At 41.5% G+C, this 461,373-nt stretch carries 373 protein-coding genes, 22 tRNA genes, 3 rRNA genes, 75 pseudogenes, 5 riboswitches and 6 other annotated features (2 of these 484 running past the window's edge); of the genes and pseudogenes, 366 read left to right on the plus strand and 107 right to left on the minus strand.

Annotation, left to right across the window (positions count from 1 at the left end; genetic code table 11):
* From M5V91_RS25680 to M5V91_RS25785, 23 genes and pseudogenes are all read left to right on the plus strand, one after another.
* On the plus strand, positions 1-318 hold the 3' portion of the coding sequence (locus M5V91_RS25680) for an arsenate reductase family protein (RefSeq protein ID WP_026041835.1). 42 nt of this gene lie to the left of the window's left edge; 318 of the gene's 360 nt are visible here — the last part of the coding sequence; its start codon lies beyond the left edge, outside the window; it ends in the stop codon at positions 316-318.
* 88 nt (positions 319-406) lie between these two features.
* Positions 407-790 carry a glycine cleavage system protein GcvH gene (gene gcvH / locus M5V91_RS25685; RefSeq protein ID WP_251175022.1) on the plus strand — a complete coding sequence of 128 codons (384 nt, stop codon included), beginning with the start codon at positions 407-409 and terminating at the stop codon, positions 788-790.
* A 556-nt stretch (positions 791-1,346) separates the two neighbouring features.
* Positions 1,347-1,586: a YusG family protein gene (locus M5V91_RS25690; RefSeq protein WP_009331743.1), complete on the plus strand. Its 240-nt coding sequence runs from the start codon at positions 1,347-1,349 to the stop codon at positions 1,584-1,586.
* 517 nt (positions 1,587-2,103) lie between these two features.
* Positions 2,104-2,457 carry a toprim domain-containing protein gene (locus M5V91_RS25695; RefSeq protein ID WP_034296067.1) on the plus strand — a complete coding sequence of 118 codons (354 nt, stop codon included), beginning with the start codon at positions 2,104-2,106 and terminating at the stop codon, positions 2,455-2,457.
* Between the two features lie 15 nt (positions 2,458-2,472).
* Positions 2,473-2,781, plus strand: coding sequence for a thioredoxin family protein (locus M5V91_RS25700; protein ID WP_217033893.1), 309 nt, complete (start codon positions 2,473-2,475; stop codon positions 2,779-2,781).
* Positions 2,782-2,933: 152 nt separating this feature from the next.
* Positions 2,934-4,205: an MFS transporter gene (locus M5V91_RS25705; protein ID WP_251175023.1), complete on the plus strand. Its 1,272-nt coding sequence runs from the start codon at positions 2,934-2,936 to the stop codon at positions 4,203-4,205.
* 327 nt (positions 4,206-4,532) lie between these two features.
* Complete coding sequence (locus M5V91_RS25710) at positions 4,533-4,745, plus strand: SCP2 sterol-binding domain-containing protein (protein WP_251156305.1); 213 nt, start codon at positions 4,533-4,535, stop codon at positions 4,743-4,745.
* A gap of 51 nt (positions 4,746-4,796) precedes the next feature.
* Positions 4,797-4,898: riboswitch (SAM riboswitch) on the plus strand.
* A 152-nt stretch (positions 4,899-5,050) separates the two neighbouring features.
* Positions 5,051-6,367 carry an O-acetylhomoserine aminocarboxypropyltransferase/cysteine synthase family protein gene (locus M5V91_RS25715; RefSeq protein WP_251175024.1) on the plus strand — a complete coding sequence of 439 codons (1,317 nt, stop codon included), beginning with the start codon at positions 5,051-5,053 and terminating at the stop codon, positions 6,365-6,367.
* A 139-nt stretch (positions 6,368-6,506) separates the two neighbouring features.
* Positions 6,507-6,610, plus strand: a riboswitch (SAM riboswitch).
* Between the two features lie 153 nt (positions 6,611-6,763).
* Positions 6,764-7,789: a methionine ABC transporter ATP-binding protein gene (locus M5V91_RS25720; protein WP_284521584.1), complete on the plus strand. Its 1,026-nt coding sequence runs from the start codon at positions 6,764-6,766 to the stop codon at positions 7,787-7,789.
* On the plus strand, positions 7,782-8,450 hold the full coding sequence (locus tag M5V91_RS25725; RefSeq protein ID WP_009331736.1) for a methionine ABC transporter permease: 669 nt from the start codon (positions 7,782-7,784) through the stop codon (positions 8,448-8,450). Before M5V91_RS25720 ends, M5V91_RS25725 begins: the two co-directional genes overlap by 8 nt.
* A gap of 12 nt (positions 8,451-8,462) precedes the next feature.
* Positions 8,463-9,308: a MetQ/NlpA family ABC transporter substrate-binding protein gene (locus tag M5V91_RS25730; RefSeq protein WP_009331735.1), complete on the plus strand. Its 846-nt coding sequence runs from the start codon at positions 8,463-8,465 to the stop codon at positions 9,306-9,308.
* 221 nt (positions 9,309-9,529) lie between these two features.
* Positions 9,530-9,901 carry a carboxymuconolactone decarboxylase family protein gene (locus M5V91_RS25735; RefSeq protein WP_009331734.1) on the plus strand — a complete coding sequence of 124 codons (372 nt, stop codon included), beginning with the start codon at positions 9,530-9,532 and terminating at the stop codon, positions 9,899-9,901.
* 300 nt (positions 9,902-10,201) lie between these two features.
* The gene (locus M5V91_RS31155; protein ID WP_500797331.1) at positions 10,202-10,309 is read left to right on the plus strand and encodes a YuzK family famiily protein; all 108 of its coding nucleotides are present in this window, start codon (positions 10,202-10,204) and stop codon (positions 10,307-10,309) included.
* A 366-nt stretch (positions 10,310-10,675) separates the two neighbouring features.
* On the plus strand, positions 10,676-11,461 hold the full coding sequence (gene sufC, locus M5V91_RS25740) for a Fe-S cluster assembly ATPase SufC (RefSeq protein ID WP_009331732.1): 786 nt from the start codon (positions 10,676-10,678) through the stop codon (positions 11,459-11,461).
* A gap of 17 nt (positions 11,462-11,478) precedes the next feature.
* Entirely contained in the window at positions 11,479-12,789 is a 1,311-nt protein-coding gene (gene sufD / locus M5V91_RS25745; protein WP_009331731.1) for a Fe-S cluster assembly protein SufD, read from the plus strand.
* Positions 12,789-14,018 (plus strand): cysteine desulfurase, encoded by a 1,230-nt coding sequence (locus M5V91_RS25750; RefSeq protein WP_251175025.1) that lies wholly within the window; start codon positions 12,789-12,791, stop codon positions 14,016-14,018. Before sufD ends, M5V91_RS25750 begins: the two co-directional genes overlap by 1 nt.
* A pseudogene (gene sufU / locus M5V91_RS25755) lies at positions 14,008-14,456 on the plus strand (Fe-S cluster assembly sulfur transfer protein SufU). Before M5V91_RS25750 ends, sufU begins: the two are co-directional and overlap by 11 nt.
* Before the next feature lie 108 nt (positions 14,457-14,564).
* On the plus strand, positions 14,565-15,962 hold the full coding sequence (sufB, locus tag M5V91_RS25760; protein WP_009331728.1) for a Fe-S cluster assembly protein SufB: 1,398 nt from the start codon (positions 14,565-14,567) through the stop codon (positions 15,960-15,962).
* Positions 15,963-16,159: 197 nt separating this feature from the next.
* The gene (locus tag M5V91_RS25765) at positions 16,160-17,005 is read left to right on the plus strand and encodes a DUF72 domain-containing protein (protein WP_009331727.1); all 846 of its coding nucleotides are present in this window, start codon (positions 16,160-16,162) and stop codon (positions 17,003-17,005) included.
* A gap of 77 nt (positions 17,006-17,082) precedes the next feature.
* Positions 17,083-17,384: pseudogene (locus M5V91_RS25770) on the plus strand (YunC family protein).
* Positions 17,385-17,747: 363 nt separating this feature from the next.
* Positions 17,748-18,842, plus strand: coding sequence for an HD-GYP domain-containing protein (locus tag M5V91_RS25775; RefSeq protein ID WP_009331725.1), 1,095 nt, complete (start codon positions 17,748-17,750; stop codon positions 18,840-18,842).
* Between the two features lie 70 nt (positions 18,843-18,912).
* Positions 18,913-19,659, plus strand: a complete 747-nt coding sequence (gene yunB, locus M5V91_RS25780) for a sporulation protein YunB (protein WP_009331724.1) — start codon at positions 18,913-18,915, stop codon at positions 19,657-19,659.
* 65 nt (positions 19,660-19,724) lie between these two features.
* A riboswitch (Lysine riboswitch) is annotated at positions 19,725-19,931 on the plus strand.
* 172 nt (positions 19,932-20,103) lie between these two features.
* A complete protein-coding gene (locus tag M5V91_RS25785) occupies positions 20,104-21,681 on the plus strand; it encodes a Na+/H+ antiporter NhaC family protein (protein ID WP_251175026.1) in 1,578 nt (525 codons plus the stop codon).
* 88 nt (positions 21,682-21,769) lie between these two features.
* Here the strand turns inward: M5V91_RS25785 and M5V91_RS25790 are convergent, their stop codons facing one another.
* A complete protein-coding gene (locus tag M5V91_RS25790) occupies positions 21,770-22,651 on the minus strand; it encodes a YsnF/AvaK domain-containing protein (RefSeq protein ID WP_251175027.1) in 882 nt (293 codons plus the stop codon).
* A 462-nt stretch (positions 22,652-23,113) separates the two neighbouring features.
* Here M5V91_RS25790 and M5V91_RS25795 point away from each other — a divergent pair.
* Positions 23,114-24,629, plus strand: a pseudogene (locus M5V91_RS25795) (sodium-dependent transporter).
* Positions 24,629-24,736 (plus strand): methionine/alanine import family NSS transporter small subunit, encoded by a 108-nt coding sequence (locus M5V91_RS25800; protein ID WP_019382719.1) that lies wholly within the window; start codon positions 24,629-24,631, stop codon positions 24,734-24,736. Before M5V91_RS25795 ends, M5V91_RS25800 begins: the two are co-directional and overlap by 1 nt.
* Before the next feature lie 55 nt (positions 24,737-24,791).
* On the opposite strand, the gene M5V91_RS25805 is transcribed toward M5V91_RS25800, so the two are convergent.
* Positions 24,792-25,784, minus strand: a complete 993-nt coding sequence (locus tag M5V91_RS25805) for a M23 family metallopeptidase (protein WP_009331719.1) — start codon at positions 25,782-25,784, stop codon at positions 24,792-24,794.
* 313 nt (positions 25,785-26,097) lie between these two features.
* Between M5V91_RS25805 and lipA the strand changes: the two genes are divergently transcribed.
* Entirely contained in the window at positions 26,098-27,015 is a 918-nt protein-coding gene (gene lipA / locus M5V91_RS25810) for a lipoyl synthase (protein ID WP_192907833.1), read from the plus strand.
* Between the two features lie 55 nt (positions 27,016-27,070).
* Here lipA and M5V91_RS25815 read toward each other — a convergent pair whose 3' ends face one another.
* Positions 27,071-27,757, minus strand: coding sequence for a YhcN/YlaJ family sporulation lipoprotein (locus M5V91_RS25815; protein ID WP_009331717.1), 687 nt, complete (start codon positions 27,755-27,757; stop codon positions 27,071-27,073).
* A gap of 167 nt (positions 27,758-27,924) precedes the next feature.
* Between M5V91_RS25815 and M5V91_RS25820 the strand changes: the two genes are divergently transcribed.
* Entirely contained in the window at positions 27,925-28,200 is a 276-nt protein-coding gene (locus M5V91_RS25820) for a YutD family protein (RefSeq protein ID WP_009331716.1), read from the plus strand.
* Between the two features lie 65 nt (positions 28,201-28,265).
* Here M5V91_RS25820 and M5V91_RS25825 read toward each other — a convergent pair whose 3' ends face one another.
* Together M5V91_RS25825 and M5V91_RS25830 are read right to left on the minus strand one after the other, a co-directional pair.
* The gene (locus M5V91_RS25825) at positions 28,266-28,553 is read right to left on the minus strand and encodes a hypothetical protein (RefSeq protein ID WP_009331715.1); all 288 of its coding nucleotides are present in this window, start codon (positions 28,551-28,553) and stop codon (positions 28,266-28,268) included.
* 99 nt (positions 28,554-28,652) lie between these two features.
* Positions 28,653-28,919, minus strand: coding sequence for a DUF3055 domain-containing protein (locus M5V91_RS25830; protein WP_009331714.1), 267 nt, complete (start codon positions 28,917-28,919; stop codon positions 28,653-28,655).
* 233 nt (positions 28,920-29,152) lie between these two features.
* Here M5V91_RS25830 and M5V91_RS25835 point away from each other — a divergent pair, with 233 nt between their 5' ends.
* The 5 genes and pseudogenes from M5V91_RS25835 (at position 29,153) to nucF (ending at position 32,857) form a co-directional block, all read left to right on the plus strand.
* Positions 29,153-30,469, plus strand: coding sequence for an EAL domain-containing protein (locus tag M5V91_RS25835; protein ID WP_009331713.1), 1,317 nt, complete (start codon positions 29,153-29,155; stop codon positions 30,467-30,469).
* A gap of 15 nt (positions 30,470-30,484) precedes the next feature.
* A pseudogene (locus M5V91_RS25840) lies at positions 30,485-30,924 on the plus strand (DUF86 domain-containing protein).
* Between the two features lie 202 nt (positions 30,925-31,126).
* Positions 31,127-31,339, plus strand: a complete 213-nt coding sequence (locus M5V91_RS25845) for a hypothetical protein (protein WP_071156680.1) — start codon at positions 31,127-31,129, stop codon at positions 31,337-31,339.
* Entirely contained in the window at positions 31,290-31,916 is a 627-nt protein-coding gene (locus M5V91_RS25850; protein WP_009331711.1) for a helix-turn-helix transcriptional regulator, read from the plus strand. The genes M5V91_RS25845 and M5V91_RS25850 overlap by 50 nt, the downstream gene beginning before the upstream one ends.
* Positions 31,917-32,089: 173 nt before the next feature.
* Positions 32,090-32,857, plus strand: coding sequence for a 5' nucleotidase NucF (gene nucF / locus M5V91_RS25855; protein ID WP_071156718.1), 768 nt, complete (start codon positions 32,090-32,092; stop codon positions 32,855-32,857).
* A 31-nt stretch (positions 32,858-32,888) separates the two neighbouring features.
* Here nucF and M5V91_RS25860 read toward each other — a convergent pair whose 3' ends face one another.
* On the minus strand, positions 32,889-33,386 hold the full coding sequence (locus tag M5V91_RS25860) for a phosphatidylglycerophosphatase A family protein (protein ID WP_284521585.1): 498 nt from the start codon (positions 33,384-33,386) through the stop codon (positions 32,889-32,891).
* Positions 33,387-33,646: 260 nt separating this feature from the next.
* Between M5V91_RS25860 and yutH the strand changes: the two genes are divergently transcribed.
* The 5 genes from yutH (at position 33,647) to thrB (ending at position 39,152) form a co-directional block, all read left to right on the plus strand.
* A complete protein-coding gene (gene yutH, locus M5V91_RS25865; protein ID WP_369425918.1) occupies positions 33,647-34,636 on the plus strand; it encodes a spore coat putative kinase YutH in 990 nt (329 codons plus the stop codon).
* Between the two features lie 88 nt (positions 34,637-34,724).
* Positions 34,725-35,687, plus strand: a complete 963-nt coding sequence (locus M5V91_RS25870) for a 2-hydroxyacid dehydrogenase (protein ID WP_009331706.1) — start codon at positions 34,725-34,727, stop codon at positions 35,685-35,687.
* Positions 35,688-35,893: 206 nt separating this feature from the next.
* Complete coding sequence (locus tag M5V91_RS25875) at positions 35,894-37,192, plus strand: homoserine dehydrogenase (protein WP_284521586.1); 1,299 nt, start codon at positions 35,894-35,896, stop codon at positions 37,190-37,192.
* The gene (gene thrC, locus M5V91_RS25880) at positions 37,189-38,250 is read left to right on the plus strand and encodes a threonine synthase (RefSeq protein ID WP_217026122.1); all 1,062 of its coding nucleotides are present in this window, start codon (positions 37,189-37,191) and stop codon (positions 38,248-38,250) included. The genes M5V91_RS25875 and thrC overlap by 4 nt, the downstream gene beginning before the upstream one ends.
* Positions 38,247-39,152, plus strand: a complete 906-nt coding sequence (gene thrB / locus M5V91_RS25885) for a homoserine kinase (protein ID WP_284521587.1) — start codon at positions 38,247-38,249, stop codon at positions 39,150-39,152. The genes thrC and thrB overlap by 4 nt, the downstream gene beginning before the upstream one ends.
* A 75-nt stretch (positions 39,153-39,227) precedes the next feature.
* Here thrB and M5V91_RS25890 read toward each other — a convergent pair.
* Positions 39,228-39,449, minus strand: a pseudogene (locus M5V91_RS25890) (NifU family protein); the annotation flags it as partial.
* 181 nt (positions 39,450-39,630) lie between these two features.
* On the opposite strand from M5V91_RS25890, the gene M5V91_RS25895 reads away from it, so the two are divergent.
* The gene (locus M5V91_RS25895; RefSeq protein ID WP_009331693.1) at positions 39,631-39,954 is read left to right on the plus strand and encodes a YuzD family protein; all 324 of its coding nucleotides are present in this window, start codon (positions 39,631-39,633) and stop codon (positions 39,952-39,954) included.
* A gap of 252 nt (positions 39,955-40,206) precedes the next feature.
* Here M5V91_RS25895 and M5V91_RS25900 read toward each other — a convergent pair whose 3' ends face one another.
* On the minus strand, positions 40,207-41,274 hold the full coding sequence (locus tag M5V91_RS25900; RefSeq protein WP_009331691.1) for an NAD(P)/FAD-dependent oxidoreductase: 1,068 nt from the start codon (positions 41,272-41,274) through the stop codon (positions 40,207-40,209).
* 276 nt (positions 41,275-41,550) lie between these two features.
* On the opposite strand from M5V91_RS25900, the gene M5V91_RS25905 reads away from it, so the two are divergent.
* Entirely contained in the window at positions 41,551-41,790 is a 240-nt protein-coding gene (locus M5V91_RS25905) for a YuzB family protein (protein WP_009331689.1), read from the plus strand.
* A gap of 131 nt (positions 41,791-41,921) precedes the next feature.
* On the opposite strand, the gene M5V91_RS25910 is transcribed toward M5V91_RS25905, so the two are convergent.
* Positions 41,922-42,578, minus strand: a complete 657-nt coding sequence (locus M5V91_RS25910; protein ID WP_284521588.1) for a DUF2225 domain-containing protein — start codon at positions 42,576-42,578, stop codon at positions 41,922-41,924.
* A gap of 232 nt (positions 42,579-42,810) precedes the next feature.
* Between M5V91_RS25910 and M5V91_RS25915 the strand changes: the two genes are divergently transcribed.
* Positions 42,811-43,173, plus strand: a complete 363-nt coding sequence (locus tag M5V91_RS25915; protein ID WP_009331687.1) for a HesB/IscA family protein — start codon at positions 42,811-42,813, stop codon at positions 43,171-43,173.
* Between the two features lie 164 nt (positions 43,174-43,337).
* On the opposite strand, the pseudogene M5V91_RS25920 reads toward M5V91_RS25915, so the two are convergent.
* Positions 43,338-44,335, minus strand: a pseudogene (locus M5V91_RS25920) (NAD(P)/FAD-dependent oxidoreductase).
* A 373-nt stretch (positions 44,336-44,708) separates the two neighbouring features.
* Here M5V91_RS25920 and M5V91_RS25925 point away from each other — a divergent pair.
* From M5V91_RS25925 to spsC, 5 genes and pseudogenes are all read left to right on the plus strand, one after another.
* Positions 44,709-45,934 (plus strand): annotated as a pseudogene (locus M5V91_RS25925) (NAD(P)/FAD-dependent oxidoreductase).
* 102 nt (positions 45,935-46,036) lie between these two features.
* Complete coding sequence (locus M5V91_RS25930) at positions 46,037-46,528, plus strand: NUDIX domain-containing protein (RefSeq protein WP_071156686.1); 492 nt, start codon at positions 46,037-46,039, stop codon at positions 46,526-46,528.
* 156 nt (positions 46,529-46,684) lie between these two features.
* Positions 46,685-46,810 carry a YuiA family protein gene (locus M5V91_RS25935; protein WP_019380032.1) on the plus strand — a complete coding sequence of 42 codons (126 nt, stop codon included), beginning with the start codon at positions 46,685-46,687 and terminating at the stop codon, positions 46,808-46,810.
* Positions 46,811-47,045: 235 nt separating this feature from the next.
* Positions 47,046-47,369 carry a YuiB family protein gene (locus M5V91_RS25940; protein ID WP_009331683.1) on the plus strand — a complete coding sequence of 108 codons (324 nt, stop codon included), beginning with the start codon at positions 47,046-47,048 and terminating at the stop codon, positions 47,367-47,369.
* 192 nt (positions 47,370-47,561) lie between these two features.
* Positions 47,562-48,278 carry a stationary phase survival protein SpsC gene (spsC, locus tag M5V91_RS25945; protein WP_009331682.1) on the plus strand — a complete coding sequence of 239 codons (717 nt, stop codon included), beginning with the start codon at positions 47,562-47,564 and terminating at the stop codon, positions 48,276-48,278.
* Between the two features lie 51 nt (positions 48,279-48,329).
* On the opposite strand, the pseudogene M5V91_RS25950 reads toward spsC, so the two are convergent.
* The 3 genes and pseudogenes from M5V91_RS25950 to M5V91_RS25960 form a co-directional block, all read right to left on the minus strand.
* A pseudogene (locus tag M5V91_RS25950) lies at positions 48,330-49,114 on the minus strand (cobalamin-binding protein).
* A gap of 14 nt (positions 49,115-49,128) precedes the next feature.
* Complete coding sequence (locus M5V91_RS25955) at positions 49,129-49,605, minus strand: divergent PAP2 family protein (RefSeq protein ID WP_251175029.1); 477 nt, start codon at positions 49,603-49,605, stop codon at positions 49,129-49,131.
* A 128-nt stretch (positions 49,606-49,733) separates the two neighbouring features.
* Positions 49,734-50,399, minus strand: coding sequence for a hypothetical protein (locus M5V91_RS25960; RefSeq protein WP_071156688.1), 666 nt, complete (start codon positions 50,397-50,399; stop codon positions 49,734-49,736).
* Positions 50,400-50,534: 135 nt separating this feature from the next.
* Here M5V91_RS25960 and M5V91_RS25965 point away from each other — a divergent pair, with 135 nt between their 5' ends.
* From M5V91_RS25965 to M5V91_RS25980, 4 genes and pseudogenes are all read left to right on the plus strand, one after another.
* A complete protein-coding gene (locus M5V91_RS25965; RefSeq protein WP_009331678.1) occupies positions 50,535-50,912 on the plus strand; it encodes a DUF309 domain-containing protein in 378 nt (125 codons plus the stop codon).
* A 91-nt stretch (positions 50,913-51,003) separates the two neighbouring features.
* A complete protein-coding gene (locus M5V91_RS25970; RefSeq protein ID WP_009331677.1) occupies positions 51,004-52,506 on the plus strand; it encodes a leucyl aminopeptidase in 1,503 nt (500 codons plus the stop codon).
* Positions 52,507-52,798: 292 nt separating this feature from the next.
* Positions 52,799-54,108, plus strand: a pseudogene (locus M5V91_RS25975) (Na+/H+ antiporter family protein).
* Between the two features lie 95 nt (positions 54,109-54,203).
* Entirely contained in the window at positions 54,204-54,800 is a 597-nt protein-coding gene (locus M5V91_RS25980) for a sulfite oxidase-like oxidoreductase (protein ID WP_026041571.1), read from the plus strand.
* A 41-nt stretch (positions 54,801-54,841) separates the two neighbouring features.
* Here M5V91_RS25980 and M5V91_RS25985 read toward each other — a convergent pair whose 3' ends face one another.
* From M5V91_RS25985 to M5V91_RS26015, 7 genes are all read right to left on the minus strand, one after another.
* Positions 54,842-55,363, minus strand: coding sequence for a MerR family transcriptional regulator (locus M5V91_RS25985; RefSeq protein ID WP_019380038.1), 522 nt, complete (start codon positions 55,361-55,363; stop codon positions 54,842-54,844).
* Between the two features lie 101 nt (positions 55,364-55,464).
* Complete coding sequence (locus M5V91_RS25990) at positions 55,465-55,878, minus strand: phosphatase PAP2 family protein (protein WP_284521590.1); 414 nt, start codon at positions 55,876-55,878, stop codon at positions 55,465-55,467.
* A complete protein-coding gene (locus M5V91_RS25995) occupies positions 55,815-55,994 on the minus strand; it encodes a hypothetical protein (RefSeq protein ID WP_284522320.1) in 180 nt (59 codons plus the stop codon). Before M5V91_RS25995 ends, M5V91_RS25990 begins: the two co-directional genes overlap by 64 nt.
* Before the next feature lie 396 nt (positions 55,995-56,390).
* Positions 56,391-56,966: an alpha/beta fold hydrolase gene (locus M5V91_RS26000; protein WP_284521591.1), complete on the minus strand. Its 576-nt coding sequence runs from the start codon at positions 56,964-56,966 to the stop codon at positions 56,391-56,393.
* A 5-nt stretch (positions 56,967-56,971) separates the two neighbouring features.
* A complete protein-coding gene (locus M5V91_RS26005; protein WP_284521592.1) occupies positions 56,972-57,349 on the minus strand; it encodes a hypothetical protein in 378 nt (125 codons plus the stop codon).
* Positions 57,350-57,751, minus strand: coding sequence for a hypothetical protein (locus tag M5V91_RS26010; protein WP_019380042.1), 402 nt, complete (start codon positions 57,749-57,751; stop codon positions 57,350-57,352).
* Positions 57,752-57,790: 39 nt separating this feature from the next.
* Positions 57,791-58,564 carry an SDR family oxidoreductase gene (locus M5V91_RS26015; protein ID WP_009331670.1) on the minus strand — a complete coding sequence of 258 codons (774 nt, stop codon included), beginning with the start codon at positions 58,562-58,564 and terminating at the stop codon, positions 57,791-57,793.
* A gap of 179 nt (positions 58,565-58,743) precedes the next feature.
* Between M5V91_RS26015 and M5V91_RS26020 the strand changes: the two genes are divergently transcribed.
* Positions 58,744-58,995: a hypothetical protein gene (locus M5V91_RS26020; RefSeq protein ID WP_009331669.1), complete on the plus strand. Its 252-nt coding sequence runs from the start codon at positions 58,744-58,746 to the stop codon at positions 58,993-58,995.
* 58 nt (positions 58,996-59,053) lie between these two features.
* On the opposite strand, the gene M5V91_RS26025 is transcribed toward M5V91_RS26020, so the two are convergent.
* The gene (locus M5V91_RS26025) at positions 59,054-60,463 is read right to left on the minus strand and encodes an alanine/glycine:cation symporter family protein (RefSeq protein ID WP_009331668.1); all 1,410 of its coding nucleotides are present in this window, start codon (positions 60,461-60,463) and stop codon (positions 59,054-59,056) included.
* A 279-nt stretch (positions 60,464-60,742) separates the two neighbouring features.
* Here M5V91_RS26025 and M5V91_RS26030 point away from each other — a divergent pair, with 279 nt between their 5' ends.
* The 4 genes from M5V91_RS26030 (at position 60,743) to M5V91_RS26045 (ending at position 64,130) form a co-directional block, all read left to right on the plus strand.
* On the plus strand, positions 60,743-61,264 hold the full coding sequence (locus tag M5V91_RS26030) for a hypothetical protein (protein WP_284521593.1): 522 nt from the start codon (positions 60,743-60,745) through the stop codon (positions 61,262-61,264).
* Positions 61,265-61,295: 31 nt separating this feature from the next.
* Positions 61,296-62,069, plus strand: a complete 774-nt coding sequence (locus M5V91_RS26035; protein WP_284522310.1) for a PucR family transcriptional regulator — start codon at positions 61,296-61,298, stop codon at positions 62,067-62,069.
* 43 nt (positions 62,070-62,112) lie between these two features.
* Positions 62,113-63,243, plus strand: a complete 1,131-nt coding sequence (ald, locus tag M5V91_RS26040; RefSeq protein ID WP_019380047.1) for an alanine dehydrogenase — start codon at positions 62,113-62,115, stop codon at positions 63,241-63,243.
* A 578-nt stretch (positions 63,244-63,821) separates the two neighbouring features.
* Positions 63,822-64,130: a hypothetical protein gene (locus tag M5V91_RS26045; protein ID WP_284521594.1), complete on the plus strand. Its 309-nt coding sequence runs from the start codon at positions 63,822-63,824 to the stop codon at positions 64,128-64,130.
* Here the strand turns inward: M5V91_RS26045 and M5V91_RS31160 are convergent.
* Complete coding sequence (locus tag M5V91_RS31160; protein WP_500797314.1) at positions 64,110-64,361, minus strand: YuzC family spore coat inner layer protein; 252 nt, start codon at positions 64,359-64,361, stop codon at positions 64,110-64,112. The two genes, M5V91_RS26045 and M5V91_RS31160, sit on opposite strands and share 21 nt — an antisense overlap.
* Positions 64,362-64,798: 437 nt before the next feature.
* Here M5V91_RS31160 and M5V91_RS26050 point away from each other — a divergent pair, with 437 nt between their 5' ends.
* The gene (locus tag M5V91_RS26050) at positions 64,799-65,422 is read left to right on the plus strand and encodes a DedA family protein (RefSeq protein WP_009331662.1); all 624 of its coding nucleotides are present in this window, start codon (positions 64,799-64,801) and stop codon (positions 65,420-65,422) included.
* A gap of 36 nt (positions 65,423-65,458) precedes the next feature.
* Here the strand turns inward: M5V91_RS26050 and M5V91_RS26055 are convergent, their stop codons facing one another.
* Entirely contained in the window at positions 65,459-65,641 is a 183-nt protein-coding gene (locus tag M5V91_RS26055) for a hypothetical protein (protein ID WP_009331661.1), read from the minus strand.
* Positions 65,642-65,748: 107 nt separating this feature from the next.
* Here M5V91_RS26055 and M5V91_RS26060 point away from each other — a divergent pair, with 107 nt between their 5' ends.
* The gene (locus M5V91_RS26060; RefSeq protein WP_019380050.1) at positions 65,749-66,132 is read left to right on the plus strand and encodes a hotdog fold thioesterase; all 384 of its coding nucleotides are present in this window, start codon (positions 65,749-65,751) and stop codon (positions 66,130-66,132) included.
* Positions 66,133-66,173: 41 nt separating this feature from the next.
* Here the strand turns inward: M5V91_RS26060 and mnhG are convergent, their stop codons facing one another.
* The 7 genes and pseudogenes from mnhG to M5V91_RS26095 form a co-directional block, all read right to left on the minus strand.
* On the minus strand, positions 66,174-66,542 hold the full coding sequence (gene mnhG / locus M5V91_RS26065) for a monovalent cation/H(+) antiporter subunit G (RefSeq protein WP_009331659.1): 369 nt from the start codon (positions 66,540-66,542) through the stop codon (positions 66,174-66,176).
* A 66-nt stretch (positions 66,543-66,608) separates the two neighbouring features.
* Positions 66,609-66,809: pseudogene (locus M5V91_RS26070) on the minus strand (monovalent cation/H+ antiporter complex subunit F); the annotation flags it as partial.
* The gene (locus M5V91_RS26075) at positions 66,809-67,285 is read right to left on the minus strand and encodes a Na+/H+ antiporter subunit E (protein WP_009331657.1); all 477 of its coding nucleotides are present in this window, start codon (positions 67,283-67,285) and stop codon (positions 66,809-66,811) included. The pseudogene M5V91_RS26070 and the gene M5V91_RS26075, both read right to left, overlap by 1 nt.
* Before the next feature lie 2 nt (positions 67,286-67,287).
* On the minus strand, positions 67,288-68,781 hold the full coding sequence (locus tag M5V91_RS26080; RefSeq protein ID WP_019380051.1) for a Na+/H+ antiporter subunit D: 1,494 nt from the start codon (positions 68,779-68,781) through the stop codon (positions 67,288-67,290).
* Positions 68,774-69,112 (minus strand): Na(+)/H(+) antiporter subunit C, encoded by a 339-nt coding sequence (locus M5V91_RS26085; protein ID WP_009331655.1) that lies wholly within the window; start codon positions 69,110-69,112, stop codon positions 68,774-68,776. The genes M5V91_RS26080 and M5V91_RS26085 overlap by 8 nt, the downstream gene beginning before the upstream one ends.
* Complete coding sequence (locus M5V91_RS26090; protein ID WP_009331654.1) at positions 69,112-69,534, minus strand: Na(+)/H(+) antiporter subunit B; 423 nt, start codon at positions 69,532-69,534, stop codon at positions 69,112-69,114. The genes M5V91_RS26085 and M5V91_RS26090 overlap by 1 nt, the downstream gene beginning before the upstream one ends.
* A complete protein-coding gene (locus tag M5V91_RS26095) occupies positions 69,521-71,923 on the minus strand; it encodes a Na+/H+ antiporter subunit A (protein WP_019380052.1) in 2,403 nt (800 codons plus the stop codon). The genes M5V91_RS26090 and M5V91_RS26095 overlap by 14 nt, the downstream gene beginning before the upstream one ends.
* Before the next feature lie 449 nt (positions 71,924-72,372).
* On the opposite strand from M5V91_RS26095, the gene M5V91_RS26100 reads away from it, so the two are divergent.
* Positions 72,373-72,594, plus strand: a complete 222-nt coding sequence (locus M5V91_RS26100) for a hypothetical protein (protein ID WP_019380053.1) — start codon at positions 72,373-72,375, stop codon at positions 72,592-72,594.
* A gap of 325 nt (positions 72,595-72,919) precedes the next feature.
* On the opposite strand, the gene M5V91_RS26105 is transcribed toward M5V91_RS26100, so the two are convergent.
* Positions 72,920-73,282: a hypothetical protein gene (locus M5V91_RS26105; protein WP_284521595.1), complete on the minus strand. Its 363-nt coding sequence runs from the start codon at positions 73,280-73,282 to the stop codon at positions 72,920-72,922.
* A 292-nt stretch (positions 73,283-73,574) separates the two neighbouring features.
* On the opposite strand from M5V91_RS26105, the pseudogene M5V91_RS26110 reads away from it, so the two are divergent.
* Both M5V91_RS26110 and M5V91_RS30755 read left to right on the plus strand, forming a co-directional pair.
* Positions 73,575-73,942: pseudogene (locus tag M5V91_RS26110) on the plus strand (DUF5366 family protein).
* On the plus strand, positions 73,921-74,004 hold the full coding sequence (locus M5V91_RS30755) for a DUF5366 family protein (RefSeq protein ID WP_369426005.1): 84 nt from the start codon (positions 73,921-73,923) through the stop codon (positions 74,002-74,004). Before M5V91_RS26110 ends, M5V91_RS30755 begins: the two are co-directional and overlap by 22 nt.
* 48 nt (positions 74,005-74,052) lie before the next feature.
* Here the strand turns inward: M5V91_RS30755 and M5V91_RS26115 are convergent, their stop codons facing one another.
* Positions 74,053-75,909: a transglycosylase domain-containing protein gene (locus M5V91_RS26115; RefSeq protein ID WP_251175031.1), complete on the minus strand. Its 1,857-nt coding sequence runs from the start codon at positions 75,907-75,909 to the stop codon at positions 74,053-74,055.
* A 194-nt stretch (positions 75,910-76,103) separates the two neighbouring features.
* Here M5V91_RS26115 and kapD point away from each other — a divergent pair, with 194 nt between their 5' ends.
* Positions 76,104-76,724, plus strand: coding sequence for a 3'-5' exonuclease KapD (kapD, locus tag M5V91_RS26120; RefSeq protein WP_009331648.1), 621 nt, complete (start codon positions 76,104-76,106; stop codon positions 76,722-76,724).
* A 39-nt stretch (positions 76,725-76,763) separates the two neighbouring features.
* On the opposite strand, the gene kapB is transcribed toward kapD, so the two are convergent.
* On the minus strand, positions 76,764-77,144 hold the full coding sequence (gene kapB, locus M5V91_RS26125) for a kinase-associated lipoprotein KapB (RefSeq protein ID WP_009331647.1): 381 nt from the start codon (positions 77,142-77,144) through the stop codon (positions 76,764-76,766).
* 121 nt (positions 77,145-77,265) lie between these two features.
* Between kapB and M5V91_RS26130 the strand changes: the two genes are divergently transcribed.
* The 5 genes from M5V91_RS26130 to M5V91_RS26150 all read left to right on the plus strand — a co-directional run bounded on the left by M5V91_RS26130 (position 77,266) and on the right by M5V91_RS26150 (position 80,737).
* Complete coding sequence (locus tag M5V91_RS26130; RefSeq protein WP_251156292.1) at positions 77,266-78,000, plus strand: peptidylprolyl isomerase; 735 nt, start codon at positions 77,266-77,268, stop codon at positions 77,998-78,000.
* 82 nt (positions 78,001-78,082) lie between these two features.
* Complete coding sequence (locus M5V91_RS26135) at positions 78,083-78,316, plus strand: hypothetical protein (protein WP_284521596.1); 234 nt, start codon at positions 78,083-78,085, stop codon at positions 78,314-78,316.
* A 364-nt stretch (positions 78,317-78,680) separates the two neighbouring features.
* A complete protein-coding gene (locus M5V91_RS26140) occupies positions 78,681-79,244 on the plus strand; it encodes a superoxide dismutase family protein (RefSeq protein WP_009331644.1) in 564 nt (187 codons plus the stop codon).
* Between the two features lie 98 nt (positions 79,245-79,342).
* Positions 79,343-79,717, plus strand: a complete 375-nt coding sequence (locus tag M5V91_RS26145) for a PH domain-containing protein (RefSeq protein WP_009331643.1) — start codon at positions 79,343-79,345, stop codon at positions 79,715-79,717.
* Between the two features lie 90 nt (positions 79,718-79,807).
* Positions 79,808-80,737 carry a nuclease-related domain-containing protein gene (locus M5V91_RS26150; RefSeq protein WP_284521597.1) on the plus strand — a complete coding sequence of 310 codons (930 nt, stop codon included), beginning with the start codon at positions 79,808-79,810 and terminating at the stop codon, positions 80,735-80,737.
* A 669-nt stretch (positions 80,738-81,406) separates the two neighbouring features.
* On the opposite strand, the gene M5V91_RS26155 is transcribed toward M5V91_RS26150, so the two are convergent.
* On the minus strand, positions 81,407-82,576 hold the full coding sequence (locus tag M5V91_RS26155) for a MalY/PatB family protein (RefSeq protein WP_251156293.1): 1,170 nt from the start codon (positions 82,574-82,576) through the stop codon (positions 81,407-81,409).
* Between the two features lie 113 nt (positions 82,577-82,689).
* On the opposite strand from M5V91_RS26155, the gene M5V91_RS26160 reads away from it, so the two are divergent.
* Complete coding sequence (locus M5V91_RS26160; RefSeq protein ID WP_009331640.1) at positions 82,690-82,950, plus strand: DUF1871 family protein; 261 nt, start codon at positions 82,690-82,692, stop codon at positions 82,948-82,950.
* 51 nt (positions 82,951-83,001) lie between these two features.
* Here the strand turns inward: M5V91_RS26160 and M5V91_RS26165 are convergent, their stop codons facing one another.
* Positions 83,002-83,850: an alpha/beta fold hydrolase gene (locus tag M5V91_RS26165; protein WP_009331639.1), complete on the minus strand. Its 849-nt coding sequence runs from the start codon at positions 83,848-83,850 to the stop codon at positions 83,002-83,004.
* A gap of 174 nt (positions 83,851-84,024) precedes the next feature.
* Between M5V91_RS26165 and M5V91_RS26170 the strand changes: the two genes are divergently transcribed.
* Both M5V91_RS26170 and M5V91_RS26175 read left to right on the plus strand, forming a co-directional pair.
* A complete protein-coding gene (locus M5V91_RS26170; RefSeq protein WP_071156710.1) occupies positions 84,025-84,528 on the plus strand; it encodes an Lrp/AsnC family transcriptional regulator in 504 nt (167 codons plus the stop codon).
* A complete protein-coding gene (locus M5V91_RS26175; protein ID WP_071156712.1) occupies positions 84,528-85,703 on the plus strand; it encodes an aminotransferase in 1,176 nt (391 codons plus the stop codon). The genes M5V91_RS26170 and M5V91_RS26175 overlap by 1 nt, the downstream gene beginning before the upstream one ends.
* A gap of 101 nt (positions 85,704-85,804) precedes the next feature.
* Here the strand turns inward: M5V91_RS26175 and M5V91_RS26180 are convergent, their stop codons facing one another.
* A complete protein-coding gene (locus tag M5V91_RS26180) occupies positions 85,805-86,173 on the minus strand; it encodes a helix-turn-helix domain-containing protein (protein ID WP_009331636.1) in 369 nt (122 codons plus the stop codon).
* 277 nt (positions 86,174-86,450) lie between these two features.
* On the opposite strand from M5V91_RS26180, the gene yugI reads away from it, so the two are divergent.
* The 3 genes and pseudogenes from yugI to M5V91_RS26195 all read left to right on the plus strand — a co-directional run bounded on the left by yugI (position 86,451) and on the right by M5V91_RS26195 (position 89,017).
* Complete coding sequence (yugI, locus tag M5V91_RS26185; protein WP_009331635.1) at positions 86,451-86,849, plus strand: S1 domain-containing post-transcriptional regulator GSP13; 399 nt, start codon at positions 86,451-86,453, stop codon at positions 86,847-86,849.
* Positions 86,850-87,088: 239 nt separating this feature from the next.
* Positions 87,089-88,512: pseudogene (gene nhaC, locus M5V91_RS26190) on the plus strand (Na+/H+ antiporter NhaC).
* Positions 88,513-88,651: 139 nt separating this feature from the next.
* On the plus strand, positions 88,652-89,017 hold the full coding sequence (locus M5V91_RS26195) for a group I truncated hemoglobin (protein WP_251175032.1): 366 nt from the start codon (positions 88,652-88,654) through the stop codon (positions 89,015-89,017).
* A 160-nt stretch (positions 89,018-89,177) separates the two neighbouring features.
* Here M5V91_RS26195 and M5V91_RS26200 read toward each other — a convergent pair whose 3' ends face one another.
* Positions 89,178-90,602 carry a sigma-54 interaction domain-containing protein gene (locus tag M5V91_RS26200; RefSeq protein ID WP_009331632.1) on the minus strand — a complete coding sequence of 475 codons (1,425 nt, stop codon included), beginning with the start codon at positions 90,600-90,602 and terminating at the stop codon, positions 89,178-89,180.
* Between the two features lie 218 nt (positions 90,603-90,820).
* Here M5V91_RS26200 and pruA point away from each other — a divergent pair, with 218 nt between their 5' ends.
* The 3 genes and pseudogenes from pruA to M5V91_RS26215 all read left to right on the plus strand — a co-directional run bounded on the left by pruA (position 90,821) and on the right by M5V91_RS26215 (position 95,083).
* Positions 90,821-92,368, plus strand: coding sequence for an L-glutamate gamma-semialdehyde dehydrogenase (pruA, locus tag M5V91_RS26205; protein ID WP_064328225.1), 1,548 nt, complete (start codon positions 90,821-90,823; stop codon positions 92,366-92,368).
* Between the two features lie 121 nt (positions 92,369-92,489).
* Positions 92,490-93,689 carry an ornithine--oxo-acid transaminase gene (locus tag M5V91_RS26210; protein WP_009331629.1) on the plus strand — a complete coding sequence of 400 codons (1,200 nt, stop codon included), beginning with the start codon at positions 92,490-92,492 and terminating at the stop codon, positions 93,687-93,689.
* 150 nt (positions 93,690-93,839) lie between these two features.
* Positions 93,840-95,083, plus strand: a pseudogene (locus tag M5V91_RS26215) (Glu/Leu/Phe/Val family dehydrogenase).
* 65 nt (positions 95,084-95,148) lie between these two features.
* On the opposite strand, the gene M5V91_RS26220 reads toward M5V91_RS26215, so the two are convergent.
* Positions 95,149-95,382: a DUF378 domain-containing protein gene (locus M5V91_RS26220; RefSeq protein ID WP_009331627.1), complete on the minus strand. Its 234-nt coding sequence runs from the start codon at positions 95,380-95,382 to the stop codon at positions 95,149-95,151.
* Positions 95,383-95,579: 197 nt separating this feature from the next.
* Between M5V91_RS26220 and M5V91_RS26225 the strand changes: the two genes are divergently transcribed.
* Entirely contained in the window at positions 95,580-96,743 is a 1,164-nt protein-coding gene (locus M5V91_RS26225; protein WP_019383169.1) for an iron-containing alcohol dehydrogenase, read from the plus strand.
* A gap of 214 nt (positions 96,744-96,957) precedes the next feature.
* Positions 96,958-98,300, plus strand: a pseudogene (locus M5V91_RS26230) (glucose-6-phosphate isomerase).
* 168 nt (positions 98,301-98,468) lie between these two features.
* On the opposite strand, the gene M5V91_RS26235 reads toward M5V91_RS26230, so the two are convergent.
* Positions 98,469-99,287 carry a nuclease-related domain-containing protein gene (locus M5V91_RS26235; RefSeq protein ID WP_251175034.1) on the minus strand — a complete coding sequence of 273 codons (819 nt, stop codon included), beginning with the start codon at positions 99,285-99,287 and terminating at the stop codon, positions 98,469-98,471.
* A gap of 284 nt (positions 99,288-99,571) precedes the next feature.
* Between M5V91_RS26235 and M5V91_RS26240 the strand changes: the two genes are divergently transcribed.
* Positions 99,572-99,979 carry a YugN-like family protein gene (locus tag M5V91_RS26240; RefSeq protein ID WP_009331624.1) on the plus strand — a complete coding sequence of 136 codons (408 nt, stop codon included), beginning with the start codon at positions 99,572-99,574 and terminating at the stop codon, positions 99,977-99,979.
* On the opposite strand, the gene M5V91_RS26245 is transcribed toward M5V91_RS26240, so the two are convergent.
* The 3 genes from M5V91_RS26245 to M5V91_RS26255 form a co-directional block, all read right to left on the minus strand.
* Positions 99,976-100,968, minus strand: coding sequence for a potassium channel family protein (locus tag M5V91_RS26245; protein ID WP_019383172.1), 993 nt, complete (start codon positions 100,966-100,968; stop codon positions 99,976-99,978). The genes M5V91_RS26240 and M5V91_RS26245 overlap by 4 nt on opposite strands.
* 93 nt (positions 100,969-101,061) lie before the next feature.
* Complete coding sequence (locus tag M5V91_RS26250) at positions 101,062-101,211, minus strand: hypothetical protein (protein ID WP_009331622.1); 150 nt, start codon at positions 101,209-101,211, stop codon at positions 101,062-101,064.
* Between the two features lie 253 nt (positions 101,212-101,464).
* Positions 101,465-102,823 carry a DUF4910 domain-containing protein gene (locus M5V91_RS26255; RefSeq protein ID WP_019383173.1) on the minus strand — a complete coding sequence of 453 codons (1,359 nt, stop codon included), beginning with the start codon at positions 102,821-102,823 and terminating at the stop codon, positions 101,465-101,467.
* A 329-nt stretch (positions 102,824-103,152) separates the two neighbouring features.
* On the opposite strand from M5V91_RS26255, the pseudogene M5V91_RS26260 reads away from it, so the two are divergent.
* The 15 genes and pseudogenes from M5V91_RS26260 (at position 103,153) to srtD (ending at position 128,355) form a co-directional block, all read left to right on the plus strand.
* Positions 103,153-104,969, plus strand: a pseudogene (locus tag M5V91_RS26260) (Xaa-Pro dipeptidyl-peptidase).
* A gap of 134 nt (positions 104,970-105,103) precedes the next feature.
* Entirely contained in the window at positions 105,104-107,479 is a 2,376-nt protein-coding gene (locus M5V91_RS26265) for a M14 family zinc carboxypeptidase (protein ID WP_019383175.1), read from the plus strand.
* A 298-nt stretch (positions 107,480-107,777) separates the two neighbouring features.
* A complete protein-coding gene (locus tag M5V91_RS26270; RefSeq protein WP_009331618.1) occupies positions 107,778-108,392 on the plus strand; it encodes a serine/threonine protein kinase in 615 nt (204 codons plus the stop codon).
* A 72-nt stretch (positions 108,393-108,464) separates the two neighbouring features.
* Entirely contained in the window at positions 108,465-109,109 is a 645-nt protein-coding gene (locus M5V91_RS26275) for an SDR family oxidoreductase (RefSeq protein ID WP_284521598.1), read from the plus strand.
* Between the two features lie 462 nt (positions 109,110-109,571).
* Complete coding sequence (locus tag M5V91_RS26280) at positions 109,572-110,918, plus strand: cytochrome ubiquinol oxidase subunit I (protein ID WP_009331616.1); 1,347 nt, start codon at positions 109,572-109,574, stop codon at positions 110,916-110,918.
* Positions 110,915-111,939, plus strand: a pseudogene (locus M5V91_RS26285) (cytochrome d ubiquinol oxidase subunit II). Before M5V91_RS26280 ends, M5V91_RS26285 begins: the two are co-directional and overlap by 4 nt.
* A 12-nt stretch (positions 111,940-111,951) precedes the next feature.
* Positions 111,952-112,053 (plus strand): cytochrome bd oxidase small subunit CydS family protein, encoded by a 102-nt coding sequence (cydS, locus tag M5V91_RS31030; protein WP_019383178.1) that lies wholly within the window; start codon positions 111,952-111,954, stop codon positions 112,051-112,053.
* A 407-nt stretch (positions 112,054-112,460) separates the two neighbouring features.
* Positions 112,461-113,183, plus strand: coding sequence for a GGDEF domain-containing protein (locus M5V91_RS26290; protein WP_284521599.1), 723 nt, complete (start codon positions 112,461-112,463; stop codon positions 113,181-113,183).
* A gap of 177 nt (positions 113,184-113,360) precedes the next feature.
* Positions 113,361-114,266, plus strand: coding sequence for a response regulator (locus tag M5V91_RS26295; RefSeq protein WP_251175036.1), 906 nt, complete (start codon positions 113,361-113,363; stop codon positions 114,264-114,266).
* A 26-nt stretch (positions 114,267-114,292) separates the two neighbouring features.
* Positions 114,293-115,303: a HEAT repeat domain-containing protein gene (locus tag M5V91_RS26300; RefSeq protein WP_251266888.1), complete on the plus strand. Its 1,011-nt coding sequence runs from the start codon at positions 114,293-114,295 to the stop codon at positions 115,301-115,303.
* An 8-nt stretch (positions 115,304-115,311) separates the two neighbouring features.
* A complete protein-coding gene (locus M5V91_RS26305) occupies positions 115,312-116,736 on the plus strand; it encodes a glycosyltransferase family 2 protein (RefSeq protein ID WP_019383182.1) in 1,425 nt (474 codons plus the stop codon).
* The gene (locus M5V91_RS26310) at positions 116,685-118,949 is read left to right on the plus strand and encodes a hypothetical protein (RefSeq protein WP_284521600.1); all 2,265 of its coding nucleotides are present in this window, start codon (positions 116,685-116,687) and stop codon (positions 118,947-118,949) included. Before M5V91_RS26305 ends, M5V91_RS26310 begins: the two co-directional genes overlap by 52 nt.
* Entirely contained in the window at positions 118,922-119,911 is a 990-nt protein-coding gene (locus tag M5V91_RS26315; protein WP_284521601.1) for a hypothetical protein, read from the plus strand. Before M5V91_RS26310 ends, M5V91_RS26315 begins: the two co-directional genes overlap by 28 nt.
* 781 nt (positions 119,912-120,692) lie before the next feature.
* Positions 120,693-127,469, plus strand: coding sequence for a Cna B-type domain-containing protein (locus tag M5V91_RS26320; RefSeq protein ID WP_251266890.1), 6,777 nt, complete (start codon positions 120,693-120,695; stop codon positions 127,467-127,469).
* Between the two features lie 310 nt (positions 127,470-127,779).
* Positions 127,780-128,355 carry a class D sortase, LPxTATN-specific gene (gene srtD / locus M5V91_RS26325; RefSeq protein WP_251175042.1) on the plus strand — a complete coding sequence of 192 codons (576 nt, stop codon included), beginning with the start codon at positions 127,780-127,782 and terminating at the stop codon, positions 128,353-128,355.
* Positions 128,356-128,455: 100 nt separating this feature from the next.
* Here the strand turns inward: srtD and M5V91_RS26330 are convergent, their stop codons facing one another.
* Positions 128,456-129,511 carry a response regulator gene (locus tag M5V91_RS26330; protein ID WP_369426006.1) on the minus strand — a complete coding sequence of 352 codons (1,056 nt, stop codon included), beginning with the start codon at positions 129,509-129,511 and terminating at the stop codon, positions 128,456-128,458.
* A gap of 171 nt (positions 129,512-129,682) precedes the next feature.
* On the opposite strand from M5V91_RS26330, the gene M5V91_RS26335 reads away from it, so the two are divergent.
* The 12 genes and pseudogenes from M5V91_RS26335 (at position 129,683) to galU (ending at position 143,521) form a co-directional block, all read left to right on the plus strand.
* Entirely contained in the window at positions 129,683-130,225 is a 543-nt protein-coding gene (locus M5V91_RS26335; protein ID WP_284521602.1) for a hypothetical protein, read from the plus strand.
* Positions 130,171-132,702 (plus strand): ATP-binding protein, encoded by a 2,532-nt coding sequence (locus M5V91_RS26340; RefSeq protein WP_284521603.1) that lies wholly within the window; start codon positions 130,171-130,173, stop codon positions 132,700-132,702. The genes M5V91_RS26335 and M5V91_RS26340 overlap by 55 nt, the downstream gene beginning before the upstream one ends.
* Positions 132,703-132,973: 271 nt before the next feature.
* Positions 132,974-133,896 (plus strand): annotated as a pseudogene (locus M5V91_RS26345) (NAD-dependent epimerase/dehydratase family protein).
* 17 nt (positions 133,897-133,913) lie between these two features.
* The gene (locus M5V91_RS26350) at positions 133,914-134,621 is read left to right on the plus strand and encodes a YveK family protein (RefSeq protein ID WP_284521604.1); all 708 of its coding nucleotides are present in this window, start codon (positions 133,914-133,916) and stop codon (positions 134,619-134,621) included.
* Positions 134,622-134,728: 107 nt separating this feature from the next.
* A complete protein-coding gene (locus M5V91_RS26355; RefSeq protein ID WP_284521605.1) occupies positions 134,729-135,289 on the plus strand; it encodes a CpsD/CapB family tyrosine-protein kinase in 561 nt (186 codons plus the stop codon).
* A 30-nt stretch (positions 135,290-135,319) separates the two neighbouring features.
* Complete coding sequence (locus M5V91_RS26360) at positions 135,320-136,771, plus strand: oligosaccharide flippase family protein (protein WP_251175046.1); 1,452 nt, start codon at positions 135,320-135,322, stop codon at positions 136,769-136,771.
* A gap of 1 nt (position 136,772) precedes the next feature.
* Positions 136,773-138,032 carry an O-antigen ligase family protein gene (locus M5V91_RS26365; protein WP_284521606.1) on the plus strand — a complete coding sequence of 420 codons (1,260 nt, stop codon included), beginning with the start codon at positions 136,773-136,775 and terminating at the stop codon, positions 138,030-138,032.
* Positions 138,033-138,041: 9 nt separating this feature from the next.
* Positions 138,042-139,094, plus strand: a complete 1,053-nt coding sequence (locus tag M5V91_RS26370) for a glycosyltransferase family 4 protein (protein ID WP_374940703.1) — start codon at positions 138,042-138,044, stop codon at positions 139,092-139,094.
* A 97-nt stretch (positions 139,095-139,191) separates the two neighbouring features.
* Complete coding sequence (locus M5V91_RS26375; RefSeq protein WP_251175048.1) at positions 139,192-140,547, plus strand: sugar transferase; 1,356 nt, start codon at positions 139,192-139,194, stop codon at positions 140,545-140,547.
* 73 nt (positions 140,548-140,620) lie between these two features.
* Positions 140,621-141,394, plus strand: coding sequence for a glycosyltransferase family 2 protein (locus tag M5V91_RS26380; protein ID WP_251175049.1), 774 nt, complete (start codon positions 140,621-140,623; stop codon positions 141,392-141,394).
* Between the two features lie 198 nt (positions 141,395-141,592).
* On the plus strand, positions 141,593-142,453 hold the full coding sequence (locus M5V91_RS26385) for a hypothetical protein (protein WP_251266898.1): 861 nt from the start codon (positions 141,593-141,595) through the stop codon (positions 142,451-142,453).
* A gap of 183 nt (positions 142,454-142,636) precedes the next feature.
* The gene (gene galU, locus M5V91_RS26390) at positions 142,637-143,521 is read left to right on the plus strand and encodes a UTP--glucose-1-phosphate uridylyltransferase GalU (RefSeq protein WP_251175051.1); all 885 of its coding nucleotides are present in this window, start codon (positions 142,637-142,639) and stop codon (positions 143,519-143,521) included.
* 228 nt (positions 143,522-143,749) lie between these two features.
* Here galU and M5V91_RS26395 read toward each other — a convergent pair whose 3' ends face one another.
* On the minus strand, positions 143,750-143,974 hold the full coding sequence (locus M5V91_RS26395) for a hypothetical protein (RefSeq protein WP_251175052.1): 225 nt from the start codon (positions 143,972-143,974) through the stop codon (positions 143,750-143,752).
* Positions 143,975-144,356: 382 nt separating this feature from the next.
* Between M5V91_RS26395 and M5V91_RS26400 the strand changes: the two genes are divergently transcribed.
* The 5 genes from M5V91_RS26400 to M5V91_RS26420 all read left to right on the plus strand — a co-directional run bounded on the left by M5V91_RS26400 (position 144,357) and on the right by M5V91_RS26420 (position 146,955).
* Entirely contained in the window at positions 144,357-144,686 is a 330-nt protein-coding gene (locus M5V91_RS26400) for a signal peptidase I (protein ID WP_284521607.1), read from the plus strand.
* Complete coding sequence (locus M5V91_RS26405) at positions 144,658-144,915, plus strand: S24/S26 family peptidase (RefSeq protein WP_284521608.1); 258 nt, start codon at positions 144,658-144,660, stop codon at positions 144,913-144,915. Before M5V91_RS26400 ends, M5V91_RS26405 begins: the two co-directional genes overlap by 29 nt.
* Before the next feature lie 20 nt (positions 144,916-144,935).
* Positions 144,936-145,649, plus strand: a complete 714-nt coding sequence (locus tag M5V91_RS26410; protein ID WP_251175054.1) for a hypothetical protein — start codon at positions 144,936-144,938, stop codon at positions 145,647-145,649.
* Positions 145,650-145,838: 189 nt separating this feature from the next.
* Positions 145,839-146,099, plus strand: coding sequence for a hypothetical protein (locus tag M5V91_RS26415; protein WP_019383228.1), 261 nt, complete (start codon positions 145,839-145,841; stop codon positions 146,097-146,099).
* A 223-nt stretch (positions 146,100-146,322) separates the two neighbouring features.
* Positions 146,323-146,955: a protease inhibitor I9 family protein gene (locus M5V91_RS26420; RefSeq protein ID WP_251175055.1), complete on the plus strand. Its 633-nt coding sequence runs from the start codon at positions 146,323-146,325 to the stop codon at positions 146,953-146,955.
* A 95-nt stretch (positions 146,956-147,050) separates the two neighbouring features.
* Here M5V91_RS26420 and M5V91_RS26425 read toward each other — a convergent pair whose 3' ends face one another.
* Positions 147,051-147,338 carry a helix-turn-helix domain-containing protein gene (locus M5V91_RS26425; protein ID WP_308937093.1) on the minus strand — a complete coding sequence of 96 codons (288 nt, stop codon included), beginning with the start codon at positions 147,336-147,338 and terminating at the stop codon, positions 147,051-147,053.
* Between the two features lie 252 nt (positions 147,339-147,590).
* Between M5V91_RS26425 and M5V91_RS26430 the strand changes: the two genes are divergently transcribed.
* The 9 genes and pseudogenes from M5V91_RS26430 (at position 147,591) to M5V91_RS26470 (ending at position 153,796) form a co-directional block, all read left to right on the plus strand.
* Positions 147,591-147,971, plus strand: a complete 381-nt coding sequence (locus M5V91_RS26430; protein WP_217028216.1) for a protease inhibitor I9 family protein — start codon at positions 147,591-147,593, stop codon at positions 147,969-147,971.
* A 443-nt stretch (positions 147,972-148,414) separates the two neighbouring features.
* Positions 148,415-148,803 (plus strand): annotated as a pseudogene (locus M5V91_RS26435) (S8 family serine peptidase); the annotation flags it as partial.
* 218 nt (positions 148,804-149,021) lie between these two features.
* Entirely contained in the window at positions 149,022-149,378 is a 357-nt protein-coding gene (locus M5V91_RS26440) for a hypothetical protein (protein ID WP_019383232.1), read from the plus strand.
* A 30-nt stretch (positions 149,379-149,408) separates the two neighbouring features.
* A complete protein-coding gene (locus tag M5V91_RS26445) occupies positions 149,409-149,807 on the plus strand; it encodes a DUF350 domain-containing protein (protein ID WP_009331584.1) in 399 nt (132 codons plus the stop codon).
* Between the two features lie 16 nt (positions 149,808-149,823).
* Positions 149,824-150,282: a hypothetical protein gene (locus M5V91_RS26450; protein ID WP_019383234.1), complete on the plus strand. Its 459-nt coding sequence runs from the start codon at positions 149,824-149,826 to the stop codon at positions 150,280-150,282.
* Positions 150,282-151,547, plus strand: a complete 1,266-nt coding sequence (locus M5V91_RS26455; protein ID WP_284521609.1) for a glutathionylspermidine synthase family protein — start codon at positions 150,282-150,284, stop codon at positions 151,545-151,547. The genes M5V91_RS26450 and M5V91_RS26455 overlap by 1 nt, the downstream gene beginning before the upstream one ends.
* Positions 151,531-152,559: an ion channel gene (locus M5V91_RS26460; RefSeq protein ID WP_019383236.1), complete on the plus strand. Its 1,029-nt coding sequence runs from the start codon at positions 151,531-151,533 to the stop codon at positions 152,557-152,559. Before M5V91_RS26455 ends, M5V91_RS26460 begins: the two co-directional genes overlap by 17 nt.
* 138 nt (positions 152,560-152,697) lie before the next feature.
* Positions 152,698-153,120, plus strand: coding sequence for a FosM family fosfomycin resistance protein (gene fosM, locus M5V91_RS26465; RefSeq protein WP_217028222.1), 423 nt, complete (start codon positions 152,698-152,700; stop codon positions 153,118-153,120).
* Positions 153,121-153,278: 158 nt separating this feature from the next.
* Positions 153,279-153,796: pseudogene (locus tag M5V91_RS26470) on the plus strand (DinB family protein).
* A gap of 437 nt (positions 153,797-154,233) precedes the next feature.
* On the opposite strand, the pseudogene M5V91_RS26475 reads toward M5V91_RS26470, so the two are convergent.
* Positions 154,234-154,380 (minus strand): annotated as a pseudogene (locus M5V91_RS26475) (type I restriction-modification system subunit M N-terminal domain-containing protein); the annotation flags it as partial.
* A 201-nt stretch (positions 154,381-154,581) separates the two neighbouring features.
* Here M5V91_RS26475 and M5V91_RS26480 point away from each other — a divergent pair.
* The 8 genes from M5V91_RS26480 to M5V91_RS26515 all read left to right on the plus strand — a co-directional run bounded on the left by M5V91_RS26480 (position 154,582) and on the right by M5V91_RS26515 (position 160,066).
* A complete protein-coding gene (locus M5V91_RS26480) occupies positions 154,582-155,265 on the plus strand; it encodes an EcsC family protein (RefSeq protein WP_251175058.1) in 684 nt (227 codons plus the stop codon).
* Between the two features lie 22 nt (positions 155,266-155,287).
* Positions 155,288-155,605: a hypothetical protein gene (locus tag M5V91_RS26485; protein ID WP_251175059.1), complete on the plus strand. Its 318-nt coding sequence runs from the start codon at positions 155,288-155,290 to the stop codon at positions 155,603-155,605.
* 252 nt (positions 155,606-155,857) lie between these two features.
* Positions 155,858-156,007 (plus strand): hypothetical protein, encoded by a 150-nt coding sequence (locus M5V91_RS26490; RefSeq protein ID WP_251175060.1) that lies wholly within the window; start codon positions 155,858-155,860, stop codon positions 156,005-156,007.
* A 79-nt stretch (positions 156,008-156,086) separates the two neighbouring features.
* The gene (locus M5V91_RS26495) at positions 156,087-156,260 is read left to right on the plus strand and encodes a hypothetical protein (RefSeq protein WP_251175061.1); all 174 of its coding nucleotides are present in this window, start codon (positions 156,087-156,089) and stop codon (positions 156,258-156,260) included.
* Between the two features lie 155 nt (positions 156,261-156,415).
* The gene (locus M5V91_RS26500; protein ID WP_284521610.1) at positions 156,416-157,690 is read left to right on the plus strand and encodes a recombinase family protein; all 1,275 of its coding nucleotides are present in this window, start codon (positions 156,416-156,418) and stop codon (positions 157,688-157,690) included.
* A gap of 275 nt (positions 157,691-157,965) precedes the next feature.
* Complete coding sequence (locus M5V91_RS26505) at positions 157,966-158,232, plus strand: hypothetical protein (RefSeq protein WP_284521611.1); 267 nt, start codon at positions 157,966-157,968, stop codon at positions 158,230-158,232.
* A 62-nt stretch (positions 158,233-158,294) separates the two neighbouring features.
* Positions 158,295-159,314 (plus strand): recombinase family protein, encoded by a 1,020-nt coding sequence (locus M5V91_RS26510; RefSeq protein WP_284521612.1) that lies wholly within the window; start codon positions 158,295-158,297, stop codon positions 159,312-159,314.
* Positions 159,314-160,066: a hypothetical protein gene (locus M5V91_RS26515; protein WP_251175065.1), complete on the plus strand. Its 753-nt coding sequence runs from the start codon at positions 159,314-159,316 to the stop codon at positions 160,064-160,066. Before M5V91_RS26510 ends, M5V91_RS26515 begins: the two co-directional genes overlap by 1 nt.
* A 950-nt stretch (positions 160,067-161,016) precedes the next feature.
* Here the strand turns inward: M5V91_RS26515 and M5V91_RS26520 are convergent.
* The 3 genes from M5V91_RS26520 to M5V91_RS31165 form a co-directional block, all read right to left on the minus strand.
* On the minus strand, positions 161,017-161,973 hold the full coding sequence (locus M5V91_RS26520; protein ID WP_251175066.1) for a hypothetical protein: 957 nt from the start codon (positions 161,971-161,973) through the stop codon (positions 161,017-161,019).
* Between the two features lie 386 nt (positions 161,974-162,359).
* On the minus strand, positions 162,360-162,623 hold the full coding sequence (locus M5V91_RS26525; RefSeq protein ID WP_251175074.1) for a hypothetical protein: 264 nt from the start codon (positions 162,621-162,623) through the stop codon (positions 162,360-162,362).
* 87 nt (positions 162,624-162,710) lie between these two features.
* Complete coding sequence (locus M5V91_RS31165) at positions 162,711-162,857, minus strand: hypothetical protein (RefSeq protein ID WP_500797332.1); 147 nt, start codon at positions 162,855-162,857, stop codon at positions 162,711-162,713.
* Between the two features lie 473 nt (positions 162,858-163,330).
* On the opposite strand from M5V91_RS31165, the gene M5V91_RS26530 reads away from it, so the two are divergent.
* A complete protein-coding gene (locus M5V91_RS26530; RefSeq protein WP_308937092.1) occupies positions 163,331-163,564 on the plus strand; it encodes a helix-turn-helix domain-containing protein in 234 nt (77 codons plus the stop codon).
* Positions 163,565-163,721: 157 nt separating this feature from the next.
* Positions 163,722-164,852, plus strand: coding sequence for a site-specific integrase (locus M5V91_RS26535; RefSeq protein ID WP_251175075.1), 1,131 nt, complete (start codon positions 163,722-163,724; stop codon positions 164,850-164,852).
* A 114-nt stretch (positions 164,853-164,966) separates the two neighbouring features.
* Here the strand turns inward: M5V91_RS26535 and M5V91_RS26540 are convergent.
* Positions 164,967-165,038 (minus strand) — tRNA-Ala (locus M5V91_RS26540).
* Positions 165,039-165,105: 67 nt separating this feature from the next.
* Entirely contained in the window at positions 165,106-165,804 is a 699-nt protein-coding gene (locus tag M5V91_RS26545; RefSeq protein ID WP_009331578.1) for an MgtC/SapB family protein, read from the minus strand.
* A gap of 146 nt (positions 165,805-165,950) precedes the next feature.
* Here M5V91_RS26545 and M5V91_RS26550 point away from each other — a divergent pair, with 146 nt between their 5' ends.
* Positions 165,951-166,865 carry a DMT family transporter gene (locus tag M5V91_RS26550; protein WP_251175076.1) on the plus strand — a complete coding sequence of 305 codons (915 nt, stop codon included), beginning with the start codon at positions 165,951-165,953 and terminating at the stop codon, positions 166,863-166,865.
* 60 nt (positions 166,866-166,925) lie between these two features.
* Here M5V91_RS26550 and M5V91_RS26555 read toward each other — a convergent pair whose 3' ends face one another.
* Entirely contained in the window at positions 166,926-167,105 is a 180-nt protein-coding gene (locus tag M5V91_RS26555) for a hypothetical protein (RefSeq protein ID WP_009331576.1), read from the minus strand.
* 758 nt (positions 167,106-167,863) lie between these two features.
* Between M5V91_RS26555 and M5V91_RS26560 the strand changes: the two genes are divergently transcribed.
* The 23 genes from M5V91_RS26560 (at position 167,864) to M5V91_RS26670 (ending at position 174,687) form a co-directional block, all read left to right on the plus strand.
* A 16S ribosomal RNA gene (locus tag M5V91_RS26560) occupies positions 167,864-169,413 on the plus strand.
* 300 nt (positions 169,414-169,713) lie between these two features.
* Positions 169,714-172,647: ribosomal RNA gene (locus M5V91_RS26565) — 23S ribosomal RNA — on the plus strand.
* 128 nt (positions 172,648-172,775) lie between these two features.
* Positions 172,776-172,892: ribosomal RNA gene (gene rrf / locus M5V91_RS26570) — 5S ribosomal RNA — on the plus strand.
* Together the 16S, 23S and 5S rRNA genes with 20 tRNA genes alongside form the textbook arrangement of a ribosomal RNA operon.
* A 9-nt stretch (positions 172,893-172,901) precedes the next feature.
* Positions 172,902-172,977, plus strand: a tRNA-Val gene (locus tag M5V91_RS26575).
* 20 nt (positions 172,978-172,997) lie between these two features.
* A tRNA-Thr gene (locus M5V91_RS26580) sits at positions 172,998-173,073 on the plus strand.
* A gap of 7 nt (positions 173,074-173,080) precedes the next feature.
* Positions 173,081-173,156: transfer RNA gene (locus M5V91_RS26585), tRNA-Lys, on the plus strand.
* A 15-nt stretch (positions 173,157-173,171) separates the two neighbouring features.
* A tRNA-Leu gene (locus M5V91_RS26590) sits at positions 173,172-173,256 on the plus strand.
* Between the two features lie 8 nt (positions 173,257-173,264).
* Positions 173,265-173,339 (plus strand) — tRNA-Gly (locus tag M5V91_RS26595).
* A 6-nt stretch (positions 173,340-173,345) separates the two neighbouring features.
* A tRNA-Leu gene (locus tag M5V91_RS26600) sits at positions 173,346-173,434 on the plus strand.
* 15 nt (positions 173,435-173,449) lie between these two features.
* A tRNA-Arg gene (locus M5V91_RS26605) sits at positions 173,450-173,526 on the plus strand.
* A 7-nt stretch (positions 173,527-173,533) separates the two neighbouring features.
* Positions 173,534-173,610, plus strand: a tRNA-Pro gene (locus M5V91_RS26610).
* A 9-nt stretch (positions 173,611-173,619) separates the two neighbouring features.
* Positions 173,620-173,695, plus strand: a tRNA-Ala gene (locus tag M5V91_RS26615).
* Positions 173,696-173,709: 14 nt separating this feature from the next.
* A tRNA-Met gene (locus M5V91_RS26620) sits at positions 173,710-173,786 on the plus strand.
* Positions 173,787-173,803: 17 nt separating this feature from the next.
* Positions 173,804-173,880, plus strand: a tRNA-Ile gene (locus tag M5V91_RS26625).
* A 13-nt stretch (positions 173,881-173,893) separates the two neighbouring features.
* Positions 173,894-173,986 (plus strand) — tRNA-Ser (locus M5V91_RS26630).
* 18 nt (positions 173,987-174,004) lie between these two features.
* Positions 174,005-174,078: transfer RNA gene (locus tag M5V91_RS26635), tRNA-Met, on the plus strand.
* A 3-nt stretch (positions 174,079-174,081) separates the two neighbouring features.
* Positions 174,082-174,158 (plus strand) — tRNA-Asp (locus M5V91_RS26640).
* A gap of 25 nt (positions 174,159-174,183) precedes the next feature.
* A tRNA-Phe gene (locus tag M5V91_RS26645) sits at positions 174,184-174,259 on the plus strand.
* 14 nt (positions 174,260-174,273) lie between these two features.
* Positions 174,274-174,347: transfer RNA gene (locus M5V91_RS26650), tRNA-Gly, on the plus strand.
* Positions 174,348-174,351: 4 nt separating this feature from the next.
* A tRNA-Ile gene (locus tag M5V91_RS26655) sits at positions 174,352-174,428 on the plus strand.
* Positions 174,429-174,442: 14 nt separating this feature from the next.
* Positions 174,443-174,517 (plus strand) — tRNA-Asn (locus M5V91_RS26660).
* Between the two features lie 5 nt (positions 174,518-174,522).
* Positions 174,523-174,613: transfer RNA gene (locus tag M5V91_RS26665), tRNA-Ser, on the plus strand.
* Positions 174,614-174,617: 4 nt separating this feature from the next.
* A tRNA-Glu gene (locus M5V91_RS26670) sits at positions 174,618-174,687 on the plus strand.
* A gap of 87 nt (positions 174,688-174,774) precedes the next feature.
* On the opposite strand, the gene M5V91_RS26675 is transcribed toward M5V91_RS26670, so the two are convergent.
* On the minus strand, positions 174,775-174,972 hold the full coding sequence (locus M5V91_RS26675; RefSeq protein ID WP_019382983.1) for a hypothetical protein: 198 nt from the start codon (positions 174,970-174,972) through the stop codon (positions 174,775-174,777).
* A 223-nt stretch (positions 174,973-175,195) separates the two neighbouring features.
* Here M5V91_RS26675 and glgB point away from each other — a divergent pair.
* The 6 genes and pseudogenes from glgB (at position 175,196) to M5V91_RS26705 (ending at position 183,424) form a co-directional block, all read left to right on the plus strand.
* Positions 175,196-177,140: pseudogene (glgB, locus tag M5V91_RS26680) on the plus strand (1,4-alpha-glucan branching enzyme).
* On the plus strand, positions 177,082-178,227 hold the full coding sequence (locus M5V91_RS26685; protein WP_019382985.1) for a glucose-1-phosphate adenylyltransferase: 1,146 nt from the start codon (positions 177,082-177,084) through the stop codon (positions 178,225-178,227). The pseudogene glgB and the gene M5V91_RS26685 overlap by 59 nt, the downstream one beginning before the upstream one ends.
* Before the next feature lie 54 nt (positions 178,228-178,281).
* Complete coding sequence (locus tag M5V91_RS26690; RefSeq protein WP_019382986.1) at positions 178,282-179,310, plus strand: GlgC family sugar phosphate nucleotidyltransferase; 1,029 nt, start codon at positions 178,282-178,284, stop codon at positions 179,308-179,310.
* A complete protein-coding gene (gene glgA / locus M5V91_RS26695) occupies positions 179,307-180,758 on the plus strand; it encodes a glycogen synthase GlgA (RefSeq protein ID WP_251174692.1) in 1,452 nt (483 codons plus the stop codon). Before M5V91_RS26690 ends, glgA begins: the two co-directional genes overlap by 4 nt.
* Entirely contained in the window at positions 180,748-183,162 is a 2,415-nt protein-coding gene (locus M5V91_RS26700) for a glycogen/starch/alpha-glucan phosphorylase (RefSeq protein WP_251174693.1), read from the plus strand. Before glgA ends, M5V91_RS26700 begins: the two co-directional genes overlap by 11 nt.
* Positions 183,163-183,277: 115 nt before the next feature.
* Complete coding sequence (locus M5V91_RS26705) at positions 183,278-183,424, plus strand: hypothetical protein (RefSeq protein ID WP_157380199.1); 147 nt, start codon at positions 183,278-183,280, stop codon at positions 183,422-183,424.
* A 514-nt stretch (positions 183,425-183,938) separates the two neighbouring features.
* Here the strand turns inward: M5V91_RS26705 and M5V91_RS26710 are convergent.
* Positions 183,939-184,787: a dimethylarginine dimethylaminohydrolase family protein gene (locus M5V91_RS26710; protein WP_019382990.1), complete on the minus strand. Its 849-nt coding sequence runs from the start codon at positions 184,785-184,787 to the stop codon at positions 183,939-183,941.
* A 153-nt stretch (positions 184,788-184,940) separates the two neighbouring features.
* On the opposite strand from M5V91_RS26710, the gene M5V91_RS26715 reads away from it, so the two are divergent.
* Positions 184,941-185,153, plus strand: coding sequence for a hypothetical protein (locus tag M5V91_RS26715; RefSeq protein ID WP_009333415.1), 213 nt, complete (start codon positions 184,941-184,943; stop codon positions 185,151-185,153).
* Positions 185,154-185,220: 67 nt separating this feature from the next.
* Here M5V91_RS26715 and M5V91_RS26720 read toward each other — a convergent pair whose 3' ends face one another.
* Entirely contained in the window at positions 185,221-185,916 is a 696-nt protein-coding gene (locus M5V91_RS26720) for a TraR/DksA C4-type zinc finger protein (RefSeq protein WP_369426007.1), read from the minus strand.
* A 354-nt stretch (positions 185,917-186,270) separates the two neighbouring features.
* On the minus strand, positions 186,271-187,203 hold the full coding sequence (locus M5V91_RS26725; RefSeq protein WP_009333413.1) for a 1,4-dihydroxy-2-naphthoate polyprenyltransferase: 933 nt from the start codon (positions 187,201-187,203) through the stop codon (positions 186,271-186,273).
* A gap of 409 nt (positions 187,204-187,612) precedes the next feature.
* Between M5V91_RS26725 and M5V91_RS26730 the strand changes: the two genes are divergently transcribed.
* The 6 genes and pseudogenes from M5V91_RS26730 to menC all read left to right on the plus strand — a co-directional run bounded on the left by M5V91_RS26730 (position 187,613) and on the right by menC (position 195,169).
* On the plus strand, positions 187,613-189,019 hold the full coding sequence (locus M5V91_RS26730) for an isochorismate synthase (RefSeq protein WP_019382992.1): 1,407 nt from the start codon (positions 187,613-187,615) through the stop codon (positions 189,017-189,019).
* Positions 189,016-190,759: pseudogene (menD, locus tag M5V91_RS26735) on the plus strand (2-succinyl-5-enolpyruvyl-6-hydroxy-3-cyclohexene-1-carboxylic-acid synthase). Before M5V91_RS26730 ends, menD begins: the two are co-directional and overlap by 4 nt.
* A 6-nt stretch (positions 190,760-190,765) precedes the next feature.
* Positions 190,766-191,605 (plus strand): 2-succinyl-6-hydroxy-2,4-cyclohexadiene-1-carboxylate synthase, encoded by an 840-nt coding sequence (gene menH / locus M5V91_RS26740; protein ID WP_251156430.1) that lies wholly within the window; start codon positions 190,766-190,768, stop codon positions 191,603-191,605.
* Between the two features lie 65 nt (positions 191,606-191,670).
* A complete protein-coding gene (gene menB, locus M5V91_RS26745) occupies positions 191,671-192,492 on the plus strand; it encodes a 1,4-dihydroxy-2-naphthoyl-CoA synthase (RefSeq protein WP_009333409.1) in 822 nt (273 codons plus the stop codon).
* 81 nt (positions 192,493-192,573) lie between these two features.
* Positions 192,574-194,061, plus strand: coding sequence for an o-succinylbenzoate--CoA ligase (locus M5V91_RS26750; protein WP_251174695.1), 1,488 nt, complete (start codon positions 192,574-192,576; stop codon positions 194,059-194,061).
* Position 194,062: 1 nt separating this feature from the next.
* Complete coding sequence (gene menC, locus M5V91_RS26755; RefSeq protein WP_019382995.1) at positions 194,063-195,169, plus strand: o-succinylbenzoate synthase; 1,107 nt, start codon at positions 194,063-194,065, stop codon at positions 195,167-195,169.
* A 380-nt stretch (positions 195,170-195,549) separates the two neighbouring features.
* Here menC and M5V91_RS26760 read toward each other — a convergent pair whose 3' ends face one another.
* From M5V91_RS26760 to M5V91_RS26775, 4 genes and pseudogenes are all read right to left on the minus strand, one after another.
* On the minus strand, positions 195,550-195,708 hold the full coding sequence (locus M5V91_RS26760; protein ID WP_009333406.1) for a DUF1540 domain-containing protein: 159 nt from the start codon (positions 195,706-195,708) through the stop codon (positions 195,550-195,552).
* 118 nt (positions 195,709-195,826) lie between these two features.
* Positions 195,827-196,876 (minus strand): cytochrome d ubiquinol oxidase subunit II, encoded by a 1,050-nt coding sequence (locus M5V91_RS26765; protein WP_251174696.1) that lies wholly within the window; start codon positions 196,874-196,876, stop codon positions 195,827-195,829.
* Positions 196,877-196,889: 13 nt separating this feature from the next.
* Positions 196,890-198,249, minus strand: a pseudogene (locus M5V91_RS26770) (cytochrome ubiquinol oxidase subunit I).
* A 131-nt stretch (positions 198,250-198,380) separates the two neighbouring features.
* Positions 198,381-199,448 carry a metal ABC transporter solute-binding protein, Zn/Mn family gene (locus M5V91_RS26775; protein ID WP_019382999.1) on the minus strand — a complete coding sequence of 356 codons (1,068 nt, stop codon included), beginning with the start codon at positions 199,446-199,448 and terminating at the stop codon, positions 198,381-198,383.
* Positions 199,449-199,777: 329 nt separating this feature from the next.
* Here M5V91_RS26775 and M5V91_RS26780 point away from each other — a divergent pair.
* A pseudogene (locus tag M5V91_RS26780) lies at positions 199,778-200,340 on the plus strand (beta-class carbonic anhydrase).
* Here the strand turns inward: M5V91_RS26780 and yidD are convergent.
* Positions 200,337-200,576 carry a membrane protein insertion efficiency factor YidD gene (gene yidD, locus M5V91_RS26785; protein WP_019383001.1) on the minus strand — a complete coding sequence of 80 codons (240 nt, stop codon included), beginning with the start codon at positions 200,574-200,576 and terminating at the stop codon, positions 200,337-200,339. The pseudogene M5V91_RS26780 and the gene yidD sit on opposite strands and share 4 nt — an antisense overlap.
* Positions 200,577-200,717: 141 nt before the next feature.
* Here yidD and M5V91_RS26790 point away from each other — a divergent pair, with 141 nt between their 5' ends.
* A complete protein-coding gene (locus M5V91_RS26790) occupies positions 200,718-201,191 on the plus strand; it encodes an S-ribosylhomocysteine lyase (protein WP_251174697.1) in 474 nt (157 codons plus the stop codon).
* Positions 201,192-201,267: 76 nt separating this feature from the next.
* Here M5V91_RS26790 and cls read toward each other — a convergent pair whose 3' ends face one another.
* Together cls and ytzI are read right to left on the minus strand one after the other, a co-directional pair.
* On the minus strand, positions 201,268-202,716 hold the full coding sequence (cls, locus tag M5V91_RS26795; RefSeq protein WP_251174698.1) for a cardiolipin synthase: 1,449 nt from the start codon (positions 202,714-202,716) through the stop codon (positions 201,268-201,270).
* A gap of 92 nt (positions 202,717-202,808) precedes the next feature.
* A complete protein-coding gene (gene ytzI, locus M5V91_RS26800; RefSeq protein ID WP_019383003.1) occupies positions 202,809-202,991 on the minus strand; it encodes a YtzI protein in 183 nt (60 codons plus the stop codon).
* Between the two features lie 127 nt (positions 202,992-203,118).
* Here ytzI and M5V91_RS26805 point away from each other — a divergent pair, with 127 nt between their 5' ends.
* A complete protein-coding gene (locus M5V91_RS26805) occupies positions 203,119-203,556 on the plus strand; it encodes a Dps family protein (RefSeq protein WP_071156769.1) in 438 nt (145 codons plus the stop codon).
* 191 nt (positions 203,557-203,747) lie between these two features.
* Here the strand turns inward: M5V91_RS26805 and M5V91_RS26810 are convergent, their stop codons facing one another.
* Positions 203,748-204,005, minus strand: a complete 258-nt coding sequence (locus M5V91_RS26810; RefSeq protein WP_009333396.1) for a DUF6154 family protein — start codon at positions 204,003-204,005, stop codon at positions 203,748-203,750.
* Positions 204,006-204,280: 275 nt separating this feature from the next.
* Between M5V91_RS26810 and M5V91_RS26815 the strand changes: the two genes are divergently transcribed.
* A complete protein-coding gene (locus tag M5V91_RS26815) occupies positions 204,281-204,610 on the plus strand; it encodes a hypothetical protein (protein WP_009333395.1) in 330 nt (109 codons plus the stop codon).
* Positions 204,611-204,724: 114 nt separating this feature from the next.
* Here M5V91_RS26815 and M5V91_RS26820 read toward each other — a convergent pair whose 3' ends face one another.
* Positions 204,725-205,594, minus strand: a complete 870-nt coding sequence (locus tag M5V91_RS26820; RefSeq protein WP_285856403.1) for a DUF6612 family protein — start codon at positions 205,592-205,594, stop codon at positions 204,725-204,727.
* 163 nt (positions 205,595-205,757) lie between these two features.
* Here M5V91_RS26820 and ytkD point away from each other — a divergent pair.
* Positions 205,758-206,224: pseudogene (ytkD, locus tag M5V91_RS26825) on the plus strand (RNA deprotection pyrophosphohydrolase).
* A 27-nt stretch (positions 206,225-206,251) separates the two neighbouring features.
* Here the strand turns inward: ytkD and M5V91_RS26830 are convergent.
* From M5V91_RS26830 to M5V91_RS26840, 3 genes and pseudogenes are all read right to left on the minus strand, one after another.
* A pseudogene (locus M5V91_RS26830) lies at positions 206,252-207,111 on the minus strand (ABC transporter permease).
* The gene (locus tag M5V91_RS26835; protein WP_009333391.1) at positions 207,038-207,817 is read right to left on the minus strand and encodes an ABC transporter ATP-binding protein; all 780 of its coding nucleotides are present in this window, start codon (positions 207,815-207,817) and stop codon (positions 207,038-207,040) included. Before M5V91_RS26835 ends, M5V91_RS26830 begins: the two are co-directional and overlap by 74 nt.
* Positions 207,818-207,838: 21 nt before the next feature.
* On the minus strand, positions 207,839-208,834 hold the full coding sequence (locus tag M5V91_RS26840; RefSeq protein ID WP_009333390.1) for an ABC transporter substrate-binding protein: 996 nt from the start codon (positions 208,832-208,834) through the stop codon (positions 207,839-207,841).
* 166 nt (positions 208,835-209,000) lie between these two features.
* On the opposite strand from M5V91_RS26840, the pseudogene M5V91_RS26845 reads away from it, so the two are divergent.
* Both M5V91_RS26845 and M5V91_RS26850 read left to right on the plus strand, forming a co-directional pair.
* Positions 209,001-209,785: pseudogene (locus tag M5V91_RS26845) on the plus strand (alpha/beta hydrolase family protein).
* A 79-nt stretch (positions 209,786-209,864) separates the two neighbouring features.
* Positions 209,865-210,107 carry a DUF2584 domain-containing protein gene (locus tag M5V91_RS26850; RefSeq protein ID WP_251174701.1) on the plus strand — a complete coding sequence of 81 codons (243 nt, stop codon included), beginning with the start codon at positions 209,865-209,867 and terminating at the stop codon, positions 210,105-210,107.
* Positions 210,108-210,438: 331 nt separating this feature from the next.
* Here M5V91_RS26850 and pckA read toward each other — a convergent pair whose 3' ends face one another.
* Positions 210,439-212,025, minus strand: coding sequence for a phosphoenolpyruvate carboxykinase (ATP) (gene pckA, locus M5V91_RS26855; RefSeq protein ID WP_009333387.1), 1,587 nt, complete (start codon positions 212,023-212,025; stop codon positions 210,439-210,441).
* Between the two features lie 219 nt (positions 212,026-212,244).
* Here pckA and M5V91_RS26860 point away from each other — a divergent pair, with 219 nt between their 5' ends.
* The 3 genes from M5V91_RS26860 (at position 212,245) to asnB (ending at position 216,619) form a co-directional block, all read left to right on the plus strand.
* Positions 212,245-212,619, plus strand: a complete 375-nt coding sequence (locus M5V91_RS26860) for a thiol-disulfide oxidoreductase DCC family protein (protein WP_009333386.1) — start codon at positions 212,245-212,247, stop codon at positions 212,617-212,619.
* 105 nt (positions 212,620-212,724) lie between these two features.
* Positions 212,725-212,850, plus strand: a riboswitch (SAM riboswitch).
* A gap of 325 nt (positions 212,851-213,175) precedes the next feature.
* Positions 213,176-214,369 (plus strand): methionine adenosyltransferase, encoded by a 1,194-nt coding sequence (metK, locus tag M5V91_RS26865; protein ID WP_009333385.1) that lies wholly within the window; start codon positions 213,176-213,178, stop codon positions 214,367-214,369.
* A 345-nt stretch (positions 214,370-214,714) separates the two neighbouring features.
* Entirely contained in the window at positions 214,715-216,619 is a 1,905-nt protein-coding gene (gene asnB / locus M5V91_RS26870) for an asparagine synthase (glutamine-hydrolyzing) (RefSeq protein ID WP_019383008.1), read from the plus strand.
* 332 nt (positions 216,620-216,951) lie between these two features.
* Here the strand turns inward: asnB and M5V91_RS26875 are convergent.
* Positions 216,952-217,799: pseudogene (locus M5V91_RS26875) on the minus strand (C39 family peptidase).
* Between the two features lie 77 nt (positions 217,800-217,876).
* The gene (locus M5V91_RS26880) at positions 217,877-218,398 is read right to left on the minus strand and encodes a gamma carbonic anhydrase (protein WP_009333380.1); all 522 of its coding nucleotides are present in this window, start codon (positions 218,396-218,398) and stop codon (positions 217,877-217,879) included.
* Positions 218,399-218,575: 177 nt separating this feature from the next.
* On the opposite strand from M5V91_RS26880, the gene M5V91_RS26885 reads away from it, so the two are divergent.
* A complete protein-coding gene (locus M5V91_RS26885; protein WP_009333379.1) occupies positions 218,576-219,379 on the plus strand; it encodes an alpha/beta hydrolase in 804 nt (267 codons plus the stop codon).
* Between the two features lie 84 nt (positions 219,380-219,463).
* A complete protein-coding gene (gene tbcS, locus M5V91_RS26890) occupies positions 219,464-220,558 on the plus strand; it encodes a tetraprenyl-beta-curcumene synthase (RefSeq protein ID WP_251174703.1) in 1,095 nt (364 codons plus the stop codon).
* A gap of 27 nt (positions 220,559-220,585) precedes the next feature.
* Here the strand turns inward: tbcS and mnmM are convergent.
* Positions 220,586-221,157, minus strand: a pseudogene (gene mnmM / locus M5V91_RS26895) (tRNA 5-(aminomethyl)-2-thiouridylate-methyltransferase MnmM).
* A pseudogene (mnmL, locus tag M5V91_RS26900) lies at positions 221,154-222,121 on the minus strand (tRNA modification radical SAM protein MnmL/YtqA). The pseudogenes mnmM and mnmL overlap by 4 nt, the downstream one beginning before the upstream one ends.
* Positions 222,122-222,324: 203 nt before the next feature.
* On the opposite strand from mnmL, the gene M5V91_RS26905 reads away from it, so the two are divergent.
* The 3 genes and pseudogenes from M5V91_RS26905 (at position 222,325) to M5V91_RS26915 (ending at position 224,228) form a co-directional block, all read left to right on the plus strand.
* Positions 222,325-222,588: a YtzC family protein gene (locus tag M5V91_RS26905; protein WP_009333375.1), complete on the plus strand. Its 264-nt coding sequence runs from the start codon at positions 222,325-222,327 to the stop codon at positions 222,586-222,588.
* 14 nt (positions 222,589-222,602) lie between these two features.
* Positions 222,603-222,785 carry a glycogen biosynthesis protein GlgD gene (locus M5V91_RS26910; RefSeq protein ID WP_251174705.1) on the plus strand — a complete coding sequence of 61 codons (183 nt, stop codon included), beginning with the start codon at positions 222,603-222,605 and terminating at the stop codon, positions 222,783-222,785.
* A gap of 262 nt (positions 222,786-223,047) precedes the next feature.
* A pseudogene (locus M5V91_RS26915) lies at positions 223,048-224,228 on the plus strand (MDR family MFS transporter).
* A gap of 49 nt (positions 224,229-224,277) precedes the next feature.
* Here the strand turns inward: M5V91_RS26915 and M5V91_RS26920 are convergent.
* Positions 224,278-224,628, minus strand: coding sequence for a hypothetical protein (locus M5V91_RS26920; RefSeq protein ID WP_009333372.1), 351 nt, complete (start codon positions 224,626-224,628; stop codon positions 224,278-224,280).
* A 143-nt stretch (positions 224,629-224,771) separates the two neighbouring features.
* Between M5V91_RS26920 and M5V91_RS26925 the strand changes: the two are divergent.
* The 6 genes and pseudogenes from M5V91_RS26925 to M5V91_RS26950 all read left to right on the plus strand — a co-directional run bounded on the left by M5V91_RS26925 (position 224,772) and on the right by M5V91_RS26950 (position 232,426).
* A pseudogene (locus tag M5V91_RS26925) lies at positions 224,772-226,132 on the plus strand (sigma-54 interaction domain-containing protein).
* Positions 226,133-226,460: 328 nt separating this feature from the next.
* Positions 226,461-227,780: a GntP family permease gene (locus M5V91_RS26930; protein ID WP_009333370.1), complete on the plus strand. Its 1,320-nt coding sequence runs from the start codon at positions 226,461-226,463 to the stop codon at positions 227,778-227,780.
* Between the two features lie 57 nt (positions 227,781-227,837).
* On the plus strand, positions 227,838-228,614 hold the full coding sequence (locus tag M5V91_RS26935) for a 3-hydroxybutyrate dehydrogenase (RefSeq protein WP_009333369.1): 777 nt from the start codon (positions 227,838-227,840) through the stop codon (positions 228,612-228,614).
* 109 nt (positions 228,615-228,723) lie between these two features.
* Positions 228,724-228,947, plus strand: a binding site (T-box leader).
* Positions 228,948-229,255: 308 nt separating this feature from the next.
* Positions 229,256-231,672 (plus strand): annotated as a pseudogene (gene leuS / locus M5V91_RS26940) (leucine--tRNA ligase).
* Between the two features lie 164 nt (positions 231,673-231,836).
* Positions 231,837-232,142, plus strand: coding sequence for a rhodanese-like domain-containing protein (locus M5V91_RS26945; protein WP_026041816.1), 306 nt, complete (start codon positions 231,837-231,839; stop codon positions 232,140-232,142).
* A gap of 102 nt (positions 232,143-232,244) precedes the next feature.
* A pseudogene (locus tag M5V91_RS26950) lies at positions 232,245-232,426 on the plus strand (sporulation protein Cse60).
* Positions 232,427-232,455: 29 nt separating this feature from the next.
* Here M5V91_RS26950 and M5V91_RS26955 read toward each other — a convergent pair.
* Positions 232,456-233,724, minus strand: coding sequence for a BaiN/RdsA family NAD(P)/FAD-dependent oxidoreductase (locus M5V91_RS26955; protein WP_251156441.1), 1,269 nt, complete (start codon positions 233,722-233,724; stop codon positions 232,456-232,458).
* 382 nt (positions 233,725-234,106) lie between these two features.
* On the opposite strand from M5V91_RS26955, the gene M5V91_RS26960 reads away from it, so the two are divergent.
* Positions 234,107-235,723 (plus strand): putative polysaccharide biosynthesis protein, encoded by a 1,617-nt coding sequence (locus M5V91_RS26960; RefSeq protein ID WP_019383020.1) that lies wholly within the window; start codon positions 234,107-234,109, stop codon positions 235,721-235,723.
* 381 nt (positions 235,724-236,104) lie between these two features.
* Positions 236,105-236,823, plus strand: a pseudogene (locus tag M5V91_RS26965) (pseudouridine synthase).
* Between the two features lie 64 nt (positions 236,824-236,887).
* On the opposite strand, the gene M5V91_RS26970 reads toward M5V91_RS26965, so the two are convergent.
* The gene (locus tag M5V91_RS26970; RefSeq protein ID WP_026041817.1) at positions 236,888-237,109 is read right to left on the minus strand and encodes a DeoR family transcriptional regulator; all 222 of its coding nucleotides are present in this window, start codon (positions 237,107-237,109) and stop codon (positions 236,888-236,890) included.
* Positions 237,110-237,565: 456 nt separating this feature from the next.
* On the opposite strand from M5V91_RS26970, the gene M5V91_RS26975 reads away from it, so the two are divergent.
* The 5 genes and pseudogenes from M5V91_RS26975 (at position 237,566) to dat (ending at position 243,313) form a co-directional block, all read left to right on the plus strand.
* Entirely contained in the window at positions 237,566-238,840 is a 1,275-nt protein-coding gene (locus M5V91_RS26975) for a M48 family metallopeptidase (RefSeq protein ID WP_019383023.1), read from the plus strand.
* A gap of 108 nt (positions 238,841-238,948) precedes the next feature.
* Positions 238,949-239,665: an ABC transporter ATP-binding protein gene (locus tag M5V91_RS26980; RefSeq protein ID WP_251174707.1), complete on the plus strand. Its 717-nt coding sequence runs from the start codon at positions 238,949-238,951 to the stop codon at positions 239,663-239,665.
* Positions 239,655-240,833: an ABC transporter permease gene (locus tag M5V91_RS26985; protein WP_251174708.1), complete on the plus strand. Its 1,179-nt coding sequence runs from the start codon at positions 239,655-239,657 to the stop codon at positions 240,831-240,833. Before M5V91_RS26980 ends, M5V91_RS26985 begins: the two co-directional genes overlap by 11 nt.
* A gap of 104 nt (positions 240,834-240,937) precedes the next feature.
* A pseudogene (gene pepV, locus M5V91_RS26990) lies at positions 240,938-242,355 on the plus strand (dipeptidase PepV).
* Positions 242,356-242,443: 88 nt separating this feature from the next.
* The gene (gene dat / locus M5V91_RS26995; protein ID WP_019383027.1) at positions 242,444-243,313 is read left to right on the plus strand and encodes a D-amino-acid transaminase; all 870 of its coding nucleotides are present in this window, start codon (positions 242,444-242,446) and stop codon (positions 243,311-243,313) included.
* Between the two features lie 54 nt (positions 243,314-243,367).
* Here the strand turns inward: dat and cysK are convergent, their stop codons facing one another.
* A complete protein-coding gene (gene cysK / locus M5V91_RS27000; RefSeq protein WP_009333356.1) occupies positions 243,368-244,300 on the minus strand; it encodes a cysteine synthase A in 933 nt (310 codons plus the stop codon).
* 319 nt (positions 244,301-244,619) lie between these two features.
* On the opposite strand from cysK, the gene thpR reads away from it, so the two are divergent.
* From thpR to M5V91_RS27030, 6 genes and pseudogenes are all read left to right on the plus strand, one after another.
* Positions 244,620-245,132, plus strand: a complete 513-nt coding sequence (gene thpR / locus M5V91_RS27005) for an RNA 2',3'-cyclic phosphodiesterase (protein WP_284521613.1) — start codon at positions 244,620-244,622, stop codon at positions 245,130-245,132.
* A gap of 272 nt (positions 245,133-245,404) precedes the next feature.
* The gene (locus M5V91_RS27010) at positions 245,405-246,382 is read left to right on the plus strand and encodes an NERD domain-containing protein (RefSeq protein ID WP_019383031.1); all 978 of its coding nucleotides are present in this window, start codon (positions 245,405-245,407) and stop codon (positions 246,380-246,382) included.
* On the plus strand, positions 246,372-246,494 hold the full coding sequence (locus tag M5V91_RS27015; RefSeq protein ID WP_284521614.1) for a hypothetical protein: 123 nt from the start codon (positions 246,372-246,374) through the stop codon (positions 246,492-246,494). The genes M5V91_RS27010 and M5V91_RS27015 overlap by 11 nt, the downstream gene beginning before the upstream one ends.
* Positions 246,488-247,360, plus strand: a complete 873-nt coding sequence (locus M5V91_RS27020; protein WP_284521615.1) for a diacylglycerol/lipid kinase family protein — start codon at positions 246,488-246,490, stop codon at positions 247,358-247,360. Before M5V91_RS27015 ends, M5V91_RS27020 begins: the two co-directional genes overlap by 7 nt.
* A gap of 59 nt (positions 247,361-247,419) precedes the next feature.
* A pseudogene (gene pulA / locus M5V91_RS27025) lies at positions 247,420-249,569 on the plus strand (type I pullulanase).
* Positions 249,570-250,224: 655 nt separating this feature from the next.
* A complete protein-coding gene (locus M5V91_RS27030; protein WP_009333351.1) occupies positions 250,225-250,998 on the plus strand; it encodes a phosphotransferase family protein in 774 nt (257 codons plus the stop codon).
* A gap of 3 nt (positions 250,999-251,001) precedes the next feature.
* Here the strand turns inward: M5V91_RS27030 and M5V91_RS27035 are convergent, their stop codons facing one another.
* Positions 251,002-251,280: a YtzH-like family protein gene (locus M5V91_RS27035; protein ID WP_009333350.1), complete on the minus strand. Its 279-nt coding sequence runs from the start codon at positions 251,278-251,280 to the stop codon at positions 251,002-251,004.
* Positions 251,281-251,513: 233 nt separating this feature from the next.
* Here M5V91_RS27035 and trmB point away from each other — a divergent pair, with 233 nt between their 5' ends.
* Positions 251,514-252,152, plus strand: a complete 639-nt coding sequence (trmB, locus tag M5V91_RS27040) for a tRNA (guanosine(46)-N7)-methyltransferase TrmB (protein WP_019383036.1) — start codon at positions 251,514-251,516, stop codon at positions 252,150-252,152.
* A 162-nt stretch (positions 252,153-252,314) separates the two neighbouring features.
* Positions 252,315-253,157, plus strand: a complete 843-nt coding sequence (locus M5V91_RS27045) for a YtnP family quorum-quenching lactonase (RefSeq protein WP_192908970.1) — start codon at positions 252,315-252,317, stop codon at positions 253,155-253,157.
* A gap of 290 nt (positions 253,158-253,447) precedes the next feature.
* Here the strand turns inward: M5V91_RS27045 and M5V91_RS27050 are convergent, their stop codons facing one another.
* Complete coding sequence (locus M5V91_RS27050; protein WP_009333347.1) at positions 253,448-253,762, minus strand: PepSY domain-containing protein; 315 nt, start codon at positions 253,760-253,762, stop codon at positions 253,448-253,450.
* A gap of 230 nt (positions 253,763-253,992) precedes the next feature.
* Here M5V91_RS27050 and M5V91_RS27055 point away from each other — a divergent pair, with 230 nt between their 5' ends.
* Both M5V91_RS27055 and M5V91_RS27060 read left to right on the plus strand, forming a co-directional pair.
* Entirely contained in the window at positions 253,993-255,066 is a 1,074-nt protein-coding gene (locus M5V91_RS27055; protein WP_009333346.1) for a M42 family metallopeptidase, read from the plus strand.
* Between the two features lie 54 nt (positions 255,067-255,120).
* Positions 255,121-255,633, plus strand: a complete 513-nt coding sequence (locus M5V91_RS27060; protein WP_009333345.1) for a DUF84 family protein — start codon at positions 255,121-255,123, stop codon at positions 255,631-255,633.
* 20 nt (positions 255,634-255,653) lie between these two features.
* Here M5V91_RS27060 and M5V91_RS27065 read toward each other — a convergent pair whose 3' ends face one another.
* Complete coding sequence (locus M5V91_RS27065; RefSeq protein WP_009333344.1) at positions 255,654-256,100, minus strand: YtoQ family protein; 447 nt, start codon at positions 256,098-256,100, stop codon at positions 255,654-255,656.
* A gap of 162 nt (positions 256,101-256,262) precedes the next feature.
* Here M5V91_RS27065 and M5V91_RS27070 point away from each other — a divergent pair, with 162 nt between their 5' ends.
* The 5 genes and pseudogenes from M5V91_RS27070 to M5V91_RS27090 all read left to right on the plus strand — a co-directional run bounded on the left by M5V91_RS27070 (position 256,263) and on the right by M5V91_RS27090 (position 259,759).
* Positions 256,263-256,775, plus strand: coding sequence for a hypothetical protein (locus tag M5V91_RS27070; RefSeq protein WP_009333343.1), 513 nt, complete (start codon positions 256,263-256,265; stop codon positions 256,773-256,775).
* A 176-nt stretch (positions 256,776-256,951) separates the two neighbouring features.
* Positions 256,952-258,001 carry a PTS sugar transporter subunit IIC gene (locus tag M5V91_RS27075; protein WP_217027865.1) on the plus strand — a complete coding sequence of 350 codons (1,050 nt, stop codon included), beginning with the start codon at positions 256,952-256,954 and terminating at the stop codon, positions 257,999-258,001.
* A complete protein-coding gene (locus M5V91_RS27080) occupies positions 257,970-258,287 on the plus strand; it encodes a thioredoxin family protein (protein ID WP_009333341.1) in 318 nt (105 codons plus the stop codon). The genes M5V91_RS27075 and M5V91_RS27080 overlap by 32 nt, the downstream gene beginning before the upstream one ends.
* Positions 258,288-258,481: 194 nt before the next feature.
* Positions 258,482-259,329, plus strand: a pseudogene (locus tag M5V91_RS27085) (DUF1444 domain-containing protein).
* Positions 259,330-259,621: 292 nt separating this feature from the next.
* Positions 259,622-259,759, plus strand: a complete 138-nt coding sequence (locus M5V91_RS27090) for a hypothetical protein (protein ID WP_284521616.1) — start codon at positions 259,622-259,624, stop codon at positions 259,757-259,759.
* A 48-nt stretch (positions 259,760-259,807) separates the two neighbouring features.
* Here the strand turns inward: M5V91_RS27090 and M5V91_RS27095 are convergent, their stop codons facing one another.
* A complete protein-coding gene (locus tag M5V91_RS27095) occupies positions 259,808-260,101 on the minus strand; it encodes a hypothetical protein (RefSeq protein ID WP_284521617.1) in 294 nt (97 codons plus the stop codon).
* Positions 260,102-260,206: 105 nt separating this feature from the next.
* Here M5V91_RS27095 and M5V91_RS27100 point away from each other — a divergent pair, with 105 nt between their 5' ends.
* From M5V91_RS27100 to murC, 5 genes and pseudogenes are all read left to right on the plus strand, one after another.
* A complete protein-coding gene (locus M5V91_RS27100; RefSeq protein ID WP_284521618.1) occupies positions 260,207-260,581 on the plus strand; it encodes a hypothetical protein in 375 nt (124 codons plus the stop codon).
* Positions 260,582-261,086: 505 nt separating this feature from the next.
* Positions 261,087-262,718, plus strand: a complete 1,632-nt coding sequence (locus tag M5V91_RS27105) for a DNA translocase FtsK (RefSeq protein ID WP_439649976.1) — start codon at positions 261,087-261,089, stop codon at positions 262,716-262,718.
* 166 nt (positions 262,719-262,884) lie between these two features.
* Positions 262,885-263,981: pseudogene (locus M5V91_RS27110) on the plus strand (nicotinate phosphoribosyltransferase).
* A gap of 37 nt (positions 263,982-264,018) precedes the next feature.
* Positions 264,019-264,672: a hypothetical protein gene (locus M5V91_RS27115; RefSeq protein ID WP_019383044.1), complete on the plus strand. Its 654-nt coding sequence runs from the start codon at positions 264,019-264,021 to the stop codon at positions 264,670-264,672.
* A gap of 201 nt (positions 264,673-264,873) precedes the next feature.
* On the plus strand, positions 264,874-266,169 hold the full coding sequence (gene murC, locus M5V91_RS27120; protein WP_009333335.1) for a UDP-N-acetylmuramate--L-alanine ligase: 1,296 nt from the start codon (positions 264,874-264,876) through the stop codon (positions 266,167-266,169).
* 94 nt (positions 266,170-266,263) lie between these two features.
* Here murC and M5V91_RS27125 read toward each other — a convergent pair whose 3' ends face one another.
* Positions 266,264-267,379 carry an aminopeptidase gene (locus M5V91_RS27125; protein WP_019383045.1) on the minus strand — a complete coding sequence of 372 codons (1,116 nt, stop codon included), beginning with the start codon at positions 267,377-267,379 and terminating at the stop codon, positions 266,264-266,266.
* A gap of 227 nt (positions 267,380-267,606) precedes the next feature.
* On the opposite strand from M5V91_RS27125, the gene M5V91_RS27130 reads away from it, so the two are divergent.
* From M5V91_RS27130 to ytxJ, 3 genes are read left to right on the plus strand one after another with little or no spacing between them, the layout of a single operon-like run.
* On the plus strand, positions 267,607-268,092 hold the full coding sequence (locus M5V91_RS27130) for a DUF948 domain-containing protein (RefSeq protein ID WP_009333331.1): 486 nt from the start codon (positions 267,607-267,609) through the stop codon (positions 268,090-268,092).
* A 22-nt stretch (positions 268,093-268,114) separates the two neighbouring features.
* A complete protein-coding gene (locus M5V91_RS27135; protein ID WP_284521619.1) occupies positions 268,115-268,675 on the plus strand; it encodes a YtxH domain-containing protein in 561 nt (186 codons plus the stop codon).
* Positions 268,676-268,715: 40 nt separating this feature from the next.
* The gene (gene ytxJ / locus M5V91_RS27140; protein WP_251174713.1) at positions 268,716-269,045 is read left to right on the plus strand and encodes a bacillithiol system redox-active protein YtxJ; all 330 of its coding nucleotides are present in this window, start codon (positions 268,716-268,718) and stop codon (positions 269,043-269,045) included.
* A 99-nt stretch (positions 269,046-269,144) separates the two neighbouring features.
* On the opposite strand, the gene pilM is transcribed toward ytxJ, so the two are convergent.
* Positions 269,145-271,358 (minus strand): cell division protein FtsA, encoded by a 2,214-nt coding sequence (gene pilM / locus M5V91_RS27145; RefSeq protein ID WP_284521620.1) that lies wholly within the window; start codon positions 271,356-271,358, stop codon positions 269,145-269,147.
* 240 nt (positions 271,359-271,598) lie between these two features.
* Here pilM and M5V91_RS27150 point away from each other — a divergent pair.
* From M5V91_RS27150 to motS, 4 pseudogenes are all read left to right on the plus strand, one after another.
* Positions 271,599-272,674 (plus strand): annotated as a pseudogene (locus tag M5V91_RS27150) (bifunctional 3-deoxy-7-phosphoheptulonate synthase/chorismate mutase).
* A gap of 250 nt (positions 272,675-272,924) precedes the next feature.
* A pseudogene (ccpA, locus tag M5V91_RS27155) lies at positions 272,925-273,921 on the plus strand (catabolite control protein A).
* Between the two features lie 272 nt (positions 273,922-274,193).
* Positions 274,194-274,960, plus strand: a pseudogene (gene motP / locus M5V91_RS27160) (flagellar motor protein MotP); the annotation flags it as partial.
* Positions 274,961-274,999: 39 nt separating this feature from the next.
* Positions 275,000-275,736: pseudogene (gene motS / locus M5V91_RS27165) on the plus strand (flagellar motor protein MotS).
* 84 nt (positions 275,737-275,820) lie between these two features.
* Here motS and M5V91_RS27170 read toward each other — a convergent pair.
* From M5V91_RS27170 to M5V91_RS27180, 3 genes and pseudogenes are all read right to left on the minus strand, one after another.
* Positions 275,821-276,993 carry an acetoin utilization protein AcuC gene (locus M5V91_RS27170; protein ID WP_251174714.1) on the minus strand — a complete coding sequence of 391 codons (1,173 nt, stop codon included), beginning with the start codon at positions 276,991-276,993 and terminating at the stop codon, positions 275,821-275,823.
* Positions 276,990-277,636, minus strand: a pseudogene (locus M5V91_RS27175) (acetoin utilization AcuB family protein). The gene M5V91_RS27170 and the pseudogene M5V91_RS27175 overlap by 4 nt, the downstream one beginning before the upstream one ends.
* Before the next feature lie 96 nt (positions 277,637-277,732).
* Complete coding sequence (locus M5V91_RS27180) at positions 277,733-278,365, minus strand: GNAT family N-acetyltransferase (protein WP_217032631.1); 633 nt, start codon at positions 278,363-278,365, stop codon at positions 277,733-277,735.
* A gap of 221 nt (positions 278,366-278,586) precedes the next feature.
* Between M5V91_RS27180 and acsA the strand changes: the two are divergent.
* Positions 278,587-280,304 (plus strand): annotated as a pseudogene (gene acsA / locus M5V91_RS27185) (acetate--CoA ligase).
* A gap of 138 nt (positions 280,305-280,442) precedes the next feature.
* Here acsA and M5V91_RS27190 read toward each other — a convergent pair.
* Positions 280,443-283,342 (minus strand): annotated as a pseudogene (locus tag M5V91_RS27190) (transglycosylase domain-containing protein).
* Positions 283,343-283,497: 155 nt separating this feature from the next.
* Positions 283,498-283,723 (plus strand) — a binding site (T-box leader).
* Between the two features lie 78 nt (positions 283,724-283,801).
* Between M5V91_RS27190 and tyrS the strand changes: the two are divergent.
* Positions 283,802-285,061 carry a tyrosine--tRNA ligase gene (gene tyrS / locus M5V91_RS27195; protein WP_019383053.1) on the plus strand — a complete coding sequence of 420 codons (1,260 nt, stop codon included), beginning with the start codon at positions 283,802-283,804 and terminating at the stop codon, positions 285,059-285,061.
* A 96-nt stretch (positions 285,062-285,157) separates the two neighbouring features.
* Here tyrS and rpsD read toward each other — a convergent pair whose 3' ends face one another.
* On the minus strand, positions 285,158-285,760 hold the full coding sequence (gene rpsD, locus M5V91_RS27200; RefSeq protein ID WP_009333317.1) for a 30S ribosomal protein S4: 603 nt from the start codon (positions 285,758-285,760) through the stop codon (positions 285,158-285,160).
* A gap of 585 nt (positions 285,761-286,345) precedes the next feature.
* Here rpsD and M5V91_RS27205 point away from each other — a divergent pair.
* Positions 286,346-288,213, plus strand: a pseudogene (locus M5V91_RS27205) (sensor domain-containing diguanylate cyclase).
* A 140-nt stretch (positions 288,214-288,353) separates the two neighbouring features.
* Positions 288,354-289,541, plus strand: a complete 1,188-nt coding sequence (megL, locus tag M5V91_RS27210) for a methionine gamma-lyase (protein ID WP_009333315.1) — start codon at positions 288,354-288,356, stop codon at positions 289,539-289,541.
* A gap of 50 nt (positions 289,542-289,591) precedes the next feature.
* Here the strand turns inward: megL and M5V91_RS27215 are convergent.
* A pseudogene (locus tag M5V91_RS27215) lies at positions 289,592-290,070 on the minus strand (GAF domain-containing protein).
* A gap of 252 nt (positions 290,071-290,322) precedes the next feature.
* On the opposite strand from M5V91_RS27215, the gene refZ reads away from it, so the two are divergent.
* Positions 290,323-290,913: a forespore capture DNA-binding protein RefZ gene (gene refZ / locus M5V91_RS27220; RefSeq protein WP_439649977.1), complete on the plus strand. Its 591-nt coding sequence runs from the start codon at positions 290,323-290,325 to the stop codon at positions 290,911-290,913.
* Between the two features lie 6 nt (positions 290,914-290,919).
* Here refZ and hisJ read toward each other — a convergent pair.
* Positions 290,920-291,713: pseudogene (hisJ, locus tag M5V91_RS27225) on the minus strand (histidinol-phosphatase HisJ).
* A 690-nt stretch (positions 291,714-292,403) separates the two neighbouring features.
* On the opposite strand from hisJ, the pseudogene ezrA reads away from it, so the two are divergent.
* Positions 292,404-294,090: pseudogene (gene ezrA / locus M5V91_RS27230) on the plus strand (septation ring formation regulator EzrA).
* Between the two features lie 325 nt (positions 294,091-294,415).
* Here ezrA and brnQ read toward each other — a convergent pair.
* Positions 294,416-295,759 (minus strand): branched-chain amino acid transport system II carrier protein, encoded by a 1,344-nt coding sequence (brnQ, locus tag M5V91_RS27235; RefSeq protein WP_284521621.1) that lies wholly within the window; start codon positions 295,757-295,759, stop codon positions 294,416-294,418.
* 333 nt (positions 295,760-296,092) lie between these two features.
* Between brnQ and M5V91_RS27240 the strand changes: the two are divergent.
* The 6 genes and pseudogenes from M5V91_RS27240 (at position 296,093) to rarD (ending at position 303,748) form a co-directional block, all read left to right on the plus strand.
* A pseudogene (locus M5V91_RS27240) lies at positions 296,093-297,237 on the plus strand (cysteine desulfurase family protein).
* Entirely contained in the window at positions 297,234-298,442 is a 1,209-nt protein-coding gene (gene thiI / locus M5V91_RS27245; RefSeq protein ID WP_009333302.1) for a tRNA uracil 4-sulfurtransferase ThiI, read from the plus strand. The pseudogene M5V91_RS27240 and the gene thiI overlap by 4 nt, the downstream one beginning before the upstream one ends.
* 322 nt (positions 298,443-298,764) lie before the next feature.
* Positions 298,765-298,968 carry an alpha/beta-type small acid-soluble spore protein gene (locus M5V91_RS27250; RefSeq protein ID WP_009333300.1) on the plus strand — a complete coding sequence of 68 codons (204 nt, stop codon included), beginning with the start codon at positions 298,765-298,767 and terminating at the stop codon, positions 298,966-298,968.
* Between the two features lie 173 nt (positions 298,969-299,141).
* Positions 299,142-300,731 carry an acyl-CoA synthetase MbcS gene (gene mbcS / locus M5V91_RS27255; RefSeq protein WP_071156146.1) on the plus strand — a complete coding sequence of 530 codons (1,590 nt, stop codon included), beginning with the start codon at positions 299,142-299,144 and terminating at the stop codon, positions 300,729-300,731.
* 359 nt (positions 300,732-301,090) lie between these two features.
* Positions 301,091-302,686 carry an amidohydrolase gene (locus tag M5V91_RS27260; RefSeq protein WP_251174719.1) on the plus strand — a complete coding sequence of 532 codons (1,596 nt, stop codon included), beginning with the start codon at positions 301,091-301,093 and terminating at the stop codon, positions 302,684-302,686.
* A 129-nt stretch (positions 302,687-302,815) separates the two neighbouring features.
* Positions 302,816-303,748 carry an EamA family transporter RarD gene (gene rarD, locus M5V91_RS27265; protein ID WP_071156203.1) on the plus strand — a complete coding sequence of 311 codons (933 nt, stop codon included), beginning with the start codon at positions 302,816-302,818 and terminating at the stop codon, positions 303,746-303,748.
* A 139-nt stretch (positions 303,749-303,887) separates the two neighbouring features.
* Here rarD and M5V91_RS27270 read toward each other — a convergent pair whose 3' ends face one another.
* Positions 303,888-304,688, minus strand: coding sequence for an NAD kinase (locus M5V91_RS27270; protein ID WP_009333292.1), 801 nt, complete (start codon positions 304,686-304,688; stop codon positions 303,888-303,890).
* Positions 304,689-304,945: 257 nt separating this feature from the next.
* Between M5V91_RS27270 and sppA the strand changes: the two genes are divergently transcribed.
* The 9 genes and pseudogenes from sppA (at position 304,946) to M5V91_RS27315 (ending at position 312,803) form a co-directional block, all read left to right on the plus strand.
* A complete protein-coding gene (sppA, locus tag M5V91_RS27275; RefSeq protein ID WP_019383062.1) occupies positions 304,946-305,956 on the plus strand; it encodes a signal peptide peptidase SppA in 1,011 nt (336 codons plus the stop codon).
* Positions 305,957-305,970: 14 nt separating this feature from the next.
* Positions 305,971-306,558: an RDD family protein gene (locus tag M5V91_RS27280; protein ID WP_009333288.1), complete on the plus strand. Its 588-nt coding sequence runs from the start codon at positions 305,971-305,973 to the stop codon at positions 306,556-306,558.
* Between the two features lie 81 nt (positions 306,559-306,639).
* A complete protein-coding gene (locus M5V91_RS27285) occupies positions 306,640-307,335 on the plus strand; it encodes a DUF2953 domain-containing protein (RefSeq protein WP_009333286.1) in 696 nt (231 codons plus the stop codon).
* A gap of 17 nt (positions 307,336-307,352) precedes the next feature.
* Positions 307,353-307,817 carry a GerW family sporulation protein gene (gene ytfJ / locus M5V91_RS27290; RefSeq protein ID WP_251174720.1) on the plus strand — a complete coding sequence of 155 codons (465 nt, stop codon included), beginning with the start codon at positions 307,353-307,355 and terminating at the stop codon, positions 307,815-307,817.
* A gap of 127 nt (positions 307,818-307,944) precedes the next feature.
* Positions 307,945-308,445 carry a thiol peroxidase gene (tpx, locus tag M5V91_RS27295; protein WP_251174721.1) on the plus strand — a complete coding sequence of 167 codons (501 nt, stop codon included), beginning with the start codon at positions 307,945-307,947 and terminating at the stop codon, positions 308,443-308,445.
* Between the two features lie 128 nt (positions 308,446-308,573).
* Positions 308,574-309,556: pseudogene (locus tag M5V91_RS27300) on the plus strand (class I SAM-dependent methyltransferase).
* A 529-nt stretch (positions 309,557-310,085) separates the two neighbouring features.
* A complete protein-coding gene (locus M5V91_RS27305) occupies positions 310,086-311,273 on the plus strand; it encodes an acetate kinase (RefSeq protein ID WP_009333278.1) in 1,188 nt (395 codons plus the stop codon).
* 137 nt (positions 311,274-311,410) lie between these two features.
* Positions 311,411-312,249, plus strand: a pseudogene (locus M5V91_RS27310) (EcsC family protein).
* A 41-nt stretch (positions 312,250-312,290) separates the two neighbouring features.
* Positions 312,291-312,803 (plus strand): MogA/MoaB family molybdenum cofactor biosynthesis protein, encoded by a 513-nt coding sequence (locus M5V91_RS27315; RefSeq protein WP_019383064.1) that lies wholly within the window; start codon positions 312,291-312,293, stop codon positions 312,801-312,803.
* Positions 312,804-313,040: 237 nt separating this feature from the next.
* Here M5V91_RS27315 and M5V91_RS27320 read toward each other — a convergent pair whose 3' ends face one another.
* Positions 313,041-313,355, minus strand: coding sequence for a hypothetical protein (locus tag M5V91_RS27320; RefSeq protein WP_009333272.1), 315 nt, complete (start codon positions 313,353-313,355; stop codon positions 313,041-313,043).
* A gap of 240 nt (positions 313,356-313,595) precedes the next feature.
* On the opposite strand from M5V91_RS27320, the pseudogene pbp4b reads away from it, so the two are divergent.
* The 3 genes and pseudogenes from pbp4b (at position 313,596) to argH (ending at position 317,775) form a co-directional block, all read left to right on the plus strand.
* Positions 313,596-314,986, plus strand: a pseudogene (gene pbp4b, locus M5V91_RS27325) (penicillin binding protein PBP4B).
* A 189-nt stretch (positions 314,987-315,175) separates the two neighbouring features.
* Positions 315,176-316,384, plus strand: a complete 1,209-nt coding sequence (locus tag M5V91_RS27330; RefSeq protein WP_009333268.1) for an argininosuccinate synthase — start codon at positions 315,176-315,178, stop codon at positions 316,382-316,384.
* Entirely contained in the window at positions 316,381-317,775 is a 1,395-nt protein-coding gene (gene argH / locus M5V91_RS27335) for an argininosuccinate lyase (protein ID WP_009333266.1), read from the plus strand. Before M5V91_RS27330 ends, argH begins: the two co-directional genes overlap by 4 nt.
* Before the next feature lie 39 nt (positions 317,776-317,814).
* Here argH and M5V91_RS27340 read toward each other — a convergent pair whose 3' ends face one another.
* Positions 317,815-318,270 carry a universal stress protein gene (locus M5V91_RS27340; RefSeq protein ID WP_009333264.1) on the minus strand — a complete coding sequence of 152 codons (456 nt, stop codon included), beginning with the start codon at positions 318,268-318,270 and terminating at the stop codon, positions 317,815-317,817.
* A 109-nt stretch (positions 318,271-318,379) separates the two neighbouring features.
* Here M5V91_RS27340 and M5V91_RS27345 point away from each other — a divergent pair, with 109 nt between their 5' ends.
* Positions 318,380-318,547: a hypothetical protein gene (locus M5V91_RS27345; protein ID WP_009333262.1), complete on the plus strand. Its 168-nt coding sequence runs from the start codon at positions 318,380-318,382 to the stop codon at positions 318,545-318,547.
* 157 nt (positions 318,548-318,704) lie between these two features.
* Positions 318,705-319,826 (plus strand): alanine dehydrogenase, encoded by a 1,122-nt coding sequence (ald, locus tag M5V91_RS27350; RefSeq protein ID WP_009333260.1) that lies wholly within the window; start codon positions 318,705-318,707, stop codon positions 319,824-319,826.
* A 95-nt stretch (positions 319,827-319,921) separates the two neighbouring features.
* Here the strand turns inward: ald (M5V91_RS27350) and M5V91_RS27355 are convergent.
* A pseudogene (locus tag M5V91_RS27355) lies at positions 319,922-321,018 on the minus strand (M24 family metallopeptidase).
* A gap of 161 nt (positions 321,019-321,179) precedes the next feature.
* On the opposite strand from M5V91_RS27355, the gene M5V91_RS27360 reads away from it, so the two are divergent.
* The 3 genes from M5V91_RS27360 to M5V91_RS27370 all read left to right on the plus strand — a co-directional run bounded on the left by M5V91_RS27360 (position 321,180) and on the right by M5V91_RS27370 (position 324,128).
* Positions 321,180-321,860 carry a metal-dependent hydrolase gene (locus M5V91_RS27360; protein WP_009333256.1) on the plus strand — a complete coding sequence of 227 codons (681 nt, stop codon included), beginning with the start codon at positions 321,180-321,182 and terminating at the stop codon, positions 321,858-321,860.
* A 387-nt stretch (positions 321,861-322,247) separates the two neighbouring features.
* The gene (locus M5V91_RS27365; protein ID WP_369425920.1) at positions 322,248-322,535 is read left to right on the plus strand and encodes a hypothetical protein; all 288 of its coding nucleotides are present in this window, start codon (positions 322,248-322,250) and stop codon (positions 322,533-322,535) included.
* Positions 322,536-322,808: 273 nt separating this feature from the next.
* Positions 322,809-324,128 (plus strand): CBS domain-containing protein, encoded by a 1,320-nt coding sequence (locus M5V91_RS27370; RefSeq protein WP_009333252.1) that lies wholly within the window; start codon positions 322,809-322,811, stop codon positions 324,126-324,128.
* A gap of 260 nt (positions 324,129-324,388) precedes the next feature.
* Here the strand turns inward: M5V91_RS27370 and M5V91_RS27375 are convergent, their stop codons facing one another.
* Positions 324,389-324,694: a YtpI family protein gene (locus tag M5V91_RS27375; protein ID WP_251174724.1), complete on the minus strand. Its 306-nt coding sequence runs from the start codon at positions 324,692-324,694 to the stop codon at positions 324,389-324,391.
* Between the two features lie 140 nt (positions 324,695-324,834).
* Here M5V91_RS27375 and M5V91_RS27380 point away from each other — a divergent pair, with 140 nt between their 5' ends.
* Entirely contained in the window at positions 324,835-325,773 is a 939-nt protein-coding gene (locus tag M5V91_RS27380) for a DHH family phosphoesterase (RefSeq protein WP_019383071.1), read from the plus strand.
* Positions 325,774-325,800: 27 nt separating this feature from the next.
* Here M5V91_RS27380 and ytrI read toward each other — a convergent pair whose 3' ends face one another.
* Both ytrI and ytrH read right to left on the minus strand, forming a co-directional pair.
* Positions 325,801-326,301, minus strand: a complete 501-nt coding sequence (ytrI, locus tag M5V91_RS27385) for a sporulation membrane protein YtrI (RefSeq protein ID WP_009333249.1) — start codon at positions 326,299-326,301, stop codon at positions 325,801-325,803.
* Positions 326,298-326,693, minus strand: coding sequence for a sporulation membrane protein YtrH (gene ytrH, locus M5V91_RS27390; protein WP_019383072.1), 396 nt, complete (start codon positions 326,691-326,693; stop codon positions 326,298-326,300). Before ytrH ends, ytrI begins: the two co-directional genes overlap by 4 nt.
* A gap of 115 nt (positions 326,694-326,808) precedes the next feature.
* Here ytrH and dnaE point away from each other — a divergent pair.
* From dnaE to M5V91_RS27430, 8 genes and pseudogenes are all read left to right on the plus strand, one after another.
* Positions 326,809-330,166, plus strand: a pseudogene (gene dnaE / locus M5V91_RS27395) (DNA polymerase III subunit alpha).
* 180 nt (positions 330,167-330,346) lie between these two features.
* On the plus strand, positions 330,347-331,585 hold the full coding sequence (gene ystJ / locus M5V91_RS27400) for an NADP-dependent malic enzyme (RefSeq protein WP_217025962.1): 1,239 nt from the start codon (positions 330,347-330,349) through the stop codon (positions 331,583-331,585).
* Positions 331,586-331,653: 68 nt separating this feature from the next.
* Positions 331,654-332,215, plus strand: a pseudogene (locus M5V91_RS27405) (FadR/GntR family transcriptional regulator).
* A gap of 162 nt (positions 332,216-332,377) precedes the next feature.
* The gene (gene accD, locus M5V91_RS27410) at positions 332,378-333,256 is read left to right on the plus strand and encodes an acetyl-CoA carboxylase, carboxyltransferase subunit beta (protein WP_019383075.1); all 879 of its coding nucleotides are present in this window, start codon (positions 332,378-332,380) and stop codon (positions 333,254-333,256) included.
* Positions 333,241-334,217: pseudogene (gene accA, locus M5V91_RS27415) on the plus strand (acetyl-CoA carboxylase carboxyl transferase subunit alpha). The gene accD and the pseudogene accA overlap by 16 nt, the downstream one beginning before the upstream one ends.
* Before the next feature lie 392 nt (positions 334,218-334,609).
* Complete coding sequence (pfkA, locus tag M5V91_RS27420) at positions 334,610-335,569, plus strand: 6-phosphofructokinase (RefSeq protein WP_009333241.1); 960 nt, start codon at positions 334,610-334,612, stop codon at positions 335,567-335,569.
* A gap of 84 nt (positions 335,570-335,653) precedes the next feature.
* Positions 335,654-337,413: pseudogene (gene pyk, locus M5V91_RS27425) on the plus strand (pyruvate kinase).
* 127 nt (positions 337,414-337,540) lie between these two features.
* Positions 337,541-337,927 carry an FxsA family protein gene (locus M5V91_RS27430; RefSeq protein WP_009333239.1) on the plus strand — a complete coding sequence of 129 codons (387 nt, stop codon included), beginning with the start codon at positions 337,541-337,543 and terminating at the stop codon, positions 337,925-337,927.
* A 166-nt stretch (positions 337,928-338,093) separates the two neighbouring features.
* On the opposite strand, the gene ytvI is transcribed toward M5V91_RS27430, so the two are convergent.
* Entirely contained in the window at positions 338,094-339,215 is a 1,122-nt protein-coding gene (gene ytvI, locus M5V91_RS27435) for a sporulation integral membrane protein YtvI (protein ID WP_009333238.1), read from the minus strand.
* 226 nt (positions 339,216-339,441) lie between these two features.
* Here ytvI and M5V91_RS27440 point away from each other — a divergent pair, with 226 nt between their 5' ends.
* The 27 genes and pseudogenes from M5V91_RS27440 to M5V91_RS27565 all read left to right on the plus strand — a co-directional run bounded on the left by M5V91_RS27440 (position 339,442) and on the right by M5V91_RS27565 (position 367,546).
* Positions 339,442-339,903, plus strand: a complete 462-nt coding sequence (locus M5V91_RS27440) for a DUF441 domain-containing protein (RefSeq protein ID WP_009333237.1) — start codon at positions 339,442-339,444, stop codon at positions 339,901-339,903.
* A 554-nt stretch (positions 339,904-340,457) separates the two neighbouring features.
* Positions 340,458-341,579, plus strand: coding sequence for a citrate synthase (citZ, locus tag M5V91_RS27445; protein WP_034296644.1), 1,122 nt, complete (start codon positions 340,458-340,460; stop codon positions 341,577-341,579).
* Positions 341,580-341,775: 196 nt separating this feature from the next.
* Positions 341,776-343,044, plus strand: coding sequence for an NADP-dependent isocitrate dehydrogenase (icd, locus tag M5V91_RS27450; RefSeq protein WP_009333235.1), 1,269 nt, complete (start codon positions 341,776-341,778; stop codon positions 343,042-343,044).
* 222 nt (positions 343,045-343,266) lie between these two features.
* Positions 343,267-344,208 carry a malate dehydrogenase gene (gene mdh, locus M5V91_RS27455; protein WP_009333234.1) on the plus strand — a complete coding sequence of 314 codons (942 nt, stop codon included), beginning with the start codon at positions 343,267-343,269 and terminating at the stop codon, positions 344,206-344,208.
* A 431-nt stretch (positions 344,209-344,639) separates the two neighbouring features.
* Entirely contained in the window at positions 344,640-345,116 is a 477-nt protein-coding gene (locus M5V91_RS27460; RefSeq protein WP_009333233.1) for a MaoC/PaaZ C-terminal domain-containing protein, read from the plus strand.
* Positions 345,117-345,341: 225 nt separating this feature from the next.
* A complete protein-coding gene (locus M5V91_RS27465) occupies positions 345,342-346,058 on the plus strand; it encodes a response regulator transcription factor (RefSeq protein WP_009333232.1) in 717 nt (238 codons plus the stop codon).
* Positions 346,055-347,830 (plus strand): two-component system histidine kinase PnpS, encoded by a 1,776-nt coding sequence (gene pnpS, locus M5V91_RS27470; protein ID WP_009333231.1) that lies wholly within the window; start codon positions 346,055-346,057, stop codon positions 347,828-347,830. Before M5V91_RS27465 ends, pnpS begins: the two co-directional genes overlap by 4 nt.
* Before the next feature lie 251 nt (positions 347,831-348,081).
* Positions 348,082-349,046 (plus strand): annotated as a pseudogene (gene hflK, locus M5V91_RS27475) (FtsH protease activity modulator HflK).
* Positions 349,039-349,971 (plus strand): protease modulator HflC, encoded by a 933-nt coding sequence (gene hflC / locus M5V91_RS27480; protein WP_009333229.1) that lies wholly within the window; start codon positions 349,039-349,041, stop codon positions 349,969-349,971. The pseudogene hflK and the gene hflC overlap by 8 nt, the downstream one beginning before the upstream one ends.
* Positions 349,972-350,369: 398 nt before the next feature.
* Positions 350,370-352,981, plus strand: a pseudogene (gene polA, locus M5V91_RS27485) (DNA polymerase I).
* 294 nt (positions 352,982-353,275) lie between these two features.
* Positions 353,276-354,102: pseudogene (gene mutM, locus M5V91_RS27490) on the plus strand (DNA-formamidopyrimidine glycosylase).
* 94 nt (positions 354,103-354,196) lie between these two features.
* Entirely contained in the window at positions 354,197-354,832 is a 636-nt protein-coding gene (ytaF, locus tag M5V91_RS27495; RefSeq protein WP_009333226.1) for a sporulation membrane protein YtaF, read from the plus strand.
* Positions 354,833-354,856: 24 nt separating this feature from the next.
* Positions 354,857-355,456: a dephospho-CoA kinase gene (gene coaE, locus M5V91_RS27500; protein WP_009333225.1), complete on the plus strand. Its 600-nt coding sequence runs from the start codon at positions 354,857-354,859 to the stop codon at positions 355,454-355,456.
* Positions 355,457-355,701: 245 nt separating this feature from the next.
* Positions 355,702-356,733, plus strand: coding sequence for a glyceraldehyde-3-phosphate dehydrogenase (locus tag M5V91_RS27505; protein WP_009333224.1), 1,032 nt, complete (start codon positions 355,702-355,704; stop codon positions 356,731-356,733).
* 323 nt (positions 356,734-357,056) lie between these two features.
* A complete protein-coding gene (speD, locus tag M5V91_RS27510; RefSeq protein WP_009333223.1) occupies positions 357,057-357,431 on the plus strand; it encodes an adenosylmethionine decarboxylase in 375 nt (124 codons plus the stop codon).
* Between the two features lie 138 nt (positions 357,432-357,569).
* Positions 357,570-357,974 (plus strand): hypothetical protein, encoded by a 405-nt coding sequence (locus tag M5V91_RS27515; RefSeq protein WP_009333222.1) that lies wholly within the window; start codon positions 357,570-357,572, stop codon positions 357,972-357,974.
* A 114-nt stretch (positions 357,975-358,088) separates the two neighbouring features.
* Positions 358,089-358,550 (plus strand): transcriptional regulator NrdR, encoded by a 462-nt coding sequence (nrdR, locus tag M5V91_RS27520; protein WP_009333221.1) that lies wholly within the window; start codon positions 358,089-358,091, stop codon positions 358,548-358,550.
* Between the two features lie 141 nt (positions 358,551-358,691).
* Positions 358,692-360,128, plus strand: coding sequence for a replication initiation and membrane attachment family protein (locus M5V91_RS27525; protein WP_009333220.1), 1,437 nt, complete (start codon positions 358,692-358,694; stop codon positions 360,126-360,128).
* Positions 360,128-361,057 carry a primosomal protein DnaI gene (gene dnaI / locus M5V91_RS27530; protein WP_019383087.1) on the plus strand — a complete coding sequence of 310 codons (930 nt, stop codon included), beginning with the start codon at positions 360,128-360,130 and terminating at the stop codon, positions 361,055-361,057. The genes M5V91_RS27525 and dnaI overlap by 1 nt, the downstream gene beginning before the upstream one ends.
* Positions 361,058-361,332: 275 nt before the next feature.
* Positions 361,333-362,217 (plus strand): putative sporulation protein YtxC, encoded by an 885-nt coding sequence (gene ytxC, locus M5V91_RS27535; protein ID WP_019383088.1) that lies wholly within the window; start codon positions 361,333-361,335, stop codon positions 362,215-362,217.
* 711 nt (positions 362,218-362,928) lie between these two features.
* Positions 362,929-364,860 (plus strand): threonine--tRNA ligase, encoded by a 1,932-nt coding sequence (thrS, locus tag M5V91_RS27540; protein ID WP_009333217.1) that lies wholly within the window; start codon positions 362,929-362,931, stop codon positions 364,858-364,860.
* Positions 364,861-365,110: 250 nt separating this feature from the next.
* Positions 365,111-365,234, plus strand: a sequence feature (ribosomal protein L20 leader region).
* Positions 365,235-365,411: 177 nt separating this feature from the next.
* Positions 365,412-365,915: a translation initiation factor IF-3 gene (gene infC, locus M5V91_RS27545; protein WP_009333216.1), complete on the plus strand. Its 504-nt coding sequence runs from the start codon at positions 365,412-365,414 to the stop codon at positions 365,913-365,915.
* Positions 365,916-365,930: 15 nt separating this feature from the next.
* The gene (gene rpmI / locus M5V91_RS27550) at positions 365,931-366,131 is read left to right on the plus strand and encodes a 50S ribosomal protein L35 (protein ID WP_009333215.1); all 201 of its coding nucleotides are present in this window, start codon (positions 365,931-365,933) and stop codon (positions 366,129-366,131) included.
* 26 nt (positions 366,132-366,157) lie between these two features.
* Positions 366,158-366,517, plus strand: a complete 360-nt coding sequence (gene rplT, locus M5V91_RS27555; protein WP_009333214.1) for a 50S ribosomal protein L20 — start codon at positions 366,158-366,160, stop codon at positions 366,515-366,517.
* Between the two features lie 181 nt (positions 366,518-366,698).
* Positions 366,699-366,781, plus strand: a pseudogene (locus tag M5V91_RS30760) (DUF1294 domain-containing protein); the annotation flags it as partial.
* Positions 366,782-366,790: 9 nt separating this feature from the next.
* On the plus strand, positions 366,791-366,913 hold the full coding sequence (locus tag M5V91_RS30765) for a DUF1294 domain-containing protein (protein WP_369426012.1): 123 nt from the start codon (positions 366,791-366,793) through the stop codon (positions 366,911-366,913).
* Positions 366,914-366,976: 63 nt separating this feature from the next.
* Entirely contained in the window at positions 366,977-367,546 is a 570-nt protein-coding gene (locus M5V91_RS27565) for a TVP38/TMEM64 family protein (RefSeq protein WP_019383090.1), read from the plus strand.
* Between the two features lie 32 nt (positions 367,547-367,578).
* On the opposite strand, the gene M5V91_RS27570 is transcribed toward M5V91_RS27565, so the two are convergent.
* Positions 367,579-367,992 carry a hypothetical protein gene (locus tag M5V91_RS27570; RefSeq protein ID WP_009333211.1) on the minus strand — a complete coding sequence of 138 codons (414 nt, stop codon included), beginning with the start codon at positions 367,990-367,992 and terminating at the stop codon, positions 367,579-367,581.
* 141 nt (positions 367,993-368,133) lie between these two features.
* Between M5V91_RS27570 and M5V91_RS27575 the strand changes: the two genes are divergently transcribed.
* Both M5V91_RS27575 and M5V91_RS27580 read left to right on the plus strand, forming a co-directional pair.
* Positions 368,134-368,625 carry a dUTP diphosphatase gene (locus tag M5V91_RS27575; RefSeq protein ID WP_009333210.1) on the plus strand — a complete coding sequence of 164 codons (492 nt, stop codon included), beginning with the start codon at positions 368,134-368,136 and terminating at the stop codon, positions 368,623-368,625.
* A gap of 108 nt (positions 368,626-368,733) precedes the next feature.
* On the plus strand, positions 368,734-369,819 hold the full coding sequence (locus tag M5V91_RS27580; protein WP_019383092.1) for a M42 family metallopeptidase: 1,086 nt from the start codon (positions 368,734-368,736) through the stop codon (positions 369,817-369,819).
* Positions 369,820-369,942: 123 nt separating this feature from the next.
* Here M5V91_RS27580 and sspI read toward each other — a convergent pair whose 3' ends face one another.
* On the minus strand, positions 369,943-370,149 hold the full coding sequence (gene sspI / locus M5V91_RS27585) for a small acid-soluble spore protein SspI (protein WP_009333207.1): 207 nt from the start codon (positions 370,147-370,149) through the stop codon (positions 369,943-369,945).
* Positions 370,150-370,290: 141 nt separating this feature from the next.
* Here sspI and M5V91_RS27590 point away from each other — a divergent pair, with 141 nt between their 5' ends.
* The 3 genes from M5V91_RS27590 to pheT all read left to right on the plus strand — a co-directional run bounded on the left by M5V91_RS27590 (position 370,291) and on the right by pheT (position 375,145).
* Positions 370,291-371,040, plus strand: a complete 750-nt coding sequence (locus M5V91_RS27590; protein WP_019383093.1) for a TrmH family RNA methyltransferase — start codon at positions 370,291-370,293, stop codon at positions 371,038-371,040.
* Positions 371,041-371,548: 508 nt separating this feature from the next.
* Positions 371,549-372,586 (plus strand): phenylalanine--tRNA ligase subunit alpha, encoded by a 1,038-nt coding sequence (gene pheS, locus M5V91_RS27595; protein WP_009333205.1) that lies wholly within the window; start codon positions 371,549-371,551, stop codon positions 372,584-372,586.
* Positions 372,587-372,730: 144 nt separating this feature from the next.
* Positions 372,731-375,145, plus strand: a complete 2,415-nt coding sequence (pheT, locus tag M5V91_RS27600; protein WP_251174727.1) for a phenylalanine--tRNA ligase subunit beta — start codon at positions 372,731-372,733, stop codon at positions 375,143-375,145.
* A 169-nt stretch (positions 375,146-375,314) separates the two neighbouring features.
* On the opposite strand, the gene rnhC is transcribed toward pheT, so the two are convergent.
* A complete protein-coding gene (gene rnhC, locus M5V91_RS27605; RefSeq protein WP_284521622.1) occupies positions 375,315-376,253 on the minus strand; it encodes a ribonuclease HIII in 939 nt (312 codons plus the stop codon).
* Positions 376,254-376,412: 159 nt separating this feature from the next.
* On the opposite strand from rnhC, the gene zapA reads away from it, so the two are divergent.
* The 13 genes and pseudogenes from zapA (at position 376,413) to M5V91_RS27670 (ending at position 392,546) form a co-directional block, all read left to right on the plus strand.
* The gene (gene zapA / locus M5V91_RS27610) at positions 376,413-376,679 is read left to right on the plus strand and encodes a cell division protein ZapA (protein ID WP_009333202.1); all 267 of its coding nucleotides are present in this window, start codon (positions 376,413-376,415) and stop codon (positions 376,677-376,679) included.
* Positions 376,680-376,681: 2 nt separating this feature from the next.
* Positions 376,682-377,222 (plus strand): annotated as a pseudogene (locus M5V91_RS27615) (CvpA family protein).
* A 396-nt stretch (positions 377,223-377,618) separates the two neighbouring features.
* Positions 377,619-379,337 (plus strand): DNA polymerase/3'-5' exonuclease PolX, encoded by a 1,719-nt coding sequence (gene polX / locus M5V91_RS27620; protein ID WP_071156176.1) that lies wholly within the window; start codon positions 377,619-377,621, stop codon positions 379,335-379,337.
* 29 nt (positions 379,338-379,366) lie between these two features.
* Positions 379,367-381,723 (plus strand): annotated as a pseudogene (locus tag M5V91_RS27625) (endonuclease MutS2).
* 71 nt (positions 381,724-381,794) lie between these two features.
* Positions 381,795-382,202 (plus strand): DUF350 domain-containing protein, encoded by a 408-nt coding sequence (locus M5V91_RS27630; protein ID WP_009333198.1) that lies wholly within the window; start codon positions 381,795-381,797, stop codon positions 382,200-382,202.
* Positions 382,203-382,831: 629 nt separating this feature from the next.
* Complete coding sequence (locus M5V91_RS27635) at positions 382,832-384,580, plus strand: long-chain-fatty-acid--CoA ligase (RefSeq protein WP_284521623.1); 1,749 nt, start codon at positions 382,832-382,834, stop codon at positions 384,578-384,580.
* Positions 384,581-384,822: 242 nt separating this feature from the next.
* Positions 384,823-385,407, plus strand: a complete 585-nt coding sequence (gene fadR, locus M5V91_RS27640) for a fatty acid metabolism transcriptional regulator FadR (RefSeq protein ID WP_009333196.1) — start codon at positions 384,823-384,825, stop codon at positions 385,405-385,407.
* Between the two features lie 40 nt (positions 385,408-385,447).
* Positions 385,448-386,221 carry an enoyl-CoA hydratase gene (locus M5V91_RS27645; RefSeq protein ID WP_009333195.1) on the plus strand — a complete coding sequence of 258 codons (774 nt, stop codon included), beginning with the start codon at positions 385,448-385,450 and terminating at the stop codon, positions 386,219-386,221.
* A gap of 263 nt (positions 386,222-386,484) precedes the next feature.
* Positions 386,485-387,258 carry an electron transfer flavoprotein subunit beta/FixA family protein gene (locus M5V91_RS27650; RefSeq protein ID WP_009333194.1) on the plus strand — a complete coding sequence of 258 codons (774 nt, stop codon included), beginning with the start codon at positions 386,485-386,487 and terminating at the stop codon, positions 387,256-387,258.
* 40 nt (positions 387,259-387,298) lie between these two features.
* The gene (locus M5V91_RS27655; RefSeq protein WP_009333193.1) at positions 387,299-388,276 is read left to right on the plus strand and encodes an electron transfer flavoprotein subunit alpha/FixB family protein; all 978 of its coding nucleotides are present in this window, start codon (positions 387,299-387,301) and stop codon (positions 388,274-388,276) included.
* Positions 388,277-388,454: 178 nt separating this feature from the next.
* Positions 388,455-388,769, plus strand: a complete 315-nt coding sequence (gene trxA / locus M5V91_RS27660) for a thioredoxin (protein ID WP_009333192.1) — start codon at positions 388,455-388,457, stop codon at positions 388,767-388,769.
* 258 nt (positions 388,770-389,027) lie between these two features.
* On the plus strand, positions 389,028-390,821 hold the full coding sequence (uvrC, locus tag M5V91_RS27665) for an excinuclease ABC subunit UvrC (RefSeq protein ID WP_009333191.1): 1,794 nt from the start codon (positions 389,028-389,030) through the stop codon (positions 390,819-390,821).
* Positions 390,822-390,949: 128 nt separating this feature from the next.
* Positions 390,950-391,129: riboswitch (Lysine riboswitch) on the plus strand.
* A gap of 190 nt (positions 391,130-391,319) precedes the next feature.
* Positions 391,320-392,546 (plus strand): annotated as a pseudogene (locus M5V91_RS27670) (aspartate kinase).
* 61 nt (positions 392,547-392,607) lie between these two features.
* On the opposite strand, the pseudogene M5V91_RS27675 reads toward M5V91_RS27670, so the two are convergent.
* Positions 392,608-392,975: pseudogene (locus M5V91_RS27675) on the minus strand (YslB family protein).
* A gap of 431 nt (positions 392,976-393,406) precedes the next feature.
* Between M5V91_RS27675 and M5V91_RS27680 the strand changes: the two are divergent.
* The 30 genes and pseudogenes from M5V91_RS27680 to M5V91_RS27825 all read left to right on the plus strand — a co-directional run bounded on the left by M5V91_RS27680 (position 393,407) and on the right by M5V91_RS27825 (position 426,586).
* A pseudogene (locus M5V91_RS27680) lies at positions 393,407-394,014 on the plus strand (succinate dehydrogenase cytochrome b558 subunit).
* Positions 394,015-394,155: 141 nt separating this feature from the next.
* The gene (sdhA, locus tag M5V91_RS27685; protein ID WP_009333187.1) at positions 394,156-395,916 is read left to right on the plus strand and encodes a succinate dehydrogenase flavoprotein subunit; all 1,761 of its coding nucleotides are present in this window, start codon (positions 394,156-394,158) and stop codon (positions 395,914-395,916) included.
* 3 nt (positions 395,917-395,919) lie between these two features.
* A complete protein-coding gene (gene sdhB / locus M5V91_RS27690; protein WP_009333186.1) occupies positions 395,920-396,687 on the plus strand; it encodes a succinate dehydrogenase iron-sulfur subunit in 768 nt (255 codons plus the stop codon).
* A gap of 396 nt (positions 396,688-397,083) precedes the next feature.
* On the plus strand, positions 397,084-397,548 hold the full coding sequence (locus tag M5V91_RS27695; protein ID WP_009333185.1) for an acyl-CoA thioesterase: 465 nt from the start codon (positions 397,084-397,086) through the stop codon (positions 397,546-397,548).
* A 147-nt stretch (positions 397,549-397,695) separates the two neighbouring features.
* Positions 397,696-397,920, plus strand: a complete 225-nt coding sequence (locus tag M5V91_RS27700) for a helix-turn-helix domain-containing protein (RefSeq protein WP_009333184.1) — start codon at positions 397,696-397,698, stop codon at positions 397,918-397,920.
* 158 nt (positions 397,921-398,078) lie between these two features.
* On the plus strand, positions 398,079-398,537 hold the full coding sequence (locus M5V91_RS27705) for a MarR family winged helix-turn-helix transcriptional regulator (RefSeq protein WP_009333183.1): 459 nt from the start codon (positions 398,079-398,081) through the stop codon (positions 398,535-398,537).
* Between the two features lie 10 nt (positions 398,538-398,547).
* Positions 398,548-399,342, plus strand: coding sequence for a glutamate racemase (gene racE, locus M5V91_RS27710; protein WP_019383254.1), 795 nt, complete (start codon positions 398,548-398,550; stop codon positions 399,340-399,342).
* 281 nt (positions 399,343-399,623) lie between these two features.
* Positions 399,624-401,765, plus strand: coding sequence for a DNA helicase RecQ (gene recQ / locus M5V91_RS27715; protein WP_251174731.1), 2,142 nt, complete (start codon positions 399,624-399,626; stop codon positions 401,763-401,765).
* Positions 401,766-401,934: 169 nt separating this feature from the next.
* Positions 401,935-403,002, plus strand: a complete 1,068-nt coding sequence (locus M5V91_RS27720) for a GerMN domain-containing protein (protein WP_009333180.1) — start codon at positions 401,935-401,937, stop codon at positions 403,000-403,002.
* 175 nt (positions 403,003-403,177) lie between these two features.
* Positions 403,178-403,948 carry a ribonuclease PH gene (rph, locus tag M5V91_RS27725; protein WP_009333179.1) on the plus strand — a complete coding sequence of 257 codons (771 nt, stop codon included), beginning with the start codon at positions 403,178-403,180 and terminating at the stop codon, positions 403,946-403,948.
* Between the two features lies 1 nt (position 403,949).
* A pseudogene (locus M5V91_RS27730) lies at positions 403,950-404,559 on the plus strand (XTP/dITP diphosphatase).
* Positions 404,556-405,074: a metallophosphoesterase gene (locus tag M5V91_RS27735; RefSeq protein WP_019383250.1), complete on the plus strand. Its 519-nt coding sequence runs from the start codon at positions 404,556-404,558 to the stop codon at positions 405,072-405,074. Before M5V91_RS27730 ends, M5V91_RS27735 begins: the two are co-directional and overlap by 4 nt.
* Positions 405,075-405,218: 144 nt before the next feature.
* Positions 405,219-405,295 (plus strand) — tRNA-Arg (locus M5V91_RS27740).
* A gap of 466 nt (positions 405,296-405,761) precedes the next feature.
* Positions 405,762-406,017: a binding site (T-box leader), on the plus strand.
* 80 nt (positions 406,018-406,097) lie between these two features.
* Entirely contained in the window at positions 406,098-407,819 is a 1,722-nt protein-coding gene (gene ilvB / locus M5V91_RS27745; RefSeq protein ID WP_217032755.1) for an acetolactate synthase large subunit, read from the plus strand.
* Complete coding sequence (gene ilvN / locus M5V91_RS27750; protein ID WP_009333175.1) at positions 407,816-408,334, plus strand: acetolactate synthase small subunit; 519 nt, start codon at positions 407,816-407,818, stop codon at positions 408,332-408,334. The genes ilvB and ilvN overlap by 4 nt, the downstream gene beginning before the upstream one ends.
* A 204-nt stretch (positions 408,335-408,538) precedes the next feature.
* Positions 408,539-409,561 (plus strand): ketol-acid reductoisomerase, encoded by a 1,023-nt coding sequence (ilvC, locus tag M5V91_RS27755; RefSeq protein ID WP_009333174.1) that lies wholly within the window; start codon positions 408,539-408,541, stop codon positions 409,559-409,561.
* Positions 409,548-411,092 (plus strand): 2-isopropylmalate synthase, encoded by a 1,545-nt coding sequence (locus tag M5V91_RS27760; protein WP_009333173.1) that lies wholly within the window; start codon positions 409,548-409,550, stop codon positions 411,090-411,092. Before ilvC ends, M5V91_RS27760 begins: the two co-directional genes overlap by 14 nt.
* A 110-nt stretch (positions 411,093-411,202) precedes the next feature.
* Positions 411,203-412,314 (plus strand): annotated as a pseudogene (gene leuB, locus M5V91_RS27765) (3-isopropylmalate dehydrogenase).
* 94 nt (positions 412,315-412,408) lie between these two features.
* Entirely contained in the window at positions 412,409-413,824 is a 1,416-nt protein-coding gene (gene leuC / locus M5V91_RS27770; RefSeq protein ID WP_009333171.1) for a 3-isopropylmalate dehydratase large subunit, read from the plus strand.
* Between the two features lie 16 nt (positions 413,825-413,840).
* Positions 413,841-414,422: a 3-isopropylmalate dehydratase small subunit gene (gene leuD / locus M5V91_RS27775; RefSeq protein ID WP_284521624.1), complete on the plus strand. Its 582-nt coding sequence runs from the start codon at positions 413,841-413,843 to the stop codon at positions 414,420-414,422.
* Positions 414,423-414,534: 112 nt separating this feature from the next.
* Complete coding sequence (locus M5V91_RS27780; protein WP_284521625.1) at positions 414,535-415,275, plus strand: tetratricopeptide repeat protein; 741 nt, start codon at positions 414,535-414,537, stop codon at positions 415,273-415,275.
* Positions 415,266-415,562 carry a hypothetical protein gene (locus M5V91_RS27785; protein WP_284521626.1) on the plus strand — a complete coding sequence of 99 codons (297 nt, stop codon included), beginning with the start codon at positions 415,266-415,268 and terminating at the stop codon, positions 415,560-415,562. The genes M5V91_RS27780 and M5V91_RS27785 overlap by 10 nt, the downstream gene beginning before the upstream one ends.
* A 161-nt stretch (positions 415,563-415,723) precedes the next feature.
* Positions 415,724-417,010 carry a trigger factor gene (gene tig, locus M5V91_RS27790; protein ID WP_009333168.1) on the plus strand — a complete coding sequence of 429 codons (1,287 nt, stop codon included), beginning with the start codon at positions 415,724-415,726 and terminating at the stop codon, positions 417,008-417,010.
* A gap of 574 nt (positions 417,011-417,584) precedes the next feature.
* Positions 417,585-418,850, plus strand: a complete 1,266-nt coding sequence (clpX, locus tag M5V91_RS27795; RefSeq protein ID WP_009333167.1) for an ATP-dependent protease ATP-binding subunit ClpX — start codon at positions 417,585-417,587, stop codon at positions 418,848-418,850.
* A gap of 281 nt (positions 418,851-419,131) precedes the next feature.
* Positions 419,132-420,799 (plus strand): ATP-dependent protease LonB, encoded by a 1,668-nt coding sequence (gene lonB / locus M5V91_RS27800; protein ID WP_251174733.1) that lies wholly within the window; start codon positions 419,132-419,134, stop codon positions 420,797-420,799.
* 285 nt (positions 420,800-421,084) lie between these two features.
* A complete protein-coding gene (gene lon / locus M5V91_RS27805; protein ID WP_009333165.1) occupies positions 421,085-423,412 on the plus strand; it encodes an endopeptidase La in 2,328 nt (775 codons plus the stop codon).
* Positions 423,409-423,990 (plus strand): ribosome biogenesis GTP-binding protein YihA/YsxC, encoded by a 582-nt coding sequence (gene yihA, locus M5V91_RS27810; protein WP_009333164.1) that lies wholly within the window; start codon positions 423,409-423,411, stop codon positions 423,988-423,990. Before lon ends, yihA begins: the two co-directional genes overlap by 4 nt.
* A gap of 329 nt (positions 423,991-424,319) precedes the next feature.
* Complete coding sequence (locus M5V91_RS27815) at positions 424,320-425,105, plus strand: transporter substrate-binding domain-containing protein (RefSeq protein ID WP_009333163.1); 786 nt, start codon at positions 424,320-424,322, stop codon at positions 425,103-425,105.
* Positions 425,106-425,207: 102 nt separating this feature from the next.
* On the plus strand, positions 425,208-425,834 hold the full coding sequence (locus M5V91_RS27820; RefSeq protein ID WP_175502145.1) for an amino acid ABC transporter permease: 627 nt from the start codon (positions 425,208-425,210) through the stop codon (positions 425,832-425,834).
* A 14-nt stretch (positions 425,835-425,848) separates the two neighbouring features.
* A complete protein-coding gene (locus tag M5V91_RS27825) occupies positions 425,849-426,586 on the plus strand; it encodes an amino acid ABC transporter ATP-binding protein (protein ID WP_284521627.1) in 738 nt (245 codons plus the stop codon).
* Positions 426,587-427,058: 472 nt separating this feature from the next.
* Here M5V91_RS27825 and M5V91_RS27830 read toward each other — a convergent pair whose 3' ends face one another.
* On the minus strand, positions 427,059-427,544 hold the full coding sequence (locus tag M5V91_RS27830) for a LiaI-LiaF-like domain-containing protein (protein WP_009333160.1): 486 nt from the start codon (positions 427,542-427,544) through the stop codon (positions 427,059-427,061).
* A gap of 228 nt (positions 427,545-427,772) precedes the next feature.
* On the opposite strand from M5V91_RS27830, the gene hemA reads away from it, so the two are divergent.
* The 8 genes and pseudogenes from hemA to ysxE all read left to right on the plus strand — a co-directional run bounded on the left by hemA (position 427,773) and on the right by ysxE (position 437,513).
* The gene (gene hemA / locus M5V91_RS27835) at positions 427,773-429,122 is read left to right on the plus strand and encodes a glutamyl-tRNA reductase (protein ID WP_009333158.1); all 1,350 of its coding nucleotides are present in this window, start codon (positions 427,773-427,775) and stop codon (positions 429,120-429,122) included.
* A gap of 14 nt (positions 429,123-429,136) precedes the next feature.
* A complete protein-coding gene (locus M5V91_RS27840; RefSeq protein ID WP_009333156.1) occupies positions 429,137-429,970 on the plus strand; it encodes a cytochrome c biogenesis protein in 834 nt (277 codons plus the stop codon).
* Between the two features lie 555 nt (positions 429,971-430,525).
* Positions 430,526-431,460, plus strand: a pseudogene (gene hemC, locus M5V91_RS27845) (hydroxymethylbilane synthase).
* On the plus strand, positions 431,457-432,239 hold the full coding sequence (locus M5V91_RS27850; protein WP_251175112.1) for a uroporphyrinogen-III synthase: 783 nt from the start codon (positions 431,457-431,459) through the stop codon (positions 432,237-432,239). The pseudogene hemC and the gene M5V91_RS27850 overlap by 4 nt, the downstream one beginning before the upstream one ends.
* A complete protein-coding gene (gene hemB / locus M5V91_RS27855; protein WP_009333151.1) occupies positions 432,239-433,219 on the plus strand; it encodes a porphobilinogen synthase in 981 nt (326 codons plus the stop codon). The genes M5V91_RS27850 and hemB overlap by 1 nt, the downstream gene beginning before the upstream one ends.
* 64 nt (positions 433,220-433,283) lie before the next feature.
* Positions 433,284-434,569, plus strand: a pseudogene (gene hemL / locus M5V91_RS27860) (glutamate-1-semialdehyde 2,1-aminomutase).
* A 504-nt stretch (positions 434,570-435,073) separates the two neighbouring features.
* Positions 435,074-436,345, plus strand: coding sequence for a stage VI sporulation protein D (gene spoVID / locus M5V91_RS27865; protein WP_251266941.1), 1,272 nt, complete (start codon positions 435,074-435,076; stop codon positions 436,343-436,345).
* 109 nt (positions 436,346-436,454) lie between these two features.
* Positions 436,455-437,513, plus strand: a complete 1,059-nt coding sequence (ysxE, locus tag M5V91_RS27870) for a spore coat protein YsxE (RefSeq protein ID WP_009333146.1) — start codon at positions 436,455-436,457, stop codon at positions 437,511-437,513.
* A 13-nt stretch (positions 437,514-437,526) separates the two neighbouring features.
* Here ysxE and M5V91_RS27875 read toward each other — a convergent pair whose 3' ends face one another.
* The gene (locus M5V91_RS27875; RefSeq protein WP_019380294.1) at positions 437,527-437,718 is read right to left on the minus strand and encodes a YszA family small membrane protein; all 192 of its coding nucleotides are present in this window, start codon (positions 437,716-437,718) and stop codon (positions 437,527-437,529) included.
* 239 nt (positions 437,719-437,957) lie between these two features.
* Positions 437,958-438,214, plus strand: a binding site (T-box leader).
* Between the two features lie 54 nt (positions 438,215-438,268).
* Here M5V91_RS27875 and M5V91_RS27880 point away from each other — a divergent pair.
* From M5V91_RS27880 to pheA, 25 genes and pseudogenes are all read left to right on the plus strand, one after another.
* Entirely contained in the window at positions 438,269-440,914 is a 2,646-nt protein-coding gene (locus M5V91_RS27880; RefSeq protein WP_019380296.1) for a valine--tRNA ligase, read from the plus strand.
* A 72-nt stretch (positions 440,915-440,986) separates the two neighbouring features.
* On the plus strand, positions 440,987-442,306 hold the full coding sequence (locus tag M5V91_RS27885) for a bifunctional folylpolyglutamate synthase/dihydrofolate synthase (RefSeq protein ID WP_251175114.1): 1,320 nt from the start codon (positions 440,987-440,989) through the stop codon (positions 442,304-442,306).
* 141 nt (positions 442,307-442,447) lie between these two features.
* Positions 442,448-444,097: a sensor domain-containing diguanylate cyclase gene (locus M5V91_RS27890; RefSeq protein WP_251175115.1), complete on the plus strand. Its 1,650-nt coding sequence runs from the start codon at positions 442,448-442,450 to the stop codon at positions 444,095-444,097.
* A 281-nt stretch (positions 444,098-444,378) separates the two neighbouring features.
* Positions 444,379-445,137, plus strand: coding sequence for a prepilin peptidase (locus tag M5V91_RS27895; RefSeq protein ID WP_284521628.1), 759 nt, complete (start codon positions 444,379-444,381; stop codon positions 445,135-445,137).
* Between the two features lie 185 nt (positions 445,138-445,322).
* On the plus strand, positions 445,323-445,961 hold the full coding sequence (locus tag M5V91_RS27900) for an SPOR domain-containing protein (protein ID WP_284521629.1): 639 nt from the start codon (positions 445,323-445,325) through the stop codon (positions 445,959-445,961).
* Positions 445,962-446,209: 248 nt separating this feature from the next.
* Complete coding sequence (locus tag M5V91_RS27905) at positions 446,210-446,401, plus strand: hypothetical protein (RefSeq protein WP_284521630.1); 192 nt, start codon at positions 446,210-446,212, stop codon at positions 446,399-446,401.
* Positions 446,402-446,633: 232 nt separating this feature from the next.
* The gene (locus tag M5V91_RS27910) at positions 446,634-447,203 is read left to right on the plus strand and encodes a Maf family protein (protein WP_019380302.1); all 570 of its coding nucleotides are present in this window, start codon (positions 446,634-446,636) and stop codon (positions 447,201-447,203) included.
* 50 nt (positions 447,204-447,253) lie between these two features.
* Positions 447,254-447,943, plus strand: coding sequence for a RadC family protein (gene radC, locus M5V91_RS27915; RefSeq protein WP_251175117.1), 690 nt, complete (start codon positions 447,254-447,256; stop codon positions 447,941-447,943).
* A 160-nt stretch (positions 447,944-448,103) separates the two neighbouring features.
* Positions 448,104-449,124 (plus strand): annotated as a pseudogene (locus M5V91_RS27920) (rod shape-determining protein).
* A 177-nt stretch (positions 449,125-449,301) separates the two neighbouring features.
* Complete coding sequence (gene mreC / locus M5V91_RS27925; RefSeq protein WP_019380303.1) at positions 449,302-450,186, plus strand: rod shape-determining protein MreC; 885 nt, start codon at positions 449,302-449,304, stop codon at positions 450,184-450,186.
* Complete coding sequence (locus M5V91_RS27930) at positions 450,183-450,323, plus strand: hypothetical protein (protein ID WP_284521631.1); 141 nt, start codon at positions 450,183-450,185, stop codon at positions 450,321-450,323. Before mreC ends, M5V91_RS27930 begins: the two co-directional genes overlap by 4 nt.
* The gene (gene mreD / locus M5V91_RS27935; RefSeq protein ID WP_284521632.1) at positions 450,320-450,697 is read left to right on the plus strand and encodes a rod shape-determining protein MreD; all 378 of its coding nucleotides are present in this window, start codon (positions 450,320-450,322) and stop codon (positions 450,695-450,697) included. The genes M5V91_RS27930 and mreD overlap by 4 nt, the downstream gene beginning before the upstream one ends.
* 323 nt (positions 450,698-451,020) lie before the next feature.
* A pseudogene (gene minC / locus M5V91_RS27940) lies at positions 451,021-451,530 on the plus strand (septum site-determining protein MinC); the annotation flags it as partial.
* Between the two features lie 117 nt (positions 451,531-451,647).
* Positions 451,648-452,451, plus strand: coding sequence for a septum site-determining protein MinD (gene minD / locus M5V91_RS27945; protein WP_019380305.1), 804 nt, complete (start codon positions 451,648-451,650; stop codon positions 452,449-452,451).
* Positions 452,452-452,588: 137 nt separating this feature from the next.
* Positions 452,589-453,364: pseudogene (locus M5V91_RS30205) on the plus strand (peptidoglycan DD-metalloendopeptidase family protein).
* Complete coding sequence (locus M5V91_RS27955; RefSeq protein WP_009333121.1) at positions 453,357-454,223, plus strand: M50 family metallopeptidase; 867 nt, start codon at positions 453,357-453,359, stop codon at positions 454,221-454,223. Before M5V91_RS30205 ends, M5V91_RS27955 begins: the two are co-directional and overlap by 8 nt.
* A gap of 60 nt (positions 454,224-454,283) precedes the next feature.
* The gene (locus M5V91_RS27960) at positions 454,284-455,492 is read left to right on the plus strand and encodes an Rne/Rng family ribonuclease (RefSeq protein WP_369426008.1); all 1,209 of its coding nucleotides are present in this window, start codon (positions 454,284-454,286) and stop codon (positions 455,490-455,492) included.
* Positions 455,486-455,731, plus strand: coding sequence for a hypothetical protein (locus M5V91_RS30770; protein WP_009333118.1), 246 nt, complete (start codon positions 455,486-455,488; stop codon positions 455,729-455,731). Before M5V91_RS27960 ends, M5V91_RS30770 begins: the two co-directional genes overlap by 7 nt.
* A gap of 198 nt (positions 455,732-455,929) precedes the next feature.
* Positions 455,930-456,008 (plus strand) — a sequence feature (ribosomal protein L21 leader region).
* A 13-nt stretch (positions 456,009-456,021) separates the two neighbouring features.
* A complete protein-coding gene (gene rplU, locus M5V91_RS27965; protein WP_009333117.1) occupies positions 456,022-456,330 on the plus strand; it encodes a 50S ribosomal protein L21 in 309 nt (102 codons plus the stop codon).
* Positions 456,331-456,343: 13 nt separating this feature from the next.
* Positions 456,344-456,682 (plus strand): ribosomal-processing cysteine protease Prp, encoded by a 339-nt coding sequence (locus M5V91_RS27970; RefSeq protein ID WP_009333116.1) that lies wholly within the window; start codon positions 456,344-456,346, stop codon positions 456,680-456,682.
* Positions 456,683-456,976, plus strand: coding sequence for a 50S ribosomal protein L27 (rpmA, locus tag M5V91_RS27975; RefSeq protein WP_009333115.1), 294 nt, complete (start codon positions 456,683-456,685; stop codon positions 456,974-456,976).
* 238 nt (positions 456,977-457,214) lie between these two features.
* Positions 457,215-457,766: a sporulation initiation phosphotransferase B gene (locus tag M5V91_RS27980; RefSeq protein ID WP_217025915.1), complete on the plus strand. Its 552-nt coding sequence runs from the start codon at positions 457,215-457,217 to the stop codon at positions 457,764-457,766.
* Positions 457,767-457,907: 141 nt separating this feature from the next.
* Positions 457,908-459,200 carry a GTPase ObgE gene (gene obgE / locus M5V91_RS27985; protein ID WP_009333113.1) on the plus strand — a complete coding sequence of 431 codons (1,293 nt, stop codon included), beginning with the start codon at positions 457,908-457,910 and terminating at the stop codon, positions 459,198-459,200.
* A gap of 25 nt (positions 459,201-459,225) precedes the next feature.
* On the plus strand, positions 459,226-459,681 hold the full coding sequence (gene thrR / locus M5V91_RS27990; protein ID WP_009333112.1) for a transcriptional regulator ThrR: 456 nt from the start codon (positions 459,226-459,228) through the stop codon (positions 459,679-459,681).
* Positions 459,682-459,812: 131 nt separating this feature from the next.
* Positions 459,813-460,691, plus strand: coding sequence for a prephenate dehydratase (pheA, locus tag M5V91_RS27995; RefSeq protein WP_071156202.1), 879 nt, complete (start codon positions 459,813-459,815; stop codon positions 460,689-460,691).
* A 67-nt stretch (positions 460,692-460,758) separates the two neighbouring features.
* On the opposite strand, the gene M5V91_RS28000 is transcribed toward pheA, so the two are convergent.
* On the minus strand, positions 460,759-461,301 hold the full coding sequence (locus tag M5V91_RS28000; RefSeq protein ID WP_009333110.1) for a transcription repressor NadR: 543 nt from the start codon (positions 461,299-461,301) through the stop codon (positions 460,759-460,761).
* Positions 461,240-461,373, minus strand: partial view of an IscS subfamily cysteine desulfurase gene (locus M5V91_RS28005; RefSeq protein ID WP_284521634.1) — the final stretch only. 1,135 nt of this gene lie beyond the right edge of the window; 134 of the gene's 1,269 nt are visible here — the last part of the coding sequence; the start codon falls outside the window, past its right edge; it ends in the stop codon at positions 461,240-461,242. The genes M5V91_RS28000 and M5V91_RS28005 overlap by 62 nt, the downstream gene beginning before the upstream one ends.

Here is a 461,373-nt window from a genome sequence, read left to right on the forward strand (position 1 = left end):
CGAAAGGCCAAGAAATGGCTTGATGAACATAATCTGTCCTATGAAGAAATACATATAACAGACAATCCGCCTTCTCGAAGCGAACTTGAAACGCTTTATAAAAAGAGCGGTTTAGAACTGAAAAAGTTCTTTAATACGAGTGGTCAAAAATACCGGGAACTCGGACTGAAGGACAAGGTGAAGACCTCTATGGAAGAAGAACTGCTCGATATTTTGGCAACAGACGGCATGCTGATTAAGCGTCCGCTGCTGACAGATGGAGAAAAGGTAACAGTGGGCTTCAAAGAAGAGGAATATGAAAAGACATGGCTTTCCTAAGCGCTGGACTTTAGCCTTTTAAGCCATATTTAACCATGAGATCGATTTACTGATCATAAATTGAAATATTAATTTGGAGGGATACATAATGAGCACACCAAAAGAATTACGTTATTCAGAAGAGCATGAGTGGGTAAAAACAGAAGATGGGAAAGTACGTATCGGGATTACGCATTTCGCGCAATCAGAACTTGGTGACATCGTATTTGTTGAGCTTCCTGAAGTTGGCGATGAGCTAAATGCAAACGAGCCATTCGGAAGCGTAGAATCTGTAAAAACAGTTTCTGAACTTTATGCGCCATTAAGCGGTAAAGTGGTTGAAGTAAATGAAGACCTTAACGACAACCCTGAATTCGTAAACGAATCCCCATATGAAAAAGCATGGATGGTTGTGGTGGAGCCTTCAGATTTAAGCGAAGTAGAGAGCTTGATGACTGCTGAGCAATATGAAGAAATGACAAACGAAGACTAATGTATGAAAGCCGGTTCTATAAGAACCGGCTTTCATGCTGTTTATGTAACTGAGGGGCTGATCAAGGGTTCTGCTATTAGAATTTGTATCTATGTACTTCGAAACCTGTCTAGCTCCAGCGCCTACCCCCTCGAGGTCACAAGCTTGTCTAGTTGCGGCTCCTAGGGACTCGAGACATAAGCCAATCCCTTCCAGAAGGAAAGAACACCTTCTTGCAGGGCTCGTCTTATGCTTGTCGTCCCTGAGCAATCGCCTCCACATTTCGGTTTGTCTAGTTGCGGCTCCTGGGGACTCGGAAGCATAAGCCGATTCCTTTCAGAAGGAAAAACGCCTTCTTACAGGAACCGTCTTATGCCTGTCGTGCCTGGGCAGTCGCCTCCACATTTCAGGCAATCCTCCCAAAAAGGCAAAGGACGCCTTTCTGTAAGGCTCGTCTTGTGATTGTCGGGGTGGACAAGGCGCTTGCGCTTTTCTAACTGGCTTTAATTGCTATTTTTTCTTTTGCAGAGAAAGGGCAAACTATAGATACCCAAAAGCATGAAAGGATTGGTTACCCATGACATTGAATCAGCAGAAAATCGATATTACAGATCGGGTTGTCGGCAAGCTTAAAAGTAATGGGATTGATCTTTATCTTGAGAACGAAAAAATTGGCCAAATCAGCCTTCCTGAAGGCTCTTCCTTTAACCTGGCCCATCATTTTGAGACCGACCACCAAAAAATATATCAGAATGTCTCCGTTCCAGATAAAGCGCAAGAGCGCTACACAGACTGTGACGAAGGCGGCTGGTGCTGACTACTGTAAACAGCGGAATGGATTCCGCTGTTTATTTAATAGGATAAAGCAATATTACCGGGCATACAATGAAATAGGCTGTTTAAGAGTACTACAATGATTATTTTTCTTCAAAAATATTTCCTTTATCAAGCTGTAGAATAATATGTAAAATCAGCGCAGTCCTAACCTCCAATATGGGCAGGAGATTCACACCATAACCGAGAATATTGAATATATTAAGATAAGTACCAATGTAAGACTGGTTTTTTAAATTTGGCTGTTTTGTAAACTTTGCTTACGATAAACTAAGTTTGTCAACTGAGTTGATTGGGGCGGAGGGCACTTGATCCTCGAAAAAGCTTCCGCATTTTCTTTGTACAGATGCTAATTCAGGAAGCTTATTCAATATCCTGCAGGAGGCTCTCATTTCTCCCAGCGGAAATCAACGGGATATTTACAATCTAAGATCAATCTCATGAGTAAACAGCTAACATTAAAGCAACAGTTTCAAAATAACTCCTTTCAGGTGATGACGATGAACGAGGGAATTCCGGAAAAAGTTATTATTGTCGAGGGAAAGTCAGATAAAACGAAGGTTAAAAACATAATAAGAGAACCTGTAGAGATTATCTGCACAAATGGAACAATAAGCATTACCAAGCTGGATGAATTAATTGACACACTGTTTGATAAGGATGTATATATATTGGTGGATGCCGATTCAGCCGGTGAAAAGCTGAGAAAACAGTTTAAAAGGGAATTTCCAGAGGCAGAGCATCTATACATCGATAGAATGTACAGAGAAGTAGCGACAGCACCGGAACATCATTTGGCTACAGTGCTGCTGGGAGCTAATATTGACGTTTATACACAATATTTAGACAGATAAAGTAAGGATGATAAAATGCAGGAATGGTCGCAGCTGGAGATTGAGGAAGCGGTTAACGGGCAAGAAACTGCCCTTATCTATTTGTACACGCCTATGTGCGGAACCTGTCAGATGGCAGGAAAGATGCTGACAGTTACAGAACAATTGCTGCCTGATCAAAAGATTGGGAAAGCGGACTTAAATTATATGCCGCAATTGGCTGAACAATGGGGAGTGGAAAGCGTACCTTGTCTTCTCATCTTTAAAGAAGGAAATTTACAGGAAAAATTATATGCATTCCGATCAGTTCCCTATTTGTTGGATAGAATCAGAAGCATCTATTGAGAAAGCCAGGAGCAAAGCTTCCTGGTTTTTTGCATTTTAAAAAAATATAGAAATTCGCCTTTTCAATATTCTAAATATATTTACAAAATCCTTTTGAAAGAGTATGATACTTAGGGAATCGAAATAAACATACAGTGCAGGAAGGGATCCGGATGGCATTTTACAAGGAGTGGGCAGGCCAATTTAAAGGCTATAACCGCAATATAAAATTGGCTTTTATGGCGAATATCCTTACACAAATAGGCTTTGGGATATTCATGGTAATCTATAATTTTTACATAAGGGAGCTTGGCTACTCCGAAAGTGTGAATGGGCAAATCATATCTATGACTGCACTCGCCACAGCACTGATTCTTGTGCCGGCAGGAATCGCAAGCGACCGAATTGGAAGAAAAAGAGCGATGCTGTTCGGGGCTGTTGCAACGGGTGTCGCTATGCTTTTCAGAAGTATGGTTGAAATGCAGGAACTCCTGATTTTATTTGCCTTTTTTACAGGGCTGACTACAGCATTTCTGCAAGTATCCGGCATACCATGGCTGGCTGAGAATTCTAAGGCTGACCAAAGGGTTCATTTATTCAGCATCCATTTTGCCATTATGACGGGTGCAAATGTAATCGGAAACTTAAGCGGAGGCATCTTTACGGATGTATTTTCTTTATTTGTGGACCAGCTCACCAGCATCCGGATTACACTTCTGATTGCAAGTGTTTTCTTCATAGCAGGCCTTGTTCCCATCCTTCGTTTCGCAGAAGCTCCGAAAGATAAAAACGATGTAAGAGGCATAAAAGGTTTTTCGTTCAAAAACCTATCCGCTAATAATGAAGGCGTCAAAATTATCGCCATGTTTGCTTTTGCGCAGCTGCTGATAGGAATTGGAGCAGGACTGGTTATCCCTTATCTAAATCTATACTTCGCAGACCGTTTTGAAGCTTCCAATTCAGCCATTGGCATTATTATTTCATTAGGGCAGGCTGCCACAGCTTTTGCTATGATTATCGGCCCGGTTGTGGTAAGGAAGGTGGGAGAAGTCAGAGCAGTTGTAATCCTGCAGCTCATGTCACTTCCTTTTCTGCTTTTAACTGCTTATACAGAGAATCTTTGGCTGGCTGCCATCGGCTTTTTGTTCCGGCAGGCATTAATGAATGCTGGAAACCCAATACAAATGTCGCTGATGATGTCTAGGGTAAATGATTCGATGAAAGGGCTGGCAAACTCCGTTAATCAGATGGTTTTCAATCTGGGCTGGGCTGTAATGGGGCCTATTTCAACAGGAATTGTCATGAGATATGGAGATTATTGGGGATATGCACTCGTATTCTCCATTACAGCTTCTTTATATTTGATTGGCTCTCTCTATTTTTTCTTTGTTTTCAAAAACTATAAAAAGACAAAAACTGCATCACCTTCCGTAAAAACAGTATAATCTGACATATTTCTCGGGAAATGAAAGACAATGCCTAATAAACAGGTATTGTCTTTCTGGTTCTTCCAGAATTAATAAATTTGAAATGCGAGAACTGTCTGGCTCCAGCGATCTTCTGATTTTGTCGAAAGAAAATTAAAGGATTGAAGCCATTTATTACTGAATATTAAAGATGATAAACCCATTAAAAGAGGTGAGGCTGTGAAGGATTTACCTGATGTATTTATCCGGGAATTAAAGTCTAAAGGTCATCTTGGATACTTTTTAAGAAAATCAAATTTCTCTTTGCTTATTAAGGCGGGAAATATAAGCATTCCTCTGGAAATTATGAATGGGGAAATCCGGAAGGCCAGTCACACCAGTAATTTTGATGTGGAGGTCTCGGGCTCTGAAGAAGCTGTGCTGTCACTGATTTCAGGCGAGTTAAAGTTAAGGGATGCTATTTTCCAAAATAAAATAAAGATGGAAACCACCTTCAGAAAAAAATTGCTCCTCGAATCCTTTTTCTGTTTAGGGAAAATTTCATATCACAATACTTGACCATTTTTTAAATAGTATGATAATATCGTTTTAATATCAATTAACTGAATATTCTTATCAAGAGAGGCGGAGGGACTGGCCCAGCGAAGCCCGGCAACCGGTAAAGTACACGGTGCTAAATCCAGCAGAGCGGGATGCTCTGGAAGATAAGAAGAGACGATAAAACCCTCTTCTTATGAAGAGGGTTTTTTCATAATATCAGACTTTTTTCTTTGAAATTTGATAACTGTCTAGCTCCAGGCACCTTGCATTTTTCTTAGTTTTTCGATAAGAAATACTAAAATTTTTATAGAGGAGAGAAAGCAATGACTGATAAACAAAAAAAATACCGTTTTGAAACAATTGGAGTGCATGGGGGACTGAAGCCAGACCCTGTAACTGGCGCAAGGGCGGTACCGATTTACCAGAACAATGCTTACCAGTTCAAGAATACAGATCACGCTGCAGATCTCTTTGCTCTTAAAGAGCCAGGATATATTTATAGCAGGATACATAATCCGACTGTAAGTGTATTTGAGGAAAGAGTGGCCTTGCTTGAAGGAGGAGTTGGTGCCCTGGCTCTTGCAAGCGGACAATCTGCCATTACGCTTGCCATTTTAAACATAGCTGAAGCAGGGGATGAAATTATTGCTGCGTCCAATTTATATGGCGGTACTTATAATTTGTTTGCAGTCACACTTCCCAAGTATGGAATTAAAGTGAAACTGGTTGATCCAAAAGAGCCGGAAAATTTCCGTAACGCGATTACAGATAAAACAAAGGCCATCTTTGCCGAAACGATAGGGAACCCAAGCTTAAAAATCCTGGATATTGAAAAGGTAGCAGCAATTGCACACGAGAATGGTGTGCCGCTGATTGTCGATAACACTTTTGCTACACCTTATCTATGCAGGCCGATCGAACATGGGGCTGACATTGTTATACACTCTGCGACTAAATGGCTGCTCGGCAATGGAACAACAATGGGAGGAATTATTGTAGACGGAGGAAAATTTGACTGGAATTCCCATAAGTTCCCGGGCTTTACAGAGCCAGATCCCAGCTACCATGATATTGTCTATAGCGAAGCAATTGGCGAGGCGGCTTATATTATCAAAGCACGCGTACAGCTTTTGAGAGACTTAGGGCCTGCTATGAGTGCGCAAAGTGCATTTCAATTCACATTGGGGCTTGAAACTTTGCATGTACGGATGAAAGAGCATGTTGCCAACACGAAAAAAGTAGTGGAGTATCTAGAGGCGCATCCAGCTGTTAATTGGGTCCTGTATCCTGGAAATGAAAGCCATCCGGATAAAAAATTGGCGGATAAATACATGCCGAAAGGAGCAGGAGCTGTGGTTGTGTTTGGAATTGCTGGCGGAAGAGAAGCAGGTGCCAAGCTAATAAACAGCCTGAAGCTTTGGGCACATGTGGCAAATGTCGGGGATGCAAAGAGCCTGATTATCCACCCTGCAAGTACAACTCACCAGCAGCTTGATGAAGAAGGTTTAAAAGCTGCGGGAGTGCCGGAGGATCTAATTCGAATTTCTATCGGAATCGAGAATGCGGAAGATTTGATTGAAGATCTGGAACAGGCGATCGAAGCAGCTGCAGGCATTACATCACTTTCTGCAAAAGCATAAAGGAAAATTTACCATTCATTTTTTTCCGAAAGTTTAAAATTTCTTCGTTGACACCTTTTTGATGGCTATGATACGATAGCAAACGTAATTAATAAACTGCTTAATTTATTAAAATATTAATTGAATATAAATCGTTACGCTCTTATCAAGAGAGGTGGAGGGAAGTGCCCTATGAAGCCCGGCAACCGTCAATTATTTGAAATGGTGCCAATTCACTCAAAGCATAGCTTTGACAGATGAGAGAAAGGACTTAATTTTTAATGCCTTTCTGCTCATGTGCAGAAAGGCATTTTTGCTTTTAGCGCATGAAAGCCTATAAGGAGTAAAAAATAGGGGAATATAAGCAGTCTAATAATTATAATCTGTATCTTTCGATTAAAGAGGTGACAATTCACGTTGATTTCTATAAAAGATGTACAGAAGATTTTCTCTTCAAAAAAAGGCCAGGTAAAAGCTGTTGACAATGTAAACCTGGAAGTAAAGGAAGGAGAAATCTTCGGAGTTATCGGATATAGCGGTGCAGGTAAAAGTACCTTGATCCGCATGCTGAATGGGCTGGAGCTTCCTACCCATGGCAGTGTGACAGTTGCAGGAAATGAGGTTTCAAAGATAAAGGGAAGCAAGCTAAGAAAAGCGCGTCAGGTAATAAGCATGATCTTCCAGCATTTCAACCTATTATGGTCGAGAACGGTAAGAGAGAATATCGCTTTTCCGCTTGAAATTGCTGGTGTTTCCCGGCAGGAAAGGCTGAAAAGGGTAGACGAGCTCATTAAACTCGTTGGCCTCGAAGGAAGAGAAGATGCCTATCCTTCCCAGCTCAGCGGCGGTCAAAAACAAAGGGTTGGAATTGCTAGAGCCCTTGCCAACAATCCAAAAGTACTGCTTTGTGATGAGGCGACATCTGCACTTGATCCGCAGACTACAGATTCCATTTTGGAGCTGCTTGTTGACATCAATGAGCGTCTGGGCTTAACGATTGTCCTAATTACTCATGAAATGCACGTTATCCGTAAAATCTGCCATCGGGTTGCAGTCATGGAAGGCGGCCGAATTGTTGAAATCGGGCCTGTATTGGATGTATTTAGGAATCCCAAAGCTGTGATTACAAAGCGGTTTGTACAGCAGGTGACAGAGCCTGAAGAAACTAAGGAAACGATTGATCATCTGGTCGATTTGTATCCAAAAGGAAAAGTAGTGCAATTAGGGTTTGTCGGCGAATCAGCTGAACAGCCGTTGATTACAAACCTGATCCGTAATTTCCAGGTAACCGTAAATATCCTTCAAGGAAAGATTTCCCAGACACAGAATGGTTCTTACGGTACTTTATTCATCCATGTTGATGGAGAAGCAGAGGAAGTTGCAAAAGCCATTGAATTTATTCATTCTCAGCAGGTTGGCGTGGAGGTGATTTCCAATGCTTAACGAATGGTTTCCAAATGTGAAATGGGATTCCATGTGGGAAGCTACAATGGAAACCCTATATATGACAGCTATTTCTGTTCTCGCAACTTTTATTTTAGGTGCAATTCTGGGATTGCTGCTCTTCCTGACTTCCAAGGGTAACATCTGGGAAAACGCAGCAATTAATAAAGTTATTTCTGCTTTCGTCAATATATTCCGCTCAATTCCGTTTATTATTCTGATCGTGTTATTGATTCCATTTACCAAGTTTCTTCTAGGAACAATGATCGGGGAAGATGCAGCACTGCCTGCATTAATTATTGGTGCCGCCCCTTTTTATGCCCGTATGGTGGAAATAGGCTTGAGGGAAATAGATAAAGGTGTAATTGAAGCGGCCAAGTCTATGGGGGCAAAAACAAGCACGATTATCTGGAAGGTTCTGCTTCCGGAATCAATGCCCGCCCTTGTTTCAGGAATTACCGTTACAGCCATCGCGCTTGTTGGCTACACGGCCATGGCCGGTGTCATCGGTGCTGGCGGACTTGGAAACCTTGCTTACCTGGAAGGATTCCAGAGGAGCCGCAGTGATGTGACGCTTATGGCGACTGTCATTATTCTAATCATCGTATTTATCATCCAGTTTATTGGAGATATCATAACAACTAAATTAGACAAACGTTAAGGAGAGATTCATATGAAAAAATGGTTATCACTTGCTCTTGCACTTGCAGTAGCACTTGTTCTTGCAGCTTGCGGAACGTCAGAAGAAGACGGCAATGCCGGTGAAGGCGGAGAAAGTAAAGAAAGCACTAAAATTACAGTAGGGGCTTCCAACGTCCCACACGCTGAAATCCTTGAAGAGGCAAAGCCATTACTTGAAGAAAAAGGCTTTGAACTTGATGTTGTACCATTCCAGGATTATGTATTGCCAAACCAGGCTCTTGAGTCTAAGGAGCTGGATGCAAACTATTTCCAGCACATTCCTTACCTTGAGTCACAGAAAGCTGAACATGGATATGATTTTACAAATGCAGGCGGAATTCATATCGAGCCAATCGGAGTATATTCTCAAAAATATAAGAGCCTTGACGAACTTCCTGAGGGTGCATCTATCATCATGAGCAACTCAGTAGCAGACCATGGCCGTATACTTTCCATGCTTGAAGCAGAGGGACTTATTACTTTAAATGAAGATGTAGAAAAAACCGAAGCAACTCTGGAAGATATTAAAGACAATCCTAAAAAGTTAAAGTTTGATACTGAATATGAAGCTTCACTTCTTCCTCAAATCTACAATAATGAAGAAGGGGATGCAGTCCTGATCAACTCCAATTATGCAATTGATGCCGGATTGAATCCTCTTAAGGATTCAATTGCAATTGAAGACAAAGATTCCCCATACGTAAATGTAATTGCTGTCCGCTCAGGCGATGAAGAAAAAGAAGGAATTAAAGCTCTTGTAGAAGTGCTTCGTTCTAAAGAAATTCAGGATTTCATTCTTGAAAAATATGAAGGTGCCGTTGTACCGGTATCTGAGTAAGAGTTAAAAAAGCAGGCGTCTATGCGCCTGTTTTTTTTATAGTATAGGTATAATTTTTGAACGTCGATAACAGTCCAGTTCTAGCGCCTGCCTCCTCGAAGGTCGGGAGTGGGCAGGGCGCTTCCGCTTTAATTGCCATATCTCAGGCCCGCTTCCCGTATAGATTGAATAGTAATCAAACATACTAACCTTGAAACTATTTCGAAATGGAGTGAAGCCGAATGGAACATTATCATGAACCTTCAAACTCGATAGAAGCAGCCCTTCATGACTATAAAGTTGGATTGGGTGTTTTCACTGAAAAAATGCCTGATTTAGCACAGCATTATAATGCTTTTACAGAAGCCTGTTTTAAGGAAGGGGTTTTATCCCAAAAGGAGAAGCAGCTGATTGCCCTTGGAATCAGCTTATATTCTCAGGATGAATATTGCATTATTTATCATACGAAAGGATGCATCGATCAAGGTGCGTCAGAAGAAGAAATTCTAGAGGCAGTAGGAGTTACTGCAGCTTTTGGCGGCGGTGCCGCAATGAGCCAGGCGGTTACGCTTGTCCAGGAGGCTATGACAGAATTAAATCAGCAAAATCATTAATAAGCAGCTCCTGCTCAATAGCAGGAGTTTTATTTTTTATGGTAATTTCAGAAAATTATTGAAACAACCATTAATCCAGAGGATATGGCCAGTATTTTAAGAATGCGCATTATGAAAGCGCCTCATGGGTTCTCGTTCCTTATTTTGCTAAAAAAATCAGGTTTTTTCCGCTTTGTGCGGGGTATATGGTGAGTGTTAAGATTTTAGATGTAAAACTAAATGCGAAAGCATAAAAACCGAAAGGATTGATTCATTATCAGTCAGTTACAGCTGAACTACACGAGTGAAATGGAAAAAGCTATGCAAGCTGCCCATGGAGTTGGATATGAAGTGTACAGCCGGAAACATGATATTCGAATGGAAGTTGAAAAAAACGCGAAGAAGATTATCTTCAAAGCCAGCGCTTAGTTGCAGATCTTGAAAGAAAAATTCATTCCTAGGTTAATGGTATATATAATAATGAAGAAAATAGAAACCAGTGCCAATTATGCACTGGTTTTCTTTTTGCAATACATGAAATTACAGTCCCGGGAAAAAATAGATAGGACATGCCAGGTTCCCGGTTATTTTCACTTTGATGCCATTAAGTTAATATGATAAAATCTATATTTACAGGCTTTCTAAACATTTTTGTTTGAAAAGTTTGTTAATGGTCTTAAAGAGTTGCTATGACATTTGATTTGTTATAAGATTGTAATGAGAATAAAATGAGAATAGAGATTTGCGGCTGCAGGCCGATTTACAAATCTTCTTTTATTGACGGAGGTATATATTATGGCAGGATCAGTACTTACAATTAAAGACCTTCATGTTGCTATTGAGGGAAAAGAAATATTAAAAGGTGTAAACCTTGAAATCAAAGGCGGAGAAATTCACGCCATTATGGGGCCGAACGGTACAGGTAAATCAACTCTATCTTCTGCAATCATGGGCCATCCTAAATATGAAGTTACACAGGGAAGCATCACATTAGATGGTGAAGATGTTCTTGAAATGGAAGTTGACGAACGCGCACGAGCGGGCCTATTCCTTGCAATGCAATATCCAAGTGAAATCAGCGGTGTAACAAATGCCGATTTTTTACGTTCTGCAATTAACAGCCGCCTTGAGGAAGGCAATGAAATTTCTCTTATGAAATTCATCCGCAAAATGGACAGCAAGATGGAATTTCTTGAAATGGATCTTGATATGGCTCAGCGTTATTTAAATGAAGGCTTCTCAGGCGGTGAAAAGAAGCGCAATGAAATTCTTCAATTAATGATGATTGAGCCTAAAATTGCGATCCTTGACGAAATTGATTCCGGTTTGGATATCGATGCATTGAAGGTTGTTTCTAAAGGAATCAATGAAATGCGCGGCGAAGAGTTTGGCTGCTTAATCATCACACACTACCAGCGCCTTCTAAACTACATCACTCCTGACCATGTTCACGTGATGATGCAGGGACGCGTTGTAAAATCTGGCGGTCCAGAGCTTGCACAGCGCTTAGAAGCTGAAGGGTATGACTGGATTAAAAAAGAACTGGGCATTGAAGACGAAACAGTTGGGCAAGAAGCGTAAGCGTTAGGGGGATCACTATGACAACGGAAATAAAATTACCATTTGATAAGGAATATGTTAGTTCCTTTTCAAAAGATATGGGCGAGCCGGCATGGCTGACAGAACTCCGTCTAAATGCGCTTGCAAACGCGGAAAACCTGCCAATGCCAAAGCCTGATAAAACCAAGATAGATAAATGGAACTTTACACAGTTTGAAAAGCACATCGTTGGAAGCGAAGATTTTTCTTCATTAAACGACCTTCCTGAGGATGTCAGAAATCTGATTGACACTGAAGCCGGCGATCAGAACCTATACATTCAGCGTAATAATAGACCAACCTATTTGGCTGTTTCTAAAGAGTTGCAGGAAAAAGGTGTTATTTTCACAGATATCTTTACGGCGGCAAGAGAACATGGCGACCTGCTTCAGAAGTATTTTATGAAGGACGGCGTCAAAACGGATGAACACCGTTTAACTGCATTGCACGCGGCACTTTTTAACGGCGGAGCGTTCTTGTATATTCCGAAAAACGTGGAAGTTTCGGCGCCTATTCAGGCTGTATATATTCATGATGATAAAGAAGCCAACTTATTCAACCACGTATTGGTTGCAGCTGATGATAACAGCTCTGTGACGTATGTAGAAAACTATGTTTCTACAGTTGAGGAAGCAAACGGCATATTCAATATAGTTACAGAAGTAATTGCCAATGCAAATGCAAGCGTTCAGTATGGTGCTGTTGACACACTTGCTAAAGGAACAACAGCTTATGTGAACCGCCGTGGTGTTGCAGGACGTGATGCCCGCATTGAATGGGCTCTTGGCCTCATGAATGATGGCAATACAGTATCTGAAAACACAACCAACCTTATTGGAGACGGGTCTTTCGGAGACACAAAAACAGTTGTTGTAGGTCGCGGGGAACAGACTCAAAACTTTACAACGAAGGTTGTTCATTTCGGAAAGAATTCTGAAGGATACATCTTAAAGCATGGTGTTATGAAAGACTCTGCATCATCCATCTTTAATGGAATCGGCAAAATTGAGCATGGAGCTTCTAAGTCAAATGCTGAGCAGGAATCACGCGTACTGATGCTAAGCGAAAAAGCCCGCGGCGATGCAAACCCTATCCTATTAATTGATGAAGATGATGTAACAGCAGGACACGCAGCTTCAGTTGGCCGTGTGGATCCATTGCAGCTTTACTATCTAATGAGCCGCGGTATCTCGCAAAAAGAGGCAGAGCGTCTTGTTATTCACGGCTTCTTAGCGCCAGTTGTGAATGCTCTTCCTATCGAAGGGGTTAAAAAGCAGCTGACAGCCGTTATTGAAAGGAAAGTAAAATAATGAATGCCCGTGAGATTCGGCAAATGTTTCCCATTCTGGACCAGGAAGTCAATGGAAAGCCTCTTGTTTATTTGGACAGTTCCGCTACTTCCCAAAAACCTGTTCCGGTGATTGAAGCGCTTGACAAATACTACCGGGAATACAACTCGAATGTTCATAGAGGAGTCCATACCCTGGGTACTAGAGCGACTGATGGCTATGAAGGCGCCCGGGAAAAGGTGCGTAAATTCATTAACGCTAAATCGACTGAGGAAGTTATTTTTACAAGAGGAACAACAACTGCACTCAATACTGTAGCAGCAAGCTATGGGCGTGACAACCTGAACAAAGGCGATGAGATTGTTATCTCTTATATGGAGCATCACAGCAATATCATTCCCTGGCAGCAGGTAGCAAAACAAACGGGTGCCACCTTAAAATACCTTCCTCTTCAGGAAGATGGAACAATATCTCTTGATGATGTTAGGGAAACTGTGACAAGCAATACGAAAATTGTGTCTATCATGCAAGTATCGAATGTACTTGGTGTGATAAATCCAATCAAGGATATTGCGAAAATTGCCCATGAAAATGGAGCAATCATGGTTGTAGATGGTGCACAAAGTGCTCCACATTTGAAAGTTGATGTTCAAGACCTGGATTGTGATTTCCTTGCTTTTTCCGGCCATAAGATGTGCGGCCCTACAGGCATTGGTGTTCTGTATGGAAAGAAAAAGCATCTTGAAAAAATGGAGCCGATTGAGTTTGGCGGTGAAATGATTGACTTTGTAGGCCTTTATGAATCAACTTGGAAGGAGCTTCCCTGGAAATTCGAAGGCGGTACGCCAATTATTGCAGGTGCGATTGGATTAGGAGCAGCCATTGATTTCCTGGAGCAGATCGGCCTGAATGAAATTGAAGCCTATGAGCATAAACTGGCTGCATATGCCTTGGAAAAAATGTCTGCTATAGACGGAATGACCATATATGGTCCAAAAGAAGCGTCAAAGCGCGCCGGAGTAATTACTTTTAATATAAATGTTGTCCATCCTCATGATGTGGCTACTGTATTGGATGCAGAAGGAATTGCAGTCCGGGCCGGCCACCATTGTGCACAGCCGCTGATGAAGTGGCTCAAGGTGTCGGCAACTGCACGTGCAAGCTTCTATCTGTACAATACGGAAGAAGATATTGATAAGCTTGTTTCAGGGCTTGTCAAAACAAAGGAGTATTTCAGCGATGTCTTCTAAAAATTTAGATACCCTTTACCGCCAGGTTATAATGGATCATTATAAAAACCCTCGTAATAAAGGGGTACTTGAAGATGACAGCCTGACGATCAATATGAATAACCCTACTTGCGGAGACCGGATTCAATTGACGCTGAAGCTTGAAGATGGCAAAGTGGCAGATGCGAAGTTTGAAGGCGAAGGATGTTCCATTTCCATGTCCTCGGCTTCCATGATGACTCAAGCCATCAAGGGCAAAAATATTGAAGAAGCATTAAAGCTTTCCAAAGTTTTCTCAGACATGATGCTGGGAAAAGAATATGATGAAGACGACCTGGATCTTGGCGATATCGAAGCTCTCCAGGAGTTTCCCAATTCCCTGCCAGAATCAAATGCGCTACATTGGCATGGAAAGCAATGGAAAAAGGCGTTAGCACGGAGAAAGAAGAACAGGAATAAATCAATCAAACGTTTGATTAAAAATTTTTTCATCTGCCTTGTGTGCTAAAATATAATGAAATGATGGGGTGTGAAGACCCTTTCTCATACGAATGGAGGAATACGACGATGGCAAAAAAAATGCCTGAGATCGGCGATTACAAGTATGGTTTTGCCGATAAAGACGTTTCCATTTTCCGATCAAAACGCGGTTTGACAAAAGAAATTGTTGAAGAGATTTCAAAATTGAAGGAAGAGCCACAATGGATGCTTGACTTCCGTTTAAAATCATTGGAGCATTTCTATAACATGCCTATGCCGCAATGGGGCGGAGATTTAGCGTCATTAAACTTTGATGAAATTACGTATTATGTAAAGCCTTCTGAAAAAACTGAACGCTCTTGGGATGAGGTTCCAGACGAAATTAAACAGACATTTGATAAATTGGGTATTCCTGAAGCAGAGCAGAAGTATCTTGCAGGTGTTTCTGCCCAGTATGAATCAGAGGTTGTTTACCATAACATGCAGGAAGACCTTGAAGCGAAAGGAATTGTGTTCAAAGATACCGATTCCGCTCTTCGCGAAAATGAAGATATTTTCCGTGAGCATTGGGCAAAGGTTATCCCTCCAACAGATAACAAATTCGCTGCATTAAACTCAGCGGTTTGGTCTGGCGGATCGTTCATTTATGTTCCTAAAGGGATTAAGGTTGATACGCCGCTGCAGGCATATTTCCGCATTAACTCTGAGAACATGGGGCAGTTTGAGCGTACATTAATCATTGTTGATGAAGGCGCACATGTACACTATGTAGAGGGCTGTACAGCACCTGTTTACACAACAAACTCACTTCACAGTGCGGTTGTTGAAATCATCATTAAAAAAGACGCATACTGCCGTTATACAACCATCCAGAACTGGGCGAACAACGTGTTTAACCTGGTTACGAAGCGTGCTGTTTGTGAATCAAACGCAACAATGGAATGGATTGACGGAAACATCGGTTCAAAACTGACAATGAAATATCCGGCAGTTATTCTTAAAGGGGAAGGTGCACGCGGCATGACCCTTTCCATTGCATTAGCAGGTAAGGGACAGCACCAGGATGCAGGTGCGAAAATGATCCACCTTGCACCAAACACTTCTTCGACGATTGTATCGAAATCGATTTCCAAGCAGGGCGGTAAAGTAACTTACCGCGGAATCGTTCACTTCGGCCGCAAAGCGGAAGGTGCACGTGCCAACATCGAGTGTGATACTTTAATCATGGATAACCAGTCAACTTCAGATACGATTCCTTACAATGAAATCCTGAACGACAACATCTCTCTTGAGCATGAAGCGAAGGTTTCAAAAGTATCAGAAGAACAGTTATTCTATCTAATGAGCCGTGGAATCTCAGAGGAAGAAGCAACAGAAATGATCGTAATGGGCTTCATCGAGCCATTTACGAAAGAACTTCCAATGGAATACGCAGTAGAGATGAACCGCCTGATTAAATTCGAAATGGAAGGTTCTATCGGTTAATAAATATTTTATGAAAACCCGTTTACCGGCCATGGTAAGCGGGTTTTTTAATGGTAAGAGGCTGAGAAGGGCAGAAACTGTTTAAATTTTGGAAAATTAATGATTTAATTGCTAAAGTGAAGATATAACCCTTTGTGAAAAACGGTTTTAAATTATTATTCTTAAAATACTTATGGCAAAAAAACGGAGGTGTTTTAATGATTATTATAGGCGTAACAGGGTGGGGCGACCATGATAGCCTTTATACAGGCAATATATCGCCGAGAGATAAATTAAAGGAGTACGCCGGCCATTTTCCAACTGTCGAGGTGGACTCTGCTTTTTATGCGGTGCAGCCAAAGCGCAACTCTTCCAAATGGGTAAAAGACACACCTGAATCTTTTCAATTCATAGTAAAAGCCTACCAGGGCATGACCGGCCATCAGAGAGGCGAAATCCCCTTTGAAAGCAAAGAAGAAATGTTTGCAGCTTTCAAGGACTCATTAGAGCCTTATATCCAATCCGGCAAGCTGGCTATGGTGCTGTTTCAATTTCCGCCATGGTTTGACTGCAAAAAAGCCAATGTCGACTATCTTCGCTGGTGCAAAGGGCAGATGGGGGATATCCCTTGTGCCCTGGAATTCAGACATCAATCCTGGTTTCGACCGGAGTTAAAGGAAAGTACATTAAGATTTATGAGAGAAGAAGGCTGGATTCACAGCATCTGTGACGAGCCGCAAGCCGGTGAGGGTTCTGTTCCAACTGTCCTGGAATCAACCAGTCCTGATAAGGTGCTTGTTCGGTTTCATGGCCGGAATTTTCATGGCTGGCAGAAAAAGAATGGAGATAACTGGCGAGAGGTCCGATATCTTTACCGCTATAACGAAAAAGAACTGGCTGAATGGGCAGAACATCTAAAACAACTTGAGAAAAATTGTAAAAATGTATTCGTCGTCTTCAATAACAACTCTGGCGGTGACGCTGCAGACAATGCTAAACAAATGATCGGACTTCTTGATATCGAATACCAGCAGCTCGCTCCCAGACAGCTTGATTTATTTTAAGCGATGCCAGGCACTTTCACCCTTTTCCTTGTCCTCACATATTGTGTTAATGGAAAAGGAAAGGAGTGGCGGCAAGTATGATTGATTTAAAACCGATTGATATAGATGGCCATACTTTTTTGAGTGTATCGGTGCAATTGCCGAAGACCAATCTGCTGGTGGTAACGAATGATAAAGGGTATATCATGTGCGGCGCCCTTGATGTAGCTTTGCTGAATGAGAAGCTTAAGGACCGCAAAGTAATTGCCGGCAGGGCGGTCGGCGTAAAAACCATAGAGCAGCTGTTAAATGCCCCCTTGAATCTGTCACATTTGAGGCAGAGGAACTGGGCATTGTTAAAGGGACGATAGGAAAAGAAGCACTTCTTAAAATGATCTAAAGGCATGCCTTGACAGGGCTGTCTTTTTTATTGGATCTATATTAAGAGCTTACTTCGGACATAAATTTTTTTAATACGGGTTATCCGCACATAAAGTATTTTATCCGAACATAAAAAACGGTTATCGGCACATAAATTTTTTTATCCGCATGTAAAAATTGGCTATCCGCACACAAAAAACATAAATTGAAGAAAAAATCTCCCTGGAATGAAGGCGAGCACCCTATGTTATCCTTAAAAATCAACTTTCATAAAAAATTAGAGAGCATCGGCCAATGCCGGAATTTTGTCGTATAATGTAAATAAAACCAAATTATACCCGAAATATAAAGTAGCACTGAAAAAAGGATATGGGAGATACATATGAGATTAGCAGCAACCAATACAATTGAGACTGGCAGCGTTTTGGCCAAGGCAATATATAATGACAAGGGTCAGGTCCTCTTGCATGAAGGTGTGGAGCTGGCTGATAAATTGATACATAAATTGCAGGAAATGGGTATTACGTATGTGTATATCAGGGATTGGCGCACTGAAGATATCCAATATAAGGACCCTCTGTCTGCCAAAATGCGAACGATGGCTATCCAAACCATAGAATCGGTTCTGAAGGAAGTAGGAGCAAATAAAGATTTATCAGGCTCTTTAGTGATTGAGAAAGCCTCTAAACGGCTATCAGGGCTAATTCGTCAGCTAATCGATGAAATAAGGGGAAATAGAGAGCTGCTTACGATCTTATCAGATGTTTATACATATGACCACTATATTTTCACACACTCCCTGAATGTAACCCTTTATTCTCTGGCAATCGGGATGAAGCTTCAGCTCCTGCCAAAGGAACTTGAAATCCTGGGGCTAGGTGCTATTCTCCATGATGTAGGAAAAATGAAGGTGCCGGCAGATATTCTTTTGAAACCGGGTAAATTGACAGTGAAAGAATTTGAATCAATAAAGAAGCACCCTGAAGATGGATTTAATATATTAAGAAAAGTAGAGACGATTCCGCTCCTTGTTGCACATTGTGCCTTTCAGCATCATGAGCGTTTGAATGGTACCGGCTACCCGCGCGGCCTTGAGGGAGACGAGATACATGATTTCGGCAAGATTATTGCGATTGCCGATGTGTTTGATGCAGTAACATCTAATCGCATTTACAGACAGGCTATGCTTCCGCATGAAGGTCTGGAGATTTTGTATGCAGGGGCAGAAAAGTTATTTGATAAGAGGATAATCGAAGTTTTTCGTCAAGCGGTCGCTGTATATCCTGTGGGTGTTACAGTTGAGCTGAATGATGGCAGGAAAGGCGTTGTCTGCCGGCAGAACGCGGGTCTGAGTGATAGGCCTGTCATCCGCATACTTGAAGAAAAGGGCAGGAATGTCGAGCCATATGAAGCAGATTTGAGGATTGAATTGAATTCTGTCATTATAGGATGCGATACGACTTTTGTACAACAATAAACTATTTTGGATTTTTGAGCCTAGTTCCCTCCTTTACAGCATACATATAGCTTGTAAAGGGGGATTTGTTTTGGCAAAATTTCGCGGCCGGCTGCCCCGGAAAGGTCCTCTGCCATTTCGCTATGTATTTCTATTGACCTTTATATTTTTCGTCATCTCAACTGCTGCCGGCCTATGGATTATCAACGAAGGGCTTAAGCCCACACTTATGAGCTATGCCGATTCACAGACAAGGAAAATCGCATCATTGGTGATAAACAATGCGATTAATAAAAAAATTACCAATGTGATGGATTTGGAAGATATGTTTGAAGCAAGTGAAAGCGGTGTTGTCAGCATCAATGTTGAAAAGCTGAACAGGGTCAAAGCGGAAGTAACCGAACTGGTTCAGGATAATATTAAGAAAGCGGAAAAGGGCGATTTGGATGCTTTGGAGTCCTTTACAGACGTGGAAATCAACACGGAACAAATGGAGAATACAAATGGAATTGTTTATTATGTGCCGCTTGGCCAGGCAACCAATAATGCGCTTCTCGGAAACTTGGGTCCCCGGATACCGGTAAAATTTAATGCAGTGGGCTCTGTTACCTCCAATTTTATAACTGAAACAAAGGATCATGGCATTAATAATGTTGAAGTAAAGGTTCTGGTACGCCTGGATGTGCAGGTTCAAATCATTATTCCTTTTGCCACCAAAATTATCACTGTACAGGAGGATGTGCTTGCCGCTTATGGTATTTACCCAGGAAAGGTCCCGCAATTTTATAATGGCGGAGGGGGCACCTCACCATCAATAGAAATACCGGCCGGCCAATAACACTTGCAAATAGATTAGTATTTTGATAAAATTTCAATATAATTTCATAAAAACCTTATCATATCCGATGGGGTAGAGGCGCAAGATTCAAGAGTACGCTGTGCGAGGATGACAACTAAGACCGCAGCCGAAAGGGAATGTTGCCGAAGCATGATTAGTGAGTCAGAACTAATCTTGCTGGGGTTACTTCGAATAGGAGTAACACTGTCATTATGAGGGGAAAGTATGAATATACTTTGTCAAAGCCTTCATAATGGGGAGCTACAGATCGTGATGGAGAAACTAATTACTTCAAAAGAGTAATGATAGATTTTTCTCTATCGTTACTCTTTTTTTATTTTGACTCTGTCATCATCCTTGTTGTTTCCCCTACGAAAAGCGGAAGGCGCCCGCTTATCGGCGCCTGTAGCTGGACACCAATCAAATTTCAGAGGAGGACAAGTAATGGCAAACACGATTTTCTCCCTGCTTCCGCCTTTGGTAGCAATCGCCATGGTTATCCTGACCAGGCGTGTATTGCTGTCATTGGGAGTGGGAATCGTAACAGCCGCACTATTGCTGGCTGAATTTAGCATCACAGAAACATTCAGCATCATTTGGGATGCTGTAAAAGGAATTTTTGTTTCAGACGGAGAGCTGAACACCTGGAATGTATATATTATTTTATTCTTGCTTGTATTAGGAGTTATTACTGCATTTATATCTATTTCAGGCGGAAGCCGCGCATTTGGAGAATGGGCGATGAAGCGGGTCAAGACCCGTGCAGGCGCACAGATTGTCGGAGCTGTTTTAGGTATTATCATATTCATTGACGACTATTTCAATGCTCTGGCAGTCGGACAGATTTCACGTCCGATTACTGACAGGCAGCGCGTTTCCCGTGCGAAACTTGCCTATTTGATTGATTCGACTTCAGCACCTGTTTGTGTGGTTTCACCAGTATCAAGCTGGGGAGCTTACATCATTGCGCTGATTGGAACTATCCTTGCTGCCCATAATGTTAGCGAGTATTCAGCTTTCTCGGCATTTATTCAAATGATTCCAATGAATCTTTATGTATGGGCTACACTTGCTATTGTGTTTATTGTTGCAATAAGGGGCATCGAAATTGGGCCAATGAGGGTACATGAGAAGCGGGCAGTTGAAGAGGGACTTGTAATGGATCCTGAGAAGCCTGCACCTGGTGAGCTTAAAGACGACCTTCCAACAAGTTCAAAAGGATCAGTCGGAGATCTTGTGTGGCCGATTATTGCCCTTGTCATTGGTACAGTTGGTGCGATGCTTTGGACGGGGTCACAAGCGGTTGAAGGAAATGCGACGATCCTGCAAATTTTTGAAAACACAGATGTATCGAAGTCACTTATCCTTGGCGGCCTCGTAGGTCTAGTGGTTTCAATGGGATTATTCTTCCGTCAGGCCTTTGTTTTGAAAGGTGTTAACGCAAATGTTTTTGGCAAAGGGGTATGGGAAGGCGTAAAATCCATGCTTCCAGCTGTTTATATCTTGCTGTTTGCCTGGGCGATTGTTGATCTGATCGGCCGTCTGGAAACTGGAAAGTATTTGGCAGGTATTGTGGAAAGTTCCAATATGAGCACTTCATGGCTTCCGCTTTTACTTTTCCTCATCGCGGGAATTATGGCATTCAGTACTGGAACCTCATGGGGATCTTTCGGCATCCTGCTTCCGATTGCTGGAGACATTGCTGCTGCAACAGATATCGCGCTGTTATTGCCGGCTATGTCAGCGGTCCTTGCCGGAGCGGTTTTCGGAGATCATTGTTCACCTATTTCCGATACAACTATTCTTTCCTCAACTGGAGCAGGGTGTAACCATATAGACCATGTGATGACGCAGCTTCCATACGCCTTGATTTCAGCGGGTATCGCAGCTGTTGGTTATTTAATCGTCGGGTTTACTGGAAGCACTGCTATCGCATTACTCACAGTGGCTGTTCTTGTTGCGGCATTTGCTTTCGTTGGCCGTGGCAAAAAAGAAGCCTGGCAGGAAAATAAGGCTAGTTAAAACCTATAGAAAAAGGCTTTCTCTTTGAGAAAGCCTTTTGGTGTTCATCCATCATATTAAAGAGGTCCCCCGGAAGGGACCTTTTTAATTATAGGTTGTCATTATTTTTTCTATTAAGAGAACGATTTAAGTCTTCATCGTCAGTAACATATTCTTGGCCGCCTTCTAGATGCACTTCTTCTTTCTTGAGGTTTTCTTTAACCTGCTGGGTTTCCTGAACTTCCCGTTTGCCTACGACAATTTCTTCGGTGACAACAGGCCTTTTGGAGACTTCTACACGCTCTTCTGTAATTGGGATCCTGATTGTTTCCTCATCTGATATAGGTGATGTGCTTGCACCAGTTGGATCATCCACTCTTCTTCTTTCTACATACACTTCTTCATGCTCTACCGGTACATTAATTGCTTTTTGTTCTTCCACAACATCTTTATGGATTTCAACTTCTCCGGCTTGAACACGTTCTTTTGACACATCCAGCTGTTCTTCCCGAAGTTTTAATGATTGTTCATCTTCTTCAGCGGGATTCCTCTGCTGGCTATATCCCCCATTGTAAGTGCTGTCCACATTGGCTTCAGCAGTTCCGGCATTGGTAAAGCCTGTTGCAGTATCCATTCTATCACTGTATAAAATGATTTTTCCCTCGTTTACATAAGCTTCATACTTGCGTGCTTCATCATCTGACATGCCCAGTTCCCTGAACTTTTCACCTGCAGAGTCGCTGCTCATGCGATCATCATCAAACCATGATGCCAGACTATTTAAGAATCCCGCGCTCTCGCTGCTGTCTCTATCTTTAGTCTCGAAGGTCTCTGTATGAACACCGGTTTTATCTTCAAGAGACGTATCCAGGTGTTCTGTCTGTCCAATGATGGATAGATCCTGAACAGGGTATCCGTCATTCTGCAGTTCTTGAATGGCATTTACTACTTCCCTTTGTGAATTATAAACTCCGATAATATTGGCATCCATTTGTAAAAACCTCCTTTGTAGTGCTTTATGCTATATTTGGTAATGGTTAAGCACATTGATTATATTCCCGGGTCTTAGAAGAGCAAACAAGGTTAATTTTGGCATCTTACCAATTTTATTTTGAATTTTCTGAATAAAAAATGAAAGTTTTTAGCTTTTAAGAATAAATTTTACTAAGGGGGTGAGGACAAAGAATATATTGATCAGCTTTGGTGGAATAACTCCTGGCCGAGTTGAATTCTAATGATAATTAAAATACGAGTATACTAATTTTTTATGTGCTTTACTCTGGCAATGTACTAAAATAAATTATTTCGAAAAATAATACTATTAGGAAAATAATGTTTTGACAGATTATCAAAAACTAGCTATACTAGGCTTAGTTAGATTTAATTATCTGAAAATATAAAAAGTTCCCATTGTTCTTTTTAATTGGGAATATTTACAGGGGTAGTAATTACTATGGAGAATCGTCCGCAGTGGGGATCCAGAGCTGGCTTTATAATGGCAGCAGTGGGTTCTGCAATTGGTCTAGGAAACATTTGGCGTTTCCCTGCAGTTGCATATGAAAATGGAGGGGAGCATTCTTTTTCCGTATTTATTTGCTCTGCTGACAGCAGGTATACCGCTTCTGATTATGGAATTTACAATTGGCCATAAGTATCGGGGTTCAGCACCACTGTCTTATGCTAGATTAAGTAAAAAATACGAATGGTTAGGCTGGTGGCAGGTAGCCATCTCATTTGTCATTTCAACATATTATGCGGTTATTATCGCATGGGCGATGTCTTTCGCAGGCTTTTCGTTTAATCTCAAATGGGGTGACGATCCAAACGGATTCCTCTTTGGAGAATATTTGAAGCTTTCTGAAACGCCAGGAGATATTGGCGGGATTGTCCCAGGAGTTTTTATTCCGTTAGTTATTGTTTGGGCAGTAACACTTGGCATCCTGTTCAAGGGAATTAAAAAAGGCATCGAAATCGCGAACAAAATCTTTATTCCTGTCCTTGTAGTTTTATTTTTAATTATTGTTGTTCGCGCATTGACGCTTGATGGAGCTATTGCCGGCTTGGATGCATTCTTTAAGCCGAACTGGGAGATGATTGCAGAACCTAAAGTTTGGGTTGCGGCATATGGCCAGATCTTCTTTAGTTTATCAATTGGATTTGCCATCATGGTAACATATTCAAGCTACCTTCCTAAGAAAACGGATCTGACAAACAGTGCTTTCATTACAGGTTTTGCAAACTCTGGATTTGAACTTCTTGCAGGGATCGGAGTTTTTGCCGCATTAGGATTCATGGCTGCACAGCAGGGTGTGGGTATTAATGAAGTTGTATCATCCGGTGTAGGATTAGCATTCGTGGTATTCCCGCAAATCATTAACGAATTCCCTGCTTTAAATGGGTTATTCGGGTCTTTCTTCTTTATCTGTTTAACACTGGCGGGCTTAACTTCGCTAATTTCAATTGTTGAAACATTTGTTGCCGGAGTACAGGATAAGTTTAATGTATCACGTAATAAAGCTGTTCTTGTTGGCGGCGGTTTATCTGCTGTTATTTCCATCCTTTTTGCTACACAGGGCGGTTTATACTTCCTTGATGCAGCTGATTACTTCATTAACCAGTTTGGAGTTGCTTTGGCAGGACTTGTCCAGGTTGTAATTGTTGGATGGGTTTTAAAAGAATTGAAAAATCTTCAAAACCATGCAGATGCTGTTTCCGATATAAAACTTGGGGCATGGTGGAAAGTGTGTTTAATTGGAATTACACCAATCGTGCTTGGTTATATGATGATTCAAAACATTATTACGAATGTTAAAGATAATTATGAAGGATATCCTACAAGCTTCCTGCTCTATTCAGGATGGGGAGTAGCAATTGGAGCCATTATCTTAGGCTTTGTGTTTATGGCAATTAAAAAGAACGAAACACAGACTAAGCTTACGATCCCAAATGATAAGGAGGTATCTCAATAATGTCTGGTGGCGCAATTACAATGATGGTGGTTGGGATGCTCATTATCTGGGGCGGTCTGGCAGCAAGTATAATGAATGCAGTATCTAAAGCTAAAAAAGCTAAATAATAAATAATAAATAATGAAGGACTGCCTGGTTAAATAGGCAGCCCTTTATTTATGTTTATTTTCTTCTTGCTTTTATCCGATCCTGTCTTTCCCATAATCTTAAATGAGGATATGGATCATAGGACCACTCAGTATAGCCATTGTCTTTGTATATGCCATAATGGAGATGGGGAGGGAATTTACCTGATGTACCCGGAGGCCCGTAGCCGGAGCTTCCTACCCCTCCTATCATCATCCCGGGCTCAACGATTTGCCCAACTTTCAGATCTTTTGCAAATCCGCTTAAATGGGCAAAGTAATGATAGTTATTATTAATATCACGTATGCCGATTCTCCATCCTCCATATTTGTTCCAGCCTTTCATTTCCACTATTCCATAAGATGTAGCCCGGACGGGCACCCCGTAATCAGCGAAAATATCTGTTCCTTCATGAATCCGCCTTCCTCCCCATCCTCTGGCGTCACCCCAGGTATTTCTGTAGCTGTAATTGCTCCTCAAAGGGACAGGGAAGGTGTGATCATCAAGATCAAGGCGGCCGAACTGCTTATAAATTTGGGCTTTGCCGATAATGATGCCGACAGCTTTATCGCGTTTATAATAATTCCACAATCCAATTTTTAAATTATCATGGTCTGTACCATATGAGAGAAGGAATTTGGCAAAGGAATGAAGAACATCTTCATCACTTTTCAAGCTGGCTTTTCCGTCCCCGTCCCCGTCCATTCCTATTCCATTGAAAAATTGTATGGATGTAGGATTCTCATCGGATGGATCTGGGTTCAATATTCCCGCCCACTCTTCAGGTTTGAAATAGATGCCTGTAATGCCTTCTGCTTTGGGAATATCCCTTCTGGACTGCCGGACATTCCGTTCATACTGATCAATCCCCGCAAGGTAATACCAGGGGATGTTCGTAACAGCTTCAACTTTTTTATATAAGGTCATTCTTTGTTTATATACATCAGCTTGATTTTCTTGGGCGCTGACTGTGCATAAGGAAATCAGAAATAACGATAAGGCCGCAGCTGCGGTAAATAATATCCGCACGGAAATCCTCCCTTCTTTTATGGTCTGCTTATTTAGTTTGTGAGGAATGGATAATTTAATAAATATCAATTAATGGTAATACCAGAATCTTCGGCTTGTCCTCTTCAATTCATTATGATAAAGTGGCATCAGGTGAAGCCTAATCAGCTTAGTCGGAATTTGCTTATGACAGGCTTTTTTAATAGGCAGGAATGTATTAATTCTGAAGTCAGATAACTGTCTGGCTCCAGCGCCTACCCCCTCGAGGCCTCAAGCCAAGGGTAAGGCGCTTGCGCCTTTCTTTCCGTCTAGCTTCAGTTTAAGGAGTGGGAAAATGAGCAAAAAAGAAGAGTACTTGCGCAAGCCTGAATGGCTGAAAATAAAGTTAAACACAAATGAAAATTATACTGGCCTAAAAAAAATGATGAGGGAAAAAAATCTGCATACTGTTTGTGAAGAGGCTAAGTGCCCCAACATTCATGAATGCTGGGCAGTAAGAAGAACGGCCACGTTCATGATTCTTGGGGATGTTTGTACGCGTGCCTGCCGTTTTTGTGCTGTCAAAACGGGCCTGCCAACTGAATTGGATCTTCAGGAGCCGGAACGCGTAGCAGATTCCGTAGCGCTAATGAACTTAAAGCATGCAGTGGTAACAGCTGTAGCAAGAGATGATTTAAAGGACGGCGGTGCTGCTGTTTTCGCAGAAACGGTCCGTGCCATCAGAAGAAAAAGCCCGTTCACTACGATTGAAGTATTGCCCTCAGACATGGGCGGTGTGTATGATAATCTGAAAATGCTTATGGATGCCCGGCCTGATATTCTTAACCACAATATCGAAACAGTTGAGCGCCTGACTCCAAGAGTAAGAGCGCGTGCAAAATATAAGCGCTCTCTTGAATTTTTAAAGCGTGCAAAAGAGATGCAGCCAGATATTCCTACAAAATCCAGCTTGATGATCGGGCTTGGCGAAACAAAAGAGGAAATAATTGCGGTAATGGATGATCTGCGTGCCCATGATGTTGATATTATGACAATAGGGCAGTATCTTCAGCCATCCAAGAAACATCTTAAGGTTTTGAAATACTATTCACCTGAAGAATTCCAGGAGCTGAAGGACATTGCAATGAGCAAAGGATTCAGCCATTGTGAAGCAGGCCCGCTTGTCCGCTCTTCCTATCATGCTGATGAACAGGTAAATGCGGCATCTAAACAAAAGCAGCTTCTGGGAGAAAAGGAAATCCAGGAAGCATAAGATAAAAAAAGAGTTCAGCGCCATCGCTGGACTCTTTTTTCATACTGCTGAATGATTAACGGTTACCTGCTTTCTTGACGTTTTCCCCAAGATCATCTTTATCCATATCATCGTTTCTTTCGCCTTGCATTTCACCGTTTTCATTTTCACTTTCACTCATTCTTTCTCCTTGAGGAGAATTAAGCATTTGTTTAATTAACTGGTTAATGCCATTTTCAGCATTACGTCCATCAGAATCAACTGTTGCATAGTTTTCAACATTTTTCCTTAATGAAGTATCATCACTTACATAGACATGATACCATCTTGGGACTACAGACATAGCCATCTTCTTCACCTGATCAGCTGTCTGATTGCGATTTTTTGTGTCAGTGTTATACACGATCAGGACTTCTTCATCTGTTACAAGAGTTGAAATATCGTCCACGTTCGGAACTTCAGTACAATATTTTCCGATAATATCTGCAACCTGCTCACGGTCAATGGCAGCATAGTGATCCGCTGAAACGTTGTCTCCCATAATTGGGCTTTTTTGATGGCGCACATATCCGAAGTCTTCACCGGTATTGTTTCGGCCGTTTCGCCCATTGCCCATATCCCTGTTGTATAAATCAGCACGCTGGTCATTTACATTTATGGTGTGACCGGTTTCTTCATAGATATCTTCTTTTGCGGCATTGTTTTGACAGGCAGTCAGTGCAGCCATGCCGCTAATGCCAAGAATGATTAGTGATTTTTTCACTATAAACACCTCCTCATCTATAGAATTGCCACTGCTGAATTTTTTTCTCTTAGTAATTGATGGGGAATCAGTTATAATTTAATTAGGACAAATATTGGTTTGTTTTCATATCCTGTGATTTCCAATATAATACTGGTACATATGCTTTTTAAGTTGAGGTGAATAAATTGGTCTGCATTAATAATATCTGCTATGAAGTGATTCAGGAAGAACGGGATGGTTTTAATGAGGAAGCATTTCGCGGGAGATACAGCGAAATTTTATCCAGGTATGACTATATTGTTGGCGACTGGGGATATGGTCAGCTTCGTCTCCGCGGCTTTTTCGATGATCAGAACCAAAAGGCTTCATTTGATACAAAAATAAGTACTCTGACCGAGTATCTTTACGAATTCTGTAATTTCGGATGTGCCTATTTTGTTGTGAAAAAAGTGAAAAGCTAAAAAGGGCAGGGGGGTAACCCTGCCCTTTTTTTGATGCTGCCTGCCCTTTGTTGGTGTACGCTTTTTTAAGTCTCTGTATATGGCGGTTCTTCATTTTTATCAGGGTCATCATGCGGCGGATGCGCCCCTGGCATTTGCCTCGGCAAGTTCTGATGGAGGGACTTGAACTCATAATTGAAGGCACTGTAATAGCGCTGGCCCTCCTGCCATGGGGTGCTTTTGTTCTCTACCGGCTCATCCGCATTTCTGGGAGAGCCATAGGCACCTTCAGGCAAGTCCTCGGGAATAAGGAAATTCCTTTGCGTTTCCACATTTGAGAAATCGGTGTATGTGCGTCTTTCTTTATCGTCCATGCTATCACTCCTTAGGAAGTTTATATGCAGCAGGGTCTTTAAAGAAAAAGGAGAACCCACAAAATAGGTTCTCCCTTAGTATCTGTTTATTATCGTATATTAAACGATTTCCATGAGAAATGACTTAAGCTCCTCTGCATCTTCCTCAGAAAGCTGAAAAACATGCTCAAGATAGCCTTCTTCCTTTAAATCATCTTCTCCAATAATGGCAAATCGGCTTCCCTGGATATCAAGGACCAATTGTTTGCCGTAATAGCGATCGGAACGAACAATAGCCAAATCGAATCGCTGGTTTTCTCCCATAAAGCTGACAAATCTGGTTTTTGTTTCTTCGAGATCATCATATAAGAAAAAGCGTTCTGCCAAATATAACACTCCTCAGTTGTTTTATATACCGATTATAGCATGTCCTTGTTGGGTTTATGTTCGAAGGGGATGAATCTTTTTATTCTCTTTTCACCCTTTAATGGCTAAATATATATTTTTTCTATTAAAGGAAAAAATACTCAATTCAAAATATTGTGATACAATAGCTGGTAGGGTAGCATAGTAATAAAGGCTTATAGTCAATACAAAAATAAAGCTGGCAGCTGAGAGGAATGAAAGGTATGGTCCACCATTACATAAAAAGATTTAAGCCGGTTGGAAATTGGGGCAAACTTATGCTTCCTTTAAATAAGATAAAGTATTTCCCTCCCCAATTCATTATCCGTGACCCGATTGCAGAAGGAGTAAATCTGGCGCTGAAACAAGGGTTTGAAGTGGCCGTTGCTGTTTTTAATTTTAAAAATTGGCAAGACCTGTCCGAACAGCTGGGTGAGCTTTCTTTCAGACAGTTTATAAAAAACATTAAGATCATATTTTTGGCAGTCATTCAGCGGGAACTTGAAGATAATCAAATCATTATCGTGCATGATCATTATAGCGATGGCCTTGCCTTGATAATGAAAGTGGACCATAGCAGGGATTGTGTGACAGAAATTGATCAAACACTGAAAAAAATTGTCAAAGAAGCTGAAAAATACATACATAGTGATACACCTCATATAAAGCCGGTTATTGATACGGGATATATGTTTGTTGAAAAGAAGTATTATTCGTCTGTTCAGGAAGCAGTCTACAAAGCCCATCAGCATGCACTCGCAATGGCCGAAAAAAGGGTCAGATCCGAGTTTAATGAAATGATGTACAAAATAAATAAAATTGTAGCGAAAAAGGATATTAAAATGCTGGCACAGCCGATTATTAATGTGGCTACAGGCGAGATAAAGGCTTGGGAAATGCTCACAAGAGGTCCGAGCGGCACTTCCCTGGAAAGCCCTCTACAGCTTTTTAGCATTGCTCGGCAGACGGGAAGCCTTTATGATCTGGAGCTAATCGTACTTGAGAAAACACTTCAACAGATAACAAAGACAGACTGCAATCAGGATATATTTATTAACTTCACCCCGATTACAATAGGGAATGAAAGGTTTGTGAGGGATGTAAAGAAAATGCTCACCGGCTATAAAAATATTCCCCCTGAACAGATCACACTTGAAATTACTGAACGTGATCCCATTGAAGGTATTGAAAACTTTATATACAATATAAAGGTATTAAGAACATTAGGATTTCGGGTGGCTGTGGATGACACCGGTGCAGGTTATGCCAGTTTAAATTCAATAAGTGAGATTATGCCGGATATTATAAAAATCGACCGTTCCGTCATTAAAGGCATTGATACGAACAGGGTAAAAGAATCCATGCTGAAGGGTCTCCTTTTAGTGGCGAAAGAAGCGGGTTCACTGGTGGTTGCCGAGGGAATTGAAAGTGAAGGGGAGGCATCGGTTCTCTCCAGAAACAATGTCGATTTAGCTCAGGGATATTTCTACGCTCGGCCGGATACTTTAACCAAGAGCCTGAAATCTTCATAGGAGGAAGGAAGCATTATGTATTTCGTAGACAGGGAAAAGATCGAAGACACACTTAGTTATCTGGAACAGCAAATCTCCCTTTTGAAGAAGTGAAAGAGTGGACATCCCCTATTGAAAAGGCAGCCTTGGAACGGATTGCCCAAATTATGATCGAAGCTATCCTTGATACTGGTAATACGATGATTGACGGCTTTATCATGAGGGATCCAGGCAGCTACGATGATATCGTGGATATTCTTGACGACGAAAAGGTCATCAGCAAAGAAATGAGCAATAGCTTTAAACAGTTCATTACATATCGTAAAATGCTCGTCCAAAATTACACAGACGTCAATCATGAGGGGCTAATAACAGCTATAAGCAGTCATATGTCCATGATTAAAGAGTTTCCGGGCAGGGTCAGGGAGTATCTAACCAATGAACTGGGGCCGGTTTCTGCTTTTAAACCTCAATAAAGATCGGAGAAATCCGATCTTTTTCTCTGTATGGGAAACTATGAAATGGAACTGTATGAATAACTCTGTGGAAAGGCTGTCTGCATCTAGCTCCAGCGCCTAGCCCCTCGGGTCATAAGCCAAATCACTCAAGAAATCGGGCAAGGAACGCTTCGTCAGCGATTCATCGCCCGACCGAAGCTTGCTTTGGGAGGTTTCCTGCTTGATTCGTCTTATGCCTGCCGGACTTGCACTGGATGTGCTGGCTTCAACGTTCACCACAGGACGGTGGCGGTTTTTAGTTGGAGTTCATCTGATCAAGATGCTTCCGCTTTTGTTCCTAGGGAGCATATTAGGCTTGAATAAAGAGAAGGGCGGTGAATGTCATGCATGTTGGAGAAAATTCAACAAAAGAAGAGATCTTGAGGTTAATTAAAACAACCGGGAAGCTTTCCATACTGGAAATGGCCAGAGAGCTGGGAATAACAGAAATGGCCGTCAGAAAGCATATTCAGGCTCTTGAAAAAGATGGCTTTATTAGATCTGCAATCCAGAGGCAAACAAAAGGGCGCCCTTCAAAGCTTTATCAGCTAACAGCAAAGGGCGAAGATCTGTTTCCGAAAAAATACAAGCAGTTAAGTGTTGAATTATTAACAGAACTTAAAAGCATGGGGCAGGGCCATTTAATTACAGAGTTGTTTTCAAGAAGGAAAAACCGCCTCGTACAGCAGTATGAGATTCAGACGGCCGGGAAATCTTTTTCAGAAAAGCTTCAAGTTCTTGAGGACCTTCTCCTGCTTGAAGGCTTTATGCCGGAATTGCTAATAGAGGAAGGCCAAGTCCACCTCAAAGAGTTTAATTGCCCATATATTGAAACAGCAGAAGAATTTAAACAAATCTGCAGGTCCGAAAAAGAGTTTATCAAAGATTTTCTTTCTGCTGATCATGTTGATATCAAATCCTGTATGGCTGCAGGTGATGGGTGCTGTCATTATATAATAAAGCAAGATTAGGCGGGGGCCCCTGTTCAAGGAGTTTTTTTGCGGGAATTACTTTATTATTCATCCTTGCAATCGTGAAAAATTGCACAATTCACCACGTTCCTTTAAGATAGCTTTTATGGGCGATAGCTCAGTTGAAAAATAGGGATATTAATAAAAGCATAGATCATTTGGGAGTGATGGCTGTGAAAAAATATAAAGGATACTTAATCGATTTAGATGGCACCATGTATCGCGGGACAGAGCTGATCAGTGAGGCAGCTGATTTTGTCAATAAGCTTAGGGAACTGGATCTTCCCTATTTGTTTGTGACGAATAATTCTTCCAGAACACCAGCCCAGGTAGCAGAGAAGCTTGTGAAGTTCGGCATTCCTGCCGAAGAAGAGCAGGTCTTTACAACGAGCATGGCTACTGCCAACTACATATATGAACAGCAAACCGATGCTTCAGTTTATGTGATTGGAGAAGAAGGAATACGGGAAGCGCTGGCTGAAAAGGGGCTAAGCTTTGCTGAGGAGCATGCGGACTACGTCGTAGTGGGGATTGACCGCTCCATTAACTATGAAAAGCTATCCATCGCCTGTCTGGCTGTCCGGAATGGAGCAGCATTCATTTCCACGAACGGAGACATTGCTATTCCGACAGAAAGAGGGCTGCTTCCGGGTAATGGGTCACTAACCTCTGTCATTACTGTATCGACACAAAAAGAGCCGGTGTTTATCGGAAAACCGGAATCGATCATCATGGAGCAGGCTTTAAAGGTGCTGGGAACAGCTAAGGAAGAAACCCTGATGGTTGGGGATAACTATGATACGGATATTTTAGCAGGAATGAATGCCAGTATGGATACCTTGCTTGTCCATACAGGTGTAACAACGAAAGAGCTATTGAAGGGTTATGACAAAAAGCCTGACTTTGTGCTCGATTCATTAGCGGATTGGGACTTTAAATAGAAAAGGATGGAGAAAAGCTCTCCATCCTTTTTTATTCCGCATTTTCGGCACTGTGTGCCAGCCTGCTCGAAGCGGCTGCAGCGATAGCTCCGACAATATCATCGAGGAAGGTATGGCATCTTCCTGAACTCTTATCGTTCAGATCCTTCAGGATGCCAGGCTTCAATTTATCGATATATCCAAAATTGGTAAATCCAATGGAACCATATACGTTTACAATGGATAATGCCAGTACTTCATCCGCTCCATATAAACCCTCATCTGTAGCGATAATCGACTGCAGCGGCTCTAAGAGTTTCTTTTCCTCGGCCAGCATATCAAGCTGAATGCCCGTTAAAATGGCGTTTTGAACTTCTCTTTTTGATAAAACACGCTCAACATTATGAATGCAATCTTTCATTTGTAAATTGGGGTGATATTTCTCTTGGAGGAAGAACACTAAATCAGCTATATCCTGAATTTCTACCCCTCTTTCATGGAGCCATTTACGTGCTGTCTGCTCTGTAACGTTAACTGCTTTTTTCTTCATTCATTGGCTTCACCTTTTCTGGTTATTAAATAATTGCGGGAATGTCCAGGCCTAGCTAAGGTCCTGTGTTATGCACTTTTAGATTCTTTTCACTATGTATATACCCTTTTTTTATCAAATATGCCCGATGCCGCTGAAACGGAAAAATTTCATTTCCTGTATTATTTCCATGGTACACAGTCTTATCCAAGAAAACAACAAGTTTTAAAGTCTTCTATCATATATATTCCATAAGGATCTCTCTAAAATGAGGTGGTATAATGTTTAGAAAACTTTTGAAAGAACAATTTGGGATAGAAGCAGAGGATACGATGAGAATCGGAAAATATGATGCATGCCGAAAGCAGGGACAGCTTTATTTGCTTGTGCCTGCGGGGCATACAGATGAAGAAGAACTCGAAGAACTGGACCAAATGGCAGAACACCTTACCAATTGCGGGGATAGGAACATAAGCACTTTTATGAAAACAAAGGAAGGTAAACAATCAATTGATTGGAACGATAGCCGCTTTTGCATTCTGGTTAACCGGCATACACTGAGCAGAAAACAAAGTCAGTTTGGACGAAAGCTGGCAAAGTTCCATTACAGAGGCAGGAGCATTTCGTTTCCCGTGAAAAAAACAAGCAGAATCGGGCAGTGGAAACAGCTCTGGGAACAGCGGCTGGATCAAATGGAAAAGGTATGGAATGAGATGCTTTTCCAAAAGCCTGAAAATGATTTTGAGAGAATGTTTTTAGAGTCGTTTCCATACTATATGGGGCTTGCTGAAAATTCAATCCAATATCTTGTGGATACTGAGCTTGATGACGAACCAGAAATGGCAGACAGCGGAACCGTTTGTCATATAAGACTAACATCTGCCACCTGGGGAGACAGTTATTATATGAAAAATCCATTTGACTGGGTATTTGATCATTCATCCAGAGATTTGGCGGAATGGACGAGAGAGAAATATTTCCATAATATCAAAACGTATCAGCCGGATCTGCGCCAATTTTTATCGGAATATCAAAGTGTAGGGCCATTATCCTCCTTCTCATGGCGGCTATACTATGCTCGTCTATTATTTCCTCTCCATTATTTCGAAACAATAGAAAATTATTATGGTGCAGATTCTGAACAGCAGAAGCTTGTGCTTCAGGAGCGCCTGCAGAAGTATCTTTGGCAGTCTGACGATCATGAGCGTTTTCTGGGGGATTTTTCGAATTTGCCGAGGTCCCCATCAAAAAACTCAGGATTCCTCTGGTGAATTGGATCAAGAGCTGAAAATAGGCAGGGAAATTCCCTTACTTGGCGAATGGAACATAAGCTTGAGAATGTAAAGAGGGGATATTTTAATGAAACCATACGTATTTATCAGCAGGAAGCTGCCTGAAAATGTTATTGCCATTTTAAAAGAAAAGTACACAGTTGAAATGTGGGATCGGGAAGATGTGCCGGTACCTTACGATGTATTCTTACAGGAGGCGAGAAAAGCAGATGCCCTTTTAACTATGCTATCAGAGCCGGTGAATGAGGAAGTTCTGGAAGCAGGAGGGAAGCTGAAGATCATAGCCAATATGGCTGTCGGCTATGATAATGTGGATGTTGAGACAGCAAAAAGGCTCGGAATCACGGTGACCAATACACCAGAGGTATTGAATGATTCAACTGCCGACCTGACGTTTGCGCTTGTGCTCGCTGCTGCGCGCAGAATGGTGGAGGCTGCTGAGTTTGTGAAGAAAGGCAATTGGAAGAGCTGGAGTCCGCTGCTTTTAGCAGGGCAGGATGTACATCATAAAACAATCGGGATTGTAGGGATGGGGAATATCGGAAAAACAGTTGCAAAGCGTGCAGCTGGATTTGATATGGAGATTTTATATCACAATCGTTCGAGGAAGCCGGATGCGGAACAGGAACTGGGAGCCCAATATGTCAGCTTTGATGAATTGCTCGAACGCTCAGATTTCGTTGTCTGCCTGACGCCCTTGACAGAAGAAACAAGGAATTTATTTAACCGAAATGCATTCCAGAAGATGAAAGGCAAGGCTGTTTTTGTAAATGCCTCAAGAGGGCCGGTTGTAAATGAACATGATTTATATGAAGCACTGAAGGCAGGAGAGATTGCAGCGGCAGGATTGGATGTTTTTGCGGAGGAGCCAATTGGCGAAGACCATCCTCTGCTGGAGCTGAAAAATGTAGTGGCTATGCCCCATATCGGAAGTGCCAGCATAGAAACGCGCTATGCCATGATGCAGCTGTGTGTGGAAAACATTGATCTAGTCCTTTCAGGAAAGAAACCAAAAACACCAGTCGAATAGAAGTGATGAAGGCACCCCAAAGCAGGGTGCCTTTATTTATAGATAAAAAAATTTAAAAAATAAAATCGCAATAAATCAGTATGTGAAGCGCTTCCAGTCATTATTTTCGGAAAATTGCCTATTGTAAAAACGCCGCTTGACCCCTATAATGTCTACTATACAAATACAAATGTACTTGCATAGTGAACACTAAAGGGGGAGCTAGCGTGGAATCAATCTCAATCGGTTTATTAGGATTAGGAACAGTTGGATCGGGTGTGGTGCAAATCATTGAGAAACATCAGGATAAACTCATGCACCAAGTCGGCTGTCCGGTTGTTGTAAAGAGAGTTCTTGTTAAAGATGCAGATAAAGAAAGAGCAGTTAAAGTGGACAGGAATTTGCTGACGCTAAATCCTGAAGACATTTTAAATGATGCTGATATAGATGTTGTAATTGAAGTAATGGGCGGCATAGAAGAAACAAGAAATCATTTAAAGAAAGCTTTGGATAATGGCAAGCATGTGGTGACGGCAAATAAGGACCTAATGTCTGTTTATGGACCCGAATTGCTGGCTGCTGCTACGCAAAACGGGTGTGACCTCTTTTATGAGGCAAGTGTGGCCGGCGGCATTCCCATTTTAAGAGGGCTGGTAGATGGTTTGGCTTCAGACAGAATTACAAAAATGATGGGAATTGTGAATGGGACAACAAACTTTATTTTGACAAAGATGAGCAAGAATGGGAGCGCTTATGAGGAAGTTCTGAAAGAAGCCCAGGAGCTGGGATATGCGGAAAGCGATCCGACTGCAGATGTGGAGGGCCTTGATGCAGCAAGGAAAATGGCGATCCTGTCAACACTTGGTTTTTCCATGAATATTGACCTTGATGATGTAAAGGTTAAAGGCATTACAGATATTACAGAAGAGGACCTGCAGTACGGCAAGCAGCTTGGATACACCATGAAGCTGATCGGGATTGCTCATCGGGAGGGGGAGAAGGTGGAAGTAAGCGTTCAGCCGACTTTGCTGTCCGAGTCTCACCCGCTTGCATCGGTTCAGGATGAATACAATGCTGTATATGTATACGGTGAAGCGGTAGGGGAAACGATGTTCTACGGACCTGGGGCGGGCAGTCTGCCTACAGCTACTGCAGTGGTATCGGACCTCGTGGGTGTCATGAAAAATATGCGTCTTGGGGTAAATGGTAAGAGCGCGGTAGCCCCTCAATATGATAAGAAATTAAAAGGTGCAGATGAAATTTATTCGAAGTATTTCTTAAGATTGCATGTTAAAGATGAGGTAGGGACTTTTGCCAACATCACATCCATATTCTCAGAGCACCATGTCAGCTTCGAAAAAATCCTGCAGCTTCCTTTAAAAGAAAAAGGGCTTGCTGAGATTGTACTGGTTACCCACCAGGCATCTCTTAAGGATTATGAGGATATATTAGTAAGTTTAAGAGATTTGCCGGCAGTCCAAACAATTAAAAGTTCGTATCGTGTGGAAGGGAGCGCCAGAGTATGAGATGGGAAGGCCTTTTAAAAACATATAAAGATTTACTGCCTGTTAATGAAAATACACCAATGCTTACCTTAAATGAGGGCAACACTCCCCTGATCAGGCTGGATAAACTTTCAAGAGACTGGGGCATTGACCTCTATGTGAAAACGGAAGGAGCTAATCCAACCGGGTCATTTAAAGATAGAGGCATGGTTATGGCTGTTGCAAAGGCGAAAGAAGAAGGAAGTGATGCCATTATCTGTGCTTCCACCGGCAATACCTCTGCAGCAGCTGCTGCATATGCAGCCAGAGCCGGCATGAGATGTGTGGTTGTCATCCCTGAAGGAAAGATCGCCATGGGAAAGCTGGCGCAGGCTGTTATGTATGGAGCGGAAGTTGTATCTATTGAAGGCAACTTTGACCAGGCACTGGCAATGGTTCGGAAAATAAGCGAAACAGAACCTATTACTCTCGTAAACTCGGTTAATCCATATCGTCTTGAGGGCCAGAAGACAGCGGCCTTTGAGATCTGCGACCAGCTTGGAGGCGCCCCGGATATCCTTGCCCTGCCTGTGGGCAATGCAGGCAATATTTCTGCCTATTGGAAAGGGTTTAAAGAATATAGTGAAGTACGCGGCACTGATCTTCCAAAAATGCATGGAGTACAGGCCGAAGGTGCAGCGGCCATCGTTCATAACCGTGTGTTTGAAAATCCCGAGACGATTGCTACAGCCATCCGAATCGGAAATCCTGCGAGCTGGCACTTAGCCAATGCAGCATTGTCAGAATCAAATGGGAAGATTGATGAAGTCAGCGATGAAGAGATTCTTTGCATGTATCGTAAACTTGCTTCTTCTGAAGGGATTTTTGCTGAGCCAGCTTCGTGTGCTTCGCTTGCGGGAGTATATAAACAGCTTCGCAATGGGGAGATTCCGCATAAAACAAAGGTTGTGGCCATCCTGACTGGGAACGGACTTAAGGATCCTAATACAGCCATTGATTGCAGCCCTGTGAAGCCAGTTTTGCTGCCTAATGATGAAAAAGCAGTAGCGGATCATATCAAGGGAGCCGTTCACACATGAGCGAAGGTGAAATGGTTGTCATCAAAGTACCGGCCAGCACTGCAAATCTCGGGCCAGGCTTCGACTCGATCGGCCTCGCATTAAATTTATATTTGACGCTTGAAGCCGAGAGGGCAGATAAGTTTGAAATGATTCCTTTATCAGAGCCGCTAAGCATCTACCCTTTAGATGAATCGAATTTTATTTTTCAAGTTGCAAAGGGTACGGCAAAGAAGTATGGAAGAGAGCTTCCAGGATGCAAAGCCCGGATTTCAAGTGATATCCCCCTTACACGCGGACTTGGATCAAGCGCTGCTGCCATTGTAGCGGGAATTGAATTAGCTGACGCGCTTTGTGATCTTCAGCTGAGCCAGTATGAAAAGCTGGAGCTGTCATCACGAATGGAGGGGCATCCGGATAACGCAGGAGCTTCCCTTCTCGGAGGCCTTGTCATTGGCTGCATGTCAGAGGAAGAGGTTTCTGTCCAAAGCATTAAAAATATAAGTTTTGATGTTATAGCAGTGGTGCCAAAAGAAGAGCTCCTTACAAAGGAATCCAGAGGCGTCCTGCCTGAAGCATGGTCTTTTAAAGAAGCCGTACAGGCTGGGGCAGTCGGCAATGTCATGGTTGCAGCACTGCTTAGCGGGAATTATTCCCTGGCAGGCAAGATGATGAGTGCTGACTTATTTCATCATCCTTACCGCAAGAAAATGGTTCCCCATTTGGAAGTTATTGAAAAGGAAGCACCTCGTCTAGGAGCATTTGGAGTTGCCTTAAGCGGTGCCGGACCGGCGGTTCTCTGCCTTGCAGAGCCAGAAGGTGCTCCTGCAGTGGCTGAAGGGCTTCAGCGGATTTTTCCGGAAATGGAAATCCTTTCCCTCAAAATTGATCAGGTAGGCGTCACTGTTTTAAAAAAAGCCTAGCTGAACTGGAAATAGGCCATACAGTATAAATAAAAAAAGCGATGTCATGCCGACATCGCTTTTTGTAAGGTAAAATTAAAATACTTGTTCTACTTCGACTACACCAGGTACTTCTTCTAAAAGAGCGCGCTCAATACCGGCTTTTAACGTAATCGTTGAACTTGGGCAACTGCCGCATGCACCAAGAAGGCGCAATTTAACGATGCCATCTTCAACATCCACCAATTCACAGTCCCCGCCATCGCGAAGAAGGAATGGGCGCAATTTATCTAATACTTCCTGAACTTGTTCAGTCATAGTCGTTTGTTCTGCCATGTGAAATCGACTCCTTTCCATATATTTATTATAATCAAATCAGTCTTAAAAATCTATTCCAAGAGCGTAATTTCCACTCATTAGGAGAATATTTTATTAGGTTTGCTCTTTGTTAATGTTGTAAAATGAAGGTAAGAACAAGTTTTGCATAGGGGAGAGAAGATTGAAAAAAGAAATTGAAATCACTGTGTATGGTGCAGAACAGCTTTGTCCAAGCTGTGTGAATCTCCCATCATCCAAGGAGACATATGAATGGCTGGAAGCGGCAGTATCCCGCAAATTTGCCAACCAGCCTTTTAAAATTGTGTATGTTGACATTCATAATCCGCCCGAAGAAGAGAACAAAAAAGAGTTCGCCTTGAGAGTGATTGAGGAGGATATGTTTTACCCGGTTGTCCTGATTGAGGATGAAATTGTTGGTGAAGGCAATCCGAAATTAAAAACAATCTATGCGGAAATGGAAAAGTACGGATACCAGGCAGTTTAATAAAAAATGAGCATCGAAAGGGATGCTCATTTTTTTATTTGGTAAGAGTTTCAGCTGATTCAGCTGGATATTGAAGTTGAATTTTCATCTCTACAGTATTTATACCAGAATATCGGTCAGATTTTTACTTTATCGGTCACTTCCTTTCAAATTAATTTTTCAGCAAAGTAATGGCGCAAATATAAATCAATCTCTATCGTTATCCGCGCTACTTTGGTTCAAACGTAAAAAAAGAGCCCGCAATGGGCCCTCTTATCCGTTATGGTATTTATACATCCATAAAATCCCCGATTTTAGCAGGCGGGCAACACGTCCTGTGATAGGGCGTTCTGCGACTAGACCGAATCCGTGCTTTTTGCCCAATGATCCAAGAACTCCTTTAAGTTTGATTACTGGCAATGTTTCAGGGAGTTCCTCACCTTTCCAGCGTTTCAATAGGATTTGAACGATTTGCTCTGCCTGCCCTTCAGCAAGCTGGGCACTTGGTGCATGCGGAAGGCTTGCACAATCTCCTACGACATAGACATGTTCATTTCCAGGGATATTGTGATGCTTCGTTAAAACTACCCGTCCTTGCTGATCCTTTTCCACATTCATATCGCGAACCACTTTGTTCGGCTGGATGCCGGCTGTCCATACGATGGCATCACAGTGGATGGCTTCGTCATGATTATAAAGGGTTTTTTCTTCTACTTTAGTAATATTTGATTGGTTAATAATTTCTACATTATGTTCTAGAAACCAATTTTCTACATATGTGCTTAATCTTTCAGAGAATGCAGAGAGTATATGCTTCCCTCTATCGAACAATTTGACTTTCAAATCCGGACGGCTTTCATTTAATTCTGAAGCCAGTTCTACTCCGCTTAATCCTGCACCCACAATTCCAACAACAGAGCCTGGTGATAGATTATTTAAAGCTTCATACGTTCTTCTGGATTTTTCAATTGTTTGAATGCTATATGTGTGAATGTCGGCTCCCGGAACATTATGATACTTATCTTCACAACCAAGGCCTATTATTATATCATCATATAAAACAGGCTCCTCGCCTTGAAGATAAACCTTGTTTTCCTCTATGCTGATTTTCGTCACTTCACCGTATTTAATGGTCAATCTTTGATGTTCAGGGAATGATACACGCACATGCTGATCGGAAATGGTGCCTGCAGCAAGAGCGTAATATTCAGTTTTTAAACAATGATAAGGAACACGATCTATTAGTGTAATGGAGACATCATCAGGAAGCTGATTAGGCAAAAGGCGGGCAAGCGCCCTCATACCGCCATAACCTCCGCCAAGTATCACAAGATTTTTCATAGTATATTTCCCCTTTATGTCCGTACTGTTTACTTTCGCCGAACTCAAATAACGTTAATTAGTTATCTTAAAAAAATAAATAAATGATATTAATAACCTCAAACCCATAAAAAGTATAACGAAATTGTGTCAAAATCACAACACATATCAGCAGGAAACTTGACAATAAACGACATGAAGTGGTAAATATGTGCACTTTAAAGGAGAGAATGGAATCCATTTCTTGCAGAATTCAAGTAAAAAAGGTAGCATTAACAGGGTAGAGAGGTGAAAGATGTGATTAAGCCAATCATCGAATTTTGCATCAGCAATTTGGCCAGCGGCTCTCAAAAAGCGCTTGAAAAGCTGGAAAAGGATTATGACCTGGATGTCATAGAATATGGCTGTCTTGGGTATTGCGGCAAATGTGCAAGCACTCTTTTTGCGCTTGTGAACGGAGAAGTGGTTACTGGAGAAACGCCAGATGAACTGGTTGAAAATATATATCAATATCTGGATGAAAATCCAATGTTTTAATAAAAGGAGCGATTAAATTTCGCTCCTTTTTCTTGTGTCAAAAGTAACAAAGTAACCACTTGAATAACTGTCTGGCGCAAGCAGCCTGCCCCTTCGAGTTGCCGGGGGCGGGCAAGGTTCTTCTGCTTTCCTTAGTTGCCGGCAGTTTTTTGTTCCTGTCTCATCTCATGCCAGCGTTCTCTTGCCATTTCAATTAATTTAGGCTCAGTGGAGCGGCTTTGCAGTTCAATTACTTTTGAAAAGTATTTAACAGCCTGTTCAGACTGATGTGTCCTTCTGGATAACTCTCCGATCAGATAGAAAATCCTCGTTTCAGAAATAGATGATCCTTTAAAATCATCTGACATATAAGACTCCGAATATTCTTTTAGAGCAAGTTTCAAAAATCTCTGTTCTTGATTATCATTTTTTATACTCCGGAAAAGCCAGGCCAGCCTGATATATAAACCAGCCATAATAATATGCTTCTCCCTTTTTAAAGTACCGCAATAAATAGCCAGCTTATAGGCGTTGATTGCAACAGGGATGGTACGGTCCTGGCAATAATCCTGGGGTATCCAGGCATCTACAACTTTAGAATTAATCATGTCCAGGGCTCCAGGCGGAAAATAAGGGGAAAAGTCCTCTGATTCTGAGTAGCCGCAATGTGGGCAAGTGTTAATATAATATAGAAGAGGATTCATGCTTTCATCAGAATAAATTGGGCAAAAATCACTGTCATAATTAAATACTTTTACAAATCGGGTGCGGATTTTTTTGTGGTGAAACTCTCTCTGCAGACTCTGCATCCGCAATTTTTATCATAAGTAGGCTTTAATTGCTGCATAGAATGCCACCTCCGAATATAATGAATATGACTATTGTATCATGCATTGTTTGGTTTAGGGGCATAAAGAACTATTCGTTAAACAGTGTTCTGAAAAGGCAATAAAAAGAAAAAGCCTCTTAAGTTGAGCACATACCTTTTACTGTATATACTATATATATAGAAATATCCTTACGTGTACAGGAGGGAATAACATGGAACAAGTTGTGGATATAACAGAAGCAGCAGCTTTGCATATAAAAGAAATGATGAAACAAAATGAGGAAGAAGATGCATTCTTGCGTGTAGCCGTTAAAGGAGGCGGGTGCAGCGGACTTTCCTATGGAATGGGGTTTGCCCATGAAGTCGAGGAGGGTGATATCCAGTCAGAGCATTATGGTATCCAGGTTCTTGTCAGCAAGGAAGACGCCCCTATCTTAAAAGGCACAAAAATTGATTACAAACAATCGATGATGGGCGGCGGATTCACAATCGATAATCCTAATGCAATCGCAAATTGTGGTTGTGGGTCATCTTTCCGTACCGCTTCAAATACAGGTACTCCGGAAGAGTGCTAAATACTGCCTTTAACGCTTCTAGACAGTTACTGGAATAATTTCGAACTATATCTTTGTAATCTCAAAAAAGGACGGTCCCCGAAGGGCCGTCCTTTTTTATCGAAAGAAAGCTGATAGCCTGCCTCCTCGATGTATCTGGGTAAGCAAGGAGCTTCCGCATTTCTTTATTTGCCAAACATGGAAGAGCTGTGCATTGGCTGGACTTTCGCTTTTGGATCGATGTAGGATTTTGCGTGGTTCACTGCAGTTGGCGCTTCACCGAAACCGCAGGCAATAAGCTTCACTTTTCCATCGTATGTGCAGATATCACCGGCAGCATATATGCCTTCGATATTTGTTTCCATTCTTGAGTTAACAACAATGGAGTTCTTTTCAATTTCAAGACCCCATTCTTTAATTGGGCCAAGGGAGGAAACGAATCCGTAGTTTACGATCACAGCATCAACATCGAATACCTCTTTTTCCTTTGAAGTAACACCTTCGAGGACAACCTGTTTGATTCCTTCGCTGTCACCGATAAGCTCAGCAGGCACATAAGGTGTTTTGATTTCGACCTTAGAGTTCTGCAGATTTTCTACACTATGCTCATGCGCGCGGAATTTATCGCGGCGGTGTACAATCGTTACTTTTTCAGCGATAGGCTCAAGCATTAATGCCCAGTCTACTGCAGAATCCCCGCCTCCGAATACAACTGCTTTCTTGCCGGCGAATTGACTTAAATCATCAATAAAGTAATGAAGGTTCGTGCCTTCGTATTGAGCTGCGCTTTCAAGTTCTAGACGGCGAGGCTGGAACGCGCCATTGCCGGCAGTGATAATGATGGTTTTTGAGTAATGCACTTCTTTATTGGTCGTAAGCTTAAATGTTCCATCAGCTTGTTTCTCTAATTTTTCAACAGATTGTTCAAGTGATACAGTAGGCTCGAATTTAGCCATTTGTTCCTTAAGGTTATCAATTAATTCCTGGGCGCGGACTTTCGGGAAGCCGGCAACATCATATATGTATTTTTCAGGATAAAGAGCAGATAACTGTCCCCCAAGCTGCGGCAAGCTCTCAATAATCTTTACTGATGCTTGTCTCATGCCTCCGTAGAAAGCAGTGAATAAACCAGTTGGCCCCCGCCAATGATGGTTATGTCATACACCTTTTGATCTTCTTTCATGCAATATCCCCCGCGTATGTATTGAAATTCCACTCTTTATTCTAACATAAATCGTTTAAAACCTCATCAATCGAGGTAAATATTATGAATAATTGGAAGATTTCAAATGGAGATCCTGAATTAAAAACACGTATATTTCTTTAGGTTTTCTTAAAATTTTTAAGTTTTTCGTCTATTTTTTTAGGCTTGAAAAACTATATGAAGTAGAATAAGATGTAATGGAGGAATAATGTTAATATTTTATGACAATTTTGTTGAGTTTTTTAAACTAGTTCGTGAATAACATCACAAAGTTTTTTTATGTTTTTTGCTATAAAAAATATAAAGCAGTGGAAGATAAGAAAACATTAGAAAATACTTAAAAAAGGTGGAAGTGATACACTTGAGAAAGCCAAAGATTGTTATCCTCGGTGCAGGCTACGGCGGTTTGATGGTTGCAACCCGTTTGCAGAAATCTGTAGGAACAAACGAAGCAGAAATCGTTTTAGTGAACAAGAATGACTACCATTATGAAACAACATGGCTGCATGAAGCATCAGCCGGAACACTTCATCACGATCGTGTACGCTATGATATAAAAGATGTTATTGACCGCAACAAAGTTGAATTCGTTCAGGGAACTGCTCTGGAAATTAAAACAGAAGAAAAGAAAGTCATTTTGGAAAGTGGCGAAATTGACTATGATTATCTAGTTGTTTCCCTAGGAGCTGAGCCGGAAACATTCGGTATTAAAGGACTTAAGGAACATGCATTTTCTATTGTCAATGTAAATGCTGCGCGTCAGATCCGCGAGCATATTGAATATCAATTTGCTACTTACAATACAGACGCTGAGAAAAAAGACGAGCGCCTGACAATTGTTGTCGGCGGAGCAGGCTTTACCGGCATTGAATTCCTTGGAGAATTGGCAAACCGTGTTCCTGAGCTTTGCAAAGAGTACGATGTGGACTACCACAAAGTGAAAATCATTTGCGTAGAAGCAGCGCCAATGGTTCTTCCTGGCTTCGATCCTGAGCTTGTTAATTACGCTGTTTCTCACTTGGAGAAAAAGGCGTACAATTCATGATTGGAACAGCTATTAAGGAAGCTACTCCTGAAGGCATCATTGTTGGCAAGGGCGAAGATGAAGTAGAAGAAATCAAAGCTGCAACTGTTGTCTGGGCTGCAGGTGTACGCGGAAATTCTATTATTGAGAATTCCGGTATTGAAGCAATGCGCGGACGTGTAAAAGTACAGCCTGATTTGCGTGCTCCTGGCCATGATAATTTATTTATCATCGGAGACTGCTCATTAATCATCAATGAAGAAATTAACCGTCCATACCCTCCTACTGCGCAAATCGCTATGCAGCAGGGTGAAGTGTGTGCAAGAAACATTACTGCTTTAATCCGCAATAAAACTGAACTTGAAACATTTACTCCAGATATTAAAGGTACTGTATGTTCTCTTGGTGAACACGATGCCATCGGTGTTGCATTCGGCAAGAAAATGGTTGGTACAAAAGCTTCATTCATGAAGAAGATGATCGATAACCGTGCTCTTTACATGGTTGGCGGGCCTTCACTTGTATTGAAAAAAGGTAAATTCAACGTTCTTTAATAAATCGGCTATCATATATAGTAATGGGATGGACTATTTAGTCTGTCCCTTTTTTAATGGACAAATTTTCGTGATAGAATTAGTTAAAAAGGAGGTTATCGGATGGGAGTGGAACATAAACGGGGAAAGGTCTGGCTGGCGGTTTCAGGGCTCGTTATTTCACCTGAAGGTTATTGGCTTGTCGTTAAAAAGAAATACGGAGGCCTTAAAGGCAAATGGTCTCTGCCTGCCGGATTTGTCGAGCCGGGCGAAACAGCTGATGAAGCTGCAGTTCGTGAAGTTGAAGAAGAGACAGGAATTAAATGTTCAGTGAAAGGCTTGCTTGGATTGCGTACAGGTGTTCTCAAAGGGGAGGTCAGTGATAATATGGTTATGTTTTTGCTGGAAGCTGAGCCTGGACAATCATTAAAAGTTCAGGAAAGTGAACTTTTTGATGTGCAGTATCGCGATCCGAAAGAGCTTGCTGAAGACCCGGATGCATCAGTTCTTTTAAAATACATATTAGATCCTTCTGATTCCTCCATAAAACCTTTAATTAACGGCATTAATCCCGGAGATACTTTTGGATACACTGCATATAAACTATTTTTATAATTTTCTGAAATTTTAAGATAGAACGAGAAATATGAAGCAAACTATGCTTGTATGCGTTTCCAACGGTAGTTTTTCATGAAATATGGTGCTTTTCATTTCTTCATATCCTTGGTATATTATCAGAAAATTCAGTTACGAAATAAGGAGATGAATGAAATGACAGCTAAGAATTATGAAAATAAAGAGTGTATGTATTGTTCAGGGAAAGGGTATTTCCAATTATTGTTAGGTGGATCTGAAACCTGCAGCTGCTGCGGTGGTACAGGAAAGAAAAAGGAATAAACCAAAAACTTCGCGGAATGCGAAGTTTTTCTTTTCAAAGGATAAGAATGTATAATTTCTGAAGTTAGATAACTGTCTAACAAAAGTAGACTACCCCCTCGAGGTTTCGGGGATGGGCAAGGCGCTTCCAGTTTTCTAAATAGCGGGTGTGCTGGCCCGCCCACTTTTCTTGTTGACTCCCTAATCTACATTAAAGTACACTAAATATTGATGTGCTAAGGGAGGAAATAAGTTCATGCAAATGACGATTTTCGTTTTGCCTATTTCAATGCTTCTATTTTTTGTGCTGTTTTTTGGGATAGGTTTTATATTAAATATGCTGTTAAGAATGTCCTGGATCATGGCCATTATTTATCCAATTATCGCTATCTTTATCATCGATAAAGTTCGTTTTATTGAGTATTTTCAGGACCCGGGAGAATCGTTTTCCAGTCTTGGCGTTGAGTTGTCCAGCCTCGCTCTGGCTGACATCCTCATATTAAGCAGCGGAATGGCAGGCGCCATCGTTGCCGGAATTACCATTAGGCTGCTCCGTAAAAAAGGATATCGGATGTTTTAAATTTGATGTGAAATCTCTGCTGACGGCAGGGATTTTTTATTTTTTTGATTAGTGTGATCAAATCGCCCAACCCTATGCTATTACTGGCTTTAGCCCTGTCTAAAAACGGATGCCCGGAGGCTTCCGCTCCCATAAGTTATGAATATTTCTCTCGAAGATGGGAAATGAATAACTTTGGGAGGAGTGTAATAGATGAGCAAATTAAAAATATGGATGAAACGTTCGGTAATGTCAGCCTTATTTATAGGCGCGTTATTGACAACATTCCATTCGATTTCCGGAGTGGAAGCCCGATCAATTGTTCAGCTGCATCAAAGTGATGCTGAACAAGCTGGCGAAGATGGAAATTCAAAGTTTGACCATACATTAAAATCGGTTGGCGTAGCATTTAAGTTTTTGAAGCAGGCAGTGAGTCTGGAACCTAAGATTTCTGCGAGTGAAGCTGTAGCAATTGAGCAGCCGCCGACACTGGAAGAATCGATTGACTGGTCGCAGTATCAGAAAAAACAAGTAATAGCTACTGGATATACGGCATTTTACGAGTCGACAGGCAAAAATCCGGATCACCCGTCCTTTGGAATTACATACTCAGGAGTTAAAGTTAAAAGAGATTTATACTCTACAGTTGCAGCAGATTTAAATGTTTTTCCGATTGGAACGATCCTGTTTGTCCCGGGTTATGGGTATGGTGTTGTAGCCGATAAAGGCGGTGCTATTAAGGGGAATAAATTGGATCTCTATTATGAAACGGTAGATGATGTTTATAATAACTGGGGAAAGAAAACACTCGATGTTTACATCGTTGAAATGGGCGATGGTACCCTGACTGAAGAAGAATTAATGTTACTGAATGAAAATGAATCCATGCAGGTTTTTAGACAGCAATATATTAAATCTGAGAAAAAATAAATACGGAATGCAGGCAAATCCGCGGGAATAATCGGATTTGCCTTTTTATTTTTATATCTTAGAAAATGCCTGCGGGTGGATTTTTTAGCTAATTTTATGGCTCCTTCAATCAGCCGAGGTGAAGGCCTGCAAAAAAGTTCTTCTTCCAGAACCAGAATTCTGTTCTGCTTAACTGCTTCCATTTCACTCCAGCCTGGACGTTTCAGGACAATATCCGGATTAACCTTTTCTCTTCTGACACCGACCCAGGCGAGACAGATATAATCCGGCTGCCGATTCAGGACATCTTCCCAATCGGTCTGGACACTCGCAAGCTCAATATCCCTAAATAAATTCATTCCACCGGAAATTTCACTGATTTCCGTCAGCCAATTGACTTTGCCGGGTGTAAATACAGGCTTGGGCCACCATTCCCAATAGAGGCTCGGTTTATTTTCAATTCTGCTTGAGATGAGCTTAAGTGCCTCAATTTTTGCCGCAAACTCTTCAGCAGCCAAAATACCTCTTTCTGGCTTTCCGATTTTCTCTGCAGTCAGAATCAGGTCCTGTTCAATATCTGCCAGGCTTTGAGGATTTAAAACAATGTGGGGAATCTGCCTTTTTTCAAGCTCTGCTACATTCTTTTCCATGCCGGGTACACTAAGGGATGCCAGCACAAGATCAGGCTCTAATTTCTCCACTTTGTCCATATTAATAGACAAGTCAGGGCCCAGCCGGGGCAGCCTGGATATTCGGTCCGGCCAATCCGAATAATCGTCCACCCCCGCGAGCATATCAGTAAATCCCAAGTATTCCACTAATTCCGTGTTGCTTGGGCATAAAGAAAGGATTTTCAAAATAAATCACACCCTCACGAAAATAAATAATGAAGAGCTAAAGTCAATAGGATTCCAGTCAGGCCGCCAAATAGAACTTCTATCGGCTTATGGCCAAGCAGCTCCTTCAATTCTTTCTGTTTTTCTTGGCCTTCTTTCTTCTGCCATGTCTTTGCTTCTTCAACGAATTTATTGAAGTCGGCTACAAGCTGGTTTAGTACAATCGCCTGTTCACCAGCCTGACGCCGTACTCCGGTAGCATCAAACATTGTGATAATGGCAAAAACGGCTGAGACAGCGAAAACAGCGGATTCCATTCCGGTCTCTAGTGCAACCCCGGTTGAAAGGGCAGTTACTGCTGCTGAGTGTGAGCTGGGCATCCCTCCAGTACTTGTCAAAAGGGACCAATTCACTTTTCGGGTGGCAATAAATTGAATGGGCACTTTTACAAATTGGGCAAAGAAGATGGCTGCCAATGCAGACCATAAGGGAAAATTTGTCAATAACTCCATGTGAGACCACCTCTTGAGTGTATGATACTCCCGCTGCAGCTTCGAATAGGCATTTTTTAAGGAACTGCCGAAAGCTATACTAACTAATATTCTCCAACAGATTGTTCCTTCCTGCAAGCTGATCTATTTTAAGTTTTTGTTAAACGATGCTTTTTTTGAAAATACGAAGTTGCTGTCAGGGAAAACAAAAGAAGCCACTCAAAGGCATTCACTGCAGCTGCACTTTCAATTGGAATATCAATGGCGCTTCCGATAATCATCAATACAGCTCCGGCAAAAAACCAGAACCAGCCCTGTTTGCGCCAAATAACAACAGATGCCGCCAGCAGCACAGCAGATACGATCAGTACCATAACGGGAGGGCCGCCTGGTGCCTCTGTACCTGAATAGCTGAGAACACCATATTCCCGCCTTGCTTCCAGTTTAAGTCCGAATACCTCAGCAGCAAGTTCCAGAATAATTAATCCTGCAGTAAGCAAATAGGCAATCCATTTAAATGTGCCTGTTTTGGCCCATTCTAGATCTGCTTGTTTTAAAGTATTCCAGGAGTAGAGTACAAGCAGTGGCGTGAAAAAAGCGTGAATCCAAAAACGGGCATAATTCAGATATTTTAAAGTGCTGCCCTCCCCGATAAAACGGCCAGCAGCCAGAATTCCGTTATCGTAAATTAACCCCAGAAGTACAGGAAGCAGGAAGACAGCACTAATGAGGCCGCTATCCTTAACAGTGCTTAGCGCCCAGAAGAACAGCAGGATATATCCTGCTGAGAAGGCGGCAAATAATAGAGGATCCATAACATTCTCCTTTCTGTCTCTATTTTCTTTACCCAATAATTAAAGAATATACTTAAGGATTTGTATATATAGGATAGTCTCTATTCTTTTTGTTAAAATGATAGTGATAGGAAGTCCTGAATATGGGGTGGTTTCATGGAAGATTATCCTCTTGAATACTACGAATTCTTTGTCAGTTTCAATGAAGGTGACTATTACACATGCCATGATCTTCTTGAGGAAATGTGGATGACGGACAAAGGCAATTTATTTCTGAAAGGCCTGCTGCAAATGAGTGTCAGCATTTATCATTATGAATACGGCAATGTAAAAGGAGCAAGGCTGATGATGCAGGCGGCACAGGAATACTTGCAGTCTTACCGCCCTAAACACTGGGGGATTAATCTTGAGCATGTGTATGGGTTTATTGAAGAATGCCTTACTATTTTTCCGGAAAATATCGATCGGCTGCCATTTGAAATGATAGAAACTCTTCCTAAGCTGCCGCAGCTGGTCCTGTATTTGGAAGATTAGCAAAAATAGAAATGCCATAAAATTAGATAGTCGAAATAATTCAGTATTTTCGATATAATAAGATGAAAAAGATACTATGGGGGTGCCAGAAATGTTTTCAGTAAAGAAAGAATTTGACTTCTCAGCCGAACAGGAATGCCTGATCGTTGGTGTCTTCGATAAACCAGCCAGGCTTGAAGGTGTATTGGCCCGTGCAGATGACCAATTTGACGGCCAGCTGACAGATTTGGTGAAAAGCGGAGATATTTCTGCCAAGAAAAAAGCCATTGCAAAAATACATACTTTTGGAAAAATTGGGGCCAAACGATTAATTACAGTAGGCCTTGGAAAAGAAAAAGAATTCAGCTTTGAAGGGTTACGTGAAGCATTGGGCAGGGCATTTAAGGAAGTGAAATCGTCCAAGCTTCAAAATGCGGGTGTTTACCTTGATACATTTATCGGAGGAAATGTAGATGCGCTTGATGCAGCCCATGCAGCCAGCGAGGCGTTTGCGCTTTCCACCTATAAGTTTGAAGATTACAAACAGAAATCGAACGAACCCGAAAAAGATATTGAAAGTATTGCTGTTTATTGCGAAGCCGCAGATGAGGAAGATGTAAAGGCCTCCCTTACAGTAGGGTATGCACACGGAAAAGGAACGAACTCAGCCCGTACATTAGTCAACCTGCCAGGCAATATGCTGACCGCCACTGATCTGGCAAATTACTCTTCTGAACTGGCATGGAGATACGGATTTGAAGTGGAAATACTTGAAAAAGAGGATATGCTTAAGCTTGGCATGGGTGCTCTATTGGCAGTAAATCAGGGATCAGCAGAGCCTCCTAAGATGATTGTCATTAAATATCAGGGCAAGGAAGAATGGAAGGATGTCATCGGCCTGGTGGGCAAAGGAATTACCTTTGATACAGGAGGCTATTCCATTAAACCAAAGGACGGCATTGTCGGTATGAAAACCGATATGGGCGGAGCGGCGGCTGTGCTTGGCGCAATGGAAGTCATCGGCGAACTGAAGCCTGAACAAAATGTTGTCGCTGTTATTCCTTCTACAGATAATATGGTGAGCGGAACAGCGTTTAAGCCGGATGATGTCATCACATCCATGAGCGGGAAAACCATTGAAGTTCTTAACACGGATGCAGAAGGGCGTCTGGCTCTTGCTGATGCGGTAACATATGCAAAGCATCATGGAGCGGACTACCTGGTGGATGTTGCCACTCTGACTGGCGGTGTCATTGTTGCACTGGGGGAAGAAACAACAGGTGCATTAACCAATAATGAAGAGTGGTTTGAGCAGGTGCTGGAAGCATCCTATGAAGCTGGCGAACCAATCTGGCGCCTGCCTCTCTTTGAAAAAGATAAAGAAAGAATCAGAAGCAGCAAAGTTGCGGATCTTAACAATTCGCCAGGACGTGCCGGCCATGCCATTATGGGCGGAGGATTTGTCGGCGAATTTGCCGAGGACACACCATGGGTGCATCTTGATATTGCCGGTACAGCCACAACATCAAAAAGCCATGATCTTGGACCAGACGGCGCTACAGGCGTTATGGTGCGTACTTTAGCACTGCTTGTTGAAAGATTTGAAGTAAAATAACGATGAAACAGACTCTGGAGAGATCCGGAGTTTTTTTATGCAGTTTTTTAGCCTAAATTGACTTGGCACTGTAAAAATGAACTTTACCGGCCGGTTTACCAAAAATACGGGGCTAAAACCGTCGATTTATCGGCCAAAACAGCGTCTTGGCGTAAACTCCCATTTCTGAATCTGCCTTAAATCATTGACACAAAATGTGGAAATATGATAGTTTAATAATTGTGTTTTAGTTCTCTACCAATTTAGCATAGTAAAGTATAATGGGACATAAGTACAGAAAGAGGGTATCATCATGAATGCAGTTATACTTGCAGTTTTAATCATGCTTGTTCTCAGCCTTCTGCGTGTCAATGTGGTTCTTGCCCTTGTGGCTGGTGCATTGGCAGGCGGGCTGGCAGGCGGTTTAAGCATAGATAAAACCATTGAAGTTTTTTCAAATGGGCTCGGCGGCAGTGCAGAGGTTGCATTAAGTTATGCGTTATTGGGCGGATTTGCCTTAGCCATTTCCGCAACCGGACTTCCGAATCTATTAGTGGACTGGGTCCTGGCAAAGGTCGGAAAAGACGGGGAATCCAGAGGGAAAACCTTATCAAAAGCACTCATCATATTTTCCATTTTATTAATGTCTATTTTTTCTCAGAATCTGATTCCAATTCATATTGCGTTTATTCCGATATTAATTCCGCCTTTATTGAAGGTTATGAATGAGCTCCAAATGGACCGTCGGCTGATAGCATCTGTATTGACATTTGGTTTGACAGCTCCGTATATTTTGCTTCCTGCGGGATTTGGCCAAATTTTCCACGGGATACTCGCAGAAAATATGGAGAATAGCGGATTGGCAGTAGAGATGGCAGACATTCCGAAAGCCATGCTTATTCCTGTAGCCGGCATGGCAGCTGGTCTTTTAATTGCATTATTTGTTTACCGTAAAAAAAGGGATTATCGTCCATCAGTATTAATGGAGACGGAGAAAGGCAATTACTCAAAAAAGGGCATTATTTTTCTCTCGTTGCGATTGCAGCAGCTCTCATTGTACAGCTGCAGCTGGATTCAATGATCTTTGGGGCGCTGACAGGTATTTTAGTTATTTATATCAGCGGTGCTATTAAATGGAACGAGGCAGATCAGCTTTTAACAGAGGGCATGAAGATGATGGCATTTATTGGATTTGTCATGCTGGCTGCATTTGGATTTGCAGATGTATTAAAAGAAACAGGCGATGTTGAAAGCCTGGTTGAACAGGCGGCAGGAATCATCGGCGATAATAAATCACTTGCTGCATTGCTTATGCTCCTTGTCGGCTTACTTGTTACAATGGGAATTGGATCTTCATTTTCAACCATCCCGATTATTGCAACCATATTTGTGCCTCTTGCACTAGAGGTTGGCTTCAGTCCGATGGCAACTATTGCTCTAGTAGGGACAGCCGCTGCTCTTGGAGATGCCGGTTCGCCTGCGTCAGACAGTACATTGGGGCCAACAGCGGGCTTGAATGCAGATGGACAGCACAATCACATCTGGGATACTTGTGTACCAACATTTCTTCACTACAACATTCCGCTCATCCTGTTTGGATGGCTGGCGGCGATTATCTTATAAAATCAGCAGCTTCCATAAAGGGGGCTGTTTTCTCATTGCTTTTATCAGTCCGAAAAGTAGGGTACGATAAAGGAAAAAGAACTGAGGTGGCTTCAGTGTATTTCGGGAAAATCAGAAAACAGACCTCAAGCCGGGTACCGCCAAATCAAAATGTGACGACTGCCTTTCCTGTACTGCACTATGGAAATGTTCCGCACTATAAGGATATGCAGGAATGGAGTCTGCAGATATTTGGGGAAGTGGAAAAGGAATTATCCTTTTCGCATGAGGAGGTAATGAACCTTCCTCAGACACAGTACAAAAATGATATCCACTGTGTTACGGGCTGGTCAAAGCTTGATAATGTTTGGGAGGGAGTCTCCGCCACGGAAATTGCCAGGCGGGCAGGCGTAAAAGAAATCGCCCAATTTGTAATTCTCCATGCGGAAGAAGGGTGGACAACGAACCTCCCTATTAAAGATTTTTTAAAAAGCACCAGTCTGCTTGCCCATACTCATAACGGTGAGCTCCTGACTCCTGAGCATGGATTTCCACTAAGAGCCGTGATTCCGCATCTTTATTTTTGGAAAAGTGCAAAGTGGATTAGAGGCATCGAGTTTTCTGAAACTGACAAACCTGGTTTTTGGGAGAAAAACGGCTATCACAACTATGGTGATCCCTTCCGTGAGCAGCGATTCAGCTGGGATGATTAATCAACATAAAAGCGTTACATGCCGTAACGCTTTTATGCCCATTAAAATCCAAATAGCATAGTAAAAATATTTTTCTTTTTTAATTTTTTTCTGGGCTTCTCCTGATCAAAAACCAAAAGGGTATCAGCGGGGAGGCTTCGGCTTTTTACAGCTGTCCTGGCTTCAAGAACCTCAATCCGTTTAAGCAAGCGTGCATTCTCTTTTTGCAGCTCTTCTATTTCGCTGCGGTGCTGCAGCAGCTGATAGGAGACAACATCATCCGCTTTTCCGTTCAGCCGCTGCTCAAGCTCGCTGATCTTCAAATAAATTTTCTCCATGGCTGGTTCAGCTGTTTCGCCCTGGACCGTACCTTTTCTGGTCTTTTTGCCATTTACCGTAACGTCCTGCAATATAATCCCCTGGTTAAGCTGGTCCTGCACCTGCTTTAGCAGGTTAATGTCTTCTTCGCTAAATAAGTAATGGCCTAGTTCATTCCGTTCCGTCCGGAGTCCCAGTTGTTTAACCCATCGCTGAATAGTGCTTGGCGAAACTCCTAACAACTTGGCTGCAGCACTTGTATTCATTCTGAATCCCCTCCCGTTTTCACAATGGATTCTATCCGGATAACGGGAAGTCCTTCCCAGCTGACAAAACAAGTTTTCATTCGGCAAAGAAAGTGAGGATTTTACATTTTTTTATCATCCTGATTTCCTTCTTTCAAATTCAAATGTAAACATTTTTCTGTCATCCAGCCTATTGTTCCGCCAATAAGGGCACCGCCTATTACATCGGAAGGGTAATGGTGGCCAGCCCAGATACGCGCGAAACCTGTAAGAGCTGAAACCCACAGCAAAATACGACCTATAAATCGATTGCCGTAAAAAATGACGATAGAAGCAGCAAACGACACCACTGTATGTTTGCTTGGAAAACTGGAATCTCTTTTGGCTGGGATCAATATGCCAACCTTGTTTTTTATGAAGGGGCGGGGCTTAAAATAACAAATTTTAATGATCTTGTTAACCAGGATAGCGATCAGGGAAGCTGCAGCAGCTTTTTTGCGGCTGTTTTGGAGGAACCTTTTGCCAGCCACATGCATACCAGTACGAATAAAAATAAATACCTTGCCCTATTTGATATAAGAATCATTAAAAAGTCCATGAAAGCAATACGTCCGGACATTCGGTTGATTGCCTTAAAAATCTTCATGTCCATTATTAGTCTCCTTCTGTTCTTGTCATTGGGCAGATTTCTCTCTCATGCGCTCTTTATGGAGAGGACTTCTGCCTTTTGTTCATTTTTTATTATTTGCAACCCAGAACTTAAAAACACAATTTAGTAAAGATATTAAAATTAATAAAACCATGCAGCAATTGCATGGTTTTTAAAAGCTATACATAGAATAAATCTTTAAACACATATGAAGCAAAACCCATATAGGCACTGATAGTGTGGTCGCTTATAATATAACTTGGATAATTCCATAAAATCATTAAGATACCTCCTTTAAAAGTGAATCCCCTGCAGAGACAGGGGAAATTGAATATTATATTTGTCCCGAGCGCGATGCCAGCCATTTGTCCAGATAGTCAGGAACTTTTCCCTCTGAAGTCAGATTGGCATGCCCCCTTGAAGCAGATGGAAAGTTTTGTCAGTACTTGAGGTCAGGTTCATGACCGGAAAAATCTGTTCTTTTGGTACAAGGCGGTCAAGATCCGAAGCAACAGCGAGTAAATTGGCTTTGATATTGCTTAGCACCGCCTTCCTTTCACCGACGGTTAAGGTCCCATTCACAAGCTTATTTTCTTTCAAAAGGTCATAATTGATTTGCTTTAGTGCTGCCCCTGCAAATGGAATATGGCCATCGGTCCAGTGGCTGAAACGTTTCCACCGGGAGGCGTATGCTTCATCGTCAGCCCTGGCCAGAAGCGACAAATAAGGGGAGTAATAAATGGGTGAAGTAAAAAGCCGCATACCTGATTTGATGGCAAAGGGTGGTATAAGTCCCCATGCTTCAAAAATGGAGTCCAGGCTGCCTTCTCCATTCCGCAATTCTTCTGCCCATTTATCAAAGACAGGGACGATGCTGAAGTCAACCGGTGCGACAGATAATACTAAGTTTTTGACCGGCTCATCCGCAATGGCCGCATAAATGGCTGCAAAAGTGCCGCCCAGGCAAAAGCCCATAACGGTTATTTCTTCTGCTTTGGCGTGATATAAAGCTCTTTTACCCCCTTCTGGATGTATTCAGTAATATAATCGTCCATCGTAATCTCTTTGTCCTCATAACCGGGAATCCCGAAATCCAGCAAGTAAACATCGTATCCGCTGTTGGTCAAAGCCTCAATTAAACTGTTCTGCGGACAAAGATCTAGAATAAAGGGCTGATTGACGAGCGAATATACAAGGAAAACTGGAATTTTGTATTTTTTACTGGAAGGGGCATAGTGCCAGAGAGTAGCCTTATTTCTTTTCCAAACTGCAGTCCTTGGAGTTGAATGGGTCTCCGGGGGCTGGAGAATGGTCTTAAAGAATCCATGCAGTTTTTTGGAAGCTGTATTTTGATCCATTTATTTTCCCGCGCTTTCACTGCTGCTGGAAGATTGCAATTCCTGATCCAGCGACTGCTTTAAATCAGGACTGCCAAGTGCCTTTTTTATTTCCTCTAGTGATTGAGCCAAAGCTATGACTTTTTCGTCAATCAGGTCCATTTTTTCTTCCGCCTGCACAGTTAATTTTGCTGCATTTGCCACGTCAGTCTTGGTAGGGAAATTAAGAGGGATGGATAGTGTCTCAATGGCTTCCTGGAGTTTTTTCATGCTTGCTGCGGTCACCTCGGAACGGGTGATTAGATTTTTAAATATTTCTTCTTTGTTGATAGAGTTCTGAATGGATTCATTCAGTTCTCTTTCCACTTTTGTCCCTAACTTTTTTATTGCCTGTAATAGGGCTTCAGTATGGTTAATAGACATAAACATTCTCCTTTCTATGAAGTCAACCAATCAACGGACTTAGAGGGATGCTGTCATTCCTCCATCTACGACTAAAACCTGTCCAGTCATGTAATCAGATGCTTTGGAGGATAAAAAGACAGCTGCTCCTTTTAAATCATGTTCACTTCCAAACCTTCCGGCAGGAATTTTTCCAAGAATAACTGGACTCGATTTTTCCAGGACCTTTGTTATTCTTGTAGGAAAGAATCCTGGAGCAATAGCGTTTACTTGAATGCCGGCAGGTGCCAATTTTACAGCTAAATCCTTTGTAAGTGCAATAACAGCTCCTTTACTTGTATTGTAGGCAATTGCATCAAGAAATGCGGAATGTGTACCCCTCATTCCATTTACAGAAGAAATATTAATGATTTTGCCGCTGCCCTGCTTCGTCATCACTTTTGCCGCAGCCTGTGAAAATAAAAACAGCCCCTTTAGATTCACATTCATGACTTTGTCCCATTTATCAGCAGGCAGTTCAAGAAATGGCGCAACCCAGGATGTCCCGCTATTATTAATGAGAATATCGATGCTTCCAAATGTCTCTAAGGTCTTGCTGATGACGATTTGGATGTCTTCGTCATTGGTTATGTCACATTCAATCGCCAGAGATTTAATTCCCTTTGCTTCAAGGCTTTTTCTGACATGCTCACATGCTTCAATGCTGCGTGAGCAGATGACTACATTTGCTCCTGCTTCCCCAAGTGCATTTGCCATTTGCTCGCCGAGTCCTCGGCCTCCTCCTGTTACAATTGCTGTTTTATTGCCTAAATGAAATAACTCGTTCAATTCCATCGTTATCCCTCCCTTAGTCTTTTTAAAAATCAATCCTTCTGAATAAAATAGACTTCGATATAGTATAGACAAGTTAACCCCATGTGGTGCTAAAATTGTATATTTGCCTTGTCCCAAAATGCATAAAGAAGTTAAAAACAGAAAAGGATGGATAACATACGAGAAGGGAGGCTTAAAAGGTGGAAAGGGAGCAAATAGAGGAACTTTTTGAAGAAAGCGGATATCACGCTTTAAACAGCAAACTTGCCTATAAAGTCTGGTTGACCGGGGTATGGGATGAAGAGGATGAAGACAAAATAGAAGCTTTTATAGATGCTTATTCTTTTGAAGGAGAAGGAATAGTAACTGACGATTTTCTCTATCACTATCGAATATTTGCCTATATTCACGAAAAAAATGAATGTTTGGGATTCCAGCGGGAGATATTTTAGGAACACAGCTTAAAACAAAAACAAACACAGATCCAGGACCTGTGTTTGTTTTAATATATCAGCCAGCATTCTTAAGCTGCTTATTAGCCGCTTTATAGTGGTTTTCAAAGAATTCATTAGTATCTTTAACAACCACTTTGCTTAGAAGGATTAATGCAATCAAGTTAGGAATCATCATTAATGCATTTGCCATGTCAGCGAAAGCCCAAACGGTAGTTAAGTTGGCAACCGCACCGATTCCAGTCGCAAAGATGTAGATGGCACGGTATCCCATAATTCCTTTTGTGCCAACCAGGTACTCAAAGCATTTTTCGCCGTATACATACCAGCCGACGATTGTTGAGAAACCGAAGAATATAACAGAGAATGCAACGATATATTCACCCGCTGTTCCAAGTACATGGGCAAAGGCTGCACTTGTTAATGCCCCGCCGTCAAGGCTGCCGTCATGAGCCACACCAGAGATCAATCCGCCAGTTGTGTCCCAGAAACCAGTCATGATAAGCACTAATCCAGTCATCGTACAAACAACAATTGTAACAATGAATGTACCAGTCATTGCAACAAGAGCCTGTTTTACAGGGTGGTCTGTCTTTGCGTTGCCTGCGATAAGCGCTGCTGTACCAAGACCGGCTTCATTAGAGAAAATCCCCCTTGAAACACCATTCTTGATCGCTTCAGATACAACAACACCGACAAAACCGCCAGTCGCTGCAACCGGATTGAAGGCATAGTAGAAGATAGTCTGGAAACCAGGAATGATTTGATCATAATTAACTGCCAGGATAATTAAAGCACCGCCAATATAAAGCACCGCCATGACGGGTACAAAGAATCCAGCAACTGTACTTATACGCTGAATGCCGCCAAAAATGATTAAAGCAGCCAGTACAGCAAGAATAACGCCTGTAATCCAATTATTTATTCCAAATGAAGTGTCCATAACAGCTGCAATGGTATTCGATTGAACACTGTTGCCGATTCCAAGTGCTGCAAATGCTCCGAAGATTGCAAATGCAACTGCAAGCCATTTGAACTTTTTGCCAAGACCGCGTTCTACATAATACATCGGTCCGCTGGAGTACTCTCCATTTGCGTTTTTCACTCGGTATTTCATTGCCAGTAATGCCTCAGCATATTTGGTTGCCATTCCCAGCAGACCAACAATCCACATCCAGAAGATGGCCCCTGGTCCGCCAAGTGTAATCGCAGTGGCAACACCGGCGATATTACCATTGCCAATTGTTGCTGCGAGAGCTGTCATAAGCGCCTTAAAGTTACTGACATCGCCCTCATCATTAGATCCAGCCTGACCTTCTTTGGTAAACCCTAATTTAAACGCATATATCAGCCTTCTGAATTGAAGGCCTTTCAGCATGAATGTTAAAAGAACACCAGTACCAAAAAGCAAAATCAAACTTGGTGTGCCCCAGAGCACCCCGTTAATTTTATTAAGCGCCTCAAGCATAAATTTCATCGCCTCCCAGATGTTAACGCTTTCAATTGCTGTGAACAAACCTATTAAAATATGATTTTTTTGTGAACATGTCCTATTGTAAAATTATCTGAATATAACTTCAAGTCAAATAGGAGAAGTAAAACTATTGGGAATCTTTCAAAAAAAGTTTAAAGGTACCGCCCGAATTTTGTCGAATGGCTTGTAGGCTTTGGTAGAGTACCGGGTGGGACCTGAGGTATAATATAATAGGATAGAAAAAGTGAATTGCCGTTCAAAGGAGTTTTACGATTGGGTGATGATAAAATGGAAAAAGATCCGTTTAAGAGGGCATTCAGTGATCTGGAGGAATTGGTAGATAAGATCCGCGATGTCCTGGAATGCCCTGTTACAATAGAAGATGTTAACCATCGCCTGCTGGCCTACAGTACACATGATGACCAGACAGATACTGCAAGAATTGCAACGATTATCAGCAGAAAGGTTCCTGAAAAAGTGATTAATCGTTTATGGAAGGAACGTGTGATTCCGCAGCTGATGCAAAGCGGAGAACCGCTTAGAATCCCTGAAATAAAGGAAATAGGACTTGGAAATCGGGTAGCCATTTCCATACGCAATCATAATGAAGTATTAGGCTACATATGGGCAGTTGAAGAAGAAACCCTCTTGACAGAAAGCAAGCTGAACCTGCTTAAGCTTGCTGCACAGTCTGCAAGGACGGAAATGCTTAGATTAAACGCCCAAAAGAAAAAAGAGCTGAGGGATACCGGGATTTTTCTGGGAGCTGTTAACCGGCCATTTCCAAAGCCATGATGAAATTGCAGAAAGGTTTGAGGAGTTAAGCATTAAACCGCCATCGCCGTTTGCTGTACTTGTCTTTAGGTTTAAAGAAGAAGTTACCTCTAAAATAGAACAAAATATCATTTATCTGATCACGACGAGCCAAAAGGTTCATATAACCTTTCATGCAGCGATGGGAAATGAATTTATTATTCTGGCAGCGCCTCCAGATCCTGCTTTTTCTGAAAGTGCTTTTATAGAATTTATCCGTTTTTTCATCGATCAAATGAATACGCGGTTTAGCATTGGTTATATTAGCGGGGCAACTGGAACAACTTATCAACACTATGAAAAAGTTGAAAAAAGCTATCAGGAGGCACTGCAGGTCCTGCGCCTTAAAGAACAATTTCCCGAAGAGATTCATCATGTTTATAGCTATCAGCAGCTTGGCATTTTTCGCTATCTTGATGCCATACTCGAAAAGAAACGGCTGGAACCATATGAGCATCCGGCTATCGAAAAGCTTAAAAAATATGATCTTGAGCATCGGACCAATCTGCTGGCTACTCTGGAAGCCTTTATTGATCATGACAGCAATGTGAATGAAACAGCTAAAAAGCTGCATATCCATATGAATACATTGAATTATCGCTTAAAGAGGATAACCGATATCGGGGAAGTGGATCTGAAGAATACAAATACAAAACTTTCTTTATATCTTGAACTTAAAATCCGGAGAATCGAAAGAAGAGCCCCCATTTGTAGATTTCCACAAATGGAGGCTCTTTTATTTTATCAATTCAACAATGACAGCGCTTTACAAAAATTATTATACTGACAATAGTAAATATCAATTTGATAGATTGAAAGGGGATTTTTCCATGATTATTGGAGTACCTAAAGAGATTAAAAATAACGAAAATCGTGTTGCTGCGACACCAGCAAGCGTTGATGCATTAGTAAAAGCCGGACATAAAGTACTTGTAGAAATTGACGCAGGTATTGGAAGCGGTTTCACAAATGAAGATTATACAGAAGTAGGAGCTGTTATTGTAGATACAGCTGCAGAGGCATGGAATGCTGAAATGGTTATGAAGGTTAAAGAGCCTCTAGCTTCTGAGTATGGTTATTTCCGTGAAGGTTTGGTTCTTTTCACATACCTTCACCTTGCAGCAGAGCCTGAGCTTGCAAAAGCATTAACTGAAAAAGGTGTTACAGCTATTGCGTATGAAACAGTAGAAGTGAACCGTACATTGCCTCTTCTTACTCCAATGAGTGAAGTAGCAGGACGCATGTCTGCTCAGATTGGAGCTCAATTCCTTCAGAAGACAAATGGCGGAATGGGTATTCTTCTGGCAGGTGTTCCAGGCGTTTCACGCGGAAAAGTTACCATCATTGGCGGCGGTGTAGTTGGAATCAACGCAGCGAAAATGGCAATCGGGCTTGGCGCGCAAGTTACGATCATCGACTTAAGCCCAGAGCGTCTGCGTCAGCTTGACGATATCTTCGGAAACAGCATCCAAACTTTAATGTCTAATCCTTTCAACATTGCACAAGCTGTTAAAGATGCTGACCTGGTAATTGGTGCGGTTCTAATCCCAGGAGCTAAAGCGCCTAAGCTTGTAACGGAAGAAATGATTAAAACAATGAAGCCTGGTTCAGTAGTTGTTGACGTGGCGATTGATCAAGGCGGTATTTTCGAAACAGTTGATCATATTACAACTCATGATAACCCAACTTACGATAAGCATGGCGTTGTTCACTATGCAGTTGCAAACATGCCTGGTGCCGTTCCAAGAACATCTACAATTGCTCTTACAAACGTTACAATCAATTACGCACTGCAGATTGCAAACAAAGGTGTTGTTAAAGCTATTGAAGACAATGCAGCACTTAAGCTTGGCGTTAACGTCGTAAACGGCAGCATCACATATCCAGCGGTTGCGAAAGATCTTGGCTATGAGTATGTTTCTGTCGAAGATGCATTTGCTAAAGTAAAAGCAGCTAACTAATAGATCAAATCCCCTTGGCCAAAAGGCTAAGGGGATTTTGTTTTACCAAGGCTCCTTCCGCTTTTCTAATGCTGTCCAGCTCCAGCGCCTACCCCCTCGAGGTCACAAGCTTGTCTAGTTTCGGCTCCTAGGGACTCGGGGTCATAAGCCGTTTCCTTTCAGAAGGAAAAACCCCTTCTTACAGGGGCCGTCTTATGCTAGACGTCCCTGGGCAGTCGCCTCAACATTTCTTCAATCCGTCCAAAAGGTTAAAGAACAGCCTTTTAACCGGCTCGTCTTATGCTTGAGGCCCGCAGGATGCGGGTCATGCAGACGTTGCCACAGGACGTGGAGGTTTTAGTCTGCGTTCCTTTAAAAGCGGGCGCCTTCCGCTTTTCTAATGCTCTCCAGCTCCAGCGCCTACCCCCTCGAGGTCACAAGCCAATCCTCCCAAAAAGGCAAAGGACGCCTTTCCGTGAGGCCGGTCTTGTGCTTGTCGGGGTGGGCAAGGCGCTTCCGCATTTCTAGTAGCCCACTCAAAATGCGGACATCTGCATATTAAATAGAGAAGGCATTGAAAATTAAGGAGGTTACCCTGCATGTATTATTATAGAGGCCCATATAGAAACGGGGGCGAAAGGTTCTTCTTTTTAGGAGCTCCTTTTGTCGGCGGCCTGCTCGGCGGTTTCCTGGGAGGGGGCTGGGAGCAGCATTATTTGCTCCCCGTCCATTTTACGGCCCTCCGCCGCCATTCTATGGCCCGCCAGCTGCACCATATGCTCCTTATGGCGGAGGCGGATACCCTGGCTATGGACCATATGGAAACCCTTATTATCGCTGAACAGGTAAAAGCTCTCTTGATTGAGAGCTTTTTTATTTATGTTTTCTTACATCCATCTCAGCTTTAATGTAAGATCACAGCATTTCTGGGAATCCTCCTTATCAGACTCGAAATGGAGGCTGAGCCCGTCAGGTGTATAGGACACCGCAGGAATTTGGGAAATTCCTGTTGATTTTATCATTTTTTCGACTGCATCCTTTTTTGACTGCTGAGCGGCTGACATCAGTTCATAAGAAAACTTTTTTGACTCTGCCATATTTACAAGCAATGTACTGGCGTCCCTCATGAGGACTTCCATTTTTTAGCGGAGCTCATGAACATTTGAGGATCGACAGCTGGAAAGGTTCTATAGAAATGGACAGGATGATAATAAGACTGATATGCATGCGGATAATTCCAGCAGTTTTGAAGCTGAGGGTTGTATCCAGGCTTTGGGTAGCGAAAATAATAATAGGGGTACATCCGGATCTGCCCCTTTCGATTAATAATTAATGCACGCATTCCCAATATATGAAACGAAGGCTTTTCCTATGAGAAAACAAAATGAAATGCTTTCTCGCAAAAATGTGGCTTGCACCCTGCATAGATAAAATGGGTTTGCATAAGGTGCATTAGAAAGGCAATTTTTATAAGGATTGATCTAATTAGAAAAGGGGTAAAAGAACCGCATGAAGAATATATTAGTGTAATGAATATAAATAAGTGAGCACTGCTTACATAGATGGGAGGCCCCGGATGGAACTGGAACTGATATTGGAAATTATTGAGAATAACGGATATTTGGGGCTGTTTCTTTGGCTTTGGGTAGGGGTCTTTATTTTTCCTGTGCCAAATGAATTGATCGTGATGACTGTTGGACTTTCTTCCTCTTTAAAAACACTTCACCCTGTGCTTGCTTTCATTGTCATTTATCTTGGCATCCTGGCTGCACTGTCAACCTGTTATACAATCGGACGTTTGATCGGCAGGCCATTGCTGAAATACTTTCAAAAAAGTAAAAGAATGTCTAAAACGATTGATGCTTCTTTAAAACTAATGGAGAAGTATCATGCCTTTTCCCTCTCCTTCAGTTATTTTGTTCCGGGTATCAGAAATTTCCTCCCTTTCTTATACGGCTTCAGTAAATTGCCATTTAAAAAATTCGCTTTGTTTGCATATAGCGGCGCCCTGTTATGGCTGTCTGTGACTTTTACGATCGGCTATGTATTTGGAGATCATATTGATGCCATCATCAAACATGAAAAAGAATTACTGCTTAGCCTGGCAGGCTTGACTTTGCTCTTCCTCATTTTTCGCTTCACCAGAAGAAAGCGCGGGAAGGAGCAAGAAAAACTGCATGATCAGGGGTTGGGACTTTAAATATAAAAAGGCAGCCTGGAAAGCTGCCTTTTTTATTTAATACTGATTGCGGTGCTCTACCAGGTCGATGGCTCCCAGTACAATATGGGCGAGCCCGAAACCAACGATGGTATCTGATAACATGTTATTGGTTCTGCGGTTTTGTTTCATTGCATATCCAGCCGCAGTAACAGCGGTGCCGAGAACAGTTGGAATTAATCCTTCGCGAACGCGATTCATGACGGTCACCTCTTATTTTTTGATTGTCCTACAGGACATACATAGTTTGTTCTTATATAATGAAGTATAGTATGACAACATTTTACATATGGAAAGGGGATAGGGGAATGGAGTTGAAAGATACATTAATCGAAACACTCGGAATGGAAATTGTGTCACTTGAAAAGGGCCGTGTAGTTGCTACCATGCCTGTTGATGAACGCACCCGCCAGCCGTTTGGCCTGCTGCATGGAGGGGCGTCTGTCGCCCTTGCGGAAACTGTTGCAAGCATAGGAGCTTTTGAACTTTGCGATAAAGAAGCGGAATCTGTTGCAGGGCTTGAAATCAATGCCAACCATATACGTGCTAAAAAGGATGGAATTGTAACGGCTGTCGCAACAGTGCTGCATCAGGGAAGAACCACAATGGTATGGGATATCAAAATAACGGATGAAAATGACAAGCTGATATGCACATCCAGATGCACAATGGCCGTAATAAAAAGAAAATAAAAAATAACAAAACCGCAAGAGGATTTCTTGCGGTTTTCCATTTATTGTTCCTTGCTGCCTGCCTTTTTCATATGTGGTGCATCTTTTAAGTCATCCTGTACACTTTTATCCCATAGCTCTACACCGGAGTTATAAGCTGCCCGGGCAATTAAATGCCCGGCTACAGGTGAAGTCATGAAGATGAATATAATTCCGAGCAGCACTCTGGAATTGAAAAAGCCATCTTTAACATAAAAGAACAGCAGGGCTCCGAGCAGAATGGACATAACCCCCAGTGTAGCGGACTTTGATGCGGCATGGTTCCTGGTATAGATATCAGGAAGCCTGATAACACCATATGCTGCGACAAGGCTTAAAAAGGCTCCCAAAATAATCAGCACAATAATGACAATATTAGCGATCTCGTTCATTTTCGATAATAACCCCTTCTCCAGATATTTAGAGAAGGCTACGGTCCCTATAAAGGCAAGGATCCCGATCAGAAGGATAACCTCCACAAACGCACTTGTATTAAGGGCGATAGAAATCAATGCAACAATTGCAACAAGATTTATGCCAATAGCATCAAGTGCAACCACACGGTCTGGTGTGGTCGGCCCTTTTATCACTCTGTAAATCAAACCGATGGTGGCAGCCGAAATGATAAGGATGGCACTTAGAACAATAGTATTCAGCATTACCGGCTCACCTCCAAGATTGCTTTTTCAAACGAGTTCCTGATTGAATCAATGGTTTCCTCTGCATCTTCAATATCAATTGCATGAATGTAAAGAATCTTATTATCCGGGGAAACGTCTACAACCAATGTCCCCGGAGTCAGTGTGATCAAATTCGATAGTACTGTAATTTCCCAGTCCTTTTTTAGGACAGTGGGGTAGGCAAAAATGCCTGGCCGCATATCAAGCTTGGGTCTTAACAATACTTTGAGCACCCCGATGTTCGCTAAGATAAGCTCTTTGATGAAAAGAAACAAAAGATTGATTACCGCCACAACTCTTAATAGATAAAAGCGTGAATCGAAAAATCTTCTGAAAGTAAAGATGATGAGCAGGCCAAAAAGGTATCCTTTAAGGAACGCAACCGGTTCGTATGATCCTGTTAAAAACATCCACATAAACCCAAGGAACACATTTAATAATATTTGAAATGCCATACTCAATACTCCTTTAAAACTGCTTCAATATATATTTCTGGATTTGCAAGAGTTTCAGCAGCCTGTAAGATATACGGATAAACATACTCCGAGCCGGCTCCGTAGAAAACGGCAATGACAACAAGGATAACCGGGGCAATCATCATTTTGCCGACAGGTACTTTGTCTTCCCCTTTATAGGCGCGAGGTGTACCCCAAAAGCCATTAATGAAGACTTTCATGATTGAGAACAGCACAAGAAGACTGGACATTAAAACAATCCCTGCTCCCCAGTAATGTTCTGCTTCGAAACCGCCTTTAACAATTAGAAGCTTTCCAACAAATCCGCTTAACGGCGGGATTCCCGCAAGAGCAAGCGCTGCGATGAAAAAGGTCCAGCCCAGACCAGGATAGCGCTTGATCAACCCGCTTATCTTATGCAGGTTGCTTGTACCGGCTATCGCTATAACGATGCCGGCAAGTAAAAATAGAGCCGCCTTAATAATCATATCATGAATCAAATAGAAGATGGACCCGGTAAGGGAATCAGTCGTCATCGCTGATACTCCAAACAAAATCGCCCCTACAGCAATAATGATATTGTAGATGATAATTTTCTTAATATCCCAGTAGGCAATTGCTCCAATGACTCCGGCGATGATCGACATAACCGCCAAAAAGCTCAAGAGCTGATGGGTAAAGCCAGTATCATGATAAAAGAACAACGTATAGGTTCTTGTAATGGAGTAAACTCCGACTTTTGTCAGCAGCGCTCCGAATAAAGCCAAAACAGGAGCAGGCGGCGCATAGTAAGAGCCCGGCATCCAGAAATATAAAGGAAAAATGGCTCCTTTCAATCCAAATACGATTAAAAACAGCACAGCAATCACTGTAATGATTCCAGGGGGATTCCCTTGGCTGGCTTCGCTGATGCGGACGGATATATGCGCCATATTGAGTGTTCCAACAACGGAATAAAGGTAGGCTACAGCTATAACAAACAGAGCGGAAGATATAACGTTTACAAGGATATATTTAATGGACTCCCTAAGCTGTGCCTTCTTTCCTCCCAGTACAAGCAATACATAGGAAGCCATCAGCATAACCTCAAAAAATACGAAAAGGTTGAAGATATCTCCTGTTGTAAACGCACCGTTCACGCCAACAATTAAAAAGTTGAAGGCAGCATAATAGTAAAACTTCTCTCTGGCTTCCCCAATGCTCCAAAATGAATAAATCAAGCATAGAAATGCTATTATACTGGTTGTCAGCACCAGCAGAGCTGACATCATGTCAGAAACAAGCGTGATCCCAAACGGAGCCTCCCAGCTTGAAACATCCAGCGTTTGTATCCCGTCAACTCGAACCTTCTGAACCAGCAAGGCAGAAAAAATGATTGCAATCACTGATGAAATGCCTGCAATCCACCTTTGCAGCATAATTCTCTTAGCGGCGAAGATGAGAAGGACACCCGTAACTAAAGGGATCAGGATGGGCAATATTAAAAAGTTAATCATTTCCTTCAGTTCCTCTCATTCGATCCATATTATCAGTGCCAAGCTCCTGGTAGGCACGGTATGCCAGTACAAGGAAAAACGCAGTGACCCCGAAGCTGATTACAATTGCCGTCAGGATAAGAGCCTGGGGAATCGGATCGGTATAGGGTGCTTTTTCGCCCAGCAGCGGGGCAGATCCTGTTTTTAAACCGCCCATCGTTAATATCAGCATATGTGCCCCATGACTTAAAAGACCGGTTCCGACAATAATGCGAAGCAAGCTTTTTGACAGCATGAGATAAGTAGCTGACATAAATAAAATACCAATTACGAAAGCCATTAATATTTCCATTATTCATCCTCCCCTATCGTTTGAATAATGGTCATCGTAACGCCAACAACAACCAGAAAAACACCCAGGTCAAACAGTGTAGCTGTATGGAGGGAAGTGTCCCCCAGGACTGGCAAGTCAACATGTCCAAAAGCATGGGTAAGGAAAGGGACATTAAATAGCAATGCTCCCGCCCCTGTACCAATTGCAAATAGCAGTCCAACTGCAATCATGTGAATATAATTGACAGGAAGGATTTTTGAGACAGTTTTCATGTCAAAAGCCAGCAGCAGCAGAACGATTGCCCCCGATGTCAGCAAACCGCCGACGAATCCGCCCCCCGGTGTATAATGACCGGCAAAAAAGATATGGATAGAGAAAAGAACAATGAGAAACAAAACTACTTTCGTAGCGGTCTGCAGAATAATATCATTTGTTTTCATTTTTCTTTCCTCCTTCCAGGCGAAGTTTAATCATAGCGAAAATTCCAAGGGCTGCAATTCCGAGAACCGTAATTTCAAACATGGTATCAAAGCCCCGGAAATCAACAAGTATTACGTTTACCATGTTTTTCCCGGCTGCTTCCTTATACGTATTCTCGACGTAATATTGCGCAATGGAAGGAAACATCTTATTGCTGTGGGCAGATAGGGCAATCAGCGTGACAATCGCACCCACCCCGACAGAAATAAGGGCATTCGTCATTTTAAATCTCATCCGCTCCTCATGCCGAAGCTTAGGCAGATGGTAGAAAGCAAGCAGGAATAAAGAGACAGAAATAGTCTCGATTACAAGCTGTGTTAATGCAAGGTCAGGAGCACGGAAAATAACAAAGAACAATGAAACGGTATATCCGACTGCCCCCAGCAGAATGATGGATGTCATTCTGGATTTTACAAAAAGAATGGAAACAGATGCAGCAGCGATGACTAATGCCAGCAGAACCTCCGCATAATGGATGTCGGCCACATGCTCCGTGTCAAATTTAAACGCATCTTTCAGAACCAGTGTGGTAGCCAAAGCTACAATGAAAAATGAAAAAATATACACAAGATAGGTTCTGATGAATCCGTTCATATATAATCTTGTTAAGTTGAAGGAAGCCCTCTGTGATACTTCCAGCATAGAATCGTAAAAACGATTTAGCGCCAATTTCTCAGGGAAAAGATTATACACACTTCTCCACTTCGGCAGAGTGACAAAAAGCAGAATTCCCAATGTAATAACACCCAATGTCATAAACAATTCAGGCGTAAATCCATGCCAGAAGTATATATGAGTATCATACACATACCCTTCAACAGGCATGATGGCGGCCTGTGCAGGAGAGATGAGCGTGTTTGAAATAATATTAGGGAAGAAACCGATAATGATCACTAGTGAAGCCAGGATAATGGGTGATATTAGCATACCGATTGGAGCTTCGTGCGGTTTCTTTTCTAATTGTTCAGGCTGGAACTTGCCTGTGAACGTTTTGAATACAAGAATCATGCTGTAAATGAACGTGAATACACTTGCCACCCAGGCAAGAACAGGGAACAAGAATCCCCATGTATCCAAATTTAATATATCCATTTCCAGAACACGGACCATTCCTGTGAAGAACATTTCTTTACTTAAGAACCCATTAAAAGGCGGAAGCCCGGCCATAGAAAATGTCCCGATGACCGCCAAAGTAAAAGTAATCGGCATAAAGTTCATCAGACCGCCAAGCTTGCGGATATCACGGGTGCCGGTTTCATGGTCTACGATTCCAGCTACCATAAATAGACTTCCTTTAAAAGTGGCATGGTTAATCAAATGAAAGACAGCAGCTGTAGTGGCAACCGTATAAATACTGTCTTCTACTGTTTCGAAGTGAAGTGCTGCAGCACCAATGCCGAGAAGGGACATGATCATCCCCAGCTGGCTGACCGTTGAGAAAGCCAGGATGGCTTTAAGGTCAGTCTGTTTGACAGCTGAGAAGGAACCCCAGAATAATGTTGTAATGCCAAATCCTGCAATGAGCCAGAGCCAGAGCGAGTGCTCCGCAAATACCGGACTCATACGTGCAACTAAATAAATGCCTGCTTTAACCATTGTTGCCGAATGAAGATATGCGCTGACAGGTGTTGGAGCTTCCATGGCATCCGGCAGCCAGATGTGAAATGGAAATTGTGCAGACTTGGTAAAGGCCCCAAGCAAAATGCAAAGCAAAGCAGGAACAAATAATGCATGTGAAAATATCTCATCTGATTGAGCAATAATTTCGGAAATGCTGAAAGTACCAGTCATCATATAAAGAAGTATGATGCCTCCAAGCATAGAAAGACCGCCGAAAACCGTGATGATCATCGACTTCTGTGCACCATATCTTGATTTCTCTCTGTGGTACCAGTACCCGATTAGCAGGAATGAAGAAAAGCTCGTAAATTCCCAGAAAGTATAAAGCACAATCAAGTTATCCGAAAGGACAACTCCCAGCATAGCCCCCATAAATAGAAGCAAGTAAACATAGAAGGTGTTCAGTTTTTCTTTGTTTTTATCCAAGTAATAGATGGAATACAGAACAACTAAGGCTCCTATTCCGGTGATCAGCAAAGCAAAAAGCAAACCAAGTCCGTCTACTTTTGCCGTGAAATCGATCCCAAGAGCGGGAATCCATGCAAAAGATTTTGTGACGGATTGCTGATTGGAGGTGATGGATAAATAAGAGATAAAATAACTGAATAAAAGGATTGGCAGAGGAAGTACGAACCAACCCGTATGTATCTGCCTAAACAGCTTGTACGCAATAGGCACAAGGATGGCAAGCAAAAATGGTGAAATTATTGCCAGGTGAAGCAGAGACAAAACATTACCCCCTTTTAAATTAATTGTTGTTACTCGAAAAAGTATCCTAGTATGCAGCTTGATGTAGCGGCTATATGGCTTCTAACAGTTCAGTATATTTAGAAAACTGTATTTTTCCTCCGCAGCATGTATAAAACTTTTTTCGCAATACGTAAAGCGCTTAATAAAAGTTTTTCCACCTTCCCCCATATTATCCAGCCAAGGGAGGCAAGACAGGCGTGCCATAATCATCATTACTATCCGCTCATGCACCTCAGAACAAATTATAACCTAAAAATAAAGTCTGTGCATTCTTCAAACCCTTATCAGTAAAGGATTTATCCATTCTTATTAAATAGGTAGAAACACGAATTAATCAGGAAAAATTTTTTGAAAAAATGTCTCCCAAAACAGCATTTTTGTATAAAAAAACATTAATTTACGCACACTACTCATAGGTGGTGTTGTGTATGATTAAGCATAAAATTTCAGCAGCCATTACAATCTTTGCCCTTCTGTTTGCAGGCGCCTGGATATTGGACCACCAAACCAAAAGGGAATTCTATATTCCGGCAGACGAAGAAGAAGTGGTCGAATTATTACCGGCAAATTACGAAATGGAAGCTGAAAATAAGCAAAAGCTGAAGGTGTTTGAACCGAGAGAATATGTGAGGATACAGACAGCATCATAAGAAAAGCGGACTCCCCTCGAGGGGCAGGCGCTCCTCCCAAAAGCTGCCGCTTTTAGTAGTGCGATGATAAAGCTGGCTAAGCGTTCCTTTTGAAGCCAGACAACAAGAAGAGGATGAGAAATGGCTCATCCTCTCTTACTGCTGTTTTAAAGTTTACTTTGGCCGCGGTTATGAAAAATCATGATGAATAGAGGGACCGTAATGATGAAGGAAAGAAAGAATAAGAAGAGAAATTTGGAGAAGGGCGTAATATTTTTTTCAATATCGTCCGCATACATTTCAAAAAAATCCCTGATTGATTCATTGCCGAGCACATTGGATGCTGTCAGGAATTCATTTTTGTCATAATCATAGTAAAAGAAATCTTTTTCTTAAAAATAAATAAGCCATCTCTTTTTTGTTCTAATTCCAAAAAAACAATGCCAATGTGAGATGAATATTCTTCAGTTTCCTCTTCATTTTCTGATGTTTGCGGGTCATCAGGTGTAACAATCTTTGTTACTTGCCCCTGCATCCCGTATGCATCAATGACTGAAAAGGAGTCTTCGCTGTAATAATGGATAGTGCTGCGAAGCTGTTCTTCAAGTATGTCCTCGAACTCTTTTTCAGCATCAGCAGCTTTTGCAGGCATAAGGTACTGAACTGACAGCAATACGGCAAACAAAAAACAGCATATTCCTTTTTTCATTTCCTTCCCCCTTTTTCTCTATTTAATGCAAGATTTACTAGAATATGGTTTATGTCTATGCTAGGAAACACTAAAATATACAGAAGGGATAAGCTGTTGTAAAAATTATGAAAATCACTGATAATAGATAGCTAGAGTAAAGAAAGACAAATATGGATGGGGAAAAATGAAAAATACATATCTGACGAGTTATTTTCCGCTTTTGGCGATTATTTTGTTTAGTACTTCTCTGGCATTAAAAACCCAGATGGAATTAGTTTATTTTCTGAAAAAGACAGGAATTTTCCAGGGGATGCTAGAGTTCTTTTCAGAAGGCGGCGTAAAGCTGTCACTGACGGTCCTCCTCCTGGTCCTTTTTTTATGGTGTTTGCAGCCTTGAAATTGGTGGCAGATACGATCAATGGACTGTCACTTCTGTTCTTTTCTAAAGATCTGGAAGGGGAAAGTCTGACAAAGTCGAGGCAAGGTTCGGCCATCTATTTTATTGGAGGCGCTTTGTCGCTTCTGAGTTTATTCAGTTATATCGGGATTGCCATCCTTTTTGCGGCCGCTACCTTTATTTATTTCAGTTACTTTGTTTATAAAGCCAGTTCTTCATTGACTGCATCCGGCATTGCTGGTGTGATTTTTTTCAGGTTATGGTCTGGTCTTCTCTTTTAACAGGAATACTCTATCTTTCTTTGAAAATACACAACAGCATCATGGCAAGTCTGCCGATATAGTAAAAGGAGGCCGCAGTAAAGGGCCTCCTTTAAAGTAAACATATCATTTTAATCAGACATTATATCCTTCCAAATCAGCAGCTGGGGAGAAGCCGATTCGATAGAAGCCAGATTTCCGGGCCGATCCTTTCCAACCCAGACACCTGCTGTATACTGGCCAGTCAAGCCCACAAACCAGAAATCATGATAGCCATTAGTGGTTCCTGTTTTGCCGCCGGCATATCCAATTGGCAGACGTGCTTTCCGTGCAGTGCCGGATTGAACGGTCCTGGCCATTAAATTCCTCACTTTTTCTATCGTTTTTTCGCTCCAAACCTGCGTTTTAGAATCATCCCAGCTATAAAGCAATTTTCCTTTCAGGTCAGTGATTTTACGGATGGCTCTTGCCGGCTGGTAATAACCATCATTTGCAAACACAGTATATGCTGATGTGAGTTCAAGCGGTGTCATCCCGTATGTAAAACCTCCTATAGCTGCAGAAAGGGCATGATCCTTATCTGTAACCTTTTTAAAACCAAACTTATCTAAATCACGAAAACCATTTTCAATTCCAATGTCGTCCAGCAGTCTTACTGCAGGTGTATTATACGAATAAATAAAGGCTTTTTCGAGTGTTGTCGATCCATAGCGGGCACCGCCATAATTCTGGGGGCAATACCCATTTTTGCAGAAAGGTCCTGCATTCACTTGATCATGAATGGCTGCGCTGGTGTGCTCAAAGTATGGTGCATAAACAAGCAGCGGCTTAATAGCGGAACCGGGCTGTCTGTATGCCTGGAAAGCTCGATTAAAGTTGTATTTCTTATAATTCTTTCCGCCTGCAAGCGCTGTTATTTCATGTGATCCATTATCTATCACGGCTGCTGCACCTTCCACATCCTTGTAGGACAGGCGCTTATTAAGGGAATTTGCAGCCTTTTCCTGAAGGGCAGGGTTCAGGGCAGTTTCAATGATTATGCCTTGCTCCATTATTTGGGATATTCTCTTATCAAGCTTGGCGCTCAATGATGCTTTTTCCTGCTCTCCTGCTTTTAGGAGCTTATCCTGATAGCCTTCTTTAACAGAAATTAATTCACGCAGCTCCGCTTCTACATATGAAACATAATCCGGATATAAATCTATTCTTTGTTTGACCTGAAGCTGAATCCGTTCACTTTTCATCTTCTCTGCTTCCTTAGGCGAAATCAGCTGCTCTTCCTTTAATTGATCAATCAGCCGCTCCTGCCTTTCTTTTGTATGGTTAAAGTGTTTCATAGGATCATATAAAGATGGGTTGTTTGGGATGGCAGCCAAAAAAGCTTCTTGAGCTTTGGTCAGGTCTTTGGCGCTTTTTTTAAAATAGAGCTGGGAAGCAGCCTCAATTCCGTAAGCTCCATTATGGAAATAAATTGCGTTAATATACAATTCCAGAATTTTTTCTTTGGATAATTTCCTCTCCAGTTCATATGCATATAGGAGTTCACTGAGCTTACGGTTATAGGATTGTTCATGATTCAGAAAGATATTACGAGCCAGCTGCTGGGTAATGGTGCTGGCCCCCTGTTCAATATCATCCGATTGGATGTTGATGGCCAGGGCACGTCCAATGGCAGCAACATCGAATCCGGCATGGTCATAAAAGTGCTGGTCCTCCGCTGTGATAAAAACATCCTTAAGAAAAGGGGAAATGTCACCTGACGATAGGCTGATTCTGTTTACCGGATGATCCATTTCAGAGATTACCTGGCCGTTGCCTGCTTTAATATAACTTGTCTGGGGCAGGCTGACTTCTTTTATTTCAAGCTTTTCATCCAGCAGCTCATGAAATCCCTGAACCTTTTGCGATTCAGCAGAGACAGCAAATACCAGTAAAGAAAAAATAGGAAGCAAGAGAATGATGATCATAAATCCAGACCAGGAACGCAAAGGAATCCGCCTCCGTTATTTTAAACTTCTATCCTATTTTTCGGCTTTTTTTCTGAGGAGTTAAGCTTTTTTAAGAAGGCAGACGCTGCTGAAAAATTCCGGCTTAAATGCAATTTACTCAGAAAATTGAAATATTTCATGCTATAATATAAGAAATTATGTGCGTGAATTTCTAATGGAAAGCAGGTGAAAACATGGGGGAGGAACACCAATACCTATTTATTGATTTTGAGTTTACCATGCCTGAGAAAGGCAGTGCTTTCAGAGGGTTTTTTCCGGAAATTATCGAAGCGGGAATTGTATCAGTCATCGGCAATCAAGTTTGTGAAGAGTTCTCTTCATATGTAACTCCCGTCCGGTTTCCGAAATTGTCCGAGCGCTGCAAATCCTTTCTGCATATAACACAGGAACAGGTAGACCAGGGCATCGATTTTCTTGAACTCGTGAAAAAAATGATAGATATGAACAGAAACCGTCCATGCACGATTGTTACGTGGGGAAATATGGATATGAAGGTGCTTAGAAATAATTGTACCCACGCTGGAGTTGACTTTCCGTTCAGAGGCAGGGAAGTGGATCTTTCGATGGAATATAAGCGTTTCTTCGGGGATCAAAACCAGACAGGATTATGGAAAGCCGTTCAGGAATATGGCAAGGAAGGAACAGGAAAACATCACCGGGCTTTGGATGATGCCTTAACGACTTACAATATTTTCAGATTGGTAGAAAAAGATAAGAAATATCTGCAGAAGCCGGAACCTACTACAATTGGCGATCGGGTGGACTTCTCGAAACTGTTTAATAAATTTGCCTGACAAGCCAAATCCATCAAAATGATTTGGCTTGTTTTCATTTTACTTAAAATAATCCTTTTCCAATGAGTCAAGATTCCTTATGCTTTGTTCTGCCCAGGGAGAAGAATCTCCTTCCAGCTCCGTTCTCATTTTATCCAAAGCTATTTGCAGCGAATCCTTATAATCTGGTATTTCTTCACTAAAGGGCTTTACCATCTGCTTAGGCACATTGGTCTGCTCTCTGTATGCAAGCGCGCGGCGCTCATGGAAAAGCATCACGTCCGCCTCTTTAGGATTATGCAAGTCGCCCTGCATTGGATGCTTTAAGACCGCAAGCACTCTGACCAGGTAATGCTGTGGCCGGATGTCTGTAACTTCCCCGATATACTTGCCTGTTTTATAGATGGCTGTTACTCTATCGCCGATCTTTACTTCTGCCAATCTAACCTCTCCTTTTCATTTTTCTTTAGCCCTATTATGAAGCTTGAAAAAACAAAGTGCAAATTTTCAATAAATCAGGTAAGCTAAAAAATGATTAGTTTTTTCATAGGAGGATGAGAAAATGAAATGTCGTTTTCTAGCACCGCTTCTTTTTCTGATGCTGATCCTGGCAGCATGCGGGACAAGCACTGAAAAAGAAGAGGACAAGGCAAATGGTTCTGCTGCTGAAGAAAGCCAAACAGATAACCAGGCAAGTGAAGAAGCACCGGACAGCTTTCCGCAATTAACAGAAGAAGTTGAGGGAAATGAAAGACTGGTGGAAATGCAGACGTCAAAAGGGAATATTAAAATTAAACTTTTCCCGGATCAGGCTCCCAAAGCGGTTGAAAACTTCATTAAGCATAGTGAAGATGGCTATTACGATGGGGTGACTTTCCACCGTGTCATTCAGGAATTTATGATCCAGGGAGGCGACCCTGAGGGAACCGGCAGGGGCGGAGAAAGCATTTACGGTGAAGCGTTTGAAGATGAATTCTCCAACGAGCTCTTTCACATTCGCGGTGCGCTATCAATGGCAAATGCAGGTCCGAATACAAACGGTAGCCAATTCTTTATTGTTCAGAACACGAGACTTGATCCAAGCTTGAAAGGGCAAATGGAAAAGGCCGGTTATCCGGAAGATATTATTAAAGCTTATGAAAATGGTGGTACACCAACGCTTGACCATAAGCACACCGTTTTTGGACAGGTTGTTGAGGGAATGGATGTAGTCGACAGTATCGCAGAAGTTGAAACTGCCGAAGAGGACAAGCCAGCGGAAGATGTGGTCATTGAAAAGATAGAGGTTTTAAAATAAGTGTATAAACATTGGACTGTGTAATCATTGCTGATATAATAATTCGGGTGGACACTGCTTTTAGCAGAAAGGATTGATTAGGATGTTGCAATGGTATGTACTGTCGCTGTTTCTATATTTTCCGGAAGATAAATCAGAATATGGCCCTGCAGCTGTAACGTTTGCCATCTTTTTAGTTGCGGCCATTCTTACAATGAGATTAATTATCCGTGTGTCAAAGCGCGAAGCAGCCAAGGCGAAAGAGCTTGAAGAGCGCATCGATAGGCAAAATAGACAAGGGGGAACAGCTGAGCAGCTGTTCTTCTTTTTTTGTTAAGAAATTATAACTTTGATAACTGTCTAGCGCAAGCAGCCTACCCCCTCGAGGTCACAACCTTGTCTAGTTTCGGCTCCTAGGGACTCGGGGTCATAAGCCGTTTCCTTTCAGAAGGAAGAACGCCTTCTTACAGGAACCGTCTTATGCCTGAGGCCCGCAGGACAGGGAAGGCTTCGTCAGCATAAACATCGCATGACCGAAAGCGACAGCTTTTGGGAGGATGCGGGTCATGCAGACGTTGCCACAGGACGAGGCGATCTTAGTCTGCGTTCCTTAGGTGAGCAAGGAGCTTGCGCTTTTCTTGTTTATTGATAAAGTGATTGGGCAACACTAAAGACAAAATGTCTTGATGGAGGATTCAATCATGAAAAAAGCGCTGATGCTTGGTTTTGTTCTTCTTCTGTCCGGTTGCGGGGAAGAGAACATTACGAATACGGAAGTTGAAATGTTTAACGCTGCAGGTGATTCATTAGGGACAATTAAGGTGCAGGAACAGGCGAGCGGAGTAAAGTTGAGCGGGGGTCTGAGCGGACTTCCTCCGGGGGAACTTGCCATCCATATCCATGAAGAAGCAAAATGCGAGCCTCCTGACTTTAAATCGGCAGGGAATCATTTCAATCCTGACAATAAGGAACATGGGCTGCTTCATCCCAAAGGATCACATGCGGGTGATCTTCCCAACCTGATTGTTGAGGATGACGGCAAGGCTAAGATTGACTTTATGGCGCCCCAAGTCACGTTAAAAGAAGACAAAAATTCTTTGTTGACAAAGGAAGGGACTTCCATTGTTATCCATGATGGACCAGATGATGGCATGACTCAGCCGGCAGGAGATTCAGGAGAACGCATTGCCTGCGGCCGTATTTCAAAAGATAAAGAAGAAGAAGGACAGAAAAAAGCACAGGACGATCAATCAACAGAAGAATAAATAATTGAAGGCTTTCCTGGCAGGGGAGACTTTATCACTGGGAATTTTTCCGAACGATCCGTATAATGGAGTTAAACCTTATAATGGAGGTTGGTTAAATGGGAATTTTCGATGGTTTTATCGGCAATGCATCTGAAGCGGACATTAATGAGGTTCAGGAGGAATTTTCAGCAGTCCTTGCCCCGAGTGAACAGGTTGAAAAAGCCTATAGGCTCGTCCGCGATTTATTCATTTTTACAAACAAGCGTCTGATTCTGGTGGATAAGCAAGGAATCACAGGGAAAAAAATCGAGTATCATTCCATCCCTTACAAAAACATCACCCATTTTAGCATTGAAACCGCAGGCAGCTTCGATCTGGAGGCCGAATTAAAAATTTGGATCTCAGGATCAGACGAACCAATTGAAAAGCATTTTAATAAAAACTTGAACATATACGAAGTGCAGAGTGTGCTTGCTGAATATGTACTATAAATCCCCTTGCTAGTATAACCAAGGGGATTTTGCTTGTAGTTCAGGTGGAATTTTCATAAAATTAAATTATCTTGATAAAGGATGTGAGTGATGATAAACAGACTCCGTTTCGAACCAAAGGAGCTGGAAATGCTCCGCTTTCTGTCCCGCCGCCTGGAACTGCCTTTGAAAAATGAAAATCAGTATCTGCATTTAGAGAAGGGCTATGCAGGCGAGCAGCATTTTGATAGGGAGCTTCAGGACTTGCCAGACTCTTGCATTATTCTAAATGATCTATTGCTGGAAAACAGCAATACCCATTTCCAAATCGATACTCTCCTTATCGCCGGCGGCACTATATTCATCTTTGAAGTAAAAAACTATGAAGGGGACTATTACATAGAAAATGAAAGATGGTATTCCCTGCTATCCAAAACAGAAATAAAAAATCCCCTCCTCCAGCTGCAAAGAAGCGAAACCCTTTTACGGGGCCTCCTTAAAGAATTCGGCTACCATCTTCCCATCAAATCACATCTGATATTCATTAATCCCGGCTTTCAGCTTTATCAAGCTCCTATCAATATTCCTGCAGTATTTCCTTCGCAGCTTAATCGATTCCTGGAGAAATTAAAAACTATTCCTAATGCGGCGAAATCGAGAAACCTGAAGCTGGCTGAACAGTTAAATGCCCGCTGCTTGAAGGAGAATCCCTATGTTCGGATTCCAGAATACACTTATGACCTTTTGAGGAAAGGGATTATATGCAGTTCGTGTACTTCGTTTTTAGCCCGCTTTACTCAAGGTTACTTAACCTGCGGGGAATGTGGATCGAAAGAAAAGGTGGATACTGCAGTACTGAGAAGTGTAAAGGAATTTGCGGTTTTGTTTCCGGATAGGAAAATTACTACAAATACAATAGTAGATTGGTGCGGTGGTATTGGTTCCGGGAAAGTGGTGCAGAGGATACTAGTGAGAAATTATGAAAAAAGGGGAGGGGGAAGGCTTCTTATTACCAAGCATGCCAAAGGGAGGAAAAAGTGAATGGAGGTCAGATGGATTAACACCGAAAATAAGAGAGGCAAGAGGAAAATGGTAGTTAATCGGAAGAGTTAACACCGAAAACAAGAAGGGGAGGGAAAATGGTAGTTAATCGGAGGATTAACGCCGAAAATAGGGGAGGGGAGAAAAATGGTAGTTAATCAGAGGGATTAACGCCGAAAATAAGGGTGTAAAAGAAAAATGGTAGTTAATCAGATGGATTAACACCGAAAATAGGGGAGGAGAGAAAAATGGTAGTTAATCAGAGGGATTAACGCCGAGAATAAGAGGTGCAAAGAAAAACGGTAGTTAATCGGATGGATTAACGCCAAAAATACGGGATGCAAAGAAAAATGGTAGTTAATCGGAGGGATTAACGCCAAAAATAAGGGGTCCACAGAAAAACGGTAGTTAATCAGAGGGATTAACGCCGAAAATAAGAGGTACAAAGAAAAACGGTAGTTAATCGGATGGATTAACGCCGAAAATAAGGGGTGCAAAGAAAATGGTAGTTAATCAGAGAGATTAACACCGAAAAAAGGAGAGGAGAGAGGAAAATGGTAATTAATCAGAAGTATTAAGGACGAAAAAAGAGAAACAAGAGAGTATGGACAACCGGGATATCCCAGCACACAAAAAAGCACGGCCTCAGCCGTGCCTCCACAAACGCTATCACCCAAAAGCTCTTTTCAGCCTCTCCAGCCCTTCCGCCAATACTTCATGAGGGCAGGCAATATTCATTCGAACAAATCCTTCGCCGCCCGGGCCGTATTTCGGACCTGGTTCCAGGGCTAGCTTCCCTTTTTCCAAAAGGTTTTGGCGCAGTTCGGCATCAGTTAATCCCATTCCGCGGCAATCAAGCCATAGAAGATATGTGCCGTCTGGCTCCATCAAGCGAATACCCGGAAGGTGTTGTGTAATAAATTCCGCAGCAGTCCTTTTATTTTCTTCCAGATAATCCATCAAACCATCAAGCCATTCTTCACCATGGCGGTAAGCTGCTTCCATGCCAATAATTCCAAAAGCGGACAGTGTGAAGAATCCTTGCTTGTGCTGTTCTGCCTGAAAAGCCTTCCGCAGCTTCTCATTGCTTATAATGGCAGCTGAAGCTTGAATTCCTGCAAGGTTCCAGGTTTTTGTGGGAGCTATGCAGGTGACCGTGAGTTCTGCAAATCGCGGATCCAGTGAAGCAAGGGGATAATGCTTATGGCCTTTATAAATTAAATCAGAATGAATCTCGTCAGAAAGAATAAGGCAATCATATTTAACACATAGCTCCCCTATTTTCCTCAGTTCCTCTTCTGTCCACATTCGGCCGCCCGGGTTGTGCGGATTGCAGAGAAGGAATAGTTTCACGCCCTCTTTCAATTTGTTTTCAAAATCGGCAAAATCAATTACGTACCGGCCATTCTCGAGTTTCAATTGAGAATTAACGACAGTGCGCCCATTCTGTTTAATCATCTCAAAGAATGGAGTATATACTGGAGACTGCAGCAATACTTTATCCTCTTTTTCAGTAAAAGCCTGGATGGCAGTTGCGATGGAGGGAACCACTCCCGTGCTGTATAGAATCCACTCATTTTCGATTTTCCAGCCATGCCGTTTGTTCAGCCACTGTCCGATAGCTTCTGCAGTAGAATCCGGTGCATACGTATATCCATAGACCCCATGAGCAATTCTGTCTTCAATGGCTTGCTTTACTTCTTCGGGAGGCTGAAAGTCCATGTCTGCTACCCACATGGGCAATACATCGGATCTGCCAAAAACCTCCTTGGTCCGATCCCATTTAACAGAAGCTGTATTTTCCCTGCTGATTTTTTGATGGAAATTAAAACGATTCAATCCTGTCACCGCCTTAAGAATTCTTTTATGTACCTTGACTCTATGATATGATATTGATGCTAAAAATTAAAATATTGCGGCTCGGTCGGCCGAATAATAAAAAGGTGATATACATGGAAATTCAGCAAACGAATCTCTTGCTTGTCTACACCCTGGATCAGTGGGATCCATTTGGAGTGGGGCCGGGCAATTATGATACTGAAATTGCGGATTCAGTCCAGGCAGTCCATGACTTAAATGATTTAATGAAATTGGCCAGGAAGATTCAATCCATTTATGAATTCTCGTTTGAGGAAATTATTCCTTTGGAAAAATGCAAAGAAATCTCAGGGCGTCTTCTGGAAATAAAGAATAATGGCTCCTGTGCTATTTAAGATAAAAACGGCAGCTCTCAGACCTTGGGGCTGCCATTTTTATTCACAATACTATACACTTTCCTGTACCCGAACGGTATTCATAAAACTCTTGATATGCTGAAGAACATCTTCCGGCCGTTCTTCCGGCACAAGATGCCCGGTTTCTTTTAATACCACCAGCTTGGAATGTTTTAAATCCTTATTCAGCCGTTTGCCGATATGAAGCGGGACGACTCTGTCATGTTCTCCCCAAATTAATAGACAAGGCGTTTCTATTTTCTTCAATGCAGAGGCAGGCATATCGCCTTCCCTATCGCGAATCATCCTGGTTAAAGCCCGGAAAATATCGTCTTCTAAAAATGGCGACAAATATCCGTAAAGCATTTCATCATCAATCATGGAATGATCGTAGACAACATTTTTTAAATTCTGCTTTACCCCTGAGCGCTGTAGATATAATTTAACATACAGATGAAAGAAAGGTATGTAACTTGAAAAGATGATATGCGGCTTCATTCGTTTCATATATCCGGAACTGCAAAGCAATACTGCCTGGTCTACGAGTTCAGGCTTGGAGTGTGCGACATTTAAAACAATCTGTCCCCCCATGGAATGGCCAATTAAAGTAACTTTTTCAAAGCCCATCTTTTCTGATAAGCGGATAACCGTATCCGCCAAGTTTTTGTATGAGTAGACGAACTGCTGGGATTTTCCGCTTTTGCCGAAGGGCGGCAAATCAATTGATACCACATTGAATTCCGTTTGCAGCAGAGGAATCAGCCTGCGATAGCTAAAGGTGGATGACAGAAAACCATGCAGCAGCACCAGGGTATCCCTGGAGGACTCATGTTTGTAGTATTCATAATAGACCTCTGTTCCATTAATAGGCTCTGTTCCAGAAAAAGTCGCTTGTTCCATTGGCCTTCCCCTCCTAGTCCCGGTTTTACTTTATTTTCCCCTTAAACTTAATCTTGACACATATGATTTTAAAGAAATTAATAAATAATGAAAGTGACACATTTATTTTCCGCAGTTTTTGCTATAATGTAACTATTTTATAGAGTAAATCACTAAAGGATGGGAGCGACAAAGGTGAAATTAACTGAAAAGCAAATAGAGGTTTTAGAAATTTTAGAAAACAACAGTGCGCGAATCCCTGTGGAAGACATTGCGAAAATGGCTGAATTAAGTATGGCTGAAACAGAAACTATTTTAGATAAACTCGAGGAAATGAAAGTGCTTGTGCGTTTTAATTCCGTTATTGACTGGTCAAAAGTCGACGGTCATGAAGGGGTTACCGCAATGATTGATGTGAAGGTCGCTCCAAAGCGCGGGGTGGGATTTGATGAAGTTGCACAAAGAATTTACCGTTTCAAAGAAGTAAGGTCTGTCTATTTAATGTCCGGTGCCTATGATCTTTCTGTCATCATCGAAGGCCGTTCCATGAATGAGGTCGCCCGATTTGTATCAGAAAAGCTATCGACTCTCGATTCTGTCTTATCGACAACCACACATTTTATTCTAAAAAAATATAAGCATGACGGCACTATTTTTGAACATAATGAAGACGACAAACGAATTGTGGTGTCACCGTAATGAATGGAACTAAGTCTTATTTATCAAAAACGGTGGAAGAGCTGAAGCCTTCCGGGATCCGCCGCTTTTTTGACCTTGCTGCAGGAATGGAAGGAGTCATCTCCCTTGGGGTGGGGGAACCTGATTTCATCACACCATGGTCTGTGCGTGAGGCAGCCATCCTATCGCTTGAGCAGGGATATACATCTTATACGGCTAATGCCGGGTTAATGGAGCTTCGGGAGGAAATTGCAGGATATATGCAGAAAAGCTTCGGAGTATGTTATTCTCCCCGGAGTGAAATAATCGTGACAGTGGGAGCGAGCCAGGCGCTTGATATAGCTCTTAGGGCCATCCTCGATCCGGGCGATGAAGTAATTGTAGTCGAGCCAAGCTTTGTATCCTATGTGCCATTAGTGTCTCTTGCGGGCGGTGTGCCTGTTCAGGTTCAAACTTTAAAAGAGAATGGGTTTAAGATTCTGCCTAAGCAGCTGGAAAAAGTAATAACTGACAGAACTAAAGCCATTATACTTTGTTCACCCAATAATCCGACTGGAACAATGTTAAGTGGGAGTGAACTGGAGGCCATTGCCCAAATAGCTGAAAAATACGATTTGCTGGTTCTTTCAGATGAGATTTATGCTGAGCTTGCTTATGATGGCGAGTATACAAGTTTTGCCGCAATAAGCGGGATGAAAAAAAGAACCATCCTGATCTCGGGATTTTCAAAGGGGTTTGCCATGACAGGCTGGAGATTGGGGTTTGTCTGCGCTCCTGAAGCGATATCCCAGGCGATGCTGAAAATTCACCAGTATGCGATGATGTGTGCGCCAACGATGGCCCAGTTTGCCGCTCTTGAAGCCTTGAAAACAGGCAGATCAGATGTTGAGGATATGAAAAAGAGCTATAAGCGCAGGCGGAATTATTTCGTTCAATCCCTAAATGAACTGGGATTAACATGCCATGTGCCGGGCGGAGCCTTTTATGCTTTCCCATCTATTGAAAGTACGGGACTTTCTTCTGAAGAATTTGCAGAAAAGCTGCTGCTGGAGGAAAAGGTAGCGGTGGTGCCAGGCAATATTTTTGGCGAAAGCGGGGAAGGCCATGTGCGCTGCTCTTATGCCACTTCCATGGAGTTGCTGCAGGAAGCAATTAAGAGAATTGGCCATTTCTTAAAGCGAAACCAAAAGGCATAAAAAAAGGACAATCCGCAACAGATTGTCAACTTCAAAAGGGGGAATACTAGAAAGCCTTACACTACAAGGCTAACCAGTATTCTCTTTTTATATACTCTCTTTTATAAAACTTTTTGATCATATTTGATCTCAAATAGCATTTGCATGACACGGAGGAAATCTTCCTCGCTGAATTCCTTTGCTTTGCGCAAGATGAGCTTAGCTTTTTTGGTGCCAATTTCACGCACAAGCTGTTCAATTTCATAATCGATTCCTGACTGGCCCTTCTGAAGTTCCTGTTCAAGCAGCTCAGAAGCTGGAATATCGAGGGCGGTTGAGATTTTTAAAACAGTCTGGGTATCAGGAATCTGGTCTCCATTTTCATATTTTGCAATCGTCCCCGTTCCAACTCTCACTTTCAAAGCTAGCTGCTGCTGGGTTATATTTGCGCGTTCTCGGCAGGCTTTAATGTTATGGCCGATTTTTGACATACCCATCACTCCCACTGTCAATTTCTTCTATCTATATTTTATCATGAGAAACGTGAGATCCTTTCTTTACTTCATGAACATTTCGTTAACAAACCAAAAAGATGTCTACATATTGTTTGCGGATTGTTTTATTATAATGAATGGCTGTCAGAATTGTTTATGGGATAAAATGTAAGTGAGTGTCATCAAAATCATTTTTGATATTTTTAAGAAGTTATGATATAATTTCTTATTGCGTATAAAGAGATAAAATTTGAATTTAAATAGGAGTGTTTTCATGTCTGAGAAAATCGAAGTAGGCAGTGTTATTACAGGAAAGGTAACAGGTATTCAGCCATATGGTGCGTTCGTGGCATTAGATGAGAATACACAGGGGTTAGTGCACATTTCCGAAGTGACTCATGGTTTCGTTAAAGATATCAATGAGCATCTTAAAGTGGGCGATGAAGTAAAGGTGAAAGTGCTGTCTGTTGACGAAGAAGCAGGTAAAATTGGTTTATCAATCCGTGCAACAGAAGAAGCTCCCCAAGCAGAAGCGAAAGCTAGAAAGCCTCGCAAGCGCCAGGCAGCTCCAATCAAAATGGAAGACGAATCTGCACAGGGATTCAACACACTTAAGGATAAGCTTCAAGAGTGGATTGACCAGTCCCAGCGCGAAGATCTTATTAAGAAGTAATAAAATGGATAAACCGGGTTTCCTGCCCGGTTTTTTATTTTCATTGGGATGCAAAAAATATTTGCTTTCTCGTGCAAAATGAGCGAGCGCTCGACAAATTCTTTTGCATGCTTAGATACATAAAAAAGATGAAATTTATATTTTTTAAGATAAATAGTCTGAAAAATGTTGGAATTTAATATCTTGGCATTAATCTTGCAATAGTTAAACCAACTGCAACTTTAAAAGGAGGAACATACATGCAAGAAACAGGAAAGAAAATTCCCTTCTGGTTTTCAGTGCTGCCGCTGCTGGTGATGATTGCTGCCATGATTATTACAATTGTTAAGTTTGAGGGAAGCCCTCATGTGCCTTTAATTACCGGAACAATTGTATCCGCTTTCATCGCCTGGCGTTTTGGCTATAAGTGGAACGATATTGAGGAAGGCTTCTATAAAGGCATTAAGTTAGCGCTCCCGGCTATTCTGATTATTATAATGGTCGGTTTGACAATTGGCTCCTGGATTGGCGGGGGAATTGTAGCGACCATGGTCTTTTACGGATTAAAACTGATGACCCCATCCATGTTTTTAGTCTCAATTTGTATTATCTGTGCCATTGTCACTCTGGCAATCGGAAGCTCATGGTCTACAATGGGAACAATTGGCGTCGCCGGTATGGGCATTGGAATCAGTATGGGCATCCCGGCTCCAATGGTGGCGGGAGCTATCATCTCAGGCGCCTATTTCGGAGATAAAATGTCACCGCTGTCCGACACGACTAATTTGGCTGCGGGAATCACAGGCACGGATCTTTTTGCGCATATAAAGCATATGTTTTACACAACCCTTCCGGCGCTGGCCATTGCCATTATTGCTTATTGGTTTTTGGGAAGGCAATTTGGCGGGGATGATTTGAATAATGATAAAATAACTGGTGTCATGAATGTTTTATCAGAGAACTTTGTCATCTCTCCTTGGCTTTTACTGGTACCTGTAATTGTTATAGGGTTAGTGGCAAAAAAGGTGCCTGCACTGCCTTCGCTTGCGGTGGGGTTTTCCTTGGCTGGCTTTGCCATATTTTAGTCCAGGGCGGTGCTGTGGGGGATGCGGTCAATACTCTTCAGGGCGGATTTTCGATTGAATCAGGCAACACAATGGTGGACGAGCTTTTCAATAGAGGCGGCATTGACGATATGATGTACACCGTGTCCCTAACGATTGTGGCGATGGCTTTCGGGGGAGTTATGGAGCAGACCGGCATGTTAAAAGCCATAGTTGAACAGATACTGAAATTGGCCCGTTCAGCAAGAAGTTTAGTAGCAACTACCGTACTATCTGCGTTCTTTACAAATGTGGCGGCTGCAGAGCAGTATATTTCCATTCTGCTGCCGGGAAGAATGTACACACAGGCATTTAAGGATAAAAATCTGCAATCCAAAAATCTTTCACGGGCACTTGAAGATGGGGGTACGGTCACTTCTGTTTTTGTTCCATGGAATACTTGTGCAGTGTTTATCATGTCAACATTGGCTGTTCATCCCTTTGAATATGCACCTTACGCGATTTTAAATTTCACTGTGCCGATCCTGGCTATTATCTTTGCCATGCTTGGCTACAAAATAACTTTCATGAGTGATCAGGAACGAAAAGAAATGGAAGAAAAAGATCAAATAGCATCATAGGGCTCCGATCATTCGGAGTCTTTTGTTTTTTGAAAAAGCGATGATAGGGTAAAGTAAACGGGAGCAATTCCTGTCGTGATTTATGAATAGGGACTTTGAGTTAGTCAAAGAATACATTTTGTTAAAAGGAGAGATAGTTATGGCAGAACAGACACTTTATGAAAAAGCAGGCGGCGGAGAAGCCATTGAAAAGGTAGTTGATTATTTTTACGAGGAACTGGTATTAAAGGATCCGACCGTCAATCAGTTTTTTGAGCATACGGATATGATTAAGCAAAAACGTCATCAATCCAAGTTCATAAGCTATGCATTAGGCGGCCCTAATCAATATTCAGGCAATTCCATGGCAAAAGCGCATGAGGGTATGAACCTGCAGCCCGAACACTTTAACGCGATTGCCAGGCATCTGCATGGTGCGCTTGCCCATTTTGGGGTGAATGAGAGGGATATCGATGAAGCTTTGACTCGCGTTGCAGCTCTTAGGGACGATATTCTATACAAATAAGCTCCCCAAGGGGAGCTTTTCGTTTTTGTTACGCGGAAATTAGGATACACCAGCGGAAAATATCTTTTATCCGCCAAAGAATATAATCACGATAATCAAGTTTTATCGCGTAAAATTCATTATATCTGCGAACAAATTATTCTTCTAACCTCAAGCGGCTTCAATCAGCTGTTTCTTTCCTTACTCCGTATTTTCTTAGCCGGTATTGCAGGTTTTGCCGGCTCATGCCAAGAGATTTTGCGGATTGGGTTATATTATTGCCATGGTGTTTAAGGACCTTCTTTAGATAGTAGGTCTCAGCTTCCTGTATATATTGTTCAAGTGGTTTAATAGGCTTGTTTTTCTGTATAAGCAAATCCTCCAAATGACCGGTTTCGTTCGGCTCCTCCTTGAATTGAGGCTTATTCCGGAAGTGAAGAGGCAAATGCACATAGCTGATCGCTTCTTCCTGGTCAATCAGATTCATGGCCCCTTCGATAATATGCTCCAGTTCCCGTACATTGCCCGGCCAATCGTATTGCTCGAATTTGCTCATTACTTCTTCATCGATTTCCGCTACATTCATCCCAAAGAGCTGATTGTATTTTTCTATGAAAAATTGTGCAAGATCCCTGATATCCTTTCTTCTCTCGCGCAGAGGCGGAACAAAGAGGGAAACAACACTTAGCCTGTAATATAAATCTTTTCTCATACGGTCTTCTGAGATAGCATCAATCGGGTCTTCGTTAATGGTTGCTATAATTCTTACATCTACTGTCCGGTCTTTCGTATCACCGACCCTTCTGACCGTTTTTTCCTGCAAAACTCTCAAAAGCTTTGCCTGCAGGGATGGATTAAGTGAATTGATTTCATCCAGCAGCAAAGTCCCGCCATTTGCCTGTTCAAACAATCCTGGCCTTTCAATGGAGCCTGTAAATGCCCCTTTCTTTGTACCAAATAAAAGCCCCTCTATCAGACTGTCCGGAAGAGCAGCGCAATTTTGGGAGATAAATGGTTTTGAAGAGCGGCTGCTGCCATTATGGATGCTTTGGGCAAAGAGCTCTTTCCCTGTGCCGGTCTCCCCGATAATCAGGACAGAAGAACTTGTCCGGGTTGCTCTTTTGCTCGCTTCAATCACTTCTTGGATCTCGTCGCTGCTGCCAATAATACTATCGAAAGTATAGCGGGTGTCTCCGCGTTTATTCATATTTTCTCTGATCAGCTTTTCAAGCTTGGTCACATCACGTGCGATTTCCATAGCGCCAATCTGTTCACCATCTTCCATAATTGGGAAAGTATTATTGATCGTGGTGATTTCCTGCCCCTTATTGTTAAAATAGGTTTGTTTGGCATTTTTAATTTTGCTGCCATTTTTGAGCGCCTGAAGCAAGGTGCTGTCTTCGTCCTGATTGAAAGAAAATACATCCAGCAGATTTTTATCCAGTACATCTTCATAATCCATACCCTCTATTTGGGCCATTTTTTTATTGTAGAATGTTGTTCTTCCTTCCTCATTCACTACATGGACACCAACATCAATTTCATCTAATATCCGTTGAAATAACTTGCTTTTCAATTGGAGCTGTTCAAATTCCCTGTGATTCATTGTGATCTCCTTCACTCGGCAGTTTATTCAATAGTATATACTAATTCGAATATATGCAATGAAAATTTGCACCAATAACTATTAGTGATTTAAAAAGGGCAAAAATATTTTGCTTTCAGTTTATGAAAATACTCATTTATCAGCTTTTTATATTTGGCACAGTTCTTGCATAATAAAATGGTGGATAAAAAACGAATTTATTAAAGGGGGATGGCATCATGGTACAGCCTTACAAACATGAACCTTTCACAAATTTTAAAACAGAAGAAAACCGTGAAGCATACTTACTGGGATTAAAAACAGTCGAAAGCTATTTAGGACAGGACTATGACTTATTAATAGGCGGAGAAAGAATCTCTACTGATGAAAAAATCGTATCCATCAATCCTTCTAATAAAGAAGAAGTAGTTGGCCGTGTTTCAAAGGCAAACCGCGAGCTTGCGGAAAAAGCAATGCAGGCTGCTGTTGAAGCATTCAAAACATGGAGAAAAGTGAAGCCGGAAACACGCGCAGATGTTTTATTCAAAGCTGCTGCGATTATCCGCCGCCGCAAGCATGAGTTTTCTGCCCTTTTAACAAAGGAAGCAGGGAAGCCTTGGAACGAGGCAGATGCTGATACTGCGGAAGCCATTGACTTCCTTGAGTACTATGCACGCCAAATCTTAAAAATCAAAGACGGTGTTCCAGTCAACAGCCGTCCGAACGAATATAACCGTTATGACTACATTCCATTGGGAGTGGGGATCATCATCTCTCCTTGGAACTTCCCGCTTGCAATCATGGCCGGCACTACTGTTGCCGCGATCGTGGCAGGAAATACAGTCCTATTAAAACCAGCTTCTACAACACCGGTTGTGGCTGCGAAATTTGTTGAAGTGATGGAAGAGGCAGGCCTTCCGAAGGGCGTGCTGAACTTTGTACCGGGCAGCGGTGCAGAAGTGGGCGACTATTTGGTTGACCATAAAGACACTCGCTTCATCTCCTTCACGGGTTCACGCGACGTTGGTCTTCGCATCAACGAACGTGCTTCCAAGCTAAACGAAGGCCAAATCTGGCTAAAGCGTGTTATCGCTGAAATGGGCGGTAAGGACACAATCGTTGTGGACAAAGAAGCAGACCTTGAATTGGCAGCTACTTCAATCGTTGCCTCTGCTTTCGGATTCTCCGGCCAGAAGTGCTCTGCATGTTCACGTGCGGTTGTAGTAGAAGATGTATACGATCAGGTTCTTAACCGTGTGGTGGAACTGACTAACGAATTAACGCAGGGCAATCCTGAAGACCAGAGCAATTACATGGGTCCAGTGATTGACCAGGGCGCATTTGACAAGATCATGAGCTACATCGAAATCGGCAAAGAAGAAGGCAAGCTGATGACTGGCGGAGAAGGAGACAGCTCGAAAGGCTTCTTCATCAAGCCGACAGTATTCGCAGACCTTGCCCCGGATGCACGCTTAATGCAGGAAGAGATCTTTGGACCTGTCGTTGGCTTCACAAAGGCAAAAGATTTCGATCATGCGCTTGAAATCGCCAACAACACCGAGTACGGCTTAACAGGTGCTGTGATCACACAGAACCGTGAGCACATCCAAAAAGCGCGCGAAGACTTCCATGTTGGAAACTTATACTTCAACCGCGGCTGTACAGGCGCGATTGTTGGATACCAGCCATTCGGCGGATTCAACATGTCAGGAACTGACTCCAAGGCGGGCGGCCCTGACTACATTCTTCTGCACATGCAGGCGAAGACTACTTCTGAAATGTACTAAGACTTGTAAAGCATGCACAGGATTTTTCATATCCTGTGCATGCTAAAACCCTAAATAGTTTAAAGAAGAATAGCTTAACGTTACAATATAAAGGACTATTCTGAAAAAGGAGGAATTTTAATTGACTGAAGCGACAAAATCACATTCACTAATCGAACAAACTGAAAAATACGGTGCAAACAACTATCACCCGCTTCCAATCGTTATTTCGAAAGCGGAAGGTGTCTGGGTGGAAGATCCTGAAGGCAATAAATACATGGATATGCTAAGTGCTTATTCAGCAGTAAACCAGGGGCACCGCCATCCAAAAATCATCCAGGCGCTGAAGGATCAGGCTGACCGCGTAACGCTAACTTCCCGTGCTTTCCATAACGATCAGCTGGGGCCTTGGTATGAAATGATCTGTGAACTGACAAATAAAGAAATGGCCCTTCCGATGAACACTGGTGCGGAAGCGGTTGAAACGGCAATCAAAGCTGCACGCCGCTGGGCTTATGATGTAAAAGGCGTGGCAGATAACCAGGCAGAGATCATTGCTTGTATAGGTAACTTCCATGGCCGTACAATGACAGCGGTTTCGCTTTCTTCTGAAGAAGAATATAAGCGGGGCTTCGGACCTATGCTTCCAGGCATTAAGCTGATTCCTTACGGAGATCTTGACGCTCTTAAAGAAGCAATCACTGAGAATACGGCGGCTTTCTTAATTGAGCCAATCCAAGGTGAAGCTGGAATTGTGATTCCTCCGGAAGGCTTCCTGAAAAAAGCATATGAAACTTGTAAGGAAAACAATGTATTATTCATTGCAGATGAAATTCAGGCTGGCCTTGCGCGTTCCGGAAAAATGTTTGCATGCGAATGGGAAGATGTAGATCCTGACATGTTCATTTTAGGGAAAGCGCTTGGTGGAGGAGTATTCCCGATTTCATGCGTAGTTGCGAATAAAGATGTTCTTGGGGTATTTAATCCTGGATCACATGGTTCAACATTTGGAGGAAACCCAATGGCTTGTGCCGTATCTGTTGCTTCCATGAACGTATTGGTTGAAGAAAAGCTGGCAGACCGTTCCCTTAAACTGGGCGACTATTTCATGAGCAAATTAAAAGAAATTAATAATCCGGTTATTAAAGAAGTGCGCGGCCGCGGCTTATTTATCGGTGTTGAGCTGAATGAGCCAGCTCGCAAATATTGTGAAGAGCTTAAAGAACAAGGATTGCTTTGCAAAGAAACGCATGACACGGTTATTCGTTTTGCCCCTCCTTTAGTCATTTCTGAAGAAGAGCTTGATTGGGCAATTGAAAGAATCAATAAAGTATTAAGCTAATACAATTATACGGACAGTTGGCCCTTGTGTCTGAATTTGTGATGCAGGGCCGCCGGTTATGGAGTATTGCTGTAATTTTCCTAAATATTAAAATCAAGAGGTGCCATGATGGGAGCTGCAGGAGTAGCTGGTAAAGAAACTGAACAAAAAATGGAAGAGTCTTTAAATTTATTTACTTCAACTCAAGTTGTGATCAAAGAAGCTTTGAACAAGCTCGGCTATGCAGATGAGATGTATGAGCTGCTGAAAGAGCCGCTGAGGATGCTCACGGTAAGAATCCCGATAAGGATGGATGACGGGTCGACAAAAATTTTCACCGGCTACAGATCACAGCATAATGATGCGGTAGGACCGACAAAGGGCGGTGTCCGTTTTCATCCTGAAGTAAATGATGATGAAGTAAAAGCTTTATCCATGTGGATGAGTTTAAAGTGCGGAATTGTGGATCTTCCTTATGGAGGGGGAAAGGCGGCATCATTTGTGATCCCCGTTCCATGTCAATGGGAGAGCTGGAACGCTTAAGCCGAGGATATGTAAGGGCAATCAGCCAGATCGTTGGCCCTACAAAAGATATACCTGCTCCGGATGTTTATACGAATTCACAGATCATGGCCTGGATGATGGATGAATACAGCCGACTCCGTGAGTATGATTCTCCCGGATTTATCACAGGCAAGCCGCTTGTTCTCGGCGGGTCGCAAGGAAGGGAAAAGGCAACTGCACAGGGTGTAGTGATCTGCATTGAGGAAGCTGCGAAAAAGCGCGGCATTTCCATTGAAGGAGCACGTGTGGCTGTTCAGGGGTTTGGAAATGCAGGAAGCTTCCTGGCAAAATTCATGCATGATGCAGGCGCTAAAGTGGTCGCCATTTCAGATGCTTATGGTGCTCTATATGATCCAAATGGCCTGGATATTGATTACCTTCTTGATAGGCGCGATAGCTTTGGAACGGTAACGACCCTTTTCGATAACACTTTGACAAACGAAGAATTGCTTGAACTGGATTGCGATATCCTGGTTCCTGCGGCTGTGTCCAATCAGATTACCGCTGCAAACGCCCATAATATTAAAGCTTCCATCATAGTAGAGGCAGCAAATGGCCCAACCACTCTTGAAGCGACAAAAATTCTTTCAGACCGGGGAATCCTGCTTGTTCCTGATGTGTTAGCCAGTTCAGGCGGTGTGACGGTATCCTATTTCGAATGGGTACAGAACAATCAGGGGTACTATTGGACTGAAGAGGAAGTTACAGAAAAGCTGAAAAAAGTGCTTGTTCAAGCTTTCGATAATGTTTATCAGACTTCACAGCAAAGAAAAGTAAATATGCGTCTTGCTGCCTACATGGTCGGCGCGAGAAAAATGTCTGAAGCATCCCGCTTCAGAGGCTGGGTGTAATTCGGTAATCGATATATAAAACAAAAAAATCCTTGCACACAATGTGCAAGGATTTTTTGCATGCATTAACGGGTTGGCCTTGCTTCAGGTTCTCTTTCCAGCTCTTCATTTGGTTTGAAGAGAAGCCCCAGATTGATTAAGCCCGCAATGCCCACAAGACCGTATATTATTCTTGAAAGGGCTGAATCCTGACCGCCAAAGATAGCTGCCACAAGATCAAATTGGAAGAATCCGATTAAACCCCAGTTAATAGCGCCAATAATTGTTAGAACCAGTGCAATACGCTGTATGCCACTCATGATGTTTCCTCCTTGTAGTATAGGTTCACTATTATGTTGCTGCACGGAAATAAAAAATATTCATCGTAATAATCGTTAAGAGCCATAATGAAAAAGATGATCTGAGAACCGGCATATATAATGTCCGCCTTTCGAATCGTACTTTTTGCATTAGCTGAAAATTTGAAAGATAATGATGTGGAAAAGGAGATGGTGATATGCAAAATTTTACCTTTTATAATCCGACTAAATTAATTTTTGGGAAAGATCAGCTCTCCCAATTGCAGACTGAAATTCCGCAGTATGGCAAGAAGGTTCTTATTGTGTATGGCGGGGGAAGCATTAAGCGCAATGGTTTATATGATAAAGTGAAGGAACAGCTTCATGAAATTGGGGCTGAAGTATTTGAACTATCAGGCGTTGAGCCTAATCCAAGAATTTCCACTGTCCGCAAAGGCGTTGAAATCTGCAAAACTGAAGGCATTGATTTCCTGCTGGCAGTTGGAGGCGGGAGTGTAATTGACTGCACAAAAGCTATCGCAGCTGGTGCCAAATATGATGGCGATGCCTGGGATTTAGTCATCAAGAAAGCATTTGCTGCAAAAGCTCTGCCGTTTGGAACCGTTCTTACACTAGCGGCAACCGGTTCTGAAATGAATGCAGGATCTGTAATTACAAACTGGGAAACAAACGAAAAATATGGCTGGGGCAGTCCTGTGACTTTCCCTAAATTTTCAATCCTTGACCCTGTTAATACGTTCACGGTGCCAAGGAATCAGACGGTATATGGAATTGTGGACATGATGTCCCATGTACTGGAGCATTACTTCCATCTTGAAGAAAATACCGATTTTCAGGATCGCATGTGTGAATCCCTGCTGATTACCATTATGGAAGCAGCTCCTAAGCTCCTTGAAGACCTTGAAAGCTACGAGCATCGTGCTTCCATCTTATATTCCGGCACAATGGCATTGAACGGTATTCTGAATATGGGCTACCGGGGAGACTGGGCTACACATAACATCGAGCATGCTGTATCTGCCGTTTATGATATTCCTCATGGCGGGGGTCTGGCCATTCTGTTCCCGAACTGGATGAAGCATAATCTGAACGTGAAGCCTGAGCGATTCAAGCAGCTGGCTATCCGTGTATTTAACGTGGATCCGGCAGGAAAAACAGATGAGGAGACTGCGCTTGAAGGCATTGAAAAGCTTCGTGAATTCTGGAACAGCATTGGTGCACCTTCACGCCTGGCTGATTATGATATTGATGACAGCAAGATCGAATTGATGGCAGACAAAGCGACTGTCAACGGAGAATTCGGCAATTTCTCGAAATTAAATCATGATGACGTGGTTTCAATCTACCGCGCTTCTTTATAAATATCAGGCTGGACTCTGCCAAAGCAGAGTCCTTTTACAATTTTCGCCGAAAAATGACAATCACCTTTTGCGCGTAAAAAATATGTCAAAATTGGACACGCTTACATTAGAGGATGATTCTTGATTAACTTTAAGGCTTTCGTTAAAGTGGTATAAGGATGACAGCCAGAATTACTGAAGGCTGTTTAAATTTGAGAAAAATTGGAGGACATTCATGACACACGTTCGTTTTGATTACGCAAAAGCACTTCCTTTTTTGGCGAACATGAAATTACATATCTGCAGGATGCCGTGAAGGTAGCCCATCACTCCCTTCATGAACAAACTGGAGCTGGCAGTGACTTTTTAGGCTGGATCGATTTGCCTGCAAACTACGACAAAGAAGAGTTTTCCCGCATTCAAAAAGCTGCTGAGAAAATTAAAAGCGATTCCGATGTTCTTATCGTCATTGGAATTGGAGGTTCCTATCTTGGAGCGCGTGCGGCTATTGAAATGCTTCAGCACAGTTTCTATAATGCACTTCCAAAAGAAAAGCGCGGCACTCCGCAGGTATTATTTGCCGGCAACAATATTAGTTCCGCTTATATGAAGGATTTAATGGACCTTCTTGACGGCAAAGATTGGTCCATCAATGTTATCTCAAAATCAGGCACAACAACTGAGCCTGCATTGGCTTTCCGTATTTTCCGCAAAATGCTGGAAGAGAAATATGGTGTGGAAGAAGCGCGTAAACGAATCTATGCTACAACCGATAAAGCAAGAGGCGCTCTAAAGACTCTTGCGACAGAAGAAGGCTATGAGTCATTTATTATTCCGGATGACGTAGGAGGCCGCTATTCAGTCCTTACAGCAGTTGGTCTTTTGCCGATTGCTGTCAGCGGTGCAAACATTGAAGATATGATGAGCGGTGCTGCACAGGCACGCGAAGACTTCAGCAAATCTGAGCTTCAGGAGAATGCAGCATACCAGTACGCAGCGGTCCGCAATGTTCTTTATAACAAAGGCAAAACGATTGAAATGCTGATCAACTACGAACCAGGACTTCAATATTTTGCAGAGTGGTGGAAGCAGCTGTTTGGTGAAAGTGAAGGAAAAGATCAGAAAGGAATTTTCCCTTCTTCAGCAAATTTCTCCACTGACCTTCATTCATTAGGCCAGTATGTGCAGGAAGGCCGCCGGGACCTTTTCGAAACGGTTATCAAGGTGGAAGAATCACGCCATGAGCTTACCATTAAAGAAGCAGAGAATGATCTTGATGGCCTGAACTATCTTGCGGGTGAGACTGTCGACTTTGTAAATAACAAAGCCTTTGAGGGGACAATGCTTGCACACACAGACGGCGGAGTGCCAAACCTGATCGTATCCATACCAAAAATGGATGCCTACACATTTGGCTACCTGGTTTACTTCTTTGAAAAAGCCTGTGCAATGAGCGGCTACCTGCTGGGAGTGAATCCGTTCGACCAGCCTGGAGTAGAAGCATATAAAGTGAACATGTTCGCTCTGTTAGGAAAACCAGGATTTGAAGAGAAAAAGCTGAACTTGAAAAGAGATTAAAGTAATAGTGAAAAGCGTCTGCCTGCGGGTGGGCGTTTTTTTATTGAAGAAAGTAAATTCTGCCTTTTTTTAGTGCCTGAACTGGGCATTACAGACAGAAGTCGAGATGCGGTATCTTCAGAAGCTAAATGAAGGAAGGCTCTGGCTTGCTTGTTTGATATAGCAGGACTAATCAGAAGAAGATAAAGCGGGCAGATGAGCTTTCTTATTCTTACACCCGCACTGGGGGCACAGCCAATCTCCATGGATCCGCCGCATGGGGAAAATAAGACAGCTTGGGCATAGAACACCACTAATAATTTCTTGAGAAGAGATATTGTAATGGTCCAAGACATTTAAAAATCCAGGTACATGGTTTATAACCAGTGCTCTCGGAATCTTTTTAATCTGTCGAGATGTAATAACTTCTATAGGATAACTTTGTTTGAAGAACTTAATTTTTTCAATAAGGTGTTCGATGTGAATAACGCGAAATGGAACATGTGAGCTATCTGCAGAAGTTTTCAGGATAGTAGAGGGGCTGCTTATGCCAATTAGATATTCTATTGGTATATCGGCTGCTAAGTTTTGGATTAACCATGTTTTTAATTGTGTTTTCTGGCGCTTGGCTTGTATAAGAGGATTAGGGAAGCCTTCTTCTTTTTCATTCCGAGTTCTTATGAACTGATTAAAGGTCTCATCGAAAAGGAGGGTTCCAAGGATATTTTTCACTTCAATAATTAAAGCGAAGTATGGGGAAAGAATGAGGGTGTCGATTTGAAAATAAGTGCTTCCATTAAAAAGCCTTAAATCATGCAGGATAGTAAATTCCTTATCAGGCAGGTGACTTAAATAATAATCCAGCGACTGTTCCCCTCGATAACTGACTCTTCTTTTAGCTAAATCACCTTCTATAGTTGATCTCTGTGGATGAGCAGCTGGGATTCGCCTGATTAGGGCCTCGTTCTGTCGGATTCTGATAGGTATTAAACGATTTTTTATTATCAAATAGGTTTCACTCCTTTCTAAGTAATGATAATTCCGCTTTTAAGAATGGAATTCCTTCTTTCCAAAAACGAAAATAGCACTTAACCGCAAAAACCTTAATAATTTCCGCGAGATTTTACATATATCCGCGACACAGATTTATCCGCGATTTTCTGCAGATAATCGCGAAAACTAAATTATATTCGCGAAACCTCAAATTCCTAAACATAATCTTCGGAAATCGCATTCATGATATCCCTTACATTGGAGAAACTAAGCAAAAAGCGTAAAAGGGGATGGATTCAGTGATTGAGATACCTTCAAAAGCGGAAGGAAAGCATTTTGATTTATATAAGCTGGAGCAGGCTTTGAAGCCGATTGGCTATTCGATTGGCGGGAACTGGGATTATGATCACGGATCTTTTGATTACAAAATTGATGATGAGGTGGGGTACCAGTTTTTAAGGGTCCCATTTAAGGCAATTGATGGGCAGCTTGATGATCCAAGCTGTACGGTGGAAATAGGCAGGCCGTTTCTGCTTTCCCATAAGTATCAGCGCGGCCTGGATGACCACGCCTATACAGGGAATTTCAGCGCCTCCTTTGATCAATTCTCGGAGCCTGTGGATAAGGATGCCAGTTTTCCGGAAGAATTCATTGATCTCGGCAAAGCGCTTGTCGAAGAGCTGGAGTCTAAATTATTAAGAGATTAACCGAGTATAACAATCAGCTGATCCTGCTGAAGAATTCTAAAAGGCTGGGGAGGATTAACCAGAGTTTCTTCCCCTCTTTTAACACCCAAAAGCAGAATGCCTTCTTTCATAAGCTCAGCACTAAGTTCAACAAAAGTCTTATTTTCCACTTCTTCTGATGCAGGCTGAAAAGTTAATTTGCGTTTATCAAGCTGTCCCAGCAAATCAAGGAATGAAGTAACAAGCTCCTGGGAAGAGACGCTGTTGATCATGACGAAGCTAGTAAGAACATTCGTTTGAACAATTTCATCGGCTCCCGCTCTTTTGGCGTTGGCTGCCTGTTCTGAAGTTAATATTTCAACAATACATTGTACATCCCGGTTTAATCCTTTGATTGCCAATAAGGTTAATATTGAATTCATGTCAGCATGCAGTTCATCTTTGTTCTGATCAGCTGTTATAATTACTTTTTGGGCATCAAAGATATTTGCCTTCACAAGTACATCATCTCTGTTAGCGCGACCCTGAATAAAATGTACATTATTGTGGGGAACAGGGTTAGACTTTAGTGTTTCATCTATTAAGGCAATGGAATGGTTCATCCCATCGCCTCCAAGAGTATTGACGATCTCCCTTGAGCGCTCGTTCCAGCCGATCACAACAATATGGTTTTGACCCCGATATTCGATCTTTCCTTCCAGGAAGTCATTCTGTCTGGTAACTGCTGCTGTTGCAAGTGAAATAAAATAGGTAGACAGAAAGCCCGCTCCTGTAAAAATAAGCGCAATACCCACTATTCGCCCTGCAGTACTTTTGGGATAAAAATCTCCAAAACCGACAGTTGAAGCGGTTACAACCGCCCACCAGATTCCATCAAAAAATGTCGGAAAGGAGGAGGGTTCAATAATATGTATTAATCCGCCAAACAGAAAGATCACCATCAGGGCAATCAGCAGAATTCTGATTACTAAGGGCAAACGTATGAAACTGTAATAGATGTGCTGAGGCATATTACCCCTCCTAAATTTCAAAAGGTTTCAGCAGCTGACTGCTAAAAAATGCCAGCTGCATAGAATATAAAAAAAGCCATGCCAGCATATACTTTAATTAAGTATATCGTCTATTGCACGGCTCAGCAGTTGAATGTCCTTTGATATTTCATTTTTCACGTCGTCAATCTCGCACCTTTCATATTCATCCATGAGAAGGGAGAGTTCTCTTTGTAGTATGACAGCCTCGTGTTCAAAATCCATGATGACTCCCTCCTTTAGGGATATATAGGACTATCGGGCAGATAGTAAATGCCTTAGTATTGTTACATTTATGTTACCCGATTTCTTTTCCATTTAAACGGTAAATCCCTTAATAATTTGAACATGAAATTTAGAACGAATATAATTTACCCTCATATTTTGCTCGTAAACGCATCGTTTATACTAAATAGCCGGAAAGTAAAAAAACGAAAAAAATACCCCGGGGAAAATCCGGGGATTCTTTAAGTCAATTCTATTTTCGAATTAAGCTGTAAACCGAAGCGCCTATTAGATCACCGGCTTCTTTCATCCGCTCGGCACTAATGTGCTCGATGGAATCAAGTGGTGTGTGGTAATACGGTTCAAGATTGGCAGTGGCAGGTTCTCGTCTGATAAAGTTGACTGCCGGGATTCCTGCATCATGAAAAGAAACATGGTCTGAAGCTCCGCGCTGATAAAGAACCAGCTCAGATGGGGTGCCAATCCGCCCGGCTGTGGCAATGGCGGCTTCTGTTGCGATATTTGCCTGGCCATCAAGGGTATTCATGTAAATCGCAGTGGCATTTTCCCATGCTGTGCCTACCATATCCATATTGAAATTTGCGATGCTTCGCTCTATTTCATTGCCGCTCAGCTGGCTCACATAATATTGAGAACCAAGAAGACCAATCTCTTCTGCACCTACAAAAGCAAAACGCAATTCTTTGTCAGCGGGATAGCTTTTCAGGACTCTGGCCAGCTCTAAGGCAACAGCGGTTCCGGATGCGTTATCGCTAGCCCCAGGAGCAAATGGTACACTATCAAAATGTGCAGAAATGTGGACAATGTCAGTTTCCCCGCCTTTATTAGGCTTAGGGTGCTTGGTGGCAATAATATTTTGCGATCTTATGTTTTTAAAGCTCTTGACAGTCAGTGTTACCGTTTTGTTATGTGCAGCAACATCTTGAAGTAGTGCTTCTCCGCTTGCCTTTGTTATGCTTCCCACCGGAATGTCATATGGGCCTCCAATTGAAGGATTCATGGGTGCTGGCTGATCCACATTGTTATAAATTAGAACTCCCGCAGCACCGGCATTCACTGCGTTTGTAACTTTTTCCGCAAAACTAATCTCTCCGCGTGAAATAAGTGCTATTTTTCCTTTGGCTTCCTCTGTAAAATCAGCTGCCCTGCCTAATCCAGCATCATATAATTCAGAAGTAATTCCTTCTTCAGGCGTTGATCCTGATCCGGAAGGAATGGTTATAAGAACCTCCTTCAGATCACTGGTGTGTAAATCTCCAGCCATTTTATCCGGTATGCTGAACTCTTGTGTTTCTACTGTGTAGCCATAGGACTCCAGGCGTTTGCGTATAAAATCAGCTGCCTGCTTTTCTGCTTCTGTTCCTGCAACCCGCGGCCCTATGGTTTCAGATAAATAGCTGACATCCTCCATCATGCGGGATGCATCGACCCTTGCAATTACCTTCTGATCAAATGCTTTGGAGCCAGGATCCAAAGCTTTACTTTGTGCTGCTTCAGCACTCTGCACAAATTGAACAGGCACTGCATACAAACTTGAAGCTGTCAGAACGGCTGCAAGCATAATTGAAGAAGCTTTCCTTCCAACTTTCATCTTTTATTCCTCCTCGACTAGTAATCCAGCTATATGTATTCGCTTACATATCTCCGCTTCCTTTAATAAAGAGTTAAAACGATTCTATTAGACTAGCAGATATTTCAGATGTGTGAGAAAAGTAAGATTCTGCCTTTTCGAATTGTAAAAAATGGTAGATTTAAAGTACTAAATCTGGACAGCAGACATGTAAAATCATGACCTTTGAAGGAGACTGATAGTTTATGATCATATGCAACTAGAAAAATACAGGTCTTTCGACTATCGAAACTTACGTACTTTTGATTTATTCTGAAAATTATAACATTATTTTAAATAGGGGGATTTTTATGAAAAAAGCTGCATTAAAAGTGGTCATGGCCTCAGTTATCGTTTTCCCGCTAATTGCAGGAGGGATTTTGCCTGCAGCAGGTAAAGACAATCAAAGCAGCATGGCCTTGGCTGAATCTCGGATTAAAGTCGAAAATGGCATGACACAGCCCATTTTTTCTCTGGATGATGCCATTGTCGAAAGAGTATTTGTTGAAACAGCAACTGACAGTGATGGAGATGGAAAGCTGGATCGAATACGTGCTGATATTATCAGGCCAAAGGAAACAGAGGAAGGTTTAAAGGTTCCTGTTATTTATGAAATGAGTCCTTACCGTTCTGGAATTAAAGGTGTCCCGGTTTATGACGTGGATACAGAACTGAACTCTGTACCCAAGAAAGGGAAAAGCAAAGGTGAAAAAGGTAACCCTCAGGCAAATCTCCCAGGTTATTATGATGACTATTTTGTACCAAGAGGCTACGCGGTTGTTCTTGCAGAAAGTGTAGGGACAGGCTTGTCGGATGGATGTCCTACAACCGGCGATGAGCATGAGATCCTTGGAACTCGTGCTGTAATCGATTGGCTGAATGGCAGAACGAAAGCTTTTAATGCAGAGGGACAGGAAATACAAGCTGATTGGTCAACAGGGAATGTGGGGATGACAGGAGTATCTTATAATGGAACACTCCCTAATGCTGTGGCAGCAACAGGAGTTGAAGGCCTGAAAACGATTGTGCCAATAGCGGCCATAAGCAGCTGGTATGACTATTATCGTTCGAATGGTGCTGTGATAGCACCAGGCGGATACCAGGGGAAGATGCGGATAACATGGCAGAAGCCATTTTAACCAGGCAAAACCCTGAAGCTTGCAGCAATGTCATAAAAGGATTAACGGAAGGCCAGGACAGGGAAACCGGGGATTACAACGAATTCTGGAGTAAAAGGGATTATACAAAGGATGCTGATCAGGTTAAAGCAAGTGTCTTTATTGTCCATGGGTTAAATGACTGGAATGTTAAAACAAAGCATTTTTCAGATTGGTGGCAAGCGCTTGGCGATAATAATGTTCCCAGAAAAATGTGGCTTCATCAAGGCGGCCATTCCAGCCCATACAGCTTCAGACGCGATGTATGGCTACCAACTTTAAATAAATGGTTTGATTACTGGCTCTATGATATTAAAAATAATGTCATGGATGAACCAATGGTTGACATCCAGAGGGAGGATAAAACATGGCATACTGAGGCAAACTGGCCGGCTAAGGGAACCTCTGACGCAAAATTGCATTTTAAACCGGCTTCCGATGGAGGGGGCAGCTTAGAACTGCATCCTGTACCGAACAAGAATAAGGAGAATCAGCATTTTGTGGATGATGCCACAATCAAGGCTGAAGAATTGGCCCTGAATCCTGATTCTTCATTACCTCATAGGCTCGTCTATTTGACGCCTCCATTAGAAAACGACATTCGGATGAGCGGAACCCCGGAAATTCAAATTCGTGCAAGCATTGACCGGAAAACGGCCAACTTAACTGCCCTCCTTGTTAAATATGGGGAAGGAAAGCCGGAAATTGTTACTAGAGGGTGGATGGATCCGCAAAACCTTCACAGTGAAAATAGATCTTCAGGACTGACGCCGGACCGTGAATACACTTTTACATGGGATATGCAGCCGGATGATTATGTATTTAAAAAAGGTGATCGTATGGGAGTAGTAGTTCTATCAAGTGATTATAACTATACAATCAGACCTGGGGCAGGCACGAAAATAACCATCGACCCGGAGAGAAGCCATATAATGCTTCCTGTGCAAGGTGGAGTTAAAGCATTTAAGTAGAAAAATAGAAGGGATCATTTCTGGGTCCCTCTTTTCTTTTTAGGAAAATAGTTGCATTGCCACAATTGAATACATTGAATTAAAATAAAACCTATCTCATAAATATACAAAACTATTGCATCTGGAGGTACATAATGAATAAAAAGAAAGCTTTATCAGGAGTTTTGGCAGCGGGTATTTTGGCATCTGTTCCTTTAAGTGCTGCTCATGCGATCAGCCCAAAGTGGGTCAATGTTAATGTGTCAGAGGAAAAGGAAGGAAGTTTATTCAATAGCGAAAACTATGACTTTATGAAATTCTCAGTAATAGGGACAAAACTTGCAGAAATTGAAAAACAGTCTAATAGAGTGAAGGTGGAGGTAAAAGGTACTTCCGCGGATGGATACCCTCTATATGTCGTGACCATTGCAGATCCGGGTGCTCAGGGCAAGTTCGGTAAAATTCAGGCCTTAAGAAAGCAAATGTTCAAAAATCCGGAGAAAGCCCAGGATTGGATTGCTGATAACCCGGACTTTAAAGTGCCAATCATGATCAATGGGTCGATCCATGGGACAGAGTTTGTGGGAAGCGATGCTGTGATGCAGCTTATTGAACGTTTTGCCACACAGAATGACGAGGAAACAAAGGAGATTCTGGACAATAATATCCTTATTTTTAACGTGGTGCAGAACCCGGATGGCCGTGTGGATGCGACCCGTTTTAATGGCGAAGGAATTGATTTGAACCGTGATTTTATCACGCAATCACAGCCTGAAACGCAAGAAACCGTGTCTCTTATTAAAGAGTGGAATCCGATGGTCTTCCTGGATACTCACGGATATGTGAAAAATTATGCACCAAACAAACAGGGTTTGATTGAACCTTGTACACCTCCGCATAATCCTAACTATGAATATGATTTATATCAAAAATGGGCTAATCATCAGGCAGAAGCAATGGAAGCAGAAATTATGGGAGACAAGGCTCTTTACACAGGCACCCTGTATAAAGAAATGGATGGTGCATATATTCCGCAGCGGGATGATTCCGCCGGCTGGGACGATTATCCGCCAATTTTCACCCCGATGTATGCCATGTATCATGGTGCTTATGGCCATACCCTTGAAGCTCCGACAAATGACGAAGACGGCGTCCGCTGGATGTACAATGCCATTATGGGAGCACTGAAATATTCAACCGATAACAAGGAAGCAATGATTACAGACCAAATTGAAATGTTTAAGCGCGGCATTAATTTTGATCATCCTTTTCATGAAGAAGGGCATTTCCCGAAAGCATATATTCTTCCAGTGAATGAGGAAGATCCAACCGCAGTAAATAAGGCTGTTAATCATTTAATTAAGAATGATATCGAGGTTGTTCAGGCGTCAAAAGCATTTGCAGCAGACGGCAATTCCTATCCAAAGGGCACTTACATCGTTCCAATGGATCAGGCAAAGGCAGGTCTGGCAAACACCATGCTGTGGGATGGTGAGGATATAACAGATGATACACCGGCCATGTATGATATTTCTGCCTGGAGTCTTCCAGAACTATGGGGCTTTGAAGCAATCGCTGTTCAAAATGATGTAAAGGCAGCGGCAACAAAGGTGAATAATGTGAAAGAACAGGGTTCACTAAGCGGAAAAGGGCCATTTATTATTCCGAACAGCTCAGTGAAAGCAGTTCAGCTTGTGAACGAATTGCTTAAGCAGGGGGTTATGGTTAAACGAGACAGCGAAGGAAACTTCTATGCTGAAGGATCAGCAAGTGCTATTTCAGCGGCTGTTAAAGAGTCCGGCCTAGATATCATGTCAGGAAGTGTTCCTGCAGATGCAGAGACAATTAAAGAAATGAGTGTAGGCATTTTAAAAGATGGAGGGATGAACAAAGCGCAATCTCATTCAGGCACGAAACTGGCTCTTGAGAGATTAGGCTTTAGTGTAACGGAATTGACTCCAGCGGAGGTTGCAAATACTGGCCTTGCTTCCCATGATGTCTTTGTTTACAGTGGAACGGAAAATTTAATTTCTTTGAATTTGAGTAATGCCAATAAAGAATTTGGCCTTAAAAATCAGGAAGAACTGGCTGCATTTAAAGCAAATGTAGAAAAGTTCGTTTCTGAAGGAGGAAAATATATTGCTGTAGGTGCCGGTGCTTCCCGTGCAACAAAGACCCTGGGCCTGACAGATGATATTATCAATACTGGAGGATCCAATAGCAACGGAATTATTAAGGTAGATTATAAAGGCACTGGCGCAACAGCAGGCTACAGTAGAGATGATCTTGGATTCGTTTACCGTCCAGTCTGGTATACGGGCACAGAGAATGATGACGTGCTTGCAGCCATTGCTGATGAAGAAAACTTCTTCGTAGCGGGACACTGGAAAAACCGCAGTGCTGCACAGGGCCAGGCCATCATGGTGAAAGAGCAGGATAAGGATGTTACACTAATTGGCCTTGAAGCCGGCTTCCGTGATCATACTGATTACCTCTTCCGATTGCTTTCAAATTCTATTTTTGAAAAGTAAAGTCCCCTTAGGGAGTACCCATTCAGTTTCGGGAGGAACGTATCATTTGACTAATGGATGATTGAATCATATAATTAAGTTAACAAAATAGTTCGGATTCTTCCTGAAGGGGAGTAGCTGTTAAGTAGAGTCGTCAATACGAGATGATAAATCTCCGGCTTTACTGGCAACACAACGTTGCTTGCGAGACCTTTACCATTAATTTGGTAAGGTCTCTTTTGTTTAAAAGGCACTGAGACCAATAAATGGTTCAGTGCCTTTTATTTTTAGGGGAGAGTCTGGAACAGGGAGGTTTAAAATGAAACCATATCAAAAGCTTGCAGAAAGTGTGAAATTTTCCAGGAGCCTTAATTGGACCAGACTTCTTGAGAAAGATGACAGCTTGGAATTTATAGGAGCAGGAAGAAGTGCATTTGCCTTTAGGATAAAAGGAACTAATCTTGTATTAAAAGTATTTTTCCCTGAGTTTAAGAAAATTGCCAGGGAAGAGGCGGAAATTTACAAGGCGCTCCCTGACCACCCATATTACCCATCTCTGTATGGGTCTGGAGATAACTATATTGTGATTGATTATGTACAGGGTTTGACTCTCTTTGAATGTCTCGCAAAGGGAGTCCCGATAGAAGAGGAGAAAATCAGGCAGATAGATGAGGCTTTAAAGCTTGCGAGGGAAAAAGGGCTGAACCCTTCGGATATCCACTTGCGCAATATTATTCTTACAGATGATGGCCATATTAAGATCATTGATGTTGCCCGATTTAAACAGACGAAGAATTGTACACAGTGGGACGACTTGAAGCATGCATTCTATAAATTTTACAGAAAAAAATATTTTCCAAAGAAGATTCCTGTATTAATCATGAATACGATTGCGGCTCTTTATAAAAAACGGATTGTCCGGATGGGTTCCTAAACAGTTCATTTGATATAGCATTTTTCTTTTGAAATAATAAATATCACAAAAACACAGAAAGGGGCGGTATCCATGAAAGTTCTAATCGTCGGAGCAAACGGACAAATCGGAAAGCAGCTGGTAAAGCTTATTAAAGAAGAAGATAAACATACAGTACGAGCGATGATCAGAAAAGAAGAGCAGGCCCGGCAGTTTGAAGATATGGGTGTTGAGACGGCAGTTGCAAGTCTTGAAGGAACGGTTGATGAATTGGCTGAAGCTGCCAAAGGCTGTGATGCAATTGTGTTTACTGCAGGTTCAGGCGGACATACAGGCTATGACAAAACTCTGCTGATTGACCTTGATGGAGCTGTAATAACAATAGAAGCGGCGGAGAAGGCTGGTGTGGATCGGTTTGTTATGGTCAGCGCTATTCAGGCGAATAATCGTGATAATTGGAGTGAAACGATCAAGCCTTATTACGCGGCAAAGCACTATGCCGACAGAATTCTGGAAAACAGCAGCTTGAACTACACTATCGTTCGTCCAGGCGGCCTGACAGATGAAGCCGGAACCGGCAAAATCAAAGCAGCAGAAAATTTGGAGCGTGGCTTCATTCCCCGTGAGGATGTAGCCAAAACCCTGTACGCTGTCCTGGATAAAGAGAACACCTATAAACGTGCATTTGACCTGGTATCAGGTGAAGAAGATGCAGAAACTGCAGTGAATAATTTATAACTCTTGCCCGGTGTGTATGCACCGGGTTTTTTATTGGCAAAATCAAGTATATATTGTGCCGTTTAGAGAAGATTAAATTATAAAACACAGGTGTCTGCCCATAAGAAAAGGGTAAAAATTATATTGCTTATGGCTATTTATACGCCAAAACACATATAAGTTACAGGCATTGGAAATTCCAATGTCCTTTTCGTTTTAATTGCTTCTCAAAAGGGAATAGGAAGCTGTAAAAGGAATTACATAACTTTCACATTTTCCTCATATAAATGTTGTTTAAGTGTCACAGCTTTTAGTCCGGAACTGGGGAATAATGTGATGTAGTGAGCATTCTGGAGGAGTGAACGAATGAATGTATAAAAAACAGGAACGCATATTAATGTGGCTTGCTTTTACAGTGGCTATCATTATGGGGCTTTCTTTTATTGGCCGCATTTTTGCAGGATAGGAAAAGGAGAATGTTAAATGGGAAATGAAGAATCTGTCTTTTTCAGCCGTGTCTTAACTGAGCTGACATTATCCTTCCACATCATTTACGCAACCATTGGTGTTGGCATTCCGCTCATGATTATGATTGCACAATGGGTGGGGATAAAAAAACAGGATGAGCATTATATTCTGCTCGCGCGAAGATGGACGCGCGGTTTTGTCATTACGGTGGCAGTCGGTGTTGTTACGGGCACTGCCATCGGCCTGCAGCTTTCATTGCTGTGGCCAAACTTTATGGAACTCGCAGGCAATGTCATTGCACTGCCTCTTTTTATGGAGACATTTGCCTTTTTCTTTGAAGCGATTTTCCTTGGGATTTATCTGTATACGTGGGATCGGTTTGAGAATCAGAAGAAGCACATGCTTTTATTGATCCCGGTTGCAATTGGGGCTTCATTTTCAGCTATTTTCATTACAATTGTAAATGCTTTTATGAACGCACCTCAGGGTTTTGACATTGTGAATGGGCAGCTTGTAAATATTAACCCGATACTGGCGATGTTCACTCCCGCCATGCCAACGAAGGTAGCGCATGTGCTTTCAACAGCCTATATGACATCAGCGTTTGTTCTGGCATCAATAGGAGCCTTTCGCCTTCTAAAAGGATCGAATCATATCTACCATAAGAAGGCATTACTGCTTACAATGAAAATCGGATTGATTTTTTCGATCGCTACAGCGGTAATTGGTGATTTCTCCGGAAAATATCTCGCAGAATACCAGCCGGAAAAACTGGCTGCCGCCGAGTGGCATTTTGAAACAAAAGAAGGGGCACCGTTAATGCTCTACGGGGTCCTTGAAGACGGTGAAGTGAAATATGCGATTAAGATTCCTTATGCACTCAGCATCCTTGCGCACAGCAATCCAAATGCAGAAGTTATCGGACTCGATCAATTTCCAGAAGATGAAATTCCGCCGCTTTATATCCATTACCTGTTTGACCTGATGGTGACTATCGGCATGTGGATGACGGCACTTTCACTCATCTATGTCTTAGGCACCTGGTTTAAAATGCGGTTTGTTAAGTCGAAATGGTTCCGCTGGCTGATCGTTCTGGGCGGCCCTTTATCCATCATTGCGATTGAAGCAGGCTGGTGGTTTGCGGAAGTGGGCCGGCAGCCGTGGATTCTGAGGGGTATCATGCGTACTGAAGATGCGGCAACCTCAAGCGGCCAAGTAGACTTAATGCTTCTTCTGTTTGCAGGCTTATATCTCGTGCTGGCAATCGGAAGCATCATTGTCCTCACTAGAATGTTCCGCAAAAATCCTGTCGAACAGGAATTGGCCGACCGGGAACTGGAGAAAGAAGGTGAGCTGCGATGACTCTTGAGATCATCGGAATTTCCGTCTTATGGCTATTTCTATTTGGTTACGTCATCGTTGCCTCGATTGACTTTGGAGCAGGGTTTTTCAACGCATACAGTCTATTCCGCGGTAAGCAGCATATTTTAACGAGAATCATACAGCGTTATTTATCACCGGTTTGGGAAGTTACAAATGTGTTCCTGGTGTTTTTCTTCGTAGGCATTGTCGGATTTTTCCGAAAACAGCCTACTATTATGGAACGATCCTGCTGGTGCCGGCAAGCATTGCAGTAGTCCTTCTTGCCATCCGCGGTTCTTATTACGCCTTTACCACATACGGAGGGCTAAGACAAAAAAGGTGGACCTACCTGTATGGGCTCTCAGGTCTTTTCATCCCAGCTTCCCTGTCCATTGTCCTGACCATTTCTGAAGGCGGATTCGTTAGTGAAGGATCAGCGGGACTGGAGCTTGACTATTGGGCATTGTTTACAAGTCCTCTTACGTGGAGCATTGTTGTGCTGAGTTTGGCAGCAGTATTATATATATCAGCAGTGTTCCTGACGTGGTATGCCAATAAAGCAAACGATGAACCAGCTACTGAGCTGCTTAGAAAATATGCCCTTATATGGGCGGTGCCTGCTATCGTAACAGCGACAGGCATTATTGTCGAATTGCGGGATCACAATCCTGAGCATTTCAGCAGATTAATGGACCTATGGTGGCTGTTCGGCATTTCATTCATTCTGTTTGCAGGAACTGTTTATCTAATATGGAAGCGAGAAATGTACGGACTTGCATTCGGGCTCTTGGCAGGGCAATTCCTTGTGGCGTTCTTTGCCTACGGAATCTCGCATTATCCGTACCTGCTTTATCCATACCTGACCATTTATGACGGCTTTACAAACGAAGCTATGGCCATCGCCCTGATCATTGCCTTCATAGCAGGACTGGGATTGCTCCTGCCGTCCCTTTATCTGCTTCTCAGGCTGTTCCTTTTCAATAAAGACTATGTTCAGGGAAAGCGGGACGATCATGCATAGGAGGGAAAACTCATGGCGGAATTTGTGATGTTTTATGCGCCGTTTATTGTGATCATTGCTTCCATTGCCGCGGCTTTTTGGCTGGCGGGGAAGGATGAGCGGATAGAGGAGTAATTAGTACGATTCAGCCCTAAGCGGGCTGTTTTTTTGCCAATGTATACTTGGAAACCTTCTCCTTTTATAACATAAACCTGTCATCATTCAGTGATTTACTAGGATTCACCTAATTGACTCTATCTAGAGCTAGTCTAAATCCTGATGACTTATATTATAGACACTGCTAATAAAAGAGATAGATGAACGGAGGAATGCTTGCAGAAGCGTTTTAACTATTGGATTCTAATCTATGTTCCGCCATTTGGAAATAAGGAAAATTAATCAAAGGCTTCGATGCATTGATAACCGTCGAAGTCTTTTTTATGCCTTTTGAAACACAAAAATATATTGTTTAAGAAATTTGTAAGAGCGGACCTTTACTATAAGTAATGCTTACATTTTTATATGATAGCGGGAGGTTTTTCATGTGTTTTGAAAGTTTACATAAAGGTAAGCTAGCATGGCTTAGTGAATTTTCACAAAGTGAAATGATGAATTGTTTACTCTCTATTTTAGACATTTATAATGTGGTTTTTATTGATACAAAGGGAAAATTTGTGAGATATAACCAGCAATTTAAAAACTTTATTCAGAGCGGCGATTATCATTTTTGCGATCAAGGTTGCATAGCGGAGATTTTTAAAGAGTTAAATGAGCAGAAGCTATTTGACTCCATACTATCCAATGTAGAAGATAACGGGATATGGTCGGGGAAACTTCTCATTAATTTCAGCGGTTTTCCCCAGGTACAGGTCCATATTTCGCGTGTAAATGGAGATCAGCTTCATGATCCAATATACATGTTTTTATTTTTCAAGGACGAAGTAAAAAGTGCAGAAGAGAAATGGAAGGAGCTTGCCTATACAGATGAACTGACAGGACTTTCGAACTGGAGGGAATTCCGGGAAAAGTTTTCCACTATCAAAAAAGAAAGAGAGTCGTTCGGGCTCTTATTTATTGATATTGACAATTTTAAAGAAATAAATGATCGGCATGGGCATATTGTAGGAGACAAAATGCTGCGGTTATGTTCCAATAGGATTAAAGAAGTTATAGGTCTAAATATGCATGCTTTCCGAAAAAGCGGAGATGAATTTCTTGTCCTCGTCGAGGAAGTAGAGAAGACAGAATATGTAGAGAAAAAATAAAAAGAAGCTTATCTGGCGATTTTCTAATAGGGGAATCTGTGGTGAGTGTGAGTGTGAGTGTGAGTATTGGGCTAAGTACTTACCCAGCATTGGGAAAAGATGAGGAAACACTCATTCACCATGCAGATATGTCGATGTTTAAAGATAAAATGAGAAAAGTAGAAAGAGGTATAAGTTGTGGGGATTAGGCAAGAAAATAAGACGGGATTAATAATTGAAGAGATGCAGGCTGCTCCAATCTTCAATATGTTAACTGCTAATATTATAAGATCAAAAGCACCTATTACAGCAATTTTCTTAGGCGTTTACAAGGAATCAATATTGCTTGAGGGAGATTTGGAAGCAATTGAAGATGATATAACATCATACCTTAATGCTCAAATACGTCAAACAGACATGCTGATAAAGTTATCCAAGGCATTTCAATGGTGTGTTATCTTACCCCAAAGCAAGGAGGAAGAGGCAAACGCCTTTTTAAGCCGTCTTTTCCAGGGAGTTCAAAAGGAGAATGATTGGTTATTTCAGGTGCATCAGCTAGCGTTTTCAGCAGGTGTGATAGAAATAAGAAACAATGAAATTAATTATGATGAGTTAATGCTTATTGGGTACAGATCACTTGAAAGATCCATAAGGCTAGGGGATTGGAATATAGAATATATAGAAGATTTCAAAGAAACAGCCCCTGAGGAAATAAGGGTTAGCATTCTCGAAGAAGATGAAGTTTTCAGCCGCATTCTAAATATGAGTCTGGAAAATCTTCCATTGAAACGGGTGGATCTTAATATTAATACGTTTCAAGATGGCTTGGAATTCCTTGAATCAGACTGGCATTCATCGAGCCATACTCATTTAGTTATAATGAATGATATTTTGCCCAGAAAGAACGGGTTTGAGGTCCTATATAATATTCGAAGATGGCCTAACAATAAACGATTTATCATTTTTATGCTTACGAAAAGAACTACAGAAGAAGATATGATTTTTGCCTTTGAGAATGGAGCCGATGCGTATTTAGCCAAGCCGTTCAATATCCGTTTGTTTGAAGCACAGGTGAAAGGGACACTGGAAAGATTATGGAAATGATAAGGGTATCGATAGGAGTGCTGGCGGTGTTCATAATTATTATGCTGCTGGTTTTAATTTGCCTGGCATTTTATATTGCAGTTCAATATGAGAAAAAACAAGCTCTAATAACAAGGAAAAACGAATACTTAAATGAACTATCAAGTGTCTGGCATGATTATTTGGTTAAAAGTAAGGAAGCTGATCTTGCAAAATTAAAGCCCTCCAACAAAGAAGAATACGAGATTACAGAAAAAATACTTCTATGCTATGTGAAAAACTTATCTAATAGTGAGATTCTGTTGAAAATTAATGGTTTTGCGAATGAATTTCTTACAGACTATTATGCGCTTTTATTGAGAAGCCGTAAATGGAGTCTAAGGATGAATGCTTTATACAGAACAGCTGACTTTAAATTGGAAACACTGATTGAAGAATGCCATCTGCTTGAGCAAAGGAAGTGTACACCAGAGGAAATACATCAAATCTATAAAATATACTCAATCATGGATTTTGATTCTTTAGTGGAAAAGTTACAAGCAAATAAAGACACATTCACTGAAATAGAATACAGTAGACTGCTAACCTTTATTTCTGATAAGGATTTAAATCATATGGTTACTTTATTTGAAGAGTTCCCATACAAATGTCAGTTAGCGATTGTAAATGCACTTGGTCATAGAAGACTGCAGGAATATGTTTCCTTTTTTGAAAAATTGATTTTGCATACAGATCCAGAAATGCGATTACGCTCTTTAAAAGCTATATTCGAAACAGGGTGGGTTATCGACATTGAAAAATATCTGCATTTTGTGCATTCGGATATTTGGGAGGAAAGGCTGCATGTCACAAAATTATTGGGCCGTCTTCCACTGGAAGATTCGTACTCATATCTCCAAAAATTGCTTAAGGATCAATCTTGGAAGGTACGCTCTGAAGCGGCCAATACTATCGGGAAAATTAAAGATGGGAAAAAAATGCTAATAGAGTTCGTGGACACTTCCAGTGACCGTTATGCTATTGAGATAGCGAATGAAATAATCAGGAAAGGAACGTAAGGAAGAAAATGGAGAAATTTACCGAAACAATAGGACTGTTCTTCGGGAGCGCAATCCTTATTTACATGCTAATCGTTATTTTTGCTTACACTTTTATGCTCGTAATTGCCTTTATCCATATCCGTAAGCATTATTTGCTTGATAAAGAGGAAGCGGATGAAGAAAACTTAAGCAGTATTAATATGAAGCCTATCTCCATTATTGTACCTGCTTATAATGAGGAAGCAGGAATATTGGATACAGTTCATTCCCTGCTTTCCCTTCGATTTCCTCAGACTGAGGTTATTATTGTTAATGATGGTTCCACAGATAGTACTCAGAACAAACTAATCCAGGAATTCAAATTTCTTGAAGTAGAAAAAGTCTACAGGCAGGAGCTTTCTACAAAGCCCGTTAAGCGGATTTTTCAATCAGCCGTCTATCAGGGGGTATGGCTGATTGAAAAAGAAAATGGCGGGAAGGCTGATGCTTTAAATACAGGCATAAATTTTGCAAGGTTCCCTTACTTTTGTTCGATAGACGGAGATTCCATTCTTAATGAGAAATCGCTCCTCAAGGTCATGAATCCAATTATATCATCAGATGGTGAAGTTATAGCTGCTGGCGGGAATGTCAGAATTGCAAATGGCAGTATTGTTCATTCCGGCACTGTAAGAAAAACACAATTAGCGAAAAATTCCCTTGTATTAATGCAGGTAATTGAGTATTTGAGAGCCTTTATGATGGGAAGGATTTCATTCAGCAAGTATAACCTGGTTCTAATAATCTCCGGGGCATTTAGTGTGTTCTCCAAGGAATGGACCGTCAAAGCTGGAGGTTATGCTGCAAATTCCATCGGGGAAGATATGGAATTGGTTGTAAAGCTCCATCGATATTTAAAAGAAAATAAATTAAAGAAGAGGATAGAATTTGTTCCTGATCCTGTCTGCTGGACTGAGGCTCCAGAAAAACTTTCAATACTAAGGAAACAAAGAAGAAGATGGCATCAAGGCCTAATTGAAAGTCTCTGGAAGCATAAACGTATCACTTTGAATCCAAAGTACGGCGCAATTGGAATGGTTTCCTTTCCATATTTCTGGCTTGTAGAATGCCTGGGACCGATTTTTGAGTTAGGCGGATATCTTTATATCATAGCAGCCTTTTTTCTGGGGGAGATCTATTTTGAATTTGCTGTCTTATTGGCCCTCTTATTTATACTTTATGGGAGTGTTCTTTCTATTGCTTCCCTCCTGCTGGACGCATGGAACAAAGATGTTTACCCCACAAAGAGCGACCTCTTTCGCCTTATTTTTATGTCTTTAACAGAGGTTTTCTGGTATAAGCCGCTGACACTTTTATGGCGGATGGAAGGACTTATGTTTTTCATAATTAGAAGAAAAGAATGGGGAAATATGCAGCGGATCGGACATTCTTCGAAAGGACAATCAATATGAAGCGTTTTTATATAGCTGGGGTTTTTCTGCTGATACTTTGTCTGCTGCCAATTATATGGTGGCAGCTTGAATCACATAAAAACGTTAAAATTGCAATTCTTGACAAGACGGTGCCAAGTGAATCATACCGAGAACATCAGGGATTGACCTGGGTCTTAAATTACTTGAAGTACGGAAATGATAAAGGAAAAGCTATACATGCATCTGAGGATTACTTCGGTTTCAGGCCTAAAGAAGACAAGAGGAGCTACAAGGTCAAGAATTTTCCAAGCCATTATTTGGATTATGATATTATCTATGCAGCTGATACTTATGGTGTGTATGAAGATGATCTTCCATGGCTTGATAAAAAGAGAAAGGGTGCTCGGACCGGACAAATTTATGGAGGTCTGGAAGAAAGTGAATGGAAGTCAATTTTAGAGAGACTTAATCAAAAGGAAAAAAGCTTATTTATTGCTGAGTTTAACACCTTCGCCTCACCAACTAAAAAAGCAGTAAGGGAATCTGTTACGGAATACCTTGGGCTCGATTGGGGCGGCTGGACTGGAAGGTATTTTGAAGAACTTGATCCTGACAAAAATGAAGAAATCCCCAAGTGGATATTGGATGAATATAGAGATGCATGGAAGTATAGCGGTGCAGGCTTCATTCTTGTCAATGATATCGACTATAAAGTAATCGTACTGGAAAAAGATAAACATATAAATGAAGGCGGCATAAAGTTATCTTTTACTGATAATGGAACTAAACTGTTTGGACTTAAAGATAGTCCAGAGTACAAGTATTGGTTTGACATTGTTACGCCGAAGGGCACGGCCGAAGTTCTGGCAAATTACCAGTGGAATCTTACTAACGAAGGTAAGGCCTTACTTGAAGAAAACCGGATTCCATCCCAATTCGCAGCTGTTCTGGCAAATAAATCTGGAAGTGCATTGAGTTACTATTTTGCTGGTGATTTTAATGACATCGAACGAGTGCCTTCATTTTACGGGATGAAATGGCTGGATGCTGCATATCAGTTTGGGCACAAATATTCAGATGAAGCATTCTACTGGTCAGCTTATGTTCCCATGATGAAAAATATTCTGAGCCATTTCCCCGATAGTAATGAAATTGAAAAGTCTAAACCTGATAGTCTTCAATATAATGCAAGAGTTAATAAGGATGCCTTTGAGGTGAACAAAAATGGGAAATGGATTGAAATTCCCATAAAAGGTGTCAATTTAGGAATGGGGAAGCCTGGGCATTTTCCTGGAGAAGCGGCCATTACAGAAGAGGAATACTATCGATGGTTCGAAATGATAGGAGAAATGAATGCAAATAGCATTCGAGTATATACACTTCATCCTCCTGGGTTTTATCGCGCCTTAAAACGATATAATGAAGAGCATAAAGAGAAATTATACATTTTCCATGGTGTGTGGATGAATGAAGAGAAATTAGAGGAATCAATGGATGCATATGAGGAAGATAATCTCCGCGATTTCGAGAAAGAAATGAAAAAAATTGTGGATGTCGTTCATGGCAATAAAATAGTAGATCAAGAGCCTGGTCATGCTTCAGGGGCCTATCAGGCAGATGTGTCTGAGTTTGTAATTGGATGGCTGATAGGAATTGAGTGGAATCCGTATATGGTTGAAAACACAAATAAAATTCATAAAGGAATGAGGGATTTTAAAGGAGAGTATTTCCAAACAAAAGATGCAGAGCCGTTTGAAGCATGGATTGCCCAGCAGATGGAAACGATTGTCCAATACGAGAAGGATAAATATAATTGGATTAGACCGCTTAGCTTCACAAACTGGGTTACTACCGATATTCTTGATCACCCGGCAGAACCTAATGATCAAGAAGACCTTGTCAGTGTCAATCCAAATGTCATTTATACCAAAGGTGATATGAAAAAAACAGAACAGTTTGCCTCATACCACATTTATCCATATTATCCTGATTTCTTTAATTATGAAGAATCCTATCAGTCTTATAGAGATCATAGAGGGGAAAATAATAGCTATGCTGCCTATTTAAATGAACTGCATCAAGTGCATAGGCTCCCCATTCTGGTGGCGGAATTTGGTGTGCCAGCTTCGAGAGGCTTGACACATGAAAACCCTTTCGGATGGAATCAGGGATTCCTCTCTGAAAAACAGCAGGGGAAATTGTCAGCCGTTTATATGAAGATATTATGGCCGAAGAGTTACTCGGGGGTATGATTTTTACCTGGCAGGATGAGTGGTTCAAACGGACGTGGAATACTATGGACTATGATAACCCTGACCGACGGCCGTTTTGGTCCAATGCTCAGACAAATGAACAGCAATTTGGTCTCTTGAGTTTTGACCGGAACAAGATCCGAGTAGATGGAAATACAGAAGAATGGGAGGATGAGCCTCTTTACAAAGGAAATAAAATTAAAGAGTTATACGCTGATCATGATGAAAGGTATTTCTATTTGAGAATGGAGCTCGATGCTGAAAGTAAAGGCTATCCTATGATTCTGCTCGATATCATACCTAATCAGGGAAATCACTTTATCAATGGCCGTGATCTTCCTGGCTTCTCTAATGGTGTTGATTTTATCGTGAATTTGAATGAGAACGAATCCAGAATAATGGTGGATGATTATTATAATCTCTTCAACTTCCAGTACGGTCATCAATTGGAGATGATCCAACCGAAACCTCCATTACCTGCGAAAAATAGCGGGAATTTCTCCCGGATTGAATACGTATTAAGCAGAGAGCTTTTTATCCCATCTCAAAACCGTAAAATAGACTTTAAAAGCTATGAGACTGGCAAGCTGCAAGCAGGAAATGGAAACCCCGAAGCAAAGGAATACGATTCGCTCGCAGATTATACTATTGCAGAGGATGGCATAATAGAAATGAGGATTCCTTGGCTCTTATTGCAGGCAAAAGATCCGAGCCAAAAAGAGTTCATGGCTGATGTCTATTCAGAAGGACTAGAAGGAAGCGTAAAGATCGATCAAATATATGTAGGCGGACTCTATTTTGATGAACAGCACAACTTAATAGATTCCGTGCCTGAAATAACCAATGGAAACCTGGAAAAAATGAAGGAATATAAGTGGGAGGCATGGGATATGCCTCTTTCGGAAGAAAGGCTAAAGCAGTCCTATTATTTAATAAAAACGTTATATGGGAATTACAAATAAAAGTTCAGAGGGCTTTGGCCTTCTGAACTTTCTTAATCCAGGAGCATATTGTATAAGTCTCTTGCTTGTGGGCTGGTTTCCTCTTCAAGCAGCTTTTCATAGCTATGATAGGTTCGTATGGCTTCTGAAAGCCATCCTATTTCAGCAAAGATTCGTTGTAAGCAAAGATCCTATCATAATTGAACGGATACCTATGACAAAATAATGAGTTAATACCAATTTCTTTTATGTAATAAAAGATAATAATTTAAACGGCCTAACCATGAAGATATTCATCCAAAATGAAGTTTTTATGATATTCCCTGCTGCAGAAGGACAAGTCTCCTCCCAGTTAAAGAAAACTAGCCTGATAATTCTAAAATCAGGTTTGTACTTTATAAAAATGTCACTGATGTTATATTTGATTAACCTACCTACCCCTCCTCGTATTTTATACGGTAACACAATTCCCTATTCTCATTTAAATTACAAATTAAAACGTTAAGAGAATTATTTTTTCCCTGCTAAATGGGGCGATTAATTAATAGCTTAGCAAGTTAGCTATCATAGTTCCATCTTTTTAGGTTTGTGTCCATCATTATTTATTTTTAGAGGGCACGTGAAAAAATGTTTATTGTTAAGAAAATGTAAAGAGGAAAATAGTAACTTTATTTAAGTTGCTATGGGGGATATTTCCTCGATTGACCAAACAGAATCCTTTAGTTTTTTCTTATTTCCCTGTAGTTAATAAGAATAAAGCATCATAGGTTGCTTTAAAAAATTTAGGGAAGGAGATTTTAAAGTGTCAAAAAAAGTAAGCATTATTATGTTCATTCTTATTCTAGTTTCTCAGACTGTACTAAGCGGGAGCGGACTTTCTTACTCAGCAGTAGCAAGTGAAGCTGCACAAGGATTTTTGACTGATGTTAATATGACGGATGATAAAGGCAATCTTATAGATTCTGAGAGGAACCCAGATTATCAGTCAAATGCGGAAACTGCTGTAAACGTAAATTATCACTGGAGTTTAGAGGGCTTGAAGGTAACAAGCGGAGATACATACTCGTTTAAAATACCTAAAGAGATAAAAATCCAAAATGAACAGCAAGGGAAACTAATTGCAGCTGATGTTGAATTAGGATCCTTCTACGCAGGAACAGACGGAGCGGTTGTCGTCACATTCTATGAAGAAGTCGAGAATTATGCAGGAACTGAAGGAATGTTTACTATTAAAACATTCTTTAGTAGTGACATGATTAAAGACAATGAAACGGTTTCCATTCCTTTCGCTTTATCTGCAAAGGAAAAAATTATTAACGTTGCTTTTCAAGTGGATCCCATTTCAGAAAATAATCAACAACAAGATGAAACTCCCGCAAGTGTGGAATCTGATGAAAAGACTGAAGCACACACTGGAGATTTAAAAGATGAAGTAAAAGTTGAAACAGATGCAGAGGCTGCAGAGGAAGAGCAAACAGAGGACAAGGTGCCAGTGCTTGAAAAGTCTACTAAAGAGGAGAAAATAGAAACAAATCAAAGTAATCTATATGAACCTGTAGAAATTCAAGAAAATATTATCACTGATTTTGAATTGACATTAAGAGACGGCACTCCTTTGCCAGATCCCCTTCCAAATCCAAACGAACATGATATCGAACTTAAAGCAAAGTACTCATTTGCTTTAGCGAATGACCATACTTATAGGGCTGGATCAACCTATACGTTTAAACTCCCTGAGCAATTAACAGTGTATAACCAGGCTAGCGGTAAACTCGGAGAATACGGCACATTTACAGTATCGACAGATGGTACAGTAGTTTTTACCTTCAACGAAAATATTGAAGCCCATTCAGATATTGATGGCTGGATTGAAGTATATTCGCTAATTGATAGACATTTAGAAGGCGGCACGACACAGAAAATCGTTGTTCCGATTAAGGGTGAAACTGTAAAAGAGTTAATCCTGAATTTTGAACCTAAAAATGGAAACTCAATCGACAAAAGAGGAACACCTAATCAAAAGTATAACGCCTCGTCCATTGCATGGGAAATTGACTTTAATAAAAACCAGGATGTTCTTGCAGGAGCACAACTGCTGGATCCTATCGATGATCCAAATCAGGAATTCATTGCTGGTTCGATAAAAATTTATAAATTAGACGTTCAATTAAATGGATCGGTGAACCTTGGAGAAGAAGTTACAGAGAAATATAAAGGGACATTCCCTATTGACTTTGGAAACATTAATAGAGACGCATACCGAGTAGTATTTGATACCAGGATAACAGACAGTGAGGCAACAAACTATCAAAACCATGCCACCATTAAGTGGAAAGATGGGGAATTGTCTGCGGGTGCAACTGTAAATGTTGGCCGCGGGAAGGCATTAGAAAAACGGTCAAGCCATTACGATTCAAAGTCACAAACTATTACTTGGGAAGTGAAATATAACTATAATCAAAAAGAAATCTCTAAAGACGAAGCTGTGTTGACAGATATCTTTGGGGAAAATCAAGTTTTAGTAGAAGACAGCTTTGAAGTACGTGAAATCACGATTAATCCTGAAACAGGTGCCGAAGCAGGGGAAGGCGAAATATTTAATAATTATTCTATTACAAAGAATGGGAATAAAGGATTCCAGCTTCAGTTTGGGCAAGACATTCAGACGGCATACAAAATCACTTACAAAACAAAAGCTGATGAACGGGTCTACGAAAACAGCACGGTGTCTAACAAAATAACGGCGAATGGAAAAGAAGCGACAGGCAGCCGTACAATGATTCAAGAAGTTTTCCATAAATACCATTACAATCAACATACGGATTACAATAACAAAACCACCCGCTGGGGAATCTCGTTCAATAAAGACAGCCACACAATGGAGAATGTCACATTGACGGACACACTTCCAAAAGGGTTGAAGCTTGAGAATTATACCATTAAACATGGCGGGGAAGCCTTGGTTAAGGATGAGCATTATGAATATAGCTACAATGAAGAGACAGGTGAAGTAGTATTTAACTTCACAGGACTAAACCCTGTTACAAAAGAAGTATATATCGAATACACAACAAGCTTCGATTTTAATATGATAGATAAAGATAATGAAAGCTTTACTAATTTGGCTAAGCTGACTTGGACTCCTGAAGGGGAAGAAGAGCAGCGGAGTGAAGAACGGAAAGCTACATTCACACCGAACAAGAACACTCAGCTGAACGGTTCGAAGAGTGGTTCTTATAACGCTAAAACTAAAGAAATTACTTGGACAATCGGGGTAAATTACAATAACCGTAACATTAAAGAAGCGATCGTCGAAGACTTGATTCAAGGTAATCAAAACCTTGATTTAGGGTCGATAGAAGTCTATCAGATGTTGGTCCAATCAAATGGTAATTGGTCGAAGGGTGAGAAGTTATCTTCAGATCAATACGGTAAAGAAGAATTTGAGTCAGAGGGCAAGCCAGGTTTTCGTGTGAATTTAGGAGAGATCAATAGTCCCTATGTAATTGAGTTCAAAACCAATCTTGCAGGAGAATTGATAGTAAATCGGTACAATAATGAAGCGCTATTGAAAGATGGAGCAGCAGATTTTCCTTTGAACGCTCATGTATCGGTCGCGAATGGCGGAACTTACACTACAAAAGATGCTGCACAAAACGGACAGAATGAGGAAGTTCTGAATTGGTCAGTCCGCATTAACGCTGCGCAATCAATGATTGAAAACCCAAAATTGATTGATCGTCCAAGTGCTAATCAGCTCATTTTAAAAGATTCTTTTGTTCTCTATGGAACAACTGTACATGAAAGCGGCAGTTTCACTAAAAATACAGAAGACATTTTAAAAGAAGGAACGGATTACTCCATTGAATTTAAGAAGGATGAAGAAGGAAAAGAATACTTTGAATTACTATTCTCAAAAACAATAGACCGTCCATATATTTTGGAATATGATACGTTCCTGATGGCGGGGCATGGAGAAGAAGTTAGTAATCACGCACTCATAGAGGGAAAGAATATCACAACAGAAAAGACAGACACTAAAAAGCAACACATTGTTCGTTATTCTGCCGGTGATGGAGGAGCTAGCGGTAAGGTTGGTAAGCTTACTATTAAGAAAGTAGATGCAGCGACTGAAGAGCCTCTCCAAGGAGTAGAGTTCACCCTCTTCGATAAATCAGGAACGATTGCTCTTTTCACTGAAAAAACCGATTCAAAGGGAGAAATCACATTCGATCAATTGCGATTTGGTGATTACGTCTTAAAGGAAACGAAAGTACCTGAAGGGTATGTAAGTTTTTATGTAGATGGAAAAGTCATTACCATTGATCAAGAAGTGAACAGCCCTGAGGATACAGGCAATATCCATAAAGTTGAAAATCATCCAATTATCTATGCAGTTCAACTTACAAAAGTGGATGAAGCTAACCCGGATACCAAGTTAGAGGGAGCTGCATTCGAACTTCAAAAACAAGTAGATGGAGAGTTTGTCACCATTACCGATAAAGTCTTGACTAATAACAAAGGCATCATCTACGTGGATGATCTGACTCCTGGTAAATATCAGTTCATCGAAAAAACAGCGCCATATGGTTATCTCCTAGATAAAAAGCCTGTGCTTTTTACTATTCAGGAAGAGGCAATTGAAGTTGTGGAAGTCACAGCTGCTAATAAGGCAATTGAAATAACGTCCATTAAAGGCCAGAAGGTATGGAAAGACGAAGGCCCATCTGAACGTCCTGAAAGCATCTATGTGGATTTACTTCAAAATAATAAGGTTATAGAGACACTGAAAGTTTCTGAAGATTCTCAGTGGTCTTATAGTTTTAATGATCTGTTGAAAACAGATTCACTAGGCAATGCTTACAAATATGCTATTAATGAGCATCCAGTCCCCGGTTACGAGTCCATAGTCGATGGCTATGACATTACGAATCTGCGCATTGGCAAGACGTCCGTCGAAGGCGCGAAGATATGGAAGGATGACAATTCGCCTGAACGACCAGAATCAATCATGGTGAACTTGCTCCAGAACGGTGAGGTCATCGACAGCCGAGAAGTCACATCTGAAACAAACTGGACATATAGCTTCACCGGCCTGGAGAAGTATGATCTGGAAGGAAAAGCTTACGAATACACAGTTGAGGAAGAGCCAGTTAAAGGTTACGAGTCTGCAATCGATGGCTACGATATTACGAACCTGCGCGTCGGTAAGACATCGGTTGAAGGTTCTAAGATATGGAAGGATGACAATTCACCTGAACGACCAAAGTCAATAACGGTAAACCTCCTTCAGAATGGGGAAGTCATCGACAGCCAAGAAGTCACTGCAGAAACGGACTGGACATATAGCTTCATCGACCTGAATAAGTACGACGAGGAAGGGAAAGCTTACCAGTATACTGTAAAGGAACTGCCCGTCCAAGGCTATGAATCTACAATTGAAGACCATAATATCACGAATGTCCGCACAGGAAAGACAGCTGTTGAAGGAATAAAAACATGGAAAGATGGAAACTCCAAAGATCGTCCATCTAAAATTAAAGTGAATCTCCTTCAAAATGGGGTGGTCATCGATACGCAGGAAGTAACAGCTAAGACAGATTGGACATATCATTTTACAGACCTGGAGAAGTATGATCAGGATGGAAAAGCATATAACTATACTGTAAAAGAGCAAGGGGTCCCGGGCTATGAATCAAAAGTTGACGGGTATAATATCACGAACACACGCTCAGAGCAAACCTCCGCTGTTATTACAAAGGGCTGGAAAGACGATAACTCTGAAGACCGTCCGGAAAGCGTGACAGTGAAACTTCTTCAAAACGGCAAAGTTATGAAGACAGTTGAATTGAAGGCAATTGAAGGCTGGACATATAAGTTCAAGGATTTAGAAGCATATGATGAAGATGGTATTGCTTATGAGTATACTGTCGAAGAAGAAGCGGTTGAAGGTTACGAATCCAAAGTAGATGGTTATGACATCACCAATGTCCGAGTCGGCAAAACTACCGTAGAAGGCTTAAAGACATGGAAAGACGATAATTCCAAAGACCGTCCGGTAATGATCAAAGTGGATCTTCTTCAAAATGATAAAGTTATTGCTACTCAAGAAACAACTGCTGAAACGGACTGGAAGTTTAGCTTTACGGACCTTGAGAATTACGACGAGGAAGGGAAAGCTTACCACTATACTGTAAAAGAACAGCCGGTTCAAGGCTATGAATCTACAGTTGAAGACCATAATATCACGAATGTCCGCACAGGAAAAACAACAGTTGAAGGAACAAAAACATGGAAAGATGGAAACTCTAAAGATCGTCCATCCAATATTAAAGTGAACCTCCTTCAAAATGGGGTGGTAATAGATACACAGGAAGTTACAGCCAAGACCGATTGGACATATCAATTTACTGACCTGGAAAAGTATGATGAGGATGGAAAGTCATATAATTATTCTGTAAAGGAGCAAGGAGTTCCGGGCTATAAATCAAAAGTAGACGGGTTTGACATCACGAACACACGTTCAGAGCAAACCTCCGCTGTAATAACAAAAAGCTGGAAAGACGATAACTCTGAAGAACGTCCGGAAAGCGTAACAGTGAACCTCCTCCAAAACGGTAAAGTTATTGAGACAGTTGAATTGAAGGCAAGTGAAGGCTGGACATATGATTTCAAAGGTTTAGAGGCATATGATGAAGATGGTATTGCTTACGAATACACTGTCAAGGAAGAAGCAGTTGAAGGTTACGAATCCAAAATAACTGGTTACGATATCACCAATGTCCGTATAGGCCAAACATCTGTAGAAGGAACAAAGATTTGGAAAGACGATAATTTCAAAAATCGTCCGAAGATAATAGTAATTGATCTTCTGCGGAATGGTAAAATAATTCACACGCAAGAAGTGACTGCTGATACTGGCTGGAAGTACAGTTTTCCTGATCTAGAGAAGTATGATCAAGAAGGTAAAGCATATGCTTATACAGTCAAGGAGCATCCTGTTAAAGGTTATGAATCTATTATTTCCGATTATAATATCACCAACAAGTTAATTCTTGGCACGGTTGAATTGACCAAGGTCGATAGTGACAATCATCAGATTAAGCTTGAAGGGGCTGTATTCAAGCTGCAGGATGCAGAAGGCACGACTCTGAAAGAGGGTCTTACCACAGATTCAAACGGGAAGCTTGTTATCGATGATTTGAAGCCGGGTAATTACCAGTTTATTGAAACGAAGGCTCCGGAAGGTTATGAACTCGACCCGTCACCTGCTTCCTTTACAATCGAAACAGGACAACACGATAAAGTGACGGTTATAGCAGAAAACCATAAAAAACCTGAAAACGGAGCCCCAGGGGTTGATAAGCCGCAAGGTCCGGCTGATCTACCTGGGAAACCTGATACAACAAAACCAGCAACACCCGGCACACCAGTCAACGGAAATGGTCAGTTAAACTCCAATACTGGCAATATATTGCCGGATACGGCTACTTCGATTTTTAATTCTGGGCTGATAGGAATCCTTCTCTTGTTGGCAGGATTGCTTCTCACAGTTCGAAGGAAAAAGAAATTAAGATAAACAGGAAGGCTATCCTCTACGTATCACAAAGAGGATAGCCTGTTTGCAGATTATCCTCATATTCATATTGTCAAGTTCTTCCTAAAAGATAACCAATGGCATTGAACTCAAAATACACGGTAGACGTATTTTAAAAGTATCTTTCAAGAAAATCAGCATTATTCAGAGGATTGCTTTTTATGTTTCTGAACGATAAACTGTTAGACTGCAATTTGAAAAACTTACAAAATGGTTAGCGGCAGACAACTTGGGACTTAACATTTCCAAGTTGTTTTAAATACCGGTAACAAAAATGGAAGGAAAAGATAGGATGAAAAAAGCAGTCAGTACCCTGCTAATAATTACAGGCGCATTGATATTAACGATCTCCATCTGCCAATTTTACCAACAAAAAGTAAGTACAAACAAAACTCTGGAAAAAGCACAGCAGCTTGTCTTCAAAAGTGATGGACGGGCAAAGATGGTGGATCAATTTTCCCCAAAGGAAAACGATGTCATTGGAGTTTTGAATATCCCTAAATTAGAAAGGTCTTTGCCAATTATAGAAGGAACAGATGAGGAAATCCTGGAAAAAGGTGTAGGACACTATTCATCCACCGTGTTCCCAGGTCAGGATGAACAAATTCTCTTATCTGGTCATCGAGATACGGTATTTAGAAAGTTTGGAGAGCTGGAAATAGGAGACCGTTTAATTGTGGAAATGACATATGGGGAATTCGAATACGAAATAAGGAAGACGGAGGTTGTAGCATCTGATAATACGACGGTGATAGGCCCAAAAGGAGAGGAAGTTCTGACAGTTTCGACCTGCTATCCGTTCTCCTACATCGGTTCTGCACCGGATCGCTATATCATTTACGCCTATCCTGTGAAACAATTGGAATAGAAGACATGCTAGGTTAAAGCAGTCTAATTATATACCTAAAAGAGGCTATATCTTGGGAATATAGAGAAAAGTTCAGAGGGCTTTGGCCTGCTGAACTTTCTTAATTAAGCAGCTTTGAATACAAATCTTTTATTTGAGGGGCAGGGCTTAATGCCATTTCCTCTTCCAGCAGTTTTTCGTAGCACTGATAGGTTTTAAGGGCTTCTGACCACAAGCCTATTTCAGCAAAGATTTGAATAAGATTAAGTACTGCAAATTCTGAATATGGTTCGACTTTCTGGTAAATTTTTAAGTATGATATTGCTTTATTTAAATCTGTGCGTTTTGTCTCCTTAATTGCCGCTGTCAGTATATGGAGCAGGGTTTCCTTGTATGTTTCTGAATATTCATAAACCCACTCATATGCATTTATTTCTAAAAATGGTCCTTTATATTTTTCGATTGCTGATTCAATTGTTTTAAAGTCCAGAGCTTTACTATTCAATATATCCTTGGCCAATTTATTAAATTCATCAGCATCAAAAAGTACATTATCAAGCATCAAACAGTAGCTTTGGTTTATAAAGCTAATTGGATTTGAAATGCCCAGCCCAGAAAAGGTTTTTCTTAAATGTGACAAACACGTGTGCAAATATGTTTTTGCATTTTTATAATCATGCTCTGGCCAGAGTTTTTCTATGATGATGTCGCGGTGAACATACTTTCCCATATTTGCAGTCAGGAATGCAAAAAGCTCCTTGGTTTTTGCTGTCCTAAATCGGAGTGGCTTCTCATTGAAGTATACTTGCAGCGCACCAAAACAATAAATTTTAAGGATCGGTTTGGTTTTGTTAACAATTGCCTTTGACTGTGACTGAGTTCGGGTTTTCAGACGCTTAACCGTTTTCTCCAACCTTTTGGCTGTAACCGGCTTTAGGAGGTAATCGATACTTTCAAGTTCAAATGCATTGACTGCGTAGTTTGTATGTCCCGATACAAAAACAACTTGGGTTGAAGGGTAAGAAGATAAAATTTCCTGCGCAAGTTCAATACCGTTTATGTCTTTCATTTCAATATCCAAAAATATTGCATCAATAGATTCATTTTTTAAATCATCAAAAACATTCTCGTGTGTAGTATAACTTCTGACAATTTTGATATCTGGGAAAATTTGCAGTTTTTTTCAAGGGCCAGCAATGAAAGCTCTTCATCATCTATAATGATTGTCCTTATCATATTTGCCTCCTTACTTATAAATTTCTAAGTATTTCCTTTTCTGGTATTATACCTTACTATTATTAAAAAGCATAAAAATATGGAAAAATGTGAGTCAAGGGGAAGGACTGCCATGCAGCGTAAAATATCAATCATTGTTTCTATCTTAGTCTGCGGTTTTACACTAATAAGTATAATTAGAGAATCTGGATTAAACTGGGGAAATCATTCTGCAGTAAATAAAGGTCAAATGCACCTAACATCTTCCGAGGATCTAATGGAATTAAATGGGGAATGGGGATTTTATCCGAATAAATTAATTAACCCAGCAGATCTTGAGAAAAGTAATAGAAAGCCTATTTTTTTAAAAGTGCCGATGAAGTGGGATTCTCTATATAGCTATAAAGACCATCTAAAAATTGAGGCGGGAACCTATCGGCTAACTATAACTGTCCCAGAGGATGGAATGTATGGATTCAGGGCGGAGTCTATCAGACAATCCAGCAGAGTTTATATTAATGGAGAAAAAGCGGGTGGAATTGGTAATCCAAGTATAAATAAAAAAGAATATGAATTCCGTGAGGGCCCTTTTTATTTTTCGGAAAAAGCAAGAATAAACGAATGGATGTTATTATTCACGCTGCCAATCGAGCAAGTCCTAACGGTGGAATTGTAAAACCCATACTATTCGGCGAGGCAGACCAAATAGTGCTTCAAGCCGCTCAAGAGAAACAGACCGAGGGATTTATTACAGCAGGATACCTGATTCTGTCTTTGCTTATTTTATTTCAGTATTTCCGGCAAAGACACGCAAAAAATGAACTGTATTTTGCGGCATTCTGTTTTTCACAGAGTATTTACATATCTACCCAAAAAGAAAAACTTATCTATTTATTTTACCCAGACATCTCCTCTAAGGTGCTCTTAAGCCTACAGCTGAGTTTTATTCATTTATCGGTTTTGTTTTTCCTATGGTTTGCCCATAGTACATTCAAGAAGCAGTCTTCAATAAAAATTACGAAGTGGATGTCTATTCTGCTTATTATAAAAATTGCCTATGTAAGTATAACGCCATTATTATTCTGGTTTTATTCATTGATACCTATGATATTTATGCAGGTTAGCTTAATTGGTTTACTTGGGAGTGTTTACATCTATATCCTGTTTATCCTTTTTCGAGCTTACAGGGAAAAGGTGAGCGGATGTGAATATATCCTAACTGCTGCCATTTCATTCACCTGCTATGGTGCTGCGTTAGGCATTGAATTATTCCTGCAGATTGATATAGGCAAGATACCCTTGTTTTTATTTTTAATCATGACGATATGCCTGTCTCTCTATATAGGCTATTTAAGACAGCTTTCTTTTATTATGATTGATAATCTCTCAAAAGACTTGCTGGTCCAGGATCAGCTAAAAAATGAGTTTTTGATCAAAACATCCGATAAGTTAATGGAACCATTGCGTACTTTTATGTGGCATTCCAAAAAGTTAATGGAAGGTAAGGAAGGGCCGTTAAATAAAAGGCAGCTTAAATATATCCTGGAGATGCAAAGTTCAGGGAAAAAAATAGATCGTCTAGTAAACAACCTAAGGCATGCAAGTTCCAGTATAAACCATTCATTAAGATTAAGACCAGTTCCTCTAGACGTTATCTCAGAAATGGTGCTTGAGCTGCGGGATGTCCTAAAGCTTCCTAAAGAAGTCAAACTGGTAGATGACATACCCAAGAAGATGCCAAGTGTAATAGCTGATAGCAATATATTGAAAGAAGTAATTTTCAATGTGCTCGATAATGCTATTCGGCATACAGCTTCAGGTGAAATTCGCATCAGTGCTTTTAGAGTGAGAGAGAGTGTGCATATCGAAATATCAGATACTGGGCAAGGGATGGATTCCTTATACCTGGAAAAAATATTTGAAACATTTTACCAGATACCTGACCATTCCAAACATGATGGGATTGGAATTGGCCTGAGCATTTCAAAGAAATTTGTCCATCTTATGAAAGGTGAGATTTGGGCAGATTCTTCAAAAGGCAGAGGATCAACCATTACTATAAAGCTCCCAGCCTATAAAAATCTTTTTTACGAAGATAAAGATTTACTTGGGGAAGTTTCTGCTGACTTGGAATTGTTACGTGATTATCCTGAAGAAATTGGCAATCATAGCAGAAAGGAAATTGTATTTGCATGTGCCAATACCGAAAATAATCAATATCTTAAATACTATTTAAAGAGTTCTGGTTACTCGATTACAATTTCTCATGATGAAAAAACTGCTTTTGAAAAGGTTGAAGGTGTGATGGCGGATATGCTGATTATTGATTTAAATCTGGGGAATCAGTCTGGTATTGCACTTTGCCAAATGATCAGAAAAAGGTACCTCTTAACAGAACTGCCTATTCTCATGATTGGGTCAACAAATCAAATAGTGCCGATACTCGATAGTATGGAAATTGGAGCCAACGAATATATTCAAAAACCAGTTGATAAACTGGAGTTACTGGCCAAAATCAAATCCTTATTCGCTATGAAGGATTCTGTTAGCCAGTCCATTCACAATGAATTAAGTTACTATCAAGCGCAAATCACTCCGCATTTTTTATATAACACTATGAACACTATCATTGGGCTGAGTTATCAAAACGCGGATAGGGCAAGGGATGCGCTTGAACATCTGGCAGTTTATTTTCGATCTAAACTAGATTATACGAAGCATCATAGCATGGTCTCGATAGAGGAAGAAATGGAACTAGTCGAATCCTACTTAGCAATTGAAAAAATCAGGTTTGGTGACCTATTATTCTTTGATTGGGATATAGATGAAAGCATAGATATAATGCTTCCATCCATGACAATTCAGCCGCTAGTAGAAAATGCCGTTCAGCATGGCGTTTCCAAAAAGAAAGACGGTGGACGAATTAAGCTATCCATTCGTCAAAAAGGAAATAAGGCTGAAATAGTAGTAGAGGATAACGGAATTGGAATGTCAAAGGAAAAGCAAAATCAGCTTTATAGGGGATATAACCACCGGATAGGCTTCATTAATCCATATACAAAGGTGAAATTAATAAAGAATGCAACTTTTGAATTAATAAGTGAGGAGGGGAAAGGGACAAAAGTAATCATTACAATGCCAAATGAGAGATAAATTCTAGACGAAGAAAAGCTGTCCCCATTATTAGGGACAGCTTTTCTTGTTTAAGTCCTACAAAAAATAATAGGATTAAGGTTCAATTTAAATCGAATATACAGTTTTTCTTAATACTGGATATTATTTGAAAATAATAGTAAAAAAGTATGGTTATATAATGGCTGGGACTACATATATTTGTTTAAAGAGTCAGGTTTTCTCGAATCAATGGTGAAAAATGAACTATCAATTCGAGGAGAAAAATTCTTTAAACGGAAAGGTGAATACTATGAAGGTTTTGTTAACCGGCGGAGCAGGATTTATTGGTTCCCACATTGCCGAAGAGCTTATTAAAGAAGATTATGAAGTCGTTATTTTGGACAGTTTAGTAACTGGACAAGAACACAATATTCCTGCCGGAGCTAGATTTTACCATATTGATATATGCGGAAATTTAGATCCAATTTTCCTGGCAGAAAAACCGGATTATGTAATTCATCAAGCTGCACAAGTGTCAGTTTCAATTCATTGATTCATCCAAAATTAGATGGAGAATCAAATATTATTGGAACAATCAATCTTTTGAATGCATGTGTAAGGCATCAAACGAAGAAATTTATATTCGCATCCACAGCTGCATTATATGGAAATCCAAAATATTTATCGATTGACGAAGAACATCCTGTATTACCTATATCCTTTTATGGCTTATCGAAACTAAATGCTGAATCCTATATTAAGCTTTTTTCAGATCTGTACGGACTGTCTTACACAATTTTACGGTACTCGAATGTTTATGGCATGAGGCAAGATACAGAGGGTGAAGCAGGAGTAGTTGCTATTTTCATTGAGAGGGCAATAACTGGACAATCCTTGAATATTTATGGAGATGGTTTCCAGACAAGAGATTTTGTATTTGTAAAGGATGTTGCCAAAGCAAATGCAGCAGCTATTCTTTATGGTGATAATGAAATAATTAACATAAGTAATAATACTCAAACTTCCATTAAAGATATTGTAAACGAGCTGAACTATCTATTAGAGTCTGAGGTTATGCCAATTTACCATGAGGAAAGGGAAGGAGATATAAGGCATAGCTGTTTATCAAATAAAAAAGCTCTTAAATTGCTGAAATGGGAGCCCCGGTATACTTTTATAGATGGTTTAAGAGAAACGGTTGCCTTTATGGACCAAATTCAATTAAAGGCATAAAAGTTTTGGAGGTTTCCATGAACGAACATATAGATCTAAAAACATTTTTCAAGATAATGAAAAAAAGATGGCTGACCATTATTTTTACTGTGATTTGCATTTTCCTTCTGACTTTGTGTCTGTCCATTTATGTTATAAAGCCGACTTATGAAGCAACTGAGAATATACTTATCGGCAAGCTGACAAAAAAGGATGGGCAATATGGAGATTCACAGGAACTTAACATGCTGCTTGCTTCAACAATTGATCTAATTAAGAGTCCGATTGTCCTGAATTCTGTTAAAGAACAGTTTAATTTGGAAGATGATGAACTAGAGAAAAAGTTAGCTGTCCAAAACAATCGAGACTCACAAATAGTCAACGTAGTGGTAAGAGGGCATGATTTGGGTACGACCAAGGAAATTGCCAATACGATTGCTAAAACAACAGTTAATAAAATGAATGCTCAGTTTGATGTGCAGGATATAAAGCTATTAAGCGACAATGATACAGACCCATCGATTAAAGTTGTCGGAAGTTTGTCATTGAATATCGCAATTGGTCTGGTAATAGGCCTTTTTCTTGGAGTGGGACTTGCCATGTGCAGAGAGTATTGGGATGAATCAATAAAAAATGTAAACGAAGTAGAAATGACTTTGGGACTTCCTGTCCTGGGACAGGTTAATTTAAAAAAAGCAAAAGAATGTATAAGAATAAAACTGGAGTTAAACATCAGGCATCCTTAGTAAATAATGAAAAAGGGAGACAAATCGGTGTTTAAAAAAAGAAAATAAAAAAATATACCAAGATGGTCCAACAAAGTGGCCAATCCATTTGTTCAGAGCAAATTCGTATGATTAGTACTTATATAGAACATTTATATGATAGTGAATCCCCATTATTAATGGTAACTTCACCCAGTGAGGAGGGACAGAAATCTATTATCTCTTCTAAATTGGCGATTGCTTTTGTCGAACAGGGAAAAAAGGTGCTTTTGGTAGATGCAAATATTCGCAGCCCTTCACTCCATCATTGGTTTCAGATGAAGAATGAAAATGGATTTACAAATGCAGTTAGGTATGCGGAAAGCATCCATTTGAATAGTAAAGAGACGCTTATTCCAAACTTATTCGTAATGCCTGCAGGTCCAGTTCCTTCAAATCCATCAGAAATATGGGTAGCCAGCAAAATAAAGGATATGGCAAGCTGCTGCAGGACAGAATACGATGTTGTTATTTTTGAGGCACCGCCTATTTTATCTGCATCAGATTCTCAAGTGTTAGCGAGTTATTGTGATGGAACCATATTAGTACTTAAGGAAAACAAGACAAAAAAAGATGATGCTTTCAAAGCAAAAATGAAGTTAGAACGGAAAAACAGCAAAATATTAGGGGTTATTTATCAAACAGGTTAATGCCTAACTAACACGCGGGTGGCTATGCCATTGAAAAAATTACAGAAACATACTATAGGAAAAAATATATTTCACTTATTTTATAGTACCGCCTTATCGAGTGGTTTAAATGCTGCTGCCTTAATTATTTTAGCTAATTATCTTCAATCCTATTATTATGGCATGTTTAGTGTAGCGTTAGCTTTTGCAATGATTATGGGATATTTAACAGATGCCGGGCTGAACAACATTGTGTTAAGAGAAGGATCTAAGAAAGACGTGGACCTATCAATTCTAATTTCCTCTTATTTGAAGGTTAGAATCATTTTACTTGCTGTTTCTCTCTTATGTGGATTTGCCATAATTCATTTTACAAATTCATGGAATAAAGAGTTCATTTTAACATCATATTTTTTAATTATTCCTATGGTGTTAGGGCTTACTCTGCAAAGTATTGGAACCATATTCTTTCAAATGATTGAGAGAATGCACTATTGCGGCTTAATCCGGATTATAGCCTCTGTTTGTTTAGTTGTCACATTGTCTGCTGGATTAATATTTAATTTAAACCATTTAATCATCTGCACTTTATACGGCTTTTCTTACCTGGCAGCAGGAGCGTTTGGAATATATAAAGTACGCCAATACGTGCAAATACGAATGAAAAGTTCGTTTCATAAGGGACTATTGCGAAATATTGGATCATTTTCGCTTGGTGGCCTGCTTTTTGTCATTTTACCTCATTTAGGCCCTCTTATTATAGAAAAAACTTTGACCCTAAGTGAAGTAGGCATATTTGCAGTTGCATACCGGATCCCCCAGGCACTGCAGCAAATCCCGTTTATTATAGCAGGAGCTTACTACCCTGTGTTATTCAGGGCATATAATAATAATCAACTACAGGAGCACTTACATAAAAACATTACTCTTATTAAACTGATGGCATTGGCTGGTATAACGATAACAGTTCCCCTGTATGCTAAATCGGATGCAGTTATCCGTTTATTATTTGGTGAAATGTGGATTGATGCTTCATTTCCGCTAAAGATTTTATCTTTAATGGTTACTCTGCAGGCTATAAATATTGCATTAGCTGACGGGCTAACTACTAAAGGGCTGCAATCTTACCGAACTGCCATACAGGCCATAGCCATTATTACAGGCATCCTTTTATATATTCAGTTCAGTAAATCATATGGCATAGCCGGTGCTGCATGTGCAGGAGCGGCAATTGAAGGAATTGCACTTTTGGGGTTTTGGATCTGTAATCCTAATCGCTGGATAATAGCAAAAAAAGCTTTATTTCCATATTTATTATTTTTTGCTATCTGCATCTGCAGTATAAAACTGTTTACTGATTCTCACTATATCATCGTTTTCTTATTTCATTTTCTTCTATTGGTTCTAGTCATTTTCATAGATAAAGAGATGAAGAATATGATTCTTGATGTTATGACAAGAGTACTTAATAAATGGAGGGTCAAGGAAACGCAGGGAGGATAAGATGGACCAAGGTATTATGATCAGAAAACAAAAAGCCAGCTTCACACTATTCTTCCTTTTTTTGCTCGTAACTATGGCAAATTATTATATTTACATCGGTTTTGCCATAAAGCCATACTTGATCTTTTCTTTTTTATATTTACTAGTCCATATAAGTTCATTTTACTTTCAGCGCCTGCATGGATTTGAAGTGGCAATGCTGATTTTTTACTTAATGTATAGTTTTACAGGAGCGTTTGCGTTATATCCCTCTGCAAGTATAAGAATTTTACTGGGGATTATACTTTATATTGCATGTTATTTCATTATTAAATCAATCATCGGCCGTACTAATAATTGGACTATCGAAAGAGCTATTGCCGATGCAGGTGTTTTGTTTAATACCCTAAGCCTCATTTTATATTTGATAGGGCTGCAGAGACTCGGCTTTGACTTTGAGGGTGACAGAATCTATGAATGGGGTGTGATGCTTGACCGTAATTACCCAAGGTTAATCGGAGTACTGCAGGATCCAAATTACTTTGTCTTTTATAATACTCTCTTTTTCTGTTATTTTTTATGCCATTCAAAATCCATGAAAAATAAAATGGGATTGCTCCTTTGTATTCTTACAAATTTATTAACCTTTTCAAGGGGAGGACTATTAGTATTATTGATTATTCTATGCCTTTATATTTTGAAAGATAAGCCTTTAAAAAGGATAAAGCTTCTAGCTGGGATGGTTGTTTCTCTATCAGCTGCTGTTTACCTTGCGGTCTTCTATATGAAATTAGATCTTTTCAGTATCTTAGGATCTAGAATAGAAGATCTTGCAGAGGATGGCGGAAGCGGAAGATTGGAATTATGGGGAAGAGCCTGGGATTTCTTTGTTTCCAATAAGTATTTAGGAATTGGAGCTTATAATTTTCCCGAATATAATTCATTTCAATATGGTGATTCGCTTCAGGTCCATAACACCTTTTTGGAGATTTTATCAGAATCAGGATTAATCGGCATATCCTGTTTCGGTGTGTTTATTCTTACAGTGTTTATGCAATTGATCCAAAGTAAGTTATATAGAAACAAACCCTATCTCTTACTTGTTTTTTTTGGAATAATACTTCAAATGGGATTCCTCTCGATCATTATTAACGATATGTTTTTTTTGTACTTAGCGATCCTATCAACCTATTTGCATAATGAACGGAACAAAAATCAAATAAATCAGCGAGGCGCAGTGATTTATCCTGTCCATTCCGCAGAAAAAATGAATAGGAGGTGAAGGCAAAGCGTGAATATCCTGGTTATTACAGACAAATTAGATTTCGGAGGAGCTGAAATGTATTTTTGTAAATTAGAGAACCTCATGCATGATTCAAATATTACTTTTCACTTTGCAGCAGGACACGGCCAACTGTACGAAAGAATCAAAAATAAACACCGTTTTCACGAACTAAGCAGAACGAGCCATACTCAGAATATGAAGAAACTGGTAAAGATAGTTTCTGATGAAAAAATTGACCTGGTTCACGCGAATAGTTTAAGGATGGTTCTTTACTGTATATGTGTCAGAAAAATATCTGGCATTAAATTTAAAATAATGTATACAAAGCATAATGTAACAATCCTTGAGAATAGAAGCCGCAGGGTCTTTGCCTATTTAATAAATAGGTATGTTGAAAGAGTGATCACAGTAAGTGACTTTGAAAAAAACAACCTTATTAAGGCTGGGATAAAGGCAAACAAAATTAAGACTGTGTACAACGGAGTAGATTTGAACCAATTTGGCTTTAATCAAGAGGAAAAAGGTGATTTTTTTAAAGTTGGTATATTAGCAAGATTATCTGAGGAAAAAAACCATGAATTATTTATTAGAATTGCAGATCAGCTAAGAGATAAACCGCAAATTATATTTTATATTGCGGGTGATGGTCCGAGGAAGCAAAAAATCAAAACCATGATTGAAACCTGCAATCTGTCTCATAAGGTTAAATTGATTGGTTCTGTGAACAGACCGGAGGAATTTATAAAAAATATAGACATTCTGCTCTTAACTTCTTATCGTGAGGTATTCCCAATGGTTATTTTAGAGGCTATGGCTGTGGGAACCAACGTTATTTCTATAGATCGGGGCGGTATAAGGGAAGCCATTATTGATAAAGAGACTGGTTTTTTAATAAGCAGTCATTCAGCAGAAGAGTTTTGCCGAATAATACTAGAAATGGAATCCGATGAGTCACTTAAATATAAGCTAATTGAAAATGCCAGAAGAAAAGTGGAGGATGAATTCTCATTAGATAGCATGGTGGAAAATACTCTCGGGGAGTATCGGAAGTGTTATTAATATGTGCTATTACAAATCCGTCCTCTGAGCTGGAAATTCCTATTATGGATTTGAGCCAAACTTCCCCCAAGGACACTGTGAAAAGGAGTAGTGTAAATTGATTTTGGCCATTTTGGATATCGGGTTGGTTTTTTTAGGGTATATAGTGACTATTTGGTTTTACCATGTATTTTCAATACCTGCAGAATTAGAATCCTTAAATTTACTCTGGTTATTGGTACCCTCAGCAGCAGCTTTCATCTTTTTCTATTTCTTTGATTTATATAAGAATTTACGCGGAAATTCTTTAAAAACACAGCTTTATTCCCGTGTTTTACCAATGATATTATTTTCAATCTTCGTTTCCGCTTCATCCGGCTTAGGATCCTTATTGTTTTATCGGAAAAGCTTCTTTATTGAAGCATTCTTTATCCAAATTATTTTGCTGGCGGCCGTTCATGCCGGAATATGGCTTATTGCTAATAAATTACATGGCCGTAAAAGAGTAATCATTATTTGTGAGGATGAGAATACTGGCCAGTCTTTGGCACAAAAATTCCATAGGCATAAGTGGTTTGAAATTTCAGGATATTTACCTTTAAATCAAATAGCGCATTTAGAAAACTACGTAAATAAATTCGATGTATTTCTCCTTGCACCTACTATAATCGGACAGTTAAAAAGCGACATCCTCAACTTATGCATCAAGAACGGGAAGGAGGTCCTGATCGTTCCTCATGTTTCGGACTTGTTTGTACAATCTGCTAAATCACAACAAGTTGGTGATATGCTGGTAATTCCAATTAATGCTCCTGGATTAAACATTTGGCAGCGGATAATTAAACGGGGTTTTGATGTAGTCACATCAGTAATCCTGCTTGTACTTGCAAGTCCGATTTTTTTACTGTTGCTTATAATAATCCCACTGACCTCTAGTGGTCCAGCTATATATAAACAAGAACGGATAGGGATAAATGGAAAACCATATTGGATCTATAAATTCAGAAGTATGATAGAGGATGCTGAAAAAATAACCGGTCCTGTATTGGCTGCAAGTAAGGATACAAGGATAACAATAATTGGAAGATTCTTAAGGGCTATTCGTTTAGATGAGCTCCCCCAGCTCCTTAATGTATTGAAAGGGGAGATGAGCTTAATTGGTCCAAGACCGGAAAGAGAATTCTTCATTAGCCAATTTAAAGAAAAACTTCCCGATTATCCTTATAGATTATCAGTTAAACCGGGCATTACAGGACTTGCTCAAGTATTAGCTTACTATTCTACGACCGCTGAGGATAAGCTGCGCTTTGATTTATTATATGTGCGAAATTATTCCTTTTCATTGGATCTAAAAATTTTGTTTCAAACATTGCAAGTAGTCCTTCAGCGAGATAGAGCTCAAGGATTATTGAAGAATAACAATTATGGACATCAGAATCTAATAAAAAGTCTGAAACAAGATAAGGCAATTTAGAGATTACTTTCTAATCATTTGTTTATGAAGATATACTCCAACATGAAAAATGAATATTGAGGAGATGCCAAAAATGGGAACTTCAGTTCAGGATCTTGTTTCGATTATTACTCCGTCATATAATTCTTCAAACTATATTTGCTCTGCAATCCAATCCGTTAAAGCACAAACTTTTCAGAACTGGGAATTGATTATTATTGATGATTGTTCTTCTGATGACACATTAGAGAAAGTAAAAAAAGAGATGCATGATGAATCCAGAATTAAAGTAATACAGCTGAAAGAAAACAAGGGTCCTGCCTATGCCAGGAATTTAGGTATTGCAGCAGCAAAAGGGAACTACCTATCCTTTCTTGACAGTGACGATATTTGGCTTCCGGAGAAACTGGAAAGACAGTTAATGTTCATGAAAAGAAATCACATAGCTTTTTCATATACAAGCTACAGAATAATGAATGAAAGCGGGGAAAAAGCAAAAGAAGTTATTTATGTCCCGCCAAGAACGACTTATCATAGCTTACTAAAAAATACGGCGATAGGGACACTTACTGTAATGCTTGATATAAGACAATTAGGGTTCGTGCAAATGCCTTTATATAGAGATTGTTCAGAGGATTTCGGACTTTGGCTTTCCATTTTATCTAAAGGGATCCATGCATATGGCCTAAATGAGGAGTTGGCTATTTATAGAAAGAGAGAGCATTCCCTATCAGGCAATAAACTCAGATCCGCTCAAAAAACATGGAATACCTATAGGAAAGTAGAGAAAATTAATTTCGCTTCCGCACTATGGTATTTTGCAAATTACTCAGTAAATGCCTTAAAGAAGCATTCAATAATCAGTTAATAGAAAACAGTTAACCGGCTCTCAAGAAAAAATTAGGGGCTGGTTCTTTTCTTTTACTTATTGTTTACTAAAGAATAATTGAAATCAATCATTCGAATTCTTCCAATTTAAATATTAATTTTGGATGCATAGGTTATTCGTTTATTCGTTGAATTTAAAGATACATACAATATAGTAATAAATTGGATGGAGTGAGTTATGATGGCAGAAAATCCAAATATTGTTTACGTTGAAGATTTCGCCGGCAGTACAGCACAATCGAAAATTCAGGCGGCAATAAATTTCGCCTTTCAAAATAATAAAAAAACCGTTATTGCAGCAAATAAGGATTATTACATGACAGGTAACGTTATTATCAAACAGGGGGTGAAGCTGCAAGGCAGTTATGGGACAAGATTTATCATTGGAGCAAACGTTAGAGGATTTGAATTAGAGAGGGATGCTTCGCTGTGGAACGCCAGAATTATGGTTGATTATAAAGGCTACACCAAAGAGGTTATTTATTTGGACGGAAAGCATAAGTACTATAACACATGGCATAATGCTTCACTAAATAACATTGTGATAATAAATTGGTCAGGAACAGTATCAGGAACTGGAATTCACTTGTATTCAGGCGGGAGTGGACATGAAATCTCTTTTGTGAATTTTATGGATATCAAAATTGTAGGATTTGCGAGAGGGCTTTATTTAAAAGCAGTTAAACCTGCAAGCGGATTTGCTTACGTGAATGCAAATCGTTTTGATAAGATTTCTTTGGATGATTGCATTGATAATATTATCTTGGAAGGGAGCGAAACCATTCCAAATGAATGCAGCGGAAATTCCTTCACAAATTTACAGATACAGCCAACACCCAACACTAAACGAATTATGACCATTCAAGGGCAAATTAATAAAGTTGACGGAATTTGCTGGGATCTGGAGCAAATACAGCATTCGGACCCTATTTTTATATTTAAAGCAGAAAGCAATTATAATTATTTAGACATGAGAACAATACCTGCAAATCGCATCTTAAATAGTGGGAAATCAGGCAACCGCTTCGAACCACTTTAATAAACATTTAATACAGTTTAAGGTTCGACATGCAGTGTTAAAGATTCCTTTAAAAAATCTAGAGCCTTTCTAGCAACTCATTTGAAGTTTTTCTTCTGATTGTAGGCAGTAGTGCATACTAATAGTAGTACGAGACAAGGGAAATGCAGATACTGCTTAAGGAGTTTTTTTGGGGGATCTTACATGAAAATTCGAAAAGCAATCATTCCGGCTGCGGGTTTGGGAACTAGATTTTTACCGGCAACTAAATCACAGCCAAAGGAAATGTTGCCTATTGTTGATAAGCCAACACTTCAATATATTGTAGAGGAGGCAGTGGAATCCGGGATAGAGGAAATTCTAATAATAACAGGAAGAAATAAAAGTTCGATTGAAGATCACTTTGATAAATCTTTAGAACTCGAACTTGAGCTCGAAGCAAAGAAAAAATATGAATTACTAAATGAAGTGCGCTCTATCTCAGAGATGATCAATATTCATTATATTCGGCAAAAGGAGCCAAAGGGACTTGGTCATGCGGTATATTGTGCAAAAAGCTTTATTGGCAATGAGCCTTTTGCAGTTCTATTAGGCGACGATATTGTATATGGAAAAAAACCATGTTTAAAGCAATTGATAGAAGCCTATGAAGTATATAAAACAACAATTCTCGGAGTCCAAACAGTAAATACAAATGAAATCAGTAAATACGGCATAATCCAAGGTGAATATATTAAAGAAAGCATATTCAAGGTAAACAGTCTGATTGAAAAACCCTCTATTAAAAATGCTCCATCTAATATAGCAATTCTGGGCAGATATATCATTACTCCTACGATTTTTGATATCCTCGAAAATGCCCCTCCAGGATTAGGCGGTGAAATTCAGTTAACAGATGCACTAAAGGAATTGTCAAAGGCAGAATCACTATTTGCGATTGCTTTTGAAGGAACTAGGTATGATGTTGGGGATAAACTGGGTTTTTTACAGGCAACAATTGATTTTGCGCTAAGAAGAGAAGATCTAAGAGAAGAATTCCTTAGCTATCTATTTAAAATTCTAAAGAAAGAGAAAATACTCGTAAAATAAATCGTGGATTCCCTGTTATATAAAATCATCGTTTAGAAAGAATCCTATAATATAATAACTTTGTGTAATTGAAGATATTTGACATTATTTTATAAAGAGCAGCGGCTTTTCAATTCTGGTCCCACCAATGAGCAAAGCAAATGGAACCAGAATAGGAAAGCTATTTTATTTATTCTGACTAATAAAAGAGATAAGGAAAGAGTAATATCCCAAAAGATATCAATTTCTTTAATAAAGCGGCTGCTGGTTATGACAAGGAGGAAATCCATTAATATCCTGAATCATAAAGGCATCATATTGCTTTAAGGCAAATTGAGCTTGATACAAGTATTCAATAACAAGAACCTTTGTACCTGATACTCCGCATAAAACCCACGTTGCACCTTGCCCATTGGTGAATGAAATCCCAACAGGCTGGCCTGTTAAATATCTGATTTTTTGCTGCAAAGGCATTGCCATCACTCCTTTTGTATATCCTATTAGATTGGAAAAAATGGATGCCTGTATGATTTACCGTGTTGAAAACAAGCTGCAGCTGAAATTTTTATAATAGTACAAGCCTTAAGCAGACAAAGCTTGGGGGAATTACTTAGGTGATATAGACTGGTTATTTAGGCATGCTTCGGCTATCTGCGCATATTTTTAAGAAATCCAGTTCCTCAATCCTGGATTTTTAGGAATGAATACCTGTATCTTCATGAGTAATTTCCTCTCTTAAAACCCCAATACAACAACTTTTAGAACTGTGCAATAATATAATTATTAATCAGAATAGTAATTAAATTCTGATTAAATCTGTCAATATTATTACTAATCATATATACGGGAATAGAGGGTGAGTATTGGAAAAAGTAATGTTTTTAGTAAAAAAACAGTCCCAGCAGCAATTATATTATTCATCATGATGATCATACTTTCCATCTTTGCAAGCATTAGCAGCAACAAACCATTAACCGTTTTTGGATTTAAACCGCTGACCGTATTGTCGAATAGTATGGTTCCTGTCTTTGAAGCGGGGGATGTCATTATTACTAGAGAGATTGATGCAGAGGACCTTAAAGAAGGTGACATTATCTCTTTTTACAACGAAGAAAAGAACCTCATTACCCATAGAATAACATCTATCGTTGAAAAAAATGGGGAAAGACTTTTTTACAAAAGGTGATAACAACAATACGGCGGATGAAGAGGCTATAACAGCAGGTGACATAGCAGGAAAAGAGCTGTTTCATATTCCGAAGCTCGGTTTTCTTTCCAACTATACGAAAGGGCCGATGGGCTTTCTGCTGTTCATTGTTCTTCCATTAACAGGTTATATTTGTTTAACCGTATATGAAAAATTGAAGCAAGCGAAGAAGCAAGAGAAGAAGCAAGAGGAGTTTACCAAATCATAATAAATAATAGGGGGATACACATGTTTAAGTTGAAAAATGCCTTTTTAGGAAGTGCGTTAGTCGGAGCGATTGTTGTGTCAGGCAGTTTTGGTACATATTCCTGGTTTACCTCCCAGACGAATGCTTCAGGTGAGATTACAAATGGCACACTGGAAATTAACAACAGCCAGGACATGCAGACAAAAATTATCGAAGCTACCGGGTTTGCTCCTTCTCAATTAAAATATGGGGAGTGGCTGAAAATAGAAAACACTGGAGATATGGATGCTTATCTGAAAGCTACATACAATCAGTCTCTAAGCACAGATGTTCCTTTAGATGCCTATAAGGTTGGATACATTGCCTATAAGTTTTCAGAAGGGCAAGAAATGACCGAGGATATTCTGGAAGAATCAAGAATTTATCTTGACCAGCTTTTCAAAGGAACGACTAATGAAGTTACGCAGGCAGCTAAGACCATTGCTCCTGGAGTTGAAATGATCGTAGGGTTTGTAGAGGGAGCAGAGGCTGAACCAGCTGCAAAAGGCATGGCAGGAAAACCAAAGATGTTGTTAGGCGATGGATCAAAAGAGGGTGAGAAGCATGAGTTCTGGCAATTAAACGATGACCAGTACATCGATCTTTCTTTCGCTATTAAACTTAATGAAAATGCAGGAAACGAATATCAGGGAGTTACATATAGTTCAAACTTAAATGTAACAGCTAAACAAATGGATGATGGAGCAAAATATTAATTAGTTTTATAATATTAATAACAAGCCACTGAATGTACAAAACGGTGGCTTGTTATTTTTTAGTCGCTATTAATTTTGCGTAATGGATGTCTTCCTATCAATTTACGATTACAATAAAATGGTGAAAGTGACATTGTGCCAGTTGTATTCAATAATATTGTCCAAAAATATACAAGGAGAGATAGATAAATGGCAGACACAGATCAATTAATAAATTCTTTTGAAGAGATCAATTTCAATCAATATCAAATGCCGATTATTTGCATATTCTCAAATCCAAAAGATTATCGCGGAATGTTTGTTGCACGAATTTTCGATACGGATAAGCCGACAGAATATATAATCATGAGAGTCAGTTTAGATGCAATAAGAAAGGAAATACCGGATGGTTTCACTTTAATGCCTAAATCTGCTGATGATGATTCTGCGTTAGTAGAAACCTGGATTTGATAGAGAAAGGTTTTTTGTCCAAATACAACAGGAAAATAGTTGTGTATCCTTTTGTCTATATATATCTTAATGTTTATAAATTAGTGATTTTTCTGCTTTTCATTCGTTGAAATGGTCCTATTTAACCATCAATTATCCATGTTTACTTTGTTGAATTAACCCCAATGACAATCTAATTGTCAGAAAATATAATTAGAGTCAGTAAAGTAGAGGGGTTGAATCAATGAGTAAAAGTAAATATTCAAAAGTGGCATTAAGCCTTGGACTGCTCATAGGCGGTGTCGCACCAATAGGCTATGAATCTATTGGACATGCAGAAACTCAATCAGATGCCATGAACATCTTAGCCAGTCTAACGAAAGAGCAGCGCGAAGCTTTGCAAAAGCTAGAAGCCAACCGGTCTTTGCAGGGACTCCAATTATCTAGGGATATTGATTTGGAGAGCACAGAAGAAGTGAATGTTATCGTGGAATTTAAACAGCTTCCAGCAAAGGTAGAAAAAGTTCAAAAATCGTTGAAGGGGGAAGAGGTTTCTCTTGAAGCGGCCAAGAAAAAGATAGAGGCGTCACACAAAAAGTTTGCGAAAGACCTGCAGGACAAAATAGGCAAAAAGGCTAAATCGGGAAATGCAAAGTATGAGATCAAACATACATATAAAAATGCTTTAAATGGAGCCGCTGTAACACTTCCGGCAAACGAAATCCAGAATCTTCTGGAATCGGAAGTCGTGAAAGCAGTTTACAGTGAGTTAGAAGTAAAGCTTGCCCCGCCTAAATCCAATGAGGAAGAGGGCTCAGCTACAAAAGTAGACAGTATTCCTTTTCTAATCTATTTTTCTATGGATGCACTGGATTAGACTGTTAAAGCATTGATGTCAGCGGAATAATTCCCCCATTGCCGCTTTAATGAGCATTATATAAAATTTTAACTAGGGTACCCATCCATTTTGAATTATTCTAGTTGCCGGAAGTTGAATTTATTAATCAAATGGTCAGGGGGAAAGTATCTTGATATCTTTAGATCGCATGATCTCCTCTTCAATATTAATTCCGAGCCGTTTAGAAAACAGCAAGTGATTTCTGGAGAATAATCTGTAATCCCCCTTTCAATTTTACTGACATGTGTATCAGAGCAAATCCCCTCACCAAGCTGCTGTTGTGTTAATTTAGCCTTCTCACGATAAAATTTAATAGTTTTTCCCTCATATATGCAAAATTCACCCCATAGCTGAAAGCAGATTTTTTAAAGGTAAAAATCCTAATAGCTAGAAATCCTATTTTGGTCATCAACACTTGCTGAGTTCTATATTTATTATTGATATCAAATTATGTTTCATTATAATGAAATTTGATGGAATAATATTTTTGAAAAATTCTATCAAGTAGGAAGGGGTTAACATCTTAGGAAGAAGTGTTACATTATATTTGGTGGATGTCAGGTTAATAAAGGAAAGAATGATTCTCAAAAAGATGACAAGGTGGTGGAAAAAAGATGCATTCGTCAGCCAAGGTAGATCCATCCATTGACCTTTCAAACAATCAGCTCGTTTCCATTATAATTGAATTCAAAACGAAACCTGCAAAAATAGCTGTTTTAGAAGCGAAAGCGAAAGGACTCACCCTGACATTAGAGGAAGCTAAAAGGCAAGTTGAACAAAGTCATCAATCGTTCCGGAAACTTCTCTCATTATTAGATGATAATAAAGTGCCGTATCGGATTAAACACACTTATAAGGCTGCTTTAAACGGAGTTTCAATGGAAATGCCAGCAAATGAAATAAATCGATTATTGGGTTCTTCCGTTATTTCTAAAATCTATCCAGATAAACAAATTCAGCTTGACCCGCCCATATATCCTTCAGACCAGTTGTAAAAGAGAACGGTCAGTTAGTCTAACTTAATATTTTTCCCTTTAGACAGTCAGATAAATAGTTGGATCAAAAAATTAAGAACCCCAGCTCTTCAGATGAAGACAGCTGGGGTTTGTATATGTGAAACAACACTTAATATATAAGAAAATGTTCGGTCAAAGTGACATGGGTTGCCAGACAGTGTTTTATCATAAAAATCAACTTGATGAAATTTGCGGGAAATAAAATTATATCAAATATCAATATAATAAAATCCTAACTTAACCATTATGAGGACGAACTTATACCGGCTTCAGCAAATGGTCGCTATAAAGGTTAGTGAGAAAAATACTATAGTACTCCATTACACACAGAAAAATAGCAGGTGAGAGAATGAATACAATTTTATTCCAGAAGATAATCAGGATATGCGGAATTCAATCCATTGACCGGCGCTACTTATTAAACTCAACATGGAACCCATGTTTCCCCCAGTATTGCGGGCCAAGGTGAAAATAAAACCGATTATGCGATGACAGGAGTTGGGCCGGATGTGGATATTTTTGCGTATCGTGTATTAGGACAATATGGTTCCGGTACAACAGAAGAATTTTAGCTGCAATCGATCGGGCTGTAGCAGATGGAATGGATGTCATCAACCCTTCTCTGGGAATGTCCTATAATATTCCTTTCTATATCACAAGTATGGCATAAAATAATGCGGTGCTGGCGGGTGTAACGTCGGTTGTTGCTGCTGGAAACTGCGGTGACAGGATGTATACACTAGGGTCTCCAGGTACAGCTGCCTTAGCGATTACAGTAGGGGCGAGCGATACATCAGAAACCATTGCAACGTCCAAAGGTATCTTAGAAGGTGTTTCCTCAGATTTAAAGCTGATGGCCGAGGGGACATGTGCATTGTCCCGATTGATCATTTTTCTTGGGTCATAAATCTTCCGCCTTGTCCTTCACATAATGTTCGAAAAAGAGAAATCCGCTGTTTCAAAAAATAAATGTTTTCGAATCTTTTGTGGTTTATATTCGTAAATTAAAAAGTGTGAGGAAGCGGGGTGATGATATTGACAAAAACGAGAAAAATGATGACGGGCATTACATCAACGGCACTTATGCTTGGTCTTTCCGGCTGTGGTTCAGAATCTCAGGAAATTCCTCCTCCGCCTGAGGATTCGAGCTGCAGTGATTGGGAGTGGGATGAAGATGACGGGGTATGGGAATGTGATGACAGCCGTTCCAGTTATTATAGACATTATTATTATGGGGGCCAATATTTTAAAAACAAAACAGCTTTGTACAAAAGCAAGGATTTTCTAAACTATAAAAATAGCACGTCTTTTAAAGGGGGAAGTAATTCTGAATTGGGACAGAAAAGCTCTGGATTTGGAAGTGGCAAAAAGAGCTACGGAGGATAAGGTAAAGAATTGATGAAAGGGAGTATGTTTATGAACTTATATGTAAATTTTGCTTCGTATTTAGGAGTAGCGCTGCTTCTTTTGGCTGCCGGAATTGTTCTGTTTATGATTAGTACACCAAAATTGAAGGAAATTAGCTTAATTGCCGAAAAGAATGTTTCGGCAGCATTGGTGCTTGGAGGAAAGATTATTGGTCTTGCCATTGTTTTGGGGGCTGCAGCTGAATACTCCATCTCACTTTTTGACATGGTCATATGGGGTATAATCGGCATCGTTTCGCAGGTGATTGTATTTATTTTGGCAGAAGTTATCACCATTCGTTTCAGTATCCATAAGGCAATCGAAGATGATAACCGTGCTGTAGGTGTCATGCTGTTTTCCTTATCATTGGCAATCGGCTGGATCGTGGCAAAGTGCCTATCTTACTAAGAAAGCTGGTTAATAGATGAAAAAGCTGACGTATTATATCGACAAAGGGAAAGGCGAATACGAACCTTTTTATGAGTATTCTGCTCAATCTGTGGGAATTGATGAATTATATGCCAGGCAGCTATGCACTTATTTTATCATGAGAGGCCAGCAGTACGAGCTTATTTGCAACGAGATGGATGGAGAAGAGGAGATTCTCGTCATTAAAGACATAGGAAGAAATCCACACGTGCTGGACGAAAAAGTTTTCCGCGGAAAAGGGCTGAATATCGAGGTTCGCAGGTACCGTGAAATGGAGAATTATAAACTGCTTTCCATTATCCCTTGTCAAACGCATTTTGATATCATTCGCTATCTTTTAAAAGATATTGTTGATATCCCCGGAATTGGGCAAAAGCAAGTGACTTCTACTGAAATCGACGAGGACAGGGGCGTATATGTTCTATATATCAAGGACATAGGAGAGAAGGAATAGTGGATAAAAAAGCCTACCATGATAAAAGAAAAAGGTTTTACCGCAAAATAAATCATTTCTGGGCCGATCTATATGGGGAAGAATATGCACTATATGATATTGCCTATATCGATAGAACTGAACGTGAACGTATCCGAACTGTCAGTGAAAGAATTGGCAAAATATTTTTTAAGGTGTGCAGCCTGCTTCGAGAAGTGCCAGATCGGACACTTATTGAAATGGGATTTCCGAAAGAAACGCTTTCGTTCATCAGACTGAAAAGCATTGCCTCAGAAAGCGTTATTGCCCGGCTTGATCTAATCCCATACGGAGCTGGCTATAAATGCATTGAAATCAATGCTGATACCCCAACATTTATTAAAGAGCTTTTCCATGTCAATAGTGAGGTGTGCAAAGAATTTGCAGCAGAAGACCCAAATGAAGGAATGGAACGTCTACTGAGTAAAGAAGTTTGTGGAAGCATTGAACAATATGCACGGAAATTGAAATTGAAAACACCTAATGTTGTCTTTACTGCCCATGAAGACAACCTCGAAGACCGGGAAACAGTCCGATATATTCAAAAGCTTTCCGGTGTGGCTTCTAATTTTATCCCTCTTCATAAACTGGAGATTCAAAGAGGAATTGGGCTTTTTGATGAAAAGGGATCCAGAATTGATATATTGTACCGTCAAACTTTCCCGATTGAGAACTTAATTTCCGATGAGGATGCAGATGGAAACAGGATTGGTTTATGGCTCCTGGAACTGGTCGAGGCAGAAAAGCTTGCGATTATTAATCCCCCATCCGCATTTATGCTGCAAAACAAAGCGGTACAGGCGGTTATTTGGGGATTGCACATGGAGGAACATCCATTTTTTACAAAGGAAGAGCATGTATGGATTGAAGAATCCTTCCTTCCAACCTATCTTGAGCCTGATATTTTTATTATGTCGGGGCTGTCATTTGTTAAAAAGCCTGTTTTTGGAAGAGAAGGAGATACGGTCGAAATATATAATCATGAAGGCTTCCTCACCCATGCTGACGCCCAGCAATCATATACTGAATATCTGCCAGTTTATCAGCAATATGTAGAGCACCCTGCTGTTGATTTCAATAGTGAAAAGGGAAAACAGAAGGGCAGACTTTTATTGGGAAGCTTCCTTCTTAACGGCAAACCGTCGGCTGCAGGATATAGAATAGGAGGAGCGATTACAAATAATCTCTCCTATTATTTGCCGTTCGGGATTAAAAAAGGGGGTGAAAAAAATGTGGATTCTACATAAAGTTTTTTTAAAAATGACGAAAATAAGTATATTGCAAGCATCGGCTCTTGCACTATTTCTCATTGTCTTCAGCAGCATTACGATGAGGGCAGCCGAGCCGGAAACATTTCCGCGCTTTATTGATGCTCTGTGGTGGACGATGACAACACTTGTCACAGTAGGCTATGGCGACTATTTTCCTGAAAGTGATTTTGGTCGAATCTTCACCATGCTGCTGCTTTACACATTTGGCATTGGCGCAATGGGTATCATCATAGGGAAAGTCTTTGAAAGCTTCAGCATGTACCGGAAATGGAAGGAGGAAGGACGATTGACTTATTCGGGAAAAGGGCATTACATACTAATTGGTGCATCAAAAGAAAAATTGGAAAATGTGGTAGAGGAGATCCTTCACAGCAAGCAAAAATGTGATGTTGTCATTGTTGACCATTCTGAAAGAACACCCATGGAGCATGAGAGGGTCCATTTTGTCAGCGGAAATCCTGCTGAAGAGGAAGTGTTAATGAAAGCCAATATCCTTGAAGCAAAATCAGTTGCCATTTTTTCGGATGACCGAAATGACCATGCTGAATACTCCGATGGAAAAACTCTTCTCATCGCTTCCAGGGTGGAACATATCTCAAAGAAATATGAGAAAAGCATCTACACCATTGTTGAAATAAAAAAAGATAAGCACGTTTCCTTGTTTGAACACGCAAACGTTGATGAATTGATCCTTTCAAATGATTCTATCTCCCGCCTCATGGCTCATGCGGCCATCAACCACGGTTCAAGCAAGCTTTTTAATCAGATGCTGAGCAGCTCTGAAGGGGAAAACCTCTATGAAATTAAGGCTAAACCGCATTGGAGCACATACAGGGATGCAGCGATGGAACTTTTTGAAATAGGAGCGACCTTAATTTCAGATGGAAGTTCTCTTGATTTAGCCCGCCGTCATCATGAATTAATTCCCGATTCAGCGAAACTATTTGTCATTTGCGATGAGACTACATATCAAAAAATTATTTCATAAAGTTTTTATTGTACTAGTCCTATTTAAAGCTGAAGATAATACGAATCTTCAAGCTTTTTACTTGTAAAAGGATGGGGATCATAAATCTTTATACAGGTGCAATAATGAATATAAAAAAACTTAGTTTGGGGTGATTTGGTGTCAATAAAAGGCATAAATCATTTTTTATTTTCAGTTTCCAATTTAGAAGCTTCTATTGAGTTTTATAAAAATGTGTTTGGTGCAAAGTTGTTAGTTAAGGGAAGAAGTACTGCCTATTTTGACTTAAACGGTATATGGCTTGCCCTCAATGAAGAAAAGGATATTTCTCGTACTGAAATTTGCCAATCATATACACATATAGCTTTTTCAATAGAAGAAGCGGAATTTGATAATATGTACCGTAAGCTAAAAGAATTGAAGGTAAACATTCTGTCAGGGCGTCCAAGAGACGAAAAAGATAAAAAGTCTATTTACTTTACTGATCCAGATGGGCACAAGTTTGAATTTCATACAGGTACTTTACAAGACAGACTAAATTATTACAAAAAGGAAAAAACACATATGGAGTTTTACAATTAAATTGATTTTGTACAAATTTAGTTGGTTTGAAGAGTTTGTGAAGGTTTGTACTTAAAGTAAATGGTGCTTTTGCTCTCTTCAACAAACGGGCAGGGTTTTTTACAGCGAGGACCGAATTATTTAGTTAGGGAAAATTAACTAAAAGGGAGGAATCCTTGATGAGAAAACATCATGCATTAGAATTGTATGATTATCATGTTTGGGCAAACAAAAAGTTTTTCGAGCGATTGAAAGAATTACCCAAGGACATTTATGATCAGGAAATACAAAGTGTTTTTCCTCGATTTCGAAGGCACTTGTTCATATTTATATGACAGATACAGTATGGCTTGGTGTAATGCAGGAGAATAGTATGGAAGAGATTCAAGCTTCTATCGCCATTGCTCAAGACAAGACAAAGGATAAGAGTCTTGAAGAAATGGAAAAGCTATTTCAAAGTTTATCAGAGGAATATCAAAAGCTTCTTAATAATATTAGCGATTTGGATAAAGAGATTTCCCCGGTACATCCTAAATTTGGGCGTCTGGATACTTACTTCTCAGAATTGGTTCAGCATGTTGTTAACCATGGCACATATCACCGCGGAAATCTTACGGCAATGATACGACAACAGGGTTATTCAAGTGTATCTAATGATTATGTTTTCTATCTTTACGATATCAGCAAGTCAAATTAGTTTTTTTGCTTCTGATTATTGCAATTGGATTCTTCTCGAGTAACACGTTTTTTGTGGATAGGAACCAGTTAATATCTGCAAATTTTTCAACCTATTAAGACTAAGACCGGCTGATAAGACACAATGTCAGACTTAGAATGGGCAATGAATTCACAGGATAGTAAAATTAGTGTTGGAGTTTCACGCGGACAAGCCTTCGAAAATCGCGAGTAAATAAACGGAGCTAATACTACTGTTGGTAGTGAAGTAGAATAGTTAGTACTCTCTAATTGAGTTGGGGCGATAATGCATTTCTTTTTATATACAAAGATTGTGACGAATGTTACATAAAGAAAAGGGTGCGTTAGTATTAACAAATACCTCAAAATGTATAAAGACTCCAAAAATAAATTTCGTGACAGTCCAGCGACAATAACGAACATTCTGAATCGCATCCATTTCTTTTTCTTTTCGTTGTCATCCAGGCCTTTGATATACAACAAATATGTAAACTGCTCGATAACAGTTAAAGGATTTGTTATACCACCTGTCCAGAATGTCTCCCATACTTTATCTACTTTGTTCTTCAATTCTCCGGTAATCATCTAAACACCTCATACCCATTCTTTAATAATTCATAATATGTTTATTATACAATAGTATAATTGTTAACTTTACCAAAAAAACAAATAGGTATTTATATATAATAATTATAATAAATTGGAAATAACATAGTTCTCCCTATTGGTTATTTATGTATAATTATGATAACAAAATTTCTATTATAAAAAGCGAGGATAAAGAAAATGGCTATAAAAAGTAAGTCTTTGACACAAGACGCAATAATGAAAGCTTTAGATTGGTCATATGATAAAGCAGTCAATGGTGGAATTCCCGGAATGGACACTGCCATTGAATTAGCGGAAAACTATTCTAGTAAAAAAGGTACTTTAATTGAAAATGCAAATAGTTTGATTAGATGGCAGAACACTAAAAGCGCTACGAGCGGGTTTTTGTCAGGGTTAGGTGGTTTAATAGTTATGCCGGTCGCAGTCCCTGCAAATATTACAAGCGTTATTTTAGTTCAGATGAGAATGGTCGCTGCCATTGCTCATATGGGTGGACACGATCTAAAGTCGGACGAAGTTAAAACATTTGTTTATGCTTGTTTAGCAGGTAATGGGGCAAAAGATATTTTGAAGAACGCAGGTATTCAAATAGGTAAAAAATTAGCAGTAAGCGGCATTAAAAAGATCCCATTTGAAGTCATAAAAAAGATTAATCAAGCTGTTGGTTTTAGAATGTTAACTAAGTTTGGTGAAAAAGGAATAATAAATTTAGGAAAAATGGTTCCTCTTGCAGGTGGGGTTATTGGTGGAACTGTCGATGCAGTTTCTACGAATACTATTGGAAATGTTGCTCGTAGGATTTTTATTGAAGAAGCAAAATCTAATACTCAAGATGATCCAATTATTATAGATATGAAATAAGAATCGAAGAGGGGAGATAAAATTGATTACTGATGTAAGAGATGCAGAAAAAATAATAATGCTTGCAAGAGAAGGAAAACAAATATCTAAGATTTGGAAGGAAGACTTTCCTCAATATGATTACTGGGATATTTATATGGAGGTGCACGAGGCCGGTGAGAAAAGTGCATTAGGTACTCGGAAAAAAATAACGCACAGATTGAATAAATTAGAAACTTTACCGAAACGAAGCCAACCAGAAGTAATTGATGAAGTTAGAGAGTTAGTAGACCATCTATATATAAGGTATAAAGAGAGTCAAAGAAAGTTGCAGGAAATAAGAAGTGTTATTGAGAAATAAAAATTTTTAGGGAAACACTAAAAGGGACCAAATCAGGTCCTTTTTATTTTTTCTTAAAACCCTTGAAAACAGAAAAATTAATAGAATATAATCCCTTCGAAAATTAGATTCCTGGAGGGTAAATAAGTTGAAACAGAATAATAGTAATCTCAAATGGTTAGACGTGCTGCTAGAGAATTGTGAATCAGTTGGTGTTTCTCGATTTATTATTACTCGTTATATAAAAATGATTAAAGACAAAGGAGAAGTTAAATGAATAATAACCTTATTGACTTGTTAAATAGTTTAAAAGTGCCGGTAAATGACAAAACAAAGGTATTTGTGATTCCCCGTAATAAAAATGCTCCAGTTGAGTTGGTAAAAAAAGATTATCAAATTCAGCTAGAGTTTAAATTTGAATAATTATTTCTTTTAGGTATAAGTATGCTCCCACTCGTCAATGATTATAGTAGTAATACTGACGAGTGGGGTGAGCTTAACGATGAAAAGAAAACCAGTAATTAAAGTATCTTTTAATGAAGAATTGTCGGCAGAGTCTAATTACTTCATCAAGAAACTAATAGAAAAAATAATGATTGATCAACTGGAACTCTCTCCTCAAGAAAAGGGAGTTTTATTAAACAGCAGTAAAAGTATTATAGATAAAGGGAGTTAATTAATTTTGTATTATGGTACTTTAAAAGTCTATGAAGATTTTATAGGAGTATATTGTAGAGTAAGTTCAAGTACTCAAAAAATTGAAAAGCAAATAGCACTTGCAGATGCTTATCTCAATACTCAAAACATCAGTAAGGTGAAAGTGTCTTATTTTTGGATGATGATGTATCGGCTAATAAACTAGCGCTAAAGGATCGCCCGAAACTTTTGGAGCTTTTGGAAAAGGTGAAGTTGGGTCAAATAAAAACAATACTTGTTAGTCATCGAGATCGGTTAGCTAGGAATTTTTATGAATATATATCAATAATAAAAGTTTTTTATGAGTATGGAGTAAATGTCGTCTTTACATCAACTGGACAACCTGAGTTCTCAAGGGTACTAGCAATGGAATCGTTATACGGAATTTTTGCACAAACAGAAGGGCAGAATATTTCGGGAAGGTTGTCAGATGTACGGAAGATGTATCCCACAAATATTTTTGGGTTTATTCGTTTAGGAAAAAGAAAAGAAACAACGTATAAGCCTGATCCTAAATACCTTAGAGATTTAAAGTCATTTTTTTACTCTGTTATTAAGACTGAAGATGTAAATGATTTATATAAGGTCTTTATGGATTATAAGACTATCTTTAAAAACAAAAAGTTTGAAGACTTATATAAGTATTTGCATAATCCTTTTTATGCCAGCAGGCTTAAAACCCAATACGGTTATGATGTTCTTCCCCACGTTGAACCGATTTTATCCTTTAATGAATTTGAAGAGATGCAACTGGTACTTGATAAACATCGAGGAAGTTTATTAAATGCTATCTCTAAGTCAACTAATAATGGTTTAATTCATCCACTATGTAGTATTTGCCAAACCAAAATGCAATTCAAATCTTCACAACTAGGAGAAAGTGGATACTATGTTTGTAGAAATAGAAAACATTCTGAAATAAAAATTAGTGTAGAAGAGTACAATCAACTAATTTCTTCTCAACTTACTATGATAATTGAAAGCATTTCTACTAAAAAAATAAAAACTGATGTATATGAAAGTCTTTACAGTCTAAAAGTGGGTTATGAGCAGAAATTAAAGACTCTTGAAAGGGAATTAAAATACATTCAAAAGATGATTACGGATATGATCGGCCCCGATGGAAGAAATATTCCTAAAGAATTAATTACAAAGTCAAGAAATATCAAGAACCTAATTTCTATGACTAATGTCGAGTTAATTCAAATTGAGGAAGCCAAAAAAGGAGTAAATAATGTCGTACATATGATCAAGAATCGGTTGCCGGGTTATATGACCAATTATGAGGTGAATTTTTTAGCTCCTTTATTTTTTTCAACCATCGAAATTGATGAAGATAATTTAATTTACCACGTGACCTTCGGTGAATATATTGAAGAAAGAGGTAGGAAAAGTGATATTGGAGCATAGATATAGTTATAAAATTGATGGTGTTTATATCATTTCTGAAGTGGAAAGAACAATGTATGATTCAATTAAATTACCTTTTAATATTTTTAAGGATCCTATAAAGGTTGCAGCCGGATATATACGTTGGTCTGATGATGCACAGTCTGATGGTCATTCATTTCATATCCAGGAACGTGAATTAGTTTACCGTGCAAAAAAGAAGGTTTTGAAGCGGTGGTTATGTTCGTTGACCAAGCAGCTTCGGCTTATCATACTCCCGCTCAAAAAAGAAAAAAATGAAAGAAATGAAAAAATTCATCTTAAGCACTTCAATAATAAAAGGTATTATTTTTTATGATGAGTCAAGGGTGTCAAGATTAATAGAAGATTTCGTTCTTCATATAGTTGGACCTATTAGAGAGGAAAAACCAGATATATTATTTTTTAGTACAAAAACAGATGGAATATGGGATGAAAAAAACCCATTAGTTCAAATTAGGTTGTCCTATGATTATGAGGAATCCCAAAAAAATCTAATAAGGCGCGTGATTATCAAGAATTAAAAACATATAAGTCAGAATCTCCGGATAGACCAGGTGCAAGATGTCCTTTTGGTTACTCAAAGTTGAGTCAAGATAAAAAGGATCATACATTAATTGAAAATGATGATGCACCTATTGTGCAATTTATTTTTTACTTATATAGCTTTGGTTATAGTGATAAAAAAATTGCATTGCTGCTAAATGAGTCAAATGTTAAGAGTCCTTCTTTAGAGAGTAATTGGTCAGATTCAACTGTAAGGTATATCTTAAATAACTTATGGTATGCCGGCGACCTTGTTTGGTTTTCTAGAAGCAGCTATGAAAATAGTAAAGCTAAGCCAATTGAAGAAAGATTTTTATTTCCTAACCATCATAAACGATTAATAAGCCCCCAACTATGGGCAACGACTCAATTCTTAAGAAGCAAGAAAAAGAATAAAGATCGGATGGACAGCCCATTTGTTTTAAGAGACATTGTGTTGTGTGTAAAATGTGAAAGAAAACTAGCTGTAAAAAATATGACTCCTGCCAAGGCAAAGAAGAATTATCAATATTATTATTGTAAAACTTGCAAAAGAAAGATTAATCTTGAGGAGCTACATAGCTATGTTTTCGATGATTTTACAGGTAGATGGGGAAGGGAATTAAATAATCAAACAAGAACAATTAAGGGGATCTACAGTGAATGGAAAAAGACGATTGAAGCGAAAAGTGCCGAAAATAAGAGCAATGTAGATAAACTCAGGTACAAGCTTAGTTTTGTAAAACCTGAAAACGAGTTTTACGAAGATATCAAGGAGAGTTTTACTCTTCAAATTAAGTCAGTGGAAGAAGAAAGGACAAAGCTTTTGAATGTTCTTGAGCAAATTAGAGTACTAAGTGAATATGGAGAACCTTTAGAACTAATAAGTCGTTTTAAGGAAGACATCTATAAATACAATAATGAAGAAAAGCGATCAATCTTTCTCATTGCAATCAAAGAAATCTCAATTGATTTTATCAGGAAGAATTTTATAGAAATAAACTATCGCTTAACTCCGTTTGTTGAAGTTGAGACAACTATAGATAAATTAAATAATAAAAAAGATGAAGTTTCAATTTAATGTTATTACTTTTGGTAGCAGGAGAACTTGCCTTGAAGTTCTCCTGTTTTTTTTATGGAATTTGCAAAATCATTAAGTTATTCAAAGAGAATCAGGGAAAATATGTTAAAATATCTTTTAATAAAAATATTAACTTTGCCGGAGGTACTATGAGACTTATATTCAATGGGTTATTTATACTTATTATTTTTTTATTAGGATTTTTCTTTGGGAAAATCGACATAGAGTGGTTGTGGAGCAAAGTTTCCGGATTAAGTTACATTGAAATAATTGGATTTGGCTCATCCATAGTAACGTTAATGCTATTTCTAAGTTATATCATAGGTAGGTATTATTTAATAAAAAGAATGGAAATTACCTTAAAAGAATCTGTAGAAATTTCATATAATAATGATAACCACAACTTTAATGTAATAGAAGAATACACCTTAGGAGATTTAGATTCGGAGATTGTCTATTTATCCTCATCAGAGCCATTAAGATGGATTAAGTTTTATGAATACAATCATAATAGTAAAAACTATAAGGGAAAATTAATTGGTGAACATAGAGTTTTAAGAAATGGACACGCCTTAAAAATTAATACATACCTGACTTGTGGTATTCCAAATTATCTAATTGAATATCAAAGGTTTGATTTTATCATTGGAGAGTTAATTTTAGCGGAGGACGGGAAGAATGGGAACGTAAGCCAAAATCTTAGTATTAAGCATACGTTTAAAAGTATATTATATTACTTGATAGTAAAATGAATCTAAAATTTATTTAAGGGAAGGGTTAAATATATACATTGTCCTTCTTCCCGGAATGTAAACAATATAATTAACTCAAGAATGCTTACTTTACCGAAAAAATCTAAAGTATACTGCTCACTATACCGAGAGAATTCTTACCTCTACATAAAGAAGATGAATTGAAGTTAATAAAAACATTGATATCAAGGGTTTTCGTATATATTAATTCGGCAAAGAAAGCATCGAGGGATCCCTCGATGCTTTCTTTGCCGAATCAATATGCGTACATTACCGAGAACACCCTACCGGGGGTTCCGTAATCCCAGTCCTTTCAAAAATGGCAGGGGAAACAATATATTTATTCCTACTATTTCGGTATCTTATAATAATTCGAAATGATCTCCTGTACCCTTTCGTTATTACCAAACCACTGAGAAGCTCTTTTAATTTTGTCTGGATTCCAAGGTTTAACCGTAAGATGGACCTCAGAATTAGAATTTAATATGGATCTTGCTTTATAGGCGTACCTCTTTAATTTCTTCCGATTTTCTAGATCCAATTTATATATCCTCCAGTCTGTGACAATTTTATTAGTTTGACTTAAGTAGTATTTAATATTTCTTCAATAAACGAACTCTTCTTATCTTGATTTTAATTTAATATATTATTTTTTTCACTACCTACAACAAGGTTCAAGGTTCATCCCTTGTTAAATCTAAGATATTTGAATCCAGCTCGGGCCGGCATTATAAGGAATTCCATTCCCACCAACTTAGACTGTTACTGTCAATTTATTGATGAAGGGTTTGATAGTATGCTTTTTTATACTTTATGAATTATTACTTAATGACAAATATTTATTCATATTCGTGAACTAATGCATACTGTACTAACGAGGCAGTTAGTTGAATAAGGAAAAAATGAAACCCCCATATTAGTTTTGTCTAATATGGGGGTTAAAAAAATGGTTAATGGAAATTTAATGGGTTAATAGAATTTTCATATGTATCTTCTTCTAAAATGAAATCCTTTAACGAATAAAACTCCTTAAAATCTTCAGGCTCATTAGCTTTATAATGACTTAATTCAGAGTAATTTTCCGTACTCATCTCATTTTCAACAAATTTTTGTACCTCATTCCATTCTGACCATAATTTTTTAACTTCTTTATCGTACTCTTCTTTTTCTTCTTTAGTACCCTCAGAAAAATCTCCTTCAATATATCTTTTTTCTAATTTAATTCGTTCTATAATATACTGATTTTGAATTAAAAAAAGATGATATTTTCTAACTTGTGCTAAATGTTCTTTTTCGTCAGGTGATTTCTTTTCATTTTTCATTTGTTCTATATAACTCTGGTATCCGTCAGCATTAATTCCATCCTTCAACGATTTATTTTGGCTAGTTAATACATTAGCTACAAAATTCGTTGACAAGTGGATTATAAATTCTCCATTTTCCTGAATTGTAGAATATGCTGTATCTACGGGTATTTCGATTGTCTGAAACCCCGTATAATGTTTTCCTTCTTGGTAATAAAGTTCTAAATGGGAACTTAACTCTTGTATAGCACTGTCTCTTCTTTGTACTGCCAAGTTTTCTGTCAGCGTGAGCAGGCCTTCCAACCGCTTTACATCGTTTCGTTCCTGTTGACTTTCTGCTTGATAAGTTGATAAGGTAAAACCTATAAAAGTACTAATTAGTCCTATCCAAAGTACTAAATGAGGATCTGATACATCCACTCTTTCTTTTATTAAATGTATCAAAATATGGGCTAATCCTATTACGATTAAAGCTTTAAAGAAAATCCAAATATCTCCCACCAAGTATAAAATCGCAACTAATATAATAGAGCCTAACGCCCCTAAATAATAGTTCTTATACTGATTAAAGTTATTTCGTATAGCATTCATAATGGCATTCATACTTTTCTCCTTTTAAATAATAGAAATATTTTACCAATTTATTTTGGGTTGTTAAAGCGAATGCAATTTAATCTAGTTGAAAAGTTGTTTTACCCGTAATTTCAGGCTAGAAAAAACTTGATTTATAAGATTGAACGTTAGTTCTTTTAGAGTGAATAAATGTAATCCTACCCAGCAAGAAGTTCTTATTAGTAACCACCAAATTATAAACTAAAATACTACTTAGTAGAACCGCTTATTAACCCAGACTCAAGTAAGTATTTTTATAATTTGTGAAATAATATTCTTAAACTATAGGGTGCTTTAGTTGAATAAGTATCTTAAATAACAAAAACTCGAAATTCCCTAATGCGAGTTTTGAACAGCCTTTAGAAAACAGTCTTTAGCTAAAAAGGAAGGTCATCCTTCACCACAGGCCTAATCTGCTTCACGTCATCAGTAATCTCGTTTACTTTGTTCCAGGTAACCATCTCAATAATCATATCCCTGCAACCTGATTCCCTCCATTGTTGCTGGATCCATTCGTAGGCTACTATTGCAACCGCAAAATTTGGATCATCCTTAAAATCTCGGTTTCGAACGAAAAATTCTCCGCGACTCGATCCTCTACTGCCTTCAATAATGAGCACTGTTTCAATTACTACCCTCATTTAGCGACTTCCTTTTTAATTTTAGTATATAAGAACAGGAGTTCTGTATTCGATAATATTAATGCCTTATTCAACAAACGGCGCAGGTTAGAGATTCTCTTCCTCTGCCACACAAATTTCATTAACGAAGATTCTTGAACGGTTATTTAGGTTTTGGATGAGTTCGCCATTCTTTGTTTTTTCAATAGTCTTCTCTCCGGAGTATAGGAGAAAAAGGTCTTTAGCTTTTTCGATAACATCATTTTTAAGGCCGGAAAACGTAAAGTCTGTTCAAATCATATCAAAGTATGTAGGATCATTGAACTATGGCGTTCAATGTTATTACAGCTTCAAAGTTACCCTTAGATAACTTCTTTATAGTGATGTCACTATATTTTGATTGAATAAGTATACCCGATATTTCTGCGATCAAATGTTGCCAACTCATCTTTTAATCCCACACCAAATTTGCCTATTACTTTATCGGGGTTCTCCGGATTTTCTAAATTTTCGTTTTGAGTTAAGTGCTAATATTTAAGACCTGTACATTAAAACAAAGGCCTATTACTCAAGAATTAAAAGCGATTTTAATAAGAGGAGTTGTTCTGAAAAACAAAAAAATTATATATTTTCTAGAAACCTTGAAAATCAAAAATCCTTCAGAATATAATCAGTCAGAATTAATTAAATACGTTTAAATAGCTTATTTAAATGAAGGAGAGATAGATGTGTTTAAAAACAAAGAAGATTACCCGATGATCCTGACGGCAAGCCATATTGCAGAGATATTAAGCGTTTCAAAGCCAACAGCCTATGAGTTAATGAATAAGGATGATTTCCCTTTAATCAGGTTGGGGAGAAGCAAACGAGTGCTTAAGGTAGAATTTTTCACTTGGCTTACCTCCAACAATCTAAAGTATCTTGAAAATATTGGAAATCACCCGACGAAAAACCTAAAATAATTTGCAGATAGTTTTCAAATCAGGACTAATAAAAATATAAAAAGCTGGTATCTGATGAACGATACATACAAGTATAAGTGTTGGGATATTAGGCAGGTGGTAATACTAAATAATGACCACCTCCATACTCGGCACAGAAAGATGGAGGAAAGTGTAAATGCCCAAATATAAAAAGATTGCAAGTGGATGGTATTACCGGACAAGATTCACCGACTCAAAAGGGGAGAAACATCAACGGTACTTCAGCGGTTTTAAAACGAAAAAGGAAGCAGAAAATCACTACATTCAAAAGAAATTGGAATATCAACAGCAAGCAGTTAAGGAACACCTGCCTTCAAAGGAGATGCATATATTTGGCGACCTTCTAACAAAATGGTTCAACACCATATATACATCAAAAATTGAAGAAACAACAGCAAATACAAGATGGTATATGGTCCAGAAACATATCCTTCCTTATTTTGCTTCCTTCCCTGTCAATCAAATTACAACTTTAATGATTGATGAATTTTATAAGACGAAGTCTGATGAAGGATTGTCCTCTAAAACGGTAAAAGAACTTCACAACTTGCTAAATTCTATCTTTAGTCAAGCTGTAAAATGGTCAATAATTAATGAGGAAGACAACCCCGTTAAGATGGCGACTCGACCAAAAATAATTCAAAGAGAAGTCAATCCGTGGAGTAAAGAAGAAACTGTGCAATTCTTAAAGTATATTGAAGGTAAAGATAATGAAATTTTCTACATTGTTGCCATCTTCACCGGAATGAGAAGGGGAGAGATACTGGGTTTAAGATGGAGTGACGTGGACTTTGAACGAGGAAAAATCCACGTTAGAAGAAGTTTGGCTCGAGTAAAGGGTAAGGGATTAATTTTGAAAGATGTTAAAACCAAAAGGTCGATAAGGCAAATTTCAATATCTCCTTATGTGGTAAAAAGGCTGCAAGGTCACCAGGAATCCCAAATAGCTCTAAAAAAGCTAAGCGACGGGTTGATTGAGGACAATGGGATGGTATTTACTTCATCAAGTGGAAATTATAAGGATCCTAACAATGTCCTTAGACAATTCAATCGTTACATTAAAGAGGCTGGTGTCCGTAAAATATCTATTCACGACTTAAGGCACTACCACGCTACACAGTTGTTAATAGAAGGAACGAATCCTAAAGTGGTTGCAGAACGGCTTGGACATTTTGATGTTGGCTTTACTCTAGAGACGTATTCACACGTTAATCCAGATCTCCAAGACAACGCTGCTCTCACTTTAGAAAGATCTCTTTTAACCTAATTTTCACTTCAGGAATTGTGCAATAAGTGTGCAATTGTAAAAAAAGCTCAATTGTTCCTGTGGGGATTTTCGATAAGAATAGAAAAAAACCTTGATTTCTCAAGGTTTTTGATATGGAGAATAGGGGCTCGAACCCCTGACCTCAACGCTGCCAGCGTTGCGCTCTCCCAGCTGAGCTAATCCCCCGAGTAGTGGTACAAGAAAAATTATAACCACATCGGAGTTATCTTGCAAGAGGAATTATTAAAAAATTTTACTGCATACTATCAATTTCCATGCACTGCACTCCAGGGATGCTTGAAACGCTGTAATAAACATCCGTTGTTCTTCTTTTGTAGTCGACGGCAACTATCAGCTGTACAAGATGCAGATGTTCATCTTCTAGGTCTTTAATACGAATATGTTTTATAGATATATCAAGGTCTTTTACCGCTGGGATGATGTCGGCAATATTTTCTTTATCCCTTACTTTCAGCTGCAGGTTGATTTCTTTTTCTCTTAAGCGTTTGGGACCAATTAAGCCCATGATAAAAGGAATTACCTCCACTGAAATAATCAGCAGCGCCACTCCGGCCATTGCTTCAATATAAAAGCCTGCTCCTACAGCAATTCCGATTCCTGCTGCCCCCCAAATTAATGCGGCTGTTGTAAGGCCCGAAATACTGTCATTTCCCCGCCTTAAAATAACGCCTGCACCCAAAAAGCCGATGCCTGAGACAATTTGGGCAGCTAAACGGAGAGGATCCATCGTTATGTTGATGTCATCATTACCAGGAAACATATAAGCAGATTCTATAGACACAATAGTCAGCAGGCAGCTTACTATGGAAATAACTAAACTTGTCTTTAAGCCGACCGGCTTTCTTTTTAATTCTCTCTCCAGGCCGATAACAAGACCAAGCACTGCTGAAATCCCAAGCTTCATTAATATTTCTATCTCTAAACTGCTCATAATATCTCCCGCTTTTTTAAGTATTATATATCCAAAATATGATCTTTAAAATCCTGCTATAATAAAACCGTAGTAAAAGTTTGAATATACGTTGTAAAATGAAATATACCCTAATTATTAGGAAACAGAAACAAGGAGTATTAAAAATGTCAGATAAAAAAATAAATCCCTATGTTGCCCTGGCAATTGGTGTCATTTCTGTCTCAACCTCAGCCATATTGGTGAAGGTATCCAGCGCTCCATCGGGAGTCATTGCGTTTTACAGGTTATTATTTTCTGTCCTATTCATGCTGCCTGTATTTCTTATAAAGTATGTTCCGGAACTTCGTCTTATTACACGGCGGGATTGGATCTATTCCATCATTGCCGGTGTGTTTCTCGCCTTTCATTTTATTCTTTGGTTTGAGTCACTGAACTACACCTCTGTAGCCAGTTCTACAGTCCTTGTAACACTGCAGCCCTTATTTGCATTTGCAGGCACGTATTTCTTTTTTAAAGAAAAGTTTACCTGGAAAGCAATATTAAGCGGGCTTCTCGCAATTGTGGGCAGTATTATTATCAGCTGGGGAGATTTTCAAATCAGCGGGACTGCTTTGTTCGGGGATATACTTGCAATCATTGCCTGCGCCCTGGTAACTGCTTACTTAATGTTTGGGCAAACAGTCAGAAAAAGGATGTCACTCGTTACCTATACTTTTGTTGTCTACAGTATAAGTACTGTTACATTGTTATTCTACGTGTTAATGGCTGATGAACCTTTAATCCCATATGGAACCAGTGACTGGGTATATTTTATATTGCTGGCTCTAATTCCAACCCTGCTTGGACACACATTATTTAATTGGTCACTTAAATGGCTAAGCACCTCAACTATTTCTATGGCCATCTTATTTGAGCCGGTAGGTGCTGCAATTCTAGCTTATTATTTGCTTCATGAGTCGATTATATGGACACAAGTTCTTGGTGGAACAGTGGTAATTGGAGGAATAACTATCTTCTTATTAGATGAGAGAAGGATTCGGATGAAAGAATTGAAGAAAAAAACAACAATTTCCGGATAAGTAGATAATCTATCTATAGTTATATAAGAGAAAAATCTCCCTGGGAATGGGGAGATTTTTTTATTTGAATACATAGGTCAGAGCAGAAAAAATAAATGCGGCTGTAACTGAAAAGATGAAGGTGCCACCATAAACCTCTTCATCTGAATTTGCAATTTTAATGCCCTCTGCATAGGCATAAGCAAATAAAAATATGGCCATGATTACTGATAGATATAGTGCTGCGGTTTCCAGTGTCATTCACACCTTCCGTATAGAGTAGAGTTAATAGATTTTATGAAAAATAACCAAAACTATTACTATTTCTTTGTATTGATATTTTGTTAAAACTTGATTTCTCATCCTTTTGACGGCTAATCAGTAAAATATGTATAAATTTAATTATTGTTATAAGAAGCTTATAAAAGTGTGGAAAAGTGAACAAAATTATCCACATGCTGTGAGTAACTTTGTTGACAACTGTATTAATAAGTGTTTTGCAGTGGATAAGTTTGTGGGTATTTGAGATGGAGGTCTCGAGAATTATGTTACTGATATAATGAATTTTCAAAAGATCAGGTGAAATGCGTATAAATCTGATGTTAAGAAAATGCACACTTTATAAGATCTGGCTGCAGAACAATTAAAATAAATGCAGTTTCGTAAAGGTACCGTCTTTTAATTTGATCCCAAAAAGGCAATCAAATAGAGAAGAGATATATAATTAATATGCACTGAAAATATAAAGATAAACATTTTTAAAAATTATATTGCAAACATTTAATAAGTCGTGGTATATTAATTCTTGTCCTCAACAAGGCAAGTTAAACTGCGAAAAAACATTTTAAAAAGCTGTTGACTTGTTGATGGATAACATGTTATATTGATAAAGTCGCTTCCGGGCGATGAGGTAAAATATAGCAAAGAGAAATTGATCTTTGAAAACTGAACGAACAAAAACGTCAACGTTAATTCTTTAGTCTTTTTTGAAAAGACAACTTATGAGCTTAATCAACTCTTATATGGAGAGTTTGATCCTGGCTCAGGACGAACGCTGGCGGCGTGCCTAATACATGCAAGTCGAGCGGACAGATGGGAGCTTGCTTCCTGAAGTCAGCGGCGGACGGGTGAGTAACACGTGGGCAACCTGCCTGTAAGACTGGGATAACTCCGGGAAACCGGGGCTAATACCGGATAATTCTTTCCCTCACATGAGGGAAAGCTGAAAGATGGTTTCGGCTATCACTTACAGATGGGCCCGCGGCGCATTAGCTAGTTGGTGAGGTAACGGCTCACCAAGGCAACGATGCGTAGCCGACCTGAGAGGGTGATCGGCCACACTGGGACTGAGACACGGCCCAGACTCCTACGGGAGGCAGCAGTAGGGAATCTTCCGCAATGGACGAAAGTCTGACGGAGCAACGCCGCGTGAGTGATGAAGGTTTTCGGATCGTAAAACTCTGTTGTTAGGGAAGAACAAGTACCGGAGTAACTGCCGGTACCTTGACGGTACCTAACCAGAAAGCCACGGCTAACTACGTGCCAGCAGCCGCGGTAATACGTAGGTGGCAAGCGTTGTCCGGAATTATTGGGCGTAAAGCGCGCGCAGGCGGTTCCTTAAGTCTGATGTGAAAGCCCCCGGCTCAACCGGGGAGGGTCATTGGAAACTGGGGAACTTGAGTGCAGAAGAGAAGAGTGGAATTCCACGTGTAGCGGTGAAATGCGTAGAGATGTGGAGGAACACCAGTGGCGAAGGCGACTCTTTGGTCTGTAACTGACGCTGAGGCGCGAAAGCGTGGGGAGCAAACAGGATTAGATACCCTGGTAGTCCACGCCGTAAACGATGAGTGCTAAGTGTTAGAGGGTTTCCGCCCTTTAGTGCTGCAGCAAACGCATTAAGCACTCCGCCTGGGGAGTACGGCCGCAAGGCTGAAACTCAAAGGAATTGACGGGGGCCCGCACAAGCGGTGGAGCATGTGGTTTAATTCGAAGCAACGCGAAGAACCTTACCAGGTCTTGACATCTCCTGACAACCCTAGAGATAGGGCGTTCCCCTTCGGGGGACAGGATGACAGGTGGTGCATGGTTGTCGTCAGCTCGTGTCGTGAGATGTTGGGTTAAGTCCCGCAACGAGCGCAACCCTTGATCTTAGTTGCCAGCATTCAGTTGGGCACTCTAAGGTGACTGCCGGTGACAAACCGGAGGAAGGTGGGGATGACGTCAAATCATCATGCCCCTTATGACCTGGGCTACACACGTGCTACAATGGATGGTACAAAGGGCTGCGAGACCGCGAGGTTAAGCGAATCCCATAAAACCATTCTCAGTTCGGATTGCAGGCTGCAACTCGCCTGCATGAAGCCGGAATCGCTAGTAATCGCGGATCAGCATGCCGCGGTGAATACGTTCCCGGGCCTTGTACACACCGCCCGTCACACCACGAGAGTTTGTAACACCCGAAGTCGGTGGGGTAACCTTTTGGAGCCAGCCGCCTAAGGTGGGACAGATGATTGGGGTGAAGTCGTAACAAGGTAGCCGTATCGGAAGGTGCGGCTGGATCACCTCCTTTCTAAGGATATTTACATGAAACGTGACGTGTTTTGTTCGTTCAGTTTTGAGAGTTCAATCTCTCAATGAAAGATTCGTTCTTTGAAAACTAGATAATGATAATGAAGAAGCAATAACCGAGTAATCGCCATCTTAGTTTTTTCTCTTATTTTGAAAATAAGTAAGAGCACAAACCATGAGGACGATGAGCGGCAAGGAGATCAAGGAAGCGACCGAGTGAGCACCGGAGCGTACTTCAGTACGTGAGGAGCGGAGCGAGAGAGCTGACGCAGAGATCCGCAGTCGATCAGCGGCCGAAGTAGGTTAAGTTAGAAAGGGCGCACGGTGAATGCCTTGGCACTAGGAGCCGATGAAGGACGGTACTAACACCGATATGCTTCGGGGAGCTGTAAGTAAGCTTTGATCCGGAGATTTCCGAATGGGGAAACCCCTATCCGTAATGGGATAGGATCTTTACCTGAATACATAGGGTATAGAAGGCAGACCCGGGGAACTGAAACATCTAAGTACCCGGAGGAAGAGAAAGCAAACGCGATTCCCTGAGTAGCGGCGAGCGAAACGGGATTAGCCCAAACCAAGAGGCTTGCCTCTTGGGGTTGTAGGACACTCTACACGGAGTTACAAAGGAACGAGGTAAATGAACAGGTCTGGAAAGGCCGGCCAGAGAAGGTAAAAGCCCTGTAGTTGAAACTTCGTTCCCTCCAGAGTGGATCCTGAGTACGGCGGGACACGAGAAATCCCGTCGGAAGCAGGGAGGACCATCTCCCAAGGCTAAATACTCCCTAGTGACCGATAGTGAACCAGTACCGTGAGGGAAAGGTGAAAAGCACCCCGGAAGGGGAGTGAAAGAGATCCTGAAACCGTGTGCCTACAAGTAGTTAGAGCCCGTTAATGGGTGATAGCGTGCCTTTTGTAGAATGAACCGGCGAGTTACGATTACATGCGAGGTTAAGTTGATGAGACGGAGCCGCAGCGAAAGCGAGTCTGAATAGGGCGAATGAGTATGTGGTCGTAGACCCGAAACCAGGTGATCTACCCATGTCCAGGGTGAAGTCCAGGTAACACTGGATGGAGGCCCGAACCCACGCACGTTGAAAAGTGCGGGGATGAGGTGTGGGTAGCGGAGAAATTCCAATCGAACTTGGAGATAGCTGGTTCTCTCCGAAATAGCTTTAGGGCTAGCCTCATGTAGTAAGAGTCTTGGAGGTAGAGCACTGTTTGGACTAGGGGCCCCCATCGGGTTACCGAATTCAGACAAACTCCGAATGCCAAAGACTTATCCATGGGAGTCAGACTGCGAGTGATAAGATCCGTAGTCAAGAGGGAAACAGCCCAGACCACCAGCTAAGGTCCCAAAGTATACGTTAAGTGGAAAAGGATGTGGAGTTGCTTAGACAACCAGGATGTTGGCTTAGAAGCAGCCACCATTTAAAGAGTGCGTAATAGCTCACTGGTCGAGTGACTCCGCGCCGAAAATGTACCGGGGCTAAACGTATCACCGAAGCTGTGGATTGACATCTTACGATGTCAGTGGTAGGAGAGCGTTCTAAGGGCGTTGAAGCGGGATCGCAAGGACCCGTGGAGCGCTTAGAAGTGAGAATGCCGGTATGAGTAGCGAAAGATGGGTGAGAATCCCATCCACCGAATGCCTAAGGTTTCCTGAGGAAGGCTCGTCCGCTCAGGGTTAGTCGGGACCTAAGCCGAGGCTGAAAAGCGTAGGCGATGGACAACAGGTTGATATTCCTGTACCACCTCTTTACCGTTTGAGCAATGGGGGGACGCAGGAGGATAGGGTAAGCGCGCTGCTGGATTAGCGCGTCCAAGCAGTTAGGCCGGTAACGAGGCAAATCCCGTTACCACACAGGCTGAGCTGTGACGGCGAGGGAAATTTAGTACCGAAGTTCCTGATTCCACACTGCCAAGAAAAGCCTCTAGCGAGGGAAAAGGTGCCCGTACCGCAAACCGACACAGGTAGGCGAGGAGAGAATCCTAAGGTGAGCGAGAGAACTCTCGTTAAGGAACTCGGCAAAATGACCCCGTAACTTCGGGAGAAGGGGTGCTCATTAGGGTGAATAGCCCTGATGAGCCGCAGTGAATAGGCCCAGGCGACTGTTTAGCAAAAACACAGGTCTCTGCGAAGCCGCAAGGCGAAGTATAGGGGCTGACGCCTGCCCGGTGCTGGAAGGTTAAGAGGAGAGGTTAGCGCAAGCGAAGCTTTGAATCGAAGCCCCAGTAAACGGCGGCCGTAACTATAACGGTCCTAAGGTAGCGAAATTCCTTGTCGGGTAAGTTCCGACCCGCACGAAAGGCGTAACGATCTGGGCACTGTCTCAACGAGAGACTCGGTGAAATTATAGTACCTGTGAAGATGCAGGTTACCCGCGACAGGACGGAAAGACCCCGTGGAGCTTTACTGTAGCCTGATATTGAATTTTGGTACAGCTTGTACAGGATAGGTAGGAGCCTGAGAAGCCGGAGCGCCAGCTTCGGTGGAGGCGTCGGTGGGATACTACCCTGGCTGTATTGAAATTCTAACCCGCGCCCCTTATCGGGGCGGGAGACAGTGTCAGGTGGGCAGTTTGACTGGGGCGGTCGCCTCCTAAAAAGTAACGGAGGCGCCCAAAGGTTCCCTCAGAATGGTTGGAAATCATTCGCAGAGTGTAAAGGCACAAGGGAGCTTGACTGCGAGACCTACAAGTCGAGCAGGGACGAAAGTCGGGCTTAGTGATCCGGTGGTTCCGCATGGAAGGGCCATCGCTCAACGGATAAAAGCTACCCCGGGGATAACAGGCTTATCTCCCCCAAGAGTCCACATCGACGGGGAGGTTTGGCACCTCGATGTCGGCTCATCGCATCCTGGGGCTGTAGTCGGTCCCAAGGGTTGGGCTGTTCGCCCATTAAAGCGGTACGCGAGCTGGGTTCAGAACGTCGTGAGACAGTTCGGTCCCTATCCGTCGTGGGCGCAGGAAATTTGAGAGGAGCTGTCCTTAGTACGAGAGGACCGGGATGGACGCACCGCTGGTGTACCAGTTGTCTTGCCAAAGGCATCGCTGGGTAGCTATGTGCGGAAGGGATAAGTGCTGAAAGCATCTAAGCATGAAGCCCCCTCGAGATGAGATTTCCCATAGCGTCAAGCTAGTAAGATCCCTGAAAGATGATCAGGTTGATAGGTCAGAGGTGGAAGCGTGGCGACATGTGGAGCTGACTGATACTAATCGATCGAGGACTTAACCAAGTTATATGGTTATTACTCGGCAAATGCTTCTTCATACATTATCTAGTTTTGAGAGAATGAAAAATATGAAATTTTCTCTTGAAAAATCCTAAAAAGACGGTATAATAAAACTTGTCTTTGGAAAATAGTCTGGTGGCGATAGCGAGAAGGTCACACCCGTTCCCATACCGAACACGGAAGTTAAGCTTCTCAGCGCCGATGGTAGTTAGGGGCTGTCCCCTTGTGAGAGTAGGACGCTGCCGGGCGATAATAATGGAGGATTAGCTCAGCTGGGAGAGCATCTGCCTTACAAGCAGAGGGTCGGCGGTTCGATCCCGTCATCCTCCACCATTAATTTAAATGTACAAGCTGCCGGTGTAGCTCAATTGGTAGAGCAACTGACTTGTAATCAGTAGGTTGGGGGTTCAAGTCCTCTCGCCGGCACCATTTCAACGAGCCATTAGCTCAGTCGGTAGAGCATCTGACTTTTAATCAGAGGGTCGAAGGTTCGAGTCCTTCATGGCTCACCATTTTAATTTCATATTGCGGGTGTGGCGGAATTGGCAGACGCACCAGACTTAGGATCTGGCGCCGCAAGGCGTGGGGGTTCGACTCCCTTCACCCGCACCATTCTTTATGCGGAAGTAGTTCAGTGGTAGAACATCACCTTGCCAAGGTGGGGGTCGCGGGTTCGAATCCCGTCTTCCGCTCCATTTATTGCCGGGGTGGCGGAACTGGCAGACGCACAGGACTTAAAATCCTGCGGTAGGTGACTACCGTACCGGTTCGATTCCGGTCCTCGGCACCAGTAGAATTTAACATTGCGCCCGTAGCTCAATTGGATAGAGCGTTTGACTACGGATCAAAAGGTTAGGGGTTCGACTCCTCTCGGGCGCGCCATTATATACGGGGAGTAGCTCAGCTTGGTAGAGCACTTGGTTTGGGACCAAGGGGTCGCAGGTTCGAATCCTGTCTTCCCGACCATTTATTATTGGGGCCTTAGCTCAGCTGGGAGAGCGCCTGCTTTGCACGCAGGAGGTCAGCGGTTCGATCCCGCTAGGCTCCACCATATTTTAACACTTCGGCGGTGTAGCTCAGCTGGCTAGAGCGTACGGTTCATACCCGTGAGGTCGGGGGTTCGATCCCCTCCGCCGCTACCATTTAATTCATCGATGCTGGACCTTTAGCTCAGCTGGTTAGAGCAGACGGCTCATAACCGTCCGGTCGTAGGTTCGAGTCCTACAAGGTCCACCATTTTCATTTATACGGAGGAATACCCAAGTCCGGCTGAAGGGATCGGTCTTGAAAACCGACAGGCGGGTCAAACCGCGCAGGGGTTCGAATCCCCTTTCCTCCTCCATATATTTAATAATATTATCGCGGGGTGGAGCAGTCCGGTAGCTCGTCGGGCTCATAACCCGAAGGTCGCAGGTTCAAATCCTGCCCCCGCAATCTGGTCCGGTAGTTCAGTTGGTTAGAATGCCTGCCTGTCACGCAGGAGGTCGCGGGTTCGAGTCCCGTCCGGACCGCCATTTTTACAAAAAATAAATAATATGTGGCTCAGTAGCTCAGTCGGTAGAGCAAAGGACTGAAAATCCTTGTGTCGGCGGTTCGATTCCGTCCTGAGCCACCATTTTAGAACCTTATGCGGGTGTAGTTTAGTGGTAAAACCTCAGCCTTCCAAGCTGATGATGAGGGTTCGATTCCCTTCACCCGCTCCAAAATGGGCCTATAGCTCAGCTGGTTAGAGCGCACGCCTGATAAGCGTGAGGTCGATGGTTCGAGTCCATTTAGGCCCACCATTTTATATTATTGTTCCGCAGTAGCTCAGTGGTAGAGCATTCGGCTGTTAACCGAACGGTCGTAGGTTCGAATCCTACCTGCGGAGCCATATATGGGGAAGTACTCAAGTGGCTGAAGAGGCGCCCCTGCTAAGGGTGTAGGTCGGGTAACCGGCGCGAGGGTTCAAATCCCTCCTTCTCCGCCATATTGGCCCCTTGGTCAAGCGGTTAAGACACCGCCCTTTCACGGCGGTAACACGGGTTCGAATCCCGTAGGTCATACAAAAAAGCTGTCAACAATTTGTTGGCAGCTTTTTTGTTGTCTTTTCTGTTCCAGCCTGCCCTCGGTTAGTTGCTTCTCTGTTTTTTAATCAAACCTCTCTTCTGCCTTGCTTAATTTATTGCCTGGATTATTCAAATCGATTTCAGAAGATATTCCCGTATAGGGGCCTCTAAACATATCCCCGGTGGCCATAATCTTTCCATCCGGTGCTTCAAATATCGGAATTCTTATTTCATCTTTTGATGCCTCGTTTAATAAAAATTCCTCTTCTTTATTGCTCAAAATATTATTCTCCTTTCATTTTTTGCTTGCATACTTTGTTTTATTTTGTCTAAGTTTACCGGAGATTATGTCGAAGACTGTTAGATTGGGCAGAATGCTATCGGTTTTTAACGGGATTTGAATGTTGTTGTCATAAAATTAAAAAAACTTTTACAAGGATTTTTCTCACGTCTCACGAATATAACAGGAAAGTCAAAAGAAACGACACTGGGTGGGGAGAAGGATGGTAGTGGATACTTTGGTTCCAACCGATTACCAGCTGCATTTGTTCCATGAAGGGACATATTATGAGAGTCACCAGTTATTTGGTGCACATGTAGTTTCAAATGGCGGAGAAGTGATTACCCGTTTTTGCGTATGGGCACCGAACGCTGAAATTATCAGATTAGTCGGTGATTTTAATGATTGGAATGGAGAAGGCTATACCTTACATAGAGTGAATAATGAAGGTGTCTGGTTTATTCAGCTGGATGGAAACATGGAAGGTGCCTTGTATAAGTATGAAATTGAAACAAAGAAAGGGGAAGTGGTATTAAAGGCTGATCCTTATAGCTTTTTTCAGAAGTAAGGCCCAATACAGCATCTATAGTATATTCGCTTGACGGATATCAGTGGAATGACAGCAAATGGATGCAAAAAAAGAAATGAAGCCTATTTATACGGAGCCTGCAGTCATTTATGAAGTTCATCTGGGTTCGTGGAAGCAAAAAGAGTCTGGAAGTCTGTTTACATACAGGGAGCTTGCAGATGAACTCATTCCTTATGTGGTGGAGCATGGGTTTACGCATATAGAATTGCTTCCTCTAATTGAGCATCCGCTCGACGCTTCCTGGGGCTATCAGGGAACAGGTTATTACTCAGTTACAAGCCGTTACGGCAGCCCGCATGATTTTATGTATTTTGTTGATCAGTGCCATCAGCAGGGTGTTGGGGTCATTCTGGACTGGGTACCGGGACACTTCTGCAAAGATGCCCACGGCCTTTACCAGTTTGATGGATCGTATTTGTATGAGTATGAAACAGAAGGCGACAGAGAGAACCGAGTATGGGGGACAGCTAATTTTGACCTGAGCAAAAATGAAGTTCAAAGCTTTCTTATTTCCAACGCTGTTTTTTGGATGGAAAAATATCATATTGATGGCTTTCGGGTTGATGCGGTGGCTAATATTATCTATTGGCCTAACCGGGATGGAAAGACAGAAAATCCATTCGGCACCCGTTTTCTGCAAAACTTAAATAAAGTTGTTTCGCAATATGATTCTTCCTTTCTCATGATGGCAGAGGATTCAACAGACTGGCCGCAAGTGACTGCACCAGTCCATTATGGAGGGCTGGGTTTTCATTACAAGTGGAATATGGGCTGGATGAATGACGTTCTTACATATATGGAAACAGCACCTGAGAGGCGATCTGATGTTCATGGAAAGATGACTTTTTCGCTTTTGTATGCTTTTACGGAAAACTTCATACTGCCTTTTTCACATGATGAAGTTGTCCATGGAAAGAAATCGCTGCTTGATAAAATGCCCGGAGATTACTGGCAAAAATTTGCGCAATTCAGGCTCCTGCTTGGCTACATGATTGCCCACCCCGGCAAGAAGCTTCTTTTCATGGGGAGCGAACTTGGGCAGTTTTCCGAATGGAAAGACAAAGAACAGCTTGATTGGCATCTGCTTGATTACGAGATGCATAAAAAGGCAAATGATTATGTGAAAGAATTAATAAAGGTTTATAAACGTTCAAAGGCTCTTTTTGAGCTTGATCACCTTCAGGATGGCTTTGAATGGATTGATTGTCATAATGCAGACCAATCCATCTTTTCCTTTATCAGAAAAGGCTCAAAAGTGGATGATTTTCTTGTGATTGTCTGCAATTTCACACCTGCTTTCTACCCTAATTATCGTATTGGAATTCCAAAGGCGGGGTCTTATAGGGAAATACTCAACAGTGATAGTGATAGCTTTGGAGGATCAAATAGCACCAACAAGAGGGTCCTTAAGACTGAGGAAAAAGAGTTTCACGGCAAGCCGTTCAGTTTGGAAATGTCTATTCCGCCATTTGGCATTTCAATCTTACGCCCTGTAAAACATCGGAAGGAGAGGAAGGGAAATGGGAAAGAAAAAGTGCGTCGCAATGTTATTAGCAGGAGGGAAAGGGAGCAGGCTTAGTTCTCTAACAAAAAGTCTTGCGAAACCTGCAGTGCCATTTGGAGGGAAATACCGGATTATTGATTTTACATTGAGCAATTGCACCAATTCCGGAATTGATACAGTCGGTGTTCTTACCCAATACCAGCCGCTGGTTCTGAATTCGTATATTGGCATAGGCAGCGCATGGGATCTTGATAGAAAGAACGGCGGTGTGACAGTGCTGCCCCCTTACAGTGAATCATCGGAAGTCAAGTGGTATACGGGAACAGCAAGTGCTATTTATCAGAACCTCAATTATCTAAAGCAATATGATCCGGAATATGTCCTGATTTTATCCGGTGATCATATTTATAAAATGAATTATGAGCTGATGCTGAATTATCATATTGAAAAAGGCGCGGATGCCACTATTTCTGTAATTGAAGTACCTTGGCCGGAGGCAAGCAGGTTCGGAATCATGAATACGGATGAGGAGATGCGGGTCGCAGAATTTGAGGAAAAACCAGCATATCCAAAAAATAATCTGGCCTCCATGGGAATATATATTTTTAATTGGTCTGTTTTAAAAGAATATCTGGAAATGGATGACCGCAATCCGGAGTCCACTCATGACTTTGGAAAGGACATCATTCCATTAATGCTTGACGAAAATAAAAAGCTGTTCGCATACCCGTTCAATGGCTATTGGAAGGATGTCGGTACAGTCAAGAGCCTGTGGGAGGCAAATATGGATTTATTGGATGATGAATGCGAGCTGAATCTTTTTGATCATGATTGGCGGATCTATTCGGTGAATCCGAATCATCCTCCACAGTATATTTCAACTCAAGCTGAGGTTGCAGAGTCTTTGATAAATGAAGGCTGTACAATTGAAGGGGAAGTTGAAAAGTCAGTGCTTTTTCAAGGGGTGCTGGTTGGGAAGAATACTGTGATCCGTGAATCGGTCATCATGCCTGATGCTGTAATTGGTGAAAATGTCTATATTGAAAAGGCGATAGTGCCAAGCGGACTGAACATACCTGATGGCGTTGTGATTAGTGCTTCCGAAGAAGATGATGAAATTATTCTGATAACACCGGAAATGATACAGGGAATTTGTTCTTAATTCACAGCCTGGATGCCAAAACGGCCCCTGGCCAATAAAACGGGAGGGAATGTCATGAAGAAGAGAATGCTTGGTGTGATAGACGCAACAACCTACCATGAAGATTTAGAGGAATTGACAGTACACAGGTCGCTCGCAGCTGTTCCGTTTGCAGGCCGCTATAGGCTAATCGATTTTGTTCTCTCCAATATGGTCAACTCGGATATTGAAAGTGTTGCCATATTTCCAAAGTATCAATATCGCTCTTTAATGGATCATCTTGGTTCGGGAAAAAACTGGGACCTAAACAGAAAAAGGGATGGGCTATTCTTTTTCCCATCTCCTTTGCTGGATAGTCCAAGTAAAGGAATTGGATCTTTCAATCACTTTGCTGCTAATTTGGATTATTTTTATCGCAGCAAACAGGAATATGCATTGATCTCAAACTGTTTTACCGTTTTTAATATGGATTTCAGGCCTGTTCTAGATAGACATATTATGACGGGGTGTGATATTACAGTTGTTCGGCAGGATGGGCGCTCCCTTGAAATGTACCTTGTAAAAACTTCGCTGCTCGTTAGCTTAATAGAAAATAGAAACGAAACTGGATACACATGCATGAGTGATGTCGTTACAGACATCCATCATTCCTATACGATATGCAATTATGAATATGCCGGTTTGGCCGTCATGATTGATTCCATTGAAAATTACTTTGCTGCCAGCATGGGCCTATTGGAACCGGAGGCATGGAAAAATATTTTCCTGCGCAGCCAGCCAATTTATACAAAAGTAAAAGATGAACCGCCAACCCGTTATATGAAAGGTGCAAGCGCAAAGAATTCGATGATTGCGAATGGATGCATGATTGAAGGGACAGTTGAGAACAGCATTATCTCCCGCGGGGTAAAAATTGGCAAGGGCTCAGTCGTGAAAAACTGCATAATTATGCAAAAAACCCAAATTGGAGAAAACTGTGTTTTAGACTCCGTTATTTTAGATAAAGATGTTAAGGTAGAATCCGGTGCCAGGATTGAGGGAAGACATGAAATGCCTCTTGTTATTCGCAAAGGTACCGTACAAGGAGCGCTGATGAACTCGTGAAAGTATTGTTTGCTGTTTCTGAATGTGTTCCATTCGTTAAATCCGGAGGTCTTGCTGATGTAGCCGGTTCTCTCCCGAAAGAACTTGCAAAGCAGGGGACTGAAGTACGGGTTATTCTTCCTAAGTATGGTTCCATATCAGATGATTTAAAAAAGAAAATGTCTAAAAAGTGCGAGTTTACAGTTCAGGTAGGATGGAGAAACCAGTTTTGCGGAATTGAAGAACTTGAGCATCAGGGAATCGTATTCTATTTTGTTGATAATGAATACTACTTCAACCGTGAAAAATTATACGGGTATTACGATGATGGAGAGAGGTTTGCCTATTTTAACCGGGCCGTTCTGGATGCTCTTCAGCATATTGATTTCTATCCGGATGTTATTCACAGCCATGATTGGCATACTGGGATGATTCCTTTTCTGCTGAGGGTTGAGTATCGTGCGAAAAAGGGGTATGAGTTCATTCGGACAGTCTTCACCATTCATAATCTTCAGTTTCAGGGAATCATGCCGGGGAGTGCTTTAGGAGATTTATTAGGGCTTGACTATAGCCATTTTCATCCAGATAAGCTTGAATTCTTCGGAAATATCAATTTTATGAAGGGCGGACTTGTCGCTGCTGATAAAATTACAACAGTCAGCCCTACTTATAAAGATGAAATTCAAACGAAATATTACGGAGAGAAACTGCATGATTTGCTGAAGCGCAGAGCTTATGATTTGGAAGGAATCCTAAATGGGATTGATGATGAGTTTTATAATCCTGAGAAGGATCCATTTATAAAAGAAAATTATGCCTTTGAAAAGCTTCAGATTAAAAAAGAGAATAAGATGCATCTTCAGAAAAAATTCAGCCTGCCGGTAAAGGAAGAGGTTCCTCTGATAGCCATGGTTACGAGACTGACAAAACAAAAGGGCCTGGACCTTGTTAAATGTGTGTTCCATGAGCTAATGCAGGATGATATACAAGTTCTAGTTTTAGGAACTGGGGATCCTGAGTTTGAGCAATTTTTCAGGGAGATGGAAGCGGGGTACCCCGATAAGTGCAAAGCATTTATTGGGTTTGATGAGGGGCTTGCACATGAATTCTATGCAGGGTCCGATTTATTCTTAATGCCTTCACAATTTGAGCCATGCGGTTTAGGACAGATGATTGCCATGAGGTATGGATCCATTCCCATCGTCAGGGAAACAGGCGGATTAAATGATACTGTTCATTCTTATAATGAATACACAGGAGAAGGCAACGGTTTTTCCTTCAGCCATTTTAATGCCCATGATATGCTGTACACTATTAGAAGAGCAGTAAGCTTTTTCGGTGACAGCAAAATATGGGAGCAAATTATGAAAAATGCAATGGGAATGGATAATAGCTGGGCGCAATCCGCTTTCAAATACAATCAGCTATATGCAGGCCTTGTTTCAAGGAGTGAAAGCCATGTTTTCTGATCGCGATGAGTTCAAAGAGGAATTCCTGAAGAAACTGGAGATGACATGCGGTAAAAGCTTTGGTGAAAGCACAGAAAGAGATCATTACTTCACACTCGGAAATATGATCAGGGAACATGTGAGCACAGAGTGGATTAATACAAATGAGCGGTACCGCATCGACCGTGAAAAGCAGGTGTATTACTTATCCATCGAGTTTTTATTGGGACGCCTGCTTCATCATAATCTGATCAATCTGGGAATTGAGCAGGTTGTTAAAGAGGGCCTCGCAGATCTGGGAATTGACTTGAACCGTCTTGAAGAAATCGAGGCAGATGCAGGGCTTGGAAACGGCGGGCTGGGACGTCTGGCAGCTTGCTTTATGGATTCACTTGCATCCTTGAATCTTCCCGGCCATGGCTGCGGAATTCGCTATAAGCATGGACTATTTGAGCAGAAAATTGTGGATGGCTATCAGGTGGAGCTTCCGGAGCAGTGGCTGCGGAACGGTCATGTCTGGGAAGTAAGAAAAGCAGACCTGGCGATTGAAGTTCCTTTTTGGGGCAAAGTCGAAATCGCAGAGGACAACGGCAGGCTTGTTTTCCGCCATGTGAATGCTGAGACAATTTCGGCTGTTCCTTACGATATGCCTGTCGCTGGATATAAAACAGATACAATTAACACTCTCAGGCTTTGGAATGCTGAACCCTCTCCTTATCCTGTAAATCATGATATTTTAAAATATAAACGGGAAACCGAATCTGTTTCAGAGTTTCTTTATCCTGATGATACCCATGATGAAGGGAAGATTTTAAGGCTGAAGCAGCAATACTTTCTTGTTTCGGCCAGTATCCGTTCCATTGTGCGTTCCTATCGAAAGCAGCATAATAGTTTAAGAGATTTCCATGATTTTGTGAGCATTCATATTAATGATACACATCCGGTCCTTGCCATTCCTGAACTTATGAGAATCCTGCTGGATGAAGAGGGAATGGGCTGGGAGGAAGCCTGGGACATTACTGTCCGGACGATTGCCTATACGAATCATACTACTCTTTCAGAGGCTTTGGAGAAATGGCCTATCCGTATTTTCCAGCCTTTGCTTCCGCGGATTTACATGATAGTGAATGAAATTAATGAGCGCTTTTGCAGCGAACTTTGGAACAGATACCCGGGTGACTGGAAGTGGATTGAGGATATGGCGATCATCGCACATGACCAGGTTAAGATGGCACACCTTGCCCTTGTCGGCAGCTCCAGCGTAAATGGTGTAGCTGCACTTCATACAGAAATCTTAAAGAAGCGGGAAATGAATCAGTTTTATGACATTTTTCCTGAGAAATTTAATAATAAAACCAATGGGATCACACATAGAAGATGGCTCCTGAAAGCCAATCCGCTTTTGTCCGATCTTATTAATGAGGGCATTGGGGCTGGCTGGATTCGGGAACCGGAAAAGCTTCACGAACTGGCAGATTTTAAGAATGATAGAGTTTTCCTTGATCAGCTGCATCAGGTTAAGCAATTGAACAAGGAAAGATTGGCGAAGCGCATCCAGGAGCAGCAGGGCATTGTGGTTGATACGTCTTCCATTTTTGACATTCAGGTTAAGCGTCTGCATGCTTATAAGCGCCAGCTGTTAAATATTCTTCATGTTATGCATTTATATAATAGGCTGAAGGAAGACTCCAATTTCCGCATGCACCCGCGGACATTTATTTTCGGGGCAAAAGCTTCGCCGGGCTATTACTATGCAAAGAAAATCATTAAATTAATTAATACCGTTGCTGTAAAGGTGAACAATGACCCGCAGACAAGAGATATTCTAAAGGTTATCTTCATGGAAAATTACCGGGTTTCGCTGGCGGAGGAAATTTTTCCGGCTGCGGATATCAGCGAGCAAATTTCAACGGCAAGCAAGGAAGCTTCCGGTACAGGCAATATGAAATTCATGATGAATGGTGCTTTGACAGTGGGCACGCTGGATGGAGCCAATATTGAGATAAAAGAAAAAGCAGGGGATGACAATATTTTCATCTTTGGCTTAACGGCAGATGAGGTTCTCAGTTATCACCAGAATGGCGGATATAATTCCAGAGAGTATTATCATCATGATAAACGAATCCGCCAGGTTGCCGACCAGCTCGTGAATGGATTTTTCCCGGACGCCGATGATGAGTTCGAGCCCATTTTTGACTCACTGCTGATGGAAAATGACCAATACTTTGTGTTGAGGGATTTTGCTTCCTATGTCAATATCCAGAAAGAAGCCGGGAAAGCATATGAGGGTCGGGAACATTGGCTTAAAATGAGCTTAATGAACATTGCCGGTTCAGGATACTTTTCCAGCGACCGCACAATCAGCGAATATGCACGGGATATCTGGAAAATCAAGCCCGCTGGCGTTGAAATGATGAATAAGTAAAAGGAGAACAGCCTTTCCGGTGAGAAGAGGCTGTTTTTTGTTGATTAGTGGGAATTACCCCCAGAATGAAGGTGGTCAAGAGAAAATGGGAGTTAATCAGGGGGAATAGCCCAAAATGAAAGTGCTCAAGAGAAAATGGGAGTTAATCAGTGGCAATAAAGCCCAAAATGAGGAGGCTCAAGAGAAAATGGGAGTTAATCAATGTAATAACGCCCAAAATGAAGGTGGTCAAGAGAAAATGGGAGTTAATCAGTATGAATAATGCCCAAAATGAAAATGCTCAAGAGAAAATGGGAGTTAATCAATGTGAATAACGCCCAAAATGAAGGTGGTCAAGAGAAAATGGGAGTTAATCAGGGGGAATTACGCCCAAAATGAAGGTGCTCAAGAGAAAATGGGAGTTAATCAGTGGCAATAAAGCCCAAAATGAGGAGGCACAAGAGAAAATGAGAGTTAATCAATGTGAATAACGCCCAAAATGAAGGTGGTCAAGAGAAAATGGGAGTTAATCAGTATGAATAATGCCCAAAATGAAAATGCTCAAGAGAAAATGGGAGTTAATCAATGTGAATAACGCCCAAAATGAAGGTGGTCAAGAGAAAATGGGAGTTAATAAAGGGGAATTACGCCCAAAATGAAGGTACTCAAGAGAAACTGGGAGTTAATCACGAGGATTAACTCCCAAACATGCCTAAGAGAAAACAGCGGTTAATCACAAAAAAGGCGGTTTCCAAGAGAGTCTATAATCATTATTCCGTTTCATTGAGGCAGGAGATCTACCCTTTACTGCGCCTAACAGGCATCGTGCAGCAGCGGAAGGCACCTCCGGATTTAATGATTTCAGTAATGTCTACCTCAATGACTTCATAGCCCCTGGACCTGAGCTCTTTATTGACATTCTTATTAATCGGTAGACTGAAGATTTTTTTATTGCCGATAGAGAGGACGTTGGTTCCGAGCGTGAATTGCTCCTCTTCCGATACTTTTATTAAATCATAGCGTGATTCCAGCATTTTGACTTTTTCCCCATGGATCTCTCCCGGAAAGATAAGAGCTTCCTCCGGTGAAATAATATTGAATACACAATCAAGATGCAGATATGTATCAGTGAAAGGGATGGATACAACATCATAATCGGGCATAAGGCTGCGAAGATGCTCGATCGCTTCTTCGTGGGTACGGCTGCTCACTCCTGCAAATATCGTTTGGCCATCGATCAGGACGTCTCCTCCCTCTATGCGGTCTCCCGTAAGATTGTAAAAAGGAACCTGGTTTACTTCCAGCCATTGCTTCAGAACATTTTCTTCTCCTTGCCGAATGTCTGCCGCCATTTCTGCAACATATACCTTTTCTCCAAGTGTAAATCCGATATCACGGGTAAAAACCTGTTCAGGATATTTTTCAAGCGAGGGCAGCAAAACCACATTGATTCCCTGATCCTTTAATGCACTGACAAAATGTCTGTGCTGTTTCATGGCTGTATCTATATTAATTCCTTCTTTTTCATAATGCTTTTGTGTTTCATTAATTGTATCTACAATCGTCATGTACTTCGGTTCACATAACACCACTTGTTCAAGTTTGTCATATTCTGAAAAGCATGCAGCTTTTATTTGTCCAGACATTGTGATCCTCCCAGCGATATATTCTTAAGATAATATTGCCTATGAAAAGCGGTTTTACTCCGTAAAGTGCAAATATTAACAAAAATTCCCACTACAAAAAAGGTTTAAAAACCCTGATAATGAAATCATTAGATATAAAGGGGTAGCTGTTAAATGTACCAAATCGAGAAAGGATCAATGGAAGAAGTTTTGCTGCATCTTCAAAATATTGGACTGCAACTAAATGAATTCGAGAAATCAAATGATTCTATTCCGGTGAAAAATTATAAAGAACTGCTGGAATTCAGCATCTCCATTGCCCGCCGCACAAACGATGTTTCTGATACGATTGATGAGATTATCCAGGATATCGAATCCAAATTATAAATATATATAAGGGTATCTTATTTTGCCATTTGACATAAAAAAGCGATGCATCTGCATCGCTTTTACTTTAATCCTTATCTTCATCCACATAGCCGTCAGTCTGATGATACGGCACATCACCGAAAGGTGCTTCGATATCATTTTCATCCAGCATCGCTTCATACTCTTCCTGTTTCTTGGAAGGATACACTTTTCTCCCCTTGCCTTCAAGGTCATTTCCGATAAACGTCTCATAATCTTCTGTAAACCCTTCATCATCATGCCCTTCATTATAAAGAGAATTATAATCTTCATAGTCGCCTCTTAAGTCAGAGGGTGTCTCAGAAGTGCCAAAACGGGCAACTTCCTGGAAGCTGTCTTCGTTATCCACAACTTCTCTAAATTGATGATGCTGAAAGGTATTCCCGTGTGCAGGTTCAAGCACATCTTCTTCAACAGGACGGTCCCCGGGCACGTTTTGCTCTGGACTATGTTCCTTGCAGTAAAGGGTTGCTGGAATCACTTCAAGCCGATCATATGGAATTTCGGAACCGCACTCTTTGCATTTGCCGTATGAACCATCTTCAATTGCCTGCAGTGCTGCATTTACTTTATTCAGTTCAGAGTCATGATGTTCTTCTAAAGCAAAATCCTTTTCACGCTCATAAAGTTCAGAACCCATATCGGCTGGATGGTTGTCATAAAGGGATAGCTCTCCTACTGTGTCTCTGGCACTCGCACCTTCCAGACTTCCTTCTTTATTGCCTTGAAGCTGGGATTCCAGTGATTTTTTTCATCATTCAATTCTTTTTTAAATGGCTGATTTGTTCATTGGTCAACATATTATGTCACATCCTTGGATTTGATAAATATTATACAAGGCCTGCTCATGCCAGAGTCAAGCCCAAAATAAAGCCGAGCTTTGCCGCTCTTGCTCTGCTGAGTATTAAAAATCTTAGTCCATATGGGTTTAGTATGGACGTAGTTGGCAAAATCATAACGGAAGAAAAAATTTTAGGGTCAAGCATCTTCCTTAAATAAAAAATACCCGTTAAAAATGGGATGAAACCAAGAGGGTGCTTTCTGCTGTTTTTTCCAAACAAAAAACCCCTGCTATAAAAGCAGAGGTTCCATTTAATTATAAAAGATATCCGATAAACAAGCCTACTGATAAAAGAAAGCCAAAGATTGTATTTGTCTGGGCAGTGGCTTTCATCGCAGGCATCATTTGCATAGGCAGTGTTTTTCCGATGAAGCCTTTCGTTGCTTTAATGGCCTTGGGCGCACTTAGAACAACAATTGCAAGCCATGGTGTTATGATGTTCATGGCAATCAATATGAAAACCCATGCATACGAAACGATGAACATTGCGGCAAGCAGCTTAATTGCTCCTTTTTTCCCTAAAAGAATTGCCAATGTTTTGCGGCCGAATTCCTTGTCGCCGTCCAGGTCTCTGATATTATTGGCCAGCAGAATGGCGCCAACAAGAATCAAAATAGGGAAGGAAACTAAAACACTTGTTGCAGTTACGGTTCCTGCCTGAATGTAAAAAGAAATTAGGATGATCAGCATGCCCATGAAAAAACCTGCAAATAATTCACCAAATGGTGTGTACGCTATCGGAAGCGGACCGCCTGTATATAAATATCCTACTGCCATGGAGGCCAGTCCAATTGCTGCAATCCACCAGCTTGTGTTCATGCAAATATAGAATCCAAGCAATATCGAAATCCCATACAGGCCAAAAGCAAGGTTCAGAACCGTTTTTGGTTTGATTCCTTCCCGTACAATAGCCCCGCCAATTCCGACAGAGTCTTCCGTATCAAGCCCTCTTTTGAAGTCGTAGTATTCGTTAAACATATTAGTGGCAGCCTGAATCAGCAAGCTTGCTGCCAGCATAGCAAAAAACAGGCCAAAATTTATTTCAGTAAGTTCCATAGCAAGAGCTGTTCCAAGCAGAACCGGCACAAAGGCAGCGGTAAGAGTATGTGGCCTGGTCAGCTGCCACCAGACCCTCCAGTTCTTTGAGTTGGAAGCAGGCGGAAAATTGGTCTGTGCTTGTGGTTGCATGATAACTCTCCCCTTATTTATCTATTCTGTAATGATATCATTAATTGGATCATTCAAACTTGTTTATTTTAACCGATTAACAGGGTATTGTCAAAGTAAACCGCTATATTACCAAACACCTTAAGTTTAGGTAAATAATGCAAGAGTGTCAACGTATTATTGCCGTAAATAGAACCGGTATTTTCCATAAATAAGGAAACCGTAAAGCAGCACATTCCGATGTTAACAGTGCTAATGGCTGAATTGAGTTCAATTCATATTATAGATGCCTAAAGTAAGCTATAATATAATAAGGATGCAAAATGGAATGGCGTGATTGACATCATTGACATTCCCTGAATCACAGGTGTATCTTAGAATAAGTTTAAAGTAGGATAACGGCAATTTAAGCTGTTATTGGAGGGATTTTTTGGTTACGATACAAGATACGGAACTAAAAGAAGGGATCCAAGAGGCAATTGAGAGGGCCAAATCCTTGTCAAAGCCTGTTTTAGTGAGCGAAGTTCAAAAAATAAATCATATAGACCCCCTTTCTTTTTATGCGGCAGGAAAGAGCCGTTTTTTTGGTGAACGCTTTTTCTGGAAGGATCCTTCTGGTGAAACTTATATAATCGGGCTTGGGATTTGCAAGCAAATTCAGTCAGATCAAAGTACCGGCAGATTTAATCATGTTGAAAAGGAATGGAAGCGTTTTATTAATAACAGCATTATTTTTAACCCTTATGATAAAAATGCTACAGGGCCCGTGATGTTTGGCGGTTTTTCTTTCGATCCTCTAAAGAGGAAAACAAAGCTTTGGTCGAAGTATTCTGATTCCCTTTTTCATGTGCCGACTTATATGTATAGTGAAATGAATGGACAGGCCTTTTTGACAACAAATGTTGTCTGCACTCAGCATGACGGTGATTCTCTTTTTGAAAAGATAGTGGCCGAACGAGGCATGATAATGGCTTCAATCAGCGATTATCATCCTGAGAATGCAAACACTCTTCAGGAAGAAGCAGATATAAATCCGGAAAAATGGATGGAGACAGTAGATGCGGTTGTGGATGAACTTAAATCAGGATCTTTAAAAAAGGTTGTGCTTGCCCGGGAGTCCAGGCTCATCTATGATAAGCCGATCGAGATTGAAAGAGTTCTCTGGAATCTTATGGAGATGCAAAGGGAAAGCTTTATTTTTGCTTTTGAATCGAACGGTGACTGCTTTATTGGAGCCTCTCCTGAACGGCTTATAAAGAAATATGGAGAAAATGTTTTTACAACCTGTCTGGCAGGTTCCATCCCAAGAGGGAAAACAGCAGAAGATGATCATATCCTTGGCGATGCTTTATTGCATGATCAGAAAAATTTAACCGAACATCAATATGTGGTTGATATGATTAAGGAAGCAATGGAGGAATCCTGCTCAGAAGTTGAACTGCCGGATGAGCCGCAGCTGATGAAGATGAGAGATATACAGCACCTTTATACTCCTGTAATAGGTAAAACCAAGGGAGATGCTTCCCTTCTTGCTTTAGTTGACCGTCTGCATCCGACTCCTGCTCTTGGAGGCCTGCCTAAGAGAGAAGCAGTGGAAAAAATAAGAGAAGTAGAAGAACTGGATCGGGGCTTTTATGCTGCTCCATTAGGATGGATGGACTTCAGGGGAAATGGCGAATATGCTGTTACAATCAGATCTGGTCTTATTCAGGGAAATGAAGCATCCTTATTCGCAGGCTGCGGAGTGGTGCAGGATTCAAATGCCGAAAGCGAGTATCAGGAAACAAAAATTAAATTCCGGCCAATGCTTACGGCTCTTGGGGGTTATGAAAAGTGAATCATCAGGAAGCTTTAACTTCATATATAGCCGCATTTGTGGCTGAATTAGTAAAAAGCGGGGTAGAGGATGTCGTGGTCAGTCCCGGCTCCCGTTCTACCCCAATGGCTATGGTAATGGCAGAGCATCCGGAGCTTCGTGTACATATCCATGTGGACGAGCGATCGGCTGCCTTTTTGCGTTGGGGATTGCTAAGGCATCCCAAAGACCAGCAGCTCTGCTGTGTACATCTGGAACGGCTGCAGCCAATTACTATCCTGCCATTGTGGAAGCCCAGTATTCCAGAGTACCGCTAATCGTGCTTACTGCGGACCGGCCTCATGAACTAAGGGATGTTGGCGCTCCTCAGGCGATCGATCAGATTCATTTGTATGGAAAAAATGTAAAATGGTTTGTTGAGATGGCTCCTCCTGAGAATACAGCAGAAATGCTTCGTTATGCCCGCACAGTTTGCGCAAGGGCAGCATCTGCTGCCCAGACCTCACCAGCAGGGCCGGTTCATCTTAACTTTCCTTTCCGTGAGCCTTTAGTGCCGCAGCTTGACCGCAATGATTTATTTGAGCTGAGTGAGCGCACCGAAGGTTATGTAAATATCCATAGTGGCCAGTTTGGTTTGCCTAATGAAGAGTACAAGGAAATGGCACAGATATTTAACTCTGCACAAAAAGGAATTATTGTCTGCGGTCCTCTGGAAAAAGCTGACTTCTCTGCAGCCGTGATTAAGCTGGCGGAAAAGCTCAACTATCCGATCATTGCTGATCCATTATCCCAGCTAAGAAGCGGACTTCACGAAGGAAGCTTCATTATTGATGCCTATGATAGCTTTTTGAAAAACGATGATGCGAAGAAGGCACTCAAGCCGGATGTCATTATACGCTTCGGTGCTATGCCTGTATCGAAGCCATTGACTATTTTCATGAAAGAAAACAGCACTGCCCGCCAGATTATTGTCGATGGAGGCAGGGGATGGCGGGATCCTGCACTGCTCTCAACCGAAATGATTCATTGCGATGAGATTCTATTCTGCGAGTCTGTCACCTCATTTTTAAACACTTCAGAGAATGATGAATTTATTGCTTTATGGAAAAAATCAATGATCTTACCAGATCAAAGCTTGCGGATATTAATGCAGTGGACGAACTGAGCGAGGGGAAATTATTTTTCCAGCTGGCGGAATTACTGCCGGAAGGCTCTACCCTATTTGTAGGAAATAGTATGCCTATAAGGGATCTGGATACATTCTTCCATTATAATCAAAAGAGCATTAGAGTAATGGCCAACAGGGGAGCAAATGGCATTGATGGCACCGTTTCAACTGCTCTTGGTGCTGGAATGGCATCACAGCCGCTGTATCTAGTGCTTGGTGATTTAACCTTTTTCCATGACTTAAATGGCTTAATTGCCTCTAAGCAGTATGGAATAGATATCAATATATTGCTGATTAATAATAATGGAGGCGGAATCTTCTCATTCCTGCCGCAGGCAAATCACCCCAGAAATTTTGAAAAATTGTTTGGGACACCTCTTGATCTGGATTTTAGCCATGCCATTAAGATGTTTGGCGGCCAATATGATTTAATCTCAGATTGGGAACATTTTATTTCCGCCTTCCAACAGAACATGGGCAGATCAGGCATAAAGGTAATGGAAATTACGACAAATCGGGACAGGAATTTAACCGAGCATCGAGAATTGTGGGAATCTGTTTCCCGGGAAATAAGTCGATTGCTGGAAGGGTGAATGCCGATGAAATATGTCATTAATGGAGTCCGATATCATGTCGATACATGGGGAACTGGATTTCCACTTCTGCTTCTCCATGGCTTCACAGGAAATAGTGAAGGGTGGAAAGAGTTCGCTCCCTTCTGGAAGGATCATTCGAAGACAATAGCTTTGGATATCATCGGCCATGGAAAGTCTGGATCACCACCTGATATTGGTCAATATCAAATAGAAGAGTCTGCCGCAGTGATTAACAGTCTATTAGAAAAGATGGGAATCGGGAAGATTGATGTTCTTGGATATTCTATGGGAGGGCGCCTTGCGCTAACTTTTGCGGTCAATTATCCTGAAAAGGTCCGCAAGCTGATTTTGGAAAGTGCATCTCCAGGTCTTAGGACGGAAGCGGAAAGGCATGAAAGAAGGATTCAGGATAAAAAATTGTCTGAAAAGATTCGGCAGGAAGGCATTAAGAATTTTATTGACTATTGGGAGAACATCCCTTTATTTCAAAGCCAAAAAAGTCTTCCGGAAAAAATTCGAACCAGAATAAGATGCCAGCGTTTGGCCAATTCCATTGATGGCCTGGCAAACAGCCTGAACGGCATGGGCACTGGGGTGCAGCCATCCTGGTGGGATGAGCTTGCTCATCTCGAAATGCCAGTCCTTCTAATTACCGGAAACCTGGATCAAAAATTCTGCAGAATTGCGGAAGAAATGTCAAAAATTTTGCCAAATGTCAAGTGGAAGACCGCTGAAGATGCAGGACATGCAATTCATGTGGAGAAACCTGAATTATTTGGTACAATAGTAAGTGGGTTTTTGTCGCAGACAGGGGAGAATAATACAAATGGCAGTAAAGATTGAGGAATGATGTCATTTGATGTAGCGGCAATTAACGCTTTCTAATACATATTAAGGAGGATTTATGTATGTCAGCTGTTGAATGGATTGCAGGAAAACAGTACGAAGAAATCATTTATGAAACATACAATGGAATTGCGAAAATTACGATTAACAGACCGCAAGTCCACAATGCCTTTACTCCAAGAACGGTAATGGAATTAATTGATGCTTTTGCGTACGCACGTGATGATGAAAATGTAGGTGTTATTGTCCTGACGGGTGCCGGAGATAAAGCATTTTGTTCAGGCGGGGATCAATCTGTCAGAGGACATGGCGGATATGTAGGTGACGACCAGATCCCTCGTTTAAATGTACTGGATCTGCAGCGCCTGATCCGTGTTATTCCTAAGCCGGTTATTGCAATGGTAAAAGGCTATGCGATTGGGGGAGGACATGTCCTTCATATCGTATGTGATTTAACGATTGCAGCAGATAACGCTGTATTCGGACAAACAGGCCCTAAAGTAGGCAGCTTTGATGCAGGTTATGGTTCAGGATATCTTGCTAGAATCGTCGGCCATAAGAAAGCACGCGAAATTTGGTATCTGTGCCGCCAGTACGGCGCTCAGGAAGCTTTGGATATGGGGCTTGTCAATACTGTGGTGCCGCTTGAGAAAGTGGAAGAAGAAACAATTAAGTGGTGTGAAGAAATACTGGAGAAGAGCCCGACGGCTATCCGCTTCTTGAAGGCTGCCTTCAATGCCGATACTGATGGGCTTGCAGGAATCCAGCAATTCGCCGGAGATGCAACACTTCTATACTATACAACAGATGAAGCGAAAGAAGGCCGTGACGCATTTAAAGAAAAGCGCAAGCCAGACTTCGGCCAATTCCCGCGTTTCCCTTGATTGAATATTAATTTTTTCAGCTTGATGGCTTGCCATCAGGCTGTTTTTATATGAAAAATCGCATGAAATGAGGAGTATATGATGGAAGCGCAAATAGTACCGAATTTTCTTCAACAGCGAACTTTTTTAACCCCCGATCGCCCTGCCCTTTCCTTTTTGGGGAAAACCTATACATTTTCTGAAGTATACGAGCGTACATACACAATAGCAGGGCAGCTCCAGGCAGCTGGATGCATGAGAGGACAGTTTGTAGGTGTCCTTCTCCGAAATCATGAGGACACTGTTTTTATTCTTTTGGCCCTGCAGCTGCTCGATGTAAAAGCCGTCATATTAAATAACAGGCTGACTGCTGAGGAATTGATTTGGCAAATGAATGATTCGAAGTCCGCTTTCCTTTTAACTGAGAATACTTTTAATGAAGTTAGCCAAAAGGTTGTAAACTCCTTAGGAGAAATTTCGGCAATCTATAAAGAAGATTTATTCAGGAGAGATCCTGATGAGCCGTCAGTAGTAGAAGAAATAAGTCTTGATGAGGTTTGTACCATCATGTATACATCCGGTACAACCGGCAATCCAAAAGGTGTACTGCAAACCTACGGAAATCATTGGTGGAGTGCAGTGGGGTCTGCATTGAATTTAGGGTTGAATGAAAACGACAGCTGGCTGTGTGCTGTCCCGATTTTTCATATTAGCGGCTATTCCATTTTAATGCGGAGCATTATCTACGGCATGAAAATGGTTCTTTTTGAATCTTTCCATGAAGAGAAAGCCATTGAGGCCATTTCCATCGAAAAAGTGACAATCATGTCTGTTGTAAGTACGATGCTGACCAGGGTAGCAGATGCACTTAAAGGTGAAAAGCTGCCGGAGTATTTCAGATGTATGTTATTAGGGGGAGGACCCGCAGCAAAATCTCTTCTTGAAGATTGCAGAGAGAAGGGAATTCCTGTATACCAGACTTACGGAATGACAGAAACTTCGTCCCAGATCGTGACACTGGCTCCGGAATACAGTCTCAGCAAATTGGGTTCGGCCGGTAAACCTTTATTCCCTTCCCAGCTGAAAGTTGCTGATCCAAATGGGAAGCATGCTGATCCCGGAGAAGCGGGCGAAATTCTTGTAAAAGGTCCAAATGTGACAAAAGGGTATTTAAACCGAAAAGAGGAAACAGCAGAAAAACTAAAGGGTGGCTGGCTTTCAACTGGAGATATTGGATATGTGGATAAAGAAGGATTCTTATATGTGCTTGATCGGCGGTCAGATTTAATCATTTCAGGCGGTGAAAATATCTATCCGGCTGAAGTCGAGGGTGTGCTTGTTTCACACGCCCAAATATCGGATGCAGGGGTTATCGGCATGAAGGACGATGTTTGGGGTGAGGTGCCTGTAGCCTTTATCGCTGGAGACGAGAATCTGGATGAAAAAGAAGTGATGAAGTACTGCTTTGAGAAGCTGGCAAAGTATAAAGCACCTAAAAAACTCATCATCATTAATGAAATCCCTAGGAACGCTTCAAAAAAGATATTAAGAAGAAAGCTTCGGGAACTGCTTGAGGAAAGCGGGAATTAGCATGGATATCAAGACAATTACTTTATATAAAATCAAGATGCCTTTGAAAACACCTTTTTCCACGCATTTAGGGACAGTGAAGGATAGAGAGGGAATTATTATTGAGGTAATCGATCAAGAAGGACGGAAAGGCTACGGTGAAGGAGTCGCTTTTTCTTCACCCTGGTATACGGAGGAAACGGTTGAAACGAGCTATCATATGCTAAAAGAATTCCTTATCCCAATAATGCGTAATGCGGATATAAAGCATCCTTCAGAAGCGGGCCGCGTTTTTGACGCTTTCAGAAGGAATCAAATGGCGAAAGCGGCACTTGAAACGGCTTTATGGGACTTGGCAGCCAAAAAAGAAGATATTTCTCTATCAAAATATATAGGAGGCCAGCGGGAATTGATTCCATCCGGCGTGGTTGTTGGCGCTAAAACAAAGGAAGAAGTAAGAAGGCAAATTGAATACTATCTGGAGAGCGGCTATCAAAGGGTAAAAGTAAAGATCAGCCCGGCGAACGATTATGAATTTATTTCAGAGATCCGCCGCTTTTACCCTGATCTGCCAATCATGGCAGATGCAAATTCAGCTTACTCATTGGACGATATAGAACATTTAAAAAGGCTTGATGATTTTGGGCTGCTGATGATTGAACAGCCGCTGGAATATGATGATATTGTTGATCATGCAAAGCTTCAGAAAGAACTGAAAACACCAATTTGCCTGGATGAGAGTATTGTCACCTTTAATGATGCCAGGAGAGCTGTCGAGCTGGGAAGCTGTAAAGTCATCAATATTAAGATTGGCCGGGTTGGAGGTCTGGGAACAGCAAAGAAGATTCATGATTATTGTCTGGATAAAGGGATCCAAGTCTGGTGTGGAGGCATGCTGGAGTTTGGAATCTCCCGTGCACATAATATTGCTCTTGCCTCCATGGAGGGCTTTTCCATTCCTGGAGATATCTCAGCCTCGGGCAGGTATTGGGAAGAAGACATCATTCTGCCCGAAGTCACCGTGGAAAACGGGATGATAAAAGTTCCTGATAAACCGGGAATCGGTTATGAAATTAATGAAAAAAGGCTGAATGAAGTTTCCACCTCTAAAGATAGCATTGCTTTATAAGTAAAAAACCGCAGTTCTGCTTTTGGCAGATTTGCGGTTTTCGTTATATTGCAAAAAAATAGACGCATTATCAGCGCCCTTTATTTATAAATTATTGCGTAATTTCGTCTTTAATAAATGAATCCTCTTTAATGGCAAAGGAGCTTAATCCAGCAGCAGCGGCAAAAGCAGCTCCAAGCAAAATAATGGTTGATAACATATGTATCACTCCTATAAGTTGTTGTTACTCTATACATTCCCGGTAGGAATCTTAATAAACTTGTTTTTATAAAAAACACAAAAGCGATGCATAAAATGCACCGCTTTTGCAGCATTTCGCCTAACCATCCAATGAAATGCGTACCAGCAATCCGATAGCACCCGGAAGGTGCTGTCACCCATTAAAGGTCATGAGGCTCAAACGTTTTGCAGTCTGTTTCTTTGCTGTTGTCTGCGGTTTCTCCAGTATGGCTGACTACGTATATTTGGTCTGCACTGCATCGGTTCCCATTTTTCCAGAAAGCGCAGTTGTTAACTTCACATAAAACGTCTTTTGCCATTTTCAAACACCTCTTATCAGAAAATTGTGACCACATTAAAATTGACAAATTTGCGGAGCATGTCACTTCTTTATTTTCTGCAGTGCTTTACTGTTCAGTCATGGCATTTGCAGGAATATCATGCCGGATCTTTAGTTTGTTTTTGCCGCAAATATCGTTTGTCGTTCATGAAAAGGCTCCAAAAGTATATGAACCCAGGGAAAAGGATTAGGAATCCTGCGATATAGGTGGCAAATATGGCCCGGAATGAGCTCGGATCTGTAAACGCAGAAGCAATAGTCACTTCAGGGTATACAATATAGGGCAGATGAGCTTTTCCATATACATAGCTGGCAGCAAGGTATTGGAGGGTTATGGAAATAACCGCCAATCTGGGAATTCCCCTAACTCCTTTTTTGTTTACGGACGGAAGGAACAGTGCCAGTCCTCCTATTAGAAACAATCCAAGAGACAGCAAAAGCAAAGGCAAATCATCGATCATCTTTTCATAAATCCAAAATGCTTCCCTTTTTAAAGTAAACATAATAAGAAATGCCATTATGATTGAAACCGGTCCAAGCATGATTGCATCCCTGCGGTACACTGAGTAAGCTTCCATCTCTTCCGAGGCTTTTGAGTAGTCAGCGAGTAGAAGGGAAGACAAAAACAGTGTGCTGCTGATGGCAAAACCAATAAAAGCATATTCATTCGGGCTAGTAAAAAGATGCGCAAGGTCCAGAGATTGCCTGCCATCAGTAAATTCAACAAAATCTCCATGGGTGATGGGCAAAACGCTAATCAGCAATCCGGGGATAAGGATTCCGGATAGGCCTGAAATATAGGTGAGCGGCTTCCTGTATTCTTCCGCAATGTTGGAAAACACGAGGAATGCACTTCGGATCGCAAGTAATAGCAATATGATGCTGCCTGGTATTAGAAGTACAGTTCCCAGTGTATAGGCTGCAGTTGGAAAAAGGCTATAGACTGCCACTACAATTGCGACGATAAAGGTGTTTGTCACTTCCCAGGTAGGAGACAAATAACGATTCGCCACATTTGCCGCCTTTATTTTGGGCAGATTGAAGTAAATCATGGACCAGAAGCCTGCGCCGAAATCCATTGTTGCCATTACCGCATATATGAAGACGAATCCCCATAACACTGTGATGGCAAGTAATTCTTCAGCCATTGGATTCACTCCTTCATGTATTTGATCCGTATAGAGGAACGTTTTTCTGTTCGGCTCTATTTATATCATCTATTACGGTATTCTTTTTGAAGTAATATAGCATAACAAACACAACTGCCACCCCAAGCACTACATATACCAGGGCAAAGAGAATAAATAATATCCCCAGATTTTCAGCGGTCGTAACAGAATCAGCAGTGGACAGCACCCGGTAGATGGTCCAAGGCTGACGTCCGGTACAGGCAAATACCCAGCCAAATTCTATTCCAAGAACTGCTAGCGGCCCTGAAGCAACAAATGCCCACATGAGGACCCGCGGAAAATGATTTTTTTTCAGAAACTTATTCCATACGAAAGCGATTAAGGATAAAAATATCAGCAATGAACCAATTCCGACCATGGCATTAAAGAGAGTATGAACAAAAAGTGGAGGCCATTCTTCTTCCGGAAAGTCATTCAGACCCACTACAACGGTGTCAAAGCTGTTGCCCGCCAAAAAGCTTAGTGCCCACGGAATTTCGATTCCCCACTTAACCCCCTGTGTTTCACGGTCTGTAAATCCGCCGATTGCAAGGGGGCATAGGATTGTGTTTCAAACAGCCCCTCTGCTGCTGCAAGTTTTTCCGGCTGATACTCATGCAGATATTGAGCCGATTCATGGCCGTTTAAAGCTGTTAAAAATGAAAAAATTCCGCCGACAATCAGGCTCAGCATAAGTGCTTTCTTATGAAAGTTATATACTCGTGTTCCGAATGGAGTTCTCAGCATTTTGAAAGCAGCAACTGACGCTACAACAAATGCGCCTGTTGTGTAAGCTGATAGTGCCACATGGCCAGCTGTAACGATAAAGCTTGGGTTAAAAAACGCAGCCCATGGATCCACATCGACAATTTCCCCATCGACAATCCTGAAGCCCTGTGGTGTTCCTTCAAATGCGTGAACATTGGTTATCAGAACAGCAGAGGCGAAAGCGCCAAGGGCAACCAGCACAAGGCTTGATATACGCATCCATGGAGGAATTCTTTCGGCAGCATACACATAAATTGACATAAATAAAGCTTCAATAAAAAAGCGTAAATTTCAATCTGGAATGGCAAAGCCATCACCTTGCCGATAACCTCCATAAAACCAGGCCAGAGAAGGGAAAGCTGCGTTCCTGCTATGGTTCCTGTCGGAATTCCTACTCCAAGAAGCACTGCAAATGCCTTGGTCCACCGTTTTGCCATAATGACGTAATCATGATCCTTCGTTTTCTGGTAAAGAAGTTCCGCTGTCAGCATCATCAGTGGCAAGCCAACTCCAATCGTTGCAAAAATAATATGAAAGCCCATTGTAGTCCCAAATAAAGACCTTGCAATCAATAAATCACTCATTGCATTTTCATCCCTTCAATTTCTTCAATGGAAATAGTTTCTTCAAAAACCAGCCAACTATGTAAACTTTTCCTGTATTAGCTATATTAAGGAAACGAAAAAACCTCCCAATGTGGGAGGTTAGTGAGAACTTATTCGTTCAGCGCTTTTTTCAATGAATCCAGATTATCTTCCATAAGTGTAAAATAAGTTTGATTTTCTGATATATTTTCTTCTGTAAGGACCGATAAATTATGAAGCATTAAAGGTTCTGCACCGATTTCTTTTTGCAGAATTTCAGTCAGTCTTGAGCTGACATTCTGTTCAAAAAAGACATATTTCAAGTCATGTTCTTTGGCTTCCGCAATGATTTTCTGCAGTTCTTTCTGAGTAGGCTCGCTGGAAGAATTTAAACCCGATACACTGATTTGATCTAAACCATATCGTTCTTCCCAATATCCATATGCTGCGTGTGAAACAATGAATTCCTTATGCTCAGCATTTTGAACTGTCTGCTCAAAGTCATTATGGAGAAGATCCAGCTCCTGGGCAAGCTCCAGATAATTCTGTTCAAACTGCTCTTTCTGTTGAGGCATCTGCTCAACTAAAGCATCTTTAATTGATTCAGCCAATTCCTTGGAGTATAAAGGATCCAGCCAAACATGGGGGTCGATATCTCCATGGCTATGATCATGACCTTCTTCAGATTCTCCTTCATGATCATGACCTTCTTCAGATTCTCCTTCATGTTCATGGCCATCTTCAGATTCAGCTCCGTGCTCATCAGCATGTTCTTCTTCATGTTCAGCTTCATCAGCATGTTCTTCGGCTTCATGCGCAGGATCATGATTTTCATCTGAGTGAACAAACTCAATATTTTCTCCTGCGGCCACCATTTTAACTTTCTCATTTTTCAATGTTTCTTTTGCTTTTTCCACAAAGCCTTCAAGACCGAGTCCTATAAAAATAAAAAGATCTGAATCAGCCAGCTTCATCATATCTTTTTGTGATGGTTCAAAAGTATGTTCATCCGACCCGGGAGGATAGATGGTTTCAACTTCTAACGCATCCCCTCCGATTCGTTCAGTAAAATATTGAAGCGGGTATACCGTTGTATAAACCGTAGTTTTATTGCTGCTGTTTTCTTCTGGCTTATCGTCTGAGCAGCCTGATAGAACTAAGATTAGGCCTAAAATAAATACTAAAAATTTCTTTGTCATTTTCTCTTTCTCCTCCTTTAGTAAAACGTAGTTATTACGATTTAAAGCACGGACTATATTTTTAAATAATGTTTATTAGGGCAGTTAATTGCAGCAGTCAGCGTCCAAGTGATTAATAATACGTAATCATTACGATTTCCCTTAGTTATCTTACATAATTTCCAGCTAAAAAGCAAGAATAAAAATTTGTTTGAAGCTCCAGCTTTATGTATCATAAATATAGATGCCTGTTAAAGGTCATCATTAGTATTGACATCTTTTTGTCAAGTATTGCAGCATTTATGCCTGCTCAAAGCAAAAAAATACATAAAAGTCAGGGAGTGGAACAATTGAAACTTTTAGAAGAAATCTTAAACCATAACCAGCAGTTTGTTGAAGAAAAAAGTATGAAGAGTTTGAAACAACGAAATTCCCTAATAAGAAAATGGTTATCTTGACTTGCATGGACACTCGTTTAGTGGAGCTTTTGCCAAAAGCGCTCAATGTAAGAAATGGTGATGTGAAAATTATCAAAAATGCGGGAGCTTTAGTAACACATCCGTTTGGAAGTATTATGAGAAGCATTTTAGTAGCTGTTTACCAGCTGCAGGCAAAAGAAGTGTTTGTTATTGGCCATCATGACTGTGGCATGAGCGGAATGAAAGCAGATGCGGTTGTCAGCAGCATGAAGGAGAGAGGCATTACTGAGGATGCATTGGATACGATGACATACTCAGGAATCGCTGCAGAAGACTGGCTAAGAGGCTTTGAAAATGTAGAGGATAGTGTGTCCCATAGCGTCCATATGGTGAAAAAGCATCCATTGATGCCGGCAGATGTGCCTGTGCATGGGCTTGTTATTCATCCTGGCACAGGCAAGCTTGACCTGGTAGTGGACGGATACGAGGGTTAATTCTTTTTCTTTTTGGGCCATTCCTCCGGAACAAGGTCAACACCGCCTGGATGAAAGGGATGACATTTAAGGATCCGTTTTATAGTCAGCCAGCCGCCCTTTAAGGCGCCAAATCGCTTAACAGACTCCAGCCCATAATGGGAACATGTCGGATAAAAACGGCATGTTGGAGGCTTTAGCGGTGAAATCGCAATTTGATAGAAACGAAATATCGAAATCATTATTTTTTTTAACATGGCATTACCTTTCCTGGTTAAATCATATTTTCTTTTAAAATAACATATAATCGTGAAAACGTCATAATTTTCATATTAATTTGATGAATTTAGTCGGATATTGCGTTATAATAAAAGGAAAACTTTAGGGGAGTGTTTTGAATGCCTTCAGTAGAAAGTTTCGAGTTGGATCACAATGCTGTTAAAGCTCCATACGTGAGGCACTGCGGTGTCCATAAAGTGGGAAGTGACGGTTTAGTTAACAAGTTTGATATCCGTTTCTGTCAGCCAAATAAGCAGGCGATGAAGCAGGATGTCATTCATACACTTGAGCATCTGCTCGCTTTTAATATCCGTACGCATGCAGAGAATTATGATCATTTTGATATTATTGATATTTCCCCGATGGGATGCCAGACAGGCTATTATTTAGTCGTTAGCGGAGAGCCGTCAGTTGAAGAAATAATCGATCTGCTTGAAGCTACAATGCAAGATGCGGTTGAAATAACCGAGATTCCTGCTGCAAATGAGAAGCAATGCGGACAGGCAAAGCTTCATGACCTTGAAGGCGCAAAACGTCTTATGAGATTCTGGCTGGATCAATCGAAGGATGATTTGAAACAGGTTTTTGCATAATGAAAACGGGCTGACTGGTCAGCCCGTTTTTATAATAAGATAAGAATAAAATTTTGTAAGCCGATAACTGCATGACTTATAAAATCGGCGATAAAAGTCTTGAAATGGATTCTTTCAATTTGATTTTTAAGGCTCTATTTCTGTAATCTTCTGCAGTAAGGTTAGTTGATAGCTGGACATCTTCCTGAAAGCTCTCAGTCAGTTCTTTCGAAACGTCCTCATCATATATAAAGGCATTTACCTCAAAATTCAGCCTGAAGCTTCTAACATCTATATTCGCGGTTCCAACCGACGAAACTTTCTCGTCAACAATCAAGGTTTTTGCATGGATAAAGCCATTCTCATATATATAGATGTTCGCATTAGCTTTTAACATTTCTCCTATATAGGAGTAGGTTGCCCAATAAACAAACATATGGTCAGGCTTGTTCGGTACCATAATGTTCACTTCCACCCCTGATAATGCAGCTATTTTCAATGCATCCAGTAGACTAGCGTCCGGAATGAAGTAGGGAGTTTGGATATAAATAGATTTACGGGCCGATGAAATCATTTTTATATACCCATTTTTAATCTGTTCCCATTCCGAATCAGGACCGCTGGTAACAATTTGCATCCCTACGCTATCTCGAGACTCGGTCAGTGGAAAATACTTAGGAGCATAGTAAATATCATGGCGGTGCGAAGCCTGGTTCCAGTCCAGGATAAAGCGGGTCTGCAGGGAATGGACAGCACTCCCTCTAATTCTTAAATGAGTATCACGCCAATACCCAAACTTTGGATTTAGCCCGAGGTATTCATCCCCGACATTAAACCCTCCAACATATCCAATTCGGCCGTCAATAATGGCAATCTTGCGATGGTTCCGGTAATTAATTCTCAAGTTGATAAAGTGCAGCCGGGAAGGGAAAAAGGCTTCAATTTCCCCTCCTGCCGCAATCAGCTCTTTAAACGCCCTTTTATGCAGGCTTCTTGAACCCAGTTCATCATAGAGAAGCCTTACTTTTACGCCTTCTTTTGCCTTTTCCGTCAAAAGATTGATTAAGCTTTTCCCCAGATTATCTCTCTTGAAGATATAATACTGCAGATGGATGTGATCGGCTGCATTTTTGATGTCCTCCACAAGCGAATTGAACTTCTCTTTCCCATCTGTAAAAATCCTGACCTCGTTGTCCTGGGTTAATACCGAATCATTATTGACAAGATGCATATATATAAGGTCCTTGGAGTTTTTAATTATGTCATTTCGAAAATGGAAATCCTTTTCCTTGATTCCTCTGATTTGATTGTTCAGCAGTTCATCAATTCCAATCTTTTTGCGGTCTTCCCATTGAAACATCTTTCTTCTGGTTAAATTCTGCCCAAAGAAGAGGTACATGAAAAAACCAAGAAGAGGAAGAAAGAACAAAACCATGAGCCAGGCCCATGTGGCACCTGCATCCCTTCGCTCCAGAAAGATAACAAATGCTGCCAGGATAATATTTAATACTAGAAATACTGTAAGCATCATGGAGTATATATCCATCTCAATGTCCTCTCATTACATGTATATTATTTCCGTCCATTTAAAAGGAAAACCTCCGGCTATACGGAGGCTGTATATATAATAGCGTATGCTTATGAACGGTTTTGGTTATCTTCTTGATCTTCTTTAGCCTCTTTTTGTTCCTGCTCGCTGTCAGGAAGCGGATCAACTGGGTCTACCGTATGTTTGAATTGGTAAGCTTTTGAAGTGGTAATGACGCTTAAAAGCAGTACCACGATCACAATGATAATCGATATGACTAATACCGTATACATGTTTCTCCCCCTTTTCTATCAATATTTTACCATGAAAGCAGCTCTTTCATGAAAGATTTCGCAATCACCAAGGTACAGGTTTGATTTTTGTTAATGTGGGTAATCTATTGTTGGGAGGATGATTTATATGAGTAAAGAATTGGTAAAGGCTGTTAACCAGCAAGTAGCAAACTGGACTGTTCTGTATGTAAAGCTTCACAATTACCATTGGTATATTAAAGGGAAAAACTTTTTTACCCTTCATGCAAAATTTGAAGAACTTTATAATGAAGCCAACGTACATGTTGATGAACTGGCTGAGAGAATCCTGGCTCTTGAAGCCAAGCCGGTTGCGACTATGAAGGAAGTTCTTGAGACCAGTTCTCTCGAAGAAGCGACAGGAAAAGAAAATGAAGAAGAGATGGTCCAATCTGTCGTTGATGACTTCGAAAAAATGGTGGACGAGCTTCAGGAAGCCATTGAGCTAGCAGAAGAAGCCAAAGATGAAGGAACAGGCGACATGCTGATTGCTGTAAAGCAAAGCTTAAAGAAACATATTTGGATGCTAAAAGCATACCTTGGCTAATAAACAAAGACTGGCTGGAAAGCTGGTCTTTTTGTATGCAAAAAAAGAGGGAGTGCCTTCGGAACAAATCTAAACCGGGTTCCTTACCTTTGTGCTTACCTTACTCCCGGCGTGTAGGTACAATAAAACAAAAAGCGGCTTATCGCCGCCTTAAATAATATGGATAGTGAATAATTCCGGATATGTATAGTTTAGTGTATGTTACGGTGATGAATGATTGGGCTTCTGCGCTGGCCGTAATTCTCACTGGCAAATTTCCCTTTTAAGCTCTCAATCAGATAAAGCCCCATTAAATCATATAATTCCTGATTTTCGAGATCCTTGATGATATTCAGCAGGTCTTCTCTGTCCATTTCTTCTAAGAAAGCAAAAGCGAGCATATCGATATCCTCTTCATCACCTGTCAGCTTATTCCTGTAAAGTTCATATAGCTCATCAATCAGTTTCATGATAACACCTCCTTAATAATGCGCCTGTTTTATTTAGTATACTTAATTTAATACCCCTGATGCAGGAAAATATTCACCCGGATAAATTGAGAAGCCGTTTCCCATTTATTTAACTTAGTATATGTAAGCTTATGAAGAATGATCGTAATTTCGTATAATTTTATCATAAATGTGGGATACGATAACTATAGAAATGAAAAAGTAATGATATTTAAGATAAAGCAACCGGTGTTGAAGCTGTGTCACAGGAATGAACAAAAAAGGGGCTGACATGATTGGAAGGGAATAAAAAGACGTATTATATAACGCTTGGTTCTGGGGAGATTTCCCAAAGTGCCACTGGCTCAACATGGAATTTTAAAATAGAGGCAACAGATGATGAAATCATTGCCTTAAGAGAATATTTTGACCAGAACTATTCAACTGAGTGGCAGAATTTTTACAGGGCCCATGTTCCTTATGTTCAATACCATTATGACCGTGAAAATGATGCTTATGATGATACAATGAAGAAAATTTATGGAATGATTTATGATCTTGGAGATGATGAAGCAAGAAAGCATATTGAAAGCATGGGGATCCTCACCGAAGAGGAACATAAATAAGAAAAACGGAAGCGCATCGCCCACCCCCTGCACCTGAATGGGGCAGGTGGAAAGCTCTCGAAGTGCCAAGTAATATTTAGTAGCATAAAAAGCTGAGGCGATGCCTCAGCTTTTCTACATTTCCATTTCTACAGCTGTATCAAGAACATCCTGCGGAACAGCTATAGCCTCTACCTTATTATAGTTTGAGTATTGGCCGTTCATGTTCTGCTTCATGGAGATGGTCTGGCCTTCAGCCGTGATTTCCATTTCCATAATCATATTCAGCACACTTGGATAAAAAGTTTCTTTATCAATCACGATTTCGTATTCCACGCCGTTAATTTTCATGTTATCAAGCATTTCTCCGTTCGCGGCCAGTTCAGGCGGGAGCGTTTCTGCTGCTGTTTCCTTCACAAAATCATTGAATTTTTCTCCATCGGCTTTCAGCTTTAGGATGTAGTTTTCTGCGTCCTGTTCAAACGTAAAGTCGTCCACGAACTCCTGTAATTTTTTTAGTTCTTCACCAGGATTCGTCTGCTGACTGGACATTTGAAGCAAATCATCCGACATTTCTTTAGGGAACTTCATCCACTGCTTACCGGCGGCGTCATAAAGGAACATGCCTTCTTCAGTAAAATAGCTTTCGATATCATATGACTCTTCTGTGCCGTCCATCGACATAGTCATCTTTTGATAGAAGGCCATTGGATCTGTTGTAACATCCATGTCAATGACAGAATCGATATTCATATTTTCCCCTTCAGTGCCTGAGCTCATTTCCTGGCTCATATCCATATTTACGGAGAAGCTTTTAAGCTCTTCTGAAGCCTCGGTTGATTTCGTTAAAACTTCCTCCAGTGTCAATTCTGAAGCTTCTTCTGCTTTGGTTTCTTCCTTGTCTGTGCCACCATCAGATTCATTTACAGGTTTTGCTGTCTCACTGCATGCAGCCAGCATTAGAATCATTAAGAAGCCAATAAGAATTGCAAGGGACTTTTTCAAGGTATACACTCCTCTATTTTGGTTAGTCAGCTAATTTTACGGGGAAAAAAGGAAAAAGTTTCAAAAATATGTAATTTGATACTTTAGGCCCAGAAGTTTTTAAATAAATAATAAACATATATAATGATAACAACAGAAATTTATTTTCGAGTGAGGGAAAAGTATGGAAACCTTTTTGGATGCGAACGGCGGGGAAGTGAGATTTTCTTTTAATAAAAGAGCTTTTGGAACAGAGCCAAGACATGTTCTGGTCATTTGCCGCTATGGCGATCAATGGCTGCTGACGAATCATAAAAAGCGGGGGTGGGAATTTCCGGGCGGCAAGAGAGAACAGGGGAGTCACTTGATGAGGCAGCCAGAAGAGAGGTATATGAAGAAACAGGAGCGGACTTAAAGGATTTACACTTTATTGGTGAATATGAAGTAAACTTTGGAACCGAACGTTTTGTCAAAGCCATTTTTTTCGCAGAGGTGGAGAGCCTTAACAAAAAGGAGCAATATTTTGAAACTGACGGTCCCATCCTGACAGAGGGAAACATGCTGGAAGACAGATGGAACAGTCAATACAGTTTTATCATGAAGGATAAAGTAATTGAAAACTGCCTCGAAAAAATCATGAAGGAAAAGTAAAAAACGGCAATACACTGTGCCGTTTTTTTAAGATCCATTTTTAATCAGTTTTCGCTCGAGAAGTTCGACAAGCTGATACATCACTGTTGCAAAAACAGCAATTACCAGCAATGACAGCATGACAAGGGTGAAGTTGAATACTTGGAAGCCGTAAATAATCATGTATCCGAGACCTTTTGAAGATACAAGGAATTCGCCGACAATGACTCCGACCCATGATAGCCCGACATTCACCTTTAAAGTGGAAATGATAGTCGGGAATGAAGCAGGCAAAATGGCTTCCCTGAAGATTTGAAATCGATTCGCCCCAAAGGTCTGAAGCACTTTAATATAATTGGGGTCTACTTCTTTGAAAGATGTATAGACGACAATGGTTGTGATGATGATGGAAATAATCGCTCCCATGGCTACAATTGAAGTAAAACTGGGGCCTAATGCGACGATTAATATCGGGCCAAGGGCAACCTTTGGCATTGAATTCAGGACAACCAAATAGGGATCCGCTATTTTCGATAGCATCGGTGACCACCAGAGAATGGCTGCAAGCAATGTGCCTAAAAAAGTACCCAAAATGAATCCAAAAACGGTTTCTGACAAAGTATAGCCTAAATCCACCATCAAGGTACCATCCTGGATTTTGGTTAAAAATAACCCCCATACTTTAGAAGGCGAACTGAAAATCAGCGGATCTATCCATTGCTTTTGGCTTGCCAGCTCCCACCCTGAAAAAAACACGATAAAGATGACAGCCTGATAGAAGCGGACCAATTTTTTTCACGGTTCAACGACTGGATATATTTCTGGTGGAGGAATTTAACGTTCTCCTGCGGGCTCAAGGGACTCCAGCTCCTTCCATATAGTTTGAAAAATTGCTGGATATGCTTCATGATTTCTTGCGTTAAAAGGAGTTTCATCTCTTAATTCTTTCGGAATGACAAACGTTTTATGAAGCTGTCCGGGCCTTGCGGAAAAGAGAAAAACGCGATCACTCATGCTGATTGCCTCACCAATATCATGGGTAACCAGTATGGCTGTTTTACCAAAAGATTTAAGCGTGTTAGAGACCAAATCCTCAAGCTTCAGCTTGGTTTGATAATCTAATGCGGAAAAGGGTTCATCAAGCATGAGCAGCTTTGGTTCTGTTGCAAGTGTTCTTACAAGGGCAACACGCTGGCGCATTCCGCCTGAAAGCTGCTTCGGAAACTGTGATTCTACACCTTTTAATCCCATCTCCTTAAGGAGCTGCAGAGCATAAGCTTTTTTGTCTGGAGTAAGGCTGTTCCCGATTTTCAGCCCCAGCAGGATATTTTCTTCAATCGTTTTCCAGGGAAAAAGATAATCCTGCTGCAGCATATAGCCAATTTCATTTTCTGCCGTTTCAACCCGCTTTCCTTCAAGTGTTACAGTGCCTTCTGTGGGTTCAAACAGGCCTGCTATGATGGAAAGCAAAGTTGTCTTGCCGCATCCGCTTGGGCCGAGGAAGGAAACAAATTCGCCTTCCTCCACTTCAAGCGAAATATCGGAGAGGGCCGTTACAGCAGAGGTTTTCGTAAAATAAGTGTGGTGGACAGCATCTACCTTTAAAAAATTCATGTCGGCCTCCTCTTTCGTTTATTACTTCATTACACCTTCAGCGATTTCTGTGTTGACAAGTGTGTCATGCTCTATGCGCTTAGGGAGCTCTCCTGCTTCGTCCATGATGTTCTGCAGATTTTCCCATTCTTCAGTGTCCAGGATAGGATCTGTTGCAAAGGATCCCTGGCTCTTATAGCGGTCTACTACCATCTCAATGATATCAAGCTCGGTATTGTCGAAATATCCTTGAATGGTTTCTGCCGTTTCTTTCGCACTGTGTGTCTCAACCCATTGCTGTGCTTTATAAATCGCTCTTGTGAATTTTTCGACCGTTTCTTTATTTTCATCAATATAGCTTTGTTTTGTCATGAATGTGGTATATGGTACATGACCGGACTCTGTTCCGAAAGAAGCTACGATATAGCCTTTGCCTTCTTTTTCAAAAACACTGGCAGTCGGCTCGAACAGCTGAACAAACTCGCCTGTTCCTGAAGCGAAGGCCGGAGCGATATTGGCATAATCAATATTTTGAATCAAGTCCATATCTGCGTGAGGATCAATTCCATGCTTTTTCAGAACAAACTCACCGGCCATTTGCGGCATACCGCCTTTGCGCTGGCCAAGGAATGTTTTGCCTTTCAGCATATCCCAGGAAAAATTGTCGATTTTATTGCGGGAAACTAAAAATGTTCCATCTGTCTGGGTTAGCTGTGCAAAGTTGATAACCGGGTCATTGGAGCCCTGCGCGGATACGTAAATCGATGTTTCAGAGCCAACAAGCGCCACATCAGCGCTGTCTGAAAGCAAAGCTGTCATCGTTTTATCTCCGCCTGCTGTAGTCGTAAGCTCTACTTTAAGACCTTCTTCTTCAAAGAAACCCTTCTCAAGGGCTACATATTGCGGAGCATAGAAGATGGAACGTGTCACTTCGGCAATACGGACGTTTTGCATTTCATCCTTTCCGCAAGCGGCCAAAGGAACAATAAGTATCGCCGTAAGCAAAAGAAGCATGCTTACTTTCATCCATTTTTTCATAAGCCATAAGACCTCCCTTATGCTAAAAAAGTCAGATTTAAAAGCCTAGGATATCGTATGAAAATCGAAAAAATGTGTGAATGCCCATGGAAACATTTTTAGGCGGAGGTCATAAAGCTCATACTATTAGTCGTATTCAGATTACTTCAAGAGGGGGAATGAGGACATGGAATTCCAAAATGGCCAAATCATAAATAAACAGAGATTTCCTTCGCCAAATCCGGCAATCGAATTATCAGTTGTCACATATCATGCAAACGGATTACATATAAAAGGCCTGCTGGCAGAGCCAAAGGGGAGGAGCTATATGATGGATTCCTATACCTGAGAGGAGGCATAAAAAATGTCGGGAAAGTAAGGCCTTCACGGATTGTCCAGTTTGCCTGTGAAGGCTTTATTGTATTCGCCCCTTTTTACAGAGGCAACCAAGGGGGAGATGGCAACGAAGATTTTGCAGGGGAGGACAGACAGGACGCGTTTGCCGCTTTCACTCTTCTTCAGGAGCATGCACGGGTAAAAAGAGTCCATATATTTGGCTTTTCCCGCGGTGGCGTAATGGCATTGCTTACTGCAATCGAGTTTCCGGAAGCCGCGTCCATTGTAACATGGGGAGGGGTCAGTGATATGTTTCTCACTTATGTGGAGCGCAAGGATCTCCGAAGAATGATGAAACGTGTAATAGGCGGAACCCCGACGAAGTTTCCGGAAAGGTATAAATATCGCACCCCGCTTTTTCGGCTGGAACAGCTGGAGGCGCCTGTCTTAATCATCCATGGAGAACAGGATCATAATGTTTCGGTGGAGCATTCCTATCGCCTGGAAAAAAGGCTCAAGGCTCTTAAAAAAGAAGTAGGCAGCTGGTATTTCCCTGAATATACCCACTACTTTCCGCCAGCCGTGAACCGGAAGACAGTAGAGGATTTAAGTGCGTGGATGAAAAGCAATGGGTAGATAAAATTAAAGACTTTCAGAGCGGAAAAAGGTGGGGTAAAATAGAGGTAAGGATATTAAGAATGAAGGAGAGATACCAATGGGTATGCCTTTAGAGCTGAACACAATGATCGTGACAAAGGGAAGGGAAAAAAGACTTGATGAATATTTCTTTTCGCTTGTCAAAGACGGATACCGATTATATCCGCTCGATATCCCTGTCGAGGTAAAAAGAACAATTGACGGAGACCTGAACGGAATGGGTGTTATTAGAAAAGTAGAATGGGAAAACAGCCAGACACTCATTACTTACCAGCTTGTTTCTCTAAACTCAACAAACTAAAGAGCGCCTGGACTTAGTCCGGCGTTTTTTTGTTCAAAATATTTCTGCAAATCGCAAGTGAGAATAGTGCTTTTTTAATCAGGGAATGAGAAAGAATGATTAGTTGGAATAGTGCCGCTGAGCGAGGAAAAGGAGTTGCGAAAGGACTTAAACAGAAGGAATAGTGCTACTGAGAAATAGAAAAAGAGTGCGAACTGGAACTAATCGAAGCGCACAGTGCCGATCAACGACTATTAGTCTGCATGTAAGAAACTTATTCGTTCGAGCTTGAAGACTTATAAAATGAAATATAAAAAAGGAATTGCTGCTAAGCTGCAATTCCTTTTCTATATTATGCGATTGGTCCGCCTTTTTCTTCGATTTCAGAAGAAACGCTTGTGAACTTCTTGAAGTTCTCACGGAATTTTGCAGCGAGTTCTTTTGCCTTTGCTTCATAAGCAGCCTGATCTGCCCATGTTTTGTTTGGCTGAAGAACTTCGTCAGGCACACCCGTAACGTGCTGCGGAATTTCCAATCCGAAAATTTCGTCTTTGACTGTTTCTACGTTGTTTAGTTCGCCTTCAAGTGCAGCTTCCACCATAGCACGAGTGTAAGCAAGTTTCATGCGTTCACCGACTCCGTACTCTCCGCCAGTCCATCCTGTGTTTACCAGGAAGACTTTTGCATTATGCTCATCGATCTTCTCGCCAAGCATTTCAGCATAACGGTTTGCAGGAAGCGGAAGGAAAGGTGATCCAAAGCAAGTTGAGAACGTTGCCTGCGGTGAAGTGATGCCGCGCTCAGTTCCTGCCAGCTTGGAAGTATATCCGCTTAAGAAATGGTACATTGCCTGCTCTTTTGACAGTTTAGAGATTGGAGGCAATACGCCAAATGCGTCAGCTGTTAAAAATACGATTGTATTAGGATGTCCGGCAATGCTTGGGTCAACAATATTATCGATGGCCTGAAGCTGGTAAGCCGCACGTGTATTTTCAGTTAAAGTGCTGTCATCGTAATCAGCAACCCGAGTTTCGCTGTTTACTACCACATTTTCCAATACAGCCCCAAATCGGATAGCATCAAAAATTTGCGGTTCTTTCTCACGGGATAAGTTAATGCATTTCGCATAGCAGCCGCCTTCAATATTGAAGACGCCATTTGCTGACCAGCCATGCTCGTCATCCCCAATCAGCTTGCGGTTAGGGTCTGCAGATAAGGTTGTTTTCCCTGTTCCGGATAAGCCGAAGAATAAAGCAACATCTCCTTCACGACCAACGTTCGCGGAACAGTGCATAGGAAGGATCCCGTTTTCTGGAAGCATATAGTTCATAACAGAGAAAATGGACTTTTTCATTTCGCCTGCATATTCAGTACCACCGATTAAAACAGTACGGCGCTCGAATGAAATGATGATAAATGTTTCGGACTTTGTGCCGTCAACTGCAGGGTCTGCTTTGAAATTAGGAGCAGAAATGACTGTGAACTCTGCTTGATGATCCAATAGCTCGTCTTCTGCCGGACGAATGAATAACTGATGTGCGAAAAGATTGTGCCAGGCATATTCATTAATTACCTGGATTGGCATGCGGTGCTTTTTATCTGCGCCTGCGAAGCCTTTGAAAACAAATACTTCTTCTTTTTCTTTTAAGTAGTTGATTACTTTATTATAAAGATTAGAGAATGCTTCTTCAGAGATAGGCTGGTTTACGCTGCCCCAATCCATTTTATCTTTATTTGATGCTTCTTCAACAATGTATTTATCTTTAGGAGAACGTCCTGTATACTTTCCTGTAGTAGCGCGTACGGCGCCAGTAGAGGTAAGGGACCCTTCATTGCGGTTTAAAACTTTTTCCACAAGCTGAGGAACGGATAATTGCACTTGAATGTTGCTGCCATTTAATAATTCGCTCAATTCGTTTGATATGCTTACAGAGTTCATCTGATGAATACCTTCCTTTTTTCCGATTTTTTTATGAAAGTGATTACATCTCGAAATTAGTATAACACATTAAAACGATTAGTCTATACTATTACGAAACTTTTTTATTCATGTTATAAAAATGTCATAATTGGACATGCAATTCCACTTTAATCACCTTATAACTGATATATGTTAATATAGAAGAAAGTGTTAATTTTAACATGGGACTGATCTAAAATGAAGACAATTGCCCTCTATGATGAAACTTGTTCTTTATGCAAGGAAACAAAGAAGATATTTAAAAAACTTGATTGGCTGAATAAAGTGGTATGGATTTCTCTGCAGGAGTATGAAAAAATCCCGGATTCTCTCTCGTTTTCCAAGCATGACCTGCGCAGAGAGCTTCATATTATTACTCCATCGGGCGGTGTGAAAAAGGGTTATTCTGCAGTAAGGAGACTGCTGTTCCTCTTTCCTGCCTCCTTTTTAATCAGCCTCCTTTTATATCTCCCATTGACGCCAATACTGGGCGATCCGATCTACAAATGGATTGCTAAAAACAGGCATAAATTTCTAAAGAAAAAATGTGATGATGGAAGCTGTTCGCTGTAAGCATGGAGCATAATTTTCAATGCTGAAATTTTACTGTTAAAAATAATGAAAACTTGTTGACATGATTCGATAAAATACGGTATGATTCAACCTTGAACGGATACTCTCTTATCCCGAGCTGGTGGAGGGACAGGCCCTATGAAACCCAGCAACCTGCTAAACCTGCTAAAAGGCATTTATCAGCAAAGGTGCTAACCTGACGCAAGGACGTAATTCCTTGAACGATAAGAGTGAAAGGCGCGAATCGATTTGCTTTCAACCTTTTCACTATTGAGAAGGTTTTTTATTTTGCACAGGCAATGGGATGAACGGCTTTTGGAATGTACTATTTATGTGAGTTTTTAGCAGCTTGCAGAGAGGCATAAGAAAAGATGGATGCCTGGCTTTCTAGCCAGCGATGCCTATTTTTCTAATAAAAACTCCATGTTTATTTCATACTACTAAGGGAATGAGTTCCGTATCAAACAGAGATCCATGAAATGACAGGGAAAAGTTCTTTTCCGCTTCCCCATTTCTTAATTCTCGCTCAATTTTCTATTTATAAGGAGGAAGCCAGATGTCAACAAAGCGTCGTTTGTTTACTTCTGAATCAGTTACTGAAGGTCATCCGGATAAAATCTGTGACCAAATTTCTGATGCAATCTTAGATGCGATTTTAGCTAAAGATGCGAATGCCCGTGTTGCTGCAGAGACTTCTGTAACAACTGGACTTGTATTAGTTGCAGGTGAAATCACAACATCTACATACGTAGATATTCCAAAAATCGTTCGTGAAACGGTAAAAGAAATCGGTTATACCCGTGCTAAATATGGTTTCGATTCCGAAACATGTGCAGTTTTAACTTCCATTGATGAGCAGTCAGCAGATATTGCAATGGGTGTTGACCAGGCTCTTGAAGCAAGGGAAGGACAAATGAGTGATCAGGAAATCGAAGCAATCGGTGCAGGGGACCAGGGTTTAATGTTCGGTTTTGCATGCAACGAAACGAAAGAGCTAATGCCTCTTCCGATTTCTTTAGCACATAAACTTTCCCGCCGTCTGACTGAAGTTCGTAAAGAAGAAATTCTTCCTTACCTTCGTCCGGACGGAAAAACTCAGGTAACGGTTGAGTATGATGAAAATGACAAGCCAGTCCGCATTGACACAATCGTTATTTCTACCCAGCATCACCCTGAGATCAGCCTGGAGCAAATCCAGCGCAATCTTAAGGAGCATGTTATTAACCCGGTTGTTCCCAAAGAACTAATCGATGAGAATACAAAGTATTTCATCAACCCAACAGGACGTTTTGTAATCGGCGGACCTCAAGGGGATGCAGGCCTGACTGGACGCAAAATCATTGTTGATACTTACGGCGGATATGCCCGTCATGGCGGAGGCGCGTTCTCCGGTAAGGATCCTACAAAGGTTGACCGCTCTGCTGCTTATGCTGCTCGTTATGTAGCGAAGAACCTTGTGGCAGCAGGTTTAGCTGAGAAAGTGGAAGTTCAGCTTGCTTATGCGATTGGTGTAGCACAGCCAGTGTCGATTTCTGTTGATACATTCGGAACAGGCAAAGTCGATGAAGATGTACTAGTTGATCTAGTTAGAAAGCACTTTGATCTTCGCCCTGCAGGAATTATTAACATGCTTGGCCTTCGCCGCCCAATTTACAAGCAGACAGCTGCTTACGGACACTTCGGACGTACAGATGTTGATCTTCCTTGGGAGCGTACGGACAAAGCTGAAATCCTTCGCTCTGAAGCTTAATAGAAAAGCGGAAGCTCTTTGGCCATCCCCGATACTTTAAGGGGGAGACAAAAATATAAAAAGCGGGAGTTGCATTAATCAATGTAACTCCCGCTTTCTTTTTGCGTCATTATACATAAAGGGTGTTTATTCACTTTTCGGTCTTTATGCTCTTTAGTCGTTTATAATTATATGTTATCGTATAAACTTCGGATAATGGCTTAATTTTCCGTGCATATTTTTTATATTCCACGTGCTAATTATAAATGATTAGTGGTAGTATTATAGGGTATGTTTTCTAAGAAAAAGGAGCCGTTAAGGCTGTATCTAAATATTGAGAAAAGAATGGAGTAGGTGACGTACATAATGTGTGGTTTTATTGGTTGTGTACATGAAAAAGCACAAAATTACCGTGACGCAGATAAAGAACAGTTCCAAAATATGAATGATATCATTACCCATCGGGGTCCCGATGATTCAGGATACTATTTTGATGACCATATTCAATTCGGCTTCCGCCGGCTGAGCATTATCGATATCGAAAGCGGACACCAGCCGCTGACATACGAGAATGAGCGTTATTGGATTATCTTTAATGGTGAAATCTATAACTATGTGGAACTTCGTGAAGAACTTCTCAAAGCTGGATTAAGCTTTGAAACAAGCTCCGATACAGAAGTCATAATTGCCCTTTACAGCCATATGAAAGAAAAGGCTGTTGAAAAATTGCGCGGTATGTTTGCGTTTGTCATTTGGGATAAACAGGAACAGTCTCTATATGGAGCCAGAGATCCATTTGGGATTAAGCCTTTCTTTTATTACGATAAGGGAGACCGCACGTTCTTTGGATCAGAGAAGAAGAGCATTCTTTTGGCTCTTCAAAATGATGTATTAAACTATGACTCCCTCCAGCATTATCTGACCTATCAGTTTGTGCCTGAGCCAAACACGATGTCAGAGGGAATCCATAAGCTTGAGCCTGGCCATTATTTTACTAAAAAAATTGGTGCTCAAATGGATATTAAGCGATATTGGAAAGCTGCTTTCCATCCAGTGCAGAAGTCAGAAGCTGATTTCACGAAAGAAATTAGAGATGTTTTGTTCGACTCAGTCAAAATGCATATGCGTGCCGATGTTCCGGTAGGTTCATTTCTTTCAGGCGGAATAGATTCTTCCATCATTGCTTCCATTGCGAAAGAATTCCATCCTGCTATTAAAACATTCTCCGTCGGGTTTGAACGCAATGGCTTCAGCGAGGTGGATGTAGCGAAAGAAACAGCGGAAAAGCTGGGTGTCGAAAACATCAGCTACATCATAACTCCTGAGGAATACATGAATGAGATTCCGAGAATCATGTGGCATATGGACGATCCGCTTGCTGACCCGGCTTGTGTGCCCCTTTATTTTGTAGCAAGAGAAGCACGCAAGCATGTAACGGTTGTACTTTCAGGTGAGGGCGCTGATGAGCTATTTGGCGGCTATAATATTTACCGTGAACCACAATCCCTGGAAGTCTTCAATAAAATTCCTGCCATCGGCAAAAAGCTTCTACGCATGATTGCAAACATGATGCCAGAGGGAATGAAGGGGAAAAGCTTTATCGAACGCGGTGTAACACCAATGGAAGAGCGCTACATTGGAAATGCAAAAATGTTTACAGAGCAAGAGAAGCGCAGCCTGCTTCATGTATATAAAGACAGCTTAAATTATACGGATATCACTAAACCGCTATATGAAGAAAGCCGGGGCTATGATCCGGTTGACCGCATGCAGTATATCGATATTCATACGTGGATGCGCGGAGACATTCTATTGAAAGCGGACAAAATGACGATGGCTCATTCTCTCGAGCTTCGTGTTCCGTTCCTTGATAAAGAAGTGTTTGAAGTGGCTTCCAAAATTCCGACCAGCCTGAAAACGGCCAATGGAACTACGAAGTATATTCTTCGCAAAGCTGCTGAAGGAGTCGTTCCAGACCATGTGCTGAACCGCAAGAAGCTTGGATTCCCTGTGCCAATCCGCCACTGGCTGAAAGACGAGATGAATGAATGGGCGAAAAATATCATTCGTGAAAGCAGCACAGATCATCTAATTAATAAAGATTACGTACTGCAGCTGCTAGAAGACCATTGTCAGGATAAAGCGGACAATAGCCGCAAAATCTGGACAGTTCTTATGTTCATGGTTTGGCATCAGGTATATGTGGAGAAAAAGTATTCTTTTGAGAAAGAGTATTTGTTAAATAAAGACTTGCAGCCGCTTAAAGGCTAAAAATAAAAACGTCCATCAGGTGAAAACCTGGTGGACGTTTTTATTAATTATAAGAATGTATAAATTTTTTAAGTCAGATAATTGTCTGGCGCAAGCAGCCTCCCACCTCGAGATCACAAGCTTGTCTAGCTGAGGCTCCTAGGGACGAAAGATAAGACACTCCCTCACAAAAGGCAAAGGACGTCTTTCCGGAATGCTCGTCTTGTGCTTGAGGCCGCAGGATAAGGAATGCTTCGTTAGCATAAACATCGCACGACCGAAAACGTTAGGTTTTGGGAGGTCGCGGCGATCTTAGTCTGCGTTCTTTCGTGGGCAAGGCGCTTCCGCTTTTCTTATGGGAGATAGGTAATAGCCTGTTTGCCCATCTGCACCCATGCTTTTTCAAAATCGTTTTTGGGTGCTTTTTTATTTTCTCTCCTGTGAGCGGATCGTTGAAATACAAGTATTCCTGATCATACCCTGTGAGCAGGACTGAATGCTCTTTATAGGTAATCTGTATTTTTCCGCTTGGCGTATGCCAGGTCTGGAAAAAGTCATCAGAAAGCTGTTTATAGGCTGTGTTGATAATAACCCAGACAGGCCTGCCATCTGACAAATGGATCTTTAAGTCTTCAAAATCGGATCCGGTAAGGTCTTCAATGGAGCCAGGCATGTACTTTTCCGCAAGCTCTTTTACCGGTTTATGATAAACGCCAAGACCTGGATTATCAAAGGAATACATATCGCCTATGAATCCGTCATTCGGGTGCCCGAAATAGATTTTTCCGTTTTCTATGCGATAAGGCTCAGGATTTTTCTTTATTTCTTTAGCGAGTGTCATTTTATCAGCCTGTATTCCTGCATGCTGAAGGAGCATGGATAAGCTCGTCACCTCGCATCCTCTGGGGAGCTCAGGAAACTGATTGACTGCGGGTGCATCTATAATTGTTTCTTCCTTGATCTTTATTACGACAGTGTTGTTTCCAAGGAAAGAGCTGGCTTTCTCAGCAGGTTCAGACAGCCATGATTTAATTTGGTTTACGGCTGAAGCAGGCTGGCTGCCTGAAAGGTTGTCATAAACAAATGCACCAGAAATCAGGATGAAGACAAGTAAAAACATTGGTGCCGTTTTTAACATTGTTTTTCTGAATATCACTATTAAAAATAAGAATAGAACAATTGCCGCAATATAAATCTTCAATTTCTTCACCAGCCCATTGGTATTGCCTTATGTTTATTATCGGCTGTTTTCCCATTCTATAATAGGGGGCAGGTGAGTTATTCAGGCTTTTTCTGCAAAGACTTATAGTACTGCCCTTTTTCGGCGTACTCCCTGCTGATCCGTTCCATATCTTTGATATCTTCTGGTGTCAGCTCGCGGATCACTTTTGCGGGCCTTCCGAATGCAAGTGTATTGGGAGGAATTTTCTTTCCCTGTGGAACAAGGCTCCCTGCACCAATGAATGCTCCCTCTCCGATTTCAGCCTGATCTAATACAATTGAGCCCATTCCTATTAAAGCCTTTTTGCGGACAATGCAGCTATGAAGGATTACCTGATGGCCAACTGTCACTTCATCTTCCAATATCAGCGGGTTATTCGGGCTTTGATGCAGGACGGAATTGTCCTGGATATTGACTTTTTTGCCGATGATTGTTGGTGCTACATCTCCGCGTATAACGGAGTTGAACCAAACGCTGGAATCCTCGCCAATTTCAACATCGCCGGTAATGGTAGTAAAATCTGCAATAAATGCGGATTCTGCAATTTTAGGTTCTTTATCTTTATATGGATAGATCATGTGAAACACTCCTATATGAAGTTTGATTATTTTGATTTTATCATAAGAGGCATGATAAACGTTATTTTGGCAAAAAGAATTCCAATTTTACAAAGGGTTGATTCATGAACAATTTCAGCATCTAGGCTATAATATATATACAAAAGACAGTACGTAAAAAGGCTGGGAGGATTGACTATGTGGAAATGGGAAACTGAAGGAGATGCAAAGGGCGTTATTGTCATGGTGCATGGGGCAATGGAGCATCACCGCCGTTATGGCTGGCTGATTGAAATGTGGCGCTTGGCCGGTTTCCATGTCATTATGGGAGATCTTCCTGGCCAGGGGATGACTTCAAGATCCAGAAGAGGCCATATTGACTCCTTTGATGAATATATACTTGAAGTTCAGGATTGGGTACATGCTGCCTATGAATTTGAATTGCCGGTCTTTCTTTTAGGGCACAGCATGGGCGGTCTGATTGCCATTCGCCTGCTGCAGGAGGAAAGGATGAATCTCGCTGGGGTAATTCTGTCCTCCCCATGCTTAGGCTTGGTTCAACAGCCTTCAAAATTTCTGAACTTCTTATCGCTTGGACTCAATTCTGTGATGCCTGGCCTGAAAATGGATGCCGGATTATCCGTTGACATGGCGACGCGGAATCAGGACGTCCTTGATGCTGATTTAAATGATTCTCTTTATGTGACAAAAGTTTCGGTCAGATGGTACAGGGAACTTGTTTCTGCAATAAAGCTTGCCTTTGAGAATCTTGATAAGATCCAGGATGTGCCCCTCCTTGTATTACAGGGCGGCGATGATAAGATCGTAAATAAAACAACTGTCAGAGAATGGTTTAACCTTGCGCCCTTCTCAGAGAAAAGGTTCAAAGAATGGCCTAAATGCTACCATGAAGTCTTTAATGAACCTGAGCGTGAAGAAGTCTTTGAATACGCGAAGGATTTCGTTAACAGCCAATTAAAAGCGCTTGGTTATGTGGTTTAAGGACGGTGTTTTAATTATGGAGGGGTGCAGCTTAATATAAGAAACTGTTCACCTATCCCTAAGCAAAAGGAGGTTTATCATGTCATGAGTGTCCCTTCCATGCCAATTAGCTTAATGTCACATGTCTACAGGAAGGTTCTTCCTGCGGTACATAAGGAACTAGCATACTGGAAAAGCAGAGCGGAAGCCATTCCTGATCAGGAGTTAAGAAAGCAGGCTCTTGCCAGCATTGAGCATAAAACCTTCCACTGTGAAGGCGGAGCTATTATGTCATTAATGGCCAAGGAAAAATATGAACAAGCGGTTAAGTTCATCGTCGCATATCAGACAATCAGTGATTATTTGGACAATCTCTGCGATCGGAGCACTTCACTTGATCCCCGGGACTTTGCGGCACTGCACGAGTCAATGGAGGATGCCCTCGATACCGATGCAGCAGAAAAAAATTATTATCGGCTGAGAAATGAACAGGATGATGGAAACTATCTTGCAGATTTGGCAGGAGTCTGCAGGGAAGTGCTGTCCAGTCTGAGGCATTACAGACATATAAAAAGCCATCTGCTTGAATTATGCCGATACTATTGTGATCTGCAAATACATAAGCATGTTGTGGTGGAAGAACGAGTTCCCCGTCTGCAGAACTGGTTTGACCAATATCGGTCTGATATTCCTGAGATGGAATGGTATGAGTTCTCTGCTTGCTCGGGATCTACTTTGGGGATTTTTTGCCTTGTTTCCTACGCACTGAGAGATGATTTTGAAGCGGAGCATGCGGTAAATATACGAAATGGTTATTTTCCATACATCCAGGGTCTCCACATTCTTCTTGATTATCTGATTGATCAGGAAGAGGACAAAGCCGGTGGAGACTTGAATTTTTGCTTTTACTATGAGAACGAAGAAAAACTGTTTTCGAGATTGAAGCATTTTGTTGCCGAAGCAGATAAGCATACTGAAAAGCTGCCTCATAAACATTTCCATAAACTGATTAATCGCGGCTTGCTCGGGGTTTATCTATCCGATGAGAAGGTCCGGAAGCAGCGGAATGTCAGAAGATTAGCCAAAAGCATGATCAGAACAGGCGGCATGGTAAGCTTTTTCTTTTATGTGAACGGCAGAGCTTACCGTACTTTGCAGAAGATGATGCCTGCGGGCTTTTCAGGAGCGATTGAAAAATAATAAAAAGCCTGCATTTTTTGCAGGCTTTTACCGTTTTTCAATAGCTACAATAAACGGCGGGTTATTTTTTTGATTAATAAACTGGTATTGCAATACATGGACGAGGCTTTGATCCAGCTGCCTTACATATCTGAGCAGATAATCACGCTCAACAGCTCCTCAATATGGCCGTGATAAATCACTAAAAGAATAATCCCCTCCGGAGCCATCAGTTCCAAAAGCTGATCGATGGCAGAAATGGTTGTCTGCGGACGGGTGACAATATCTTTATCACCGCCGGGCAGGTAACCTAAATTAAAAATGGCTGCAGTTATTTTTCCATGATGCACAGGCGGCACATTCTCAAGAATGAATTCATGTCCTGTATGGAAAAGGGTAGCCCTGTCTGACAGGTCATGATTAGCCAGGCGCGTTTTTGTATTCTGGACAGCTTCTTCCTGAATATCGAAACCGTAAACTCTTCCATTATGTCCTACCAGATCCGCCAGAAATACTGTATCATGTCCGTTGCCCAAAGTGGCATCAATAACGATATCTCCAGGTGATACTGCTTTCTCAAGCAGCTGTCTTGCATAAGGTAAGATTCTTTCAAGCTTCATGACAATGCCTCCATTTGGCTTGGATTGTAAAGTTTGCCTTGCCAGCTGTTTCTGCGCTTTAATTCCGCATCAATGCTATTTAGCACTTCCCACTTATTTACGCTCCACATTGGCCCGATCATCAAGTCGATTGGCCCATCTCCTGTTATTCGGTGTACAATCATTTCCGGAGGTAAAATCTCCAGCTGGTCACATACTAAGTTTACATATTCATTAAGTGACAGAAACTCAAGCATGCCTTTTTCAAATTGTTTAACCATCGGGGTTCCTTTTAATAAATGAAGGAGATGAATTTTTATCCCCTGCACATCCAGTTTTGCAACTTCCCGTGCGGTTTCCATCATCATATCCGGTGTTTCAAGCGGAAGGCCATTAATGATGTGGGAACAGATGCGGATGCCATGTTTGCGGAGCTTCTTTACTCCTCTGCATAGCATTGATAATCATGAGCGCGGTTAATTAAAAGGGCAGTACGTTCATGCACAGTTTGTAAGCCCAGTTCTACCCAGAGATAAGTTCGCTGATTAAGCTCTGCCAGATATTCGACTACATCATCAGGCAGACAGTCAGGGCGGGTCGCAATAGACAGTCCGACAACTCCGTCCTGCTCAAGCACTCTCTCATACATATCACGAAGCACTTCCACAGGGGCATGAGTATTCGTAAAGGCCTGAAAATAAGCCATGTATTTTCCATCTTTCCATTTATGATGCATTTTTGTTTTTATTGCATTAAATTGTGTTTCCAAATCATCAGCACGGTTCCCGGCAAAGTCTCCCGAACCGGATGCACTGCAGAATGTACATCCCCCATGTGCGACTGTGCCATCACGGTTGGGGCAATCAAAGCCGCCATCGAGTGCCACCTTGAAAACCTTATGGCCAAATTCATTACGCAAATGATAATTCCATGTATGGTACCGTTTATTATCGGATGCATATGGAAAAGGATTTACTTTATCCACAATTATCCCTCCTTTTTCAAAGAGTAATCTATAAGGTAAAAATGAATATGAAGGATTTCATAAAATTAATCTTATCATGACCCAAAACCTTATCCAAGGGGAATTGGCAGGAAATAGAGTGGTAAGAATTACAGAAAAATGAACAAACTAATTATTGAAGCATGCAAGCTTCTAGACCCATTCTTTAAGGAGGGGAACAGATAATGGCAACCCGTGAATCGATGGATACACTCCTGCAGCAGTGTGAGGATGCAATCCGTTTTGCCCAGGAGCAGTTTGAATCAGGCAGGACACAGGAGCATTATAATGATAACGAATACTCCAATGCTCTTCAATCTTTGGAAGCTGCTTATAATGATATAACCCAGATGGCCCATAGCGCCAACTCCCAGCAGCGGGAACAGCTTCACCGAATGAGACTCCAGCTGCAGCAGCTCCAAAATCAGATGATAATACTTCCTCATTAAGGAGTGGTCCACAGATGGTAAAAAAGCGCTCAAAACAAAACAATCCGGAACAAAAGACCCGCAATGGCGCCAATAGCCAGGACGTTGAACTTGGCCGGGATTTTGATGCGGTAAAGCAGTCGAAAAAGAATTATGAGAAGTCATGCGGCCAGCCTGTAAAATCAAAATTTCACCCTGAGCCGGAACAATCATCATAAATAGAATATGGAAAGCCCCGATTTTTCAAAATCGGGGCTTTATTTTTGTGCCGTTTAACGAACTATTCTCAATAGGTGCATTCCTTAAATATCCACATTCAGTTTCAATTATAAAAGAAGAAGTATTCTGTCTATTAAAATCGAATGAAAACCTATTGCAAGGACAGGAAAAACCAACTAAAATTATTTTGGATTTCGAAATAGTGCCGGGTGGTAATATGCCGGCTGACATAAAAAAATTTTAAAAAAGGGGCGTAATTTTATGCCGCGGACCTTATGGCTTTTAATAATTGGGATGGCAGTGAATGTAACCGGATCTTCTTTTTTGTGGCCACTTAATACAATCTACATTCATGACCACTTAGGCAAGTCCTTATCGGTTGCCGGCCTGGTTTTGATGGTGAACGCAGCTGCAAGCGTCGCAGGAAATTTAATAGGGGGAAGCCTATATGATAAAATAGGCGGCTATCGTTCGATTCTTCTTGGAATTATCATCACGGTAATGGCGCTTCTCGGTTTGACCTTTTGGCACGGCTGGCCTGCATACGTGGTGTTTCTCACTATTGTCGGATTTGGGTCTGGCATTGTTTTTCCATCTATGTTTGCGATGGCTGGATCTGTGTGGAAGGAAGGCGGCCGCAAAGCTTTCAATGCCATCTATGTGGCTCAGAATGCCGGTGTTGCCATTGGTGCTGCTCTCGGCGGCCTTGTGGCTTCGTACTCTTTTCAGTTGATTTTTCTGGCCAATACTGTCATGTATATCGTTTTTTTACTGATCGCTGTTTTTGGATACAGGGGAATAAATACTGCTTCGGGTCAGCAGACCTCCATCCTTCAGGAAAATCGCATGGTTAAAAATCATACCAAGCTTTATGCACTGCTCATATTATGTGCAGGCTATTTATTGTGCTGGGTCGGATATGTGCAATGGCAATCAACTATTGCTGCTTACACACAGGAATTGAATATTTCGTTAAAGCAATACAGCTTGCTGTGGACTATTAATGGAGCCCTGATTGTATTGGGACAGCCGTTTATCAGTGCTTTGGTAAAATGGTTTAAAACACTTAAGGTTCAGATGGTCGCCGGCATGGTCATATTTATAGGTTCATTTGCTGCTGCAGCAAGTGCCGAGAAATTCTCAGCTTTTATCACAGCCATGGTTATACTGACGATTGGCGAAATGCTAATATGGCCAGCGGTTCCGACCATTGCTAACCAGCTTGCCCCTAAAGGGCGGGAAGGTTTTTACCAGGGAATCGTAAACAGTACTGCTACAGGCGGAAGGATGATCGGGCCTTTACTGGGGGGATTCTCGTTGACCTTTACGGAATCTCCATGCTGTTTGCTGTATTAATAGTTCTATTTGTTTTTGCCATTCTGACAACTCTTGTGTATGACCGGAAATTGAAGGAGCCTAAAAAATTGGCGCATGTATCATAAGAAAGAAACCTGCAGTTTTGAGCTGCAGGTTTTTTTGAAATTTTAGTTCTTAACCGGCGCCTTCGAAGTAATTTTCTTTTTGCTTAGCGGCAAATACAACTTCATTGAAGAAGCTTTTCAAAATCAGCCATCTCGCTGGATAAGAACTGATAAAATCCTCGAGAACCTCTTCTGAATAAAGAAGCAGGACATCCAGATCTGCCTTCTTTTGCTTCAAATCATACAAAAGGGCATGCGGAATGGTGTAATAGTCATTCAGCTGCCATTGATTTAGTTTCACAGTTAAAATATTATGGTCATCAATATAGGTTTGCAGCGCCTGTTTTTGCGCCTGAGTGCATTCCTGTTTTGATTTGTTTCCAGATTGCCAATTCGGATTAATCAGATAGATGCCTTTCATCTGAAACACCTCCCATGTCTGCTAGTACTAATGTTATGGGCAGTAAAAGCCATAAGAATACCCATTGAAGTGAATTTGTTTTCAGAAAAATATGATAAAATAGTATTCATAAATAGTAGATTGACCTAAATGAGGGGATTCAAATGAAAAGTGCATTCTTCGATCTGCCTGTGAAGGTTGTCGAAACCATTGTTGAGAACGCCTTTGGATGGCTTGTAGTTGTGAATAAAGAAGGAACAATTATTTACATTAATAAAAATTATTGTAATTTTCTGGAAACAGAAAGGGAAAAGGCTCTTGGGAAGCATGTGTCCGAGGTGATTGAAAATTCACGTATGCATATAGTGGCAGAATCAGGAAAGGAAGAAATTGCAGATCTGCAATATATAAGAGGCAACTATATGATAGCAAATCGCATCCCCATTTTTTCTGATGGCGAAGTAATTGGCGCTTTCGGGACAGTCTTTTTTAGGGATACAAAGGAATGGATGCAGATGAACAGCCATGTAAAGAGCATGCTGACAAAAATCCAGAGCTTTATCCAGGAAATTGATCCAAGTGTTAAATACAGCCTTGATGATATCCTGGGAAACTCGAGCCAGATTCATAGCCTTAAAGAAAAGGTGAAAATGGTGGCAGCCAGTGATATTTCCGTTTTAATCCGCGGGGAAAGCGGGACTGGAAAAGAACTATTTGCGCACAGCATACATCAGCTCAGCAACAGGAGCCATCAGCCATTTGTGAAAATTAACTGCGGAGCCATTCCGGAACATCTGCTGGAGTCTGAACTGTTTGGCTACGAAGAAGGTGCGTTTACAGGTGCGAAAAAGGGAGGTAAAAGGGGAAATTCCAGCTTGCTGATGGAGGGACTTTATTTTTGGATGAAATTGGAGATATGCCGCTTAATATGCAGGTGAAGTTATTGCGTGCTCTGCAGGAAGGCGAGATTGAAAGCGTGGGTTCGACTTCTCCGGTTAAAGTAGATGTCCGGATTATCGCTGCAACTAACAGACCGCTCGAAAAAATGATGGAGGAAAAGCGCTTTAGGGAGGATCTATTCTATCGGATTAATGTGGTGCCGTTCATGATTCCTTCTTTGCGCGACAGGATGGAAGATTTATCACTCCTGATCGATAGCTTTATCAAGAAAATAACGAAAAAATCGGGAAAGAGAATAAGTGCAATTGAAGACGAGGTAATAGAAAAGTTTCATCAATATAGCTGGCCCGGCAATATTAGAGAGCTTGAAAATGTAATAGAGGCATCCATTCATTTAACAAGCAATGAAAGTATTACTACAGAATCTTTGCCGGATTACATGAAAGAATCTGCCGTTTATCCCGTTGGAAAAAAGAACTTGAAGGACATTCTGGAAGAAACAGAAAAGCGGATATTGACTCAAAGCTTGAGCAAATATAACCATGATCGATTAGAAGCGGCAAAAGCTCTAGGCATCAGTAAATCTTCTATGTATGAAAAACTAAAGAAATATGGAATTGAATAAAGATAAACAGTCCAGAAATCCGGAATATGTTCCAGAATTCTGGACTGTTTTCATTCTAGTAATTTTATGTACACTTAGTCCTACCCTTAGACGGAATTATCAGAAACTAGTCTATTATATCTGTGGACTTGTTTCCTTTGCATTCCAGAATTCTGGAAAAATGATTCATTAATTGTTCACGATTCCCTTTACCTACAAGCCTTTCATGTTGGCACGACTCTTGCATTATCATTTCTCAGCAAGTTATTTTTCAGTTATTTTTTGCAAGCGTTTTCAGGAGGAGGATGAAAAGTTCTTTTCTTATTTTTAAAACAAAGGGGGAAATGAAATGCTAAGTATGATTGGATTAATAGGCGGGCTTGCCCTGCTGATTTACCTGACTATGCGGGGAATGAACCTGCTGGTTGTCGGACCGCTATCTGCCTTGTTTGTAGCTCTTTTTAGCGGCATGCCATTATTTCCGCAGCTGGCAGGTGAAGGGGAGGCCAATTTGGTCGGGAACTATATGTCCGGCTTTTCAGGGTTTGTAACATCATGGTACCTAATGTTCCTATTGGGTGCAATTTTTGGGAAGGTAATGGAAGACAGCGGCGCGGCCGACAGTGTATCCAAAATGGTAGTGGATAAGCTCGGAATGAAATATGCCGTTCTTGCCATTGTCGCTTCCTGTGCTATTTTAACTTATGGCGGAGTCAGTTTATTCGTAGTTGCTTTCTCTGTATATCCAATGGCATTAAGTTTATTTAAACAGGCAAATCTTCCAAGAAGGTTCATCCCTGCAGCACTTGCCTTTGGATCTGTAACTTTTACGATGACTTCTGCGGGTTCACCGGAAATTCAAAACTGGATCCCGATTGAATTTCTTGGAACGACTCCATATGCAGGCTGGGAAGTCAGCTTAATTGTCGCTGTGTTCATGATGATTTTTGGCTACTGGTGGCTGAAGCGGATGATCACAAAGGCTGTAAACAAAGGAGAAACCTTTGAATCCCGAAAGCAGGATCCTGTAACTGAGAATAAGGAATTACCGCACCCTTTTATGGGGGTTCTCCCATTGGCTGTTGTTTTAATTATCTCATTCGTATTCCATGATTCTCTTGCACAATCTGCACTTATTCTTGCATTACTGGGCGGAGTTATTGCCACATATCTATTGAACAGAAAGTATTTCACAAATTTCTGGAATGCTGTGTCTGATGGTACATTAGGCGCATTAATAGCGATTGGGAATACAGCTGCTGTTGTCGGGTTCGGCGGAGTGGCAAAGGCAGTTCCTGCATTTGCCACAGCAGTAGATTGGATGACAAGCATTCCTGGGAGCCCGCTGATAGGCGGTGCCATAGCAGTAAGTGTTATCGCCGGCATGACCGGTTCAGCTTCAGGCGGGCAGGCCATCGCATTGCCGATTCTGGCCCCGCATTATATGGACATGGGCGTCAATGCAGAAGCCCTGCACAGAACAGTAGCCATTTCATCCGGTGCTCTGGATTCCTTGCCGCATAATGGCTATGTCGTTACCACTGTACGGGCTATCTGCGGGGAATCTCACCAGGCTGCATATGGAGCGGTAGCGGCTGTTACAGTAATCGTTCCGCTGATTGGTTTAGCACTTGCGATTGTATTATTCTCACTCGGTCTAGGAATCTAATTTCGGCAGGGGCTCATAAAATAGAGCCCCGGCTTTGTTTTTGAAAGGAGCTTATTCATGGTACAAAATAAAGTAGTTTTTATAACCGGTGCAGCGCAGGGAATTGGCTATGAAATAGGCAAGAGATTTGCTGAACACGGCTCGAAAATCGTTCTGACAGATATTCAGGAAGAGGCTGTGAAAAAAGCTGCAGAAAATTTGCAGAATGAAGGTTTTGAAGCAATCGGGCTTAAATGTGATGTGACCTTGGAGTCTGATATACAATCGGCCATCAATGAAACTGTCAGTCAATTCGGTGCCTTGGATGTGCTCATTAACAATGCAGGGCTGCAGCATGTTTCCTTTATTGAAGACTTTCCTACTGAAAAATTCGAGTTTCTTATCAAAGTAATGCTGACTGCACCGTTCATGGCCATTAAACATGTCATGCCCGTCATGAAAAAACAAAAGTCCGGCCGTATCCTGAACATGGCATCCATTAACGGTCTTGTTGGATTCGCGGGGAAAGCAGCTTATAACAGTGCCAAGCATGGCGTTATAGGCCTTACTAAAGTCGCAGCATTGGAAGCTGCTGAAGATGGCATTACGGTCAATGCCATATGCCCGGGCTATGTGGATACACCACTCGTAAGAAATCAGCTGAATGACCTTGCTAAAACAAGAAATGTACCTATTGAAAAAGCGCTGGAAGAAGTCATTTATCCCTTAGTGCCGCAAAAGAGGCTGCTGAAGGTAGAAGAGATTGCAGATTATGCTATTTTTTTGGCTGGTGACGGAGCTAAAGGCATTACAGGACAGGCGGCAGTTATCGATGGAGGATATACTGTTCAGTAAATCAGGCACATTTTCTGAAAGATTGCATATTCTAGTTATTAAATTCCTGTCAGGATAAGCCTACTTGCATCCTGGCGGGAAATTTATTACAATAGTCATATTCCTATACTAAAATGCTTAGATAAGGAGCAGTAGTGGTGCAATAGCCCGTTATAGAGAGTTGACGGAAGGTGCAAGTCAGCCGGGCACATCATGAACTCGCCTTGGAGCAGCAAGTGTGAAGTACCAGTAATGCTTGCCGTTTTCCGCGTTAAGGATGAATGAAGCGAGTGACATGTTCACTAATGTGGGTGGTACCGCGGGAGATTTATACATAATCCTCTCGTCCCTTTTTTGGGATGAGAGGTTTTTTATTATATTTTTTAGGCTGTTTCGTAAAGTTGATTGCAGCGGAGGGCACTTGATCCTCGAAAATGCTGACGCATTTTCTTCGTGCGGTGCTCATTCATGGAGGGTTATTCAATGTCCTGCGGGTAGTGAGGAAAGTGAGAGACCCCGCAGGCGAAGCCGGGGAGGCTCTCATCTCTCCCGCGGGTTCGCTAAGTGCCTCGTGCTGAAATCAACGGGCAATATTCATAAGCCCAAAAACGGTTTATAAGAAAAGAGCCTGATTTTATTTTCATTAATAGGAGGAAACAAAAATGAGTTTCAATCATCAGGAGATTGAAAAAAGTGGCAAGGCTACTGGGAAGAAAATAAAACTTTTAAAACAACTGAAGATAAAGGCAAGCGCAAGTTTTATGCGCTTGATATGTTCCCTTATCCTTCAGGCGCAGGACTTCATGTCGGTCACCCGGAAGGATATACGGCAACAGACATCCTTTCCCGCATGAAGCGCATGCAAGGCTATAATGTTCTTCACCCAATGGGCTGGGATGCATTTGGTTTGCCTGCCGAGCAATATGCCCTTGATACAGGAAACGATCCTGCTGAATTCACAGAAAAGAATATCAACACCTTCCGACGCCAGATTAAGGCTTTAGGTTTTTCATATGACTGGGATCGTGAAGTAAACACAACAGACCCTGAATATTATAAATGGACTCAGTGGATTTTCTTAAAGCTTTATGAAAAAGGGCTTGCATATATCGATGAAGTAGCTGTTAACTGGTGTCCCGCACTTGGAACAGTACTTGCAAATGAAGAGGTCATCGACGGAAAAAGTGAACGAGGAGGCCATCCGGTAGAACGCCGTCCAATGAGACAGTGGATGCTAAAAATTACGGCTTATGCTGATCGCCTGCTTGAAGATCTTGATTTATTGGATTGGCCAGAGAGCCTTAAAGATATGCAGCGAAACTGGATCGGCCGTTCTGAAGGAGCAGAAGTAACGTTCAATATTGAAGGCCATGATGGAACGTTCACTGTTTTCACAACACGACCTGACACATTATATGGTGCAACATATGCTGTTCTTGCTCCAGAACATGCGCTTGTTGAAAAAATCACAGCAGATGGGCAGCGCGAGGCAGTTCAGGCTTACATTGACAAAGTAAAGAGCAAGAGCGATCTCGAGCGGACAGATCTTGCTAAAGAAAAAACAGGTGTCTTCACTGGTGCTTATGCGATTAACCCGGTCAATGGCGAAAAAATGCCAATCTGGATTGCAGATTATGTTTTAGCCAGCTATGGAACTGGGGCCATCATGGCGGTTCCAGCCCATGACGAGCGCGACTATGAGTTCGCCAAGCAATTTGATCTGCCTATTAAAGAAGTCGTTGCCGGCGGAGAAGTTGGAAAAGAAGCATACACTGGCGATGGCGAGCATGTTAACTCAGGTTTCCTTGATGGATTAAACAAAGAGGAAGCGATTGAGAAAATGATCGCATGGCTTGAAGAGAAAGGCATTGGCACTAAGAAGGTTACTTATCGTCTTCGTGACTGGCTATTCAGCCGCCAGCGTTATTGGGGCGAGCCGATTCCAGTGATCCACTGGGAAGATGGCACAATGACTGCCGTGCCGGAAGATCAGCTGCCATTAGTGCTTCCAAAAACAACGGAAATCAAACCATCCGGCACTGGAGAGTCACCATTAGCCAACATCGATGAGTGGGTTAATGTCGTGGATCCTGAAACAGGCAAGAAGGGCCGCAGGGAAACGAACACAATGCCACAATGGGCAGGCAGCTGCTGGTACTATCTTCGCTATATTGATCCGAAAAACAGTGAAGCTCTTGCAGATCCTGAGAAATTAAAAGAATGGCTTCCGGTTGATATTTATATCGGCGGAGCTGAACATGCGGTTCTTCATCTCCTATATGCCCGCTTCTGGCACAAGGTCCTTTATGATGTGGGAATTGTCCATACGAAGGAACCGTTCCAAAAGTTATTTAACCAAGGTATGATTCTTGGGGAAAATAATGAAAAAATGAGTAAATCAAAAGGCAATGTCGTTAATCCGGATGAAATTGTAGCAAGCCATGGTGCTGATACTCTTCGTCTATACGAAATGTTCATGGGGCCTCTTGAAGCTTCCATCGCATGGTCTACAAATGGATTGGATGGTTCAAGAAGATTCCTTGACCGCATCTGGCGTTTGTTTGTGGAAGAGACTGGTGAATTAAGCCAGGGAATTCAGGACATTGAAGAAGGCAGCAGCCTTGAAAAGGTTTACCACCAAACGGTGAAAAAAGTAACTGAGGACTACGAAGGGCTGCGTTTCAACACAGCTATTTCTCAAATGATGGTATTCATCAATGAAGCATATAAAGCAGATGTGCTTCCAAAGGCCTTTGCAGAAGGCTTTGTTAAAATGCTTTCACCCATTGCTCCACACATGTCCGAAGAGCTTTGGTCTAAATTAGGCCATGGTGAATCCATTGCTTATGAAGCTTGGCCTGCATATGATGAAGCCAAAATGATAGATGATGAAGTCGAAATCGTTATCCAAATCAACGGTAAAGTTAAAGCAAAGCTTATGGTTCCTGCCGATGCCAAAAAAGACCTATTGGAGCAAATCGCAATGGGCGATGACAAAGTAAAAGAACAAATTGACGGAAAAACCGTCCGTAAAGTCATCGCGGTGCCAGGTAAACTTGTGAATATCGTTGCGAATTAAGTTATATCAGATGAAACCACCTCTATTTGTCAGAGGTGGTTTTTGTATTTGTGTTTTAGAAACGTCCCGTTTATATTTTTCGTCCCATATAGGGTATTATAGAATTGGCAGCATTATTTAATGTTAAGTGCTATTTAAAAGGCTTTCCAGAAAGGGTGTTAGGATTGGACCGTATTGAAGAGATAACAACAGAAGAATTGCAAAAAAAGCTTGAAGAAGGGGAGAAACTTGAGCTTGTCGATGTAAGGGAAGATGAAGAGGTTGCATCCGGCATGATTCCAGGGGCGAGACATATCCGTATGGGCACGATACCTGAGAATCTTGATAAATTTGATAAAGATACGGAGTACATCATTATTTGCCGTTCTGGCAATCGCAGCGGAAACGTATGCCACTATTTGCAGGACCAGGGATATAAAGTCCGCAATATGACCGGGGGCATGCTGAACTGGCAGGGTGAAACAAAATAGAGAAGAGCGGAGCCGCAGCAGGCTTCGTTTTTTTTTATGTTTCGGTTTTAAAAATTCAGAAAATTGTACAAACTGATAAAAAACTAAGAAAGGAAGTTTCCTGTGATTAAGGTAAAGCTATTTGATCATGAACATGAAAAAGACCTGGAAAAGGATATGAATCATTTTCTGGAGAAGATTGAAGAAAAAAGCTGCTGGATATTAAATATAATGTTGCCGCAGTGCAAGAGGACGAAGATGAACAAATTTATTGTTTCTCTGCCATGGTTATATATAGAGCCTGATGTCTGAGGAGCATCAGGCTCTATCTTTATTATACAATCCTAGCTGAGACTGCTGCGTTTAATCCGGCTAACCTGCCTGTTACAAGTGCGGATGTAATATTATATCCGCCTGTGTAGCCATGGATGTCCAGGATTTCTCCGCAGAAGAAAAGTCCTTCCATCAATTTTGAAGCCATTGTTTGCGGTTCAATTTCTTTGACGGAAACCCCTCCGCCGGTAACAAAGGCTTTATCGAGAGGCAATGTCCCATTTACTTTAAACTGAAAAGATTTGCAGGCTTTAACAAAGCTTCTGATCTTTTCGTTTGAAATCGCAGCTCCCTGTGAGGACGGATCAATTCCGTTCTTCTCAAGAAGAAACAAAAGATATCTTTCAGGAAGCCTCCCTTTTAAGAGATTTTTCATACTTTTCTTTGGATCTTCTTTGATCTTTTTGGACACTTCCTGAAAAAGAGGCTCTTCTTTTGTATCCGGGATTGCGTCCAAATTCATGACCACTTCTTTTAAATTCCACTTCTTCATCGCTTTCACCGCATATTGGCTGCAGCGCAAGACGGCCGGGCCGCTAATGCCAATATGGGTAAAAATCATATCCATCCGATGGGTTATAAGCGCTTTTCCTTTAGGGTTTAAAACACTAAGCGCCACATTCCGGAGCGACAATCCCTGCAGTATTTTTTCTTTAATAAAGTTCTCAGAAGATGTCAGCGGAACCTCGGTTGGGAAAAGCTCTGTAATCGTATGGCCTGCTTTTTCCGCCCATGCATAGCCGTCGCCGGTTGAGCCGGTATGAGGGACTGATTTCCCTCCTACGGCAACCACAACTGAATCTGCTTCATATACATCGCCTGTTTTTAATTCTACCGATTTCACCCTGCCATTTTCATAGTGAACATCCTGGATAGGGCTATTCGTCTTGATATCGACTTTCAGCTCCTTCAGCCTTGAAATCAAGGCATCAACAACAGATTGCGCTTTGTCGGTAACAGGAAACATCCGTCCGTGATCTTCTTCTTTCAGCTTAATTCCTAAATTCTCAAAGAAGCGGATAATATCTTCATTGCTGAAAATGGAGAATGCACTGTACAAAAACCGGCCATTGCCAGGAATATGCTTAATGATCTCGTCCACTGGAAGCCTGTTTGTGACATTGCACCTGCCCCCTCCGGAAATGGCAAGCTTCCTTCCAAGCTTGGTTCCTTTGTCAATCAGCAGTACTTTTGCCTTCTGTTCCGCAGCACCGATTGCTGCCATCAATCCCGAAGGACCCCCGCCTATAACTATTACATCATATTTCATATTTTCACCAACTTATCTTGATTCGCTAAAAAAGCAGTAGCTTCATTATAAATCAAATATCCTATTTCTAAAAATAATGCCCCATAATACGGTATTGCAAGTGGAATTTCCTCTGCAAGAAGAGTACACTACAAATAGTGTGTCTAAAAAGATAGAAAATTGACGAACTTACTGCGAATTGTTTTGGCAATCACAGGCTGTAAAAGCTGCATGCTGCAGGTTTTTAAATAAGAGAGAAAGCTTTGAAAGTCGATAACTGTCTAGCTCCACAAGGAACGCTACGATAGCTTTATCATCGCACGGCTAAAAGCGCTGGCTTTTAGGGGAAGCGCCTACCGGGGGTGGGCAAAGCGCTTCCGCATTTCATAAAGGAAGGGATTATATGTCATCTAAGCTCTTAAAGGGAACCTTCATCCTTACGCTTGGCACAATTATCTCGAAGGTTCTTGGTTTGTTTTATGTTATTCCTTTTTACCAAATTGTCGGGAAGGAAGGGACAGCCCTTTATTCCTTTTCGTATACACCTTATACAATCTTTATTAGTGTTGCAACAGCGGGAGTTCCGCTTGCTGTTTCAAAATTCATCTCTAAATATAATGCAATAGAGGAATACGCAGTCGGAAGAAAGCTGTTCAAATCAGGCCTGGCGGTCATGACGGCAAGCGGAATCATTTCATTCCTGATCCTATTCTTCCTTGCTCCGGCAGTTGCCGAAATGACCTTGGCAGGAAAAGACGTTGAAGTTAGTGTTAAAGATGTAACAACTGTAATTAGAGCGGTATCATTTGCCCTGATTATTATTCCGTTCATGAGTTTGATAAGAGGGTTCTTTCAGGGACATCAGTCAATGGGTCCTACTGCTGTTTCACAGGTTGTGGAGCAGATTGTCCGCATCCTGTTCGTTCTTGCAGGTGCATATGTCGTTTTAAATGTAATGAAAGGTTCACTGACTGCCGCGATCAGTGTCGCCACCTTTGCTGCCTTTATTGGCGGACTCGGAAGCCTCGGGGTATTATTCTGGTATTGGTATAAACGTAAGCCGCATTTGGATAAAATGCTTGAAGAAGATAAAGGAACCGTTGACATTTCCCTAAAGGAAATTTATAAAGAAATCATTCTTTATGCCGCACCATTTGTATTTGTGGGTCTCGCGAATCCTCTCTTTCAGTTTATCGATCAGATAACATTTACCAGGGCGATGGATGCCATCGGTGAATCGAAAAATGCAGTTGCAGCCTTTTCTGTCCTGAACTTTGAGACGCATAAGCTGGTCATCATTCCTGTCTCGCTTGCCACAGCTTTCTCGCTGACGCTTGTGCCAAGTGTGACGAAAGCATTTATGGAAGAAGATAGGTCAGATTTAAACCGCCAGCTTAACCAGACTTTCCAGGTGCTTCTCTTTCTGACTCTTCCTGCCGTAGCAGGATTGTCCCTGCTTGCCGAGCCGGTTTTCACCCTGTTTTATGAGCATAAGGATTTGGGTACTGAAGTGCTAAGAACTTATGCCCCAGTGGCGATTCTCTTTGCTTATTTTTCGGTAACTGCAGCCATTCTGCAGGGAATCAATGAACAGCGTTTTACAATTTTAAGTTTGCTGACAGGCCTGCTTGTAAAGCTGTCATTGAATATTCCGCTCATAAAACTGTTCGAAACACAGGGAGCCGTATTTGCAACCGCTCTTGGCTATATCGTAGCTATTTTAATTAACCTTTTCGTAATTAAAACATTTGCAAAATATCCTTTCAAGCTTGTCTTAAGACGAGGAATGCTGATTGTATTATTTACTGCATGCATGTACATTGCTGCAGGCGTGGTTTATAAAATCACAACTGCCTTCTTATCGCCGGCATCCAATTTTCAGGCTATCATCATTGTCATCACCTGCGCAGCAGCTGGAGCGGGAGTCTATTTCTACCTAAGCTTCAGAACTAAATTAATCTATCTCCTGTTTGGATCAAGAGTCGATAGAATGCTTAAGAAGTTAAGATTGAAGGCTTAAAATTAGAAGGTCTCCGTGATGGGGGCCTTTTTTAAAAAATGTTTAGGATTTGGTTTTAGATAACAATATACAAAGCACTGAGTTGATTGGAGCGGAGGGTACTTGATCCTCGAAAATGCTGGCGCATTTTCTTCGTACGGTGTTCAGTCGAGGAAGTTTATTCAACGTCCTGCGGGAGCAGTGGGGCAGGTGAGACCCCGCAGGCGCAAAGCGACGAGGAGGCTCACCGCCCGCTCCGCGGAAAGCAAGTGCCCCGTGCTGAAATCAGCGGACAGAATATTTACTTATAACAAGGATAAGAGAACCTTTTAAAAGGTAAATCTTTAATAACGCGATTTTAATAAAAATCAGATTAATTAGGATTAAAAGGGAGGGGCAGCCATGAGAATTGACAAAATGCTGGCCAATCTGGGCTACGGAAGCCGTAAGGATGTTAAAAAGCTATTAAAGGATGGAGCTGTAACCGTTAATGATGAAAAAGTAAAGGATCCCAAGCACCAGGTCGATCCTGAACAGGATGCTGTCATCATTAATGGCGAAAAGGTTGAATATAAGGAATTCATTTATTTGATGATGAACAAACCGCCAGGCGTCATTTCCGCAACAGAAGACTCTCAATTTGAAACCGTGGTCGACCTGCTCGAAATGGAAGACCTTGTTTTTCTCCTTTTCCAGTGGGACGCCTGGATAAGGATACAGAAGGGCTTTTGCTGCTGACTAATGACGGCCAGCTGGCACATCGGCTGCTTTCTCCAAAAAAGCATGTTCCTAAAACCTATTTTGCAGTCATAGACAGGGAAGTAACAGCTGATGATGTTGCTGCGTTTAAAAAAGGGGTTATACTAGATGATGGCTATGAAACCAAGCCTGGGGAGCTGGAAATCCTTAAATCCGGCATAACATCCGATATTGAGTTAACCATTACGGAGGGAAAGTTTCATCAGGTGAAAAGAATGTTTGAGGCAGTGGGAAAAAGAGTCATCTATTTGAAGAGAATCTCAATGGGCCCGCTTGAGCTGGATAAAACATTGGAATTGGGTGAATATCGGGAATTGACTGATGAAGAGCTTGATAAGCTGATGAATTATGAAGTGAGATGAGACGGAAAAATCGCCCTGACAGCAGGGCGATTTTTTATTTGTTAGGTTGGTTATGCTTTGAGTGTTAAGATGACATCTTTACTTTCTTTTGAGTTATGGTCCATTTGCCTCTGCTCGGACTCTTAACCAAGTCATTGTAGGCGAGGACATTTAAATCTCTTTGAATGGTGCGAGGAGTAATACCAAATTCCTCTACAAGCTCCTGAGTTGTTACAGTTCCGCGCTTACTTATAAACATGTAGACGGATTTTACACGGTTTAACATCCGGTTAGTTGAAGGTTTCAAAAAACCACTCCCTATCCTTTTTCAAACCCCATGGCAATTTCCTGCAACCGACAGCTACATTGAAGGATTTTCCTTCAATCGTATGTAGTTTTCTTTTCCCCAGACAACCCCTTTGCATTCTGGTTATTTAGTCAAGATGTCATACCTCTGACTATATTGTAACGCTATTATCTGATTATTTCTACTTTAAGGATACAATTTTACAAAATATTTATAATGCTGCTTGTGTTTTAGTCTTTACGTTCCCCTCCTTTTTAATGTATGTTCAATTCCCTAATTATTTGCGATTAAACCTCAATGGGAAAAGGGACTATTACTATACCTTATGGCAGATGGGGCTTGAATTATGTACAGAATATTCAAATAATCGTTCAAGAAAGTTTCTATATCCTAAAATTTGTTTTTTGATTATAATCAATTGGTATATTTAAAAGAGATTGAAAGGAAGAAAGTGTAATGGAAGCTTACTCGCTGAGAGATCGCCTGGTATACCCGAAGGAAAATATTTATTTTGCATTCGTTGCTTTATTTAGTATTTTGTCTTATATTTTTCTCGCATTCTCTATTATTGGCATTGTGATTATTTTAGCATTAATACTTGTATCTCTTCTGTTCCATGGGATTATGATGGGCGGCATCAGAAGAAACGGAGTAAGAATAAGTGAGAAACAATTTCCTGAAATTTATGAAAAAGCAGTACTAACTGCAAAGGAAATGGGTCTGCAAGATTTGCCGGATATATACGTGATTGAGTCTGAAGGTGTCTTAAATGCCTTTGCAACCAGGTTTTTCAGAAGAAATATGGTTGTCTTATATTCTGGTATTTTTGAATTGACTGCTCGTGGAGCTGAAAAGGAAGTGCTGTTTGTCCTGGCCCATGAGTTTGCTCATTTAAAAAGAAAGCATGTTATCATAAGCCTTCTTCTGCTCCCTGCTATGTGGGTTCCATTCCTGGGGAATGCGTACTTAAGAGCATGCGAGTATACATGTGATCGTTATGCTGCCTATTATATAAAGTCGTTTGAAGCATCTAGAGATGCCTTAACTATGCTTGCGATTGGAAAAGAACTTTATCCTAAGGTCAATAAGCATGCATACATGGAGCAGCTCCAAACGGAAACTGGATTTTTTGTATGGCTGAATGAGAAACTTTCCACCCATCCTCACCTGCCGAAAAGAATTTATGCTTTATCAAAAGTTTTTGATGAAGAATCTGCAGTTGAGTTAAAAGAACCAAAGGGCAGGATATGGCTAGGGATAGCAGGAGCGGTCTTAACGCTGACTATTCTTTCCGGCGGACTCTGGGTTGGGTATAAATCACTTAAAAAAATGGATTTGTGGACTGAAACGGTTATGGGCATTGAAGGAGCTACCGCTCTAATGAATGCAGCGAGTGAAAATGATACTGAAATGATCCACATTTTATTGGCTGATGGGGCGGATATTGAGGAAATGGATGCAGATGGCACTACTGCCTTACACTGGGCTGTTTCTTATGGCCAGTATGACAGCGCTGCCCTTCTGCTGGAAAATGGCGCAGAGCCTAATACGGCAGATAACTATCAAACCACTCCTTTAATGAGTGCAGTATTTAATGAGGATACTGAAATGGCCATGCTTCTCCTGGAGTATGGTGCAGATCCCGCTGTGAAAGATGCGGATGGCTACACAGCCTATGATTACGCTGCAGACTTTGAAAATACAGAATTAATGGATATCCTCCAGCCATAATGAAACTGCCCCTTTCGGAGGGGCAGTTTTATTATGGTTTTAAAGAATATATGAAAAAGAGCAAACCTTTTCCAATTATATCCGTATGTATAGTCAGGAGGAGAGTAAATGAACTTATTAAACGTCGATATTGCATCAGCAGGCTATGAAAATGGAAAACCGATCATACATAATATTAATTTTGATGTAATGGCGGGGGAATTGATCGGCCTTATAGGTCCTAACGGGGCAGGAAAAAGCACAACGATTAAAACAATCCTGGGATTATTGGAACATAAAAAGGGGACAGTGAAATTTAAGCAGGGAGTTAAGTATTCCTATATACCTGAACGCCCCATCTTTTATGATGAGCTGACATTGTGGGAACACTTGGATTTTACAGCTGCCGTAGAGGGACTGTCGGAAATACAGTATAAGAAGAGGGCATCAGAGCTCTTGAGGGAGTATAATCTGTCTGAACACGCTCATAAATTTCCCGGCACATATTCAAAGGGGATGCAGCAAAAGGCGATGCTGATTCTTGCGATGATTGCCAAGCCGGATGTCTATATTATTGATGAACCGTTTATTGGACTTGATCCTAATGCTATGAAACTGTTTCTGGAATCAATTGAAAGAGAGAGGCAAAGGGGCGCAGGCATTCTTATGTCCACTCATGTACTGGATACGGCAGAGAAAGTGTGCAGCAGCTTTCTAATTGTGCATGATGGCCAGTTGAAGGCTTCCGGCTCATTAGACGATCTCAGGCAGCAATGCGGTCTTTTGGCTGGTTCGCTTTATGATTGCTTTCATCAGATTGCAGAGGGAAATGACAATGAAAAGTAGTTCGCTCTTTTTTGGAAGGTTAATCAATAGCTGGAAGTATCAATTTGGTATTTTCCGTTCCGTTGCAGATTGGACCATCATGGTTTATCTCATTGTTCCCGGTGCAATCATTTTTGGAATGATATATCGCTCCTGGTGGTTGGAAACGCCTGAATGGATTGCAAACTTGCCAATGTTTCTCCTTTTCTTCCTGCTTTATATTTATTCATGGCTGGGTAACTTTCGCCCATTTATACAAGAGGCTGACAAGGTGTTTCTGGTGAAAAATAAGAGCCTCTATTTGGGAATGAGAAAATGGGGAGTTGGCTATTCACTTTTCTTTCAGGCAGTCAGTACAGGCGCGATAATCGCTCTTCTTCTTCCCTTTCTAAAGAACAGTTATTTTTTGCAATGGAGTCAAATCATTGCCCTGCTGACTTTTTTCATTACTTTGAAATGGACGCTTATGACAGTTTCCTATTCTCTGAAAAGGATTGAAGGGAAGTTTAGAAAATATGTAATTGGCTTTCTGCTGTTTGTATTATTGAGCTGGTTCAGCCAGCTCGTTTATTCTCTGTGGAATTTCGGTGCAGACTTTCCGGTTTACATGATTTCGGCAGTGTTGCTTTCCGGCACTTTAACGAGAGTCTCCCAGATGCTGAAAGGGATATCGGCCGTAGACTTTGAAATTTTGCTTGAGCAGGAGGAAAAAACAAAGTATATCAAATGGATATTTATGATGGCTCCTGAAATAGAAAAGCCTGCTATTTCAATGAGGACAAAACCTCTATTATTCAGAAACTCCAGAAGAATCTTTAAGAAGAGAACACCCATTACGGGACTGATAGAATTATTCATAAAGATTTTCATACGGAATCCCTCCTTTATTTTCAGTTATTTTCAAATCATTTCTGTAAGCGCAGCGGGGATTATTGCCATTCCGCCACTATGGATAAAAGTAATTGTGTCGGGTGTCTTTCTTTTCTTGATGTATACATGGCTTTCTATTACTTGGGATAAATCCATCATGTCCCATCCCTTTACAAAAAAATATAGTGAAAAAGATTCCTATTTCACCGCAAAGAATAGAACGGTTATAGCCTTATTCTTCCTCGCCATTTTGATCTTAGGACTGATTGTAAGCGCCTTGACAATCATCTTGGCAAGGTTCGGCATTCTTGGTGCATAATAAAGGTATGCTTTTATTAAACAGTCCCATAAGCAAATTTAAGGCAAAATCGGTTATAATGGGGAAATCATAAATGTTCAAATCAGGATAAGGAGGTAACTTTTATGAACGTATTGGATTGGCAAAAAGAGGTTAATAACAGAAAAGACGCTTTAATTGAAGATACCCAAAAACTTTTAAGAATTAAAAGCCTGCTGGATGAAGAGAATGCAGCAGAAGATGCCCCCTTGGTGAAGGTGTGAAGGAAGCACTCGATTTCATGCTTGAACTTGGAGAAAAGGATGGATTCACTGTCAAAAATGTCGGCAGCCTGGCTGGTCATCTGGAATTTGGCGAGGGTGAAGAAATTGTTGGTGTACTTTGTCATGTCGACGTAGTTCCTGAAGGAGATGGATGGACTAGCGACCCATTTGGTGCAGAAATTCGCGATGGAAGGATTTTTGCCAGAGGGGCGATCGACGACAAAGGCCCAACAATGGCTGCATATTATGCTATGAAAATTGTAAAGGAATTGGAGCTGCCTTTAAGCAAAAGGGTCCGAATGATTATTGGAACAGATGAAGAAAGTGATTGGCGCTGTGTAGAGCATTATTTTAAACACGAAGAAATGCCGGCAATGGGATTTGCCCCTGATGCCGATTTCCCAATCATCTATGCAGAAAAGGGCATCTCTGATTTTGATCTTGTCCAAATCGGCCATACCGAAGAAACAGACAGGGAAGTACTGGCAGAGGTCGTGCATTTCCAGTCAGGAAGAAGATATAACATGGTTCCTGATTTTGCAAAAGCTAGTCTTGTAGTCCATCTTGAACACACTGAAGTGGTGCAAAGGTATATTGATTTCCTCAAAAAGACTGAGCTTGAAGGAAAGTATTACATAGATAACGGCGAACTCATTCTGGAGCTTCAGGGGGTATCGGCTCATGGGATGGAGCCTGATAATGGGAAAAATGCAGGTATTCTGATGGCGTCATTCCTGGCATCCCTTCAGCTGGATGAGAAGGCATGCCATTATTTTCAGTTTGTATCACGATACTTATGTGATGATTCCAGAGGAAGAAAGCTTGGCATCGCCTGTGCGGATGAGATTACCGGTGATTTAACCGTTAATGTAGGAAAACTATCATATACAAAAGAAAATGGCGGCCGTTTAGGCTTTAATGTACGTTATCCCGTCACTAACAATATGGATGATACGAAAAATAGGCTTCAGTCATTGATCGAAGACGAACATTTCAGATTAGAGAATTTCACTGATTCCAAGCCGCATCATGTGGAAGAAGATGACTTTCTTATCCAAACCCTGAAAAAAGTGTATGAACAGCAGACTGGCGAAAAGGCAGAGCTTTTAGCAATTGGCGGGGGCACATATGCACGTTCCTTGAAGTCTGGTGTAGCGTTTGGCCCGCTTTTCCCAGGCAGGGAAGACGTGGCACATCAAAAAGATGAATATGTGTTTATTGAGGATTTAATTAAAGCTGCAGCTATTTATGCACAGGCGATTTATGAACTTGCGAAATAGCTCTAAAACCTGATATGATGGCTGAAAGATTTTACATTAACAGCTAATAGATTAGACAAACAAACCATTTACAGGGAGTGTCAGAGAAATGGAATATGTCATTTTGAACGGTGATTTGATCGAACGCTCTGAAGCGAAAGTAGATATTGAGGACCGCGGCTATCAATTTGGTGATGGCGTCTATGAAGTAATCCGCGTCTATAACGGAAAAATGTTTACGGCAGATGAGCACCTTGAAAGGCTGCTTGAGAGCGGAAGGAAAATAGAGCTCGATATCCCTTATTCTATAGGGCAGCTTAAACAGATGCTTGCAGAGATGATCGAAAGGAATAATCTTGAACTTGGAATAGTATATATGCAATTTTCCAGGGGGACTTCTCCAAGAAATCATGCTTATCCTGGTGCAGACGTTGCACCGGTGCTTACAGCCTATACCCGTGAAACCTCAAGACCTGTTGAGAGCATGAGAAATGGTGTTAAGGCTAGTTTGATTGAAGATATACGCTGGCTGCGCTGTGACATAAAGAGTCTGAACTTGCTTGGCAATATCATGGCAAAGCAAAAAGCAGCACAATCGGGCTGCTTTGAAGCAATTCAGCATCGCGGGGATACGGTAACTGAGGGAAGTTCTTCCAATATAGCGATTGTAAAAGATGGGACACTATATACGCACCCTGCAACAAATCTGATCCTAAATGGCATTACCCGCCGTAAAATCAACGAGATCTGCAGGGGAAATGGAGTAGCACTTGAAGAATCTGCTTTTACAAAGGATGATCTGCTGGACGCGGATGAAGTCTTTATGTCCAGTACATCAGCTGAAATTACTCCGATTATAGAGATTGAAGGAAAGCCGGTTGGTAATGGAAGTCCTGGTCCCATCACAAATAAATTACAGAACCTTTTTGAAGAGGCAATTGAAAAAGAGTGCGGCAGTTTGACGGTTAAAATTAGATAGTTCTAAAACGAAAGACCCCAGGAGTAATCCCTGGGGTCTTGTCTTTTAACTTACTTATTCAAACTGAAAAAGATCGCTTGAAAGGTATCTTTCTCCAGTATCGCAAACGATGAATACGACAACATCGTCCGGCTTTAGCCTTTTTGCAACCTGGATGGCAGCATAGCAGGCTGCTCCTGAGGATGGACCGACTAATATCCCTTCTTCTCTTGCCATTCTGCGCGTTGTATCATATGCTTCTTCATCTTTGATTTGATGGATTTCATCATAAACATCCGTATTGAGAATTTCCGGAACAAATCCGGGACTTGTGCCGACAAGCTTGTGTCTGCCAGGCTTTCCGCCTGATAGGACAGGTGAGCCCTTGGGTTCCACAACATGTACTTCCAATCCAGTATAATGCTCTTTCAAAACTTCTCCTGTGCCGGTAATCGTGCCGCCAGTGCCTGCCGTGGCAACAAAGGCAGAGAGTGGTTTGCCGATTTCCTTCATGCCCTCAATAATTTCGACTGCTGTTGAATAGCGGTGTGCATCAGGGTTAGCGCTATTTTCAAATTGCATCGGCACAAAGCTGTTTGGAATTTCCTCAGCCAGCTCATTTGCTTTTTGTATAGCACCGGGCATTTTGTCATCTCCAGGAGTCAGGACAACTTCTGCTCCATATGCTTTCAAAAGGTTGATGCGCTCTGCCGTCATGGTATCAGGCATAACCAGAATGGCCTTATAGCCACGTGCTGCTGCATTCATTGCAAGCCCGATGCCGGTGTTTCCGCTGGTTGGTTCAATAATAGTTGAACCTGGTTTCAATTGGCCTGCTTTCTCAGCTTCGACAATCATATTATAAGCCGCGCGGTCTTTTACACTGCGGCTTGGATTGTAGAATTCAAGCTTTGCATAGATGCTTGCTCCATTTTCAGGGGCGAGCTTATTTAATTTAACAAGTGGAGTATCTCCAATTAAGTCCGCGAGATTGTTAACAACTTTCATCTGACTCTCCCTTTCAAATAAGACTGTAATAACAAGGAAGTTTAATACTTTGTTATTTTATGTCGATTTGTTTAATTTCATCCTAACAAAGGAAATCTATAACTATTCATATCATGTCCATCATACTAAAACAGACTATTCCAATCAAATCAAAAGGAATTGGAAGAATACTTAAAATGAGAGGTCAAACAGAAAGTATCTGCCAATTTTAACTGATGTTTGTTAAAATAAGTGAAAATATGGAGGAATCTCAAGTGTACAAACAATTGAATGCTCATTTTTCTTTGCGATGAAATTACCGGTTGAAACAAAGAAAAAGTTGAAAGAATACTGTGGGAATTTAAGTCCAAAATTGCCTTTTAGCCGCTGGGTCCATCAAGAGGATTATCATATTACCCTAGCATTTCTAGGGTCTGCACCCCAGGAAAAACTGCAGAAAGCAGCCAAGCTTGCCGCTGACTCAATCAGACACGAAAAAAGATTTCCTCTGCATATCTGCAAACTTGGCGTATTTGGAAAACAAGACGCACCAAGAATTTTCTGGTGTGGAACACAGCAGGACAAACATCTCCAAGATTTAAGATCGAAAGTATATTCAGCATGCCAGGAAGCGGGCTTTGAATTGGAGACAAGGCCATTTAAACCTCATATCACTATGGCAAGAAAATGGGCCGGCACTTTTCCGTTTCAGGAAAACATGCTGGACGCTTACAGTCCATTCAAGGAGGAGCCCCTTGAATTTGAGGCTTCAGAAGTCGTTCTATATCAGACCCATCTGGACAAAACACCGAAATATGAAAGCATTGCCATCTTTCCGCTCGTGGGGGAATAAAATAAATACATACTATTAATGAAAAACAGCTTAGGTGAAATTGCTGCTTTTGAGAGAATATAAATATTTATCACTGAGTTGATAGGAGCGGAAGGTGGGAGACTCCAACGGGAGTAGCGCACCAGGGAGACCCCGCAGACGCATCGCGTTGAGGAGGATCCCGACAGTCCCGTGGAAGGCGAGTGCCTGCAGCGGAAATCAACGGGCAAAATAAAAAAACTTAAATGAATAATTAGAGATAGAAAGTTATATACGAAAGCAGGGCTAGGAGAATGGGACAGTTAATTAAATTGCAGGATTATGTTTCACGTTACCAGCAAGACATTTTTGTATATCCTTCCCGATTTGTCAGACTAAAAAAACAGCAGTGGGATAAATGGCATAAAGCATGGGAATCAAATGATTCATTCAATCCTCAATCCGGGCAGCAATATACAGCCGGCACAGCGGAGTGGCTTGAGGAAGAAAAAGAACCGCTCATGGAAAAACTAAAGGGGTTGTTAAAGCGGGGAAAAAATGAAGAATTAGAGGAATACGGGGCTTCCGGGGATGAATTGAAAAAGGAGGAAGAGGTGCTTGAATTTGAAGCCTCCTTTGCTGTGCGTCCAGAAACAATTGAGAATTTAAAACACCAGTTTCTAGACCAGCTTTTCCGATTCCAGATGAAATGGGCAACCTCCACATTAACGGAAAAATCATTTCCCGATAAGCATTACTATTATGATGAAAAGCTAAAGTATTTTCTGCAAAGATATCCGGATACGTATCTTGTCATGTTCAATCCGATCTTTCTGCTGAAAAAGGCTCCGGTGGAAACAGAAACTATTGTTATAAGCCCGACAGAGGTATGGTGCATCAGCTTTTTGGAGGAAGAAGATTCAGCAGTATTCTCAGGTTCGAAGGATAGATTCTGGACAAAAAAGGGAAAAGGGGAGGAAAAGAAGGTCCTGAATCCGCTGCTTGCATTAAATAGGACTGAAAAAATTGTCCGAAAAATATTTGAAATTCATTCTATTGAATTGCCGATTAAAAAGGCTTTACTTACCCGAAATGGATATATTGATTATCCGGCAGCTCCTATTGATGTTCAGCTAATCGATAAAAGGACCTATGATCAATGGTTTCAGACAATGAGAAGCCAGCGTTCGCCTCTCAAGCATGTTCAATTAAAAGGAGCGCAGGTACTGCTTCAATATTGCCAGACTGCATCAGTCAAAAGGCTGGAGTGGGAGAATCGCGATGAATCATGAAGATTTCCTCGAGGATAAAGCTCATAGCAGGGAAGAGCTTAAGTTCATTATTAACCCGCAGGCGAAAAATGGCTCCTGCCTGAAAGTCTGGAAAAAGTTGAGCAGATGCTGAAAGAGGAAAATATCCCTTTCTCTGCAGCCAGGACAGAATATCAGGGCCATGCCAGGGAATTGGCAAAGATCTATGCAGAACAGGCGGGCGGGCAAAGATTATATCTTGTTGCTGTGGGCGGAGACGGGACGGTTCATGAGGTTATGAATGGTGCTGTGAGTCATCGGAATGTGACAGTCGGATTTATTCCGGGAGGATCTGGGAATGATTTCTCGCGGGGCTTTAGAATTCCTAAAGACCCGGCAGAATCTTTAAAAGCAATTCTTAAGGGGATCAGTCATTCTTCTGTAAAAGCTGATATCGGAATGATTAGACACATAGATGGGAAAAAAACATATTTTATTAATAATATGGGTGCTGGTTTTGATGCACTGATTTCCCGGAAAGTAAACAGTTCAAAGATGAAAGGAATCTTGAATCAGTTATCTCTGGGGAAATTTGTATACGCTCTCTTTCTTGTAAAAGAGCTGTTTACTTATAAATGCTCTGATCTTGAAATCGTCATTGATGGAAAAAAATTCGATTTCGATTCAGCCTGGTTTATTACTATTTCCAATCAGCCATTCTATGGAGGCGGTATGATGATTTCTCCGGATGCAAATCCTTTTGATGGAATTCTAAATGTTACGGTCGTCCACAATATATCAAGAATAAAAATTTTGTTTGTATTTGCCTCTGTCTTCAAGGGGCGTCATATAGCATTTAAAGAAGTCACAGTTCTTCAGGGCCAGAATATCAGCATTAGATCTTCACACCCCATTCCTGCTCACGCAGATGGAGAGGCTTTAGGCAGCTCCCCGATTTCGGCCTCTGTTTGCCCCGAAGCCATTCCTGTAATTATTGGCAATGGAAAAGATGGGTGTTGATTTTAGGAGAGAGCTGCTCTTAAATTACCGTCCGACTAAGTAAAGGAGATGAATTCGGAATGATAACGATTGAACGGACTTTTAATGCATACTTAGACGAAATGCACATCATTACGATCATACTTCCTTTCAGCTATCATCAGGGGCGTTCTTCCGGGTTCTCTCTCCTTACTGACTGGGAAGAAGAGTTTCCTGTTGAAATATTGAAAAGCATGCCGATTGAGGATGCCGTTAAATATACATGCAGAATAGAACATGAAGCGGAATTTGGGAAACAATATTGGATAGTGGACGAATATGGGGGAAAAACAGATCTGCAAATTGGCGCCGTTATTCGTACAAGTGATTTTGATGAGAAATTCTATTATGACGGTCCGCTGGGGTTCTCGTACAGCAAAGAAAAGACACATTTCAGGCTCTGGGCTCCGACAGCCGCAAAGGTAAAGCTGAAGCTTAAAGGAGCACTGGAGCAGGAAGCTGAGCTTATTCCGATGGGAAGAGAAGAGAGAGGAGTCTGGAGCTGTGAAGTAAAAGGCGACCTGGATCGTTTTCTTTATTCTTTCCTTGTATGCATTAACCTTGAGTGGAAAGAAGCTGTTGATCCATACGCAGTCTCTTCGGCTATAAATGGGGAATATGGTGCGGTAGTCAATATGGAAAATACAAAAGTAAAGAAGCCAGAGCTTCCGCCGCTTCCGCAGCCCACAGATGCCATCATATATGAAACGCATATTAGGGATTTTACCATTCATCCCGCGAGCGGGGCAGCACAGAAAGGCCTTTATTTAGGAGCGGGAGAGACAAATACCGTCGGTAGAGACGGGGAGCCTACATGCCTGTCCTATGTGAAGCAGCTTGGTATTACTCATATTGAGTTTCTGCCTGTCCATGACTTCGAAGGTGTGGATGAAAAAAGTCCAAAAGAAGAATATAACTGGGGTTATAACCCCCTCCATTTTAATGTTCCGGAAGGAAGTTATTCTACAAATCCTCTAGATCCCTACTCGCGGATCAGAGAATTGAAAGCCTTAATTTATGCTGTCCATTCCCAGGGACTTCGGGTCATTATGGACGTAGTCTATAATCATGTTTATATTCGCGAGCATTCTTCTTTTGAAAAAATCGTACCGGGTTATTTCTTCCGGCATGATGAATATGGAATGCCGTCAAATGGCACCGGAGTTGGAAATGACTTTGCTTCGGAACGCCTGATGGCCCGGAAGTTTATTGTTGATTCCGTATCATACTGGATAAAGGAATATCAAATTGATGGGTTCAGGTTTGATTTGATGGGTATACTCGATATTGAAACGATGAATGAGGTTCGCCAGAATGCAGAATTGATTGACCCGTCTGTCATTATTATTGGTGAGGGCTGGGATTTGAATACCCCTATACCGGATGACCAAAAAGCAAGCATCCGCAATCAGGAAAAGCTTCCTGGAATCGGCCAATTCAATGACTGGTTCAGAGATTCCATCAAAGGCAGTACGTTTAATTTATATGATAAAGGTTATGCATTGGGAAATGAGCATTATTATGATGCGGCAAAGCAGGTATTGGCTGGAAGCATTGGCCTCGAAAAAAGGAAAAAGGCATTTTCCTTTCCCCGTCCCAATCTGTAAATTATGTGGAATCACATGATAATCATACCTTATGGGATAAAATACAGGTTTGTTCTGAAAATGCGGATCCTCTTGTGCAGCAGCAAAAGCACCGCTTAGCAACAGCAATGGTCCTTCTTTCCCAAGGAATTCCATTTATGCATAGCGGACAGGAATTTTTTCGGACCAAAGAAGGAAATGGAAACAGCTACCGTGCTCCAGATTCCATCAATAATCTGGACTGGGAAAGGAAATCCCGTTACTTAAATAATGTTGAATATATTAAAGGGCTGATCAGCATAAGAAGGTCAATTCCTCTTTTCAGACTCGCCAATGCAGAAATGATCCGGAATTCCATGCGGTTTCTGGATATTAAAAAACCTCTATTGGGTTATGTGTTAACAAGCAGTGATCAAAATGCCGAGTGCAGCCATGCAGCCGTGATTATCAATCCTTTAATGACGGAAGAAGAAATTTTTCTCCCGGCTGGGGATTGGGACCTTATTGCGGATGAACGTGAGGCCGGGATTTCCACTATCCGTAAGATTAACACCAGATTTGAAATGCCGCCATTAAGTTCATATGTATTGGTTTGCAGAAGATAGAAGAAGTCTGAGAAGCATACCACTGTTCAGTTCTATTATTTCAAAAATTATCCTTAATAAGAAAATAATGATGAATTGACCAGAAAAATCTTCATTTTTTTAGATGATATTCCGTAAACCTAAATAGATGCACTTGACGAAAAAAGCCAGTAAGAATAAAATTTATAAAGATGGCTATTGTGAGGGACTAACATCAATAGCTTTTTTTATTTTATATTCCCAAAACATTGCTGGTTTGTATTTGCTGATTACTTTGTGCTTTATAGGAGCTTTATTTAATTAACCTGATAAACAGCTATATTTGCGAAAATGCAATATAGTCGAATAGAACAAAACATTATTAAGCAACGGCCCTTTTATTGGCCATGGCAAAATAAGTCTTGCTGCAAAAAACAGGGCTTATTTTTCAACTTTTTATTATTTGAACTCGAGAATTGTCTAGCGCAAGCAGCCTACCCCTCGAGGTCACAAGCCGATTCCCCCAAAAAGGCAAAGGCGCCTTTTTGGGAGGCACGTCTTGTGCTTGAGGCCCACAGGGTGTGGGTCATGCAGACTTTGCCACAGGACGTGGCGATCTTAGTCTGCGTTCCTTAGGTGGGCAAGGCGTTTGCGCTATTCTACAACCAATGGCTTACTAAATTGCAGGTGAACAATTTTGGAACATTTATTTGGACATGACTGGGAGATTGTTCCCGCCGGAGGGGCGACAGGGGAAGCCTTCTATGCAAAGCACGAAGAGCAGAGGCTTTTTCTTAAAAGAAACTCCTCTCCTTTCCTGGCGGTTCTGTCTGCGGAAGGAATCGTCCCGAAACTTATCTGGACAAAAAGAATGGAAAATGGGGACGTTATAACTGCCCAGCAATGGCTTAATGGAAGAGAGCTAAAAGCTTCTGACATGAACCAGGAAAGCGTAGCAAAGCTTTTGAGAAAAATACATTCTTCAAAGCCGCTGCTTGGTATGCTGACAAGAATGGGGAAGTCTCCGCTGCAGCCCGAAACCCTTTTGCGTTTGATTGAGGAAGAACTGGATTGTGATCTGAAGGAGCAGGCTGCTGTTATTCAGTCAGTCGATTTCCTGAAGCAAGAGGTTTCGCATATCCACTGTGAGGAAAATACGGTGTGCCATTGCGATGTGAATCATAACAACTGGCTGCTTTCGGAAAACAACCAGCTGTACTTGATTGATTGGGATGGAGCCATGATAGCAGATCCGGCCATTGATCTGGGGATGCTATTGTATTGGTATATTTCTAAAGAAGAATGGCCAAATTGGCTTGAGCGGTACGGCATTCAGTTGACAGATAATTTGCTGCTCCGCATGAAATGGTATGTGATTGCACAGACTTTGACATCTATCCAATGGCATAAAAATAAATTCAGGTACCAGGAAATGGAAAAGTGGCTTTCCTATCTGGATGAGCTCCTTTAAGATTTACGAAAATTGATCTATATCCTGTACCCATTGTGATAATTCATTCTGGTGGGATTCAATGTGAGTATCCAATTGTGAAGAATTGATCCCGTGCTGACTGTATTCATAAATTTCTTCTAATACTGTTTTTACGTTTTGATTAATATTTCCGTTGATCATTAATGATTTAACCAAACGTTCCAATTGTTCACATTCTGAAATAGAGCCACAGCAATCTGTCTGATGATTGCTTAAAATATCTTTTAATAAATTTAATTGATCCTGGTGTCCAAGCGGCATGAAAAGCACCCTTTCTATTGAAGCTGAAAATAAAAACAAAAGGAATTCACTTTTAGGTTGTGGATTCTTTTTTTATTTATTCATTGGCGGATTGTAATTTAGGTGTTTGAGTGCCATTGGGTTAAACTACAAACAAGGGATGAACCACTATAGTAATCCCTCTAAAAATAAAGTTGCATCACTGCGACAGGCATGATATTGTTTGAACGATATTAATTTTTAGGAGTGTCAAAATGCGACAGCGAAATAAACCTTGGGCGAAAGATAAATTAGCCGAATATCCACAATACGTAATTTCAGAACCTGAAAAATATAAAGGAAAGTGGAAGGAAGCCTTCGATAAAGATCAGCCCCTTCATATAGAAATTGGGACAGGAAAAGGCCGCTTCATAACTGGTATGGCGAAAGCAAACCCGGAAAACAACTACATTGGAATTGAGCTCGCTGACAGCGTCATCGTCACTGCTCTGGATCGCATCATCGAGGATGAACTTCCAAATGTAAAGCTTCTGAATGTGAATGCCAATGATCTTCGGGATTACTTTGAAAAAGGCGAAGTCGATCGTGTCTACCTTAATTTTTCAGATCCATGGCCAAAGAAACGCCATGCAAAACGCAGGCTGACTTATAAAAGTTTCCTGGAGATTTATGAAAATATCCTTGGGGATAAAGGAGAAATACACTTTAAGACTGATAACCAGGGATTATTTGAATCATCTCTTATGAGTTTCTCCGAGTACGGCATGCTTCTGACATTTGTCAGCCTGGACCTTCACAATAGCGATTATGAAGGAAACATCATGACCGAATATGAAGAGAAGTTTTCTTCAAGGGGAAGCCGTATATTCCGGTGTGAAGTTCAATACAGATAAGCTAGTCTATCCGGATGGATAGGCTTTTTTGGATATTGCTATATTTGACTGTTTGCATTCGTGTGGAATAATTTAAATATTTCTACAAGTAAGCGCTTAAATGTTAATATATAAGGGGAATGCGAGCGCTTGCTCAGAAAAACTCAAATGGAGGAGATAATGATGGAAGCATTGGAGTTAAAGAACGTAAAGCTGTACTGGCTTCGCGGCGGTGTCACACATCTTGATGGCGGAGCCATGTTTGGGGTAGTTCCTAAGCCTTTATGGTCTAAAAGATATCCCTGCAATGAAAATAATCAGATCGAACTGAGAACAGATCCCATCCTTATTCAGTTTGACGGTAAAAATATTCTAGTCGAATCGGGTCTTGGAAACGGGAAGCTGAGTGATAAACAGAAGAGGAATTTCGGAGCGCTTGAAGAGTCTTTTGTTGAACAGGATTTAGCCAAGCACGGCCTGTCACCAAAGGACATCGATTATATCCTTATGACGCATCTTCATTTTGATCATGCCTGCGGACTGACAAAACCGGAAGAAGGAAAATTTTCTTCTATATTTCCAAATGCAAGAATCATTGCATCACAAGTGGAATGGGAAGAAATGAGAAATCCTAATATCCGTTCAAGGAATACATATTGGAAAGAAAACTGGGAGTCCATTCAGGATCAGGTGGATGTCTTTGCAGGAGAGTGGACGCTCGGCCCTATTAAAATGGTGCATACAGGCGGCCACAGTGATGGCCATTCTATACTTGTTATAGAAGATGAGGATGAGACCGTCATTCATATGGCTGATATCATGCCAACTCATGCCCATGCGAATGTACTTTGGGTTCTCGCTTACGATGACTATCCGATGGATTCCATAAGTGCCAAGGAAAAATGGATGGAATACGGGCTGGAAAGAAATGCATGGTTTACTTTTTATCATGATGCTTTTTACCGGGCAGTCAAATGGGATGAATCAGGAAATATTGCTGAGAAGGTGGAAAAGAAGCAAAGTTAAAAAATCCCCATCCGGGGATTTTTTAATACTCTTTAAACGTCTATAACTGGCCTGCCCCCTCGAGGTCACAAGCTTGTCTAGTTACGGCTCCTAGGGACTCGGGGACATAAGCTGTTTCCTTTCAGAAGGAGAAAACCACCTTCTTTCAGGAAATGTCTTATGCCTGAGGCCCGCAGGACAAGGAAGGCTTCGACAGTATAAACATCGCACGACAGAGCGGTAGGTAGCTTTTGGGAGGACGTGGCGTTCTTAGTCTGCATTCCTTCTTGGGCAAGGCATTTGTGCTTTTCTCAATGCAGTGGAAAAACGTCCAAAATGGTTCCAGTCTCTGCGTCGGCAATGAATTCATACTGTTCGGCTTCTTCACCCGAAAACCTCGAAATGCCGCCCTTATAAACCTGATATTTTAAATGACCTTTTTCATAAGGTTCAGCTTTCATATGAATCCATGATCCGCTTATCGGCCCTTCCTGTTTAAATGCATCCTTTGCATTTGCCAAAGCTTTCTCAGGGGAAACAGCAGTTTTCTGCGACAGCAATTCCCTAGCTGCGTACCCGCTCGCCAAACCAACCCCAACACCTAACATAAATGACTTCCAATTCATAATTGCACCTCCCCAGGCTGATGATATAAGCAGTTCATTTTTACAAATTTTTCTGTTTTCCAATTCTATCTTATCAAAAATAGGCATGAACTAAAATAAATAATACACAGCTTAAATTTCGCCAACCGAAGTTTCCTGCCTGAAATGGTGGAAAGACGTATGAAAGTTCTGTAAAATGAAATTATACATATCTGCATAGCCAATTCGCAAAGTGATAAAGGAGAATAATAATGAACGAAAAAACATTGCAGCTTTTTAAAACATTGACAGAGTTGCCAGGGGCGCCTGGAAACGAGCATTTAGTACGGAAATTCATGCGCGAACAGATCAGCCAGTATACAGAAGAAGTCGTTCAGGATAAGCTTGGAGGCATCTTCGGCGTGAAAAGAGGCGATCAAAGCGGCCCGACTGTCATGGTGGCAGGCCATATGGATGAAGTTGGATTCATGGTCACTTCCATAACAGATAATGGAATGATCCGTTTTCAGACACTGGGAGGCTGGTGGAGCCAGGTTTTGCTTGCACAAAGAGTCCAAATTATTACAGATAATGGACCGGTGACAGGAGTTATCGGTTCAATTCCTCCGCATCTTTTAGACGAAGCAAAGCGCAGCAAGCCGATGGAAATAAAGAATATGCTGATTGACATTGGTGCAGATGACCGTGAAGATGCGAAAAGAATAGGCATTAAGCCAGGACAGCAAATTCTCCCGATTTGTCCATTTACACCAATGGCAAATGCAAAGAAAATCCTGGCGAAAGCATGGGATAACCGTTATGGCTGCGGTTTGGCGGTGGAACTTTTAGAAGAAGTCCAGAGTGAAGCACTTCCCAATATTCTCTATTCCGGAGCAACAGTTCAGGAAGAAGTTGGCTTAAGAGGTGCACAGACAGCAGCGAATATGATCAATCCTGACATTTTCTTTGCATTGGATGCAAGCCCTGCCAACGATATGACCGGGGATAAAAACGAGTTCGGCCATTTAGGAAAAGGAGCTCTTCTGCGCATACTGGACCGTTCAATGGTAACGCACCGCGGCATGAGGGAGTTTGTTCTGGATACAGCTGAAACGAACAACATTCCATATCAGTATTTCGTCTCGCAAGGCGGAACAGATGCAGGTAAAGTTCACATATCCAATGAAGGTGTTCCAAGTGCAGTAATCGGCATTTGCTCCCGTTATATTCACACACATGCATCCATTGTGCATGTCGATGATTATGCAGCGGCAAAAGAATTGCTTGTTAAATTAGTAAAAGCTTGTGACCGTTCAACAGTAGAAACCATCCGTCAAAACAGTTAAGCAGATGAGACAGCAGGTGCTGTCTCTTTTTCCTGTAATATGAAAGGAGTACACATGAAAGTCATCATTGGTTCAAAAAATCCCGCAAAGATTTTGGCAGTAAAAACTGCTTTTAGCCATTATGAAGCTGTTATTATGTCCGAAGATGTGCCCTCAGGAGTGAACGACCAGCCATTCTCGGATGAAGAAACCATAAAAGGGGCCATCAATAGAGCATATGGAGCACTCCAAGCATCCGGCGGACAAATTGGCATTGGCCTCGAGGGCGGTGTGCAGAAAACAGAGCACGGGCTATTTCTCTGTAATTGGGGGGCTCTTGCGGAAAAAGGGCAGCCTCCGATTATTGCTGGCGGAGCCAGGATTCCCCTTCCAGATGGGGTTGCAGTCCGGCTTTTGGCTGGCGAAGAACTTGGCCCTGTAATGGATGATTACGCAAAAAAAGAAAATATCCGCAAAAATGAAGGAGCTGTTGGGATTTTTACAAATGGGCAGATTAATCGTGCTGACATGTTCTCGCATGTCATGAAGCTTCTTCTTGGGCAATATGAATATAGAAAAAAGGGCTAGCTTGGTGCTAACCCCTTTTTCTATTCGGTTTCGAAGATGTACGACAAAACTTTCAAGGCCTGGTTGACCGTTTCAACAGTAACATTGGCTTTACTTGAAAGCTCCTTTAAAGGGTGATGCAGCTCATTGGGACGGATGAGGATCAGCGGTTTTCCAAGTGCCGCAGCAGCACTTGCGTCCATGGCTGTGTTCCATTGCTTATATTTTTCACCAAACAAAGCAATCACGAGATCCGATTTTTGCATAAGAAGCTGTGTTCTTAAGTTATTGATGCTTGAAGCGGCTTCATCACGGAAGATTGCATCCGGCTGCTTCCCGAGAATTTCCTCTCCGATCATGTCAGAACGGTCATGGTTTTCCATAGGACCCGTAAAATGAACAGGCAGCTGAAGTGATTTAGCTTTCTCCTTTAATTCATTGCGCCAATTGGAATGTATTTCACCTGCTAAGTAGACGGTTATTTCCATTCTTTTTCCTCCTTTATGCAATATTCTTATATTTTAACATTTCTTCTAAGAAGTAACGCAGTGAAAAGGCCCTCAATCCTTATATGAAGGGTTGTCAGACTATTAAGAAGAAATGTATGATAGGGAAGGATATGAGATTCCATGCAAGGAGGGGACTTTAGAATGCATAAAAGATTCACCGCAGCCTTGCTCTTATTTATTTCATTTATACTGGTCAGTGCCTGTTCAGCATCGTTGGAAGAAGAGCAAACTGCCGCAAAGAATGCTGCAGAGGAAGCATTCAACCTATCACCTGAAAAGACAAATCATGAGTTTGAAGATATAGAATATTATTTGCCTTTCGGCTACGAAGTAGAAGAGGAAAGTCCAAATAACATCATTTTAAAAAATGGCTCCAAAAGGTATATCCTTTTTTACAACCAGCATGAAGGCCCGGACAGCAAGGTTGTTTATGATGCTACCCTAAAGCAAAAAGATAAATATGAAGTTAAAGAGACGTTTACAAAAGATGGACATAATGGCTTCCTGTTAATCAACAGAGGGAAAAAAGACGAACACGAATTGGTAGTCGGGATTGGCGGAGTAAAATTATCTACGCAGGCTGCGACCAGAAATTTATCCTCTGAGGCCGCTGCAATGATGGAGATAGCTAATTCTGTCCAGGTGAAGAATTAAAGCGAAGGGCGATGTCCTTCGTTTTTGTTTTGCTTTTTTTTAAGAATTTATTTTTAATAAATTATGATAGAAAACCCCTATTATAAAGAACAATAAGAATACAAAAGATTTTATATTACAAGTGTCTTTACATGTGTTATCTTATAGTTGCAGAACTTTTAAATAGGGGGAAAATAATGAGAGCCTTTCTGAATAGAAAAGGGGTAACCCTTTCACCTAAAGTATATTTTATAGATGCACTGAGCAGCATGGCGCTTGGATTATTCGCTTCGCTGATCATTGGGCTTATTATTAAGACAGTCGGCGAACAGACTGATTTCAAATACCTGGAGGATATGGGCACTCTGGCTATGGGTCTGATGGGGCCTGCAATAGGTGTTGCAGTTGCATACGGACTTAATGCTCCACCGCTTGTTATCTTTTCAGCCATTGCCAGCGGGGCTGCCGGCGCGGCTCTTGGCGGTCCAGCAGGGAGCTTCGCTGCAGCTCTTATTTCCACAGAGCTTGGAAAACTTGTCAGTAAGGAAACAAAGGTTGATATCATTGTAACACCGCTTGTTACAATTGTGGCTGGTTATATGGTTTCAACATTAATTGGCCCCGGGATCGATTATGGAATGAAGAGCTTTGGCAGCCTGATCATGTGGGGAACAGAGCAAAGGCCAATCATCATGGGCATCATTGTGGCGGTATTAATGGGTCTTGCCTTGACGGCACCCATTTCTTCAGCCGCCATTGCGCTTATGCTTGATCTGCACGGAGTTGCAGCAGGAGCTGCCACTATTGGCTGTGCAGCACAAATGGTCGGCTTCGCAGTGAGCAGCTTCAGGGAAAATAAAATGGGCGGTTTAGTAGCGATTGGAATAGGAACATCCATGCTGCAGGTAGCCAACATTATTAAAAATCCGCGTATTCTTATTCCACCTACCCTTGCAGGTGCGTTCCTGGCACCCTTTGGCACGACCGTCTGGCTAATGGAGAACAATGCTGCAGGAGCAGGCATGGGAACAAGCGGGCTGGTTGGACAGATAATGACTTTTACAACGATGGGCTTTGGTTCAGAAATTTGGATGAAGGTCATTATATTGCATTTTATTGGACCGGCTCTTATCAGCCTGTTATTATCTGAGTATATGAGGAAGAAAGGCTGGATCCAATATGGAGACATGCATATCAGCACAGGGGGCGAAAAAAATGAAAAAACTGGAATCGGCAGAACAATTTAACGAGATGCGCAGCAATGGGAAGCATATTTTCATGTTTTCAGCTGACTGGTGTCCGGATTGCCGGGTTATTGAACCGATATTGCCTGAAATAGAAGCAAAATATAGTGAATACACTTTTATTTATGTAGATCGCGATCAATTCATTGATCTTTGCATTGAGCTTGATGTCTTTGGGATCCCAAGCTTCATCGGATACAGGGATGGCCAGGAACTTGGCCGCTTTGTCAGCAAAGACCGCAAAACCCAGGAAGAAATTGAAAACTTTATTCAAACTCTTGAACAATAAGCCTGTGTACATTTAGTGTTCAAATTTTACTTTGATAAATGTCTAGCGCAAGCAGCCTGCCCTCTCGAGGCGTCGGGGGCTGGCAAGGCGCTTCCGTTTTTAGGCCCTCCTGCATCTCTTTTGAGCAGGAGGGTTTATTAGTGTAGAATGATAGTCGGAAATCAATCCCCATAAGGAGGGGCTTATATATGAAAATGGATAGTAAAAAGATGAAAAATGAATTGGAGCAGCGCTTAGCAAAAGAGAACCGGACTTTCTCTTTGACAGGGAAAAAGATCAGTTCAGAATCGAAAATAAGGACACTGGAAAAGGAATTACCATCTCTCTTCCGGGCATTATTGCTAAATGGCAGGAGCAAAAGGAAAAAGCGATTGAAGAAGTCGTTTATTATGTGGAAGAAGGCCTGGAGGCAATGGTGGAGGATGCCCATTTGTCGGGACATGAAAAAAATATTTTTCCAGTCATCCGATCAACTTCTTTTCCAGGCGAGTCACAGGAAGGTATTCCTTTTTTGACAGATGAACATACGGCTGAAACACGAATTTACTATGCGCTCGATCTTGGAAATACGTATCGCCTCATTGATGCAAAGCTAATGGAAAAAGAGAGCTGGGATCCCGAAAGAATTAGAGAAACGGCTCTTTTCAACGTAAGATCCCTGTCGACAGATATGAAATCGGATACTGTTGCAGGCAACACTTTCTATTTCTTAAACAAAAATGATGGATATGATGCAAGCAGAATCCTGAATGATTCCTTTATTAAAGAAATGGGCAGGAAAGTAGAAGGATCCATGGCCGTTGCCGTTCCGCATCAGGACGTATTGATTATTGCTGATATAAAAAATGAAACAGGCTATGACGTTCTCGCCCAGATGACTATGAGTTTCTTTGCGAGCGGCAGAGTGCCCATTACTTCCCTGTCATTCTTATATGAGAATGGAGAGTTTGAACCAATATTTATTTTGGGTAAGAATAAAAAAGTAGGTTTTAAGGGTCACAGCAATGTGGTCCTTTTTTTGTTTAACACTGATTCTTCCTGAAAACAAGGCGATAAACCCCCAGGTGAGATGAACCATTACCGAATGATATATAGATCCGTTATTTTAAATGAAAGTTAAGCAGTTCCGGGTAAAAAGACAGATATCACTACTTATGAACCTTTAATCACCCGCCTGAGTCGAAAGTATGCCTGCAGCCTTTAGTTTGTTTGTAAATTTACCCATTCTGTCTTTATAAGGACTCATTCTCGGATTTCTTATTCAAAATCTGTGAATAACTGCTAAAATAATATAGAAAGTCTAACAAAGTTTTTAATAGAAAGAGTTGATATAAATGAGCTGGATTAAAAAGCTATTCCATATGTTTAAAAGTGATGAGGAAGAATATGAGGAAATGGAAGAACATGCAGATGAGCATAACTATGAGAAGCAGCCGCCTGCAAAAAAAACAAAGAAAGTTCGAGAGACATAGATGCTAAAGTAGTCTATCAATACCCCAAAGGCCAATTCCGTTTTCCGGTCATACCTGACCATGAAGCAGAACGGGAGAATAAGAGGCAGCAAAGACAGGATCATAATAGACAGGATCATAATCGTGGGAAGCCTGTAAATAAAACTGAAAAACGGAAGTCAAGGGCAGGAGAAACGGAATGGCAGAAAAAGCCGGCGGATACTCCAATCCATGAAAAAAGGACGCCTCGTTCCGCAGATAGGGAGCGGCAAAGAAAGTCTGCGCCACCACCTGCCAGTGAAGAAAAAATTCTGACCCGTAATGAAAGAGAGGCTGCCAGCAAGAAAAGACCTTTTCAGCCAACAGAAATTCCATCGCCGATATATGGATTTAAAAGGCCACGGCCAAATGCCCAGCAAGATAAATCTGATAACGGGGAACAGGAAAACCGCAGGGAACTTACATACGATGAGGTTATGCGCAAAATTCAGCAGACCCCCTAATCGGCCGAATGTAACCGAAGCTGTTTCGGATGAAGAAAGAGAAACTGTCATTTCCGATAAACTGAAAGCTTTACAGGCACAGGCTTCTGCATTGGAAACAGAGGAACCAGCAGCCAAAAGATACAAAATAGGTGAAGCGTCTGAATTAATGTTTGAAGTACCTGAAAATAACCAAGAAACATTGCGGCATGAAGAAACACATACTGCCTGGCAAGATCATAAGGAACCTGGCAGGCAGCTTGGAGGATCTTCCAAGCCTGACGGTGAATCTCCAAATAGTGAGGATCGCATCGGTCTTAAAAAAATCGGAAATCAGCAGATCGCTCGCAAACTTGATTGAAGAGGCTCTGCACGAGGAAGAAAAAGAAGAATACACAGCAGAACTCTCAGAGCAGAGCGAATTAAGATCTCATGATATCCTTGAGATTGAAGCTGAAGAGGATGCAGAAAAGAATGAATTTCATCACGATTTAGGGATTGTTGCTAAAAGTGACTCGGAAGAGTTTATCCATATAAACTTAAAAGAGGGAAACTCACAAGCAGAAGGAATGGAGATGTCTAATAAAGCTGAATTAAGTTCTGATCATGAAGATAGCGGGGAATTAACAGGCTCGTTCTCTACTCAGGCTGAACTGATTTCTGATATAAACAGGGCTGAGAATGCAGAGCAAAATGAGACTGCAGGTGCAAATGAATACTTAGAAACAAAAACAGAATCTGCTGCGTCAACCCCACAGCAGGAAGAAGATGCCCAGGAAGGGAAGAAGCCTTCATCAAGAGGATCAATTCCATTTAATGTCATCATGCTGAATAATGACAGAAAAAAACTGAATCAGCAGGATAAGATGGCAAGACCGTCAGATGAAAAAAATAATATCGCTATGTTTCCGTCAGAAAATATCCAGCAGTCTGCTGCTGCTGCAGAAAAGATCGAGAATCATCCACCGGTGAACCATTTGCCTATGGAAGAACGTGCAGAGCAGACACCGCCTGCATCGGAAATGGACCGATTTGAGGATGAACAGACATATCAGGGGGACGAAGAAATTTTTTATTACCAATTTCCTTCCCAGACATTGCTGACACCGCCAGTAATCATGGAGGAAGCTTCCGATTGGCTTTACGAACAGGAACAGATGTTAAATTCTACACTGCAAAATTTCAATGTCAGGGCGAGGGTGGTTAATGTTACGCAAGGACCTTCTGTAACAAGGTTTGAAGTACAGCCCGAACCAGGTGTCAAGGTGAATAAAATCACGAACCTCTCAGATGATATAAAGCTGAGTCTGGCAGCAAGGGATATTCGGATCGAAGCGCCGATACCAGGAAAGCATACAATCGGCATTGAGGTTCCGAACCAGAGCAGCCGTCCGGTACTTATCAGTGAGATCATCAGCACCCCGGAGTTCCAGACTGGCCAATCCCCATTAACGGCTGTGCTGGGGCTTGATATCTCTGGGAAGCCGATTGTGACGGATTTACGGAAAATGCCGCATGGTTTGATTGCCGGTGCAACGGGATCAGGGAAGAGCGTCTGTATTAACACGATCCTGGTAAGCCTGCTGTATAAGGCGAGTCCCGATGAATTGAAGCTTCTTCTGATCGACCCAAAAATGGTCGAACTTGCACCATATAATCGAATTCCACATTTGGTCAGCCCGGTTATTACCGATGTAAAAGCGGCAACGGCAGCCTTGAAGTGGGCTGTCGAGGAGATGGAACGCAGATATGAATTGTTTGCCCATGCAGGTGTGAGGGATATAAACCGTTTTAATGAGCTGGCAGAGGAGCATCAGCAATATTCAGAGAAGCTGCCATTTATGGTCATTGTGATTGATGAGCTGGCAGACTTAATGATGATGTCGCCAGCCGATGTGGAAGAAGCCATTTGCCGGATTGCACAAAAAGCCCGTGCATGCGGAATTCATCTTATTATTGCAACCCAGCGTCCTTCCGTGGATGTTATTACCGGCTTAATCAAGGCGAATGTGCCTACAAGAATTGCATTCTCTGTGTCATCTCAAATCGATTCAAGAACAATCATTGATATAAGCGGAGCTGAAAAACTGCTTGGACGGGGAGATATGCTTTTCCTTGAAAACGGATCCTCAAAGCCAGTGAGGCTGCAGGGTACATTTGTTTCAGATAAAGAAATTGATGATGTGGTAGCCCATGTACGGAGGGAACGCGATCCTGACTACTTATTTGAGCAGGAAGAACTTCTGAAAAAAGCTCATGCAATAGAAGAAGAGGATGAATTGTTTTTTGAAGCATGCGAGTTTGTTGTTGATCAGGGAGCGGCTTCCACTTCAAGCCTGCAAAGAAGATTTAAAATAGGATATAATAGGGCAGCCAGGCTGATTGATATGATGGAAAAACAAGGGTTCATTTCTGAAAATAGAGGCAGCAAGCCAAGGGATGTCCTCATTACAGAAGCTGATCTTGAATCCATACAAGAGACTAGTACATTAAATTAATCCATGGTATTCTTTACTTGCATGTTTAAAATAATATGAATAAACAACTACGATAAACGAAGAAAGCATTCTAAAGCTGGCGGGCTGCCGGCATAGAGGCCTGCTCCTTGCAAACCAAGTCAGCAGGCGCTTCTGCTTTCTTTAATGTTTCTAAGGAGCTTTAGGGATGAAGGAAATTGAAATGAAGGTTAAAGGAGAAATCAAACGTCTGACAAACCAGACTTTTAAATTCGATGAACGTGTAAGAGATGGCTGGTTTTCAGCGGTTTACTTCCTTAAAACAAGAGAAATTGTTAAGAAATATCACGAAGATAAAATCGTAACCATGCAGTTTTTCCAAAAGAATCATGCCGTTCTATGCGGTACGGATGAAGTCATTGCGCTGCTAAAAACATTTGCAGACCGCCCGGATGATCTGGAAATTTATTCATTAAAAGACGGTGATAAGATTTCACCCTTTGAAACAGTTTTAACCATTACAGGAAGATATCAGGATTTCGGATATCTTGAAGGAATAATTGACGGCATATTGGCCAGAAGAACTTCAGTTGCCACGAATGTCTATAATGTGGTAAAAGCAGCAGGTGTTTCTGGTGTTCAAAAGCAGGTCATCTTCATGGGGGACCGGGATGATCATTATATCACCCAGGCAGGAGATGGCTATGCAGCCTTTATTGGGGGGCAACAGCCCAGGCCACGCATGCGATGAATGAATGGTGGGGCAAAAAAGGAATGGGAACAATGCCGCATGCTTTGATCCAAATGTTCGAGGGAGATATCGTTGCATCTACTAAGGCTTATCAGGAGACGTTTCCTGAAGACGATTTAGTTGCTCTGGTAGACTACAACAATGATGCCATAACCGATTCCCTGAAAGTGGCAAGAGCCTTTGGCAAAGAGCTTAAAGGTGTCCGGGTTGATACATCAAGAACAATGATTGATCAATATTTCTTAAGAAATCAGCATTTGCTGGGAACGTTTGACCCGCGCGGAGTCAATGCAGAACTGATTTTCGCTTTAAGAAAAGCGCTGGATGATGAAGGTTTCCAACATGTGAAGATTGTGGTGAGCGGCGGTTTTACTGAATCCCGAATCCGTGAATTTGAAGAACAGGGTGTTCCGGTTGATACCTATGGAATTGGAAGCAGCCTGCTGAAGATCACCACAGGGTTCACTGGAGACAATGTAATGATTGACGGTAAGCATGCAGCTAAGGCAGGACGCCGTTATCGTCCAAACCCCCGCCTTGAAAAGGTTGAATAACTGAACGCTATTTACAAGAAAGTAAGGAGCATCCTAAATGGATATGGACAGCTCAATTCTGGATTTACAATCTTTCCGTAAAGCTAAACAGCTCCAGGGAGAGAATAATGCTCTGCGTTTATACACATTAAGCAAGGATTATACAGAACGAACGGCTAATATCAGAGAGAAAGTCCGGGCAAAGCATTTATTTCGGAAAACGCTCGGTCTTGCTTCTGAGACGGCTTTTTCGCCTATTCAGCAGGAAGTTTTTCAGGATTGGTTTCTCTTTGATTATAAAACCATTCAAGGCTCTACTATGTTCAGTCTGTTCTTAAAGAACAATGCCAGGCAGCTTTCAGAGTCAGATCTCATTCAGGGGGCTCTCTTTTTAACATCAGTCATGGAACCCATCCGGATTTTAGATGTAAGTCAAAAGAAAATCTCCGCCTCAGGTGTGGAAGATAGCACTTCTTTTCTCTTAAGTCAGCACGGGGTGTTTCGGCCGGAACTGTCAATAGGGTGGTATTTTATTAGAAGAATACCAATCCAGATGTATGATCTTCCTATTGGACCATTTATCTCTATTCAAAAGGATGAAGGAGTTCACCGTTTAACGAAGGCATTTTCGAAGGCAAAATTAAAGGTTCCTGACCTTACATGGAGAGCTTTCCTGAAATCTAATGTTTTATTTTTTATTTCTGGGGTATAAATAGCTGGCAATACGTTACATAGTTTTTAGAATCGATTAATGATATAATGATTCAATACATTAAAGTGTAAGTAAATAAAAATGACAGCGGAAAAGCTTAGCAGCACAGTCATGGAAGCATGTCTTCTAAGGGGATATGCGCAAAACTAGATATATGTCATATACTGTTTTACAGATATACGATGGTTGGAGGTTCTTTATATGACTATTTACCATTTCGTAGGTATTAAGGGGTCTGGAATGAGTGCATTGGCACAAGTTCTGCATGATATGAATTATCAGGTTCAAGGCTCCGATTTTGAGAAACACTTTTTTACTCAGGTTGCACTTGAGAAATCCGGAATAAAGATCCTTCCCTTTCAAAAGGAAAACATACAGCCGGGCATGACGGTAATCGCCGGGAATGCATATCCGGACACGCATGAAGAGATTGAGGAAGCAATGAAGCTTGGCTTGCCTGTTGTGCGTTATCATCGATTTTTAGGTGATTTCATGAAGAATTTTACGAGCATCGCTGTGACGGGAGCTCATGGGAAAACATCCACTACAGGCTTGCTTGCGCACGTAATGCGAGGCGCAAAACCAACTTCATTCCTTATTGGAGACGGTACGGGCAAAGGGGACAAGGAAGCTGAATATTTTGTTTTCGAAGCTTGTGAATACAGAAGGCACTTCCTTTCTTACTATCCTGATTATGCAATAATGACGAATATTGATTTTGACCACCCTGATTACTTTGCCAACATTGAAGATGTGTTTTCTGCTTTTCAGGAAATGTCATGGCAAGTGAATAAGGGGATTTTCGCATGCGGTGATGACGAGCAGCTGCAAAAAATCCAGGCAAAAGTGCCCGTGGTATTCTATGGTTTTGGAGAAGATAATGATTTTCAGGCACGCAATGTAGTTAAAACTACAGAAGGAACAACATTTGATGTATTTGTCCGGAACACCTTCTTTGAGACTTTCTCTATTCCAGCGTATGGAGATCATAACGTCTTGAACTCCTTAGCTGTTATCGCTCTATGTCATTATGAAGAGATCGATGCAAAGATTGTCCAGGAACAGCTTCTTTCCTTTGAAGGAGTGAAAAGAAGATTTTCCGAGAAGAAAGTGGGCTCTCAGGTAATTATTGATGACTATGCCCACCATCCGACAGAAATTAAGGCGACTGTAGAAGCTGCCAGACAAAAGTATCCTGAAAAGGATGTGGTTGCAGTTTTCCAGCCGCATACATTTACGAGGACTCAGGCCTTTCTTGATGATTTTGCATCAAGCCTTAATTTGGCTGACAAAGTATATCTTTGCGAAATCTTTGGCTCTGCCCGTGAAAACCATGGAAAACTCACGATTGATGACTTAAAGGCCAAAATTCCCAATGCACAAATTCTAAATGAAGAAGAAACGGCTGTACTAAGGAATCATGAAGATAGCGTAATTATGTTTATGGGTGCCGGGGATATCCAAAAATTCCAGCAGGCATACGAAAACCAAATATAAATCATAAGAAGGATGCTTCGCTAAGGAAGCATCTTTTTCTTTATGACTTTAAATGTTGATAACTTTTTTGCTCCAGGCGCCTGGAGCTTTTTTATTACTTTAAATTTTCCGGATTTAATGCTTCAAGTTCACTAATGACAAATCGCCCGTCTTTTCGGATTAATACCTCATCAAAGTAGATTTCACCGCCGCCATAGTCAGGGCGCTGGATGTTGACCATATCCCAATGAATATTGGATTTATTGCCATTATAAGCTTCGTCATAGCACTGTCCAGGTGTGAAGTGGAAGCTTCCGTCAATTTTTTCATCGAACAGAATATCCTGCATTGGATGAAGAATGTATGGGTTAACCCCGATAGCGAATTCACCAATATAGCGCGCACCCTCATCAGTATCAAAGATTTTATTGATGCGTTCGCTATCATTGGCTTCCGCTTCAACAATTTTCCCGTCTTTAAATGTCAGTTTTACATTTTCAAATGTAAAACCATGGTATGGAGATGGAGTGTTATAGGTGATGACGCCGTTGACAGACTCACGTACAGGGGCAGTATAGACCTCTCCATCAGGGATATTCATTTGACCTGAGCATTTTATTGCCGGAATATCCTTAATCGAGAAGGATAGATCTGTTCCAGGGCCAGTTATTCTGACTTTATCGGTTTTATTCATTAATTCCACAAGGCTGTCCATTGCTTTGTCCATTTTGCCGTAATCCAAATTGCAGACATCAAAATAGAAATCTTCAAATGCTTCTGTACTCATTTTAGCCAGCTGGGCCATGGAAGCATTAGGGTAACGCAAAACCACCCATTTCGTTTTTGGCACGCGGATTTCTCTATGCACTCTTTGTCCGATGGTTGATCCATGGATTTTCATTTTATCATCCGGCACATCAGCCTGCTCGTTGATGTTGTCTCCGGAGCGCAGTCCTATGTATGCATCCATTTTGCTCATAACATTTGCTTCAAACTCAGCCATCAAATTGAATTGCTCTTCCTGTGCCCCTAAAAGCAGGGAGCGATCAACCTGATGATCCTTTAAGGAAACAAAAGGGTATCCTCCAGCTGCATATGCTTCCTTAACCAGCGCGGTCACTAATTCCTTCTGCAGTCCGAAATTTTCAATAAGGACCTTCTCTCCTTTCTGGAGTCTGACTGAATAGTTAATCAAATTTTTTGCCAGTTTTGCAATACGGGGATCTTTCATGGATAAATACCTCCAGTAAATTTATTTTTCCGACAACTATTATTGTACCCGAAATGATAGGTTTTGTTTAACCTTTTCCAGTTGTGCTAAAATTTACTTTAACTGATGAAAATACCTGTTAGAGAAGGAATTTCGACTTCACAAGTGGAATCTATTAATGTACTCCTGGTTTAGAGGCAGTGCATCTGGGTAAAAAGATATTATACAGACAACCGGAGGTGTAAGAATTGGAAATTATTTTATACTTAAGTGTAGCAGTAATTGCTATAGCATTTCTTGTTTTGGTCATATATCTGGCGAAAACGTTAAAATCCTTACAAGGGACATTAGATAACGTATCAAACACATTGGCAGGCCTTGAAAGGCAACTAGATGGTGTCACGAAGGAAACCACTGTCCTGCTGCATAAAACCAATTCACTGGCTACAGATATTCAGCAGAAATCTGAAAACCTGAACAGTGTCGTGACTGCGGTAAAAGAAGTTGGTGACTCTGTCCGCAAATTTAATGGATCCATTCAGAAAATCACATCTTCTGTAAACACACAGCTTGAACAGAATAAAGATAAAATCTCACAGGTGGTACAGTGGAGCAATGTTCTCCTTGAAATCAAGGATAAATGGAAAATGAGAAAAGAAGACCCTTATCAGTACAACGTCAGCGAGAAACAGATGCTTCCGCCTGAACGCCAGAGAGAAAGAGCAAGATACTAGATTTAAAGGAGGAAAAAGGAGAATGAATAGTCAAGACCGCACTCAATTTGATTCAAATCAGGCGAAAACAGATGAAAATATCAATACGAAAGATTTCATGATTGGTGCCTTAATCGGAGGCATGGTTGGCGCAGCAACCGCTCTGTTCCTGGCTCCTAAATCAGGCAAAGAGCTTCAGAGTGATTTAAGCGAAAAGGCTGCCCTATTAAAAGAGAAGTCAGGACAGTACCGTGAAACAGCTATGACAAAAGGTACCGAACTGGCTAATGCTGCAAAAGAAAAAACAAATGTGCTGACTCAAACGGTGACAAAGCAATCCAATGAACTCGTTAATAAAGTAAAAAGCTTGAAAGAAGCTCAAAATGGACAAGCTGGTGCAAACGGGACATCCGAAGAAAATGGAGAGGCCATCAATAACGAGACATTCCAGGCAGAAGGGAACGCTCCAGTAAATGATGCAGAAATCCAAATGAAGCTGGAAGAGACGAAAAAGCTTTTGACGAAACCGAGCAAAAGTATAATTAATTTTATTTGTTTAAGCAACGGTGAAGTGGTACGATTACTTCACCGTTATTTAATTTAAAGAGCGAGGCTTTGCCTGGCTTAGTTGGGGAGGCAAGAAAATGAAAAAATTTGATAGCCATGAATCATTTGATCAAGTAGTAGAATCAGGAGAGCAGCTGCTGGTTTTAAAACACAGTTCCACTTGTCCGGTGAGCGGCGCAGCGTTTGAAGAATATGAAAGCTTTGTAAAAGAGCATCAAGATGTAAATGCTTATTACTTAGTTGTTCAGGATGATCGTCCCTTGTCAAATCACATTGCAGAAGCTTTTCATATCAAACATGAGTCTCCTCAGGCCATTCTATTTAATAATGGAGATGTTGCCTGGCATGCATCACATTGGAAGATTACATATGATTCCCTGGTGAATGCTGTGAAGGAAAACAGATAAAACCCATCCAATCGGATGGGTTTTTGCTATCAAACAAGAAAATATATATTTATTAAACGTCGATAACTGTCTAACACTAGCAGCCTGCCCCCGCTTTTCTTATATATACTTCACATTTGAATTTTTATTATTTATGGCAGGCCACACGATTTTGAGATGATCACCAGGCTCTATAGGTTCATGAAAAGATGCCTTTTCCCCATTTTTCAAGAGAACGAAGCTTCCGGAAGATGCTGCAGGCATATCTACACTAACATGGCTGAAGATATCCTGAAAAATAAAAGGAGACATTGGTTTTTTCACGAGTGTTATCGCATCTCCAGCATGAATCGCATCATCTTCATTGAGGACAGCTCCTTCCCTCTGAAATTCAAGTATCCCTCTTGAAAGCTCTAATTTCTTACCGTTAAACATGACCGGGATCCTCTGCTGTAGTACCAGCTGCTTTATATCTGCTAATTCCTTTACTGATAGTGTGCCTCTTTTTTCAATTCGGAGATTGTCACCATCGTCTACTATGCTATGATAATTCGCCTCAAGGCCGTTTTTAAAAAGCTTTCCGGTATGGCGGGGGAGGAATGTCTCTTTTTCATTAATGCTGATTCTAAAAGGCGTAAGCTCGCTTAATAAATCGTTTAGGTTCAAGTTTCCTAAGACTTCTTCAAATGTTTCCGGAATTCTGCACTCTACCTTATCCCGATCAGCAATGATCTGTTCAAGCGAGGCAGCTTTTTCATTACAGGTAATAACAGGGTGGATTGTGTACTGCTTTTCGTTAATAGTAATAGACTTTTCAGGAACTTCATCAATCAAATCTTTTATGCGGACTTCAGCAGGCAATCCGTCACGTCCTCTTGAAACAGTGATGATATCCCCTGATTTGATTTCTTCATCCAAAGCACTTGTAAGGCTGTTGCGTATGATGACAGGAGCTTCTCCATGACTTCCTGGAATCGTAACGCTTTGCCCGTTTAGTTTGACTATCATGGCGAGTCCGGGCTTACCGTAAAGCTTATTCATTTTAATGCCTGCTGCCAGGAGACAATCCCCAACTGTCAGGTTCTTGACCTCGAATAGCCTGACAGGCTGATCGTTGACGTAAACTGTACAATATTGGACTGGGGCTTTTTTAGCAGCGATGGCTATTCCTATTGGGGTGACAAGTTCAGGGCCTTTGTATGTAAAATCCGGTAAATTCAGCCCGCTTATTGCGTCAATTCCCCTTATTGCGACTCTATTCGCTGGAAGGCCCAGTCTTTGCGCTATTCTTTCAGGAAGTCCAGGTGTTAAGCTCCCGCCCCCTACCAGCATGACGGCTTTGGGCGGCCTATTATTCAGCTGCAGAATTTCATCGCAGATGGAATTTGTCAATCGTTCTAGCGCAGGAGAAATTTTTTCAATTGTCTCTTCCCTGCTGACTTCTGTCTGGAAGCCGAGAATATCCGTGACAGTAATTGTATCCGATACATGCAAATCTCTCTTTGCCTTTTCGGCTAAAGGAAAGTCCAGGAGAAACTGGTCACTGATTGCTTCAGTTATCTCATCTCCTGCTACAGGCACCATTCCGTAAGCTGTAACTGTGCCCATATCTGTAATGGCAATATCGGACGTTCCGGCACCGATATCAACAAGAGCAACATTCAGCCTTCTCATCGAAGGAGGAATCAGCACATTAATAGCTGCGATTGGCTCAAGTGTCAAAGCTTCCATTTCCAGGCCAGCCCTTTGTAGAGCTGAGATTAGTGACTCCACTACAACCTTGGGCAGGAACGTAGCAATGATTTCAACGGATGCTTCATCCCCCTGCTGATCAATTAGACTGCCGATTTCTTCTTTATCAAGACGATAGTATAAAACGGAATATCCAACACAATAGTAATAATAGCTTTTCTCAGTTTCATGTTTTTCTGCAACCATTGCCTGTGCCTGCTGAACTGCACTTAATTCAAGGTGAAGTATATCCTGCTTTTGCATCATCGGTTTTCCTTTAATACAGATAACTGTTTCAGATCTTTCTGTTTTTAAAGCCCTGCCTGCCGCTGCAACGCACACCTTTTTTAATGGGCCGTGTTTTGCTTCTAGTTCATCCCTGATTTCTGCTATAATTTTTGATACAGCCAGTACATCATGGATCTGTCCGTCGAGCATGGCCCTTTCTGCATGCTCCTTAATCACGATGTCTTTCACATGATATTGCCCGCCGTTTTCTTCGAGAATAATTCCGACCACCGTGCGGGTGCCGATATCCAGTGCAAAAAGCTTTTTTGTTCGTCCAAAGCAGTACACCTTCTTTGTAAATGTCATAAAATGCATAAATAAAGCCCTGAAGCCGCTTTATCACTTAAAAGCGTTTAATTAATAAAGAAATATTTCGTGACATGTCTGAATAATTCATATATAATAACCCTAATTATAAAAAATGTATCACATATCCAGAGGCCGTAAAAGAGAAAGATGGAAATGTTTAACGCTGTGCACATTTAGATGCACGTTTTGTGCATTATCCTGAAACCAACACGGCTTAAATTCAGATTTGAAAGGAAGGGACAGGAAATGAGCAATAAAGAGCTAGATAAACTTCGTGATCGAGTGGATGAGCTGAATCTCCAGCTTTTATCTTTGATCAATGAAAGAGCAGAACTTGTTCAGGAAATCGGAAGAGTAAAGGAAACACAAGGGGTTTATCGTTATGATCCTGTCCGGGAACGCAAGATGCTGGACTTGATAAAAGAGCATAATGACGGTCCTTTTGAAAATTCAACAATTGAGCATATGTTCAAGGAAATTTTTAAAGCAGGTCTTGAACTTCAAAAAGATGATCATAGAAAGGCGCTTCTTGTTTCACGCAAAAAGAAGCCTGAAAATACGATTGTAGACTTAAAGGGTGAAAAAGTAGGGGATGGCAATCCTCATCTTGTTTTTGGCCCTTGCGCAGTTGAATCTTATGAGCAGGTGGCAACTGTTGCTGAAGCTGTAAAAGCAAAAGGACTTAAGCTCCTTCGCGGAGGCGCATATAAACCAAGAACATCACCGTATGATTTCCAGGGGCTTGGCCTTGAAGGTTTAAAAATCTTAAAAGAGTGGCAGATGAATACGATCTGGCTGTTATTTCTGAAATCGTAAGCCCTAATGATATTGAAACGGCTGTAAATTATATTGATGTCATTCAAATCGGGGCAAGAAACATGCAAAACTTCGAGCTATTAAAAGCAGCGGGGGCTGTAAACAAACCAGTTCTTTTAAAGCGCGGGATTGCAGCTACAATTGAAGAATTCATCAATGCAGCGGAATATATCATGTCCCAGGGGAATGGACAGATTATTCTATGTGAGCGCGGAATCCGCACATACGAACGTGCTACACGCAATACATTGGACATTTCGGCTGTGCCTATTCTTAAGCAGGAAACACATTTGCCAGTACTGGTTGACGTTACGCATTCAACAGGCCGCAGAGATTTGCTTCTTCCAGCAGCAAAAGCTGCGCTGGCAATCGGCGCAGATGGTGTAATGGCAGAAGTTCATCCAGACCCGGCCGTTGCCCTATCAGATTCAGCGCAGCAAATGGACTTGAATCAATTTGATCAATTTATGGCTGAACTTCAATCTTCAGCATTGCTGAAAGTGTAGCCATCTAAATATGGAGAGCCTTCTGCTGGTAGCAGGAGGCTCTTTTTTGCATTTAAAGTGGAAATTTAAGTTTTTTTCAAAAATACAAGCCTTGACATTGCGGCAATTCCTGGACTGTCGTATGATTAAATACATAATTGTACATGTGTAACCACTCACAAATTAGGATAAAAAATGAGTAGGTTACGTCGTGTTGCTGTAAAATATAAAGTAATTGAAGCGACCGCTATTTAAAGAAGGAGTGTAAGTAATGAATGTAACAATATACGATGTAGCAAGAGAAGCGAATGTATCAATGGCAACGGTTTCTCGTGTTGTAAATGGCAACCCGAATGTTAAGCCTGCAACAAGAAAAAAGTAATGGAAGTAATTGACCGGCTTGGGTACCGCCCCAACGCGGTTGCAAGAGGATTGGCAAGCAAAAAAACGACGACAGTCGGTGTAATCATTCCCGATATCTCCAGCACCTTTTTTGCAGAACTGGCAAGGGGCATAGAGGATATTGCGACAATGTATAAATACAATATCATTCTCAGCAACTCCGACCAAAATATTGAAAAAGAACTGCACTTGCTCAATACTATGCTCGGGAAACAGGTGGATGGAATAGTCTTCATGGGCGGCAATATTACCTCCGAGCATGTTGAAGAGTTTGAAAAGTCACCGGTTCCGATCGTACTGGCTGGCTCTATTGAAGAAACAGGCAAAATCCCATCTGTAAATATTAATTATGAACAGGCAGCATTTGATGTGACTAAGTCATTTATTGAAAAAGGCCATAAAGATGCAGCTATCGTGGTGGGACCTCTCCGCGAGCCGATTAATCAGGAAAAAAGCTTGCAGGCTATAAGCGGGCTTTGGAAGAAGCTGAGGTGGCCTTCCGCGATGAATTGGTGGTTGAAGGAGATTATACTTACGATTCAGGTATAGAAGCCTTTGAAAAGCTGCTTGAGGCAGATCCGCGTCCAACAGCTATTTTTGCAGGATCTGATGAAATGGCATTGGGAATTGTCCACGGGGCGGAGGATAAAGGGTATAATATCCCGAAAGACTTTGAGGTCATCAGCTCTGACAATACAAGATTGGCATTAATGGTCCGTCCTCAGCTGACATCAGTCGTTCAGCCATTGTATGATATTGGTGCAGTTGCCATGAGATTGCTTACGAAACTTATGAATAAAGAATCAGTCGATGAGCAAATTGTTGTACTCCCTCACCGAATTGAAGAACGAAGCTCAACAAAGTAATGAATTTGCCGATATAACAGAAAAGCGGAAGCTCCTCGACCAGCCCCGACCAGCGCTGGAGGTCCAGAAGTTGAAGTCGTTCTTTGACTTCAGCATCTGGACCGAAGTGACTAGGGGCTAGGCGCTGCAGCTGGACAAAAGAGAAGAAAGAGAAGCGCCTTAATTAAAAGGCGTTTCTTTCTGCCAATTTTAAGCTATCGTACCTGTTTTAGAGCACATAAATAATAAACCATTAGACAAAGGCAATTCGCAATGGATCAGGGAGAGAGAGTATGAGAAAGGTTGATATGTTAACACCGGCTGGATTAATGGTGGGGCTTGCTATGCTGATTTTTGGAATCATGTGGAATGGAGGAGCTGATGGTTTTTTATCCTTTGTTGACCCTTCTTCAATTCTTATTGTTCTGGGCGGTTTAATAGCCGGGCTGCTTGTAAGTTTTCCTTTAAAAGATATCAGGCATATGGCCACCGTTTTTAAGCAGGTTTTTTCCAGTGAAGAGCAAAGCGTTGGCGAGCTGATTGGAATTTTTGTCAAACTCTCTGAGCGTGCCCGGCGTGAAGGGCTGTTATCGCTTGAGGCTGAAATCGGGAAGGTGGAAGATCCATTCATTCAGAAAGGCGTATACCTGGCTGTGGATGGTATAGAGCCAGATGTCATTACTGACATTATGAATGCCGAAATTATGGCGATGGAAGAGAGGCACAGAAAAGGAAGAAGCATTCTCGAAAGAGCCGGGGAATACGCTCCGGCATGGGGAATGATAGGGACCCTGATCGGACTGGTTCTGATGCTGAAAAATTTGAATGATCCTTCCACACTTGGGCCCAATATGGCTCTTGCCTTACTGACTACTTTATATGGATCCCTGCTGGCCAATCTGATTTTTCTGCCGATGGCAGCGAAGCTGGCTTTAAAGACAGAGAAGGAAGTTTTTTGAAGCAGATTATTATTGAAGGGGTTATCGGTGTTCAATCCGGGCAGAATCCGAGAATATTGGAAGAAAAGCTGAGCGCCTTTTTATCCTCAGAAGAACGGAGAGATTTGGATAAAGCTGTAAATGAGGGGAGGCACTGGATAATGAAGCCTAGGAGAAGATCTCCGGAGCCTCCAAAAGGCTCCCCAAGATGGATGGTGACTTTCTCCGATCTCGTCACACTGATATTGGTATTTTTTATTCTGCTGTTTTCGATGTCCCAGATTGATTTAATGAAGTTTCAGGCATTATCCGATTCTTTCCGGGACAGACAGGTGCTGGATTTTCAGCCGTCTATCATTCCTGCAGAGAACCCGGAACAAAATGAAGAAATAAAGGAAAATGAGGACAGCGGGCAATCAGATTCGCTTGATGAGCTTCTGATGGAGATCCAGTCGTTTTTGGATGAGAATGGCTTAGAAAAAGTGATTGTGGCGAACAGGACGGAACGGGGGTCGTTCTCGTTCTGCAGGAACAGGTTTTATTTGAATCCGGAGATGCCAGTCTGATAGACAGTTCATACTCTTTCCTGGATAAAGTAGGAACCCTTTTAGCAAACATGCCAAACCTTGTGAAGGTGGAGGGACATACTGATGACCGGCCCATAACTACTTACAGATATCCGTCCAATTGGGAGTTATCTGCTGCCAGGGCTAGTACTGTAATCAGATATCTAACAGAAAAGCATAATCTTGAAAGTCATAGGTTTATGGCTGTGGGCTATGGGGAAACCCGTCCTATCGTCCCTAATTCCGGACCGGAGAATTGGGAGAAAAACAGGCGTGTTGAAATCATTATTTCTGATCCGAAATTTAATGAAGATAACAATATTCATAATTGATAACAGGTCTGGCAATAGTCAGACCTGTTTATTTACATATGCAGAAATGAACAGCGGCCGGTAAAATGTTCCCGGCCGCTGTTCTTATAAAGATTCTGTCATTGTTCTGTTTCGGATCGGATAAAGAACTTTGTCCACTGTCCGGGCATTTTTTTCAGTTATTTCGCTCTTACGGGGGATAGGCTCATATAAATCAGCAGGATCATCCCATTCCAGGGGAAGAGGCACAGGTGCGTGTTCTTTCCACTTGTTTATCCATTCCGCCGGTATATTGCCGTAACAATTAGAGTTTTCAGTCATTTCGAGCCATATCATGGCCCATGCCCGGGGAACAACCCTCCAAATATCATAACCTCCGCCGCCGACGGCAATCCATTTCCCGTCACAATATTCATGGGCAATTTCATGGGCCAGTTTCGGAATTTCCCTATAAATCTTTATAGTAGATGACAAATGGGTAAGAGGATCAAGATAATGGGCATCAGCACCATTTTGCGTCAGGATCACATCCGGTTTGAAAAATTCTGCAACCTCCCGAAAAGCTGTACGGTATGCGTGAAGCCAGGAATCGTCTTCAGTAAATGCATCCACGGGAATATTAAAAGAGAATCCATATCCTTTCCCTTGTCCTCGTTCATTTACATTTCCGGTTCCGGGGAAAAGGTATCTGCCAGTTTCATGAATAGATAAGGTGCATACATCCGGGTCATCATAAAATGACCATTGGACACCATCACCATGATGGGCATCTGTATCCACATACAGAATACGGGCTTTATACTTTTCCTGTATATATTTTATGGCTACGGAGCTATCGTTGTAGATGCAAAATCCAGAAGCTTTTCCCCGAAACCCGTGATGAAGGCCGCCGCCAAGGTGAAGTGCGTGCTTAGCAAGTCCGCTCATGACTGCATCAACGGCTGCCAGAGTGCCTCCTACTAAAAGGGAGCTTGCTTCGTGCATGTTTTGAAAAATAGGTGTGTCCTCTGTTCCAAGACCATAGTTTTCGCAGATATCCTCAGGCAGGTTTCCTTTGCCGGCGAGCTTGACAGCATTCACATAACTAGGATCATGAATCAAGTGTAGCTCTTCATCGGAAGCCTTGCGCGGAGGAATAATATGACATTCTTCAATGGCATTGATGTTTTTGAGCAAATCGAGTGTCAGTTTCAGCCTTATCTGATTAAAAGGATGATTTTTGCTGAATTTGTAGTTCAGCAGGTCTTCCGAAAAAACAAATAATGAATCATGTGTCATAGTGAAATCCCCGGCAGGCTGGGCCATAAAACATGATGGCCTGCTTTTTTCAAATCTTCTACTACAAGCGTAGGGTTCATTGTCTGTACCCTTATCACCAGTATTTTGTATTTATCATCCGTTTTGTCAGGGTAAACAAGGACACTCTGTATATTTGCTTTTCTTTTGCAGATGACTTCAGCGATTTCAAACAGCATGCCTGCCCTGTTTGGCACCTTTACTTCAATCTGCGAACCTGGCTGATGGGCTCCCGTCAATTGAACTAACGTATGAAGCAAATCGGTTTCTGTGACAATTCCGACCAGCTTATCATCGTTTAATATTGGCAGGCAGCCAATTCGCTGTTCATAAAAAACCGCAGCAATTTCTTCAGCAAAATCAAGAGGGTGTCCGGTAATGATATCTGTCTTCATAATCATTTTTAATGGTCTCTGCAGATCTTCCTTAAATAGTTCTGTATGAAAAATAGATGGAGTCGCATCACGGATGTCCCTATCTGTTACAAGTCCCTGCAATCTGCCCGCTTCATCTGTAATAGGCAAATGCCGTATTCTTTTTCGTTCATAATTTTTATGGCGTCGGCAATGGTGTCTTCTTTTGACAAGGCCGTGACATCCGTTTTCATAATTTCTTCAACAATCACTTTAAATGCCTCCTTATAAATATATGGAGATACATTCATGCCGAAAAAATAGTGTGAATACAGGCATGAATTATGTATTGACGCTATTATTAAGATTTAATACATAAAGCGATTCATAAAGCGCAAGCGGTCAAATTGCTGCACTGAATCCTGATCCACTCTTTTTCCAATGCGGGCCATTAGGCAATTTGCGGGATGAGAACTGATTTCAGGGTCATCTGTGGCATACCATTCAAGACCACCGGCATTCATCATCTTTTCCATAACCTTCCTATATTCCCATACGTTCAGGCCAGTTCCTTTTAAATCCCAATGCCAATAATATTCAGTTGTTATAACAATATAGTCTTCCATTGCGTCATCCATCATGGATACTTTCAGCAGGTTCTTTCCTGTTCCTGAACCTCTGAAAGCCGGGATCACTTCTATTGCACCCAATTCTATTAAATTATCCATTTTTCCTTCCGACCAGCGCTCGAGAGGGTCTGGATACAAGTAAGTAACATAGCCGACAATGGTATGCCTGTCACGGGCCACTATAATTCTTCCCTCCGGCAATCCCGCAATTTCAACCAGGGCTTTATGCTGCTGAGCCGGAGGCCTGAAAGCAACAAGATCCTTGTGAAACTCATAATCTGCCAATTTTTCAGGTGAAATTGGCCCCTCAATGATTAATTTACCATTGGCTGTTTTTAATTCTTTTGCATTATAAGTTTTTTTATATTCCATTTATTCACCGCCATAGACATGATCAATGTAACTTCTATTATACATAAAAACACGGGGGATAAAGCGCTTTCACGCAATTTTCTGTGTAATTTAAATAAGTTTGTGACAATTTACCAGTTGGTTCATAAGTAATTTTTTCCCCGCTCCAAAATTTTAAAAATTGAGAAAATATAATGTTTATACTATAATAATATCAAATCTTAAATAAGGGGGATAATTATATGAAAGTGGAAGCGCTGCCAGTAACACAAGGGGACTTCAATTTAAAAAGCTATGATGAGCTGTATGAAAATTTTAACTGGGCTGATGCGGAAAAAGAATTTTCCTGGAAAGAAACCGGCCGCATGAATATGGCCTATGAGGCCATTGACCGACATGCGGAATCTTTCAGAAAAAATAAGGTTGCCCTTTATTATCGCGATGGACAGAGAAATGAGAAATATACATTCAAGGAAATGAAGGAACTATCCAATAAAGCGGGAAATGCATTAAAAGCATATGGCGATGTTGAAAAAGGAGACCGAGTTTTCATTTTTATGCCGCGTTCTCCTGAACTCTATTTTGCCGTATTGGGAGCAATTAAACTGGGAGCCATTGTAGGTCCTCTTTTTGAAGCATTTATGGAAGGGGCAGTCCGTGACAGGCTTGATGACAGTGAAGCAAAAGTTCTGATTACAACCCCTGAGCTTTTGGAACGTGTGCCTGTTGATCAGCTGCCTGCCTTAAAGCATGTTTTCCTTGTTGGGGAAAATATTGAGGAAACAGGCCCGTATGTGGACTTTAATAAAAGAATGGCTGAATCAAGCAGAAAGCTTCCAATTGAATGGGTTGACGGAAAAGATGGCCTTATTTTGCATTACACTTCCGGCTCTACAGGCAAGCCAAAGGGAGTTCTGCATGTACATAATGCAATGATTCAGCATTATCAGACCGCTAAATGGGTGCTGGACTTAAAAGAAGAAGATGTATATTGGTGCACTGCTGACCCTGGCTGGGTAACCGGTACTTCATATGGCATTTTCGGCCCGTGGCTGACAGGGACTTCAAACCTTATTGTCGGGGGCAGATTTAATCCGGAGACTTGGTATAAAATGATTGAGGAGTATGGCGTTTCGGTTTGGTATAGTGCTCCGACCGCTTTCCGTATGCTGATGGGGGCAGGTGATGAGGTTGTGAAAAAGTTTGATTTAAGCTCCCTTCGTCATGTCCTCAGTGTCGGTGAACCGCTAAATCCTGAAGTAGTCAGATGGGGAATGAAAGTATTCAATATGCGCATCCATGATACGTGGTGGATGACAGAAACAGGTGCACAGCTCATCTGCAACTATCCTTGCCTGGAGATTAAGCCGGGCTCCATGGGTAAGCCGATTCCTGGTGTTAAAGCTGCCATTGTCGATGACCAGGGAAATGAGCTGCCGCCAAACCGCATGGGGAACCTTGCAATTAAAAAGGCTGGCCTTCCATGATGAATGCCATCTGGAATAACGAGCAAAAATATGAATCTTATTTTATGCCAGGTGACTGGTATGTTTCTGGAGATTCAGCATATATGGATGAAGATGGATATTTCTGGTTCCAGGGTCGTGTAGATGATGTGATCATGACATCTGGTGAACGCGTTGGGCCGTTTGAAGTGGAGAGCAAGCTCATCGAACACCCGGCTGTTGCAGAAGCTGGAGTTATCGGCAAGCCTGATCCTGTCCGAGGTGAAATAATAAAGGCATTTGTTGCTTTACGGGACGGACATGAACCTTCTGAAGAACTGGTGGAAGATATCCGTCAATTCGTTAAGAAAGGCCTTGCTGCCCACGCAGCCCCGCGTGAAATTGAATTCCGCGACAAACTTCCAAAAACACGGAGCGGCAAAATTATGCGCCGGGTGCTTAAAGCCTGGGAACTGGATCTGCCAACTGGCGATTTGTCTACAATGGAAGATTAATAGAGGAGACCGCTGCATAAATGAGCAGCGGTTTTTTGTTTAGCAAAGTATCTAGAATATATTTTGGGCGATTGTTATTTCTATAAAGAAAAAGCAGAATCCCAAGCCCTTTTTGGGCAAATGGGATTCTGCTTTTCTTTAATTAGTTTCTTCACCTTCATCAGGTTCTGATGGTTTATCAGCATCAGGCTTTTCCTCGGCTGGAGGAGGATCTTTAGGTTTCTCTTCTTTAGGTTTCTCTTCTTTCGGCTTCTCTTCTTTTGGCTTCTCTTCCTTCGGCTTTTCTTCTTTCGGTTTTTCTTCTTCCGTCTTTTGGCCGATTTTTACTACATTGGAAGAAGCAGACTCTTTGCCGGCAATGTCAACGGCTGTTACATGGATCGAGCCGCTTCCAGCCTTGTAGTTTAAGGAAGAGCCGGCTTTTATTGTAGCAACTTTTTTACCTCCGCTGTAAACGCGATAGCCAATGACATCTTTTTCAGGATGTGCTCCCCAAGTAATGGTTTGGCCAGAAGCTTTTATGCTTGGGGCCGCAGGTGCTTTGCCATTGTCTTTGAGCTGATCTGCACTTGTCAGAATACTCTTCCAGCGTTCTTTATTCGGAATAAGAGTACTTAGATTTGCTTTAATGCCGAATAGTTTTTGAATATAATCCGGATTCACTACCATTCCAGGTTCAGTAAACTCTTCTGGTGTTGAATCAAGTGCCATATATTTTTTATCGCCAATTCGTACAAGTTTTCCATTGCCAAGGCTATCGTCAACTTTTGTAGGAACAAATTTGGCATTGAATAAATCAGTCTCGACTAAGCCAGCTTTAGAGCATGCTTCTGAAGGAAGAAGGCCTGAAATGGCACAGAATGAACGTCTTACGATTCCGCCCGGCATTTTAAAGCTTTCACTCGGGTCAACAAGATCAGGTGCGACGTCATATGCTGCATTCATCAAATCTGCCCAGAGATAGTTATTGCGCAAACTATAGCTTAGCGGTCCAGGGGCTTTTAATGATTTAGGCGTATCATATCCTGACCATATGCCGAAAGTGACATTCGGATTGGATGCCACGAACCATGCATCTATGAATTCAGTACCAGTACCAGTTTTCCCTGCCCAGTCAGAACTGAACTTCAATCTGTTCTTAATCGATGTGGCAGTTCCGCTGTTAATAACGTCTCTCATCATATCGATTGTAAGGTACGCTGTCTGCGGACTGAATACATCTACAGGCTCAGATTTATTCTGGAATATAATGTTCCCGTCTTTATCTGTGATTTTCTCGATCATATAGGCGTCAATAAACTTTCCGCCGTTGGCAAATGTAGTAAAGGCATTCGTATTTTCTTCAACAGTTACCCCATATTCCAAAGAACCAATGGATGTAGACAAGTTTGTATAGTCAGGACCGATCAGAGAGGTAAAGCCCATTTTTTCCAGATAAGAGGCAGGCCGCTGTCCGACTATATCCTTATAAAGCTTTACAGCTGGGACATTGTATGAATGCTTAAGTGCTTGTCTGGCTGAAACGAGCCCGCTATAGGTATTCGTATAGTTCTTTGGCCAAGGCCTATTTAATCCTGGACTTAGATATAGCGGCACATCAGGCAGAATGGTGCCAGGTGCTGCTTTTCCAAGTTCCATTGCAGGAGCATAGACTAATAGCGGCTTCATGGTTGAACCATTTTGTCTTAGAGCGCTTGTAGCATGATTCAGCTGCTCGCGTTTGTGATCGCGTCCGCCGACAAAGCTGATGATTTTACCGGTTTTATTTTCAATTAAAATGGCTCCAACCTCTACGGGCTCCATGATTTGTTTATTTTCACCGGTTTCTGGGTCCTTAATCGTCTCAGGTTTGTCTGGCCCATAATAAGGGTAGTTATTTTTTACCTGCTGCATTTTATCATAAATATCTTTGTTGATCGTCGTATGGATCTGGAAGCCATTCTGGCGGATCGTCCGGTCTGCCAGAGTCCTGTATTCCTCTCGGAGCTCGTCATCTTCTTTTAAGTCCTGCTCTTCGTATCCATCATTTTTTGCGAGAATCTTAGTCATGATGTTTACTGCACGTTCTTCAATTTCATACGTCAAATATGGGTACTTTTCCAAAGGGCTTTCTGAAGGCGTAGTGAAATCCTTGGTCAGGTCGTAAGCCAAAGCTTCCTCATATTGCTTCTGGTCAATCTTTCCGTCGTCATACATTCTTTTCAGAACAGTTTTCATCCTGGAGAAACCTGGTTCCAGATTTTCTTTGACCGTTCCCTCCCTTGTAAAAGGAGTGTAGCCGAATGGACTCTGCGGCAGCCCTGCTATGAATGCAGCCTGGGGCAAGGTTAATTCTTTTGCACTCACCCCAAAAATGCCTTTGGCAGCTGCTTCAACTCCGGCAATATTACGTCCGGATGCATTTCTTCCAAAGGTAGATACATTCAGATATGCTTCCAATATCTCTTTTTTATCAAAGAATTTCTCCAATCGCAAAGCAAGCAGAATCTCTTTTGCTTTCCGCTCGAAAGAAACTTCATTCGTTAAGATTTGGTTCTTTATCAGCTGCTGTGTAAGTGTACTTCCGCCGGATTGAACAGATGAATTTGTTACTTCCTGGAACAGTGCGCGCATAATCGCTTTTGGCACCACTCCGTCATGCTCGTAGAAATATTCATCTTCAGTAGCTACAACTGCGTTAATTAAGTGTTCCGAAACATCATCAAGCTTAACTTCCTCACGTTCCAGGTCAGTCCGGAGCTTCCCTAAATAAACATTATCGGCAAAATAAATTTCCGATGTTTCTGCATAGTCATAAATATCTTTTTTCATGCTGGCATAAGATCGGATTGGCTCATCCTTTACCAGCGACGCGAAGTAACCTGCTCCAAGCCCCCCGCAAATGAACCGCCAATGACAGCTAAAATGAGAAACAGCAAAGTAAGGTTCCAGACAACCTGGTAAGTAATGCTCGCACCTTTAGCTGCTTTTTTATTCCCGAAAAGGCCCGGAGTTTGCCTCAATTTATTAAATAACATCTGAAACTTTTCTTTCATCATATCAATCCCCCTAAAATCACATCTATTATAGCATATTGCGACATAGTAATATGACAAGGTTCGCCATTTATCTGAAATTTCCTTTTTTCGCACAGGCATTTGACATTTGGCTGATTTATATGATAAAAATGTTTTATCTTAGACGTTTAAATATTTTATAGGCATTGATGGGAACCCAGTAATGCTTCTATCCCTGTTTCAGAAAGCCGGCGTTCGCTGCGAGCCGGTACAAATAGAAGTATGAATTACCTCCCTGAGCTTTCACTGTCAACCTGCCCAGCAGTTATAGCAGTGGACGGATTATCCGTTATTCTGAAAGAGTGGAGGACAGCTGTCCTCAATTTGGGTGGTACCGCGCAAAAACGATCATGCGTCCCTGCATATTTGCAGGGGCGTTTTTTTGTATGGGTGATTCCCTGTTAATGCCTTGAAAATAGCCGTTAAATAGGAGGAGTTAAGATGAGTTTACTTGAAGATTTGCAATGGAGAGGGATTATTTATCAGCAGACAGATGAAGAGGGCATTGAGAACACTCTCGGTAAAGAAGCAATCTCTTTATACTGTGGTGTAGACCCAACAGCTGACAGCATGCACATTGGGCATCTGTTGCCGTTTTTGACATTAAGGCGCTTTCAAAAGGAAGGCCATCGTCCAATCGTTCTAGTAGGCGGGGCCACTGGCCTGATTGGAGATCCAAGCGGTAAAAGCGAAGAGCGGAAGCTGCAGACGCTGGAAACTGTACAGCATAATGTGAACTGCATAAAGAACCAGCTAAAAAGAATTTTTGATTTTGAAGGTGAAAATGGTGCAATCATGGTTAACAACTATGATTGGGCAGGGTCCATGGATATTGTTACATTCCTGCGTGATTACGGGAAACATGTCGGAGTCAATTACATGCTCGCTAAAGACACCATTTCTTCCAGACTGGAAACGGGAATTTCCTTTACAGAATTCACATACACCATCCTGCAGGCCATGGATTTCCTTCATTTATATGAGAATCATAACTGCAAAATGCAGATTGGCGGAAGCGACCAATGGGGGAATATCACAACCGGCCTTGAGCTCATCCGCAAAATGGCGCCTGAAGGGTCAAAGGCATACGGCCTGACCATACCTTTGGTTACGAAAGCGGATGGAACAAAATTCGGCAAAACGGAAAGCGGAGCAATCTGGCTTGATTCGGAGAAAACATCTCCTTATGAGTTTTACCAGTTCTGGATTAATACAGCAGATGCGGATGTAATCAAATACCTTAAGTTCTTTACATTCTTATCCCGTGAAGAAATTGAAGGCCTTGAAAAAGCTGTTCAAGATGAACCGCATCTCCGCAAAGCCCAAAAAGCACTTGCTGAAGAAATGACACGCATGATTCATGGAGATGAAGCATTGGAACAGGCTATAAAGATTACAGCAGCGTTATTCAGCGGAGAAATTAAAAACCTTTCGGCTTCAGAGATAAAACAAGGCTTTAAGGATGTTCCATCTTATGAGCATTCTGAAGGAGGAGAATTGGGGATCGTTGATTTGCTTGTTGCTGCCAAAATCTCCCCATCCAAACGCCAGGCACGTGAAGATGTGACGAATGGCGCTGTTTCAGTAAATGGCGAACGCATAACGGAGCTTGACTACACTCTTTCTGATAAGGATAAGATTGAAGGCCAATTTACTGTCATTCGCCGCGGAAAGAAGAAATATTTCTTAATTAAATACTAATCAAAAAGCCCTCCTTTGATGGAGGGCTTTTTGATTATCTCAGAGTTTTCCGGACAACAAAAAAACTGCCGAAATGTATCGGCAGTTTTAAAATTATTAACGAGAGTAGAATTCAACGATTAGAGATTCGTTGATTTCAGCTGGAAGTTCAGAACGCTCAGGCATGCGAGTGAAAGTTCCTTCTAGCTTGTCTGCATCGAAAGATACGAAGTCAGGTACGAAGTTGTTAACTTCAATTGCTTCTTTAACGATGTCAAGGCTGCGAGATTTTTCGCGAAGTGTAATTGTTTGACCAGGTGCTACGCGGTATGATGGAATATCAACGCGAGATCCATCAACCATGATATGACCATGGTTAACTAGCTGGCGAGCTTGACGGCGAGTGCGTGCAAGACCTAAACGGTAAACCACGTTGTCAAGGCGTGATTCAAGAAGAATCATGAAGTTTTCACCGTGCTTACCAGGCATTTTGCCAGCTTTATCGAATAAATTGCGGAATTGACGCTCATTTACTCCGTACATATGACGAAGCTTTTGCTTCTCCTGCAATTGTAATCCGTATTCAGATAATTTTTTGCGCTGGTTTGGACCATGTTGTCCAGGAGCGTAAGGACGCTTTTCTAATTCTTTACCAGTTCCGCTTAGAGAGATTCCAAGACGACGGGATAATTTCCAGCTTGGACCAGTATAACGAGCCATTTAAGACTCCTCCTTTTGTGTTTTTATTTGGGTAAAATAAAAACAGAAACAGATGCGCACAACAATCATGTCCATTTTGTTTTCATGTACCTTCGCCCTAGCAGCAGAGGGTTACACAGTACCCCATCCCCAGAAAACTCTGGTTGAGGAACAAAATGAGTGCATCAAGGTGCTCACATAGGCTGCAATATTTTACACAAGGAGTATTATATAATTTTTAGAGGATAAAAGTCAAGTTGATTTTATTTTTACTCCTTCATTTTTTAAGGATGTTTAAATTATAAGCGAAGATTTTGTCCTGTGCCATAATTCACTTGAATTAGAAAACTTAATAACGAGTCCATTAGCAAGATATGATATAATAAAGAAAAAATTGGAATTGTTTAATTAATAGGAATGCGGCTTCGCTTTTTTTATTTTAATGTGTATTTTATGCAGCGATTACTTTTCTTAAAAATATGAATATAGGAAAGTTGAAACGAAATAGCCACATGTATGCTCAAAATATTAATTTCTAGTCCGTTATAATATACCTTATTGGTTTAAAGATTCATGATCTGAGACATTTGATAGGTGATAATAAAGATGGATACACTTGAACACCAAATCATACTTAGTTTAAAAAGCCGCTTTTTTGACATTATCGATACGGAGAACGGTTTCTTTCACTATGAAAAATTACTGAATGAAATGCTCTCTTCCATTAAAGCCCTTACCGGAGCGGATGAAATAACTCTGTACGTCTTTAATGAATGGAAACAGGAGTTTTTTGCAGAAGCTGCCACGAACCCGGATGCTTTGCTTTCACCTGCTTTTTCAGGTGATTTAAAAAGATGGGCTAACAAAAACAGAGGGTTGCAGAGTTTAAGGACCGAGATTAAGGAAGAACAAATCATGATTCCTCTTGTAAAGAGAGGCAAGCTGCTGGGATGCATGATTTTATCAGGTGAATCAGGCTGTTTTCATTCCTATACAGAAAAAGTATTTCAGGAGCTTAGCGAAGAATGCGGGCAATTTCTTGATAAAGCTCAGGGGCTGGCCAAAATTGCATCTGAAGAAAAACGTTATAAACAGCTGTATCGAGTTACGGAGAAATTCCATTCCTCAATGGATATGGATATGGTGCTTGGGGAAATTATTTATACTTTGCAGGAAATGTACCCCACTTTTACCTATTATCTTCTGCTGTCCCAGGATAACAATAATCATGGGGATCTGCCCATCAGAGACCTTGAATATGACAGCGAAAACATCGCGGCCATGCAGGCATATGTCACAGGGGCAGTTCAATTTGAAGATTCCCTGCAGGAAATGCGCTCTGTCTTATATGCCCCATTAAAAGGGAAGCAGGGGGTTTATGGAGTACTTCAGGTCATTGCGCCTAATACCATGATATTCCCTAAAAATGAAATTGAGTTTATAACACTTCTGGCTAATACTGCAGGAAGTGCACTGGAAAATGCGCAGCTTTATCAGCAATCCAAGCGATTGATAGCGGACCTTCAATTAATTAACGAAACTTCCCACCGCTTGAATTCGAATTTGCGGCTGACAGAAACCATGAACTACATGGCAGATCAGATTCTGCATTCCTTTGATGCTGAAGAAGCGGGTTTCATCTTGATAAATTTTGAAAATGCCGATGTGAATGTAATCCAGGGCAGTACTGAATTTTTTCAAACCAAAGAGGCAGAAGACTATATTCACTATATAAGGAAAAAGATCATCAAGGAGAAAGAGTCTCTTTTTATTGGGGATTTTTCTTTACAGTTCGAGGGTGCGGCAAGTTTATATAAATCCATCATGGCTGTTCCAATGGCCCAATCTGGAGTATTAAAGGGATTTGCCCTTGTCATGCATAGCTCTCCTTATCATTTTTCATTTGAAACATTCAAGTTGCTTCAGTCTTTGATTCATCATTCCACGCTTGCCTTTACCAATTCAATGCTTAGAGAAGAGCTTGAAAAGATGGTTGTAACAGATCACTTAACCAAACTATATTCCCGAAGCTATCTGGATGATCGGATTCATCAGTCCATGAATGAAGATCATGAAGGAACATTTATGCTTGTGGATATAGATGATTTTAAATTGGTAAATGATACATACGGACATCAGGTTGGCGATGAAATCATTATTCAAGTTGCCAATTTAATTAACAGCAATATCCGCAGCACTGATATAGGCGCACGATGGGGCGGAGAGGAGCTGGCTCTTTATCTTCCGGGTGTTTCATTGTCGGCGGGAGTACTTATTGCTGAACGGATTGTCAGAAAGGTATGTCAAATCACAGATCCCCAAGTAACCATTTCATGCGGTATTTCGTATTGGAGCAGGGGGAAAAAGATTCATATGCAGCGCTTTTTAAAAGGGCTGACAGGGCATTATATACCGCCAAAAACACAGGGAAAAATAAAGTGATCATTGAGTCGGCTGCAGATTCATTTATCTAGGACTGCCTTATGGAAAGGCAGTCTTTATTGATATTTTTCCAAAACAAAATACTTTCAAAAAATATACTATTATCATATGCTGAAAGAGAAGTTTATTATAGATAATAATGTAAGCGCTTGCAATGAAAAGGAGAGGTAAAATGGATAGGAAACATCGGTTTAACTTCGAGACGCAGGTCATCCATGAAGGATACGATGCTGAAAGGTTCAAAGGGAGCCTCGCACCGCCAATATTCCAGACGTCAACTTTTACATTTGAGACAGCACAGCAGGGTGAAAAACGTTTTTCCGGTGAAGAAGAAGGGTATATCTATTCCCGTCTGGGCAATCCAACAGTTAAGATGCTTGAAGAAAGAATGGCCGTACTGGAAAAGGGAGAAGCAGCCCTTGCTTTTGGGTCTGGTATGGCTGCAGTTTCAGCTGTCCTGTTTGCTTTAACCAAAACAGGTGATCATATTTTATGTTCTCAGGGAGTTTATGGATGTACATTTGGACTCCTGGAGATGATGGAGGAAAAATTTCAAATCAGCCATGATTTTTCAGCTATGGAATCAAAGCAGCAGCTGCTTGATGAAATTAAACCGGAGACTGCCTGTATTTATGTTGAAACTCCAATAAATCCAACAATGAAATTAGTGGATCTGAGTATGGTTGCAGAAGCAGCGAAAGAGAAAGGAATTCCAGTTGTAGTGGATAATACTTTCTGTTCACCATATTTGCAGAATCCGATCGAACTGGGCTGTGATATTGTCATTCATAGTGCGACAAAATACATCGGAGGTCATGGTGACGTAGTTGCCGGGCTTGTAATAGGCTCTAAAGAATTTTTGGATAAAGTCTCCATGACGACTCAAAAAGACATTGGAGGCATTATTTCACCTTTTGATGCCTGGCTGCTTCTGCGCGGACTGAAAACACTTGCAGTCAGACTCGACAGGCATTGTGACAATGCGGAACGGCTCGCATCATATTTGCTGGCACATCCAAAAGTAGAAAAAGTTTATTTTCCTGGAGACAGCAATAATGCAGATTTTGAAATTGGGCAAAAACAAATGAGGAGGCCCGGCGGGATGATTTCTTTTACTCTAAAGGGGGATAAAGAGACTGCCCAGGAATTTATGAACCGGCTGAATCTTATTAAAATTGCCGTGAGCCTTGGTGATGCTGAGACATTAATTCAGCACCCTGCTACTATGACTCATGCAGTGGTTCCAAAGGGATCACGTGAAAAAATGGGCATTGAAGATACGCTGCTGAGGCTTTCAGTTGGGCTTGAGTCAGTTGAAGATATCAGGGATGATCTGTCCCAGGCACTCGAAGGAGTTTAATAGTAAAAGGAGATGGTCGCAGATACAGTCATCTCCTTTTTGCTATTCCGTTAAAGGAATGATACAAGTACTTCCGAGAAATCTTCCAGGAATTTTTGGTCAAGTTCATCAAACCGGTTTTTTCAGGAGAATCAATATCCAATACACCAAGAAGATTGCCCTCTTTGACAAGCGGAATGACGATTTCAGACTGTGAGGCTGCATCACAGGCGATATGTCCAGGAAATTGATGGACATCTTCAACACGGACTGTTTCCATTTGCTTGGCAGCAGTCCCGCAAACACCCTTACCAAGGGGGATTCTTACACATGCCGGCAGACCTTGAAATGGCCCAAGAACAAGCTCCCCTTCTTCCATCAGGTAAAATCCTACCCAGTTGGTGCGGTCCAGGAATTGATTAAGAAGTGCTGATGCATTGCTTAGATTGGCAATGCTGTTCGTTTCTCCTTCAAGAAGAGCAGCGAGCTGTTTAATCAATAATTGATAATTTTCTTCACGGGTTCCCTTGTATGATTCGACACTAAACATCACAATTCACCTTACTTTCTAAAAGATATATGAATTTCCTGGCAGATGAACAGGAAAATAGATAGACATTGTCGAGAACTTTAAAAAGGATAAGACGATTTTAGCAAGAATGTTTAATTATCACAACAAATCCGTTTTTGAATAAACCCATAATTTATTATTCGCTCATATGTACATGAACAGAGACTTTACAAAAGAAAGCGAGGCGGGAAAGATGAAAAAAATTCAAAAGAGGCAATTGTATCGGCCGCTATATCCTTATTTAATACGAAAGGTTTCTCCGGGACTTCCATCCGTGATATTGCAGGGAAAGCGCAGACGAATCCAGCGAATATTGCATATTATTTCGATAACAAACACGGGCTGCTTGAATATTGCTTTACAGCATTTTTTGAAGGGTATATTGAGGAAATAGAGAAGGGATTTTCAATTCTTGAGCAGGGGGCGGCTCTGAGCCTGAAAAAAATTGCGCAAAATATCATGGTTTATCAATTTGAGCATAGCCATCTAACAAGATTGATACTCCGGGAAATTTCTATAGATTCCCAAGTGGTAAGGGAAATTATGTCCACTTATTTAGCAAAGGAAAAGTTTTATTTTGGCAAGGTGCTGGAAAGGGGAATGAAAACAAAGGAGTTTCGTAACCATTCAGCCAATTATATGATTGTTCAGCTGAAAGGACTCCTGTCAATGCCATTTTTGAACACACATTATATGGCTGAAGTTCTGCATGTATTTCCTCATGAAAAATATTTCGCAGACAAATACACGAAGGAGATCTTCAATTGGGTTGATGGAGTCCTGTGCAATCATGCTGGAAAACCTTATGCTGCTGTACTCTAAAAGCATTTAAAGGTGTTTCATTCTATCAAGGCCCTGACCCATTTCCTTTGCCTGATGAGAATCGGACCCATAAACCAGTGAAATGCCTTTTTGGGCCGCTGCTTCTGCAGCCCAATCGGGAGGATAGGACTCCTTGCATAACGGCTTGGCGAAACCGGCTCCGTTATAGTCGAGTTCATAGCCTTTATTTTGCACCTCATCAAGTATTTGGTTTATTTCCTCTCTAAATTCCCGATCAGCGGGATATTTTTTTGGAATTTTTTCACCAGGGTGATATGCCCAATCCTTCCAGGTTTAAACGGCCCTAAATCTGCTTTTATAGATAAAAGCAGGGTGCGGAAATAATTCAAATAAACTGCTTCAATAGAACCGTATTCTTTGATCATCTTTGCAAAAACATCGGGACTGTAGTCCAGGCATTCGTAGCGGCTTCCATGCTTTAGAAAGTGTACAGATAAAATGGAGTCATCTATATATCTCCCGTTCATATCAAGAAATTTGCGGATCTCCTGTTCAAAGCCTTCAATATAATCCACTTCAAGCCCCGCATTAATCCTGATTTTTCCTTGATAGGCAGCTTTCACCCTTGATATATCAGTGAAGTATTTCTCAAGATGCTCCTTGCGCATCGCACTGTCGCGAGCAGGTGCGGGATCCTCAAAGCCCTCAGGGAGCGGAGCATGTTCAGTAAATGAAATTTCTTTAAAACCCAGATTTATTGCTTTTTCAACATAATCTTCAAATGCGTCCTTTGTCCCGTGCGGACAATAGGGAGTGTGGATGTGTCCGTCTTTTAGCATATGGAGAACTTCCTTTCTGCATAGGTTTTTCGCAGTCTAACGGGCAGAAAAGCTCCCTCTTTAAGAGCCTAGGTATTTTAGAAGGAATAGAGAGAGTCAAACTGCCCGTAAAGGCCCGAAAGAAGAACAAAGCCTAAGAAAACCGCGTCCTACCAGAAGCTTCCGCTTTCGGTCGTGCGATCTATCGCTGCCGTAGCCTTCCTTGTCCTGTGGCAACGTCTTTGTGGCCCGCTTCCTCCCAAAAGCTGTCGCATTTGGTCGTGCGATGCTCATGCTGACGAAGCCTTCCTTGTCCTGTGGGCCTCAACTAAAAAACAGTGGGCAAGAAACCCCGCTGTTTGAAGTTTCACTTTAAAAATACAGTACTCAAGTCACTTTTTAACTTATCTCTTAAATAAAGAAGGAAATCTTTTATAAAAAGCGAATTGTTTGTATTTGAACAGTTCATATAGTTCAATAAAAAATACGGATGTTCCAGTTATTTTCCGAAAATAGCAATTTAGACAAGATATAAAAGAAGAAATTCATAAAAATATGAAATAAATAGTCAAAAAATGTCGTTTACATGGTATCATAAAAGCATTGAAAATAACATGTGAAAATGAAGAAACGCCTGCGGGCATTTGTTATTTCTTAAATAAAAACTTTACATATACATATTGGCTCGGGAACAGAACAGGGGGCTTTAAAATGGAATACATAATTGGAGTTATAGTCATTCTTTTATGCCTATATCTCACGGGTTATTTTTTAAAGAAAAAACATTATAAGGAAATTGACAGGCTGGAAACATGGAAGATGGACATAACGGATCGCCCAGTTCTAGATGAGATGTCAAGAGTGAAAAAGCTTAATATGACGGGCCAGACAGAAGAATTATTTGAGCGATGGAGAAATGAATGGGATGAAATCGTAACTTCACAGCTTCCTGATGTGGAGGAATTGTTATTTGATGCTGAAGAGAGCATCGATAAATACCGCTTTAAGAATTCCCAGGAAGTTCAGCAGAGAATAGAGAAGAGATTAACTGAGATTGAAGAAAGCATAAAAAATCTGCTGAGTGAATTGAATGAGCTGGTAGGCAGTGAAGAAAAAATAGAGCGGAAATTGAAGAACTGAAAGAAATGTATCGCCAATGCAAAAAGTCTCTGCTTGCGCATCGCCATACATTCGGTAAATCAGAAAAAATTCTTGAAGAACAGCTGGATGAAGCATTGGCCAAATTTGAAGAATTCGATGAGAAAACCGAGAAGGGCAATTACCTTGAAGCTCGTGAAACCCTTCTAGTGATCAAAGCGCTGCTTGAGGATTCTCAGGCTAAAATGGAAGCTATTCCAAACCTGATGGTTGAGTGTCAATCCAAGATCCCTTCCCAGCTGGAAGAGTTAAGGGAAGGGTACAAGGAAATGCTGGATCAGGGGTATCTGCTTGATCACCTTCAACTAGATAAAGAAATTGAGAGGCTTGAAGAACAAGTAACAGGATATGCCGGCTCCATTGATCAGGCGCAAATCGAGGAAGTTCAAAAAGGGGTCGAAGAGATTAAAGATAATATTGAACTTCTGTATGATCTGCTCGAAAAGGAAGTACATGCCAGACATTACTTAAGCCAGCAGGATGATGCAACAAGAAACATGCTTTATAATAATAAAGATATGAATAATCAGCTTAAGACAGAGATAACGGCTATCCGTCATAGCTATCATGTTCCAGATAAGGATCTGGAAATTCAAATCCACCTGGAGAAAAAATAACTCAGCTCTTCAAAAAATTCGAAGTGCTGGAGCATAAGATTAATAACGGGAGTACTCCCCATACTGTCTTGAGAGAAGAACTTGCTGAAATCAAGGAACACATTGAGGAAATTTCAGATGAGCAGACAGCCTTTGCGGAAATGCTCCAGGCCTTAAGAAAAGACGAGATGTCTGCCAGGGAAAAAGTCAAAGAGTTAAGCAAGAAAGTGGCAGAAACGATAAGGCTTATCTCCAAAAACAATGTGCCCGGTGTTTCCCAGGAATATAAATATTTGATCCAGGATGCGAAAGAAAGCATAGATAATGTGCTGGCTAAACTCGATGAGAAACCATTGAATATTCCTGCGGTTCAGCAATATCTTGAAGTTGCTGTGCTTACTGTTGATAAGGCTGCTGATTCAGTGGGTGATATGATTGAGACGATTCTTTTAGCAGAGAAAGTCATTCAATATGGAAATCGGTACAGAAGCAGATATCCATCTATTGATAAAGGGTTAAAGGAAGCAGAAGCTTCATTCAGAAGCTATGAATATAAAACAGCACTGGAGCAGGCTGCAGCTTCGATCGAAGAGGTCGAGCCGGGTGCGATCAAGAGAATAGAAGAAATAATAACTGAGCACTAAAAAACCAGATCCGATTGGATCTGGTTTTTTGTTGTCTGGTAATTTATAAAATATATCGTTGTAAATAACTTTAATGAAAAATTATCTGCATTTAGCTCCAGCGCCTAGCTCCCGGGTCATAAGCCAAATCACTCCAGAAATGAGGACAAGGAACCGCTTCGTCAGCGATACATCGCCCGGCCAAAGCGAGCTTTAGGAGGTTTCCTGTGTGATTCGGTCTTATGCCTGCGGGACTTGCACAGGATAAGCCGGCTTTAACGTTCGCCACCGGACGTGGCGGTTTTTAGTTGAAGTTCATCCATCAAGGCGCTTCCGCCTTTGGTCTTTAGTCATTTACTGCAATTGGCTTTTTAGCTTCTCCGAAAGCCATTGCCAGGAAGTAACCTATAACAGCTCCTGCAATGGCAGGTACAATCCAGCCGATTCCCTCAGCAAAGAATGGCAGGAATTGCAATGAGTCTGTGATGACGGATACATCCATTCCAGCAGTTTTTAACCCATCCACAATGCTAATTAAGCCTGTGGGAATTAAAGCCCCTATATATACCGCCGAGTATCCATTAAACGCATTGTGCATAAAAGAAAGCAGAATCAGCACGATGGCCAGAGGATAAATTATGATTAAGATTGGCAATGAAAGTTGAATCAGCTGAGTTAAACCAATGTTTGCAACCACCATGCTGAACAGCGAAAGAATGATGACAATGGTTTTATAAGGTACTTTTGGGAGCAGTTTATGAAAGTACTGCGCACAAGCGGAAACGAGTCCGACAGACGTTGTAAGGCATGCTACCGTAATGGCCAGCCCAAGGATCAATGCTCCAGCAGGTCCAAATAGGTACTGAGAAGCAGAGGATAGGATAGCGCCGCCATTATCAAGTTGACCTATAGCTTCCATACTTGATGCCCCAATATACGCAAGGGACAAGTATACTGCCGCAAGACCAGCAGCTGCTATAAGTCCGGCTGTAATGCATATTTTCATAAGTGAATGTTTATTTGTCACACCCATGCCCTGTATTGAACCAATAACAATAATACCGAATACCAAAGCTGCAATTGTATCCATAGTCAGGTAGCCTTCAATGAAGCCTTTAAAGAACGGCCCCTCTGCATATGCTCCCATTGGCGCTTTTAATTCGCCCATTGGAGTAATGATGCTTTTAATAACCAGAACAGCAAGGATTATGAGGAGTGCAGGCGTGAAAATATTCCCGATTCTATCCACTAACTTCGATGGATTCAAAGAAAGCCATGCTGTTATGCAAAAGAAGACAATGGTATAAGCCAGTAAAGAGTAAGTGCTATTGGAAGCGGTTTCAGACAAGGACGGAGTAACTCCTATTTCATAAGCAACGGTTCCGGTACGCGGAATTCCGAAAAATGGTCCTATGGCTAAGTACATAATAATCGTGAAAATAATTCCATATAAAGGGTGTACCCGGCTCGCAATCGTTTGTAAATCGCCATTTTTGGCAATGGCAATAATGCCTAATAGCGGCAATCCGACCCCTGTTATTAAAAAACCGATAATAGCAGTCCATACATTCGTGCCGGCAGATTGTCCCAGGAATGGAGGGAAAATCATATTCCCTGCCCCAAAGAATAGAGCAAATAACATGAGTCCGACGGCGAGAATTTGTTTTGGTGCCAATGTTTTATTCTCCATATATATCCTCCTGAAAATGGTTCCATATCTTAATGTTTAGAACATTTTCATATTAGCACAGGTGCTAAAAAAAATGTCGAAAAAATACGAAGTCTTAATATTAAGTATTTTATGATAATAAACTGGAGCTGTCCTTTACCCACAGTGCAATATTATCAGCTTTCCACGGGGGCAGCAATTCATTCATTTGGTTAAACTGCACAAACTTGAATAACTTAATAGTAAAGAAATGAATATTTAAAAACAAAAGCTTTAATTACATTTCCAATCTTACGTGGTTATGATATGATTTACAGTTGGCTAAAGGGTTTTCGGAACGGAAAGGAGAAGTCCGTGATTTATTTTGATAACAGTGCAACGACAAAACCATATAAAGAAGTGCTTGAATCTTTTATAAAGGTTTCTTCAGAATACTTTGGGAATCCCTCTTCCCTGCATGAATTCGGCGGAAAAGCAGAGAGACTGCTGATGCAGGCACGTGAGCAAATTGCTCATCTGCTGAATGTTAAGCATAATGAGGTGTATTTTACATCCGGAGGGACAGAGAGCAATAATCTTGCAATAAAAGGAACGGCTCTAATGCATAGGAAAAGAGGCCGCCATATTATCACAACTGGATTGGAACATGCTTCAGTGAAGGAAGCGATGGATCAGCTGAAGGAATTGGGCTTCAGCATCTCCATCATTGCACCGGATAAAAACGGTATTGTCCATGCTGAAGACATTGAAAAGGAAATTACACCGGAAACTATTTTAGTCTCTGTCATGCATGTAAACAATGAAATTGGTTCCATTCAGCCAATAAAGAAAATTGGAGAGATGCTGAAGAAGCATTCGCGAGTGTTATTTCATGTAGATAATGTCCAGGGAATCGGCAAGGTTCCTCTTGATCTTTATCAAGCAAGTGTGGATCTGTGTACGATTTCGGCTCATAAATTCCATGGTTTGAAAGGGAATGGGGTTTTGTTCATTCGTGATGGTCTTCGTCTTTCACCGTTATTATCCGGGGGCAATCAGGAATGGAAAATGAGAAGCGGCACAGAAAATGTAGCTGGCATTGTAGCAATGGCAAAGGCACTAAGGCTGACAATAAATAATATGGAAAGGCGTTTAAGCCAGATTATATCTATTAAAAGGTATATTTTTGAAGAAATGAATAAAATCGGGGGTATTACTGTCCATACCCCCGAAAAAACTCTGCTCCTCATATTGTGAATTTTTCCATAGAAGGATTCAAAGCAGAGGTGTTTGTCCATGCTTTAGGAGAGCGCGGGATATATATATCAACTACAAGTGCCTGCTCTTCAAAGAAAGCTGCTGCCAGCAGCACCTTGATGGCTATGGGAATTCCTGAAAAAAATGCGAAAAGTGCAGTCAGGATCAGCTTATCTTATGATAGTACAATGGAAGAGGCAGAGGTTTTTGTTGAGACAGTAAAAGAGACCGTTATAAGGCTAAGAGAGGTTATGAAATCATGATAAATTATGATCGTATACTTATACGATATGGAGAAATCTCCACAAAAGGCAGAAACCGGAATAAGTTCGTGGATAAATTAAGAAAAAGCATATTCGATGTGCTCAATGAATTTCCCGGGATCAAGATAGAATCTACAAGAGACCGAATGTACGTTGTTTTGAATGGGGCAGATGGCAGAGAGGTTTCTGATCGACTTAGGGGCATCTTTGGCATTCAGTCTTTCAGTCCTGCTGTTAAAACCTCTAAAGATATCGAAGAAATGAAGGCAGCAGCATTGGCGTTATTTTTAAAACATTTTGAAGAAGGAAAGACTTTCAAAATTACGGCTAAGAGAGCGGATAAAAGCTTCCCTTTAAATACGGATGAACTGAATCATGAATTTGGCGGACACCTCCTGCAGAATGTGGCGGGTCTAAAAGTGAACGTAAAAAAACCGGATATAAATCTGCAAATTGAGGTTCGCGAAGAAGCGGCTTATTTATCATGCGAAACCATTCAGGGGGCTGGCGGACTTCCTGCAGGTTCCAGCGGAAAGGCCATGCTTATGCTCTCTGGAGGAATTGACAGTCCGGTAGCAGGTTATTTGTCCATGAAGAGAGGATTGGAAATTGAAGCTGTCCATTTTCACAGCCCGCCCTTCACGAGTGAGCGTGCAAAGCAAAAAGTAATTGATTTAACTGAAAAACTTGCTAATATTGCTGGAACCGTTGTACTCCATATAATCCCATTTACAGAGATTCAGCAGCTGATCCATCAGCAGGTTCCATCGAATTATACGATGACGGCTACAAGGCGATTGATGCTCCGGATCACTGATGAAATCCGCAATAAAAATGATGGTCTAGCCATCATCACTGGGGAAAGCCTTGGACAGGTAGCCAGCCAGACTCTCGAGAGCATGTTTGCCATTAATGATGTGACAACAACACCTATCCTTCGGCCTCTTATCACAATGGATAAATCAGAAATCATCGAGATTGCCCAAAGCATTGATACCCACGATATATCCATCAGGCCATTTGAAGATTGCTGTACCGTTTTTGTCCCATCATCACCAAAAACAAAACCAAAACGCGACAAAGTCCGCCGCTTCGAAAGCTTTGTTGACTTCGAACCGCTCATCGCAAAAGCAGTTGAGGATACCGAAAAGATGGTTATTAAGCCTCAATCGCGTAATGCAGAGTCTTTTGGGGAGTTATTTTAATCTAAATTCAGGTTAATTGTTAAATACAAGTTTTATTTCGCTGAGTTGATTGTAGCGGAGGGGCTTGCTCCTCGAAAAATGCTGACGCATTTTCTTCGTACGGTGTTCATTCGGGTAAGTGAATTCAAATGTCCTGCGGTAGGCTCCCGTACCTCCCCGCTGAAAGCAAGTGACCCGTGCTGAAATCAACGCAATTCATCTATATGCCAAAACAGTAAATGTTAAATTTAACTTCGAAAAATAATACAACAATTACCAATTAATTAGTGTATATGGCCATGTGATTCTACACATTCTATACTCACAAGGAGGTGAAAATCACATGGCAAACAACAACAACTCAAACCAACTTCTAGTTCCTGGAGTACAACAAGCTCTTGACCAAATGAAGTACGAAATCGCTACTGAATTCGGTGTAAACCTTGGTGCTGAAACTACTTCTCGCGCTAACGGTTCTGTAGGTGGAGAAATCACTAAGCGTTTAGTTCAAATGGCTGAACAGCAATTAGGCGGTTTCCAAAGATAATTAAATAATATGGCTACAAGGAGCAGGAATTATTCCTGCTCCTTATTTTTGCGCAAAAATTATTTTTCAAAAAATAAATAATTTAAAATTTTATAATAATTTAGTATAATAATTTCTATAGACTACGCATCCGAGTTAAGACACCAGTATTTGACATTGTCAGGGGAGATTTAATGAAACGGGAAGACTTAATTGCGCCGGAGAAATACAATCTCGTATCAGAAATGGAGCGGTTTGCCGGAGATAAGGACAAACTTGCAATAAAGTGGGAAAATGAGCTGGGAGAAAAGAAAGAGATTACATACAGTGAACTGATCCTTAATGCAAATAGAATTGGAAACGTTTTCTTGGAAAATGGTCTGAATAAAGGGGATGTTATTCTGATCATTGTTCCAAGACTGATTGAAGCGTATCAGGTTTACGTTGCATCACTAAAAGCCGGAATTGTCGTCATACCAAGTTCAGAAATGCTTCGCTCGAAAGATCTGCAATACCGGATTAATCATGGGGATGTAAAAGGTATTGTAAGTTATTATCCATATGTTGACCAATTTGAAGATATTAAGGAAGCTGCAGACCTGCCGAAGTTTGTGATAGGCGGAAACGCAGATGGCTGGACCCAGCTGGATGAGGAAATGAAAAAGGCATCCGATGAACTTTCTTTGGCTGACACCTCCCGGGATGACATGGCGTTCCTTTCATATACATCAGGAACAACAGGAAATCCTAAAGGTGTAGTACATACACATGGCTGGGCATTTGCTCACCTTAAAACAGCAGCACCGAACTGGCTATGCATTAATGAAGGCGATACAGTATGGGCAACGGCAGGCCCTGGCTGGCAAAAGTGGATCTGGAGCCCTTTCCTTTCTGTTCTGGGTTCTGGTGCTACCGGAATTGTCTACAATGGAAAGTTCGAGCCGAAGAAATATTTGCAGCTGTTAGAGGATTACCAGGTAAACGTACTTTGCTGTACGCCTACTGAATACAGGCTGATGGCAAAGGCAGAAAATATTCATGAATACAAGCTGCCGGCGCTTCATAGTGCTGTTTCAGCAGGAGAACCGCTAAACCGCGAAGTGATTGATACATTCAAAAAGCATTTTAACGTAAATGTCCGTGATGGGTATGGCCAAACAGAAAATACCCTGCTGGTCGGCATTACAAAGGATATGGAGTTAAAAGCAGGTTCAATGGGCAAACCGACCCCAGGCAACAGAGTTGACATTATCAATGAAGAAGGTGAGGTATGTGCTGTTGGTGAGGTAGGAGATATCGCTGTCCATGTCGAAACTCCTGCGCTCTTCAAAAATTATTATAAAGATCCGGAAAGAACAGCTATGCAATTCCGCGGTGATTACTATATTACCGGAGATAAAGCAAAGAAAGATGAAGATGGCTATTTCTGGTTTGAAGGACGCGGTGATGATATTATTATCAGTTCAGGCTATACGATTGGACCTTTCGAGGTGGAAGATGCGCTTGTAAAGCACCCGTATGTAGCTGAATGTGCAGTTGTGGGGAGTCCGGATGAAGTGCGCGGATTAATCGTTAAAGCATTCGTTGTATTAAGAGAAGGTGTGGACCAAAGCGATCCTAATCTTGTTTCCCAGCTGCAGGAACATGTAAAAGAACTGACAGCTCCTTATAAATACCCTCGGAAAATTGAATTTCTGTCAGAGCTTCCTAAGACCACTTCAGGAAAAATCATGCGTGTGGAATTACGGAAAAAAGAAGCGGAAACTGCTTCCGCACAAAACTGAATGTGTAAAAAATGCAGGCGGGAATTCCGCCTGTATTTTTGTTATACTATGGTAAATGTGAACTTTTAGTTTATCGCAGGCTTAAGGGCAGTAAGACCCCTACTTTAACACTCAGAGTGATCAATGGAGGATTGGTTGGGGGCAGACTGCCCGTAAAGGCCCGATAGAAGAACAAAGACTAAGAATGCCACGTCCTCCCAAAAGCTACCGCTTTCGGTTGTGCGATGTATCGCTGCAGCAGCTTTCCTTGTCCTGTGGCAACGTCTTTGTGACCCGCTTCCTGTGGGCCTCAACTAACAATCAGTGGAAAAAAGATCCCCGCTGATTGAAGTTTCACTCTATTAAAGGAGAAAAGATTTATGGGAACGCTTTGGCATGGGGGCTCGATTTATACCCTTCAGCAGGAAGGTCATCAGATAGAGGCCGTTTTTACAGAAGGAAGCCAAATTATTGAAATTGGCGCGTTGAGAGATTTAAAAAGCAAATATAAAGAAGAGATTCAAAATGAGATAGATCTGCAGGGAAGCACCATGCTGCCGGGATTTGTGGATAGCCATATGCATCTAATCGGGCATGGTGAAAGGCTAATAAGGCTCGACTTATCTAAGCACACATCAAAGCATGAAGTTCTTATGGCTGTAAAGGAATTTTCAGAGACCATAGAAGAGGGAGAGTGGGTCATTGGGGAAGGCTGGAATGAAAATTTATGGGATCAGCCGGAACCTATTTATGCCTCAGAACTTGATCAATTTGTTCCAAAGCATCCTGTCATGCTGAAACGTGTGTGCAGACATGCCCTTGCAGTGAACTCCCTTGGATTAGAAAAAGCAAACATTACTGCAGATACAGAATGTCCTCCAGGAGGAGTAATCGATAAAGATGAATCTGGGAAACTAAATGGACTTTTGAAAGACCAGGCCCAGGAGCTTTTATTTAATGTGATGCCGGCTGTATCAGAAAGCTATTTAAAGAAGGCGCTTCATGCTGCCATTAAAGATGCCTATAGGCTTGGGCTGACAGGAGGACATACTGAGGATCTCAATTATTACGGAGGATTCAGCCAAACTTATCAGGCTTTCAAGCAGGTAATAGAGGCGGATGGTCTATCTTTCCGTGCACATCTGCTTGTTCATCATGGAGTTGCGGATGAAATGAAGGAATCCGGCGGAGGCTATTTAGAGGGAAGTAACCATATAGAGTTTGGAGCTATGAAGATATTCGCCGATGGAGCCCTGGGCGGAAGAACAGCTTTATTAAGTCATCCGTATGCAGATGACCCATCCACTTCGGGAGTTGCCATTTATTCACAGGAGCAGCTTGATGAATTAGTGGAGAAAGCCCGCAAGCATGAATTGCCGGTTGCCGTCCATACGATTGGGGATTTGGCATTTGAAATGGCATTAAATGCGATAGAAAAGCATCCACTGGAAGGTTTGGGGCGAGACAGGCTGATTCATGCACAAATTTTGCGCAAAGAACTTATAGACAGGGCTAAAAAACTGCCTTTAATTATTGATATCCAGCCAAGATTTACAGCTTCTGATTTTCCATGGGTGATTGACCGGATTGGTGAAGAACATATGGAGTACTGTTATGCATGGAAGACACTTCTGAAAGAAGGGATACATTGTGCAGGAGGTTCTGATGCACCGATTGAACCGGCCAATCCGTTCCTTGGAATTCATGCGGCTGTTACAAGAACAAAAATAGATGATCCGCATAATACAGTCTATTATCCAAGTGAAGCGTTAACTGTTTATGAAGCAGTAAGCTTATTCACAAAAGGCAGTGCATATGCTGCATCCCATGAAAATGATAAAGGTATTATAAAAGGAGGATATCTGGCAGATTTCACAATATTAAATGAAGATATCTTTAAAATGCCAATAGGGCAAATTGCTGCCATTTCAGTTAACAAAACCGTTATTGACGGAATAATAGTATACGAAGCATAAGTGAAAGTGCCAGGCACCTATTCAGCAGGTGCCTGGCACTCGTTTTAGCAGAAAAAATGATTGCAAACATTTTTATCGCAGATTTATAATATAAATATTTCGATACTAGAAAGAATTGAGGAAATGGCAATGAAAAATAATGAAGTGCAAACGGGAGCTCTATACGCAGGGTTTGCTTACTTTTTATGGGGCATTCTCCCGGTTTATTGGAAGTTTTTAGATCACGTCCAAGCAGATGAGATTTTGGCAAACAGGATTTTTTGGTCATTTTTCTTTATGCTGATGATTTTGCTGGCATCAAAGAAATGGAATGATTTTGCTGCAACAATGAAAGGATTTAAAACAAATAGAAAGCAGCTCTACGCCCTTATAATTGCCTCCATTCTGATCAGCACCAACTGGTTTTTATATATTTGGGCGGTCAATAACGATCAGATGATTGAGGCTAGCCTTGGCTATTATATTAACCCGCTCGTAAGTGTGATTCTGGGAATGGTGGTTTTTAAAGAGAAACTATCAACTGCGCAATATTTATCTTTTGGATTTGCATTTACAGGGGTTTTGATTTTGACTGTCAGCTATGGGCGGTTTCCCTGGATAGCCATTGTCCTTGCTTTATCCTTTGGTCTTTATGGGCTTGCCAAAAAGCTTATAAAGGTGGATTCAGCAGTTGGGTTAACGCTTGAAACACTTGTAGTGACCCCGATAGCATTTATTTATATGATTATTCTTTTCATGGATGGCAAACAGGCATTCCTGCATGTTTCGCTAAGCTCCGACTTGCTCCTTATAGGAGCAGGCGCAGCCACAGCAGTACCGCTATTGTACTTTGCCAAAGGGGCACAAAAGATACCGATGTCCATGCTTGGGTTTCTGCAGTATATTGCGCCGACAATTACATTGATTCTGGGGATCTTCGTTTATCATGAACACTTTACAAAGCTTCACTTGCTTTCCTTTATGTTTATTTGGCTGGCCTTAACGATTTACTCTGTTTCAAGAACAAAACTCTTTGCCCATTGGGAAACAAAACTAAAACGCGGAAAAGGTATTGGCATATAGAAAAAGAGTTTCGCACCATCTTGCGAAACTCTTTTTTTATAAAAATTAGAAAGTATAAAGTTTTGAACGCCAGGCTGTCTAGCGCAAGCAGCCTACCCCCCTCGAGGTGCCTGGGGTGGGAAAGGCGCTTCCGCTTTTCTTATAAAAATGTCCTCTTAACCTTTTCCCAAAAGGAATTGTCTTTCAGTTTTACGGTTTTAATGATTTTGTCGCTAAGTTTAATATCAATCTTTTCTACATGCTGAATGCTGAGGGCTTCGTTGTCCATTCCCATTGTAGGGTGGTCGTTGCCATCTTGAACCACCTTTAGGGTCAGCTTTCTGTTTCCGCTCAGGATAAAGGAAGATCCGAGCGTGCGATAGCGATTATTATTCAGTGAAGCGAGTTCGCTCACCTGCATGCAGGGAAGCAGCGGGTCAACAACAGCTCCATTTACAGATTTATTATAAGCCGTGCTTCCAGTTGGGGTGGCAACAATCATTCCGTCCCCGCGGAACGTTTCAAAATGAAAATCATCGATAAAGACATCGATTACAAAAGTTTTAATGATGGCAGAACGGATGCTGAATTCATTTAAGCACTGAAACGATGTCTGGTCATCAACCGTAACATCTATAGTGGGATAGCGTCTTACTTCTACTTGTTCATTTGTCATTGCCTCTACCATTTTCGCGGTATCATCGAGATGGAAATCACAGTACAGGCTCAGGCTGCCAGTCGTTGAAATCCCGGCATACAAACAATCATCCCTATAGCCAGTTTTACGAACTGCCTGCAAAAACGTTCCGTCTCCCCCGATGCTTACAATGATATTGGCTTGTTTGAAGTCATTAACAATGGTAAAGGCATGCTCTTCAGCCAGGCTATAAAGCGGTGCTACTTTCTCCATCGTTGCTTCATCTTTTTTGTGATAAAAGTATATATTGCGTCTTTCAGGCATATTCATTCCTCCAAACAGTAATAAAGGTTGTGGAATTCCAGGGGGAAATGTCCTTGAGGATTTTCTTTCCCAAATAATTCATATTTTGCTATGATTATGGTTGCCTGAGTTCAGTTTACCTTTTTTGAAACATTTTAAAAGTTTATACGTATGAAGAATATGTGACGAATAGGTTTTCTGGGAATCATAATCGGTCAAACAAGGCACAAGGCGGCTGGTTATGTAAGGAGAAAGCATATTAAAAGGAGGATTTCACAATGAATGGAAAACGTTGGGCTGCACTGGGAATAGCAGCAGGTCTGTTTGTTTTTTCTGTTGTGCTGAACTTTGTAACTGCATTTGCATTTACAGATTTTGAAAGCTCGGTAAATGAACTGTTTGCAGGAAGCAATGAAGCGTTTTTGGAAGAAGTCATTGAAGAGGGAAATGCACAGAAAAAGATAGCCGTGCTTGATGTAAATGGAGTGATTCAGGATACTGGAGATGCAGCTTCTTTATTTGCAAGCCCGGGATATAATCACAAAGGATTCATGGATAATCTTGAATATGTGAAAGAAGACGGCACAGTAAAGGCGATTGTCATTAAGGTTAATTCTCCAGGCGGAGGAGTAGTGGAAAGCGCCGAAATACATGATAAGATTATTGAAATTCAAAAAGAAACAAAGAAGCCAGTATACATATCAATGGGGTCCATGGCTGCATCCGGAGGCTATTATATATCCGCTCCGGCTGACAAGATATTTGCGAGCCCTGAGACAATGACCGGTTCGCTGGGTGTTATCATGCAGGGCTATAATTATGCAGGGCTTGCTGAAAAATATGGTGTCGAGTTTGTAACGATTAAGAGCGGGCCGTATAAAGATATTATGAGCCCTACCAGAGATATGACAGATGAGGAAAGAAAAATCCTTCAATCCATGATTGATAATTCATATGCAGGGTTTGTTAAAGTCATCTCGGAAGGACGCGGACTAACTGAGGCACAGGTGAAGGAAATTGCTGATGGCCGTATTTATGACGGACGGCAGGCGAAAGAACTAAATCTAATCGACGGTTTTGGCTATGCCGATGATGTAATTGAACAATTAAAGAAAGACCATAAATTAGATGGTGCCCAGGTTGTTAAGTACACTGAGAATTTTGGGTTCGGCTCCATGTTCAGCATGGGGGCGCGAAAAATCATGGGGGATGACCTGGAAATGGCAGGGATGATGAAATTGTTATCTCAGCCAAACTCACCGCGTTTAATGTATCTTTATGCTGAATAGGGAGGGGAGAGAAAATGACTTCAAATGAACAGAATGAAAGAGAGCTTGCCCGTCCTGTATCATTGCAGGGTGAAGGCAGGAATGAGTCATCCCCTGATGAAGCAGCTCCTGCTGTTAACGAAACGATTACACAAGCAGAAACCCTCCCCATTCAGAAAACTGGGGAACCAATCAGGTTTGCCGGGTTTTGGATGAGATTTTGGGCTTATCTTTTAGATTTAATTGTGGTTGGCAGTGTTGACCGGATATTGATTAATCCAATTTTTAGGGCGCTGGATATTCCTCTGCATGAAAGCAATTTGTTTGCTCCGATTTCGATAGCTACTGCCATTACGTTTTATGCCTATTTTGTGCTGATGACAAAGTTTTTTGGCCAGACACTCGGTAAAATGGTATTTGGTTTAAAGGTAGTAAATCTTAAAGGAGAGAAACTGACATGGAGCACAATTTTGTTCCGTGAATGGATCGGCCGCTTTATATCAGCGACCATTTTTGTCGGGTATGTGATTGTAGCATTCCTGCCGAAGAAACAGGGGCTGCATGACCTTTTTGCAGAAACCTCTGTAGTTCATGAAAGGCAAAAAGAACAAGTCTATAATTGAAAAAAGGAAGCCTGTCACCGCTTGGTGGCAGGTTTATTTTTTCAGTTGGGCATAATACAATGCTGAAAGGGTGTGAAAAAAGTGAAGTGGCTTCTGATTGCCGTAATTGCCCTCATACTTCTTTTAATTCTAATCATGGCAACAAAACTAAAGATATATATTCATTTTTACCATGGTAATGATAATGACCATTTAAAAATCCAATTTAAAGCCTGGTTCGGCCTAATCAGATACAAAATAGAAGTCCCTCTAATAAAACTTGATGATAACTCGCCAACTCTTGTTGTTAATGAAAAGACAGCTGCTGGACCACAGGAGGATGCTCCTAAACAGGATACAAAGCAATTCTCCGCAAAAGATCTTATTAATAGTTTGCATGATACGAAATCAATAATAAATCATATCGTGTCTATTCACAAAATAATACGGAAATTTCTAAAGCGTGTGACTATCCGGAATCTTGAATGGCATACATTTGCTGGCCTTGGGGATGCAGCCCATACGGGAATGCTAACTGGAGCTCTCTGGGCGATAAAAGGGAGCATTCTTGGATTAATAAGTCATTATATGAAGCTGAAAACGCCTCCCAGCATCACTGTAACTCCCCATTTCCAATTTTCCGTTTCACAAACAGCCATTTCATGTATGATTCATTTTCGTGTCGGGCATGCTATGTTAGCAGGAATTAAACTGATCAAATATTGGAAAGGCGGACGGCCCGACTTCAGGACAAAGCCGCTTTCTGCCTTATCTGATGATGGTACTAAAACTGTCTAAAAAAGGAGGAGCAATGAATGTCTGACCATCCTATTCAAGGTCTTATGACTACTGCCATGGAAAACCTGAAAGAGATGATTGATGTTAACACCATAATTGGGGATCCAGTAGAAACCCCTGATGGAAGTGTAATTTTAACCGTTTCAAAGGTCGGCTTTGGTTTTGCCGCAGGAGGAAGCGAATTCATGCTTGATGGACAATCAGGCGAGGAAAAGGGCCACCCGTTTGGCGGCGGAAGCGGCGGCGGTGTCTCCATCACTCCAATCGCCTTTTTGATTGTCAATTCTCAAGGGGTGAAAATGGTTCATCTGGATGAAAGCACTCATTTATATGAGAAAATTCTTGACCTTGCTCCACAGGCCGTCGATAAAATTCAGCAAATGTTCAACAAGAAAGACGGAGGAGCCGGCAATCAGCAAAGCCAGCCTCAGAGTCAAAACAATGATGAGTACAGCGGCAAGAAACAAGACCTTGATATTTAAGAGAAGGAAGTTAACTTTCCCAGGGAGAGTTAACTTTTTTCTTGGAATGTATCCTTAATAATTGCAAAAAAGATTCTGAAAAGATATGATTTACACTGTACATAAGTGATTAAGGAGGACGATTTAAATGGCATCTATTACGTTCAAAGGAAATCCTGTAACATTGCTGGGCAATGAAGTAAAAGTTGGAGATAAAGCTCCTGAATTCAAGGTGCTGGCAAATGATCTTTCTGAAGTAACACTTGCTGATTCAAAAGGGCAGGTGCGTCTAATCAGCGTAGTTCCTTCTATTGACACGGGAGTTTGTGATGCACAGACACGCCGTTTTAACAAAGAAGCTTCCAAGCTTGACAATGTTAAGATTCTTACTGTAAGTGTGGATCTTCCATTTGCTCAAAAACGCTGGTGTGCAGCAGCAGGCATTGAAAATGTTCAAACCGTTTCTGATCACCGTGACCTTTCTTTCGGAGAAGCTTATGGGGTTGCCATCCAGGAACTTCGCCTATTGGCTCGTGCCGTTTTTGTTGTCGATTCAAATGACACAGTTACATATGCGGAATATGTAAGTGAAGCAACAGATCATCCAAACTATGAAGCGGCCGTGGAAGCTGCTAAGCAGGCGAAATAATCATAGAATATTGAAAGCTCCGGATTTGGTCCGGGGCTTTATTTTTTACTTCCCTTCAGCACCAAACTTGTGAATGAAACAAAAGCCCGTTAAAATAGGAAAAAGAATAAGGACGGGAGGAATAAGCTGTGAAAATAACTCCGGTTGAGGATTTATTTACCATTTTAAATGAAACGGCTACGATTATGCAGGAAGAACTGCATTCTACATACCTTGAAGCTCTTGCAGAAACAGGAGAGAATTTATTCCATGAAAGCATTCTTCAGGATGAGCTAAGCGAATTAACAGTAAAAAGGCTTAGGAAGAGTTATGAATCAATTAACTTAAGCAGCTACTCAAAAGAAGAGATTAGAAAATCCTTTCAGCTTGCCATATTAAAAGGCATGAAAGAAAATGTACAGCCTAATCATCAAATGACTCCTGATGCAGTGGGCATGCTAATGGGGTATCTAGTCGAAAAATTCATTCAGGAAAAAGTTTCCGCCTGCTGGATCCTGCAGTAGGAACAGGAAATTTATTGACAACTGTAATGAATCACCAAAAGGATAAAACGGTTGAGGCAACTGGGATTGAGATTGACGACTTATTAATTAAGCTTGCTTATATAAATGCCAATTTACAGGAGCATCCCATTCAATTTTTTAACCAGGATAGCCTTGAGCCCCTGTTTATAGAAGCTGCTGATGCTGTAGTGAGTGATCTGCCTATTGGCTATTATCCGAATGATGTCCGTTCAGCTGAGTATAAGTTAAAAGCAGATGAGGGACATTCCTATTCCCATCACTTATTTATTGAGCAGAGCATGAATCATGTGAAATCTGGAGGTTATTTATTTTTCATCATTCCAAATGGGCTGTTTGAAAGTGAACAGGCACCAAAGCTGCATGAATTCATTAAGGAAACTGCCTATATTCAAGGTTTGGTCCAGCTGCCGCTTACCATGTTCAAAAATGAAAAAGCTGCCAAAAGCATATTTATCCTTCAGAAAAAAGGGGATGGAGTCACTCCACCTAAGCAGGCTCTGCTGGTCAACTTGCCCAGCTTGTCCAAAACAGCAGAAGCTGAAAAAATTCTCAAGAAAATTGATGTCTGGTTTAAAGAAAGCAAATAAGGATAAACGAAAAGAAGCCGTGCATTTGCCGGCTTCTTTTTAAATGTATGGAAAGTATAATTTTTACACATTGATAACTGTCTAGCGCAAGCAGCCTACCCCTCGAGGTCACAAGCCGTTTCCTTTCAGAAGGAAGAGCGCCTTTCTTACAGCAACCGTCATATGCCTATCGTCCCTGGGCAGTTTCCTCCACATTTCGGGGGAATCCTCACAAAAAGGCAAAGGACGCCTTTCCGAGAGGCACGTCTTGTGCATGTCCGGGGTGGGCAAGGCGCTGCCGCTTTTCTTTAAATATAGGGAAGTATCAGAAAATATTTAATTTATCATGAAAACGATACCATTGCAAGGTGCTTCTTGAAATGTATTGCTTACAGTGTTTAAATGGGAAATTGAGAGATATTAATTGTGGCCGATGCACAGAATAAAGTTGTATTACTTTTAGTGTCGTATCACACATTGTTATATAAAAGTATGGGTTTGGAGAGACAATGAAGTCCCTTTGAACATCTTCTAAAGGAGCGGTAGCTTTATGGCAAAAATCATAGCAATCAATGCCGGCAGTTCTTCGTTAAAATTTCAATTATTTGACATGCCGAGTGAAGAGGTTATTACCAAAGGATTAATCGAGCGTATTGGGCTGGATAATGCAGTCTTCAATATCTCTGTAAATGGAGAAAAAATCAAGGAAGTAACGGATATACCTGATCATGCAGTTGCGGTTAAAATCCTGCTTGATAAATTAACAAATCTTGGGATTATTAAATCTCTTGATGAGATCGAAGGAATTGGCCATCGTGTAGTACACGGCGGTGAGGCATTCAACGATTCTGTAGTCATTACGGATGAAGTGCTTGCGAAAATAGATGAACTTTCTGAACTTGCACCCCTTCATAACCCGGCTAATATTACGGGAATTAAGGCATTCCAGCAGGTTCTTCCAAATGTGCCTGCAGTGGCGGTATTTGATACAGCATTTCATCAGACGATGCCTGAAAGCTCATTCCTATATAGTCTGCCATATGAGTATTATGAAAAGTATGGCATCCGCAAGTATGGATTCCATGGCACTTCACATAAATATGTATCAGAGCGTGCTGCAGAAATGCTTGGCCGACCGCTTGAACAGCTTCGCCTCATCTCCTGCCATTTAGGGAATGGAGCGAGTATTACAGCTATTGAAGGCGGAAAGTCAATCGATACCTCCATGGGGTTCACTCCGTTAGCGGGTGTTACAATGGGTACGCGCTCAGGTAACATTGACCCTGCACTTATTCCATTCATTATGGAAAAGACGGGTAAGAATGCAGATGAAGTTCTTGACGTTCTAAATAAAAAGAGCGGTATGCTGGGTGTTTCCGGATTCTCCAGTGATCTTCGCGATATTGAAGTTCAAGCTGTTGAAGGAAATGAAAGAGCAGAATTGGCTCTTGAAGTATTCGCAAACAGAATCCATAAATATATCGGATCCTATGCATCCCGCATGTATGGCGTAGATGCGATCATCTTCACAGCCGGAATCGGTGAGAATAGTGATGTCATCCGTGATCGTGTTCTTCAGGGGCTGGAATTCATGGGCGTATACTGGGATCCTGCATTAAATAAAGTACGCGGTGAAGAAGCATTCATTAACTACCCTCATTCACCAGTTAAAGTCATGATTATCCCGACAAATGAGGAAGTCATGATTGCACGTGATGTTTTGAGATTGTCTAAATAACATTCATAACAAGGCAAGGGCTAATGCTCTTGTCTTTTTGTTTTTATCGAGATTTAGTCCCCGCCAGGCGGAAGGAGAATTCATCATCTGCTTATGCTATACTGAGTCCAAGAAAAAATGTTTTGGGAGGAATTGCGATGCCATTGAACGAACGGGAAGAAAGTGTTTTGACCGGTATTCAGGAGTGGGAGAACAAGCTGTTAAATTATGAGCCCAATGATTTGGAAATGGTTTATGATAAATCATTGGAAAGGTCTTTCTCACTATTGCCTGAAGAAGTTCAGCAGCAATTTTTTCAGCAATGGATAGCTGGCTGTTTCATCTTCATGCGCTTATTCAAGGCTCTCAGCTTCAAATGGATGCGAAAGAGCGCATTTTGACAGCAGGCCGTGTTTTTCATTCTGATATTGAAACGATTGAAGACCTTAAGCAATTGACTATCGACCAGCTTCAATACATAGCTCAGCAGCAGATTGCCCGGCATCGTCTTTATTCTTTTGCGCAAGGCGGCATTGCAGGTTCAGGCAGCTCACTCATGCTGGGTACAGATATTCCTGCTATGGCGGTTATTAATCTTCGTGCCGTCCAGCTGATTGCCATGACCTATGGTTTTGAAGTCAATACTCCATTCGAAATGATGAGCTCTCTTAAGGTTTTTCACGCAGCCACACTGCCGCCGCGCATGCAGGGCAGTGCTTGGGAAGAATTAAAGAACGAGCTGAAGAATCAGGAAGAATTCTATTTTTATGAGGGAAAAGAAGAATTGACTGATATAACCTGGGTTGAGCAGCCAATGAAGCAGCTTTTTAAAGCGATGGCTATTTACTTTTTTCGGAGAAAATCCGTTCAAGGAATTCCTTTCATCAGCATGGCCATTGGAGCCGGGACCAATTATCAGCTGACAAGAAAAGTAACAGATTTCGCTCATAAATATTATCAAATGAGATATTTGCATAGAAAAAACAATCAGCAGTAAACTCCCGGATAACTATGATTTATAAGCAAAGGTGATGCCAAATGAGTACATTCGAGCATAAAAAAGAAGCGCCAAAAGAAGTTAGATGCAAAGTGGTCACCGTGAGTGATACGAGAGATAAAGAAACTGATAAAAGCGGAAAGCTGATGATCCGCCTGCTGGAAGAGGCAGGACATGTCATATCTGACTATGAAATCGTCAAGGATGAAGGAAGTCTCATTCGCCAGGCCGTATTAAAAGGTTGTGAAAACCCCGGCATTGATGCTGTACTTACAAATGGAGGCACTGGAATTGCGTTAAGGGACGTGACTATTGAGACAGTAAGACAATTATTTGATAAAGAAATGGACGGATTCGGCGAATTGTTCAGAATGCTAAGCTATACGGAAGATATCGGGTCTGCGGCCATTCTTTCACGGGCTGCTGCAGGCACAGTTCAAAATAAAGCAGTTTTCTCAACACCAGGATCATCAGGGGCAGTTCGCCTTGCGATGAATAAGCTGATTTTGCCTGAACTCGGGCATATCGTCAGGGAACTAAGGAAAGATTTATAAAGGGCAAAAAAACCTTTCCGCCGCGGAAAGGTTTTTTTGAAAAGAGAAGGAAGTATCATTTTTGAACTTTGAGAACCGTCTAGCGTAAGCAGCCCTCCCCCTCGAATTGACGCAGGACAAGGAAGGCTTCGAAAGGCTTCGGCAGCAAAAACATCGCGACCGAAAGCGGCGGCTTTTGAGAGGACGTGGCGTTCTTAGTCTGCATTTCTTCCTGGGCAAGGCGCTTCCGCTTTTCTATTATGAATGCATTTTCCCTGTAATATCCTGATTCGTTCGATACCATAGCCACAGATCATTTATGACTGATGCCAGTTCTGAAATTTCACTGTTAAGTCTGCATGATCTTTCGAAATTGCCCTCATCTGATAGCTCAGCCTGTTTCCTGTTGATATCCGCTTCAAGCTCTGCGATGCGGTCAGGAATCCTGCCTCTTATTTTTTCCCACTGAAACAGGATCATCTGCTGTGTTTTTGGTGAATATTCATCCCAATCCCGATCAAAGGCCGGTATAGGAATGCCAAGACGGCGATTATGTGAAAAATGCTCTTCCATTATGAATCCCCCAAACGATAATCTTGTTTTTATTTTACTATAAAGGTGTTTATGGTGCATGGATGTTTTAGTATTCAATCTTTTTTGCAGATACTACTATGGGACTAATGTGAAAATAAATGAACTTGGTTCACAAGTACTGATTTAATAGAAAGGCTATGGGATTGGTTTGCAGATTTAATAGAAATCGAATAGTATATTTACTATTAAGAATATTTAATTATTTTAAAGGGGGAGAATATGAAAAGGTTTATAACACGCTTAACAGTTTTAGGCCTGGTGTTGAGTTTGCTTTTGCCTTATCCCATTGCAGCCTTAGGAGTGGAATTGGGCACAACAGATAGCAGCAGTTCAGAAGAGCAAGTCTTTAAACATAAAAAACCATTAGAATATCCAACCTTGTCAAAAGCAAAGCGCCCCGAGGATGCAGGCTTTTCTTCCAAAAGGCTCAAAGAGGTTGATAAGCTGATCGAGGGAGAAATAGAAAATGGTTTTCCAGGAGCAGCTTTAGTCGTAATTAAAGATGGAAAGATTGTTAAAAACTCCGCATATGGTTCAGCCAAAATATTTGATAAAACTGATCCATTAACTCACCCGCAGAAAATGAAGACAAAAACCATGTTTGACTTAGCATCAAACACGAAAATGTATGCCGTTAACTTTTCACTGCAGCATCTTGTCAGTGAAGGTAAGATCAATCTTGAAGAAAAAATTCAGCATTATTTTCCTGCATTTAAAGATTCAGCGGACGATGAAATAAAAGGGAAAGGTGAACTCCGGATAATCGACTTGCTTCATCATACTGCCGGATTTCCTTCAAGCATCCATTATCATAATCCTGAAAGGGCGGGAGAATTGTATTCCCAGGAACGCAGTAAAACGCTTTCCATGATTTTAAAAACTCCCCTTCAGTATGAACCTGGCACCAAACAGGTTTACAGTGACATTGACTATATGCTGCTGGGATTTATTATTGAAAAAATAACGGGAATGCAGCTGGACCATTATACTGAGAATCATATCTATAAGCCCTTAGGGTTAAAGCATACTTTATTTAATCCGCTCCGCAAGGGTTTCAAAGAAAAGGATTTCGCTGCAACTGAATTACACGGCAACACCAGGGATGGGGTCATTTCCTTCCCTAATATTCGGACCTATACTCTCCAGGGAGAGGTTCATGATGAGAAGTCTTTTTATTCAATGGATGGAATATCCGGGCATGCTGGCCTCTTTTCCACAACTTCAGATCTTGCTGTCCTGATGCAGGTGATGCTTAATGATGGAGGCTATGGAAATGTAAAGTTATTTGATAAACGCACAATTGATGAGTTTGTAGAACCATATGATATGAACCCTACATATGGGTTAGGATGGCGTTTGAACGGAGATTCAAGTATGGAGTGGATGTTCAGCCAGTATGCCGGGAAAAAGTTTTTGGACATACTGGCTGGACAGGAACGGTAACGGTGATAGACAGGGAAAATAATTTAGCTGTCGCTCTCCTGACAAATAAAAAACATTCTCCAGTCATCGATCCATTAAAAGATCCGCATAAGTTTCAAGGTGACACATACAGCATCAGTCAATATGGAAGTGTAATTTCAGCGGTTTATGAAGCATTAAATGACTAAACTATTACAGGGCAAAAGCCAAAACGGGGCTTTTGCCTTTTTTGTTGGGAAAATTATATTTATTTTTATACATTTTTTAGAATAAGTATTGATTTTTAAAGAAAAGGTTGTTAAAGTAAGAGAATAATAAATGAATAAAAACATAATTTAGTTGTATATTTATACGAACAATCTAAGGAGGAAATATAAATGTCACAAAATAAAGTTGTTCTTGCATACTCAGGCGGATTGGATACATCAGTTGCGGTTAAATGGCTGCAGGATCAAGGTTATGCTGTTGTTGCCTGCTGCCTAGACGTTGGTGAAGGGAAAGATCTGAACTTTATCCAGAAAAAAGCTTTAACTGTGGGAGCTGTCCAATCTTATGTGATTGATGCAAAAGAGGAATTTGCTAATGAATATGCATTAATAGCGCTGCAGGCACATGCCTTATATGAAAATAAGTATCCATTAGTCTCTGCACTTTCACGCCCGCTGATCGCCAAAAAGCTTGTTGAAGTAGCAGAAAAAGAAGGTGCAGTAGCAGTCGCGCATGGATGTACCGGCAAAGGAAATGACCAGGTTCGTTTTGAAGTGGCAATTCAGGCCCTTAACCCTGATCTTCAAGTGCTGGCTCCGGTTCGTGAGTGGAGCTGGTCACGTGAGGAAGAAATTGAATATGCAAAACAAAACAATATCCCCATCCCAATTAATCTGGATTCTCCGTACAGCATTGATCAAAACTTATGGGGCAGAAGCAATGAGTGCGGAGTCTTGGAAGATCCATGGGCAGCTCCTCCGGAAGATGCATACGATCTTACTGTTTCTCTTGAAAAAGCACCTGATACACCTGATACGGTTGAAATCGGTTTTGAAAAGGGTGTTCCAGTCAGCTTGAATGGCAAAAGTATGAAGCTTTCCGAGCTTATTGCCGAACTGAATGAGGTTGCAGGCAAGCATGGAGTTGGGCGTATCGATCATGTGGAAAATCGTCTTGTCGGAATCAAATCCCGTGAAGTTTACGAGTGTCCGGGAGCAATGACACTCCTTAAAGCACATAAAGAGCTTGAGGATTTAACGATGGTAAAAGAATTGGCCCACTTTAAACCGGTTATTGAGAAAAAAGTGGCTGAGCTTATATACGAGGGATTGTGGTTCTCGCAGCTTAACAATGCTTTAACGGCTTTCCTGAAAGAGACACAAACCTTTGTTACAGGAACAGTGAGAGTGAAGCTGTTTAAAGGCCATGCGATTGTTGAAGGAAGAAAATCTCCTTATTCCCTATACGATGAAAAGTTAGCAACTTATACTTCTGATGATGAATTTGACCATAATGCGGCAGTAGGCTTTATTAAGCTTTGGGGATTGCCGACAAAGGTGCAGAGCATTGTTCAAAACAGCAAGAAGGTGACAGTGTGAAAAAGTTATGGGGAGGCAGATTCACAAAATCTGCTGAAGAATGGGTAGATGAGTTCGGAGCGTCAATTTCATTTGACCAGGAATTGGTTATGGAAGATATCGAAGGGAGCATGGCCCATGTTGCCATGCTTTCTAAAACAGGAATCATCACAGAGGACGAAGCTCAAAAAATCAAAACAGGCCTTCAGCAGCTTAAAGAGAAAGCTGCTAAGGGTGAACTGGCTTACTCAGTAAAGCTTGAAGATATCCATTTAAATCTTGAGAGTCATTTGACCGAACTGTCTGGGCCTGTCGGAGGTAAACTTCATACCGCAAGAAGCCGAAATGACCAGGTGGCAACAGATATGCATTTATACTTGCGAAAGCAGGTGGAGCAGATTGTTGAATTGATTCAGGAAATGCAGGAAGAGTTAATCATCCAGGCTGAAAATAATGTGGAAACTATCATGCCGGGCTATACTCATCTGCAGCGGGCACAGCCGATCTCTTTCGGCCACCATTTAATGGCCTATTTCTGGATGCTTGAGAGGGACAAAGAGCGTTTTTCTGAAAGCTTAAAGAGAATAAACTTATCTCCTCTTGGAGCAGGGGCTCTGGCTGGCACCACTTTCCCGATTGACCGTGAGTATACAGCTGAACTTCTGGGCTTTGAAGGCATCTATGAGAACAGCCTGGATGCGGTCAGTGACAGAGACTTTATTCTTGAGTTTTTATCCTCAAGCTCAATCCTGATGATGCATCTGTCTCGTTTAAGTGAAGAATTCATCCTTTGGTCAAGCCAGGAGTTTCAATTCATTGAACTGGACGACAGCTTCGCAACTGGCAGCAGTATTATGCCGCAGAAGAAGAATCCGGATATGGCGGAACTCATCCGCGGTAAAACCGGACGTGTATACGGTAACCTTATGGGGCTGCTGACAGTACTGAAGGGCCTGCCGCTAGCCTATAATAAAGATATGCAGGAAGATAAGGAAGGGATGTTTGACACTGTAAAGACAGTCACAGGTTCACTGAAAATCTTTGCAGGGATGATCCGCACCATGAAGGTTAAAACAGAGCAAATGGAAAAAGCGACTAAAAATGATTTTTCCAACGCTACTGAATTGGCGGATTATCTATCTGATAAAGGCATTCCATTCAGAGAAGCACATGAAATTGTCGGGAAACTTGTTCTTGTCTGTGTCCAAAAGGGATGCTTCCTTGGAGATTTGCCGCTTGTTGATTTCAAGAACGCCCATTCATTGTTCGATGAAGATATTTATGAAGTGCTGAATCCTTATACAGCTGTCAAAAGAAGAAATAGTGCAGGCGGAACAGGATTCAAACAAGTAAGCATCGCAATTGATAAAGCGAAGGAATCTCTCGGCATTAAAGAGTTTGTCAATAAATAAATGAAAAAATGGCGCTGCGGAAGGCAGCGCCATTTTTTTCTATTCTTCATCTTCTTTATCCGTTCTGACAACGAGGACATCACAGCGGGCATAGCGGGTAATATGTTCAGATACACTGCCGATGATGAAACGTTCAACTGCGTTCATGCCTGTTGCACCGCAAATGATCAGGTCGACGCTGTGCTTTCTGGCAATATCCTTTGGAATTTTCACTTTTGGGGAACCATAATCGACTTCATATGTTACATTATCGATGCCTGCATCCATTGCTGTTCTTTTGTATTTTTCCATTAATTCAGTTGCGAAAAGGTCAGCCCTTTCAGCTATTGTGCGGTCATAGGCTTCAACAGTAGCAAAAGTGCGGGTATCAATGATATGTGCCAAGACAAGAGAAGCATTATTGCGCTTCGCAATTTCAATTGCTTTTTTAAAAGCCCATTCTGCTTCCGTTGAACCATCTACAGCGACTAATATGTTTTTATACTTCATGCCCATTTGTATCTCCTCCTTTACCTATATTATACAGCTGTAAAATCTGAATATCTGTAACAAAAAATCGAACAATAGTAAGGCTGATAAAAATATATTAAAGGAGCAGATGAGGATGGAAAAGCGAGAACCACAAGCAGGATCCGCATATTTTTTTGATGAGCAGGGGACAAATGAAGTTAGCGAACAAATTATGAATGCCTATAACAGCGGTGTTATTGATCAGCCGAATGCCGAGTTTGACATGAAAGCTCACGAACGGAATGAAGGCCATCTCCGATAAGAAAAAGAAGCAAAGCTCTCATTAATCATGAGAGCTTTTTAGCTGAGAATTAAGAATGCCGGAAAAAGTAAAAATGGGCAAAGGTTTTGTATACTTTTCCGTCAAATAGCCATATAAAGTTAATAGGTATTTCACTTAAATTACGGAGGTATGCAGCATGCGTATCGGAGTTCCAAAGGAAGTAAAAAACAATGAAAACAGGGTTGCGATGACCCCTGCTGGGGTTATGAATCTCATTCAATTTGGACATGAAGTCTATATCGAAGCGGATGCCGGGACAGGTTCCGGTTTTTCGGATAACGACTATATAGGTGCTGGTGCACATATTGTTCAAACTGCAGAAGAGGCATGGTCAATGGATATGGTCATGAAGGTAAAAGAGCCGATACAAGGCGAATATGTATATTTTCGGGAAGGGTTAATTCTCTTTACATATCTGCATTTGGCTGCTGAACCTGATTTGACAAGTGCTTTAATTGATAAGAAAGTAGCGGGCATTGCTTATGAAACAGTCCAGCTTCCCAACCGGACTTTGCCTCTATTGACTCCAATGAGTGAAGTTGCCGGAAGAATGGCAGCTCAGGTAGGAGCCCAATTTTTAGAAAAAATACATGGAGGGAAAGGAATCCTGCTATCGGGGGTACCAGGTGTACAGCGTGGAAATGTTACCATAATCGGCGGCGGGGTTGCTGGAACCAATGCGGCAAAAATGGCAATAGGCCTTGGGGCAAAGGTAACAATGATTGACTTGAATCCCGACCGCCTTCGGCAGCTGGATGATATCTTCGGAAAAGAAGTAACAACGCTGATCTCTAACCCTTACAATATCGCTGAAGCTGTTAAGGATTCAGATCTCGTAATTGGAGCCGTACTTATTCCGGGAGCAAAAGCACCGAAGCTTGTCACAGAGGATATGATTAAAACGATGAACCCGGGCTCTGTAATTGTGGACATTGCGATCGATCAGGGTGGAATATTCGAAACAACTGATCGAATTACGACCCATGATAATCCCACATATGAAAAGCATGGCGTAGTTCATTATGCGGTAGCTAATATGCCTGGAGCAGTTCCCAGAACATCCACTCTTGCATTGACCAACGTGACGGTGCCTTATGCAGTTCAAATTGCGAATAAAGGCTACAAGCAGGCATGTCTGGATAATGAGGCTTTATTAAAGGGAGTTAATACGTTAAATGGCTATGTGACTTACAAAGCGGTAGCAGAGGCCCATAGCCTTGACTATTCAGATACGAGTACGCAATTGGAACAGCAATAGGAAAAGCTCCAGGTATCCGCTTATCGGCGCCTGGAGCTTTCAAAAAAATCCGGAGCTGAATAGCTCCGGATTTTTTTGTGGAATTTTTCTAATGTCTATTTAATAACCTGAAGCTCTTTCGGGAACTTGGTTAAAATTTCAACTCCGTCTGCTGTTACAGCAAGGTCATCTTCAATCCGCACTCCGGCAACGCCTGGGACATAGATTCCCGGCTCGATGGTGAAAACCATACCTTCTTCAAGCAAAAGTGAGTTTGTTTCTGTTAGTGAAGGATATTCATGAACGCTCACACCTAATCCGTGGCCCAATCGATGCGGGAAATATTCGCCGTAGCCGGCTTCTGCTATCAGGTTTCTAGCTGTCAGGTCAATATCTGCGCAAGTGACTCCCGGCTTGCTCGCTTCAACAGCTGCAAGCTGAGCTTTTAAGACGGTATCATAAATTTCTTTTTGTTTATCATTAATATCACCGTAAGCTACAGTTCTAGTAATATCTGAGCAGTAGCCATTCCAGACAACTCCGAGGTCAAATAGGACTAAATCCCCTTTTTGAATCTTCGTCATTCCTGGTGTGCCATGAGGAGAAGCCCCGTTAGCCCCCGCCAGGACCATGGTAGAGAAAGACATTTCGTTAACGCCTTTTTCTTTAACGCATATTCTACAGCAGCTAGAACATCCAGTTCAGTTTTTCCTTCCTGGATCTCGGCACAGCCTGTTTCAATCGCAAAATCGGCCAGTGCACATGCTTCGCGAATGATTTCCAATTCTTTTTCATCTTTAACCATCCGAAGCTGGCGAAGCTTTTCTTCTGCCGAAGCGAATGAAGCGCCGCTGAACAGAGCAGAGATGGCTTCATACCGCTCTACATTCATATGCTCTTTTTCGATTGCTGCTTTATTTACCTTCCCAATTCTCTTATGTATGGATGTCTGGATGAATTCCCAAGGGTTCTGAATATCGCTGTAGCCAATAATTTCATGGCTCCAGCCTGCTTTCTTGGCATCTTCTTTTTCCATGGCCGGACATACGAGGAAAGGCTCTTCTTCCTGGAAAACAGCCAGCCCAAGCAAGCGTTCATGTGGGTCGCTTAAAAAGCCGCTTAAATAAAAAACATTATCCGGTGATGTTACAAAGGTGACCTGGATATCATTTTCCTTCATCCACTGAGATAGTTTCTGCAATCTATTATTCATAGTGAACCTCCTTATTTACTTATACTTTGAGAGTAGCAACTAAATAAGAAAATGTAAACTTTTTAAAGATTGCCAATCGGGTATATATTAAAAGAAAGCAGGAATAACTTGTTTTTCGTTGAAGTAACTTACATAACCTAAAATTAGAGAGGAGCATAAAATTGAAAGTATCATTTCATGGCCATGCCATAGTGAAGATCGAATCACAGGGAAAAACCATCTTAATAGATCCTTTTATTACCGGGAATGATTTGACAGACTTAAAAGCGGAGGACCAGAAGCCAGACGTCATCATTGTCACCCATGGACATGGTGACCATCTTGGGGACACGATTGAACTGGCAAAGCGCAATGACTCTCTTGTCATTGCCAACTTTGAGCTTGCCACCTATCTGGGCTGGCAGGGAGTTAACGCGCATGGAATGTCGATCGGAGGCGGATATGATTTTGACTTCGGAAGAGTGAAGCTGACACAAGCCTTTCATGGAACTGGCCTCGAGACAGAGAATCAGGAAATCATCTATTTGGGAATGCCAGCCGGTGTTCTCATCACTTTAGAAGGAAAAACGATTTACCATGCAGGGGATACAGGGCTTTTCTCTGACATGAAGTTAATTGGCGACCGGCATCCGATAGATTTGGCATTTCTGCCGATCGGGGACAATTTCACTATGGGTCCGGATGATGCAGCATACGCAGCAGAACTTCTTGGCGCCAAAAAGGTGGTTCCGATTCACTTCAACACGTTCCCGCCAATCAGGCAGGATCCGCATAAATTCATCAGCATGCTGGAAACAGGAGTCGGGCAAGTGCTGGAAGCAGGAGAATCAATCGAATTATAATATGAAAACGCAGCTTCTGATGGAGGCTGCGTTTGTTAATGAGGAATGTATAAATCCTGAAGTTAGATAACTGTCTAGCGCAAGCAGCCTATCCCCTCGAGGTCACAAGCCTGTCTAGTTGCGACTCCTGGGGACAAAAGACTAGTCAATCCCTTCCAGAAGGAAAGAACCCCTTCTTGCAGGGCTCGTCTTGTGCTTGTCGTCTCTGGGCAGTCGCCTCCACATTTCGGACAAGCCTCACAAAAAGGCAAAGAACGCCTTTCAGAGAGGCTCGTCTTATGCTTGTCGGGGGTGGGCAAGGCGCTTACGCTTTTCTTTAAAAACCAATCATTTTCCCAGCCTGTCCGCATACATTTTAGGGAGGATAGGATAAAGGAGGAAGCTAAATTGAATAAAAATCGATATTTGCTATGTTTGCTGCTGTGCGGATTGCTGCTTTATTATGCCGCTCCTAGAATGGGTGTGTTTAATGGAGGGACTGAAGGGATCTTTGCCATCAGCTGGCTGGCCCTTGCCCTTTTTGTCATTGCCGGAAACCTGACTGCATTGTTGTTTGCCCCAAAAAAGCGGCTGCTTCGGGGAAGCGGGTGCGCAAAATGGCAGAAAGGAAGCGGGTGCGTTCCTTCGGCAGATAAAGTGAAACTTCAATCAGTGTCCCTCATTGTTGTTAGTTGAGGCCCACAGGACAAGGAGGCATCGTCAGCATGAGCATCGCACGACCGAAAGCGGCAGCTTTTGGGAGGACGTGGCGTTCTTAGTCTTTGTTCTTCTATCGGGCCTTTATGGGCAGTTTGACCCCTACCTATCTTCTTGATTGCTCTGAGTCTTGAAGTGGGGGTTATACTGCCCGTTAGCCTGCGATAATTTAAGATTGCCGAAGTCAATTGTATCAAGGCCTCTTTACCCTTATAATGAAAAATAAGGAATAATTTGTAGAGGGTGAAAGTCTTGGCTACTAAGCATGAGCAAATATTACATTACATTGATGAACTGCCAATTGGAGAAAAAATATCGGTCAGACAGATCGCCAAGGCGCTCGCTGTGAGTGAAGGGACTGCTTACAGAGCAATTAAGGATGCTGAAAATAAGGGATATGTCAGTACAATAGAACGTGTTGGGACAATAAGAATCGAGCGGAAAAAGAAAGAAAATATTGAGAAGCTTACTTTTGCCGAAGTTGTTAATATCGTTGACGGCCAGGTACTCGGAGGAAGAGCCGGTCTTCATAAAACACTGAACAAGTTTGTTATTGGAGCGATGAAGCTTGAAGCGATGATGAGATACACGGATGCCGGAAACCTGCTGATTGTCGGAAACCGGACCCAGGCACACGAATTGGCATTGAAGGCTGGGGCTGCTGTGTTAATTACTGGGGGCTTTGATACAGAAGACCATGTCAAAAAACTTGCTGACGATCTGCAGCTTCCTGTGATCTCAAGCAGCTATGACACCTTCACAGTTGCAACTATGATCAATCGGGCTATCTATGACCAGCTTATCAAAAAGGAGATTGTACTTGTTGAAGATATCCTGACTCCTCTGAAAGAAGCGATTTTCCTGAAAACAACCGATACAATTGCAGATTGGCTAACGTACAATCGTGAAACCGGCCATAGCCGATTCCCGGTTGTCGACAGTAATCTAAAAGTGCAGGGAGTTGTCACTTCCAAGGATATTATGGGACATGATAAAGAAACGCTTATTGAAAAAATTATGACCAAAAACCCTATGACGGTTGGCGGAAAAACGAGCGTTGCCTCTTCCTCGCATATGATGGTATGGGAAGGGATTGAATTGCTTCCTGTGGTAGATGAAGCCAATAAACTTGAAGGGATTGTTAGCCGTCAGGATGTGCTGAAGGCGCTGCAGATGATCCAAAGGCAGCCGCAGGTAGGTGAAACAATTGACGATATAGTCACCAACCAGCTGGTTATGACTAGGGGAAAAACCAAAGGGGATGACGTTTATCGCTGTGAGGTTACTCCGCAGATGACCAACCACCTTGGAACGATATCCTATGGGGTCTTTACAACCATTGTTTCGGAAGCTGCAAACAGAGTGTTAAGAAGCTATAAAAAAGGTGATCTCGTAGTTGAAAATATGACGGTCTACTTTATTAAGCCTGTTCAAATCGACAGTATGCTTGAAATCTATCCAAAAGTATTGGAAGTAGGACGGAAGTTCGGAAAAGTGGATGTGGAAGTTTTTAACGAAGGCGTCCTTGTAGGCAAGGCAATGATGATGTGCCAGCTAATTGACAGACATTAATACAAGAAAAGCAGAAGCACCTTGCCCACAAAGGAACGCAGACCAAGAACGCCACGTCCTCCCAAAAGCTGCCGCTTTCGGTCGTGCGATGTTTATGATGACGAAGACTCCCTTGTCCTGAGGGCCTCATCTCGAGGGGGCCGGCTGCTTGCGTTAGACAGTAATAAGTGTTCAAGGATATATTTTCCATCTGATGAAGAAAAAGCCGCTCACATTTTGAACGGCTTTTTTTGCAGGCACTTACGGAAATCCGGTTAAATTTAACTCTTCCTTGCTTCCTCAGCTTCTTTTGCAGCGTGAGGCATGTAAAACTTATATGCTTTCATGCCGCCCCATATGCTTAATACCCCAACAAGGATAAACACAATTCCCACAATAAGAGCTGTTGTTGTATTGTATAAAAACAGCTGATTAAGGCCAAATATGGCGACGAATGATCCAAGCGCAATCCTGGACTTGGCTGATATCCATTGTCTTTCAGCCGGCTGTCTGCTTCTGAAGAATTTCACTTTGTAGACAATATAGAAAGAAAAAGAGAGAATAATCAGGATAACAAAGATAGGCATTTCATAACCTCCAAGTTTCGACAATCTCTTATTATTTTACCTTCATTAATAAAAAATTGCCATAAGCGTGCTGTGTTTTCTTTTTCTTTTCACGATGATATGGTAAAAATAAAGTAGTATTCAGAAAAAAGGAGCGCGCCATGAAACAAAAGATACTTGATGAAATTAAAAAATATGAAACAATCATTATTCATAGGCATGTCCGTCCTGATCCGGATGCATATGGTTCACAGGGAGGCCTTGCTGAAATCCTGAAGGCTTCATTCCCTGAAAAATCAATCTTCACTGTCGGGAAGGAAGAAGAAACACTTCATTATATGAGAAGGCTGGATGAAGTATCTGATGATGCATATAATGGGGCGCTGGTCATTGTTTGTGATACAGCAAATGCGGAACGGATATGTGATGATAGATATGGAACGGGTAATAAACTGATCAAAATTGACCATCACCCGAATATGGATCCATATGGAGATATGATGTGGGTTGATACGGATGCAAGCTCTACCAGTGAAATGATTTATGAGTTTTATCTTTTCGGCAAAGATCAGGGTCTGAAAATGTCTGATGAAGCTGCTAGATTGTTATTTGCCGGAATAGTAGGGGACACCGGCCGTTTCCTCTATCCAAGCACGACAGAAAAGACGTTTGCATATGCAGGTGAACTGATTCACTATAATTTTTCGCGGCCGGAACTGTTTGATAAGATGTATGAGCTGGACGCAAATATTGTTAAATTGAAAGGCTATGTACTGCAGAACTTTGAAATGAGAGGCAGCGGTGCAGCTGTCATGATCCTGAAAAAAGAACTGCTCGAAGAATTTCAGGCAGTACCTTCTAAAGCTTCCCTGCTTGTAAGTGTTCTAGGCGATGTGAAGGGAATAAAAGCTTGGGTTTTCTTTATCGAGGAGAGCGATCAAATCCGTGTGCGGTTCCGTTCGAAGGGTCCAATTATTAATGAAGTTGCAAGAAAGTATAATGGCGGAGGACATCCTCTTGCTGCCGGAGCTTCCATTTATTCATGGGAAGAGATGGAATCGGTTGTAAGAGATTTGGAGGATGTCTGCAAAGCTAACTAAAATATAATGCCCGGCAAAAGCCGGGCATTAATCCAGCATGATATTTAATTCAATTGAGACGGTTGTATAGATGACCAGTTCTTTAACTTCGACCCGGTATCTCTTTTCATTTACCCGATGTGTTTTATTTTCTATTATTTTCTTGATCAGTTCGCTGCTTTTGTAAACAGTATCGATGTCTTTGGCAACCATCATGCTAATATCCTCTTTTATTTCATCTTCCAGCTGAAAAACACTGAAGGAATCCAATTTATATTTTTCGCTGTTGACAATTTTAATGGATATATCCTGGACAGTCAGTTTTTTCTGGTTTTCTTTATTTAGTTTTTTGAATTCCTCCTGCCAGATTTCCTTATCTTTTTCCAATTCAAAGATAGCATCCTTTTGAAGCTTGATTTCTTTGCTGTATCTCTCCTGCCATTGTCCAAAAACAAATAAAAAAATAAACCAGCTGATGATGCCCCCTAGGGCCATTCCTGCTAAAAAGCGCTGCCAGGATGGCAATCGGTAGTAAGGCGGTATCCTCATGCTGAAATGTTCTCCTGAGTCAGCCAGTTAATAAGCATGGCGCCTGTCTGGGCCCCTCCGAGAGCAGAAAGAATCAGCATGAATTGCTTAAATATATCCTTTGTCTGTCCGTCCATGACACCTCTTTCAAAGCTGTAAACTGTATCAAAGGTTCCTCCGATTGCTGCAATGATAGCCCAGATGCGTATCATATTTGAAATCTGGAAGATTTGATTTAAAGGAGGCTTTCCTGTCAGAAAAGCAGCCATACCTCCAATGATTGAACCTCCTATCAAAACACCGAAAGCAATAAAATAACTATCAATTAAAGTGGAAAAAAAGGGCTGGGTATTCATATCATCCATCCTCGCTGCAGGAATGGCCCTGCCAGAATTATCTTGATACTTCATCATATGGACAAACTTAGAAAAATATGTTTTTTAGCTGCCGTTAAAAAGAGAACATATTTTCTTTTTGGAAACGGGCGTTCTATAATGAAAATACAGAGAAATTAAGGGTGTGAGAAACGTGTCATTTATTCACCTTCATGTATATAGCGCTTATAGCCTACTATCGAGCACGGCAAGAATAGAACAGCTAGTGTCAGGCGCCAGGGAAAACAGGTTTCCTGCCCTGGCTTTAACGGACCGGAATGTCATGTACGGAGCTGTTGCCTTTTATAAAGAATGTCTTAAGCAGTCCATAAAGCCTATCCTGGGCCTCTCTGTGGATGTATTAAGCGAGATATCCGAAGGGGAAGCTTATCCGATGGTCCTTTTGGCTAAAGACAGGCAGGGTTTTCAGAATCTATTAAAAATCACAAGCACAGTCCAGACAAAATCGCCTGAAGGCATCCCTGTTAAATGGCTTAAGCACTATGCAGGAGGATTGTTTGCTTTAACTCCCGGCCTTGACGGGGAAATAGAACACTATCTTGAGGCGGGTGAATACGGCCAGGCAAAAAGAACAGCTGAACTTTTCAGCAGTCTTTTCGAGCCGCATTCCTTCTTTTTCGCTATACAGGATCATGGGCTGCGTGAAGAGAAAAAAACCATGAACTTCTGGTTCAGCTTTCCGGGGAAACCGGGATTGGCCTGGCGGCTTCAAATGGTGTTTGTTACATAAAAAAAGAAGATGCTTTTGCCCATGAGTGCCTGCTGGCCATTAAAAATGGAGAAAAGCTTCAGGATGAAGCGAGAGAGCGGCTGAAGAGCGATGAGTATTATTTAAAGTCATCCGGGGAAATGGCAGAATTGTTATCGGGTTATCCGGATGCTTTGGAGAATACGATTAAGATAGCAGAGCAATGCAATGTTATGCTTGAGCTGGATAAACAGAACCTCCCTAAATACCCTGCTGTAAAAGGGATGAGTGCCGATGAGCTATTGGCAGAAGTTTGCTGGAAGGGTTTTGCTGACAGATATCCGGATGCAGATGGTGAGCATAGGGAGCGTTTGCAGTATGAGCTGAATATAATTAAGAACATGAAATTCAGCGATTATTTTCTAATCGTTTGGGATTTTATGAAGTTTTCGAGAGAAAATGGAATTTTAACCGGTCCGGGGCGGGGATCTGCTGCCGGTTCAATGGTTGCTTATGTCTTATATATTACAGATGTGGATCCAATTGAGCATCAGCTATTATTTGAGCGGTTCCTTAATCCAGAAAGAATTTCCATGCCTGATATTGATATCGATTTCCCGGATCACAGAAGGGATGAGGTGATTCGGTATGTGTCCAGGAAATATGGAGAGTTGCATGTTGCTCAAATTCTTACGTTTGGAACATTGGCAGCTAAGGCGGCACTACGGGATGTCGGCAGGGCATTTGGGCTTAATCCGAAAGAGCTGGACATGCTTTCAAGAAAAGTACCTTCCAAATTGGGCATCAGTCTCGAAGAGGCTTACAAAGAATCAGAGCCTTTAAGAAGATTCACCGAGGAATCCGATTTAAATCGCAGACTTTTTGAAACGGCTATCAAACTGGAAGGTCTCCCAAGGCACACATCCACTCATGCTGCCGGCGTTGTAATCAGCGAGCACCCGCTGGTTGAGGCCATTCCCATTCAAAAGGGACATGAGAATGTTTATTTGACCCAATACTCGATGGAGCATCTTGAGGATGTCGGCCTATTAAAAATGGATTTTCTCGGTCTTAGGAACCTGACACTAATCGAGAATATCTTAAGCTCTATACAGAGAAAGACAGGCACACAGATTGATATAAAAAACATTCCCCTGGATGATGAGGCAGTATACAGTCTTTTGGGAAGAGGAGATACTACAGGCATTTTCCAGTTTGAGTCTGAGGGGATGCGAAGTGTGCTGACAAGGCTCCAGCCAACGCGCTTTGAAGATATTGTGGCTGTCAATGCCCTTTACCGCCCCGGCCCTATGGAAAATATCCCGCTGTTTATTGACAGAAAGCACGGAAGGAAGCCGATTATATTTCCGCATCCTGATTTGAAGCCTATTCTTGAAAATACGTATGGTGTCATCGTGTATCAGGAACAAATTATGCAAATCGCTGCAAAAATGGCAGGATTTTCACTGGGTGAAGCCGATTTGCTTCGGAGAGCGGTCAGCAAGAAGCAAAAAGAAGTGCTTGACCGTGAGCGTGTCCATTTTGTAGGGGGAGCAGTAAAGAAAGGCTATAATGAACAAGCTGCTCATGATATATATGATCTAATTGTCCGGTTTGCAAACTATGGATTTAACCGGAGCCATGCGGTTGCATACAGTTTCATAGCTTATCAGCTGGCATATTTAAAAACTCATTATCCGCTTTACTTCATGGCTTCACTGCTGACTTCAGCAGTAGGCAATGAAGGCAGGATTGCCCAGTATATCGGAGAACTGAGACAGATGGGTTTGGCGCTCAGCCCGCCATCCATAAATAAAAGCGGCTATTCGTTTCTGGTAGAGAAAGATTCAATCAGGTATAGTCTTGCAGCCATAAAAGGCGTAGGTGCTGCAGCTTTAAGGGATATTTTTCAGGCTAGGAAAAATAAGCGCTTTGAAGATCTGTTTGATTTTTGCATAAGGGTTTCAACAAAAGCTGTTAATCGCAAGGTCCTCGAGTCCCTGGTTCATTCAGGAAGCTTTGATGAATTTGGGGAAGATAGAGCTGTTCTGCTTGCCAGCCTGGATGTGGCTGCGGAACATGCCCAGCTTGTTATGCCGGAAGACGATCAAGCTGATTTCTTTGAGGATGATGAATTTTTTCCTAAGCCTAAATATACCGAAGTAGATCCGATCCGTTCCGAGGACAAGCTGAGATTTGAAAAAGATGTGCTGGGCCTGTATTTATCAGATCATCCGGTTTCAATCTACGAATCATCTTTTCACCTGCTGGATGCCAGTCCGCTGATTGAACTCGAAAGAAATGCAAATAAGGCAAAAACAGTTGCATATTTATCCGAAGTGAAAAAGATCCGTACGAAAAAGGAGAGCCAATGGCATTTCTATCCTTGAGCGATCAGACAGGGGATATGGAGGCAGTTGTTTTTCCAAAGGTGTTTAACCGATTTTCAATGCTGTGCTCCCAGGGAAGCATCGTCTTTGCGGAAGGAAGGATTGAGGAACGGGACGGAAAGAAGCAGCTGATTGTCCAGCATCTGGATGATGTGAAGGAAGCAATTGAAAAAATGCAAAACAAAGATCCAGTTTTATATTTAAGGATTACCGAGGATCGGGAAACATCTGAAAATCTTCGTTTGCTTAAAGAGTTATTTAAGAAAAATGAAGGCCGGGTTCAGGTGGTTTTATATTATGAAAGCTCCCGAAAAACCATTCGCCTGGGTGAAGAAGACCTGATCTCGCCATCAGAGGATTTCCTTCAATTGCTTATGAAAGTGCTTGGGCAGAATAACGTCATTTTAAAGTAATTATCCTTTACAACAATAACAATTATGGTATATTTGTAAGAAGAAAAATAAACTGGTCTGACCACTGAAGCGAAGGATAAGCCCTGCGCCATCTGATAATCAAGCAGAAAGGCAGCAGGTATTTCTTCGTCGATCTATGTTTATATATAAATCCTATCCGGAATATGAGGAGTGAAAATTTTGACCTTACGCGAAGAAGCACTGCATATGCATAGAGCTAATAAAGGGAAATTGGAATCTAAATCAAAAGTACAGGTGCGAAATGCCAAAGACTTAAGCCTTGCTTATTCCCCAGGGGTTGCTGAGCCCTGCAAGGAGATTTATGATAAGCCGGAAACTGTCTATGAATATACGATGAAAGGTAATATGGTTGCGGTTGTTTCCGATGGAACAGCTGTGCTGGGATTAGGAAATATCGGGCCGGAAGCCGCCCTGCCTGTAATGGAAGGTAAAGCTGTACTATTCAAAAGTTTTGCAGGAGTGGATGCATTTCCGATTTGCCTCAATACGACCGATGTTGATAAAATTGTTGAGACTGTAAAACTTCTTGAACCTACATTTGGAGGCGTAAACCTTGAAGATATTGCTGCTCCAAATTGCTTTTATGTAGAAGAGCGACTAAAAAAGGAAACAAATATTCCTGTTTTCCATGATGACCAGCATGGCACTGCCATTGTGACTGTTGCAGGTCTTGTGAATGCCTTGAAGCTTTCAGGAAAGAAAATGAATGAAATTAAGGTTGTGGCAAACGGTGCCGGTGCGGCCGGAATTGCCATCATTAAACTTCTATACAGCTATGGTGTTCGCGATATTATTATGTGTGACACCAAGGGTGCCATCTATGAAGGCCGCCCACAGGGAATGAATGAGATAAAAAATGAAGTAGCGAAGTATACGAATCGTGAAAATGCCAAGGGAAGCCTAGCTGATGTTATTAAAGGTGCAGATGTATTCATCGGGGTTTCTGCGGCTGGAGCGTTAACGGCAGAGATGATTGGTGCCATGAATCAGGACCCGATTATTTTCGCTATGGCTAATCCAACTCCTGAAATTATGCCTGAAGAAGCGAAAGCAGCTGGAGCGATGGTAGTTGGGACAGGAAGATCCGATTTTCCAAACCAGGTCAATAATGTGCTGGCTTTCCCTGGAATTTTCAGAGGGGCTCTGGATGTCCGTGCAACTCATATCAATGAGAAAATGAAAGTAGCTGCTGTAGAAGCCATTGCCAATTTGGTTCATCAGGATGAGCTGAATGCGGATTATGTCATCCCTGGGCCATTCGATCCCCGTGTCGCACCTGCAGTTGCGGCTGCAGTGGCAAAGGCAGCAATGGAAACCGGTGTTGCCCGCATTAAAGTGGATCCTGAAGAAGTAAAGGAAAAAACGAAGCAACTTGCTGTCATTGGAAAAGGTGAGTGACTCCATACGTGAATCCACCTCAAAATAACACGAAGGTTTATATCGGCATTGTCAAACAGCTTAGGTCCATGATTGAACATGACGGACTTAAGCCTGGAGATCGATTGCCTTCCGAAAGAGAGCTGTCAGAGCGCCTGGGTGTCGGGCGCTCTTCCGTTCGGGAAGCATTAAGAGCCCTTGAACTTCTTGGCTTAATAGAGACAAGGAGGGGCGAGGGGACTTTTATGAGGGATTTTAGAGGTCATCAGCTCGTACAGCTGCTTAGCACGTTTATTCTTCAGGATAAGAAATCCATCAGAGATGTTAAAGAAACCAAGTTCTTGATCGAACTTGATTGTTTATGGCTAATCATTCAAAAGGCTGGAGAAGATCAGCTTCTTAGGTTCAAAAAGTGGTCTCTTGAAGCAGACTACTCAGATGATGACTTTTTCTGAAATCGTCACACTTGCAGATAATCATCTATTCCTCCGCATCTGGATTATCCTTAAAGATTATTATAATTCTTTGGATCTGGAGACAATGATGGTAACCAAGGAACAATATGCAAAGCTGATTGAGACATTGATTTCCAGAAATGAATCCGAAGTTATTCGTGTATATAGAAATCTGAGAAAATTGTCGAAAGGCTAACGACAATTTTTTGCAAATTTTATAGCTGATATCCTCTATATTTAAATAATCAGACAAGCATTAATGGAGCCTAGTAGAGTTAGGCATTCATTTTTAAATCGGTGGTCTGACCACTGTTGAAATTAATGGAATTGATTCAGCGATTATCAGGGAGGTTTCATCTTGCTTAAAGATATTTTCACTAAGACGAAGAAGAAGAAATATGCAACCATTCCATCGGAAACGGCAAAGCAGGATGTGCCGGAAGGAATCATGACAAAGTGTCCGAACTGCAAGAAGATCATGTATACAAAAGAATTGGTTAAGAACCTTAAAGTGTGTTTTCACTGTCAATACCACCACACCATGAATTCAAAAGAGCGTTTGGAAAGCTTTTTGGATGCCAATAGCTTTGAGGAAATTAACGCAAACATGATATCTGAAAATCCTCTTAATTTCCCGGATTATATTGAAAAGCTAGAAAAGGATCGGGAAAAGACAAAGATTAATGAAGCGGTAGTGACTGGGACAGGCACTGTAAATGGCCAAAAAATAGCAGTGGCCGTTATGGATTCCACATTCAGAATGGGAAGCATGGGCTCAGTAGTCGGAGAAAAAATTACCCGTGCCATTGAAAAAGCTGATGAACTTGGAGTTCCTTTTATTATATTTACCGCATCAGGCGGAGCAAGAATGCAGGAAGGCGTATTAAGCCTGATGCAAATGGCTAAGACAAGTGTAGCCTTAAAAAGATTCAGTGATAATGGAGGCCTGATTATCTCCATCATGACTCACCCGACAACAGGCGGTGTGTCTGCAAGCTTTGCTTCACTGGGAGATTACAATTTGGCGGAACCAGGTGCATTGATTGGCTTTGCGGGGCGCAGAATCATAGAACAAACGATCCGTGAAGAACTGCCGGAAGACTTCCAGACAGCAGAATTCTTATTAAAACACGGTCAATTGGATGCAGTCATCCCCAGAACAGAGTTAAAGGACAAGATATCAGCCATTTTATCAATACATCAACCAGGAGGTGACTTCCAATGGCAGGAGAATTAGAATTTGAACGTCCGGTTATGGAGCTGAAAAAAAGATTGCTGAATTAAAAGAGTTCACAAAAACAGCCGATGTAGACCTATCCTCTGAGATAGAGAAGCTGGAAGCGCGCTTGGAGAAATTAGAAGCCGATATATATGAAAATATGAAACCGTGGGATCGTGTGCAGATTGCAAGACATCCCGCAAGGCCTACCACCCAGGACTATATTTCCTTTCTTTTTGAGGATTTTTTCGAGTGTCATGGAGATCGTGCTTTTGGGGATGACGAAGCCATTGTTGGAGGCATTGCAAAGTTTAGGGGCCTTCCGGTTACCGTCATCGGGCATCAGCGCGGAAAAGACACAAAAGAGAATATCCGCAGAAATTTTGGAATGCCGCATCCCGAAGGTTACCGAAAAGCATTAAGACTAATGAAGCAAGCAGATAAATTCCGAAGGCCGATTATTTGTTTCATTGATACAAAGGGCGCCTATCCTGGGAAAGCCGCAGAGGAACGCGGACAGAGTGAGGCGATCGCAAAAAACCTGTTTGAAATGGCCAGCCTTAGGGTGCCTGTTATCTGTATCGTCATCGGTGAAGGCGGAAGCGGCGGAGCGCTGGCTCTCGGTGTGGGAAACCATATTCATATGCTTGAGAACTCCACTTATTCGGTTATTTCTCCAGAAGGAGCTGCTGCTATTCTCTGGAAAGATGCCACGCAGGCCAAAAAGGCTGCAGAATCCATGAGAATTACTGCACCGGATTTAAAAGAATTAGGTGTTGTGGATGAGATTATCGAAGAGGTAAAGGGCGGAGCCCACAAAGATGTAAAGGTACAGGCTGCAGAAATCGGAGAGGTCCTTTATCGATCATTGAAGGATTTGTTGGATCTTTCTGAAGATCAGCTGATCGATCACCGGTACAACAAGTTCAAATCCATTGGTGAATATTCGTTTTTAAAGGAATTTATTGGGGTAAAATAAAAGCGTGCTTTCGGGCACGCTTTTATTTTTTGCCTATTTCAGTGCACAAGCCATCTACGTCAGCGGGAGGCTTATACAAATACCACTTTCAAAGTAAAAAATGCAGGTTTTTCTATTTAAACCGCTTTCAGTTACCCGACAATTCTGTATTTCCTTGAATTTGCCTGATAAAGTTGAGATGCTCCCTTCTTCATGGTATTTTAGAAATATTCAATAGCGTTTTGTTAAATAATAAGATAAGCAGACTATGCTCTGCTTTACATAAAGAAGAGCCTATATTACATACAAAATTCCTGGGCAGGCGGTGTCCATGATTTATAGGCTGTGAATAAACAGCTCAGCAGACAACACGCTTTCTTATTTTATATAAATATACATTCGGGGTGATTATTGTGAAGAAAATAGGAGTATTAACAAGCGGCGGCGATTCTCCTGGCATGAATGCAGCTGTACGTGCAGTTGTCCGTAAAGCGATTTATCATAATATTGAAGTGTATGGTGTTTATGGCGGATATTCCGGCTTAATGTCAGGGAATATTAAGAAGCTTGACCTTGGTTCGGTTGGTGATATCATCCATCGCGGCGGCACAGTCCTGCATTCGGCAAGAAGCGAAGAGTTCAAAACAAAAGAAGGCCAGCAAAAAGGCATTGAACAGATGAATAAGCACGGTATTGAAGGTCTTGTGGTAATTGGCGGGGACGGTTCATATCGTGGAGCAAAAGCTTTGACAGAGCAGGGATTTCCTTGTGTGGGTGTACCTGGCACCATCGATAATGATATTCCGGGAACCCAATATACTATTGGCTTTGACACAGCTTTAAATACGGTTATTGATGCAATTGATAAAATCCGTGATACGGCTACTTCCCATGAAAGAACATTTATCATTGAAGTAATGGGAAGAGATGCAGGAGACATCGCTTTATGTGCAGGATTAGCAGGCGGTGCGGAAACAATCCTCATTCCTGAAGCAGGCTATAGTATGGATGAAATTGCAGAGAGACTTAAAAAGGGACATGAACGGGGCAAGAAACATAGTATCATTGTGGTTGCAGAAGGAGTCTGCAGCGGAGTGGAATTTGCCAAGCAGATTAAGGATACAACAAACTTTGATACGCGGGTTTCTGTACTTGGCCATATGCAGAGGGGCGGATCCCCAACTGCATTCGACCGGGTGCTGGCAAGCCGCCTTGGAGCACATGCAGTAGAACTTCTCCTTGAAGGCAAAGGCGGACGTGCGGTAGGAATTCAAAATAATAAACTTGTTGACCATGATATAATAGAAATATTGGATAGAGAGCATACACTTGACCTGGACCTATACAAACTTTCGAAAGAGCTGTCTATTTAATCTAATCAGATATAAGCCGGCACAAGCGGCATAAAGCTGTCAGTGCTGGTATTCAAGCTGCATCAAATCAGGAGGTAAATTAAAATGCGTAAAACGAAAATCGTTTGTACTATTGGACCTGCCAGTGAAAGTGTTGAAAAGTTAACACAGCTTATTGAAGCAGGAATGAATGTTGCCCGGTTAAATTTTTCCCATGGTGATTTCCAGGAGCATGGACAGCGAATTCAGAACATCCGTGAAGCTGCGGAAAAGACAGGAAAGACAGTAGCAATCCTCTTAGACACAAAAGGGCCGGAGATCCGCACAAACAATATGCTGGAAGGTGCGATTGAACTGAGAGCTGGGGAAAACATTATTATCTCCATGAACGAGGTTGAAGGAACAGCAGAAAAGTTTTCTGTTACATACGCAGGGCTAATTGAAGATGTACACACAGGAAGCAAAATTCTGCTTGATGACGGTTTAATTGGACTTGAAGTAACAAAAATCGATAAAGCCAACAGTGAAATTCACACAAAAATCTTAAATAGCGGAACACTTAAAAATAAAAAAGGCGTCAACGTTCCGGGTGTATCTGTGAATCTTCCTGGCATAACGGAGAAAGATGCTCAGGACATCATCTTCGGAATCGAACAGGGCGTAGATTTCATTGCCGCTTCTTTTGTCCGCAGAGCGTCTGATGTTTTGGAAATCAGACAGCTGCTTGAGGAGCACAATGCCTCTTATATCAACATCATTCCTAAGATTGAAAATCAGGAAGGTGTAGATAACATTGATGAAATTCTTGAAATTTCCGACGGTCTTATGGTAGCGCGCGGAGACCTTGGTGTCGAAATTCCGGCAGAAGAAGTTCCGCTTGTGCAAAAGAAATTAATTAAAGAGTGCAATGCACAGGGTAAACCTGTTATTACTGCAACACAAATGCTGGATTCCATGCAGCGCAACCCCGTCCAACACGCGCAGAAGCGAGTGATGTAGCAAATGCCATTTTTGATGGTACTGATGCTATCATGTTATCCGGTGAAACGGCTGCGGGCTCTTATCCTGTCGAGGCTGTGCAGACGATGCACAACATCGCATCAAGAGCAGAATCTGCTTTGGATCATAAAGAAATTCTATCAAACCGAAGCAAAGATAATGAACATAACATTACAGATGCCATTGGACAATCAGTGGCACATACAGCTCTAAACCTGGATGTTAACGCAATTATTACACCGACTGAAAGCGGCCATACAGCAAGGATGATTTCAAAGTACCGTCCGAAAGCTCCTATTGTTGCTGTTACTTCAAACGACTATGTATCACGGCGCTTATCTTTAACATGGGGTGTTTATCCTCAAATTGGCCAAAAAGCGTCTACTACAGACGATATGCTTGATATTGCAGTTGAGGAAAGTGTGAACAGCGGAATTGTCGCATCAGGAGATTTAGTGGTTATTACAGCTGGTGTGCCTGTTGGTGAAGCTGGTACCACCAATTTAATGAAAATTCATGTAGTGGGGGATATCCTGGCTAAGGCACAAGGAATCGGGCGCAAATCAGCCTTTGGAAAAGTCGTTGTGGCAAGAAATGCAGAGGAAGCATTGGCAAAAGTAACAGAAGGCTCTATTCTGGTTACTATCGGTTCTGACCGTGAAATGGTCCCTGCCATTGAAAAATGCAGTGCACTTATTACAGAAGAAGGCGGACTTACAAGCCATGCGGCTGTCGTGGGCCTTAATATTGGCATACCTGTCATTGTAGGGGTTGAAAAAGCAACAACCCTTCTCAAAGATGGGCAGGAAGTAACAGTCGATTCTCAGCGAGGCGTAATTTATAACGGCCACGCAAGCGTGCTGTAGTTAGGATTAAAAAAGGAAGGGGTCGCCCTTCTTTTTTTGGATTCCTGGGACAGACAAATTGTTATATTCTCAGTTTCATGTTTGGTATAATAAAGGTAAGTCTTATACAAAAAATAGAGGTGGCTTGATGCGCTACATTCTCTTGCTGATGATAATCGTTCCTGCTGCTGAAATTGGTGTTTTACTGCTATCAGGGAACACAATTGGTCTATGGCCTACTCTTGCGGTTATCTTGTTTACAGGCGTTCTCGGTGCTTATCTGGCCAAAAAACAGGGTCTTGAAACAATCAGAAAAATACAGGATCAGCTGCGCTGCGGGCAAATGCCTGGAGATGCCATTCTTGATGGGGCCTGCATCCTTATTGGAGGCACCCTGCTTCTTGCACCGGGATTCATTACAGATGCATTAGGATTTACATTGCTTCTTCCTTCTGCAAGAAAAGTACTTAAAAACATCCTGTATATAGGTCTGAAAAAATGGATGAACAAGGGAACAATCACGATAATCAGGTGAAAAAAGCTATATATAAAGCCGCTCCTTTAAATTGGAGCGGCTTGTTTATTTTATTGGCCATTTTATTTTCGGACGCATTCACACTTTTGATTATGCAAGTGCCAAATAGGCAATCCATTACATAGCCTGATTAAGATTAAGGGATGCCCACATTCAGATCATCATCTTAATCTGCTTCCTCATTGCCTTTTATAAACAACCAGATATCCCTGAATACTCCAGCTTTATGAAGAGTTGTGATGAGTACAAGAGTAACCGGCCCGGCGATTAAGCCCAGAAATCCAATCAGTTTAAAACCGACAAATAAAGCAATCAGGGTAGCTAAAGGATCAAGTCCAATACTTGATGAAAGGATCTTTGGCTCCATAATCTGCCGTTGTACCAATACGATGATATAAAGAATGCCAAGTCCGATTGCCCTGCTCATTTCTCCGCCGATTGCTTCATAGATGATCCATGGCACAAAAACCAGCCCTGTTCCGAGATAGGGTATTATATCGACAAGGCCAGTCACCAGTGCAATTGTAATAGCATAATCGACACGCAAAATCAGCAGTCCGGCAAGTATGATAACAGTCGTGATAGATACTAAGGTAGCCTGTGCCTTGACAAAGCCAAACAAGGCCTTCTGCAGATCGGCAAATACAGTTCTGCCGCTCTTTTTTGCACGGCTGGGCAGTATGCGGCTGAAGAGGCCTGAAAGCCTATGCCAATCCTTGCTGATGAAAAAAGTGGCCAGCAGCGAGAATATCAGGACAGTTGCTGCATTGGGAAACCAGGAAAGGATATTTGGGATTTTCTCGAAGAATGCCTGGATAAAATCTCCCAGAGTGGAGCCAAATTGCTTCCCGACATTTTCTATGTTCGTCATTATGGTATCCTGCTGGCCTGTGCCAAGATTATTAAATAAACTGGCAAGCTGGTTATAAAGAGGAATGATTTGCCCAGCAAAGAACTGCTCAATGAAGTCAATTAAAGTATCGAGGTGCTGCGGTACTACTTTTGCCAAATAATCTGCACCTGATACGATCTCTGCCACCAGCAATGTGATTAATCCAGCAAAAATGGCAAAGATAAGAATCAAAGCAATGAGGACTGCAAGAGCCCTGGGAATTTTCCATTTAACTTCCATCATGTTGACAAAGGGATTAATTAGAAAGGCAATGGCCAGTCCAATAATGAAAGGGTAAGTCACTTTGGATAAATATAAGAAAGCATAGAGACTTAAGATCACTACTCCAATAACAAAGAAAAATCTTACGGTCCGATAGATATATGCCGGGTTCAAGTAATAGCCTCCTTATTTAATTAGAACAGACTAAGTCATTGCAGCTGCCGTTTTTATGTAATGTTATTAGTCATATCATACATCAATTTTGATGAAGCTAAAAATAATTAGCTATTGTCTAGTAATACTTATTCTATTTATTAAAATCCGGTAAAGAACTCAGAAATTATTAAAATGAATTAAATTATGCTACGATAATATAGAAAGCTGGCAGGTGAATTAGCAAATGTTTTCCCAATCGCTCATTTTTTTGATTCTATTGCTGGGTATTGGTGTAATAGCAAAAAATCAATCATTGATCATTGCTGTCTTTGTATTGATTGTCCTTAAAGCAGCCGGCCTCGATTCAAAAGCCTTTTCATTCCTGCAGTCCAAAGGGATTAACTGGGGCGTAACCATAATTACAATCGCTGTCCTGGCGCCTATAGCAAGCGGTGAAATCGGCTTCCGGGATTTAGGTGGAGCGTTCAAGTCCCCTTATGCATGGGTTGCCCTTGTCTCAGGGATTGCAGTTGCGCTTTTGGCAAAAGGCGGCATCGTTCTGCTGGCTGAAGACCCTCATATAACAACTGCTCTTGTTCTTGGGACCATACTTGCTGTTTCCCTTTTTAAAGGTGTTGCCGTCGGTCCTCTGATAGGGGCAGGAATTGCGTATATGGCAATGAAAATCTTTGAACTCTTTAAATGAAGGATTCAAAAGGTTTTTCATTGCCCTTGGGCATTATTGTAAATAAACTTTTTTTGGAAAATAATATTTTTTAACATTTTAAGTGCTTTTCATTCACAAAAGTCAGATAATTGTTTATAATAGGACTTGTAAGCGTAACCTATTTCACGGTACCTATTATATTCAGTTAAGCTCTATTAAAATGTTATTAATATATTTTATTTTTTCTATTCAGAAAAAAATGTAAGCATTTTCTTTTTTTAAAGAGTACCGAGCAACCGCTCGATGGAATGCATGCCAAAAGAAAGTTTATTTCTTCCGTATATCGTGGAGTGCCCTTTCACTAAATGGAAGTTTCACCTTTCATGGTTTTGGTCTGTAGATCGGCTAATACAGCCGACTTTGCAATGGCTCCAGCAGCCCTATAAAAGTGTTCATAGTAAAGATAAAACAGAATGTGGACATGACAAGGAAGCTTTTCTGAAAAATGAAAAATCAGGTTCGGCTTACTTATGTTTAATGTACAGACAAAAATGGGTATGGGGAAATTTTATTATGTAAAGGAGAGATTCGGTATGACAGTAACACGCGGTCTTGAAGGGGTAGTAGCTACTACTTCGTCTATCAGCTCCATCATAGACGATACATTAACCTATGCAGGCTACAATATTGATGATTTGGCTGAAAATGCAAGCTTTGAAGAGGTTATTTATCTTTTATGGCACAGAAAGCTTCCTACTCAATCCCAGCTGGATGAGTTGAAGAGTCAGCTTGCAGCAAACTACTCTCTTCCAGAGGAAGTTCTGAACCATTTTAAAACATATCCAATTGACAAAGTGCATCCAATGGCTGCTCTGCGTTCTGCAGTGTCTCTATTGGGACTTTATGATGAAGAAGCAGACCAGATGGGTGAAGAAGCAAATTATAAAAAAGCAATTCGCCTTCAAGCTAAAATGCCTGCTATCGTAACGGCATTTGCTAGAGTAAGAAAAGGCCTTGAGCCAATTGCTCCTAGAACAGATCTTGGATTTGCAGCCAACTTCCTATACATGCTTACAGGCAAAGAGCCTGAACCAATCGCAATTGAAGCATTTAATAAAGCGCTGGTTCTTCATGCAGACCATGAACTAAATGCTTCCACTTTTACTGCACGTGTATGTGTAGCCACATTGTCAGATATCTATTCCGGAGTTACAGCTGCAATTGGCGCTTTAAAAGGGCCTTTGCATGGCGGTGCCAATGAGGCGGTAATGAAAATGCTTACTGATATCAGCACTCTTGAAAATGTGGAGCCATATATCCGTGAAAAGCTTGAAAAGAAAGAGAAAATCATGGGATTTGGACATCGTGTATACCGTCAGGGCGACCCTCGTGCCAAGCACTTAAGAGAAATGTCCAAAAAGCTTACAGAACTTACCGGGGAACCACACTGGTACGAAATGTCCACGCAAATTGAAGCGATTGTTACCGGAGAGAAAAAACTTCCGCCAAATGTCGACTTCTATTCTGCATCTGTATACCACAGCCTGGGAATCGACCACGATCTGTTCACGCCGATTTTCGCTGTAAGCCGCGTATCCGGCTGGCTGGCCCATATTCTCGAACAATATGAAAATAATCGTCTGATCCGCCCGCGTGCTGACTATACAGGCCCGGGAATGCAAAAATTCGTTCCAGTAGAGCAAAGAGGTCTTTAAAAAGCAGATTAATAGAACTAATTACTACTCAGCATTTTACTTTTTATCAAAAAATTGCTGTAATAGAGAGAGCAGGGAAAAGGTTAGGGGCAAATGCCTTCTAACCTTTGATTCTGATATACTGATGCAGCATCGTGCCGAAACTATATAAAAATAAAGGCTGATGCTCGCACTTTTCAAAATGGAGGGTATAACAATGCAAGGTGAAAAAATCACAGTTACTAATGGTGTATTAAATGTACCAAACAATCCAATCGTTCCTTTTATTGAAGGAGACGGAACAGGTCCTGATATTTGGGCAGCAGCTTCCCGTGTATTGGATGCATCAGTTGAAAAAGCCTATAATGGTGAGCGCAAGCTTGTCTGGAAAGAAGTATTAGCAGGAGAAAAAGCTTTCAATCAGACTGGTGAGTGGCTTCCTTCTGAAACACTTGATGTGATTAATGAATATCTAATTGCGATTAAAGGACCATTAACAACGCCAATCGGCGGCGGCATCCGTTCCCTGAATGTTGCGCTTCGCCAGGAGCTTGACCTATTTGTGTGCCTGCGTCCGGTTCGCTGGTTTGAAGGTGTTCCTTCTCCAGTTAAGCGCCCTCAGGATACTGACATGGTTATTTTCCGTGAAAATACTGAAGATATTTATGCTGGCATTGAGTATGCAAAAGGCTCTGATGAGGTTAAAAAGCTAATTTCATTCCTTCAGGATGAAATGGGCGTTAATAAGATCCGCTTCCCAGAAACTTCAGGCATCGGCATTAAGCCTGTTTCAGAAGAAGGAACTAGCCGTCTTGTACGCGCTGCCATCGAGTATGCAATTAAAGAAGGCCGCAAATCTCTAACACTTGTACATAAAGGCAATATCATGAAATTTACTGAGGGTGCCTTTAAAAACTGGGGTTATGAGCTTGCTGAAAGGGAGTACGGAGAAAAAGTATTCACTTGGGCTCAATATGACCGCATTAAAGATGAGCAGGGTGTTGAAGCAGCGAACAAAGCACAGGCAGATGCAGAAGCTGCTGGCAAAATTATCGTTAAAGATGCGATTGCTGATATTTTCCTTCAGCAGATCCTTACCCGTCCAAAAGAGTTTGATGTTGTTGCGACAATGAACTTGAACGGCGATTATATTTCTGACGCACTTGCTGCACAGGTTGGCGGCATTGGTATTGCTCCAGGAGCAAACATTAACTATGAAACTGGACATGCGATCTTCGAAGCAACTCATGGTACAGCTCCAAAGTATGCTGGCCTTGATAAGGTTAACCCTTCTTCTGTTATTCTTTCAGGTGTATTAATGCTTGAACACCTTGGATGGAACGAAGCTGCAAACATGATCGTTAAATCTATGGAAAAATCTATCGCTTCAAAAGTCGTAACATACGATTTTGCCCGTCTAATGGATGGAGCAACTGAAGTGAAATGCTCAGAGTTTGCAGACGAATTAATTAAAAATATGGAGTAAAAAACAAAAGCGCCTTTAATAAAAGGCGCTTTTGGCTAATATACTATTTCTGCAGTGTTATTTGGATTGCTTCTTGGGGAAACTTCTGCAGCTGGGCAGCTGGCGATTTTTGTAAGTGATGAATGTGTAAAGCTAATAGGATGGCTGTTTTAATAAAACAGCCTCTTTTTCATAAGGAATGCAAATTCCTGATACTTTCATTTCCTAAAGGAGGAACTGCTCATGTCATTGAAACGCAAAAAGATTTCTGTAATCGGTGGGGGATTTACTGGAGCGACAACCGCATTTTTGCTTGCCCAAAAGGAACTTGGAGACGTTGTGCTGGTCGATATTCCGCAAATGGAAAACCCGACAAAGGGTAAAGCTCTTGATATGCTTGAAGCAAGTCCTGTTCAAGGATTCGATGCGAACATCACGGGTACTTCCAGCTATGAAGATACAAAGGACTCTGACATTGTCGTTATTACAGCAGGCATAGCCAGGAAGCCAGGCATGAGCCGGGACGACCTTGTTCAAACGAACCAGAAGATTATGAAAAGCGTAGCTCAGGAGATTGTAAAACATTCCCCAAATAGCTATATTGTTGTCCTGACTAATCCAGTTGATGCGATGACCTATACAGTCTTCAAAGAATCAGGCTTCCCCAAAAACCGTGTAATTGGTCAATCGGGCGTTCTTGATACAGCCCGCTTCCGCACATTTGTGGCCCAGGAACTGAATTTGTCTGTTAAAGACATTACAGGATTCGTACTTGGCGGACACGGTGATGATATGGTTCCGCTAGTCCGCTATTCATATGCAGGCGGCATTCCTTTGGAAACATTAATTTCAAAAGATCGTCTTGATGCCATAGTTGAGCGCACGCGTAAAGGCGGCGGAGAAATCGTCAACTTATTAGGCAACGGAAGTGCATACTATGCTCCGGCTGCTTCCCTTGTGGAAATGTGTGAAGCTATCCTTAAAGATCAGCGACGTGTATTGCCTTCCATTGCTTACCTTGAAGGAGAATATGGCTACGAAGGAATCTATCTGGGTGTGCCTGCAATCCTTGGTGCAAACGGTATTGAAAAAATAATAGAACTTGAACTGACAAGCGAGGAAAAAGCTGCCCTCGATAAATCGGCAGATTCAGTTCGCAAGGTAATGGAAGTTTTAGCGTACTAAGGAAAGATGGCTAGTGTTTTCACTGCAGCAGTCTCAGTTTAATCGCTGATTTGATTGGAGCGGAGGTCACTTGAACCTCGAAAATGCTATTGCATTTCCTTTGTACGGTGTTGATTCAAGGGAGATTATTCAATGTCCTGGTGAGACTACACAGGCGCAGGAGCGGCGAGGCGGCGCACCGCCCGCCCCCAGAAAGCAAGTGACCCGTGCTGAAATCAACGTGCAGAATTCTTAAGCTAGTCAATAACTTTGAAAAATAAATAGTAAAAAAATTCGGGGTCGGCTCTCCGAATTTTTTTACTGGAAGCTCTTTTGGGAAATAGTATAAAATGATATCATATAAAAAATAGACTGAATAATTTAAAATATTTTACAGTCTATTTTTTTACAGCAACTATGTAAACGGTTACAATACTTGGAGGTGCTAAGATATGCTGCTTGGAAAGAAAAGAAAACTGGGAAGAACCATTGATGAAATTTCTGTTGGTGAAAAACTGACGCTTACAGAAAAAATAGAAGATAAGGACCTATTGCTGTACCTGGGCTTAACGAACGATGCAAACCCTTTATATATCCAGCATGACTATGCCTCACAAACACCTTATAAAAAGCCGATTGTGCCAAGTGTTATGCTGAATGGCATCATTAACTCTGCCATATCAAAATATTTGCCGGGGCCAGGAAGCCATGTTTTAAAGCAGGAGATCGAGTATGTGAAGCCTGTCTATCATTATGGCACCGTTCAATTTTTATTCGAGGTAACAGAAGTGAACACGTCAAGTCACACCGTACAAATTAAGGTACAGGGAACAAATGAAGAGGATCAGACGGTTATTAACGGACAGCTCCTTATATGCCCGCCATACAAGCCTCAGCCAATGGATGGGAATGCTCTGGATAATTTCTGATAGTAAAAAGATGTGCAGAAGACGCACATCTTTTTTTATGAATCCAGTCTTATCCAACAATTGATCCGAAAAAAATCATGAAATATATTATAATAAAGGTATATGGCAAATAGGGGTTTGATAGGCAGGAGGGATACCTGCTTTTATAAAGATCGCTGACACTCCAATGGTGCTGTTTCAGCTGAGGTTTCAAAACAGGGGTAATTCATTCACTCGGAGGATCGTATGGATAAGAAAATTCTAGTTGTAGATGACGAACAATCTATCGTAACTTTACTTCAATATAACCTGCAGCAGGCGGGCTATGAAGTGATCACAGCCATGGATGGCCAGGAGGGAAAAGATTTGGCCATTTCTGAAAAGCCGGATCTAATTGTACTTGATCTTATGCTTCCAAAGCTTGATGGAATTGAAGTATGCAAACAGCTTAGACAGCAGAAAATTGCGACACCTATTTTAATGCTGACTGCCAAGGATGATGAATTTGATAAGGTCCTTGGCCTTGAACTGGGTGCGGATGATTACATGACAAAGCCTTTCAGCCCCCGGGAAGTGGTTGCCAGAGTTAAAGCCATCTTAAGGAGAACTCAATTTGTTCCTGAGGCTGCTGAGGAGAAAACAGAAGATGGCGATTCTTTGCGGATTGGCGGCCTGAAGATATTTCCGCAGCATTATGAAGCTTATTTTGAAGATGAACTCCTTGAATTAACTCCGAAGGAATTTGAATTGCTATTATATCTTGCCAAGAATAAGAGCCGTGTTCTTACAAGGGATCAGCTTCTTAGCGCAGTTTGGAATTATGATTTTGCGGGAGACACAAGAATCGTTGATGTACATATTAGCCATTTAAGAGAGAAGATTGAAACCAACACTAAAAAACCTGTATATATAAAGACCATTCGCGGACTGGGCTACAAATTGGAGGAGCCTAAAGGAGAATGAACACGTTTCGCACCCGCCTGCTATTCGCATTGCTCACTTTAATTCTGGTTGTTTTAATTGCGTTGGGCCTTCTTTTAGGCCAGCTTTTTAAAAGCTATTATTTACAAACATTTGATGCACGTCTGCAAAAAGAGTCTGAACTGGTATCGAGCTATGTTGAGGGCAACGGGGGCATTGGATCCCTAAGTATTGACAAAATCAATGAGTTCGGGGACATTCTTGATTTGCGTGTAACAGTTACGGATGGCCAGGGCAGAATACTATTGGACAGCAGCGTTAAAAGTGAGACAACACAAAGCAGGCATCAGGAAATTATATTAGAAGTACTAAAAAAGGAATCTGCAAATGAATCAGGATTGGAAGTGGCCGGAGGGTTTAACCTGCACTATTATTGGCAGCCTGTCATAATAAATGGCGAGAAGGACGGCTATATCTTCTTAAGCACAAAGATGGCTGAATTCCAAAAGGCTTACCAGCAGATTTGGTGGATTTTGACTATCAGCCTGGGGCTTTCTTTATTTGTGATTATTCTGCTTGGATCAAGAATTACCGCACGGTATACAAAACCTATCGAGTCAGCTACAAAGGTTGCAATTGAACTTACAAAGGGAAACTACCGTGCAAGAACATATGAAGACCAGGAAGACGAAACAGGTATGCTTAGTAAGTCTATCAATGTATTGGCGAGGAATCTTCAGGAAATGGTGAAGTCCCAGGAAATGCAGCAGGACCGGCTTGGGGCTCTCATTGAAAACATGGGAAGCGGCCTGATTCTTATTGACAGCAGAGGCTATATTAATTTAATGAACCGGCCATATAAAGAGGTTTTCAATGTAAATCCTTCCGAATATCTTTATAAACTCTATTATGAAGTGATTGAGCACAAAGGTATTACCGAAATGGTCGAAGAAATTTTCATGACTGAGCAGAAAGTAAAAAAACAGCTTATTATTCCCGTCAATATCGAAAGACGTTACTTTGAAGTATATGGAGTCCCGATTATTGGCACGAATGATGAATGGAAAGGGATTTTACTTGTTTTTCATGATATTACAGAACTGAAAAAGCTTGAGCAGATGAGGAAGGATTTTGTAGCAAACGTTTCCCATGAATTGAAAACACCTATAACTTCGATAAAGGGTTTTTCGGAAACTCTTTTGGATGGTGCGATGGAAGACAAACAGGCTTTAAATGATTTCCTCAGTATCATTTTGAAGGAGAGTGACCGGCTTCAATCTCTTATTCAGGATTTGCTGGATCTATCGAAAATCGAAAAGCAAGGATTCAGCCTTTCCATTCAGCAGCTGGACCTGACTGATGTACTCGAAGATGTGATGGCCATTATGAAAGGGAAAGCAGCAGAAAAGGAAATTGTTTTTAAATATCAGAGAGATGAAAAGCCGGTATATATCGAAGGTGATATTCACCGGCTTAAGCAGGTGTTTATAAATATCATATCCAATGCAATTTCTTATACGCCGAATCAGGGAGTCATCTATATTTCAGCAGCAAAGACCGGCAGCACAGTTTTGACTGAAATAAGGGATACGGGGATTGGAATTGAAGCCAGTGAAATTCCTCGTATTTTTGAACGTTTTTATCGGGTGGATAAAGCTAGAAGCAGGAATTCAGGCGGTACAGGACTGGGCCTTGCCATCGTTAAGCATCTGGTTGAAGCACATAAAGGATCCATCTCAGTAAAAAGTGAGGTCGGCAAAGGTACCTCCTTTATAATTGAACTTCCCAAAATGAATAATGAAAAAAATGGGTGAAGTGGCAGGTTTATCTTTACATTATTTTTACAGCAGATTTATGTCCCCTTTACATTCCGCTGATAAAATCATAATTGTTAAACCCCTTCATCCAAGGAGCCATAGAAAAAGGTGAAAGCTGACCCCGCTTTCGCCTTTTTCATTTTTGCTGATTTTCCTTCTTTCTTGAACTTTTGTCATATTTATGAAACCTTTACGTAAATAAATCGTATGAAAAGTTATAGAAAGAGTGCTAGGGAAGGGAGAGAGAAATGGTCAGCTTAAAGCGGATTTATACAATCGCAGGGCTAATTCTGGCAATTGTTATTTTAAGTATAGTTGCCTTTACAACATGGTACACCGTCGATGAATCGGATCAGGCAGTCATTTTAACATTTGGGAAAGTGGAGGAAGGCATTACGGAGCCGGGACTTCATTTCAAACTGCCATGGCCTGTCCAAACCGTGGAGAAGCTTTCAAAGGAAACCTTTTCGCTCCAGTTTGGATATGAAGAAAAGGATGGAGAAATAAAGGATTTTCCTGATGAGACAAAGATGATAACCGGTGATGAAAATATCGTTCTGGCAGATCTGGTGGTACAGTGGAAAATTACGAATCCGGAAAAATATCTTTATAATGCTGAAGATCCAGAAGAAATCCTATATGATGCTACTTCCTCATCCTTAAGAAGTATTATAGGGGGATCTAAAATTGATGATGCACTAACTTCAGGAAAAGCAGAAATTGAAGCGGATGTCAGAGAGCTCCTAACCTCTTTAATTGGCAAATATGATATTGGCATATCCGTTCTTGCAGTCAAACTGCAGGATGTGGAACTGCCGAATGATGATGTCAGAAAAGCCTTTACGGATGTAACGGATGCGAGGGAAACCGCCAATACCAAAAAAATGAAGCAGAAAAATATAAGAACCAGAGAATGAATGAAGCAGAAGGTGAGAAGGAGGCTCTTGCCTCCAAAGCGGAAGGTGAAAAAGCGGCCCGTCTGGAAAGAGCACGTGGAGATGTGGCAGTATTTAATAAATTGTATGGAGAATATAAGAATAATCCTGATATCACAAGAGAGCGGCTTGTCATTGAAACGCTGGAGCAAGTCCTTCCAGGTGCTGAAATTTACATTATGAATGACGATGGAAATACAATGAAATATTTCCCGATCAGGCCGCTTGAGAAAGAACAGGCCAAACCGAAAGAGGAAGCTGGTGAGGATAATGAGTGATCAAAATGTGGTAAATATCAATGAACGGGGCGGGAATTTCCAGTGGAAAAGTTATACCAAACTTGGACTCATCCTTGTGCTTGTCATTGCCGCACTCGTAATTCTTTTCAGCAACCTTTTTATTGTAAAGGAAGGGGAGTACAGGGTCATCCGTCAATTTGGAGAGGTAGTCCGGATTGAGAGCGAGCCTGGATTAACATACAAAATACCATTTATCCAAAGTGTTACCACGCTCCCTAAATACCAAATGACTTATGACGTGTCCGAAGCTGAAATCAATACAAAGGACAAAAAGGTTATGATTATTGATAATTATGCAGTATGGAAAATTGATGACCCGAAGAAAATGATCTCAAATGCCAGAACATTGGAGGGAGCGGAGGCCAGAATGGAAGAATTCATCTACTCTGTGACCCGCTCCGAATTGGGCCGGCTGAATTATGATGAAATAATTAATGATGAAAAGTCATCAAGGGGATCATTGAATGATCAAATTACTACTAAAGTGAATGAATTGCTTTCTAATGATAACTATGGAATCACAGTAACAGATGTACGAATTAAACGAACAGATTTACCTTCTGAAAACGAACAGTCCGTGTACACCAGAATGATTTCAGAGCGCCAGTCAACAGCCCAGGAATACTTGTCCAAGGGTGATGCCCAGAAGAATATCATCATTGCTGAAACGGACAGGAATGTCAGGGAAATGCTGGCCAAGGCCCAGGCGGATGCTGAAACGATCCGGGCGGAAGGAGAAGCGGGAGCTGCGAAAGTCTACAACGAAGCCTTCTCAAAGGATCCTGAATTTTATTCCTTGTACCGCACGCTAGAATCATATAAAAAGACCATTAATGGTGAAACTGTAATTGTTCTCCCTTCGGACTCACCATATGCCCGACTGCTGATGGGGTATACGGATTAATAATTTTTAACCCAAAAGCCGTTATTTTTCTTTCTCTATCTGCTCATGATAGAATAAAGGAAAATAACGGCTTTTTTATTGTGGGCAAGGCGCTTGCGCTTTTCTAGTTAGATAACTGTCTAGCTTCAGGCGCCATCAGCTCTAGGGTCTAGGCCAATCCGTCTAAAAGGTTAAAGAACACCCTTTCAGCCGGCTTGTCATATGCTTGAGGCCCACAGGACATGGAAGGCTTCGTCAGCATAAACATCGCACGACCGAAAGCGATAGCTTTTGGGAGGATGTGGGTTATGCAGACGTTGCCACAGGACGTGGCGTTTTTAGTCTGCGTGCCTTTATTAAGCGGGCGCCTTCCGCTTTTCTGATAGGAGGAGATATTAGTTGGATAAAAAAAGCTTGTTCTGATTGATGGCAACAGCATAGCTTATCGGGCATTTTTTGCTCTGCCGCTTTTAAACAATGATAAAGGAATACATACAAATGCTGTCTACGGATTTACCATGATGCTGCAAAGGATTCTCGAGGATGAAAAACCAACTCATCTTCTTGTGGCGTTCGATGCCGGAAAAACAACCTTCCGCCATAAAACCTTCAGCGAGTATAAAGGCGGAAGGCAGAAAACACCGCCTGAGCTATCAGAGCAGTTCCCCTATATCAGAGAACTTCTTGATGCTTACGGGATTTCCAGATATGAACTGGAAAACTATGAAGCGGATGATATTATTGGAACACTGTCCCTGCATGCCGAAAAAGATGGCTATGAAGTTAAAGTTATATCTGGGGATAAGGATTTAACACAGTTAAGTTCTGATGCTGTAACAGTCAGCATTACCCGCAAAGGCATTACTGACATTGAAGAATACACACCAGCTCATATAGAAGAGAAATACGGAATCACAGCTGACAGGATTATTGATATGAAAGGCCTAATGGGAGATAGTTCCGATAATATCCCAGGAGTTCCGGGAGTTGGGGAAAAAACAGCCCTTAAATTGCTGAAAGAGTTTGGAACCCTTGAAGAGCTCTTGGATTCTGTTGATAAGGTGAGCGGGAAAAAACTGAAAGAAAAGCTGGAAGAATTCAGGGATCAAGCTTTAATGAGCAAAGAACTTGCCACTATCACCAGAGAAGCCCCTGTTGAAATTAAAATTGAAGATATTGAATATGAAGGTTTTGATAAAGAAAAAGTTATAAACATCTTTAAAGAATTAGGCTTTAACTCTTTACTGGAAAAGCTGGGCGGTGACACAGAAGCGGTCGAAGAGAAACTTGAAGAAATTGAATTTATCATTGCGGATGAGATTAAGGAAGAGATGTTTACCGATGAAAATGCATTTTATGTTGAGCTTCTAGAAGATAATTACCATTATGCAGACATCATTGGTTTTTCCGTTGCGAATGATAAGGGGAATTTTTCTTCTCCAAAGAAACGGCCTTAAAGTCAGATGTTTTTAAAACGTGGGCTGAAGATGAAACGAAAAAGAAGACAGTCTATGATGCCAAAAGATCGGAAGTCTCACTCCGGCATCATGGAGTTCATCTAAAAGGTGCCGATTTTGACCTTTATATTGCTTCTTATCTTATTAACCCATCTCAGACTATTGAAGATATGGCCTCTATAGCAAAAAATCATGGCTATAATGCGATTCAATCTGATGAAGCTTTTTACGGAAAAGGAGCAAAAAGGCGGATTCCGGAAGAAAAGGAACTCGCCGGGCATTTGGCAAGGAAAGCAGCGGCCTTGATGACATTGAAGGAAAAATTGGATAGTGAATTGAAGGAAAACCAGCAATCCGAGCTTTTTTATGACCTGGAAATGCCGCTGTCTCTGATTTTGGCTGATATGGAATCAACCGGTATTAAAGTGGATCTTGAGCGCCTGAAAACAATGGGACAAGACCTGCTCTCCAAATTGGATGAAATCGAAAAGCGCATACATGAGCTTGCCGGAGAAGCGTTTAATATCAATTCTCCAAAACAGCTCGGTGTGATCCTTTTTGAAAAATTAGGGCTGCCTGCCATTAAAAAAACAAAAACAGGGTATTCCACATCTGCTGATGTTCTGGAGAAACTAGAGAACAGCCATGAAATTATCCGGGACATTCTGCATTACCGCCAGCTTGGCAAACTTCAATCCACTTATATTGAAGGCCTGCTTAAGGTGGTTAACTATGAAACAGGCAAAGTCCACACCAGATTTAATCAGGCTCTTACACAGACAGGAAGGTTAAGCTCAACAGATCCGAACCTGCAGAATATTCCGATCCGTCTGGAGGAAGGGAGAAAAATCAGGCAGGCATTTGTCCCTTCAGAACCTGGCTGGGCCATCTTTGCAGCAGACTACTCGCAGATTGAACTGAGAGTACTGGCTCATATTGCGAATGATGAAAAGCTGATTGAAGCATTTATTGAAGATATGGATATTCACACGAAAACGGCAATGGAAGTATTCCACGTTAATGCCGATGAAGTTACATCCAATATGCGGCGCCATGCAAAGGCCGTAAACTTTGGAATTGTCTACGGAATCAGTGATTATGGCCTGTCCCAAAGCCTGGGTATCACACGGAAAGAAGCGGGTAAATTTATTGACCGCTATCTGGAAAGTTATCCTGGCGTTAAGCAGTATATGGATGATATTATCCATGATGCTAAACAAAAGGGATATGTCTCGACCCTTCTTCACAGAAGAAGGTATCTGCCTGAAATCACAAGCCGAAACTTCAACCTGCGAAGCTTTGCAGAACGAACCGCCATGAATACACCAATCCAGGGAAGCGCGGCCGATATAATAAAAAAAGCCATGATTGACATGGCTGACCGCCTAAGAAAAGAAGAACTCAAAGCACGCCTTCTGCTGCAGGTTCACGATGAACTGATCTTTGAGGTGCCAGAGGATGAAATAGAAACGCTCAAAAAAATCGTACCGGACGTTATGGAAAATGCAGTAGAATTGAAAGTTCCGCTAAAAGTGGATTATTCCTTTGGGCCAACGTGGTTTGATGCGAAATAAAAGTTGATTTTGAGGAAATTACTTTGCAAGTAATTCACCTAATATGATTTTTCTTGTTGTGATATGCTAAGTGCTATTAAAGATCGTGTTAATTGGAGTGGAAGGTGCGGGACTCCTGCGGGAGTGGCGAACCCAGGGAGACCCCACAGGTGCATAGCGCCGAGGAGGCTCCCGGAAGCCCCGCGGAAAGCGAGTGCCTGCAGCGGAAATTAACACCCCGGCAAACAGGATTCAATATACATCATAAAGCAAAGTCCAAAGCATTTTTAACTGATTTACAAAGGAGGGAGGACCATGCCTGAACTTCCTGAAGTTGAAACGGTCAGAAGAACATTGCAGGAATTGGTCATCGGCAAAACCATTGCACATGTTTCGGTTTTCTGGCCCAAAATGGTTAAGCATCCGGAAGAGCTTGTTCAATTCAAGGATGCTTTAGCAGGCCAAATTTTTCAGGACATTGGCAGGAGAGGAAAGTTTCTAATACTCTATACCATTGATTATGCCCTTGTGTCCCATCTGAGAATGGAAGGCAGGTACGGACTTTTTTAAAAGAAGAGCCTGTTGATAAACATACTCATGTGATTTTTCATTTTACAGATGGCACAGAGCTCAGATATAAGGATGTCCGTAAATTTGGAACGATGCACTTATATGCAAAGGGTGAAGAATTTAAGACTCTTCCGCTGGCACACCTGGGACCGGAACCATTTGGAGAAGAGTTTACGGCAGAAGATCTTGCTGCAAGACTTGCACGGACCAACCGCAATATCAAAACTGCACTTCTCGATCAGAAAACGATCGTAGGGTTAGGAAATATTTATGTCGATGAAGCATTATTCCGTTCACGAATACATCCTGAAAGAGCGGCAAATAGTTTAACAAAAAGCGAATTGGAGACACTTCACAAAGAGATTGCAGATACCCTGAGGGAAGCGGTTGATAAGGGAGGGAGCACCATTCGCTCCTATGTTAATTCCCAGGGGCAAATTGGCATGTTTCAGCTTGAACTTTATGTGTATGGGCGAAAAGGGGAAGATTGCAAAGTCTGCGGAAGCACGCTTGAGCGGATCGTGACAGGAGGCAGAGGGACAGTCTATTGTCCAGCATGCCAGAAAAAATAATAATGCAGAATAGAGCTGAAATGCGTTTCGAATAACATTGGATGGGCTTCTTCCATATACTATCGTAGCGATTGACAGGAAGGAGCTCTATTCTATGGCGCATACATTCTCTCTTTTGATACTTGCTTTTGCTGTCAGTCTTGACAGTTTTAGTGTCGGTTTAACCTATGGCTTAAGGAAAATGAGCATACCATTTAAATCGATCAGTATAATCGCTTGCTGTTCAGCTTTAACATTAATGGCTGCCATGACAATTGGCCATTTTATAGAAGCCTTTTTATCTCCGGCTTTAGCTGAAAGTTTTGGGGGAGTCATACTTATTTTTCTTGGTGCCTGGGTACTTTATCAATTTTTCAGGCCGGAAAAGATTAAGGATGTCCTGCCGCATGAAAAAACGATTGTGAACCTGGAAATCAAATCTCTTGGGCTTGTCATTAATATCCTGAAAAAGCCGATGTCCGCTGATTTTGACAAATCCGGAACCATCACAGGAATTGAAGCACTGATGCTCGGGCTCGCTTTATCCCTTGATGCTTTCGGAGCTGGGATCGGTGCAGCTATGCTTGGGTACTCGCCTTTCTACCTGGCAATGACAGTCGCCGTTATGAGTTCTCTGTTTGTGTTTATGGGAATGCAAGTAGGATCCCTCTTCTCCAAAAGCGGGTGGGTCCATAAGTTCTCATTCATCCCTGGAATTATTTTAATCGTAATCGGGATATTAAAAATCTAGCATTTTATATGAAAGGAACACACTATGTCACTGACTGTAGGTTTGACAGGCGGGATTGCAAGCGGGAAAAGCACCGTTTCATCTCTCCTCATCGAAAAAGGATACACTGTAATCGACGCGGATATAGAAGCCAGATTAGCTGTTGAAAAAGGAGAGGAAGCTTATCAGGAAATTGTCCGTCATTTTGGGGAAAGGGTTCTGCTCAAAGACGGTTCAATTGATCGTGCGGAACTGGGCTCCATTATTTTTCATGATGAAAAAGAGCGGAAAGCCTTAAATAGCATTGTACATCCTGCTGTCCGCAAAAGAATGACAGCCAAAAAGGAACAAGCAATCAGCCGTAATGAACAGATGATTATTTTAGATATACCGCTTTTATTTGAAAGTAAATTACAATACATGTGCGACAAAACATTATTAGTTTATGCAGATGAAGGTATACAGCTGCAGAGGCTGATGCAAAGAAATCAGCTTTCCGAGAAAGAAGCAATGGCAAGAATTCATTCCCAAATGCCTTTAAGAGAAAAGAAGGCATTGGCCGATGCTGTAATCGATAATAATGGCAGGATTGAAGAAACAGAGAAACAATTGTGGGATATTTTAAGAAAATGGAATGCTATCTAAGGGCCTGTCACGGGCTCTTTTTTGTTGCATTTAATACCCAATTAGTATGACAAAAATAAACTTTATGTTTCTGATTTTTAGACCATTACCCCATAAAACATGGTGAAAGTAAAGGGTTTATATTTCTGAATTGTTAAACATTAAAAAATCCGCATTTAATTCATCACAAATGATTTTTAATATGTTATACTAATTACATCTTAGGGTAACAAAAAGTATAACACTAATGCGGAAGGGGCCGTAACATGAAGGCGAGAATAGCGATTAACGGTTTTGGAAGAATTGGACGTATGGTTTTTAGAAAAGCCATCCTTGATGAAAATCTTGAAGTGGTTGCCATAAATGCAAGTTATCCAGCTGAAACTTTGGCACACTTAATTAAATATGATACAAACCACGGACCATTCGAAGGAAGTGTTGTTCCTGAAGACAATGCTATTGTGGTGAACGGAAAAAGTGTTAAGCTTGTCAGCAGCCGAAATCCTGAAGAGCTTCCGTGGAAAGAATTGAACATCGATATCGTCATTGAAGCAACAGGAAAGTTCAATTCACGTGATAAAGCAGCTCTTCACCTTGAAGCCGGAGCTAAAAAAGTAATTCTGACTGCTCCTGGAAAAAATGAAGATGTGACTATTGTTATGGGCGTAAATGAAAGCGCATTAAAAATTGAAGAACATGATATTATTTCTAATGCTTCATGTACAACAAACTGTCTTGCACCTGTTGCAAAAGTCCTTGATGAACAATTTGGCATTGAAAACGGACTTATGACAACAGTTCATGCATATACAAACGACCAAAAAAATATTGATAACCCGCATAAGGATTTACGCCGGGCGCGTGCTTGCGGACAGTCCATAATCCCGACTTCCACTGGTGCCGCTAAAGCTTTGTCGCTGGTATTGCCTCACTTAAAGGGCAAATTGCATGGAATGGCACTCCGTGTCCCAACGCCTAACGTTTCATTAGTTGACCTCGTAGTGGACTTAAAGCGCGACGTTACATTAGAAGAAGTGAATGCGGCATTTGCAACTGCTTCACAGGGATCGCTGCACGGTATCCTTGATATTACTGACGAACCATTGGTTTCAATTGATTTCAACACAAATGAACACTCTGCCATCATCGATGGATTATCTACAATGGTAATCGGCACCAGCAAAGTAAAAGTACTTGCATGGTACGATAATGAGTGGGGTTATTCCTGCCGTGTTGTAGACTTAACAAAATTTGTTGCACAGGAACTTTTCCAGGCATCTGCAGTAAAAATTGGATAATCGCCAATTTCTCTTAATATAAAACTACCCATACCCTTAAAGCCTGCCATTCCCCGGCAGGCTCCTTTTATTGGACAGAATTAAATCCTGAGAAGGACAAAGCCTTCAGAAATTTTGCCAAAAAAAATGTAAAACAATGTGTTGCAAAAAGAAATTAAACAAAGTATACTAATCCTCGTGAACTTCTCCGAGGTTTTGGTATGGTAGCTACTTAAAGGGTTAGGACCTCTCTGGACTAACTTTCCCCGTGGTAGTTATGGACCAGTTTAAATCTGGAATTTCATTAATTAATAGCTTAAAAGTTTAAAGGGGGAAATTTGAATATGGAAACTATGGGTCGTCACGTAATCTCAGAACTTTGGGGATGCGATTTTGAAAAGTTAAATGATATGGATTTTATTGAGCAGACATTCGTAAATGCTGCATTAAAATCTGGTGCTGAAATTCGCGAGGTTGCATTTCATAAATTTGCACCACAGGGTGTAAGCGGAGTGGTTATCATCTCTGAATCTCATTTAACTATTCACAGCTTCCCGGAGCATGGCTATGCCAGCATTGATGTGTATACGTGTGGAGATCTTGACCCTAACATCGCTGCAGACTTTATTGCAGAATCGTTAGGAGCTCAAACGCGTGAGAATATCGAAATTCCTCGCGGTATGGGTCCAGTTCAAGTTAAACAAGCTCAAGTACTTTAATAACAGAATGATCTTAGGCAATCCAGAGGTGTATTCAATACACCTCTTTTTATTTTGTTTAATACTCTGCCACTACCTTTAGTATCTTCCTCAAAAATAGTACAATAAGGATACATAATAAATATCGGAGGAAAGAGGATGTCTATTTTCAGGCAGCTTGCCAGCCGCTATAAAAAGCAGTGTGAAACAAATGAAAACCACTCTGATCCTGAGCTCACTACAAGATATTATAGAACCAATACAGCTCAAATGATGCAAACGATTGAAGATTTATTTAAAGCAGACCAGAATGTGAACATTCTCAGCATTTCCAGAGAACGCGGCGAGATAGCAGCAGAAATTAAGAAAAATAAAGCTTGTTTTGCCATTGTCACAGTCGTGACTGTCAGGCCTTTCGAAACGGCTGTAGATATCAATATCTCAACTGAGCAATCCTCCCCGGCAGGTGTCCACCCAATCCTTAAGGGAGAAGTTCTTTCCATTTATGAAAAGGTGAATAAACGGCATGATTTTCTCGGTTCTGCAAGAAACGCAGATAAATAGTTGTACTTGTACTGACAACTCCTTTTTTATAAGATAAGAGTATCAAATAAAATTCGGTAATTGATCTAACGCCAGCAAAATAACTTACTTATAAAAGAATTCGGAGCTGATTGTATGAGATGCCCTTCATGCCAAAACAATAATACCCGTGTTCTCGATTCCCGTCCTGTTGATGACAGCAGATCCATTCGGCGCAGAAGGGAATGCGAGAAATGCGGGTACCGGTTTACGACTTTTGAAAAAGTGGAAGAAATTCCTTTAATTGTTGTGAAAAAAGAAGGCACCAGAGAGGAATTCAGCCGGGAAAAAATACTTAGAGGCCTTATTAAGGCATGTGAAAAGAGGCCGGTTGCCCTAAAGGACCTGGAGGACATTACTTTTGAAGTGGAAAAAGAGCTCCGCAGCAACGGTGTCTCTGAAATAAAAAGTGATGAAATTGGCGAAATGGTCATGGACAGGCTCGCAAATGTGGATGATGTGGCATATGTTCGTTTCGCATCGGTTTACAGGCAATTTAAAGATATCAATGTTTTTATTGATGAACTCAAAGAATTAATCAAAAAAGAACACTCTTAAATCAGGTCAGTTGCCGCTGTCCCTGATTTCGAATGAAATAGTTTGATGGGCTGAAGGATTTCTTTGGCTCTTTTTTTACGGTATATGTTTTTGATATTAATCAATGTGATAAATATTCTTAATAGAAAAAGGTGAAATACCATGGCCCAGCATTGGCAGGAGATGCTCCCCATTGATCGATATACAGTAGCAGCCAGCGGGCTTTTGCATGATTATGACCGAAAAGTGCTGACGCTGTTATACCAGCCGCTCATTGGCTCTGTGTGCTTCAGTTTATATATGACATTATGGGCGGAACTTGAAGAAAATCGGCTATGGTCATCTTCTAATTCACACCATAGTTTAATGAATTTCATGGACATGGGGCTTAAGGATATATATGAAGCCCGCCTTAAGCTTGAAGGGATAGGACTTTTAAAGGTATACGTAAACAAAGATGAAGAGACAAGGTCATTTATTTATGAACTGCTTCCCCCGCTGACACCTGAACAATTTTTCCTTGATGGCATGCTTAATATTTATCTTTATAAGAAATTGGGCAGAAACCAATTTATGAGGCTTAAACGCTTCTTCTCAGAACAGAAGGTGAAGACAGCTACAGGGTATGAGGAAGTAACCAAGGCTTTTCAGGATGTATTTCAATCAGGACACCCTGGTTCTTTTGAGATTGACGATGAAGTGGTGCAGCTGATGAATGAATCAGAGGTGGAAGGGTATATTGGAAGGCAGGAGCAGGAAGGTATTCAAATCGGGAATGAAGATTTTAATTTTGAACTGCTTCAGGCAGGGCTGAATGAATCACTAGTACCGAAAAAGGCCATTACAGTTAAAGTAAAGGAATCTATCAGCAATCTTGCCTTTTTGTACGGAATCGACCCCATTCAAATGAAAAATATCGTCATCAGCGCAGTAAATGAAGATAATGAGATAAACATTGATGAGTTGAGAAAATCTGCACGGGACTGGTATCAATTCCAAAACCAGGACCAGCTGCCATCCCTGATTGACAGGGTTCAGCCTGCCATCCATCAGACTCATAAAAAACAGCCTGAAACGCAGGAAGAAGAGTTGATCCGTTATTTGGAAATCACCTCACCAAGGCAGCTATTAAAAGATATATCAGGAGGGGCAGAGCCATCAAAAGGCGATATGCAGATCATTGAAGATGTCATGTTTCAGCAAAAGCTTTTGCCAGGGGTAATTAATGTACTGATTCAATATGTTATGCTCAAAACAGATATGAAATTGACCAAAGGCTACGTAGAAAAAATAGCTGGCCACTGGGCTAGAAAGAAAATAAAAACACCCCAGGAAGCTATAGCTTTAGCTAAGAAAGAACACCGTCAATACCTGGATTGGGCGGAAGGAAAGAAAACAGCCAGCACAACCGGTAACAAAAAGAAGCCAATCAGGACAGAGATGCTTCCGGACTGGTTTGATGAAAAAAGCAGTTCATCAGCCAAAAAGAAAGAGCCCCAGCAGCAAATAAGCGAAAAGGATCAGTATGAGCTGGAAATGAAGAAAAAGGAGCTTCATGAAAAATTAAAAAAACTGCGTTCACAGGAGGTGACTGATTGATGGAGAAAATTAATGAAACATTAAGGCGCCTTGCGGGCAATGAAGGTTTTCAAAAAAGGTATGAAATGATGAGAAACCAAACGCTTAATCACCCTGAAGTAAAGGCTTTTATCCAAACTCATCAAGATGAATTGACATCTGAGATGGTTGAAAAGAGCCTTAGCAAACTCTTTGAGTATACACAGCAGAGCAAGGAGTGCAATAAATGTCCGAGCCTGGAGGGCTGTGTGAACTTTATGCAGGGCTATCATCCGGAACTTGTGATTCAAAGAGGATCGGTCGATCTGAAATATGATAAGTGCCCGCGCAAGGTCATGCACGATGAGAAGCGGAGAAATGAAAAATTAATTCAGAGCTTATATGTACCATCTGATATCCTTCATGCCACTTTTGATTCCATATATGATGATGACGATCGTATTGAGGCCGTTGATAAGGCGGCATCTTTTGTTATGGACTACCAGCCGGGATCCAAGGGAAAAGGAATTTATTTTTATGGGAAATTCGGTGTAGGAAAATCTTATTTGCTTGGTGCTATCGCCAATAAGCTTGCAAGCCAGAAAGTATCCTCCATGATTGTCTACGTTCCTGAACTATTCAGGGAATTGAAAAATTCAATTGGAGATCAAACTCTTAACAGCAAAATTGAAACCATTAAAAAAGCACCGGTTTTAATGTTTGATGACATTGGTGCAGAAACCATGTCCAGCTGGACAAGGGATGAGATTTTAGGGCCGATTCTGCAGTTCCGCATGCAGGAAAGCCTGCCAACTTTCTTTACTTCCAATTTCGACCTGCAGGGTCTTGAACATCATCTCTCCTACAGCCAGCGCGGAGAGGAAGAGAAAATGAAGGCAAGGAGAATCATGGAGCGCATTAAATACCTTGCTGAACCAGTGCTTGTAGAAGGACCGAACAGAAGAGTATAATCTGAAAGCTGCCGATAAAGTATCCGGCAGCTTTTGTTATAAAGTAAGAAATCATTCCTTTGAACTTTGATACTGTCTAGCTTCGGCAGCGTATACATCGCACGACCGAAAGCATTAGCTTTTGGGAGGACGTGGCGTTTTTAGTCTGCGTTCCTTCATGGGCAAGGCGCTTCCGCTTTTCTTATAGTTTAATGCACTAAAAGGCTAATCCCACTTCTAACTTGGCCAAGTCCGCCATATACATAGAACAGAGATTTGTATAAAGGGGGATTTGGTTGATCGAAATCATTTTCCAAAGCAGCACGGATGCGAGGAATTTTTATGAGCATCTTTATGTGCAGCTGCAGTCTTTTTGTCAATGTGATAATAATATTCTTCATTTTGAAGATCGACATATAGTCAGAGTCTCTGCTGGAAATAACGGCAATGTCCTGAATATTGTTAAGGAAGTATTTTTTCAATTTATAGTGAACCAGAAGCAGGATGATTGGTTTAAACGGATACTGATGGAGCATTATTATTATGAGGATGAAGGTGAACAGCAGCAGATTCTTGAAATCATTCACTCTATTTTGGAAGGAAGCAGGGAGGATCTTGCTGCGTTTGTCAGTGGCCTGGATGTAAAAGAAAGCTTGAGGAGCGCAATTGATCAGCTGTTTCAGAATAACATTTCCTTTTCTTTTGATTCTTTTGTAAAATTCCGAATGCGGCCGCTTATGAATGAAATGACCAAATACGTTGAAGTTTCCATCGATGAATATAAAATGGAGCAGGAATATCAGATGTTTATTCATACATTGAGGGACTTCCTGTCAGGAAAGCAGCCAAAGATTAATACGATCCATGTCGTGATGGATGAAGGTGTTTATTTTTATGATGAGCACTTGTGCGAAATTAAACGCGGAGAGCTATTAAGAATGATTGACCGCAAGCTATTATCCAATCATCCTGTATACGTGGATTCTGTTACGATTGCGCCGCTGCTCTCAATCGCACCTTCAGCCATTTATCTGTATTCAGATGATTTCGAGCAGCCGCTGGTCAGAACAATTCGCAATATTTTTGAAGAAAGACTTGAATTAAGCTCTATTGAAGCCTTTTATAATTATCAAAACGCCCATTCTTATGCCGATGATGAAAAATGTAAAAGATACCCTTGATTTTCCTGAAATAACAAACTATAATAACGTACATATTATAAAAATCGAGCAAAAGTTGCGATGAGGATATGGGTATTCTGATACGGTTTAAAGAGAGGGAAGGCAGGGCTGAAACCTTCCTAACACGATTCGAATGCTTACCGCCTCTGAACTCCAGCCAGGAAATGGGCTGGCGGGAAAAGACCGTTATCTTACTACAGAGTCGTTTTTCTTCTAAGAGAACGAGAAGTAGGGTGGAACCGCGTGTTAAATACAACTCGTCCCTTTTTTAGGGACGGGTTTTTTTATTTTTTCAAGTGTATAACCCGTTTTAGGAGCAAAATCTGAATCCAGCTCCAGCGCCTAGCCCCTCGAGGTCACAAGTTTGTCTAGTTGCGGCTCCAGGGGACGAAAGACTAACCCATCCCTTTCAGAAGGAGAAAACGCCTTCTTGCAGGGCTTGTCTTCGTCCCTGGGCAGTCGCCTCCACATTTCGGGGATCCTTCAAAAAGGAAAGAACGCCTTTTTATGAGGCCCGCCTTGTGCTTGTCGGGGCTGATCAAGGCGCTTGCGCTTTATCGCAGTCTAACGGACAGTATATCCCCATGCAAGTTGGTTACACTCGATAAGTATGTATGGATAACTGCCCGTAAGGCCCGATAAGTTCAACTAACAATCAGGAGAAAATGACTCCTGATTGGAGTTTCACTTTATAAATAAGGAGGAAATATCATGTCAGAAGTTGTTAAAGTTTCGTTTCCAGATGGAGCTGTAAAGGAGTACCCTAAGGGAACGACAACAGAAGATATTGCAGCTTCGATCAGCCCGGGCCTGAAGAAAAAGGCAATTGCCGGCAAGCTGGATGGAGAAATGTATGATCTTCGCCGTCCAATCGAAAAGGATGGAGCTATTGAAATTGTAACACCGGACTCAAACGATGCGCTGGAGGTTCTTCGCCACAGTACTGCCCATCTAATGGCGCAGGCAATCAAGCGTTTATATAAAAATGTAAAGCTTGGGGTAGGTCCTGTCATTGAAGGCGGATTTTATTATGACATCGACCTCGAAGAATCACTTTCACCAGAAGACCTTCCTGTGATAGAAAAAGAAATGAAGAAAATCATTAATGAAAACCTTGACGTTGTCCGCAAGGAAGTCAGCCGTAATGAGGCGGTTCAGATGTACAAGGAAATTGGTGATGAATACAAGCTTGAACTGATTGAAGCCATTCCTGAAGATGAAACAGTGACAATCTATGAGCAGGGCGAATTCTTTGATCTCTGCCGCGGAGTCCACGTTCCATCGACCGGCAAACTAAAAGAGTTTAAATTATTAAGTATTGCTGGCGCCTACTGGAGAGGCGACAGTGACAATAAGATGCTTCAGCGCATTTATGGAACAGCTTTCTTTAAGAAAGAAGACCTGGCCGAGCATTTGCGTCTCCTTGAGGAAGCGAAAGAGCGTGATCATCGTAAAATCGGCAAAGAGCTTAACTTGTTCATGAATTCGCAAAAAGTCGGACAGGGCTTGCCTATGTGGCTTCCAAAAGGGGCAACAATCCGCCGCAATATCGAGCGCTATATCGTTGATAAGGAAGAAAGACTGGGCTATGACCATGTATATACTCCGATCATGGGAAGTGTAGATCTTTATAAAACATCCGGGCACTGGGATCATTATCAGGAAGATATGTTCCCTGTAATGGAAATGGATAACGAACAGCTTGTTCTTCGTCCAATGAATTGCCCGCATCATATGATGATCTATAAGAATGGCATCCACAGCTACCGTGAACTGCCAATCCGTATTGCTGAGCTTGGAACAATGCACCGCTATGAAATGTCAGGAGCACTATCCGGCCTTCAGCGTGTACGCGGCATGACTCTGAACGATGCTCATATTTTTGTCCGCCCTGACCAGATTAAGGAAGAGTTTAAGCGCGTAGTACACCTGATTCTTGAAGTATATAAAGACTTCGATATCAATGACTACTCATTCCGTCTTTCCTACAGAGATCCACAGGATACTGAGAAGTACTTTGATGACGATGAAATGTGGGAAAAAGCACAGGCAATGCTTAAAGAAGCCATGGATGAAATCGGCCTTGATTATTTTGAGGCAGAAGGTGAAGCAGCTTTCTACGGTCCGAAGTTGGATGTTCAAGTTAAAACTGCTCTTGGAAAGGATGAGACATTATCCACTGTCCAGCTGGACTTCTTGCTTCCTGAACGCTTTGACCTGACTTATGTAGCCGAAGATGGAAAGCCTCATCGTCCGGTCGTTATCCACCGCGGTGTCGTTTCCACTATGGAGCGTTTTGTGGCATTCCTGATTGAAGAGTATAAGGGAGCATTTCCAACATGGCTTGCCCCGGTTCAAGTTCAGGTCATTCCGGTTTCTCCTGATATTCACTTTGATTATGCAAAACAAGTCCGGGAGCAGCTTCAGGCAGAGGGCTTCCGCGTAGAGCTGGATGACCGCAATGAAAAAATCGGCTATAAGATCCGTGAAGCTCAAATGCAAAAGACTCCATACATGCTTGTTGTGGGGGACAATGAAGTAGCTGAAAAAGCTGTCAATGTCCGTAAATATGGAGAGCAAAAATCAGAAACAGTTTCATTTGAAGACTTCATCTCAGCATTAAAAGCAGAAGTTAAACGATAATTATGAAAAAGGGCTGCACGAGCTGCAGCCCTTTTTTGTGAAGTTTTTGTGACAGCCGCAGAATCTGTAATACCCAAGTCAGCTGTGCAAACCAGAAAGTTGGCATTAAATTCATTTTGAAAAAATGTTGAAATCATATTGCCAAAAGCGATTAATTTTGTTATGCTTTTCTTCGTTGTGATAAAAGTTATTCGTTTGACACGAAATCATACTTTGTGATATAGTAGCTAAGGTAAATTGAATACAGTTTGAGGAAAAGAAGAAGCACCCGCTTCTCACCTGATTGACGCAAAGTGCAGTTGGCAGGTTTTACGTGAACATTTTCTGTTTATATACGTAAGTGTGGGTGTTTTCATCCGCACTTTTTTATTTGGTTAAAAACAGCTCTGCTTCCGCTCCGGAAGAGAAATGTTGCATAACTTGCGATTCAGCTTTGGTCCGGTGCAGCTGGCAGCTTAAAAGTTGTCTGCTCCAGCAGGCGCTTGCGCTTTTCTTGACCCAAACGTTGTGTTCGCATTAAACCTTGGAGGTGTCTAGCTATTAGCAAAGATATGTTGTTAAACGAGGGCATTCGCGCCCGCGAAGTCCGTCTTATTGACCAAAACGGCGAGCAGTTAGGTATTAAATCAAAATTCGACGCACTTGAAATTGCTTCTCGTGCCAATCTGGATCTTGTTCTGGTTGCACCGAATGCGAAACCTCCGGTAGCCCGTATCATGGACTACGGAAAGTTCAAATTCGAGCAGCAGAAGAAAGATAAAGAAGCTCGCAAAAACCAGAAGATTATCAGTATTAAAGAAGTTCGTCTTAGCCCGACTATTGAAGAGCATGACTTTAATACAAAGCTTCGCAATGCTATTAAATTCCTTGAAAAAGGCGATAAAGTAAAAGCATCGATCCGATTTAAAGGTCGTGCCATTACGCATAAGGAAATTGGCCAGCGTGTTTTAATCCGGTTTGCACAAGCATGCAATGAAGTTGCAGTAGTGGAATCGCATCCAAAAATGGATGGCCGAAGCATGTTTATGGTCTTAGCACCGAAAAACGACAAGTAAGAGGAGGAATTCCCAATGCCAAAAATGAAAACTCACCGCGGCGCTGCTAAGCGTTTCAAAAGAACAGGTTCTGGTAAACTGAAGCGTTCTCATGCTTACAGAAGCCATATGTTCGCTAACAAATCTCAAAAGCAAAAGCGTAAGCTTCGCAAAGGAACTCTTGTTTCTTCAGGCGATTACAAGCGCATCCGTAACTTACTAGTAAATCTTAAGTAATATCTCGAAATTAGGAGGGAAATAATATGCCACGTGTAAAAGGCGGTACAGTTACTCGCAAACGTCGTAAAAAAGTCATCAAATTAGCTAAAGGTTATTTCGGTTCAAAACATACATTATACAAAGTTGCTAACCAGCAGGTTATGAAATCCCTAATGTATGCATACCGCGACCGTCGCCAGAAAAAGCGCGACTTCCGCAAACTTTGGGTTACTCGCATCAACGCAGCAGCTCGCATGAACGGTCTTTCTTACAGCCGTTTAATGCATGGTTTAAAGCTTGCTGGCATCGAAGTTAACCGCAAAATGCTTGCTGAATTAGCAATCGCTGACGAAAAAGCATTTGCTGAATTAGCATCAGTTGCAAAGCAGCAGCTTAGCAAGTAATAATTATTCATAAAATAGCCATTCCCTTAAATGTGGGAATGGTTTTTATTTTGCTTTAAATGGACAGAAGCTTTTGTTTCATTTAAGCTCAATACAGACTTAATACATATAAAGGAGAAAGCTCATGGTCAAGACAATTGCTCTTATCTATCTGATTATGAATGTGGCTGGTTTTTATCTGATGAAGCTTGATAAGGAGAAGGCGAAACGGAATCAGTATCGAATCAGCGAAAAAATCTCTGGATCACAGCCATTTTGAGCGGGGCTGCGGGAATGACTCTTGGAATGAAGGCTTTCAGGCATAAAACAAAGCATGTGCAGTTTAAATGGGGACTGCCTATTCTGGCGATGCTTGAAGCAGGCTTACTTGTGTACCTGATTATTCTCTTGTCATAAACAATCAGGGCTATCCATAAGCTTTAGGGAACAGCAGGAATGACATCGGGGAGAGGTGAAGGCATGAATGATCAATTGACTCTATTGTTTGCCATGGCAGAGACTGCTGGAATTCTTGCTCCCATTGCTTTTATCTTTTTTCATATCATCAGGCAGTTTCTATTCATTCCGGTACCGCTTGTCTGCATAACTGGAGGAGTTCTGTTTGGAAGTTTTTTTGGTTCTGTTTTCTCCATTGCAGGACTGATGATCAGCAGCATTCTTTTTTATTTCTTGATCACAAAAATGCCGAGGACACATGAAAAGCTTTCATTACTAAGAAAGCGGTGGTTCGGGGAATACCGGAATTTGACTGTCGGTCAGGTTGCGGTTTTAAGGCTCATCCCTTTTATTCATTACCATTTATTGAACTTTTGTCTTATGGAGAGGAATAAGGGTTTTGATCAATATTTGAAAAATTCTTGGATCACCAATTTGCCGCTGGCTGTTTTTTATACCGTTTTCGGAGAATTCATCAGCCGATTCACTCCTTCAATGGTTATTCTGATTTTGCTTTCCCTTTCTGTTTTAGTATTTGTGCTGAGGGAAAAGGTGACTGTCATTAAATGGAAGGAATTCTTTAAAGCAGCATAATAAAAAACGTTCGGGGCTGCCGAACGTTTTTTTTATAAATGGTTTTTAATTTCATCTCCTGGTGAAGCTGTTTTATGCATAAATTCCTTCACAGGGCTTTTCCAGTCAATTTTTGCAGTGGGATAGGCCTCGGTTATCTTTCTTTCTATAAAAAGAAAATCCTCCCTTACCATCCCTTTAAGGGCCGATGTATTGTGCGGCCAGATGAAAATGGAGACCACATCAAAGGCATTGTCCGTGGTTCCCAGATATTTTTCGCCCTCAAATAGAACCCCTTTATACGTAATCAGGAAGTTCTTCCTGACATTTTCCTGGTCATCCCAAAAATAATATCGTTTCTGTTCGTGGGCAAGCTCGAGCTTTCTCTTAGAATTCAGCAGATATTTTACCGCGGTGTATATAAGAAAAAGAATCAGAGCAAACAATAGCATACGCAGGAGCCACATATTAACCAGCCCTCCATTATTATTTTCCTTACTTTACGGATGAGATTAAAAAAAGTTTCAACCTTTTTGCGATTTGTTATAATTTTTTTGATAGGCAATGTTTTGTATGTTAATCATTTATTTCTTATAGGATGGTGGAAAATGAATTATCAGCTATTATTTCAAATGCAAAAAGGGCTGGACAGCCATATAGAATCAAATCATGGTTTAGAGGAAGAAGATTTATTTGAACGTAAGGTGCTTGCGCTGCTGGTTGAATTGGGAGAGCTTGCAAATGAGACAAGATGCTTCAAGTTTTGGAGCCTTAAGCCATCCTCCCCTCAGGAAACAGTATTGGAAGAGTTTGTAGACGGTATACATTTCATTTTATCACTTGGAATTGAATGCGGATTTGATGCTGAAAAGGAATATGCTGTTCCTTTGGAAAAGGCAGAGTCAGTGAATGGCCAGTTTTTGTCTGTATATGATGAAATCGGACAGTTTCGGACTAGCCGTTCCCTAGCCGATTATAAAGAGCTTATTGCTGCCTATTTGCAGCTAGGGGAAATGCTTGGTTTTAACTCTTCAGATATAGAAAAAGCATATATAGATAAAAATGAAGTAAATTATAAAAGGCAGGCTGAAGGATACTAATCCTGCAGGTCCGCCTGCAGCCGGAGTAAATATCCGTCTGATAATTCTTTATATTAAATCGCATGTTCGGTATAATAGGGTTGAATAAATATTAAGGGAGTCGAAATGATGGCTAAATTAGATGAAACGTTAACCATGCTTAAAGACTTAACGGATGCGAAAGGAATTCCGGGAAATGAGCGCGAACCGCGCGAGGTTATGAAAAAATACATAGCAGCATATGCTGATGAAGTGACAACAGATGGACTGGGAAGCCTGATTGCTAAAAAAACCGGCAAAGAAGGCGGCCCTAAGATCATGGTGGCTGGCCACTTAGATGAAGTTGGATTTATGGTAACAAACATTGATGATAAAGGTTTCATCCGCTTCCAGACAGTTGGGGGCTGGTGGTCACAGGTTATGCTTGCACAGCGTGTGACGATTGTAACGTCCAAGGGAGATATCACCGGGGTAATTGGTTCTAAGCCTCCGCATATCTTGTCCCCGGATGCGCGCAAAAAGCCTGTTGAAATTAAAGACATGTTCATTGATATTGGTGCTTCAAGCCGTGAAGAAGCGAAAGAATGGGGAGTAAAACCTGGTGACATGGTGGTTCCATATTTTGAGTTTACGGTTATGAATAATGAAAAGATGCTATTGGCAAAGGCTTGGGATAACCGCATCGGCTGTGCAATTGCCATTGATGTGCTTAAGCAATTGAAAGATGCTGATCATCCAAATGAAGTATATGGTGTAGGAACGGTTCAGGAAGAGGTTGGACTTCGCGGAGCCCGCACTTCGGCTCAAAAAATCGAGCCGGATATCGCATTTGGTGTAGATGTGGGAATCGCAGGTGACACGCCAGGGATTTCTGAAAAAGAAGCCATGAGCAAAATGGGCAAAGGGCCGCAAATCATCCTTTATGATGCATCAATGGTCTCGCACAAAGGTCTTCGTGATCTAGTAACAGACACTGCGGATGAATTGAATATCCCATATCAATTTGATGCCATCGCTGGCGGCGGAACAGATTCAGGAGCCATTCATGTTACTCATAATGGAGTTCCATCACTTTCCATCACCATTGCAACTCGCTATATCCATTCCCATGCAGCAATGCTTCACCGCGATGACTATGAAAATGCCGTTAAGCTTATTGCTGAAGTGATTAAGAAGCTTGACCAGGAAACAGTGGATAGGATTACTTTTGAATAAGAAAAGCTGAAGGCCCGCTGCTTTGACCCGAGAGCTGATGGCGCTGGACAGTTATCTAAGTTTTACCCTTTGTTATTTAGCAGAATTAAAAAAACTCCGGAGCTATACCGGAGTTTTTTCATTTTATTTAAGGCCGCTCTCCAATGTTTGAAGCATTTCCAGCTTGTCTTCCTCTGAAGAATTTTTCCAAATTACTTCAAACAAAACACCTAATCCAGGCAGCATTTTCTCTTCCCCATTTTGAATGGCATCTACGATCGTATCTTTAAGTTCGTCTTGAGAGTTGCCTGAAACATTGTGTAAAATGGCATTGCGCAGGTTTAAATTCACCTTGATGCACTCCTTCCAGATTTAATTCGTTATTATCTTCTCTAATTTCGCTTTTATTATGTATTTCAAATAGGCTATAATGAAAAAACTGTATAAAGAAATTCCGGTTGTGCGGGATTTTCTATAAAAGGAGAGACCGTGTTGAAGCATATACAATCTGCAAAAAATCCAAAAATTAAAGAATGGAAGAAACTTTTGACCAAAAAAGAGCGGGACAAAACAGAAACCTTTTTGGTTGAAGGCTTTCATTTAGTGGAAGAAGCACTGAAAGCCAATCAAATAGCTGAAATAATCATTAGTGAAAATAAAGACATGCCTCCCGGATGGGATTATGGCGACATCCCTGTAACAATGGTTACAGAAGAAATCATCGGGCAGCTGGCGGATACGGAAACGCCGCAGGGAATCTTTGCTGTCTGCAGTCAGGAACCATCTTCCGAGGAAGTAAAAGGAAAACGGTTTTTATTAATTGATGCCGTCCAGGATCCCGGCAATCTGGGTACGATGATCAGGACGGCAGATGCTGCTGGTATCGATGCCGTTATTGTGGGTGAAGGAAGCGTTGACGCATATAACCCAAAGGTGCTCCGCTCTGCACAGGGCAGTCACTTCCATTTGCCGGTTTTAAGAGGGAATCTGTCTGACTGGATTGGCAGACTGAAAGAAAGTAAAGTTCCTGTCTATGGAACTGCTTTGGAAAATGCCCGGGAATACACAAAGTATGAGTCCTCTGATTCCTTCGCGCTGCTCGTTGGAAATGAAGGAAATGGGGTGAATAAAGAGCTTCTGGCTAATACAGCAGCAAACCTTTATATACCGATATTCGGGAAAAGCGAATCACTTAATGTGGCGGTGGCTGCCGGAATTCTTCTTTATCACTTAAGAAAATAGAAAATGGGCGGCCATTTTTTGAAAACCGTTTGAAACAGCCTCAAGAATGTAATATAATTAACAGCAAAATTATAATAACAAAACGATGACGGAGACCAATACCTTGCAGTCAGCCTTTTCAGGGAGAAAATGCCTAAGACTGAAAGCATTTTTACAGGAAATGCAAGGGAACATTCACCTCCTGAGTTGGCATCGGGACCATTGAAAAGTAAGCGAGAAAGAATAGATAACTGTCTAGCTCCGGCTCCTAGGGGCTAGAGGTCATAAGCCAATCTGTCATGAAGGTAAAGTTCAACCTTCATGCCATCTTGTCTTATGCTTGTCGCCTCCGCTTTTCGATGTAAAGATGTACCGGCATAAGCCGTTATCCCAATGAAGTGAACACGTGCATGAAGTACATATATGTGTTAAAAAGGGTGGTACCGCGAAACCTCGTCCCTTTATGGGGATAGAGGTTTTTTATTTTGGCCAAAAAAGTAAAAGTATTAATTTCAAGGAGGATATTTAGATGCAAGAACGTTTAAAGGAACTGCAAACTGAAGCGTTGGAAAAAATCAGCACTGCTGCTGATTTAAAAGAATTAAATGACATCCGTGTTTCTTACCTGGGCAAAAAGGGTCCAATAACTGAAGTTCTAAAAGGAATGGGGAAACTGTCTGCGGAAGAGCGCCCTAAAATGGGGGCACTTGCTAACGAAGTAAGAGACAGTATTGCTGCAGGAATTGAAGAAAAGCAGAAGCATCTTGAGGAAGCGGCAGTACAGGAAAAGCTGTCTGCTGAAAAGATAGATGTTACTCTTCCTGGACGTCCTGTCAAATCAGGAAACCATCATCCGCTGACACGCATTATTGAAGAAATTGAAGATTTGTTTATTGGAATGGGCTATACAGTAGCTGAAGGCCCTGAAGTTGAAAAAGATTATTATAATTTTGAAGCCTTGAACCTCCCTAAAGGCCACCCTGCCCGCGATATGCAGGATTCCTTCTATATTACAGAAGAGATTCTTCTTCGTACCCATACTTCGCCGGTACAGGCAAGAACAATGGAGAAGCATGAAGGCAAAGGGCCGGTTAAAATCATCTGTCCGGGAAAAGTGTATCGCCGTGACAATGATGATGCTACACACTCCCACCAGTTCATGCAAATAGAAGGACTTGTTGTAGATGAAAACATCCGAATGACCGATTTGAAAGGAACACTGGAAGTGTTTGCGAAGAAAATGTTCGGAGATGACAGGGAAATCCGTCTTCGCCCAAGTTTCTTCCCATTTACAGAACCATCTGTGGAAATGGATATTTCCTGTAAAATCTGCGGCGGAAAAGGCTGCAGCGTATGTAAAGGCACTGGCTGGATTGAAATTCTTGGCGCCGGAATGGTTCATCCCAATGTTCTTGAGATGGCAGGCTTCGACTCTAAGAAATACACAGGCTTTGCATTCGGAATGGGACCTGAGCGAATTGCCATGCTGAAGTATGGTGTGGATGATATTCGCCACTTCTATACAAATGATGTTCGTTTCTTAAAGCAATTTTCAATTCATGAGTAATTAGAAAAGCGGAGGCGACTGTTCAACCCCGACATGCATAAGGCAAGCTGCCATGAAGGTTGTTCTTTAACCCTCATGGCAGAATGACTTATAACCTCGAGGGGGCAGAAGCAGGAGCTGGACAATAAAAGAGGAGGATCATAAATGTTCGTTTCATATAAATGGCTGCAGGAATATGTTGATTTATCAGGCGTTACACCTGCAGAGCTTGCAGAAAAGATTACAAAAAGCGGTATCGAAGTTGAAGGTGTAGAAGTTTTGAATGAAGGCATCAAAGGTGTTGTAGTAGGGCATGTCCTTGAAAGAGAACAGCATCCAAATGCTGATAAGCTGAATAAATGCTTAGTTGATACAGGAGCTGGTGAGCCTGTACAAATCATATGCGGTGCCCCAAATGTGGATAAAGGGCAGAAAGTGGCTGTGGCTACCGTTGGAGCTGTGCTTCCAGGCAATTTCAAAATTAAGCGCGCGAAGCTGCGAGGAGAAGAATCAAATGGAATGATCTGTTCACTTCAAGAGCTGGGCATTGAAAGCAAGCTGATTGCAAAGGAATATGCTGAAGGCATTTATGTTTTCCCTAATGATACAGAAGTTGGCCAGGATGCTCTTGAGCAGCTTAATCGTGACGACCAGATTCTTGAGCTTGGGCTGACTCCGAACCGTTCTGACTGCTTAAGCATGCTGGGTGTTGCTTATGAAGTAGCTGCTATTTTAGGAAGAGGAGTAAAGCTTCCTGAGCCGCAGGCTGAGACTTCATCTGAAAAGGCTTCTGATTATATTGAAGTTCAGGTGGAAGCAAAAGAAGATAATCCTCTTTACGTTGCGAAGGTTGTAAAAAATGCAAAAATAGGTCCATCTCCTGTATGGATGCAGGCTCGTTTAATGGCGGCGGGCATTCGCCCTCACAATAACGTGGTGGACATCACAAACTACATTCTGCTTGAATACGGCCAGCCGCTTCATGCTTTTGATTATGACCGGCTGGGATCAAAGCAAATCCTTGTCCGCAAAGCAAGAGATGGTGAAGTGATTGTTACTCTTGATGATGCCAAGCGTGAGTTAACCTCAGATCACCTTTTAATAACAAATGGGTCTGAACCCATTGCACTTGCCGGCGTCATGGGCGGGGCAAATTCTGAAGTACAGTCGGACACTAAAAATGTACTTATCGAATCAGCTTATTTTAAAGGGGCAACGGTTAGAAAAGCTTCAAAAGATCATGGCTTAAGAAGCGAAGCAAGTGCCCGTTTTGAAAAAGGTGTGGATCCAAACAGAGTTAGAGCTGCTGCAGAAAGAGCTGTTCAATTGCTTGCACAATATGCGGGCGGGGAAGTGCTTGAAGGTTCCGTGGAAGCAGATGCACTGCAAGTGGAACCCGCTGTGGTGTCTGTAACGCTTGAAAAAATCAATCGTGTGCTTGGCACGGAACTATCCATGAAAGAAGTAGAGGATATATTTGCCCGTCTTCAATTTGAAACAAATACTGATAACGATACGATTACTGTTACAGTTCCAACACGCAGAGGCGACATTACGATTGAAGAAGACCTTATTGAAGAAGTTGGCCGCTTATTTGGCTACGACAATCTGGCATCCACTTTGCCTGTTGGGTCCTCTACACCAGGGCATCTATCTGAATACCAGAACAAACGCAGAATGGTCCGCCGTTACCTTGAAGGTGCAGGACTTTACCAGGCAGTAACCTATTCATTAACAAATGAAGCAAAAGCGTCTCAATATGCACTGGAAGAGCGCAAACCTGTGCAGCTGGCAATGCCTATGAGTGAAGATCGCAGCCTGCTCCGATTAAGTATTGTTCCGCAGCTTCTAGAAGTATTAAAATATAACTCTGCACGCCAGAACGACAGCCTGGCTGTTTATGAAACAGGAGCGGTCTTCCTCTCCAATGGAGAAGAGGATCTGCCTGAAGAGCGTGAGCACCTTGCTGGAGCGGTTACTGGCTTATGGCACAGCCACCCATGGCAGGGAGAAAAGAAGCCGGTTGATTTTTACGCTGTAAAAGGAGTTCTTGAGGGCTTATTTGATAAGCTGGGACTATCCGATAAGGCTGAATTCCGTCAGGCACAAAAGGATGGGATGCACCCTGGAAGAACAGCAGAAGTATTGCTTTCCGGGAAATCAGTGGGATTTGTCGGCCAAATCCATCCTACTGTGGAAAAAGAGCTTGATTTGAAAGAAACATATGCGTTTGAGCTTTCCTTAAAAGCGATCCTGGATGAAGAAGTTTCACCTTTGCAGTATGAAGCTATCCCGCGTTTCCCTTCCATCACAAGGGATATTGCCCTTGTGGCAGATAAGGGAACAGCAGCGGGCGAGCTTGAAGGAATCATTAAAGAAGCCGGCGGCAAGCTGTTAAAAGACGTTCATGTTTTTGACCTGTACGAAGGCGAACGGATGGAGCCAGGCAAAAAATCAATTGCTTTCTCCCTTAAATACTTCGACCCTGAACGTACACTAACGGATGAAGATGTAACAAAAGCGCATGATAAAGTATTGGATGCTGTGAAGGAAAAAGCCGGAGCAGTATTGAGAGGATAAAATAATGAGGAAGGCAGCCCGAAGGCTGCCTTTTCTTTATTTGGCCGTTAAAACAGCTCATTTGGCCGATAAACCTCTGCTTTTGGCCGATAAATATATATTCCAAAGAGTTATGGTCCTCTTAAACAGGAAAAAAGCAGCCAATCTCCTTAAATTGGCTGCTTCATTATCAATTATACTTCCTGCTGTAAAGCTTCATCGCTTTTTCAGTATTCGCAAAGTGCAGTTTTACAAAAGAAGGCAATGCCTCACGCCCTTTATCTCTGATCAGCCGGGCTGCTGCTTCATCAACCTTCGGACCGGCGCCTTTAGTGAGCCGGAAACCGGCCTTTGTGCTAAGATTTTCAAAGTGGCGCACAAACGCATAGCGGGCCAGGATGGATGCTGCTGCAACTGCGAGGTGGATTCCTTCCGCTTTTGTGCTGAAAAAGACTCGTTCCCTTTGAATGGTCTGCTGGTTTTTCAAATAGTTGAAGTAAACCTCTTCCTTTGCAAACTGGTCAATCAAAATGGCTTCAGGCTTTTCAGGAGCAATTTTCCCTAAAACATGCCCGATTGCCTGATTGTGCAGCAATGCTTTGATTTTCCCCTGTGACATCCCTGATTGCTGAAGCTTATTGTATTTTTCATTATGCAGGGTTAACAGGCTGTAGGGAACGATATCTTTTATCTGTTTTGCGATTTCAATGATTTTTTCATCTCCCAGATTCTTGGAGTCCTTTACTCCAAGCTCCTTCAGCAAAGGGATTTGATCTTTTTTTACGTAAGCTGCAACAACCGTGATGGGGCCAAAATAATCACCGGTACCCACTTCGTCTGATCCTATGACAGAAAGGGAACTGATATTTTCCGGCAAGTTGGCCGCTGCAGGGCTGGTTTTTTTGCTCGGCTGTGCACTGCGTGCGGTATCTCCCCATTTTTTTGCCTCTGTTTCACTTCCGCTGCCCTGAAAGAGTACTTTCCCCGATTTATAGGCAGTGATCGAACACCCTGGCACCTTTGCAGCAAATACGCTTCCGGGAGGCAGCTTGTCATTTAGCCTGCCTGAATAATAGGCCTTCATTTCTGAGATTTCATTTGCTTTTTTAAAAAGTACTACCTGGCTCATATTAATTCTCCTCATCTTTGTTAACTGTTTGAATCTGCTGCCTCTATTTGGAAAAAGATTTACATGAACTGAGCTCTTTTGACATGCTTTGACTTCCCACCAATATACGTTCATGTTATGATATTGATTAGGATTCTTTAAAAAAGGAGGGCATGGGCGTTGTCAGAGATACAAAGAAATCGCACAAGTGTAGATATTTATGGACAGCAATATGTAATAGTAGGCTCAGAGAGCTCCAGCCATGTTCGCCTTGTCGCTTCGCTGGTTGACGATAAAATGCGTGAGATCAGTTCGAAGAATCCTTCACTCGACATTAGTAAGTTAGCCGTGCTAACCGCAGTCAATGCTGTTAATGATTATATAAAGCTAACAGACCGTCTGGAACGGCTGGAAAACGAATTAAATAGAGTAAAGGACGGAAAGTAGTCATGCTGGATCTTGCAATTATCATTATTTTGGTTTTTGGCTTTTTTATAGGCTTGAAAAGAGGATTTATCCTTCAATTAATTCATTTGACTGGATTCATTATTGCTTTCATTGTAGCCCGTATGTATTACGGCGAGCTAGCACCTAAGCTGACTTTATGGGTGCCATATCCCAGCTTTAGCAGTGACTCGGCGATTCAGACGTTATTTGAGAATGCAGATCTTGAAGATGCTTACTATCGCGCCATTGCATTTGTCGTGATTTTTTGCGGTAAGAATATTACTGCAGATTATTGGAAGCATGCTTGATTTTGTTGCCCATCTTCCTATTCTAAAACAGCTGAATGTTTGGGCTGGCGGCATTCTCGGATTTATCGAAGTCTATCTTATCATGTTTATTCTATTATACATAGCCGCACTGATTCCAATAGAAGTGCTGCAGGGGCCGATCAATAATTCCTTTATGGCAGAATTAATGGTTAAGAATACGCCTGTTCTCTCTAACCAGCTCAAAGAAATGTGGGTTGAATATATGGCTGCGTAACTTCTCTTTTTCTAGAGAAGTTTTCTTTTGAAAGGCTGTTAATATAAGTTTTGTGGATTTAAATCTACAATCTAGCTAAATCCCCTGAGTTGGTTGGAGCGGAGGACGCTTGATCCTCGAAAATGCGTTCGCATTTTCTTCGTGCGGTGTTGCTCAGGGAGGTTATTCAATGTCCTGCGGGAGGAGAGGGAGCGGGAGACCCCACAGGCGAAGCCGAGGAGGCTCCCGTGCCTCCCCGCGGAAAGCAAGTGTCCGCAGTGGAAACCAACGGGCAATATTAAAAGGTAAAACCTCACTTATTAAGTAAGAGGCTTTAGAGGATAGCCATGATTTGAAGTTCAAACACAAAATAAGAGATAATACGAATACGAATACAGTTACAGGCAGGTGGTTTTCGTGAGTATAAATAAAAAAGATGTTGTGAGGCTTTTAGAAACAATTGCTGTTTATATGGAATTAAAAGGAGAAAATCCTTTCAAAACAGCTGCGTTCCGAAAAGCGGCACTCGCACTTGAATCAAATGATGAAAGCTTGACTGAAATAAAAGACTTTACAAAGCTATCCGGCATCGGGAAAGGAACCGCTGCTGTTATTGAGGAGTACATAAAAGAAGGAAAGTCTTCTGTTCTGGATGAATTAAAAGAAGAAGTGCCTTCAGGATTAATTCCTCTTCTTCAGCTCCCTGGACTGGGCGGCAAGAAAATTGCCAAGCTATATAAAGAGCTGGGCGTCGAAAATGCCGCAGATCTTGAGGATGCCTGCCGCAATAAGAAGGTCCGCGGACTTGCAGGCTTTGGGGAAAAATCGGAAGAAAAGATACTCGCTGCCCTTGAAAATGCAGGAACCAGACCGGAACGGCTGCCGCTTGCATATATGCTGCCAGTAGCGGTAGGCATAGAAGCCGCCCTGGAGGAAATGAAGGATATCGAAAAATACTCAAGGGCAGGAAGCTTAAGGAGAATGAGGGAAACAATCAAAGACCTCGACTTTATTATAGCTACAGACAATCCTGCTTCAGTCAAAGAGCAGTTATTAAGTTTATCCGGGATTAAAGAAGTGATTGCCGCAGGAGATACAAAGGTTTCCGTTGTTTTTGAACATTCCTATGATATATCGGCTGATTTCCGTATAGTTCTGCCGCATGAATTTGCCACTACACTCCATCATTTTACTGGATCGAAGGATCATAATGTCAGAATGCGCCAGCTTGCAAAAGAGCGCGGGGAAAAAATCAGTGAATACGGAGTTGAAAACAATGAAACAGGTGAAATCCTTACATTTAAAGATGAAGAGGAATTTTACGCCCATTTCGGACTTCCATTCTTTCCTCCTGAAATCAGAGAAGATGGGAAAGAAGTGGATGAATATACGCAAGACATGGAATTAATATCTCTTGAAGATATTAAGGGTGACCTTCATATGCACTCAACCTGGAGTGATGGCGCCTATTCCATTGAGGAAATGATTGAAGCATGCCGGGCCCGCGGCTATAAGTATATGGCAATAACAGACCATTCTCAGTACTTGAAAGTGGCGAACGGTTTGACTGCTGAAAGACTTCGCAGTCAAAAAGAAGAAATAAAGCGGCTTAATGAGCAATTCGATGATTTCACGATTCTGTCAGGAGTGGAAATGGATATTCTGCCCGATGGATCGCTTGATTATGATGATGAACTTCTAGAGGAATTGGACATTGTCATTGCTTCCATTCATTCTTCTTTCTCACAGCCGAAGGAGAAAATCATGGCTCGCTTGAAAACGGCGCTGCAGAATGCCCATGTCGACATTATTGCCCACCCTACGGGAAGATTGATCGGCCGCAGGGAAGGCTATGAAGTAGACATGGAAATGCTCATCGAGCTTGCAAAAGAAACAAATACAGCCCTTGAGCTGAATGCAAATCCGAACAGGCTGGACCTTGCTTCCGAGCATATCAGACAAGCTCAGGAAGCTGGTGTGAAAATAGTGATTAATACTGATGCACATAAAATAGACACTTTAAATCACATGGAAATCGGAGTTTCTGCGGCAAAGAAGGGATGGATCAAGAAGGAATCCGTTTTAAATGCCATGGAAACAGAAGATTTGCTCAAATTTCTGAAAGAACGCCAGTAGGAAATTGGGCATGAAAGGGGAAAATCCTCATGCAAGAAAGAGTATTGAAGATACTTGAGTTCAATAAAGTGAAGGAACAGCTGCTTGAGCACGTTTCTTCATCCTTGGGAAGAAAAAAGGCCATAAATATTCGTCCTTCCACTGACTATGAAGAAGTTATCCGCAGGCAGGAAGAGACAGATGAAGCCGTGACAGTACTTAGAATTAAGGGAAATGTACCGCTTGGAGGCATTTTTGATATTCGTCCTCATGTGAAGAGAGCGGTCATTGGAGGGATGCTTAGTCCCCAGGAACTTAACCAGATATCCAGCACGATTCATGCAAGCAGGCAGATGAAGAGGTTCATAGAGGAATTTGCCGAGGAAGAAAGCAGCCTGCCGATCCTGCTGGGATATACAGATAAAATTATTGTACTGGCTGACCTGGAAACGTCTATCCGCAATGCGGTTGACGACAACGGAGAAGTGCTTGACAGTGCAAGCGAGACTCTCCGTTCTCTTCGAAATCAGCTGCGCACGAAAGAATCACGTGTAAGAGAGCGTCTGGAGAGCATGATTCGCTCCACCAGTGCCCAAAAGATGCTTTCTGATGCGATTATTACAATCCGCAATGACCGTTTTGTCATACCTGTAAAGCAGGAGTACCGGGGACATTACGGCGGTATTATCCATGACCAAAGCTCCTCTGGCCAGACATTATTTATTGAGCCCGCGTCCATTGTCCAGCTGAACAATGAATTGCAGGGCATCAGGGTAAAAGAACAGCAGGAGATTGAACGGATTCTCACCGCACTGTCAGTACAGGCCGCTGAAAACAGCAGTGAACTGGAAACCATTGTAGAGGTGCTTGGGGAAATCGATTTTATGTTTGCTAAAGCCAGGTACAGTAAACGCATAAAGGCCTCCAAGCCGAAAATTAATAATGAAGGGAAAATTTCATTATTCAAAGCCCGTCATCCGCTTATTCCTATTGATGAGGTAGTGGCAAATGATATTAAGCTCGGAGCTGAATATTCGACCATTGTCATTACGGGACCAAATACCGGCGGTAAAACAGTTACATTAAAAACAGTGGGGCTTTGTACATTGATGGCTCAGGCCGGTCTGCAGATCCCAGCGCTTGATGGTTCTGAAACGGCTGTTTTCGGAAATGTTTATGCTGATATCGGGGATGAACAGTCAATTGAACAAAGCTTGAGTACTTTCTCTTCGCATATGGTTAATATCGTGGATATTCTTGACCAGGTTGATTTCAATAGTCTGGTATTATTCGATGAGCTTGGTGCAGGTACAGATCCGCAGGAAGGTGCTGCCCTGGCGATTTCTATTCTTGACGAAGTATACAAGCGGGGGCAAGAGTTATCGCCACAACTCATTATCCTGAACTGAAAGCCTATGGCTATAATAGAGAAGGAGTTATCAACGCCAGTGTTGAATTTGATATTGAAACGCTTAGTCCAACCTATAAGCTGCTGATTGGGGTTCCGGGCCGAAGCAATGCTTTTGAAATATCAAAACGGCTTGGGCTCAAGGATCAAGTGATTGAGACCGCAAGATCCTATATAGGAGCAGATACAAATCAGGTTGAAAATATGATTGCATCCCTTGAAGAAAGCCGCAGACAAGCAGAGGCTGACATGGAAGAAGCCAATGACTTTTTGAAAAGTGCAGAAAAACTTCATAAAGATCTGCAAAAGCAAATGGCTGAATTTTATGAGGAAAAAGATGCAATGCATGAGAAAGCAGCAGAAAGAGCCGAGGATATCGTTGAGAAAGCCAAGGCAGAAGCAGAAGAAATTATCCGCGATTTAAGAAAAATGCGCATGGAGAAACATGCTGAAGTGAAGGAACATGAGCTGATAGAAGCAAAGAAACGCCTGTCCGAAGCTGCACCGCAGATGAGCTCAGCAAAGAATAAATTAAAGCCAAAGAATAATAAACATGTGTTTGAAGCAGGCGATGAGGTAAAAGTTCTGAGTTTTGGACAAAAAGGGCATTTGCTTGAAAAGGTGTCTGACAATGAATGGCAGGTTCAAATCGGCATCTTAAAAATGAAAGTAGCCGAAAGGGATTTAGAATATGTCAAGAGTCCAAAACCTGTTGAAACAAAACCAGTAGCAACAGTAAAAGGCAAAGATTTTCATGTGAGCCTTGAACTTGATTTACGGGGCGAACGATATGAAAACGCACTTTTAAGAGTGGAGAAATATATAGATGATGCCCTTTTAGCTGGATATCCCCGTGTCTCCATCATTCATGGTAAAGGGACTGGTGCTTTGAGGCAGGGTGTTCAGGAATATCTGAAAAATCACAGGTCAGTTAAAAAAATTCGATTTGGTGAAGCAGGAGAAGGCGGCACAGGGGTTACAGTCGTTGAATTTAAATAAGCTTTGCCACCCGCTCTCCTTTTGTTTTTTATTAGGGGGAGGGTACTTAAATTCCAGCGGGGAGAATGGAAATGAAAGAATTTTGGGAAAATGAATTTATTCAGACAGCTGCTTATTATAGTGTAGTCATTTTATGTATGATTGTTTTTTTAGCTGTTTTTGAATTAGTTACCAAGTATCGCAATTGGGAAGAAATCAAAAATGGAAATGTCGCTGTAGCGATGGCGACCGGTGGGAAAATTTTTGGGATTGCCAATATCTTCAGACATTCCATCATGCATAATGATACCTTGCTGACAATGATTACGTGGGGAATTTTTGGATTTTTTCTTTTGTTGATCGGCTATTTCATTTTTGAATTTTTAACACCTAAGTTTAGAATTGACGAAGAAATTGAAAATAATAACAAAGCAGTCGGTTTTATTTCCATGGTGCTGTCAATCGGATTGTCTTATGTCATTGGTGCAGGTTTATCATAAGGAGAGAATTAACATTGGAAAAGTTAGCAAAGGTTCTGCTGGTTCTTAGCGGAGTGTTTCTTCTTATAGGGGCCATTTATATATTTTTCATAACATAATATTTTTGTGAAATAAGGATATGGGAAAATCGCCATTATATATGGCGATTTTTTTTATGTCCATTAAAAAGAATATCCCCGATAGGCTGGACAGCCCTCTGAAAAAAATATCTTCCTGATTGTAAGGTCGTATTCTAATTGTCATAGAACCAGCATTATATTATAATAAGGTCGAACAGTTAGAATGTTCTAAAAGTTCAGAAGGTGTCCATCGTTTTTCTAAAAGTTTAGCAAGTGAAACTTTGAACTTCAATAACTGTCTAGCGCAAGTAGCCTACCCCCTCGAGGTCACAAGCTTGTCTAGTTGCGGCTCATAGGGACTCGGGGTCATAAGCCGTTTCCTTTCAGAAGGAAAAACGCCTTCTTACAGGAACTGTCTTATGCCTGTCGTCCCTGGGCAGTCGCCTTCACATTTCGGGCAATCCTCCCAAAAGGCAAAGAACGCCTTTCCGTGAGGCTCGTCTTGTGCTTGTCGGGGGTGGGTAAGGCGCTTGCGCTTTTCTGATGGGCATGAAGCAAAGGAGGGACAAAATGGCAGTAGCAAAACCATGGCTTAAGCAATATCCGGCAGAAATCCCCTCAACCTTGTCATATCCCAAACAGCCGGTACAAGATTATTTGAAAAATGCTGCAGATGAATTTCCGGAGAAAATAGCCATCCACTTTATGGGAAAGGAATTCACATATAAATATATATATGAATCTTCCCTGAAGCTTGCCGCCTATTTACAGAATCTTGGAATTGAAAAGGGAGACCGCGTCGCGATTATGCTTCCGAATACTCCTCAGTCCGTTATCAGCTATTATGGAATTCTGATGGCTGGCGGGGTTGTTGTCCAGACAAATCCGCTGTATATGGAACGGGAATTGGAATACCAAATGAAAGATTCAGGAGCAAAAGCAATTATTACAATGGATATCTTATTTCCGAAAGTAAGCAAAGTGGTGCCGCAGACAGAATTGAAGCATATAGTTGTAACCGCTGTCAAAGATGCTCTTCCATTCCCTAAAAATCTAATATATCCTTTTATCCAGAAAAAACAGTATGGCATTGTCGTAAATGTAAAACATGAAGGGCATAACCATTTGCTGACGGAGATTTTAAAGAGGCCGGCTGAACCGATGAAAATCCATGACTTCGATTTTGAAGAAGACTTGGCATTACTGCAATATACAGGCGGCACAACCGGTTTTCCAAAGGGTGTCATGCTTACGCACAGCAATCTGGTATCCAATACAGCCATGTGTAAAGCCTGGCTCTATAAGTGCAGACGCGGTGAGGAAACAGTGCTGGGCATACTTCCGTTCTTTCACGTGTATGGAATGACAACCGTTATGATCTTATCTGTTATGGATGCTCAAAAAATGGTCCTCCTTCCGAAATTTGATCCGGAAACGACCCTGAAAACTATTCATAAAGAGAGGCCGACCTTATTCCCTGGTGCCCCAACGATTTACATTGGGTTATTGAACCATCCGGATATAAAAAAATATGATTTATCTTCCATAGACTCTTGCATCAGCGGATCTGCTGCCCTGCCCGTTGAAGTCCAGCAGAAATTTGAAGAAATAACAGGAGGAAAGCTTGTCGAGGGGTATGGTTTGACGGAATCTTCACCTGTTACACATGCTAATTTCTTATGGGATCGCCCCCGTGTCAAAGGCAGTATAGGTGTCCCTTGGCCTGATACAGATGCAGCGATTTTTTCACTGGAAACGGGAGAAGCGCTTCCGGCAGGAGAAGTGGGCGAAATTGCAGTTAAAGGTCCTCAGGTAATGAAAGGCTATTGGAACCGCCCGGAAGAAACAGCACAGACTTTAAGAGATGGCTGGCTGCTTACAGGTGACCTGGGCTATATGGATGAGAATGGATACTTCTATGTAGTGGACAGGAAGAAAGATATGATTATTGCAGGGGGATTCAATATTTATCCCCGTGAAATAGAGGAAGTGCTATACGAGCATCCAGCCGTGCAGGAAGTGATTGCTGCAGGTATACCTGACCCATATCGCGGAGAAACAGTAAAAGCATATATTGTGCTGAAAGAGGGCAAAGAAGCAACGGAAGAAGAGCTGAATGAGTTTGCAAGAAAGCATCTTGCAGCATATAAGGTTCCAAGGCAATATGAATTCCGCAAGGAGCTTCCTAAGACAGCTGTTGGAAAAATACTGAGAAGGGCATTAGTAGATGAAGAAAAAAGAAATTTAAAGAAGAAGAGGAAAAGCGGGCTTAACTTCAGAGACCGATTTTCGATCGGCTCTTTATTTTTGCGCCATTAAGCTTGTCCAGACATAAAAGAAATGTAATAATAAAATATATTTCTAGGGATAATTTCTTGACACGAATGAATTGTCCTACTATTATAAAAATATGAATGATGATTCATTCATTTTAGATCGTTTTTTAAATTCAAAAATAAACGAAGCTGATTGGCCAATCCCGGCAGCAGGTATGGCATTACTCCAGCCCTGCTGCTCCTTAAAAATCTATGCACCTGTTTATTCTGAAAGGAGGGAACCTATTGAAAAAAACAAAGCCTAAATACCGGCAAATTATTGATGCGGCTGTAGTCGTGATCGCTGAAAATGGATATCACCAGGCCCAGGTATCAAAAATTGCCAAACAGGCTGGTGTCGCTGATGGCACCATATACTTATATTTCAAAAACAAAGAAGATATATTAATATCCCTCTTTCAGGATAAAATGGGCTACTTTGTTGAGAAAATTGAAGAAAAAATTGCAGGAAAAGAAAAAGCTGCAGAGAAACTATTAATGATGGTAGAATCACACTTTAGAATGCTCTCGGAAGACAGGCACCTGGCAATTGTAACCCAGCTCGAATTGAGGCAGTCCAATAAAGACCTTCGCCATAAAATTAATGAGGTGCTCAAAGGATATCTTGCTTTAGTGGAAAGGATTCTTGCTGATGGCAGGGAGAGCGGTGAGTTTCCAGCTGATCTGGACATTAGGCTGGCGCGCCAGATGATTTTTGGCACCATGGATGAAACAGTGACCACATGGGTAATGAATGAGCAAAAATATGATCTTACTGCATTGGCAGAGCCTGTTCATAAACTTTTGATCGGCGGGTGCGGAAAACTTTGAGGCAGATAAAGTGCTCCATAATATAGTCAGGAGGGATAAGATGGAATATCTAAAATGGTCCCATCAGGACTTTGTGGCGACGATTACTATTGAACGTCCGCCTGCGAATGCTCTTTCATCAGGTCTATTGAAAGAGCTTTCAGCTGTCCTGGATGAAGTTGAAAATAATGAGGAAATTAGGGTAATCCTTATTCATGGGGAGGGCAGATTCTTCTCAGCAGGCGCTGATATTAAAGAATTTACAACCATTGAAAGCGGTGAAGATTTTTCAAGCTTGGCGACTTATGGACAGGATCTCTTTGAGAGAATGGAAAAATTCCCTAAGCCAATTATTGCAGCGATTCATGGAGCGGCATTGGGCGGCGGTTTGGAGCTTGCCATGGGCTGTCATTTCCGTCTCGTAGCTGAAAACGCAAAGCTGGGTCTTCCAGAGCTTCAGCTTGGATTAATTCCTGGTTTTGCCGGAACTCAGAGGCTTCCCCGATATGTAGGTGCAGCGCGTGCAGCAGAAATGCTTTTCACTAGTGACCCAATTACCGGGCTTGAGGCAGTGCAATATGGTCTGGCTAACCATGCCTATCCTGAGGAGCAGCTGTTGGACAATGCTTATAGTATGGCGAAGAAAATTGCCAAGAAGAGCCCTGGTTCGATCAAGGCGGCCATTGAGCTCTTAAACTACGGAAAGACGGGGCAATTCTACGAAGGTGTTAAAAAAGAAGCAGAATTGTTTGGGGAAGTATTTGTTTCTGAAGATGGCAAGGAAGGCATATCTGCGTTTATTGAAAAGCGTGAACCAAGCTTTACCGGAAAATAGTGTTTTAAAAGATTTGTACTGAAAGATTACATTCATCCTCATAATCTATTATAATAGACTTGTATGCGGATGATCTAATCTTCAGAAGATTCAATGGTTATATTATGGTCTGTGAGCGAGCGCCCGCTCAATTCTAAAAGCGGGCAGTTCCAAGCAGATAAGCCTTTCTGTATGCGTTAAATATTTTCAATCTTTCGAAGTGAAGAAATGTTTTAATTAATGGCTTTGTTTTATGACAATGCTTAATTACTAGGAGGGAAATCATGAACATCTACGTATTAATGAAGAGAACATTTGATACTGAGGAAAAAATTACCATCTCCGGCGGCAAAATCAATGAAGATGGCGCTGAATTTATCATTAATCCATATGATGAATATGCAATTGAAGAAGCAATCCAGGTTCGGGATGCGAATGGCGGAGAAGTGACGGTTGTTTCCGTAGGAACAGAAGAAGCTGAAAAGCAGCTCCGTACCGCTCTTGCGATGGGTGCCGATAAAGCTGTATTAATAAATACAGAAGATGATCTTGAAGGTGGAGATCAATACACGACTGCAAAAATCTTATCCGAATACTTGAAAGACAAAGATGCTGACTTAATCATTGCAGGAAATGTAGCAATTGATGGGGGTTCGGGACAGGTTGGACCTCGTGTAGCAGAAATTTTGGGCATTTCTTATGTAACAACTATTACAAAGCTTGATATCAATGGCAGCTCTGCGACAGTAGTGCGCGATGTTGAAGGGGATTCAGAAGTAATTGAGACATCACTTCCATTATTGGTCACAGCTCAGCAGGGGTTAAATGAGCCGCGCTATCCATCTTTGCCGGGAATTATGAAGGCAAAAAAGAAGCCACTTGATGAGCTTGAGCTTGATGATCTTGATCTTGATGAGGACGATGTTGAAGCCAAAACAAAAACAATTGAAATCTATTTGCCTCCTAAGAAGGAAGCAGGAAAAGTTCTTGAAGGCGAGCTGGAAGATCAAGTTAAGGAACTTGTGAAACTTCTTCATACTGAAGCCAAAGTTGTCTGATCATCAATAACTGATAATAATAACGCAGGGGGTAAAACATATGGCTAGAAAAGTATTAGTGTTAGGTGAAGTCCGTGACGGTTCATTGCGTAATGTATCCTTCGAAGCTGTTGCAGCTGGTAAGACTGCGTCAGAAGGCGGAGAGGTTGTAGGTGTTTTAATTGGTGATTCTGTAAGCGCTTTAGCTAATGAAATGATTCACTATGGTGCTGACCGTGTTGTAACTGTTGAAGATGAAAAGCTGAAGCAGTATACTCCTGACGGCTTTTCACAGGCTTTAATGGCTGTGATTGATTCCGAAAGTCCGGAAGGCCTGATTTTTGGACATACAGCATTAGGGAAAGATCTCGCTCCTAAAATTGCTGCCAAGCTGGAGTCAGGTTTAATCTCTGACGTAACGAGCCTTGAAGAGGCAGGCGGCAACCTGGTGTTCACACGCCCGATTTATTCAGGTAAAGCTTTTGAAAAGAAAATTGTTACAGATGGCCTCCTCTTTGCAACAATTCGTCCAAACAACATAGCTCCATTGGAGAAAGATGAATCAAGATCAGGAGATATTGCTTCTGTTGCAGCAGAAATCAAAGATCTTCGCACGATCATTAAGGAAGTTGTCCGCAAAGCAAGTGAAGGCGTTGATTTATCCGAAGCTAAGGTTATCATTGCCGGCGGCCGCGGCGTTAAGAGCGAGGAAGGCTTTGAGCCATTAAAAGAACTTGCTTCGGTTCTAAATGGAGCAGTGGGTGCATCACGCGGAGCTTGTGATGCTGATTATTGTGACTACTCGCTGCAAATTGGCCAAACCGGTAAGGTTGTAACACCAGATCTATATATTGCTTGCGGCATCTCCGGTGCTATTCAGCATTTAGCTGGGATGTCCAACTCAAAAGTAATCGTAGCCATTAACAAAGATCCGGAAGCCAATATCTTTAAAGTAGCTGATTATGGTATTGTTGGAGATCTGTTTGAGGTTGTTCCACTGTTAACTGAAGAATTCAAAAAGCTTAAAGTAAATGCATAAGATAGTATATCGAATGGGCGGCTGATGGCCGCCCATTATACATAGTGCCAATAGGGAAAGAAAGAGAATAATCTGTTCCAAATAGGGTAAATTACGATCGAGCAGATTGTTCGCAACATATAATAAACGATGGTATACTGTCGTTAGTATTTGAGTTAAATTTTAGGAGGCATATCAAATGGCTATTTCACATGCAACTGACCAAAACTTCACTGCTGAGACTGGTTCGGGATTAGTATTGGCAGATTTCTGGGCTCCTTGGTGCGGCCCTTGTAAAATGATCGCTCCTGTTTTAGAAGAGCTTGATTCTGAAATGGGCGATAAAGTAAAAATTGTAAAAATCGATGTTGACGAAAACCAGGAAACTGCTGGAAAGTTTGGCGTAATGAGCATTCCGACATTAATCGTTCTAAAAGACGGTGAAGTTGTAGATAAAGTGGTTGGTTTCCAGCCGAAAGAGGCTCTCGCTGAATTACTTTCAAAACATGCGTAATTTATAAGGAATTTTCCCGGTGTCCCATAAGGACATCGGGATTTTTTTGTCATATGGGTTTTGTTGTTATGCTGCAGGTTTCCAGGCTGATATAATAAGATGGTAATAATGTGCCATCTGCATATTAGCGGCTAAATAATATTGGTTTGCTGCCAGCGCAAACAAAGTATTATACTAGCTTTCACCCCAAAATGATTATGCCAAACAATGAATAAATTGAACTTCAATAAAAAGTTTTAACCGGGGAGGTGTAGTGCCATGAATGATACGATAAAAAATAAACTGATGCTGCTTCCTGCCCAGCCGGGATGTTATTTGATGAAAGACAGGCAGGGTACCATCATATACGTGGGGAAGGCAAAAATCCTGAAAAACCGTGTAAGATCCTATTTCACAGGCTCACATGACGGAAAAACATTAAGACTTGTTAATGAGATCGTAGATTTTGAGTACATTGTCACTTCTTCAGATATGGAAGCACTGATCCTTGAGATGAATCTGATCAAGAAATATGATCCGAAATATAATGTAATGCTGAAGGACGATAAAAGTTACCCTTTTATCAAATTGACGGCCGAACGCCATCCCCGTCTAATTACAACCAGAAAAGTAAAAAAAGACAGGGGAAAATACTTCGGACCATATCCCAATGTGCAGGCTGCCAATGAAACAAAAAAGCTGCTCGACCGAATTTATCCTCTCCGCAAATGTTCAACTCTTCCGGACAGAGTTTGCCTTTATTATCATTTAGGCCAATGTCTTGCGCCATGCGTGAAGGCCGTAGGTGAAGACCAATATAAGCAAATGACAGACGAGATTGCAAAATTCTTGAATGGCGGATACAAAGAGATTAAAAAAGACCTGACTGCAAAAATGACAGCAGCTGCTGAAGAATTGGACTTTGAAAGGGCAAAGGAGCTTAGGGATAAAATTGCCCATATAGATGCAACAATGGAAAAGCAAAAAATGACAATGACAGACTTTACCGACCGGGATGTATTTGGATATGCGGTTGATAAAGGATGGATGTGTGTTCAGGTATTCTTCATCAGACAGGGTAAACTCATTGAAAGAGATGTATCAATGTTCCCTATTTATAATGAGCCGGAAGAAGAAATCTTAACTTTCCTCGGCCAGTTTTATACAAAAGCAAACCACTTTAAACCGCGAGAAATATTGGCACCGGATTCGGTTGATGCTGAAATGGCAGAACAGCTTCTGGATGTTAAGGTGCTAAAACCGCAGCGAGGGCAAAAAAAGGACCTGGTGAAGCTTGCTTATAAAAATGCAAAAATTGCTCTCCAGGAGAAGTTTTCTTTAATTGAGCGTGATGAAGAACGGACAATTAAGGCTGTAGAAAATCTGGGGGATCAGCTTGGAATATATACGCCTCACCGGATAGAAGCATTTGATAATTCAAATATCCAGGGAACGGACCCTGTTTCAGCCATGATCGTCTTTATTGATGGCAAACCAGAGAAAAGAGAATACCGTAAATATAAGATTAAGTCTGTTAAAGGCCCTGATGACTATGAATCCATGAGAGAAGTAGTCCGGCGCAGATATACAAGGGTACTGAAAGAAGAGCTGCCGCTTCCGGACTTAATCATGATTGATGGGGGAAAAGGGCATGTTGAAGCTGTACGGGATGTGCTTGAAAATGAGCTCGGTCTGGATATTCCGATTTCTGGCCTGGTGAAGGATGAAAAGCACAGGACTTCTCAGCTCTTATATGGTAATCCGCTTCAAATTATTCCACTTGCAAGGAACAGCCAGGAATTTTATCTGCTTCAGAGAATTCAGGACGAGGTTCATCGTTTTGCGATTACTTTTCATCGCCAGCTTCGCGGGAAAAATGCCTTTCAGTCTATTCTTGATGATATTCCCGGCATAGGAGAAAAACGAAAGAAACAGCTGCTGAAAGCCTTTGGATCTGTAAAGAAAATGAAAGAAGCACCAATAGAGGAGTATAGGAAAATAGGCATTCCTGAGAATGTTGCCGAGGAATTGAAGTTGAGGCTCGAGGAACAAAATGGAAATCCTAAGTCATAAATGGATATAGACAGAAAATTTCAGATATGTTATACTAATTCAAACTTTATATCAATATCACTTTATAGCGATAAAGCGTATGTTCATTTAGTTCAAACAAAGTTTTGGGACTATGAACCGAATCGTTAAGTGAAGGTAGAGGTGCGAACTTCATCAGTAAAAGCTTGGAGAAGAATGAGCTTCCATGAAAAGCTTTGAAAGGGTACGTTCGCCGAAGTGGAGAAAATCTCATCATTTTTTCTGCTGGTTCTGCATTGAATAAATGCAGGATTGTCAGGACAATGCCGTCCTGGAGAGCTATCTCACTGTGTTTGCTCATTTTTATACTTTGGCTGCACAGCAATGGGATAGTAAACTATTCCATTGCTTTTTTTATTGCCCAAAAGGGTATTTTAGAGTTAAGGCCATTGTCAAATACAGCAGAGTGAACTGATATGCTTCACTTACATAGGACGGCAAATCACAAAATTACTATTTCTTTAGAAAGAAGGGAAAGCTGTGGGAATCATTGTGCAGAAATTCGGGGCACCTCCGTGGGGACTGTAGACAGAATTCAAAATGTTGCCAATCGGGTAATTGAAGAAAAAATCGGGGAAATGATGTTGTTGTAGTTGTTTCGGCAATGGGCAAAACAACTGATCAGCTGGTTGGCATGGCAAGGGAGATTTCCCCTCACCTGATAAAAGGGAAATGGACATGCTGCTTACAACCGGCGAACAGGTGACCATCTCTTTATTGGCAATGGCTTTAAATGCGAAAGGGCATCCCGCCGTTTCTTTTACAGGGTGGCAGGCAGGCATTAAAACAGAAGCAGTCCATGGCAATGCGAGGATAGTGAATATTGATCCAGGTACCATTAAGGGTGAATTAAACCAGGGGAAAATTGTAATTGTGGCAGGCTTCCAGGGGATGACTGAAGATGGTTCCATCACCACACTTGGCCGGGGCGGATCTGATACAACGGCTGTTGCACTGGCTGCAGCACTTAAAGCTGATAAATGTGATATTTATACTGATGTAACCGGGGTATTTACATCAGATCCCCGCTTTATAAAGAATGCCAGAAAATTATATTCTGTTTCCTATGATGAAATGCTTGAACTGGCCAATTTGGGGGCAGGTGTGCTCCATCCAAGAGCAGTCGAATTTGCGAAAAATTATGGACTTCCCCTTGAAGTGCGTTCAAGCCTTGAGAAGGAAGCCGGAACAATCATTGAGGAGGAAGTAAAAATGGAACAAAACTTAGTCGTGCGCGGTGTGGCATTTGAGGATGATATAACAAGGGTGACGATTCTTGGTCTTCCTAATTCAATGACTGGATTGTCTACTATTTTCTCGGCGCTTGCCAAAAATCGCATTAACGTTGATATCATTATCCAGAGCATGACAGAGGCTCAGACGACAAACCTTTCATTTTCAATAAAGAATGAAGATCTCACAGATACAGTAAAAGTGCTGGAAAAGCATAGAGAACAATTAAATTATGACAGAATTGAATGGGAATCGGGCCTTGCTAAGGTTTCGATTGTTGGCTCAGGCATGATTTCCAATCCGGGTGTGGCTGCAGAAATGTTCGAAGTGCTTTCCGCGAATGAAATAACGGTGAAAATGGTAAGCACATCAGAAATTAAAGTATCGGCGGTTGTTGAAAACAGCAAAATGATTGATGCAGTTGATGCTTTGCATGATGCATTCAATCTGTCGGTTTCTCCGGTTAAGGCTTAATTCCAGGAATATCAAACAATAAGCTATCAAAATTGATAGCTTATTGTTTGTACATATGATATTACTCAGCAGGATCCTTTTTATCCCACTTCACTGTAATAAGGATTTTGCCAGTTTTTTTGCGGGGATGTTCGAATGCCTCACAAATGACTTCTTTTTGAAGTTCAATCTGCTGGGCTATAAATCCGGCCTCAAGCTGAAAGGTGCAGTTATGATTTTTTTGCAGCGGTCTGTAATCAGCTGGCTGGATAATTCCATTTCAATTTCATTTTTCGATTCGTTTGCGATGGAAAGATTTCCCCAGCCGGCGTTTATAAAAAACTCGGCAATCTGGCCGGCTGTTTCCAGAGGATACATGCGTGCGATCCTTTTGCCTGCCCAATATAAAATTTCCGGTGCTTCATTTCCCAAAAGGTCATGCAGCAGCACTTCCCGGATTAGTTCATAGCCAAAAACCGGAACTGACTGTATGTGATCTTCATTAGTGGATTTCGCAGATGCTAATTCGCTCAATAGTCTCCCCTCTTTCTATGATTCTATTATATACAATATGCTGAGAGAGTTAATATCAATTCGGGAAAAAATAGAACGATTTGCATAGAAATAATTACTATTCCAGTATACTGGAGAGCAGCAACTGGGTCATATTGAACTGCAAAATAATATATGTTTTTTAGCCGCTAATATTTTTTAAAAATTTTATTAATATGGAACATTTTATGTATCCGTTTTCTTGACGCTCTATTATCTTGGGAGTAAAATGGACATGTCACATAATTGTAAGAAAATGAATAACATTTTCGAGATGATGTCCTGAGCGGGGGCTCAGCATCATTTTTTTAAAATCAGGGGGAAAGTTTATGGCAGGTAATCGTGAGTTTTTTAATCGCAGATTGCATTCATTACTTGGGGTTATACCGGTTGGTTTGTTTTTGGTGCAGCACCTTGTAGTGAACCATTTTGCAACAGGGGAGAGGAATCTTTTAATAATGCAGCGCATTTCATGGAAAGTCTTCCATTCAGAATATTCCTTGAAACGTTTGTAATCTATCTACCTTTGCTGTTCCACGCAATCTATGGACTTTATATTGCTTTTACTGCAAAAAATAACGCAAGCAGGTATGGATACTTCCGAAACTGGATGTTTATGCTGCAGCGTGTTTCAGGTGTCATTACACTGGTTTTTGTTGCATGGCATGTTTGGGAAACACGTGTACAGGCTGCCTTTGGAGCAGATGTTAACTTTCAGATGATGGAGAACATCCTATCTAATCCATTTATGTTCTGGTTCTATATTATTGGAGTCATTTCTGCAATTTTCCACTTTGCTAATGGGCTTTGGTCATTCCTTGTCAGCTGGGGAATTACAGTATCTCCTCGTTCACAGGTTATTTCCACGTATGTAACGATCGGAATATTCATTGCACTATCTATTGTTGGTGTACGTGCTCTAACAGCATTCATTTAAAAGACAATAAAAGACTATTAGACTTCGGATTTATAACGTGCCAATAATATTGCAGCTTTGAGAAGCAGTCTGGCTTTAAGCGCGATAGGCAGGCGCTCTGCGCTTTTCTAAGTTGTACTAGTAATTAGGGAGTGAGTCACTATGGGTAAAGGAAAGGTTATAGTTGTCGGCGGCGGATTAGCCGGTTTAATGGCGACAATTAAAGTTGCAGAATCAGGGACTCCGGTTGAATTATTTTCTTTAGTGCCGGTTAAACGTTCTCACTCTGTTTGTGCCCAGGGCGGCATCAACGGAGCAGTAAATACAAAAGGGGAAGGCGATTCTCCTTGGATTCATTTTGACGATACAATTTATGGCGGAGACTTCCTGGCAAACCAGCCGCCTGTTAAAGCGATGGCAGAGGCAGCACCAGGAATTATTCACTTATTTGACCGTATGGGTGTTATGTTCAACCGTACCCCTGAAGGGCTGCTTGACTTCCGCCGCTTTGGCGGTACACAGCATCACCGTACAGCATTCGCTGGTGCTACGACAGGTCAGCAGCTTCTTTACGCGATGGACGAGCAGGTCCGCCGCCATGAAGTTGCAGGCTTAGTAACAAAGTACGAAGGCTGGGAATTCCTAGGGGTAGTAATCGACGATGATGGAGCTTGTAAGGGTGTCGTTGCCCAGAACCTGACTTCTATGGAGATCAAGTCTTTTGCTGCTGACGCCGTTATTATGGCATCCGGCGGACCTGGAATTATCTTCGGGAAATCCACTAACTCTGTTATTAACACAGGCTCAGCTGCCTCGATTGTTTATCAGCAGGGTGCTTATTATGCAAATGGAGAATTTATTCAAATTCATCCAACCGCTATTCCGGGAGACGATAAGCTTCGTCTAATGAGTGAATCTGCGCGTGGTGAAGGCGGACGAGTTTGGACATATAAAGATGGCAAACCATGGTATTTCCTTGAAGAGAAATATCCTGCTTATGGAAACCTGGTGCCTCGTGATATTGCAACCCGTGAAATTTTTGACGTGTGTGTTAACCAGAAGCTTGGCATTAATGGGGAAAACATGGTCTATCTTGATCTTTCCCATAAAGATCCTAAAGAGCTTGATATTAAGCTTGGCGGAATTATTGAAATCTATGAAAAATTCCAGGGTGAAGACCCGCGTAAAGTGCCAATGAAAATCTTCCCTGCTGTCCACTATTCAATGGGCGGACTATGGGTGGACTATGATCAGATGACGAATATTCCTGGCCTATTTGCTGCAGGTGAATGTGATTATTCACAGCATGGTGCCAACCGTCTGGGTGCAAACTCCCTTCTATCAGCCATTTACGGCGGTATGGTAGCAGGTCCGAATGCTGTCAAATATATCAGCGGCCTTGATAAGAGTGCTGAAGATCTGCCATCATCATTATTTGACCGCCACGTAAAACAGGAAGAAGAAAAATGGAATAATATTATGTCTCTTGATGGCACAGAGAATGCATATGTCCTTCATAAAGAGCTTGGTGAATGGATGACAGATAATGTAACGGTTGTACGCCACAATGACAGGCTTTTGAAAACAGATGAAAAAATTGTTGAACTTATGGAGCGCTATAAAAACATCAATATTAATGACACTGCGAAGTGGAGCAATCAGGGTGCAAGCTTTACCCGCCAATTGCAGAATATGCTTCAATTGGCTCGTGTTATTACAATTGGTGCATACAACCGTAATGAAAGCCGCGGTGCACACTATAAGCCGGATTTCCCAGAGCGTAACGATGAGGAATTCATGAAAACAACAATGGCGAAGTTTGTTGATGCAAATTCCGCTCCTGCATTCCATTACGAAGACATTGATGTAAGCTTAATAAAACCGCGTAAGCGTGACTATTCTAAAAAGAAAGGGGAGAATTAATCCATGCAAGAAACAAAAACTAAAACAGTCCGTTTTGTAATCAGCCGCCAGGATACTCCTGATTCAGCCCCTTATCAGGAAGAGTTTGAAATAGATTACCGTCCAAATATGAATGTTATTTCTGCCCTTATGGAAATTCGCCGTAATCCGGTCAACGTGAAGGGTGAACATACTACTCCAATCGCATGGGATATGAACTGTCTTGAAGAAGTCTGCGGTGCATGTTCAATGATTATTAATGGAAAGCCCCGCCAGTCCTGCACGGCTCTTGTAGATCAGCTGGAACAGCCGATCCGTCTTGAGCCGATGCGCACGTTCCCTGTAGTCCGTGACCTGCAGGTAGACAGAAGCCGTATGTTTGACTCCTTGAAAAAGGTTAAAGCGTGGATTCCAATCGATGGTACTTATGATTTGGGACCAGGACCGCGTATGCCTGAGAGAAAGCGCCAATGGGCATATGAATTGTCAAAGTGCATGACATGCGGTGTTTGTCTGGAAGCATGCCCGAATGTAAACAGCAAATCTGACTTTATTGGGCCAGCTCCTTTATCACAGGTTCGTTTGTTCAATGCTCACCCAACTGGTGAAATGAATAAAGCAGAACGCCTGGAGCAAATTATGGGTGATGGCGGACTAGCCAACTGCGGAAACTCTCAAAACTGCGTACAGTCCTGCCCGAAAGGCATTCCTTTAACAACATCCATTGCGGCACTTAACCGCGATACAACATTCCAGTCTTTCAAAAACTTCTTTGGAAGCGATCAGATCTAAACATCTTAAAACCCCTTTCCTTTTTGGAGAGGGGTTTTTTTAGGTTTCTTTGAGCAGCTAATTAAATTTAACCACTGAGCTGAGTGGAGTGGAAGGCGCGAGATCCTCGAAAATGCATGGCATTTTCTTCATGCGGTGTGGATTCAAGGAAGTTTATTCAACGTCCTTCGCAAGTAGCGTACCATGGGAGGGCCGCAGACGCGAAGCGTCGGCAGCCCCGTGGGAAAGCTTGATTACCAGCAACGGAAAATCAACGGGCAGAATTAATTTTCCATAAATTTGATTAGAGGCACAATATTTTAACACATGCTGAAAGGTTTTCAAATAATTCCAAAAATACTATAATGAAATATAACAGAGTGAGCGCTCATTCATTAATAGCCGGGAGGAACTGCCATGAAAAAATTGAGCTATATTGACGATTTTAAAAAATGGGAAGAAGAATTCATTTTCTTCCATCCAGTAAAAGTCAGATTTTCTGAAACAGATATGTTTGGACATTTGAACAATACCGTTCCATTCACATATTATGAAGAAGCACGGATAGAATTTTTCAAAAGCAAAGGCTTTATGCAGGACTGGGTAAAACATAATAATGAAACCATACCAGTCGTAGCAGACCTCCAATGCGATTTTATCTGCCAGGTTTTCTTTGATGAAGAGATACAAATTTATGTAAAAGCTGCTTCGATAGGTAATTCTTCTGTTGATCTTCATTATATGGGCAAGAAATCAGACGGTTCAGTTTGCTTCACCGGCAGGGGCACGATGGTGCAGATATCAAAGGTGACAGGCAAGGGTGTGCCTTGGACCGCAGAGATGAAAGAAATGCTGAAAAGCGGGGTTAAAGTACGAGCCTAGCGGCACAAATGGCACATTTTTGAAAATAACTTTCTCCTTTCACTAAATATAGTCACTTCGGCTGTTTTGCTGACATATGATATGGTGACTAAATATATACCCATCCCGCGGTTCATAGCTGGCGAAAGGCAAGGAGGGTTACAATACTTGAAGGAGAATGAATATACTCACAAGCCGTTACTCACCAAACGAGAAAGAGAAGTATTCGAATTGTTAGTACAAGATAAAACAACAAGGGAAATCGCTGGTGAATTGTTTATAAGTGAAAAAACGGTTCGGAACCACATTTCCAATGCCATGCAAAAGCTTGGTGTAAAGGGGCGATCACAAGCTGTTGTAGAGCTCCTTCGAATGGGAGAGCTAGAACTTTAATTTAGACCGGCTATCCTTCTGGGAAGCCGGTTATCACATTTATAAAGGGGTTTTTCATTATTGGTTTTATTTCTATCTTGAAATTTATACGGAAAAAGGTGAAAATAAATGCACAAGGGCAGAAAACGTCGTATAAGCTTAAATGGGAGTGTTTAAGAATGAAGCTTGAAGATCCTAAAACAAATGAAATAAATGATGTTGTAGCTGAAATTGAGAAAGACTTAAGATACATATCCGGCATTATCAAGCAGAAGGGAAGGGAAATTCTAAGTGATTTCACCATTACCCCTCCTCAGTTTGTTGCATTGCAATGGCTTTTTGAAGAAGGCGATATGACCATCGGTGAGCTATCAAACAAAATGTATCTTGCATGCAGCACGACAACAGATCTTGTTGACCGAATGGAGAAAAACACCCTTGTGAAGAGGGTTAAAGACCCAAATGACCGAAGAGTGGTCAGGATCCACCTGCTTGAAGAAGGAGAACGGATTATTGAAGAAGTTATAAAAAAACGCCAGGATTATCTAAAAGAAGTTTTAAAAAATTCTTCACATAATGAGGTCTTGTTCCTAAAAGATAACTTAATGAAATTACACCATGATATGCGAGGAGAATGAGGCGGTACTTGTGAAACAACCTATAGGAATTATTGACTCCGGAGTCGGAGGCTTAACAGTCGCAAAAGAAATCATGCGGCAGCTGCCAAATGAAGATATTGTTTACCTTGGAGATACAGCCCGATGCCCCTATGGCCCCCGGCCTGGTGACGAGGTAAAATCTTTTACCTGGCAAATGACGAAATACTTGCTTGAAAGAAATATTAAAATGCTGATCATTGCCTGTAATACTGCTACTGCTGTAGCCCTTGAAGAAATACGCAGGGAACTCACGATACCGGTTATCGGTGTCATTTTCCCTGGGGCCAGAACAGCTATAAAAGTAACAAAAAATCATAAAATTGGTGTCATTGGCACAGAAGGCACAGTCAGAAGCAAGGCATATGAAAATGCGCTGATTCAGTTAAACAGGAGATCTGATGTGCATAGTCTGGCATGCCCTAAATTCGTTCCTCTTGTAGAGAGCGGGGAGTATGAAGGCTCTGTTGCCAAAAAAATCGTGGCTGAGACTCTTCAGCCTATTAAAGGCAAAGGAATGGATACACTCATTCTCGGGTGTACCCATTATCCTTTATTAGAACCAATTATAAAAAATGTAATGGGAAAAGACGTAAATGTCATCAGTTCCGGTGAGGAAACAGCAAGGGAAGCAAGTACCATTCTGCATCACTATGGAATGCTAAAAGCTGTTGCTGAGAACCCTGAATATAAATTCTGCACAACGGGCTCAACAGCCATTTTTTCTAAAATTGCTTCAAAATGGCTGGGGTCTCCCGTAAATACCGTAGAAAAAATATCGCTTTAATAAATGCAGACATCTTCTGAACTTTTTCAGAAGGTGTTTTTTTAAGATAAGTATAAAATTTTGAACGCGGATAACTGTCTAGCTCCAGCGCCTTGCCCAGCCCCTCGAGGTGAGGCCCCCAGGATGGGGGTCATGCAGACGTTGCCACAGGACGTGGCGTTCTTAGTCTGCGTTCCTTCGCGGGCAAGGCGCTTCCGCTTTTCTTTTAGGATTACATTTTAAAAAAGCTTTGGTATCATGAGAATGATAGACAAATTATATTAGTTGAGTTGGTGATCAATTTGCTGGCACAAGCCGAAAACTATCTGAAAAAATATTTTGGATATACCTCTTTCCGCCCTGGCCAACAGGATATTATTCAAAATATCCTTTCTCAAAACAATACTCTTGGCATTCTCCCAACTGGAGGCGGAAAGTCAATCTGCTTCCAAATACCCGCTCTTGTACTCCCCGGAACGGCCATTGTGATCTCTCCCTTAATTTCCCTGATGAAAGATCAAGTAGATGCTCTTAGCCTTGCCGGCATCCCGGCTGCTTTTATCAACAGCACGCTGTCTTCAGCTGAGTATCAGCATGTTATGGCCGGAATACGCAATGGTGAATATAAGCTCGTGTATGTGGCGCCGGAACGATTTGGTTCCATGGCCTTTTTGGAATTATTAAACGATATTTCAATTAGTGCTATCGTCTTTGATGAGGCGCACTGCATCTCTCAATGGGGACATGATTTCAGACCAAGTTATCGTTCCGTTGTCGAAGAGCTAAACAGCCTGTACCAGAAACCTGTAATCGCTGCTTTGACAGCAACAGCAACACGTGACGTCGCAGAGGATATTCGCAGGCTTTTAAACATAGGAGAGGAACATACGTTTATTACCGGTTTTGCAAGGGAGAATTTATCTTTCCACGTTTTGAAAGGTGTTAACAAAAGGGACTTTATATTGCAGACCATAAAGAAACATAAAAACGAAGCGGGAATTATATATACTTCAAGCCGCAAGGAAACGGACCAGCTGTACCAATTTTTAAAAAGCAAGAACTGCTCAGCTGCCAAGTATCATGCAGGCTTAAAGGAAGAAGAACGAAAAGAAGCACAGAATTCCTTTGTATACGATGAATCAGACATTATGATCGCCACGAATGCTTTTGGAATGGGGATTGATAAATCCAATGTCAGATTTGTCATCCACTATAATCTTCCGCGGAACATTGAAGCCTATTATCAGGAAGCGGGGAGGGCTGGCAGAGATGGCGTGGATAGTACATGCTACCTGCTGTTTGCCCCTCAGGATATCCAGCTGCAGAAGTTTTTGATAGAGGAGAGCAGTCTGAATCAACAAAAAATGGAGCAGGAATACAGCAAGCTAAAGGATATGGTGAATTACTGCCATACAGAAAAATGTCTCCAGTCCTATATCATTGAATATTTTGATGAAAATGCCGATCCTATTCGATGCGGCAAATGCAGCAGCTGTCTGGATGAACGGACAAGCATGGATATTACTCAGGAAGCATTAATGATTTTCTCATGCATTAAGCGGATGGGAGAAAGATTTGGCATTACTTTGACAGCCCAGGTTTTAAAAGGCTCCAATAATAAGAGAATCCGCGAAATGAATTTTAATAAACTTTCAACATTTGGATTGCTGAAAAACCGCAAAGAAAAAGAGATTGCTGATATGATAAACTATCTTCTGGCCGAGGACTATCTGGCTTTAACAGATGGGAAATATCCAACAGTAAGGCTGTCAGCCAGTGCGGTTCCCGTGTTGAAGGGGCAGAAAAGATTATTTATGAAAATAAGCGAACCGGTGCCTGTTCAGGAAACAGATGAAAACATTGAGCTCTTCGAGATGCTGAGAAAGCTCAGGAAAAAGTTTGCAGATGAGGAAAATGTCCCTCCTTTCGTAGTATTTGCTGATGCATCATTAAAAGAAATGAGCCGGTATTTTCCAGTCAGCAAGGAAATGATGTTAAATATTAAAGGTGTAGGGCAAATGAAGTATGAAAAGTATGGGGAAGACTTTATCCAGGCTATCAGAGAGTTTGCCGAAGAACATAATATTTCGCCTAATCCGGCTGCAGAAGCACCTTCAAAAACAGAGGAACCAATAGATGATCGCCCAAGCTACCTGATTTCCTTTGACTATTACAAGGATGGAGATTCAATAAGAGAAATAGCCAAAAAGCGAAATTTCTCACCGATAACAATTCAAGAGCATATATTTCGCTCTGTCAGAGAAGGCAATGTAATTGACTGGTCAGAAATATTCAATGAAACTGAAGAAAAGCTCGTTTTACAGGCTGCTGAAAAAGCTGGAAGAGACAAACTTAAACCAATCAAAGAAGAACTTCCGGAAGAAATAGATTATTTTAAAATCAAAGCCGTCCTGGTAAAAGATGAACTGCAGAAACAAATATGACAAAGAAGCTCCTTATGGGGGCTTCTTTTTTAATGGATGCCATTTCAAACCTTTCTTTCGGTTTGTCCAAATTTGTCAAAAATCTATTAACACTTTTATCCCAAAAGCCGGTCTAAATTTCAGATAGGCTCGTATACATGTAGTACAAACTGTCTCAGGGGGATTATGTATGTCTATAAATAAAAAAACGTCTATAGTGTCAGCTGTGCTGGTATCATCTGTTCTATTATCAGGATGCGGATTGTTCGGAAGCCAGGGGAAGGAAAAGGTCGATCCGCCAAAAGCAGTATCTTATACCGATGAAGGCGAGAGTGTAGCCGAAGAAACAGCTGGAAAAGAAACAGCCGAAAATGAAGAGGGTGTTACGGCAAATCTTAAAACAGAGCTTTACTTGATTGATAAGAACGGGTATGTCGTTCCCCAGACTATTGACTTGCCAAAAACTAATTCAGTTGCTACACAGGCGTTAGAATACCTGGTAGAAAACGGTCCTGTTACAGAATTTCTTCCTAATGATTTCCGTGCAGTCCTTCCGGCTGATACAAAAGTTTCGGTAAATATTAAAGATAAAGTTGCAACCGTCGATTTTTCAAAAGAATTTAAGGAATATGCTAAGGAGGATGAAAAGAAAATTCTCCAATCAGTAACCTGGACACTTACACAATTTGATTCCATTGATAAAGTTAAGCTGACATTAAACGGACATGAATTAAAGGAGATGCCTGTGAATGGCACTCCGGTCAGTTCGGCGTTAAGCAGAGCCAATGGAATAAACATGGATACAACGGAAGTAGTGGATATCACGAATACGAAGCCGGTTACCGTTTATTATCTGGGCGGGGATGAAGAAAACTATTATTACGTGCCTGTCACCAAGCGTGTCAGCAATGATATGGACAATAAAGTTGAAGCGGTTGTATCCGAACTGATAAAGGGGCCGAACTATGCTTCCAATCTGGTGACAGACTTCCTTCCGGATGTAGAGCTGCTTGAGGCTCCAAAAGTTGAAGAAGGAAAAGTCACATTAAACTTCAATGAGAATGTTTTCAGCAGCTTCGAAGAGAAAATGATTTCCAAGCACTTGCTGAATACACTTGTCCTTTCACTGACCGAACAAAAGGGCATCGAAAGCGTGGCTGTCACAGTCGATGGCAAAGCAGAGATTGTCAATGAGGATGGCCAAAAACTATCTGAGCCTGTAACCCGTCCTGAAAATGTGAATACAGGAAGTTTTTAATAGAGCAGATTTTGTTATACTATATAATAACAGGAAAAAGAGGTTGGCATTTAATGCCGCCTCTTCTTTGTTGGTAAAATGAAGGCATGCCAATGTACCTGGACAAAAACATACTTAGGGCGATGCTCTGGATAAATTATTTTTTTACATATGGAAAAGAAGGGGGAATCAGCTTATGCGTGCAGATGGACGTGAACCGAAGCAGCTTAGGCCTATACATATTGAATCAGATTACTTAAAGCATCCTGAGGGCTCTGTGCTTATAACTGTGGGAGACACGAAGGTGATTTGCACAGCAAGTATCGATGAGAGGGTCCCTCCTTTTATGAGGGGACAGGGGAAAGGCTGGATAACAGCTGAATATTCCATGCTTCCAAGAGCAACCGAACAGAGAAACATCAGGGAATCGGCAAAAGGGAAAATCTCAGGTAGAACAATGGAAATCCAGCGTCTGATCGGCCGTGCTCTCCGCGCAGTGGTGGATCTTGATGCGCTTGGCGAAAGAACGGTTTGGCTTGATTGCGACGTAATCCAGGCGGATGGAGGGACCCGGACAGCATCTATTACAGGAGCCTTTGTCGCTATGTCACAGGCGATGGATAAACTGTACAGCAGCAAGAAGCTTGCTCACTACCCAATCAATGATTTCCTTGCTGCCACAAGCGTGGGAATTCTTAAAAATAAGCAGGCTGCAGTGGATTTGAATTATATTGAAGACTCCTCAGCGGAAGTAGATATGAATGTCGTTATGACTGGCAGCGGTGAGTTTGTGGAGCTTCAGGGAACGGGAGAAGAAGCGACTTTTTCTTATACCCAGCTGCAGGAAATGCTGGGTGCTGCACAGGAAGGGATATCAGAGCTGTTTGAGTTTCAAAAGGCTGCGCTTGGAGAGAAAATCACAGAAAGTATTCTAAGTAAAAGAGAAAAGCTGGAGGGGAGGTCATAGCATGCAGGAAGTGATTATCGCTACTAAAAATGCAGGCAAAGCCAGAGAGTTTGAACGGATGTTCAAACCTCTTGGGTATGAAGTTAAAACGCTGCTGGATTATCCTGATTTTCACGATGTAGAGGAAACAGGAAGCACGTTTGAAGAGAATGCCATTCTGAAAGCGGAAGCCGTTTCTGAAGCTTTTGGAAGAATGGTAATTGCCGATGATTCAGGATTGATCATTGATGCGCTTGGAGGAAAGCCAGGCATCTATTCAGCCCGCTATGCAGGAGAAGAAAAAAACGACCAGAAAAACATGGAAAAGGTTCTGGATGAGCTCGAAAGTATTCCGGATCATAAGCGGCAGGCGCGGTTCTATTGTGCTCTTGCAATCGCTGCACCCGGAAAAACTACTGTAACAGTTGCAGGAACTTGTGAAGGCCATATCTTAAGAGAAAAAGAGGGACTAATGGATTTGGCTATGATCCTATTTTCTTTACAGAAGAAAAAAACAAAGCAATGGCTGAATTAATGCCGGAGGAAAAAGCCAGATCAGCCATAGGGCGAATGCTCTCAAAAAGCTGGAGGAGCTGCTTCCTTCTTTTGTGACCGGAGCTGAGAACTCATGAAGGTTCTGATAGTCAGTGATAGCCATGGGTTAACCTCTGAACTCAGCCAAATCCGCGAAATGCATCCTGATATGGATTTGATGATTCATTGCGGAGATTCTGAGCTTCAGGCAGATCATGACTCATTAAGAGGCTACGCTGCTGTAAGAGGAAATTGTGACTTTGAGGCAGCGTTCCCGGAGGATAGAGTAGAAGAAGCTGGGGGACTCCGCTTTTTCGTCACACACGGCCACAGATATTCCGTTAAGTCTACCTTAATGAATCTATCATACAAGGCACGTGAAATGGAAGCAGATATCGTATGCTTTGGCCATTCACACGGTCTGGGAGCTGAAATGTCCGATGGGATATTATTTATTAACCCCGGAAGCATATGGCTGCCCAGAGGAAGAAAGGAAAAAACATATGTCATACTGGAAGCCAGGGGAAAGGATGTTACACTGGATGTGTATGACTTATCTAATGGGAAAATTCCTGAACTGACACAAAATTTTTCACTGGTAAAAAGCGAGTAATTTGAATATAATAACTGAGGGAAGCCAGTCTTCCCTCAATAATAAAAAAATATCTTACAAAGTGTTGACTTCTTAACATTTGTTTAATATAATAAATCTTGTCGTTGAGTTAATTAATCTCAATCAAGAAAAAATATTCAATACGTCCCAGTAGCTCAGCTGGATAGAGCAACGGCCTTCTAAGCCGTCGGTCGGGAGTTCGAATCTCTCCTGGGACGCCATTTACACATCTGGCAGCACTACATATCTTACCGAATTCTTACTCACCTTTTTGGTGAGTTTTTTTATTTTTAATTTAGTTTTAATAACAGTAGTCTGCCAGTGGAACCTTCAGTACTTAAGCCATTTTAAAACCTCTTAAATTTAAACCAATTTCAGCTGTTATACCCCTTCATAAAAAAATTATCTAAAATTTTTTTGTCCCAGAGAATGTGAATATATCAACAATGTAAGCGGATACACAAAAACAGACTAATCGAAATTATCAAATAATTCATAAAAAGGGTGTTGACGGCTGATAAAAATGGGCGTAAGATAGTCCTCAATATAAGAAATTCACACCTTTAAGTTAAATAGAATTATAACCTTCATCTTAGTGAAAACATTCTTGTAATAAGCTTCTTGGGTTTTTTTATTTAATAATTCAACGGTTTAAAGCGTTAGTGTAATGTGGTTGAAATCAGAATATGAAAAGCGTAGAAGAGGATAAGTAGTTTTATGACAGGCATTCACAGAGAGCCGGACCTGCTGAAAACCGGTAATGCCCTCTTAAAATGAACTCACCTCTGAGCGCAGTCCTGAAAGATGATCGATTAGGGGCTGCCGGGTGTTCTTCACCCGTTATCAAAACGGACAGCATTTGGCTGTTCATGAGTGCACGCACTATAAGCGTGAATCAGGGTGGTACCGTGGAACAGGTTATCAAAGCCTTTTCATCCCTTATACCTACAATCGATAGGTGTCTTTAGGGGTGGAAGGGCTTTTTATATTGGAATTATATAAACATGAGGAGGTTATCAACAAATGCTGCAGGAAGCTGCCTTAACAGAAACAAAAACGGAGACACATCCTGTCACCGGTGCTGATCTGTTATTAAGAGCCTTGGAGAAAGAAAATGTTGAAGTGATTTTTGGTTATCCTGGAGGAGCTGTTCTTCCACTCTACGACAAACTGTATCATTCAGAGATTCTTCATGTGCTGCCGCGTCATGAACAGGGAGGAATTCATGCTGCTGAAGGGTATGCCCGGATATCTGGAAAGCCGGGCGTTGTAATTGCCACTTCAGGCCCAGGAGCCACTAATATTGTTACCGGGCTTGCGGACGCAATGATGGATTCACTTCCGCTGATTGTTTTTACAGGCCAGGTGGCAACGGGAGTCATTGGATCAGACGCCTTTCAGGAGGCAGATATCCTGGGGATAACCACTCCAATTACAAAATACAATTATCAGGTCCGCAGCATTGAAGATATCCCGAGAATTGTTAAAGAAGCTTTTTATATAGCTTCAACCGGCAGGCCAGGACCAGTACTGATCGATATACCTAAAGACATCGCTGCGGGAGTTTCAGATCAGCCTGAGGAAGAAAAGGAAGTGAATCTGCCGGGATATCAGCCGACATTAAAACCAAATTACCTGCAAATAAGGAAATTAACTGAAGCGGTCAGCCGATCGAAAAAGCCTGTCATCCTGGCTGGTGCGGGCGTGCTTCATGGAAGAGCATCCAAAGAATTAAAAGAGTATGCGGAGCAGCAGCAAATTCCTATAATTCACACACTCCTGGGCCTCGGCGGGTTCCCGGCAGATCATCCATTATTTATCGGAATGGCAGGGATGCATGGCTGTTATGCAGCCAATATGGGACTTACAGAATGTGACTTGCTGATAAATATTGGAGCCCGATTTGATGACAGATTAACTGGAAACTTACAGCATTTTGCACCACATGCAACAGTCGCCCATATTGATATTGATCCTGCTGAAATCGGCAAGAACGTTCCGACTTCCATTCCGATTGTCGCAGATGCAAAAGAAGCTCTAGAGCAGCTGATTCTGCAGGATGGAAAACCGCCGGCCCATAAAGAATGGATGGAAACCATCATGGGGTGGCAGGAGGAATATCCATATTTCTATGATAAAGAGTCTGGACGATTGAAGCCCCAGAAAGTCATGGAAATGCTTCATTCAAAAACGGAAGGGAATGCCATCGTCGTAACAGACGTAGGACAGCATCAAATGTGGGCAGCCCAATACTACCGCTTTAATAAGGCAGACAGGTGGGTGACATCAGGAGGGCTTGGTACAATGGGATTTGGTTTCCCTGCCAGCATCGGAGCTCAGCTGGCCGACCCGGAAGCATGCGTACTCGCTATTTGCGGAGATGGAGGGTTCCAAATGTCAACGCAGGAGCTTGCCATTATACAGGAAATGAACCTGCCGGTGAAAATTATCATTTTTAATAATATGGCCCTTGGCATGGTCCGGCAATGGCAGGAGATATTTTATGAATCCCGTTTCTCTCACAGCAAAATTCCAGTACAGCCATCATTCGTAAAATTGGCAGAAGCCTACGGAATAAAAGGATATGTCATTCAATCTGAAGAAGAAGCTGAAGAGTTATTGGATGAAGTGCTTCATAACCGCGAACCAGTACTTATCGACTTCCGGGTGGATCCGGATGAAAACGTGTATCCGATGATTGCGCCTGGAAAAGGACTTCATGAAATGGCAGGTGTAAAACCATGAAAAGAGTCATATGCCTGACTGTTATGAATCGGCCGGGTGTGCTAAACAGAATCACGAATTTATTTTCCAAAAGAAACTTTAATATCGAAAGCATTTCAGTTGGGCTGTCTGAACATGAAGGGATGTCGCGCATCACTTGTGTGGTCCATGTTGAGGACTCCAGTGCCAGTGAACAAATTACGAAACAGCTAAACAAGCAAATCGATGTGATAAAAGTGACTGATATCACGGATCAGTCGATAGTGGCAAGGGAGCTCGCCCTCATAAAAGTTCAGGCGGTCCCTTATACAAGAAATGAAATATACTCTTTGATTGAACCTTTTAGAGCTTCTGTCATAGATGTCAGCAAGGATAGCATGACTGTTCAGATTACAGGTGAATCTGATAAAGTAGAAGCTTTCATTGAACTTATTAAACCTTATGGAATCAAAGAGCTTGCCCGGACGGGAACAACGGCATTCCCAAGAGGAACACAGCGTACTTCCCAGCAGTCCAAATCATATTCAATTGTTTAATTATTAATTACTGAGTTGATTGTAGCGGAAGGTGCGAGACTCCTGCAGGAGTAGCGGGACAGGTGAGACCCCGCAGACGCGCAGCGTCGAGGAGGCTCACCGCCCGCCCCGCGGAAAGAGAGCAGCCTGGAGCGGAAATCAACGGACAGCATTGATAAAAGAAACACTACAATAATAAATTTTAATAGGAGAGGGAGATAAAACATGGCAAAAATGTACTATAACGGAGATGCAAATGCAGCTTATTTAAACGGAAAGAAAGTAGCGGTTATCGGATATGGTTCTCAGGGACATGCGCATGCGTTAAACATGAGGGACAGCGGAGTTGAAGTTGTAATCGGCCTTAGAAAAGGGAAGTCTTGGGAAAAAGCAGAAGAAGACGGCTTCCAGGTATATTCGGTCGCTGAGGCTGCTGCACAGTCTGATGTAGTGATGATCTTATTGCCGGATGAACTCCAGCCAAAAGTATACAAGGAAGAAATTGAACCGAATCTATCAAGCCAGGCATTAATGTTTGCTCATGGATTTAATATTCATTTTAATCAGATCGTGCCTCCAAAAGAGTGTGATGTACTGCTTGTAGCACCTAAGGGACCAGGCCATTTGGTCAGAAGAACATATGAACAGGATGCAGGTGTCCCAGCACTGTTTGCAGTCCATCAGGACGTAACGGGAGAAGCGAAGGAACTGGCCCTTGCTTACGCTAAAGCCATTGGATCTCTTCGCGCAGGTGCATTAGAAACAACGTTTAAAGAAGAAACCGAGACAGATCTATTTGGCGAACAGGCAGTGCTATGCGGCGGGTTGACTTCTTTGGTGAAAGCAGGATTTGAAACTCTTACAGAAGCTGGGTATCAGCCGGAACTGGCATACTTTGAATGTCTCCATGAGCTAAAACTCATCGTTGACCTTATGTATGAAGGCGGTTTGGAAGGAATGCGCTATTCCATCTCAGATACTGCTCAATGGGGAGATTTTGTCAGCGGCCCGCGGGTAGTAGATGCAAGAGTGAAAGAAGAAATGAAGGCAGTTTTGAAAGATATCCAGGAAGGCAATTTTGCTAAAGGCTGGATTTTGGAAAACCAGGCAAATAGACCGGTATTCAATGCCGTAAATCAGAGAGAAAATGAGCATCCGATCGAGCAGGTTGGAAGAGAGCTTCGCAAGATGATGCCGTTTGTCAATAGCAGCAAGAAGAAAGAAGTGGTCGTAAGTGCGAACAATTAAGATATTTGACACAACCTTAAGAGATGGCGAACAATCGGCCGGTGTAAACCTTAACTTTTCCGAAAAGTTAGAAATTGCCAGACAGCTGGAGCGCTTGAATGTTGATATTATTGAAGCTGGTTTTCCTGCAGCGTCAAAAGGTGATTTTGCTTCTGTTCAGAAAATTGCCCAGACTATTAATAATTGCTCGGTCACAGGCCTGGCGAGAGCAGTTATCTCTGATATAGATGCCGCATGGGGAGCATTAAAGGACGGGGCTGAGCCAAGGATACATACATTCCTGGCAACCTCTCCGATTCACAGACAATATAAGTTAAAGAAAACGAAAGAAGAAGTGGTTGAAACAGCAGTTGAAACAGTTAAGTATGCTGCTTCAAAGTTCCCGATCGTCCAGTGGTCTGCGGAGGATGCTACCAGGACGGAATTGCCTTTTCTTGCTGAAATAATTGAAAAGGTCATCCAGGCTGGGGCGACGATCATTAATATACCGGATACTGTGGGATACACAACACCGCAGGAATATGGAGAGATTTTTCAATATTTAAGAAATCATGTTCCTTCTATTGATAAAGTATCCTTATCAGCTCATTGCCATGATGACTTGGGAATGGCCATAGCTAATTCCCTTTCAGCTATAGAAAATGGAGCAACACAGATTGAGGGCACTATCAACGGGATTGGTGAAAGAGCAGGAAATGCGGCATTGGAGGAACTGGCGGTAGCCCTTTACATCCGAAATAATCATTATCAGGCTTCCACCCGTCTGAATCTTCAGGAAATCAGCAGAACGAGCAGCCTGATCAGCAAGCTGACAGGCATGGTGGTACCAGCCAATAAAGCGATTGTCGGAAGAAATGCTTTTGCACATGAATCAGGAATACACCAGGATGGGGTACTGAAGGAAAAAACAACTTATGAAATTATTTCCCCTGATCTAGTCGGATTCCAATCCAATTCCATGGTGCTTGGAAAACACTCTGGACGCCATGCCTTTAAAAATCGTCTGAGTGAACTGGGGCTTGAAGTAGCAGATGAAGAAGCAAACCGGCTATTCACAGTTTTCAAGGATTTGGCTGACCGCAAAAAAGAGATGACAGACGATGACCTTGCAGCCATTGTACTTGAAGAGAAGCTCTCCAAGGAACAACGATTCTATGATTTGATCGGAATCCAAATTCAATATGGCACGAACTCTGTTCCAACGGCAACTGTTACTCTGTCAGGATCAAATAACGAAGTGATCCAGGAAGCCGGTACTGGAGCAGGAAGCATAGAAGCTCTGTATAACACATTGGAAAAATGCTTGAATGGAACAGCTAACCTTCTTGATTACCGCATTCAATCCGTAGGGGCAGGTAGAGACGCTTTAGCTCAGGTTTATGTAAAGCTGAACTACGAAGGAGTGGAAACCAGCGGCCGCGGATTGGCTCAGGATGTGCTCGAAGCTTCCTCAAAGGCTTACTTGAACGCTGTTAATAGAGTGATATATATGAAAGAAAAAGCACAGGCGCAAGCGGTAGAGGCGAATTAATAGAAGCTCCTGTTCCTCCCCGCGGGTTTGCTATAGTGCCCCGTGCTGAAATCAATAACCAAAACAATAATCTATAAGAATAAACAAAAAAACAGACGGAGGGATTAAAAATGAAAAAACGTATCGCAGTACTTCCAGGAGATGGGATCGGCAAAGAAGTGGTGAAGGGAGCAATTGAAGTCCTGCAGGCCGTTGGAGAACGGTTCGGACATCAATTCCAATTTTCATATGGCAAAATTGGCGGTTCTGCTATTGATGCAGCCGGAACTCCACTGCCTGATGAAACGCTGGAGCTTTGCAAAGAAAGCGATGCGGTCATGCTGGGAGCGGTTGGAGGGCCTAAATGGGACCGGCAGCCTCCCCACCTTCGTCCTGAAAAGGGTCTCTTGAAGATCCGAAAGGAATTGAATCTCTATGCAAATCTGCGGCCAACTCAATATTATTCCAGCCTTTCTGATACTTCTCCATTAAAAAATGAAGTAATTGAAGGTGTGGATATGCTGATGGTCAGAGAATTAACTGGCGGCCTGTATTTCGGAAAGCCAAGCGAGAGGACCCAGCAAAACGGAAAAGATGCTGTGGTAGATACATTGTTTTATCAAAAGAAGAAATGCGGCGAGTCATTAAACTGGCCTTTGAACTTGCCGGAAGCCGCCGTGGCAAGGTGACTTCTGTTGACAAGGCAAATGTTCTGGAATCAAGCCGAATGTGGAGAGAGGTAGCGGAGGAAATTGCAAAGCAATATCCGGAAGTGGCATTGGAGCATATGCTTGTTGACAATGCAGCGATGCAAATGATTAAAAATCCGAAGCAATTCGATGTTGTAGTAACGGAAAATATGTTTGGTGATATTTTGAGCGATGAAGCTTCTGTATTGACTGGCTCTTTAGGGATGCTTCCTTCTGCCAGTATCTCGGAAAATGGGCCATATTTATACGAACCAATCCATGGTTCAGCACCGGATATTCAAGGGAAGAATGCAGCCAATCCTATTGCCATGATTTTATCAGCAGCGATGATGCTTCGATTATCTTTCGGAATGGAAGAGGAAGCTGAAGCGGTTGAAAATGCTGTTAATCAAGTACTTGAAGCTGGCTATCGTACAAGAGATATTGTTTCATTTGGAAAAAAGGTGGTAACTACTTCTGAAATGATTGAAGAGGTGAAGGCTACCCTTTTGGATAACGAAGCAATTCTAAATATCATGGGGGCTTATGCATAAAGCTGAAATGATGGCTGGACACAGTTTCAGCTGATTTTAAAAATGAGACACGGCCTTCATCGGCCGTGTTTCTTTTAAAAGGGAGTGGAACAGAATGGGAAAATCAATAATAGATAAGATTTGGGAAAAGCATGTAGTCCACAGGGAAGAGGGGAAGCCGGATTTGATGTACATAGACCTCCACTTAGTGCACGAGGTTACATCCCCTCAGGCTTTTTCAGGTTTAAGAATGAAAAACAGAAAAGTCAGAAGGCCTGATAAAACGTTTGCTACAGTTGACCATAATATTCCTACTGATAACCGAAAAGTCATCAATGACCCTGTTGCACTGAACCAAATGACTACTTTGGAAAAAAACTGTCTGGAATTCGGCATCCCTCTTGCAGGCCTGGATAGTCCTGAACAGGGGATAGTCCATGTTATCGGGCCGGAGCTGGGGCTTACTCAGCCAGGCATGACAATTGTTTGCGGTGACAGCCATACATCGACTCATGGTGCTTTTGGATCAATAGCATTTGGCATTGGAACAAGTGAAGTGGAGCATGTCATGGCTACCCAGACTTTATGGCAAAGCAAGCCTAAAACATTAAAACTGGAGATAAATGGCGAGTTGAAAAAAGGGGTTACCGCTAAAGATGTCATACTTTATATTATTGCCAAAAACGGAATTGGCTTTGGTACGGGCCATATTATTGAATATTGCGGGGATGCCATTGCGAAAATGTCAATGGAAGAAAGAATGACGATTTGTAATATGTCCATTGAAGGAGGAGCAAGGGCAGGGCTTGTCAGTCCTGATGGAACGACGTTTGCGTATCTGCAAGGACGGAAGTATGCACCAAAAGGAGCTGAATTTGCGCAGGCGGTAGAGAATTGGAAAGAGCTTGTATCCGATCCTGATGCGGCATACGATAAAACCATTCAAATTGATGCAGCAGATATTGCGCCAATGGTCAGCTGGGGGACAAATCCTTCTATGACTTCCAAAGTGAATGAACAGCTTCCAAAACTTGAGGAATGCAAAAACGAGCTTGAACAAAAATCACTTTCTAGAGCTTTAGATTATATGGGGCTGCAGGAAGGGCAGAAAATTGAAGACATTCAGATTCAGCATGTATTCATCGGGTCCTGTACAAATTCCCGGCTGGAAGACTTAAAACAGGCCGCGGAAATAATTAGAGGGAAGAAAGTTCATCCTCAAGTCCGTGCACTTGTTGTTCCGGGGTCACAGCAGGTCAAAAAGCAGGCGGAGGCTGAAGGACTGGATCTTATCTTTAAGCAGGCTGGTTTTGAATGGAGGGAATCAGGCTGCAGCATGTGTTTGAGCATGAATAATGATATTGTGCCAAGCGGCGAGCATTGTGCATCAACATCAAACCGAAATTTTGAAGGACGCCAGGGATCAGGGGCCAGAACACATCTTGTCAGTCCATTAATGGCGGCTGCGGCAGCTTTGTACGGACATTTTGTGGACGTAGGTGCTTTGCTTAGCGCAGAAACAGTTCAATAAAAAGGAGGAGAACAAAATGAGCGGATTTAAAACACTGCAAGGGAAAGCTGCTGCTTTAGATAGAGCAAATGTGGATACTGATCAGATTATCCCCAAGCAATTTCTTAAGAGAATTGAAAAAACGGGGTTTGGACAGTATCTGTTCTATGACTGGAGATTTACAAAAGATGGTTTGCCTAATCCTGAGTTTGAGTTGAATAAGGAAGAAAACCAGGGTGCCCCTATCCTCATTGCAAATGAAAACTTCGGCTGCGGTTCTTCGAGGGAGCATGCACCATGGGCTTTAGGAGATTATGGCTTTAAAGTCATCATTGCCCCTTCATTTGCTGATATTTTTCATCAAAATTGCTTAAAAAATGGACTTTTGCCAATCACTCTTCCGGCTGAAACAGTCGAATATCTGCTCAAGCGTGCTAAAAGCCAGCCATACGAATTAAAGGTTGATTTGCAGAATCAAGTAATTGAAGATGAACATAGTTTTTCAGCATCATTCTCTATTAATGATTACTGGAAAAAAATGCTGATTAATGGATGGGATGAAATAGAGATTACCCTTCAATTAGAAAAAAGCATTTCAAATTTTGAAGAAAAAAGTTAGCGGTACAGTAGGAATATATGAAAGATTCATGGCGGGAAACCATGAATCTTTTTGTTTTTCTGCTGATTCATGCTACACTATCTTCAAAAATATAAGTTGAGGCGGTACTAGCATGGGAAAGCGGGAACGGAAAAATCAAAACAATAAAATCATTCTATTTCCCGGCCTTGAGAAAAGACTGCTGGAAAAGGGGCTTGAGTCCTTTCAGCAGAAAAGGTATCAGGAATCGATCCTGTTCTTTGAAGAAGCAATGGAGATGGAGCCTGAGAATACCGATGTACATATCGGGCTTGTTCTGGCATATTATGAAGCGGGAGAGTTGGAAAAAGCGAAAGAACTGGCTAATAAAATGCTCCAAACAGGCATTGGGGATTACATACAGGTAATGGATCTTTATTTAATGATCCTTGTGCAGCTGCACCAATACAGCGAGATTGCAGCAATGATTGAAGTTCTCCTTGAAGAGAGGGAGATCCCGAAGGAGAAGTTTGAGCATTTCAGCAGAATGCTTGAGTTCAGCAGAAAGATGGCGGCTTCACCGTCTGAAGCCGAGATTGAAGCACCTGAAATGGAGGAATTCAAGAACAGGAAGTTAAATCTGTTCTCCTACCAGGATCAGCATGACCAAGTGCAGATCGCTGCACAGCTGGCAGAGCATAATATCAGGCCATATATAGAAGATATTAAAGCATATCTTGAAGCGCATGACGGTAATCCTTTCTTTAAAACGATGCTGTTAAATGTGCTTACCGAGCATGGTTATGATAAATATGTACCGATTCGGAAATTTAATAAGAGTGTACGAGTTATTCCTGCTGATCTCCCCCGGTACATCAGCAGCCGATGCTGTTAAAAATAGTCAATAAACTGGAGATTCAGCTCGAGCAGGAAGATCCGGTATTATATGAAAATACAAAAAGCCTTGCAGAAAGGCACTTTTTCCTGCTATATCCGCTTGAGGCTTCACCGGATAACGCTGCGTCCTGGGCGGCGGCATACCATATGCTTTCATATGAGTACCATGGCTTAACCAGTTCTTTCAGCAAACTGGGAGATATTTATGAAGCTCCTGAAGAGGAAATTGAACAGGCTCTTGCCTTTATAAGAAAGATAGAAGAAATTTCTTATCCCAATATTTAGCCTTCAATGTTGAAAGACAGGGAGTGTATGTTATAATATAATGGTTGTATTATGTGTATATATACATTTTTATTAAATGGATATGGCTTGAAAAACAAGAGATATTCATAACATTCTGTGTTGAATGAAATGATAATAGATTTTTGGAGGGAAATGATTGTATGTCTGCTAAATTTGAAAAGTTAGAAGGGAACCGCGGGGTTCTTACAATTGAAGTAGATGCAGAGAAAGTGAATGAAGGCTTAGACGCTGCATTTAAAAAAGTAGTTAAGCAAGTAAACGTACCAGGATTCCGTAAAGGAAAAATGCCTCGCGGAATGTTTGAAAAGCGTTTCGGAGTTGAATCTTTATACCAGGATGCAGTAGATTATCTTCTTCCAGAAGCTTATGCTAATGCAATTGATGAAACAGGCATTGAGCCGGTAGATCGTCCTGAAATCGATGTTGAGCAAATCGAACAAGGAAAAAACCTTATCTTCAAAGCTACAGTTACTGTTAAGCCTGAAGTAAAGCTTGGCGAATACAAAGGCCTTGAAGTCAAGCCACTTGAAACAAACGTTACAGATGAAGATGTTAACAGCGAGCTAACTTCACTTCAGGAAAGACAAGCTGAACTTGCCGTTAAAGAAGAAGGAAAAGCTGAAACTGGCGATACAGTTGTTATGGACTTTGAAGGATTCGTTGATGGCGAAGCTTTCGAAGGCGGAAAAGCTGAGAATTACTCACTTGAACTTGGTTCAGGACAGTTCATCCCTGGCTTTGAAGACCAATTGACTGGAACCGCGGCTGGAGAATCCAAGGAAGTTGAAGTTACTTTCCCAGAGGAATACCATGCTGCCGAGCTAGCTGGAAAGCCTGCAACATTCAAAGTAACTGTACATGAAATCAAAACAAAACAGCTTCCTGAGCTTGATGATGAGTTTGCTAAAGATGCAGACGAAGAAGTTGAAACTTTGGATGCATTAAAAGAAAAAATCAAAACTCGCTTAGAAGAAAGCAAGAAGCATGAAGCTGAGCACCATGTCCGTGATACTGTTGTTGAAGCAGCAGCAGCTAATGCTGAAATGGAAATTCCAGCAGCAATGGTTGACACAGAAGTTAACCGCATGATGCAGGAGTTCGAACAGCGTCTGCAAATGCAAGGCATGAACCTTGAACTATACTTCCAGTTCTCCGGACAGGATGAAGCTGCACTGCGCGAGCAAATGAAAGAGGAAGCTGAAAAGCGCGTACGCGTTAACCTGACTCTTGAAGCAATCGCAAAAGCAGAAAACATCGAAGTAAGTGATGAAGAAGTTACAGAAGAACTTAACAAAATGGCAGAAATGTACAACATGTCTGCTGACCAGATCACACAAGCTCTTGGAAGCCTTGAAGGCCTAAAAGCAGATCTTCAAATTAAAAAAGCAGTAGATTTCCTTGTGGAAAATAGTAAAACTGTTGCATAATAAAAGAAAAGCGGAGTCGGAGCTAGACAGTGGTCTAACTTCGAAAGCAGAAATTTTCTCCCTTTTAATAAGAAACAAGGCGCGAGTTTATCGTGCCTTGTTTTATACCATCAAGACAATACATAATTAAAATCTCCCTTGTATCTTTTGCCTGGTGAAAGTTTTACGGCATATTGAACATGGACAGGAATACAAATACATATATAGATAATTTAATTATCGGTCCAAGGGGCCGACTTAATTTAGCCATTTTTGGTTAAGCTTATGAAAGTACATATAATATTCAGCCTGTTTTTTCTTTGCGAAATCCCATCACATGCATGCATACATAATTGAAATGTTTTAAGAGTTATCATTTCCTGTCCACTGTAAAAATGTGTTACAATGCAATACATAACTGCTGAAGGTTTTGATTTTTAAGAAAGTGTGAATTATTAAAGAGGGCATGTTTGCACGTATATTTCAAAGAGCCCGCCATAATTCCCAACCTTTCTATGGCTGAATAAAGAACTATTTGCATGTGATCTCGCAAGCTTAATATATCGTTTTGAAGTTTTTTCAAGGGGTGAAGGATTTGTTTAAATTTAATGATGAAAAAGGGCAATTGAAATGTTCTTTCTGTGGCAAGACACAGGATCAGGTCCGCAAACTTGTTGCTGGGCCAGGAGTATATATATGTGATGAATGCATTGAACTTTGCACTGAAATTGTGGAGGAAGAGCTGGGTACAGAAGAAGAAGTGGAATTCAAAGATGTGCCAAAGCCAGCTGAAATCCGCGATATTCTGGATGAGTACGTAATTGGCCAGGATCAGGCGAAAAAATCGTTATCTGTTGCGGTATATAATCACTATAAGCGCATCAATTCCAACAGCAAGATAGATGAAGTTGAACTATCAAAAAGTAATATTGCCATGATCGGTCCGACTGGTAGCGGTAAAACCTTGCTTGCTCAGACATTGGCCCGTATTCTTAATGTTCCGTTTGCAATTGCAGACGCAACATCATTGACTGAAGCCGGATATGTCGGGGAAGATGTTGAAAATATTCTCCTAAAGCTTATTCAGGCAGCAGATTATGATGTGGAAAAGGCAGAAAAAGGAATCATTTATATTGATGAGATTGATAAAGTTGCACGTAAGTCAGAAAATCCATCAATTACTCGTGATGTATCGGGTGAAGGTGTGCAGCAGGCTCTATTGAAAATTCTGGAGGGAACAGTTGCGAGCGTACCGCCACAAGGCGGCCGCAAACATCCTCATCAGGAATTTATCCAGATTGACACGACCAATATCCTGTTTATTTGCGGCGGTGCATTTGATGGCATTGAGCAAATTATTAAACGCCGCTTAGGCCAGAAGGTAATTGGCTTTGGATCCGACCAGAATCAAAAAGAAATCGAGCCAAAGGATCTTCTTGCAAAAGTGCTTCCTGAAGACCTGCTGAAATTCGGTTTAATCCCTGAATTTATTGGACGTCTTCCAGTTATTGCAAGCCTTTCCCAGCTTGATGAAGCTGCATTGATTGAGATTTTAACTAAACCTAAAAATGCACTTGTCAAACAATACCAGAAAATGCTTGAACTTGATGATGTTGAGCTTGATTTTGAAGAAGGCGCACTTGAAGAAATTGCTAAAAAAGCAATTGAAAGAAAAACAGGTGCCCGAGGACTGCGCTCCATTATTGAAGGAATCATGCTGGATGTAATGTTTGATCTTCCATCACGCGAAGATATTAAAAAATGCATTATTACGAAAGAAACGGTTATTGATAATGGTTCGCCAAAACTTGTTTTGGAGGACGGAACAGTCGTAGAAGAAGAGCGTAAGACGTCAGCATAATAAAAAGTGGCCAGCCTTGAGGCATGGCCATTTTTTATGCTCTTAAATATTTATTCTTGATGCCCCCAAGGATGGGGTCATGCGGACATTGCCACAGGACAAGGAAAGCTGTGGTAACGATACATCGCAGGACCGAAAGCGGCACTTTAATCTGTGTTCCTTCGTGAGCAAGACGCTTCCGCTTTCCATGCTTACTTTTAAATGAATTCCTTGTTTATTCCAACTCAGTCAGGGAGATACTAGCATTATCAACGAGAACAAATAATGCAGGAGGGAACACAATGAGTTGGACGGGGATCGCTTTATTTATCCAATTGTTTTTTGGAATTGTCATTGGGCTTTACTTTTGGAATTTGCTTAGGAGCCAGCGGACACAAAAGGTTTCTATCGACCGTGAATCAAGGAAGGAAATGGATGTATTGAAAAAGATGCGTTCCATTTCATTAACTGAACCTTTATCAGAAAAAGTTCGTCCAGCCAGTTTTGCAGACATTGTAGGGCAGGAGGATGGAATTAAATCTCTGAAAGCGGCATTGTGCGGACCCAATCCTCAACATGTAATTATTTATGGTCCTCCCGGCGTGGGAAAAACGGCTGCTGCCAGATTGGTACTGGAAGAGGCCAAGAAAAATGCAAAGTCCCCTTTTGAAGCAGCTTCTGTTTTTATAGAACTGGATGCTACTACGGCGAGATTCGATGAGAGGGGTATTGCAGATCCTCTAATAGGTTCTGTTCATGATCCAATTTATCAGGGAGCCGGGGCAATGGGCCAGGCGGGAATCCCGCAGCCTAAACAGGGGGCTGTTACAAATGCACATGGTGGGGTGCTTTTTATTGACGAAATCGGTGAGCTTCACCCCATTCAGATGAACAAGCTTCTGAAAGTGCTTGAAGACCGGAAAGTATTTCTGGAGAGTGCTTATTATAATGAAGAAAATACTCAAATACCAACCCATATTCATGATATCTTTAAAAATGGCCTGCCGGCGGACTTTCGCCTGATTGGAGCAACTACCAGGACCCCGAATGAAATACCGCCTGCCATTCGTTCCAGATGCATGGAGGTATTTTTCAGAGAGTTAGCTGAAGAAGAGATTTCAGCTGTAGCCAAAAAGGCTTCGGAAAAGGTCAATCTCACTATTAGTGAAAATGCTCTAGGCATTCTCGCCAATTATGCAAGAAATGGACGAGAAGCGGTTAATATGATTCAAATTTCTGCAGGGTTAGCGATTACTGAAGATCGTGATTACATAAAAGATGAAGATATTGAATGGGTTGTGCAATCGAGTCAGCTTTCACCGAGAATGGAAAGGAAAATCAATTCTCATTCTGCTGTTGGTCTTGTAAATGGTCTGGCCGTATATGGACCGAACACAGGTGCTTTGCTTGACATTGAAGTTACTGTGATTCCTGCAAAAGAAAAGGGCAGTATTAATATAACAGGCATAGTAGAAGAAGAAAGCATTGGCGGCCAAGGAAAGTCAATCCGCAGAAAAAGTATGGCCAAGGGTTCAATTGAAAATGTTATTACTGTTTTGAGATCAATGGGCGTACCGGCTGACGAATATGATATTCATGTCAACTTCCCCGGCGGAGTTCCAATTGACGGCCCTTCTGCGGGCATTGCCATGGCAACAGGGATTTATTCTGCCATTTATAAACGGCCAGTGGACAATACGGTAGCCATGACCGGGGAAATCAGCATTCACGGGTATGTCAAGCCAATTGGAGGCGTATATCCAAAGGTGAAGGCTGCTAAAAAAGCAGGAGCACAGACAGTTATTATCCCAAAAGAAAATATGCAATCCATCTTAAAGGAGATAACAGGCATTAAGATTATCCCTGTAACCCATTTGAATGAAGTATTTGATGCAGCGCTGCATAAAGAGTATCTCAAAGAGCAAGCCATAACCGCTTCAATCGAATTAAAGAAAAAAGAGAGCATATGATGTGTGGCCCAGTAACCCATTCAGGGTTTGTCAGTTATTGAAAACTCGCTGTACAAACGCCTCCCGCTAATCGCGGTCAGAAACTTCGGTTTGCAGTTTAGGCTACAAACCGAAGTTTTATTTGCGTAAAGAAGGATAAAGTGTAATTATAAATGAATATCTTTTTAATACAGGCTTTCAGCAATTTCTCTTTAATAGACACTGCTATTTAAATACGATAGAATTGTACAAAGAAATTATTAGCAATAATGGGGTTAAAAAGATGCATTTTGGAGGTGCAAAGGAATGGCGAAAAAGAAAGAAATCATCGTCCCCCTCCTGCCGCTTCGAGGCTTGCTTGTTTATCCGACCATGGTTCTGCATTTGGATGTAGGCCGTGAGAAATCGGTTCAGGCCCTTGAAAAAGCAATGGTAGATGACCATTTAATTTTCTTAACAACACAAAAGGATATATCTATAGATGAACCATCAGAAGATGATCTATATAGAATGGGTACGCTAACACGTGTAAAGCAGATGCTCAAGCTTCCAAACGGTACCATCCGAGTTCTTGTTGAAGGGCTTAAGAGAGCGGAAATTATTGATTTTCAGGATGAAGCCGAACATTATTCTGTTAGTGTAAAGGTTTTTGAGGATCCTGAGACTAAGGACGTAGAAGATCAGGCATTGATGAGGACCATGCTTGAATATTTTGAGCAATACATAAAGGTATCGAAGAAGATTTCAGCCGAAACGTACTCCTCTGTAGCAGATATAGAAGAGCCGGGGCGCATGGCAGATATCATTTCTTCCCATTTGCCTTTAAAGCTTAAAGAAAAACAGGAAATTCTTGAAACCATAGATGTAAAAGAGCGGATGAACCAGGTTATTGAAATCATCCATAATGAAAAAGAAGTTCTGAACCTTGAAAAAAAGATTGGCCAGCGTGTGAAAAAATCGATGGAGAGAACGCAAAAGGAATATTATTTGCGTGAACAGATGAAGGCAATCCAAAAAGAGCTGGGGGATAAGGAAGGCAAGACAGGAGAAATAGCTGAGCTGACGGAAAAGATTGAAAATGCCGGCATGCCTGAGCATGTCGAGCTGACAGCTTTAAAAGAACTGGACCGCTATGAAAAAGTTCCATCCAGTTCAGCTGAAAGTGCAGTTATCCGCAACTATATCGAATGGCTTGTCACATTGCCATGGTCAAAGGCAACAGATGATGACCTGGATATCCTGAAGGCGGAAAGAATTCTGAATGAAGACCATCATGGCCTGGAAAAAGTTAAGGAACGGGTTCTGGAATACCTTGCAGTGCAAAAGCTGACGAATTCCCTTAAAGGGCCGATTCTTTGTCTTGCAGGCCCTCCTGGTGTCGGCAAAACAAGCCTTGCCCGTTCTATCGCGACATCGCTTAACCGCAATTTTGTCCGTGTATCACTCGGCGGAGTTCGGGACGAGTCTGAGATTCGCGGACATAGAAGAACTTATGTAGGTGCAATGCCTGGCCGCATCATTCAGGGCATGAAAAAGGCAGGTACGATTAACCCTGTGTTCCTGCTTGATGAAATCGACAAAATGTCTTCTGACTTCCGCGGGGATCCTTCATCTGCGATGCTGGAGGTTTTAGACCCCGAGCAGAACCATAATTTTAGTGATCATTACATTGAAGAAACATATGATCTTTCAAAGGTCATGTTTATAGCCACAGCCAACAATCTCGGGACGATTCCTGGTCCGCTGCTGGACAGAATGGAAGTTATCACGATTGCAGGCTATACAGAGCAGGAAAAGATTCATATAGCAAAAGACCACCTGCTGCCTAAACAAATTAAAGAACATGGTCTTTCCAAATCTCAGCTTCAGATTCGTGAAGATGGCCTTCAGAAGGTAGTCCGCTATTATACTCGTGAGGCAGGAGTCCGGGGCTTGGAGCGTCAGCTGGCTACTATCTGCAGGAAAACGGCTAAAATTATCGTATCCGGCGAAAAGAAGAAAGTGATTGTGAATGGTAAAAATACTGAGGAGTTTCTTGGAAAGCCAAAATACCGCTACGGTCAGGCTGAGCTTGAAGACCAGGTTGGTGTTGCTACAGGGCTGGCCTATACAACAGTTGGCGGCGACACCCTTCAGATAGAAGTATCCCTCTCTCCTGGAAAAGGGAAGCTTGTTCTTACAGGTAAACTTGGGGATGTCATGAAAGAGTCTGCTCAAGCGGCATTCAGTTATGTTCGTTCTAAAGCAAAGGAACTGGGAATTGATGAGAATTTCCATGAAAAGCATGACATTCACATTCATGTTCCAGAAGGTGCAGTCCCAAAAGATGGTCCATCTGCAGGGATTACTATTACAACCGCACTGGTTTCTGCGCTGTCTGGAAAGCCAATCCGTAAAGAAGTGGGAATGACAGGGGAAATCACTTTAAGAGGCCGAGTGCTTCCTATTGGCGGTTTGAAAGAAAAGTCTTTGAGCGCCCATCGGGCAGGATTGACTAAGATCATCCTCCCTAAAGATAATGAAAAAGACATAGAAGATATCCCTGAAAGCATCAGGGAAGAGCTTGATTTTGTTTTGGTATCACATGTGGACGAAGTCTTAAAACATGCCCTGAATGGCGGTGTCGAAGCATGAAAGTAACCAGCTCAGAAATCGTCATCAGTGCTGTTAAGCCTGATCAATACCCTGAAAGTGAATTGCCGGAATTCGCCCTTGCCGGCCGTTCCAACGTCGGCAAATCTTCATTCATTAATAAAATGCTTAATCGAAGGGGACTTGCAAGAATATCCTCTAAACCGGGGAAGACACAAACCCTGAATTTTTACCTTATTAACGAAATTCTTCACTTTGTTGATGTTCCAGGCTATGGATATGCTAAGGTATCCAAAAAGGAACGTGAAGCTTGGGGAAAGATGATAGAAACATACTTAACCAGCAGAGAGCAGTTAAAAGCAGTTGTGCTGATAGTTGATTTGCGCCATCCCCCTTCAAGTGACGATGTCATGATGTACGACTTTTTAAAGCATTATGATATTCCCTGTGTAGTGATTGCTACAAAAGCGGATAAAATACCTAAGTCCAAGTGGCAAAAACATATGAAAATCACGAAAGAAACCTTGGATATCGATCCGAATGATCAGATCATTATGTTTTCCTCCGAAACGGGTTATGGAAAAGACAAGGCCTGGTCTGCATTGAAAAGCTTTATGTAATTCAAAAAATCCCGCTGCATTGTGCAGCGGGATTTTTTGTGATTTCTCCATTTGGGTCTTTCGTCATAGAGAAGCTTTCAGTGCGATATTTTGCAGGGTGAAAGAATGGGATAATATGGATAATATTTTTGTCGAAGGGTGAGGAATCTGCAGAATACTGGAGGATAAGGAGTCATGTTGGAGTTCAAAGAGGGTAAGTTAATGAGAACAGCTTAAATTCTGTAATATCATTAATTATCATAAAATATGAATTTTGAGAATATTTTAAAATCATGATAGAGTTAAAGGGCATTTATAAAAGAGAGATACTGAAGGGGGAATTTAGACTAGTGAGACATTGGTTAAAAGGAATTATAGCAGCTGCTTTTGTATTGGTCCTGGCGGCATGCGGCGGATCAGAGGAAGCGTCTAAAAGCGGAATGGATCTAGTAAACGATGACAAATTTACGTATGCAGCTTCAGGAGAGTTCAAACCTTTTAGTTATACAAATGATGATGGAAGCATGAGCGGATTTGATATTGATGTGGCCGAAGCTGTAGCAAAAGAACTCGGGCTTGAGCCGGTTCAGAATAAATTTAAGTTTGGCGGTATTGTCGAAGGTGTGAAATCCGGCCGTTTTGATGCAGCGGTAGCCAGCCATACCATTACGGAAGAACGTTTGAAGGCAGTCAATTTTTCGACGCCATATTACTATTCTGGCCCGCAAATTTATGTGCGTCCAGACAGCAGCGTTGAAACGCTTGCTGACCTCAAAGGCATGGAAATAGCAGTATCGAAGGGTTCTACATATACTTCAAATGCAGAGGAGGCTACAGATAATATCCAGTTCTATGATAGTGATGTTGTAGCCCTGGAGGCCTTGAGCAAGGGAAAACATGATGCGGTCATCACAGACTTTGTAACAGGTAAAGAAGCGATTGGCGCCGGAATGAAAATCGAAGGCAAAGAGCTGCTGGGCCGCAGTGAGCAGGCAATTGCTGTTGCAAAGGATAATAAAGAGCTGCTCGAAAAAGTGAATGAAGCTCTTGAAACACTTCGAGAGAATGGAACACTCACAGAAATCAGCAAAAAATATATCGGTGAAGATATAACAGTTGATCCTGAGAAGGAATAACATTGCGGGCGGATGTGTGTCAAACATTCGCCTGTTTTGTTTTTTACACAAACTGAAATAGCCAACTGAAGGGGGATTTTTGTGGATTTGCTTACAAAGTTTATGGATACATATCCCGTATTTTTAAAGGGAATGCTCTTAACCTTTCAATTAACCATTGTAGCGGTGTTTATTGCTATTTTTATAGGATTGTTTTTTGCCTTTTTAAAGATTTCGAGAATTAAAGTTCTGGAATGGATTGCGGACATCTATATTTTCCTTGTAAGGGGAACGCCGCTTGTTGTTCAGATTTTCATCTTCTATTTCGGTTTGACAGCATTGGATATTTCACAGTTTTGGTCAGTTGTCCTTGGACTTGCTTTTCACAATGGTGCCTATATAGCCGAAATTTTCAGGGGCTCCATTCAATCCATCGACAAAGGACAAATGGAAGCAGGGCGTTCGCTGGGTATGACTGCTGGCCTTGCAATGAGAAGGATCATTCTGCCTCAGGCTTTCCGCCGGGCTATGCCGCCTCTTGGCAATCAATTTATCATTGCTTTGAAGGATTCATCACTTGCTTCCTTTATCGGCATGTACGAGCTCTTTAATGTGGCCACGACTTACGGTTCCAATGAATATGACTACATGAGTTATCTGCTGATCGTAGCTGTTTACTATTTAGTACTTGTACTTATTTTCTCTATCCTTGTAAATATGATTGAGAAAAGAATGGCAAGCAGTGATTAAGGGGGAATGAAGGCATGAGTGAATCGTATATGATTAAGGTGGAAAAATTGAACAAATCATTCGGGGATCTGCACGTACTAAAGGACATTGACATAACAGTAAAAGAAAGTGATGTTGTTTGCCTGATCGGTGCAAGCGGGTCCGGTAAAAGCACACTTCTCCGCTGCTTGAACTTTCTAGAATTAAAGGACAGCGGCAATATCATTTTTGAGGGCGAAAAGGTTGAAAAAGAAACACATGATCTAAATAAAGTAAGAGAAAAAGTAGGAATGGTTTTTCAGCATTTCCATTTATTTCCTCATATGACTGTTCTCGAAAATGTGATGGAAGCACCATTACATGTGAAAAGGCTTCCAAAGGATCAAGTAAAAAAAGATGCCCAGGACCTATTAAAAAAAGTAGGGCTTTCTGACAAGGAGAATGTATATCCATCAAAACTTTCGGGCGGACAAAAACAGCGTGTAGCCATTGCAAGAGCGCTGGCAATGAAACCCGATATCATGCTTTTTGATGAGCCGACATCGGCACTTGATCCGGAGCTTGTAGGGGAAGTGCTTTCCACAATGAAAGAGCTCGCCCTTGAAGGGATGACAATGGTCGTTGTCACCCATGAAATGGGCTTTGCAAGAGAAGTAGCAGACTGGGCTGTCTATATGCATGACGGTAGAATTGTAGAAGTGGGGCATCCGGAGGATTTGTTTAACAATCCAAAAGAACAAAGAACCAAAAATTTTCTCGATTCAGTACTCTAACCAGTTTGAATATAAAAAGACAGGGAAAAGTTTACTATCCCTGTCTTTATTTTTTTGCCCCAGCGCCTGCCCCCTCGAGGTCATAAGCCTGTCTAGTTGCGGCTCCCAGGGACGAAAGACTAGCCAAACCCTTCCAGACGGAAAGAACACTTCCGGCAGGGCTCGTCTTATGCTTGTCATCCCTGTGCAGTTGCCTTCACATTTTCGGTTTGTCTAGTTGCGGCTCCTAGGAACTCGGGGTCATAAGCCGTTTCCTTCCGGCAGGAAAAACGCCTTCTTACAGGAACCGTCTTATGCCTGTCGTCCCTGGGCAGTCGCCTCCACATTTCAAGCAATCCTCCCCAAAAGGCAAAGAATGCCTTTCCGTGAGTCTCGTCTTGTGCTTGCAGGGGGTGAGCAGTAAGGGAAAGCTTCCTTGGATGTTCTTCGCAGGAACAGGCGCTTTTGGCTTGCTCCGAAGATGCTTACGCTTTTACTTTTTCTTCACTAATAAAAAATATAATCCAATTAGCATTAAAAGAATTGGCCATAGCTGCCAAACATCAGAAACACCATTTTCCAGGAGCCCCATCCACTCTGCAACCCTGTCATAAAAAAGAAGCAATGCGGCAAGAATTAAAAATAAGATGCCCTGGAACAATCCTGCCCCTGTTTTCTGATGACGAAGGAGGAAGCCGAGAGCAATTATCAGAATAAATGTTCCGATATGATCCGGCCAAATTTCCAGGCGGTTCACCACATGAAAGTGAAGGCCAAATCCTGTTAAAATGACACCTGGCAATATGGAATCATAATCCCTTGCTCCATATCCCTGAATTAAAAAGGCTGCTCCGACGATAATGAGAAGGGTCGGCCAGGAATAGAACGGCTGTAAGGCAGTAAATCCGCTCTGCTGAAGGAAAAAGTAGGCTCCAAATCCGAGTAAAATAATTCCTGGAAAAACACGCTGATTTTTCATAAAAAACACCACTTCCAATAAGGTATACTTGAATCCGGCAAGTTTTTTTGTTACTGTACATAAGGGAGTATTTGTCTATTTAAGGATACCTATGACCAGGCTCCTGTTTAAAAAATATAGTACCATATGTGTTCAATATCTGTTCACATTTAAGCATTAATTGAAAAAATAGAAATGATATAATTAATATTAATGAACAAGGCAATAATTCTGGGGGTGTCAATTTCAATGCATATCTTGGTCGTCGGTCTAAACTATAAAACTGCCCCTGTTGAAATCCGTGAACGTCTAACCTTTAATCCTTCACAATTGGGCGAGGCAATGAAGACATTAAATGACAAAAAAAGCATTTTAGAGAATGTCATTCTGTCTACATGCAATCGGACCGAAATTTATGCAGTTGTGGACCAGCTTCATACTGGCCGCTATTATATAAAGGAATTTTTGGCAGAACATTTCAAAATGGATCAGAGTGAATTTTCTCCATTCCTATTTATTTATGAAGAGGATGGGGCCATTGAGCATCTATTCAAGGTAGCATGCGGCCTTAACTCCATGATCCTTGGCGAAACACAGATTTTAGGACAGGTAAGGACAAGTTTTCTGGAGGCTCAATCAGAAAATACAACCGGAACAGTTTTTAACCACTTGTTTAAGCAGGCAGTAACGCTCGCTAAGCGGGCACACTCTGAAACGGAGATAGGGGCAAATGCAGTTTCTGTCAGTTATGCAGCAGTGGAACTGGCTAAGAAGATTTTCGGATCCCTCCAAAATAAACATGTTCTTATTTTAGGAGCCGGTAAAATGGGGGAGCTGGCAATCCAAAACCTTCATGCCAACGGAGCCAGTAAAGTAACAGTTATTAACCGTACATTCGAAAAAGCGCAGGATCTCGCAAGCCGCTATGCGGGCCAGGCAAAAACATTGCATGAGCTTCAATGTGCCCTTGTTGAAGCAGATATTTTAATTAGTTCTACTGGGGCAAAAGAGTTTGTTGTCACGAAGGAAATGATGGCTTACGCAGAAAAAATGCGCAAAGGCAAGCCTCTATTTATGGTGGATATTGCTGTCCCAAGAGATCTGGATCCGAAACTGGCTGATCTGGACAGCGTTTTCCTATATGATATTGATGATCTTGAAGGCATTGTTGAAGCAAACCTTCAGGAGCGTAAAAAGGCAGCCGAGAAGATTCAGCTTATGATTGAAGGGGATATTGTTGAATTCAAGCAATGGCTGAACTTGCTTGGTGTTGTTCCGGTAATTTCCGCTTTGCGTGAGAAAGCACTGGCTATACAGAGTGAAACCATGACAAGCATTGAAAGAAAGCTGCCGCATTTGAGTGATCGTGATAAAAAAGTGCTGAACAAGCATACAAAGAGCATCATCAATCAGCTATTAAAAGATCCTATTTTACAAGCTAAAGAAATGGCTGGACAGAAAGATTCGGAACAGGCATTAGACTTATTTGTAAAAATCTTTAATATAGAAGAACTTGTTTCAGATCAGCAGAACGTGCCCGCAGCAGCCAAACCAAAGCACGCATTCGCTCAATCACCGCAGACTTCCTTTCAATCATAAAAGGGGTCCTGTCCATGTCTGACATCTATATGACACGGCTGCACGAATTAACGGTGGTTCTGTATGCCCTATGTGTCTTATTATATTTTATTGATTTTCTTCATCATAACCGGAAGGCGAATAGGATTGCCTTCTGGTTACTTGCATTTGTATGGGTGCTTCAAACGGTGTTCCTGATACTTTATATGATTAATACAGGAAGGTTTCCTGTATTGACCATTTTTGAGGGCCTATACTTTTATGCCTGGGTGCTTATCACTCTTTCTTTGGGAATTAACAGGCTGCTCAGAGTCGATTTTATCGTCTTTTTTACAAATGTTCTCGGCTTTATCATAATGGCGATCCATACATTCGCACCTGTGCAGATTGATTCGGCTGTCAAAGCACAGCAGCTCATATCAGAACTTCTGCTGATTCATATAACGGTTGCAATCCTTTCATATGGAGCGTTCTCGCTATCCTTCGTTTTTTCATTGCTTTATCTGATTCAATACGATTTGCTGAAAAGGAAAAAATGGGGAACGAGGCTGCTCCGGATAACAGATTTGTCAAAGCTTGAACATATGTCGTATGTATTAAATGTAATCGGTGTACCTATGCTGATGATAAGTTTAATTTTAGGTATCCAGTGGGCCTACATTAAATTGCCCCATATGGTCTGGTATGACTCAAAGGTGATCGGTTCTTTCATTGTCCTTGCTTTATATAGTATTTATCTCTATATGAAAGTTGGAAAGGGCCTATATGGAAAATCTTTAGCCCTCTGGAATTTGGCATCATTTTTAATTGTATTAATCAACTTCTTTTTATTTGGTAAACTTTCATCTTTCCATTTTTGGTATTCATAGAAAAGCGGAGGCGACTGTTCAGCCCCGACAAGCATAAGATGGGCTGTGGCGCGGCGCAGTTTGCCGCAGAGCAGACCAGCTTATGACCTCGAGGGGCTAGGAGCCGCAGCTGGACATAGCAAAGAAAAGCGGAGGCGACTGTTCAGCCCCGACAAGCATAAGATGGGCTGTGGCGCGGCGCAGTTTGCCGCAGAGCAGACCAGCTTATGACCTCGAGGGGCTAGGAGCCGCAGCTGGACATAGCAAAGAAAAGCGGAGGCGACTGTTCAGCCCCGACAAGCATAAGATGGGCTGTGGCGCGGCGCAGTTTGCCGCAGAGCAGACCAGCTTATGACCTCGAGGGGCTAGGAGCCGCAGCTGGACATAGCAAAGAAAAGCGGAGGCGACTGTTCAGCCCCGACAAGCATAAGATGGGCTGCGGCGCGGCGCAGTTTGCCGCAGAGCAGACCAGCTTATGACCTCGAGGGGCTAGGAGCCGCAGCTGGACATAGTAAAGAAAAGCGGAGGCGACTGTTCAGCAGGAGCCATAGCTAGACATATTTGCAGGAGGCAGTCATGAGAAAAATTATCGTAGGTTCAAGACGAAGCAAGCTGGCACTAACTCAGACAAATTGGGTGATCAGCCAATTGAAAAGCATTGATCCATCCTTTGAGTTCGAGGTGAAGGAAATTGTCACTAAGGGTGATAAAATTCTTGATGTTACCCTTTCAAAGGTCGGAGGAAAAGGGTTGTTCGTAAAGGAAATAGAGCAGGCCATGCTTGATGAAGAAATAGATATGGCTGTACATAGCATGAAGGATATGCCCGCTGTTCTTCCGGCAGGGCTGACAATTGGCAGCATTCCTGAAAGAGAAGACCATCGGGATGCCCTTATCTCAAAAGGGCATATAAAACTGAATGACTTAAGGGAAGGATCTATTGTAGGAACAAGCAGCCTGCGCAGAGGGGCACAATTGCTGGCACAGCGTCCGGATCTGGAGATTAAGTGGATCAGAGGAAACATTGATACCAGATTATCTAAACTGGAAACGGAAGAATATGATGCGATTATTCTTGCAGCAGCAGGTCTCTCCCGAATGGGCTGGGCGGCTGATGTTGTTACAGAATTCCTGGAGCCGGAAGTTTGTGTGCCGGCTGTTGGCCAGGGGCACTATCCATTGAGTGCCGTGAAAGTGATAAGGAGCTTCGTGCATTGCTGGATAAATTTACATGCTCTGAGACGAATCAGACTGTACGTGCAGAGCGTGCGTTCCTTCATAAAATGGAAGGCGGCTGCCAGGTTCCGATTGCAGGGTTTGCCACAATTAATGAAACGGGTGAAATGGAGTTAACCGGACTTGTAGGTTCCCCTGATGGAAAAGTGATTTATAAGGAGACCCTAGCAGGTTCTGATCCGGAAGAACTTGGTGTTAAGATGGCTGACATGCTAACCGAACAAGGGGCCAAAGAGCTGATTGACAGAGTGAAAGAGGAGCTTGACGGGCAATGAAACAGACTTCCCCTTTAGAAGGCATGACTGTTTTAGTGCCAAGAGGGAAAAAACAGGCTCACTCCTTTTCGGCTCTTATCCAAAGCTATGGGGGGATACCTGTTGAGATCCCCTTGATTGCTTTCGAGCCATTGCAGGATAAGGAAACTTTATATAAAACACATAAGCGGATTCAAACTTATGATTGGGTGATTTTCACAAGCGCGACAGCTGTGGACGCTTTTTTTGAAAATCTGAGTCAGGGCGGGCCTTTCCCTAACATAGCGGTTATCGGAGAGAAGACTAAGAAATTGCTTATGGATAAGGGATTAAAAGTGCAATTTATGCCTCGGGATTATGTTGCTGAAGGGTTTGTTGAGGATTTTTTGCCATTAGTAGAAGAAGGGATGAAAGTATTAATCCCCAAAGGGAATCTGGCGCGTGACTATATCGCAGCCTCCCTTTCGGAAAATGGTGCAGACGTTGATGAAATCATTGTTTATGAGACAACTTTTCCACGTGAAAGCATCGGTCTGTTAAAAAAACAGCTTTCAGGAAAAGGGTTAGATATTCTTGCTTTTACCAGCCCTTCCACAGTAGATCATTTTATAGGGGCTTTAAAGGAGCTTGGATATGAGAATGCTGTTAAAGACAGTGTGGTGGGCTGCATCGGGCCTGTGACTAGAGAACGCGCAAAGGCTTATGGGCTGCAGGTTCATGCGGTTCCTGAAGAATATACAGTACATAACATGCTTAAGAGCATTATTAGCTACTTGGCAGAAATCAGGAGGGAAAATTAATGGATCTTCAATTTAATAGACATAGACGCCTTCGCAAAAGTCCGAATATGAGAGCGCTTATCCGTGAGAACTTCTTGCGTACAGAGGATTTAATTTATCCAATTTTCGTGGCAGAAGGAGACGATATTAAAAGAGAAATCCCTTCGATGCCGGGAATATACAATTTGTCGCTTGATCACCTCGAAGAGGAAATGAATGAAGTTGTTTCTCTTGGAATAAAATCGGTGCTCTTATTTGGAATACCTAAAGAGAAAGATGCATGCGGGGAGCAGGCTTATCATGATCATGGGATCGTGCAGGAAGCTACAAGATTTATAAAAGCTAAATATCCGGAAATTATCGTAATTGCTGATACATGCCTTTGCGAGTATACCGATCATGGCCATTGCGGATTAATTGAAAATGGAGAAGTGCTGAACGATGCATCCCTTGAACTGCTTGTGCAGACAGCTGTCAGCCAGGCTAAAGCAGGAGCAGACATAATTGCCCCGTCAAATATGATGGATGGATTTACAGCAGCTATCCGGGCAGGTCTTGATGAAGCCGGATTTGAAGATATCCCGGTTATGTCTTATGCGGTTAAATATGCATCTGCATTCTATGGTCCTTTCCGTGATGCAGCTGACAGCACGCCGCAATTTGGCGACCGAAAAGCATATCAGATGGATCCTTCCAACCGCATGGAAGCCATGCGAGAAGCAGAATCTGACTTAATGGAAGGGGCAGACTTCCTGATTGTTAAACCGGGAATGCCTTATCTGGATATTGTTCGGGATGTGAAAAACAACATCAACCTGCCGATTGTGATTTATAATGTGAGCGGTGAATATTCAATGGTTAAAGCTGCTGCACAGAACGGCTGGATCGATGAACAGAAAATCGTCATGGAAATGCTCACAGGCATGAAGCGTGCAGGAAGTGATTTAATTATTACTTACCATGCGAAAGATGCGGCAAGGTGGATTAAGGAACAGGACTAATAATATGATGTCTTAGTAAGTCTTAGTAATTGAAAACTTCTTATTAAACGAAAAGAGGGATGACATGCGCTCTTACGAAAAATCTAACAAGGCTTTTAAAGAGGCAAGCGAATTGATGCCTGGGGAGTAAACTCTCCTGTACGTGCATTTAAATCAGTTAATATGGACCCCATTTTTATGGAACGCGGACGAGGCTCTAAAATCTACGATATCGATGGAAATGAATATATCGATTATGTTTTGTCCTGGGGCCCATTAATCCTGGGACATACTAATGAACGTGTGGTCGAGGGTATTAAGAAAGTAGCTGAAATGGGGACAAGCTTTGGCGCTCCTACCGAAATCGAGAACGATCTTGCCAAGCTGGTCATTGAACGTGTGCCTTCCATTGAAGTAGTGCGAATGGTTTCTTCCGGAACAGAAGCTACTATGAGTGCCCTGAGGCTTGCTCGAGGATATACCGGCCGAAATAAAATCATGAAATTTGAAGGCTGCTATCATGGCCACGGCGATTCCCTTTTAATTAAAGCTGGTTCTGGTGTAGCAACTCTGGGGCTGCCTGACAGTCCGGGGGTTCCTGAAGGAGTTGCCAAAAATACAATTACCGTTCCTTACAATGACCTTGAAAGCGTAAGATATGCCTTTGAGCAATTCGGAGACGATATCGCAGGTGTGATTGTGGAACCGGTAGCTGGAAATATGGGTGTCGTTCCTCCTCAGCCAGGTTTCCTTGAAGGCTTAAGAGAAATTACAGAACAAAACGGCTCTCTGCTTATTTTTGATGAAGTAATGACTGGTTTCCGCGTCGGCTATAATTGTGCGCAGGGTTACTTTGGAGTGACACCGGATATTACATGTCTTGGAAAAGTTATTGGCGGTGGGCTCCCAGTCGGTGCATATGGCGGAAAAGCGGAAATTATGAAGCAGATTGCACCAAGCGGTCCAATTTACCAGGCAGGAACACTATCCGGAAACCCTCTTGCCATGACAGCAGGTTACGAGACATTAAGCCAGCTGACTCCACATTCCTACAAAGAATTCGAAAGAAAAGCAGACAGACTGGAAGAAGGGCTTAAAGCAGCTGCAGAAAAATATTATATCCCGCACACCATTAACCGTGCAGGTTCAATGATCGGTATATTCTTTACAAATGAAGATGTTATTAACTATGAAAAAGCCAAAACATCCAATCTGGAGTTCTTTGCAGAATACTACAGGGAAATGGCAAACCAGGGAGTCTTCCTGCCGCCATCCCAATTCGAAGGACTCTTCCTCTCAACTGCACACACTGATGAAGATATTGAAAAGACTATCCAGGCAGCGGAAAAGGCATTTTCAAAATTAAAATAAGCAAGACCTGACACTCATCGATTGATGGGTGTTTTTTTATGCCCTTGGAAATATAGTTATTAGAGCTTTTATCCATCGTTTGGGAGAAACCCCTTTCCTGTGGCTGGATTCAATAGACTGTGAAAATGCAAAATTTTTATTTTGCACGGTGTTGATTGGAGTGGAAGGCGCTAATCCCGCGAAAATGTATCCGCATTTTATTCGTGCGGTGTTGATTCAAGGAAGCTTATTTATTGTCCTGCGGGAGTAGCGTACAGGGAGACCCCACAGACGCATAGCGCCGAGGAGGCTCCCGGCAGCCCCGCAGGGAAGCTTGAGTGCCTGCAGCGGAAATCAACACTCATAGCAAACAGCCGCTAAAAAAGTCTTATCTAAGGAACTTTTTCTAAATTAATCTAAGATTCCCTTAGAGCGCTATTTTTCTAATCATAAAGTATCCTAATCCTTCATAGGATTGTTAATGACATAGTGATTAAACGTAAAGATTCGAAGGGAGGAGTCGCTTTGTCTCAGGGGAATCCATCGTGCTTACGATTTTCTTTAGAAGAATCAGTATGGTTTCAAAAAGGACAGGAAGTATCGGACCTGATTACCATCTCGTTAGACCCCAATATAACAATTCAGGAAAGCGATCAATATGTAACAATCCAGGGAGCACTTGAACTGGCAGGTGAGTATAGACGCAGCGATGAAGAAGCATCCGAGGAAGATCAAGAGGGTTTGGCAGTCACCAAATTCGTTCAGACAGTTGAAGAAAGAGGAGAAGGAGTTTGTGAATTCAAACACTATTTTCCTGTCGATATAACCATTCCGAATAATAGAATCCAAAGCATCTACGATATTGATGTTGCGGTAGAGTCCTTCGATTATGTTCTGCCGGAAAGAAGCTGTATGAAATTGACAGCTAATTTAACCATTACCGGATTATATGGTGATCAGCAGCATATTCCTGTTCAAGAATGGGAGGAAGAAGCGGAAGCTGAAACTGAAACGGAAGAATTAGAGATTCAGTACAGATCTTCTGAGGTGGCAGAGGAGACAGAGGAAGAAGAAATTATACAGCAGGAATGGCCGTCATATCAGCAAGAAGAACAGGACCTAGAGGAAGAGGAAGAAAGAGAGGAAGAAAGAGAGGAACAGGTATACTCGAGCGCCGAGGAAGATGTACGGGAAGAGGATCCGCAGGAAGAGCAGTCAGAAACCGATGAGGTTTTTATTCCATTTGAGGCAGAAGCAAGAAAGCAGCCTGAAGTGGAAGAGCAGGCCGTCATTAGACCTTCAGTGCCGGCGGCGCTCGAATTAAAACAAGAGCAGCCAGAAGAAGAAGAACAGACTCCGAAAACTGCACCGGAAATATCTTTTTCTTCTCAGCGCAATGAGGAGGAAGCACCGCCAACCGCACAGGAAATCTATCAAATGACGGAAGCATCCGAATCAGATAGTCCTTCCTTTGAAAAGAAGCCTGTTCAAGCGGCTGCACAGGAAACCCATGAGGAAACAGAGGAATCCTCATCCTCTTCAGAACAGGAGGCTAAGAAGAAGAAACTCTCCAAGAAGAAAAGCATGTCGTTAACAGAGTTCTTTGCCCGGAAGGAAGAGACAGAGGAACATGTTAAGCTCAAGGTTTGCATTGTGCAGAACGGCGACACAATTGATGCCATTGCTGAAAGGTATGATATACCAGCCCAGCAGCTATTACGGGTGAATCACCTTGAAATCAATCAGGATATTTATGAAGGGCAAGTGCTGTACATTCCTGTTGCGGTAGCCCATTAAATGGTTAAAAGGCTGAGCAGGTATTAATAACCCGCTCAGCTATTTTCGTTTAACCAATATATTTTAGAATAACATCATTTTTTCTCATTCTGGAAAGTGAGTGGTTAAGGTGGAAGAAAAAAATCGGCTGCGGAAAGTCTCCCCTATTTTAAATCATTATTCAATAGAGCCGCATTTTGTAGAGGAGTTTGGGAGAGTTCAGAAGGTATACAGCAGCAAAGGTGTATTTGCCTTGAAGAAAATAAAGCCTCAGCATGGAGCAGATTTTATAAGGCATGTACAAACCCTCTTTCAAAAAGGCTATAACAGAATTGTCCCTATTTACCCGACGGTGGATGGAAGATATGGGGTGCTCCATCAGAATGAATTATATTATTTAATGCCATGGATGCCTAATGAAGAAAAAGAGGATAGATTTGAGAGGCATCAGCAGATGCTGAGGGAATTGGCAAGACTGCATACATTGTCCTCGAGGGAAGTTCCTATAAACAAGGAAGACAGAACCGAACATTATGAAAAAACTTTGCAGGAATGGGAGAAAGAAAAGGAGTTCTTGGAGGGATTTATCGAAGCCTGTGAAAGAAAAGAGTATATGTCTCCTTTTGAGCTAATGTTTTCCCTATATTATCACGACGTCAGCCAGGGACTAAAATTCTCCACAAACAAATTTAAAGATTGGTATGAAAAAACAAAAGAAAGCGACAAAGCACGAACGGTAATCGTCCATGGGAAAGTTTCAACCGAGCATTTTCTTTACGATGATAGGGGATATGGGTACTTCACGAATTTCGAAAATGCAAGACAGGGGTCGCCGCTCCATGATATATTGCCGTTTTTATCAAGGACTCTGAAAACTTATCCAAAAAGATCAGAAGAATGTGTAGAGTGGATTTACACCTATATGAAATACTTTCCATTCAGAGACGATGAGATGCTGCTGTTTCAAAGCTACTTTGCTCATCCGGGTCCTATTATCAGGGCGGCCGAACAATATTATAAAGGGGAGAGTAAAAGGGGAGAAAGAAAGGCTGTCCAGCATTTGCAAAGGCAGTATTGGCTCTTGAAAAATATTGAATATGCTGTAATGAGAATCGATGAGATCGAGAGGCAAAAACAAGAAGCAAAAGCAGCTGCCGAAGCTCAAGCACAAGAAGGAGCCCAAAGCTAAAAGATGCGGGCTCCTAAACCAATTGAAGATGGAAAGCAATAGCAATCAGAATGAACAGCGATAGCAGCAGTACATCAAAGGTGGTAGGCAGCAAAATTGTTCTTATGCCTTGAAAAACACAGAACGGGATTATGAACTGTGCACATACATTCCTGAAAGTTCTTAACCAGGGAGGCAGTGTGTAAGGATTATATTTTCTTCTCATTGTCGCATGCCCCTTTCCCGAATGTTCATATGTATATTCTATGATTCATTTTTCGGTAAAGTGCCTATTTTCGTTTCTTTCCTGTATAACAGTATTTTAAAACTCCCCTAAAGAAGTCTTTTTCGGGCAAAATCATCATCACTTCGGTAGAAATAATGAATAATATATAAAAAACTCGGGTATCCTTATTGACTATAACAGTCTTTTTTCGGTAGTATATTTTATATATAAAATTGTATATCGATGCTAAGACAGGGAAGAGTACAATGGCGATTTGCCTTTTAGAGAGGAAAACCAGCAGCTGAAAGGTTATCCAGGCAAAACTGTTGGAAGGTCGCCCTAGAGCATCTTTTGCGAAAGGCTGCAGCCAAGTAGTAAAAGACGGGAAATCCGTTATCTGTTTAAGTGTCAATCTCTATAAGAATGTCTTTCCCTGATTTTCTTTAGTGATTGAAAAAAAGGTGGTACCGCGAAGCAAACTCCATTCGTCCTTTTATGGCGAATGGAGTTTTTTATTTTTTGGATTGCTTTCAGAAAGGAAGAATGACACATGGATAATAATGAATTATCAATGCCGACGAAATATGATCCGCAGGCGATTGAAAAAGGACGATATGACTGGTGGCTGGAAGGTAAATTCTTTGAAGCAAAAGACGATGAAACAAAGCAGCCATATACAATTGTGATTCCGCCTCCGAATGTAACAGGAAAGCTTCATCTCGGTCATGCATGGGATACAACTCTTCAGGATATCCTTACTCGAATGAAGCGAATGCAGGGATACGATGTTCTATGGCTTCCAGGAATGGACCATGCGGGCATCGCCACTCAGGCAAAGGTTGAAGAAAAGCTTCGCAATGACGGCAAAAGCCGCTATGATTTAGGCCGTGAAAAATTTGTAGAAGAAACATGGAAGTGGAAAGAGGAGTATGCCAGCCATATCCGCCAGCAATGGTCAAAGCTTGGATTGGGACTTGATTACAGCCGCGAACGTTTTACACTGGATGAAGGCCTTTCAAAAGCTGTAAGAGAAGTTTTCGTTTCACTTTATAATAAAGGATTGATTTATCGCGGCGAGTATATTATTAACTGGGATCCGTCTACAAAAACGGCTCTTTCTGATATCGAAGTTATTTATAAGGATGTTCAGGGTGCCTTCTACCATATGAGATATCCTTTAACGGATGGTTCAGGACATATCGAAATTGCCACTACACGCCCTGAAACGATGCTTGGCGATACAGCTGTAGCAGTACATCCGGAAGATGACCGCTATAAGCATTTAATCGGCAAAACGGTTAAACTGCCGATCACAGGACGCGAAATTCCGATTGTTGCAGATGATTATGTAGAAATGGATTTCGGATCCGGCGCAGTAAAAATTACGCCGGCTCATGACCCAAATGATTTTGAAATAGGAAACCGCCACAATCTTGAAAGAATTCTTGTAATGAATGAAGACGGCACAATGAACAGCCGAGCCGGTAAATACCAAGGTATGGACCGCTTTGAATGCCGCAAGCAGATCGTGAAGGATCTTCAGGACGAAGGAGTGCTTTTCAAAATTGAAGAGCATATGCATTCTGTGGGCCATTCAGAGCGCAGCGGCGCAGTTGTTGAACCTTACCTTTCAACACAATGGTTTGTAAAGATGCAGCCTCTTGCTGATGAAGCCATCGCTCTTCAAACTAAAGAGGAAAAAGTAAACTTTGTTCCAGAGCGATTTGAAAAAACGTATTTGCGCTGGATGGAAAATATTCGTGACTGGTGTATTTCACGCCAGCTTTGGTGGGGGCATCGGATCCCGGCCTGGTACCACAAAGAGACAGGTGAGGTTTTCGTAGGGCACGAAGCACCAGAAGATATTGAAAACTGGGAACAGGACAAAGATGTTTTGGATACCTGGTTCAGTTCAGCTCTATGGCCATTTTCAACAATGGGCTGGCCGGATACAGACTCAAGCGATTTCAAGAGATACTATCCGACTGCTGCTTTGGTGACTGGCTATGACATCATTTTCTTCTGGGTATCACGAATGATCTTCCAAGGTCTCGAATTTACAGGGGAGCGTCCATTCCAGGATGTATTAATTCATGGTCTTGTTCGTGACTCACAGGGACGCAAGATGAGTAAGTCCCTTGGAAATGGCGTTGATCCAATGGATGTAATTGATCAGTATGGTGCTGATTCACTCCGCTATTTCCTTTCTACAGGAAGCTCGCCGGGACAGGATCTGCGCTTCAGTATGGAAAAGGTTGAGGCAACATGGAACTTTGCCAATAAAATCTGGAATGCATCCCGATTTGCATTAATGAACATGGATGGATTAACATATGAAGAAATTGATTTAAGCGGTGAAAAGTCTGTTGCTGATAAATGGATATTAACCCGTTTGAATGAAACTATTGAGACGGTTACAAGATTATCTGACCGCTATGAGTTTGGCGAGGTTGGCCGAGTGCTGTATAACTTCATTTGGGATGACTTCTGTGATTGGTATATCGAAATGGCAAAGCTTCCGCTGTACGGAGAAGATGAAGCTGCCAAGAAAACCACCCGTTCCATCCTGGCATATGTTCTGGACAATACAATGCGTCTGCTGCATCCATTTATGCCATTTATCACGGAAGAAATTTGGCAGAACCTTCCTCATTCAGGTGAATCCATTACGGCTGCACAATGGCCGGCAGTTAACAATGAATACACTGATAACCAGGCTGCAAATGAAATGAAGCTGCTTGTAGAAATTATTCGCTCTGTCCGCAACAGCCGTGCTGAAGTAAACACGCCTATGAGCAAGAAGATTAAAATGATGGTAAAAGCTAAGGATGAGGAAATTCTGGGCACACTGGAAAATAACCGTGCCTATATTGAACGATTCTGTAACCCAGAAGAACTAGTGCTGGCTCTGAATGTTGAGACGCCTGATAAGGCGATGACAGCAGTTGTGACTGGTGCAGAAATCATCCTTCCGCTTGAAGGCCTGATTAACATTGAAGAAGAAGTTGCCCGCCTTCAGAAAGAGTGGGATAAATTAAATAAAGAAGTTGAAAGAGTCCAGAAGAAACTTTCAAACGAAGGCTTTATTAAAAAAGCGCCTGAAAAGGTAATTGAAGAAGAGAAAGCAAAAGAACAAGACTACAGCGAGAAGAGAGCTGCTGTAGAAGCTCGCATTAAAGAGCTAAAAGGAGAATAATTAATAGTTGCGGAAGGCGGGTCCATATGAAGGATTCGTCTTCCTTCCTGTATAACGGAGGTGCATTTATATATGTTTTCTACTTATGAGGAAGCACTGGAATGGATTCATTCAAGGCTAAGACTTGGGATGAAGCCGGGACTGCAAAGGATGGAATGGATGATGGAAAAACTCGGGCATCCCGAAAGAAGAATTAAGTCCATCCATATTGGCGGAACGAATGGTAAAGGCTCAACTGTAACGTTTCTAAGATCCATTCTTCAGGAGGCGGGTTATTCTGTCGGAACTTTTACATCGCCATATTTTGAGAAATTTAATGAACGGATTTCTCTGAACGGAATTCCAATTAACGATGAAGATCTTGTTCGGCTTGCTAATGATATATATCCGCTTGCGATTGAATTGGAACAGACGGAACTCGGCGGTCCAACCGAGTTTGAAATCATTACCGCCATGGCTTTCCAATATTTTGGCCATGTACAGCCGGTGGATCTCGTTTTGTTTGAAGTGGGCCTTGGCGGAAGGTATGACTCTACGAACATCATCTATCCTATATTATCAATCATTACAAGCATCGGACTCGACCATACAGCTATCCTTGGGAATACATACGAGGAAATCGCTTTTGAAAAAGCGGGAATCATTAAACCTGGAGTCAGTGTGATTACAGCTGTTAAACAAGAAGAAGCGCTCGCTGTTATTCAAGATAAAGCTTTAAGCATGAAGTCACCAGTTTATCAGCTGGGGAATGAGTTTGCTATTTCTGATCATAAATCCCTGGACCTGGGAGAATTCTTCTCCCTTAAGACAGTCTTTCAGAACTTCCCTGATCTTGAGACAGGAATGAGCGGAAAACACCAGACTGAAAATGCTTCCCTTGCTGTAATGGCAGCAGAGCTATTGAATAAATTTTATTCTTTCCTTATAGAGGTAAATCATATTAGAGCGGGATTGAAAAAAGCTTTCTGGCCCGGGCGATTTGAAATTCTATCTGAAGACCCGCTGGTAGTAATAGATGGAGCGCATAATGAAGAAGGGATAGCTGCCTTAACTGCTGAGCTGAACAACCGTTTTGAGGATAAAAGCAAAAATATTGTATTCGCTGCACTTGCTGATAAAAAGCTTGATAAAATGATCGGTAAGCTTGATTCTGCTGCAGATCGCATCACCTTTACCGAATTTGAGTTTCCGAGAGCAGCAGCAGCTGAAGATTTATATAATCTCAGTAAAAACAGCAGGAGACAGTTTCATACGGACTGGAAGGAGCTATTGGAGGCTGAACTTCGTGAAGCAGGAAAAAACAGCGTACTGGTTATTACCGGATCACTTTACTTCCTCTCAGAAGTGAAGCCTATTCTTTTGAATCTTTTGAAAAAAATAAATGAAATATGACAAAAGTTAGAAAATTTGATAAAATGTTCGTGTTATCCGACTATTTTCCTGAATAAATTGGAGGAGGGGGAAAAGATCGTTAGTTCACAAGCCAAAAAAATAATATGGTTATTATGGATATTAATATTTCCTGCAGGTTCCATGCTAACCTATCATTTTTACCCTCCAGATTTTTCAGGACAGGGAATCAGTTTGTTTGCCTTTTTCATATTGATGTTTTTCGTTTCTTCCATGCCGATGGTAATCAATAATACACCAATCTTTTTAATTCAATGGGTTACGATGGCAGTGTTTTTAACCTTTGGGCTCTTTGCTGAAATGATAATGGTACAATTGGGGATCCTGGTACTTCTATTAAGGCTGAAAATACAAAAGGATCAGCTGTTTCGTCTGCCGCTTAACTCACTTTTGTTCTTTACATTATCTTTATTGAGCGGGCTGGCTTACTTTGCAATGGGTGGCAAAATAGGCGTAGATCTAATAGAAAATCCCCAATATTTCTGGATTGCTGCAGCATACCCGATAATCCATTTTACTTTAAATCAGGTATTAATCAGTGTAATTCAGGCTGCATTGTATGGCAGGAAAATATCCTTTCTGGAAAAAGACCTTATATGGGAAACTGTTACCTCTCTCATAACATTCCCGATTGGCCTTATCCTTTACATTTTATATTCTGAAGTGGGAATTCTTGCACTGCTGTTTGTAGGGGTCCCATTTGTAAGTCTTTCTATCATTCTTCATCTTTATTACTCAAGTGAAAAGGTTATTGAATACCTTCAAAAAGCCGCAGATATAGGGCATCAAATGGCAGAGCGCCTTGATGTGAATGAGGTTATGGAGCTTTTTATTTTGAAATTGAGCGAAATGTTGCCTGTTGACTATGCCTATATTCTTGATATTAAGGATAACGATGAACTTCACTCCATTTACCGAATTGAGCATGGACAAATAAAGCCGAATGACCTTAAGCCTACCAAAAAAAGTGAGGGAATCAGCGGATTGGTTTTGGGTACCCGAAAATCTGCCCTTTTCCATTCGCGGAAGAAATGGAAAAGCATTGCTAAGGAATTCTTGCCTGAAGATGCCGAAAGCCTTATTTGTGTTCCAATAGTCAGGAGCAATGAAGTATTGGGGATACTGCTGCTTTCTTCAGCAAAAAAGAGGTCCTATGAAAAGTCACAGCTCATGATTGTCGATATTTTATGTTCGCACTTTGCAATAGCAATAGAGAATGCAAAGCACTATGAGGAAACAAAAGCCAAAAGCGAGCGCTGCGCGTTAACGAAACTATTCAATTATAGATATATGGAAGCTAAATTAAATGAAGAATTCAGCAGATTGCAAAATGGTGAAAGAGAATTCCTTTCACTCATCATCCTTGACATCGATCATTTTAAAAAAGTGAACGATACTTATGGGCACCAAAGCGGAAATGAAATTCTCTGCGAACTGGCAGGCAGGCTGGCAAATTTAATAGATGAAGCAGGAATTGCTGCCAGATATGGCGGAGAAGAATTTGTTGTCTTAATGCCGGATACAAGCAAAGAAGATACGCTTGCCTGGGCAGAGCTTATCAGGCAGACCATAGCTAACCGTCCATTCATACTCAAACAGAACATCGATGGAAGCAGCAGCAGCACAAAAGTTTATATAACTGCCTCCATTGGGGTAGCTGCTGCACCTGAAGATGCTGATGATTCACTGGCCCTTATACGCCATGCTGACAGGGCATTATATGTTGGAGCGAAGCGGGCAGGGAGAAATAGGGTTGCGGAATATGTGAAGTAAAAATCCTTTTGTTTGTCAAAAGGATTTTTTTGTGAAAATAAACCTTTTTACCTATTAATATATTGGTCCTATAGTGTATTGGTGTAATGTTAGTGATATACATCATTGAAGTTCATAAAGAATACACATATACTGTCCAAGTATATTTATATTTTTTTGGTTTTACAAATTTTGGAGGAGGAAACAAGCTGCGGGCATATCACAATATTGAGGACCTCTATATAAAATAGGACACTGAGGAAATCCAGCTTTCTTGTGCCTGCGCCGGCGCGTTGATATTTATGCTAAATCTCTTAATAATATTATTTTTATTCGGTACCATATTAGGTTCTTTCTACAATGTAGTTGGCCTAAGGGTTCCTGAAAATCAATCAATAGTAAAGCCGAGATCTCATTGTAAACACTGTAAGCATACTTTATCATATTTGGAGCTTATCCCAATTCTGTCTTATGTATTTCTAGGTGGAAAATGCAGGCGCTGTAAGGTGTCAATTTCAGCCTTATATCCGGCTGCAGAGCTTTCGACAGGTACTTTGTTTGCTGCTGCTCCATTAATTTTAGGGTGGACTTCCGAGGTGATTGTTGCCTGGACACTAGTTTCTCTTATGGTCATTATATTTGTATCTGACTATAAATATATGATCATTCCAAATAAAGTTCTCTTAGTTTTTGGTGTGATCCTAACAGCAGAACGTATTCTTATTCCTCTTTCTCCTTGGTGGGACAGTTTAGCAGGTGGGATACTTGGTTTTTTACTCCTTTTATTTATAGCTGTAATCAGTAAAGGCGGCATGGGTGGAGGAGATATAAAACTATACTCAGTTATTGGTATTGCTTTAGGTGTGAAGCTTGTGTTGCTTTCGTTTTTTTTAGCCACTTTGTTTGGAGCATTTTTAGGTGGCATAGGCATGCTTATAGGAGTTGTGAAAAAGGGAAAACCAATTCCATTCGGTCCTTTTATTGGTTTGGGAACAATAATTGCTTACTTTTATGGCAATGAATTGATTGAATGGTACTTTCACGGAGTCCTGTGGGTATAAAATCTGTAATTTTTCTATTCTGATGGCAATGAAGGAATACCTATAAATAAATTAGATCTAACTGAAAATCAAAATGAAAAATTTGACGAAATCCTTCCGTAACAAGACGACAAAAGTCTTGTTATTTTTTTTTCTTATGTTAGGATGAAAACAATTCAGGAAACGGCACGGAAGGAGGATGAGATATGGACAAGCCTAAAAGCGAGAAAACGATCACGATTAAGATAAATGGCAAGGACCGTCCGTTTCAGGAGAAAAAGGAAGAAATGCAGGAAAAAGCATGGGATCCGAGACAGCTGGATAGAAAGAAAAAACAGGAACAAACTGAATTTTTCGCATCCATACAAACAGCGGCAGGCAAAGAGGCGGATGACAGCTTTGACTGGATTCTGCCTGAGGGTACGGAAGATGCGGATATAAAGGAATATAAAATAGAAGCCCCTCCTAAATCACCAGCTAAAAATGGTTTGAGTACACTGGCTAAGAAATTCCAGGGAAGAAATAAGCAAGGATTCTTAACATCCATTTTTCTGGCTGTCTTTTTTGCTGTTCTGCTTGGGACTGGCTTCGGATTCATCATGCTGAAGCTGGTATTTACCGATCAGGCAGCCGAAACTGTGGCGCCTCCAATTAAAGAAACTCCGGCAGCATCAAATCAGCAGGCTCCCGCTGCAGCCGCAGAATTAGAAACATTAACAGCATACGTAGTTCAAGGCGGCGTATGGTCAAACAGTGAGGCAGCACAGCAAGTCCAGGAAGCGAACTCGCAAAAAGGAGTCTATAGCCAATCATTAAAAATGGGAGAGCAGACTTTTCTTTTTTAGGGGTATCCGGAAGTCTTGATCAGGCGAAGGAAATAGGTGCCGATCTAAAAAGCAAAGGAATTGATGTATTTGCAAAAGAAGTTGCCTTTGAAGGTAAAGTAATTGAAGGGCTGAATGCTGAAGAGAAAAAGCTGGCTGACATTGCACCTGCTTTATATCAAAGCCTCTCAGAAGGCGCTGCCAGTGCCTCTCTCGGCAGCTCCATAGCGCCAGAGACGGCTCAGGAAATAAAAAATCATAGCAAGGCAGTGAATGAACTGCAGGCAGATCAAATTCAAAATAAAAGCCTGACATCTATAAAAGAGGAACTTTTGGATGCCTCGAAGCAAATAGAAACTTACCAGCAGGCAGGGGATTCTGCATCAGCCGGTAAAATTCAGGAGCACCTGCTGGCATTTCTTGCCGCTTATCAGTCTCTGCTCCAGTCAGACGGGCAGTAAGGACCCGGCATATTGTGCTATAATTTTATCCGATTCGAATATTTTCTGGGAAATATCACATATTAAATGGAGTCTGTTCGGGAAATTTAGACAGACTCTTTCTTTTTGCCACATTTCGATAATTTATGATAAAAATATCTACAAATTACCTCTTAAAAATTGTTTGTCTGGCAATTTTTTGATACGATTAATCTGTATCTCCCAATATGATACATAAAGGTAAGGTGATTACATGCAAAACCTCATTTTAGCCTCTTCTTCCCCGCGGCGAAAAGAACTTCTTGAAAATCTTCATTTGCAATTTGAAGTCTCCAGCAGTGATGTCGATGAAAGTTTTGATCCAGTGCTGAAACCAGGAGAGATCGTGAAGGAGCTTGCCCATAGAAAGGCACAGGCTGTATTTAATAAACACCCTGATTCATATGTAATTGGCTCAGATACAGTTGTAGTTAAAGACGGCAATGTTTTAGGAAAGCCAGGCAGCAGCAAGGAAGCCTTCACTATGCTCAAAAGTCTGTCTGGAACCACCCATTCTGTTTACACAGGTGTATCCATCGTGACGCCTGAAAATGTAATTACATTTTATGAAAAAACCGATGTGGTGTTCTGGGAGTTAACAGATGAAGAAATTGACTCTTATATCGGCACCGGTGAACCATTTGACAAGGCAGGTGCATATGGGATACAAGGCATTGGCAGCATGCTTGTAAAAAGCATAAATGGAGATTATTTCTCTGTTGTCGGCCTTCCTGTCTCCAGAACGGTTCGTGAACTAAGGAAAGCAGGATATTCGCTTCCTTAATATACTTTTTTCATCCTCAGCTCCTGGCCCCAGAGTTTAGGGAGGAAAATATGCAAACGGATACTCTATTGATTAAAGATTTCCCTCAGGATGAACGCCCTCGTGAGCGCTTTGTCCTAAATGGGCCGCAAAGCTTATCCAATCACGAACTGATAGCGATATTACTCAGAACAGGCACGAAAGATGAATCTGTCCTCCAATTAGCGAACAGGCTTCTTACCCATTTTGAAGGACTCCGGCTATTAAAGGATGCATCCCTGGATGAAATAACGGCCATTAAAGGAATAGGATCGGCAAAGGCAATACAGCTGCTGGCAGCAGTTGAAATTGGCCGGAGGATTTCAACTCTCACATATGACGACAGATATACTATCCGTTCTCCTGAGGATGGAGCAAATTATGTCATGCATGATATGCGATTCCTGTCTCAGGAACATTTTGTATGCCTTTATTTAAATACAAAAAATCAGGTGCTTCATAAGAAGACCATCTTTATTGGAAGCCTGAATGCTTCAATTGTTCATCCGAGAGAGGTTTTTAAAGAGGCCTTTCGCAGATCGGCTGCGTCGATTATCTGCATTCATAATCATCCGAGCGGTGATCCGACTCCAAGCCGGGAAGATATTGAAGTAACCAAGAGACTTGCAGAGTCCGGGAAAATAATCGGCATTGAAGTGCTGGACCATCTTATCATCGGTGAAAATAAATTTGTCAGTTTAAAGGAAAAAGGGTATTTATAACACTATGTTTTTATTTGACGTTACGCTATAATATTGGTTATGATTTTTGAGATGCCTCGCATTTTGGAGGCTCATTGTACTAGAAAAATTAAAGAAAATTCCATTAAAATACCTTACTTAGGAAAATGAGCAATTTGTATCAGAAAGGGAGATACCATTTATGTTTGGAATCGGTACTAGAGACCTTGGAATAGATTTAGGAACAGCTAATACACTTGTCTATGTTAAAGGAAAAGGAATTGTTGTCAGAGAGCCGTCAGTAGTAGCACTGCAGACAGATACTAAAAATATTGTAGCTGTCGGCAATGATGCAAAAAATATGATCGGCCGTACACCTGGCAATATTGTTGCGCTCCGTCCAATGAAGGATGGCGTTATTGCGGATTATGAAACAACCGCTGTCATGATGAAATATTATATTAAACAAGCCAATAAAAATAAGGGCTTCTTTGCAGGCAAGCCATATGTAATGGTTTGTGTGCCATCCGGCATTACAGCTGTTGAAGAACGTGCTGTTGTCGATGCAACCCGCCAGGCAGGGGCACGCGATGCTTATACCATCGAAGAGCCGTTTGCCGCTGCAATCGGGGCTAATCTTCCTGTTTGGGAACCGACAGGAAGCATGGTGGTTGATATCGGGGGAGGAACTACCGAAGTTGCCATCATCTCCTTGGGCGGAATTGTTACGAGCCAATCCATCCGCATTGCCGGTGATGAAATGGATGACGCGATCATCAATTATATCCGCAAAACTTACAACTTAATGATTGGTGACCGTACAGCAGAAACCGTTAAAGTAGAGGTTGGCTCTGCAGGAGATCCTGAAGGTGTTGAAAACATGGAAATCCGCGGACGTGACCTGCTGACAGGCCTGCCAAAAACAATTGAAATTACTGCTGAAGAAATTTCAAAAGCATTGAATGATACTGTATATGCGATTGTGGATGCAGTAAAAAATACTCTTGAAAAAACTCCTCCTGAACTGGCAGCAGATATTATGGACCGAGGTATTGTCCTGACTGGAGGGGGCGCTTCTTCGCAACCTCGACAAGGTGATCAGCGAAGAAACAAAAATGCCTGTCCTTATTGCAGAAAACCCATTGGACTGTGTCGCAATTGGTACTGGAAAAGCTCTTGACCATATCGATTTATTCAAAACAAAAGCAAAAGAATCCAGATAAATTGAAGCCTGAATAAGAAAATGATAAAGCCCATTCACTTCTTAAAAAGTGCATGGGCTCAAATTTGGTTTTTTCTTGAACCATAAATGATAATTTTGCAGATATATGTTATATTTTGTTGAGCAGTGCCTGAATGGCGCAATCTTTTCTGAAAAAATACTAATCGAGGTGTAACGGATGCCACAGTTCTTTTTGAACAAACGCCTGATTATTTTGCTTGTCAGCATTATTATTCTCGTGGCATTGATTGGATTTTCTTTAAAAGATAGAGAAAATTTGACCTGGCCTGAACAATTTTTAAAAGATACTACCGGGTTTATACAAAATGCTGTTTCCAGCCCAGTGAATTATGTGGCAGGATTCTTTGAAAATGTCGAAGACTTGCAAAATACATACAAAGAAAATAAAGAGCTAAAGACAAGGCTGGATGAGCTTGCACGCCTTGAGTCTGAGGTTCAGCGACTGAAAAAGGATAATACAGAACTTCGTGAGATTCTGGATAAGAAAGACTCTTTAAGTGAATTTGAGCCAAAGCAGGCAACTGTTATAGGAAGAAATCCCGACAGATGGCATGAATTGCTTATCATTAATAAGGGAAAAAATGCTGGCATTGAACCGAACATGGCTGTTATTACGTCTAAAGGCCTGATCGGCAAAGTGAAAAGCAGCAATACCTTTACTTCAACAGTTCAGCTTCTTAGTTCAATGGACCCGACAAATCGCATCTCTGCAAAAATTCAGGCGGGCGATAATAACTTTTTCGGTCTGATAGAAGGCTATGATAAAGAAAAAGGTCTTCTTTTGCTTAAGCGAATTCCTTATGATGCAAAGGTAAAAAAGGATCAAAACGTTATTACTTCAGGTCTGGGCGGTGTTTTTCCTGAGAGCCTTCCGATTGGGAAGGTTGTAGATGTTGTTCCTGATGAATTTGGTCTCACTCAAACCGCCTATGTTAAGCCGGGGGCAGATTTCTACGATATTGGACATGTAATGGTCGTCAAAAGAGGTGCTTTACAGCCTGAGCTAATGGAAATGGTTGATGAGAAGGAGGAGGAACTGTGAGAAGATTCCTTCTTCCTCTCATACTCCTGGCCTTATTTATCGGTGAAAGCATATTTGTTCAAATAACTCCGCATGATTTGTTAGGCAGCGGAAAAATAGCTGTTCCCCGTTTCCTGCTGGCCGGATTGCTTTTTTGACCATCTTTGGCTCAAAAAAACACGGAATTCTTTACAGCTTATTATTCGGCTTGCTTTTTGATATTGTATATGTTGAAATTATCGGCATTTACCTGTTTCTATTTCCAGTCATTGCTTTTATTACAACTAAACTGATGAAAATTCTTCAGACAAATATGGCTATGGCTTCCATCATTGTGCTTTTAGGCATCACTCTCCTTGAGGCCGGTGTCTACCAGATGAACTTATTAATTCACCATACTGATATGGTTTTTGCAGCTTTTCTATCGTCACGCCTCGTGCCAACTCTGATTTTAAATGCCATTTTCATTATTTTAGCTGTTTATCCATTTAAAAGACTTTCTGAAAAATTTTCAGATAGCTTAAACGACTAATTGTTTGAAGTGATATAATTTCACAGTTCATTTAAAAGAAACCGGATTAATCCGGTTTCTTTTAAATGAATAATTTTTAGTAAAAAAGGAATTTAGAAGGTTTCTGTCGAATTCTACCTTTATGGGCAAATTGGATAGGGATAATTGACATAATTTATTTTTAAAAGAATGGCCCTGCGAGGCTGATTGAAAATATAGCAGTTCATGGACTGCTTTAAAATAGAGTGCCACCAGCACTTATGTGTTTCTTATCATTGAGGTGAACATCTTGAAATGAAAAAAACCAAAACGTTACAATAAAAGGGACGAAAGATGGTCTGACACTGCATCTCGATGATTCCTGTTCATATGGAGAGCTGAAGAAAGAACTTGATAGAAAGCTTTCAGAAAACTCGAGATCGGTTGAAGACCGGCTTCTTTCAGTGAGGGTACAAGTCGGCAATCGTTATCTCACAGAAGAGCAGCAGGAAGAATTGAAGGAGTTAATAAGGCAAAAGAAGAACCTGATCGTTGAGTCTATAAGCTCGAATGTCATTACCAAAGAAGAAGCTGAAAAACAGAAGGAAGAAAATGAAATTGTATCTGTTGCGAAGGTGATTCGTTCCGGGCAGGTTCTCGAAGTGGCGGGAGATCTGCTTCTTATCGGAGATGTAAACCCCGGAGGCACTGTCATGGCAGGTGGAAACATCTTTATAATGGGGGCGCTAAAAGGCATAGCCCATGCCGGATGCCATGGGAATAAGGAAGCTGTGATCGTTGCTTCGCTTATGAAACCATCCCAATTAAGGATCAGCAATTGTATTAACCGGGCTCCAGACAAGGATCAGGATGACGAAAAAAGAGAAATGGAATGTGCTTACATAGATGAAAATGATCAAATAACTGTAGATAGATTACAAGTATTAATGCATCTGAGACCTAATATAACTAGATTGCAAGGGGAAGCTAGGATGGGAGAAGCGATTGTCATTACGTCCGGAAAAGGCGGAGTCGGAAAAACGACTACTTCCGCAAATGTAGGTACTGCTCTTGCCCTTCAGGGGAAAAGAGTGTGCCTGGTGGATACAGACATTGGCCTTCGAAATCTTGATGTGGTGATGGGATTGGAAAACCGCATTATTTATGATCTGGTCGATGTAGTCGAAGGCCGGTGCAAAATACATCAGGCTGTGGTTAAAGACAAACGGTTTGATGATTTGCTGTATTTGCTTCCTGCTGCTCAAACAAGTGATAAGACGGCTGTTACTCCAGAGCAGATGAAAAAGCTGGTCGATGAATTAAAGCAGGATTATGACTATATTGTCATAGACTGCCCTGCTGGAATTGAGCAGGGGTACAAAAATGCTGTTGCCGGTGCTGATAAAGCAATTGTTGTTACCACTCCGGAAGTTTCAGCCGTACGTGATGCTGACCGGATTATCGGCTTGCTTGAAAAAGAGGAAAATGTAGAGGCTCCAAAACTGATAATAAATAGAATTAGAAGCCATATGATGAAAAATGGCGACATGCTCGATGTAGATGAAATTACCGCACATTTGTCGATTGATTTAATTGGAATTGTGGCAGATGATGATGAAGTAATCAAGGCATCCAATCATGGTGAGCCTATTGCATTAAACCCTAACAGTAAGGCTTCTGTTGCTTACCGTAATATCGCCCGCCGCATACTTGGTGAAGCTGTTCCGCTTCAGCCTCTTGAAGAAGAGAATAAAGGTGTATTCTCAAAACTAAAAAAGTTTTTTGGTGTTAAATAATTATAATTTATCGAACAAAAGCCGGGGAGACTTCTTCGGTTTATTTTTTTATCTCAGACACCCACTTCAAGTCATACTCTATTTGGACAACTCATAAACTTGTACAAATAGAGCTATATAGAAATGGTGGGGATATTATGAATTCAAGAGCGGATGAAATACGCAAGAGAATTGAGCGGAGAAAAAAGAGAAAGAAAGATTCTCAAATAAGAAAGATTCAACAGTTCTTTGGACAGAAGATGAAGAGCGGTATGGGTTTAGTAAGCTGCCTTCATACGAGAGCAAACTCGATGAGGGGAACCACCCTTTATTTCGAAAGGAACTATTTCTATTCAAGCTGCTAGCTTCTGCCTGTATTTTTTTATTCGCTGCTATTCTTTTTAAAAACCAGGCTGCGACATTTGATCCTGCTAGAGATTTTGTAAAGGCAGCCATGGAGAAGGATTTTCAATTCGCCGCAGTTTCCGGCTGGTATGAAGAACAATTCGGAAAACCACTGGCACTGCTGCCATTTTCAGATGGCAAAAAAGATGAGAAGAACGTTGAAGAAAACAGTGAGTATGCATTGCCTGCTTCTGCAAAAATCCTGGAAGACTTTAATGATAATGGACAGAGAATAACAATCGAAACAGGTAAAGAAGCATCCATCGAAGCAATGAGTGAAGGGCTTGTGCGGTTTGCTGGAAAGAAAGATGGTTTCGGAAATACGGTTATTATTCAGCATGGTGATAAAAGTGAGTCCTGGTATGGCAATTTGGCTGAAATTAATGTGAATTTATATCAATATGTTGAAAAAGGAACCGGTATTGGCACTGCAGGTGACACCGGTGATGGAGAAAAAGGGTCTTTCTATTTCGCGATTAAAAAAGATGATGATTTTATAGATCCGATCCAGGTGATCCCATTTGAATAAAATAACAGGATTAATTAAATATATTCATATACATCCTTTGTTATGGGCCATTATCGGACTATCTGTCGCAACTGCTCATTTTATGGAATTATGCATGCTGCTCCTGATTATCTTCGTTCATGAAATGGGCCATGCAGCTGCAGCATCCCTTTATTCCTGGAGAATAAAAAAGATCGCCCTTTTGCCATTTGGCGGTGTAGCGGAAATGGATGAACACGGAAACCGGCCGCTGAAAGAGGAAATCGTAGTCATTATAGCAGGGCCGCTTCAGCATATTTGGATGATGGGGGCGGCGCTGTTATTTTATGAGCTCTCTTTTGTATCTGCTGATATTTTTCACCTGTTTATTCAGTTCAATTTAATGATCCTGATTTTTAATCTGCTACCTGTATGGCCATTAGATGGAGGAAAGCTTGTTTTTTTATGGCTTTCTCTTAATAAGGCATTTCCGGAAGCGCACAGAAAAACACTTTTTATTTCGGCTGCGGGTCTATTCAGTTTCATAATATTAACTTTGCTGACCTCTCCTGTAAACCTGAATATATGGGTAGTCCTCGCTTTTTTGGTGTTTTCGCTATATCATGAATGGAAGCAGAGCCGATTCATATTTATCCGCTTTCTCCTCGAAAGATACTATGGGAAGCACAGCGACTTCCGGACATTAAAACCTATCGTTGTAAGAGAGGAAGAATTGGTTATTGACGTTCTGGAAAGATTTCAGCGAGGATGCAAACACCCAATCATAGTTGAAAAGGACGGGAAAGAGAAGGGTGCTTTAGATGAAAATGAATTGCTGCATGCGTGCTTTGCAGAAAAAGTGCTGACTGCTAAAATTGGAGATTTGCTTTATGTTTACTGAAGAGCGAGTTTTTATTGAAATGAATAAATAATGGTTTAAAGTGAGGAAATAGTTTTGGACATGTTAGTTGTAAATTATGCATCAAGAGAGCGCCGGTTTGCACATTTAAAAGATAAGAGGGTCGAGAAGCTATTTATCGATCAGCCGAAGCAGCGTTCATCAGTAGGGGATATTTACTTGGGCACCGTTGCAAAAGTAATGCCTGGATTGAATGCAGCTTTTGTAGAGATTGGGGAAGATCAAAGCGGATTTATTCACCGGGACAAACTGGCAGCCTATGTTTGTTCTGCCGAAGAATCTCAAGTAAAGGAAAAACGGAGCATCTCTTCTTTTGTCCATCAGGGAGAAAGAATACTTGTTCAAGTTGAAAAGGACGCTGCCGGAACTAAAGGACCGAGATTGTCAGGGGTGCTTGAGTTTTCAGGAGATTCGCTGATATATATGCCAAATGGCCGTTATGTTGCTGTATCCAAGAAAATTGAGGATAGTGAAGCAAGAGAAAACTGGCGCCAATTTGGCTATCGTGCTAAGAAAGAGAATGAAGGGCTGATTTTCAGAACATCCTGTGATAACAAGAAAGAAATTGAACTCATAGATGAACTTGAAAGGCTAAGACTGGAGTACAGGGACCTTTTAAGGGCAGCAGAAGTAAAGAAAAAACCGGGAAAAGTTTACGAAGCGAATTCTTTTATTGAGAAAATTAAAGAAGAAGCAAAGAAACTGGCCGATGGAGAAATCGCAGTGGACGACTTAACACTGAAGAGTGTGCTCCAGAAACACACCAGCTTGCCAATTCGGCTGCATTCTGGCAAGGAAAATATCTTCTCCTCTTTTAATGTTGAATCTGAAATTGATAAAGCGCTGAAACGGATTGTATGGCTTGAAACTGGCGCATATCTTATTTTTGATGAAACCGAAGCTTTAACAGTCATCGATGTAAATACCGGAAAGTTCGCCGGTAAGCAGGACCGCAGGGAAACTGTGTTAAAAACGAACCAGCAGGCGGCCGAAGAAGCTGCAAGACAGATCCGGCTCCGCGATATAGGCGGCATGATCCTAATCGATTTTATCGACATGAAAGAAGCATCTGACCGCAACCATATCCTCTCCACCATGGAAAATGCGCTGAAAAAGGATGAAAGACGCACTAAACTTGTTGGATTCACCCCGCTTGGAATCCTCCAGATGACCCGAAAAAAACGAAACCGGCCATTTCAGAATCACTTACCGAAAGGTGTCAAGTATGTGAAGGCACCGGAAGAGTGCTGAGTGCTGAAACCATTGCCTTCAGGCTGGAAAGAGAACTGTGGGAACATCGCGGCAATGACCATGAAGCTGTCTTAATCGAAACCACCCCAGACACAGCAGCGGTATTCTCAGGGGAAAATGATGCCCATAAAAAGAGAATCGAAGACAGCATTGGACTAAAAATCATGTTTTCCTATAAGGAAAAGTGCAAGCCATTTTATGAAATCAGAAAGTTTGGCAGTGCCAATGAGCTAGGTTAGTTCAAAGCAGGCGGATTTAACCACCCCGCCTGCTTTTTTAGTGCAGTATTTCCCACTTCCCTAATAACCCCATTAGCATTATAATTGTATAGGCACGCAAAAAAGTCACTTTTAGGTGCAAACAAAGAGAATCATATAATTCTTATTGACATGATTAATCATTATATGATAGGATTTTTATGTTATGTTTGTAGCGCACCCGTGCTACAACCGCACAGAACAGGTACATAAGCCCGCTTTCGTGTCGGCGCCTGGGATGGCGAGTCTTAGTCTAAGAGGAGGTGCAGTTCATGTACGCGATTATCGAAACTGGCGGTAAGCAATTACGTGTAGAAGAAGGTCAAGCTATCTACATCGAAAAGCTTAGCGCTGAAGCAGGCGAAACAGTTACATTTGAAAAGGTTCTTTTCGTTGGCGGAGACAGCGTAAAAGTAGGAAGCCCTGTAGTTGAAGGTGCTACTGTTACAGCTAAAGTTGAAAAACAAGGCCGTCAAAAGAAAATCACTGTATTCAAGTACAAAGCAAAGAAAAACTATCGTAAGAAGCAAGGTCATCGTCAGCCTTACACTAAAGTTGTGATTGAAAAAATCAACGCTTAATCAGGCGATTCAGATGATTGAAGTAACGATTATTCGTAAAGATTCCGGAAATATTCATTCGTTTGAAATAAGCGGTCATGCATTCTTCGCAAACAGAGGCAAGGATATCGTCTGTGCAGGCGTATCTGCCGTTTCCATCGGTGCCATTAATGCTGTCCATGCCCTAACCGGCGTGACACCAGAAATCAGCCATGGAGATGGCTTTCTCCGCTGTGTTCTTCCTGATCTTCAGGATGACATGAATGAGAAAGTGCAGCTTCTTCTTGAAGGCATGGTTGTTTCATTGCAGACGATTGAAGAAGACTACGGAACGTATATAAAGATTACCTTCAAAAAGCAGGAGGTGGAATAAATGCTATTAAAATTAGATCTTCAGTTGTTCGCTTCTAAAAAGGGAGTAGGTTCTACAAAGAACGGCCGTGACTCAATCTCTAAGCGTCTTGGCGCTAAGCGTGCGGACGGACAATTCGTAACTGGCGGCTCAATCCTGTACCGTCAGCGCGGTACTAAGATCTACCCAGGTGTAAACGTGGGTAAAGGCGGCGATGACACACTATTCGCGAAAGTTGACGGTGTTGTTAAGTTCGAACGTCTTGGACGTGACCGCAAGCAAGTGAGCGTATATCCTGCAGCTCAAGAGGCGTAAGCCTTTTCGAGAAAACCCTAGCCCACAAGGTTAGGGTTTTCTTTTTTGGGCAAAAAAATCCGCCAGTGCACTTCACATTTTATCTGATGAATTTATAGCTCCAGAAGACAGCAGCTCTTCTTCGCATAAGCAATATTTTCTTATTTAACATAAATTTGCTTACTGTACTTATGTTTTTTGATATACTTACAGCAAGCACAGTCTTCTGTCAGCCTAATAACCATACAGGAGTGCATATATGGAAAAAGACTGGAATATGATTGAAGTGCTGCGTCATGCCCGGCATGACTGGCTGAATAAAATACAATTAATTAAAGGCAACCTTTCCCTTAACAAGGTAGACAGAGCTAAGGAAATCATAGATGAAATCGTGGTGGAAGCACAGCAGGAAGCAAGACTTTCGAACTTAAACCTTCCTGAGTTTGCTTCGCTTTTATTGACTTATAATTGGGAAAACCACTACTTTCAGCTTGAATATGAGGTGCTTGATGATACCATTTCCGGCCGATTGGATGACATTATCCTTTCTGATTGGACAGGCTCTTTTTTTGCCATTTTGGACTCATCAGTAAAGCCTTACCATGATAATCATTTATCTGTATCCATCAGGCATGAAAAAGAAGGGGCTCGTTTCTTTTTTGATTTTAGCGGAATACTAACAGATATCGATAAATTGGATCAGTTCTTCAAAAAGAAGAACGATGACATAACGGCTGCTGTTCAGGTATTAGCTGAAGAGGAGCTTGCACTGGAGTTATTTGTGCCATTCATTGCGAATGGCAGAGAGTGATTTCCGCCGCAAAAAGCAATACTAAGTGTGAAACTCTGCAGGCTGGAGCATTTCTTAAGTGTAAGAGTGGATCCAGTCAGTGCCTGTAATTTGGCTGAATGCCAGACAATTGGGACATACTGCAGACGGGAGGAATAATATATGTTTGTCGATCAAGTCAAAGTTTATGTTAAAGGCGGAGACGGGGGCAACGGAATGGTTGCTTTCCGCCGTGAAAAATATGTGCCGAACGGAGGCCCAGCCGGCGGAGATGGCGGTAAGGGTGCCAATGTTGTTTTTGAAGTGAATGAGGGATTACGCACGTTAATGGATTTCCGTTATCAGCGCCATTTTAAAGCTCCCCGCGGTGAGCATGGCATGTCTAAAAATCAGCATGGAAGAAATGCAAAAGACATGATTGTTAAAGTCCCGCCGGGAACAGTCGTAACTGATGCCGAGTCAGGGGAAGTAATCGCAGATTTGACTGAGCACGGGCAAAAAGCTGTCATAGCCCGCGGGGGCCGCGGAGGCAGAGGGAATACCCGTTTTGCCACACCGGCTAATCCTGCTCCAGAATTGTCCGAACATGGCGAACCGGGCCAGGAAAGAGATGTTGTGCTGGAGCTCAAGCTTTTAGCTGATGTTGGTTTAGTCGGTTTTCCGAGCGTCGGAAAATCCACGCTGCTATCGGTTGTATCATCGGCAAGGCCGAAGATTGCGGAATACCACTTTACGACGATTGTTCCCAATCTGGGAATGGTTGAGACTGAAGACGGCCGCAGCTTTGTCATGGCAGACTTGCCTGGATTAATTGAAGGCGCCCATTCGGGAGTAGGCCTTGGTCATCAATTTTTACGGCATATTGAGAGAACCAGAGTTATTGTCCATGTTATCGATATGGCTGCTGTTGAGGGCAGGGATCCATTTGAAGACTATCTAACCATCAATAAAGAATTAAAAGAGTATAACCTTCGTCTCACTGAAAGGCCTCAAGTCATTGTGGCTAATAAAATGGACATGCCTGATGCAGAGGAAAATCTTAAGAAATTCAAAGAACAGCTTGAAGAAGAGTATCCGATTTTTCCGATCTCCGCTTTAACAAGACAAGGGTTAAGGGATTTATTATTTGCCGTTGCGGATAAGCTTGAAGAAACGCCTGAATTCCCGCTGTCACATGAAGAAGAAGAAGACACAGGTGTGCACCGCGTTCTTTATAAGCATGAAGCTGACCAGACGGAGTTTGTCATTACGAGAGACCCTGCAGGAGTGTTCGTCGTATCTGGCGATGCTATTGAGAAGCTCTTTAAGATGACTGATTTCTCAAGAGATGAATCTGTCCGCAGGTTTGCAAGACAGCTGCGCGGAATGGGTGTGGATGATGCTCTTCGTGAAAAAGGAGCAAAAGACGGTGATACCGTTAAGCTGCTTGATTATGAATTCGAGTTTATTGACTAACCTTCACGATTGACGGGGTGGAGAAATGAGAAAAGATAGATTCGATAAGAAATTTTATTTGGTTCGCGAAGATGTTTTGCCTGAAGCAATGAAGAAAACTTTGGATGCGAAGGAAATGATCGAAAGGGGAAAAGCCGAATCGGTTTGGGATGCTGTCCAAAAAGTTGATTTGAGCAGAAGTGCTTTTTATAAATATAGAGACACTGTGTTTCCTTTCCATACTGTTGTCAAAGAACGGCTGATCACTTTATTCTTTCATTTGGAAGACAGATCGGGGACTTTATCACATTTATTGGGCGTTGTGGCTTCTTCGGGGTGCAATGTCCTAACCATACACCAGACCATTCCGCTCCAGGGAAGGGCAAATGTCACGCTTTCCCTGAATGTAACTGAAATGGGCATCGAGATTGAGGAGCTCTTGGGTAGGCTTCGAAAATTGGAGTTTGTAGAAAAAGTAGAGGTGCTGGGGACGGGTGCGTAAGAAAATGCGCTCTGTACCCTGCCCTTTTTTAGTTTTTTATTTTGCAAATTACATACATATGTTAAAGTAGTAAAGTATAAAGAAAATTTTCAGTGATTTATGATAAGTCTGACGAAAAGGAGGTAATTACCGTGAAGATAGGATTTTTGGGCCCAAAAGCCACCTTTACAGATATTGCTGCAAGGAGTTTATTTCCGAATGAGACAGCCGTTGCCTACCCAACGATACCTGCCTGTTTTGATGCATTAAATGAGAATGAAATAGAACTGGCGGTAGTTCCTCTTGAAAACGCATTGGAAGGCTCAGTGAATATTACATTGGATTATTTAATCCATGAAGTGGATTTTCCAATTATCGGCGAACTGACAGCCCCGATTCGCCAGCATTTTATGGTCCATCCTGATCATGTGAACGAATGGGATAAAACTGATGCAGTCTATAGCCATTCCCATGCTATTGCACAATGCCATAAATTTCTGCATAAAGAGCTGAAAGGCATCCCTTGCGAAAGCACTACTTCAACTGCAGCAGCAGCTCAATATGTAAAAGAAAATCCAGATTTGCGGGCCGGCGCCATCGCTAATGAATTAGCGGCAGAAGTATATGGACTGGCGATCGTTAAAGAGGATATCCATGATTTTGATTTTAACCATACAAAGTTCATAGTATTATCCAGTAAAGAACTGTCAATCAATGAAGACCGCAAAGAGTTTGCCGGGCACAAGACGACTGTTATGGTGACGCTGCCGGCTGATAGGTCAGGGGCACTTCATCAAGTGCTTTCGGCATTTGCCTGGAGGAAGCTCAATTTGACTAAGATTGAATCAAGGCCGATGAAAACAGGATTGGGAAATTATTTCTTTATCATTGACGTGGATATGAAGCAGGACGATGTCCTTATCCCCGGAGCAGTTGCCGAATTGGAGGCACTGGGCTGCAGCGTTAAGATTTTGGGTAGCTATCCATATTTTCAGCTTCGCAATAAAAATACAAAAGTTCTTCAGGATTAAAGCTAAAGAAAAGGATCCGGTATACATATCCGGATCCTTTCTTATTTAAAAATAATAAGGATTAACGCTATTCCTGGTCAATAAGAAATCCTGCTTCCTTTAATAATTTCTCAGCTTCATCGAGTTTCCGTTCTGAGGCTGCAGAAAGAGTATGAAGATGAATGCCATCTGTCAGTTCTGATAAGAAGGAAGCTTTTGTGGCTTTAATTTTATCCATGAATTGCTTGACTTCCTGACGGGTTGAAACCATAACCGAGGCAGTTAAGTCACCATAAACAGGATGTTCAATCCTTACATCTTTTACTGTAACCCCATGATCGACAAGCAGATTCAATTCTTCTTCAGTCCTCGCGGGGTCATGATGGCAGGCAATGACCCGCTCAGCTGAAGATGCAGGAGAAGCCTGATGAAGATACATATAACCTTGGCTCGTAGCAATGATTGGCTCTTTTCTTGCCTTTAGAAGGGTGATATCCCCAACAATTACCTGTCTGCTTACATTTGTTTTTGCTGCAAGGTCGCCTCCTGTAATGGGCTGTCCGCTTTCTTTAAGAAGCTGAAGCAGAAAGGTCCTTCGCTCCTCTCCGAGCACCTTTTTTTGTTCCTTCATTTTTCCTCACCCTTATAATCCGATAATGTCTCATTCTAACATAAGAACCGGCAGAATATAAAAGATTAGAGC

Source organism: Cytobacillus pseudoceanisediminis, from assembly GCF_023516215.1.
GTDB lineage: Bacteria > Bacillota > Bacilli > Bacillales > Cytobacillaceae > Cytobacillus > Cytobacillus pseudoceanisediminis.

Coding starts and splice junctions, on each gene's coding strand:
- gcvH (WP_251175022.1), top strand. CDS start 407: ATGAGCACACCAAAAGAATTACGTTATTCAGAAGAGCATGAGTGGGTA.
- M5V91_RS25690 (WP_009331743.1), top strand. CDS start 1,347: ATGACATTGAATCAGCAGAAAATCGATATTACAGATCGGGTTGTCGGC.
- M5V91_RS25695 (WP_034296067.1), top strand. CDS start 2,104: ATGAACGAGGGAATTCCGGAAAAAGTTATTATTGTCGAGGGAAAGTCA.
- M5V91_RS25700 (WP_217033893.1), top strand. CDS start 2,473: ATGCAGGAATGGTCGCAGCTGGAGATTGAGGAAGCGGTTAACGGGCAA.
- M5V91_RS25705 (WP_251175023.1), top strand. CDS start 2,934: ATGGCATTTTACAAGGAGTGGGCAGGCCAATTTAAAGGCTATAACCGC.
- M5V91_RS25710 (WP_251156305.1), top strand. CDS start 4,533: ATGAATGGGGAAATCCGGAAGGCCAGTCACACCAGTAATTTTGATGTG.
- M5V91_RS25715 (WP_251175024.1), top strand. CDS start 5,051: ATGACTGATAAACAAAAAAAATACCGTTTTGAAACAATTGGAGTGCAT.
- M5V91_RS25725 (WP_009331736.1), top strand. CDS start 7,782: ATGCTTAACGAATGGTTTCCAAATGTGAAATGGGATTCCATGTGGGAA.
- M5V91_RS25730 (WP_009331735.1), top strand. CDS start 8,463: ATGAAAAAATGGTTATCACTTGCTCTTGCACTTGCAGTAGCACTTGTT.
- M5V91_RS25735 (WP_009331734.1), top strand. CDS start 9,530: ATGGAACATTATCATGAACCTTCAAACTCGATAGAAGCAGCCCTTCAT.
- M5V91_RS31155 (WP_500797331.1), top strand. CDS start 10,202: ATGCAAGCTGCCCATGGAGTTGGATATGAAGTGTACAGCCGGAAACAT.
- sufC (WP_009331732.1), top strand. CDS start 10,676: ATGGCAGGATCAGTACTTACAATTAAAGACCTTCATGTTGCTATTGAG.
- sufD (WP_009331731.1), top strand. CDS start 11,479: ATGACAACGGAAATAAAATTACCATTTGATAAGGAATATGTTAGTTCC.
- M5V91_RS25750 (WP_251175025.1), top strand. CDS start 12,789: ATGAATGCCCGTGAGATTCGGCAAATGTTTCCCATTCTGGACCAGGAA.
- sufB (WP_009331728.1), top strand. CDS start 14,565: ATGGCAAAAAAAATGCCTGAGATCGGCGATTACAAGTATGGTTTTGCC.
- M5V91_RS25765 (WP_009331727.1), top strand. CDS start 16,160: ATGATTATTATAGGCGTAACAGGGTGGGGCGACCATGATAGCCTTTAT.
- M5V91_RS25775 (WP_009331725.1), top strand. CDS start 17,748: ATGAGATTAGCAGCAACCAATACAATTGAGACTGGCAGCGTTTTGGCC.
- M5V91_RS25785 (WP_251175026.1), top strand. CDS start 20,104: ATGGCAAACACGATTTTCTCCCTGCTTCCGCCTTTGGTAGCAATCGCC.
- M5V91_RS25790 (WP_251175027.1), bottom strand. CDS start 22,651: ATGGATGCCAATATTATCGGAGTTTATAATTCACAAAGGGAAGTAGTA.
- M5V91_RS25800 (WP_019382719.1), top strand. CDS start 24,629: ATGTCTGGTGGCGCAATTACAATGATGGTGGTTGGGATGCTCATTATC.
- lipA (WP_192907833.1), top strand. CDS start 26,098: ATGAGCAAAAAAGAAGAGTACTTGCGCAAGCCTGAATGGCTGAAAATA.
- M5V91_RS25825 (WP_009331715.1), bottom strand. CDS start 28,553: ATGGACGATAAAGAAAGACGCACATACACCGATTTCTCAAATGTGGAA.
- M5V91_RS25835 (WP_009331713.1), top strand. CDS start 29,153: ATGAAAGGTATGGTCCACCATTACATAAAAAGATTTAAGCCGGTTGGA.
- M5V91_RS25850 (WP_009331711.1), top strand. CDS start 31,290: ATGCATGTTGGAGAAAATTCAACAAAAGAAGAGATCTTGAGGTTAATT.
- M5V91_RS25860 (WP_284521585.1), bottom strand. CDS start 33,386: ATGAAGAAAAAAGCAGTTAACGTTACAGAGCAGACAGCACGTAAATGG.
- yutH (WP_369425918.1), top strand. CDS start 33,647: ATGTTTAGAAAACTTTTGAAAGAACAATTTGGGATAGAAGCAGAGGAT.
- M5V91_RS25870 (WP_009331706.1), top strand. CDS start 34,725: ATGAAACCATACGTATTTATCAGCAGGAAGCTGCCTGAAAATGTTATT.
- thrC (WP_217026122.1), top strand. CDS start 37,189: ATGAGATGGGAAGGCCTTTTAAAAACATATAAAGATTTACTGCCTGTT.
- thrB (WP_284521587.1), top strand. CDS start 38,247: ATGAGCGAAGGTGAAATGGTTGTCATCAAAGTACCGGCCAGCACTGCA.
- M5V91_RS25900 (WP_009331691.1), bottom strand. CDS start 41,274: ATGAAAAATCTTGTGATACTTGGCGGAGGTTATGGCGGTATGAGGGCG.
- M5V91_RS25910 (WP_284521588.1), bottom strand. CDS start 42,578: ATGCAGAGTCTGCAGAGAGAGTTTCACCACAAAAAAATCCGCACCCGA.
- M5V91_RS25915 (WP_009331687.1), top strand. CDS start 42,811: ATGGAACAAGTTGTGGATATAACAGAAGCAGCAGCTTTGCATATAAAA.
- M5V91_RS25930 (WP_071156686.1), top strand. CDS start 46,037: ATGGGAGTGGAACATAAACGGGGAAAGGTCTGGCTGGCGGTTTCAGGG.
- M5V91_RS25935 (WP_019380032.1), top strand. CDS start 46,685: ATGACAGCTAAGAATTATGAAAATAAAGAGTGTATGTATTGTTCAGGG.
- M5V91_RS25940 (WP_009331683.1), top strand. CDS start 47,046: ATGCAAATGACGATTTTCGTTTTGCCTATTTCAATGCTTCTATTTTTT.
- spsC (WP_009331682.1), top strand. CDS start 47,562: ATGAGCAAATTAAAAATATGGATGAAACGTTCGGTAATGTCAGCCTTA.
- M5V91_RS25955 (WP_251175029.1), bottom strand. CDS start 49,605: ATGGAGTTATTGACAAATTTTCCCTTATGGTCTGCATTGGCAGCCATC.
- M5V91_RS25960 (WP_071156688.1), bottom strand. CDS start 50,399: ATGGATCCTCTATTATTTGCCGCCTTCTCAGCAGGATATATCCTGCTG.
- M5V91_RS25965 (WP_009331678.1), top strand. CDS start 50,535: ATGGAAGATTATCCTCTTGAATACTACGAATTCTTTGTCAGTTTCAAT.
- M5V91_RS25970 (WP_009331677.1), top strand. CDS start 51,004: ATGTTTTCAGTAAAGAAAGAATTTGACTTCTCAGCCGAACAGGAATGC.
- M5V91_RS25985 (WP_019380038.1), bottom strand. CDS start 55,363: ATGAATACAAGTGCTGCAGCCAAGTTGTTAGGAGTTTCGCCAAGCACT.
- M5V91_RS25990 (WP_284521590.1), bottom strand. CDS start 55,878: ATGCATGTGGCTGGCAAAAGGTTCCTCCAAAACAGCCGCAAAAAAGCT.
- M5V91_RS25995 (WP_284522320.1), bottom strand. CDS start 55,994: ATGGACATGAAGATTTTTAAGGCAATCAACCGAATGTCCGGACGTATT.
- M5V91_RS26000 (WP_284521591.1), bottom strand. CDS start 56,966: ATGGGCTTTTGCCTGGGCGGCACTTTTGCAGCCATTTATGCGGCCATT.
- M5V91_RS26005 (WP_284521592.1), bottom strand. CDS start 57,349: ATGGATCAAAATACAGCTTCCAAAAAACTGCATGGATTCTTTAAGACC.
- M5V91_RS26010 (WP_019380042.1), bottom strand. CDS start 57,751: ATGTCTATTAACCATACTGAAGCCCTATTACAGGCAATAAAAAAGTTA.
- M5V91_RS26015 (WP_009331670.1), bottom strand. CDS start 58,564: ATGGAATTGAACGAGTTATTTCATTTAGGCAATAAAACAGCAATTGTA.
- M5V91_RS26025 (WP_009331668.1), bottom strand. CDS start 60,463: ATGCTTGAGGCGCTTAATAAAATTAACGGGGTGCTCTGGGGCACACCA.
- ald (WP_019380047.1), top strand. CDS start 62,113: ATGATTATTGGAGTACCTAAAGAGATTAAAAATAACGAAAATCGTGTT.
- M5V91_RS26045 (WP_284521594.1), top strand. CDS start 63,822: ATGTATTATTATAGAGGCCCATATAGAAACGGGGGCGAAAGGTTCTTC.
- M5V91_RS31160 (WP_500797314.1), bottom strand. CDS start 64,361: ATGGAAGTCCTCATGAGGGACGCCAGTACATTGCTTGTAAATATGGCA.
- M5V91_RS26050 (WP_009331662.1), top strand. CDS start 64,799: ATGGAACTGGAACTGATATTGGAAATTATTGAGAATAACGGATATTTG.
- M5V91_RS26055 (WP_009331661.1), bottom strand. CDS start 65,641: ATGAATCGCGTTCGCGAAGGATTAATTCCAACTGTTCTCGGCACCGCT.
- M5V91_RS26060 (WP_019380050.1), top strand. CDS start 65,749: ATGGAGTTGAAAGATACATTAATCGAAACACTCGGAATGGAAATTGTG.
- mnhG (WP_009331659.1), bottom strand. CDS start 66,542: ATGAACGAGATCGCTAATATTGTCATTATTGTGCTGATTATTTTGGGA.
- M5V91_RS26075 (WP_009331657.1), bottom strand. CDS start 67,285: ATGGCATTTCAAATATTATTAAATGTGTTCCTTGGGTTTATGTGGATG.
- M5V91_RS26080 (WP_019380051.1), bottom strand. CDS start 68,781: ATGATTAACTTTTTAATATTGCCCATCCTGATCCCTTTAGTTACGGGT.
- M5V91_RS26085 (WP_009331655.1), bottom strand. CDS start 69,112: ATGGAAATATTAATGGCTTTCGTAATTGGTATTTTATTTATGTCAGCT.
- M5V91_RS26090 (WP_009331654.1), bottom strand. CDS start 69,534: ATGAAAACAAATGATATTATTCTGCAGACCGCTACGAAAGTAGTTTTG.
- M5V91_RS26100 (WP_019380053.1), top strand. CDS start 72,373: ATGATTAAGCATAAAATTTCAGCAGCCATTACAATCTTTGCCCTTCTG.
- M5V91_RS26105 (WP_284521595.1), bottom strand. CDS start 73,282: ATGAAAAAAGGAATATGCTGTTTTTTGTTTGCCGTATTGCTGTCAGTT.
- M5V91_RS30755 (WP_369426005.1), top strand. CDS start 73,921: ATGGTCTGGTCTTCTCTTTTAACAGGAATACTCTATCTTTCTTTGAAA.
- kapD (WP_009331648.1), top strand. CDS start 76,104: ATGGGGGAGGAACACCAATACCTATTTATTGATTTTGAGTTTACCATG.
- M5V91_RS26130 (WP_251156292.1), top strand. CDS start 77,266: ATGAAATGTCGTTTTCTAGCACCGCTTCTTTTTCTGATGCTGATCCTG.
- M5V91_RS26135 (WP_284521596.1), top strand. CDS start 78,083: ATGTTGCAATGGTATGTACTGTCGCTGTTTCTATATTTTCCGGAAGAT.
- M5V91_RS26140 (WP_009331644.1), top strand. CDS start 78,681: ATGAAAAAAGCGCTGATGCTTGGTTTTGTTCTTCTTCTGTCCGGTTGC.
- M5V91_RS26145 (WP_009331643.1), top strand. CDS start 79,343: ATGGGAATTTTCGATGGTTTTATCGGCAATGCATCTGAAGCGGACATT.
- M5V91_RS26150 (WP_284521597.1), top strand. CDS start 79,808: ATGATAAACAGACTCCGTTTCGAACCAAAGGAGCTGGAAATGCTCCGC.
- M5V91_RS26160 (WP_009331640.1), top strand. CDS start 82,690: ATGGAAATTCAGCAAACGAATCTCTTGCTTGTCTACACCCTGGATCAG.
- M5V91_RS26165 (WP_009331639.1), bottom strand. CDS start 83,850: ATGGAACAAGCGACTTTTTCTGGAACAGAGCCTATTAATGGAACAGAG.
- M5V91_RS26175 (WP_071156712.1), top strand. CDS start 84,528: ATGAATGGAACTAAGTCTTATTTATCAAAAACGGTGGAAGAGCTGAAG.
- M5V91_RS26180 (WP_009331636.1), bottom strand. CDS start 86,173: ATGTCAAAAATCGGCCATAACATTAAAGCCTGCCGAGAACGCGCAAAT.
- yugI (WP_009331635.1), top strand. CDS start 86,451: ATGTCTGAGAAAATCGAAGTAGGCAGTGTTATTACAGGAAAGGTAACA.
- M5V91_RS26195 (WP_251175032.1), top strand. CDS start 88,652: ATGGCAGAACAGACACTTTATGAAAAAGCAGGCGGCGGAGAAGCCATT.
- M5V91_RS26200 (WP_009331632.1), bottom strand. CDS start 90,602: ATGAATCACAGGGAATTTGAACAGCTCCAATTGAAAAGCAAGTTATTT.
- pruA (WP_064328225.1), top strand. CDS start 90,821: ATGGTACAGCCTTACAAACATGAACCTTTCACAAATTTTAAAACAGAA.
- M5V91_RS26220 (WP_009331627.1), bottom strand. CDS start 95,382: ATGAGTGGCATACAGCGTATTGCACTGGTTCTAACAATTATTGGCGCT.
- M5V91_RS26225 (WP_019383169.1), top strand. CDS start 95,580: ATGCAAAATTTTACCTTTTATAATCCGACTAAATTAATTTTTGGGAAA.
- M5V91_RS26245 (WP_019383172.1), bottom strand. CDS start 100,968: ATGCCTCAGCACATCTATTACAGTTTCATACGTTTGCCCTTAGTAATC.
- M5V91_RS26250 (WP_009331622.1), bottom strand. CDS start 101,211: ATGGATTTTGAACACGAGGCTGTCATACTACAAAGAGAACTCTCCCTT.
- M5V91_RS26255 (WP_019383173.1), bottom strand. CDS start 102,823: ATGAAAGTTGGAAGGAAAGCTTCTTCAATTATGCTTGCAGCCGTTCTG.
- M5V91_RS26265 (WP_019383175.1), top strand. CDS start 105,104: ATGAATAAAAAGAAAGCTTTATCAGGAGTTTTGGCAGCGGGTATTTTG.
- M5V91_RS26270 (WP_009331618.1), top strand. CDS start 107,778: ATGAAACCATATCAAAAGCTTGCAGAAAGTGTGAAATTTTCCAGGAGC.
- M5V91_RS26275 (WP_284521598.1), top strand. CDS start 108,465: ATGAAAGTTCTAATCGTCGGAGCAAACGGACAAATCGGAAAGCAGCTG.
- M5V91_RS26280 (WP_009331616.1), top strand. CDS start 109,572: ATGGGAAATGAAGAATCTGTCTTTTTCAGCCGTGTCTTAACTGAGCTG.
- cydS (WP_019383178.1), top strand. CDS start 111,952: ATGGCGGAATTTGTGATGTTTTATGCGCCGTTTATTGTGATCATTGCT.
- M5V91_RS26290 (WP_284521599.1), top strand. CDS start 112,461: ATGTGTTTTGAAAGTTTACATAAAGGTAAGCTAGCATGGCTTAGTGAA.
- M5V91_RS26305 (WP_019383182.1), top strand. CDS start 115,312: ATGGAGAAATTTACCGAAACAATAGGACTGTTCTTCGGGAGCGCAATC.
- M5V91_RS26310 (WP_284521600.1), top strand. CDS start 116,685: ATGGGGAAATATGCAGCGGATCGGACATTCTTCGAAAGGACAATCAAT.
- M5V91_RS26315 (WP_284521601.1), top strand. CDS start 118,922: ATGGCCGAAGAGTTACTCGGGGGTATGATTTTTACCTGGCAGGATGAG.
- srtD (WP_251175042.1), top strand. CDS start 127,780: ATGAAAAAAGCAGTCAGTACCCTGCTAATAATTACAGGCGCATTGATA.
- M5V91_RS26335 (WP_284521602.1), top strand. CDS start 129,683: ATGCAGCGTAAAATATCAATCATTGTTTCTATCTTAGTCTGCGGTTTT.
- M5V91_RS26340 (WP_284521603.1), top strand. CDS start 130,171: ATGGATGTTATTATTCACGCTGCCAATCGAGCAAGTCCTAACGGTGGA.
- M5V91_RS26350 (WP_284521604.1), top strand. CDS start 133,914: ATGAACGAACATATAGATCTAAAAACATTTTTCAAGATAATGAAAAAA.
- M5V91_RS26355 (WP_284521605.1), top strand. CDS start 134,729: ATGATTAGTACTTATATAGAACATTTATATGATAGTGAATCCCCATTA.
- M5V91_RS26365 (WP_284521606.1), top strand. CDS start 136,773: ATGGACCAAGGTATTATGATCAGAAAACAAAAAGCCAGCTTCACACTA.
- M5V91_RS26380 (WP_251175049.1), top strand. CDS start 140,621: ATGGGAACTTCAGTTCAGGATCTTGTTTCGATTATTACTCCGTCATAT.
- M5V91_RS26385 (WP_251266898.1), top strand. CDS start 141,593: ATGATGGCAGAAAATCCAAATATTGTTTACGTTGAAGATTTCGCCGGC.
- galU (WP_251175051.1), top strand. CDS start 142,637: ATGAAAATTCGAAAAGCAATCATTCCGGCTGCGGGTTTGGGAACTAGA.
- M5V91_RS26395 (WP_251175052.1), bottom strand. CDS start 143,974: ATGCCTTTGCAGCAAAAAATCAGATATTTAACAGGCCAGCCTGTTGGG.
- M5V91_RS26405 (WP_284521608.1), top strand. CDS start 144,658: ATGGGGAAAGACTTTTTTACAAAAGGTGATAACAACAATACGGCGGAT.
- M5V91_RS26410 (WP_251175054.1), top strand. CDS start 144,936: ATGTTTAAGTTGAAAAATGCCTTTTTAGGAAGTGCGTTAGTCGGAGCG.
- M5V91_RS26415 (WP_019383228.1), top strand. CDS start 145,839: ATGGCAGACACAGATCAATTAATAAATTCTTTTGAAGAGATCAATTTC.
- M5V91_RS26420 (WP_251175055.1), top strand. CDS start 146,323: ATGAGTAAAAGTAAATATTCAAAAGTGGCATTAAGCCTTGGACTGCTC.
- M5V91_RS26430 (WP_217028216.1), top strand. CDS start 147,591: ATGCATTCGTCAGCCAAGGTAGATCCATCCATTGACCTTTCAAACAAT.
- M5V91_RS26440 (WP_019383232.1), top strand. CDS start 149,022: ATGATATTGACAAAAACGAGAAAAATGATGACGGGCATTACATCAACG.
- M5V91_RS26445 (WP_009331584.1), top strand. CDS start 149,409: ATGAACTTATATGTAAATTTTGCTTCGTATTTAGGAGTAGCGCTGCTT.
- M5V91_RS26450 (WP_019383234.1), top strand. CDS start 149,824: ATGAAAAAGCTGACGTATTATATCGACAAAGGGAAAGGCGAATACGAA.
- M5V91_RS26460 (WP_019383236.1), top strand. CDS start 151,531: ATGTGGATTCTACATAAAGTTTTTTTAAAAATGACGAAAATAAGTATA.
- M5V91_RS26480 (WP_251175058.1), top strand. CDS start 154,582: ATGGCTATAAAAAGTAAGTCTTTGACACAAGACGCAATAATGAAAGCT.
- M5V91_RS26490 (WP_251175060.1), top strand. CDS start 155,858: ATGAATAATAACCTTATTGACTTGTTAAATAGTTTAAAAGTGCCGGTA.
- M5V91_RS26495 (WP_251175061.1), top strand. CDS start 156,087: ATGAAAAGAAAACCAGTAATTAAAGTATCTTTTAATGAAGAATTGTCG.
- M5V91_RS26505 (WP_284521611.1), top strand. CDS start 157,966: ATGAAAGAAATGAAAAAATTCATCTTAAGCACTTCAATAATAAAAGGT.
- M5V91_RS26515 (WP_251175065.1), top strand. CDS start 159,314: ATGTTATTACTTTTGGTAGCAGGAGAACTTGCCTTGAAGTTCTCCTGT.
- M5V91_RS26520 (WP_251175066.1), bottom strand. CDS start 161,973: ATGAATGCCATTATGAATGCTATACGAAATAACTTTAATCAGTATAAG.
- M5V91_RS26525 (WP_251175074.1), bottom strand. CDS start 162,623: ATGAGGGTAGTAATTGAAACAGTGCTCATTATTGAAGGCAGTAGAGGA.
- M5V91_RS26535 (WP_251175075.1), top strand. CDS start 163,722: ATGCCCAAATATAAAAAGATTGCAAGTGGATGGTATTACCGGACAAGA.
- M5V91_RS26545 (WP_009331578.1), bottom strand. CDS start 165,804: ATGAGCAGTTTAGAGATAGAAATATTAATGAAGCTTGGGATTTCAGCA.
- M5V91_RS26550 (WP_251175076.1), top strand. CDS start 165,951: ATGTCAGATAAAAAAATAAATCCCTATGTTGCCCTGGCAATTGGTGTC.
- M5V91_RS26555 (WP_009331576.1), bottom strand. CDS start 167,105: ATGACACTGGAAACCGCAGCACTATATCTATCAGTAATCATGGCCATA.
- M5V91_RS26685 (WP_019382985.1), top strand. CDS start 177,082: ATGGGAAAGAAAAAGTGCGTCGCAATGTTATTAGCAGGAGGGAAAGGG.
- M5V91_RS26690 (WP_019382986.1), top strand. CDS start 178,282: ATGAAGAAGAGAATGCTTGGTGTGATAGACGCAACAACCTACCATGAA.
- M5V91_RS26700 (WP_251174693.1), top strand. CDS start 180,748: ATGTTTTCTGATCGCGATGAGTTCAAAGAGGAATTCCTGAAGAAACTG.
- M5V91_RS26705 (WP_157380199.1), top strand. CDS start 183,278: ATGAAAGTGCTCAAGAGAAAATGGGAGTTAATCAGTGGCAATAAAGCC.
- M5V91_RS26710 (WP_019382990.1), bottom strand. CDS start 184,787: ATGTCTGGACAAATAAAAGCTGCATGCTTTTCAGAATATGACAAACTT.
- M5V91_RS26715 (WP_009333415.1), top strand. CDS start 184,941: ATGTACCAAATCGAGAAAGGATCAATGGAAGAAGTTTTGCTGCATCTT.
- M5V91_RS26725 (WP_009333413.1), bottom strand. CDS start 187,203: ATGCAACCACAAGCACAGACCAATTTTCCGCCTGCTTCCAACTCAAAG.
- menH (WP_251156430.1), top strand. CDS start 190,766: ATGAAATATGTCATTAATGGAGTCCGATATCATGTCGATACATGGGGA.
- menB (WP_009333409.1), top strand. CDS start 191,671: ATGTCAGCTGTTGAATGGATTGCAGGAAAACAGTACGAAGAAATCATT.
- M5V91_RS26750 (WP_251174695.1), top strand. CDS start 192,574: ATGGAAGCGCAAATAGTACCGAATTTTCTTCAACAGCGAACTTTTTTA.
- menC (WP_019382995.1), top strand. CDS start 194,063: ATGGATATCAAGACAATTACTTTATATAAAATCAAGATGCCTTTGAAA.
- M5V91_RS26760 (WP_009333406.1), bottom strand. CDS start 195,708: ATGGCAAAAGACGTTTTATGTGAAGTTAACAACTGCGCTTTCTGGAAA.
- M5V91_RS26765 (WP_251174696.1), bottom strand. CDS start 196,876: ATGGCTGAAGAATTACTTGCCATCACAGTGTTATGGGGATTCGTCTTC.
- M5V91_RS26775 (WP_019382999.1), bottom strand. CDS start 199,448: ATGACAAAGAAATTTTTAGTATTTATTTTAGGCCTAATCTTAGTTCTA.
- yidD (WP_019383001.1), bottom strand. CDS start 200,576: ATGTTAAAAAAAATAATGATTTCGATATTTCGTTTCTATCAAATTGCG.
- M5V91_RS26790 (WP_251174697.1), top strand. CDS start 200,718: ATGCCTTCAGTAGAAAGTTTCGAGTTGGATCACAATGCTGTTAAAGCT.
- cls (WP_251174698.1), bottom strand. CDS start 202,716: ATGGATATATACTCCATGATGCTTACAGTATTTCTAGTATTAAATATT.
- ytzI (WP_019383003.1), bottom strand. CDS start 202,991: ATGTATACGGTATTAGTCATATCGATTATCATTGTGATCGTGGTACTG.
- M5V91_RS26805 (WP_071156769.1), top strand. CDS start 203,119: ATGAGTAAAGAATTGGTAAAGGCTGTTAACCAGCAAGTAGCAAACTGG.
- M5V91_RS26810 (WP_009333396.1), bottom strand. CDS start 204,005: ATGAAACTGATTGATGAGCTATATGAACTTTACAGGAATAAGCTGACA.
- M5V91_RS26835 (WP_009333391.1), bottom strand. CDS start 207,817: ATGAATTTTTTAAAGGTAGATGCTGTCCACCACACTTATTTTACGAAA.
- M5V91_RS26840 (WP_009333390.1), bottom strand. CDS start 208,834: ATGAAAAAATGGATGAAAGTAAGCATGCTTCTTTTGCTTACGGCGATA.
- M5V91_RS26850 (WP_251174701.1), top strand. CDS start 209,865: ATGGGTATGCCTTTAGAGCTGAACACAATGATCGTGACAAAGGGAAGG.
- pckA (WP_009333387.1), bottom strand. CDS start 212,025: ATGAACTCTGTAAGCATATCAAACGAATTGAGCGAATTATTAAATGGC.
- M5V91_RS26860 (WP_009333386.1), top strand. CDS start 212,245: ATGAAGACAATTGCCCTCTATGATGAAACTTGTTCTTTATGCAAGGAA.
- metK (WP_009333385.1), top strand. CDS start 213,176: ATGTCAACAAAGCGTCGTTTGTTTACTTCTGAATCAGTTACTGAAGGT.
- asnB (WP_019383008.1), top strand. CDS start 214,715: ATGTGTGGTTTTATTGGTTGTGTACATGAAAAAGCACAAAATTACCGT.
- M5V91_RS26880 (WP_009333380.1), bottom strand. CDS start 218,398: ATGATCTATCCATATAAAGATAAAGAACCTAAAATTGCAGAATCCGCA.
- M5V91_RS26885 (WP_009333379.1), top strand. CDS start 218,576: ATGTGGAAATGGGAAACTGAAGGAGATGCAAAGGGCGTTATTGTCATG.
- tbcS (WP_251174703.1), top strand. CDS start 219,464: ATGAGTGTCCCTTCCATGCCAATTAGCTTAATGTCACATGTCTACAGG.
- M5V91_RS26905 (WP_009333375.1), top strand. CDS start 222,325: ATGGCAACCCGTGAATCGATGGATACACTCCTGCAGCAGTGTGAGGAT.
- M5V91_RS26910 (WP_251174705.1), top strand. CDS start 222,603: ATGGTAAAAAAGCGCTCAAAACAAAACAATCCGGAACAAAAGACCCGC.
- M5V91_RS26920 (WP_009333372.1), bottom strand. CDS start 224,628: ATGAAAGGCATCTATCTGATTAATCCGAATTGGCAATCTGGAAACAAA.
- M5V91_RS26930 (WP_009333370.1), top strand. CDS start 226,461: ATGCTAAGTATGATTGGATTAATAGGCGGGCTTGCCCTGCTGATTTAC.
- M5V91_RS26935 (WP_009333369.1), top strand. CDS start 227,838: ATGGTACAAAATAAAGTAGTTTTTATAACCGGTGCAGCGCAGGGAATT.
- M5V91_RS26955 (WP_251156441.1), bottom strand. CDS start 233,724: ATGAAATATGATGTAATAGTTATAGGCGGGGGTCCTTCGGGATTGATG.
- M5V91_RS26960 (WP_019383020.1), top strand. CDS start 234,107: ATGTCATCTAAGCTCTTAAAGGGAACCTTCATCCTTACGCTTGGCACA.
- M5V91_RS26975 (WP_019383023.1), top strand. CDS start 237,566: ATGGAAGCTTACTCGCTGAGAGATCGCCTGGTATACCCGAAGGAAAAT.
- M5V91_RS26980 (WP_251174707.1), top strand. CDS start 238,949: ATGAACTTATTAAACGTCGATATTGCATCAGCAGGCTATGAAAATGGA.
- M5V91_RS26985 (WP_251174708.1), top strand. CDS start 239,655: ATGAAAAGTAGTTCGCTCTTTTTTGGAAGGTTAATCAATAGCTGGAAG.
- dat (WP_019383027.1), top strand. CDS start 242,444: ATGGAATATGTCATTTTGAACGGTGATTTGATCGAACGCTCTGAAGCG.
- cysK (WP_009333356.1), bottom strand. CDS start 244,300: ATGAAAGTTGTTAACAATCTCGCGGACTTAATTGGAGATACTCCACTT.
- M5V91_RS27010 (WP_019383031.1), top strand. CDS start 245,405: ATGGGACAGTTAATTAAATTGCAGGATTATGTTTCACGTTACCAGCAA.
- M5V91_RS27015 (WP_284521614.1), top strand. CDS start 246,372: ATGAATCATGAAGATTTCCTCGAGGATAAAGCTCATAGCAGGGAAGAG.
- M5V91_RS27020 (WP_284521615.1), top strand. CDS start 246,488: ATGCTGAAAGAGGAAAATATCCCTTTCTCTGCAGCCAGGACAGAATAT.
- M5V91_RS27035 (WP_009333350.1), bottom strand. CDS start 251,280: ATGCCGCTTGGACACCAGGATCAATTAAATTTATTAAAAGATATTTTA.
- trmB (WP_019383036.1), top strand. CDS start 251,514: ATGCGACAGCGAAATAAACCTTGGGCGAAAGATAAATTAGCCGAATAT.
- M5V91_RS27045 (WP_192908970.1), top strand. CDS start 252,315: ATGGAAGCATTGGAGTTAAAGAACGTAAAGCTGTACTGGCTTCGCGGC.
- M5V91_RS27050 (WP_009333347.1), bottom strand. CDS start 253,762: ATGAATTGGAAGTCATTTATGTTAGGTGTTGGGGTTGGTTTGGCGAGC.
- M5V91_RS27055 (WP_009333346.1), top strand. CDS start 253,993: ATGAACGAAAAAACATTGCAGCTTTTTAAAACATTGACAGAGTTGCCA.
- M5V91_RS27060 (WP_009333345.1), top strand. CDS start 255,121: ATGAAAGTCATCATTGGTTCAAAAAATCCCGCAAAGATTTTGGCAGTA.
- M5V91_RS27065 (WP_009333344.1), bottom strand. CDS start 256,100: ATGGAAATAACCGTCTACTTAGCAGGTGAAATACATTCCAATTGGCGC.
- M5V91_RS27070 (WP_009333343.1), top strand. CDS start 256,263: ATGCATAAAAGATTCACCGCAGCCTTGCTCTTATTTATTTCATTTATA.
- M5V91_RS27075 (WP_217027865.1), top strand. CDS start 256,952: ATGAGAGCCTTTCTGAATAGAAAAGGGGTAACCCTTTCACCTAAAGTA.
- M5V91_RS27080 (WP_009333341.1), top strand. CDS start 257,970: ATGAAAAAACTGGAATCGGCAGAACAATTTAACGAGATGCGCAGCAAT.
- M5V91_RS27090 (WP_284521616.1), top strand. CDS start 259,622: ATGAGCTGGATTAAAAAGCTATTCCATATGTTTAAAAGTGATGAGGAA.
- M5V91_RS27100 (WP_284521618.1), top strand. CDS start 260,207: ATGAGGTTATGCGCAAAATTCAGCAGACCCCCTAATCGGCCGAATGTA.
- M5V91_RS27105 (WP_439649976.1), top strand. CDS start 261,087: ATGGCAAGACCGTCAGATGAAAAAAATAATATCGCTATGTTTCCGTCA.
- M5V91_RS27115 (WP_019383044.1), top strand. CDS start 264,019: ATGGATATGGACAGCTCAATTCTGGATTTACAATCTTTCCGTAAAGCT.
- murC (WP_009333335.1), top strand. CDS start 264,874: ATGACTATTTACCATTTCGTAGGTATTAAGGGGTCTGGAATGAGTGCA.
- M5V91_RS27125 (WP_019383045.1), bottom strand. CDS start 267,379: ATGAAAGATCCCCGTATTGCAAAACTGGCAAAAAATTTGATTAACTAT.
- M5V91_RS27135 (WP_284521619.1), top strand. CDS start 268,115: ATGAATAGTCAAGACCGCACTCAATTTGATTCAAATCAGGCGAAAACA.
- ytxJ (WP_251174713.1), top strand. CDS start 268,716: ATGAAAAAATTTGATAGCCATGAATCATTTGATCAAGTAGTAGAATCA.
- pilM (WP_284521620.1), bottom strand. CDS start 271,358: ATGCATTTTATGACATTTACAAAGAAGGTGTACTGCTTTGGACGAACA.
- M5V91_RS27170 (WP_251174714.1), bottom strand. CDS start 276,993: ATGACACATGATTCATTATTTGTTTTTTCGGAAGACCTGCTGAACTAC.
- M5V91_RS27180 (WP_217032631.1), bottom strand. CDS start 278,365: ATGGAATATAAAAAAACTTATAATGCAAAAGAATTAAAAACAGCCAAT.
- tyrS (WP_019383053.1), top strand. CDS start 283,802: ATGAGTTTACTTGAAGATTTGCAATGGAGAGGGATTATTTATCAGCAG.
- rpsD (WP_009333317.1), bottom strand. CDS start 285,760: ATGGCTCGTTATACTGGTCCAAGCTGGAAATTATCCCGTCGTCTTGGA.
- megL (WP_009333315.1), top strand. CDS start 288,354: ATGGATAGGAAACATCGGTTTAACTTCGAGACGCAGGTCATCCATGAA.
- brnQ (WP_284521621.1), bottom strand. CDS start 295,759: ATGGAGAATAAAACATTGGCACCAAAACAAATTCTCGCCGTCGGACTC.
- thiI (WP_009333302.1), top strand. CDS start 297,234: ATGATAAATTATGATCGTATACTTATACGATATGGAGAAATCTCCACA.
- M5V91_RS27250 (WP_009333300.1), top strand. CDS start 298,765: ATGGCAAACAACAACAACTCAAACCAACTTCTAGTTCCTGGAGTACAA.
- mbcS (WP_071156146.1), top strand. CDS start 299,142: ATGAAACGGGAAGACTTAATTGCGCCGGAGAAATACAATCTCGTATCA.
- M5V91_RS27260 (WP_251174719.1), top strand. CDS start 301,091: ATGGGAACGCTTTGGCATGGGGGCTCGATTTATACCCTTCAGCAGGAA.
- rarD (WP_071156203.1), top strand. CDS start 302,816: ATGAAAAATAATGAAGTGCAAACGGGAGCTCTATACGCAGGGTTTGCT.
- M5V91_RS27270 (WP_009333292.1), bottom strand. CDS start 304,688: ATGCCTGAAAGACGCAATATATACTTTTATCACAAAAAAGATGAAGCA.
- sppA (WP_019383062.1), top strand. CDS start 304,946: ATGAATGGAAAACGTTGGGCTGCACTGGGAATAGCAGCAGGTCTGTTT.
- M5V91_RS27280 (WP_009333288.1), top strand. CDS start 305,971: ATGACTTCAAATGAACAGAATGAAAGAGAGCTTGCCCGTCCTGTATCA.
- ytfJ (WP_251174720.1), top strand. CDS start 307,353: ATGTCTGACCATCCTATTCAAGGTCTTATGACTACTGCCATGGAAAAC.
- tpx (WP_251174721.1), top strand. CDS start 307,945: ATGGCATCTATTACGTTCAAAGGAAATCCTGTAACATTGCTGGGCAAT.
- M5V91_RS27305 (WP_009333278.1), top strand. CDS start 310,086: ATGGCAAAAATCATAGCAATCAATGCCGGCAGTTCTTCGTTAAAATTT.
- M5V91_RS27315 (WP_019383064.1), top strand. CDS start 312,291: ATGAGTACATTCGAGCATAAAAAAGAAGCGCCAAAAGAAGTTAGATGC.
- M5V91_RS27320 (WP_009333272.1), bottom strand. CDS start 313,355: ATGGAAGAGCATTTTTCACATAATCGCCGTCTTGGCATTCCTATACCG.
- M5V91_RS27330 (WP_009333268.1), top strand. CDS start 315,176: ATGTCACAAAATAAAGTTGTTCTTGCATACTCAGGCGGATTGGATACA.
- M5V91_RS27340 (WP_009333264.1), bottom strand. CDS start 318,270: ATGGGCATGAAGTATAAAAACATATTAGTCGCTGTAGATGGTTCAACG.
- M5V91_RS27345 (WP_009333262.1), top strand. CDS start 318,380: ATGGAAAAGCGAGAACCACAAGCAGGATCCGCATATTTTTTTGATGAG.
- ald (WP_009333260.1), top strand. CDS start 318,705: ATGCGTATCGGAGTTCCAAAGGAAGTAAAAAACAATGAAAACAGGGTT.
- M5V91_RS27375 (WP_251174724.1), bottom strand. CDS start 324,694: ATGCCTATCTTTGTTATCCTGATTATTCTCTCTTTTTCTTTCTATATT.
- M5V91_RS27380 (WP_019383071.1), top strand. CDS start 324,835: ATGAAACAAAAGATACTTGATGAAATTAAAAAATATGAAACAATCATT.
- ytrI (WP_009333249.1), bottom strand. CDS start 326,301: ATGAGGATACCGCCTTACTACCGATTGCCATCCTGGCAGCGCTTTTTA.
- ytrH (WP_019383072.1), bottom strand. CDS start 326,693: ATGATGAAGTATCAAGATAATTCTGGCAGGGCCATTCCTGCAGCGAGG.
- M5V91_RS27430 (WP_009333239.1), top strand. CDS start 337,541: ATGCGCTACATTCTCTTGCTGATGATAATCGTTCCTGCTGCTGAAATT.
- M5V91_RS27440 (WP_009333237.1), top strand. CDS start 339,442: ATGTTTTCCCAATCGCTCATTTTTTTGATTCTATTGCTGGGTATTGGT.
- citZ (WP_034296644.1), top strand. CDS start 340,458: ATGACAGTAACACGCGGTCTTGAAGGGGTAGTAGCTACTACTTCGTCT.
- icd (WP_009333235.1), top strand. CDS start 341,776: ATGCAAGGTGAAAAAATCACAGTTACTAATGGTGTATTAAATGTACCA.
- mdh (WP_009333234.1), top strand. CDS start 343,267: ATGTCATTGAAACGCAAAAAGATTTCTGTAATCGGTGGGGGATTTACT.
- M5V91_RS27460 (WP_009333233.1), top strand. CDS start 344,640: ATGCTGCTTGGAAAGAAAAGAAAACTGGGAAGAACCATTGATGAAATT.
- M5V91_RS27465 (WP_009333232.1), top strand. CDS start 345,342: ATGGATAAGAAAATTCTAGTTGTAGATGACGAACAATCTATCGTAACT.
- pnpS (WP_009333231.1), top strand. CDS start 346,055: ATGAACACGTTTCGCACCCGCCTGCTATTCGCATTGCTCACTTTAATT.
- hflC (WP_009333229.1), top strand. CDS start 349,039: ATGAGTGATCAAAATGTGGTAAATATCAATGAACGGGGCGGGAATTTC.
- ytaF (WP_009333226.1), top strand. CDS start 354,197: ATGGCGCATACATTCTCTCTTTTGATACTTGCTTTTGCTGTCAGTCTT.
- coaE (WP_009333225.1), top strand. CDS start 354,857: ATGTCACTGACTGTAGGTTTGACAGGCGGGATTGCAAGCGGGAAAAGC.
- M5V91_RS27505 (WP_009333224.1), top strand. CDS start 355,702: ATGAAGGCGAGAATAGCGATTAACGGTTTTGGAAGAATTGGACGTATG.
- speD (WP_009333223.1), top strand. CDS start 357,057: ATGGAAACTATGGGTCGTCACGTAATCTCAGAACTTTGGGGATGCGAT.
- M5V91_RS27515 (WP_009333222.1), top strand. CDS start 357,570: ATGTCTATTTTCAGGCAGCTTGCCAGCCGCTATAAAAAGCAGTGTGAA.
- nrdR (WP_009333221.1), top strand. CDS start 358,089: ATGAGATGCCCTTCATGCCAAAACAATAATACCCGTGTTCTCGATTCC.
- M5V91_RS27525 (WP_009333220.1), top strand. CDS start 358,692: ATGGCCCAGCATTGGCAGGAGATGCTCCCCATTGATCGATATACAGTA.
- dnaI (WP_019383087.1), top strand. CDS start 360,128: ATGGAGAAAATTAATGAAACATTAAGGCGCCTTGCGGGCAATGAAGGT.
- thrS (WP_009333217.1), top strand. CDS start 362,929: ATGTCAGAAGTTGTTAAAGTTTCGTTTCCAGATGGAGCTGTAAAGGAG.
- infC (WP_009333216.1), top strand. CDS start 365,412: ATGTTGTTAAACGAGGGCATTCGCGCCCGCGAAGTCCGTCTTATTGAC.
- rpmI (WP_009333215.1), top strand. CDS start 365,931: ATGCCAAAAATGAAAACTCACCGCGGCGCTGCTAAGCGTTTCAAAAGA.
- rplT (WP_009333214.1), top strand. CDS start 366,158: ATGCCACGTGTAAAAGGCGGTACAGTTACTCGCAAACGTCGTAAAAAA.
- M5V91_RS30765 (WP_369426012.1), top strand. CDS start 366,791: ATGACTCTTGGAATGAAGGCTTTCAGGCATAAAACAAAGCATGTGCAG.
- M5V91_RS27565 (WP_019383090.1), top strand. CDS start 366,977: ATGAATGATCAATTGACTCTATTGTTTGCCATGGCAGAGACTGCTGGA.
- M5V91_RS27570 (WP_009333211.1), bottom strand. CDS start 367,992: ATGTGGCTCCTGCGTATGCTATTGTTTGCTCTGATTCTTTTTCTTATA.
- M5V91_RS27575 (WP_009333210.1), top strand. CDS start 368,134: ATGAATTATCAGCTATTATTTCAAATGCAAAAAGGGCTGGACAGCCAT.
- M5V91_RS27580 (WP_019383092.1), top strand. CDS start 368,734: ATGGCTAAATTAGATGAAACGTTAACCATGCTTAAAGACTTAACGGAT.
- pheS (WP_009333205.1), top strand. CDS start 371,549: ATGCAAGAACGTTTAAAGGAACTGCAAACTGAAGCGTTGGAAAAAATC.
- pheT (WP_251174727.1), top strand. CDS start 372,731: ATGTTCGTTTCATATAAATGGCTGCAGGAATATGTTGATTTATCAGGC.
- rnhC (WP_284521622.1), bottom strand. CDS start 376,253: ATGAGCCAGGTAGTACTTTTTAAAAAAGCAAATGAAATCTCAGAAATG.
- M5V91_RS27630 (WP_009333198.1), top strand. CDS start 381,795: ATGAAAGAATTTTGGGAAAATGAATTTATTCAGACAGCTGCTTATTAT.
- M5V91_RS27635 (WP_284521623.1), top strand. CDS start 382,832: ATGGCAGTAGCAAAACCATGGCTTAAGCAATATCCGGCAGAAATCCCC.
- M5V91_RS27645 (WP_009333195.1), top strand. CDS start 385,448: ATGGAATATCTAAAATGGTCCCATCAGGACTTTGTGGCGACGATTACT.
- M5V91_RS27650 (WP_009333194.1), top strand. CDS start 386,485: ATGAACATCTACGTATTAATGAAGAGAACATTTGATACTGAGGAAAAA.
- M5V91_RS27655 (WP_009333193.1), top strand. CDS start 387,299: ATGGCTAGAAAAGTATTAGTGTTAGGTGAAGTCCGTGACGGTTCATTG.
- trxA (WP_009333192.1), top strand. CDS start 388,455: ATGGCTATTTCACATGCAACTGACCAAAACTTCACTGCTGAGACTGGT.
- uvrC (WP_009333191.1), top strand. CDS start 389,028: ATGAATGATACGATAAAAAATAAACTGATGCTGCTTCCTGCCCAGCCG.
- sdhA (WP_009333187.1), top strand. CDS start 394,156: ATGGGTAAAGGAAAGGTTATAGTTGTCGGCGGCGGATTAGCCGGTTTA.
- sdhB (WP_009333186.1), top strand. CDS start 395,920: ATGCAAGAAACAAAAACTAAAACAGTCCGTTTTGTAATCAGCCGCCAG.
- M5V91_RS27695 (WP_009333185.1), top strand. CDS start 397,084: ATGAAAAAATTGAGCTATATTGACGATTTTAAAAAATGGGAAGAAGAA.
- M5V91_RS27705 (WP_009333183.1), top strand. CDS start 398,079: ATGAAGCTTGAAGATCCTAAAACAAATGAAATAAATGATGTTGTAGCT.
- M5V91_RS27720 (WP_009333180.1), top strand. CDS start 401,935: ATGTCTATAAATAAAAAAACGTCTATAGTGTCAGCTGTGCTGGTATCA.
- rph (WP_009333179.1), top strand. CDS start 403,178: ATGCGTGCAGATGGACGTGAACCGAAGCAGCTTAGGCCTATACATATT.
- M5V91_RS27735 (WP_019383250.1), top strand. CDS start 404,556: ATGAAGGTTCTGATAGTCAGTGATAGCCATGGGTTAACCTCTGAACTC.
- ilvB (WP_217032755.1), top strand. CDS start 406,098: ATGCTGCAGGAAGCTGCCTTAACAGAAACAAAAACGGAGACACATCCT.
- ilvN (WP_009333175.1), top strand. CDS start 407,816: ATGAAAAGAGTCATATGCCTGACTGTTATGAATCGGCCGGGTGTGCTA.
- ilvC (WP_009333174.1), top strand. CDS start 408,539: ATGGCAAAAATGTACTATAACGGAGATGCAAATGCAGCTTATTTAAAC.
- leuC (WP_009333171.1), top strand. CDS start 412,409: ATGGGAAAATCAATAATAGATAAGATTTGGGAAAAGCATGTAGTCCAC.
- leuD (WP_284521624.1), top strand. CDS start 413,841: ATGAGCGGATTTAAAACACTGCAAGGGAAAGCTGCTGCTTTAGATAGA.
- M5V91_RS27780 (WP_284521625.1), top strand. CDS start 414,535: ATGGGAAAGCGGGAACGGAAAAATCAAAACAATAAAATCATTCTATTT.
- M5V91_RS27785 (WP_284521626.1), top strand. CDS start 415,266: ATGCTGTTAAAAATAGTCAATAAACTGGAGATTCAGCTCGAGCAGGAA.
- tig (WP_009333168.1), top strand. CDS start 415,724: ATGTCTGCTAAATTTGAAAAGTTAGAAGGGAACCGCGGGGTTCTTACA.
- lonB (WP_251174733.1), top strand. CDS start 419,132: ATGAGTTGGACGGGGATCGCTTTATTTATCCAATTGTTTTTTGGAATT.
- lon (WP_009333165.1), top strand. CDS start 421,085: ATGGCGAAAAAGAAAGAAATCATCGTCCCCCTCCTGCCGCTTCGAGGC.
- yihA (WP_009333164.1), top strand. CDS start 423,409: ATGAAAGTAACCAGCTCAGAAATCGTCATCAGTGCTGTTAAGCCTGAT.
- M5V91_RS27820 (WP_175502145.1), top strand. CDS start 425,208: ATGGATACATATCCCGTATTTTTAAAGGGAATGCTCTTAACCTTTCAA.
- M5V91_RS27825 (WP_284521627.1), top strand. CDS start 425,849: ATGAGTGAATCGTATATGATTAAGGTGGAAAAATTGAACAAATCATTC.
- M5V91_RS27830 (WP_009333160.1), bottom strand. CDS start 427,544: ATGAAAAATCAGCGTGTTTTTCCAGGAATTATTTTACTCGGATTTGGA.
- hemA (WP_009333158.1), top strand. CDS start 427,773: ATGCATATCTTGGTCGTCGGTCTAAACTATAAAACTGCCCCTGTTGAA.
- M5V91_RS27840 (WP_009333156.1), top strand. CDS start 429,137: ATGTCTGACATCTATATGACACGGCTGCACGAATTAACGGTGGTTCTG.
- M5V91_RS27850 (WP_251175112.1), top strand. CDS start 431,457: ATGAAACAGACTTCCCCTTTAGAAGGCATGACTGTTTTAGTGCCAAGA.
- hemB (WP_009333151.1), top strand. CDS start 432,239: ATGGATCTTCAATTTAATAGACATAGACGCCTTCGCAAAAGTCCGAAT.
- M5V91_RS27875 (WP_019380294.1), bottom strand. CDS start 437,718: ATGAGAAGAAAATATAATCCTTACACACTGCCTCCCTGGTTAAGAACT.
- M5V91_RS27880 (WP_019380296.1), top strand. CDS start 438,269: ATGGATAATAATGAATTATCAATGCCGACGAAATATGATCCGCAGGCG.
- M5V91_RS27885 (WP_251175114.1), top strand. CDS start 440,987: ATGTTTTCTACTTATGAGGAAGCACTGGAATGGATTCATTCAAGGCTA.
- M5V91_RS27890 (WP_251175115.1), top strand. CDS start 442,448: ATGCTAACCTATCATTTTTACCCTCCAGATTTTTCAGGACAGGGAATC.
- M5V91_RS27895 (WP_284521628.1), top strand. CDS start 444,379: ATGCTAAATCTCTTAATAATATTATTTTTATTCGGTACCATATTAGGT.
- M5V91_RS27900 (WP_284521629.1), top strand. CDS start 445,323: ATGGACAAGCCTAAAAGCGAGAAAACGATCACGATTAAGATAAATGGC.
- M5V91_RS27910 (WP_019380302.1), top strand. CDS start 446,634: ATGCAAAACCTCATTTTAGCCTCTTCTTCCCCGCGGCGAAAAGAACTT.
- radC (WP_251175117.1), top strand. CDS start 447,254: ATGCAAACGGATACTCTATTGATTAAAGATTTCCCTCAGGATGAACGC.
- mreC (WP_019380303.1), top strand. CDS start 449,302: ATGCCACAGTTCTTTTTGAACAAACGCCTGATTATTTTGCTTGTCAGC.
- minD (WP_019380305.1), top strand. CDS start 451,648: ATGGGAGAAGCGATTGTCATTACGTCCGGAAAAGGCGGAGTCGGAAAA.
- M5V91_RS27960 (WP_369426008.1), top strand. CDS start 454,284: ATGTTAGTTGTAAATTATGCATCAAGAGAGCGCCGGTTTGCACATTTA.
- rplU (WP_009333117.1), top strand. CDS start 456,022: ATGTACGCGATTATCGAAACTGGCGGTAAGCAATTACGTGTAGAAGAA.
- M5V91_RS27970 (WP_009333116.1), top strand. CDS start 456,344: ATGATTGAAGTAACGATTATTCGTAAAGATTCCGGAAATATTCATTCG.
- rpmA (WP_009333115.1), top strand. CDS start 456,683: ATGCTATTAAAATTAGATCTTCAGTTGTTCGCTTCTAAAAAGGGAGTA.
- M5V91_RS27980 (WP_217025915.1), top strand. CDS start 457,215: ATGGAAAAAGACTGGAATATGATTGAAGTGCTGCGTCATGCCCGGCAT.
- obgE (WP_009333113.1), top strand. CDS start 457,908: ATGTTTGTCGATCAAGTCAAAGTTTATGTTAAAGGCGGAGACGGGGGC.
- thrR (WP_009333112.1), top strand. CDS start 459,226: ATGAGAAAAGATAGATTCGATAAGAAATTTTATTTGGTTCGCGAAGAT.
- M5V91_RS28000 (WP_009333110.1), bottom strand. CDS start 461,301: ATGAAGGAACAAAAAAAGGTGCTCGGAGAGGAGCGAAGGACCTTTCTG.